Raw genomic sequence first — 461373 nt, 5'->3', positions numbered from 1 at the left:
GGCAGTTGGCCGACGGCGACGGTCGCGCCCACCCCGATCTGGATGCCGATGACCGTGGGCCGGTTGATGATCTCGACGAGCGCGCCGAGCCGCAGCAGCCGAGCGATGAGCAGGATCACGCCGACGAGCAGCGTGAGCGTGATGAGGTCGCGCGGGATGTCGTCGCTCGAGGCGGCGACGCCGGCCGAGACGAGCGTGGTCGCGGTCAGCGTCGCGATGGTCGAGGTCGTCGAGACGCTCATCGCCCTGGACCCGCCGAGTAGCGCATACACGAGCATCGGCACCATGCAGGTGTAGAGGCCCGCCTGCACGGGCAGGTTGGCGATGGTCGCGTACCCCATCGCCTGCGGGATCACCACGGCCCCGGCGGAGAGGCCCGCGAGCATGTCGCGCGCGAGCCATCCGCGCTGATACCCGCGCAGGGTCGGCAGCAGGATGCGGCGACGCGCGGCCGCCGTGCCCGTTCGGGCGCTGGAACTGCCGGCGCCCGCGCCCCCGCTCACCCGGCCGCCGGGTCCACGAAGACGTTCGCCCAGTCCTGCTCGACGCTCACGACGGTGTAGCCGCGGTCGGATGCCTCGGCGAGCGCCTTCTCGGCACCCGTGTCGTACGCGGTGTCCTTGCGCGTCGAGTCGTCGTGGTGGATCAGCAGGGCCAGGCCGTCGCCCTTGCGGGTGAAGTCGAGCATCTGCATGTCGCCGTTGGAGTTGCCGCAGGCGATGAGCGGGCGACGGCCGATACGGCTCCAGATGCGCACGGGCTTCTCGGGTCCGTCGTCGAAGAAGTCGAGCCCGGCCGAGTACCGCACCTCGTGCGCGTCCTCGTCGTAGGCGAGGCCGAGGGCCGAGCCGACGACGTGCTCGGGCGGGATCCCGTAGTACTCCTGCGTCATCGGCCGCATGAAGTCGCGCTCGCCGCCCGAGACGATGTAGACCGTGAACCCGTGCGCCTCGAGGTAGCGCAGCAGCTCGACCATGGGCCGGTACACGGCGTCGGCGTACGGCGTGCCGAGCGTGAGGTGCTTCGCGGTCTCGTAGAACTCGGCGACGGAGGCCGCGTAGTCGTCGACGCTCATGCCGGCGGTCACTCCGACGAGCGAACCGATGAGCACCTTGAGGTCGCTGTCGTCACCCTGGTAGTGCTTGTCGACGGCCGCGCCGAGCCATCCGAAGTCGCCCGTGACGGCCGCCTTGTACGGCTGCCGGTCGGCGAGCGACGGATCGGCCTCGGCCTGCTTGCGCCACTGCTCGACGACGTAGTGCAGCTGGGTCGGCATCGGCTTCTCGGTCCAGAGCGTGCCGTCGTTGTCGAACACGGCGATGCGCTCGGCCTCGGACACCGCGTTCGGCCCCTCGGTGACGGATGCCACGAACGATTCGATCGCGGACCGGGTGGCGGTGTCGCGCCAGGAACTGAGCTCGTGCATCACTGCCTCGTCATCGCGATCTGCATCCGGTGGTCGGGGTCGATGAGGTGGTCGTGGCTGTCGTCGCCGGCGTCGACGCGAACCCACCTGATGCTCCCGGTGAACTCGTTGCCCCGTGGCCCGTAGTCGGAGGAGACCGGCGATGCGACATCCGCCCCGACGTCGACGGTCTCGTCCATCGAGAAGAAGAACGGCAGCGAGCGCGTGATCCGCCCCTCGCCCACTGCCGTGTCGCCGTCGAAGAGCGTGACGGTGCCGCCCTTGCCGAGCCCGCCGCCGTCGTAGGCGAAATGCGCGCGGATCTCGTGCCCGCCCGGCGCGAGGGCGACGTCGGAGCGGACGTAGTCGGTGTCGATGCCGAGGATGTTGTATGCGAAGGCCAGGGCGCCGTCGTGCGCGTAGAAGCTCCACCCGCCGTACGAACCGCCCTGAGCGATCACGACGCCCTCGGCACCGGCCTCGGGGATCGTGACGGAGGCCGTGACCGTGAAGGACTTGTTCTTGATGTTGATGAACGAGTTCTCACTGAGGCGCTTCATGCCCGCGTAGAGGGTCTGGCTGGTGCCACGCACGAGCGCGGGACGCCCGGCGATCTCCTCGTTGAAGCGCTCGGCCGAGCGGATGTCCATCGGCAGCACGTTGAAACGGGCCGCCTGGATCAAGAACAGCCGTTGCAGCTCGGCGAGCTTCGCCGGCTCCTGAGCGGCGAGGTCGTTGGACTGGGTCCAGTCCTCCTCGACGTTGTAGAGCTCCCAGACATCGTCGTCGAGGCCGTGGCTGGAGGCGAGCCACGGATCCTTGTGCTTGGCCACGGCCGTCCACCCCTTGTGGAAGATGGCGCGGTTGCCGAGCATCTCGAAGTACTGGGTGGTGTGCCGCTCGTCGGCGCCCTTCTCGTCGAACGAGTAGTTCATCGCCGTGCCCTCGTAGGGCCGCTGGGTCACGCCGTGCACGGTCGACGGCTCGGGGATGCCGGCCGCTTCGAGCACCGTCGGGGCGACGTCGATGACGTGCGCGAACTGGTCTCGGATCTCGCCTCGTGCGGCGATGCCGTTGGGCCAGGAGACGATCGTTCCGTTGCGCGTGCCGCCCCAGTGCGAGGCGACCTGCTTCGTCCACTGGTACGGGGTGTCCATGGCGTGCGCCCAGCCGATGGCGTAGTGGTTGTACGACCGGGGCGTGCCCAGGTCGTCCTTGTGGGCGATCAGGTAGGCGTCGTCTTCCAACTCCTCCATGTGGTTGATGACGAAGGCCTCGTTGGTGGTGCCCTTCATCGTGCCCTCGGCCGAGGCGCCGTTGTCGCCGATGATGACGTAGATCAGGGTGTCGTCGAGGACCTCGAGTTCCTCGAGCGCGTCGAGCAGGAGACCGACGTGGTGGTCGGCGTACTCGAGGTACCCGGCGTAGACCTCCATCTCGCGGGCGAGCACGGGCTTGAGCTCATCGCTCATCTCGCTCCATGCCTGGATGCCGGGGCTGCGCTCGGTGAGCACGGCGCTCTCGGGAATGACGCCGGCGGCCTTCTGCCTGGCGAACGTCTCCTCTCGCACGGCGTCCCAGCCCTGGTCGAACTTGCCGACGTATTTGTCGGCCCATTCCTCGGGCACGTGGTGCGGGGCGTGCGTCGCGCCCGGCGCGAAGTAGGTGAAGAACGGCTTGTCAGGCGCCAGCGACTTCTGCTGCTTCGTCCAGTTGATCGCCTTGTCGGTCATGTCGGCCATGAAGTGGTAGCCCTCCTCGGGCGTGCCCCACGGCTCGACCGGCGAGGTGTTCTCGTAGATCGCCGGATACCACTGGTTGGTCTCGCCGCCGATGAATCCGTAGAAGTACTCGAAGCCGCCGCCGGGGTGCGGCCAGTGGTCGAACGGCCCCACTGCGCTGGACTCCCAGACCGGGACCTCGTGGCACTTGCCGAACTGGGCCGTGCTGTACCCGTTGAGCTTCAGCGTCTCGGGCAGCGGAGCGCAGTTGTTCGGCCGCAGCGAGTTGTAGCCCGGCGCACTCGTCGCGATCTCGGTGATGCCGCCCATGCCCACGGTGTGATGGTTGCGGCCCGAGAGCAGCGCGGCGCGCGTCGGCGAGCAGAGCGCGGTCGTGTGGAAACGCGTGTATTTCAGGCCCAAGGCGGCGATGCGCTCGAAGTTCGGCGTCTGCACGGGACCGCCGAACGCGCTGGATGCCCCGAAGCCGGTGTCGTCGATGAGCACCACGAGCACGTTGGGCGCGCCCTCGGGCGGGAGCAGGCGCTCGATCGGCGGGTAGTGGGTGTCGGGATCGGTCGCGTCATACGTGACGGTTCCCGTGTATGCCAGATCCGGAATGGGGAGCGTGCCTCGTTGGATCCGTGCGTCGTTCGACATGTCGTCTTGCATCCCCTCGCCTGCGTTCGAATGCGCCAACCCCTCGGCGCAGTTCCAACCGTTGCACGGCGGATGGGCGAAGACAAGTACCGGTCAGCGCGGGAGCAGCGCCGTCTTCAGGCGCACGGGATCGACGCGCCAGTAGGCGTGCATCTCGCCGTCGACGAGCAGCACCGGGATCTCTTCGGCGTATCGTTCGGCGAGGGCGGCGTCGTCGAGGATCGACCACTCCTCGAGCGAGACCGACGGCGCGGCATCCGCTGCCGTCACCTCTGCCACGACGGCCTGCACGACCTCACGTGCGTCGTCGCAGAGGTGGCATCCGGGCTTGCCGATCAGGGTGAGGCGGATGTCGCGGGTCATCCTTCGAGCCTACGTCGCCGCCGGTCGAGTGCGAAGCGTATCGAGACCCGCCCGACAACGACGAGAAGCGCCGAGCCCATCGGGCCGGCGCTTCGGTCGAGTCGACGAACGACTACTTCTTGTTGCGACGCTGGTGGCGCGTCTTGCGAAGCAGCTTGCGGTGCTTCTTCTTCGCCATACGCTTGCGGCGCTTCTTGATGACAGAGCCCATCAGAACCTCACAGAAAAGATCGAGTCGGCCGCGCGAGTCGCAGCCGGTGGCCAGAAAGCCTCGGGATAGTCTAGCCGATTCGAGACCCGTCCACGGTCACCGTCGGATCAGGCCCCCGTTCACGTGCGTTAGCGTCGAGGGATGGCTCGCCCCGAACCCGTCATCCGAACCACGTCCGAAGCCGACTGGGCCGAGGTGCGAGCGCTCCGACTCGAGATGCTCGCCGACACGCCCATCGCCTACGGCGAGACGCTCGAGCACGCCGAGACGCTCGGCGAGGCGGTCTGGCGGCAGCGCGGCTCGCGCGGAACGACCCCCGGTCAGACCTCGATCGTCGCGATCGAGGGCGAGCGCTGGATCGGGCACATGGGCGGGTACATCCCGGATGCCGCGTCGGGACCCCTGCTCGTGGCCGTCTACGTCGCGCCGTCCCACCGCGGCGATCGCGCCGGCGTCTCCCGCCGGCTGCTCGAGGCCGTCGAGACGTGGGCGCTCGACTTCGGCGACACCCTCAGGCTCGAGGTGCACGAGCAGAACCCGCGCGCGATCGCGTTCTACGAGAAGCTCGGATTCACGCTGACGGGCCGCACCCACGAGTACGACCTGGCACCTGGCGGCCTCGAACTCGAGATGATCAAGCCGCTGCGCTGACCGTCGCACCTACCGGCGCTTGATGGGCGAGACGACCGCGCTGACCTGATGGGCCGTCTCGGCGAAGGCCTTGCCGAGCCGCGACGCGAACGCGAGCTGCTCCGCCCTGAGGGCCTCGTCTTCGCTCGCCGCGAGGCCGGCGAGCGTCGCGGCGTCGGCTGCGGCATCCGAGGACATGAAGGGGATCAGCCAGTCTTCGAGGGTCTCCAGCGGCGCCCGGTCGAGCCGGTAGTAGCGATGCTGGCCCTCTTCGCGCACGCTGACCAGGCCCGCCTCGCGCAGCACCTTGAGGTGCTTCGAGACGGTCGGCTGGCTGAGGCCGAGGGCGGCGACGATCTCGGAGACGCTGATCTCGCCGTGCGATTCGGGTGAGACCTCCTCGCGTTCGAGCAGGACCGCAAGGATGTCGCGTCTGGTCGCGTCCGCCACCACGTCGAAGATGTCCGCCATGCCCCAAGGCTAGTCATTCCAGCCGGGGAGTACCATGACTCACGCGTTCGAACGACGGCACGCGATTGAACGACGGCACTGAGGGGGGTCGATGCGCGCGAAGCCGATGGGCCGCTCGGGTCGATACGACCGGCGGTCATGGCTCGGACGGGTCCGCGACGCGGTCGACGCGTTCATGAAGAGCTCGCCGTCGCGCTTCGCGATCGTGATCTTCGCGGGGTTGATCCTGCTGTTCACCCTGCTCTTCTCGTTGCCCATCGCGACGACCGACCGCAGCGTCACCCCGCTGCACGACGCCCTGTTCACCGCCGTCTCGGTCATCTGCGTCACCGGGCTGACCACCGTCGACATGGCCGCGCACTGGTCGCCGTTCGGCAACGCGCTCGTCTTCATCGGCGTGAACATCGGCGGTGTCGGCGTGCTGACCCTCGCCTCGATCCTCGGCCTGGTGATCTCCCGTCGGCTCGGGCTGCGCTCCAAGCTCATCGCGGCGAGCGACACGAACCCGTCGCGCATCCACGTCGGCCCGGTCGCCGAGCGACAGGCGGTCAAGCTCGGCGAGGTCGGCGGGCTGCTCGTGACCGTGGCGATCAGCATGCTCGTCATCGAGGTGACCATCGCGATCGCGATGCTCCCGAGCATGTTCGCCGCCGGATACGACGGGCTCCGAGCGGTCTGGTACAGCTTCTACTACTCGGCGATGGCCTTCACGAACACGGGCTTCAACCCGAACCCAGGCGGCCTCGCGACCTTCGAGTCCGACTACTGGATGCAGTCGATGCTGATGCTCGGCGTCTTCCTCGGCAGCCTCGGCTTCCCCGTGATCTTCGCCCTCGCGCGGGCGTGGCGTCACCCGCGCCGCTGGAGCGTGCACGTGAAGCTCACGCTCACGACGACCACGATCCTCTTCGTCGCGGGTGCCGCGATGTTCGTGCTCCTCGAGCACAGCAACCCGAAGACCTACGGCGGGCTCGACGCCGGCGACACGATCTTCCAGTCGTTCTTCATGTCGATGATGACGAGGTCGGGCGGCTTCTCCACGGTCAACATGCACGACCTCTACGGGTCGAGTCTGCTCACCTCCGACATGCTCATGTTCATCGGCGGCGGCTCGGCCTCGACGGCCGGCGGCATCAAGGTGACCACGCTCGCCGTGCTGTTCCTCGCGGCCTTCGCCGAGGCCCGCGGCGCGCAGTCCATGGAGGCGTTCGGCCGTCGCATCCCCCGCGACATCCTCCGCCTCTCGGTGAGCGTCGTGCTCTGGGGCGCGACGATCGTCGCGGTCTCCTCGATCGTGATCCTCCAGATCACGAAGGAGCCGTTCGACTACGTGCTCTTCGACGTCATCTCCGCGTTCGCCACCTGCGGGCTCTCGACCGGCATCACCGCGCAGCTCCCGCCCGAGGGCGTGTACGTCATGGCGGCCACGATGTTCATGGGTCGCGTTGGTACAGTGACACTCGCCGCGGCCCTCGCAGCGAGCCAGCGACGGCAGTTGTTCAAGCGTCCGGAAGAGAGGCCCATCGTTGGTTGATCGCATCAGACACGACGCGCCGGTGCTCGTCATCGGCCTCGGCCGCTTCGGCGCCGCAACCGCCGGCCAGCTCGACCGACTCGGCCGCGAGGTCCTCGCCGTCGACGAGAACGAGGGCCTCGTGCAGAAATGGTCCGAGCGGGTCACGCATGCCGTGGTCGCCGACGCCAAGTCCATCGACGCGCTGAAGCAGATCGGCGCTCAAGACTTCTCGATCGCCGTCTGCGCGGTCGGGTCATCCGTCGAGGCGTCCGTGCTCATCACGGCGAACCTCGTCGACCTGAAGATCCCGCAGATCTGGGCCAAGGCGATCTCGGCCTCGCACGGCAAGATCCTCGAGCGCATCGGCGCCAACCACGTGATCTACCCCGAGCGCGAGGCCGGCGAGCGCACGGCGCACCTCGTGTCGGGCCGCATGCTCGACTTCATCGAGTTCGACGACGACTTCGCGCTCGTGAAGATGTACCCGCCCAAGCCGATCCGCGGCAAGAACCTCACCGAGTCGGGCGTGCGCACCAAGCACCGCGTGACCGTCGTCGGCGTGAAGAGCCCCGGTAAGCCGTTCACGTACGCGACCGAGAAGACGGTCGTGTCCGATCACGACCTCATCATCGTCACGGGCACCGAGGCCGACATCGAGAAGTTCGCCTCGCTCGAGTGACTCGACCCTCGTGAGCGGGGCGGATGCCGCGGGGCCCGGCGCCTCAGCCGACGAGCATGAGCACGACGCCGATGACGCCCGCGACCACCGCGAGGCCCAGGAACACGAGGCCGAGCAGGCGCAGCACCCGGCGCCCGGCCGGCGGCTCGTGCAGCCGCAGGTGCTCGGGCTCGCGTTCGCGGTAGAACGCCTTCTCCTCGTCGACGTCCCCGACGTGATGCTGCTCGGCGGCGCTGAGCGGCCGGGCGTGGAACTCGCCCTCGGCGAACCAGCGCACGACGCGGCCATGGCCGCCTGACCCGTCGGCCTCGTCGGCGATGACCGCGTCGGTGGGCAGCCAGCGCCCGTCGGCGATGCGGATCAGCAGCGCGAGGCCGAGGCACACGAGTCCCACGCCGAGTCCCACCCAGCCGATGACCTCGGCGATCACCGAGACGGTCTCCCACGCATCCATGGAGTGAACGCTACCGGCGAGGCGGGCGCTGGATCAGGCGGGGGCGGCGGACTCGCCGGAGACATCCGCCCTGCTGCCATCGGCTCTGCTGCCATCGGCTCTGCTGCCATCGACTCTCGTGTCGATCACGATCTTGCCCCGGACGCCGCCGGCCTCGAGCGCACGGTGCGCCTCGGCGATGTCGGCGAGCGGGAACACCGAGTCGACCACGGGGCGGATCTCGCCCGACTCGGCGAACCGGGTGAGCTCCTCGAGGAGCGGGCGTTCGGGTGCGCCCCGGAAGAACCGGATGCGTCGGGAGCCGAACACCGTCGACGCGAGGATGACGCCGAGGCTCGCGACCATGCGATCGATGTCGAACGTCACCGCGACCATGCGCCCACCCGGCGCGAGGTGACGACGCAGTTCCGCCTGCCGGGTTGCGGCCGTGTCGATGATGACGTCGAACGCGCCGAGGTCGGCGATGCCGGTCGTCGTGTAGTCGAGGACCTCGTCGGCGCCGAGGTCGCGCACGAACTCGGCGTTCCGCCCGCTCGCGAGCGCCGTGACGTGGGCGCCGAGCATGCGGCCGACCTGCACCGCGAGGCTGCCGACGCCGCCGCTCCCGCCGCGCACGAGCAGCCGCTCGCCGGGTTTCAGTCCGGCCTTCTCGCGCAGGCCGACGAGCACGGTCGTGCCCCCGACGACGAGGCTCGCGGATTCCGCCGCCGTGAGGTTCCGCGGGGCTGTGGCGACCCGGTCCGCACGGAGCGCGACGTACTCGGCGGCAGCCCCGAACCCGTGCTTGTCGTCGACGATGCCCCAGACGCGCTCGCCCTCGCGGACCTCCGTGACGCTCGAACCGACCGCAACGACCTCGCCCACGAAGTCGATGCCGGTGCGCTGCGGGAACCTGCGCCCGGTGACGAACCGCACCTTGCCCGCGCGACCTGCGAGCTCGCCGCCGTTCACGGTCGACGCCTCGACGTGCACGAGCACCTCGTCTGCCACGATCTCGGGAACGGGGACCCGGCCCTCGTAGAGCACCTCGGGTCCTCCGTAGGCGTCGTAGAGGGCGGCGCGCATGTGCGTCATGATTCTCGCTTCCTGTGCGGGTGTTCCGGTGTGGGTTTCCGATCAGGATCGACCGGGTCCGCGATAGGCTAACCGCAGAAATGAGCAGCACCTTCCGTTTTTCGACGAAGTGAGACACATGTCCTCCGGACCCTCTCGGAACCAAGCTGCATCGGTGCTCGGCGAGGCGCCGAGCGGCATGCGCACCGACGCCAGACGCAACCGCGAGCGCATCCTCGCGATCGCGCGCACGGCCTTCGCCGCCAAGGGCATCGACGTGCCGATGACGACGATCGCGCGCCTCGCCGGAGTCGGAGTCGCCACGCTCTACCGCCATTTCCCGACGCGCGACGACCTCATCGCCGAGGTCTTCGCAACGGAACTCTTCGAATGCGGTTCGCTGCTCGACGAGGCGCTGGCGGACCCCGACGCCTGGCACGGCTTCTGCGTCTTCATCGAGCGCGTCTGCGCGATGCAGGCGGCCAACCCGGGCTTCACCGAGGCGTTCCTGACCCGGCCGCCCGAGACGATCGCGATGGCCGACCGGCTCGAGGGAGCGCAGGACCTCACCGAACTCGTGCGTCGGGCCAAGCACACCGGTCGCCTGCGCGCCGACTTCGACGAGTCCGACGTGCTCGTGCTGATCCTCGCCAACAACGCCCTGACGCAGCTCCCCCTGCCGCCGGCATCGTCCCGACGCCTCGTGGCCTACATGCTGCAGTCCTTCGCGGCCGTCGATGCACCCGGGCTGCCACCGACGCCTCCGGTCGACCTCGCACACCTGCTCACGGCCTCGCGGGCCGGCTCACAGTGAGCAGTGCGTAGCCTTGCATCGTGGACTGCGCGTACTTCGACGCCGGGCGATGCCTCTCGTGCTCGCTCATGGGCCGGCCGTACCCGGCGCAGCTCGCGACGAAGCAGGCGAAGGCCGAGCAACTGCTCGCGCCGTTCGGCGTCGGCACGTGGCATCCGCCCCTCGCGAGCGGTGAGCGCGACTACCGCAACAAGGCGAAGATGGTCGTCGGCGGCACGGTCTCCTCCCCCACGATCGGCATCCTCGACGCCGACGGCCACGGAGTCGACCTGCAGGCCTGCGGCATCTGCTCGCCCGGACACCGTGCGGCGTTCGGGCCGATCGCGCGGTTCATCACGCTCGCGCGCATCACGCCGTACGACGTGCCGAGCCGCACGGGCGAGCTCAAGCACCTCATCGTGACCGAATCGCCCGACGGCGAGCTCATGGTGCGCTTCGTGCTGCGCTCGACGGAGCCGGTGGCCCGCATCCGCAAGCACCTGCCGACCCTGCTCGCCGATCTGCCGACCGCGCGGGTCGTGAGCGTGAACGTGCTGCCCGAGCACAAGGCCGTGCTCGAGGGCGAGCACGAGATCGTGCTCACCGAGGCGCAGACGCTGTCGATGCGCCTGAACGACGTGACGATGCACCTGCGCCCGCAGAGCTTCTTCCAGACGAACACGGCGATCGCCGCGGCCCTCTACGCCGAGGCGCGCGACTGGATCACCGACCTCGCACCGGCCTCGGCGTGGGATCTCTACTCGGGCGTCGGCGGGTTCGCCCTGCATCTGTCGGGCATCGCCGTCACCGGCATCGAGACGAGCGTCGAGGCGGTCGCGAGCGCCGAGCTCAGCCGAACGGATGCCGCGCTGCATCGTGTGCGCTTCGCCGCCGGCGATGCCACCCGCTTCGCGCTCGATGCGGCGGCCGCAGACGTGCCCGACCTCGTCGTCGTCAACCCGCCGCGTCGCGGCATCGGCGGTGAGCTCAGCGGATGGCTCGAGGCATCCGACGTCCCGCATGTGCTCTACTCGAGCTGCAACGCGACCTCGCTCGCCAAGGACCTCGCGGCCATGCCGTCGCTGCGGCCGGTGCGGGCACGCGTGTTCGACATGTTCCCGCAGACGCCGCATTTCGAGGTCATGGTGCTGCTCGAGCGGCGCGCCTGAGCCGAGTTCGACGCTCTGGCCAACGCGCCCCCGATGGCGCACCCCGGATGGCGCACCCCGGATGGCGCACCGGATCAGGCCGCCACTGCAGATCGTCGATCATCGCTGCCGACCGGCAGCGGCACCCTTCGGTTGCCCGGACGTGGTCGTTGCTGTGGATCGACGTGCACCGGCGGCGTGAACCAGGTCTGACCGTGACGGACGATGATGACCCACCCGTCGTCGTGCACGCGGTGGTGGTGGTGGTGCGAGCAGAGCATGATGCCGTTTTCGAGGTCGGTGCGGCCGCCGTGCCGTTTCCACCATCTGATGTGGTGGGCCTGTGTGTGCGAGGGCGGACGGTTGCATGCCGGCCAGGCGCAGCCGCCGTCGCGTTCGATGAGCGCGAGCTTCTGCGCGGGCGTGAAGAGGCGGGCCGCCCGGCCGAGGTCGAGGTGCGCTGCTCATCGACCGCCGCATCTGTCCCACCGGCACCAGCGGCCTGCCCGCCGACACGGCCGTCGACCGCAGACCCCGCTTCGCCCGGAGTTCGTCTTCGCGCGGCTTGACCCCGTCTGGATCGAGCCGCGCCTGCAGCTGCTTGATCAGCCGGGCGAGGCCGTCGACGCCGACCACGGGCGCGCGTTCGACGAGGAACCGTTCGGCGTCGTCGAGGTCGGCTCGATCGGCTCGCACGGCGATGCCGTCGAGGAACCGGCGGATCGCATCCGCCGCATCGCCGCCCTCACGTGCACGACTCGTGAGCTCCGCGGCGCACCTGGCCTGCAACGCCTGCACACGGCGCACCAGCTCGGCCAACGATTCGGTGACCCGCACCAGACCGTCGCCGCTCATGGCCTTGACGTCGGCCCCCGCACCTGAATCGTAGATATGTTCGATGCATGAGAAGGAACGCGATCCATCAGAGCTCGCGTCTTCAGCGGTACGGGCCCGAAGCGAGGCGGCCCAGCCACTCCGCAGCGGTCGCGCCATCGAAGGGCACGTCCTTCCGCTGCACCGCCTGCACGAGCGCCCGAGCGTCCGCCTCCACCCGCGCCACGAGCTCCGACGGGTATCCGAACTCCACCGCATGCTCGGCGAACTCGTCCTCGTCATCGATGAACGCCGGCGCACCGGCGCGCTCGACGACATCGAGGTCGAGGTCGACGTACGAGACCGTCCAGCCCGAGGCATCCGCGGTCCAGGTGGGAGTCGTGGCGAGGTCGATGTAGATGCCGAGGCCACGCGGATGCCCCGTGTGGAACGTGGCGGCCCAACCCGAGCGCGGGAAGAGCGAGACCGAATCCCACGTCGCCGTGAACGCCCTGCCAGGCCGTGCGAACTCGGTGCCGGCCGGGAAGCCGACCCAATCGCCATGCGCATCGGCACCGAGCCAGGTTCCGTCGAACTCCCAGTGCGGTCTGGCGCCCCACTTCGTCGCGCGCACCCGCACCGGAGCGCCGGGGAAGTTCGGGCGATCGTCATCGGTACTCATGCGGCCACCGTAGTCGCCCGGGGATCGAGATCCCGAGGTCAGGACCCGCCCGCGCCCAGCCTCCTCTGCGGTGCGTCGACGCCCCTCCTCCCCAACCTCGCTCGACGCCCGATCGTCCACAGATCGCTCCCTCGCGCGGAGGTGCTTTCGCACGCTCCATACCGTCGAGACATGCGCCAATCCATTCCTGCCCAAGCCCTCCGGCTCCGGCTCACGCTGGTCGGCCCCCTGCCCGAGATCTGGCGTGAGGTCGTCGTCGACGCCGATCTGCGGCTCTCCGACCTGCGCTCGGTCATCCAGGCGGTCTTCGAGGGTCAGAGCTGCGGCCGTCACCTCTTCACCGACACGCTCGACGCCGCATCCTGGTCGACCTCGCGGCGCCGCTGGGGCGACCGATGGACGATGATCGACTTCCGCGATCCGACGGTCGTCGACGCGGAGACCGTGCGGGTCGCCGCGCTCTTCGGCGGCAGGCTCCTGAACGCCGCAGTCCCCCTGTACTACGCGCACACCTGCGAGAGCGACTGGCTCGTCGAGATCCACGAGGTCGGGTCCGACCTCGCTGCGCCATCCTCGCCGCGCGTGGTCGCCGGCGAGCGGCGAGCACCGTTCCCGTGCGCACGCGGAGCCTATGAGCATGCCGTGCTGGCGGGCGTCCTCGCCGACGACGCCCATCCAGAACACGAGACGCTCCGCACGCAGGTCGAGCACGCCGTCGGCCCGTGGGCGAGCTTCGACCCCGAGACGTTCGACCTCGCGTCCGCGCAGCGCAGGCTCGACGCCCTCGACCTCGGTGCTCCCGAGACGAACGCGCGAACGCACCGGCGAGCGCGCTCGACCCCCATTGCCCGACTCGATTGGATCGCCCAGGAGTTGCCCATGCCGGCGCGGGCCGGCTTCGAGCAGCACCTCGCCGCGAGCGGACTCGACCTGCCGACGATCGTCACCGCCGAGGAGGCGCGCACCGCCGCTCAGGAGTTCGGTTGGGTGCTCGCACGCGCCGCCGGCCGCGGCATCCCGCTCGTCGACGGCGCGGTGGATGCCGCCGTCATCAGGACGGGCGCCGATGAGCTCGGCTGCGATGAGGCGCGGATGCTGCAGATCGTCGTCCATCTGAAGCGCTGGCGTCTGCTGTACTCGCGCAATGGCATGCTCCGTGTCAGCAAGCGCATCGCAGCAGCGGCCCACCCGAACAACCTGTGGTCGGTGCTGGCGAGAGAACTCGTCGGCAAGGTCGCCACCGCGGCATCCGCTCAACTGTTCCTCCTCGCCATCGCCGACGGAAGCCTGGCCGATCCCACGATCGGCTCGCGTCGTATCGTCGGGGCACTCCAGATGCTCCGAGGCGGGCACCGATACGCCACCTGGGCCTACGGCCGAGAGGCCGCCGACGTCTGCGAACACACGTGCGATTGCCCGAGCGGCGAGTTCGGCACCTGGCATGACACCGTCACACGGGCGATCCGAGACGCCGCGATCCGAGCTGCCGGTGACGAAGGCCTGCCCGTTGCAGAGCGGTTCCACGAGTACTCGGCTCGCGAACTCGGGTTCGCGCCCGAATGGCTCGACGAGCCGAGCGGCCGAACGCACGCGCTCGCAATGCGCGCGGCGCGAGACGTGCGCACGCACAACGAGTCGTCCGACGAGTCCGCGCTGCTCCGAGAGCTCGACGAACTCATCGGGCTGCTCTCGTTGTTCGGGCTCGAGCGCGCCGACGACGGCTCGTGGGTCGTCCCGTCGATGCTCCGCGAACTCGCGAAGGAGGGCCTGCGGGGCACCGGCTGACCCGCATGCCGTCAGGAGGCGGCAAGCCTCACGCGCCCGCGAGGTGCAGGCACCCTCACCCGGCCGAGGCCCCAGCCCGCCCCAGGCAGAACCGCCGCACCGGCTCGGTCGGCACCAGCCCGGCGAGGCGCGCGTACTCGGCCGCCGCCTCCTCGCGCCGGCCGGTGCGCCACGCGAGATCGGCGAGTGCGAGGCTCGCGTCGAGCGCCGCGTACGGGGCCGAGCCTCCGGCGAGCGCCTCCAGTTCGTGCCGGATGCCGCGGAGCGACGCCGTGCGCTCCCCCGACGCCGGGGCGAGCAGGGCGCGGTGCAGTTCGGCCGAGAGTCGCCCGGCGGTGACCGAGGGCGATCCCCAGACCCGCTCGAGCGCGATGTAGAAGGCGACGACGCGATCCCAGTCGGTCTGGGCGAAGCCCGGTGCCGAGGTGTGCAGGCCGGCGATCGCGGCCTCGAGCACGAAGCGCCCGTCGCCCCGGTCGGCCGCGGCGGCGGCCGCGGCGTCGTCGAGTCCGGCCTCGATGAGTCGACGATCCCAACGGCTGCGGTCGACCTCGTCGAGCGGAACCGCGGCGCCGTGCTCGTCGAGCCGGCCGGGGCGGCGGGCGAGGCCGAGCCGCACGACGGCCCGCAGCCCCCGCACTTCAGGGTCGTCCGGGTACTCGGCCACGAGCGCGTCGGCGATCGAGAGCGCCTGACGTCCGAGATCGTCGAGCGGGCTCTGCGGGTCGAGCACGTCGCGATGAGCGACCGTGAACATGCCGGCGACGCTCGCGAGCACAACCGGAAGGCGCACCCGGCGCTCGGGAGCCTCGGGCACGTGGAAGCGTCCGCGGGCCTCGGCGAGCGCGTGCTTCGCCCTCGTGAGGCGTGCCGCGGCCGCCGACGGCCGGATGCCGAGGTGCGCAGCGATGCGTGGCACGTCGAGCCCGCACACGACGCGCAGCGCGAGCACGAGCCTCGCCTGCTCCGTGAGGGCGGGGTCGCAGGCCACGAACAGCAGGGCGACCCGGTCGTCGAGTGCGTCGCCGAGCGGCAGTCCACGAGCGGATGCCGCGTCCGAGGCATCCGCTGCGGTGATGTCCTGGCGCAGTTCGCCCGCCAGTCCGCCTGCCATCTCCTGCACGTGCCGCTGTTCGACGGCCGCGCGTCGGCGGTCGTCGATCCAGGCGCGCTTGCCGACGGCGGTGCACCAGGCGGCGAGCGACCCGAGCGGCGGAGCGCCGTCGCCGGCCTGGGCGACGGCCCTCGCGATCGCCTCGGCCGCGTACTCCTGCGCGTCGTCGAGGCTGCCCGTGTAGGCGGCCAGGGCGCGCACGATGCGTGGCCAGGCGTCGACGAAGTCCTCGCCCAGATCGGCGATCGGGTCGGTCACGAGATCGGGAACACCTTGCGCCACTCGACGTGGCCGCCGGTCGGCACGAGCGCGGCGATGCGGCGGGCGAGCGCCTCGTCGTCGGTCTCGACCATGTAGTAGCCCGAGACGACCTCGCTCGTGTCGGGGTACGGCCCGTCGGAGTAGACCGCGTCGGCCTCGACGCGGTCGCCGTCGCCGGGGGTCACCCGGCCGCCGTGGCGTGCGTTCTGCAGCGCCGCACCGCCGACGATGCGGGCCCCGAGGCGTTCGACGGCCTCCTGGAACGCCTTGTGCTCAGGGAAGTTGTTCTCGGGCTCGCCGCCGGGCACGCCCGCTCGGTCGCCGAGGAACGCGTCGGAATCCCAGTCGGGCTCGTGGATCAGATACAGGTACGTGTCGGTCATGCTGTCTCTCCTTCGATCTCAGCCCCCTTGCGAGGCCGTGACGAGGTCCGTCACACCATGGTGACGAGGAAGCACCCCGAAAATCGACATCCGGCCGGAAATCGATCCGGGAACGACGGAGCGATCAGCGCGCGGCGCGCAGGTTCGCCGTGAGCTCCGCGAGTTCGGCGATGCGCGACGCGCGATCACGCGGCGCACCCGGCACACCCGGCCGCTGCTGGTCGGGCCGGGGCCCATCGAGGGGGCGGTAGTCGACGCGCTGCTCGTCGAGCCACGCGAGGTACGCCGGCAGACGGGCGGCGAACGACGGCCAATCGAGCGGCCCGCCGTTCCAGGCGACCTCGGCGAACGCCCCGAGCCGCGGGAACACCGCGTAGTCGAGTCGCTCGCGCGTGTCGAGGTGCTCGGTCCAGACGTTGGCCTGCACACCGACGACGCGCTCGCGCAGCGCCGGAGACGCAGCAGGGCCGAGCGGCTCGAACGTGGCGACGTCCTCGAGCGAGAGCACGGTGCCGACCGGGATCGGCTCGATCGCGGCATCCGACTGCCGGTAGTCGAGGTAGGTCCAGAGGTCGGGGCAGAGCACGACGTCGTGGCCGAGGCGCGCGCCGAGTTCGGCGCCCACCGGACCTCGCCACGAGGCGACCACGGCGTCGGCGGGAAGCGCGGATGCCGCGGCGCCCGCGCCACCGGCACCGCCCGCGCCACCGCCACCCGCACCACCCGCACCACCCGCACCCTCGAGCATCTCGTCCCACCCGATGACGCGTCGCCCGCGCGCCGCCAGATGCGCGGCGACCCGCGAGAGGAACCACGCCTGCAGCTCCTCTTCGGTGGCCAGGCCGCGCTCGGCCATGAGCTGCTGCGTGCGGGCGTCGGCCGCCCAGCGCCGCTTGCGCGCCTCGTCGCCGCCGAACCCGACGATGCCGGGGCCGAGTACGCCGGGGCCGAACTCGTCGCAGTCGAACACGTCGCAGAGCTCGTCGAACACCGCGCAGACGAACGCGATGGTCTCGTCCTCGACGTTCAGCACCTCGTCGGAGATGCCGTAGCGCGTCCATGGTTCGGCGACCCGCGCCCGCACCGCCTCGACGCCGCCGACGCCGAACTCGGGATACGCCGCCAGGATCGACTGCGCGTGACCGGGAACGTCGATCTCGGGCACCACGCGGATGCCTCGAGCCGCCGCATAGGCGACGAGCTCACGCAGCTCGTGCTGGGTGTACGAGCCCTCGTGGGGCACGCCGTCGAGGGTCGAGTCCGGCCCGTGGCCGAGCTGGGACTGCGAGCGACGTCCGCCGATCTCGGTGAGCCGCGGATACGCCCGCACCTCGAAGCGCCAGCCCTGGTCGTCGGTGAGGTGCAGTTGCAGCACGTTGAGCCCGTGCGCGGCGAGCAGGTCGACGAAGCGCAGCAGGTCGGGCATCGGCCGGAACCGGCGCGCGACGTCGAGCATGACGCCGCGCCAGGCGAAGCGCGGCTCCCCGTCGAGATGGAGACCGGCGGCCCGGCCCGATCCGCGGCCTTCGATGTTTCCGTTCGCGCCGGGTGCGTCCCCCCGAGCGGAAACACTCGACGAGAACGGAAACCCTCGGCGCGCGTCGGAGCTCACGCCCCGGCCGCCAGCTCGCGGGCGCGGGCGAGCGCGGCATCCGTCGCCTCGTCGAAGATGCGCTCGAGCCCGGCGCCCTCGAGCACGGCCACGGCGCGCTCGGTCGTGCCCTTGGGGCTCGTCACGCGCCGGCGCAGCTCGGGCGGGTCGGCGTCGGATGTCGCGAGCAGTTCGCTCGCGCCCCGGAACGTGCCCTCGACCATGACGGCCGCCTGCTCGGGCGTGAACCCCTTGCCGACGGCCGTCGCCGTGAGCTGCTCGATGAGGTAGAAGACGTAGGCGGGCCCGGAGCCCGAGATCGTGGAGAGGGCGTCGATCTGCTCCTCGGGCACCACGATGACCTCGCCGACGGTCTCGAAGAGCGCGACGGCGAGCGCGAGGTCCTCCTGCGAGGAACGCGTGCCGGCCGCGATGCCCGTGACCGCCCGGCCGACGAGGGCGGGCGTGTTCGGCATCGAGCGGATCACCGAGACCGACGTCGGCAGCAGCGACTCGAACGTGGCGACGGTGACGCCCGCGGCGACCGACACGACGACGGCGTCGGGCTCGAGCGCGTCGGCGATCTCGCGCAGCAGGTCGGGCACCATGGCGGGCTTGACGGCGACGACCACGAGCTTGGCTCCGGCGACCGCGGTGCGGTTGGCCGAGGCATCCGTCTCGGTGGCGTACGCCGTCACGCCCTCGAGTTCGGACAGCGATGCCGCGTTCGCGGCCGACCGGTTCGTGGCGCGGATGCCGCCGTCGACCGAGACGCCCGGCTGCAACAGCCCGGTGAGCACGGCGCGGGCCATGGATCCGGCTCCGAGGAAGGCGATCGCGGGCAGGGTCACGGACGATCGATCAGGCATGCGTCCCATCCTAGAATCGACCCATGAGCGCATCGGGCGGAACCAAGGCCATCATCGCGGCATTCCTCGCCAACACGGGCATCGCCCTGACCAAGTTCATCGCGTGGTTCTTCTCGGGGTCGGCGTCGATGCTCGCCGAGGGCGTGCACTCCCTCGCCGACGCCGGCAACCAGCTGCTGCTCATCCTCGGCGGCCGCAAGGCGCGCAAGGCGGCCGACAAGGAGCACCCGTTCGGCTACGGCCGCGAACGCTACGTGTACGCCTTCGTCGTCTCGATCATCCTGTTCTCGGTCGGCGGCATCTTCTCGATCTACGAGGGCATCGACAAGCTGACCCACCCGCACGAGCTCGAGAACGCGTGGCTGCCGATGCTCGTGCTCACGATCGCGATCCTGCTCGAGTCGTTCTCGCTGCGCACCGCGGTCAAGGAGTCCAACCACGTGCGCGGGCGTCAGAGCTGGGTGCAGTTCATCCGCCGCGCCAAGGCCCCCGAACTGCCGGTCGTGCTGCTCGAAGACGTCGCCGCCCTCATCGGCCTCGTCTTCGCGTTCCTCGCGGTCGGGCTCACGGTCATCACCGGCAACCCGACGTTCGATGCCGTCGGCACGCTCATGATCGGCACGCTCCTCGTGGTCGTGGCGATCGTGCTCGGCATCGAGACGAAGAGCCTGCTCGTCGGCGAGGGCGCGACCGACGAAGACGTGACGGCCATCGAGCAGGCCATCACCGCGGGTCCCGAGATCGAGCGCATCATCCACATGAAGACGCTCTACCTCGGCCCCGACGAGCTGCTCGTCGCGGCCAAGCTCGGCTTCACCGCCGACCAGCCGCTGCTCGAGGTCGCCGCCGCGACCAACGTCATCGAGCAGCGCATCCGGGCCGCCGTGCCGGCCGCCCGCGTCATCTACATCGAGCCCGACGTGTGGGTCGACCCGAATCTCGCCGCGCCGCCCACCGACGCGATCGTCATCAAGGGCCTCGAGTGACGGATGCCTCGACCCGGCGTCCGCGCACGGCGCTGATCCTCCGGCATGACTCGGCGATCGGCCTCGGCAACCTCGGCCCGACGCTCGAGGCGCACGGCTACGAGATCGTCACGGTCGACGCGCCGGTGACGGATGTCTCGGGGCTCGACCCGCTCGCACCAGATCTCGTCGTCGTGCTGGGCGGTGACGAGGCCGCGTACGAGACCGACCGCTACCCGTACCTCGCCGACGAGATGGCGCTGCTGCGCAGCCGCATCCTCGCCGAGGCGCCGATCTTCGGCGTCTGCCTCGGTGCGCAGATGCTCGCGGCGACGCTCGGCGGCCGCGCCTACCGGGGCGAGCGCAAGGAGGTCGGCTGGCTGGGCGTCGAGCCCACCGATGCAGGTGCCGCCTCGCCCGTGCGGCATTTCGCCGGCGTGCCGACCGTGCAGTGGCACGGCGACACGTTCGAGCTGCCCGACGACGACACGCTCGTTCGCCTCGCCGGCTCGGCGCAGTACGAGAACCAGGCGTTCGCCAAGGGCGACTGGCTGCTCGCCGTGCAGTTCCACCCCGAGGTCGACGACGCGATCCACGAGGAGTGGCTCTCGCAGTGGGGCGACGAGTTGCCCGAGTACGGCCTCAGCCGCGAGCAGCTGCGCGCGGAGCGCGCGACGTACGGGCCCCGTGCGCAGGCGGCATCCGCCCTGCTCCTCGGCGAGTACCTCGACGGACTCGAGTCGCGCCGCACGGCGGCCGCGTAGCCGCCGCCCGGCGCAGACCCGGCGCCCTCGGCGCCCGTCCGGCGCACCCGCGTCAGAAGTGCGTGCCGCCGTCGATGCGCACCTCGGTGCCGGTGATGAACGCACCGTCTTCACTCGCGAGCATGGCGACGACGCCGGCGACGGCCTCGGGCCCGGCGAAGCCCTGCGTGATGGCGGGCGCCAGCTTCATGAAGAGGCTGAAGTCGGCGTCGGCGGGCAGGCCGGGACCCTGGCTCTGCCGGCTCTCGCCCGAACCGTCGGTCATGCCCGACGAGATCGAGCCGGGCTGCACCGAGTTGAAGCGGATGCCCTGCTTGGCGTACTCGGCGGCGAGCGCGTGGGTCATCGACTGCACGCCGCCCTTGCTGGCCGCGTAGGCCGACATGTAGGGGTGCGCGAACGCCGCCGACGTGGAGCTGAAGTTCACGACGGCAGCGCCGTTGCCCTCGAGCAGCGCGGGGATCGACTCGCGGATCATGAGGAAGGTGCCGACGAGGTTCACGTCGATGAGCCGGCGGAACTGCTCGAGCGTCGTCTCGTGCGTGTGCGAGGAGCGCAGGATGCCCGCGGCGTTGACGAGCACGTCGAGACCGCCGAGCGCGCCGACCGCGGCGGCGACGCCCTCGCGAACGGATGCCTCGTCGGCGATGTCCACGACGACGGTCGTGAGGCGGGCGGCGGCGTCGCCGGCCTTGGCGACGGTGTCGGCGGCCTTGGCGACGGTGTCGGCGAGTCCGGCCTCGCTGACATCCGCGGCGACGACGCTGCCGCCTTCGGAGAGGAGGCGGAGGACGGTGGCCTGGCCGATGCCGGACCCTCCCCCGGTGACGAGTGCGCGGCGACCTTCGTAGCGGTTCATGGCTGGCGACCTTTCGAGTCGGTGACGTTTCCTACACGCTACGCCTATATGGCACGTTGTGCCACTTCGGCGCAACGCGCCGAACTCGGGAGCCCCATCGCGTACGCTTCGAGGGTGGACGAGAGAACCCCGACGCTGACCGAGCGCCGCAAGGCGGCGACGCAGCTCGAACTCGCCCACGCCGCCGCCCGCCTGTTCACCGATCGCGGGCCCGACGCCACCACGGCCGAGGAGATCGCGGCCGCGGGCGGCGTCGCGCTCCGCACGTTCTACCGGTACTTCCGCACGAAGGAGGACGCGGTCGCGCCCCTGCTCACCGTCGGCGCCGACCGGTGGCGAGCCCTGCTCGCGGCATCCGACCGCTCCCTCGACCCGCTCACCGCGATCGAGCACGCGATCGTCGAGGCGCTCACCCCCGAGGCCGACGAGGTCGACGGCGTGCACTGGACGCGCGGGCTCCTGCGCGCCGGCGTCGACGACCCGGCCCTGATGACGGTCTGGTACCGCGTCAACCGCGAGTCGGAGTCGAAGCTGCACGGCGTCATCGCCGAACTCTCCGAGTCCGCGCTCGACCCGGTCACGACCAGGCTGGCCGCCGCGGCCGCCACCGATGCGATCCGCGTCGCCCTCGAGACCTGGGCCGAGACGGATGCCCCGCCGCAGGGCCCCGACGGACCGGCAGCGCTCGCGGCGCAGAACTTCCGGCGCCTCTCGGCAGGGCTCAGGGGCGCCTGAGCGGGTCGCCGAAGAAGTCGAGCAGCAGACGAGCGGATGCCTCGGCCTCGACGCCCGGGAACACCTCGACGCGGTGGTTGAGCCGCCGGTCGCGCAGCACGTCGTAGAGCGAACCGGAGGCCCCGGCCTTGTCGTCCCACGCGCCGAAGACGACGGTCGGCACCCGGGCCGCGAGGATCGCCCCCGCGCACATGACGCACGGCTCGAGCGTGACCACGAGCGTGCAGCCCTCGAGCCGCCAGTCGCCCGTGGCCGCAGCGGCGGTGCGGAGCGCGAGCACCTCGGCGTGCGCCGTCGGGTCGCCGGTGAGCTCGCGCTCGTTGCGCCGGGCGGCGATCACCCGCCCCTCGGCATCGATGACGATCGCGCCGACGGGAACGTCACGGGTCGCGGGCGCCTGGGCCGCCTCGGCGAGCGCGAGCCGCATCCACTCGCGGTGCATCGGCACGTCCATCGCGCTCTCCCGTCCCGGCATGCCGCCGAATAGACTCGAGCCTATGCGAGTCCATGTTGCAGACCACCCGCTCATCACCCACAAGCTGACGGTGCTCCGCGACAAGGACACCCCGTCGCCGGTCTTCCGGGCACTGGTCGAAGAGCTGATGACGCTCCTCGCCTACGAGGGCACGCGCGGCGTGCGCGTCGAGCCGGTCGACATCGTGACGCCCGTGGCGCCCACGACGGGCGTGCGCATCGCCGACCCGAAGCCGCTCATCGTGCCGATCCTGCGCGCCGGCCTCGGCATGCTCGAGGGCATGGTCAAGCTGCTGCCGAGCGCCGAGGTCGGATTCCTCGGCATGGCGCGCAACGAAGAGACGCTCCAGCCCACGACGTACGCCGAGCGCCTGCCCGACGATCTCTCCGACCGGCAGTGCTTCGTGCTCGACCCGATGCTCGCCACGGGCGGGTCGCTCGCGGCCGCGATCGAGTTCCTGCTGGCGCGCGGGGCGACGGATGTCACGGCGATCTGCATCCTCGCCGCGCCCGAGGGGCTCGCCTTCGTCGAAGAGCAACTGCACGGTCAAGACGTCACCGTCGTGCTCGGCGCGCTCGACGAGCGGCTCAACGAGCACGGGTACATCGTGCCCGGCCTCGGCGACGCGGGCGACCGCCTGTACGGAACGGTCTAGACTCCGCGGCATGCGACCGCACTTCCGAAGGATCTTCGGTCGCTCCGCGTATTTTCGGCAGCCAGACTGCAGAAGATTTTTTTCATCATGCTCTTCTCGCAGATTCTTTGCATCGCAGGGTCGGGTTCCCCGATCCTGCCGCATGACGTGCCCGCACCTGCACCGTCTGCGGCGTCACACCACGTCATGCCCGCGTCACGGATTGACACATCACGAGTCGTCGGATTGACTATCGCTCATGACTGACACCGCACGCTCCCTGATCGCCCCCGAGGCCCTCAGGACGACCGACATGATGATGTCGGCCCGTGCGCCCATGTGTTGTCGAATGTGCCGCTGACCCGCGACCTTCCCGCCGAGTCCCAGTAGCCGAACCGCTCTCGTTCGGCCCGGACTCCCGAACCTTCCACAGGTTCGCATTCGGCCCCCGGGCCTTCGCCACACCCCGCAGAGGGGTGTTCGCCGCACCGTCTTCATCGCAAGGAATCCATCATGTCTCTCGCCATCGCTCCCGCCCGCACCGTCGCCGCCCGCACCGAGGCCCGTATCGACGCCCCTCGCATCGACGCACCCCGCATCGCCGGCACGACCCTCCGCAGCGCGGCACCGCTCGCCGCCGCCCCCGCATCGCAGGTCGCCCCGGCCGCCGAGCGCCCCGCAGCACCCCGTGTGCGCGCCGTCCCCGACGGCACCGAGGCCCGCGGCTTCGTGCTCTACGTCGGCATCGACGAGTCGAAGGCCGACGCCGACGGCACCACCCTGCACCGCATCGTCGAGGCGCTCCGCGCCCTCACCGGCGAGATCGCCCCGTCTGCCGAGACCTACGCCGCCGTCGCCCTGGCGCCGGCCGGCGCCGGCGGTCGCGACGTCGACGTCGTGCGACTCGCCCTGCAAGACCCGGCCGCGCTCGCCAAGCAGCGCGACACGGGCGAGGCCCGCAACGACACCGACCGCCACCCCAACGGCGTCATCATCGACATCTCGCGCAAGCGGGTGCTCCTCGACGGCGAGCCCGCCGGCCTCACGTACAAGGAGTTCGAGCTGCTCCAGTTCCTCGTGCTCCGCGAGGGGCGCACCATCGACCGCCACGAGCTGATCGAGAACCTCTGGTCCGCCGAAGACGAGGTGCCGAGCGAGCGCACGATCGACGTGCACGTGCGGCGCCTGCGTTCCAAGCTCGCCCACTATCAGGACATCGTGCGCACGGTCCGCGGCATCGGCTACCGGTTCGACCGGCACGCCGACGTCTCGATCCGCCAGGCCTCGACGCCCTCGCCCGACCTCTACTGAGCCGGGCGCGGGCCTCGCGGCCGGTACGCCAGGTAGGCCACGCCACCCGAGAAGCGGCGCTCGTCGACGAGTTCGAGGTCGAGTCGCAGTCCATCGGGAATCGCGCGCAGCCCGCCGCCGACCACCACCGGTGAGAGGTACAGGCGCACCTCGTCGACCATGTCGGCGCGCAGTGCGCGCGCGGCGAGGGTCGGCCCCGAGATCGAGACGTCCAGAGCGGATGCCGCGACCAGGCGCCCGACCTCGTCGACATCGAACACGCGCTCGATTCGGGTGCGCTCGCTGCTCACGGCGTCGAGCGTGCTCGCGTAGACGACCTTGTCGGTGGCCCGCCACAGCTCGGCGAACTCGCGGATCACCTCGGGCTCGCCCTCGACGTCCAGGTGCTCCCACACCCGGAGCACCTCGTACATGCGCCGCCCGAGCAGCATCGTGCCGACCTCGCGCTGCTGGGCGTTGACGGCCGCGTGCACCTCTTCGTCGGGCGCCGACCAGTCGAACCCGCCATCGGCGTCGGCCATGTAGCCGTCGAGCGACGCGATCGCCGTGTAGATGAGCCGTCCCATGGAGGCACCCCCTCGCCCGAGATCCTCGCGCACGCGGGCGGATGCCGCAACGAGACCGCGCTCGACGGGTACCGCGGAGGTCCGGGATGCGCGAGACTGCTCTCATGCCGCTCGATCGAGCATTCGTCGGACGACAGCCCGAGCTCGAGTCCTTCGACGCGCGCTGCGCGCAAGCGGGCTCGGGCGGGTCGGCGCTCGTCATCGAGGGCGATCCCGGCGTCGGAAAATCGGCCCTGGTCGACGAGTACGAGCGACGTGCACGCGAACGGGGCCTGCGCGTGCTCCGGACCACCGGCACGCCCGACGAGTCCGCGACTCCGTTCTCGGGGCTGCATCTCCTGCTCCATCCGCTGCAGGAGCACATTCCGGCGTTGCCCCAGCCGCAGCGCGAAGCCCTGGAGGTCGCGTTCGGCGTGCGTGCCGGGGCGATGCCGACCACGTTCCTCGCCGGGGTCGCGGCCCTGACGCTGATCACCGACGCGGCGAGGGTGAGCCCCCTGCTCGTGATCGGCGAGGACCTGCACTGGATCGACGCCGCCTCCCGGCAGACGCTGCTCATGGTCGCCCGACGCATCTCGTCGGATCCGATCATCGTGGTCATGACCTCGCGGGTCGGCCGCGACGCCGTCGAGGCGGAGCTGATCGAGCGCATCCATCTCGCCCCGCTCAGCTTCATCGACGCCAACCGGCTTCTCGACAGCCGTCCCGACCGGCCCGGTGCCACGGATCGGCGCGTGCTGCTCGAGCTCGCGGACGGCAATCCGCTCGCGCTGGTCGAACTGCCCATCGTCGACGTGCGCACGGCCGAACTCGACGTCGTGCCCCTCACCCGCCGACTCGAGCTGGCCTTCGTCGGACGGTACTCCGAGCTGCCACGGCCCACGAGGCTCGGCGTGCTCGCGGGCGCGCTGGGATGCGATTCGATCGACGAGACGGCGGCCGCCGTCGGACTCGTCCTCGGCGGATCGCCGCCGCAAGACCTGCTCGGCCCCGCGATCGCGGCCGGACTGATCGATCCGGCACAACGTCGCATGGGCTTCCGGCATCCGCTCGTGCGTTCCGCGATCGCCGGCGCGGCCGAGTCGTCGGAGCGGTCGGCGGTGCTCCGTGCGCTGGTCGAGACGATTCCCGAAGGCCCCCGCACGGTGTGGTGGCGTGCCGACCTCGCGTCGGGCAGCGACCACCGGCTTGCCGCCGAGTTGGCGCAGATCGGCGACGCGAGCATCGCCGGCGGCGACGCGGCGACCGCGATGCGCGCATTCTGCCGCGCGGCCGAGCTCACGGCCACGTCTCCGATGCGCATCGACCTCCTGCTCCGCGCGGCGGAGGCGGCCGTCCGCTCCGGCGCGCCGAGGGTCGCATTCGGGCTCCTGAACGAGGTCGACGCCGAAACGGACGACCCGCGCGCACGCTCGCGGTCCGCCTGGCTGCGCGAGCTGCAGCCCGTCGAGGAATCGGCGCTCTCGCGCGGCGACCTGCGACCGGCGCTCTCCGCCATCGAGGGGATGCGCCGGGCGGGTGACGCCGAGGCCGCGCTGGATGCCCTGCTGCATCTGGCCTCGATCGCGTGGGACCACGCCGCAGAAGCCAGCCCGGGCACCCTGATCGATGAGGCGGCACGCGCCTTCCGGCTCGATCCCGACGAGCCACGCGCCCTCCTCCTCGCCGCCGTGTCGCGGCCGGCCGAGCGAGGCGACGACGTCATCGCGCGAATCCGGGGCCGGGCCGCGATCGCAACCGAGGACGCGATCGGGGCGTGGTACCTCGGCTACGCCCTCAACCTCTGCGGGGAGATCGACCCGGCGGCCGAGTACCTGCAGCGCGCGGTCGACGGATTCCGATCCAGGGGCGACCGCGCACTGCTGCCGCACGCCCTGATGGGCCTGGCGTGGATCTGCTTCCTCCAGGGGCGGTTCGCGCACGGACGGGCGAACATCGGCGAATGCCTCACGATCGCGATCGACATGGAGGATCCGGGCCTCGGGGCCGCCGCGCGGGTGGCCCTCGCGTGGTACGACGCGCTCGACGGCATCACGCCCGACGCCCGGGCGATCGCCGACTCGTCTCCGGTCGCGGCCCTCGTGCTCGAGTCCCAGTCGCCCCGCGCGACGCTCGTCTTCGCCGAGGGCATGGCCGCGGTCGTGACCGGACGGCCTCGTGAGGCCGAGACGCTGCTGCGACGCCTGACCGATCCGACCGACGTCGTGTTCCACCTGATGTTCCGGATCGTGTCGCTGCCGGACCTCGTGCAGGCGTTCCTGCTGGCGGGAGATCGGTCGACGGCCGAGGCCGAGGTCGCCGCGATCGCCGCGATCCACGACGGCTGGCATGCACCGGTGCTCGAATCCGTGCTCGGCTTCGCCCGCATCGCGCTCACCGAGGACGCACGACTCGCCGAGGCATCCGCCGCCCTCGAGCACCACCCGCTGTCGATCCCCTTCCTGCAGGCGCGGGCCCACCTGCTGATCGGCGCACGCCTGCGCCGGCTCCACCGGTTCTCGGAATGCCGGAGGCACCTGAACCTCGCCCTCGGCCTGTTCGAGGAGTTCCCGGCCGAGAGGTGGGCGGAGCGCACCCGCGACGAGCTGCGCGCCTCCGGCGAGCGGCTTCGCGACGCCAAGCCATCGGGAACCCATGTGCTGACGCCCCAGGAGCTCCGCGTGGCCGAGCTCGCGGCCGACGGCCTCACCAATCGTGAGGTCGCGGAGCGGCTCTTCCTCTCGCCGCGGACGATCGGGGCCCATCTGTACGCGGCGTTCCGAAAGCTCGGCATCACCGGGCGCGAGCAGTTGCGACAGGCACTCGAGTCCGAGTGATCCGCGGCACCGACCGGGTGCAGGTCTCGAATCTAGGTATGGGCGACCGATGCGCGGCGTCCGCCTCCGGCGTTGACTTGCCGACATCCGCATCTGCACACCCACCCCGAGGAGTTGCCATGTCATTGACGAATCACGAGCTGGCCGAGATCGAACGGGCCAACGCATCCGGCCTGACGCCGGTGGTCTTCATCCACGGACTCTGGCTGCTCTCCAGCAGCTGGGATCGCTGGCGCGCGCGTTTCGAGGAAGCCGGCTTCACCACGATCGCGCCCGGCTGGCCCGATGACCCCGAATCGCTCGAGGACGCGCGCGCGAACCCGGATGCCTTCGCCCAGAAGATGGTGCAGGAGGTCACCGACCACTACCTCGAGGCCATCGCGGCGCTGACGGCCGTTCCCGCGGTCGTGGGCCACTCGTTCGGCGGCCTGATCGCGCAGAAGATCGCGGGCACCGGCAGCTCGATCGCCACCGTCGCCGTGGACCCCGCGCCGTTCCAGGGCGTGACCTCCGTGCCGACCTCGTCCTTGAAGTCCTCGGCACCGGTCGTCGGGCACCTGAGCAGCCTGAAGCACGGCGTCACCCTCTCGTTCGAGGACTTCCAGTACGGCTGGGCGAACGCGCTCGATGAGGCCGAAGCCCGTGAACTCTACGACGAGTTCCACGTCGCGGCGGCCGGGAACCCGATCTTCCAGGTCGTCACGGCCAACCTCAACCCGTTCAGCGAGACGAAGGTCGACACGAAGAACCCCGACCGCGGACCCCTGCTGATCATCGGAGGCGAGGTCGACCACACGGTCCCGGTCAAGCCCACCGAGCAGGCGTTCAAGATCCAGTCGAAGAATCCGGGGACGACGGAGATCCTCATCCTCCCGAATCGCGGCCACTCGCTCACCATCGACCACGGGTGGGCGGAGGTCGCCCAGGCGTCGCTCGACTTCATCACCCGGGTGGGCGCGGTGGCGGCACCGAGATGACGGAGGTCGCCGCACGCACGTCGTTCGACGGCACCCGTGCGATCGTCACCGGAGCGAGCAAGGGCATCGGCCTGGCCGTGGTCGAGGCGCTCGTCGCCGGCGGGGCGCACGTGATCGCCGGAGCGCGATCGAGCTCGGTGCGCATCGGCGAGCTCGTCGCGCAGGGGTCTGTCACGTTCGTGGCCGCCGATCTCGGCACGGCCGACGGCCCGGCGTCGCTCGTCGCGGCCGCCGACGGACCGATCGACGTGCTCGTCAACAACGTGGGCGGCGCTCCGGCCAGAACCGAGGGATTCCTCGCCATCTCGGATGCCGAATGGCTGCACACGCTCGAGCTGAACTTCCTGGCGGCGGTTCGCATGACACGAGCCGTCATTCCGCGCATGCTCGACGGCGGTGGCGGCTCGATCGTCAACGTCGTCTCGGTGAACGCGGAGCTGCCCGACCCGGCGGTGCTGGACTACAGCGCCGCGAAGGGCGCCCTGGCGAACTTCACGAAGGGGATCTCAGCGGAGTTCGGCGGGCGTGGCATCCGCTCGAATGCCGTCAATCCCGGACCGGTCTCGACCGACCTCTGGCTCGGTGCCGGCGGCATCGCCGACCGCCGGAGCCGCGCCGACGGCGGCAGCCCGACCTCGATCGCCGACCTCGCCGTCGCCGGCTCGGCCACCAGGCGCTTCAGTACTCCGAAGGAGGTCGCAGACCTCGTGGCGTTCCTCGCGGGCGATCGCGCAGGCAACATCACCGGTGCCGGCTTCCGGATCGACGGCGGTCTCGTCAGCACGATCTGAACGGCGGAACGCCCTTCGGAACACGCTTTCAGAAAAATCACAGAACGATAACTAGCGCCCGTTACCGATCCGTTATATATTCGGTTGTGCACCGACTGTTTGCTGTGGCGGTCGGTGCGGAATGTGATTGCAGGACACTCTTGGTGCAAGGGTGAGGGTCGGTCGTCAGCCTCTACGACCGGCCCTCACCCATTTCCGTCACCGGTTATCCCTATTCTGGAAACCGGTCCGTGATCACGTCGCTTCGGACCATCGAACTCGTCCGCGTGCCGAAGGGATCCCCGTGACCGACCGAGCGATCGCCGTCGCCGCCTGGGAGTCCCTGTTCCGCGCGCAGGTCACGGTGATCCGAACGCTCTCCGAGAGCTTCCCGAGCGAACTCATCTCGCTCAACGAGTACGACGTGCTCTTCAACATCTCGCGCGCTCCCGGTCGTCGCCTGCGCCTCAAAGACCTGAACCGCTCGGTGCTCATCAGCCAGCCGAGCGTCAGCCGCATGCTCGACCGGCTCTCGAGCCGCGGGCTCGTCAGCAAGGTGCCCGACCCCGACGACGGGCGTGGCACCATCGTCTCGATCACCGAAGACGGCTTCTCGCTCTACCGGCAGGTCGCCTACCAGCACATCACCGCGATCGAGCAGGCCGTCGGGGCCGGGCTCGGCGACGACGAGCTCCTCACGCTGACCGACCTCTGCCGCCGCATGCGGCTCGCGATCGCCGACCCGCTCGTCGGCGAGCGCGGCGCGACCGCGCCGGGCACCACCGCCGGCCCGACCTCGACCTGAGCCGTTCGCATGCGTCGGATCCTGTTCGCCGTGCTCGGCTGCCTGCTCAGCGTCATCGTCGGCGCCGTCATCGTGCGCGTCGGCCTCGACTGGGCCGATACGTTCGAGTACAGCTCCGCATCGGAGGTTCGTTACCTCGTGATCGCCGCCATCGCCCTCATCGTCGCGATCGGCGGCTCCGTGGCATCCGCCCTCTTCTTCCTGCGTCGCGGCCACCGGCGGCGCCACGACGGCTGAACACGCCGGCCCGCGAGATGGTGCGCGCGAGACAGTGGGGCGGGAACCCTACCTCCCACCCCACTGCGGCCTCATGGAGGCCTCCCCCTACCGAGCGACCCGAACTGAGCTCGGTGAGGCGTTCCAGAGGAAGTGATGGTGATCAGTCCCCGATTCGCGCACGGCGATTCGGACGGGTCGGGCCGACTCTGGGTTGCTCGAATGCTATCCGCGCGGGGCGTATTGCGCAGTGCCCCGTATGAGGGTCAATCCGGGAGGTCGACGGATGCCTCGTAGCCGGGGTGTCGTCGCAGGTACTCGGCGATGAACGGACATTTCGGCACGATGCGGTCGCCGCGGGCGACGGTGTCGTCGAGGGCGAACCTCGCCAGGCGGCTTGCGAGACCGCGCCCCTCGAACTCTGGATGCACGATCGTGTGCGTGAAGACCGTGCGACCGGGCCTCGCGACGAACACGGCGATGCCGGCCTGCACCCCGCCGACCGTCAGCTCGTAGCGGTGGGCGTCGTCGTCCCGCACGATCTCGACCTCGTCGGCCGGTTCGCTCGCATTCATGCCAGCTCCATTCGTCGTGGTTCCATCCTGTCATCCGGAGGCTCGCCGTCGGCCGGTGCGACGACCTCTGGCAGATGGACTCGCGGACCCCTTCGCGCGGTGGCCTCGCCCGCGCGAGGGCGCGGCGACGGCACCCGGCGCCGGATCCCCGACGTGGCCCGCCCGACGACGCGCCCGGCGGCGATGCCGTCGGCCACCCGGCGCTTGGCGACGTGCACGGCCTCGAGCGCGAGGCCCGCGGCATCCGCTGCACCGGCGCGGAGCGCGCCAGGCTCGCGCGGGGTCATAGTGAGCGACATGAGCCAGACGAAGATGAGCGCGAACGCGACGATCTCGAAGACGGTGAGGCTCACGAGCCTGACGCCGTCGTAGAGCCCCATGGCCATGGCCTCGACGAGCACGAGCGAGAACGAGAGCACGATCAGCCGCTTCGGCGCGGCGGGCACGAGCAGTCGGAACCCGATCGCCGGGAGCGCGAAGCTCACGGCCGCCCCGAGCGCGAAGGCGTTGTGCAGGTCGGTCGCGGTGTCGATGGGCACGAGTCCGACGCCCATCAGGCAGGCTCCGATCGCGACGATGCACAGCCGGAGGATGCGCATGCCGGCCGGACTCGAACCGAAGCGCGGCGCAGCCAGGCCGGCGGTCAGCGTGCGGGCGAGCAGCGCCATCGACAGCCCGGAGAGCACCGCACCGGCGTTGAAGTAGAAGGCGGCCGCGTCGTCGGTCGTGCCGAGCGTGCTGAAGTTGAGGTCCCACCAGGGGCCGGTCGCGGTCGTGCTCATGCTCGTGATCGCCGCCGTGGCGAGCAGCAGCGCCGCGAGGTTGAACGTGCGGTAGGCGTGATCGTGCACGGCGACGCGGTGGAGGCAGAAGACCGCGACCGCGAGCCCTCCGCCCAGCACGACGGCGACGCCCCACTGCCCGCCCGGCAGGGGCAGGAACGCCGCGGCGGAGAAGTGCACGCCGAGCGCCGCGACCGCGAACCACGATCCGGCGGCGAGCGCCGCGCGGTTGCCGGGCGTCGACCGCATGCCGAGGCGGTGCAGGATCTCGATGCCCCTCGCGGACGCGGACGCGATCCCCAGCGCTGCGAACGCCAACGCGCCGGCCGTGGCGCCGAGCAGGATCGCACCGGCCTGCCGGTCGTGCCAGGCCGCGTCGACCGGCGCGCCGAGGCGAGGGGCGAAGAGCTGGAAGACCGCGACCCCGAGCAGCAGGGCGATGAGCGTCACGAGCACCCGCCGCATGACGGATGCCGCGATGCCGTCGCGAATGGCCGAGAGTCGCCTGCGCGCTTCGAGCCGACGGGCCGCGCGGTCGCGAAGGGTCGCGTCGAGCGCGCGCGACGAATGCACGATGGAGGAGGCGGTCGCCCGAACCGGCGCCGCCCGGAGGCCCCCGAAGACCCGTGCACCCATTTTGCCGAGCCCTCATGGTCCGGTTACATCACGGTCAGTAGCTCCGAGCGTAACCGCGGCCGATCTCACAGACCAAGGCCGGATTGTGCAACGAAACCCGTTGTTCAGCAGATCCACAGGCAGGGAGCGCTCTCACGCCGGTCGAGGGGACGGGGAGGGTCACCCGCGGCCGCATCTGCTTGAATGGCCCACATGCCCGCAACACCGCCTCCGACGACCGGCGGCCGCTGATGCGGATCTCCGCTCGCGCCGACTACGCCGTGCGCGCGGCCCTCATGCTCGCCGCGGCACCCGATGGCGCACTCGTCTCGTCGGAGTCCATCGCGACCGCCGAGGAGATCCCGGCGAGCTTCCTCGAGGGCATCCTCACGAGCCTCAGGCGCGCGGGCATCGCCGAGAGCCGGCGCGGTGCGAACGGCGGGTTCCGGCTCGCGCGCGACGCGGCATCCGTCTCGATCGCCGACGTGGTGCGCGCCGTCGACGGGCCGCTCGTGTTCGTGCGCGACTCGCGGCCCTCCGACCTGCGGTACACGGGTGCCAGCACGGGCCTGCTCGACGTGTGGGTCGCGCTCCGTGCGAGCGTGCGCTCGGTGCTCGAGGAGACCTCGCTCGCCGCCGTCGTCTCGGGCGGCCTGCCCGATCACGTGCGCCGGCTCGCCGACGACCCGTCGGCCTGGCACAGCCCCGACGCCCGCGGCTGAAGCCCGGCTCGAGGCATCCGCCCGCGAACGCCTCGCCGACGTCAGTTGTTCCCCCATGACGTCATGCGACGACACGTGACGACTTGTCGCTTGTCGCCGCCGACGCGCCGCCAATAGATTCCCGAGTACTCCAGTTGGATTCCTCGGAAAGCAGGCATGATGCAGACCCTCGTACTCCTGGCCCTCGTCGGGTTCGCCGCCCAACTCGTCGACGGCGCGCTCGGCATGGCGTACGGCGTCACGTCGACCACGCTGCTGCTCGCGATCGGCGCCAACCCGGCTTCGGCGAGCGCGTCGGTGCACCTCGCCGAGATCGGCACGACGCTCGCCTCGGGCGTCTCGCACTGGCGCTTCGGCAACGTCGACTGGAAGGTCGTGCTGCGCATCGGCATCCCCGGCGCGATCGGTGCCTTCCTCGGCGCGACGGTGCTGTCCTCGCTCTCCACCGACGAGGCGAAGCCGATCATGGCCGGCATCCTGCTCGCCCTCGGCGCCTACCTGCTCGTGCGCTTCACGTTCCGCTCGCTGCCCAAGGTGAACTCGGCGAAGCCGCTGCGCCTGCGCTTCCTCGCCCCGGTCGGCCTCGTCGGCGGCTTCCTCGACGCGACCGGCGGCGGCGGATGGGGCCCGGTCGGCACGCCCGCCCTGCTCGCGAGCGGCCGCATCGAACCGCGCAAGGTCATCGGCTCGATCGACACGAGCGAGTTCCTCGTCTCGGTCGCGGCGAGCATCGGCTTCCTCATCGGGCTCGGTTCCGGCGGCTTCGACCTCGGCTGGGTGCTCGCGCTCCTCATCGGCGGTGTGGCGGCCGCACCCCTCGCCGCCTGGCTCGTGCGCAAGCTCCCCCCGCGCCTGCTCGGCTCGCTCGTCGGCGGACTGATCGTCTTCACGAACGCCCGCACCATCCTCATCGTCGCCGAGGCCTCGGCCGCCGTCACCGCGGGCGTGCTCATCGGCATCGTCGTGCTCTGGGCCGCCGCCGTCACGTTCGCGGTGCGCACGCTCCGCGCCGACCGCAGGGCCGAGGCCGAAGCAGCGGCAGCCGAAGCGGCAGCAGCAACCGAAGCGGATGCCTCGGGTTCGACCCCCGCCGACGGCGAGCCGCTCGTCGACTCGGCCGTGCCCGCGGGCGCCGACCCCCGCTGAGCCCGCCCTGCTGAGCCCGCCCCCGCTGAGTCTCCGCACGAACTGAGTCTCCGCACGACCTGTCTGCCGGATTCGGACTATCGGCGGCACGCCGTTCTCGAGCTTCGAGATTCGCGGCGTGTCGCCATATCTCCGAATCCGGCAGATTGTTCTGTCCGTGCCGCCTCGGCCGAGACGCGAATCGGACTTGACAGCACGCGACTACTCTTGCGAAAGTAGTCGCGTGTCAGCGATCCGTCTCTACGTCCTCAGCTCGCTCGTCGAGCGCGGCCCGATGCACGGTCACGCGCTGCGCAACCTGGCTGAGCAGGAACACGTGCACGAGTGGACCGACATCTCCGTCGGCGCCCTGTACGGCGCACTCAAGCGCATGCTCGCCGATGGCGTCGTCGCGATCGAGCGCACAGAGCAGAACGGCAAGTATCCGGCCCGGCAGGTCTACCGGGTCACCGAATCGGGCGTGGCCGCCCTGCACGAGATCCGCGTGGGCATGTTCCGCACGCTCGAAACGCGGCCGGATCCGTTCGACCTCGCGTTCTCCCGTCTCGATCCCGAGCGCGTCGACGAACTCGCGGGCGCGCTCACCGCCCGCCTGGATGCCTATCGCGCCCTGCTCGACGAGAGCCGGCGCCGGCTCGAGCGGATCGACCAATACCTGTGGCGTGCCGAGCATCTGGCGCTGGAGCACAAGCTCCGCAGGCTCGAGACCGAGGTCGCGTGGCACGAGGGGTTGATCACCCAGATTCCCGAACTCATCGAAGACGAGTTGGAGCGCCGCCGCCGCAAGGGCGAGAAGGTCGCCGTCACCCACGAATCCTCCGAAGAAGTGGAGAAGCCATGACCGATCCGACCTTGCGCGCCGAGCAACCGGGACCGCCGCCGTGGACCGCGCCTCCAGGGGTGACCGCCACCAGATCATGGGCTGCGTTCGCGGTGCTGCTCATCGGCGCATTCATGGCGCTGCTCGACACGACGATCGTCAATGTCGCGCTGCCGACCATCCGCGACGCGATCGACGCCGACGAGGCGACGCTGGCGTGGATCATCTCCGGCTACGCACTCGCGTTCGGACTGGCCCTGATCCCCGCCGGGCGCATCGGCGATCGCGTCGGCCACAAGTGGGTGTTCTTCTTCGGTCTCGCCCTCTTCACCGCCGCCAGCCTCGCGTGCGGACTCGCGCAGAGCCCCACCGAGTTGATCATCGCCCGAGTCGTCCAGGGCCTCGGCGGCGGCATCTTCTTCCCCGCGGTGACAGCGTTCGCCCAACTGCTCTTCTCGCCACGGGTGCGCGGCAAGGCGTTCGCGATCATGGGTGCGGTCATCGGCGTCTCGACGGCGCTCGGCCCGATCGTCGGCGGCCTGTTGATCCAGGCGCTCGGTGAAGAGACCGGCTGGCGCTGGATCTTCGCCGTCAACATCCCGATCGGCATCGCCGCCTTGATCCTCGCGGCCATCCTGATCCCCGCCGTGAAGACCGGCCACACGTCGGCGACCGACCTCGTGGGTCTGCTCCTGCTCGCGACCGGCATCACGGCGATCCTCGTACCGCTCATCCAAGGGCAGGACGAAGGCTGGCCGGCATGGACGTTCCTCTCGCTCGCGGGCGGCGTGGTCGTGCTCGTGCTGTTCTGGTTCTGGGAGTCAGCGCTCGAGCGCCGCGGCGTGTCGCCGCTCGTGCCACCGCGCCTGTTCTCGCACCCGCAGTTCACGGGCGGAACCGTCCTGGCCCTCGTCTACTTCGCGGCGTTCACGAGCATCTTCTTCGTGATCGCGTTGCTCTGGCAGGCGGGCCTCGGCCACACGGCACTCGAGTCGGGCCTGTTGACGGTCCCGTTCGCTATCGGCAACATCGCCGGAGCCGCCTTCAGCGATCGGCTCACGACGCGGCTCGGCCGAGGCGTGCTCCTCACCGGCACCGCGATGGTCGTGGTCGGACTCGGCGTGCTGTGGTTCATGCTGTTCACCGTGCCGGCTGTCGACCTCACCCCGTGGCTGCTGCTCGCACCGCTCCTCGTTGCGGGTGTCGGAAACGGCCTGTTCATCGCACCCAACGCACGCTTCATCGTGGCGACCGTCCGCAACGAGGAGGCGGGTGCTGCCAGCGGGGTCATCGGCACCGTGCAACGCATCGGATCCGCGATCGGCATCGCCGTGGTCTCCAGCGTGCTGTTCGCCGTCGCCGATGTCGAGGGCATCCCCGACGACATCGCGGCAGCCCTGCGAACGGGAGACTTCGCCTCGCCGGATGCGGCCGCCTCGTCCGTGCTCGCCGAGCACTTCGTGCCCGCCGCGGCCGCCGCGATCGGACTCAGCCTGGTGTTCGCGATCATCTCGTTCGCGCTCGTCTGGGTGCTGCCGAAGCGCACATCACTCCATTGACGCGTGGGGTTGTGGGCACGCGTAGCGGCCCGGCGCGTGGCGGCCGGCGCGTGGCGGCCCGGCGCATGGCGGGCGATGGGCCCCGACACGACGACGTCGTTCGGAGAAGACGAAAACGGCCCGCTTTCGCGAGCCGCTTTCCTACTGTCTCAACCAGTTCTGTTGCTGAGCAAGTGCGCCCGGAGGGATTCGAACCCCCAACCTTCTGATCCGTAGTCAGATGCTCTATCCGTTGAGCTACGGGCGCATGCGCTTCGAAAAGCGCAGTTTCTGTGCTGTCTCCAGCGCAGGCAACCCCGTTACTCTATCCCACCCGTCGCGCCGGCGCCAATCGAGCAGCCAGGCGGCCCCGGCACTCACAGCCTCTCTTCAGCAGCCTCGCCCCGGGCGGCATCGAGGGCCGCGAGCTGCCGCTTGAGGGCGACCTGCCGGTACGAGGTCTCGATGAGCTCGGCGAGCAGCTGCCAGTCGGTGGCGGGCGCGTCGAGGTCGGTGCCCACCCAGTGGTTGCGGTCGAAGTAGGGCACGCCGTAGAAGCGGTCGTCCTGCACGAGGGCGCGGTGCTCTTCGGGGTCGGTCTTCACGACGATCGAGAACGGCCGCTCCATGTGCGCGCCGACGTAGGTGAAGATCGGCTTGCGGGCCCGGAACGTGGGCCTGCCCCACGCCTCGACCTCGACCGCCTCGGGCAGTGCGAGGCAGAGCTCGCGCACGCGCTCCACGAGCGGATGCCGCGGGTCGACGACCTGGGGATGCTCCACGCCGGGCAGCCTACGCCGACCCCGCGACATCCGTCATCGAACGCGACGTCAGGCCGCCCCGCGACATCCGCCGCCGATCGGTTGCGAACTCAGGACGCGACGCCCAGGCACCGGCGTGGCGACGCCCGTTGCACGGCGTGTCGGGCGACTATCCTGAATTGCCGACCGCATCGATCACGCTCGAGCGCGACGACAGGCCGCGCCGCGACACCGGCCGGCGACACCGGCCCGCGGCATCCACAGGCCGAACGACAGGCCGAACGACCGGCTGAACGACACGAAACGTGCACCGCGAACCGGCTCAGCCCTTGACCGCCCCGCCCAGCCCGGCGCCGCGCAGGAACAGCCGCTGGAAGATGAGGAACAGCACGACGGGGATGATCGTCGAGATCGCGAGCGCGGCGAGGAACACGTCGAGCTCGGTCTGCGACTGCACGGCCGGCAGGCGCACCGACAACGGCTGCACGGCGGGGTCGGGGAGCACGAGCAGCGGCCAGAGGAAGTCCTTCCAGGCCGCGATCACCGCGAACACCGACACGACGCCGAGGATGGGCTTGGACATCGGCAGCACGATCGACCAGAACACCCGGAAGGGGCCGGCGCCGTCGGTGCGGGCCGCCTCGAACACCTCGCGCGGCAGCGAGTCGAAGAACCGCTTGACGAGCAGGATGTTGAACGCGTTCGCCGCCGCCGGCAACCACACGGCCCAGTACGTGTTGAGCAGCGACACGTCGAACACCGGGATGTGCAGGATCGTCAGGTACAGCGGCACCAGCAGCACGACCGCCGGGATGAACAGGGTCGCGAGCACGAGCCCGTTCAGGATCGGCGCGTACCTCGGGCGCAGCACCGACAGCGCGTAGCCGGCCGTCGTCGCGATGAGCAGCTGGAAGAACCACGACCCGGCCGCGACGTACAGCGTGTTCATGAAGTACTGGTCGATGTGGACGTCGTTCCACGCCTGCTCGAGGTTCGCCCAGTCGATGCCGTTGGGCCAGAGCGCGAACGGCTGGCTCAGCGTGTCCTGCGTGGGGGTGACCGCCGCCTTCGCGAGCCACAGCAGCGGCCCGAGTCCGGCGACCACGAGGCCGACGAAGAGGAACACGTGCACGCCCGACATCGAGGCGCGCACCCCGCGGCGGCGACGGTCGTGCCCGCTCAGGATGCTGCGGTCGGCGGCGTCGTCGGAGGCGTCCCGCTTCGCCCGGCGATTCGTCACGCCCTCGAGCTTCGCGCGCAGCGAGCGGGAGATCGGCGTCGTGGCGGGCCCGGAGGAGGGTGTCGTGGTCAATTCGTGCTCCAACGGTCGGTCAGCTTGAAGTACAGCCAGCTCAGGAGGCCGAGGAAGATCGCGAGCATGAGGCTCAGCGCGGTCGCCTCGCCGTAGGCGCCGCCGAGGCTGTTCTGGAACGCGTAGCGGTAGATCAGCAGCAGCACGGTCAAGGTCGCGTTGTTCGGACCGCCGCCCGTGAACAGGTACGGCTCGAGGAAGACCTGCGCGGTGCCGATGACCTGCAGGATCAGCATGATGAAGAGGATGCCGCGCAGCTGCGGCAGGGTGACGTGCCAGATCTTGCGCCAGATGCCGGCGCCGTCGACCTCGGCCGCGTCGTAGAGCTCCGGCGGCACCGCGATGAGTGCGGCGAGGTAGATGATGATCGAGCCGCCGGCCGCGGCCCAGGTCGCCTCGATCACGAGCGACGGCATCGCGGTGGCCGAGGACTGCAGCCAGGGTTGCGGCGGGATGCCCACCCAGCCGAGCACCGTGTTGAACACGCCGTCGGGGCTGGCGTTGTAGAACACCTTCCACAGCAGCACGGCGACGACGGGCGGCACGACCACGGGCAGGTAGGCGAGGGCGCTGTAGAGGCCCTTGCCCCGACGCACCTCGCTCATGAGCACGGCCATGATGATCGGCAGCGGGAAGCCGAAGAGGAGCGCGAGCGCCGCGAAGTAGGCGGTGTTCAGCACGGCGGTGCTGAGGTTCGGGTCGTTCAGCACTCGCGCGAAGTTGTCGAACCAGACCCACGTCGGCGTCGTGATGAGGTTCGTCTTCTGGAAGCTCATGACGACCGCGCGAGCGATCGGACCCCAGCTGAACACGCCGAAGACGATGAGCATCGGCGCGAGGAACGCGAGGTTCCAGAGGCCGCCGCCGCGCAGCCAGGTCATGGGCGAGCGTCGGCGCCGACGGGTCACGAGCGGTGGGGCCGGAGGCGGCGGGGCGTCGTCGGCCACGACCGCGGGTTCGCTGGTCATCGTCATCGGTGCTCCTTGTCGGAGGTGGTTCAGCGGGGGGGCGGATGTCTCGGGCGGATGCCGCGGGGCGGGTCGTGCTCGACGACCGGAAGCGGGCGGGGTGACGCCGCGGCCGCGCGGGGAGGGGCGCGGCCGCGGCATCCGTGGTGCTACTGGTCCAGCAGCGCCTGCGCGTCGACGTCGACCTGCTTCAGCAGCGCATCGATGTCGGCGTTCTGGTCGGTCAGGACGGCCTGCACGAGGTTGTCCATGAGCGCGTAGATCGGCTGCGTCTGGCCCTTGAACTCGCCGACCGGCGTCTGGTCGAAGATGCCCTCGGTGAAGCCGGTCATCTGGTCGAGCGGAACGTTGATGTAGTCCTTGATCCACTCCTGCGACTCGAGGTACGTCTCCTGGTCCAGCACCGGCAGCACCGGGGTGCCGACCGCCTGGTCGGAGGCGACGAGCGCCTTCGCGTCGGCGACCGCGGCATCCTCGTTCAGGAGCTTCTGCATGTAGTACCAGTCGATCCACTTGACCGCGGCGGCCTTGGTGTCGTCGTCGAGCGTGGGGGGCATGACGGCGATGTCGCCGCCGCCCAGCACGCCGCCGCCGTTCTCGACGGGGATGACGGTGAGGCCGTAGACGTCGGGGCTCATGCCGAAGTCGCGCACGAGGGCCGTGTAGACGTCGGAACCCGTGGTGTACATGCCGACGTTGCCGGCCGCGAACTCCTGGTTGATGCTGCCCCAGTCGAGGTCGAACGTCGAGCCCATCGAGTTGTCCTCCCAGCGGAGGTCGTGCAGGTACTCGAGCGTCTGCTTCGTCGCGTCGTTGTCGATCGTCGACGTGTAGGTGCCGTCGCCGTTGTCGGTCTGCAGCGACGCGCCGCGCGAGTCGGCCTGCACCGACAGCTGCCAGCCGCCGGTGTTGCCTGCGGCCATCGTCGCGTAGCCGGCCTTGCCGGTCTTCTCGGCGATGGTCTTCGCGGCCGCACGCACCTCGTCCCACGTGGTGGGCGGGCTGTCGGGGTCGAGGCCGGCCTGCTCGAACAGGTCGCGGTTGTAGTGCAGGCCATTGGCGTACGCCTGGCGCGGGAAGCCGTAGATCTTTCCGTCGCTGCCCGTGACCTCGTCGAGGATGATCGGGTTGAACTTGTCGGCGTAGCCGAGCTCCTTCAGCTCGTCGGTGACGTCCATGAGCTGGTTGTTCTCGAGGAGCGTCTTGGAGTCGGTGAAGGGCACGGTGAACACGTCGGGCAGGCTTCCGCCGGCCAGCTGTGCGGCGAACGTCGGAGCGGTCCACTCGTACTCGAGTCCGACCACGTCGATGTCGGGGTTCTCGGACTCGAACTGCTTCTCCTGCTCGGCGAAGGCGTCGTAGGCCGCCTGGTCGGCGCCGGGCGGGAAGGTGGCGACGCGCAGCTCGAGCTTGCCGCTCGAGTCGTCTCCGCCCTGGGTGCAGGCGGCGAGCGAGCCCACCATCGCGAGCGCGGCGAGGCCGGCTATCACGACTGTTCTCGGTGACTTCATTGTCCAGTCCTTTCGGTGCTGTGTGGTGCGGTGTGGTGAGGGATGCCGCGGCCTGGTGCGCGCCGACGGCCTCGACGGTCAGGCTGGTCGGTGGAGCCAGGCCGTGGAGTCTGGGGGCAGCAGTCCGCCGACGAGCGGCGAGCTGCTGAGGAGGATGCGGTCGTGGTCGGGCAGCGCGATCGGCTCCGTGCCGAGGTTCGTCACGCTGACGATGTCGTCGCCGCGGCTGAACGCGAGCACGCCGGGGGCGCTCGGCAGCCAGGTCATCGGTCCATCGCCGAGCGAGTGCTCGCGCTTGCGGATGCGCAGTGCCTGCCGGTAGAGCCACAGCATCGAGCCGGGGTCGGCCTCCTGCGCCTGCACGGTGAGCGCGGACCAGTCCTCGGGCTGCGGCAGCCATGGGGAGACGGATGCCGCGCCGGGGCGTGCGGCGGGGCTGAATCCGAACGGCGGCTCGGTGCCGCGCCAGGGCAGCGGGACGCGGCATCCGTCACGGCCCGGGTCGACGCCGCCCGAGCGGAAGTGCATCGGATCCTCGAGCACCTCGCGCGGCAACTCGACCTCCGGCAGGCCGAGCTCGTCGCCCTGGTAGAGGTAGAGCGAGCCCGGCAGTGCCGCGGTGAGCAGGGCCGCCGCTCGCGCACGGCGACGGCCGAGCTCGAGGTCGGTCGGGGTGTCGAAGCGCTTCTTCGCGAACGCGAAGCTCGAGTCCTCGCGGCCGTACCGCGTGACCGGCCGGGTCACGTCGTGGTTGGAGAGCACCCAGGTGCTCGGGGCGCCGACGGGTGCGTGCGCCGCGAGCATGAGGTCGATCGAGGCGCGCAGTTCGTCGGCCTGCCACGGCCTCGTCATGAAGTCGAAGTTGAAGGCGGTGTGCATCTCGTCGGGGCGCAGGTAGGCCGCGAAGCGGGAGGCATCCGGAACCCAGACCTCGCCGACGAGCACGCGGGTGCCCTCGTACGAGTCGGCGATGCGGCGCCAGGCGCGGTAGACGTCGTGCACCTCGTCGCGGTCTTCGGTGGGGTGCTCGCCGGGCGCGACCTGCTCGGGCACCTCGGGCAGCGCCGGGTCCTTGATGAGCAGGCCCGCGGAGTCGATGCGCACGCCGGCGACGCCGCGGTCGAACCAGAACCGCAGCACGTCCTCGTGCTCGGCGCGCACGTCGGGGTGGTTCCAGTTCAGGTCGGGCTGCTCGGGCGTGAACAGGTGCAGGTACCACTCGCCCGGCGTGCCGTCGGGGTTCGTCGTGCGCGTCCACGTGTCGCCCTGGAAGTTCGAGATCCAGTTCGTGGGCATCTTCTCGCCGTTCGCACCCTTGCCGGGGTGGAACCAGAACCGCTCCCGCTCGGGACTGCCCGGCGCGGCGGCGAGGGCCGCCTGGAACCACGGGTGCTCGATCGAGATGTGGTTCGGCACGATGTCGATGATCGTTCGGATGCCGAGGGCGAGCGCCTCGGAGATGAGCTGCTCGGCGTCCTCGAGGGTGCCGAAGGCCGGGTGGATGTCGCGGTAGTCGGACACGTCGTAGCCGCCGTCGGCGAGCGGCGACGGGTACCACGGGTTGAACCAGAGCGCGTCGACGCCGAGCTCCTTGAGGTAGCCGAGCCGGCTGCGCACGCCGCGGAGGTCGCCCGTGCCGTCGCCGTCTGAATCGGCGAAACTGCGCACGTACACCTGGTAGATCACGGCGCTGCGCCACCACAGCGGGTCGTCGCCCGGCAGCGACGGGGCGGTCGTGCCGTATTCCGTGAGTGGCGTGGTCACGCTGGTGGTCTCCTCTGCGACGGGCGGTCTTGCGTTCGTGCTCTGCGAGCGCCGGTCGTGGGAGACGACGGCGTCTATGACCGTCAACGTATTGAGAGCAACAGAATGATGCAACTATTCAACATCTGAACAAAAATTTGCGATGGTTTGCGCTCAATTGCGGCACTGGCTTGCGAGATCCGCGCAAGCGGCGTTGTGGATGTCTGCCGGATTCGGTGTTCGAGTGCCCGGCCCGGGCCTCAGGCGGCCGCGGGCGCGGTCGAGGCGCGCACCACGAGCTCGGGCGCGAAGAACACCTCGTCGCCGATGCTGCGCTCGCTCGACATCTGGCGCATGAGCAGCTCGATGATCATCTTGCCCATGGCCTCGATCGGCTGCCGCACGGTCGTCAGCGGCGGCTCGGTGCAGTTCATGAGCGCGGAGTCGTCGTAGCCGATGACCGAGACGTCCTCTGGCACGCGCAGGCCCGCGCGGCGCACGGCGCGCACGGCGCCGAGCGCCATCGGGTCGCTCGCGCAGATGATGCCCGTGACGCCCGCCGCGATGAGCTTGGTCGCCGCCGTCTGCCCCGACTCGAGCGAGTAGAGCGAGTGCACGATGCGGTCCTCGCCGAGCTCGACGCCGTGGCGTTCGGCCATGCGCAGCGCCGCCGCATGCTTGCGCTGCGACGGGATGTGGTCGCGCGGACCGAGCAGGATGCCGATGCGCCGGTGTCCGAGCTGCATCAGGTGCCCGAACGCCTGCTCCATCGAGGTCGCGTCGTCGCACGAGACCGTGGCGAAGCCGAGGCCGTCGATCGGCGCGTTCACGAGCACGGTCGGCAGGTTGAGCTCGCGCAGGCGCTCGTAGTGGTCGTGGTTGACGTCGGCCTGGGCGTAGGCGCCGCCGGCGAAGATCACGCCGGACACCTGCTGGTGCAGCAGCAGCTCGACGTAGTCGGCCTCGGAGATGCCGCCTGCCGTCTGGATGCAGAGCACCGGGGTGTACCCGTTCTGCGCGAGGCCGCCCCCGATGGACTCGGCGAGCGCCGGGAAGATCGGGTTCTGCAGCTCGGGCATCACGAGGCCCACGAGCCTCGCCCGTTCGCCGCGCAGCTTCGTGGGGCGTTCGTACCCGAGCACGTCGAGCGCGGTCAGCACCGCGTCGCGCGTGGACGCCGAGACGCCCGGCTTGCCGTTCAGCACCCGGCTGACGGTGGCTTCGCTGACTCCGACCTTGCGCGCGACATCCGCGAGTCTCCTCGACATGGCGCCATGCTAGCCGCACTCGCCGTCGCGCACCGCGCAAGAACTCGACAGCAAGGCCCGTCCACGTTCACCGTCACCGCTCCACGAGCATTAGAGTCTCCGCATGGGCAAGCTCATCTACAACTCGTCTCCGCGCGAGCTCGACATCGACGACCGGGTGCTCGCGCACCTCCGCGTCGCGATCCTGAACAAGCTGCGTCGCGGTGAGAGCTTCTCGATGACGTGGGAGCACGGCCTCGTGAACGGCAGCGGTCGCACGACGCTCTGGCTTCATCCGTCGATCCCGCTGCAGTTCGTGTTCAGCGGCAATCGCTCGCCGAAGCTCAACCGCATCTGGATCGAACAGCTGCTGCTCACGGCGAACAGCACGTCGGGCCTGCAGTACGTGCCCGAGCCCGACGAGGACGACCCGATCGACGCGGACTGACTCGACGCGGACCGACTCGACGCGAACCGGCCAGCGGCAGGCGGCCAGCTCAGTCGGTCGCTGCAGCCGCTTCGACCTGCTGCACGTCGACGCCCACCTGCACGGGCTGGTCGGGAACGGTCGCGATGGGGTTGGTGTCGAGGTGCTCGGGCACCAGGCGGATGCCGCCAGTGCTGTTGGCCGAGCGCATGAGCTCTTCGATCCACTCCCGACTCAGTTCGGGCGTCTCGGGCTCGTCGAACACGAACCGGAGCGGGATCGACGGGTGCAGCCAGAGCGTGCTGCGCCCGCGCGGCTGGTCGTCGGTGTGCTGCCACGAGAGGGTGAAGCTCTCGCCGCGGCGCAGCTTGGTCGTGACGGCGACCTTGACATGCGCGAGCGCGCGGTCTTCGATGCCGATCGGAGTGCCTGAATCGCCGTAGTAGAGGGTTCCCACCCGTGCATCATACGTCGGTTCACGCACGACGGCGCGGGCGCCCCGAAGGACGCCCGCGCCGGTGGAGTTCTGCTTCGTCAGACGGTGCTCTTGCGGCCGCTGAGGAAGCGCAGGAGCCACACGATGACCGCGATGATCAGCAGCACGAGCCCGACCCAGAGCAGGAAGTTCAGCGACTGCACGAACCCGCCGGTGAACAGCAGGATGATGGCGACGATGGCGATGATGGCGACGAGGATGTTCATGATCTCTCCTTCTCATGATCCGCGGCCCGGGTAGAGGCTGCGAACGTTCGGCCTCCGCACGGTCGATCAAGACCTCGGCGGAACCTCGGGGCGGATGCGCTCCGTTCCCACCACGTTATGGCGGTCGGCCGATTCGCCGCTCGGGGTTGACCCTGCTCCCGGCGACCTGCTAGCCGGCAGCGATTCGCGAGCGGATGCCCCGTGGCATCCGCCGCTGTCAACCCCCGTCGGATCGTCTGCGACCTGCGTAGCGTGAAGAGGGATCGCGGATGGGAGGGAGGTTCCGACGATGTACACGAACCGACTGGTCGATCCGACCACGAAGCACACCACGGATCCGTTCCCCAAGCAGGAGCAGGACCCGCCGGGAATCACGGCCCGCATGTCGCCGCAGCCCGATCACGGCGAGCAGAGCTATCGAGGCGGCGATCGACTGGTGGGCCGTCGGGCGCTCATCACGGGCGGCGACTCCGGCATCGGCCGAGCCGTCGCGATCGCGTTCGCGCGCGAGGGCGCCCAGGTCGCGATCGCGTACCTGCCGAGCGAACAGGACGACGCCGAGGAGACCGCGGTCTGGGTCGCCGATGCCGGGCGCGACCCTCTGCTGCTGCCCGGCGACCTGCGCAGCGAACAGCACTGCATCGACCTCGTGCACCGCACCGAAGCGGCGTTCGGCGGCCTCGACCTGCTGGTGCTGAACGCCGCCTACCAGCGCGACCGTGGCGGAATCGAGCAGATCCCGACCGACGACTTCGAGCGGGTGATGCGCGTGAACCTCTTCGCTCCCGTGTTCCTCGCGCGCGCGGCCGTGCCGCATATGGAGGCGGGGTCCTCGATCATCACGACGTCGTCGATCCAGGGCTTCGATCCGTCGTCCTCGCTCGTGGACTACGCCATGACGAAGGCGGCGCTCGTGGCGTTCACGAAGGCCCTGGCCGAGGAGCTCGGGCCACGCGGCATCCGCGTGAACGCCGTCGCACCCGGGCCGATCTGGACGCCGCTCATCCCGGCGACCGGTTGGCCCGACCACCTGCCGGACTTCGGCCATGACACGCCGATCGGTCGCGCGGGCCAGCCGGCCGAACTCGCGGGCGCCTACGTCTACCTTGCGTCGGATGACGCGTCGTACGTCTCTGGGGCCGTGCTGCCCGTGACGGGCGGGCGGGGGCTCTGACGCCGCGGGAACCACCGAGACCGGAGAAGAACCGAGAAGAAGGGAGACCGGCGATGCCCGGACGCAGGAACGCATCACTGAAGGACCCGGAGCTCTACGAGAAGCTCCGCGACGACGGCGCCTCGAAGGAGAAGGCGGCTCGCGTCTCGAACGCGGCGGCCGCGAAGGGCCGCAGCGCGGTCGGCCGAAATGGCGGGAAGAGCGGCGACTACGACGACTGGACCGTCGATCAGCTGAAGAAGCGCGCCAAGGAGCTCGGGCTCACCGGCTACAGCGGCAAGCGCAAGGCCGAGTTGATCTCGGCGCTGCGCAACCACTGAGCCGCGGACCGCCTGACTGCGAGAGCACCGAGCGAGCGGATGCCGCGACTTCGGCACGTCGAACCCTACGCCGCACCCGGGTACGCCCGGGTGCGGCGCGGTCGCGGGTTCGGCTACGTGCACGCCGACGGCGGTTCGGCGGGCCCGGCCGAGCGGGCGAGGATCGCCGACCTCGCGATCCCGCCGGCGTGGAACGAGGTGTGGATCGCGGATGCCCCGAACGCGCACATCCTCGCGGTCGGGGTCGACGCCGCGGGTCGGCGCCAGTACCTGTACCATCCGGCCTGGCGCGAGGCGCAGGACGCCCTGAAGTTCGATCGCATGCTCGAGCTCGCACGGGTGCTGCCGACCGCGCGGCGGGCTGCCGACCGCGACCTCGCGCTGCCCGACCTGCCGCGCGAGCGCGTGCTCGCCGCGGCATTCCGCACCCTCGACGCCGGCGCGATCCGGGTGGGCTCCGAGGAGTCGCTCGCCGGGTTCCGCAGCCGCGGGCTGACGACGCTGCTCGTGCGCAATGCCGCCGTCGATGAGGAGGCGGTGCGGCTGCGCTTCCGGGCGAAGGGCGGCATCAGGCAGGACCTCACGATTCCGGATGCCGCGCTCGCGGGCTTCGTCGAACGCACCCGCGAGCGGGCCGCGGCCGCCCGGCTGTTCGCGTGGCTCGACGGGCGTCGCGCCCGCGCGCTCGGGCCCGCCGACGTGAACGAGCACGTGCGCGAGCGCACCGGCGGGGACTTCACCGCGAAGGACTTCCGCACCCTGCGCGGCACGGTCGCGGCGGCCGAACGGCTGGCCGAGCTCGGGCCGGCGACGACGACGCGCGCCCGTCGCGACGCGATGCGCGAGGCCGTCGAGCAGGCGAGCACCGTGCTCGGCAACACGCCGACGATCGCGAAGGGCAGCTACATCGACCCGCGCGTCTTCACGGCGTACGAGCAGGGCACCACCCTCTCGCTGCGCGGCGGGCGCGAGCGCGCGCTGCTCGAGCTGCTCGCCACTACGGCTCCCGAGTGACGTCGCCGGGCGACTTGTCGGGCCGCAGCCCCCGCCACCGCGGATGCCGCGCCACGCCCGTGCTCGTCCACTCGCCGAGCTCGATCTCGCCGACGAGCTCGGGCTCGACCCAGACGGCGTCCGCGGCATCCGCTTCGGGAACGCTCACGAACGGCGACGTGTCGCGGTGCGCCGCGTCGAGCCGGGTGAGCAGCCGCTCCGTCTCGAGCTCGCGCAGGCCGCTGCCGACCCGCCCGGCGTATTCGAGCCCCTGCCCGCCCGGAATGCCGACCAGCAGCGAACGGATGCGCCCCGTGCGCGTGCCCACCCCCTTGCGGTATCCGCCGATGACGACCTCCTGCGTGCGCGTGAGCTTGAGCTTCAGCCACGCCTCGGTACGCGTGCCCGGCCGATACGTCGAGTCGGGCTTCTTCGCGACGAGGCCCTCGAGGCCGAGCCGTCGCGCCTCCTCGAGCGCCTCCGTCGGGCTGCCCTCGGCGAGCGCGGGCACCTCGACGGGCACGTCGTGCGAGCCCCGCACGAGGCGTTCGAGCCGCCGACGGCGTTCGCGGTAGGGGGCATCCGTCACGTCGTCGCCCGCGATCTCGAGCGCGTCGAAGAGCAGCAGCCGAACCGGGGCGGATGCCGCGAGCCGATGCACCTCGGACGCGCGGGTCAGGTTCATGCGCGACTGCAGCAGCTCGAAGCTGGGGCGCCCCTCGTCGTCGAGCGCGACGAGTTCGCCGTCGACGAGCGCATCGCCGCGGAGCGCGCGCGGCAGCCCGGAGAGCTCGGGGTAGCGGGCGGTCACGTCGTTGCCGTTGCGGCTGATGAGGCGGATGCCGCCGCCTTCGGCGCGGGCGAGCACCCGGATGCCGTCCCACTTGTGCTCGAGCGCCCATTCGCCGCGCGCGACGAGGCCGAGCGTGCCCGGCGACGCGAGCATGGGGCGCACGAGGATGGGCTCGACGTCGCCGGGCGCTGCAGCCGGGGCAAGCGTCGACGCCACGGCAGGCGCCGGCCCCGCGACATCCGCCGGTCGTTGGTCCTTCATGCGGTGCATGAGCCAGGTGCTCTTCTCGCCCTCGCCGTCGGTGCGGATGAGCGCGAGGCGCACCGCGCCCAGCGGGCCGCCCGGCCGGCCGAGCACGTCGACGATGACCTCGTCGTCGCGCCACTTCTCGGTCGCGAAGGTGCCCGAGTCCCAGATCGTCACGGTGCCGGCGCCGTACTCCCCCGCCGGGATCGTGCCCTCGAAGCCGCCGTACTCCATGGGGTGGTCCTCGGTCTGCACGGCGAGGTGGTTCACGCCGGGGTCGTCGGGCACGCCCTTGGGCACCGCCCAGCTCTTCAGCACGCCGTCGCGCTCGAGCCGGAAGTCGAAGTGCAGCCGCCGCGCGTGGTGCTCCTGAATGACGAACCGCGGCGCTCCCCCGGCCGCCTCGCCCCAGCTCGACCCGGGCATCGGCTCGGGCGTGACGCCGTGCGTGCGCATCGAGAGGTAGGTGGCGAGCGGTCCGGCGGCCGCCGCACCCGAGTCCGCGAGCTCGGCGATCGGGTCGAGGCCGGATGCCACGCGCTCGAGCACCTCGGATGCCTCGAGGTGTCGCAGCCCCGGGTCCTCGAGCTCCTCCCACGTGCGCGGCGCGGCGACGGTGGGCCTCGCCCGGCCGCGGAGCGAGTACGGCGCGATCGTCGTCTTCTTCCCGTTGTTCTGGCTCCAGTCGATGAGCACCCGGCCCGAGCGCACGAGCTTGCTCATGCTCGAGACGATGAGGCCCTGGTGGTCGGCCTCGAGGGCGCGGGCGAGTTCGCGCGCGACATCCGACACCTGCTCGGAGGTCTGCCGCCCGTCGAGCGGCGCGTAGAGGTGGATGCCCTTGCTGCCGCTCGTGACGGGGGTCGCCGCCATGCCCATGCCCGCGATGAGGTCGCGCACGAGGCGGGCGACCTCGGCGCATTCGGCGAGGCCCATGCCCTCGCCGGGGTCGAGGTCGAACACGATGCGGTCGGGATTGGCGGGCTGCCCGTCGGGGGCGAACCGCCACTGCGGCACGTGCACCTCGAGCGAGGCCTGCTGCGCGAGCCACACGAGCGACGGGCGATCGCCCGCGATCGGATACGGCTTGTCGCCGTCCGAATGGCGGATCACGCCTCGCCGCAACCACTCGGGCGCGTGCTCGTCGAGGGTCTTCTCGAAGAACGGCTTCTCGGGGGCCTCTGCGGTGCCGACGCCGTGCACCCAGCGCAGGCGCGTGACCGGGCGGCCCGCGATGAGCGGCACCATGACGGGCGCGATCTCGGCGTAGTAGGCGATGACCTCGCCCTTGGTCATGCCCGTCTCGGGATACATGACCTTGTCGAGGTTCGTCAGCCGGAGCCTCCGGCCGTCGACCTCCACCATCTGCCGCGCACCCTCGGCCATGCGCACCATCCTGCCACCGGGGGTTCCGTCCGTGCGGGAAGGGGTGTTCACTTGAGGCATGCGAGCCGTCTGGAAGGGGGCGGTCACATTCGGCCTGGTCAATGTGCCCGTCAAGTTGTACAGCGCGACCGAAGACCACGACGTGTCCCTGCACCAGGTGCACGACGCCGATGGCGGACGCATCCGCTACCAGCGCATCTGCGAGATCGACGGGCAGGTCGTCGAGTACAAGAACATCGACAAGGCCTACGACGACGGCGAGCGCACGGTGGTCATCACCGATGAAGACCTGAAATCGCTGCCGGCCGAGCGCAGCCGCGAGATCGAGGTCGTCGAGTTCGTGCCGACCGACCAGATCGATCCGATCATGTTCGACCGCAGCTACTACCTCGAGCCCGACTCGGCCTCGTCGAAGGCCTACGTGCTGCTGCGCGAGACCCTCGAGTCCACCGAGCGCACCGCGATCGTGCGCATGGCGCTGCGGCAGAAGACCCGGCTCGCCGCGCTGCGCGTGCACGGCAAGGTGCTCATGGTGCAGACGCTGCTCTGGAGCGACGAGGTGCGCGCCGCAGCGTTCCCCGCGCTCGACGAGGCCGTGAAGGTCTCGGCGAAGGAGCTCGAGCTCTCGAAGCAGCTCGTCGAGAGCCTCGTCGCCGAGTTCAAGCCCGACGAGTACGTCGACGAGTACCAGCAGGAGCTGCGCACCCTCATCGCCGCCAAGCTCGAGCAGGGCGACGCGCTCGACTCCGCCTCGACCTTCGGGGAGCAGCCCGATGAAGAGGGCGGCGAGGTCATCGACCTCATGGAGGCCCTGCGCCGCTCGATCGCGACCAAGCGGGGCGGGGCGGATGCCGCGGGCGAGGGCTCCTCGAAGGGTTCGTCGTCGGGCTCGGCCAAGAAGAAGTCCGGGGCGAAATCCGAGGCGAAGTCCGCCGCGAAGCCCAAGAAGCCCAAGACCCGCAAGGCCGCATCCTGAGCACGCGCGGACCGAGAACCCGCATTCCGAGAACCCGTACGCCGAGAACGGAGCACACCCCATGACCGATTTCTTCGACCCGCGCGACGAGCCGCTGGACTTCGACCGCGATCCCCGCACCGGCGAGGACCTCGCCGCGCAGGACGCCGCCGCGGCGCGCTACGACGCCGAACGCCGCGAGGCCGAGAACGCGGCGGCGGCCGACGAGGACGCCGAGGACGCCGAGGCAGAGGAGTAGCCCGCCCGCGCGGCAGCACCAGGGCCGACGGGCCTGCTCACTAGGCTCTGGCCATGACGTGGACGGGCGAGGTGCTCCCGACCCTGCTCGGGGTGCTCGCACTCGTCGCACTCACGACGCTCGTGCTGGGCGCGGCGCGGGTCCCGCACCGCTGGGCTCCCGCCCTCGCGATCCTGCGCGGTGCCGCCCAGCTCGCGGCGATCAGCCTCGTGCTCACGGGCGTCATCTCCGACCCGCTCTGGGTCGCGCTCGCGCTGCTCGTCATGTTCGCCGTCGCGGCCGCGACGGCGACGCGGCGCATCGGGTGGTCGATCCCGCACGCGCTGATGGTCGCCGGCGGCATGGCCACCGGCATCGTGGTCACGCTCGTGGTCGTCTTCGCGACGGGCGCGATCGAGCTCTCGGCCCGGTACGCGCTCGCGATCGGCGGCATCGTCATCGGCAACGCGATGAGCATCGCGACGCTCGCCGGGCGCCGCTTCACCGAGGCGACCATCGATCGGTGGGACGAGGTCGAGGGGTGGATGGCGCTCGGCGCGACCCCGCGGCAGTCCACGATCGACCTCGCACGCAATGCGATCGCCGGCGCCCTCATCCCCTCCACCGACCAGACGAAGACGACGGGACTCGTCACCCTGCCGGGCGCCTTCGTCGGCGCGATCTTCGGCGGGGTCTCACCGCTCGAGGCGGGCCGGTTCCAGATCGTCGTGCTCGCCGCGATCATGGCCGCCGGGGCCATCACCGCGGTCGTGATCGTGACCTGGCTCGCCCCCGTGACCCGGAAGCCGCTGCCGCTCGGCTGAGGGTGCTGCGGCCCGAACAGCGAAGCGCGCGACATCCGCTGATCGGATGCCGCGCGCTCGCGGAGTGCGGAAGGCGCTCCTACTCGGACTCGCACACCTCGGTGACGGTGACCGCGGCCGCCTGGATGTCGCCGGAGGCCGTCGCCTGCGCGTCGGCGTCGATCTCGGCGTCTTCGGACGGCTCGGTCGGCAGCGTGGCCGCGTACTCCTCGGCAGCGGCGAGCTTGTCCTGCAGACCCGTGATCGCCTCGGTGAGGTCTGCGTCGTCGGCGTTCTCTTCGGCGAGTGCATCGAGCCGCTGCGAGTAGTCGTCGAGTCGCTCGGTCAGCGTGGCCTGGTCGGCCGACGAGACGATCGCGTTCTGCGCACCGTTCGAGATGTCGCGCACGGCGACTCGGACGACCTCGCAGTTGTCGTCGGCTGCGCTGTCGGAGCCGCTGGTGGCGCAGCCGGTGAACAGCAGGGCGCCGGCGAAGACCAGCGCGGTGGTGGTGATGATTTTCTGCATGATGGCAGATTCCCCCAAATCGATTTTGTGACCCCAAGAGTCTAACGACGACGCCTGACACGCGATGTCGAGACCCAGATCGGGGGCCACGCCGTTCAGGCGGTGGCGTGGTGGCGGCTGACGCCGATGCGCGTCGGATCCTCGAGGAACGGCGAGAACGCGAGCTCGGCGGCGCCGATCAGCAGGATCTCGTCGCCGAGGGCCGTTCCCACGATGCTCACGTCGCGCACGCCGCCGGGCAGCGTGGCGCCGATCGCCGACTTCATGCCCCGCTCGCCGACGACCTCGAGCAGGGCGGAGAGATACCCGCCGAGCACGATCGTGCGGGGGTTCAGGCCGTTGATGATCGTGCGCAGCGCGACGGCGAGGAACGAACGCTGGCGCGCGAGCTCGCGTCCGGCCGGCCCCATCGGTGCGGATGCCGCGAGGCGGAGCGCCTCGGAGATCGCGCCCGGATCCGTGGTGGCCAGCCCCGCCGCGGCGACGAAGCGGTCGCGACGGACCTCGGTCTCGAGGCATCCGGTCGCCCCGCAGTGGCAGACGGCGCCGTTGGAGTTGACGAGCGTGTGGCCGAACTCTCCCGCCAGCCCGCTCTCACCCGAGATGAGCTGCCCGGCCATGGCGATGCTGCTGCCGATGCCGCTGGCCCCGCCGTTCAGGTACACGACGATGCCCTCGCCGCGCCCGGCCCCGAACGTGCTCTCCGCGATGACGCCGCAATGCGCGTCGTTGCCCGCGACCACGTGCACGCCCGTCGCCTCGGCGAGCAGGTGCGCGACCGGTTCGTCACGCCACTTCAGATGCGGCGCGAGCAGCACCGTGCCGTCGCGGTCCTGCACGAGCCCCGGCACCGCGATGCCGATGCCGAGCAACCGCACGCCGTCGCCGATCGGCAGGAGGCCGCCGACGACCGCGGCCGTGATCCGGATGAACTCCGGCACCGTCGGCACGGTCTCGTTGGGGTACCGCACCCGGCGCAGCACCTTGCCGTTCAGTGCGACGAGGGCCACGTCGATGGCGTCGATCTCGGGGTTCACGGCGATGACCGTGGTCGACTCGGACCCGATGACGCGCGGGCTCGGGCGACCGACCTTGCGGGTCGGTTCCCGTTCGTCGACGAGACCGCGATCCTGCAGCTCGGCCACGAGGCCGGCGATGGTGGAACGGTTGAGCCCGGTGAGGCGCGTGAGCTCGGCCCGTGAGAGCGGGCCGTCCCGATGCGCCAGCCGGAGCACCTGCCGGAGGTTGAGGCGGCGCACGTCGTCGAGTTTCGTCCCGGTCGACGATGCACGCTGCGGGATCGTGCCGTCAGTCATTCGGACTCCTCGATCGTGCGGTGGAACCGGAGGTGGCCGCCAGCCTCCGCTGGCGGCCACCCGGACGGCCGTCTCAGGACTGCGTCGAGAACGCCGCGTCGAACGCCGATCCTGAGGGTTCGTACGAGGACAGGCGCTGGACGAACGCCAGTGCCTCTGGAGCGCCGACGAGTCGGTCCATGCCCGCGTCCTCCCACTCGACCGACAGCGGGCCGTCGTAGCCGATCGCGTTCAGCATGCGGAACGCGCTCTCCCAGGGCACGTCGCCGTGGCCGGTGGAGATGAAGTCCCACCCTCGACGAGGGTCGGCCCAGGCGAGGTGGGAGGAGAGCCGGCCGTTGCGCCCGTTCTCGAGGCGCACCTTCGTGTCCTTGCAGTGCACGTGGAAGATCTTGTCCTGGAAGTCCCACAGGAAGCCCACCGGGTCCAGTTGCTGCCACACCATGTGCGACGGGTCCCAGTTCAGGCCGAACGACGGCCGGTCGATGGCCTCGAGCGTGCGCTTGGCCGTCCAGTAGTCGTACGCGATCTCGGACGGGTGCACCTCGAGGGCGAAGCGGACCCCCTGCTCCTCGAACACGTCGAGGATCGGGTTCCATCGGTTCGCGAAGTCGGTGTACCCGGCCTCGACCATCGCCTCGGAGGCGGGCGGGAACATCGCGACGTACTTCCAGATGCTGGACCCGCTGAAGCCGACGACGGTCTTCACGCCGAGCTTCGCGGCCATGCGCGCGGTGTCCTTCATGGACTCCGCGGCCCGGCGGCGCACGCCCTCGGCCTCGCCGTCGCCCCAGACCTCCGCCGAGAGGATGTCGTGGTGGCGCTCGTCGATCGGGTCGTCGCACACGGCCTGGCCGGTGAGGTGGTTGGAGATCGCGAACACCTGCAGCCCGTTGCGCTCCAGGATGTCGAGCCGGCTCTGCACGTACTCGGCATCGTCCCAACGGGACACGTCGAGGTGGTCGCCCCAGCAGGCGATCTCCAGTCCGGTGAAACCCCACTCCCCCGCCAGCCTGGCGACTTCTTCGAAGGGGAGGTCGGCCCACTGGCCGGTGAACAGGGTGATCGGTCGCGCCATCGCGATGTCCTTTCTCGAGGTGATTCGGGTGAACGGCTGATCAGACGTCGGTCCAGACGCCGTCCCGATCCGAGCTGCGCTCGACCGCCTCGAGGACGCGCTGGACCCCGAGGCCGTCTGCGAAGGTCGGGTGCGGGTCGACGCCCTCGGCCACCGCGGTGACGAAGTCGACGGCCTGATGCGTGAACCCGTGCTCGTAGCCGAGCATGTGACCCGCGGGCCACCATGCGGAGATGTACGGGTGCTCGCCCTCGGTGACGAGGATCCGGGTGAAGCCCTGCCGATCGCCGGCGGCGGTGCGGTCGTAGAACTGCAGGGTGTTGAGGTCCTCGAGGTCGAAGGCGAGTGCGCCCCTGTCGCCCGAGACCTCGAGCGTGAGCGCGTTCTTGCGGCCGGTGGCGAACCGGGTCGCCTCGAACGCGGCGAGGGCCCCGTTGGCGAGCCGGCCGGTGAAGACGGCGACGTCGTCGACCGTGACCTCGCCGTATCCCTCGGCAGCGGTCCCGGACAGGCCGGAGCCGGCGCCCTGGAGCGGGCGCTCCTTGACGATGGTGTCCACGATGCCCGCGACGCGGTCGACCGTGAGGCCGGTCACGAACTGGGTCATGTCGATGATGTGGGCGCCGATGTCGCCGAGCGCACCGGACCCCGCATGCTCCTTCTGCAGCCGCCAGGCCAGCGGCATCTGCGGATCGACGAGCCAGTCCTGCCGATAGGCGGCGCGAACCTGCTGCACGGTGCCGACGACGCCCTCGCGGACGAGGTCTCGCATGAGCGTGACCGCGGCGACTCGGCGGTACGTGAAGCCGACCATGGCGCGCACGCCACGCTCGGCCGCCCGCGCGGCGGCATCCGCCATCGCCTCCGCCTCGGCCACCGTGTTCGCCAGCGGCTTCTCGCAGAGCACGTGCTTGCCGGCCTCGAGCGCGGCGATCGCGATCTCCGCATGCGAGTCGCCGGGCGTCACGATGTCGACGACGTCGATGTCGTCTCGCGCGATCACCTCCCGCCAGTCCGTCGCGGCCTCGGCCCAGCCCCATTGCGCCGCGGCCTCCGCGACCGCGTCCGCGTTGCGTCCGACGAGCACGCTCATCTGCACGTCGAGCGGAAGCCGGAACATCGCCGGGGCCTGACGCCAGCCGACCGAGTGCGCGGAGCCCATGAATCCATAGCCGATCATGGCGACGCGAAGTTTCTCTGGCACTGCCTTCTCCATCGAGTCTCTCGTGTGTCTACGGGGAAGCCGATCGGGGGGCGCCTCGGAACGGCGCCCCCCGATCAGGTCGATCAGGACTCGAAGGCGAGCCCGATGTACTCGTCGACGTTGTCCTTCGTGACCGTCGGCGCGTCGAGCACGATGCGGTTCGGCACGCTGGGCGTGATCAGGTCGCTCATCGTCTTGCCCTGCGCGATCAGGCGGGCGAGGGCGATGCCGTCCGCGGCCTGGGTGGAGGGGTAGATGATGGTCGCCTTGAGCACGGAGTCATCGGCCTTGATGAGCTCCATCGCGTCCTTCGAGCCGGCGCCGCCGACCATGAAGAACTCGTCGCGGTCGGCCGCGTTGATCGCGGCGAGGACGCCGATGCCCTGGTCGTCGTCGTGGTTCCAGATCGCGTCGATCTTCGGGTTGGCCGCGAGCAGCTGCGAGGTGGCCGCTTCACCGCCCTGGACCGTGAAGTCCGCGGCGACACGGGCATCGACCTCGAGGCCGCAGTCGGCGAGCGCATCGGCGAAGCCCTCGGAGCGGTCCTGCGTGAGCGGAAGCGCGTCGATGCCGGCGATCTCCGCGACGATGGCGTCGGGCGTGTCGCCCAACTGCTCGCAGATGTAGGTGCCGGCGGAGACGCCCATGCCGTAGTTGTCGCCGAGCACGGTGGCGCGGGCGGCGAACGGGCTGGAGAACTCGCGGTCGACGTTGATCACCGGGATGCCGGCCTGCATCGCCTTGATCGCGACCTCGGTGAGGGCGGCGCCGTCGCTCGGCAGGAGCACGATCGCGTCGACCCCGTTGTTGATGAAGGTCTCGACCGCCGCGATCTGGGCGTTCACGTCGTTCGTGCCCTCGGCGACGTCGAGCGTGACGTCGGGGAAACTGTCGGCCGCCGCCAACGCGCCCGAGTTGATGGCGCCGAGCCAGCCGTGGTCGGCCGCGGGGCCCGAGAAGCCGATGACGACGTCGTCGCCCGTCTGGGCGTTCTCCTCGCTCGAGGTGCCCTGATCGACGACGCTGTCCTCTTCGGCCGCGCCGGCCGTGCAACCGGCGAGCAACGCGATGGCCGCGGCTGACGCACCGATGCCCCAGACGACCCGACGCGCGAGATTGCGCTTCTGTGCCATGAATCTCTCCCTTGAGTGTGTGCAATCTTGATGTGCATTCGCCCGCGTGATGGCCGCTCACCCATGAGGGTCATCCGGTATGGCGTTTGGCACAACATAACAGAGCGGTCATCGGTCGTCTAGGTCTAAGTTGTGTGAATCACCAAACGGAATTCACCCGGAAAATGCGGATCAAGTTGGTGCGTGGCTCTGCCAACTCTGTTATGTTGCGACCATGATCAAAGTCGACCATGACGTGATCCTCGACGTCAGAGGCATCACGAAGGCGTTCGCGGGGGTGCGCGCCCTCAAGGGCGTGGACCTCGAGGTCCGTGCCGGCGAGGTGCATTGCATCCTGGGCCAGAACGGCGCGGGCAAGTCCACGCTGATCAAGACCCTCGCGGGCGTGCACCAGCCCGATGAGGGCGAGATCGTCTGGCTCGGCGAGCAGGCCGCGATCCGCGACCCGCAGGCCGCCCTCGACCTCGGCATCGCGACGATGTACCAGGAGCTCGACGTCGTCGACGGCCTCACGGTCGCCGAGAACATCTTCCTCGGCCACGAACTCGCCCGCGGCGGCTTCACCAAGCGCTCGGAGTCCTACCGCCAGACCAAGGAGCTCATGCGCCGACTCGGGCACGCCTCGATCTCCCCGAACACCGAGGTCGGCCAGCTCAGCGCCGCCAACAAGCAGATCGTGAGCATGGCCAGGGCGCTCTCGCACGAGATCAAGCTCATCATCATGGACGAGCCGTCGGCCGTGCTCGACTCAGAGGAGGTCAAGAACCTCTTCCACGTGATCCGCGAGCTCACGGGCGCCGGCATCGCGGTCGTCTACATCACGCACCGGCTCGAGGAGATCCGCCAGATCGGCGACCGCATCACCGTCATCAAGGACGGCCGCACCACCGGCAAGGGCCTCCCGGCCGCAGGCACCGAGACCTCCGAGCTCATCCGCCTCATGACCGGCAGGTCGATCGCGAACGTGTTCCCGCCGGCGGTGCCCGTCGCCGACGACGCCGCGACCGTCCTGCAGGTGCACGACCTCGCGCTGGCCGGCTCCTTCCAGGGCGTGGACTTCTCGGTGCGGGCGGGCGAGATCGTCGGCCTCGCGGGCCTGGTCGGCTCTGGGCGCTCGGAGATCCTCGAGACGATCTACGGCGCGCGCAGGGCAACCTCCGGTCGCGTGGAGGTCGGCGGGCAGGAACTCCGGCGGGGTTCGGTGGTATCCGCGGTGCGCGCCGGAATCGGGCTCGCCCCCGAGGAACGCAAGAGCCAGGGCCTCGTGCTCGAGGAACCGATCTTCATCAACGTGACGCTGTCCACCTTCACCAGGTTCGCGAAGGGCGGATGGCTCGACGAGCGCGCCGAGCGCAAGGCGGCCAGGCAGCAGATCGAGGCGCTCGAACTGCGCCCGGCCGATCCCGATCGCCCCGCGATCACGCTCTCGGGTGGAAACCAGCAGAAGATCCTGCTCGCCCGCTGGCTCGTGCACGGCACCAAGGTGCTCCTGCTCGACGAGCCGACCCGCGGCGTGGACGTCGGCGCACGAGCGGAGATCTACGCACTCATCCGCGAACTCGCCGCCGCCGGCAATGCCATCGTCATCGTCTCGAGCGAGATCGAGGAAGTCCTCGGACTCGCAGACCAGGTCCTCGTCGTCGCCGACGGCGAGGTCCTCACCACCGTCCCCGCCTCAGAGATCGATGAGCACGGCGTGCTCAATCTCGTCATGAAAGGAACCGCCGCGTGAGCGAGCACCGCACCCCGGGCGCCGACCCCGTCGCACCGACCGAGCCCCCCGCAACGACGACGTCCGTGGCATCCGCCCCCGAGCCGGCATGGAAGCGGCTGCTCACCGGGCCGGTGGGGCGCAACGGCGGCCTCGTCCTCGCGCTCGCCCTCATCTTCGTCGTCGGGGCGATCACGGCCGGCGAGAACTTCACCGGCATCAGCAACATCCTCACGATCCTCCGCCAGGCATCGATCATCGGCGTCATCAGCATCGGCATGACCTTCGTGATCATCTCGGGCGGCATCGACCTCTCGGTCGGCGCGGTCATGGGCCTCGCCTCCGTGGTCGCCACGCTCGCCGTGGTCCAGAACCTGGTGCCCCAGACCCACTGGATCGTCATGATCGCCGTCGCGCTGGCGGTCGGCCTGGCCGCCGGGCTCCTGAACGGCGTGATCATCGCCTACGGCAAGGTCGTGGCGTTCATGGCCACGCTGGCGATGCTGGTCGCGGCGCGCGGTCTCGCCGAGATCCTGGCCGAGCGGCGCACGCTCACCGTGAAGTCGCGCGACTTCATCGACTTCATGAACCTCGACTTCGTCGGCGTCGACATCCTCATCTGGATCTTCGTCCTCGTGGCCGTCGCCGGCTGGCTCCTCCTGAACCGCACCACGTTCGGGCGCCGAACGGTCGCCATCGGCGGCAACCGCGAGGCCGCCCGCCTCGCGGGCATCAACGTCAAGCGGCACACGGTCTGGCTCTACGCGCTCGCGGGCCTCACGGCCGGCATCGCCGCCGTCATGATGCTCGGGCGCACGACCGCCGGCACCTCGACCCACGGCACGCTGTACGAGCTCGACGCGATCGCCGCGGTCGTCGTCGGCGGCACCCTGCTCGTCGGCGGCCGAGGCACGATCGTCGGCACCGTGTTCGGCGTCCTGATCTTCTCGACCCTCTCCAACGTCTTCATCCAGAACAACCTCTCGTCGTCGGTGCAAGCCGTCGCGAAGGGCGTCATCATCGTCGTCGCCGTGCTCCTGCAGCAGCGATTCGCCGGCCGCACGTCGCGCGAATGACCGCGCCCTGATCATCACGTCACACTAGAGAAAGAAACGCAATGAGCCTCATCCCCACCCGCGAAGACCGCTTCTCGTTCGGTCTCTGGACCTTCGGCTGGCAAGCGCAGGACCAGTTCGGCGGCGCGACGCGCAGCCAGGTCGACACCGTCGAGGGCGTTCACAAGCTGGCCGAGCTCGGTGCGTACGGCATGACCTTCCACGATGACGACCTCTTCCCGTTCGAGTCGACGGATGCGGAGCGCCAGCGCGAGATCGACCGGCTCAAGACCGCGCTCGAGGACACCGGGATCGTCATCCCGATGGTGACGACCAACCTCTTCAGCCACCCGGTCTTCAAGGACGGCGGGTTCACCTCGAACGACCGCGGCGTGCGGCGCTTCGCGCTGCGCAAGGTCATGCGCAACATCGACCTGGCCGTCGAGCTCGGCGCGAAGACCTTCGTCATGTGGGGCGGCCGGGAGGGCAGCGAGTACGACGCGGCGAAGGACATCCGCGCCGCGCTGGAGCGCTACCGCGAGGCGGTCAACTTCCTGGGCGACTACGTCGTCGAGAAGGGCTACGACCTGCGCTTCGCCATCGAGCCGAAGCCGAACGAGCCGCGCGGCGACATCCTGCTCCCCACCGTCGGGCACGCACTCGCCTTCATCGAGACCCTCGAGCGCCCGGAGTTGGTCGGCCTGAACCCCGAGACCGGTCACGAGCAGATGGCCGGCCTGAACTACACGCACGCCATCGCGCAGGCCCTCGACGCCGGCAAGCTCTTCCACATCGACCTCAACGGCCAGCGCGGCGTCAAGTTCGACCAGGACCTCGTCTTCGGGCACGGCGACATCCAGAACGCGTTCTCCCTCGTCGACCTGCTCGAGTTCGGCGGCCCGAACGGCACGCAGACCTACGACGGCCCGCGCCACTTCGACTACAAGCCCTCGCGCACCGAGGATGCGGCGGGCGTCTGGGAATCGGTGCGCGCCAACATGCGCATGTACCTCATCCTCAAGGAGCGCGCGGCGTCCTTCCGCGCCGACCCGGAGGTGCAGGAGGCGCTCGAGGCCGCCCGCGTGGCCGAGCTCTCGCAGCCCACGCTCGACGAGGGCGAGTCGCACGACGCGTTCCTCGCCGACCGGTCGGCCTACGAGGACTTCGATGCGGCGTCGTACTTCGACGGCCACGGCTTCGGCTTCGTGCGCCTCCAGCAGCTGGCCCTCGAGCACCTCACCGGCACCCGCTGACCCCCGGCGGCGGATCGCCGCGACCCTCACGAACGCCCTGCCGGAGCACTCCCGGTCAGGGCGTTCGGCCGTTCACGGCCTCGGCTCCGACTGCTCAGATGTTCAACGGCGGATGCCGCGTCCCGGCGTTGGCGGCCGACGTGGCGCCATCTCGTGCACGGGCCGTCGCGAGCGACAGCGGATCGCTCAGGACGATCTCGAAGAGCTGCTCTGCGGCGCCGATCAGCAGGTTCTCCCGGCCCAGCTCGGAGGCGACGATCCTGACGCCCTCGGCCGGCCCCGGCAGCGAGGTCAGGCGCACCCGGGCCTCGAGGTCGTCGGAGCACAGCCGGGAGAGGACGCCCAGGAACCCGCCGAGGATGATGAGCGACGGGTTGAGCGCGTTCACCACGTTGCGGATGGCGATCGAGAGGTAGGTGATCTGGTGGTCGACCACCTGCCTGACCGCTGGGTCGCGCTCGTACTCGGCCCTGAGGCGGGCCTCGAAGTCGGCGGTCGTCACCGGTGGGTCGCCCAGCGCCCTCGCGAGCGCCTGGAAGGTCACCTCGGTCTCGAGGCATCCGACGCCGCCGCAATGGCACGGGACGCCGTCGGAACGGACGAGGGTGTGTCCGAACTCGCCGGCGAACCCGCCCCGACCGGTCATCAGCCGCCCGTCGATGACGATGCCGCCGCCGATGCCGCTGGCACCGCCGTTGAGGTAGACCGCATCGCGTTCACCCGCGCCGGCGCCGAAGGTCGACTCCGCGATGACGCCGCAACTGGCGTCGTTCGCGACCCGTACCCGCATGCCGGTCGCCTCGGCGAGGTCGCCGCCGAACGGCTCGTCGACCCAGAGCAGGTGGGGCGCGAGCCGGACCAGTCCGTCTTCGGAACGCACCAGTCCGGGCACGGCGACGCCGATGCCGATGACGTGGTGCAGCGGCTCGAGGCCCGCGACCATGCCCGCGACGATCGCGGCGATCGTGCGGACCGCCTCCGCGGCCGACGGCGGATGGTCGTTCTCGTAGCGGACGGAGCGCAGGACGCGCCCGCCCATGGCCACGACGCCGACCGTGAGCGCGTCGAGCTCGGGATTCACCGCGATCGCGACGAAGTGCTCGCTCGGCGTGAGCACGTGGCTCGGGCGCCCCTTCTTCTTCACGCCGACGGGTTCGGAGACCGTGACGAGCCCGAGGGACTCCAGCTCGCTCGCGATCGTCGCCGTCGTCGACCGGTTGAGCCCCGTGAGCTGCGTCAGGTCGGCGCGCGACAGGATCCGCTTCGCATGGATCAGCCGCAGGGCGAGCGAGAGGTTGCTCCGCCGGAGGCTGTCGAGGTTGGAGCCGACGACCGTCGCCTTGGGGGCGGCGGCGGCGGTCGGATTGCCGTCTGCCATGGCGATCCCTCCATTCCCGAGGCTCGATCAGTGCGGGTCCAGCGTAGTCTCCGCACTCCCGCGGCCCCGTTCGCGACCCGGCATGCGCAACCGCTTCAGAGCCTCGCGATCGTCTCGATGTCGGCCTGGAACTCCGCGATCTCGGCGGGCGAGACCGTCGCCCTGGTGTCTCCGAGCGCCCGCGTGTAGTCCCCGGTGACGAGCGGGGTCTCCTGCTCCCCATCGCGGATCGCCCTGGCCAGGGCGTCCTGCGACGCGCGCCGGGCGGCGTACTCGATGTCGGCCGGGGTGAGCCCCTCGCTCTCGGCGACCAGGAGGGCCAGGTCGACGTCGGACGCCACCGACTCCGGGATGTAACGCGTCCAGATCGCGCGCCGGGCCTCGTCATCGGGCAGGCCGATCGGAATGACGTAGTCGAAGCGTCCGTGGCGCAGGAACGCGGCGTCGAGCGCGCGCACGAAGTTCGTCGCGCAGATGAGCAGTTGGCCCTCGCGGGCATGGAAGTCCGCGACGAGCTTCAGCAGTTCGTTGGTGACGCCCTGGGTCGGCGACGGCGGGATGCCGCCACGCTTCGAGGCGATCTCCTCGACCTCGTCGATGAACACCACGGCGTGCTCGAGTTCGCCGATCGCCTCGAAGCTCGCGCGCAGCGCCCCCGCGAGGCCGGCCCTCTCGTCGGCGAGCCGGGAGGGGAACAGCTCGACGAACGGCCAGTCCAGCCGAGAGGCGACGGCGCGCGCGAAGGTGGTCTTGCCGGTGCCGGGCGGGCCGAAGAGCATGACCGCCCGCGGCGGGACGACGCCGTAGCGCTCGGCGAGCCCCGGGCGGGCGAGCGGGGTGACGAGCCGTTCCTCGAGGAGCGTCTTCTCGTGGGCCATCCCGGCGACGCTGCGCCAGAGATGGCGCGGCAGGATACGGCCGCCGACCTGCTTTAGCAGGTCGATCTCCCGATGCTGCACGGGCATCTGCCGCTCCAGGTAGCGCACCGCGTGACGCACCTCGAACGAGTTCGCCGTGAAGGGTTCCAACCCGCTGTCCTCCGGCCGGAGCACCGACAGCTTGGCGAGGCCGAGCGAGGCCATCCTCCGCTCGAGGCCGTCCAGCAGCGCCGCGCTGACCTCGGCGGACTGCTCGCCCCCGACGTCGCCGACGCCGAAGAAGACGATCCAGCCCTGGGCATGCGCGGCCCTGCCGACCGCCGCGCCGACCAGCAGGTCGCCCTGCACCGCAACGACCGCATGGTCCTGCTGGCACGAGGCGATCACCTCGGCGAGGGAGTAGATCGGCGTGTCGACGTCGGGCACGACGACGCCCCAGAGCCGCACGATCTGGTCGAGGTCGTCGCTGTGGAAATCGCGAATGCGAGTCCGGCTCATGTACACATGCTGCCACGTCGTCGGCTGCGCGAGCCCGAGCACGGCCGTCGACCGCCGCCGGTCAGCTCCAGAGCGCGACGTGGAACTTGTGACCGCGACGCGACAGTCCCCGGGATCCGGTCGCCGACACGATCGCCGTCGTCGCCTCCGCGGTCGTCACGAATCGCTGCAGGAGTCGCGCGGATGCCGTGGCGCGCCCTCCGTCCAATGTCGTCGCCCACCACAGGCCGGAGATCGGCGTCCCGGTGACCTGGAGCCGCACCAGGTCTCCCGCCGGCTGCTCCGTCTCGGTCGAATCCGAGCGGACCCGGGATGCCGCGACGTAGCCGAGCGCGAGCATGATCCCCTCCCCGTCGGCGACGGCCGAGAGGGCGGCCGTCTCGCTCGTCAGCTCGATGATGTCGGGCAGGGCGGTCAGCCGGCCGAGCCACCGGCCCTCCTCCGTGAGCGGCTCGAAGCCGCCCGGCCCCGCGAACCACGGCACGGTCATCAGCCGGGCGAGCGGGATCGGCCCCGTCTCGGAGGCGAGCGGATGCCGCGACGAGGCGACGGCCACCCGCTGGTACTTGAAGAACGGGACGACCTCGAGGCCCGTGCTCGCGGCGAGCGCGGGCCTCGCTCCGAGCGCGATGTCGTAGGCCCGTTCGCGCAGCAGCGCCGCGATGTCGTCGGCATCCTCGACGATGACGTCGACCGACTCCGACGCGACCCATTTGCCGAAGAGGTCGAAGACCCGGCCTGCGGCGTGCTCGGCGAACGCCGCCGTCACGAGCACGCGCAACTCCGGTTCCGACGACGTCGCGTGCGCCACGTCGCGGCGGGTGGCCTCGGTGAGCCCCACGATCTCCTCGGCGTGCGCCGCGAGCGTGCGCCCGCCGGGTGTGAGCGTGATGCCGGTCGGCGTGCGGGTGAAGAGCGGATCGCCGAGCTCGGCGCGCAGCGCCGCCACGGCCGACGAGACCGCGGGCTCGCTCACGCCGAGCGACCTCGCCGCACCCGTGACCGAGCCGAGCTTCGCCACGCGCGCGAACGTCCGCAACTGGCTGAGCGTCATCGCCATGGCCGCATAACCTTTCGCTTATGTCGATGTTGACACTCGTCTGGCCCGAGGGCAACGTGTCCCCCAGAGCGGCGCATCACGAGGCGGTGATCCGTCCGCAACGGTGTGTTCAGAGGAGAAGATGCCTTGCAGATCCCAGCGCCCTTCGACTACGCGAAGGCGACCAGCATCGATGATGCCGTCGCCCTGCTGACGAGGTACGGCGACGACGCCCACATCGTGGCCGGAGGCCACAGCCTCCTGCCGATGATGAAGCTCAGGCTCGCGCGGCCCGACTGGCTCATCGACATCAACGACCTGACCGAGCTGGACTACGTCACGCGGGACGGCGACCGGCTGCGCATCGGCGCCCTGACCCGGCACCGCACACTGCTCGAGTCGGCGGAGGTCGCCGCACTGTTCCCGATCATGACCGACGCCGAGCGCGTCGTCGCCGACCCGATCGTGCGCAACCGTGGCACGATCGGCGGCTCCCTGTGCCAGGCGGACCCGGCCGAGGACCTCTCGACGGTCTGCGTCGTGCTCGGTGCCGAGGCGGTCATCCACGGGGCCGACGGCGACCGGGTGGTCGACATGACGGAGTTCCATCAGGGCCCGTACGAGACCGCGGTGGCCTTCAACGAGGTGCTCGTCGAGGTGCGGATCCCGATCCGCCCGCGGTCGTCCAGCGCGTACGAGAAGGTGGAGCGCCGGGTCGGAGACTGGGCCGTCGCGGCCGCGGGCGCCGCCGTGACCTTCGCGGAGGACGGCACGCTCGAGGACGTCGGCATCGGCGTGACGGCGGTCGGGCTCTCGGAGCGGGTGCAGGAGGCCGAGGCCGTGCTGCGCGGGAAGACGCCGACGGACGAGTTGATCGCCGAGGCGGGCGGCATCACGGCGGCGCAGGTCGACCCGATGGGCGACCAGCGGGGATCGGTGGAGTACAAGCGGCATCTCGCCGGGGAGCTGACCCAGCGCGTGCTGCGGCGGGCGATCGCGCGAGCACAAGGGTCGGAGCGAGCACAGGAATCGGAGGCATGACCATGCACGTGACGATGACGGTCAACGGCGAGGAGGTCGAGCGCGACGTCGAGCCCCGGGTGCTGCTCGTGCACTTCCTGCGCGAGGATCTCGGGCTGACCGGGACCCACTGGGGATGCGACACCTCGAACTGCGGCACCTGCGTCGTCCAGGTCGACGGTCAGCCGGTCAAGTCGTGCACGGTGCTCGCGGCCATGGCCGACGGACACGTCGTGCGCACGGTCGAGGGACTCGCCGCCGGCGGCACGCTGGATCCGGTGCAGCAGGGCTTCATGGAGGAGCACGGCCTGCAGTGCGGGTTCTGCACTCCCGGCATGATGCTCACGGCACGGGCGCTCCTCGACGAGAACCCGAACCCGACCGAGACCGAGATCCGCGAGGCGATCTCCGGCCAGATCTGCCGGTGCACCGGATACGCCACCATCGTCCGTGCGGTGCAGTGGGCCGCCGACCATCCGGCCGAGGGCGAACCCGAGGAGGAGGTGGCATCGGCATGACCATCATCGAGGAGCCCATCACGCACGCGGGCTCGGAGCACGGACGCCATCACGACCACAACCCCGCGGCTGACGATTCCCAGCGCCCGGTCGGCTTCGGGCGGCTGCAGCGCAAGGAGGATCCGCGCTTCATCCGCGGCCAGGGCAACTACACTGACGACATCGTGCTGCCCGGCATGCTGCACGGCGCCATCCTGCGAGCCCCCGTCGCCCACGCGAGGATCGTGTCGATCGACACGAGCGAGGCGCTGGCGCGCCCGGGCGTGCGCGCCGTGATCACCGGCAAGGACCTCGAACCCCTCAACCTCGCCTGGATCCCGACCCTCTCCTACGACGTGCAATCCGTGCTCGTCACCGACAAGGTGCGCTTCCAGGGGCAGGAGGTGGCGTTCGTCATCGCCGACGACCGCTACGCCGCCAGGGACGCCCTCGAGTCGATCGACGTCGAGTACGACATCCTGCCGCCGCTGACCGACGTGCGACACGCGCTCGACGCGGACGCACCGATCATCCGCGACGACCTCGAGGGCCGAACCGACAACCACATCGCCGATTGGGAATGCGGCGACCGGGCCGCGACCGACGCCGTCTTCGCGAAGGCCGACGTCGTCGTCAAGCAGGAGATCGTCTACCCCCGCGTGCACCCCGCCCCCATGGAGACCTGCGGCGCGGTCGCGGACTTCAACCCGGTGTCGGGCGAGCTGACCCTGTACGAGACCTCGCAGGCGCCGCATGCGCACCGCACGATCATCGCGATGGTCGCGGGCATCCCCGAGCACAAGATCCACCTCATCTCGCCCGACATCGGCGGCGGCTTCGGCAACAAGGTCGGCATCTACCCCGGGTACGTGCTCGCGATCGTCGGATCCATCGTCACCGGCAAGCCGGTGAAGTGGATGGAGGACCGCTCCGAGAACCTCATGTCGACCTCGTTCGCCCGCGATTACATCATGCAGGGCGAGATCGCCGCGACGAAGGACGGACGGCTGCTGGGCCTGCGTGCCGACGTGCTGGCCGACCACGGCGCCTTCAACGGCACCGCGCAGCCGACGAAGTACCCGGCCGGCTTCTTCAACCTCTTCCCGGGCAGCTACACGTGGGAGGCGGTGCACGGCAAGGTCACCTCCGTGTACACGAACAAGGCGCCGGGCGGCGTGGCCTACGCCTGCTCGTTCCGTGTGACGGAGGCGGCGTACTTCGTCGAGCGCATGATCGATCGCCTCGCGATCGAACTCGACATGGATCCGGCCGAGCTTCGCCTGAAGAACTTCATCAGGGCCGATCAGTTCCCGTACGACAACAAGGCCGGGTTCGAGTACGACTCCGGCGAGTACGAGACGACGATGCGCCACGCGATGGAGCTCGCCGGCTACGACGAGCTGCGCAAGGAGCAGGCCGAGAAACGCGCCCGCGGCGAACTCATGGGCATCGGCATCTCGTTCTTCACCGAGGGCGTCGGGGCGGGCCCGCGCAAGCACATGGACATCCTCGGCCTCGGCATGGCCGACGGCGCCGAGCTGCGCATCCACCCCACCGGCAAGGCGGTCGTGCGCATCTCGGTGCAGTCGCAGGGGCAGGCACACGAGACGACCTTCGCCCAGATCGTCGCCGAGGAGATCGGCATCCCCCCGGAGGACATCGACGTGGTCCACGGGGACACCGACCAGACGCCGTTCGGCCTCGGCACCTACGGCAGCCGCTCCACCCCGGTCAGCGGTGCGGCCGTGGCGCTGGTCACCCGCAAGGTGCGGGACAAGGCGCGACTCATCGCGGCGGCGATGCTCGAGACCAGGCCCGAGGACCTCGAATGGGAGAAGGGGCGCTGGTTCGTCAAGGGCGACCCGACCGCAGGCAAGACGATCCAGGAGATCGCGCTCGCCGCCCACGGCACGATGGAACTGCCCGAGGGGGTCGACGGCAACCTCGACGCCGAAGTGACCTACGACCCGCCCAACCTCACCTATCCGTACGGCGCGTACTTCTGCGTCACCGATATCGACCGCGGAACCGGCAAGGTCACGGTGCGGCGATTCCTCGCCGTCGACGACTGCGGCACGCGCATCAACCCCATGGTCATCGAGGGCCAGATCCACGGCGGTCTGACCGACGGCATCGGCATGGCGCTCATGGAGATCATCGAGTTCGACTCCGACGGCAACTGCCTCGGCGGCTCCTTCATGGACTACCTGATCCCGACCGCCATGGAGGTGCCCGACTGGGAGACCGGGTTCACGGTCACGCCGTCGCCGCATCACCCGATCGGCGCCAAGGGCATCGGCGAATCCGCCACGGTCGGCTCGCCGGCCGCGATCGTCAACTCGGTCATCGATGCGCTCCGCCCGGTCGGGGTGACGGCGATCGACATGCCGTGCACGCCCGCACGGGTCTGGGACGCGATGCAGGGCCATGCGGCCCCGCCCGTGTGATCGGTGACAGGGGAAGAAGGTCGATGACGGTCAGTACCGAGGTGATGAGTCGGCAGCGCGAGCTCGAGGGGCAGCGCCGGTCCTTCGTGCGCGCGACCGTCGTGCGCACGCAGCGACCGACCAGCGCGCGCGCCGGAGACGTGGCGGTCGTCGACGCGCTCGGAGCCATGACGGGCTTCGTGGGCGGAACCTGCGTCGAGGCATCCGTTCGCGAATTCAGCCTGCGTGCGCTCGAGACGGGCGAACCCCTGCTGCTCCAGGTCCGCCCGGGCGACGTCGGGCGCACGGAGCAGGAGGGCGCCGTGGAGGTGCACAACCCGTGTCTGTCCGGAGGTTCCGTGGACGTCTTCCTCGAGCCGGTCGTTCCGGCCCCGCACGTCGTGGTCGTCGGCGACGCTCCCGTCGCGCAGGCGCTCGCCCGCATCGGCGCCGAGCTCGGCTACGAGATGGAGCTCGTGGACGGCGAGTCGTGGCATCCGCTCGACACGGTCGCCGCCGTCATCGTCGCCGGTCACGGCAAGGGCGAGGAACCGGCGCTGGCGCGCGCCCTCGAGGCGGATGTCCCGTACATCGGCCTCGTGGCGAGCGACAAGCGAGGCGCCGCCGTCGTCGCGTCGCTCGACGTGGACGACGCGCTCCGCGCGCGCGTGCACACCCCCGCCGGGCTGAAGCTCGGCGGCACGACCCCGGCGGAGATCGCCCTCGGAATCCTCGCGCAGCTCGTGCAGGTGCGGGCGAGCACCGGCGCCTCGGGGGCGCGCTCCGCGCCGCCGCCGGCCGGGCACGACCACCACGCGGAGCACGACCACGACCACGACGCGGAGCACGACCACGCCGGTGCCGCGGCGGCGAGCTCGCCCACGACGGCCGTCGACCCCGTCTGCGGGATGACGGTCATCGCCGCCGACCCGACGGCGCACCTCGAGCACGAGGGAACCACGGTGTGGTTCTGCTCCGATCGATGCCGGTCGGCCTTCCTCGAGGAGCCTGAGCGCTATGCCGCAGCCTGAGCCGCGCCTCGCCGCCCTCGTGCTGGCCGCCGGCGGATCGAGCCGCATGGGCCGGCCGAAGCAGTTGCTCCCGTACCGCGACGGCGTGCTCCTGGACGCCGTGCTCGACCTGGTGCGCGGATGCCCCTTCCCGCAGCGCATCCTCGCGCTCGGCGGGTCGGCCGAGCAGGTGCAGGCGACCGTCGGCACCGAAGGCTTCGACGTCGTCATCAACGACGAGTACACCACCGGATGCTCCTCCTCCATCGCGCGCGCCGTCACGGCGGTGCGCCCCGAGATCGACGGCATCGTGCTGTTCCTCGGAGACCAGCCGGAGGTGCGCGCCGAGACGGTGGCGGCTCTCGTGGCCGCTCGCGGGAACGCGCCGATCGCCGTGGTCCGGTACGAGGACGGCATCGGGCATCCGTTCGCCCTGTCCCGCGCGACGTTCCCGGCGCTCGAGGCCCTGCACGGCGACCGCGGCGTGTGGAAGCTCATCGACCGGCTCGGCTCCGCCGTCGCCCGAGTGCGCGTCAGCGGCCGGGTGCCGCGCGACATCGACACCGAGGAGGACTACCGGATGCTCCTGGCCGCAGCGGCGGAGTCGGCGTGAGCGGCACCGGCGGACCCGGCGGGCCCGGCGTCGAAGACCTGGCACCCGACGTCGCCACGATCGCCGCAGGGCTCGACGGCAGGGACTACCTCGCCGACGAGGGACTCCTCACGGCGCTCTTCCTCGCCGTGCGGCTGCGGCGCCCGCTGCTGCTGGAGGGCGAGGCGGGCGTCGGCAAGACCGAGGCGGCCAAGGCCCTCGCCGCCTGGCTGGACGTGCCGCTGTTCCGCCTGCAGTGCTACGAGGGCATCGACGCGGGTGAGGCGCTGTACGAGTGGAACTACCAGCGACAACTGCTGGCGATCCACCTCGCCGGAGCCCGCAGCACCGAACTCGGCGACGACGACCTGTTCACGCGCGAGTTCCTGCTGCGCCGCCCGCTGCTGCAGGCGATCGAGCACCCGGGCCCGCGGCCGGCTGTGCTCCTGCTGGACGAGATCGACCGGGCTGATGCCGAGTTCGAGGCGTTCACGTTCGAGGCGCTCGCGGAGGCATCGGTGACGATCCCCGAGCTGGGCACGATCCGCGCCGCCGAGCGGCCCATCGTCATCCTCACCTCGAACCGCACCCGCGATCTGCACGACGCCCTCACCCGGCGCTGCCTCTACCACTGGATCGACTTCCCGGCGCCGGAGCGCGTGCTCGAGATCGTGCGACGACGAGTGCCAGGCGCGTCGGAGTCGCTCGTGCTGCAGGCGGTCGACGCGGTCGGGCGACTCAGGTCGCTCGACCTCGCCAAGCCCCCTGGCGTGGCGGAGCTCATCGACTGGGTGTCGGCGCTGACGGTGCTCGGGCTCGCACGCATCGACGCCGATTCGGCGGCGCTCACCTGGGGCGCCGTCATCAAGAACCGCGACGATCTCGAACTCGTGGGCGCGCGCAGCGGAGACTGGCTGGAGCCCGCCGATGCCTGACCGCGGCGACCGCGCCTTCGCACTCGACCCGGCGATGCTCGCGGTCGGCTTCGCGGACACGTTGCGGCGCGCCGGCGTCCCGAGCACGCCGGACCGTTCGGCCTGGCTCGTGGAGGCCATGCGGCTGCTCCCACCCGACTCCCGGTCCGAGCTCTACTGGACCTGCCGCACGGTGTTCGTGACCTCGCAGCAGCAGCTCGATCGGTTCGACGCCGTCTTCGACGCGGTCTTCGGCGGCGCAGCGGATGCCGCGGATCATCGCGGCGACCCGAATGCCGCGCACGACGACGTCCTGCGCCGGCGCACCGCGCCGGACGTCCGCGAGGTGGCGCAGTCGCTGCGCGGCACGGCCGACGGCTCGCTGCCGCCGGCCTCCTCCGCTTCGGAGGACGGGGGCGAAGAGAACGACGGCACCGATGCGTTCCTCCTCGCGATGAGCCCGGAGGAACGGCTGCACCGCACGTCGTTCGACCTCCTGACGCCGGAGGAGGTCGCGCGCATGCGGCAGCTGGTCGCCGCGCTCACGGTGGCGACCCCGACCCGGCCGGGGCGTCGCGACCATCGTTCGCCGCATGCGAGCGATCGCCTGGACCTGAGACGCACCGTGCGCGCGGCGCGGCGCAGCGGCGGAGATGCGTCGCGACTCGTGCACGCCGTGCGGCGTCCGCGCCCTCGTCCGCTCGTGCTGCTGTGCGACATCTCGGCCTCGATGGAGCCGTACACGCGCGTTTTCCTCTCCCTCATGCAGGCCGCGGTCGTGAGCAGCCGAGCCGAGGCGTTCGCCTTCGCGACGCGGCTCACCCGGCTCACGCGGCACCTCGCGTCACGCGATCCCGACCGCGCCTTCGAGCAGGCGGCCGGGGCGGCCAGGGACTGGGCCGGCGGAACGCGCCTCGCCGACGGCATCCGGTCGTTCATCGACGAATACGGTCGACGCGGGATGGCCCGCGGCGCCGTGGTCGTCATCCTCTCCGACGGCTGGGCGCAGGACGACCCCGCCGACATCGCGCGCGAGATGGCGCGCCTCGGGAGGCTCGCGCATCGGATCGTGTGGGTCAATCCGCGACGGGCCGCCCGCGGCTACCAGCCGCTCACCGGTGGGATGGCGGCGGCGCTGCCGTACCTCGACGCATTCGTCAGCGGCCACAGCTACTCGGCCCTGCAAGACCTCGTCCGCGTCATCGCGGACGAGCGCGAACCATCGACCAGGAAGAGGATCGCCTGATGGAACTCGACAGCAGCTTCACCGTCAACGCCCCGATCGAGGAGGTGTGGGCCACCGTGATGGACGTGGAGCGGGTCGCGACCGCGGTGCCGGGCGCGGAACTGACCGACAAGCTCTCGGACACGTCGTACCGGGGCGTGGTCAAGGTCAAGGTCGGCCCGCTCACGATGCAGTACAAGGGGCAGATCGACCTCGTCTCCCGTGACGATGCCGCGCATTCGGCCGAGTTCAAGGGCAAGGGCCAGGAGAAGGCAGGGCAGGGCACCGCGGAGGGCACCGCGACCATCACGCTGACGCAGGACGGCGACGCGACGACCGGCGTCGTGCACGGCGACATCGCGCTCTCGGGCAAGGCCGCGGCCATGGGCAAGGGCGTCATCAACAAGGTGGCGCAGCAGATCATGGGCATCTTCGCGGGCAACCTGGAGAAGATGCTCTCGGGCGAAGGGGGAACCGGGGCCGGCGAGTCGGCCGACGGCGCCGTCAACGGCCTGTCGGTCATGGCGGGCGCGATCGGCTCGATGTTCCATCGCGACAAGGAGAAGCCGGACAAGGACGACGACGGCAAGGCCTCCGCGAAGGACAGCGGCTCCGACCAGGGGTGACCGATGCGCGACGTCCTCGACATCCTGCTGGAAGCGTGGCGATCGGGTGAGACCGTCGGTCTCGCCACGGTCGTGCGCACGTTCAACTCCGCGCCACGGGATGCGGGCGCGGCCATGCTCGTGACATCGGGCGGTGCGGCGGCGGGATCTGTCTCGGGCGGCTGCGTCGAGGGTGCCGTGTACGAGCTCGCGACGGGGGCGATCGATGGCGCGTCGCCCGTGCTCGAACGGTACGGCATCAGCGACGACGAGGCGTTCGCGGTCGGCCTGACCTGCGGCGGCATCCTCGACGTGTTCGTCGAGCCGATCTCGGCGCAGACGTTCCCCGGGCTGGAGCGCGTCGCCGCGGACATCGAGGCGGGGCGACCCGTCGCCGTCGCCACCGTCATCGAGCATGTCGACGCGTCGCGCGTCGGGCACCGCATGGTGGTTCGACCAGACGGCGTCGAGGGAACGTTGGGAAGCCCCGAGGCCGATCAGCGCATCTCGGACGACGCCCGAGGGCTGCTCGCGGGCGGCATCACCGCGACGCTGGGGTTCGGACCCGACGGGGAGCGCCTCGGTGAGGGGATGCGGGTCTTCGTCAACAGCTTCGCCCCGGCACCGCGCCTCATCGTGTTCGGGGCGATCGACTTCGCCTCCGCGCTGGCGCAGCAGGGCCGTTTCCTGGGCTACCGCGTCACGGTGTGCGACGCCAGGCCGGTCTTCGCGACCCCGGCGCGGTTCCCCGAGGTCGACGAGCTCGTCGTGAGCTGGCCCGATCGCTATCTCGCCGCGCAGATCGAACTGGGGCGCATCGACGAGCGCACCGTGATGTGCGTGCTGACGCACGACCCCAAGTTCGACGTGCCCGTGCTGAAGGCCGCCCTCGAGGGACCGCGCGTCGCCTACCTCGGTGCGATGGGTTCGCGGCGCACGCACGCTGACCGGGTGCGGCGCCTGCTGGAGGCCGGCCTGACGCAGGAGCAGATCGATCGCGTGCACAGCCCGATCGGGCTCGACCTCGGAGCCCGCACCCCGCAGGAGACGGCCGTGTCGATCGCCGCCCAGATCATCGCGTTGCGGTGGGGCGGTTCGGGAGAAGAGCTCTCGGGGCAGTCGGGGCCGATCCATCGGGAGGCCCGGCCGCCGAGCGAGGCGATACCGCTCATGAGCTGAGCGGACCGGCGAACCGTGAGCATCGGGGCACGACGCTGACGAACTGAGAGCGGAGACGAGGGGATTTGAACCCCTGGTCCCCTTACGGGGACTCCACCTTAGCAGGGTGGTGCACTCGGCCGGACTATGCGACGTCTCCTCGCAGCGGCGCTTGCGCGCATGCGACTGCCATCATAACCCGCGGATGCCGCGAAACACGATTCGGGCGGGCGCAGCGACGGGGCGGCGCCGCGCGACACCCGTTCAGTCGGTTATTGGTCCTCGAGCGTGCGGCCCGCGGAGCAGCGGGTGTCGGCCGCGGTCTGCCCCGTGACGTCGCTGGGCAGGGCTTCGGCGGTCGGCACGGGGGGCGCGTCGGCGGCGGGCGCCTCTTCGGCCGGAGCCTCTTCGGCCGGCACGTCTTCGGCGGGAACCTCTTCGGCCGGCACCTCGGCGGCGTTCGGATCGGCCGGAAGCGCCGACGGATCGCTGGCCGAGGCGAAGGAGGCCTGATCGGCCTCGGGGTCGAACACGACGGGGATGTCCTGCTGCAGCGCCTGGTTCACGACATCGGCGGAGTAGGCCGGCTCGACGCCGCCCTCGACCGACGCGGTCGGGTACTGGATGAACGCGATCTTCGAGAGGTCGACGTCTTTCAGAGCCACCGCGATCGACACCATCGTGGTGGGGTTCGTGAGCGTGTCGGAGAGCTGCATGTTCGCGAGCGCCGCCTTCGCGATGCCGAACAGCGCGACCGGGTCGGAGAGCGTTCCGCCGGTCTGCAGCTGCCGCATGAGCGCGGAGAGGAACACCTGCTGGTTCGAGATGCGGCCGAGGTCGGAGCCGTCGCCGACCCCGTGTCGCGTGCGCAGGAACTGCAGCGCCTGCATGCCCGAGAGCTCCACGTCGCCCGCGGGCAGGTAGAGGTCGGTGTGCTCGTCTTCGATGGGCTCTGCCACGCAGACCGTGACGCCTCCGACGGCCTCGGACAGGCCGGCGACGCCGAGGAACTGAACGACACCGGCGAACGGGATGACCGTGCCGGTGAGCTGCTCGACGGTCTTGACGACGCAGGCCATGCCGCCGTAGTCGAGCACGCTGTTGATCTTCACCGAGGAGAGCGCGGAGAGCGGCTCGCCCGTGGGGTCGTCGGGGTCGGTGCACTCGGGCACGCTGACGAACATGTCGCGCGGAAAGCTGATGACCTCGACGTGGGAGTGGTCTTCGGAGATGTGCAGCAGCATCGTGACGTCGTTGAGCACGGCGGTCTCTTCGTCGGGGTCGCCGAACGCGTCGCCCTGCCCCTCACGGCTGTCGCTGCCGATGACGAGCACGTTCACGCCGCCCGGCATGGCCCCGATGTCGGGCACGCCGTCGAGCACGCTCGCGTTGCCCAGCGAGACCGTGGGCTGCGCGGTGTTCGCGAGATCCCACGCCGCGTAGGCGGCGACGGCCGAGCCCGAGACGAGCGCGACCGCGGCGACGGAGGCCGTGACCTTGGCGATCGTGCGCCACACGCTGTGCGGCTTCAGCCGCCCGTGGCGGGCGATGGCGGGGTTCTTCGCGGCGGTTCGGGAACTGAACTGGCGTTCGTCGGTCACGGTCACCTCTCTCGGGATGGTCGTCGCGGCAGGCTCTGGGATGGGACTCCGACACGAGCGGAGGGCGTGGGATTCGAACCCACGAGACATTTCTGCCCACTGGTTTTCAAGACCAGCTCCATCGGCCGCTCGGACAGCCCTCCTTGCCGCTTCGGGGCGATGGAACGTTGCTCCGGGGCGGACAGGCCACGATTCTAGCCGACTCGTGTCCCGTCAAGACTGGCAGCGAACCCTGTGAACGCCCTGATGCGCCCCCGTTCGGCAAGCGGATGCCGCGACGCGGGGCCCTCGCGCGCGACGATCGTCATCCGGGGTTGGCGCTCGAGCACCGAACCTCCTCGGCCGTCTGGCCGGTGACATCCGGAGGCAGCGCAGCACCGGTATCGGTGCCGGGATCGGTCGCGGCATCCGTCGCCGTCTCGCCCTCGGCTCCCTCAGCCGGATCAGCCGGATCAGCAGGATCACCCGGATCAGCAGGATCACCCGGATCGGCCGGCGCCCCCGCCTCGCCGGCATCCGTGCCGAACTCGGCCTCGGTCGTGGCGTTCGGGTCGATCACGAAGGGCTCGTCCGCCTGCAGCGCGGCGTTCACCGCGGGTGCGGAGTCCGACGGCACGACCGCGCTCGAGTCCTCGGTGTAGACGGTCGGGTACTGCACGAAGGCGATCTTCGACAGGTCGATGTCCTGCACCGCGCGGGCGATCGAGATGAGCGTCGCGGGGTTCTGCAGCGCACTCGACAGGCTCATGTTCGAGAGCGCGGCCTTCGCGATCGCGAAGAGCTTCACGGGATCGCCCAGCGTTCCCGACGATCGCAGCGTGCGCATGAGCGCCGAGAGGAACACCTGCTGGTTCGAGATGCGGCCGAGGTCGGAGCCGTCGCCGACGCCGTGTCGCGTGCGCAGGAACTGCAGGGCGGCCATGCCGGTTAGGGTGTGCATGCCGGGCTCGAGGTACGTGTCGGTGTACTCGTCGGAGATGGCCTCGGCGACGCAGACCTCGACGCCGCCCACGGCCTCGGCGAGCGCGGCGACGCCGTAGAACTCGACGATGCCGCCGACCGGAATGGTCACGCCGGTGAGCTGCTCGACCGTGGCGGCGACGCAGCCGAAGCCGCCGTACGAGAGCACGGTGTTGATCTTGACGGCCGAGAGGGCCGAGAGCGGCTCCCCCGTCGGGTCCGCCGGGTCGGGGCATTCGGGCACCGCGACGAGCATGTCGCGCGGGAAGCTCACGACCTCGACATGCGAGTGGTCCTGCGAGATGTGCACGAGCATGGTGACGTCGTTGAGGATCGCCGAGTCCTCTTCAGGGTCGCCGAACGCGCCGTCGAGCGGCCGCTTGTCGCTGCCGACGAGCAGGAAGTTCAGCCCGCCGTCCATGGCGCCGATGTCGGGCACTCCCTCGAGCATGCCCTCGTTGCCGAGCGTGAGCGTGGGGTTCGAGGCCGCGGTCGAGACGAGGTCCACCGCGGCGAAGGCACCCACCGCGAGTCCGCTCACGGCGACGATCGCGACGACGGATGCCGCGATCCGGCCACCCGAGATCCAGCCGCCGTGGCGCGGCATCCGCCCGTGTCTCGGGGGCGCCGGCACGGGATCGGCCACCGTGGGGAGGCCGGGCTCGGCCGAGGCATCCGACTCACCGGAACCAGGTCGTTCGTCGTCGTCGCCCACGGCACCCTCCCCCAACTGCCGAGTGTAACTCCGCGGGCAGGTGTTCCGCCGGAAGCCGGCCGCCGGAAGGCGCGGGTCAGGGCAGCGAGTCGAGCACGCCCGCGAGTCCGGCCTCGTCGATCGAGGCGGTGACCTCGGTCGCGGCCTGCTTGACCTCGTCGGGCGACTGGCCCATCGCGACGGCGCGCCCGGCCGCACCGGCCCACGTGAACATCTCGATGTCGTTGCGCCCGTCGCCGACGGCGATGACGCGGTTCAGCTCGTGCTCCTGCCAGCCGCGCACGCGCTCGAGCGCGGTCGCCTTGCTCACGCCGTCGGGGGCGATGTCGAGCCAGGCGGTCCAGCCGATGGCGTAGCTGACCTGGTGCAGGCCCATGCCCGCCACGATGCTCATGAACTCTTCGGTCTCGTGATCGGGCGAGACCACGACGACGCGCGTCGCGCTCGGCACGAAGAGGCCCTCGAACTCGACCTGGCTCGCGGAGTCGAGGTTCCAGGTGTCCATGCCGGCCGTGTAGAGGCGGTGGCCGTCTGGCAGCTCGACCATGAACCGCCCGTCGGGCAGGAACGAGCGGATGCGCTCGAGGGCGGCCGTCGGGTCGAAGGTCTCGATGTGCTCGCGCACGTATGCGGTGAAGGCCGCACCGCCCGAGACGGCACCGGATGCCGCGGGGTCGAGCTTCATCGTGACCGCGCCGTTGGCGCACACGACGTACTCGGGCCGCAGGTCGAGGTGGTCGAGCACGGGCGCGGTGCCCGCCCACGAACGGCCGGTGGCGATGGTCACCTCGTGACCGCGATCACGGGCGGATGCCACGGCCGAGACGACGACGGGGTCGATCGACTCGTCTTCGTGCATGATCGTGCCGTCGACGTCGAGCGCCACGAACCACGGGTCCTGCGTGACGTCGGCTCGAGGCATCCGCTCGCTCATCGGGTGACGGGCTCGAGCACCTCGAGGCCGCCGAGGTACCCGCGCAGCGCCTCTGGCACCACCACCGAGCCGTCGGCGCGCTGGTGCGTCTCGAGGATCGCGACGAGCCAGCGCGTGGTGGCGAGCGTGCCGTTGAGCGTTGCGACGGGCGCCGTCTTGCCCGACTCGGTGCGGTGCCGGATCTCGAGGCGGCGCGCCTGGTACGTCGTGCAGTTCGAGGTCGACGTGAGCTCGCGGTACGCGCCCTGCGTGGGCACCCACGCCTCGACGTCGTACTTGCGGGCCGCGCTCGATCCGAGGTCGCCGGCGGCCGTGTCGATGACGCGGTAGCTGAGCCCGAGGTCTTGGAGCATTCCCTCCTGCCAGGCGAGCAGGCGTTCGTGCTCGGCCTCGGCGTCGGCGGGGTCGATGTAGCTGAACATCTCGAGCTTGTTGAACTGGTGCACGCGGATGATGCCCCGAGTGTCCTTGCCCGCCGAACCGGCCTCGCGGCGGTAGCAGGTCGACCAGCCGGCGTAGCGGATGGGCCCGTTCGACACGTCGATGATCTCGTCGGCGTGGTAGCCGGCGAGGGCGACCTCGCTCGTGCCCGTGAGGTAGAGGTCGTCGGCGGGCAGGTGGTAGATCTCGTCGGCGTGCGCGCCGAGGAAGCCGGTGCCCTGCATGATCTCTGGCCGCACGAGCGTCGGCGTGATGAGCGGCGTGAAGCCGGCGCCGAGGGCGCGGTCGAGGCCCATGTTCATGAGGGCGATCTCGAGGCGCGCGCCGATGCCCTTGAGGTAGTGGAAGCGGGCGCCGGCGACCTTGGCGCCTCGCTGCATGTCGATGGCGTCGAGGAGCTCGCCGATCTCGAGGTGGTCGCGCGGCTCGAAGTCGAACGTCGGCCGTTCGCCCACCTCGCGGAGCAGCACGAAGTCGTCTTCGCCGCCCGCGGGCACGCCGTCGATGACGACGTTGCCGATGCGCCGCACGACCTCGGTGAACGCCTCTTCGGCGACGGATGCCTCGGCGCCGGCCTGCTTGACCCTCGCAGCCAGTTGCTGCGCCTCGGCGACGAGCGCGGCCTTCTCGTCTCTGGGCGCCTTCGCGACCCGCTTGCCGAACACGTTCTGCTCGGCCCGCAGCGCCTCGAACGCCGTGATGGCGTGGCGGCGGGCGGAATCGGCGGCGACGGCCTCGTCGACGAGGGCCGGAGACTCACCCCTGAGCTCCTGAGAATGCTTGATCAGGTCGGGGTTCTCGCGAAGCAGTACGGGGTCGATCACGCGTGCCAGTCTAGCCGCGGCCCTCCGATGGAATACCGTTGGCTCCGTGGCGAAGGCCGAGCAGCAGCACGAGCAGCACCAGACGACGCAAGCGGCGTCGACGCGCCCGCGCGTGGCCGTGATCTACAACCCCACCAAGCAGGGCGTCGACCAGCTCCGCCGGACGATCGAGAAGGTCGCGAAGCTGCAGGGCTTCGCGGACCCGATCTGGATCGAGACCGCGGCCGACGACCCGGGCAAGGGCATGGCCCTCGAGGCGCGGGAGGCACGCGTCGACCTCGTGATCGCGGCCGGCGGCGACGGCACCATCCGCTCGGTGGCGGCCGGCCTCCGCGACAGCGGCATCCCCGTGGGCATCGTCCCGATCGGCACGGGCAACCTCTTCGCCCGCAACCTCGACATCCCCGTGAACGACATGCAGGATGCCGCGGTGCTCGCGTTCTCGGGCATCGATCGGGCGGTCGACGTGGTCATCGCCGACATCACCCGACCGAACGGCGACACCGAGACCCACACCTCGCTCGTGATGTCGGGCATCGGCATCGACGCGACCATGATCTCGAGCACGAACCCCGACCTGAAGAAGCGCGTCGGCTGGCTCGCCTACGTCGACGCCGGCCTGCGCGCGCTGCCCGCGTCCAAGCCGTACCGCGCCTACTACCGAACGGATGCGGGGCGGTTGCACCGCTCGCGCGTCTCGAGCATCCTCGTCGCCAACCTCGGCTACCTCCCGGGCAACATCGAGCTGATCCCCGACGCGAGCCTCGACGACGGACGCCTCGACATGGTCGTGCTGCAGCCCCGCAACGTGCTCGGCTGGATCTTCATCTGGCGCAAGGTGACCTGGGAGAACCCGGTGCTGCGCAGGTCCGCCATCGGGCGCCAGATCATCGACCTCACGGGCGGCAGCCGTCGACGCGAGATCGTCTACTCGCGCGGCCGGTCGGTCGACATCGAGATCGGCGAGGGCGCCGAGGAGTTCGAGATCGACGGCGACGAGTTCGGCACCGTCGTCTCGGCCAGGTTCACGGTCGACCCCGCCGCGCTCATCGTGCGGGTGCCGTCCGACGGCTGACGCGGCTTCGAGCCCGGCGCCACCGCGAAGCACCACACGAACACGAGTGCCAGAGCGGATGCCGCGGCGACGACGCCGAGGATCTGGATCGCCGTCCAGCTGACCTGCATCCAGAGGAAGAGCTGTTCGGCTTCGACGTCGTAGGCGACCGAGCCGTCGGTGCCCGAGTGCAGGGCATTGAGGTCGGTCTGGATGTCGGCCTGCGCCGTCGTCGCCCACTGCAACATGCCGAGGGAGCCGACGGCCACGACGATCAGCGCGATCGTGGCCGGATGCCGGAACGGCGACGCGTACGCGCGCGGGTTCGCACGGGTCACGACGCCGACCTGCGCAACCCGGTGATCGCCCAGACGGCGAGCACGACGATCGTGCCGAGGGCGCCCGCCTGCACGAGGCCGGTGCTGAGGCTGATGACCATCTGCTGGATCATCGTGTCGCTCATCGTGAACTGCCCCGTCAGCGACATCTGGTTGCTCGTGGCGTTCCAGTAGAGCGCGGCCCCGACGACGACGAAGGCGATGCTCACGCCGAGCGCGATCCAGAACCGTGCCCGTGCCGGCAGGGAGTCCGTCGACGACTCGGGCTCGTCGTCGAATCTGGCGATGCGCATGCCCGGATCGGCATGCGCATCGGCCTCGGCATCGGCCTCGTCGGCGGTGAAGCCGATCTCGGCGAGCAGGTCGACGTGGTGCTGCTCATGCGAGGTCTGCGCCCGCGGGGGTCGCACGATCCGCTCGGGTGCGCGGGCCTCGGGCGCCGGTGCGGGCGCGGGCGCGACCGACGGGGCCGGCCGCTCGGGCCGTGCGGGCGCGGTGCGTGCAACCGGCGCCGATTCGAGGTGCGCCGCCGCCGCGGCATCCGGCACATACCCGCGCTGGAATCTGGGATCGAACCTCGGATCGATGCCCCGCGTGGCGTCCTTGCTCATCGCGCGTCCTCCGGTGTCATGGTGCGGGCGGCGCCCCTCGTGATCAGTCGGGCTCACCGCTGAGCAGGCCTCGCAACCAGTCCCGCGCCTCGATGAAGATCTCGTCATCGTACTTCGCGTGGTACTCGATCTCCTGCTTGTCGGCGCGCGGGTACGAGCCGAGGAAGATCACGTTCGGGCTCGTGCGGCGAAGGCCGAGCAGGGCGTCGGCGACGCGCTCGTCGGCGATGTGCCCGTCGAGGTCGACCACGAAGCGGTACCGGCCGAGCGCGTCGCCGATGGGCCGGGACTCGAGCAACGAGAGGTTCACGCCTCGCGTCGAGAACTGCTCGAGCATCGCGAGCAGGGCACCGGGCTCGTCGCTCGGCAGTTCGACGATGAGGCTCGTCTTGTCGGCGCCCGTGGGCTCGGGCAGCACGCGCGAGCGCGACACGAGCACGAAGCGCGTGACGGCGTTGGGGTTGTCGCCGAGGTCGCGGGCGAGCACCTCGACGTCGTAGTGATCGGTGATGCCCGGAGGTGCGACCGCGGCATCCGCCGTGCTGTCGGCCTCGAGCAGGGACGCAGCGGCCTGCACGTTGCTCGACGAGGGGATGTGCCCGTGCTCGGGGAGGTTGCGCTCGAGCCAGCCGCGCGACTGCGCGTAGGCGACCGGGTGCGCGTTGACGACGCGCACGTCCGCGAGCACGGTGCCCGGCCGTGCGACGAGCACGAAGTTCACGGGCACGAGCACTTCGCCGACGATGCGGAGGCCGGGCACCGTGGCGAGCGCGTCCTGCGTCGCGGAGACGCCGCCCTCGATCGAGTTCTCGATCGCGATCATCGCCGCGACCGAACGCCCGGTCGTGACATCCGCCAGCGCCTCGCCCACGTTGTTGACCGAGCGCCAGGTCTTGCCCGCGGCCTCCGGCACCTGCTTCAGGGCCGCCTCGGTGAAGGTGCCGGCCGGCCCGAGGTACGAGTAGGTCTCGTCGGGGCGTGTGGCATCCGTCATGCGCCAAGCCTAGCCACCCTCGTTCACTGCGGAATTCAGGAACATCCCGTGGTTATGCGGCGGGCGGTCTCGACGCTCCCGCGCGATTCGAGGCCACGCCGGCAGGGTGTTCCTGAATAATGGCGGGGGTGATCGACGCGGCGGTGGTCAATGGGCGGCGCACGGTGCCGACCGACGCCGAGCGGCTGGCCGCACTGCGCAGCATGAAGCGGCTCGCGACGAGCCTGCTCGTGGTCGCCGCGGCGGTCTTCGCGGTGTCGTTCGCCCTGCAGGACGAGTTCCCGTGGCTCGGCTACGTGCGCGCCGCGGCCGAGGGCGCGATGGTCGGCGCGATCGCCGACTGGTTCGCGGTGACGGCGTTGTTCCGGCACCCGCTCGGCATCCCGATTCCGCACACGGCGATCATCCCGACGCGCAAGGACGAGATCGGGGCGAGCCTCGGCGCGTTCGTCGAGCACGAGTTCCTCTCCGACGACGTCGTGCTCGGCAAGCTCCGCTCGATCGGCATCGCGCGGCGGCTCGGCGGCTGGCTCGCGACCCCGGCCAACGCGGAGCGGCTGACGGCCGAGGCATCCGTCGCCGGACGCGGCCTGCTCTCGCTGCTGGGCGACGACGACGTCGAGGACGTCATCGAGCGCCTCGCCCGCCGCCACCTCTTCGAGCCCGAGTGGGCGCCCTCGATCGGGCGCGTCGGCGCACGCCTCGTGGCCGCCGACCAGCAGCGCGCTGCGGTCGACGCCCTGCTCGAGAAGGCCGAGTCGTGGCTCCTCGCCCGCCCCGAGGCGTTCGGCAGCATGGTCTCCGATCGACTGCCGCGCTGGGTTCCGGGCTTCGTCGACCGCCTGGTCGACGACAAGGCGTCACGGGAGGTGCTCGCGTTCGTGCGTGCGGTGCGCGCCGACCCGAGGCATCCGCTGCGCGAGGCGATCGACCGCTACCTCGCCGACCTCGCGGACGCCCTGCAGCACGAGCCGAAGACCATCGCGCGCGTCGAGGCGCTCAAGGCGGAACTGCTCGCGAGCCCGCGACTGCGCGAGTTCGCCGGCGAGGCCTGGGCGAGCGTGAAGGAGACGCTCGAGGCGGCCCTCGCCGATCCCGAGAGCGACCTGCGCGCGAGCCTGCGCTCGGCCGTCGTCGAGGTCGGCGCCAGGCTCGTCGCCGACGAGGGGCTCGCCGACAAGGTCGACGCCTGGGTGACGGATGCCGCGGCCTACGTCATCCGCACCTACCGCCACGAGGTGGCCGGCGTGATCACCGAGACCGTCGAGCGGTGGGATGCCGCGGAGACGACGCGCAAGCTCGAGCTGCAGGTCGGGCGCGACCTGCAGTTCATCCGCATCAACGGCACCGTGGTGGGCGCGCTCGCGGGCCTCGCGATCTACGCCCTCGCGACCGGGCTGCACGCCCTCTTCTGATCGTCGACCCCGTGACGCGGGCGCCCCGCGCTGCCAGACTGGACGCATGCACGAACGCGCGGGAACCCCGGCCATCGAATCCGACCTCATCGACGTCGAGGCGCTCGTGAGGGCGTACTACGAGAAGGCACCGGATGCCTCGGTGCCGACGCAGCGCGTCGCGTTCGGCACCTCGGGGCATCGGGGCTCCTCGTTCTCGACGAGCTTCAACGAGCACCACATCCTCGCGATCACGCAGGCCATCGTGGAGTACCGCACGGCGCAGGGCATCACGGGGCCGCTGTTCATCGGCTCCGACACGCACGCGCTGAGCGCCCCGGCGCAGACCACCGCGCTCGACGTGCTCGTGGGCAACGGCGTGCGCGTGCTCGTCGACGAGTTCGACGACTTCGTGCCGACGCCGGCGCTCTCGCACGCGATCCTGTCGTGGAACAACGACCCGGCGAAGCGCGCCGAGGGCGAGGCCGACGGCATCGTCATCACGCCCTCGCACAACCCGCCGCAGGACGGCGGCTTCAAGTACAATCCGCCGCACGGCGGGCCGGCCGACTCCGACGCGACGGGCTGGATCGCGAACCGCGCCAACGAGCTCATCGCCGACGGGCTGCGCGAGGTCAAGCAGGCCGAGCCGAGCGCCGTCGAGACCTACGACTTCCGCACGGCCTACGTCGCCGACCTCGCGAACATCATCGACGTCGATGCCATCAAGCGCAGCGGCATCAGGATCGGCGCCGACCCGCTGGGCGGGGCATCCGTCAACTACTGGGCCGCGATCCGCGACGCATACGGGCTCGACCTCACGGTCGTCAACGAACGCGTCGACCCGGCCTGGTCGTTCATGACGCTCGACTGGGACGGCAAGATCCGCATGGACCCGTCGTCGCCGAGCGCCATGGCGTCGGTGCTCTCGCACTCGGGCTACGACATCCTCACGGGCAACGACGCCGACGCCGACCGGCACGGCATCGTCACCCCCGACGGCGGCCTGATGAACCCGAACCACTACCTCGCGGTCGCGATCGAGTACCTGTTCGCGCACCGCCCCGAATGGCGAGCGGATGCCGCGATCGGCAAGACCCTCGTCTCGAGTTCGATGATCGACCGGGTCGCCGCGGCGCTCGGCCGCCGCCTCTGGGAGGTGCCGGTCGGCTTCAAGTGGTTCGTGCCCGGCCTCGTCGACGGGTCGGTCGGCTTCGGCGGCGAGGAGAGCGCGGGCGCGTCGTTCCTGCGCTTCGACGGCACCGTGTGGACCACCGACAAGGACGGCATCCTGCTCTGCCTGCTCGCCTCCGAGATCCGTGCCGTCACCGGCCGCTCGCCGTCGGAGCTCTACGCCGACCTCGTCGAGCGCTTCGGCGACCCGGCCTACGAGCGCAAGGACGCCGCGGCCACGCCGGCGCAGAAGGCGGCCCTCGGCAAGCTCACGGGCGACGCGATCGCCGCGACCGAGCTCGCCGGCGAGCCGATCACGGCGAAGCTCTCGCATGCGCCGGGCAACGACGCGGCCATCGGCGGCGTCAAGCTCGAGACGGCCGACGCCTGGTTCGCAGCCCGCCCGAGCGGCACCGAAGACGTCTACAAGATCTACGCCGAGTCGTTCAAGGGCGCCGAGCACCTGGCGCAGGTGCAGGAGGAGGCCAAGCGCGTCGTCGACGAGGCGCTCGGCGACTGAGGCTTCGCCCCCTGCAGAATTCAGGACACCTGCTCAGCGCTGACTGGAATCACGCGGAACTCGCGCGACCTGTCCACCCATAACCACCAGATGTTCCTGAATTCTGCAGACCCGGCTCAGTGGATCGAGAAGTACGTGACGTACCCGCCGCCCGAGGCGAGGGCCTGGTCGACGTCCCAGTAGTCGATGTCCTTCGTGTGGCCGCCGACCCAGACCTTGGTTCCGGCGTCGGTGCGCTCCACGCGCGTGACGACGGCCGTGTGGTCGCGGTCGCCGGAGGAGTCCCAGTCGAACTGGGCGATGTCGCCGACCTTGACCTGGTCGCGCTGCGAGTCGTCGAGCGCGATCGCACGGTCGGGCCGGCCCAGGAGGTAGTCGCGGAGCGCGGTCGAGCTCGACCAGCTCGAGCTCATCGTGCCGTTGGACGCGTCGAAGAACCATCCGGCGTCCATGGCCCATCCGCGGGCGATGAGCGACTGGCTCGCGAAGTTCGCGCAGTCGACGCCGCTGAACACGGGGTACTGGGCCGAGTTGTAGCTGCTCCAGTAGGTGGCGACGTAGGCGAGCTGGGCGTCGATGCCGGGGTCGCTCGTGTAGGTGAGCGTGAGGGGTGCCGCGGGCTTCTCGCCGAGCGGTGCGATGGCGGCTGACGCGGCCGAGCTCGCCGGCGCGGCGTCCTGCGCGGCCGCGGTCGCGGTCACGGGCGCCGAGATCAGCGAGGCCACGGTCGAGACCGGCGCCTCGGTCGTGACGACCTCGACGGGGTCACCGTCGGCGGCGGTCATCGTCACGTCGACGGCGGCGCCCTGCGCGGCCTCGGTGACGGCCGGCACCTGGAAGGTGATCTCGGTGTCGTCGGCCGAGACGATCGTCGCCGGAGTGGAGCCGACCGTGACGGAGGCCACCTCGTCGAGCGCGCGGCCCTTCACGGTCACCTGGGTTCCGCCGGTGAACGGCGCGGCCTCGGTCGAGAGCCGGCTCGTGATCGCGGGTCCGGCCTCGGCCACGACCGGCGCGATCGAATCGAGCGCCGCCGAATCGGACGCATCCCCCGCGGTCGCCGCCTCGATCGTCGCCGTGCTCGCCGGGGTCAGGTCGTCCGTCGTCGCCTGCGCGATCGAACCCGACGTCTCCGCATCGGCCGGGACGATCGCGCCGAACGCGCTGAGCCCGATGAACGCCATCGCCGATCCGAGGGCGGCCGTGCGGCGCATCGAGGCTCCGGCCCCCTTGCCCGAGCCCTTGCCGGCCGCCGCGCGACGATTGCGCACGCGCTCGGCCCGGTGACGCGGGTGCTGCGAGCCGCCGCGCGTGGCTGCAGTGGCGTCCTCATCCGCCGTGCCGGCGTCATCATCCGTGGCGTCCTCATCGGCCGTGCCGGCGTCATCCGCTTCGGGTTCTGCGGATGCCGCGGGCACGGCCTGCTCGATCGCCTCGACCTCGATCGTCTCGACCACGACGACCTCGACCGCGTCGGCCGCTTCGGCCGTCGACGGGGCGTCGACCGTCACCTCGGGCGCGACATCGCCGTCGGACCGCTTCGAGCGCGCCTTGCGGCGACGCTTCGAGGGTTCGTGGTCGGGGTCGGTTTCGAGTGCGGGCGCCTGGAAGGTGGCGCGGCGAAGGACGGGGAGATCGGAGGGAGAGAGCAAACCGGAAGTTTCATGTCGGCGTAAAGGGGGACCCCCAGCCCAACACGCCAGTTTGTGAGGATCCCTCTTGAACGCTGGGAGACCTATGAGAGCGCGTTCACGCAGATTCCACGCGGGGTCTCACCAGGAGCCGCAGCCCGGCGACGGCGAGCGGCACCAGCACGAGCAGGGCAACCGCATTCACGCCGGCGAATCCGAACGCGCCGAGCACGACGCCGGAGAGCGCGGCCGAGATCGCGGCCGCGAGGTTCATCGCGGCATCCGTCGCCCCCTGCAGGGGCACTCGCAGGTGCGAGTCGACGGCCGTCGTCACGAGCGTCGACCCGCCGATCATGCCGGCCGACCAGCCGAGCCCGAGGAGTCCGAGCGCGAGCGGCACGAGCAGCATGTCGTCGCCTGGCGCGAGGATGCCGATCACGGCGGCGACGACGAGGATCGCGGCGCCCATGAGGATCACCCGCACGGATCCGATGCGGTCGACGAGCCAGCCCATGAGCGGGCTCGCGCCGTACATGCCGAGGATGTGGATGCTGATCACGAGACCGACGAGGCTCAGCGAGAGCCCGTGCTCGGTCATGTGCACGGGCGTCATGACCATGACGCCGACCATGACCGTGTGCGAGCAGACGATCGCGAGGATCGCGAACAGCGCCCGCGGCTGCTTCACGGCGAGGCGCAGGGCCATCAGCGAGCCGACGGATGCCGCGGGCGCACCGGTGTCAGCAGCCGAGTCGGTCGCCAGCACGCCGGCCCGCGGCATCCGGAGCAGGGTCGCGACCAGCAGCGTGGAGATCGCGAACGCGATCGCGGAGAACACGAACGGGCCGACGAGATGCGGCAGGCCGAGGGCGGTGCCGACCCGATCACCGGACTCCGACAGGAGCGGGCCGGCCACCGACCCGATGGTCGTCGCCCAGAGCACGAGCGACATCGAGCGCGCCTCGAACCCGGGCGCGGCGACCTCGGTCGCGGCGAACCGCGCCTGCAGTCCGGCGGCCGAGCCCGCACCGAACGCCGCGAGCCCGAGGAACACGAGCGGCGCCCAACCGCTCGTCGCCGCCGCGATCACGAGGATCGCGCCGACGACGGCGAGGCCGTATCCGACGGCGAGGGCGACGTGACGCCCTGAGCGCACCGCCAGCTTCGCCAGCGGGATCGCCACGATCGCGGCTCCCAGCACGCTCGAGGACTGGGCGAGGCCGCCCATGGCGACGACGCCCGTGAGGTCCGCGACGAGGATCGCCGCGAGCGCCAGGCCCGACGCCACGCCGACCCCGGCGAGCAGCTGGTTGACGATGAGGATGCCCAGCGCCAGGCCGCGACGAGGCTCGCGCGCGGGACGACGACTCGCCGCGCGCATCTACTGCGTGCCGAGCGGCACGCTCGGAAGCCCGAAGAACTCCTCGAGCGTCGTGAACCCGGTGTCGTGCATCTCGGTCGCGAGCTCGACGCCGATGTAGCGGTAGTGCCAGGCCTCGTGCGGGTAGCCCGTGACGTCGACCTTGTCGGCCGGGTAGCGCAGCAGGAACCCGAAGCGGTAGGCGTTCGCGCGCAGCCACTCGCCCTCTGGACTCGTCTCGAGGCACTCGAACGTGCAGCCGTTCTCGGCGCCGATGTCGATGCCGAGCCCGGTCTGGTGCTCGCTCGCGCCGGGCGGCGCGGTGGTGGGATCGCTGCCGTCGCCGTAGAGGTCGACCTGGGTCGAGTAGCTGCGGAACGCGCTGTTGGAGGCGAGGTGCAGCCCGGCCTCGTCGGCGGCGGCCTGGAACATCGCGACGACGGCGTCGGACGCCTCTTGACGCATGAGCGGCTCCCACGTGTGGGCGACGGGCACGTCGACGAGGTCGTCGGGCTCGTAGTCCTGAGGGTTCAGCGGGCGGAGCTTGTTGACGACGACCCAGATGCTCGCGGGGTCGTCGATGGAGCGCGCCGACCTGTCGAACGTGTCGACCGCCGCCGGGGCACCGGAGTCCGTCGGCTCGGGTCGCGGCGGAACGGTCGCGGCGCCCTCTGCGGATGCGCCGGCGCCGGGCGTCGCGCTGCCGGATGCCGCGGGGTCGGCCGCACCCGCGCCGGCCGCACCACTCACCGCGCCGACCACGATCGCCGCGACCGCGACGAGCACCAGGCTCAGCCCTCCGGCCACCTTGAGGCGCCGGCGCTGCACGCCCTCGGAGAGGGGTTCGGGCTCGTCTGCTGGCACTCGTCGAGTCTACGCGGCGGCACTGCGCCGACCCTGAGCATCTCCCTCGATGATCACGCTTGGGTAACGAACGGCTCGAATGAGAGCGCTCTCTTGACATTCGTGAGAGCGCTCTCGTAGAGTCATGGCTGCATCGTGAGAGCGCTCTCACCACGGCTTCGGCTCGGGCTTCCGGCTCCGGCGGGAACTCGGGGATGGCGTGTCCTCACGTGACCATTCCGATTCCCAACACACGCACACAAAGGAGTGACCGTGAAGCTTTCACGACGCACCAGGGCGATCGCGGCCGTCGCCGGCGCAGCATCCATCGCCATCATCGCCGCAGGTTGCGCGCCCTCGTCCGACTCGGGCTCGAGCGACGACCCGATCGAACTGACGGTCGCCACGTTCAACGACTTCGGCTACACCGATGAGCTCCTCCAGGAGTACATGGACGCCAACCCGAACGTGAAGGTCGTGCAGAACGTCGCGGCGACCTCGAACGACGCGCGCGCCAACTACTTCCAGAAGCTCGGCAAGAAGGGCCTCGCCGACGTCGAGGCCATCGAGGTCGACTGGCTGCCCGAGGTCATGCAGTACTCCGACCTGCTCGCTCCCGTCTCCGACGACCTGAAGGACCGCTGGCTCGACTGGAAGACCGACGCCGCGACCGACGCCGACGGCAACCTCATCGGCTACGGCACCGACATCGGCCCCGAGGGCGTCTGCTACCGCTCCGACCTGTTCGCCGAGGCCGGCCTGCCGACCGACCGCGCAGAGGTCGCCGCGCTGCTCGACGGCGACTGGGACAAGTACTTCGAGGTCGGCGCCCAGTACACCAAGGCGACCGGACACGCGTTCTTCGACTCGGCCGGCGGCACCTACCAGGGCATGGTCAACCAGGTCGAGGCCGCGTACGAGGACCCCGACTCGGGCGACATCATCGCGACCGACAACGCCGAGGTCTCCGACCTCTACAACCAGGTGCTCGACGCCAGCGCCACGCAGTCGGCCCACCTCGGCCAGTGGAGCGACGACTGGTTCGCCGGTCTCTCGAACGGCGCGTTCGCGACCATGCTGTGCCCGGGCTGGATGCTCGGCGTCATCTCGGGCAACGCCCCCGACGTCACCGGCTGGGACATCGCGGACACCTTCCCGAACGGCGGCGGCAACTGGGGCGGTTCGTACCTGACCGTTCCCGCCAACGGCGCGCACGTGGAGGAGGCGCAGAAGCTCGCCGACTGGCTGACCGCTCCCGAGCAGCAGATCAAGGCGTTCGCGAACGCGGGCACCTTCCCGAGCCAGAACGACGCGTACAGCGACTCCACCCTCACCGGTGCGACGAACGAGTACTTCAACAACGCGCCGACCGGTGAGATCCTCACGAACCGGGCCAACGCCGTGACGGTGGCCCCCTTCAAGGGCGAGTTCTACTTCCAGATCAACGACGCGATGCAGCAGGCCCTGACGCGCGTCGAAGACGGCACGCAGGACAAGGCGACCTCGTGGGACCAGTGGGTCTCCGAAGTCAACGCGATCGGCTGACCTGAGCTGACGCACCACGTGGCGGGTCGGGCACGTCCCGGCCCGCCACGCACTCTCCCAGCCACGCACTCTCCCAGCCACGCACTCGCACCGATCCAGAACCGAAGGAACGACCGTGACCTCGACCCAGACGGCGAAGCCGGCCGCCGCGAGCCGCCCCGAGCAGCCACGGCCCGACCGACCGCGCACCCCCCGCCGCATCGCCTTCGGGCACAAGCTCAGCCGGTGGGACCTCAAGCTCTCCCCCTACCTCTACATCTCCCCGTTCTTCATCCTCTTCGCGGTCACCGGGCTGTTCCCGATCGCGTACACCGCGGTCATCTCCTTCATGGACTGGGACCTGGTGCGCAACAGCGGCACGTTCATCGGCTTCGACCAGTACGCCTACATCCTCGGCCAGCCGAAGTTCTGGATCGCCCTCCGCAACACGTTCAGCATCTTCCTGCTCTCGAGCGTCCCCCAGCTGATCCTCGCGATCTTCATCGCGACGATGCTCGACCAGAACATCCGCGCGAAGACCTTCTGGCGCATGGGCGTGCTCGTGCCCTATGTCATGGCCCCCGTCGCCGTCGCGCTCATCTTCAGCAACCTGTTCGGCGACAAGTACGGCCTCATCAACACCCTGCTCGGCAACGTCGGCATCCCCGCCATCCAATGGCACAGCAACGCCTTCGCGAGCCACATGGCCATCGCGACCATGGTCAACTTCCGCTGGACCGGGTACAACACCCTCATCCTCCTGGCCGCGATGCAGGCCATCCCGCGCGACTACTACGAGGCCGCCGCGATCGACGGGGCCAACAAGTTCCGCCAGTTCACCTCGATCACCGTGCCGAGCCTGCGCCCGACCCTCATCTTCGTGATCATCACCTCCACCATCGGCGGCCTGCAGATCTTCGACGAGCCCCGCATGTACGACCAGTACGGCACGGGCGGCGCCAACTCGCAGTGGCTGACGATCACGCTGTACCTCTACGACATCGGCTGGGGGCAATGGAACTTCGGCCGAGCCGCGGCGCTCGCCTGGATCCTGTTCCTCATCATCCTCGCCATCGGCGTGCTCAACCTGCTCGTGACCGGCCGGCTCGTACGCAACGAGGGCAGCCGCGACGGGCTCTCCCGGCGAGCCCGACGTGCGGCGGCCGCGGCCGCCCGACACGAGATCGAGCACCGCCACGAGAGCCCCACGAACGCGGCATCCACCGCCGACAAGACCACGGAGGCAGCCCGATGACCGCCACGCAGCCCACGAGCCTCGACACGGTCGCCTCGGTGACCGCGAACGCGAAGGACCCGAAGCGCCGCCTGCGCTCGCGCCCCGTGCGCGGATCCCGCCCGGGCTGGTTCGTCTACTCGGCCCTCGCGATCGTGCTCGCCTCGGCGATCTTCCCGTTCTACTGGTCGCTGCTCATCGGATCCGGCGACGCCGGCACGATCCGCGACCCGAACATGTCGTGGCTGCCCGGCGGCAACTTCATCGAGAACGCCCTGACGGTCGTCAACGACCCAGCCGTGAACTTCTGGCGGGCGCTCTGGAACTCGATCTTCAGCTCGGCGATCATCGCGCTGTCGGTCGTGTTCTTCTCGACGCTGGCCGGCTGGGCGTTCGCCAAGCTCAAGTTCCGCGGCGGCAAGTGGCTGCTCGTCTTCGTCGTGGCCACCATGGCCGTGCCGATGCAGCTCGGCGTGGTGCCGCTCTACATCCTGTTCGCCGACCTCGGCTGGACCGGCAACATCGGCGCCATCATCATCCCGGCGCTCGTCACCGCGTTCGGCGTGTTCTGGATGACGCAGTACATCCAGCAGTCGGTGCCCGACGAGCTCCTCGAGGCCGCCAGGGTCGACGGTGCCAACTCGTTCCGCACCTTCCTGACCGTCGGCCTCCCGGCCGCGCGTCCGGCCGCGGCGATGCTCGGCCTGTTCACGTTCGTCTCGGCCTGGAACAACTTCTTCTGGCCGTTCATCGTGCTCGACCGGAGCGACCCGACCCTGCCCGTCGCGCTCTCGCTCCTGCAGTCGAACCACTTCGTCGACTACTCGATCGTGCTCGCCGGCGTGCTGCTGTCGACCATCCCCCTGCTCATCCTCTTCTTCTTCGCGGGCAAGCAGCTCGTGAGCGGCATCATGGCTGGAGCCGTGAAGGGATGACCATCGAACTCCGAGAGGACACCACAGCTGTGAACCACGCTGCAGCAGCCCGCCCGTTCCCCGCCGACTTCCTGTTCGGCGCGGCGACCGCCGCCTACCAGATCGAGGGCGCCGCCCACGAGGACGGCCGCACCGACTCCATCTGGGATGCCTTCAGCCGCGTTCCCGGGGCGGTCATCGACGCCGACAACGGCGACGTCGCCTGCGACCACTACCACCGCTACGCCGACGACGTCGCGCTCATGCAGCGCATCGGCCTGCAGACCTACCGGTTCTCGACGTCATGGGCGCGCGTGCGGCCCGACGGCGGCCAGGTCAACGCCAAGGGCATCGACTTCTACTCGCGACTCGTCGACGAGCTGCAGGGCGCCGGCATCAAGCCGTGGCTCACGCTCTACCACTGGGATCTTCCGCAGGCGCTCGAGGAGAAGGGCGGCTGGGCGAATCGCGACACCGCCGAGCTCTTCCGCGACTACGCGCTATCGGTGCACGACGCCCTCGGCGACCGCGTCGACGTGTGGACCACGCTCAACGAGCCGTGGTGCTCGTCGTTCCTCAGCTACACGGCGGGTGCCCACGCCCCCGGCCGGCAGAGCGTGGCCGACGGCATCGCGGCAGGGCACCACCTCCTGCTCGCCCACGGCCTCGCCGTGCAGGCGCTGCGCGAGCGCGACCCCGAACTGCAGCTCGGCATCACGCTGAACCTCGCTCCGGTGCACGCGGTCGACCCGACCGACCCGGCCGACGTCGACGCGGCCCGCCGCATCGACGGTCAGTTCAACCGGTTCTTCCTCGACCCGATCTTCCGCGGCGAGTACGCCGAAGACCTCGTCGCCGACCTCGGGCCGCTCGGGCTCGACGCGGTCGTGCAGCCCGGCGACCTCGAGGTCATCTCGACCCCGATCGACACGCTCGGCGTGAACTACTACCACGGCGAGTACGTCAGCGCACATGCGCCCGAGCAGGTGCGCGAGGGCACGGCGCCGACCGACCGCGCGACGAGCTCGCCGTTCCCCGCGGCCGAGAACGTGCACTGGCACCCGCAGGACCTCCCGATCACCGCGATGGACTGGGAGGTCGAACCCGACGGCCTGCGCGAACTGCTCGTGCGCGTGCACGAGGAGTACACGGATGCCGCGGGCGTGCGCCTGTACGTGACCGAGAACGGTGCCGCGTACGACGACGAGCTCACGGCCGACGGCGAGGTCCACGACGCCGAGCGGGCCGAGTTCCTGCGCGGCCACCTCGGCGCCATCCTCGACGCGGTCGACGAGGGCGTGCCCGTGCACGGGTACTTCTACTGGTCGCTCATGGACAACTACGAGTGGGCCTGGGGCTACGACAAGCGCTTCGGCCTCGTGCGCGTCGACTACGACACGCAGGAACGCACGGTGAAGGACAGCGGCCACGCGTACTCCGAGATCATCGGGTCGAGGTCGCTTCCCGCGAGCTGATCCGGTCGCCGGTGCGGGATCCGGGTCCGGATCCCGCACCGGCGACGAGCAATAGACTGACCGAATGCAGGGGGGTGACGACATCAAGACGCGACCCGCCGTGCCGACCCTCGAAGAGGTCGCACGCGAAGCCAACGTCTCGCGTGCAACCGTGAGCCGTGTCGTCAACGGCTCCCCCAAGGTGCGACCAGATGTCGTGACGGTCGTCAACGCGGCCATCGCGAAGCTCAACTACGTGCCCAACCGCGCCGCGCGCTCGCTCGCGAGCCGCACGTCGGGTGCGATCGCCCTGATCGTGCCCGAAGACACGGCGTTCTTCTTCGGCGACCCGTACTTCGCGGCGATCGTGCAGGGCATCACCCGCCGGCTCGACGAGAGCGACTACCTGCTCAACCTGCTCGTCGCCTCGACCGATCCCGGTCACAAGACCGTGCGGTACCTGCGCTCGGGCGTCGTCGACGGCGCCCTCGTCGTCTCGCACCACGAGGGCGACGACTTCCAGCACGAGGCCGACCTGCTGCTCCCGCTCGTCTACGGCGGCCGCCCGTCGCAACCGGGCGACCACTTCTTCATCGACGTCGACAACGTCGAAGGCGGCTCGATCGGCACGCAGCACCTCATCGACGTGGGTCGTCGACGCATCGGCACCGTGACCGGACCCCTCGACATGCCCGCGAGCGTCGACCGGCTCGACGGCTTCCGCCGCGCCATGATGGCGGCCGACCTGCCCACCGACGCCGTCGAGACCGCGGACTTCACGGCGGCCGGCGCCGTCGCCGCCACTCGCCGCCTGCTCGACCGGGTGCCCGACCTCGACGGCGTCTTCGTCGCGAGCGACATCATGGCCACCGGGGTCGTCTCCGTGCTGCGCGAGCGCGGGCGATCGGTGCCCGACGACGTCGCCGTCGTCGGATTCGACGACAGCCCGGCCGCGGTCTCGGCGGCCATTCCGCTGACGACGGTGCACCAGCCCTCCGAGCAGATGGGCTTCGAGATGGCCGACCTGCTGCTGCGCCACCTCGCCGGCGAGAGCGTGCCGCAGCGCAACATCCTGCCGACGCACCTCGTGCGGCGCGCCTCGGCCTGAGTCCAGCTCAGCGCTTCGGCGGGCTCTCCAGGTCGACGGCGTGCATCGAGCCCGTCGTCGTCGGCTCGATCGGCGATCCCGCGAGGCGGGCCGCCCGATGAGCGACCTCGTCGATCTCGTCGGCCCCGTCGACCCGGTCGACCTCCGATTCGGACGCGCCGCTCGCGACATCCGCTCGCTGCTCGGCCTCGTTCAGGTCCCGCGCCTCGTCCAGATCCGCGGCGACGCCGATCTGCGCGACGGCGAGGGCCTCGGCCGCACTCGCGTCGGCCTCCTCCTGCATCGCCGAGACCTGTCGCAGCGGCAGCGCCGGCACGAACCAGGCGACGATGAAGGCGAGCACCGAGATGATGAGTCCGAGCCAGTAGACCGACACCGTCGCGTCGTTGAACCCGACGAGGAACGGCTCCGCCAGCCGCGGGTCGGCGCCGACGAGGAACGAGCTGTCGGTGTCCAGCGCGGATCCGATCGCCGCCGGATCCTGCGACGACAGCAGCGCCAGGATGTCGGCATTGGCCGGGTCGGCCTGCACGGCCGGATCCTGCATCGCCTCGGTCATCGGCCCGATGAGGTCGGGGTCGCTGAACGCGGCCGTGAGCGTGTCGGCGAGCCTCGAGAAGAGCAACGAGAAGAACACCGCGGTGCCGAGCGTGCCACCGATCTGGCGGAAGAACGTCGACGCACTCGTCGCGACGCCCGTGTCGCGGGCCGTCACCGCGTTCTGGCTGGCGATCGTGAGCGTCTGCATGAGCTGGCCGAGGCCGAGGCCGACGATGGCCATGCCGACCATGATCCACCAGATGTCCTTGTCGGCGGTGAGGTACGTGAGCCAGTAGTAGCCGAGCGCCAGGAACGCGGTTCCGAGGATCGGGAACATGCGGTACCGGCCCGTGCGCGCGATGATCTGGCCGCTGCCGATCGAGGAGACCATGAGGCCGAGGATCATCGGGAGCATCAGCAGCCCGCTCTCGGCGGGCGTCGCGCCCTCGACGAGCTGCAGGTAGAGCGGGATCGTCATCATCGCGCCGAACATCGCGAATCCGACGAGCAGTCCGAGCCCCGCGACCACCGAGAACGTGGGGATGCGGAACAGCTTCATCGGCAGCAGGGCGTCCTGGCCCATGCGCATCTCGACGAGGATGAACGCGATGATGCCGATCACGCCGACCACGTAGCATCCGATCGCCCCTGCTGAGCCCCAGCCCCACTCGCTGCCCTGCTCGGCGACGAGCAGCAGCGGCACGAGGGCCACGATCACGAACGTCGCGCCCCACCAGTCGATGCGCACCTTGCGGTCGGAGTGGAACCTCGGCACGTGCAGGTAGCGGATGACCATGAACAGCGCGAGCACGCCCACCGGCAGGTTCACGAGGAAGACCCATCGCCAGCCGGCGACGTAGAGGATCTCCTCGGTGCCCGAGAGCAGACCGCCGATGAGCGGGCCGATCACGCTCGAGATGCCGAAGACGGCGAGGAAGTAGCCCTGGTACTTCGCGCGTTCGCGTGGCGCGAGGATGTCGCCCATGATCGCGAGCGGCAGCGCCATGAGGCCGCCGGCGCCGATGCCCTGGATGGCCCGGAACACCGCGAGCTCGTACATCGAGGTCGACATGCCGGAGAGCAACGAGCCCAGCAGGAAGATCGCGATCGCGATGATGAACAGCGGGCGCCGGCCGAACAGGTCGCTCAGCTTGCCGTAGATCGGCGTCGTGATCGTCGCGGTGATGAGGTACGCCGTCGTCACCCACGCCTGCAGCTCGAGGCCGCCGAGGTCGTCGGCGATCGTGCGCATCGACGTGCCCACGATGGTCTGGTCGAGCGCCGACAGGAACATGGCGGACATGAGCCCGAAGATCACCAGCAGGATCTGCCGGTGCGTCATGAGCGGGGCCGGTGCGTGTGGTGCATCCGCGTCCGCGTTCGCGTTCTGCGTGTTCGGTGCGTTCTCTTCAGGAGCCGTCACCCTGCCGACGCTACTCCCGCCACAGGGGGTTACGACAGAGCCGCTGCGGCGTCGGTCATTCCGGCGCCACGCCCTCCTGGAACGCGACGCCCTCGATGCTGGCGAACCTGGCCTGCATGACGGCGATCGCCTCGGGGTTCTCGTCGACGAGCACGAAGCGGCGGCCGAGCGTCGCAGCGACGGCGCCCGTCGTGCCCGAGCCGGCGAAGAAGTCGAGCACCCAGTCGCCCTCGCGCGTCGAGGCCTGCACGATGCGCCGCAGGATGCCCTCGGGCTTCTGCGTCGGATAGCCGGTCTTCTCGCGGCCCGTGGGCGAGACGATCGTGTGCCACCAGACATCGGTCGGCAGCTTGCCGAGCTCGGCCTTCTCGGGCGTGACGAGCCCGGGCGCCATGTACGGCTCGCGGTCGACCGCGGTCGAGTCGAACCAGTACTTCGCCGGATTCTTCACGTACACGAGGATCGTGTCGTGCTTGGTCGGCCACTTGCGCTTCGCCTTCGCGCCGTAGTCGTAGGCCCAGATGAGCTCGTTCAGGAAGCACTCGCGCCCGAAGAGCGCGTCGAGCAGCACCTTCGCGTAGTGCGCCTCGCGGTAGTCGAGGTGCAGGTAGAGCGTGCCGTCGTCGGCGAGCAGCCGCCACGCCTCGATCAGGCGCGGCTCGAGGAATCCCCAGTAGTCGTCGAAGCGGTCGTCGTAGCGCAGCAGGTCGCCGCGGATGCGCTCGTATCGCTTGCCCGCGAACCCCGTGATGGTTCCGGATGCGTCGGGCTCAGAGGCATCCGTCGCCGTCACCGGGATGCGCACATGCCTCGTCGTCTGCCGCTTCTGCGCGCGGCCGGTGTTGAACGGCGGATCGAGGTAGATGAGCGTGAAGCCGCCGTCGGGCAGGGTCGGCAGCACCGCGAGGTTGTCCGCATGGATGATGCGGTCGGGCTCGTCGGGGGTCACGCGCTCCAGTCTGTCAGGGCTGCGTCGAGACTGCGCCGAGACTGCGCCGAGCCGGCGTCAGACGTCGAGACGGATGCGACCCTTGAACCGGTCGGGGTCGTCTTCGTCGGCGTCGGCCGCCGCATAGGAGATGCCCTTGTCGCCATCGGGCGTGGGCGCAGGCGTGGGCAAGCGCGCCTGGCGGTCCTGCTCGACCTGCGCCTCGTACTTGCGGGGGGCGAAGACCTCGTCGCCGATCATCATGACGCCGCCTGAGCCGCCGCCGCCGCGCTTGGTCTTGTCGGAGAGGTCGATCCAGCCGCGGCTGATCGCGAGGGTCAGCGCGGCGACGGCGAGCACGCCGATGCCGAGCCACATCCACCAATCCATCCGGCGATTCTACCGGGCGTCGGCTGAGCCTTCCTCACACCGGGCGGCGTCCACCATTCGGGTGCCCCGCTCACAATTCAGGAACCCTGTGGTCGCGCGGGCCGAGATCGCGGGACGGGCGCTCACGAATGCCGCCCATAACCCGTGATGTTCCTGAATGATGAACACGAGCTCACGGCACGCGGTAGAGCCAATCGGGGGTCGCGAACTTCGACTCGACGAGCGCCTCGGCCTCGGCGAGCTCGTCGGGCGCGACGGTGCCGGGCGTCGCGCCGTAGAGGCCGACGAAGGTCTGGATGAGCGCCTCGATGATGGCCGCACGGCTGAGCCCGGTCTGCGAGCGCAGCGGGTCGACGCGCTTGGCCGCCGAGGCGATGCCCTTGTCGCTGATCTTCTCGCGGCCGATGCGCAGCACCTCGAGCATCTTCTCGTTGTCGAGGTCGTAGGCCATGGTCACGTGGTGCAGCACGCCGCCGGAACCGAGGCGCTTCTGCGCGGCGCCGCCGATCTTGCCGAGCGGGCTCGCGATGTCGTTCAGCGGCTGGTACGTCGCCTCGATGCCGATCGCGCGCAGGCCCTGCAGCACCCAGTCGTCGAGGAACGCGTACGAGTCGGCGAAGCTCATGCCCTGCACGAGCTCGGCGGGCACGTACAGCGAGTACGTGACGACGTTGCCCTTCTCCATCATCATCGCGCCGCCGCCCGAGATGCGGCGCACGACGTCGAAGCCGTTGCGCTCGGCGCCGTCGGGGTCGACCTCGTTCTTGACCGACTGGAAGCTGCCGATGACCACGGCCGACTCCTCCCACTCCCAGAAGCGCAGGGTCGGCTTGCGGCGTCCGTCGCCGACGCGGGTCGCGAGCACCTCGTCGAGCGCGAGGTGCACGCGCGGCGAGACGGCCGGGTCGTGGATCACCTCCCATTCGTAGTTGGACCAGCTCGTGGCATCCGTCAGCGCACGTCGCACCGCGACCGCGATCGCCTCGGGTGAGAAACCGAGCAGCACCGCGTCGGGCCTGAGGGCCGCGCTGATCGCCGCCGCGATGGTCTTGGCATCGGATGCCGCGGCCAGGCCGTCGAGCGCGCCGTCGATGTCGGCGAGGGCCTCGTCGGGTTCGAGGAAGAAGTCGCCCGCGACGCGGGGCGAGCGGATGACGCCGTCGACGACGTCGAAGTCGACGACCACGAGCTTGCCGCCGGGGACCTTGTACTCACCGTGCATCTGGGGCATGACGGACAGCCTACGACCGTCGGGCGCCGCCGCGCCCGGCGACCCCGAGCGACGGGTACGCGGGCAGCTCGATATCGGTCGCGAACAGGTCGGTGAGCTTCATCATGCCCGCGAACAGGAGCCGGTTGCGGAACGTCGCGTTGCGCATGGCGATGCGCCACCGGCTCGGCGGCGCGAGGAACGGGCCCGCGTTGCCGCTGCGGGCGACCTTCGAGTAGCGGAGCATCCGCTCGTCGTATCGGGCGAAGGCCGCACGGTGGTCGCCGCCGGATTCGGCGAGCTCGCCCGCGAGCACGTACGCGCCGACGATCGCGAGCCCCGTGCCGAAGCCGCCGAGCGTGTTCGCGTAGCCGGCGTCGCCCAGGAGCGCGACCCGGCCGCGCGTGAAGCCGGGCATGTGCACGCGGTTCAGGCCGTCGAAGAAGAACTCGTCGGCGGCCTCCACCTGCTCGAGCACCTCCGGCACCCGCCAGCCGGCATTCGCATAGGCGTCGGCGACGATGCGCTTCTGCTGTGCGATGTCGCGGCGGTCGACCTCGAGCTTCGGCGACGCGAACACGAGCAGCGCGGGCGCCTTCGCGCCGCCGACCACGACGAGGCGGCCCGGTTCGTTGTACCAAGGGGCGGCGGGGCGTTCGAGCCCGCGCTGCTCGTTGCCGTCGTCCACCGGTTCGCCCCCTGTCACGCGCGACGCGTTCACGCCGACGACCGCGTAGTAGTGGCCGAGGAAGGTCACGTAGTCCTCCTCGGGTCCGAACGCGAGACGCCGCACCGAGGAGTGCACGCCGTCGGCGCCCAGCACGAGGTCGAACTCGCCCGTGCGCCCGCCCGCGAAAGTCACCTCGACGGCATCGGGCCGCTCGTGCATGGTCGCGATGCGGTCGCCGAAGACGTACTCGACGTCTCGGGCCGTGCGCTCGAAGAGCAGCCGCGCGAGGTCGCCGCGCGCGATCTCGACGTCGCCGCCCGTGAACTCGTGCGGCATGACGGCGCGAACCCGGTCGTCGGCGTCGACGAAATGCGCGTCGACGGGCTCGGTGCGCAGGTCGTGGATCGCCTGCCACAGGCCCATGCGTTCGAGCACGGCGCGGTGGGTCGCGCCCTTGAAGTCGACGGCCTGCCCGCCGGGGCGGAGCGATGCCGCCTGCTCGACGACGGTCACCTCGTGGCCGGCCCGGCTCAGCCAGAACGCCGCCGCCGGGCCCGCGATGCTCGCGCCTGAGATCAGTACCTTCATGGTGTCCTCCTCGGACTGATTCGCGTAACTGTTTCTCCCAGACACATATTAGTATCTGGTAGACACAGAAAGTCAAGAACTGATTTCCTCGCGGCCTCATGGCCTGCGACGGATGCCGATGGAAGCCCGAGGTGCGCATGTCCGAACCGACCACGACGAGCCTGCTCTGGTCGACGCCGCAGCGCCCGCGACGCGGGCCGCGACCGCGCGTGACGCTCGACGAGATCGTCGCGACCGGCGTGCGCATCGCCGACGCCGAGGGCCTCGACGCAGCGTCGATGCAGCGCGTCGCCGACGAGCTCGGACTCACGAAGATGGCGCTCTACCGATACGTGCCAGGGCGGGCCGAGCTCGTCGAGCTCATGATCGACTCGGCGATCGGCGCGGCTCCTGCGACTTCCCCTGCGACTTCCCCTGCGACTTCCCCTGCGACTTCCCTTGCGACTTCCCTTGCGGCCGACCGCACCTGGCGTCAGCGGCTCGAGGCCTGGGCGATCGCGATGCGCGACATCTTCTCGGAGCATCGGTGGCTCCTGGGGGCCGCAGTCGGCGCCCGCCCGTTCGGGCCCAACGAGCTCGGCTGGTCCGAGGCCGGACTCGCCGCGATCGACGGGCTCCCGCTGAGCGCTGCCGAGCAGCTCGACACCCTCGCCGTCATCGGCGGTCAGGTGCGGGGGCTCGCCGCGCAGATGGTCACTGAAGATGTCGAGGCCCGCCTCGGCGCGGTGCTCGCCGAGGTGCTCACCACGCACGCCGAGACGTATCCGCGCTCCGCGGCGGCGTTCGGCGCAGCCGACGCCGGCCGCGCCGGATCCAGCGCCGACGACGAGCGCGAGCAGGCACCGGACTTCGGCCTCGCGCGGATCCTCGATGGCATCGAGGCGCTCGTCGAACGGCGACGGGCGAGCGAATAGCGACGCTCCGAGGCATCCGTCGCGACCTCTCCCGACGATTCTCAGAGCGGATGTCGCGTGCCGATCGGGCGGCGAGTGCATACGCTGGCGGCATGACGACGTTCTTCCTGGCGCGGCACGGCGAGACGGTCTGGCACGCGGAGCACCGGTACGCGGGCAATTCGGATGTCGCGCTCACGCGGCACGGCCTCGGTCAGGCCGCGGCGCTCGGCGCCTGGGCGGTCGATGCGGAGCTCGACGCGATCGTCGCCTCACCGCTCAGCCGCGCGCAGCGCTCGGCCGCGCCCGCCGCGGAGACGACCGGGCTGCCGTTGCGCTCGGACGCCCGGCTCGTGGAGATCGACTTCGGCGAGGCCGAGGGCCTCACGCCCGACGAGCTCGTGTCGAGCTTTCCAGAGGAATGGGCCGCCTTCACGCGGGCACCGGCATCGAATCCGTTCCCCGGCGGCGAGACGGGCCGGGCCGGCATCGCGCGGGCCGTGCCGGTCTTCGATGAGCTCGTCGAGGAGTTCCCCGACGGGCGGGTGCTCGTGGTGGCGCACGCGACGCTCATCCGGCTGCTGTTCTGCGAGCTCGCGGGCATGGATCCCGACGGCTACCGCGACCTGCTCCCCGTGCTCGGCAACTGCCACGTGACGACGATCGTCTACCCGTGGGCGACGGAATCGGATGCGGCGCATCATCCGCGCATCCGGCTGCTGGGGTACGATGTGCCGCCCTGGCACGCCAAGATCTGACCGCTGCCGCCGGCAAGGCCTCGCGGACTACGGATGCCGCGGGGCGTCGGATTCCGCCGGTGGAGTCGCCGCCTGCGCCGGCGTCTTCTGCGCGTCCTGCGGATCCTGCGCGTCGTCGCGCAGCGCCCGAGTCGCGGTGCGCCACCAGCCGAACGCGACGCTCAGCGCCGTCACGGGTGCGGCGAGCCACACGAAGCCCGCCGCCCCTGGTCCGAACGTCGACCCGGTACCGGTCGAGCAGACGACCACTCCCACGGCGGTTCCGAGCGCCGCGAAGGCGATGACGTGGACGGCGCGCCGCGGCACCCGGCGGAGAGCCCATCCGAGCACGTATGCCAACGGCGCTCCGAGGAGGATGAGGGCGCCGATCGACCACGGCAGTGCGTACAGCCCGACGAAGAACATCCAGGGCAGGACCATGCCGAGTCCGGAGTCGATGTCCGCACCACCGGCCGAAGCGACGATTGCGGCGATGGCGGTCACCAGGCCGTACCCGATGGGGAAGAGCACTTGGAAGGCTGCCCAGGCGATGCCCGCTCCGCGCGCGAACTCGCCGAACGTGAAGGCCATCGGCAGCTCGGGGGTGCGCACGATTCGCCCGTACCGTGCGTCGAGATCGCTCGCGCTCATGCCCGGACCTCGCCGATCAGGTCGAGGAGCTCACGCATCGGTGCTCGCAACATCGGCAGGCGCGCGAGCGGCAGGGCAAGGCCCAGAAGCGTGAGTCCGCGGTCGAGCAGGCGAAGGGTTCGCTCCTGCCCTGGCGATGTGTCGTACACCCAGAACATGACGAGCTGGAGGTACGCCAGCCACAGGGCGGTCGGCAGCGAGCCCTCGAAGTCCGCGGGCAACGAGTGCTTCGCGCCGAAGACCGCGTCGCGGAACAGGCCGAGCACGACGTCGCGCGCGGGCTCCGATTCCGCCGAGAGCGGGTTGATCGGCGAGGTCGGCGAGACGGCTGCCGAGAGGAATCCGGGCGCGAGGCCGTGGAACGGCGCCAGCTTGGCGAGTCCTGTTCGGAAGACGATGCCGAGGCGTTCGACGAGACCGTCGCCGGAGGAGAGCAGCAACGGCAGTGCGGCGGCTCGATGTTCGAGCTGCACGCTGAGGTACAGCTCCTGCACGAGATGCTGCTTGGTCGGGAAGTAGTAGTAGGCGTTGCCCAGCGAGACGCCCGCATCCTGCGCGAGGCGGCGCATGGTGGTCTCGTCGTATCCGCGTTCGCGGAACGATGCCAGCGCTGCCTCGCGAATGGCCGCTCGCGTTCGTTCGCTCTTCGTTGGAGCGATGGCGGCGCCAGTTTCGAACATGTTCAAAAACTACTGGACTTCTGTCGACGGCGCAATGGATCGGGTGCTGAACGACGGCATCTCGATTTCCGAAGCCCTCCGAACCGGCCGTCGTTCAGAACGGCGGAGCGTCGCCGGGTGGAACCTGACCGGGTGGCGCTTGGCTGTGCAGCGCTTGGCTGGGCGGTGCTTGGCTGGGTGGTGCGGTGGGGATGCCGACCGGAGTTTCTGCAGGGGTGCCGGTGGGGATATGGGCCGGGATGTGGTGTTCGGGGTGTGTGGTGTGGGTGCTTCCGCTTGGTGAGGTCCATTCGAGGACGCCGCCGGCATGGTGTCGTACCGCCCAGGAGGTCTCGTGTTTGAGGTGGTGGTGTGCGGTGCAGAGGTGGGCGAGGTTGTCGAACGCGGTCGTGTTGCCGTACGCCCAGTCTTGGGTGTGATCGACCTCACTGCGCGACGCGCGACGGTTGCAGCCCGGGAACCGGCAGGACCCGTCGCGGACCTCGAGCCACCGCTTCAGGTCCGCCGGCGGACGGTACCGGGTGCGGTCCACGTCGAGCACGGTACCGGTGACGGGGTGGGTCAGGATCCGGGTGAACGAGGGTGCGTGGGCCGCGAGGCGGCGGGCGGTGTCGTCATCGATGGGGCCGTACCCGTCGAGCACGGCCGGCCCGACGGGCACATCGGCAACGGTGCGCGCAGCCGGGTAGGCGAGGAGAGTGAGCACCGGGACCGTGACGTGCACGCTCGGACGCACCGACGCGACCGCGCCGGCCAACGCCGCCCCGCACGGCAACGCCCCGTAGAGCAGCAGATCGCGCGCGGTATCGGCACGCACCTGATCGGGTGCGACGTGACCCGAAGCCGTGGAATATGCGACACCGGAAGCTTCGTCACCGGCCAACACGACCCGTGCCGTGCCGTCGAGACGGTCGGCGATCAGTGCGGCATCGGCCGCGGGCAGCAGCAGGTGCAACCAGCTCATGCCGTCACGCGCGGGTTCGAGCTCGACCCGACGAGTGGCCCGCGCCGCCCGATGCCGGTCGGCGAGGGATTCGGCCAGCAGCTCTTCACGAAGCGCTCGCGCCTTGCGTCGCAACGTCGCCGCGGACACCGTGACGGCCGCCTGCGCGAGGCGTTCATCGAGGCGGGACAACACCCCGTGCTCGTCATCGACGCCGGCGGTCTGCTCGATGATGACTCGCGCATGCTGCAGGGACAGATCACCGGCCCGCATCGCCGCCAACGTCGCCGGCAACGACGTCGACAACGTCCACGCCTCATCGACCTGACGTTGCATGCTGCGCTCGGACACCCGCAACGCCGTCGCCAACTCCGCCACGACACTGCGGTGCGCCATCTCACGACGACGCGAACCCGACACCGACGACGCCACGAACACCGCCTCAGCCCGCAAAGCGTGACCCAGCGCGAGGAACATCAGATCCACCCGCATCGACGCCTGCATCGCCTCGACCCGCTGCGCCCCCACCACCGCATCCACCAGGCCCGCCAACTGATCTTGCGCCACCGCATACGGCGAACGCACCACCAGGCCAGCCGCCGATTCAGCCGCCGATTCAGCCGCCGATTCGGTCGCCGATTCAGCCGCCTCGCCAGCAACCTCGACGCCCTCAACGGACCGCGACGCATGCGCCGAATCACCACCGAGATGGGGTGCTGAACCGTCGCTTCGCATACCTCGATTCTACCGCTGATTCCTCGCAGATTCGAAGATATATTCGATATCTGTGGGAGAACTGCCCGGCGGCCAGCCCGAGAATTCTGTCAGTCTCACTCGTTCCGACTTGACAGAGCTATCCGTTCATTCCCTTGACTTTCGAATCTTTGTTCGAGAGAATCGATGCATTGAAGCGAACACTGCGCCTCAGTAGTTCCTGCAATCCCGAGAAGTGCGTGGCACGCACCCTGACCGAAATCCAGATTCCGGCAGACGCCCCGCAATCGCGACTCAGTCGACCGCGAACCGCTCGTCGAGCCACGTGATGAGATCGTTCCGCACCTCGTCGCGATTGGTCTCGTTGAACACCTCGTGGCGGGCATCGTCGTACACGACGAGGGTCACGTCGACCAGCCCCGATCGACGTGCATACGACTTCGCGAGTTTCACGGCGCTCATCTCGCCGCCGAGCGTGTCGTCGGATCCGACCATGATCAGCAGCGGCAGCTCGGCGGGCAACCGACGGGCCGGTCGACCGAGCAACCGCATTGCATCGATCGTGCCGAAGAGCTTCCGCAGCGGAACCTCGGTCGTATACGGGTCGGCCATGAAGGCCGGCGCCACCGCGGGGTCTCGGCTCAGCCATTCGACCGGCGTCGGACCGAGGTTCTTATGACGGGCGTTGAGATCGCCGCCGTTCATATCGAAGAGCGTGCGGTAGGCCGTGCCCGTGAGCACGACCGCGTCGCAGTCGAGCGGGTGCCGGTTCAAGATGATCTGCGCCATGAGCGAGCCCCACGAATGCCCCAGCAGCACGAGGGGCACCTCGTCGCCCTCGGTCTCGCGGATGACGCCGGTGAACTGGTGCACGGCGTCGATCGTGGCGCGCAGACCGCCAGGTCCGAGACGGCCGATGCGATCGAGCTCCCCACCGTGCTGCTCGAAACCGGTCTGCCCGTGGCCGCGGTGATCATCGGCCCAGACCGAGTACCCGGCGGCGTTGAGCGCCTCGACGAGTTCGCCGTACCGCCCGATGTGCTCGCCGACGCCATGCGCGAGCTGCACGATCGCGGTCGGGTCCTCGACCCGCCACGCCTGGTAGTGGATGTGGACCCCGTGCGCATCGGTGAACGTCGGCATGCGCACATCATGGCAGGCGCGGCAGGCGCTCGGCAGTGTCGACTCGGGCACCCGCGGACTTCCGATCGCGAAATGCCGGAATCAGATGTCAGGGCAGGGTCAAGCCACGCGCGTGATCTCGACCGAGACGAACAGTTCGGATGCCCCGGGCCCGGCGTACACCCCGCGCAGCGGTGGCACGTCGCTGTAGTCGCGACCGCGACCGACGAGCACGTGCCGGTCGCCGATCTCGACGAGGTTCGTGGGGTCGTATCCGCGCCACTCCCCCGCGAACCATTCGACCCAGGCATGCGATTCGCCGACGACGGTCTGGCCGACGGATGCCTCGGGGTCGGGGTGCAGGTATCCCGAGACGTACCGCGCCGGAATGCCCACCGAGCGCAACGCCCCGAGCGCGACATGCGCGATGTCCTGGCACACTCCCCGGCGTTCGGCCCACGCCTCGGCGGCCGTCGAGTGCACGCCCGTGACTCCCGGCATGTACTCCATCGCGCCGCCGACCGCCCGGCAGATCTCGAGCGCGGTCTCACCGACGCTGCCGCTCCCGCCACCGCCACCGCCACCGCCGCTGTCACCGTCACCGTCACCGACACCGTCACCGACGTTCCCGCCGCCCCGAATCTCGTCGCGGATCTCCGCAGCGAGCGCGCGCACCTCCTCAGGAGGCTCGGTCGAGGCCGACAGCCCGCTCGCCTCCACGAGCGCGATGGTCGACGCCGCGGCGATCGCGAGCTCGTCCCAAGAGAGTTCGGTGCGCGGCAGCGGCCGAGGGTGCACCTCGACGAGGCTCGTCGCCGTGACCGAGAGCTCCTGGTGCGGGGTGAGCACCTCGAACGTCGACACACGCGTGCCCCAGTAGTCGAGGTACGAGTGCTGGCTGGCGCCCGGCCGGATGTCGAGCCCGGCCTGCATGACGAACTGGTGCCCGTCCGAATGCGGCAACATGCGCGCCTCGTTGTACGACGCGGTCGCCGGCTCGGCGTACGTGAATCCCGTGCGGTGCACGATGCGGATGCGACTCATGAGACCTCTCCGATCCAGACCGGCACGACGCTCGTCGGGAAGTACCGTGCCCTGATCGCCTCGCTCGCCGACGACGTCACCGCCTGCAGATGCTCCATGTTGCCGGTCAGGTCGACGAGGATGTCGGCGATCGGACGGTACTCGAGCTCGGAGCGGATCTGCCCGAGCAGTCGCCTCGCCTGGTCGGTCACACCGACACGACCGGCGCGCGGGTCGATCTCGCGCAGCGACTCCTCTGCACGGATGACGCTCGAGATGATCGACCGCGGGAAGAGCCGATCGAGCAGCAGGAACTCCGCCGCCGACTCGCTCGAGGGCATCCCGCGATAGCTGCGCAGGTACGCCTCGTACCCGCCGCAGCTGCGCAGGATCGTGGTCCAGCTCGGGCCGCTCGCCTCGGTCAGCGACCGGGTCGCGAGCAGCCGCGCCGTCATGTCGGCGCGCTCGATCGCGCGCCCGAGTGCGAAGAAGTGCCAGGCCTCGTCACGGCTCGTGGCCGAGTCGACGACCCCGATCGCGAGTGCCGACCGGTCGCGCACCCAACGGAAGAACTCGTGCGTCTTGTCGCTCGCGACGCGGCGCGGCATGCGCGCATTCGTGTGGTTCAAGGCCTCCCACAGCTCGGTCGAGACGATCTCGCGGGCCCGCCGGGCGTTCTCACGCGCGGCCGCGACCGAGTGCGCGATCGACGCCGGATGCTTCGGGTCGACCGCGAGCAACGCGATCACCTCGTCACGCCCGAGCGGCTCCTCGGGGTGCGCCTCGCTGCCCATGACCGAGAGCAGCGCGCGGCATGCGGTGTCCTCGTCGATCCACGGATCCTCGAGCAGCAACTGCAGATGCACGTCGAGGATGCGCGCGGTGCCGTCGCTGCGCTCGATGTAGCGCCCGATCCAGAACAACGACTCGGCGATGCGGCTCAGCATGACGAACCCTCCTGATCCGAGCAGAGCGGATGTCGCGGCATCCGCTCGCGCGACTGCCGCTGCTGCTGTTGTTGCTGCTGCTGCTGCTGCTGGCGCACGGGGGCCTCCTCGTCCTGCGGCGAGGCGGTCACCGGCGAGGAGCGGTGCGGCGACTCCGCAGCGACGGCGGATGTCGCGGGGCCGGCCTGCGCTGCCGAACCAGCCGACGCCGGTGGCGTGTTCGGCGAGGCCTGGTCGGCCACCAACGCTCCGACATTGCGGCTCCGAGCCGACCCGGAACCAGACGCCGACACCGCGGGCAGCCGAAGTCCGCCCGTATCGGTTGGCCCGGCCGCGGATTCGAGCACCCAGGTGTCCTTGGATCCGCCGCCCTGACTCGAGTTCACGACGAGACGCCCCTCCGGCAGGGCGACCCGTGTGAGCCCTCCTGGCAGCACCCACACCTCGTCGCCGTCGTTGACCGCGAACGGCCGGAGGTCCGCGTGCCGCGGGCGCAGGCCGTCCTCGACGAGCGTCGGGATCGTCGAGAGCTGCACCACGGGCTGCGCGATCCAGCCGCGTGGGTCGGCGAGCAGCCGCATCCGCAGTTCGTCGAGCTCGGCCTTCGAGGCATCCGGCCCGATGACCAGTCCCTTGCCACCCGACCCGTCGACCGGCTTCACGACGAGCTCGTCGAGGCGATCGAGCACCTCGGCGAGCGCATCGGGCTCCTCGAGCCGCCACGTGTCGACGTTCGGGAGCACGGGTTCCTCACCGAGGTAGTAGCGGATGAGATCGGGCACGTAGGTGTAGACGAGCTTGTCGTCGGCGACGCCGTTGCCCACGGCGTTCGCGATGGTCACGTGGCCGAGACGGGCCGCGAGCATGAGCCCGGGAGCGCCGAGCACCGAGTCGGGGCGGAACTGCTGCGGATCGAGGAACTCGTCGTCGACCCTTCGGTAGATCACGTCGACACGGGTGGGGCCCGCGGTCGTGTGCATCCACACGCGTCCGCCCGACGAGAAGAGGTCGCGCCCCTCGACGAGCTCGACGCCCATGAGTCGCGCGAGCAGCGTGTGCTCGTAGTACGCGGAGTTGTGCACGCCGGGCGTGAGCACGACGACGGTCGGGTCCTCGATGCCCTCGGGTGCACTCGCGCGCAGCGCCTGCAGCAGCTTGTTCGGGTACTCGCCGACCGGTCGCACCCGCATCGACGTGAACAGTTCGGGCAGCGTCTGCGCCATGACCCGGCGGTTCGAGATGACGTAGCTCACGCCGCTCGGCACGCGCACGTTGTCCTCCAGCACACGCCAGTCGCCCTGCTCGTCGCGGATCAGGTCGATGCCCGCGACGTGGATGCGCACGCCGTTCGCACTCACGATGCCCGCCGCCTGCCGGTGGAAATGCGTCGACGAGCTGATGAGGCCCGCCGGGATCACGCCGTCGCGCACCGCGAGCTGCGGCCCGTAGACGTCGGCGAGGAACCGCTCGAGCGCCCGCACCCGCTGCACGACGCCGGCCTCGGCGCGCGCCCAGTCGGTCGCCGAGATCACGCGCGGCACGGCGTCGAGCGGGAACGGGCGCTCCTCCCCCGCGAAGTCGAACGTCACGCCCTGCGCGAGGTACGAACTCGCGAGCGCCTCGGTGCGACCCCGCAGTTCGTCCTGCGACATGCGGGCGAGCGCGGGGTACAACTCGCGATACGGCTCGCGCACATCGGTCGTGCCGTCGGGGAACATCTCGTCCCATGGCCGGCCCGCGCGGCGCCGCCGGCGCGCCGCGATCGTGCCGCCCGTGGCGTATCCATCGAAAAGGGTTGCCATGACGAGAGAATTCCACTCCGCCGTTTCCGGCCCGTTTCCGGCGTGGGTCGTACGCGAGCGGATGCCCCGACGCAGCCTCGACGGGTGGCGGCATCCTCTGCTCGAAATTTGCTTAGCAAAACTAATGAGCTAAGCTAAGCATCTATGACCACGATCTCGGAACAGGCCGCGCAGGTTCGCCTCGCGACGGTGCGGCTGGCCCGACGCATCCGCGCCCAGAAGTCCGATGACCGCGTCACCGACAGCCAGATGACCGTGCTCATGCACCTCTCGAAGCACGGAGCCATGACGCTGTCGCAGCTCGCCGAGGCCGAGCGCATCAGCGCCCCCTCGATGAACCGCACGGTCGACTGCCTCGAGACCGACGGCCACGTCACGCGCACGCCAGACGAGACCGACCGCCGCAAGACCAACATCTCGCTCACCGCAACGGGCGAGGGCGTCGTCGCCGCGACGGTGAGCGTGCGCAACGCCTGGCTCACCGAGCACCTGCGGCACCTGAGCGCCGACGAGCGCGCGACCCTCGTGACCGCCGCCGAGATCATGGGGAGGCTCGCCACCGCGTGAGTGCGATGTTCCGATCCCTCTCGGGATTCAACTACCGCGTCTGGTTCATCGGCGCCCTCGTCTCGAACGTCGGCGGATGGATGCAGTCCACGACCCAGGACTGGGTCGTGCTCACCGAACTCACGCACAACAACGCGGCCGCCGTCGGCACCACCATGGCACTGCAGTTCGGCCCGCAGCTCGTGCTGGTGCCCATCACCGGCGCGGTGATCGACCGCTTCGACCGACGCAAGGTGCTCCTGGCCACCCAGTCGGCGCTCATGCTGCTCGCCATCGCACTCGGCCTGCTGCTGCTCGGCGGGCACGCGCAGCTCTGGCACGTCTACGGCTTCGCCCTCGCGTTCGGCATCACCAGCGCGTTCGACGCACCCGCCCGGCAGACCTTCGTCTCCGACCTCGTGAGCGGGCCGAACGCCTCGAACGCGGTGGCGCTGAACGCGGCCTCCTTCAATGCCGCGCGGCTCATCGGCCCGGCGGTCGCCGGAGGACTCATCGTGCTCGTCGGCTCGGGCTGGGTGTTCATCATCAACGCCCTCACCTTCGTCGCGATGATCGCCGCCCTGCTCGCAATGCGACGGCGTGAGCTCATCGTGCATCCACGCTCGCCCCGCAAGGGCAACGCGCTCGTGCAGGGCTTCCGCTACGTCGGCGGGCGCAGCGACCTCGTCGTCGTCCTGGTCATCGTGTTCCTCGTGGGCGCGTTCTGCATGAACTTCCCGATCTTCTCCTCGACGATGGCGGTCATGTTCGGCAAGGGTGCCGGCGAATACGGCGTGCTCTCCTCGATCCTCGCGATCGGCTCGCTCACCGCCGCCCTGCTCGCGGCGCGGCGGGCCAGGGCTCGGCTGCGCGTCGTGTTCATCAGCGCGGGTGCGCTCGGCCTGGCCTCGCTCATCGCCGCGTTCATGCCGACCTACGAGAGCTTCGCGGCGTCGACGATCCTCATCGGATTCAGCACCGTCACCCTGCTCACGACCGCCAACGGGTACGTGCAGACGACCACGGCCCCCGAGGTGCGCGGGCGCGTCATGGCGCTCTACGTCGCGATCCTCATGGGCGGAACCCTCATCGGCGCTCCCACGGTCGGCTGGGTGGCCGACGCCGCCGGGCCCCGTTGGGCCCTCGGCGTGGCATCCGTCGCCGCCTTCGTCGCCCTCGGTGTCGGCGTGGCCTGGCTCATGGTCGCGCGCGGCCTGCGCGTCACCCACATGCCGCAGCGGCGCTGGCGCTTCGGTCTCGCCTGGGCCGCCTCGGCCGAGGCCATCGCCGACGGCGACCGCGTGTCGGCCCCCGCGACCGGGTCGATCGGGGCGATCGCCGATCGCGACGAACCGGGCTATTCCGACGACGTGGACTTCTCCGACGAGGTCGCGATGACCTCGCCGATCCGGCTGCCGAAGCTCGCGGGGCACGGCGGCGGGCACGGGCCCGGGCACGCCGGGCGGGCGCATGGGCGAGACCGGGCGGATGCCGCGGGGCCGGCGAACGACGAGCACGAACCCTCGAACCAGCCGCGCTGACCCGCGCGTTCCACCCGTCGACGCCCTTGCGCCACCCGGCTCAGACCGCGCGCGTGGACTCCCGCACCACGAGTTCGGGCTGGAAGACGACATGCTCGTGCACGTGCTCGTCGGAGCCGGAGCCGGACGCCGCGGCGGCGGCCTCCTTCAGCAGCAGGTCGACCGCGGTGTAGCCGATGAGCGTCGCCGGCTGGCGGATCGAGGAGAGCGGCACCACGGCCGCCGACGCGAAGTCGATGTCGTCGTAGCCGATGAGCGCGATCTCGTCGGGCACGCGCACACCGCCGCGCATCGTGAGCGCCTGCAGCACGCCCATCGCGAGCAGGTCGTTCGCGGCGAAGATCGCATCAGGACGAGCGGATGCCTCGCGCTCGCGCACGGACTCCCCCGCGGCGCGACCCTCGAGCACGGTCAACGACTCGGTCGAGACCACCTCGAGCGTGGCATCCGGAACCTCGGCGACCGCACGCCTGGCGCCCTCGAGGCGGTCGGCGACCTGCTGCAGCGACGCCGGCCCGCCGACGAACGCGATGCGACGGCGCCCGGTCTCGAGCAGGTGCCGCGCGGCGAGCTCCCCGCCGACGACGTCGTCGACGGCGACCGACGAGAAGGCCCGGTCGGGCGATTCGCGGTCGACGAGCACGACCGGGGTGCCACGTTCGCGCAACCTCGCCAGGCGCGGCATGTCGTCGGCGAGCGGCGAGATGAGCACGCCGTGCACCCGCTGCTCCTCGAACAGGTCGAGGTAGGCGCCCTCGCGCGTCGTGTTCTCGTCGCTGTTGCCGAGCAGCACCGTCATGTGCTCTTCAGCCGCGCGATCCTCCGCGCCGCGGGCGACATCCGTGAAGAAGGGGTTGCGCACGTCGAGCACGACGAGGCCGATGCTCCGACTGCGACCGGCGCGCAACTGGCGGGCCGCGTCGTTGCGCACGAAGCCCAGCTGCTCGATCGCGGCCTGCACGCGCTCGACGGTGGCGGGCGCGACGATCTCGGGCCGGTTCAGCACGTTCGAGACCGTGCCGACCGAGACGGACGCCGCGAGCGCGACATCCTTCACACTGACCGCCATCGGGTGCCCCTCCGTTCGATGCGCGTGATCGCGAGCGCTCCGGCCATGATGTCAGGAAACCTGCTCACCGCCCTCGCACGGTGCCGGGCGTCGCCGAGGAGCTCGCCGTCGAGCGCCGCACGACGAGTTCGGGCAGGAACACGGTCTGCCGAGGGATGAGGTCGGAGTCGGCGGTCTCCTCGAGGAGGATCCGCAGCGCGGTGCGCCCGATCATGCGGCTCGGCTGGCGCATCGACGAGAGCGGCACTGCGGCCGCCGCGGCGAACGGGATGTCGTCGAAGCCGATGATCGCGATCTCGTCGGGAACGAGCATTCTGCCGTCGACGACGAGCGCCTGCAACAGGCCGAGGGCGATGAGGTCGTTCGCCGCGAACAGCGCATCGGGGCGGTCGCCGCGCGGCCGGGCGAGGATGCGGGCACCTGCCGCCACTCCGTCGGCGACCGTCGTGGCCTCGGTCGCGACGACCTCGACCTCGACCGGCGCGACGGCGTTCTCGGCGGCGACGCGTGCGCCGGCCAGGCGGTCGCGAACCTGCTGGATCTCGAACGGGCCGCCGACGAACGCGATGCGGCGCCGACCGGTCTCGATGAGGTGGTCGACGGCCATGCGCCCGCCGGCGACGCTGTCGACCGAGACGGAGCTGAACCGTCCGTCGCCGCTGAACCGGTCGACGAGCACGGCCGGTATGCCGCGCGCCCGCAGCCGCTCCAGGCGCGGGTGGATGTCGCCGTACGGCGAGATGAGCACGCCGCGCACCTGCTGCTCCTCGAAGAGGTCGAGGTACATGCGCTCGCGCGCGACATCCTCGTCGGTGTTGCCATAGAGGATCGCGAGGTTGTGGCTGCTGGCCTCGTCTTCGGCGCCGCGAACGACGTCGGTGAAGAAGGGGTTCTGGCCGTCGAGCACGACGAACCCGACGGTGGTGCTGACGCCGGCGCGCAGCTTGCGAGCGGCGTCGTTGCGCACGTAGCCGAGCTCCTCGATCGCCCGGTTCACCCGATCGACGGAGTCGGGCGAGACGTCACCCGGACGATTCAGCACGTTGGAGACCGTGCCGACCGAGACGCCGGCATGCTCGGCCACGTCACGGATGCGCACTCCAGCCATGTCAGCTCCTTCGCCGATCGGGGCCCGGTCATGGGCCTGCCGCGTCTGTCTCGCCTGCCGCTCGTCATCGGCGACTTGACCGACGATGAATCGTTCCATACAGTATCCCTGAATCGTACATGAATCGATTCATTCAGATTCAACCTCGATGAGGAGGCCATCGTGCAGACGGACTCGCCGCAGACGCCGGCGCCGCCCATGCTTGAGCTCTCGAGGGTCGTCAAGTCCTTCGGACCGGTGGTCGCCCTCCGCTCCGGAAGCCTGCGGCTCCAGTCAGGCTCCATCCACGCGCTCGTCGGCGAGAACGGCGCGGGCAAGTCCACGCTCGTGAAGATCGTCGCCGGGCTCTACCGGCGCGACGCCGGCGAGTTTCGGCTCCGCGGCGAGGACGTCGACTTCACCTCGACAGCGCAGTCCAAGGCGGCCGGCATCGCGGTCATCTACCAGGAGCCGACCCTCTTCCCCGACCTCACGGTCACCGAGAACATCTTCATGGGCCGCCAGCCCGTGAACCGCTTCGGGCGCATCGACCGCAAGGCCATGCGTCGCGAGGCCGAAGAGCTCTTCCAGCGACTCGGCGTGCGCATCGACCCCGAACGGCCCGCGGAGGGCCTCTCGATCGCCGACCAGCAGGTCATCGAGATCGCCAAGGCCGTCTCGCTCGACGCCCGCGTGCTCATCATGGACGAGCCGACGGCCGCACTCTCGGGGGTCGAGGTCGACCGGCTCTTCGCCGTCGCACGGAGCCTGCGCGACGAGGGCCGCGCGCTGCTGTTCATCTCGCACCGCTTCGACGAGATCTTCGCCCTCTGCGACACCGTGACCGTCATGCGAGACGGCTCCTACGTGGCCACCACGCCCATCGCCGAGACCACCGTCGACGAGATGGTGCGCCAGATGGTCGGACGCGACGTGACCGAGCTCTTCCCGAAGACCCCGGCCGAGATCGGCGAGCCGCTGCTCGAGGTCGAGGGCCTCACCCGGGCCGGCGTCTTCCACGACATCGCGTTCTCGGTGCGCGCCGGCGAAATCGTCGCCCTCGCCGGACTCGTCGGCGCCGGCCGCAGCGAGGTCGCACGTGCCGTCTTCGGCGTCGACGCGTACGAGTCCGGGTCGGTCCACCTCGAGGGCCGCGTGCTCCCGAAGGGCCGGCCCGACCGCGCGATCCGCGCGGGCCTCGCCCTCGTGCCCGAAGACCGGCGCAAGCAGGGACTCGTGCTCGAGTCATCCGTCGCCCGCAACGTCTCGCTCGTCATCCGCGACCAGCTCGCGAAGGCCGGCATCATCACGAGCGGCGTCGAGAACCGGGCGGCGAAGGTCTGGGCCAGCAGGCTCGAGGTGAAGACGAACGCGCTCAGCACGATCGCCGGCACGCTCTCGGGCGGCAACCAGCAGAAGGTCGTGCTCGGCAAGTGGCTCGCGACCGAGCCGACCGTGCTCATCATCGACGAGCCGACGCGCGGCATCGACGTCGGCACGAAGGCCGAGGTGCACCGCCTGCTCTCCGAACTCGCGGGCAGGGGCATGGGCATCCTCATGATCTCGTCCGAGCTGCCGGAGGTGCTCGGCATGGCCGACCGCGTGCTCGTGATGCGCGAGGGGCGCATCACCGCCGAGATCGACCGAGCCGATGCCACCAGCGAGAACGTCATGTTCGCCGCGACCCACGCCACCGGAGCCCACGCATGACCGCCGCCCCCACGCCGACGCCGTCTGCTCCCGCCGGCGCCCCCGCCCCCGTGATCGAGAAGACCGCCGTCACGAAGCGCCTGCAGGCCGTCGGCGCCGCCCGCGAGTTCGGCATCCTGCTGGCGCTGGTCATCGTCGTCGTCGCGGCGACGGTCTCGAACCCCAACTTCCTGTTCAGCAGCGACGGATGGCGCGACCTGCTGCTGACCCCGTCGATCCTGGTGCTCGTGGCGATCGGCCAGGCGATCGTGCTCATCACGCGCAACGTCGACCTCTCGGTCGGATCGATCCTCGGCCTCTCGGCCTATCTGACCGGACGCCTGTTCATCGACATCCCCGGCATCCCGATCCTGGCGGTGTTCGCCGCGGCCGTCGTGTTCGGCGGCCTGCTCGGCCTCGTGAACGGCGCACTCGTCGCCTACGCGAAGGTGCCGGCCATGGTCATCACGCTCGGCACGCTCTACGCGTACCGCGGCATCAACGTGCTCTGGACGGGCAGCGACCGGGTCAATGCCTCCGACCTGCCGAAGGACTTCCTCGCGCTCGGCACCGGACAGATCCTCTGGATCCCGATCCTGACGATCATCGCGCTCGTCGTGCTCGTGGCCGTCGGCTGGATCATGAAGAACACGCGCAGCGGCCGCGAGTTCTACGCCATCGGTTCCGACCCCGCGGCGGCCGAGCTCTACGGCCTCCGCGTCACGCGTCGACTGCTCATCGCCTTCGTCTCCTCCGGCGCACTCGCCGGACTCGCCGGGGTGCTCTATGCGGCCCGGTACGGAACCGTCAGCTCGCAGGCCGGCTCCGGCTGGGAGCTCGACGCGGTCGGCGCGGCGGTCATCGGCGGCGTCGCGATCACGGGCGGCGTCGGCTCCGTCTACGGCGCCGCCATCGGCGCCGTGCTGCTGCTCACCATCAATCGAGCCCTGCCCATCCTCGGCATCCCGGACTTCTGGCAGCGCGCGGTCGTCGGCGTGCTCATCATCGGCGCGATCGTGCTCGACCGCGTGCTGGCCGTGCGCCAGAAACGCAAGCTCATCGCAGCCAGAGAGGACGACTGATGACCACCGCGACCGCCACCGCCGCCCCAGCGCGCACCTACCGGGACTACGACCGCCCGCTCTGGCAGCGCGTCCTGCTCACCCGCGAGATGGCCATCGTCGGCCTGCTCGTCATCGTCGCCATCGTCGCCTCCTCGACCGTGCGCGGATTCGGCCAGCCGATCACGCTGACCTACCTCATCCTCGACGTCACCCCGATCCTGCTCATCGCGCTGCCGATGACGCTCATCATGATCACGGGCGAGATCGACCTGTCGGTCGCGAGCGTCGTCGGCCTGTCGAGCGTGCTCATCGGCGTGCTCACCCAGGCCGGCGTGCCGTTCGAGGCGGCCATCGTCATCGCACTCGTCGCGGGCGCCATCGCCGGCGCGGTGAACGGATTCCTCGTCACCGTCGTCGGACTCCCCTCCCTCGCCGTGACGATCGGCACGCTCGCCCTGTTCCGCGGGCTCGCGGTCGGCCTGCTCGGCACGACCGCGGTGACCGACTTCCCCGACTTCTGGACCGACCTCGCCAAGATGAAGCTCGCCGGCACCAACGTGCCCGCGGTACTGCTGCTGTTCCTGGCGCTGCTCGTCGTGTTCGTGGTGCTGCTGCACTTCACGCCGTTCGGCCGCGGCATCTACGCGATCGGCCTGTCGAAGTCGGCGGCCCACTTCTCGGGCGTGCATGTCGAGCGCACCAAGCTCGTGCTGTTCGTGCTCTCGGGCACCATCGCGGCCCTCGCAGGCGTCTACTACACGCTGCGCTTCGGCAGCGCCCGCGGCGACAACGCGACCGGCCTCGAACTGCAGGTCATCGCGGCCGTCGTGCTCGGCGGGGTCTCGGTGTTCGGCGGACGCGGCGCGATCCACGGCGTCATCGCCGGCGTGCTCCTCATCGGCATCCTCGCGAGCGCCCTTCGTCTGGCGAACGTCACCTCCGATGTCATCAACATCATCACCGGCGTGCTGCTCGTGGCATCCGTGGTGTCCAACAGCTTCCTGGCCTGGCTGCGCACACGGCGCAGGGCACCAGGGGGAACCGCGCGCGCGAAGGCTTCCGCAGCAGGGTGACCGCCCGCGCACGCGTGTCGATGCGATCACCCATCGACCTCAACCGATGAAGGGAAAACAACGATGTTTCACAAGAAGTCCCGCGCAGCGGCCCTGGCCGCACTCGCGGTGAGCGTCGCGCTCATCGCGACCGGCTGCGCCGCCGGCGACTCGGGTTCCGACGGCGGCGACAGCGGTGACGGCGGCAACCTCGCCATCACCTTCCTGCCCAAGAACCTCGGCAACCCGTACTTCGACACCTCATCGACCGGCGCGAAGGAGGCCATCGACGAGTTCGGCGGCACCTTCGCCGAGGTCGGTCCGGCCGAGGCGACGCCCGACGGCCAGGTCAGCTACATCAACACCCTCACGCAGCAGGGCGTGGGCGCGATCGCCGTCTCGGCGAACGACCCCGAGGCGATCTGCGACGCGCTGAACGAGGCCCGCGACGCCGGCGTCAAGGTCGTCACCTTCGACTCCGACACGAATGCCGACTGCCGCGACCTGTTCATCAACCAGGCCGACGCGGAGGGCATCGCCAAGGTGCAGGTCGACCTCATCGCCGACCAGATCGGCGGCGCCGGCGAGATCGCGATCCTCTCGGCCTCGGCCAACGCCACGAACCAGAACGCCTGGATCGAGATGATGGAGGAGTACCTCGCGAGCGACTACCCCGACATCACGCTCGTCGAGACCGTCTACGGCGACGACGACGACCAGACCTCGTTCGACAAGACCGCGGCGCTGCTGCAGACCCACCCCGACCTGAAGGGCATCATCTCGCCCACCACGGTCGGCATCGCGGCTGCAGCCCGCTACCTCTCGACCTCGGACTACAAGGGCAAGGTCGCGCTGACCGGCCTCGGCACGCCGAACCAGATGCGCGAGTACGTCGAGGACGGCACCGTCACCGCGTTCGCGCTGTGGAACCCGGCCGACCTCGGCTACCTCGCCGCGTTCGCCGCGAAGGCGCTCATCGAGGGCGACATCACCGGAGCCGAAGGAGACACGTTCGACGCCGGCAAACTCGGCTCCTACGAGGTCGGCGCGGACGGCGTCGTGCTCCTCGGCGACCCGTTCGAGTTCAACGCCGACAACATCGGCGACTTCGACTTCTAGGTCGGATGTCGCGGCCGTGGCCCGGGCGGGCAGTCATGCCGTCCGGGCCACGGCCCTTCGCACCACCGCTTTCGGACCTCTTCCCCTGCGCGCACTCTGCGCCTAGGCTGGATTCGATCGGAAAGCGCATTCCCGTTGCGAAACGCGGTTCTTCGAGGTAGAGTCTTGAAACGATTCATAACGACGAGAGAGAGGCGAGCTCGATGACGAGCCCCGAGACGCCCGCGCCCGAACGCGTCTGCTTCCAGCTGCAGGTCGACCCCGCCCGCCTCGGCGGGTACCGCAAGCGGCACGCTGCCGTCTGGCCCGACATGCTCCGCGCGATCGAGGCATCCGGGCGCCGCAACTACTCGCTCTTCCTCCGCGCCGACGGCCTGCTCATCGGCTACTACGAGACCGACGACGACGAGGCATCCCAACGCGCGCTCGAGGCCGACCCGCGCACCGCCGCCTGGGAGGCCGACATGTCGGGCTACTTCGTCGCGCTCGACGGCTCCCGGCCCGACCAGGGCGCTCCGCGCCTCGACGAGGTGTTCCACCTCGAGGACCAGCTCGCCGCGCTCGCATCCGACCCCGCCGACCCCGCGGCGTCAGCCGACCACGCGGCATCCGCCACCGACACGAACCCAGACCGGCACGCGGCATCCGTCGCCGCCCCGACCGCAGAAAGCAGCACCTCGTGAGCACCTTCTCCGCAGACCAGCTGGCCCGGCTCGAGCAGCAGGCCATCGAACTCCCGAGCTGGGCGTTCGGCAACTCGGGCACCCGCTTCAAGGTGTTCGCGACGCCGGGCACGCCCCGCGACCCCTACGAGAAGATCGCGGACGCCGCGCAGGTGCACCGGCACACCGCGCTCGCGCCGAAGGTCGCGCTCCACATCCCGTGGGACAAGGTCGACTCCTACGACGACCTGCGCGCCCACGCCGAGGGCCTCGGCGTGCAGCTCGGCACGATCAACTCGAACACGTTCCAAGACGACGACTACAAGTTCGGCGCCCTCACCCACGAAGACGCGGCCGTGCGCCGCAAGGCCATCGACCACCACCTCGAGTGCATCGACATCATGGATGCGACGGGCTCGCGCGACCTGAAGATCTGGCTCGCCGAGGGCTCGAACTACCCCGGCCAGGCCGACCTGCGCGGCCGCCAGGACCGCCTGCAGGAGTCGCTGCAGGAGATCTACGCGCGCCTCGGCGACGAGCAGCGCCTCGTGCTCGAGTACAAGTTCTTCGAGCCGGCGTTCTACCACACCGACGTTCCCGACTGGGGAACGAGCTACGCGCAGGTGTCCGCCCTCGGCGAGAAGGCCATGGTCTGCCTCGACACCGGCCACCACGCGCCCGGCACGAACATCGAGTTCATCGTCATGCAGCTGCTGCGCCTCGGCAGGCTCGGCTCGTTCGACTTCAACTCCCGCTTCTACGCAGACGACGACCTCATCGTGGGCGCCGCCGACCCGTTCCAGCTGTTCCGCATCATCTACGAGGTCATCCGCGGCGGCGGCCTGAACAACCCCGACGTGGCGTTCATGCTCGACCAGTGCCACAACGTCGAAGACAAGGTGCCCGGCCAGATCCGCTCGGTGCTGAACGTGCAGGAGATGACCGCGCGCGCACTGCTCGTCGACGCGGCGGCGCTGGCCTCGGCCCAGAAGGGCGGCGACGTGCTCGAGGCCAACCGCATCTTCATGGACGCCTTCTACACCGACGTGCGCCCCGCCCTCGCCGAGTGGCGCGAGTCGCGCGGCCTGCCGGCCGACCCGATGGCGGCGTTCGCGGCCTCCGGCTACCTGCAGCAGATCGCGGCCGATCGTGTCGGCGGCGTGCAGGCGGGTTGGGGGGCCTGAGCATGACGAACCAGGCAGCAGCAGACCTCATCGCGCGGTCGAACCGCCTCGGCGCCGATCCGAAGAACACGAACTACGCCGGCGGCAACACCTCGGCCAAGGGCACCGAGACCGACCCGGTCACGGGCGAGCCCGTCGAGCTCATGTGGGTCAAGGGCTCGGGCGGCGACCTCGGCACGCTCACCGAGCCGGGCCTCGCGGTGCTGCGCCTCGACCGCCTGCGCGCGCTCGTCGACGTGTACCCCGGCCTCGAGCGTGAAGACGAGATGGTCGCGGCCTTCGACTACACGCTGCACGGCAAGGGCGGCGCGGCGCCGTCGATCGACACGGCCATGCACGGGCTCGTCGACGCGGCGCATGTCGACCACCTGCACCCCGACTCCGGCATCGCGATCGCGACGGCGGCCGACGGCGAGGAGCTGACCGGTCGCATCTTCGGAGAGAAGGTGGTGTGGGTGCCGTGGCGTCGCCCCGGCTTCCAGCTCGGGCTCGACATCGCCGCGATCAAGGCGGCGAACCCCGACGCGATCGGCTGCATCCTCGGCGGGCACGGCATCACCGCGTGGGGCGACACGTCGGAGGAGACCGAGGCGAACTCGCTCTGGATCATCGACACCGCCGCCGCGTACATCGCCGAGCACGGCGCGGCCGAGCCGTTCGGCGCGGTCGTCGACGGCTTCGAACCGCTCGAGGCATCCGAGCGCCGCGCGAAGGCGGCCGCCCTCGCCGCGACCGTGCGCGGGCTCGCCTCGCACGACCGGCCGATGGTCGGCCACTTCACCGACGCGCCCGAGGTGCTCGACTTCCTCTCGCGGTCGAAGTCGGGTGCGCTCGCCGCGCTCGGCACGAGCTGCCCCGACCACTTCCTGCGCACCAAGGTCAAGCCGATGCTGCTCGACCTGCCGGCCGACGCCTCGATCGAGGCATCCGTCGCCCGCCTGCAGGAGCTGCACGAGGCGTACCGCGCCGACTACCAGGCGTACTACGACGCGCACGCGACCGCCGAGAGCCCCGCCATCCGCGGCGCCGACCCGCTCATCGTGCTCATCCCGGGCGTCGGCATGTTCAGCTACGGCGCGAACAAGCAGACCGCGCGCGTGGCCGGCGAGTTCTACGTCAACGCGATCAATGTCATGCGCGGTGCCGAGGCGCTCTCGACGTACTCCCCCATCAGCGACGCCGAGAAGTTCGCGATCGAGTACTGGGCCCTTGAAGAGGCCAAGCTCCAGCGCATGCCGAAGCCGAAGCCGCACGCGGGCCGCATCGCGCTCGTGACCGGTGCCGCCTCGGGCATCGGCAAGGCCATCGCGACCCGCCTCGCGGCCGAGGGCGCCTGCGTCGTCATCGCCGACCTCGACCTGTCGAAGGCCCAGGCTGCGGCCGCAGAGCTCGGGTCGGCGGATGTCGCGATCGGCGTCGCCGCGAACGTGACGGATGCCGCGCAGGTGCAGGCCGCGATCGATGCGGCGGTGCTCGCGTTCGGCGGCCTCGACCTCGTCGTGAACAACGCCGGGCTCTCGCTCTCGAAGCCCCTGCTCGAGACGACCGAGGCCGACTGGGACCTGCAGCACGACGTCATGGCCAAGGGCTCGTTCCTCGTCTCGAAGGCCGCCGCACGCGTGCTCATCGACCAGGGCCTCGGCGGCGACATCGTCTACATCTCCTCGAAGAACTCCGTCTTCGCCGGACCGAACAACATCGCGTACTCGGCGACGAAGGCCGACCAGGCCCACCAGGTGCGCCTGCTCGCGGTCGAGCTCGGCGAATACGGCATCAAGGTCAACGGCATCAACCCCGACGGCGTCGTGCGCGGCTCCGGCATCTTCGCCTCGGGCTGGGGCGCGAACCGCGCCAAGACGTACGGCATCGAGGAGGACAAGCTCGGCGAGTTCTACGCCCAACGCACGATCCTCAAGCGCGAGGTGCTCCCCGAGCACGTCGCGAATGCCGTGATCGTGCTGACCGGTCCCGAGCTCAGCCACACCACCGGGCTGCACATCCCCGTCGACGCCGGCGTCGCGGCGGCGTTCCTGCGATGAACGCGGGCACGGTCGCCGCGGTCGACCTCGGCGCGACGAGCGGCCGGGTCATCCTGGGTCGCGTCGACCAGCGTGCCGGAACGCTCGAGCTCGAGCACGTCGCGCGCTTCCCGAACGGGCCCGTGCGGCTCGCGTCGGGGCTTCACTGGGACTTCACCGGCCTCTACCGCGACCTCACGCGCGGCCTCGCCGACGCGTTCCGGCGCGACCCGACCGTCGCCTCGATCGGCGTCGACTCCTGGGCCGTCGACTACGGGCTGCTGCGCGGGGACCGCCTGCTCGGACAGCCGTTCCACTACCGCGACGGGCGCAACGCCCGCGGCGCCGAGACCGTGCACGGCGTCGTGCCGTTCGCCGACCTCTACCGCCGCAACGGCCTGCAGTACCTGCCGTTCAACACGCTGTATCAGCTCGCCGCCGAGCAGGCGGGCGGATGCCTCGGGCTCGCCGATTCCCTCCTCTTGGTGCCCGACCTCGTCGGGTTCGAGCTCACCGGCCGCCGCGTCGCCGAGCGCACGAACGCCTCGACCACGGGCCTGCTCGGGGTGCAATCCGGCGATTGGGACGACGAGCTCATCGAGCAGCTCGGACTCCCGGCATCCGTCTTCGCCCCGATCGTCGCGCCAGGCGAATCGCTCGGACCGCTGCGCCCGTCGGTGGCCGCAGAGCTCGGGGCACCCGACGGCGTCGAGGTCGTCGCCGTCGGCTCGCACGACACCGCCTCGGCGGTCGTGGCCGTGCCGATGCGGGCCGAGTCGGCCGCCTACATCTCGTGCGGCACGTGGGGCCTCGTGGGCGTCGAGCTCGAGCACCCCGTGACGACGGATGCCGCGCGCGAGGCGAACTTCACGAACGAGGGCGGCGTCGACGGGCGCGTGCGGTTCCTGCACAACGTCATGGGCCTCTGGCTGCTGTCGGAGTCGGTGCGCTGGTGGGAACGGGACGGCGAGACGATCGACCTCGGCGAGCTGCTCTCGGCCGCGGCATCCGTGACCGGCACCGTCGCGGTGTTCGACGCCGACGATCCGCGCTTCATGGCCCCGGGCGACCTGCCCGGCCGCATCGCGGAGTGGTGCGCCGAGCACGGCGTGCCCGCACCGCAGACGCGGGCCGAGTTCGCCCGTTCGATCATCGAATCGCTCGCCGAGGCGTTCGCCGGAGCCGTGCGCCAGGCGTCGGTGCTCTCGGGCGTCGACGTCGCGACGATCCACGTGGTCGGCGGCGGCGCGCTCAACGCGCTGCTCTGCCGGCGCACGGCCGACCGGTCGGGACTGCCCGTGCTCGCCGGCCCCGTCGAGGCGACCGCGATCGGCAACGTGCTCGTGCAGGCGCGGGCGCAGGGGTTCGTGCACGGATCGCTCGACGACCTGCGCTCGCTCGTCACGACGGCCTTCGAACCCCGCCGGTTCGAGCCGCGGGTGCGCTGACGCGCGTGCGCGACAGGCCGGGCCCGCCTAGTGCCCGTGCGCGATGAGCTGGATCAGGATCACGCTGAGCCCGACCGCCATGAGCGAGGCGAGCGCGATCAACTGCTTCCACCACACGGCCCTCGTGCGCCGCACGCCGAGGTAGGCGATCACGCCGAGCGTCACGAGGTAGACGATCGAGACGGTGCGCAGCGCCGCCTCGAGCCGCATGACGTCGAAGGCGGCGAGCGCGAGCACCAGCACGGGAACGCCCGCGGAGGCGAGCGCCGACGCGGCGATGCGCAGCATGACGCGGATCTCGTGGCCGTCGGGGAATCGGGCGTGCACCGAGAGGAAGGCGATGACGTCGGCCGCCAGGCCCGCGGCCGTGATCGCGAGGATGCCGATGGCGAGCTCGATCATCGCCCGCCCTGCGCCGAGGTGGTCGACGTTCGTGAGCTGCACGAGCACGATGGCGAGGCCGGTGAACGTCGCGTAGACGCGTTCCTTCAGGGCTTCGGCCCGCACGTTCTCGGGTCGCACCCGATGATCGTCGCTCGCCTTCGGATCGGCGGGCGCATCGTGCGCGCCCCCGGAGCTGGATCGAGCCCCCGCGTCATCCATGAGCGTTACGCTAGCAGCCGCTGCGCACCGTGGTCAGGCTGGAACGGATGCCGCGCGCACGCGCCCCTGGGCCTGCTCGGTGTCGCGCATGGCCGAGAGCGAGACCCCGACGCCGTAGGTGACGAAGTCGCCCCTGGGCCGCACGGCGATGCCGATGATGCTGCCGTGCTCGCCGCCGTCGGTGACGTCGAGGCCGTTCAAGAGCGCGTCGCGCACGTGCTCGGGCATCTCGGCAAGTGGAACGACCTCGGCGTCGCCCGAGAACGTGACGGTCGCGGCCGGGATCTTGACCCACGGCACGAACGGGATGCGCTTGGCGATCGGCACGGTGACGCCGACCGAGGGGTTCGCCGCGATGTGCCGCGCCTTCCACGCCCCGTCATGCGTGGTGAACCAGAGCCGTTCGTCGTGCACCGCGTGCATGACGCCGGCGGTGCGCGCCTCGCCGCGCGCGGTCACCATGCCGATGACCATGAAGTTCTCGGCGGTGATCGCGTTCCAGACGTCGCCGCGCTCGATGTCGACCATGTCGAACCTCTTTCAGGAGAAATCAGTGCTTTACAATGTAAAGCGAGGATACGAGCGTGAGCTTTACATTGTCAAGCCCTTGTTCGGAGACGTTCCACGAAGCACGATGGGAGCACGATGACCGACACCGTTCCGAGCGTTCCGATCGACGCGGCCCCGGCCGGCCCCGCCGCCTCCCCGACGGGAGCGCCCGGGCGCGCAGCGCTGCTCCGCGCCATGGACGAGCTCGCCCGCGAGCAGGGCGTGAACGCCGTGGGCCTCCGCGAGGTCGCCCGTCGCGCAGGGCTCTCCCACGCCGCCCCCACGCATTTCTTCGGCAGCCGCGCGGGCATGATCCGCGCGCTCGCGCTCGAGGGCCTCGCCCTGCTCGACGCCGAGCTCTGCACCGCACAGGAGCGCGCGGCCCACCTGCCCGGACGCGAGCGGCTCGTGCAGGACTCGCTCGAGTTCGTCGCCTTCGCCCAGCGCAACCCGGCGCATTTCGACGCCATGTTCCGCACCCCGAGCATCGCGCACGGCGACGAGACCCTCGATCGCGCCCGGCTCGCCGCGCTCGAGGGCCTCCGCGCGCTCGTCGTCGAGGTGCACGCCACGGGCGCCATCACCGGCGACGTCGAGAGCACGTTCCTGCAGCTCTGCGCGATGAGCCACGGCATCGCCTCGCTCGCGGTCGACGGTCTGCTGCACGGCTTCGGCGAGCTCCTCCCGCCCGACGCGACCATGGACGCCGCCGAGCGCATCATCCGGGCGCAGGTCGAGCAGCTCCCGTGACGGGGCGTGTGACGGCGCCAGAGACGAGGGCGGATGCCGCGGGCCAACGTTCTGAGAGGATCGAAGCATGACCGACCGACTGCTCGTGTCCCTTCCCGGCGCCACCCTGCGCGATGCGATCGGCGACCTCCCCGACGGGGTCGACGTCGTGCTGTGGGACCTGACCGGCCCTGCGCCCGCCGACCACCTCGACCTCGTCGTGCCGCCGTACATGGGCGCGTCCGCGAAGCTCGGCGCGCTCGAGGGCGTCAGCACGCGACTCGTGCAGTCGCAGTCGATCGGGTACGACGACGTCGCGGCGGCGTTGCCGCCCGGGCACGTCTACGCGAACGCGGCATCCGTGCACGAGACCTCGACGGCCGAGCTGACCCTCGCCCTCGTGCTCGCGGCGCAGCGCGGCATCCCCGACTTCGTGCGCGCGGCCGGTGAGGGCAGGTGGGCGCCCGCCCGGCACGCGAGCCTCGCCGACCGTCGCGTGCTGCTCGTCGGCTACGGCGGCGTCGGCAAGGCCATCGAGGAGCGACTGCTGCCGTTCGAGGTCGCCGTCACACGCGTCGCGAGCCGCGCCCGCGACGACGAGCGCGGCCGCATCCACGGCATCGACGAGCTGCCCGACCTGCTGCCCGACGCCGAGATCGTCATCGTCGGCGTTCCGCTGACGGATGCCACGACCGACCTGGTCGACGACGCGTTCCTGTCCGCGCTGCCCGACGGCGCACTCGTCGTGAACATCGCCCGCGGCCGGGTCGCCGACACCGACGCGATCCTCGACCACGCGACGCGCGGACGCCTGCGCTTCGCGCTCGACGTCACCGAGCCCGAACCGCTGCCCACGGGGCATCCGCTCTTCGCCCTGCCGAACGTGCTCGTCTCGCCGCACGTCGGCGGCGCCTCGACCGCGATGATGCCGCGCATGGCGCGACTCGTGCGCGACCAGGTCGAGCGGATGCTGCGGGGCGATGAGCCCCGCAACGTCGTGCTGCGCAGCTGAGCGCCGACACCTCGCCGACCCGAATCCCTGCCCCGAGAGGCCCCTGCATGCCGTACTTCGACCACGCCTTCGACTGGACCCGCCGCAACGTCGAGCAGGGGCCGCTGCCCTCGGCCGTGCTCGGCATCGCCACCGGTGAGGGCATCGTGGCCCTCGAGGCCTTCGGCGAGGCATCCGTCGACGACCACTACCCGCTGTTCTCGATCACGAAGCCGATCCTCGGCCTGGCGGCGCTGCACCAGATCGAGCAGGGCCGCCTGCGGCCCGACACTCCGCTCACCGACGCGGTGCCCGAGTTCGGCGCCGGGCGCGACGACGTCGTGCAGCTGCGCCACCTCGTCAGCCACACGTCGGGCATCATCGAACCGGCGATGGACGACCCCCAGGGCCTGCGCCGCGGCCTGCTCGAACCCGGGCGCGACTTCGCCGCGGGCACCGCGAGCCGGTACTCGACGATCGCGTTCGAGGGCGTCGCCGCGCTCATCGAGCACGCCTCCGGCGCACCGTGGGAACAGGCCGTGGCGAAGGTCGGCGAGCGCGTCGGCGCGACGGGCCTCACGTTCGACGCCGAGGTCAGCCCGCACGCGCCGATCGAGGCCGCCGAGCAGGGGGTCGACTACGCGAGGTTCGCGGCGCAGCGGCATCCGGGCGCCGGCCTGCTCGCACGGGCCGAAGACCTGCTCGCGGTCGGCAGCGCGCTGCTGCGCGACGACGGCTCGCTCGTCTCGCGCGTGACGGCCCAGGCGATGCTCCGCCCGCTCACGGCCGGCCTGCCGAAGCTCGAGCCTTACGTCGAGTCACGGGGCCAGGACTGGGGCTTCACGTGGAACCTGCGGCACTCGGCGCCCGGGCTGCTCGCGAGCGACACGTTCGGCCACGGCGGTTGGGCGGGCACCGAGTTCTGGGTCACCCCGTCGCTCGGCATCTGCTTCGTGCTGCTCACGAACGTCGGCGGCGGCCTCGGGCGCTACGACGTGAACACCGACGAACTGCACAACGCGGTGGCCGCGGGCGCCTGAGCCGGCCTGGGTTCGAGGCCGCCCGGCTCGTCAGCGGGTCCAGGTGCCGAGGCCGTCGGCGTCGAAGAACTGCAGGTTCATCGTGTCGGCACCGGTCGTGCCGCCGATCGTGAACGTCGCCGAGGACCTCGACCCCCATGGCGCGTTCTCGCCCGTCGGCACGAAGGCGAACTCGTCGCCGTTCCACGGCTCGAGCTCGAGCTCGTATGCGCCGTCCGGACCGAGCCCGGCGACGAGCGAGTCGCCCAGCACCTCGACGACCGCATCGCCGTAGTACGGGTTCGTCCACGTGCCCGCGTACCCGTCGAGCGGGCCGGGGGCCGCGGCATCCGTCGGCTGCTCCTCGCCCGCGAGATCACCCGCGGGCTCGTAGTAGTGGGCGAACACCTGCCCGTAGTCGCTCAACCAGTCCCGGTGCACCTCGCCGAACTGCACCCGGTCGAGGAACGTGCTGACGATCGCCTCCGGCACGCCGACCGGCCCGCCGTTCGTGAGGGCGACGACCCCGAGGCCGAGGCTCGGCACGATCTGGAAGTTCGTCGCGGCGCCGAGACAGAACGCGCCCGAGTGCGAGGCGGTCGTATGACCCGACGGATCGGTTCCGGTGTTGAACCCGTAGCCGTAGAACCCCGCCCGCTGATCGGGCGCACCTGCGTGCCCCGAGACGATCTCGGGGGTGAACGCCGGGAGCAGCTCATCGGCGGGCACGAGCTCCTCGCCCGAGAAGGTGCCCTCGCCGAGCAGCAACGACATCCACTTCGCGAGGTCGAGCACGTTCGAGCTGACGCCGCCCGCGGGGGTCTGGGCGTCGGCGTCGCGCTCGTAGAGCGGCTGGAACTCGCCGTCCTCGAGAGCGTGCAAGGTCGCCCGGTTGTCCTCTTCGAGGAAGTCCTCGTAGCGCGAGCTCGTCGAATCCATGCCGAGCGGCTCGTACAGGGCCTGCTCCGACAGCTCCTCCCACTCGGCGCCGACGGCGTTCGCAACCGCTTCGGCCCCCGCCGTGAGCCCGAAGTTCGCATAGTGGTACGTCGTGCGGAACGGATCGAGCGGAAGCCGGTCGAGGTGCTCCAGGATGTACCCCCGGTCGTACCCGATGTCCTCGAGCGAATCGCCGCCCGCCATCGGCAGTCCCGACCGGTGCGAGAAGAGGTCGCCGACGCTCACGTGATCGGTGACCCACGGATCGGCGAGCCCGAACCCGGGCAGGTACTGCGCGGCCGGCGTGTCCCAGCCGAGGTCGCCGCCGAGTTGCGAGGCGACCACGGTCGCCGCGATCGGCTTGGACATCGAGGCGATCTGGAACACCGTGGACTCGTCGACCGGCGCGTCCTCGCCGAGCTCGCGCACGCCGAAGCCGTCGGCGTACAGCAGCTCCTCGCCGCGGATCACGGCGACCGCCGCACCCGGCACGCCCGACTCGTCGAGGATCGCCCGGATGTCCCCCGGCAGCGCCTCGAGCGCGGCGTCGAGCCCGCCCTCGGCCACCTCGACCGCGTCCGCCGGCGGCGGGCCGCCGGCGGAGACGCGCGGCGCGTACGCGTCGGGTTCCGGCGCGCAGCCGGCGAGCGCGACGACGGTCGCGACGAGCGAGATGGCAGCGACCGATGAACGCGCGCGGCGATGAGACATGTGCACCCTCCCCCTTGGAGACACTCCCGCGAGCGTATCGGCAAGGGAGCCGCGCGTCTGCCCCCGTTCGGGGCGCTCCGCCTCGCGCCGCGCCCGCTCGGCGTCGTGTCCCGAGACCGGCCCGTCGGCGATCGGAAGCAGTCGTGACCTGCATGCGCCGTCGAGCGTTCACCTGCAGCGCGGCATCCGTTCACCGGCCGCTCCTACGCTCCGAATGACCCCCGGAGCCACGCATCGTGCCGCCTGGCGCGACCTCCTCGGGTCCACCGAGAGAGGACCATCCTGTGCAGATCACCCGCACTGTGCACATCTCCCGCACGCGCTCGCTCACCGCGATCGCCATCGTGGGCGCGGCTGCGCTCGCACTGAGCGGTTGCGCCTCCGCCGACGGCTCCGGCGGTGACGACGGCTCGTCCGTCGACGCCGCGACCGCCACCAGCGTCGCCGACTTCGGAACGTTCGCCGACCTCGAGGCCGCGGCGAAGGCCGAAGGCGCGCTCAACGTCATCGCGCTCCCCCGCGACTGGGCCAACTACGGCGAGGTCCTCGACGCCTTCGCGGCCGCCTACCCCGAGATCTCGATCAACGAGATCACGCCCGACGCGTCGAGCGCCGAGGAGATCGAGGCCGCGCGCACGAACGAGGGCCTCGACACCGCGCCCGACACGTTCGACCTCGGCCTCACCGTCGCGTTGGCGAACACCGACGTGTTCGCGCCGTACAAGGTGCAGACGTGGGACGACATCCCCGACGCCCTCAAGGAGTCGACCGGCCTCTACGTCGGCGACTACGGCGGATACATGTCGGTCGGCTACGACTCGTCGAAGTTCCCCGCGCCGAAGGCCCTCGACGACCTGCTCGGCGACGACTACAAGGGTTCGGTCGCGATCAACGGCGACCCGACGCAGGCGGGCGCCGCGTTCGCGGCGGTCGGCATGGCGACCGTGCAGTCGGACGGGACGCTCGACGACTTCCAGCCGGGCATCGACTTCTTCGCCGCCCTGCAGGACGCCGGCAACCTGCTGAAGGTGGATGTCACGACCGCGACCGTTGCGTCCGGTGAGACCCCCGTCGTCTTCGACTGGGACTACCTGAACGCCTCGCACCAGGCCGACAACTCGAACTGGGCGGTCGTCGTGTTCCAGGGCACCGGCTACGCCGGCTACTACAACCAGGCGATCAACAAGGACGCCCCGCACCCCGCCGCCGCCCGCCTCTGGCAGGAGTTCCTCTACGGCGACGAGGCGCAGAACCTCTGGCTGAAGGGCGGCGCGCGCCCCGTGCGGGCCGAGGCGATGGCCGAGGCCGGCACGATCGATGAGAAGCTCTGGGACGCGCTGCCTCCCGCCCCCGAGGACACCGTCGTGCCCACGCAGGAGCAGAGCACGAAGGCCGGCGAGCTGCTCGGCGAGGAATGGGCGGCCGCGGTCCAGTGACGACCGAGACCGTCGCGCCGGAACGCGGCGACCAGGGGACGCAGGTCCCCGGTCGCCGCGCTGCGGTGTCCGTTCCCGCGGCGTTCGGACTCGTGCCGTTCGCGGCATACGTGCTGCTGTTCCTCGCACTGCCGGTGCTGCTCGCCGTCGGGAGCGGCCTGTTCGACGCCGACGGCGACTTCACCCTCGACAACCTCGCCGCGCTCGGCGACCCGGTCGTCGTGCAGACCTTCGCCAACTCGCTCTGGCTGTCGGCGCTCACGGCGATCGTCGGCGCGATCGCCGGGGCCCTCGCGTGCTGGGCGATGCTCGGGCTCGGCCAGTCGAGCCGCATCCGGTCCACGGTCGACGCCGCCTCCGGCGTCCTCGCCCAGTTCGGCGGCGTCATGCTCGCGTTCGCGTTCATCGCGACGATCGGCATCCAGGGGTTCGTCACCGTGTGGCTCCGCGACTCGCTCGGCATCGACATCTTCGCCGACGGTGCGTGGATCTACGACGTGCGCGGGCTCATCCTCCCCTACATCTACTTCCAGGTGCCGCTCATGGTGATCACGTTCATGCCGGCACTGCAGGCGCTGCGCCCGCAGTGGCTCGAGGCGAACCTCACGCTCGGCGGCACGCGCGCGGGCTTCTGGCTGCGAGTCGGCGTGCCGGTGCTCGCGCCGTCGTTCCTCGCGAGCCTGCTGCTGCTCTTCGCGAACGCCTTCTCGTCGTACGCGACCGCGGCCGCCCTCGCGAGCCAGGGCTCGCAGATCGTGCCGCTGCAGATCCGCGCGGCGCTCACGAGCGAGGTACTGCTCGGCCGCGAGAACCTGGCGGGCGTGCTCGCACTCGGCATGATCCTCATCATGGCGGTCGTCATGACGCTGTACTCGCTCGTGCAGCGTCGGGCCGCGAGGTGGCGACGATGAGCTCGACGAACGCCGGCCTCGGGCCGGGCCGCACGGGCCGCTGGGTCATCGGCATCGTGCTCGGCGGCCTGTTCCTGGTTCCGATCGTGTCGATGATCGAGTTCACCCTGCGCGACCAGGCCGCACCCGAAGGACACTCGTTCGTGCACTGGGCCGGCCTCTTCGACCCGGCGAACGCACCCCGCTACGCGCCGATCTGGCAGGGCCTCGGCAACTCGATCGTGCTCGCGATCGTCACGATCGCGATCGTGCTGCTCCTGCTCGCGCCCACGATGATCCTCGTCACGCTGCGCTTCCCGAAGCTGCAGCGGCCGCTCGAGTTCATCGCGCTGCTGCCGATCTCCGTGCCCGCGATCGTCGTGGTGGTCGGGCTCGCGCCGGTGTACCAGGTGATCGGGCGCACCTTCGGCACCGGCATCTGGTCGCTCGCCCTCGCCTACGGCATCACCGTGCTGCCGTTCGCGTACCGTGCGATCCAGGCGTCCATCGACGCGACCGACGTGCGTACGCTCGCCGAAGCCGCGCGATCGCTCGGCGCGAGCTGGCCCGAGGTGCTCCTGCGGGTGCTCGCGCCGAACCTGCGCACGGGGCTGCTCGCGGCATCCCTCATCTCGGTCGCCGTGGTGCTCGGGGAGTACACCATCGCCTCCCTCCTCGCCCGCCAGAACCTGCAGACCGCGCTCGTCGTCGTCGGCAAGCAGGACGCCTACGTCGCCGTCATCTTCTCCCTCCTCGCGCTCGTGTTCGCGTTCGCGCTGCTCCTCGTCATCGGCCGCGCCGGCACGCGCGCCGTCGGAAAGGCCCGCCCATGACCGTCGCCCGCGAATCGGCCGCATCAGCCGTCATCCCCACCGACCAGAACCTCGTGCTCGCCGGCCGCGGCGCCGGGGTGGCCGTCGCGTTCGACCGGGTCGTGAAGGACTACGGCTCGGGCCCGGTGCTCCACGACTTCACGCTCGCCGTGGAACCCGGAGAGTTCGTGTCGCTGCTCGGCCCGTCGGGCTGCGGCAAGACGACCGCGCTGCGCGTGCTCGCCGGCCTCGAGACCGCCACCGGCGGTGTCGTGCGCATCGGCGGCGAAGACGTCTCGCGGGTGCCCACGAACCACCGCGACCTCGGCATGGTCTTCCAGTCGTACTCGCTGTTCCCGCACCTCACCGTGCTCGGCAACACCCTGTTCGGGCTGCGGATGCGCAAGGTCGCCCGCGTAGAGGCCCGTGCGCGCGCGCTCGACGCGCTCGCACTCGTCGGGCTCGCCCACCTCGCCGATCGCTTCCCGCACCAGCTCTCGGGCGGGCAGCAGCAGCGCGTCGCCCTCGCCAGGGCGCTCGTCACCGAGCCTCGCGTGCTGCTCCTCGACGAGCCGCTGTCGGCGCTCGACGCGAAGGTGCGGGTGCAGCTGCGCGACGAGATCCGCCGGATTCAGCTTCGCCTCGGCATCACGACGGTGTTCGTCACGCACGACCAGGAGGAGGCGCTCGCGGTCTCGGACCGGATCGCGGTGATGGACCGCGGCGGCATCGAGCAGGTGGGCACGCCCGAAGAGCTCTACCTGCGGCCGGCCTCGCCGATCGTGGCCGCCTTCGTCGGGCTCAGCTCGATCGTGCCTGCGAGGATCTCGGGCGGTGTCGCACAGGTGCTCGGCACGTCGCTGCCGGTGCTCGGCGACGTGCCCGACGGCCCCGTCGAGGCGTTCCTGCGGCCCGAGAACGTGCGGTTGACGGGCGAGGGCGGCACCGCGGCGACCGTGCAGGAGAGCACGTTCCTCGGCAGCATCCGGCGAACGCTGGTCACCACGGCCGACGGCACGGTGCTGCGACTGCAGCACGCCGCCGACGACCGACTCGCGTTCGGCGACGCGGTGCGGGTGACGCTCGTGCCGGTGCCGGTCGCGGTGCGCGCGGTCGAGACCGCCACGGCCACCACGGCCTGAGCCGGAGGGGAGCGCCTGGCCCGAGCCGGAGACGCCAGGGGCGGCGCGTCTACTCGCTCACGCTGCCGACCGGCTGCACCTCCGCGTACCCTTCGAGCACCGACTGGATGCGCGCGAGTGCGGCCGTGTCGAGCCCGCCGTCGCCCGTGACCGCCTGCCAGCCGTCGAGCATGATGTCGCCGTAGTTGTGGCCGTAGCTGGCGGGCACGCCCGCGCTCACGAACATGTCGATCGCGACCTGCAACGCGGTCACGGCCGGGATCCAGCGCATCGAGTCGCTGACGTCGTCGGAACGCTCCTCGGGGGTCAGCCAGTCGGGCTCGGCCCAGATCAACTCGAGTCCGAGCCACGTGACCGGGTCGGTCGCGTGCTGCAGGTAGGCGACCCGCGGAGCTTCCCACCCCTGGCCGAGCGCGTCGAAATCGCCGGGCACCGATTGCCAGCGCACCTCGCGTCCGTCGTCGACGACGGGAAGCCACTGCGGGCTGCCCGGCTCGCGCGCCGCGGTGAGCGTGCGCCACATGGTCGAGCCGTTCGGGCTCCCGACGAGGAGCGCCCCCTCGGTGCGGGCTCGCATCTCGTCGAGGCCGCCGAACGCCTCCTGCGTTCCATGCGCGCCGAGGCTCAGCCCGTACACGACGAGCTGCGGGCGATCCGCCTCGGGCAGGGTCTCCCACTTCTCCCGCACCGCATCGAAGAGGGCGACGGATGACGCGACCGGGGCATCGGGGTCGAAGAGGAACGACACCCAGCTCGGCGTGTACGCGTACTGCATCGACACGATGGCGGTGTCTCCGCCGTGCAGGTACTCGACGGCGTCGACGGCCTGCGGCTCCAGCCACCCGGACCCCGTGGTCGTGGCGACGACGAGCAGGTCGCGATCGAACGCCCCGGTGCGCTCGAGCTCGCGCACGGCGATGGCGGCGCGCTCCTCGACGGTCGGCGCATTCGCCTGGCCGACGTAGACGCGCACGGGTTCGAGCGCCGGGCGCCCGGTGAGCTCCTCGATGTCGGCGGCCTTCGGGCCACCGCCGAGGAACGCGGTGCCGTGCCGGCCGACGAGATCCCATTCGACCTCGGAGTCCGGCCCCGCGGAGCGGAAGGCGCTCATGGGCTCGGTGACCCACGGAGCGGCAGGGCCGTTGTTCGCGAGGTAGAGCCGGTCGAGGCCGAACATCACGACGGCGACGACCACGACCGTCGACCCGACGACGATCGCCGTGGCGGCCGTGACCCCCCAACCGCGACCGAGGCGGGCGGTCATCCGGGTTCCGAGCCGCCGCTCGGCGCGGGAGAGGGCGATGCCGACGAGCACGACGGGGACGAAGCCCGCGAAGAAGAGCAGGGCGTCGAACCCGTCGATCTCGGGCAGCTCGACCGTGCGGCGGACCTCGTTCTGCCACCCGACGGAGGCGAACGCCAGCACGATCGCGAGCAGCACGGCGACGCCGAGGTACACCCACCACGCGATGCGGCGATGCTCGGGCGTCGGACGCCAGTGCACGAAGCGGCGCACCAGCCACCACAGGCCGACCCCGATGCCGTACCCGATGAGGAACGCGAGCGCGGTGATGATGCCCTGGAACAGCGCCGGTCGCGGCAGCAGCGACGGGGTCATCGAGAGCGCGGCGAGGAGCAGCCCGACGAGGGCGCCTCCCGGGTCGAGCCTCCACCAGCGAGCGTGCATGCGTACCCCCTCCGGCGTCGCCCCGGACGTCGTCACCGCATCATGGCACGGCGCACCGGCCGAACCGCGGCGACGCGGCCGCGCCGGCCGCCCGGCCCGTCTCAGGCCGAGGCGTCGGCGAGCGCCACGAGCTCGTCGGCGGTGAGCTCCAGCGGGATCGACGCGAGCAGGTCGCCGAGCTGCTCGACGTTGCGTGCACTGGCGATCGGGGCGACGACGGTGGGCTGCTGCCGGAGCCACGCGAGCGAGACCGAGGCGACGGATGCCGCGTGCGAGGCCGCGACCTCGTCGAGCGCCGCGAGCACCCGGGCGCCGCGATCGCCGACGTACGGCGCCGCACCGCCCGCGCGGACGCTCGCGCCCTCGGCGGTGACATCCGCCTCGCTGCGGTACTTGCCGGCGAGGAAGCCCTTCGCGAGCGAGAAGTACGGGAAGACCGCGAGCCCCTCGCGCTCTGCGCGCTCGCGCAGGCCGTTCGACTCGAAGTCGCGCTCGACCAGGTTGTAGTGCGGCTGCAGTGCGACGGCGCGGTGGAAGCCGTTCGCCTCGGTGACCCGGAACCACTCGTCGATGCGTTCCGCCGTGTAGTTCGAGATGCCGATCGCGCGCACCTTGCCGACATCGACGAGCGCCGAGAGGGCCTCGACGGTCTCCACGAGCGACACGTCGGCATCGTCGAAGTGGGCGTAGTAGAGATCGATGACGTCGGTGCCGAGGCGCTGGAGCGAGGCATCCGCCGCCGCCCGGATGTTCGCGGCCGAGAGGCCCTTGAACTCGGGGTGGGAGCTGACCTTCGTGGCGATGACGACGTCGTCGCGCGAGCCTCGCGACGCGATCCACTCGCCGATGAGGCGCTCGCTCTCGCCGCCCGAGTTGCCCGGCACCCAGGCCGAGTAGCCGTCGGCGGTGTCGAGGAAGTCGCCGCCGCCGGCGGTGAACGCGTCGAGCACGGCGAAGGTGGCGTCGCGGTCGGCGGTCCAGCCGAAGACGTTCGTGCCGAGCGACAGCGGGGCGATCTCGAGGTCGGACGCGCCGATGCGGGCACGGGTGGCGGTCTGGACGGATGCGGTCATGCGGACTCCTGCTGGTTCGATGCGGATCGGAGGCGGATATCCCAAGCCAACCGCACGCACGACCCGGGTGTTCCCGGATGACGCGAGATCACCGCGCGTGACGCGGAGGGTCAGCCCGCGAGCCGCGCCGAGACCTGCCAGGCGCCGCGGCGCACGGCGTGCTCGAGCTGCGCGGACCGGGCGGCGAAATCCTTCGCCTGCACCGAGACCGACACCGCACCGACGGTGCGGCCGGCCGCCGAGCGCACCGGGGCCGCGATGCACGCGAGCTTGGGCAGGTACTCCTCGACCTCGACGGCGACCTGCTGGGCGCGGATCTCGTCGAGCTGCTCGGTCAGGGACGCGACGTCCGTGATGGTCGACGCGGTGAGGCGCGCGGGCGAGTGCCGCTCGAGGAAGCGCGCCACGCCCGCGTCGTCGCGCGAGGCCAGCATGAGCTTGCCGAACGCGGTCGTGTGCGAGGCCTCGGAGAACCCGACGTGCAGTTGCCCGATGCGCGGATGCGCCGCCGAGTCCTCGATATGCGCCACGGCGATGTCGTCGCCCCGGAACACCGTGAGGTACGCGGGGGCGCCGACCGCATCGTGCATGGCCCGCAGCACCTGGCGCACCGGATCGGTCGCGACGAGCTGGTACTGCAGCGCCCGGCCGAGCTGATCGACCGTGCGACCCAGGATGTAGCGGTGCTCGCCCGATTGCCTGGCGAGGTAGTCCTGCCGGTGCAGCGTCGCGAGCAGGCGGTAGGTCGTGGACTGCCCGAGGCCGAGCCGCTCGGCGATCTCGGCCGCCGTGAGCCCGGTGGGAGCCGCACCGACGAGCTCGAGGATGCGCAGCACGCGCTCGGCCGACTGGATGCCCGCGCCGACGTGGCGCTCCACTGCGCTCATGCTCCCGATGCTACGCCGGGCGGGCGGTGCGCGGAACGGGTTCGATGGGCCTCACGGCGAGGAACGCGACGGATCCCGGGGCGTTTCGCACATAGTGCGAACGGGGCGTGACGCGGGCGCGCAAGCGGCGCAGAGTTGGGTCGTCCGAGCCGGCATGCGTCGGGCCAGGACTCGTCATATCCCGTACATGGAGGTACCCCTCATGACCAAGATCCTCATCATCACCGGCGACGCCGCCGAGACGCTCGAGGTGCTCTATCCCTACGAGCGGCTGAAGGAGGAGGGCTTCGAGGTGCACATCGGCGCACCCGAGGCGCGCAAGCTGCAGTTCGTCGTGCACGACTTCGTCGACGGCTTCGACACGTACACCGAGAAGCTCGGCCACACCTGGCCGGCGGATGTCGCGCTCGCCGAGGTCGACCCGAGCGACTACGCCGCGATCGTGATCCCGGGCGGGCGCGCACCCGAGTACCTGCGCAACAACGAGGACGCGAAGCGCATCGTGCGCCACTTCTTCGAGGCGGATGCCCCGGTCGCGGCCACCTGCCACGGTCCGCTGCTGCTCGCAGCCGCCGGAGTGCTCTCCGGACGCACCTCGTCGATCTACCCCGAGCTCGCGGTCGACCTCGAGGTCGTCGGCGCGGTCTTCGAGAACGGCGGCGGCGTGGTCGACGGCAACCTCGTCACCTCGCGGGCGTGGCCCGACAACGGCACGTGGATGAAGGCGTTCCTCGGCGTGCTCGCCGCCGCCGGGGTGCGGGCCGAGGGGGAACTCGCCGCGGCATCCGCCTGACCCGCGACGCATGACGCGGCGGCGTCGACGCGGGCCTCAGCGCCGGCGCCGGCGCCGCTCGTCGGATCCGGGGCCGTAGATGACGATGCCCGCGATGGGCACGAGCAGGAACCACACCCACGACCAGGCCCAGCCGCCCGCGAACCCCGTCAGGAAGAAGAGCAGCAGCGCGATGAACGGCACGAGCGCCATGATCGTGGCGCCGACCCGGCCGCCCAACGCCCCTCCGGTGCCGTCTCGGCCCGAGCCGTCTGCGCCCGACCGCGGGTCGAGGTCGGGGTCGACGAACGATGCCTGCGAGGCGGCCGGTGACGCGTAGGCGGCGGAGCCGGTCGCCGAGGCGGCGGGGGCCGACGGTGCCCGGGTCTCGGCCGGCAGGTCCGTGAAGAGCGGCACGAGATCGCCCCGGGTGACGGCCGCGCGCGCCGCCGTGGCGCGATCGCCGTACTCAACGGCCGTGAGCCTGCCCGCGAGCTGCGCCTCGGCGAGGGCGGCCACCGCCTGCTCGCGCTCGGCGTCGCTCAGACGCAGTTCGGGGCGGTCGGGGCGCGCGAAGTCGGTCATACGCCCAGTGTGGCCGAGCGGATGCCGCGAGCCAACCCTGTGCTTCCGTGGGCGGGCACCGCCGCACGGCTCGTGGCCGCCCGCCCACCGGACGCCCTTCCCGGGCCCGCACAGGTCGCGGGCGTAGCATCGGAGGCACACCCTCGATGGAAGGCATTCATGCCCGTCTCGGCAGAACCCCGCGTGGCCCTGTACTTCGACTTCGACAACATCGTGATCTCGCGGTACGACCAGCTGCACGGCGACAGCCAGTACCGACGCGACACCTCGCGCCGCAAGACCGTGACGCCGGGCAGCGAGACCGCCGAGCGTCTCGCGCAGGCGACGGTCGACGTCGATGCCGTGCTCGACTTCGCGGCGACGTTCGGCACGATCGCGATCGCCCGGGCCTACGCCGACTGGTCGACGCCCGTGAACGCGAGCTACCGCGGCCAGCTCATCGACCGCGCCGTCGACCTCGTGCAGCTCTTCCCGCTCTCGGCGACGAAGAACGGCGCCGACATCCGCCTCGCGGTCGACGCCATCGAGGACATGTTCCGCATCGACGACCTCACGCATATCGTCATCGTGGCGGGCGACTCCGACTACGTCGCGCTCGCGCAGAAGGCCAAGCGCCTCGGCCGCTACGTCGTCGGCATCGGCGTCGCGGGCGGCACGAGCCGGGCCCTCACCGCGGCCTGCGACGAGTACGCCGACTACGACGCGCTGCTCTCGACCGACGGCGCAGGCGATGACGACGAGGCGGATGCCACGACGCAGGCCCCCTCGACCGGTGGTCGCCGCGGGTCGAGGCGTGGCGGGGGCTCGAAGGACGCCGCCGCTGCGGCCGAGGAACCCGCCGCTCCGGACGCCGCCGCTCCGGACGCCGGCGCGGATGCGGGCGCCGAGACCACGACCACCGCACCGAAGCGCACGAACCGTCGCGCCAAGTCGGGCGGGGCCGCGAGCAAGGCCGCCGCCGCGGCATCCGCCCCTGAAGACGAGATCGCCGAGGAGGCCCCCGCCGGGCCCCGCGGCGTGCCGACCGTCGCGTTCATGCCGCCCGAGGCGGCGCCGCCGACGCGCAACCCCGGCCGCCTGCTCGTGAAGGCGCTCGAGCTGCTGCACTCGAAGAACGACGACGAGTGGCAGCCGTCGGGCGCGGTGAAGAACCAGATGCTGCGCATGGACCCGTCGTTCCAGGAGCGCCGGCTCGGCTTCGCCTCGTTCACCGACTTCGTGAAGTCGCGCGGCGGCGTTGTCGAGCTCGAGGAGGGCGACTCGAACCGCATCCGCCTGCGCCCCGAGAAGGACTGAGCTCCGGCCGTACCGGGTTCCGGCGCTCGACGCCCGCTTCCGCTCGCCTCACTGTGGTCTGACCACAGGTGCTAGTGTGGTCAGACCACATCGCACGAGCAGGTGCGAGCGAGCAGCGCGGAGGGAGCCGGCGTGACGACCGAGGCCGAGAGCCCCCGCGCCTGGCGCGCCGTGCTCGAGCATGTCGAACGGCGCCTGCTCGACGGCGACCTGCTGCCCGGCGAACGCCTGCCCGGTGAGCGCGCCCTCGCCGCCGACCTCGGCGTGGGCCGCTCGAGCGTGCGCGAGGCGTTGCGGGTGCTCGAGGCGATGGGCCTCATCCGCACGGCGTCGGGCTCGGGTCCGAACGCCGGCGCGATCATCGTCGCGACCCCCGGCGGTGCCATGAGCGCGCTCATGCGCCTGCAGGTCGCCGCGCACGGGTTCCCGGTCGCCGACATCGTGCGCACCCGGCTCATCCTCGAGTCGGCGGTGGCGGGCGAGCTGGCGGAGGCGGCCGGCGCCGCGTCCGGCGCGACAACCGGCGCCGCGCCCGACCTCGCCGCCGCCGACCGCCTGCTCGACGCCATGGACTCCCCCGACCTCGAGCCCGCCGAGTTCCTCGCGCTCGACGCCGCCTTCCACCTGGCGTTGGCCGAGGCATCCGGCAACCAGGTCGTGACCGCGACCATGGCCGGGCTCCGCAGCGGCATCGAGGGCTACGCGCTCGACGGCCTCGCGCGCATCGACGACTGGCACGCGACATCCGCTCGCCTGCGCAGCGAGCACCGCGGCGTCGTCGAGGCGATCAGGGCAGCGGATGCCTCGACCGCCCGCAGCCGCATCCACGACCACATCTCGGGGTACTACGCCGAGACGTTCCCCGAGGCCGCCACCGCCTGACGGCCGGCACAGCACACGCAGCACACACGAAAGCGAGCACCGAAGATGGTCCAGCGACAGTTCCCGAAGCCGAAAGAGCTCGCCGAGCTCATGAGGTTCAAGGCGCCCACGGCGAACCCGACCGACCGGCGCCTCGAGAAGGCGCTGACCATCGCCGACCTGCGGGCCATCGCCAAGCGCCGCACGCCGAAGGCGCCGTTCGACTACACCGAGGGCGCAGCAGAGGGCGAGCTGTCGCTGGCCCGCGCGCGGCAGGCGTTCCAGGACGTCGAGTTCCACCCGTCGATCCTGCGCAACGTGCCCGTCGTCGACACCACACGCGAGGTGCTCGGCGGCACGAGCTCGCTGCCCTTCGCCATCGCGCCCACCGGCTTCACGCGCATGATGCAGACCGAGGGCGAGATCGCCGGAGCGGGTGCCGCGGGTGCCGCGGGCATCCCGTTCACGCTGTCCACGCTCGGCACGACCTCGATCGAGAACGTCAAGGCCGCGAACCCGAACGGCCGCAACTGGTTCCAGCTCTACGTCATGCGCGACCGCGAGATCTCGTACGGTCTCGTGCGCCGCGCCGCCGCCGCGGGCTTCGACACGCTCTTCTTCACCGTCGACACCCCCGTCGCCGGCGCCCGCCACCGCGACAAGCGCAACGGCTTCTCGATCCCGCCGCAGCTCACGCCCGGCACGGTCATCAACGCGCTGCCGCGCCCCGCCTGGTGGATCAACTTCCTCACCACGCCGAAGCTCGAGTTCGCCTCGCTCTCCTCGACCGGCGGCACCGTCGGCGAACTGCTCGACAACGCCATGGACCCGACGATCTCATTCGACGACCTCGACATCATCCGCGGCATGTGGCCCGGCAAGATCGTCGTCAAGGGCGTGCAGACCGTCGAGGACGCGAAGCTGCTCGCCGACCGCGGCGTCGACGGCGTCGTGCTCTCCAACCACGGCGGGCGCCAGCTCGACCGCGCGCCGATCCCCTTCCACCTGCTTCCCCACGTCGTGCGCGAGCTCGGATCCGACCTCGAGGTGCACGTCGACACCGGCATCATGAACGGCGCCGACATCGTGGCATCCGTCGCCCTCGGCGCGCGATTCACGATGATCGGGCGCGCCTACCTCTACGGGCTCATGGCCGGTGGGCGCCGCGGCGTCGACAAGACGATCTCGATCCTGCGCACCGAGGTCGAGCGCACCATGAAGCTGCTCGAGGTCGCCACGCTCGACGAGCTCGGCCCGCAGCACGTCACGCAGCTCACGCGCATGGTGCCCATCGCCAAGCCGGTGGCGGATGCCGCGGAGCTGGCCGCCTCGTCGAAGCCGAAGACCGTGCGCAGCCCGCGCCCTGCCGCGTCGAAGTCGACTGCCGCCGCGACGACGTCTGCGGCGAAGAAGCCCGTCGCGAAGAAGCCCGCCGTCAAGAGCTGAGCGCTCCGGGGGTCCTTTTCCGACATCTCGTCATGGGCATCCGCCCGCGAATGTCGCGAAACGACCCCCGCAGCGAAAGGGCAGCTCAGTCGGCGTCGATCAGCTTCAGCAGCTTCTTCGACGCCTCGAGGATGTCGTCGTGGTCGTACTGGCCGGCCCGGCTCTCGAGCGAGATCACCGCGCAGCGGTGCACCCTGCGGAAGTCGCCGTAGGGGAACGTGTACGCCTCCTTCGTCTCGGGGTTCGCGTCGTCGTCGAAGCCGAGGTGCCAGTGGCGGTACTCCGTCCAGCCGTGCTCCTCGATGAAGGCGTTCTCCTCGTCGGCGCTCGGCGCGTGCTCGCTCCAGTCGTCGCGCTCGTCGCGCTTCACCTCGCCGTCGCGCACGAGCGAACGCGCGTGCCGCAGGGCCGTCTCGTTGAGCCTGGTGGTCATGGCTGCTCCTCCTCGTCCATCCGGATCACTTCGCAGCGGCGGCGTGCTTCTCCCAGGCCTTCGCGGCCGTGTCCGCCCACTTGCCGATCTTCTTCGACGCGTCGCGGCGCTGCTTGGCCGCGAGGGCGAGCGCGGCCTGCTGACTCTTCGCCGCGGCATCCGCCCGCTTGCGATCGTCCGCATCGCCGGAGGCCTCGGCCCGCGTCGTGGTTCCGACCAGTCGGCGCGTGGCGCGGTGCGCGAGGCGCGTCGCCTCGTGCGGACGGCTCCTGCGCAGCTCGCGCGCGAGCCGCACGTCGGCCTGCGCGTCGGCGGTCAGCGTCGCGAATCGCTCCCGACCCTCGCGCGTGAGGGTCTCGCCGACCTTGCGCGCACGCTTGGCCGCCCGCTTCGCCTCGCGCACGGCCTTCCTCGCCTCGTGCCGCGCCTGCGCGCGGGCCTTCTCGGCTGACGTCCTGCGTGACATCCGGTTCCCCCTCCGTCTGCTCCCGCCAGTCTCGCACCGGAACATCCGTTCGCGACAGGGGGTTGCACGCACGTGCGTACCCACCCGCCTTCAACAGGAGATGAGACGCCATCCCGCACACGATCGAGGATTGGGCCTGATCTCCTGCACGACGAACGAGAACGGCGGATGCCGCGGGCCGATGCGAGGGCCCGCGGCATCCGCCGTCGCGTGATGCGCACCGAGAGTTACGCGCCCTGCCCGTTCGAGACCGCGATGAGCTGCTCGATCTGCTCGGCGCCGATCGGCATGCCGGGGAACGACGAGAGCCGGCCGATCGGGAACGACGCCATCATCTTGAACAGCGACGGGTCGGCCAGCAGCGCACCGCCGACGTCGGGGCCGTCGCCCTCGGCACCGGCGCCCGCGCCGCTGCTGAGGGCCTGCATGACGATCGGGCCCGCAATCGGGTGGGCGATGAGCTCGCCGATCGACGAGTCCGCCGAGAGCGGCACGTTCACGGCGTCGCCCTCGACGGCCACGGTCGCAATCGAGCGGATGTCACGGCTGGACGCCCCGACCTCCACCGAGTACGAGCCGCCCTCGACGACCCAGGCGTCGATGCGGGTGTCCCAGTACGCGAGGTCTTCACGGCGCACGTGCACCTCGACCTCGCGCGACTCGCCCGCGGCGAGCGCGACCTTCGCGAACCCCTTGAGCTCGCGGGGGGCGCGCACGACGGCCGAGCCGGGCAGCGAGGTGTAGACCTGCACGACCTCGGCGCCGTCGCGCTCGCCCATGTTGGTCACCGTGACGCGCACCGTGAGGCCCGCGCCACCGTCGATGGACTCAGCCGCCGACACCGAGGCATCCGCGTAGCCGAAGCTCGTGTACGAGAGGCCGTGTCCGAAGGGATACGAGACCTCGAGCTCGCGGGCGTCGTACCACCGGTACCCGACGAAGAGGCCCTCGCCGTAGCGCACGTGGCCGTGCTCGCCCGGGAAGTCGAGGTACGCGGGGCTGTCGGCCAGGCGCACCGGCACGGTCTCGGTGAGGCGGGCCGAGGGGTTCACGACGCCGTAGAGCACGTCGGCGACCGCGCCACCGCCGGCCTGGCCGAGCAGCCAGCCCTCGACGATCGCGGGCACCCGGTCGGCGAAGCCCGACAGGCGCACGACGCCACCGTTGGAGAGCACGACGACGACGTTCGCGTTGACGGCGAGCACCGCGTCGAGCAGCTCGGTCTGGCCGGCGGGCAGCTCGAGGTCCTCGCGGTCGAAGCCCTCGGACTCCTGCTCCGCGGGCACGCCGAGGAAGAGCAGCACGGTCGAGGCGGCGGATGCCACGGCCACGGCCTCGGCCGTCAGTTCGTCGGAGGTCGTCGCGTCGGCCGCGTAGCCCGCGGCGAACGGCACCTCGGCGCCGGCGAGCAGGCGGATCTCGGCGAGCGCGTCGTCGAGCCTCGTCGGGTTGATCTGCGACGAACCGGCGCCCTGGTAGCGGGGCGTGCGGGCGAGCTCGCCGATCACGGCGACGGATGCCTCGGGCGCGACGGGCAGCAGCCCGCCGTCGTTCTTCAGCAGCACGATCGAGGCCGCGGCGACCTCGCGGGCGAGGGCGTGGTGGGCGTCGACGTCGTACGAGGCATCCGCTCGCGCGTTGCGCACGACCTTCTGCACGAGGTCGACGTTGCGGCGGGCGCCGAGGTCGAGCACGGCCTCGTCGAGCGAGCCGGCCTGCACGGCGGCGACGAGCTGGGCCTCGGTGCGGCCCCCGCTCGCGGGCATCTCGAGGTCGAGGCCGGCCACGAGCCCGGTGACGCGGTCGTTCACGGCGCCCCAGTCCGAGACGACGAGGCCGTCGAAGCCCCACTCGTCGCGGAGCACGCTCGTGAGCAGCCACGGGTCCTCGGAGGTGTACACGCCGTTGAGTCGGTTGTACGAGCACATGACGGTCCACGGCTGCTCGTCCTCGACGACGCGCTGGAAGCCGCGCAGGTAGATCTCGCGCAGCGGGCGCTCGTCGATGTCGGCCGAGACGCGCATGCGGTCGGCCTCCTGGTTGTTGGCCGCGAAATGCTTCAGCGACGCGCCGACGCCCTGCGACTGCAGGCCGCGCACGAGCGCCGAGCCGAGCACGCCCGACACGAGCGGGTCCTCGGAGAGGTACTCGAAGTTGCGGCCGCAGAGCGGCGAGCGCTTGATGTTGATGCCGGGGCCGAGCAGCACGCCGACGCCCTCGGCCTGCGCCTCCTCGCCGAGCGCCGAGCCGACGCGCTCGAGCAGTTCGGGGTCGAACGACGAGCCGAGGGCGACCGCCGGCGGGAAGCACGTGGCCGGCACGCTGTCACCGATGCCGAGGTGGTCGCTGTCGGCGCTCTGCAGGCGCACGCCGTGCGGGCCGTCGGTCATGAGGATCGACGGCAGGCCGACCCGGTCGATCGCCTTCGTGGTCCAGAAGTCGGCGCCGCTCGTGAGCGAGGCCTTCTCCTCGAGGGTGAGGCCCGCGACGACCTGCTCGGGCGATGCCTCGACGGCCGATGCAGTGGCCGCTTCGGTGGCGGATGCCTCGGCGGCGGCGTTCAGGGTGTCGGTCATGGTGCTCCTTCGGTTGACATTCAGATGGTCGGGCTCTCGCGACGGAACAACGGCTTGCCGTAGTCCTTCGCGAGCAGGGTCGAGAACGCCCACCAGATGACGAGCGTGGCACTGGCGCCTCCGACGACGCCGAACACGGCGTCCGAGAACCAGTGCGCGTTGATGAGCGTGCGCTGCCAGATCATGCCCACGCCGATGAACGCGCCGATGACCCACCAGACGCGACGCTTGGCGGCGGGCAGCACGGCGGCGACCGCGATGATGAGGATGCCGGCGCTCACGCCGTGGCCGGACGGGAACGAGCCGTGGTCGACCGAGAACAGCGGGCCGAACAGGTTGTTCGCGAGGTCGTCGGCGGGTCGGGGGCGGTCGACGAGGTTCTTCGTGAGCTGCGAGACGAGGAAGGTGCCGACCAGCTCGGCCGTGAGCCAGAACAGGGCCGAGCGCCAGCGGCGGATCACGAACAGCCAGATCGGGATCAACAGCAGCGTGAGCACGGCCCCCGGCAGTTCGCCGAGGTACTGGAAGAACATCGGCAGCGCCCATGTCTCGCCGCCCGTGTCGGGTGCGAGGCCGACGAAGGCGCGCCAGGCGTCGTCGATCGGCTGGGTGAACGGCGCGTCCACGTTCGCCGCGACGGCCACGCCGAACACGGCGAAGAGGGCGAGGCCGACGAGTCCCGTGACGAGGAGCCCGCGCGGGCGCGTCGAGGTCGACTTCGAGGCGGGTGGGCCGGCGGCGGCGGCCCCGGCGGACGCCGGCGCTGGGGACGAGGTCGTGCTCGCGGCATCCGTCATCACTTCACCGCCTTGATCGGCCAGACGGCGAACGCACCGAGGACCGAGAGCACGATCGCCACGGGGAACAGGCCCGCGAAGCCGAACGTGAGCACGATCGCCCCGGCGACGCCCGGCGCGAGGGTCTGCGGCAGCGTCGCGGCGATGTTCACGACGCCGAGGTCCTTGGCGAACGACTTCGCCGACGGGAGCACCTCGCTCATGAGCGCGGTGTCCACCGCCTGGAACATGCCGAAGCCGAGGCCGGAGATGAAGGTCATGATCATCCACGCGGTGAGGTCGGGCCACGCCCACGGCAGGAGGAAGGCGAGCCCGGTCACGGCCGACGAGACGAAGACGAAGATCTTGCGACGGCCGATCTTGTCGGACAGCGGCCCCGAGACGATGGTCGCGATGAGGATGCCCGCGAGGCTGATGAGCCCGAGCACGGGGATGATGTCCTGCGGGCGCTCGACGCCGAAGTAGTCGGTGAGCAGGTAGAGCTGGTAGCCGGTGACGGCGAAGTACCCGGTGTAGAGCAGGAGCCGACCCGTGAACGCCCAGAAGAAGTCGGGGTGCTTGACGGGGTTCACCCAGAACGTGCGCAGGAAGTCGCCGAGCTTGAAGGGTTCGGGCTCGAGCTCCTTCGACGAGTAGTCGGGGTTGAAGACGATGAAGAGGCTGAGCATCACGAGCGAGAAGACGGCGAAGGTGATGTACCCCGCGGCGATGCTGTCGTAGAAGAGCGAACCGACGACCTGGCCGCCGAGCGCGCCGACCATGAGGCCGATGCCCGAGAGGGTGGCGAACGTGCCGCGGCGCTTGACCGGCACGCGGTCGGGCATGACGGCGCTGAGCGGCCCCTGCGCGAAGTTGTACGTGATCTGCACGAGGGTCCAGGCGATCACGACGCCGATGAGGCTGTCGGCGAACATGAGTCCGACGAGCGAGAGGCCTCCGGCGAGCGCGCCGATGAAGATCCACGGGGCGCGGCGACCGAACCGCGAGCGCGTGCGGTCGGAGATCTGGCCGGCGATCGGCTGCGCGATCATCGAGAAGAACGCGCCGATCGTCATCACGATCGCGAGGTTGCCGATCTTGTCGGCCTCGCCGAACAGCGTCTCGACCTGGCGCGGGAGCAGGATGCCGGGCACGGCGCCCCAGATGAGGAAGATGCCGAGGTTGGCCGGGATGATCCAGCCGAGCAGGCGGCCGAGGCCCTTGACCGGGGCGGGCGGGTCCTCGTTGCCTGCGGCCTCCTCGATGAAGGCGAGGGCCTCCTCGGGTTCGTCGGGGCTGTTGGCCTCGGAGCGGTGATCTGTGGGGGGTGTCGACGCCATCGTCATGTGCTGTGGGGTCCTTTCGGAGCCTCGTCGTCGAGGCTGGTCGCAAAACCATACATCGCTCGGTTTTTGTTTGCAAGATCGAGTCCGTAGCATTCCCCTATGGCACGAAGAGGTTCGTACGCAAAGGGCATCGCCAAGCGCGAGGAGATCCTCACGACCGCGCTCGACGTGATCGCACGCAACGGCTACCGCCGAACCAGCGTGAAAGAGCTGGCCGACGCGGTCGGGCTCAGCCAGGCCGGCCTGCTGCACTACTTCTCGTCGAAGGAGGAGCTCTTCCAAGAGGTGCTGCGCAAGCGTGACGAGGTCGACGAGGCCGCCCAGTTCCCCCCGGCCGACGCCGACTCCGACACCGACGCCCACGACGCCGTGCTGCGCATCACGCGGCACAACGCCGAGGTTCCGGGGCTCGTCCAGCTCTATGCGCAGCTCTCGACGGCCGCGACCGACGCCGATCACCCCTCGCGCGAGTACTTCATCGAGCGCTACGAGGAGTTCCGCTCGCAGTTCGCCGTCGCGCAGACCAACGGCATGCTCCACGGACTGCCCGACGACCTCGACGCTCGCAGATGGGGCACCATCATGGCGGCCCTGCTCGACGGCCTGCAGACGCAGTGGATGCTCGACCCCACCATCGACATGGCCGAGCACGTCGAGTACCTGCTCGCGCTCGTGCGGCGCGACGGCGAGCCTGCCGCGCCCAAGGACTGAGCGGATGCCGCGTGCACCGCGCTCGCTCGTCTCGGGAGACGTGCGCCGGCACAACCTGACCCTCGTGCTCGAGCATCTCGTGCGTTCGGGCCCGAGCGCGCGCAGCGAGATCGCGGCGGCGACCGGACTCACCCGTGGGGCCGTCACCGCACTCGCTTCGGCCCTGACGGCCGCGGGCGTGGTGCGCGAGACGGACCCCACCTCGACCGACCGAGGGCGACCGATCACCCGACTCGAGCTCGCGGCCCCCGACCTCGCCGTGCTCGTCGCCCAGGTCGATGCGGATGCCGCGACGGCGCTGCTCACCAGCCTCGCCGGCGACACGCTGCACCGCGTCGCTCGCCGGCACGGGCGCCCCATGGGCGACCCCGACGCCGTGCTCGATGTGCTGGCCGACGTGACCCGCGACGCCCTCGATGCCGCATCAGCGCTCGGACGCCGGGTCGTCGAGCTCCCCGTGGTGGTGTTCGCCCCGGTCGGCGGCGAGCCGCCCGTGGTGCTCGCCGACACCGATCTCGGCTGGGGCGCCGTCGACCTGCTCGGCGGGCTGCGCGCCCGCATCCCCGAGCTGCCAGAAGCCGCGACGCTCTCGACCGACGGCTGGCTCGCCGCGCTGGCCGAGCGCTCGCTGCTGCCCGGCGTCGACGATCTCGTCTACCTCAAGTCCAACTCCGGCATCGGCGGGGCGATCATCTCGGGCGGACGCGTCGTCGAGGGCGCCCACGGGGTCGGCGCGGCTCTCGGACACCTCGCGCTCGTGCCCGACGGCGAGCACTGCGAATGCGGTCAGCGCGGATGCCTCGTCACGGTCGCCGGCCCCGACGCACTGCTCGACCGGGCCGGCCTCACGGGCCTCGTCGGCGAGCGCGGCCTCGCCGGGGCCCTCGACGAGCTGTCGCGTCGCATCGACGCCGGTGAGCCCGCGGCGGCCGCCGCCTGGACGTCCGCCCTGCCGTGGATCGCCCGCGCCCTGCAGGTCGTGTCGCTCGCGACGGATCCGGCCGCCATCGTCATCGGCGGGTTCTGGGCGGCGCACACGACGTCGATCGAGCGGGCGTTCCGCACGAACCGGCCGGCCGTCGCCGAGGCGCAGGGCGAGGCATCCGCCGTTCCGATGGTCTCGGCCGGTCGGCTCGGCGCCGATGCGGCCCTGCTCGGTGCGGCGTGGGCCGCGCGCGACCGGCTCCTCGCCGACCCCGCGCGACTCGGCGTCTGAGGCGGGCACGACGCCACCGCCGCCGGGCCGCCACGCGGCCCGGTGAGCCGACTCGACCCGGATTCTTTAGTTCAACGGTTGAATTCTCGTTCGTTTTCGCGCATACTCATCGCCGAGCGTTGTTCGGTTTTCATCGGACACCGACGAGCCAGCCCCAGGTCGTTCTCAACGAAGAGGAGCCCCCATGTCGATCCAGCCCGCCGCCTCCGGCGACCCCGCCGCCCTCATCGCGCCCACGGGCGCCATCTCAGCGAATGCCCCCGTCGCGGGCGAACCACCGCAGAGCCCGCCGCCCACCAAGGCGCTGCTGCCCGGCATCCTCGTCACGGCGCTCACGCTGTTCGCCACCTACGGCGGCCTCATCGCGATCCTCCTGCCCACCCAGATCGCCCTGCTCGACGAGGAGAACAAGGTCGCGAACCTCGCGATCGTGACCACCGTCTCGTTCGTCTTCACGCTCTTCGCCCAGCCCATCGTGGGCGCGTTCAGCGATCGCACCCGCTCCCGCTTCGGCCGGCGCACCCCGTGGATGGTCGCCGGCGCACTCATCGGCGGCGTCTTCCTGCTCGGGCTCGGCTCGCTGACCTCGCTGCTCTGGATCACCGTGTTCTGGGTCGTCATCCAGGTCGCGCTGAACGGGCTGCAGGGTCCGCTCACCGCGATCACCCCCGACCGCTTCCCGCGCGAGAAGCGCGGCACCGCGAGCGCGATGTTCGGCATCGGCACCCAGGTCGGCATGACGCTCGGCATCATGGTCGCGAGCGTCTTCGCCGCGAACGTGGGGGTCGGGTACTCCGCCTTCGGCATCGCCGTGATCGCGGTCACCGTGCTCTTCGTGCTCGTGAACCGCGACTGGTCGTCGAAGCAGGCCGTGGTGCCCGCGTGGAGCTGGAAGCAGTTCCTCGCCGGGTTCTGGATCGACCCCCGCAAGAACCCCGACTTCGCATGGGCCTTCGCGGCCCGATTCCTGCTCGTGCTCGGTTACTTCGTCGTCACCGCGTTCCAGCTCTACATCCTCACCGACTACATCCGCATCCCGACGGCGGAGGCGCCCGGCGCGGTGCTCACGCTCACCCTCGCCGCCTTCGTGCCGACGCTCATCGCGATCGGGCTGTCGGGCTGGTGGAGCGACCGCATCGGCAAGCGCAAGGTCTTCATCTACGCGGCATCCGCCATCATGGTGCTCGGCCTCGCCGCCCCCGTGATCATGCCGAACATGACGGGCATGATCGTCATGAGCATCATCAACGGCGTCGGCTTCGGCGTCTACATGTCGGTCGACGCGGCCCTCATGACCGAGGTGCTGCCCGGCGGCGGCACCGGCGCGGGCAAGGACCTCGGCATCCTGAACATCGCCACCAACATCCCCCAGGCGATGAGCCCCGCGATCGCCGGTCTCATCATCGGGGTGTTCGGCGGCTACCCGATGCTCTTCGTCTTCGGTATCGTCGCGGTCATCGCCGCGGCGCTCGTCCTCATCCCCATCAAGAGCGTTCGATAGGAGCTCCAGCATGACCCAGACCACCACCGCGACCCTCGTCGAGGTCGACACCGCGGCGGGCCGGGTGCGCGGCACCTGGCGCGGCGAGCCCGGCACGCCCGAGGCATCCGCCGCCTTCCTCGGCATCCCGTTCGCCGAGGCGCCCGTCGGCGAGCTGCGCTTCGCCGCGCCCGTGCCGAAGGCGCCGTGGCAGGGGGTGCGCGACGCACTCGAGTTCGGCGCGACCGCCCAGCGCGGCGACCCCGGCGTGACGCTCATCCCCGAGCCGAGCGTGCCCGGCGACTCGACGCTGAACGTCAACGTGTTCACCCCTCGGCCGGGCGCAAGCGAACCGGGCGAGCCGGGCACGGATGCCGGCCTCCCGGTGCTGGTCTGGATCCACGGCGGCGGCTTCTTCGCCGGCTCCCCCGCGAGCCTCTGGTACGACGGCGGGCGGTTCAACCGCGACGGCGTCGTGACGGTGACGATCTCGTACCGCCTCGGCTTCGACGGCTTCGGCTGGATCGAGGACGCCCCGAGCAACCGCGGCGTGCGCGACTGGCTGCTCGCGCTCGAATGGGTGCAGCAGAACATCGCCGCATTCGGCGGAGACCCCTCGCGCGTGACCATCGCCGGCCAGTCGGCCGGCGGCGGCGCCGTGCTCACGCTGCTCGGCATGGAGTCGGCCCAGCACCTCTTCCACGGCGTCTACGCGATCTCGGGGGCGCTGGCCGACGTCACGCCCGAGCGGGGCGAGAAGTTCGGGCGCGAACTCGCCGCCGCGGCCGGCGTCGAACCGACGATCGCGGGATTCGGGTCGCTGAGCGAGGAGCGCATCCTCGAGCTGCAGAAGAAGGCGACCGAGCTCGGCCCCGACTCGCTCGAATCCATGATCGAGGAAGGGCTGGGCCTCGGCCCGGCCATCGACGGCGAGCTGCTGCTCCGCTCGACGAAGGAATCGCTCGCGGCGGGCATCGGCGCCGACAAGCCGCTCGTCATCGGCGCGACCGACGACGAGTTCACGATGGCGTTCGCCGAGGCCGAGAAGAAGCTCCGCTGGATCCCGAAGTCGCTGATGCTGAAGAAGCTGGGCATGCCGAAGCAGGCGATGAAGCCCTACCTCGCTGCGAATGCGGAGGTCGCGGGCAAGGGCACCGCCCGCATCGCCGGCCGGTTCCTCACCGACCGGATGTTCCGCACCGCGCTCGTCGGCCTCGTCGCCCTGCGCGGGGACGCCCCCACCTGGGTCTACCGGTTCTCGTGGCCGTCGGGCACGTTCGGCTTCGCCGAGCACTGCCTCGACGTGCCGTTCTTCTTCGACTGCCTCGACTCCATCGCGATCGAGCCGCTCGCCGGGCCGAACCCGCCGCAGCGACTCGCCGACGAGGTGCACGGCGCGGCCGTCTCCTTCATCGCGAACGGCGACCCGGGCTGGCCGCGGTACACGGATGCCTCGCGGTCGACGCGGGTGTGGAACACGCCGTCGACCGTGGTGAGCGACGGCTACGCCTCGGTGCGCTCGCTGCTCCCGGCATCCTGAGCCGGCGGCGCCTCTTCGCTCAGGGGGTCGCATCGCGCCATCCGTTCGACCCTTCTCACGTGCGGATGTCGCAGAATGACCCCCGGAGCGCGCGGAACGACCCGCGGTCGGACGTGACCCCCGAATGGGGTACGTGACCGCGAGGCCCTGCGGCAGCATGCTTGCGTCATGACACCCGGCGATACGACCGTCCCGACCGTCCCGACCATCACCGGCCCCCTCGACACCCACCGCGAGCAATCGGCGCTCGTGGTCGAGCATCTCGCGACGCACGGCACCGCCACGCGCAGCGAGCTCGTCAATGCCACCGGCCTCGGGCGCGGCACCATCGCCGGGCTCACAGCGCGCCTGCTCGACGCGGGCGTGATCCGCGAGTCCGGCGATACGCACGGCGACGGGCGGTCGACCCCGCTCACGCTCGCGGGCGGCGACCGGGTGCTCGTCACGGCGTGCCTCGGACTCGACGAGGCGATCGCCACGGTCGCGAGCCTCGGCGGCGAGGAGGCGGCGCGGTTCACCGAACCGCTCACCGCGACCGGGCACACGTCGGCCGCGACATCCGCCGCCGAGCAGCCCGCCGACCCGATCACGCCGCTCGCGGTGGTGCTCGCGCGGGCCATCGCGCGCACCGAGCGCTCCGGCCACCGCATCGCCGACATCACGGTGCTCGTCGACGGGGCGGTCGTCGGCTCGCCCGCCGTCGTGATCATCGACGCCCGGTTCGGCGCGGAGCCGGTCGACGTGCTCGGCGAGCTCCGCGCCATGATCCCCGCCCTCGCCGAGGTCGAGGCCGCGCTGCCACTGCCCGTGCGCCTCGTGCCGACGGCGAGCGCGGCCGCGAGCGTCGAGCTCGACGCGCTGCCCGGCATCGCCGACGTGCTCTACCTCGACGGCGACACGGCGGTCTCGGCGGCCGCGGTCGCCGCCGCGCGCCCCCTTCGCGGCGCCCACGGGCTCGGCGCCACGTTCGGCCACCTCCCGATCGTCCCCGGCGGCCTGCGCTGCCGGTGCGGCCAGCAGGGCTGCCTCGCCACGGTCGCCGCACCCGAGGTCGTGCTCGAGCGCGCCGGGCTCGCCGGCTACGCCGCGACCGACGGACGCGCCGCCGCCCTCGAGGAGCTCGTGCTGCGCATCGACGAGGCCGAGGACCGCGCCCGATGGGCCTGGCTCGACGCCGCCCACTGGATCGGCCGCACCCTGCAGATCGTCGTGCCCACCATCGACCCGGCCGTCGTGGTCGTCGGCGGCTACTGGGCCGGGTTCATCGACGACATCCGCAGCGCGATGCAGGGCAACCGGCCCACGGTCGGCAGCGGCGCGATCAGCGCGATCCCCGTCTTCTCGCCGGCATCGGGCGGGGCGGATGCCGCGCTCATCGGGGCTCGTCGGCAGGCGCGTGAGCGACTCGTCGCCGACCCGCTGCTGCTCGTGGGGTGAGGCTCGGGCGCTGCGTCCGCGGGCCCTCAGGAGGGACCGGCCCGGCGACGCGCGCGCAGCACGGACGACGCGGTGGCGGCGACTCCGCGGTCGGGGTCCTCGGTCAGGGTCACGAGCACGGATTCCGCCGCGACGCCCGGGATCTCGGCGAGCGCACCGACCAGACGCCGGCGGGCGTCCGCCGGCGCGGTCTCGAGCGCGTCGACGATCATGCGGACGATGCCGTGCGACCGGCCGTCGGGTGCGGCGAGCGCGCCGAGCGCAACCGCAGCCTCCATGTCGTACCGCCCGTCGACGACGAGTTCGATGAGCGCGGCAACGTCGCCCACGTCAGCGCGTGCGCCACGGGCGAGCACGGCCCTGCTGCGCACGAACGGGTCCGAGCTCATGCGGGCGTCGGCGAGCGCGGCGAGGGCACGGGGCGAATCGATCTTCTCCAGGGCTTCGACCGCGCGACGGCGTCGTCGTCCATCAGGGGAGCTCAGCCCCCGGACGAGGACCGGGATCGCGTCGTCACCACGCCGCGCCAGTGCCCAGTACAGGGCACCCGCGACGTTGGGATCGGGCTCGTCCAGTGCGGCCTCGGCGATTGCGGAGACATCCGTCGCCTCCTGGCCGGTGAGCGCGAGGGCCAGATGCTGCCGCGCCGACGGGTCATCGGCGCCAAGCGCCCGCATCAACCCGATGGTGCGGAGCACCTCCGACCATGCCGCGGGGCTGCTGCCTCGAACGCGTTCGAGTCGCTCGAGCAGTTCCTCCTCCTGCGAGATGCGCTTGCGCGTGCCCGCGATCATCTGCTCGATCATGGGCGCCGGATCGAACGCGAGGTCACCGAGCACGCCCGCGATCTCCCGCAGGCCCAAGCCGAGGGAGCGGAGCCCCTCGACGTGGAAGAGGCGACGGGCGTCCTCCTCGGTGTAGACGCGATACCCGCCGCGCGTACGACCGGTCGGCGAGACGAGCCCGATGCGGTCGTAGTGGCGCAGCATGCGCGCGCTGATCCCCGACCGCTCTGAGAGCTCGCCGATCAACATCGTCAGCGCTCCACGACCGGCGCATCGCGAAGCGCGACGATTCGGCGCGCCTCGGCCATCGCAGCGTCGAATCCCGCGTCGGGGTCGTGCATGAGCTGCCCCGTCGCCGTCGCATGCGCGCGCACCCCCGCGCCGGAGGCCGCCTTCGCTCGCTCGATCACGGGCAACGCCTCGTCTCCGAGCACGACGAACGCGCGACTGAGGCTCAGCTGCATGTCACGACCCCCACGATCGAACTGGGTCGCCAGGACCTCCGCGAGTGCCGCCTCACGACCGGGTGGAACCAGCCCCGCGGCCGTGCGCCAGGCGGTGCGGGCGACCTCGTCGTCCGCGTCCTGCAGGAGCGCCGTCGTGATCGCGGGCCAGGTGTCGGGACTCCCGATCTTCGAGAGGGTGTGCAGCGCTTGGGCCCTGGCCTGGGCGACCTCGGAATCGAGCTCCGGCAGCAGCCGATCGATCACGGTCGGGATGTCGTTCCTGAGCAGTGCCCACGTCAGCATGTCGCGCACGAAGAAGTCGGGCTCGCTCGCGCACCGCTCGATCAGCACCTCCACGTACGCCGGTGCCGGCGTGCTCCCGGCCGTCAGCGCCGCCTGCAGCCGCGCCGAGGCGGCCGGCGCATCCAGCGCATTCCGCAGCCTCGCCGCCGACTCGTCCATCTGTGTCCGGGTCATCTCGACCACCTCCTGCACCCAGTCAAGACCTTGTCACGATGTCAAGGTCAAGCCGAGGAGGTGCGAGACATCCGGGAATGATCCCGAGCCCGCGGTGATTGCACCTCTCATGTGCACGATCACGCCGTTGCCGCAGGTCCCCGGGCGGGTCGACGACGCTGCCACGATCGCGCGGCTGCTCGAGCACCTGAGGTGGTCGGTGGTCGAGCACTCGCGTCGCCGGCTCGCTGCGGGCGAGGTGCGACGCGACGCGCAGGACGCGACCCGCCTCCACGTGGTGCTCGCCGGCACCGTCGAGCTCGCCCGCGGCGACGAGGTGGTCGTGCTCGAGCGGGGCGACATCGCCCTGCTGCCCCAGGGCGGTCCGACCCGCCTGGCCGCGCGGCACGATGCACGGCTGCTGAGCGCGACCATCGCGCTCGTCGACCCGCACCCGACGATGACGCGGGCGATGCCGCCGGTGCTCGCCGCTCGCGGGTTCGGACGCAGCGAACCCGGCTTCGCGAGCCTGCTCGACACGATGCACCGCGAGGCCTCCGACGCCCGGCCCGGCTCGAGCACCGTGCTCGCCGGGCTGACCGACGTCGTCATCTCGGCCGCGGTGCGCTTCTGGCTCGAGCACGGCTGCGGCACCGCACGCGCGTGGCTGGCAGCCGCGCAGGACCCGAACGTCGGCGACGCCCTCGCCGCGATCCACGAGAGCCCGGGCTCGCCGTGGACGGTGGCCTCGCTCGCCCGCATCGCCCGCGCCTCCCGCTCGCAGTTCTCCGAGCAGTTCCGCGAGACGGTCGGCGACACGCCTGCCCGGTACGTCGCCCGCATCCGGATGGCGCAGGCCGAGCGGATGCTGCGCAACGGCGATCCCGTGGCGGGCATCGCCTACCGCCTCGGCTACGACAGCGAGGAGGGGTTCAGCCGGGCGTTCCGCCGCCACAGCGGGGTCGCCCCGAGCCGGTGGCGACGGGCCGCCGCGGAGCTGCAGCCCGTCGCCTGACCGACGCAGGCGCTGGGCGCGGACGCCGCCCGGCCGGCCCGGCCCGGCGCGCCCGCGCCGCCCGGCGCCTCAGCGGCCCCGTGCCGAGACGAGCACGAGGCCGCCGAGGACGGCGACGATCCCGCCGCCGAGGAACGCGACCTGCACGCCGACCGAGTCCACGAGCAGGCCGCCGACGGCCGCGCCGATCGTGATCGCGGTCTGGAATGCGGCCACGATGAGGCCGCCCGCGCTCTCGAGCCGGTCGGGGGCGACGCGAGCCATCCACGTCTGGATCATGGTCGGGACGGCCCCGAACCCGGCGCCCCACACCGCCACGACGACGGCCGCGACGACGGGGTTCGCACCCCAGAGGGCGTACAGCACCATCGCGGCGCCGATCGCGGTCGGTGCCGCGACGAGGAGCACGCCCAGCCGGCGGTCCGCGAGCGGACCCGCCACCAGGTTGCCGGCGAACGAGGCGAGGCCGAAGAGCGAGAGCAGCAGCGCGAGCGTGGCCGGCGTGACCGCGCCGATCGTCTCGAAGGCGGGGCGCAGGTACGTGAAGCCCGCGAAGTGGCCGCCCGAGATGAGCACGACCGACAGGATGCCGAGCGCGACGACCGGCCGCGCGGCGGTGCGCAGGAGCGTGCCGAAGCCCGGGGAACCGGTCGGCGGCACCGACGGCAGCGTGACCATCTGCACGGTGAGGGCGATGACGCCGACCGCGGCCGCGCCGAGGAACACCGTGCGCCAGCCCACGAGGTCGCCGAGCACCGCGCCCGCGGGCACGGCGGCGATGGTCGCGAGCGAGAGGCCGGCGTTCACGATCGTCATCGCGCGGCCCAGCCGGTCGGCGGGTACGAGCTGGGACGTCACGGCGAGGGACATGGCCCAGAACCCCGAGATCGCGAGCCCGAGCAGCAGCCTCGAGGCGAGCATGAGCCCGAACACGGGCGCGATGGCGACGAGCACGTTCGAGAGCACCGCGAGCGTCGTGAGCGCGACCATGACCGTGCGGCGGTCGACTCGCGGCAGCACCGATACGACGAGCGGACCGCCGATGATGCCGATGATGCTCGTCGCCGTCACGAGCTGCCCGGCCACGCCCTCGGTGATGCCGAGGTCAGCCGCGATCGGCGAGAGCAGGCTCGCCGGGAGGAACTCGCTCGCCACGAGCGTGAAGATGCCGAGGCCGAGGGAGACGACGCCGGCCCACGCGGCCTTGCGCGGGCCGGCCGAGCCCGCGATCGGCGGCGCCTGGGCGGGCGATGCGGAGATGGTGCTGGTGCTCGCGGTGTCGGTCGACATGTCACTCCTCAGGATGGAATTCCACCCTCGCGGAGCTGCCGCGCCAACGCCCGACCGTTCGTCGTCAGGAACCGACGAATCGTCCGGACGACGCGGCCCGGCGCGGACGCCGGAACAGTCCGGCGATGCCCCACCCCGTGACCTTGAGCATCGCCTCGACGACGATCATCGGGCTCATCTTCGACCGGCCTCGCGCCCGCTCGACGAAGGTGATCGGCACCTCGACGACGACGAGCCCGGCCTCGCGGGCGTGCCAGAGCATGTCGACCTGGAAGCCGTAGCCGCGCGTGTGCACGTCGTCGAGTCGGATGGCGCGCAGCGCCGAGGCCCGGAAGGCCCGGTACCCGGCCGTCGCGTCGCGCGTCGAGAGGCGCAGCATGGTGCGGGCGTACGCGCTCCCCCACCGCGAGAGGAGTTCACGATGACGTGGCCAGTTCTCGATGGCGCCGCCGGGGATCCAGCGGGACCCGATGACGATGTCGACCGGCCGACCCGAGGCATCCGTCGTCTGAAGGGCCGCCAGCAGCGACGGCAGCTGCTCGGGCAGGTGCGAGCCGTCGGCGTCCATCTGCACGATCGGGTCGTGGCCGCGCTCGAGCGCCCAGCCGAACGCGGCGAGGTACGCGGCGCCCAGTCCGTCCTTCGCGGTGCGGTGCAGCACGCGCACGGCGTCGTCGTCGGCCGCGAGGCTCTCGGCGATGTATCCGGTGCCGTCGGGCGAACTGTCGTCGACGATCAGCACGGATGCCTCGGGCACGGCCGCCCGCACCCGGGCGACGGTCTCGGCGATGTTCTCCCGTTCGTTGTACGTCGGGATCACGACGAGGGCGCGCGACATCCGTACTCCCCTCGTGCGTGCCCGCCAATCGTATCCGGCCCCAGCCCCCGACTTTTCTCAGGAGATTTCGGCCCGCGAGACGCAGAATGCCCGGAATCCTCCTGAGAAGCGCACGTTTTCGGGCCGGGGTTCCTGAGAAGAGCGATTCTCGGTCAGCGCACGCCCGACATGAGCCGCAGCACGGGCTTGCGCCCGAGCCAGAGCGCCAGGCCCAGCACGATCGCGATCGCGCCGAGCACGCCGAAGTACGTGGCCTCGTTGACGACCGTGTAGAACGACCCGAGCTGACCGGCGACCGCCGTGCCGAGCGCGACCGAGAGGAAGAACAGGGCGACCATCTGCGCGTGGAACACCTTCGGCGCGAGCTTGGTGGTGACCGAGAGCCCGACCGGCGAGAGCAGCAACTCCGCGACGGTGAACACGAACAGGATGAGCACCATCCAGAGCAGCGGCGTCGAGTTCGCCCCGCCGTCGGCGAACGGCAGGAACAACAGGAACGCCACGCCCATGATCGCCGTGCCGAGAGCGAACTTCACGGGCGTCGACGGCTGCCGGTCGCCGAGCTTCGTCCAGATCGCGGCGAACACGCCCGACAGGATGATGATGAAGATCGGGTTGATCGACTGCACCCACGAGACCGGCATCGTCCACCCGAACAGGTCGCGGTTCAGCTGCTCGTCGGAGTAGATCGTGAGCACCGTGAACTGCTGCTGGTAGAGCGACCAGAACGCGACGCTCGCGATGAACAGCGGGATGAACCCGTAGACGCGCTTGCGCTCCACGACCTCGACGTGCCGGCTCGAGAGGATCACGACGAACATCGAGACGGCCGCGACGATCGTGCCGCCGATGACCCAGAGCCCGAGGTTCGCGGCCGTGATCGCGCCGACGAGCACGAGCACCAGGATGAGCAGCACGGATGCCACGGCGATGCCGATCGCGAGCGCGTAGCGGTTGCTCGGCAGCGGGTTCGGCACGACGGATGCCTCGGGCGGGAGCCCCTTGCGTCCGAACGAGTACTGGATGAGGCCGAGCAGCATGCCGAACGCGGCGAGCGCGAAGCCCCAGTGGAATCCGACGGTCGACTGCAGCAGCCCGGTCAGGATGGGCCCGAAGAACGCGCCGAGGTTGATGCCGAGGTAGAAGATCGAGAACCCGGCGTCGCGTCGCGGGTCGTTCGCCGAGTACAGCGTGCCGACGACGCTCGTCGCGTTGGCCTTGAGTCCGCCCGAGCCGAAGGCGACGAGCACGAGGCCGACTCCGACGCCCCAGAACCCCGGGATCGCGGCGAGCGCGATGTGCCCGATCATGATCACGATCGCGCTGAAGAAGAGCACCTTCTCGGAGCCGAGCAGCCGATCGGCGATCCACGCGCCGAGCACGGTCGAGAGGTAGACGGCGCCGCCGTAGGCGCCGACGATGCCGGTCGCGACGGCCTGGTCCATGCCGAGGCCGCCCTCGGCGGTGGAGTAGTACAGGTAGAGCAGCAGGATGCCCTGCATGCCGTAGAAGCTGAACCGCTCCCACATCTCCACGCCGAAGATGTGCACGAGCGGTCTCGGCTGTCCGAAGAAGCCGCGGTCCCCCTGGGTGTCGCGCTCGCCGCCGTCGTCTACCCCCGGCTCTGGCGGGCCGTACTCCCCCGGGGCAGGTTCGGTCACCTTGCCCATGCGGGTCAGCCTAGACCCGGGCGATCGGATGCCGCGAGACATCCGCTCGCGCATGGCGGCGCCCGCGGCCCGCCACCGACCGCCGGCCCGCACCGCGTCCATGTCGGGTCACGTCCGCGAAACACGTCGGCGACCGGCGCGAAACGGCGAGCGCGTACCGTGCCGCAGGGACGAGGAGGCACCGGGTGAGCGCACTGGGCGACGCGATCGCGCGACGGCTGCCCGAGTCGAGCCTGGCGTCGCGATCCCCGCTGCACGGCCTGCGCCGCGGATCCGTTCGCACGATCGACCTCGTCGCGCAGTCCGTCGCGGCCGTCGCACCGGCCGGCGGCCTGCTGATCCTCACGGGCGGGCTGGTGGACCGCACCGGTTCGTTCGCCTTCGTGACGCTGCTGATCACGGCCGCGGCCCTGATCCTGGTGGCCCTGTCGATCTCCGTGTTCGCACGGCGGATCTCGGCGGCGGGCGGCATCTACACCTTCGTCACGCGCGGCCTCGGGCCCGCGGCGGGCATGGTCGCGGGCGCAGCGCTCGTGCTCGGCTACTCGGGGGTCGCGATCGACACGCTGCGCAGCGCGGTCCGCCGCCTGGACGCCGCGGTCGGCGGCGACGCCGGCTGGGCCGCCGACGGCCTCGTGCCGGCGCTGCTCGTCATCGGCATCGGCGCGGCGATCACGGCGGTCATCGCCCTCGGCCCCAAGACGTCGACGCGCATCATGCTCGTCGTCGAGGCCGTGGTGGTCACCGCGCTCGTCGTGCTCTCGGTCGCAGTGTTCGCGTCGACCGGCTGGAAGGCGCCCGGCATCGTGCCAGACCTCTCGGCGGCGCCCTCCCTCCCCTCGTTCGCCGAGGGCATCGGGTTCGCCCTCATCTGCTTCGTCGGGTTCGAGAGCGGCGCGGCGCTCGGCCCTGAGAGCCGTCGCCCGCTCGCGACCGTTCCGCGTGCCCTCGTCTGGACGGTCTCGGCCGTCGCCGCGGTCTACCTCTTCGGCATGCTCGCGCAGCTCTCAGGCGTGGCCGACGGCCGGGAGGCATCGCTCCTGACGGCGGCCGACCTCGCCGCGAACCCGTGGCTGGACCCGCTGATCCACGCGGTCGTCGCGGCATCCTGGATCGCATGCACCCTCGCCTGCACGAACGCGCTCGTGCGACTCGTCTTCACGATGGCCCGCGAGGGCGTGCTGCCCAAGGCCCTCGGGCGCACGTCCGCCCGGTTCGCGACACCGCACATCGCCGCCCTCGCCGCGGGCGCGACCCTGATCGTCGGCACGCTGCTGCTCGTCGCCGCCGGCCGGGATTCGCTCTATCGCGAGGTCATCGGGCTCTCGCAGAGCATGGCGTTCATCATCGCCTACCTCGCGGTCTGCGCCGCGGCCGTCCCGTATCTCGTGCGCATCGGCGAGTTCAGCCTCCGCGAGGCGTGGCCCGCCCTGCTCGGCACGCTGGCGCTCACCGGCGTCGCGGCGACCGAGGTCGCCGCCGAGTGGGCCGCCGACCCCACGGCGCTCGGCATCCTCATGGCGATCATCGCGGCGGCGACCCTCGCGCACCTGCGCCGCGTTCGCTCGGGTTCGGTGCTCGCGGCGCGCATGGGGGCGTACGACACGCCCGTGGCATCCGACGCCATCTCCTCCCCCGTCGCACCGCACCCCGTCGCACCGCACCCCGTCGCACCGCCGCCGCGATCGTGAGCGGGCCGTCGGGCGCCAGCAGCGTCGCCCTCGCACTCGCGGTGCTCGAGGAGGTCGCCCGCGGCGGCCCGACCCTGTCCGCGAACCGCATCGCCCAGTTGCTCGGCATCCCCAGGGCCAGCGCATACCGCCTCGTCAACTCCCTGACGAGCGAGGAGTACCTGCTGCGCCATCCGACGCTCGACGGGTTCGTGCTCGGCGTGCGCGTGGTCGAGCTCGCACATCTCATCGCCCCGAGCCGGGCCGACCCGGTGCCCGAGGTCATCGCCCGCCTGCGCGAACGCACCGGCGAGGCCGTGCACTTCGTGCGGTACACCGGCGGGCGGGTCGTGATCGTCGACGAGGACCCCGACCTGCCGCTCGTCTCGATCGATCGAGCGCGACGGCAGCTCGGTGCGACCGCGATCGGACGCCTGCTCATCGCGGAGTACCCGCCGCTCCAGGCGCCCGTCGACCCGCGTTCGGCGAAGGCCGTCGCCGAGTCGGCGCGCGCGTCGGGGATCTCGATCGAGGAGCGCCGGCGCATCGCCGAGGACGTCGGGCGGTTCGGCTAAGCGAGCAGCATCGAACCGGGGGCCGATGCGCGCGCGTGCGTCGCGGTGCCGGTGCGGGCGCCAGGCGGCGACCTCGTCGCGGCGGTGGCGCTCAGCACCGTCGGCGAGGACCTCTCGTCCGCTGTGCAGCATGTCGGCGTGCTGCTGGCCGCGAGCGAGGACCTCGCGCGCCTGGCGTATCCGCTGGGGTCGCCGACGGCCTGAACGAGCGGATGCCGCGGGCCGGTGTCTCGGCGCCGTCAGCCGCCGAGCGGCACGACGAACTGCATGGTGCCGAGCACCGAGTCGAGCGGGACGCTTCCGAGGTAGCGGGAGTCGATCGATACCCCGCGTGCGTCGCCGAGCACGAACACCGCGTCAGCGGGAACCGTCTGGTCGAACGCGAGCACGCTCGCGAGCCCGCCGTCGGTCGCACGGGCGTCATCGTCGAGCGGCACGCCGTCGATCGTGATCTCCCCTGCGGCGGTGCAGCAGGCGACGCGTTCGCCGGGCAACGCGATCACGCGCTTGACGAATGTGGTCGAGACGTCGTCGCGGCCGAGCAGGCGGGCCACGCGCTCACCCCACCCGCCGGGGTCGGCGAAGACGACGACGTCGCCGCGGTTCGGGGCCTGGGGTCGAGGGCCGTCTGCACGAGCGCGCGCGGCGACGACGAGGTCGCCGACGTCGATCGTCGGCGACATGGAATCCGAGTCCGCCCGGTAGACGACCTCGCCGCCGAGTGCCGCGGTCGCGACGACGACGATGCCGACCGCGAGCGCGACGACGGCGAGCGCGACGACGGTGCGGCGCCGCGTCACAGCGCCCCGCGCCGCTGGGTCATCGCCTCGATCTCACGTTCCTGCTCTGCCGCGATGTGCTTGGCGAGCGAGCGGATGTAGCTGTTGGCGCCATCCTCGATGGCGGCGTCGGCCATCTCGAGGGCGCCGCGGTGGTGGGCGATCATGAGGTCGAGGAACCGCGCCTCGGCGTCGACGCCCTCGAGCGCGTCGAACTCGGCGATCTGCTCCGGCGTCGCCATGCCCGACATGAGTCCGCCGCCGTGGTTCATCACGCCGACCCCGTGCCAGGCCTCGATCCAGGCATCCATCGCGGAGATCTCCTTCGTCTGGTCGGTCTCGATGAAGGCCGCGAGCGACCTCGAGAACCCGTCGATGCCCGGGGTGTCCGCGAGGATCCGCGAGAGCTCGACGGCCTGCTCGTGGTGCGGGATCATCATCATCGCGAACGCCATGTCCGCGTCGTTCGGCAGGTCGTCGACCGCCGTGCCGCGCTCCTCGCCCTGTATGACGACGTCCGTGGTGTCACGCTGCGAGGCCGTGATCACGGTCGCGCCGGGCGCGGCGTCGACAGGCTCGGCCGCGCTCGCGGTTCCGGATGCCGCGAGCCATGGTCCGACCGCGGCGGCACCGGTCACGAGCAGGACGACGAGCGTGACGGTCGTGGCGATGGGGCGTCGCATGGCACTCCTTCGGAATCGTCGGGTGGTGCGGAGGCGGCGGTCCGGCGAACCGGACCGCCGCCCATGGGGTCGAGCGGGATCAGGCCGAGGCGCCCGCGGCCCGACGGCGGCGCCTGATCATCAGCAGACCGCCGATCGCGAGCAGCACGACCGCCGCAGATGCCGCCCCGATCGGGAGCGCGGTTCCGGTGGACGCGAGCGTGCCGTTGTCGCTGCCGGCCGACGCGGTCGATGAGCCACCGCCCGAGGAACCACCGGATCCGGCGACCGGGGGCGTGGTCGGCTCGGAGGAGTCCGTCGGCTCCGCGGCATCCGTCGGCTCAGGGTCCGTCGGCTCACCGGTCTCGGTCGGCTCCGGGTCGGTCGGCTCGCCCGTCTCGACCGGCTCCGGGTCGGTGGGCTCGCCGGTCTCGGTCGGCTCGGGCTCGGTCGGCACGACGACCTCGCACGGCGACTCGTCGCTGTGGATCTCTCCGCCCGGGTCGCCGTCGATGCACGAACGGCCGGCGGGCGTGCTCATCGACTGCGACGTCCAGTCGCGCGGCATGATCGAGAACGACTGCCAGTGCGTCTGCATCGGGCTCTGGTCCTCGTCGCGCACGACGTGGTGGAACCCGCTGTTGACCCAGGCCACCGGGTCGGTCAGGGCGGCATCCGCACTGTTCGCGACGTAGTCGAGCACGCTCAGGTTCGGACACACCGGGTTGAGGTTGTTGCTCGCGAACTGCTCGCAGTCGGCGTAGTTCGTCACGCTGATGAGCGGCTGCGTGATCGGGTTGCCCTGGTAGAGCTGCGAGCCGGGGAAGACGAACTCGTACGACCTGGCGTGGTTGTCGGCGTTGCGGCTCTCGGGTGCCACGACGCGCCACCAGGTGGTGTCCGCCGCGGGCACGAGGTTCGCCGGGTGCTCGATCGTCGCACCCGTCGTGTGCATGAGCGGTGCCTGCTCGCCCGGCTCTCCAAGCGTCGAGTCGTACTGCTCGACCTGCTGCAGCGCCTGGCCGTCGAGGCCGAAGTCGAGGCGCCAGAAGGCGTTGTGCCAGTGCGAGGCCGCGTAGTCCGAGGCATCCGCCCCGACCGGCCAGCCCGTGGTCGCATCGGCGTCGAAGTCCTCGTACGAGACGTCGCCGGTCGCGCCGAGGTTGAACGAGATCGCGCCCTCGTCGGTGAACTCCACCTTCGTGGCGTACTCGTACCAGTCGACCTTCGAGATGATCGTGAGGTTGAACGCCTGCCCGGTCGAGGTGAACAGCGGCGCGTCCGCGATCGAGCCCCAGGTCTGCTCGTGCGAGCGGTACGAGATGTCGCGGGTCGTGTCGGTGATGCAGAGCGCCGGAATGGTGCGCAGGTAGTTCGTCGTCTCGCCGCGACGCGTGACGCTCCAGGCCTGCCCGTAGTCGCGCAGCGTGCCGCTGCTGCACTCGGCGGCGCTGAGCTTCTGCAGGTACTGGTTGCCGAAGCCGTACGACGTGATGTCGTTCCACACGTTCTTGCCCGTGTCGTAGGGCACGTTGAGCTGGCCGAGGCTCACCGAGTCGAGCACCCGGCGGAACGAGTCCTCGCCCGGCGCCTTCACGGCGATCTGCTCGAGCACGAGGCCGTGCTTGCTGTCGACGCGCCAGCACATCTGCCACTCGGTGCCGTTGTCGAACGACTTCTCGATGCGGGCGTCGCCCGAGCAGTTGACGGTCGGGATCGCGGCCGTGGCCGAGGTCACCGGAATGACGGCGAGGCCCGCGGAGACGGCGAGCGCCGCCACCGCGACGGCGATCGCGCGGGAGATCCTCTTCATGGTTGCGCCTCTCACTTGATGCCGATCACGGACTCGGTGGACAGGTCGACGACGAACGCGGTCGTGTCGAGGTATCCGCCGCCCGGCACGCGGAACTGCATCTCCACGCACCGGTCGATGCTGCAGGCGTCGGCGCCGAGCGTGCCGGCATCGGGGACGAACGCTCCACCGGTCACGGCGAGCTGGTCGATGGATGCGAGCTCCTCGCCGGTCACCGACGCGAACTCGGCGCGCACCGCGGCACTGGCGGTCGCGTCGCCGAGGAAGACGCCGAACGCGTAGTCGACCTCGTCGGGGCTCGGCGGAGGCTGCACCCCGGCCTTCGCGGTGCTCTCGACGCTGCCCGTGGTCAGGTCGACCGTCTGCAGGAACGTCTGGTTCGAGGTGTAGTCGAACAGGAAGACGTCGACGATGCGGTCGGGGCTGTCGACATTGCGGGTCGAGATGTCGACCGAGAGCACCTGGGGGGCATCCGATCGGTCGACCGAGGTGACGTCGTCGGGCACGCTCGCGTCGCTGCTCGCGAGGTGGATCGCGTAGCTCAGCTCGTCGGCGCTGAGCGGGTCGCGCGGCGCCCCGAGCTCGGGCGTCGAGGTGACGGCCTCGAGCTCGCGAGTCTCCGACCCGTCGGCGCCGGATGCGCCGCTGACCGCCGGGATCGCCATGAAGCCGCCGACGATCGCGGCTGCGGCGACGACGCCGCCCCCGAGGATCGCGTACGGCAGTCGTCTCGTGCGGGTGTTGCTCGGTGGTGATTGCATCGAACCTCCTGGACACTGTCGTTCGCGGATGCGAACAGGGAGAACCTAGGAAGTCGGTGTTTCAGCGGTTCGGAGCGGTGTGTTTCGTCGGCGTGAACCGGGTTGAGACAGGGCCGGCCGTGCAGCACGGGTACGCCCTGGTTTGCCCCCGGCGCATCGCTGCGACATCCTGAACAGCACACGCAGGCGTGCTCCGGATGTCCCGTGACTGCGCCGTGACGGAGGATGCCGTGCCCGAACCCGACGACGAACCAGGCGACCTCGACGACCTCGCCCGCCTGCAGCGCATCGCGTTCGGATCCGGATCCTCCGACTCCGAGCGAGCGGATGCCGCGCGCGAGCTGGAGGCCCGTCTGGCCGACGCTTCGGCGGGCACGGCGGGGGCGCCGCCCGAGACGGCCCCGGTCGCCGACGGCGCACCGGCCGCCGCCACGATCGCGACGACCGAGGCGGGCGACGACTCCGGATCGCCCCTCGCGTCCGCCCGGCGCAGGTGGATGCGGCTCGTGATCGGCGTCGGCGCCGCGGCACTCGTGATCGGGCTCCTCGCCGGCTGGCAGCTCGGCGCGATGCCGACCGGCGGGCAGCCCTCGGCCGACCCGTCGGCGACCCCGTACAACGGCCCGAGAACGCTCGCCGAGTACCTCGAGACCCTGCCGATCGCCCTCGAGACGCGTGCGGCCGACATCTTCGATCGCCCGCTGACCGCCGACGACGTGCCCGACGGGCTGTCGCTCTACGATGCCGGCACGGGCGCCCCCGAGTTCCGGCTGCTCGCCACGACGACGGATGGCGTGCGCATCTACGCCTCCCGCGACGACCTCGATCTCTGCCTCACCGTCGTGACCCCCTCGGGCGCCGGCGGCGCCGCAGCCGGCGGCCGCACGTGCACCGAGGACGGCCGCTTCCCCGAAGCCGGGCTCGGGGTGGACGCGACCGCGGTGCGCGAGATCGTCGACGACGACGGGTCGACGAACTTCGTGCTGACCTCGTTCGAGGCCACCTGGACGGCCGCCGGCACCTTGTCGTTCGGGCCCGAACGGTAGTCCGGGCCCGGGCGGCAGTCAGGCCCGGGGGGCGGGCGCTCGGCGGCTCTTCGGGTCGGCGATCAGCCGTTCTTCGCGTCGCGCCAGGCGAGGTACTCGCGCACGGCCGTGAGGTCGTAGTCGGGTCCGCCGATGCCGATCGTGAACAGGCGCACACCCGCGTCGTACAGGGCGTCGGCATGCTCGAGGTCGGCGGGGCCGCGACCGAGCCCGTTCGACACCGTGATGCCGGAGACGTCGCGGCCGACCTCGTCGCCCCACTTCGCGAGCACGTCGAGCTTGTGGGCGAGCTGGTCGGGCGCCACGAACGAGTGCCAGATGTCGGCGTGCTGCGCGACGATCCGCAGGGTCTTCTGCTCGCCCTTGCCGCCGATCATGATGGGGATCCTGCGCGTCGGCGCCGGGTTCAGCTTCGCCCACCGCGCCTCGATGCGGGGCAGCGCGTCGGCGAGCGCGTTCAGGCGGCCGCCGACCGTGCCGAACTCGTAGCCGTACTCGTCGTAGTCGCGCTCGAACCAGCCGGAGCCGGTGCCGAAGATGAAGCGACCCTCGCCGCCCTTGGCGCTGATGTGGTCGAGGGTGCGCGCCATGTCGGCCTGCAGGTCGGCGTTGCGGTACGAGTTGCAGTTCACGAGGGTGCCGAACTCGAGGCGCTCGGTCTGCTCGGCCCAGGCGCCGAGCATGGTCCAGGCCTCGAAGTGCAGGCCCTCGGGGTCACCCGAGAGCGGGAAGAAGTGGTCCCAGTTGAAGACGACGTCGGCGCCGAGTTCTTCGAGTCGGAGCACCGTGTCGCGGATCGCAGGGTACTGGGCGTGCTGGGGCTGCACCTGGATTCCGAGGCGCACAGGGGAGGTAGGGCTCATACTCCAAGCCTAGGGACGCTGGAGACGCCGAAACCCGCACGCAACATTCCCGCGTCGAGACCTATTCTCGCGCAACCGATCGTCGTACACTCCGAGGATGGACAACCTCGATCGAGCCATTCTCGACCTGCTCCGCCAGAACGCGCGCGCCGGCTACGGTGACATCGGGTCGTCCGTCGGCCTCTCGGCGAGTGCCGTGAAGCGTCGCGTCGACCGTCTCGTCGCCGACGGCGTCATCCGCTCGTTCACGATCCAGGTCGACCCCGCGGTCGACGGCATGTCCACCGAGGCGTACGTCGAGCTCTTCTGCCGCGGCACGGTCGCGCCCGACGAACTGCAACGCATCCTGCAGGGCGTTCCAGAGGTCGTCTACGCGGGCACCGTCACGGGCAGCGCCGACGCGATCGTGCAGATCCGCGCGCGCGACATCGCCTCCCTCGAGGACGCGCTCGAACGCGTGCGCGTCGCACCCAACGTCGACCACACCCGCAGCGCGATCGTGCTCTCCCGGCTGGTCAACCGCAGCAGGGACTGACGATGACGGATGCCGCGAGCCGACGCCCTGGCTTCACGATCGACCCCGAGGCATCCGCACCGCCGTTCGAGCAGCTGCGGCGTCAGGTCGTCGACGGCGTCACCGACGGATCGCTCGTGGCGGGCACGCGCCTCCCGACGGTGCGGGCCCTCGCCGACGAGCTCGGCCTGGCCGTCAACACGGTCGCCAAGGCGTATCGAGCGCTCGAGGCCGATCACGTCATCGAGACGCGCGGCCGGGCCGGCACGTTCGTCTCGGCGACGGGCGATCCGGCGAGGCGGGAGGCGCAGGTCGCGGCGATCGCCTATGCCGACCGGGTGCACCACCTCGGCCTCGACGACGCCGAGGCGCTCGCGCTCGTCGAGACGGCCCTGGGCGCGAAGCGCTGAGCGCAGCGGCCCTGCGGCGCTGCGGCACTGCCACCGGGCGTTCTGGCGTTCTGCCGTTCTGGCGTTCTGCCGTTCTGGCGTTCTGCCGTGGAGCAATCTCCGGATTCTCGGTACCGAAGTACCGGTCGGTACCAACTCCGCGGGCGCATGCTCCCTGAGGAGCAGGGTCACCGCCTCCATTCGCGGTGCCGGAGTACCGAAAGTGCCGCCCGGCACCGATTCTCACCGGATACCTTCCGCCGCGTCCGTGCCATCGGAGTGTCCGGCGGTCGTGCGACGCTGCCACGACGGAACATCCGCACGAGGCATCCGCTCGCTCAGCTCTCGGGGATCGGCTCCTTGGGCAGGCGGCGCACCTTCGCGCGGCGCTTGCGGCGCTCGGGGATCATCGAGCGCATCTCCTCGAGGCGGCCGAAGCAGAGCAGGCGATCGCCCGACTCGAGCACGACGCTGCCGCGCGGGTTCGGAATGACGTTGGCGCCGCGGTGCAGCGTGAGCACGCTGATGTCGCGGTCGGCGAGGCCCGACTCGCGCAGCGGCTTGCCCACGAGGTCGGCGTTGCCGTGCACGAGCAGCTCGGCGACGCCGTAGCCGGTCGAGACCGTGAGACGCTGGCGCACGTCGATCTCGGGGAACGCGACCTGGTTGGCCATGTAGTCGATGATCGCGCCGGCGACGTCGAGGTTCGTCGCCGTCTCGATGCCCTGCAGGCCCGGCGAGGAGTTGACCTCCATGACGAGCGGGCCGTCGTTGCCCTCGAGCATGTCGACGCCCGCGACCTTGAGGCCCATGATCTGCGCCGAGCGCACCGCCGCGAGCTCGTACTCGGGGTCGAGCTCGACGGGCTCGACCGTGCCGCCGCGGTGCACGTTCGAGCGGAACTCGTCGCCGCTCGCCACCCGGCGCATGGCCGCGACCACGCGGTCGCCGACGACGAGCGCACGGATGTCGCGGCCCCGGCTCTCGGCGATGAACCGCTGGATGAGCACGTTCTGCTTCGTCGAGTGCAGCGTCTCGATGATCGCCTCGGCGACCTTGACCTGCGGGGCGAGGATCACGCCGATGCCCTGCGTGCCCTCGAGGAGCTTGATGACGACCGGCGCCCCGCCGACCCGCTCGATCGCGGGTCGCACGTCGGCGCGGTCGCGCACGAACGCCGTCGCCGGCATGCCGATGTTGTGGCGGGAGAGGATCTGGTTCGCACGGAGCTTGTCGCGCGCGTTCGTGATGCCGTTCGCGGTGTTCGGCGTGTAGACGTCCATCTGCTCGAACTGGCGCACCACGGCCGTGCCGAAGTACGTGATCGAGTTGCCGATGCGCGGCAGGATCGCGTCGTAGTCGCTCAACTGGCGGCCGCGGTATTGCAGGTCGGGGTCGGTGCCGGTGAGGTCGATCGCGAACCGCAGCGTGTTCAGCACCTTGACCTGGTGCCCGCGCTGCACCGCCGCAGCACGCAGTCGTTGCGTCGAGTACGCCTGCGGGGCACGCGAGAGAATCGCCAGTTTCAAGATCGGCCCCTGCCATGATGGTTCGAGATGAGAGAGCCAGACCATTCAAGCACCATCGCCGGATGGCGCGAGTGGGCGAGCCTCCCCGCGATCGGCGTCGAGTGGATCAAGGTCAAGCTCGACACCGGTGCCCGCACGTCGTCGCTGCACGCCTTCGACATCGAGGAGTTCACGCGCGACGACGAGGCTTGGGTGCGCTTCGGCGTGCGGCCATGGCAGAACTCCGACGACGACGCGGTCGTCGTCGAGTCGCGCGTGCACGACCGTCGCCAGATCCGCAGCTCGTCGGGCCACTCCGAGGAGCGCATCGTGGTGCTGCTCGACATCGTGCTGCTCGGGCGCGAGGTCGAGGCCGAAGTCACCCTGAGCAATCGCGACGAGATGGGCTTCCGCATGCTCATCGGCCGCGAGGCGCTGCGGCACGGGTTCCTCGTCGCCGCGGGCGAGTCGTTCCTCGGGGGGCGGGCGCCCCGCGTCATCCGCCGCCAGAACCGCGGGCGCTGAGCGCGCGTCCCCGACACCGCCAGCGTCCCGACACGTTTCTCAGGATCCCCAGCCCGAAACCGCCCGCTTCTCAGGAGAAGTCGGGCGGAATCGGGGGCGGTCTCAATTGGCTAGCGCAACGCCGTTGATTAGTTGGTCCAGCTTGTGGGCTGGGCTGCGGAAGTTCAAGGTCTGTCGGGGGCGGATGTTCAAGAGCCGCTGGGCCTCGGCGAGTTCCTCGTCGGTGACGTCATTGAAGTTCGTGCCTTTGGGATAGAAATCGCGGATCAACCCGTTCGTGTTCTCGTTCGTGCCGCGCTGCCAGGGCGAGTGCGGGTCGCAGAAGAACACCGCACAGCCGGTCGCGACCGTGAACATCGAATGTGATGCCATCTCGGAGCCCTGGTCCCACGTGATCGTCTTGGTCAGCGCGGTCGGCAGGTCCTGGATCATGCCCGCGAGGACCCCGGTGACGGTCTCGCTGTCGCGTACCCCGGGGAGCCGGCCTAGCAGCGCGAACCTGGTCTGCCGTTCGACCAGCGTGACGATGCCGGAGTTACCCGGGCCGACCACGAGGTCCCCTTCCCAATGGCCGGGCACGGCCCGGTCATCGACCTCTGCTGGCCGGTCGACCAAGCGCGCCCCGTCCAGCCACGGACGGTTCGTCCGGGTCGGCAGCTTCGACCGCGGGACACGACCCTTCCGGCCTGACCGCAGCGCTTTCTCGACGGTCAGCTCGTGCCGCAGTGCGCCTCTGCCCTGCAGATAGAGCGCCTGATAGATGGTCTCGTGCGACACCCACATCTCCTCACGGCCCGGGAACGCAACCCGCAGCTCACCGGCAACTTGTTGCGGTGAGAACCGCTGGTTCAACCGTGACACGACTTGGGCGCGCAGCGCTGGATCATCCAGTTTCCGGGCCACATGCCGGGCCCGTCTGCTCAGCGCCCCGTGATGGGCCAGCTCGGCCGAGTAACGGCGTTCACCCCAATGGGTGACGAGATTCGCGCGGATCTCTCGCGACACCGTCGACACATCCACACCAAGCCCACCGGCGATCCTCCGCATCGACATCGGCGGACTGAACGACCTTGCTGATTGGATGAACGCCCGATCCGCAAGCGTCAACCGCCGATACGCCCGATCCTCGGACTCGGCGATCACCGCGTCCATCGGCACCGGCACAGCACCACCCGAGGCTCCCAGCTTCTGCTTCATGCCCACGAGCTTCGTCCAATGCCAGATCGTCACATCGTTGACACCCAGACGCTGCGCAACCTGAACAGCCGACACCCCACGAGCGAGCAACCCATACGCTTGCCCGCGTACCTCCCACGGAACCTTCTTCGCCACAGCACACCGCCTCCGCACCGAGGCGTTGCGCTAGAAACCTGAGACCGCCGGGCGTAGGGGCGGAAAAACTCCTGAGAAAAGCGAATGGCGACGGGAGAGGCGAACGCCTCAGATGACGCCGTCGGTGATCGTCGTCGGGTTGCCGAAGCGGTGGTTCGTGATCGAGATCGCCTGCTCGTGCAGGAAGGGCAGCAGCTCGACCCGACCCGACGGGGTCGCGGGGTGCGACCACACCGCGACATCCGGAGTGCCGTCGAGCGCGGTCGCGAGGCTCGACGGGTCGCCGCCCACGAGACGTACGCGCGAGGCGCCCGCCCCGTGCTTGGCCACCCGGGAGAGCCAGGTCGCGTCGCCCTCGCGCACGAGGTCGATGCCCTTGGTCGCGAGCACCTGGCGCACGCGCTTCGGCAGCTCGTGCGCCGTCGAGATCGTGAGCTCTGCACCCGCGAGCACGCCGGCCGCGATGACGCGCAGCCCCTCGGCGAGCGTCGCCGCCTCGCCGATGCGCACGGCGACGGGCAGCGCCCGGTAGCGGAAGACGTTGCGCTCAACGCCGACGCCCGACACGTCCTTCACGGTGCCGTACTCCTCGGCCCAGGCGATCTGATCGGACAGCGCCGACCGCCGCAGCACCTCGAAGTCCTCGAAGCCGATCGAGGACTGCGACGCCTCGATGAGGTCGGAGACGCGCTTCTCGAGCCCGCGCAGGTGCAGCGACTCCGACGAGGCGTCGTGTCGCGGCAGCCATTCGCCGAGGCCGAACAGATAGTTCGGACCGCCCGCCTTGGAGCCGGCGCCGACCGCCGACCGCTTCCAGCCGCCGAACGGCTGACGCTGCACGATCGCGCCCGTGATGCCGCGGTTGACGTAGAGGTTGCCCGCCTCGACGCGGTCGAGCCAGGTCGCGATCTCGTCCGAGTCGAGCGAGTGCAGGCCTGCCGTGAGGCCGTAGTCGACGGCGTTCTGCATGCGGATCGCCTCGTCGAGGTTCTTCGCGTGCATGACGCCGAGCACCGGGCCGAAGAACTCGGTCAGGTGGAAGTACGAGCCGGAGGCCACGCCCGTGCGCACGCCGGGCGACCAGAGGCGTCCGGTGGCGTCGAGGCGCTTCGGCTCGACGAGCCACTCCTCGCCGATGCCGAGCTGCGTGAGGGCGTGCTCGAGCTTGCCGTTCGCGGGCTCGACGAGCGGGCCCATCTGGCTGGTCGCGTGCTCGGGCCAGCCGACCTTGAGCGACATGGTCGCGTCGACGAGCTGGCGCATGAAGCGCTCGGACTTGGCGACCGAGCCCACGAGGATCACGAGCGACGCGGCCGAGCACTTCTGCCCCGCGTGCCCGAAGGCGCTCTTGACGACGTCGGATGCCGCGAGGTCGAGGTCTGCCGACGGCGTGACGATGATCGCGTTCTTGCCGCTCGTCTCGGCCAGCAGCGGCAGGTCGGGGCGGAACGAGCGGAAGAGCTTCGCCGTCTCGTAGGCACCCGTGAGGATGACCCGGTCGACCGCCCGATGGCTGACGAGGCGGCTGCCGAGCTCGCGCTGGGTGAGGTCGACGAGCACGAGCAGGTCGCGCGGGATGCCGGCCTCCCAGAGCGCCTCGACCATGACCGCGCCGGAGCGCTGGGCGAGCTTGGCGGGCTTGATGATGACGGCCGAGCCGGCGGCGAGCGCGGCGAGGACGCCGCCGGCGGGGATCGCGACCGGGAAGTTCCACGGCGGGGTCACGACGGTGACCTCGGACGGCACGAACTCGGCGCCCTGCACGTGGTCGAGCTCGCGGGCGCGCTCGGCGTAGTAGTGCGCGAAGTCGATGGCCTCGCTGATCTCGGGGTCGGCCTCGGCGATGGTCTTGCCCGTCTCGGCGGCCATGACCTCGATGAGGCGGTCGCGGTTCGCGGCGAGCGCGAGGCCCGCGCGGTGCAGCACCGCGGCGCGCTCGTCGCCCGAGAGCGCGCCCCAGGCGCGGCCGCGCTCGGCCGCGACGGCGATCACGTGGTCGAGGGTCGCGGCGTCGGAGACGGCCGCTGCCGCCACGGTGTCGACGCCGAGCCGCGACTCGGGCACGCGGGCGAGGATGCGCCGGCCCCACTCGCGGTTCGCGGCGAGCGCGGGATCGGTGTCGGGCTCGTTGCGGAACCCGGGCGTCACGCCGGATCCGGCGGGCGCCGGGGCGTCGTCGAGGTCGGTCGCGCCGTCGAAGAGGCCCGCGCCGCCATCGAGCAGGTCGCCGTCGCCGAGGCTCCCACGGCGGATGCCGAGGACGACGCTCGTGAGCGACTCGTCGCGCTCGTGCTCGGTGCCGGGAGCCGGGGCGTCCTTGGGCTCCATGGCGGCCGCGTACGACTCCTCGGTCCACTCGGTGCGACGGTTCTGGGTGCGGTTCGGGGTGGGCCCGGCGGAGCCGTCGGCGCCGTCAACGGCACCGACGGGGTCGGCCGCCTCCCGCTCGAGCGCGGCGAGCGAGGCGAGGTAGCGGCGCATCTCGCGGTCGAAGAGCGGCTCGCTCGCGGCGAGGTCGAACACGGCCGACATGAAGTTGTCCTGGCTGGCGTTCTCCTCGAGGCGGCGCACGAGGTACGCGATCGCCACGTCGAACTCGCTCGGGTTCACGACGGGCGTGTAGAGCAGCAGGTTGCCGACGTCGCCGCGCACGGCCTCGGCCTGGCCGGTCGCCATGCCGAGCAGCATCTCGAAGTCCACGCGGCCGGTGACGCCCCGGTCGACGGCGGTGACCCACGCGTCGGCCACGTCGAACAGGTTGTGGCCGGCGATGCCGAGCTTGACGGCATCGGTGCGTTCGGGGGTCATCGCCCAGCGCAGCACGCGCTTGTAGTTGGTGTCGGAGTCCTGCTTGGTGGAGTACGTGGCGACGGGCCAGCCGTGCACGGCGGCGTCGACATGCTCCATGGCGAGGTTCGCGCCCTTGACGACGCGCACCTTGATGGGGGCGCCGCCGTTCGCGCGACGCGCCGTCGCCCAGGCGTTGAGGTGCTGCATGGCGCCGAGCGCGTCGGGCAGGTAGGTCTGCAGCACGATGCCGGCCTCGAGGTTCTTCAGCTGCGGCTGGTCGAGCAGCGCGGTGAAGACGGCGATGGTCAGGTCGAGGTCGCGGTACTCCTCCATGTCGAGGTTGATGAACTTGGCCTTGCCCCTGGCCTCGTTCTGCGCGGCCAGCTCGTAGAGCGGCGTGAGCTTGGCGACGACCTTGGCGACGGCCTCGTCGAACGACCACATCGAGAGTTGGCTGACGACGCTCGAGACCTTGATCGAGACGTAGTCGACGTCGTCGCGCGCGAGGAACTCGGTGGTCCCCTTCAGGCGCCGGTCCGCCTCGTCTTCACCGAGCACGGCCTCGCCGAGCAGGTTGAGGTTCAGGCGGTTGCCCGACTCGCGCAGGTGCGCGATCGCGGGGCCGAGCTTGGCGGGGGTCGCGTCGAGCACGAGGTGGCCGACCATCGCGCGGAGCACGCGGCGGGCGATGGGCACGACGACCCACGGCAGCACGGGCGCGACGACGCCCCCGACGCGGATCGCGGCGCGCAGGTACCACGGCAGGAACCTCGGCGTGAGCTTCGCGAGCTGGGCGAGGTTGCGGCCCGCGACGCCGAGGTCTTCGGGCCGCATGACGCCGTCGACGAAGCCGACCGTGAAGGCGAGTCCGTTCGGGTCCTTCAGCACGCCCGCGAGGCGCTCGGCAGAGACCTCGGTGGGATGCTCGGCGCTCTCGGCGAGCCAGCGTCGCACGAGGGCGACGACCCGATCGGTGGTGGGCGCGGCGAGCGTGACGGGGTCCTGCATGGTCACGAGGGTAGTGTCCTTTTCTTCGGGCGCTCCGGGATCGCTGCGCCTGTCGGCTGCTGTCGTATAGGGACAAGTGTGCGGCGCGACATCCGTTCGGTAAAGCGAACGAATCTGACGGATACTGTTCACAAGAGCCGAATGATGAGCGGATGCCTGGAGGCCGACGATGCTCGATGTACGACGCCTGCGCCTGCTCGTCGAGCTGAGCCGCCGCGGCACCCTCGCCGCGGTCGCCGAGGCGCTCGCCTACAGCCCGTCATCGGTGTCGCAACAGCTCAGCCAGCTCGAGCGCGAGGCCGGCGTGCCCCTGCTCGTGCAGGTGGGCCGGCGCGTGCAGCTCACGCCCCAGGCCGAGCTGCTCGTCGCACACGCGAAGGCGGTGCTCGACCGGCTCGAGGAGGCCGAGGCGGATGTCGCACGCTCGCTCACCGACGTCGGCGGAACGGTGCGCATCGCGGTGTTCCAGTCGGCGGCCCACGCCATGGTGCCGCAGGCGCTCACGCTGCTGCGGGCGGAGCATCCGAACCTGCGCGTCGAGGTGACCGAACGCGAGCCCGATGCCGGGCTCTTCGAGGTCGCCGCGCGTGACTCCGACCTCGTCATCGCCGAGCAGTACCCCGGCCACACCCGCGCGCATCGCGAGGACCTCGATCGCGTGCAGCTGGCCGCCGATGCGATCCGACTCGCGCTGCCGCCGCATCCGACGCGACTCATGCCGTGCGGCGACCCCGAGCCTCGCGCGATGCTCGCCGCGGTCTCCGGCATGCCGTGGGTGCTCGAGCCCCGCGGCACGGCCTCGCGCGACTGGGCCGAGCAGCTCTGCCGCGACGCCGGGTTCGAACCCGACGTGCGATTCGAGACGGCCGACCTGATGGCGCACATCCGCCTCATCGGCACGGGCAACGCCGTGGGGCTGCTGCCCGACCTGGTCTGGGCCGGCGAGGCGCCGAGCGTCGCGCTCGTGGACCTGCCGGGGCATCCGCAGCGCGAGGTCTTCACCTCGACCCGGCTGGCCGCCGCCGCACGCCCGGCCGTGGTGGCGTGTCGCGACGCGCTCGCCCGTGCGGCGGCCGCGACGGCGACGCCCGCGACCCTCGCCGGCGACGGTCGCGACGGCGACCCCGCGGCGTAGCGAGATCAGGACGCGTCGGCCGCCTCGGGGGCGTCGCCCGCCTCGTGCATCCACGGCGTGTAGCTGACGCCCACGAGCAGCCCTTCAGGGCTCATGAGGCGCGAGGTGGTCTGACCCCATGGCTCGTCGTGCGCGCCGACGAGGATCTCGTGGCCGGCCGCCCGCAGCTCCTCGACCGCCTCGGCGACCGCGGCGGGCGAGGCGACGTCGAACTCGACCCACGCCTGCGGGGTCGGCAGCGACGAGGGCCACTCGGTCGTGCCGAACGTGGCCTCGGCGGCCTGGCTCAACGGCCAGATCGCGAACGCCTTGACGCCCGGCAGTTCTTCGGTGTGGAAGTACCCGGGCGCGTTCTCGTGGAACGGGATGCCGAACGCCCCGCGCCAGAAGTCGAGTGACGACGAGTCGGCGGTGCCGATGGGCCCGAAGCCCGCCACGAAGGAGATGTCCATGCGGCCATGAAACCGCGACCCTGCGACATCCGCCACCCGTCGCACCCTCGGGCCGCGGGCCGCGAGCCGTCACGAGCCTGCCGCTGCAGAGAACCGGGCCGCCTGCTCGACGAGGAACGCCCCCACCTCGGGCGCCCCCTCGACGCGGTAGCCGACGCCGCGCGGCATCCACATGAGCGCCATCGCGAGGTTCTCGACCGAGTCCGCCTCGAGCGGCCAGGCGCAGTGGGCGGCGTCGACGGCCACGATGTCACGGCCGTACCAGCCGAGATGCGCCACGAGTTCATCCTTCGGCATCGCGACGACGACCCGCGCCGAAACGCCCCGGTCGCGCCACCGCAGCGCCCGTTCGACGCGCTCGCGCGCGGCCTCGTCGGTCATCGGTCGCGCCTCGAAGTGCACCCTGGTCTGGAACAGGTCGGCCATGCGATCCAGGCGGAACGTGCGCCAGTCGTCGCGGTCGCGATCGAACGCGAGCAGGTACCAGCGCCGGGCGACGGGAACGAGGCGGTAGGGCTCCACGACACGGGCGGATGCCTCGCCCGCGGCATCCGTGTACCGGAACCTGAGCCGCTCGGCGTCGCGGCAGGCGAGGGCGAGCAGGCCGAGCAGCTCGGCGTCGACCTCGGGCGACGGACGCGCCGAGCGAGCCGACCCGACCCCGCCCGTGCCGACCGCCGCATGCGACTGCAGCGCCTCGATGCGCCGTCGCAGCGCCGCCGGCAGCACCTGCTCGATCTTCGCGAGCGCGCTGAGCGTGGTGTGCTCGGCGCCTCGCAGGCCGGCGGTCGCCTGCGACCTGAGGCCGACCGCGATCGCGACCCCCTCGTCGTCGGTGAGCAGCAGCGGCGGCAGCCCCGTGCCCGCCTCGAGGCGGTAGCCGCCCGCGCTCCCCCGCAGCGACTCGATGCCGTAGCCGAGGTCGCGCAGCCGCTCGACGTCGCGGCGCAGGGTTCGGTCGCTCACGCCGAGTCGGTCGACGAGTTCGCGTGCCGTCCAGTGTCGGTGGCTCTGCAGCAGCGAGAGCAGTTCGAGGGTTCGTGAGGTGGTTGCGGCCATGTCTGAATCCTCTCGCGATACCGGACAGGAAGTGACCGCATTGCGGAGAAGAGTGCAGGTATGACGAACCAGACCAAGCCACAGACCAGCCAGATCATCAGCGCGCACGGCCTCACGAAGACGTTCCGCTCCAAGGGGCAGACCGTCGAGGCCGTGCGCCCGCTCGACCTCTCGGTGCAGGAGGGCGAGCTCGTCGCGTTCCTCGGCCCGAACGGCGCCGGCAAGTCCACGACGCTCCGCATGCTCACCACCCTGCTGCCGCCGACGGCCGGCGAGGCCTCGGTGGCCGGCTGCGACATCCGCACGGATGCCGCGGGCGTGCGCCGTCGCATCGGCTACGTCGGCCAGGGCAACTCCGGCGGGCACACCCAGCGTGTGCGTGACGAGCTGCTCGCCCAGGGCGCGTTCTACGGCCTCGCCCGCCGCGAGACCCGGGCTCGGGCCGACGAGCTCATCGAGTCGCTCGAGCTCGGGCAGGTCGCCGGCCGCACCGTGCAGGCGCTGTCGGGCGGGCAGAAGCGCCGCCTCGACATCGCGCTCGGGCTCATCCACCGCCCCGAGCTGCTGTTCCTCGACGAGCCGTCGACGGGCCTCGACCCGCACAGCCGCGCCAACCTCTGGGAGCACATCGTCGACCTGCGGCGCGAGACCGGCACCACGATCTTCCTCACCACGCACTACCTCGACGAGGCCGACCAGCTCGCCGAGCGCGTCATGGTCATGGACCACGGGGCCGTGATCGCCGACGACATGGCGAGCGCGCTCAAGTCCTCGCTCGCGGGCGATCGGGTCACGCTCTCGTTCGGGTCGGCGACGGATGCCGCGGCTGCGGCTGCGCGTCTCGACGGCGCCATCGGGGCCGAGTCCATCGACGCCGATGCCCGCACGGTCTCCGTCACCGTGCCGGACGGCGCCACGTCGCTGCCGCGCTGGATCCGCGAGCTCGACGACGCCGGCCTCGAGGTCGTCGCGGCGACCCACCGGCAGCCGACGCTCGACGACGTGTTCCTCGCCCTCACCGGTCGGAGCCTGCGCGAGGAGGCCGCGCACGCCGAGGCATCCTCCCCGGCCGGCGAGCCCGTCGCCGCCTGACACCAGCACCACCCGCAGAAATGCAGGAAGACACGCCGTTGCGGCATCCGGGACCCCCGTCGCAGCCGGCGAGTCGCACCGATGTTCCTGCATCTCGGCTCGCACTCGACCCCTCATCCGAAAGGAACCGCTCATGAACACCATCAGCCCCGCCGCATCCGCCACCGTCACCGAGACCGGCCGCCCCGCGGCATCCGCCCGCCCCACGGGCTTCATCCACGACACCGCCGCGGTGTACCTGCGCGAGACCCGCCCGCTCGTGCGCGACCCGTTCAGCGTGATGTTCTCGCTCGTGCAGCCGCTCGTCTTCCTCGGCCTGTTCGGCCCGTTGCTCGTCGGCGCCGCCGGCGGCGACGTCGCGGGCACGCTGCAGTGGTTCGTGCCGGGCATCCTCGTGATGGTCGCCCTCTTCGGCACGGCCTCGACGGGCGCGAACCTCCTCTTCGAGATGCAGACCGGATCGCATGAGCGCACCCTCGTCGCCCCGCTCTCGCGGAGCGCGCTGCTCGTTGGCCGGGCCCTGAAGGAGGTCGTGCCGCTCGTGATCCAGGGCACGATCGTGGTCGTCGTCGCGGTGCCGTTCGGCTTCAGCCTCGACGTGCCGGGGCTCATCGCCGGCCTGGCCGTGCTCGCGGTCTTCGGCATCGGCTTCGGCGCCCTGAGCTATGCGCTCGCCCTCGCCTGCCGCAACCGCGACTGGATGTTCTGGATGGTGCACCAGACGCTGCTGTTCCCGCTCATGATCCTGTCGGGCATGCTGCTGCCGCTCGAAGACGGCCCCGCGTGGATGCAGGTCGCCGCCGCGGTCAACCCGCTGAGCTACCTCGTCGGCGCCGAACGCGCCCTGCTCAGCGGCGACTTCGGAGACCCGGCGGTGCTCGGCGGCCTCCTCGCGGCGATCGCCACCTGCGCGGTCGGCGTGCTCGTGGGCGTGCGGTCGATGCGCAGGGCGCGCTGAGCAGGTTCGGCTGCGACTGCGACTGCGTGCACGCAAGAGCGGCGGATGCCACGTACTGAGTACGTGGCATCCGCCGCGCTTCCCGGGATCACCGGGTGGCGGGAGGGCGGTCTCACGGGCCGCCCTCCCGGGCCTGCTAGGCGCGCGCTCCCCGACGACGGAGCACGAGGAGCACTCCACCCGTGATGAGGAGCATGAGCGCGGCGAGCGCGCCGGCGGTGCCGGCGAAGCCGGTCGACGCGAGTCCGCTGCCCGATCCGGCGGTGGAGCCGTCGCCCGAACCGGTGCCCGGATCGCCGGTGCCACCGGTCGACGACTCGGCGACCGTCACGTCGAGGCTCGCGACGACCTCGCCGTCGGCGACGACCTCGATCGTGTGCGCGCCCGATTCGACCTCGGGCACCTCGAACGTCGCGGCGAGCTCGCCGTCGACGCCGACCGTCGCCGAGGCGACCTCGATCGGGTCGGAGCGGAACACGACCGTGTACTCGGCCGCGGGCAGGTCGCTGCCTGCGAGCTCGACCTCCTGCCCGGGTTCGAGGTCGCCCTCGATGTCGATGGACAGGCTCGGGTCGTTCGGGTTCGCGAACCCGTCGGATCCGATGGCCGACGCATTGCCGACGGCGTCGGTCGCCCGGAAGCTCACGACCCGGGCGCCGGGCAGCAGCTCGACCGGCTCGGCGTACGCCTGCCAGTCGGCGCCCGCCGCGGCGACGCCGCTGCCGAGCACGTACTCGAGCGAGGCGACGCCCGATCCGGCGTCCGTCGCGGCGAGCGCGACCGTGCCGGCGGTCTCGTCGACCGTCGCCGTGACGACCGGAGCCGTGCCGTCGACCTTGCCCGACCAGCTCGCCTCGGCCTGGTTGCCCGAGGAGTCGGTGGCACGTGCGACCACGGTGTGCTCGCCGTCGGCGACCGAGTACGGGCCGTCGTAGGCGAACCACTCGCCGCCGTCGACGCTCAGCTCGACGGCGGGCGGCGGCGTGTAGTCGTCGCTCGCGTCGACCGTGAGGGTGGCCGAGCGGAACCAGCCGCCCGTCGCGGTCTCGGCCGCGGCGATGCCGACCACGGGGTTCGTGGTGTCGGCCGGCGGGTACGAGACGAGCTGCGGCGATGCGAACGACCCGACGGCGGGTGCGCCCGCGTCGTTGATGATCGCGTCGATGCCGCCGGTGCCGTTGAGGAACACGCTCGTCATCGACTCGAACCGCACGTTCGGCGACTTCGGCGTCTGGATGCCGCTCGCGACGCGGATGTCCTGGCCGCCGTTGATGGTCTGGTCGAAGAACGAGTACACGCCGAGGCCCTGTGCGAGGTGCGAGGTCACGCCGTCGCCGACGCGGTACGACGAGAAGCCCTTGCGGTCGCCGTCCATGTACGCGGCCTGGGTGGGCGGGTCGTACGGGATCTCGCTCTGGTAGAAGATCGTGCGTCCGCCGTCGCCGTTCCAGATGACCTGGTTCTTCTGGTAGTGCTCGACGAACAGGCCGAGCGCGGTGACGTCGTCGCCGTTCACGATCACGCCGTGGTCGCCGGTGTTGGCGTCCCACGCGACCCCGTCGCCGTGGTCGGCGCGCCAGGCCCAGATGTGGTCGAGCAGCGTGTTCGGGCTGTTGACCTCGATCGAGGTGGTCGCCTTGCCGGCCCACGGGCCGCCGACGCGGATGAAGACGTCGGTGAGCGTGGTGGGATCGGACGCGTCGGAGACGGTTGCCCCAGTCGGTCCGACCTTGACGAGCACGTCGGAGTTCTCGAGCCCGGCGTCGACCGTGAGGCCGGCGATCTTCACGCCCGAGACATCCGCGACCTCGATGGCCGCGTTGCCCGCGGTGGGAACGAGCGACGCGTAGCCGAGGCCGAGCACGACGGTGTCGGCGTCCTCGACCTGCAGGGCCTCGTCGAGCTCGTAGACGCCCGGCGTGACGAGCAGGTTGAGCCCGCTCGACAGCGCCGCGTTGAGCTCGGCGGCGGTGTCGCCCGGCTTCGCGATGAAGAACTCGGAGAGGTCGATGCTGTCGCCGGCCGAGGCATCCGTCGACCAGTCGTGGCCGCGGGCGTCGGTCTTCGCCTTGGGCACGAACACCTTGTAGTCGTCGCCGTCGACGTAGAGGAACGGCGACTCGCGGTTGATCGGCGTCTCATCGACGACGGTCTTGTTGCCGACGGTGCCGCCGTCCTGCGGGCCGAAGTCCTGCGCCGGAGCGCCCTCGACGCCCGAGAACACCATGTTCCAGACGCCGCCGTCCCACGTGCCGACGGTCGAGTTGCGCGTGAACCACTGCTGCTGCGAGCCGGTGACGATCGTGCCGTCGACCTTGGAGTTCGCGAGGTATCCGCCCGAGGCGTACTCGCCCACGCGGCCGAAGAGCGTCAGGTCGCCCTGGATGTGCACGCGGCGCAGCGGTGCCGCCTGCGACACGGCGAAGCGCATCTGGTGCGGGTCGGTCACGCCGCTCGGGAACGGACGGTCGGCGTCGATGCCGACGGGGCGCTGGATCGGGTTGATGCTGACGTTGCTGAGCGAGCGCCAGAACCGGGTGAGCGAGCCGGGCTGCTGGCAGTCCCAGGGGTTCGCCTCGCATTGGCGCACGGGCTCGACGTGGATCGCACCGTTGATGACGACGTCGTCGGGCGACGCGCCGAGGCCTGCGACCGCCTGGTAGTACCCGAGCTCGGAGTTGACGATGCCGGTCGCGGTGCCGGGGTCGTTCTCACCGGCCGCGCTGCCGTAGGTGCCGGGCTTGAAGAAGAACTGGTGCCGGTCGGCGCTGAACTCCTCTTCCTGCGAGGCGGCCATGAGCGCGGCGTTGATGTCGTCGACCGACCAGGTCTCGTCGAAGATCGTCACGTTGGGGCCGAAGTCGGGTTCGGCTGCGGCGGCGGGAGCGGCCGTCACGATCACTCCTCCGGCGACGAGGGCCGCGATGGCGACCCCTGATCCGATTCGTCGTGTCACGCCGGCGACCCCGGCGCGACGCGTGGGCGTCGTCGTCACATGTTCTCCTTTGAACGGCGGTCGGCGCAGGTCCGCGATCGACCGGTGCATCTCTTGCGATGGTGCACGCCGCCGCCGTCTTCGGCGCGGTCGCACTCGTCACCCTAGCGAAGAGTTACTTACTTGTCAGTAAGCAATCCGCAATATGACGCCGCCGGATCGCGAACGCGCAAGTCCCGGGCGAGCGGATGCCTCGAGCCGCCCGCTCCCGGTGCATTCGCCTACGCTCGACACATGCCCTTCCCCAGCACCGACGCAGGCACCGACGCAGCCGCAGCCGCGGGCCCCGACCACGACGTCGTGATCGTGGGCGGCGGACACAACGGCCTCACCGCGGCCGCGTACCTCGCCCGGGCCGGCCGGCGCGTGCTGCTCCTCGAACGCGACGACCACCTCGGCGGCGCCGCCGTCTCGGCGCAGGCGTTCGACGGCGTCGACGCGCGCCTCTCCCGCTACTCGTACCTCGTGAGCCTGCTGCCGCAGCGCGTCATCGACGACCTCGGCCTCGACATCCGGCTCGTGCGCCGTCGCTTCTCGTCGTACACGCCCGACCCCCGCGATCCGTCGCGCGGGCTCCTCGTCGACGCCGAGGCCGGCCCCGAGGCATCCGTCGCCGCCTTCGCGCGCATCGGAGCCGAAGCGGATGCCTCGGCCTGGGCCACGCTCGGGGTCGAGACCTCGCTGCTGGCCGAACGCCTCTTCCCGACGCTCACCGAGCCGCTGCCGACGCGCGACGAGGCCCGTGCACTCGTGGGCGACGACCGCGTCTGGAACGCGTTCGTCGAGCGCCCGCTCGGCGCGAGCATCGACGCCCGGTTCGCCGACGACCTCGTGCGCGGCGTCGTCGCGACCGACGGCCTCATCGGCACCTTCACCGAACTCGACGATCCGGCGCTCGACGCGAACCGCTGCTTCCTGTACCACGTGATCGGCGGCGGAACCGGCGACTGGGACGTGCCCGTCGGCGGCATGGGCGCCGTCACGGGCGAGCTCGCGCGGGCCGCTCGTGAGGCGGGCGCCGAGCTCGTGACCGGTGCCGACGTGCTCGCGATCGACGCCGACGCCGGGCTCGTGCGCTATCGTCTCGACGGCGTCGAGCACGAGGCATCCGCCGGCACGGTGCTCTCGAACGTCGCGCCGGCCGTGCTCGACCGGCTGCTCGACGCGGGGGCCGACGCGGCCCGGGCGCTGGCCGCCGCCGGTCGAGCAGCGCAGCACGGAGAGACCAGCGCGGCCGCCGTCGCCCCGCGCAACCAGTCCCCGTTCGTGCCCGACGTGCCCGTCGGCCTGCCCGCCGTGGTGCGCGAGCGGCTGCGCCACCTCGCCGAGCCAGAGGGCGCGCAGGTGAAGGTCAACCTGCTGCTCACGCGCCTGCCGCGGTTGCGCGACACGCAGGTCGCCCCCGAGGCGGCGTTCGCCGGCACGTTCCACATCAACGAGCTCGAGACGCAGTTGGCCACCGCCTACCGCACCGCCGCGCGCGGAGAGGTGCCGTCACCGCTGCCGTGCGAGATCTACTGCCACACGCTGAGCGATCCGTCGATCCTCGCGCCCGACCTCGTCGAGGCCGGATGGCACACGCTCACCGTGTTCGGGCTGCACGTGCCGCACCGGCTCGTCGAGCGCCTCGGCAACGACCGCCTGCGCGAACGCCTGCAGGCCGAGGTGCTCGCCTCGCTGGACTCGGTGCTCGCCGAGCCCATCGAGGACGTCATCGCGACGGATGCCTCGGGCCGGCCGTGCATCGAGACGAAGACGACGCTCGACCTCGAGCACGCGCTCGGCATGCCGGGCGGCAACATCTTCCACGGGCCGCTGTCGTGGCCGTGGGCGGAGCCCGGTTCGCGGCTCACGACGCCGGCCGAGCGATGGGGCGTCGCGACGCGGCATCCACGGGTGCTGGTCTGCGGCTCTGGAGCCGTGCGCGGCGGGGCGGTCAGCGGCATCGGCGGACACAACGCGGCCATGGCCGTGCTCGAGGCATAGGCGTCGCCGGTCGAGAGATCAGCCGAGGAAGACCCAGCCGAACCCGACCAGCAGCGAGAACACGCCGAGCACGATGCTCGGGAGCGCGGTCTCGTGGCGCTTGATGTGCAGACCCGTGCCGACGGCCATCGTGAGGGCGAGGGCGAACGCGGCGACCGGCGTCAGCCACGGCAGGATGCCGGTCGCGGCCGGCAGGATGAGCCCGAGCGCGCCGAGGAACTCGAGGATGCCGACCGCGCGCGCCTGGCCGTCGGAGAGGTCCTCCATGTAGCCCATCTTCTCGACGAGCTTCTCGCGCGGGGTCAGGGTCTTCACGGTTCCGGCGGCGAGGAAGACGAGGGCGAGCAGCCCGGTGGCGATCCAGAGGGCGATGGTCATGGGTTCTCCTATGATGGGGGCTTCAGGGAAGTCGGTTACGATCGGTGCGTGACGCACGATCGGTTACTCTAACCCAGCACCGCCGCGCACTTCACCGTGCGTCACGCACCTCGAGGTGCGTGACCCCTGACGCACAGCCGACAGACCACCCGGAAGGCCCCAAGACGATGACGGATGCCGCGACCCTTCGCCTCGACGCCACGCTGGCCCCCGGCGCGTGCTCGGCGACGCCGATCGATCCCTGCGGCGCCGAGAGCAGCGAGGCGCGCATCATCCGCGACGTGCTCTCGCGCGTGGGCGACAAGTGGAGCCTGCTCGTGATCCGCCGGTTGCACGACGGACCGCTGCGCTTCACCGAACTGCAGCGCAGCATCGACGGCATCTCGCACCGCATGCTCACCCAGACCCTGCGCAACCTCGAGCGCGACGGGCTCGTATCCCGCACGAGCTACCCCGAGATCCCGCCGCGGGTCGAGTACGCCGCGACCGAGCTCGGTCGCTCGCTCGCCCTGCCGGTGCTCGGGCTCGTCGAGTGGGCCTCCGGCAACCACGCGAGCATCACCGACGCGCGCGACGCCTTCGACGCGGCGCGCGACTGACCCCGGCCTGTCGGCTCGAGGCCCGAGGGTCCCGATACGGCGCTGGCGCGCCTACTCGGCCGACGGGCGGCTGAACGACGAGCGGCTAGACGACGAGGAAGAGCTGGCCCAGCACGAGCGCCGCGATCACGAACAGCACGACGATCGCGCCGACGATCGAGAGCGACTTGACCGAGAGGTTCGCGACGGCGTAGCCCACGAGGAACGGCAGCGCCGCGAGGAAGATCGTCACGATCCACCAGAACGCGGTGTAGCCGCCCTGGCTGGCCTCGTCGAGGCGGCCCGAGAACAGCTGCTGCGAGTGGGGGTGGGTCGCGAAGGCGAATGCGCCCGAGAGCGGGACGGCGATGAACGCCGCGACGATGAGGCCCGCGAGGAACCCCCACAGACCGGACTTGCCATCGGTGACGTTGATCGCCTCTTCGTGCTGCTGCGCCTTCGAACTCATGCGTCCGACTCTAGTCGTTCGACGCGCGCGGGTTTAGCCTGAAGTTCAAGCGACTGGGGGCGATGATGACCGCGAAACCGACCGGACACTACCTGCTGAAGGCCGACGGGCTGTACCTGCAGTTCGACCGGCTGTTCCACGCCCCGATCGAAGACGTCTGGTACAGCCTCACCAACCCGACCGCGATGAAGTCCTGGATCGGCACCTACACGGGCCGGCCGTCGACCGGGGGCGTGCGCTTCCAGATGACGGAGGAGGGCGCGGAGTGGATGAACGTCAGCATCCTCGAATGCGACGCACCGCACCGGTTCACCGCGGACTCCGGTTCGGGCCCCTCCGGCGTGCGGGTGTTCTGCCATCTCGTCGAGGGCGGCGGCATGACGACGCTGACCCTGGGCCAGCTCGTGAAGGACGCCGACGACGCCGCGAGCATCGGCCCCGGGTGGGACTACTACCTCGACCGGCTCATCGCCGCCCGCAACCGAGCGCCGCATCCGGAGTGGGAGACGTACTACCCGGCGTTCTCGCGGTACTACCGCGAACTCGTGATCCCGACTTCTCCCGCGAGGAACCGACCGGTCGGAGCATCCGCACCCCTAGACTGACGCCGTGAACACGGCAGAGCGAATGCGTCGGCGCGACCCCTCCGAGTCGAACGGGTCGTTCTTCGCGAACCATCCGCTGAGGTGGGGCTTCATCGTCACGCTCGGCGTGCTGCTCGCGATCCTGCTCGGCATCGCCGTGGCGAACCTGCAGAGCGTGCTGCTCTCGGTGTTCATCGCCGCGTTCGTCGCGCTCGGCCTCGACCCGCTCATCCGCTGGTTCGAGCGGCGCGGCATGAAGCGCGGCGCGGCCATCGTCGTGGTGATCCTGCTCTTCGTCGGCGTTGCCGTCGCGATCGTGTGGGTGCTCGTGCCGCCGGTCGTCGGACAGGCCGTCAGCCTCGTGAAGAACATCCCGAACATGGTCGCCGAGGCGCAGGCTTCAGGCTGGTACGACCGGGTCAACGAGGCGACGAACGGCGTGCTCGCGTCGATCGTGGGGGTCATCCAAGACGCGCTGACCGACCCGAACCTCTGGGCCACGATCGGCGGCGGCGCACTCGCGTTCGGCGCCTCGGTCGTCAGCGCGATCTCGACCGGCTTCTTCGTCTTCGTGCTCTCGATCTACTTCATCGCCACGCTCGACAGCACCAAGCAGGCCTGCTACACCCTGATCCGCAAGTCGAACCGGGCCCAGATCTCGGACCTCGCCGAACGCATCATGCTCTCGGTCGGCAAGTACCTCAGCGGCATGGTCATCCTGGCGTTCATGAACGCGACCTACTCGACGATCCTGCTCGTGATCGTGGGCGTGCCCTACGCGCTCGTCATCGGCGTCGTCGCGTTCTTCGTCACGCTCATCCCGCTCATCGGTACCGTGCTGACGACGATCCTCATGACGATCATCTCGCTGCTGGTCTCGCCGACCGCGGGCATCGTCGTGCTCATCTTCATGCTCGTCTACATGCAGGTCGAGGCGTACGTGCTCACGCCCAAGGTCATGGGCAAGGCCGTGCAGGTGCCGGGCACCATCGTGCTCATCTCGGCACTCGCGGGTGGCACGCTGCTCGGCCTGCTCGGCGCCCTCGTCGCGATCCCGATCTCGGCGGGCATCCTGCTCATCATCCGCGAGATCGTGATCCCGAAGCAGGCGCGGCTCTAGCGGTTCCGGTTCCGGCCTCGACCGGCGGATGCCTCGGGCTCGGCGTCGGCCCAGATCGACGGCGCCTCGGCGCGCGTGGCCGGCAGCGCGACATCCGCCCCCCAACGCTCGATCCACTCGGGCAGGCCGTCGCCCTCGACGGTGCCGAACGCCTCGATGAGCTCGGGCACGGGCACGACCCCGCCGCTCTTGCGCAGGAACCGTCCGCGGATGAAGCCCGTCGCGTAGACCTCGGGCCGGCCGTCGGCGCCGGGGCGCACGAAGCGCTGCTCGACGTACACGGCCTTCTCGTCGAAGCCGAGGATGCGCGACTCGATCGTGAACCGCTGCCACAGCTGCAGCGACTTGCGGAACGTGATCGTCTCGCTCGCGACCACGGGGTACCAGCCCTTCTCGCGCATGATGCGCCAGACGCCGTTGCGCACGAGCATGTCGAAGCGCGCGACATCCATGATCGAGAAGTACACGCCGTTGTTCATGTGCCGGTTGATGTCGAGATCAGTGGGCAGCGTGATGAAGTCCGTGCGCGCGACCTCGTAGTGCTCGAGGTCGGGCTTGCGGCGCGCGAGGAACAGCACGTGCAGCAGCGTGCGGAAGAACATGTGCATAGTCGACGACTGTACTTCGGTTCTGTGGTCGATTCCCCATCATTGGCGGGTCGCCACAGTGCGCGAGCGGATGCCGCGGGGCGCGCTTGTGCGGATGCGGGAACCTCGCCCGACCGAGCGCGTCGGTGGCCATCGCGGACGCGGACGTGGGAGGCCGCTCCGAAGCTCCGACACTGACCCCGCTGGAGCATCAGTGTCGGAATGCCCCGGGACCGGGTCGGAGTGCGGGCGCGCCGCGGCGCGCCGCGAGTCAGCGACCCTCTGGGACGTGCCGTTCGTCTGGGCCGTTGTAGACCGAGAGCGGGCGGATGAGCGCGTTCGCGGCGTTCTGCTCCATGATGTGCGCCGTCCAGCCGGTGACCCGGGATGCGACGAACAGCGGCGTGAAGGTCTCGGTGTCGAAGCCCATGAGGTGGTACGTCGGACCGGCCGGGTAGTCGAGGTTCGGCTTGATGTTCTTGCGCTCGCCCATGGCCGCCTCGAGCGAGGTGTAGAGCTCGAGCAGGTCGGGACGGTCGTAGTACTCGACCATGCGCTCGAGGGCGTCGCGCATGGTGGGCACGCGCGAGTCGCCGTTCTTGTACACGCGGTGTCCGAAGCCCATGATCTTGCGCTTCTCGGCGAGCGCCGCGTCGAGCCACTCGACCGCGCGCTCGGCGCCGCCCTCGCCGGGGCCGATCTCCTCGAAGGTGTGCATGACGGCCTCGTTGGCGCCGCCGTGCAGCGCACCCTTGAGCGCGCCGATCGCGCCGGTGACCGCGGAGTAGAGGTCGGCGAGCGTCGACGCGATGACGCGGGCCGTGAACGTCGACGCGTTGAACGAGTGCTCGGCGTAGAGGATCATCGACACGTCGAACGCGCTGACCACGGGCAGCTCGGGCAGTTCGCCGAAGGTCTGCCAGAGGAAGTTCGCCGAGTACCCGAGGTCGTCGCGGGGCTCCACGAAGTCGAGCTCGTGCCGGCGCCGCTGGTCGTAGGACACGATCGAGGGAAGCTTCGCGAAGAGGCGGATGGACTTCTCGAGGTTCGCCTCGCGCGAGTCGTCGGCCGTGTTCGGGTCGATGGCGCCGATGACGCTCACGGCCGTGCGCACGACGTCCATGGGGTGCGCGGTGAGCGGCAGCTCGTCGATGACGCGCTTGATCTCGTGGTCGAGGCCGCGCTGCGAGCGCTCGAGCGTCTCGAACTCGGCGAGTTGGCGCTCGTCGGGCAGTTCGCCGTGCCAGAGCAGGTAGGCGACCTCTTCGAACGTGGCGGAAGCCGCGAGCTCCTGCACGGGGTAGCCGCGGTACAGCAGCGAGTTCGTCTCGGGGTTCACCTTGGAGACCGCCGTGTAGTCGACGGGGACTCCGGCGAGTCCCTTGTAGATCTCGGGTGCCTGCTGCTGGTCGCTCATCGTGCTCCTCGTGAGTGCTGGCGGGGCGGCGCCACGGTGCGCACGCTCACCCAGCCTACGACTCCGCCCGGGCGCGGGGGTGCCGCGCTGCCATTCAGCGAGAGTCGGGTCGAGACGAGCCGCCCGACGCCTAGAAGAGCCCGGTCGGGATCTCCACGCTCACGAGCGCGCCGGGCGCCGCCGTGATGGTCAGGCCGCCGAGCTCGTCGGGTCCGAGCTCGGGCAGGCGCTGCGCGAGGTCGAGGAACCGCTCGATCTCGGCCTCCTCGAGCACCCACTCGGCGAGCGTGCGGAACTTCGCCACGTACTGCTCGCGGCCGAACGGGCGGGCTCCGAGCGGATGCGCGTCGGCCACGGCGATCTCGTCGACGATCTCGCCGCCGTCGGCGAGCTTGATGACGACCCTGCCGCCGAACGCCTTCTCGGCGATGTCGTTCGAGTGGTAGCGCCGGGTCCACTCGGGGTCTTCGACCGTGGAGACCTTCTTCCAGAGCTCGACCGTGTCGGCGCGGTGCGCCCGCTCTGCGTCGTAGGAGGTCTCGTGGTTGAACGAGCCGTCTTGGAGCGCGACCGTGAAGATGTACGGGATCGAATGGTCGAGCGTCTCGCGCGAGGCGTCGGGGTCGTACTTCTGCGGGTCGTTCGCGCCCGAGCCGATGACGTAGTGCGTGTGGTGCGAGGTGTGCAGCGTGATCGACTCGACGAGCTCGGGGTCGATGATGAGCGGGTACTCCTCGTGGAGCTTGCGGGCCAGGTCGATCCAGGCCTGCGCCTGGTACTCGGCCGAGTGCTCCTTCGTGTAGCTGTCGAGGATGGCGCGCTTGGCCTCGCCGGTGTCGGGCAGCGGCACCTCGTAGGAGGCATCCGGTCCGTCGAGGAGCCACGCGATGACGCCGTCTTCGCCCTCGTAGATGGGCACGGGGCTCGTCTGCCCGCGCATGGCGCGGTCGACCGACTCGACCGCCATCTTGCCCGCGAAGGCCGGGGCGTGCGCCTTCCACGTGGAGATCTCGCCCTTGCGCGACTGGCGCGTGGCGGTCGTGGTGTGCAGGGCCTGGCCGATGGCCTGGAAGATCGTCTCCTGATCGAGGCCGAGCAGCGTGCCGATGCCCGCGGCGGCCGACGGGCCGAGGTGGGCGACGTGGTCGATCTTGTGCGCGTGCAGGCTGATCGCCTTGGCGAGGTCGATCTGGATCTCGTAACCCGTGGCGATGCCGCGCACGACGTCGCGCCCGGTGAGTCCGCGCGTCGCGGCGAGGTGCTGGGCCACGGCGACGACCGGCGGGATGTTGTCGCCCGGGTGCGAGTACTCGGCGGCGAGGAAGGTGTCGTGGAAGTCGAGCTCGCGAACGGCGACGCCGTTGGCCCACGCGGCCCACTCGGGGCTCGTTCGGCGCGCGGCATCGGCGCCGAAGACGGTGGCGCCGTCGCCGCCGATCGAGACCGGGTGCGCGAGCGCCTGGCTGCGGGCCGACACGACCGGGCCGCGGGCGAGGGATGCCGCCGCGACCGCGGCATTGTCGATGACGCGGTTGACGACCATGTCGACCACGTCGTCGTCGAGCTCGACCGGATCGGTCGCGATGGCCGCGAGCTGCCAGGCGAGCTGGCCCTCACGCGCGAGGTTCTCGTCACTCCGGTGGGTGCGCAGGTGGTGGGTCTTCACTCTGCCACGCTATCCCGGCCAGACCCGCTCGTGCACCTGCGCCGAGACGACACGGTCGAAGATGTCGTTCTCGACCTCCGCGAGGGTCGACGGATCCCATCGCGGGTTTCGATCCTTGTCGATGACCTGCGCGCGGATGCCCTCGTGCAGGTCGGGCTGCTCGACGAACCACGAGACGAGCTGGAACTCCTGCTCGAGCGCGTCCTCGAGGCGGAGCAGCGTGCGTGCGCGGCGCACGGCGGCGAGGGTCACGGTGAGGGCCGTCGGCGAGAGGGTCTCGAGCTCGTCGGCGGCGGCCGCGGCATCCGGCTCGCTCCGCCCGCGCAACCGCCCGATGACCTCGGCGACCGTCGGCGCGGAATAGCAGGCGTCGACCCAGTCGCGGCTCGCGGCGAGCGCCGACGGGCCCGGCGTCTCGTCGAAGAGCATGACGATCTCGGCCGGGCTGCCCGGGTCGGCGCGTTCGGCGAGCGCCTGCAGCAGGTGCGGGAGGTTCTCGGAGGGCACGAACGCGTCGGCGAATCCGGCGTGGATCGCGTCGGCGGCGTCCATGGTGCGCGAGTTCAGCGCGAGGTGCACGCCGAGTTCGCCCGGCGCGCTCGCGAGCAGCCACGACCCGCCGACATCCGGCGTGAAGCCGATGCGGGTCTCGGGCATCGCGACCCGCGAGCGCTCGGTGACGACCCGGATCGAGGCGTGGCCGGCCAGGCCGATGCCGCCGCCCATGGTGATGCCGTCCATGATCGCGACGACGGGCTTCGGGTAGCGTGCGATCGCGGCGTTCAGCCGATACTCGGTGCGGAAGAAGGTGCGCGCGTCGGCCGCCCGCCCGCCGGTCGACATCTCGTACAGCTCGCGGATGTCGCCGCCGGCGCAGAGTCCCCGGTCGCCGGCGCCGTCGAGCACGACGACCGCGACCTCGGAGTCCTCGCGCCACGCGTCGAACACCTCGGTGAGCGCGAGGATCATCTCGTAGCTCAGGGCGTTCAGCGCCTTCGGACGGTTGAGCGTGACGTGGCCGACCCCGTCGGCCACGCTCGCGGAGATGTGCTCGCTCACCGTGCCACCGTACTCTCGCTCGCCGGTCGAGTGGCGACGCCGGTCGAGTGGCGGAGCGTATCGAGACCCACGGGAGTACCATCGCCGGATGGTCCCCATCGAGTCGCTCTGGGCGTTCGTCGTCGCGTCGGTCGTGCTCATCGTCATCCCGGGTCCGAGCGTGCTCTTCGTCATCGGCCGCTCGCTCGCGCTCGGCCGCGTCGGCGGCCTGCTCAGCGTGCTCGGCAACGCGATCGGCATGATCCCGCTGGTGATCGCCGTGGCGTTGGGCGTCGGCGCGATCGTCGCGCAGTCGGTCGTGGTCTTCACGATCGTGAAGTTCGCAGGCGCCGCGTACCTCGTCTACCTCGGCGTGCAGGCCATCCGCCATCGAGCGGATGCCGCGGGCGCGGCCACCGACGGCGCGACGCCCCGTTCGCATCGGCGCCAGCTCGGCGAGGGGTTCGTGGTCGGCGTCTCGAACCCGAAGACGATCGCGTTCTTCGTGGCCGTGCTGCCGCAGTTCGTGTCGTTCACGACCGGGTCGATCCCACTGCAGCTCTTCGAGCTCGGCCTCGTGTTCATCCTGCTCGCCCTCGCCTGCGACTCCGTGTGGGCGATCGCGGCGAGCGCGGCCCGTACCTGGTTCGCACGGTCGCCGAAGCGCATCGAGCACCTCTCCGCCGGCGGCGGCGTGATGCTCATCGGGCTCGGCGGGGTGCTCGCCTTCACCGGCCAGAAGCACTGAGGTCGCTCGCCGCGGCGAGCGCGTCGGCGGCGCGCACGAGCGAGAGATGCGTCAGCGCCTGCGGGGTGTTGCCCATCTGCGTTCCGGCCGTCACGTCGTACTCCTCGCTCAGCAGGCCCACGTCGTTCGCGAACGAGCACAGCCTGGTCATGAGCGCCTCGGCCTCGTCGATGCGGCCCGTCGCCGCGTACTGCTCGACGAGCCAGAACGAGCAGGCGAGGAACGGATGCTCCGACCCGTCGAGCCCGTCCACCCCGCTCTCGGTGCGGTAGCGCAGCAGCAGTCCGCCGCGCAGCAGGTCCGCCTCGATCGCGGCGACCGTGCCGAGCATGCGCGGATCGTCGTGCGCCACGAAGCCCACCTGAGGCAACTGCAGCAACGCGGCATCCGTCTCGGTCGTTTCGAAATGCTGGGTGAACGTGTTGCGCCCGGCGTCGAAGCCGTGGGCGAGCACCTCGGCGCGCACCTCGTCGCGGATCGCGCGCCACCGATCGACCGGCCCCTCGAGTCCGTGGCGCTCGACGGCGCGGATGCCGCGATCGAACGCCGCCCAGACCATGACGCGCGAATGCGTGAACGCCCGCTCCGGACCGCGGATCTCCCAGATGCCGTGGTCGGGGCGCCGCCAGTTCGCGGCGAGGAACTCGAGCAGCGAGCGCTGCAGCGGCCACGAGAACGCCGACTCCTCGAGCCCGGCCTCGCGCGCGTGGTCGAGGGCGACCATGACCTCGCCGAAGATGTCCCACTGGATCTGCTCGGATGCCGCGTTGCCGATGCGCACCGGACGTGAATCACGGTGCCCCGACAGCTCGGGCAGCTCGACCTCGCCGAGCCGGCGACCGCCGCCGACGTCGTACATGATCTGCAGGTCGGCCGGATCGCCCGCGATCGCGCGCAGGAGCCAGCGCCGCCAGACCTGCGCCTCGTCGACGTACCCGTGATCGACGAGCACCTGCACCGTGAGCGCGGCGTCGCGGAGCCAGACGAACCGGTAGTCCCAGTTGCGCTCCCCGCCGATCTGCTCGGGCAGGCTGGTCGTCACCGCGGCGACGATGCCGCCGGTGTCCTCGTGGGTCAGCGCCCGCAGCACGAGCAGCGACCGCTCGACCTCGCGCTCGTACCTGGTCTGCGGTTCGGCCCGCTGCGTCCAGTCGCGCCAACCCGAGATGGTCGACTCGAGCTCGGCGTCGACGTCGGCAGTGGCGGACGGGTGCCGCCACGACCGGGAGTACGACAGTCGCAGGTCGACGTGCTCCCCCTCCGCGACCGTGAACTCGACGACGTGCGCGTGGTCGCTCGCGGTGCGGCGCGGACCGCGCAGCACGACCGAGTCGGGTCCGGCGACCGCGAGGATGCCGTGGCCGTCGTCGTGCATGCGCCGAACCCAGGGCACGACCGACCCGTAGTCGAAGCGGAACCGCACGGTCTCGCGGAACTCCATCTCGCCGCGGATGCCGCGCACGCGGCGCACGATCGCAGAGCCCCGATGGCGCAGCGGCATGAACTCGACCACCTCGGCCTCGGCCTCGCCGTCGGGGCTCCGCCAGCGCGTGCGCAGCACGAAGGTACCGCGGTCGTACTCGCGCGTGCACATGACGGCGGCGTCGGTCGGGCGCAGCGCCCAGTGCCCGGCATCGGGGCCGCCGATGAGCGCGGCGAACACCGACGGCGAGTCGAAACGAGGCAGGCACAGCCAGTCGATACCGCCCTCGCGCGACACCAGCGCGGCGGTGCGGCCGTCGGCCAGCAACGCATAGTCCTCGATCGGCGGGAACCCGCTCATGCCCTGGACCTCACGGCTCGCACCTCATGCTCGACCTCATGGTTGGACGTTACCCCCGTGGCGGCGCTCAACGTCGGCACCCGGACGGCTCGCGGCATCCGCTCGGCATCCGCTCGGAGAATTTCGGGGTAGCGGCGCTCACCGTCGGCACCCGGACGGCTCGCGGCATCCGCTCGGCATCCGCTCGTAGAATCTCGGGGTGGCCCTCGCCAAGATCCTCCTCTACTACGCCTTCGCGCCCATCACCGACCCCGACGCCGTGCGCCTGTGGCAGCGCGACCTCGCGGAGTCGCTGGGGCTGCGCGGGCGCATCCTGCTGTCGGAGCACGGCATCAACGGCACGCTCGGCGGCGAGATGGGGGCGCTCAAGCGCTACGTGCGCAAGACGCGCGAGTACCCGGCGTTCAAGCACATCGACTTCAAGTGGAGCGAGGGCACGGGCCTCGACGAGCAGGGCGCGACGCTCGACTTCCCGAAGCTCAGCGTCAAGGTGCGCGACGAGATCGTCTCGTTCGGCGCACCGGGCGAGCTGCGCGTCGACGACTCGGGCGTGGTCGGCGGCGGCGCGAGGCTCAGCCCCGACGCGCTGCACGAGCTCGTGGCCGAACGCGGCGACGACGTCGTGTTCTTCGACGGGCGCAACGCGCTCGAGGCCGCGATCGGGCGCTTCGCCGGCGCCGTCGTGCCCGACGTCGACACGACGCGCGACTTCGTCGAACTGCTCGACTCGGGCGAGTACGACGAGCTCAAAGGCAGGCCAGTGGTCACCTACTGCACGGGCGGCATCCGCTGCGAGGTGCTCTCGAGCCTCATGACGAGCCGCGGCTTCGGCGAGGTCTACCAACTCGAGGGCGGCATCGTGCGCTACGGCGAGCGCTTCGGCGACGACGGGCTCTGGAACGGGTCGCTCTACGTCTTCGACGGCCGCGGCTCGATCGACTTCAGCGACCACGCGGCCGTGATCGGCAGTTGCGCGGTCTGCGGCGCGGCGACCAAGCGAACCGTCAACTGCACGGATGCCTCGTGCCGCACGCAGCTCGTCGTCTGCGAGTCGTGCGACACGGCCGAATGCGCCGTGCACGCCGGTGCGCCGGCGACGGCCGAGTAACGAGCTATCCGGCAGGCGGCGCGGCGAGCACCCGCACGGCCTCGGCCAGGCGGTCGCCGCTCGGCGTGCCCTCGGGGTTCAGGAGCCAGACCATGGCCAGTCCCTGCACGATCGCGAAGCTGAGCTCGGCGAGCGCGCGCGCCCGGTCTTCGCCGAGGTCGGGATGCGCGGCTGCGAAGTCCTCGGCGATGCCCGTGAACGCGCCGTCGACCGCGCCGCTCATCTGGTCTCGCGCGTCGGGTTCGCGCACGATGCGCAACGTGTTCTCGAGGCTCGCGAGCAGCGCGCCTCGGTTGTCGGCGTAGATCGCCGGCATGCCGTTCCAGAGGTGGGCGAAGGCGTCGAGCAGGGGCTGACCGCTCCCCTCGCGGATGAGCCGACCCATGCCGTCGCCGATCGCGTTGTCGAGCGCATCGATGAGCGCCTCGGTGATGAGCTGCTCCTTCGAGCCGAAGTGGTAGCCGATGGCGGCGAGGCTCACTCCCGCCTCGGTGGCGATGTCGCGGGCGGTGGCCCTGGCGACCCCACGCTCCTCGATCACCTTGCGTGCGCCGGCGAGCAGGTCCTCACGATTTCCCATGGCTCCAGACTACTCGAACGTCTGAGACATATGTACTAGACATCCGTTCCAATGCCTGTTAGACATATGTGCAAGACAAACGTGCAACTCCTCCTGAAGGGCCGGAACCCATGAACGCCGCAACCTCGAACCCCACCCCGCGCATCCTCATCTCCGGCGGCGGCATCGCCGGGCACGCGCTCGCGCTGCAGCTCGTCCGCAGCGGCATCCGCACCACCGTCGTCGAGCTGGCGGTCGCGCCTCGCCAGGGCGGCCAGGCCGTCGACCTCCGTGGGGCCAGCCGAGAGGTCGTCGAGCGCATGGGGCTGCTCCGCGGCATCCGCTCGCGTCAGTTGCACGAGCTCGGGCTCGCCTACGTGAACGGCAGCGGCCGCGTGTTCGGGCGCATGTCGATGGCCGACTTCGACGGCAAGGGCGCGGTCGCCGAGATCGAGATCGCCCGCGGCGACCTCGACGCCGTGCTGCTCGATGAGCTCGCGGCGGCGGATGCGGCCGCCCCCGGCCTGCTCGACCTGCGCTACGGCGACCGCATCAGCGCCCTCGCCTACGACGCCGACGGCGTCGACGTCACCTTCGAGCACGCCGCGCCCGAGCGGTTCGACCTCGTCGTCGGCGCCGACGGCCTGCACTCCGCGACCCGGCGGCTCGCCTTCGGCCCAGAGGAGCGCTACTCGACCTATCTCGGCGGCTACATGGCCTTCTTCACGATGCCGACCCCCGCCGACGCGGAGCCGGGTTGGTTCGCGATGCGGTTCGTGCCCGGCGCGACGCTCGGCATCCGCCCCGACCTCGACCCGACGACGTCGAAGGCGATCCTCACGCTGCGCGTCGACCGCGACCCCGCCCTGCGCGGCGACCGGGCCGCGCAGGAGGCACTCATCCGCGAAGCGCTCGAGGGCATCGGATGGCACGGCCCGGCCGCGCTCGAGGCCATGTCCGAGGCATCCGACTTCACCTTCGACGAGCTCGCGCGAATCGACGTTCCCGCGGCCGCGAGCGGACGGGTCGTGCTCATCGGCGACGCCGCCTCGTGCGGCTCGCCCATGTCGGGCATGGGCACGGCGACCGCGCTCATCGGCGCGTACCTGCTCGCCGCGCGCCTCGCCGAGACGCCCGCCGACCCGGCCGGCGCCGCACGACGGTACGCGAGCGACATCGTGCCCTTCGCCGAGGCCGGAAAGCAGCTCATGGGCGGCGGCATCGAGCGGATGGTTCCGGCCAACCGGTTCGAGGCCGTGATGTCACGCGTGATGACCGGGGTGATGCTGTCGAGGCTCGCACGGCCGATCGTGCGCAGGATGTTCGCAGCCAACCAGGCCGAGATCCCCCTGCCCGTCATCGCGCCGGCGGTGCGTGTCGAGGCCCGGTGATCGCCACATCGTCGGCGACCCCGCCCCGCCCCACCGTCGGCGACCCCGCCCCGCCGTCGGCGACCCGCCCCGGAACGACTCCGCGCCGCACACACAGATCGAGTGGGCGACCTGAAGTCGCCTACCCGGGCGTGCGGCTGGCCCGGGGGCGCGGGCGCCGGGCGTAGGCGCGCGCTGCACGGCTCGACAGGGCGAGCATGACGAGGATGTCGAGCGCGAGGGTCAGCAACGTCGTGCGGATCGTGATCTCCTCGTCGCCCGCGAAGTAGTCGATCGCGGCGGTCGTGATGCTCATGGAGGTGAACGTCATCACGAGCAGGCGCGCCAGGTTGCTGCCGCGGTAGACGGCGAGCCCGAAGAGCATGACCACGAGCAGGCCGAGAGCGCCGGCCGCGACGATGACGACGAGCAGCACGGTGAGTCCCTGGTCGTCATCGCTTCCCGGCGCGGGATCGAACCCGAAGTCGTCGCGGAGCACCTGCCGCCACGTGACGGCGAGCGAGATCAGCCACACGACCCCGGCGAGCGCGCGCAGCACGACGAGCACGCTGCCGAGCGTCGTCGCCGTGGGCCGTGCCATCGTCGGCGGCGCCTCGACCGGGGCGGCGAGCACCGCCGGCGACTCGAACGCCGCGCGCTTGCGCGGCTCCAGCCCGGGCGGCCGACTCGCTGCGGCATCCGCTCGGGCACTCGCCGCGACCGCCACCGCGGCGACCGTGCCCGACTGCGACGCGGCATCCGCTGCGACGTCCGGGCCCGGCCCCGCCGCGGCATCCGCCGGCCCGTCGACGTCGAGCTCGAGCACGGGCAGGTCGCCGTCGGTCCTGATCGAGTCGCCGCCGCCGTTGCGGGAGTGGTAGCCGGTCGAGAAGTCCCGCAGCACGTCGACGCGCGCGTCGGGGTTGGCGGCGATCACGGTCGACACGATGTGGTCGCGCTCGACGTCGGTGTCGGCGTCGATCTTGTGCGTGATCTGCAGCGTGAACAGCGAGAAGCCGACCGCGCGGTCGAAGGTGCCGGCCGCGAGCCAGTCGACACGGCGTCCGCCGGGCAGCAGCCACCCCTCGGGCGTGCGCCAGAACCGCACGTGGTGGCGCCTGGCCGGGTTGCCCTCGACCTCCTGCTGGTACGCGACGTCCTGCTGCCGGCCGAAGAGGAAGAGCGGGCTCACCGGCGCCTCGTCGTAGCTGCGGCGCGTGACCGTCGAGGTGATGATGCGCCAGCTCGTGGCGAGCGTGATGTCGTCGGCCCGGGTCCATCCGGCATTCACCATCGCGGCGTGCAGGGCCTCCTCCGACCCATCGATCGCGAGGTTCACGGGGTCGCCGAGCAGGCCGTCGCTCGTGCGCGCCCGCCCCATGAAGTAGTCGGGCACGTAGATCGTCGTGAGGATGCGGTGCAGGCGCGGCAGCACGAGGTACGCGAGCAGCAGCCAGAAGGCGACGAAGAACGCGATGCCCCACCAGCCGAACGAGAACGACTCCGTGAACACCAGCCACGCGAGCCAGACCGCGGCGATGCCCGCGTAGACGAAGAAGAAGCCGTCGAGCAGGGCGTTGAGCGAGAGCCGGCGCCTGCTCGGCGTCGGCGGCGCCCCCGCTCCGGATGCCTCGGAGCCCTCCCCGCTCATGAGTGCATCGTATCGGCGGGGCGGGCGGGCCGCGGGGCGAGCGGGCCGCGGGGCGGCGCCGGGGCGCGTGTTCGCCGTAGGCTCACGGTCATGGGCTACGACGTCGCGCGCATCCGATCCGCCTTCCCCTCGCTCGCGAGCGGCTGGGCGCATTTCGACGGCCCCGGCGGAACGCAGACGCCGCGAGCGGTCGGCGACGCCGTGGCATCCGTGCTCACCGGGCCGCTCTCGAACCGGGGAACGACGGGCCCGTCCGAGCGGAACGCCGAGGCCGCGGTGCACGCGTTCCGCGCCGCGCTGGGCGACCTCGTCAACGTGCATCCACGCGGCATCGTGCATGGCCGCAGCGCCACGCAGCTCGCCTACGACTTCTCGCGGCACCTCGCGAAGGACTGGGGGCCGGGCGACGAGGTCATCGTCACCCGGCTCGACCACGACGCGAACATCCGGCCGTGGGTGCAGGCCGCCGATCGCGTGGGGGCGACCGTGCGCTGGGCGGACTTCGATCCGGCCACCGGTGAACTGCCGGTCGAGGCCGTCGCGAGCCTCGTCACCGAGCGCACCAGGCTCGTCGCCGTGACGGCCGCGTCGAACCTCATCGGCACGATTCCGGATGTCGCGGCGATCACGGCGGCGGCTCACGAGGCCGGCGCGCTCGTCTACGTCGACGGCGTGCACTTCACGGCGCACGAGCTGCCCGACCTCGCCTCACTCGGGGCGGACTTCTTCTCGTGCTCGCCGTACAAGTTCCTCGGCCCGCACTGCGGCGTGCTCGCCGCCCGGCCCGACCTGCTCGAGTCGATCTGGCCAGACAAGCTGCTGCCGTCGACCAAGGTCGTGCCCGAGCGATTCGAGTTCGGCACGCTGCCGTACGAACTGCTCGCGGGCGTGACCGCCGCCGTCGAGGTGCTCGCCGGGTTCGTCGCGCCGTCGCGCACCGGCATCGCCTCCATCGACGCCGAGCAGGCGGATGCCGCGGGCTCGCGCCGCGCGCGGCTGGCGGCCTCGTATCGGGCATTGCGTGCGCACGAGTCCCGACTGCTCGCACGGCTCGAGGCCGGCATCGCCGACCTTCCGGGAACGACCGTGCACTCGCGGGCGGCACGACGCACCCCGACGCTGCTGCTGACGTTCGCCGGCCACGAGGCATCCGCCGTCACCGCGAGGCTCGCCGAGGCGAAGGTGCTCGCGCCGAGCAGCGACTTCTACGCGCTCGAGGCGTCGCGCCGGCTCGGACTCGGCGACGCGGGCGGACTGCGGGTCGGGCTCGCGCCCTACACCGACGACGACGACATCGACCGGCTGCTCGCCGGGCTGGCCGCGGCGCTCGCCTGAGGATCGCTCCCGCCGGGCTCGGGTCGGCGGTTTCCGGACCTCATCCGGGTGACGCGGCGGTCGTCCCTCGCAACGGCCATACGCTGGAACCATGACCACCGCCGAACGCGCCGCCGAACTCGTCCGCCTGCACACCGCACCCGAGCTGCTCCAGGTGGTGAACGTGTGGGACGTCGTCTCCGCCAGGGCCGTCGCCGCCCTGCCGGGCACCCGCGCCCTCGCGACCGCGGGCCACTCCATCGCCGCGACCTTCGGGTACCCCGACGGCGAGCAGATCCCCCTCGACCTCATGCTCGACATGGTCGGCCGCATCGTCCGTGCCGTCGACGTGCCCGTGAGCGCCGACCTCGACGCGGGCTTCGGCGACGCGGGCGAGACCGTGCGCCGCGCGATCGGCGAGGGCGTCGTGGGCGCCAACCTCGAAGACCAGCTCAAGCCGCTCGACGAGTCCGTCGCCGCCGTGCGCGCCGCCGTCGCAGCCGCCGAAGCCGAGGGCGTGCCGTTCGCCCTGAACGCCCGCACCGACGCCTTCGTCCGCGCCGGCGACCGCCCGCTCGAGGTCACCGTCGCCGACGCGATCGAGCGCGGCCGCGCCTTCCTCGACGCCGGCGCGACGAGCGTCTTCGTGCCCGGCATGTTCGGCGAAGACGTCGTGACGCAGCTCGTCGAGGGCATCGGCGAGCTCAAGGTCACGCTCATCGGACTGCCCGGCGTGCCCGCGCCCGCACGTCTGCAGGAGCTCGGCGTCGCCCGCGTCTCGTACGGCCCGACCACACAGCGCGTCGCGCTCGGCGCCCTGCAGGACCTCGCGACCGACCTCTACCTCGGCGGCGTGCTGCCCGAGGGCATCCGCCCGCTGAACTAGGGCATGTCTGACAAATGGTCCGAGGTGGATCTGAGATTGTTGGTGTGTGTCGCGGTTTCAGTTGCTTTCGGATCTTCAGTGGTCGTTGATCGAGGAGTTGTTGCCTCGTCCGACGCGGCGGAAGGGGCGGCCGTTCTCGGACGCCCGCTCGATGGTCGAGGGCATCATCTACCGGTACCGGTGCGGGATCGCGTGGCGTGATCTGCCCGAGGTGTTCGGGCCGTGGCAGACCGTGTGGACCTGGCATCGCCGCCTGGCCGGTGACGGGACGTGGGACACGGTCCTGGGCCGTCTGCTGTCGACTGCGGACGCTGTCGGCGCGGTGGACTGGTCGATCTCGGTCGACTCGACCATCGCCCGCGCGCACCAGCACGCGACGAACATCACACGCCTCACAGGGGGCTTCGTCGAATTACACGAATCCCGCCGTCGAGCCGCCTGATCACGCGGTCGGGCGCTCCCGGGGCGGCTTGTCCACGAAGATCCACCAGCTCGTCGACGGCAACGGGCTCCCGCTCGTCGTGCTGTGCACGCCCGGGCAGGCCGGCGACTCGCCCATGCTCGTCCAGCTGCTCGAGCGGCTGCGCATCGATCGGGTTGGGCCGGGCCGGCCGCGCACGACGCCCGACGCGCTGCGCGGTGACAAGGCATACTCCTCACGTGCGACCCGAGCACTCCTGCGATCGCGTGGCATCACCGCGGTCATCCCGGAGCCGGCCGACCAGCAAGGGCATCGGAAACGACGCGGGTCACGAGGCGGCCGACCCCCGCAGTTCGACCCCGTCGATTATCGAGGTCGCAACGTCATCGAGCGCCGCTTCTGCCACGTCAAGCAATGGCGCGGGCTCGCGACGCGCTACGACAAACTCGCCATCGTCTACCGCGCGGCCGCGGTCCTGAACGCCATCATCGCCTGGGCGCGGCATTTGTCAGATCCGCGCACACACGCTACTTCGTCACGGCAGAGGCCAGTGCCTGAGCTCTGTGCGGGCAGTGCCGTTGTTGCCCAGTTGGAACATCGCGATTCCCGTCGGGTGGAAGGTGAATGCTTCAAACGGCTCGGCCTCGAATGACTTCAGATCGTCGAGTTTGCCTTCGCCGATCGTGACGTGGGCAAGATAGTGCTCGCCACTGTGCGCCGGTACGTAGGTCTCGACGTAGTCCAGCGTGTCCTGATTGATGTCGGGCTCGGCATCGGTGGTCACGTAGGCGTCGGCTGTGCCGTGCTCGCCTGTGAACGGACGGATCGCGGTGATGAGTTGGGTCTGGAGGTCGAGCAACGCGGGGCTCGGCTTCACGAGGAGTCCGGCCAGGCCGACTCCGGGGGCTGCAGCCAGTTCCATGTGCGCGATCTTGACGGCGGACAGCTCGAGCGTCGCGACGGAGAGGCCGGCGAGCGACGCTTCGACCGCGGCGGCGACATCGTCGAGGTGATCCGTTTTGACGTATCGCTGCAGGAGTGTGAAATGGGGTGTGTGGTTCGCATCGAGTCTGAAGCCGTCGGGAACGCTCTGGATCAGTCGTGCATTCCATGATGTGGCGTGTGCGGTCATCGTCTCGTCCGGGAGGACGAGGATGTCGATGGCGGTGAGATCGCCCATGGCGAACATCCTCTCGTGTGGGTGGTTGTGGGTCCGTGCGCGACGTGCTCAGTCTCGGCCGAAGACGGTGTTCCAGTCGTTCTTCATGCTGACGATGGTCCAGCCCTGGTCCTTCGCAGCAGCGACCGACCGCTCGGCGGCGGTGTCGTAGCCGAACTCACGGTCGGGGTCGTCGTGGACGACCAGCATTGCGAACGTCGCAGACTCCAGCATCTCGATATCGACATCCGCGTTGCCGCCGGCGAACGCGGGAAGGCGGCCGGTGTGCGCGAAGATGTGCTCAGGCTTGCCGGGGCCCAGAGCCAAACCCCCGAGCGCGGCGTCACCACGTTGGATCTGACCATCCTTGTACTCGTACGTCGGGGCGGTGCCGATCACATGTTCCCGAGGGATGCTCCACGCCGACTCGGCGATCGCCCGCATGAACTCCCGACCGCCGCCTGAGCACACGAACACCCGGAAGTCGTTGGCCTTCAGCAGGTCGAACAGTTCGAGCATCGGCTTGTACACGAGCTCCGGGTACGGCACGCCGAACCGCTCGGACTTCTGCTCGGCGAAGTACTGTCCGACCTCGGCTTCGAACTGCGCCGGAGTCTTCCCCAGCCAGGTCCTCGCGAGTGCCTGCTCGAGGGACTGGATTGCGTCCGGCTGCTGTTGTCCGACCGCCGCGAAGTACGACGAATCGCGTGCGAGGACCGCTTTGTACGGTTCTTCCTGCGCAAGTGCGGGGTCCTCGATCGCGGCCTTCGCGAACGCGCGGAAGATGAAATCGAGCTGGACGGGAAGCGGCTGCTCGATCCAGAGCGTGCCGTCGTTGTCGAACACCGCGATGCGATCGGCCGGGTCGATGAATCCGCCACCCGGCGACACGGCGTCCGCGATGAATCGTTCGACAGCGCGGCGCGCCTCACCGTCGTTCCAACTCGGAAGCTGATCTGACATTGCTGGTCCCCCATCTGGTTTCGTGAGCTGCGCGGTCGCGTGCTCGGTGTGGTCGTGGTCTCCCTCGCGAAAGTCCGGTTCGCCCCCAAAGTCACTCATGCGATGTGGCCTTCTCCGCCTGGAAGGCCTCGACCGCGTCGTCGACCGTCTGGTAGATGTGCGCATTGTCGAAGTGATCGAGCACTCTGAGGGCCTTCAGCACGTGGTTCAGGGTCGGGTCGACGTTGGCGAGTGCGAAGGTCCGCTTCTCGGCGTGGAGGGAGGCGATCAGCCCTTCCAGGTTAACGCTCGCCGAGTAGTCGATGTCTCCGATCGAGGAGCAGTCCAGGACCAGCCACCGGACGGGTGTCGGCGCCGTGTCGATGAGTTCCTGGATGCGGTCCACGAGAGGACTCCGCAGACGAGCGCGACGAGGCTGGTGTAGGCCACCCACTCCGCGGAGTTGGGTGTGAGGCTGGCGATCCCGAGACTGGCGAGTCCGGCTGCCAGGATCGCCGCAGTCGCCGAATCCGCGCCGACCACGAGCAGCCGCGACGAGCCGAGTAGCGCGAACACGAGCGTCGGGAAGATGATCGTGTACAAGCCGGTGATCACCGGCGTCTGCGCGATCGAGGTGTACCCCATCACCTCCGGCACCGCGATCGCCGCGAGGGTGATGCCGGCGATGACATCACCCGACAGCCATGACGGCTTGTAGTGACGGATCCACCGAGGAACAACACGAGAAGCGACCGACATCTCGGCCCCCTTCCTCACCAAACGCACCCCCCGCACCGCCATACGGGGTGCCGCACTCCATCGCAACGCGACGAGATGCTGTGGAACGTATCGGCTTCGCCGCCCGGCGGCATCGCACGAAAGGGGTGATAACGAGGGTGGGCTGCGGCCATACGCCCGACACCTCAACTCTCAAGCTTCATGATGACCTGAGCTTCCTCTGGCCGTGATCCCCAGCCTGCTCACCGTCGCCCGCGTCGAACGAACAAACGGGGACGGATGCCTCGACTTCACGTTGCGGCATCCGCCCCCGTTGTCGTGCCCTGGGCGGGCGCGTGCCCTGCCTGCGGCTTCGCCCTACTGCCGCGCCATGGCGATGCGCATGCGCTCTTCCGGGTCGACGAGGTGGTCGTGATCGTCGTCGCCGAGATCGATCTGCACCCACTGGATCTTGCCGGTGAACCGGCTCGATTCGACGGAGTAGTCGGGACTGACCGGTGTTCCGGACTCGTAGCCCACGTCGGTGGTCTCGTCGGCGGAGAAGACCATTGCCTGGGTGGCACCGACTCGACCCGTGCCGACGGCGGTGCCGTCGTAGTAGAGCGTGACATCCCCGCCCTTGGCGAGCCCGCCGCCGTCGTACGCGAACTCCATGCGCACTTGGTGCGTGCCCGCCGGGATCGCCGTGTCGGCCTCGGTCGCGAACTCCTGGATGCCGAGCACGTTGTAGACGAACTTCGCCTTGCCCCCAGTGACGTAGACGCTCCATCCGCCGAACCGGCCGCCCTGGGCGATGATCACGCCCTCAGCGCCGCCCTCGGGCACCTCGACCTCAGCGGTGACCGAGAACGACTTGTTCTTGATGCTCACGACGCTGTTCTCGGAGAGCCGGCCCATCCCGGCGAAGAACAACTGGGAGTTCCCGTGAATGAGGGTCGGCCGGCCCGCGATGTCGGCGTTGAGGCGGTCGGCAGTGCGGTCGTCGATCGGGAGCACGTTGTACTTGACCGCCTCGATCAGCCAGAGCCGTTGCAGTTCGTGCAAGCGGTCGGGCTGCTCGGCCGAGAGGTCGCGGGCCTGGCTGAAATCGGTGCTGCCGTCGTAGAGCTCCCACACGTCGTCGTCGAACGCGACCATCGTGCCGCCGACCATGACCCAGGGGGTGCGGTGCTTGGTCACCGCGCTCCAGCCCTTGTAGTAGACGCCGCGGTTGCCGAACATCTCGAAGTACTGCAGGTCGTGGCGTTCGGCGGCGCCGGCGTCATCGAACGTGTACAGCATGCTCGTGCCCTCGATGGGCGACTGCTGCACTCCGTTGACCATCGTGGGCTCTGGCAGCCCCGCCGCCTCGAGGATCGTGGGCGCCACATCGATGCAGTGGGTGAACTGTGAGCGCAGTCCGCCTTGCTCCGTGATGCCGTTCGGCCAGTGCACGATCGTGCCGTTGCGGGTGCCGCCCCAGTGCGAGGCGACCTGCTTGGTCCACTGGAACGGGGCATCCATCGCCCACGCCCATCCGACCGCGTAGTGGTTGTACGAGCTCGGCGACCCGAGCTCGTCGAGCTTCGAGAGCATGAATTCGGGCGTCTCGAGCGCGGCCATGCCGTTGAAGTTGGCCATCTCGTTGAAGGCGCCGTTCACAGTGCCCTCGGCCGACGCCCCGTTGTCGCCGATGATGTAGTAGATGATCGTGTTGTCGAGCACCCCGAGGTCTTCGATCGCGTCGATCACGCGCCCGACGTGGTGGTCGGTGTGCTCCAGGAACCCTGCGTACACCTCCATTTGCCGCTCGAGCACGGGCTTGAGCTCGGCGGGCATGTCGTCCCACGCGGGGATTTCGTCGTGCCGCGGGGTCAGCTCGGCGTCGGCCGGAATGGCCCCGAGCTCCTTCTGCCGCGCGAACGTCTTCTCGCGCTGCGCGTCCCAGCCGTCGGCGAACTTGCCGGCGTACTTGTCTGCCCACTCCTTGGGCACGTGGTGCGGCGCATGCGTCGCGCCCGGTGCGAAGTACACGAAGAACGGCTTCTCGGGCATCAGCGCCTTCTGCGTCCGGATCCAGCTGACCGCGTGATCGGCGAGGTCCTCGGTGAGGTGGTAGCCCTCCTCGGCCGTCGCCGGAGGCTCGACCGGCGTCGTGCCGTTGTAGAGCGCGGGCTCCCACTGGTTGTTCTCCCCGCCGATGAAGCCGTAGAACGTCTCGAACCCGCCACCGCCAGACGGCCAGGCGTCGAACGGCCCCATCGGCGACGACTGCCACACCGGAACCTCATGGCACTTGCCGAACTGCGCCGTCGAGTACCCGTTCAGCTTCAGCGTCATCGCAAGCGGCGCCTTCGTGTTCGGCTTCAGCGAGCTGTTGCCCGGTGCCGAGGTAGCCGTCTCGGTGATGCTGCCCATGCCGACCGAGTGATGGTTGCGACCGCTGAGCATCGCCGCTCGCGTCGGCGCGCACAGGGCGGTCGTGTGGAAGCGGTTGTACTTCAGGCCGCCCGCGGCGAGCTTCTCGGCGTTCGGGGTGTTGCATGGGCCGCCGAAGGCGCTCGACGCGCCGAACCCCACATCGTCGAGCAGCACGATCAGCACGTTCGGCGCGCCCTCGGGCGGGAGCAGCGGCTCGATCGGCGGATACGCCGTGTCGGGATCCTTGGCGTCGTAGGTCGTCAGACCCGGCGCCGGCCGGTCGGGAATCGGAAGCATCGTGCGGGCGTGACGGTCAGGTTTCATTGTGGTTCCCCCAGTTTGGACGTTGCTGATCGGCAACCTACTCCCGGAGAGCCCGATACCGCGAGGGTCACATCAGGAGAGCGTGTTCGGCACGCACCGCGATCGCCGGCCTGAGGCAGCCGAAGCCAGCGTGGACGGAGTACGAACCATCGATGCGCCGACCGGGACGGCATCATCGTCTTGGACCGACACGGCGAGAATCAGATCGTGGTCACGCCCGCGCAAACCGACGTGGCGTTTGTCAGACACGCCCTAGGCGCGATCTCGCGAATCCCCCGCGCGACGGATGCCCCGTGCCAACCTCCCTCGCTAGGGTGAGCGTGTGGCGATCAGTCGCCCGGCCGTGCGGGGGTGCGGTCGTGTGCGGCCCGGTCGCCCCCGCAGACGAGGAGAGCGCATGAACAGCGGCATCCCCATCGAGATCACGGGGCTCAGCAAGCATTTCGGCAGCGTCACCGCGGTCGAGAACCTCAGCTTCACCGTGCAGCCCGGCAGGGTCACGGGATTCCTCGGCCCGAACGGCGCCGGAAAGACGACGACGCTGCGCGTGCTGCTCGGGCTCGTCAAGGCCTCGAGCGGCACCGCCACGTTCGGCGGCACGCCGTACCACGCACTGAAACGGCCGCTCGAGACCGTCGGCGCCGCCCTCGACGCGAGCTTCCACCCGGGCCGAACGGCGCGCAACCACCTCAAGGTCACGGCGACCGCGGCGGGCATCCCGTCGTCGCGGGTGCCGATCGTGCTCGAGCAGGTCGGCCTCAGCGAGTTCGCGGACCGTCGCGTCGGCGGCTTCTCGCTCGGCATGCGCCAGCGTCTCGCGCTCGCCTTCACGCTGCTCGGCGACCCGGCCGTGTTCGTGCTCGACGAGCCGATCAACGGCCTCGACCCCGAGGGCATCAAGTGGATCCGCCTGTTCCTGCAGCGCCTGGCCCAAGACGGACGCACCGTGCTCGTGAGCTCGCACCTGCTGAGCGAGGTGCAGCAGAGCGTCGACGACGTCGTGATCATCTCCCGCGGCCGGCTGGCGAAGACGGGCACGCTCTCGAGCCTCGAGCTCGAGTCCGCGCCGCGCACCATCGCCGACTCCCCCGACCGCCCGAAGCTCGCCGCCGCCCTCGCGCAGGCGGGCCTCGAGTACTCCGAGGGCCGCAACGGCTTCATCGTCGCCGAGCCCGATCCGGGCCTCGTCGGCCACGCCGCCTTCGTCGGCGGCGTCGAGCTGAAGGCGCTGCACCGCCTCAAGTCCGGCCTCGAGGAGTCCTTCCTCGCACTCGTCAACGGCGAGGTCGACCACGTCGAGCTCGCGCCCGAGCCGGTCACCGGCGGCGACGCGCCCGAGGTCGCCGAGACGGCAGGCGCCGAGCCCGAGGCATCCGCTTCGCCCGAGGCCCCAGACGAACCGGACGCCCCCGACCTGCCCGACGCCCCGCCCGCACCCGCCGACGGAACCAAGGAGTGATGGCATGATCCGCGCACTCGGTTCCGAGTTCCAGAAGGTCTTCACCACTCGCATGTGGTGGCTGCTCACGGTGCTGCTCGTCGCGTACGTCGCGTTCCTCGCGGGCGGGTTCGGCGCGTTCCTCGGCTGGGCAACCGACAATCCGGATGCCGCGGCCGGCGCCTCCTCGACGCCGCTGCCGACCGCGGGGCTGGCGCCGCTCGTCTACAGCTTCGCCTCCTCGATCGGCTACGTGTTCCCGGTGCTCTTCGGCGCGCTCGCGGTCACCACGGAGTTCCGGCACAAGACGCTCACGCCGACGTTCCTCGCCGAGCCGCAGCGCGCGACCGTGCTGAGCGCGAAGTTCCTCTCGCAGCTGCTCTTCGGCGCCGGCCTCGGCATCGCCGCGTTCGCCACGTCGGTCGGTGCGGGCGCCGGCGCGCTCTCCGCGTTCGGCATCGACACCGCGCTCGACTCCTCCGACACCTGGGCCATGATCGGGCGCGGCGTGCTGGCCATGGCGCTCTGGGGCACGATCGGCGTCGGCCTCGGCTCGCTCGTGCCGAACCAGGTCGCGGCGATCGTCATCGTCATCGCGTTCACGCAGTTCGTGGAGCCGATCCTGCGCCTGGCCGCCTCGCTCAACGACGTCACGGCGAAGATCGGCCAGTTCCTGCCCGGAGCGGCGAGCGACGCCCTCGTCGGCGCGTCGTTCTACAGCGTGGCCTCGGTCGGCACCTCGGCGACCATGCTCGAGTGGTGGCAGGGCGGCCTCGTGCTGCTCGGCATCGGCGTGGTCACGACCCTCATCGGCGGCGCGACGACCTGGCGTCGGGACGTCTCGTAGTCCCCGATCTTCGGTGACCACGGAGCCTCGGTGACCACGGAGCCCAGGTAGCGATGGACCTCGCGACGCTGCGCGACCTGCGGCTGCACGTGCAGGGGCTGCGGCACCCGCCCGATGCCTCGGCCGCCGAGTCGGTGCGACGCTTCGGCGCCGTGCAGGCGCAGGAGTTCCTGCCCGCGCAGTGGGGCCTCGCGCAGCGCGTCCCGCCCGCGTTCCGACCGGATGCCTCGAGCACGCTGGCCGACCTCGACGAGGGCCGCATCCTCCGCACGCATGTGCTGCGGCCGACCTGGCACTTCCTGCACCCCGACGACGCCCGCTGGCTGCTCGAGCTCTCGGCCGAGCGCGTGCACCGTGCGAACGGGTCGATGTACCGCGTCACCGGCGTCGAGGGCGAGGTCGCGGCCCGCGCCCTCGACGTCGTCGCCGCGTCGGTCGCCGACGGGCATCGCACGCGTGCCGAGCTGGCGACGGCGCTCGCGGCCGAGGACCTGCCCTCCACCGGCGTGCCGCTCGGCTACGTGCTCATGCTCGCCGAGCTCGAGCGCCTCGTCATCAGCGGAGCGAACGCCGGAAGGCAGCGCACGTACGCGGCGTTCGACGAGCGAGTCCCGCCGTCGCAGCCACGCGATCGCACCGACGCGCTCGTCGAACTCGCCACCCGATACCTCGCCTCACGCGGACCGGCGACCGACCGCGACTTCGCCTCGTGGTCGGGGTTCACGCTCACCGACGTGCGGCGCACATTCGCCGAAGCGGTCGAGCGAGCGGATGCCGCGGGCCGGCCCATCACGACGGTCGACGTCGACGGCGTCGACCACCTCGTCGAGGAGCGTGCGCTCGAGGCGGCATCGGGTGCGCCGCCCGGCACGTCGCGTGCGTCCTCGGCGTCGCCCGCCTCCCATGTGTCGCCGCGGGTCGACCTGCTGCAGGCGTACGACGAGTACATCATGGGCTACGCGCCGCCCCGCGCGTACCTGCACCGGCCGGGCGACGACGGGCTGCACGCCGAGTTCCCGCTGCACGCGCTCATGATCGACGGGGTCATGGTCGGGCGGTGGGCGCCGCCCCTCGCGTCGGGCGCTCCCACGGTGCGGATCGTTCCGTGGCGCGCGTTCACGGCGGCCGAGCAGCACGGGCTCGAGGCATCCGTCGCCGAACTCTCGCGGTTCCTCGGCACCGACGTCGCGATCGCCGTGGAGCCCGAGACGACGCCGGGCTGAGGAGTACGATCGCGACATGCTCGTCATCGCCAGCGTCTTCGTCGCCCTCGCCGCGCTGCTGCACGGCTACATCTTCCTCATGGAGAGCGTGTGGTGGACGAGGCCCGCCACCTGGAGGCGATTCGGCGTCGCCGACCAGGCCGCGGCAGACACGACGCGGCCGATGGCCTACAACCAGGGGTTCTACAACCTGTTCCTCGGCATCGGCGCGGCCATCGGGCTCGTGCTCGTGTGGACCGGCGTCGACGAGGCCGGCCGCGCGCTCGTGCTCTTCAGCACGGCCTGCATGTTCCTCGCCGCGGCGGTGCTCACCACGAGCGGCCGCGGCTACCTGCGCGCCGCGCTCACCCAGGGCACGCTGCCGCTCATCGGGTTCGTGCTGTTCCTCTTCGCCTGACCGCCGAGCAATTCGACGTGGGATGGCCACGCCGCCGTCTCTTCCCCGCGGACAGGCCTGAGGTGTCCGCAAGCATCATCACCGGCAGCTGGACCAGCGCTCGACGTGCAGCCAGGAGGAGGCGCCGAACGGGACCGACATGTGCCGGTGGGTTGCCGCGAGCGCCCGCGACAACCCACCGATCCAAAGTCCTGCTACTCGCCGCTGCGAGCACGACGCCTTCGCCTGGCTCGCACCATGATGACGATCGCTGAGATCACCACCGCAAGGACAAGAACTTCAATGGCAAGCGTTACGTGCCACCCCGTTAGCGAACCCATCAGGACCTCCTCTGTGTGACTCTATACGCCTTGGTCAAGCGCTCCAGCTCTCGGTCGCGACGCCATTCGAGACCGTGACCTGCAGGAAGAAGACCGTGCCGACCGGAGGAACACACATCTGCGCCTGTACGTCCATGCGTCCTACTGAGCTCGTGGGCCGACCGAGATATACGAGAGAGGACGAGCAAGCTCCACCGATCGTCCACGATGCACCCCAGACGTTCGTGACCTTGTTGGTGGAGAGATTATAGTCGGCCTTGAATCCCATCGAGACAACGCCGACCCACATGTCGACGTTGCAGTTGGTGCGCACGCTGCCGCTGACGGAGCAGCCGTTCGGGCTGCTCCGCAGAAGGTCGGACTTCTGCGGGATTTCCATGCGGCTGACGGCAACGGAACCGTCTTGGTAGTGCGAGACCGTTTTCTGGTACCCGTCTTCCTCGGTCGTCTCGGTTGAGAGCGGAGTCGAGTCGCTCGAGAACGAATCCCACTTTTCGCCCCGCTCGAAGGCTGCGATGAGATCATCCTGTTTCTCAGCATCGACGCCGTACGAGGTCAGGAAGGCGCGAGCGTCTTCGAATGGGTCGCTCTCGGTCGCAGACGCTGGCGCCGTTCCGAGCCCAAGCAGGAGCGCGACGGCGGTGAATGCCGTTGCAGCCAGGATTCGAGTCTTCAATGGAGTTCCCTTCGGTTGGTAGTGCTGACCGGTGTATGGCGGCCTTTGTAAGAGAGGTGTCCGGTGCAACCGCAGGGTTCCAAAGTCATCTGAAGTGTGCTCGAGCCCGGGTTGTCGTGGAGGCAGCTGATCCCACGAGCGTGCCCATTCGTGATCACCGCCCTTTCCGCAGTTCGAAATTTCGAGAGTGTTTTCGAGTTCGGCCTGGGCCGCGCCTCCCCACTCCGAAAGGAGCTTGAAGCCAGAGGGCCGCTTTCTGGGAACCCGCGCGATGAATCGGACATGAGTTAGTGACGGGCCCTTTTCCCCCGTAGCTCCCAAGAAAGGCACCAACCCGATGAAAACCAAGATCACCACTGCAATTCTCGCCGCGCTCACCCTGACGACGCTCTTCGGAGCCAACCCGGCTTATGCAGCAGACATCCAACCGACCCGACAGCACTGTGCGGTCGAGGCCCATCCCATCGCCTCGCCGGAAGCAGATGTCATTGAGCCTGTGTGCTTCGACTCGATCGACGAGGTTGAGGCGTACGTCACCTCGCTGCCGCCCATGGGGCGGGCTGCGGCCGCTTCGGTTGTCATCGGCACCATCTTTGAGAACGACCAGTATGGGGGCGCATCGCTCACGTACTTCGCCGGCGGCGGATGCCACGGCGTTACCTATGGGTACCCGTCGTTGCCTAGCGGCTGGTACGGCAAGGTCAGCTCCGCGAAGGGCTCGAGCAACTGCTGGATCTCGCTCTACGCAGGCGATTCGTACAGCGACGGTGCCGTCCTCTGCCCGCCGAATTGCGCGACGCTGAGCGGCACCTTCAATGATCGCGTCCGCTCGATGGTATTCAGGCCCACAGGTACTGCGTAGACCTCAGTCCGCCGACAACGAGGCGAGGCCGAGGGCACTGCATACCGAGGCCTCGCCTGGGACCACCGCCGGATTCCCATCCCGCATCACGCATACCACAAGATCAGGAACCGTGCCCACGGTATGTGAGGTCAGGGGATCCCCATCAGTCGGCAATGCACCCTGTTCCCACATCAGCGTGCAGAGCCGGACCGCGTCGTCGATGGTCGCGTCGACCGATTTACCGGGCTCGAGCATGGCCTGCATCTCGTTGTACTGGCCGTTCACACCTCGGTCCGCGGAGCCGAGACAATGTACGAGTTCGTATTCGTCCACACTCACGGCACCAACGACAGCTGCGCCGGCGATCGCGAAGCCACTGAAGCCGAGAATCCCTACCGACCCCCAGATGGCAAACCGCCTCCGGAATCGATCACGTCTCGCTTTCGGCTCAGCATTCACCGTGTCGACGAGAAGCGCCCGCATCGCAGTTGCACGCTCTGGTGAAACATCCGTAGGAACGCTCACGCCACACCTCCTTCCGCCACGGGACCCTCAAGTGGGCCGCGGTCATTGACTTCCGCCGCAAGCTTGGCACGTGCCCGATGCAGACGGGACTTGACAGTCCCGACTGGGATGTCAAGCAGCGCAGAGATCTGGGTTGGCGTTAACTCCTCACCAATAGCCATGTCAAGTAGGGACTGTTCGCTCGGGGTGAGCTTACTGAGCGCCGCAGCCAGTCTCGCTGCACGGTCAGCGGACTCCAAAGCATCTTGCACCGAATCAGCATGATCGGCGTGCGGCTCGTACCGGGGAAGCTGGCTCAACGCACGTCGGTGCCGTTTGAGGCCTCGAATGTGATTGAGGCACACGTAGGTGGTCGTCACGAGCAGCCATGGCCGGATCGAGCCATCGACAATTCGAACCTTGGCCCGTTTTCGCCATGCCTCAAGAAAGACTGTCGCGACAACGTCTTCCGCATCGGCGGGATTACCGAGACGGGCGAAGGCCTTCCTGAACACCACAGCACGATGCCGATCGAAAAGAACGGCGAATGCCTCAGCCGTGCCTGTCGTCGCAGCGAGCCAAAGGGCGGCGTCATCGCTCTGATCCATGATCCCCTCCGCTCGTCAATGCCACACGAGTGTATGCGCAGCCTTCCCTGCAACCGAATCGGCGTCGAATGGCCCAACTGTTTGGGCGAATCCGCGCCGCGCGCAGGAGCGTATGAAGCGACCATTCACCTGCTCGGGCGAGGCTAGCCGAGCAGCGAGGCGACCGCCGAGACGACGACGGCGCCGAGACCCACGACGGTGACGACGCACGCCGTTGCGAACGCCGCGATCACGACGACCGCCGACCGGCGGGAGCGCCGCGCGACCGACGGCAGGGCCGCCGCGACATCGCGCGTCGGCTCGGGTCCCGGCTCGAGCACCGGCTGCGGGGCGGGCGCGGCGATCGGGAGCTCGCGCGCGGCGTAGTGGTCGGCGAGGCCCGGGCCGATGCCGTGCTCGGCGGTGCGGAGCACGTCCTCGGACACCGGCGCGGGGGCCGGCCGACGACGATCGCGGCGCGTCGGCGCCTTCATGATCTGCTCGGCCGGGTGGGTCAGCGGCGGCTTCGCGGAATCGCCGCGGGCGACGACCCTGGTGGCCTCGTCGGCGGGGTCGGCGTCGGGCACGCTGTCGGCCCGGACGTCGGCGCCGGTCTCGGCGGCGCGGACGACCACGGTCGCCTCGTCGGCGTCGGCGTCGGCGTCCTCGTCGGCGTCGGCGTCGGAGGTGCCGTCGGCCTGCTCCTCGGGTCGACCGGGCCGCGTGCGCTCGACCACGACGGTCGCATCGGCGCCCAGATCGATGCCGCGGTCCACGACCACGGTCGCCTCGTCGACGCCGCGCTCGAGGTCGCGGTCGCGGTCACGGTCGCGGTCGCGGTCGCGGTCGACGACCACGGTCGCCTCGTCGAGGTCGTCGAACTGCGCCTCGTCGAACGGCACGGCGTCGAACGGCACGGGCGTGTCCATCAGCGAGCGATCCTGCTCGGTCATCGGTTCCTCCCCGGCACGGGGATCGTCGACGAGTCCTCGTCGACGGCGGCGACGCCGACCAGCGAGGGGACGCCGGTCGTGGCATCCGCCTGCTCGTCGATGCCGCCCGCGATCACGTCGACGACCACGACGGTGACGTTGTCGCGGCCGCCCGCCTGCAGCGCGCGCTGCACGAGCGCCGCCGCAGCGGATTCGGGGCGGCCGCTCATCGTGAGCGTCGCCCTGATGCCCTCGTCGCTGACTTCGGAGGTGAGGCCGTCGCTGCAGATCAGCAGCCGCTCTCCGTTCACGACCGGGAGCAGCCAGCTGTCGGCCGTGCTGTCGGGCGCGCCGATCGCCCGGGTGATGACGTTGCGCCGAGAGAAGGTCGCGAGCTCGTCGGGGCGCAGCTCCCCGCTCTCGACGAGCTCCTGGCCGAGCGAGTGGTCGACGGTGAGCTGCTCGAGCTCGATGCCGTGGTGTCGGTAGACGCGCGAGTCGCCGACGTTGAAGACGAGCCAGGCCGGGCCGTCTTCGTCTTCGACGAGGGCGATGCCGGCGATCGTGCTCCCGGCCCCGCGGTCGGTGCTCGCGGCCACTTCGGCGACGGCCGCCCCCGCCGACGCGAGCGCGGTGCGCACGCTGGCGACGCTCGCGACATCCGCCCCGGCGACATGCTCGCGGAACGCGGCGATCACCGCGGCGCTGGCCCGGTCGCCGGCCTCGTAGCCGCCCATGCCGTCGGCGACGACGAACACCGGCCATGCGGCGAGCGCGCTGTCCTCGTTCGCGCGGCGTACGAGCCCGACGTCGGTCGCCACGGCCGACGCGAGTTGGATCGTGGGATGGGTCATCGGTACGACGCTCCCGCCAGCGGGTCGGGTTCGACGCGCACCTCGAGCGTGCCGAGCACGAAGCGGCCCGAGAACGGCGTCGGCACGCCCACCTCGATGAGGCGATCGGTGCCGGTCCCGTCGGCCAGGAGCACGCCGTTCGTGGAGTCGAGGTCGGTGATCCACCACTGCTCGCCGTCGAGGCGGATGAGCGCGTGGGTCTTGGAGAGCGTGCGGCTGGGATCGGGCACCACGAGCGAGCGAGCGCCCGCGTCGCCCGAGCGCGGGTTGCGGCCGAGCAGCACGGCCGGCCCCTCGAGCGACAGCGCCGTGCCGTCGGCGAGGACGAGCCGCCAGAGGAACGCCGGGCGGCGATCGACGACGACCGTGCGGTCGAAGGGATCTTCATCGCCCGTGACGATGGTGGCCCCGTCGTCGAGGTCGAACGCGTCGAGCGGCGACGCGACCGCCTGGGCGCCGGTCGGAGGAAGGGCCGCAGGCGCGGGCGCGGCGAACGGGTTCGCCACCGGTGCCGGGTCGGGGGTCGCGACGGTCGGCGGCGCGATGAACGGGTTGGCGCCGGGGACGAACGCCGCCGCGGGCGTCTGCGGCGGCGCCGGCTGGGCCGGAACCACCGGCTGGGCCGGGAGCACGGGATGGGCCTGAGCCTCGGCCGGGGCTTGCGCAGAAGCCGGGACCGGCATCGGTGGCAGCGGTTCGATGCGGCCTGGCACGCGCGGAGGCTCCGCCGCGGCGAAAGCCGACGGCGGCGCGAACGGCGACGACGCGGGGTCGGGTGCCGCCGGAGCAGCGGCGTGCACGGGGGCGGAAGGCTCGGACGGCGCAGATGCCGGCGCCGCCGGACGCAGCGGCGCAGCGAGCGGGGCCGGCGCAGGAGCGGCGGCCGCAGCCGGAGCAGCCGACGCAGGCAACGGCACGCCCGGCACCAGCCAGCCCGGCAGCGGAGCCGGAGCGCCGGGGGCGGCCGGAGCCGCCGAACCCACGGGCGCCTGGACGGGTGCAGGCACGGGAACCGGCGCACCGTCGAAGGGTGCGGCAAGGGGCCCGTTCGGCTGCACGGGCGGAATCGAACCCGTGACCGGGCCACGCGGCATCCGCCCGCGCTCGGGATCGGGCGACGGCCCGACCGCGAGCACCGTCGCCCAGACCGGCGGCAGCAGCACGCCGAGCACGGTGGTGCCGACGCCGCGCCAGCTCTGCGTGCTGATGCGGTGCAGCGCGAACACCTTGAAGACGAGGCCGACGATCGCCACGAACGGCACGTAGAGCAGCAGCGCGAGCCACGGCTGCTGGCCGCCGATGCGGAACACCTGCATCTCGTTGTAGACGGGGATCCAGGCGGCCCAGGCGGGCCGGCCGAACTGCGCGAACACCTTCGCGAGCATGACTGCGTACCAGACGTACACGCCGACGCCGATGACGAGGAACAGCCCGCTCATGAGCATTGAGGTGGCGACGATCTGCTGGGCTTCGTCGGGGGTCATCGTGCGGGCTCCTCGAGTGATGCAAGTGATGCGCGCGGTGGGCGCGCGGGGCGAAGGGTTCTGGCGAGCGAGGCGAACGAGAGGCGGGCCGCGAGCCGGCGGCGGGCCCGCGCGCTCGCACGGAGGGCGGCACGTTCGTCGTCGACGAGCGACCACGCGGCATCCGCTTCATCGGGGCTGGGCGGGTCGCCGGCGAACACGGCGCGATCGACGAGTGCGGCGAGCGCGACCGCGGCCGGGCGGCCGACGGCCCGCGCGGTGTCGGCCCGCACGACCGGTTCGGCGCCGAGCAGCCCGTGGTCGGCGTAGAGGTCGACGAGTTCTTCCCAGGCGCCGACGACGCGCACCTCTGGCGACGGGTCGCGACGGCGGCGACGCGACCGCATGGTCTTGGCGACGAGCAGCACGACGAGGGGCAGCACGAGCAGCAGTATCGCAGCGGACCCGAGCCCGATCCAGCGCAGCCAGTTCGAGACGGCGGCCGGTACGGCCGGGTCGTCGGCCTCGGGCGCGGCGACGGCGTCGGTCGACTCGCTCTGCGCCGACGGCGGGTCGACGATCGGCGCGTCCACCCGCTCGGGCGTCGTCGGGTGCTGGGGAAGCTGCTCGCCCTGCTGGATCAGGCTCGGCGCGACCGCGAACTGCGGCGTCGCGTCGACCGGCACCCATACGTCGGAGCCGCTCGAGACCTCGGCCCACGCCGTGAGCGACGCGCCCGTGCACACGTCGGTGCAGGCCTGCACGCCGGACAGCTCGGGCGCATCGGGCAGCCGGAAGCCGAGCACGACGCGCGAGTCGTAGCCGAGCGAACGCGCGATGAGCGCGACGGCGACCGCGAACTGCTCGTCGTCGCCCACGCCCGCCACGAGCGCGGCATCGGATGCCGCGGGGCCGGCCAGGCGCTGCTGGTCGGCGAGCTGGGTGAACAGGGCCTCGATGCGCGCCTTGGAGTGGCCCGAGTAGCTCGGGAGGAAGGCGTATCCGCCGCCGAGCCCGCCGATCCACCCGGCCGCATCCGGACCGTCGACGGCCGCGTGGCTGAGGTATCCGCGAGCGCGCAGTCGCTCGACGAGGGCGAGGAATCCATCGGCCGTGCGCGGCTGCTCCTGCAGGTCGAGCCAGGCGGTGAGCGCCGGATACTCCTCGGGATCGAGCTGCGTCGTCGAGCCCGGGTCGTCAAGGCGCTGCGCGGCGTCGGGGGCCGCGACGACGGCGTACTCGTCGCCCGAGGAGAGCCCCCGGGCGGCGCCCGCGGCATCCGACCCGGCGGTCGTCGTGCCCGCGGCATCCGACCCGGCGGCGTTCGAGATCGCGGCGATGTCGATCGAGGTCGCGTCGTCGGCCGACCGGTGGAAGCCGTCGTCGAGCGCTGCCGAGCGCGAACCCGAGAAGTCGGGCGCGGCGCGCAGCCCGAGCGGCACTGGCACCCAGATGCCGGAGTAGCCGTCGCCGACGCGGAGCCCGAACGCGGCGTCGCCCGAGGCCCGCACGGCCGCGCGCGGAAGGCGGCTGAAACGCTCGGCCCCGGCCGCCTCGTCGCCGGTGGCCACGTGGAAGGTCTCGCCGTCGTACGCGTCGAGGGTGGCGAGTCGCAACCGTTCGACGCCGTCGGTGTCGCCCTCGATGCTCACCCAGGTCTCGTCGAGGCGATCGGCGGCGAAGGCCGAGCGGTAGCTCGCGAGCGGCGTCGGCGTCTGCCGCAGCACGACCTCGGGTGCCACGGCGTCGCGCAGCGCCGTGCGATCGACGATGCCGGCAGCGGCGGGGGCGACCACCGCGCCCACGACGAGGGCGACGGCCACGAGCACGGCGGCGAGCGTACGCCGGCGGAACGCGGGCCAGCCGGTGAGCCCCGCGCGCTGCACGGTTCCGGCCGTCGCGCGCCGGAGCGCCAGGGCGCGCGCCGACCGCGAGCGCAGCAACAGCCAGACGAGCGCGGCGACGAGGCCGCCCACGGCGACCAGCAGTTCGCGGGGCGCCGGCACGACGACCGGACCGATCGCCAACGGGGCGCTCACCGCGCTCGAACCGAAGGCGAGGCCGAACCCCGACATCGCGAGGCCGACCACGACGGCCAGCGGCGACGAGCGGCGATCGGGCACGACGAGCAGCCCGGCGACGAGCGTGCCCACGAGCATCACGAGCAGGAACGGCACGAGCACGGCCTGGTACTCGCCCATCGGCAGCGACAGGGTGAGCACCTGCTTCCAGCCCACCACGATGCCCACGATCCCGTCGCGGATGCCGCGCAGCCACGCCTGCGGATCGGCCATCGCACTCGGGATGGCGACCGGCACGACGAGCAGGAGGTACGCGACCACGGCGGCTGCGACCACGCTCAGCCAGCGGAGGACGCCCCGGAACGGGAGCCGGCGGGCGAATGCGACGAGCCCGAGCCCGGCGAGGATGCCGACCGCCGCGACGAGCAGCGCGCGCCACGAGCCGTAGATCGGCCAGGCCGCCGCCGTGGCGAGCACGCCGGCGACGACGACGTAGCCGAGGCCGAGCGCGGTGCGCGCCGCCTCGCCGTCGGGTGCGGTGGCGGCGGCGCTGCCGGAGCGGCGACGGGCGGCGCTCATCGCACGGCTCCACGGGCGAGCAGCTGCGGAAGGTCGGCAAGTTCGCCGATCGTGAGCACGGTGAGGTCGTCGGAGCGCCGCACCCCCGGCTCGGCGCCGGGCTCGCAGCGCACGGCGACCACGGCGATGCCGAGCGGCAGGGCGATGGCCGCCCGCCGCAGTCGCTGCAGCGGCACGAGCGAACCCGTCACGAGGAAGGCGATCGAGAGGTCGCCGAACGACTGCGCCACGAGCGCGGTGACCGCCTCGAGGCGCACGACGCGGGCTTCGACGCCGGTCGCGGACGCCCCCTCGAGCGCGGACATGCCGTCGAGCAGCGTGCGCGGCGTGATCGTCGCGAGCGACCGCATCGACTGCACGGCGCCGCGGTCGGCCGTGTCGAGCTCGGCGCTCACGGCCACCAGCACGTCGCGGCCCTCGGTCACGCCCTTCACCCCGAGGGATGCCGCGGCGCTCACGGCGGCTTCGAACTCGTCGTCGTCGGAGTAGCCCTCGAGGTCGAGGTCGAGCAGCACCGCGATGCGGGCGTGACGGGACTCCTCGTACTGGCGCACCATGAGCTTGCCCGTGCGGGCGGTCGACTTCCAGTGCACGTGGCGCTGCGAGTCGCCCGGCACGTAGTCGCGCACCGCGTGGAACGACAGGTCGGCGTCGACGAGGCGGTTCGAGGGCGTGCCCTCGAGGTCGCGGATGAGGCCCGCGCTCGAGGACGGCAGCGCCACGGTGACGGGGTGCACGTGCACGCGCTGCACCTCGGGCCAGCTCATCGCGCGCCGCAGGATGCGCAGCGGGTCGCCGCGCGAGACCGTCATCGGGCCGACGTCGATGATGCCGCGGCGCTGGGCCGCGATGACCAGCTCTTCACGGTGGTGGCCGCCGCCGCGCAGCAGCGGGATGTGCGCCTCGACGAGGCCCTTGCCGACCGGGATGTCGACGACGCCCGGCAGCGCCGGGCGCGTGCCGTCGTTGACGAGGTCGAGGCTTCCGCGGATCTCGGAGCCTGCGACGACACGGTCGCGGTCGAGCTCGAGCCGCACGCGGTACTCGTGGGCGCCGAGCAGGAACGGCACGCAGACGAGGAGCAGCACGGCCGCCATGGCGGCGACGACCCACGCCTCGAACCATCCGAACGCCGCACCCGCGACGGCGCCGCCGACCGCGAGTCCCAGGAGCAGCAGGCCCGCAGGGGACACCGTCTCCCGCACCCAGGCGCCCGCGCTCGCGAACGCGCCGACGACGGCACGCGTGGCCCGGCGCGCTCGAGCGGCGCTCGCGGCCACCGGGCCGCGACGCGTGCGCGCGAGCCGCGTGACCGTGGCGCCACGGGTCGAGGTGACCGTGTCGGTGGTCGCGGGTTCGCGGAGGAAGGCGTTCTGAGGGGTCACGCCACGCCGTTCTCCCGGGGCGCGGGCACGTCGAGCAGGATCTGGTTGATCACGGCGACGGCCGTGACGCCATCGAACTCGGCCTCGGGCTCGAGCACCATCCGGTGCGCGAGTGCACCCACGGCGAGCGCGCGCACGTCATCGGGCGTGGCGAAGGTGCGACCCGCGGCTGCGGCCCACGTCATGGCGAGGCGCGAGAGGGCGATGGCGCCGCGCACGCTGACACCGAGACGGACTTCGGAGGCCCGCCGCGTGGCATCCACCAGCCGCATGATGTAGTCGGAGACCAGCGGGTTGACGTAGACCCCGCGCGAGAGCTCGGTCATGGCCACGATCGTGTCGGTGCCGACGATCGCCTCGAGCTTGGGCTTGGGCGCGCCGACCGCCTGCAGGATGCGCATGGTGGCGGCTTCGTCGGGATAGCCGATCGAGGTCTTGACCGAGAAGCGGTCGAGCTGCGCCTCGGGCAGTCGGTAGGTGCCGGCCTGCTCGATCGGGTTCTGCGTCGCGATCACCATGAACGGGTTGCCGACCGGGCGGGTCACGCCGTCGATCGTGACGTTGCCCTCCTCCATGACCTCGAGCAGCGAGGACTGCGTCTTCGGGCTCGCGCGGTTGATCTCGTCGGCGAGCACGATGTTCGCGAACACCGGGCCGGCATGGAACTCGAAGTGCCCCGCCTTCTGGTCGTACACCGTGATGCCGGTGACGTCTCCGGGCAGCAGGTCGGGCGTGAACTGGATGCGCGAGCTCGTGCCGTGGATGGTCTCGGCGATCGCCCGCGCGAGCGCGGTCTTGCCGGTGCCGGGGGCGTCCTCGAGCAGCACGTGCCCGCCGCTCACGGCCGTCGCGAGCACGAGCTCGACGACGTGCCGCTTGCCGAGCACGGCCTGCTCGATGTTGTCGGCGATGAGCGAGAACGTCTCGGCGAACCAGGCGGCTTGCTCCGGTGCGATCGTCACGGGGTGTTCCTCTCGGAGGTGGTGTCTTCGGGGCTGGGTTGGCTGTGGGCGCTTCAGGGGCGGTGGGGCGGATGCCGCGGGGCGGCGTCTGCTCGGCGACTAGCCGCTCGTCTCCTCGGCGGGCGGCGTCGGTCCGTCGGTCGGAGGATCGGGGTCCGGCGTCGGTTCCGGTGTCGGCTCGGGCTCCGGCGGCGGGCAGAGCTCGCCGGTCCGCTCGATCGGCTCGAGTGCGCCGAATGCTCCGACGAAGACGAGGTCGAAGGTCACGGCGAGCGGCGCGTTCGTCGGATCGGGAACCGTCCAACCACGGACTTCCGCCGAGCCGCGAGCCGCGTCGGACACGTTCGCGAAGACCGTGTCGGGCGAAGATCCATTGTTCACCGGTGCGGGGAAGCACTGAGGAGCGAAGTCGACCGTCACCTCGGTGGGCGCCGTCTTCGCCACGATCGCGACCTCGTCGGAGCACTTCGTGTCGAACCACCGCTGTTTGCAGGTCTTCACCTTGACGTCGCCGGGCACGCCCCAGGTGTTCAGCACGAAGTCGTCGCGCCACGAGTCGTACATCTTGTACGTGGCACGGAAGCCACCGCTCACGTTGACCTGGGGGCCCTGCTGCAGCCGGTACTCGAAGTGGTCGCCGCCACCTGAAGGCGTCGTCGCCACGGTGTAGCTCAGCGTTCCGTCGGGCAGATCGACATCGTGGATCGTGTCGGTACGCACCGTCGCGGATTCGGCGATGCCGTAGCCGTTCGACGCGCAGGCCTTGACGTAGAACCGCTCGCGCTCGGCGAGCCCGGAGATCGTCGTCGACGACGACTCGATCTCGGCACCCGACGTCTGCAACCCTCCGTCGCCGTCGACCCAGCAACGTGCATCGCCGTTGCGCCAGGCGAGGTAACGCACGTCTGACGCGCGTGCGCTGAAGTTCGCATCGAGCCCGATGCCCGATACGAGGATCGAGGTGTTCGACGAGGACGCCGCGGAGATGGCGTTCGGGCTCAGCACCGGCGAACCCGCAACGGTCACCGGAACCGCCTTCGTGCCGCCCTCGTTGCCGCCACGGCCGGTGGGCGGCTCGAAGATGCTGACCGGCACGAGGGTCAGCATCTGGGGGCCTGGAGCGAGCGTGAGCTCGACCGTCGTCGTCTGGCCGCGGCGGTCGATGACCTCGCCGGTCTCGACCACGCGGAACGCCCGGGCGTCCCGCTCGGCGGTGATGCTCAGCACGACGACGCCGCTGTGCCGCGAGGTTCGACCCTCGCGGTACACGGGCTCGGCGGAGGCGTCTGCGATGCCGGGCGCCTGGTAGCTCCAGGCCGTCACGGGGTTCGTCGCCGTCGAGACGCCGACGCCGTTGACGGCGCGCGCGGAGAGATCGTGGCGTTCGCCGGGCACGAGCCCCGGCACGGTGCACCACCAGACGCCCGGCGCGCGCGGACCGCAGTCGGCAGGAACGGTGCGCCCGCCCTCGAGCACCTCGATGCCGGTGAGGTCGGGGTGCGCGCGCAGCGCCTCGCCGAGCGAGACCTCGAGCGTCACGCTCGAGGCCGTGTAGTCGGCTGTGGACACACCCGCCGGAGCCTGCGGCAGGCCCAGCAGGTCGACGGTGAGCCGGCCCGTGCCGGCACGCCCCTGGGCGTCGGCGACGGTGAACGGAATGACGCATTCGCCGCCGAAGGCGTTCTCTCCGCTCGGCCAGGTGACCTGGATCGAGCGGTCGTCGGCGGCGCGAACGGTCGCGACCTGGCACGACGTGGCGCCGGCGCCGAGCCCGGTCAGCTTCAGGCCCGAGCCGGTCTTGCCGGCGAACGGGTCGTACTCCCCCGAGACCCCGATCACGGTGATCGTGCAGGAGGCGCCATCGCCGACCGAGCACTGCTGCGTGAGCACCGCACCGCGCGGGGCATCCGCCGGCGCAGCACCCACGACCAGCGAGATGGCGGAGGTCAGGCCGCCGAACGCGCCGACGTCGATCGTCACGGTCTCGCGCGTGCCGGGGCGGGCGTCGGCATGCGCCGAGATGCTCACGCTGTCGCCGGCCTGCTCGACCGTGAACGCGCTGCCCGAGTAGGAGACGGCGTAGTCGAGCTTCGCGCGATCGCCGTCTCGTCCGCCCTCCCACGTGGTCATCTCGTCGTAGAGCGCGACCGTCTCGGACGCACCGGGCGCGACCGTTCGGCTCACGGCCGAGAGGATCGCCTGCGGGTCCTTCGGGATGATCGAGATCGGCACGCCGATCCACGACCAGCGCTGCTGGCCGTCGAGGCGCACCGGGATCAGGCAGTGGTCGCTCCACGGGGCCTCGCGGCCCGCGGCGTACTCCACCTCGCCGCCGTTCGCGGGGCGGCAGGTCGCGGCCGCGCGCTGCACGGCGTACTGGTCGGCGGCCTCGATCTCGACCGCGTCGCCGGAGGGCAGGTCGAGCAGCGCGCGCACGTCGAACGCGACGGTCTGCTCCTCGCCGACCTCGACGGGCTCGACGCCGGCGCGCAGCTGCACGCGGAGGTCGTCGGATGCCGGGACCACGAGGAATCCGAACGCCTCGGCCTCGCGGCCCGCACGGTCGGTGCCGTGCACGCGGAACGGCACGAGCGCGCCCTTCTCGGGCGTGGGCCCGACGATGCGCTGACCGGAGACCCGGTACGCCTTGCTCGCGCCGCCCCACAGCTCGACCTGGAGCTCGCCGAGTTCGCCCGACGCCCACACCACGTGCCCGGAGACCACGTCGATGCCCTCGTCGGGCAGCTGGGCCCGCGAGCGCGCGGTCACGATCGTGTCGGACACGATCGGCGCATCGGGCGACTCGGTCTCGGTCACGCTGACGACGACGAGCCCCTCGGCCGTGCTCGACGTGCGCGCGGACTTCACGGTGTACCGGTACGAGTTGGTGCCTGCGACGTCACCGGGGTGCAGCACGACCCGGCCGTCGTCGAGCGAGGTCGAGTCGTCGACGAGAGCCTCGAGCCGCGCGTACTCGGAGCTGCCCTCGGGCGCGTTCGGCACGAGGCCGATGAGCGAGAGCTCGCCCTGCGCCGGGTCGAGGTCGTTGCCGGCCGGCTCGACCGTGACCGGCGACGGAGCGTTCTGCTGGGCGCGCACGTAGTCGCTGAACGTCACGGGCGCGGCATCGGTCACGGCTGCCGTGAGCACGCCGATGCGCACCCTGGCGGTGCCCTCGTCGCCCGAGGCGTCGCGCACGGTGTACTCGAAGGCGGGCTGGTCGGCGCCGGTGCCGTTCGCCGGCGCGCTGTAGACGATGGCGTCGCCCTCGGCCGAGATCGTCGCGATGCCGAGCCCGGTGGCGGGCTGGGTCACCGAGGTGAGCACGGTGCGGTCGCCGTCAGGGTCCATGCCGGTCGAGGGCACCGGCACGCGCACGCTCTGCCCGCTGAGCACGCGGGCGACGAGCAGGCGGGGCTCCGGTGCACGGTTGGCGCCGGAGGGCAGCACGGTCACCGTGATCGTGCTGTGGTCGAGCCGCTCCGGCGCCTGCTCGAGCCCCACGGCGTAGCCGAGCTCGTAGGTGCCCGGCGTCGACGGCGCGAGGTAGCGCACGCGGTCGCCCGAGGCGAAGGCGAGCTCGCCGTCGGCGCCGGAGGAACTGACCTCGGGGTGCACGACGAGTCGTTCGCCGCGCGGGCTGACGTCGTTGTCGGTGACGCGGATGTCGATGAGCTCGCCGGCGCGCATCGTGACGGTGTCGGGCATGGCGATGGGGCTGAGCCCGACCGAGGGCGCCACGAGGAACACCGCGAGATCGCCGACCGCGGTGCCGCCTGCGCCGTCGGAGATGGAGATCTTGGCCCGCCCCACCAGGCCGGCCCGGCCGTCGAGGGTCACGCCCGTCGCCCGGACCTGGGTCTGGGAGACCACTCCGACGCCGAGCTCGGGCGACGAGGACGTCACCCCCGTGACGACGAGCACGCGACCCGTCGTGTTCTGGGCGGCGTCGAGCACGTCGATGAGCGCGTCTTCTCCGGCACGGACGAAGGTCGTGATGGGGGCGATCGCGAGCGGCGCGCCGGCGACCGCGACCGTGACCCGGATCGACGCCGTCTGCTCGGCCCTCGTCACGAGGTCCTGCACGGTGAAGGTCGCGAGATAGGCGCCGGGCTCGTCGGCCGAGAGCTCGATCTCGCCCGACGACGCATTCGGCACGACCGACAGGCCGCCGCTCGCGGCCGTGGTGGTGGGCACCGCGTCGAGCAGCCGGAGGGAGCCGGATCCGCCGCTCACATGGTCGGCGACCTGCACCGTCGCCGCCTCGCCGGCCCCGGTCGTGACGGCGACGGGTGAGAGGTCGAGCGCGGCGCTCGAGCTGACCCGGAGGTCGAGCGTGGCCTCGGCGGTCGCGCCCCGCTCATCGGCGATGGTCAGGCGCACCTGCACCTTCTCGGCGGCCGCGTTCGGGTCGGTGTGGCGCACCGCGACCCGGCCGTCGGCCATGGGCACCACCGAGATCGGCGCCGAGGGGTCGACGGGTTGCGCGTCGGCGAGCACGAAGGCGTCGCCCTCGGGGTCGACCCAGCCGGAGAGCACGGAGACGAGCGCCGTGCCGCCCGGCATCAGCTCGGGCGCGGGCCAGCGCTGCACGCAGGCGTCGACACCGCACCAGACGGGCGCGGTGTTCACGTCGTCGGGAACCACGGTGAGCGTGACCGTGACGGGCGCGGAGCTCGCCGCGCCATCCGTCACCGCATAGGTGAAGGTCGTGCTGCCGGATTCCGCTCGCACGCGCACGGTGGGCGTCTGGTCGTTCGAGACGAGCGCGAGCTCCCCGAAGGCTGGATCGGCGAGCCCGCCGGTGATCGAGGCGGGGTCGACCGTGAGCACGTCCTTGGCATTGGGGTCGTGGTCGTTCAGCAGCACGGGCAGCTCGACCTGCTGCCCGGCGCGCACGCCGAAGCTGTCGGCCACGGCGACGGGCGGCTCCTGGCGGGCGAGGTCCTCGATCTCCTCGGTGCCGACGCGGTCCTCGATCTCGTCGTCGAGCTCCCACTGCGCGAGCGGCACCAGCCGGCCGTCGGGAACGGTCCAGACCATGCCGGAGGACGTCTCGTTGAGCACGGCGCGATCGCCGTTGCCGCGGAGCACGGGCGTGAGCGACTGCGCTCCGTCTTGGTCGCGGTCGCCCTCGGGCAGCTCGAGCGGCACGGTGGCGCCGCCGTCGCTCGTCCAGGCCGTTCCGCCGTCGATCGAGAGCCAGGCGGCGAAGACCGCGTCGCCGACGACGATGGGCTGGGCGGGGGTTCCGTCCGCGTCCACGATGCGCTGCGACTCGCCGCTGCCGTCGACGGACAGTTCGACGAGGCCCTCCGAATCGGCGATGACGACGGATGCCGCGGTGTCGGCGCCCTGCTGAAGCCGGGCGTCGCCCGCCACGTCGACCTCGACCGGCTCGGGGTCGCCGGTGATCCAGACACGCCCGTCGGCGGCATCGAACAGCACCCACTTCGATGCGGCGAGCGTGAGCTCGAGTCGCGCATCGGCCGCCGGGGCGTCGTCGATCGCGGCCGCATCGCCCACGAACTCGCCGGTCGCGGCATCGTAGAGGCGCACGGCCTCTTCACGGGCCGAGTACATCGCGACGAGGCCGTCGGGCGAGACGCCGACCGTGGTCGCCGCGTAGGTCTCGTCCTCATCGGCGTCGTCGCCGTCGGTGCCGTCGGTGCCGTCGCCGCCGCCCTCGGCCTCGCGCTCGGCGTACGGATCGACCGGCGCGGCCTCGTCGCCGTCGAGCCGGCCCACGTGCACCGTGCCGGTGTCGGTGCGGTACACGACCCACTCGTCGGCCGTCACGACGTCGCGCGTGCCGGTGGGCGTCGGGAGCGATCCGGCGCCGTCGTCGGAGACGAGGTCGGCGGGATCGGCCGGGTCGATGGGCCAGCGTTGCCGTGACCCCTGGGTGTAGACGGAGGTCTCGGCGCCGGCCTGCACGACGGTGCTCGGGTCGTCGACGTCGCGCACGACGTCGATCTCCGCCAGGTCGGTGTTCACCCGCGCGTACTGCCCGGAGTCGCGCGTGACCCACACCGAGGTCTCGACGCGCGGCACCTCTTGCGCCTCGTACCCGTTCGCGGTGACCGCGAGCGTGGCCACGATCGCCACCGCGGCGACGCCCGCGACCGAGGCGATGATCGCGCTGCGGCGACCGGCGGCCGGCGAGGTTCGTCGAGCCGCCATCAGATCACGCCCGTGAGCAGGAGTGCGGCGGCGCCGCCGGCGAGCACGACGACGGCCGCGCCGACGCCGATGAGCGCGGGCTTCAGCCAGCCGCCGCGGCTGCCCGTGGGCGCGAGTCCGCCGGCGTCGACCACGGCGGCGCTCGCGCGTGCCTCGGCCGTGGCCGCCGCGCGGCCGGCCCGACGCGAGTCGGGGTTCACGGTCGTGACGATCGGCCCGCGCTGGGTCGCCTCGCCGAAGGAGATGTGCGCGGCCGACGCCCACTCGGGCGAGGCGACCTCGAGGCTCGTGGGGGCGACGCCGAGCTCGTACTGCGCCCAGCGGAGCTGTTCGCCGAGCTCCGCCATCGAGGCGTACCGGCGGGCGGGGTCGCGCTGCATGGCCGTGGCGAGCACGGTGTCGATGCGGGCGGGCACGCCGCGCGGGGCGAGCGGCGTGTACTTGGCGCCGAGGACCCGGCGCGACAGCTGGTCGACGGAGTTGCGGCTGCGGTCGGCCAGTTCGAACGGGCTGTGCCCGGCGAGCAGCGTGTACAGGGTCGCGCCGAGGCTCCAGACCTCGGTCGCGACGGTGCCGGTCGTGCGTTCGCCCAGCACCTCGGGCGCACTCCACGGGATGGACATGGCGAAGGTCTCGCCCCCGCCGCCCTCGCCGATGGCGCCCGCGATGCCGAAGTCGGCGAGCACGGGGGCACCGAGCGAGTTCACGAGCAGGTTCGACGGCTTGATGTCGCGGTGCAGCAGCCCCGAGCGGTGCGCGGTCTCGAGCGCCCCGGCCATGCGCACGCCGATGTCGAGCACGTCGCCGGCGGGCATCGGTCCGCGCTTGACGCGGGCACCGAGCGATTCGGGGCAGTACTCCATGACGAGGTACGGCCGGCCGTCGGAGGAGATCGACGCCTGGTGGATCGTGACGATCGAGGGGTGGGCGCTGACCCGCGCCATCGCGTCGGCTTCGACCGTGAACGCCCGTCGGGCCTCTGGATCGACGACGTCGACGAGCAACACCTTGACGGCGGTGACGCGCCTCGGCAGGTCTTGCTCGTAGAGGAAGACGTCGGCGAATCCGCCCGCGCCGAGCGGACGCACGTAGCTGTAGCCCGCCAGCACCGGGGGCGCGGACGGCAAGCGTTTCGGCACGACCTGCTCCCCTTCTGCCGGCGTACGTCGAGTCACCGGCAGACCGGTAGATCGTCTCGGGATTGCGGATGCGTCGACGGGTCGCGCCCGCGGCATCCGCGCAACATCCTAAGCGAGGTCGCCCGGCGGGCCGAATCGGCCTGTGGACAGGGCTGTTCGGTTCAGTCGTCGTCAGCCGACGCAGTGCCCCCGTGAGCCGACGCAGTGGTCGGCGCCGGCATGCTCAGTCGGCGTCGAGGGGGGTCTCGCCGAGCTTCAGCCGGTCGATGAGCGCGGCGGAGTGGTTGGTGCTCAGGATGATGCGTGCGAACTCGCCGCCCGCGAGCTCGAGCACGACGGCCTGCCGCTTGCCCTTGACGATCACGAAGTCGAGCCCGCCGTGATACTTCCATGCACCGACGGCGACGACGAGCGGCACGACGCTGCCCCTGGTGCGGATGCCGCGGATCCACACCCACGGGTCGTCGGTGATCGTCGCCGATCGGATGTCGTCGCGCTGCACCACGATGTCGTCGGCGCGCAGGGCGAGCGACTTCTCGGCCGGGGTGAGGTGAACCTCGATCCGGTCGGGGTGCACGCGAAGCTGAGCCATGGATCCATCCTGCCCGAGTCGTCCGACATGCGGTGGGTCGACGCCCGGCAACGCGGAAACGGTTCGATACCGTTATGCACCCGTGACCGTCGCCGCACCGAACGTAACCGTTGACTCCGGTTACCGCCCGCTCGCACCGTTCTCAGGAACCCGGGTCCGAGGTGCGCCCCTTCTTCAGGAGGAATCCGCCGCGATCGCCGCTGCGGTCGCAAGAACTCCTGAGAAAGCCGGGGGGTGATCAGGAGGGGCGAGCGGATGCCGCGGCGCGGGCCGCTGCCGGAAGCGCGTCGAGGATGCGACCGATCGCCGCCTCGTCATGCGCGGCCGTGACGAACCACGCCTCGAACACCGACGGCGGAAGCGAGACGCCCGCGTCGAGCATCGCGTGGAAGAACGGGGCGTAGCGCCACGACTCCTGGCGCTGCACGCTCGCGTAGTCGCGCACGCCGCCGGCAGCGGCATCGGCGCCGAACGCGAAGCTGAAGAGGTTGCCCGCGCGCTGCACGGCGTGGGCGACGCCCTCGGCGGCGAGCGCGTCGGAGACCGCGGCGCTGATCGTCGCGGCGGCGCCGTCGAGGTGCGCGTACACCGAGGCATCCGCCGCCCGGAGCGTGGCGACGCCCGCGGCGACCGCGACCGGATTGCCCGAGAGCGTGCCCGCCTGGTAGACGGGGCCGAGCGGGGCGAGCTGGTCCATGATGTCGGTGCGGCCGCCGAGCGCGGCGACGGGCATGCCGCCGCCGATGACCTTGCCGAACGTCATGAGGTCGGGCGTGTACGCACCGGCGGTGCCGGACTCGAGCCCCCACCAGCCGGCCGAAGAGACGCGGAAGCCCGTGAGCACCTCGTCGCTGATGACGAGCGAGCCGTTCGCGTGCGCGAGCTCGACGAGCGCGGCGTTGAAGCCGGGCTCCGGCGGCACGACGCCCATGTTCGCGGCGGCGGCCTCGACGATGACGGCCGCGATGCGGTCGCCGTGCTCGGCGAAGGCCGCGCGAACGGCGTCGAGGTCGTTGTAGGGCAGCACGAGCGTGAGCGCCGCGATGTCGGCGGGCACGCCGGCCGAGCCGGGCAGGGCGAACGTCGCGAGGCCCGAGCCCGCCTCGGCGAGCAGGCCGTCGGAGTGGCCGTGGTAGTGGCCGGCGAACTTCACGAGCACGTCGCGGCCCGTGAATCCGCGGGCGAGGCGGATGGCGCTCATGGTCGCCTCGGTGCCGGTGCTCACGAGTCGCAGCTTCTCGACCGGGGCGACGCGGGCCTCGACGAGTTCGGCGAGCTCGGTCTCGGCGGGCGTGGACGAGCCGAACGAGAGGCCTCGGCTCGCGGCATCCGTCACCGCCTGGATGACGCGCGGGTCGGCGTGACCCAGGATCGCGGGCCCCCAGCCGGCGACGAGGTCGACGTACTCGCGACCCTCGACGTCGGTGACGTACGCGCCGCGCGCGCTCACGAGGAAGCGCGGGGTGCCGCCCACCGAGCGGAACGCGCGCACGGGCGAGTTGACCCCGCCCGGGATCGCGGCCTGCGCGCGGGCGAAGAGCTCGGCGTTGCCCGGGGCGGCCGGGGCGTCGGCGTGGCGGGCGGTCATGCGAGGTCCCCCTTGCGGATCCACTCGGCCAGTTCGACGGCCCAGTAGGTGAGCACGGCATCGGCGCCGGCACGACGGATGCCGCGCACCGACTCGATCACGGCGCGCTTGCGGTCGATCCAGCCATGCGCGGCGGCGGCCTCGATCATCGCGTACTCGCCCGACACCTGGTACGCCCAGACCGGCACGTCGGATGCCGCGGCCACATCGGCCAGCACGTCGAGGTAGCTGCCCGCGGGCTTGACCATGACGATGTCGGCACCCTCGTCGATGTCGAGCATCGCCTCGCGCAACCCCTCGCGACGGTTGCCGGGGTCGAGCTGGTACGAGCGGCGGTCGCCCTCGAGCGTGGACTCGACCGCGTCGCGGAACGGACCGTAGAACGCCGACGCGTACTTCGCCGAGTAGGCCATGAGCACCACGTCTTGGTGGCCGCCGCCGTCGAGCGCGTCGCGCACCGCGGCGACCTGGCCGTCCATCATGCCGCTGAGGCCGAGCAGCTCGGAGCCGGCGCGCGCCTGCTCGAGCGCCATGGCCGTGTACCGCTCGAGCGTCGCGTCGTTGTCGACCCGCCCGCGATCGTCGAGCACGCCGCAGTGCCCGTGGTCGGTGAACTCGTCGAGGCAGAGGTCGGTCTGCACCACGAGCGAGCCGGCGGATGCCGAGGTCGCGACGCGCGTGGCCACGTTGAGGATGCCCTCGGGGTCGGTGGCACCCGACCCGCGCGCATCGCGCTGCTCGGGCACGCCGAACAGCATGACGCCGCCGACGCCGGCGGCCGCGGCCTCGGCGACCGCCTGCGGGAGGCTGTCGAGCGTGTGCTGCACGACGCCCGGCATCGAGGAGATCGGCACCGGGGCGCTCGCGCCCTCGCGCACGAACACGGGCAGCACGAGCTCGGCCGGGTCGAGACGCGTCTCGGACACGAGGCGGCGCAGGGCCGGCGTCTCGCGAAGGCGCCGCGGGCGGATGCGGGGGGCAGGCGTGGAAGTCACCGCACAAGCCTACGTCGCCGCGATTGCGGAGGGCCCGAGAGCGCGTGATAGCTTCGCCCGATGCTCCGCCGCCGCTCCCCCGACCGCGCCCGCCATGCCCGTCGCCTCGATCTGCAGGGCTCCGTGTGCGTCGTCACCGGCGCGGCCAGCGGCATGGGGCTCGAGTCGGCACGGCTGCTCGCGGCGCGCGGCGCCTCACTCGCGCTCGTCGACCGCAACCGCGAGGCGCTCGAACGACTCGCGTCCGAGTTGCGGGCGCACGCGGCATCCGTCAGCACCCATGTCGTGGACCTCGCCGACCTCGACGCCGTCGCCGCGCTGCCCGACCCGGTGCTCGCCGCCCACCGCCATGTCGACGTGCTGCTCAACTGCGCGGGCGTCTCGATGCTCGGGCGGTTCGAGCAGCTCACGCTCGAGGAGTTCCGCTGGGTGGTCGACATCAACCTCTGGGGAACCGTCGCGATGGTGCGGGCGTTCCTGCCCGCACTGCGCGAACGACCCGCGGCGCACATCGCGAACGTCGCGAGCCTCTACGCCCTCGGCGCACCGGCCGGACGCGTGCCCTACGTGACCTCGAAGTTCGCGGTGCGCGGGTTCACCGACGCGCTGCGGCACGAGCTCGAGGCGACGGATGTCTCGGTGTCGGCCGTGTACCCCGGCGGCGTGCAGACCGGCATCATCCACCACGCCCGCGTCGCGGCATCCGTGCCGGCAGAGGTCGCGGAGCGGGCCGCGAACGCCCAGTCCGCGCTGTACCGCACGACGCCCGTGCAGGCCGCCGAGCGCATCGTCGACGGCATCGAGCGGCGTCGGCCCCGCGTCTTCATCGGGCGCGATGCGCGCCTCACCGACCTCGTCACGCGCCTCGCACCCGTCGGCTACTGGTCGCTCATGCGCGGCATCGTGGCGAAGGCGGGCGACACGGCGGCGCCCGCCTCCTGACCCCCGCAGCGGATGCGGCGGCCTGCGGCGTCAGCCCTTGAGCCCCGTCTGCGCGAGCCCCTCGACGAACTGCTTCTGCGCGAACACGAACACGATGAGCACCGGGAGCGCCGTGAGCGTCGCGGCCGCGAGCTGCGTGTTCCACATCTCGCCGCCGTACGCATCGGTGTAGCGGGTCAACGCCTGCGGCAGCGTGAACAGCTCCGGCGTCTGCAGGTAGACCGTCGGCTCGAGGTACAGGTTCCAGACGTGAAGGAACGTGAAGATCGCCACCGCGGCGAGCGCCGATCGGCTGAGCGGCAGCGCGATCGACCAGTAGATGCGCCAGCGCCCGAGCCCGTCGATGCGCGCCGCCTCCTCGAGCTCCACCGGCAGCGTGATGAAGTACTGCCGCATGATGAACGTCGCGAGCACGCTCGGCGCCCCGAACGTCGTCACGAGGATGAGCGGCCAATGCGTGTCGATCATGCCCCAGGCGTTGAACATCTGGAACAGCGGCACGATCGTGACCTCGGCGGGGATCAGCAGGCCCGTCAGCACGATGACGAACAGCACGCCCTGCCCGCGGAAGCGGATGCGGGCGAACGCGTACCCCGCCATCGAGGAGAAGAGCATGGTGCCCGCCGTCACGAGCACCGCGATGTACATCGAGTTGAAGTACTGCAGTGCGAACGGCTGCACGGTGAACGCCGCGACGTAGCCGTCCAGCGTCGGATCCGACGGCCAGAGCTCCGGAGGGAACGCGAAGATCCGGTTGATCGGCTTGAACGACGACGTGATCATCCACCAGGTCGGGAAGACGAACGGCACGGCGATCAGGCTCAGCACGCCGTAGAACACGACCTTGCGCCACGGGCTCTGCGGCGGGCGGCGTGCCGACGAGGAGCGGATGCCGCCGGCCTGGCGGCCGGAATCGTCGCCTGCGATGGCGTCGCCGGCGGAACCTGCCCGGGCGGCGCGCGGAACCGCCATCGGTCCTGGCACCGTCGGCACCGGGGCATCCGTCGCCCGGTCTTCGGACTGCATGACGGCCTCAGTTCTCATAGAAGACCCATCTCTTGCGGAGCTGCCACTGCAGCACGGTGAGCACGAGCACGATGGCGAACAGCAGGATCGAGAGCGTCGAGCCGTAGCCGAAGTGGTGGAAGTCGAACGCCTGCTGGAACAGGTAGTAGACGAGCACGGTCGTCGAGATGCCCGGACCGCCCTGGGTGAGCACGGCGATCTGCGCGAACACCTGCAGCGAGCCCACGATGGTGATGATCGAGGTGAGCAGGATCGTGGGCGAGATGAGCGGCACGGTGATGCGCCAGAACAGCTGACGGTCGGATGCCCCGTCCATGCGCGCGGCCTCCTGCACCTCCTGCGGCACCCCCTGGAGCGCCGCGAGGAAGAGCACCATGTTGAGGCCGACGTTCTTGAACACCTGCACGACGATGACCGACGCCATCGCGGTCGGGCCCTCGCGGAGCCAGTTCGGCCCGTCGATGCCGACGAGCTGGAGCAGGCCGTTGATGCCGCCGTTGTCCTGCATCAGGAAGCCCCACACGATCGTCCATGCGACGAGCGAGACGACCACGGGCGAGAAGAAGATCGTGCGGAAGAAGGTCATGCCGGCGACCTTGCGGTTCAGCAGCACGGCGAGGAGCAGGGCGAGTCCGAGGTTGAGCACCACGAGCCCGACCGAGAACACGCCGGTGGCCTGGAGCACCGGCGCGATCTTCGGGTCGGCGAACAGCTTCTCGAAGTTCTCGGTGCCGACGAATCGGAAGGTGCCGGCGAGCACGTTCCACTCGTTGAGCGAGTACCAGAAGATGAGACCCAGCGGCACGAGCACGAAGAGCACGATGCCGATGAACTGTGGGGCGATGAACAGGTAGCCCGTGAGCTGGTCCCGCGTCGCGTAGCTCGGCGTGAACCGGCGACGCGATCGCGCGGCGGGCGTCGGGGCGGCCCCCGGCCGGGCGGGTGCCCGGCCGGGAGTCGTCACGGTGGCGTCGGCCATGTGCGGTCGTGCCTCTCTCAGCCCGCCAGCAGCGGGTCGATGGCCGTGCAGACGTCGGCGAGCGTTCCGGGGACGTCGGCATCGGGGACCCAGAGCGCGTCGAGCGCACTGCGCACCTCCTGGCCGATCTCGGCCGAGTCGGTGTGGCTCGGCCGGGTCACGCCGGTCTCGATGCCGGGGATCACGACGTCTTGGATCTGCTCGGGCGTGAGCGTCGGGTTGGTCGCGGCCAGCGTCTCGACGTTGAGCTGCGAGACACGGGGCGGCGGGAAGTACTGCGCGAGTTGCTCGGAGTTCTCGGGGTTCGTGAAGAACGCGAGGAAGTCCGCCGCGACCTGGGCGTTCGGGCCGTCGGCCAGCACGCCGATGCCGGCCTGGCCCACCATCGAGTACTCGCCGGCGGGGCCCTCGGGCAGCGGCAGCAGGTTCCAGGCGAAGTCGCCCGTGAGCAGCGACGCACGAGAGATCTGCGTCACGGTGAAGGCCGACTCGCCCGCGAAGTAGTCCGCCGTGGTGCCGGGGCCGGGCATCGACTGCTCGGTGAACGCCGCGTCGTGCAGGAACTCGAACGCGTCGGCCATCTCCGGTGAGTCGAACGTGCACTGGGTGCCGTCCTCACTCCATGGCGCGGCTCCCCACCCCATCCACACCGACGCGAGGTTGTCCCACGTCGTGTAGTCGAAGTCGCGGATCACGAAACCGGCCTTGCCGGTCTGCTCGTGCACCGCGGCGCCGGCTTCGGAGACGCCCTCCCAGTTCCAGTCGCCCGCGGCCTGCATCTCGGCGGCGGTCGGCAGCCCGGCCTGCTTCAGCAGGTCGTCGTTCGAGAACATCACGAACGGCGACGTCGAGAACGGGTACGCGACGAGCGCGCCCGAATCGTCGTGCCAGAGCGCGGTCGCACTCTCGGAGAGGTCGTCGAACTCGTAGCCCTCGGTGGCCTCGAGCGTCTCGTCGAGCGGGAGCAGCGCTCCCGAGTCGACGAAGTCGGGGGCCGCGTTCTCGAGGATCCACGCGAGGTCGGGCGCGCTGCCGCCTGCGATCTGCGTGGTGACCGTCGTGGTGTAGTCCTCGAACGGCAGCGGGTCGAACGTGATCGACTCGACCTCGGGGTGGTCGGCCATGTACGCGTCCGCGATCGAGTCGAACAGCGCCAGGTGGTCCTCGTTCGAGGTCCAGATGGTCATGCGCAATTCGACGTTCTCGGGTGTCTCCTCGGGTGCTGCGCCGCCCGAGCACGCCGCGAGGGCGAGCATCGCCGCGGTGGCCAGGCCGGCCCCCGTCAGCGCCTTTGCTGATCTCATCATCTCTCCTAGTATCCGGAGACGCCGGCTGGCCAATGCAGCTCGGCGCCCCTCTTCGTGAGCAGGGCTTGGAACTCCGCGAGGAGTTCCGGACTGGTGCGGATCGCTCGCGGGCGGGACGCGCGATCGAGGCAGAAGGCCGCGAGGCGGCCCGCTGCTTCGCCGATGTTCCACTCCACCGGGTGCAGCCGGAAGGCACCGTTGGTGATGTGGGTGGTACCGGCGTTCTTGCCCGCGGGCAGGAGGTTCTCCAGCCGGCGGGGGATCAGGGCTCCGAGGGGGATCTCGAAGGGGCGGGAGGGCAGGTCGAGGTAGTTGTCGCCGCCCGTGGTGGGGTGCAGGTCGATGCGGTACATGCCGACGCCGACCGAGTCGGCGAACGTGGCCGGACCGGTCTCGCCGGTCGCCGCGATCGACAGGTCGAGTTCGGTGACGGTGGTCTCGGCGAGGATGCGCCGTGACTCGCGGATGTAGGGTGCCATCGCGAGCCCGTCGGGTCCCTGCGTGAGGTCCGATCGCAGCCGCAGTCCGGGAAATCCGGTGCCGCCGTCGGGCCTGGGCGCCTCGGTCTGCAGCCAGTAGAGCATCGAGAGCGACTGCTGCCTGGCGGATGCCTCGCGCTCCGCGCGCACGGTCTCGGGCACGTCGACGATGGGCCCGCCCACATGGTCGATCATGGGCCAGTTCACGAGCACGACGTCGCTGGGGTACGTGCCGGGCTCGAAGTTGTGCCTGGCGACGATGCGGCGGAACGTCCAGAGTTCGCGGTCGCCCGCGTCTTCGCGCTGGTCTGCGACGCGTTCGGCGTCGATACCCGCGTTCGGGGTGAAGGTGCGGGTCGTGATCTCGAGGCTTCGCGGGTCGGGGCCGGTGAGCGAGATCATCGGAGCACCCCAATAGGCGGGCTGGGCGGTGCGCCACGAGTCGTATTCGGCCGGCCGGTCGATGGTGTGATCGCCGTCGACGTGGTCCACGACGAAGCACCAGCTGAACGCCTGCTGGTTGCCGGGCTGCGCCTCGTCGGGGGCGCTCGGCTCGCCGGTGTCGTGCCGGGACTCGAAGCCCGTGACGTACTCGGCCTCCGTGAGGGGCAGCAGGTCGCCGAGCTCGGTCGCATCGATCACGTAGTCGGCGATGACGGTCGTCTCCGCACCGCCGTCGAGGCTGCGGAAGGTCACCGACTCGACGCGGTCACGGTCGACGGATGCCGCGACGGGCACGGTCGGCTGCAGGATCGTGAGCCGACCCGTCGCCCGATACGGCGCGAGCATCTCCTCGATCACGGCGACGCCCACGAGCGGCTCGGCACAGACGCGCCCGACGAGGCCGGACCCGGGATTCAGGTGCGGATCGTTTCGCGCGGCCTCGGTGAGCGGGTAGTTGCGGCGGTAGTAGTCGCGGATGCCGTCGCGGAGCGCGCGGTAGCGGGCCGTGGTGCCGAACGACTCGACCCAGGTGTGCTCGTCCATCGGCACCCCCTGGCTCGTGAGCTGCCCGCCGAGCCAGCGGTACTCCTCGGTGAGCACGACCGAGCGGCCGGCCTCGAGCACTCCGAGCGCGGCGGCGACCCCGCCCAGGCCGCCGCCGGCGATGAGGACCTCGGTGCGGAGTTCCGTCGAGGTGGTTCGGGTGGTCATGCGTCTGCCTCCGGATTCGCCGGGAGGCTCGGGGCCGCGAGCGTCGTGCCCGCGAGCGTCGGGCACGGCAGGGTCTGCCGGAGCTCGGCTTCGGCGACCTCGTCGTCGGGATCGAGGATGCGGGCGAGCAGGCTCGTCGCCGCCGCCGCGAGTTCGGTGCGCGGCGGGCTGAGCCGTGTGAACTCGACGCGACCTCCGCCCCTGCCCGGCTCGGAGAGCACGATCATGCCGAGTTCCCGCGGCACGTCGACCCCGTCGCGCTCGGCGAGCGCGAGCAGGCGCTCGGCCCACTCGGCGGTCTCGATGACGACGACCGTCGCCCCCGAGGAACGGATCGCCTCCCAGTCGCGTTCGAGGTCGTCGCCGAGCGACGGAATGGCCACGAGATCTGCCACGGCCGAGTCGCCGCCGCGGCGCTCGAGCTCGTCGAGCACGCCCGCGCGGCGGTCGAGCACCGACTCGCCGCGGCTGTCGACGTGGAGGAACGCGAAGCGGCGATGGCCGAGTTCCCAAGCCTCGCCCACGAGGCGTGCGGTGCCGCTCGCGTAGTCGATGGCCACGTACGGCACTCCGTCGACGTCGCGTCGGCCGACGGCGACGAACGGGAAGCCGTCGGCGACAAGTCGCTCGAGCTCGACGTGGTCCATCTCGACGCCGAGGAGGAGGCATCCGTCGGCCAGGCGCAGCCGATTGTGCTCGTGCAGCAGTCGGCGCGTGCCGTTCACGACGGGGGCGCTCGTGAAGAGCAGCAGATCGCAGCCGAGGTTCTCAGCTGCCTGCTCGATGCCGCTGAGCAACGGGGCGTAGAAGTCCTGGCTCTCGGTCGGGAACGCGGGCTCGTAGGTGAAGACGCCGAGGATCTTGTTGCCGACGCCCGCGAGGCGGCGCGCGGCCGGGTCGGCGACGTACCCGGTCTCGCGCAGCACCTTCAGCACGCGCTCGCGGGTCTCTTCGGGGATGCGCGCATCACCGTCGGCCTTGTCGTTCAGCACGAGCGAGACGGTCGCCTGGCTCACGCCGGCGAGCTCGGCGATGCGGCGCTGCGTGATGCGCCGGGGCGGGGTCTGGGAAGTCGTCATCGAGATCCTTCGGGGTCTTGTCCTGCGATGCTAATCCGCATTAGCGTGGACATTACCTGATGCTAATGCGCATTAGCAACCCGATCCACCAGATTCGTCCCGAATGGGACCGGGCCCGTGGGGTGTCGGGTATCCGCATATCGAAGGAGATCTGCATGTCATCCCGTCGGCGCTTCCGCGCCTCCCTCGCCGGCGTCGCCCTCGCGGCGCTGGCCCTCGCCCTGACACCGTTCGCCGCGGTGCCCGCCGCGACCGCGGCGGAACCGTTCCCGCAGTTCGTGTACGAGGGGGTGATCACCGACAAGGAGAAGATGATCTACAACCCCACGGACGAGTACATCTTCCCGAGCATCTTCCACGCCGGGGCGTACCTCGACGACCCGCTCGGCGAGTGGTACCTCTACCTCGCGCCGCACGATGCGCCGGCCGGCATCATGCTCATGTACGCCGACTCCCTCGACGGCCCGTGGACCGAGTACGAGGCCAACCCCATCATCGCGAGCGACTGGGCGCCGTACTACGACGTCTCCCATGTCTCCTCCCCCGACGCCATCTGGAACGACGGGGCCGATGCGCTGTTCCTGTACTTCCACGGCGAGAACTCGGTCTCGCGGTACGCGACCTCGAGCGACGGCATCCACTTCGACTACGGAGACGTCGTGGTGTCCAACTCGATGGGCGGCACGGGCGTCACCGAGACGAGCTACGCCCGCGTCTTCGAGCATCCGGATCCATCGTCGGAGTACCGCTACGGGATGTTCTACATGGCGAACTTCACCGACAACCACCGGCGCATCAAGCTCGCCGAATCGATCGACGGCATCACCTGGGTCGTGCGACCGGGCAACCTCGTCGAGCCCGGCACGGGCGACAGCGGGAACGTGTCGGGTGCCAATCTCTGGGAGTGGGGTGGCCAGCTGTACGTCATCTACCACAACTCCACGGGCAACACGATGGCGCGCACGATCGATCCGACGCTCTCGGACGTCGGCCCCGCGCAGGTGCTGCACCGTTCGAGCGGCGTCGGTGAAGACGTCGGCCGGGTCGCCGCCCCCGAGATCGTGGAGGAGGGCGAGGACACCTACCTGTTCTACGAGTCGGGCGACCGGCTCGGCGCGACGATCGCCTACGCGAAGGCGGACCCGGATGCCGAGCCTCCGGTGCAGCCCGAACCGGTCGCCTGGCCGACCGACCCCGCCGACCCGACGTTCGAGCACTGCGCTGCAGTCGGTTCCGACGAGTTCGACGGCGCCGCACTCTCGACGGGCTGGGACCGCGTCGTCCGCGACGACTCCTCCCGCCACGCCGTCGGCGACGGTGTGCTGACGATCCCGGCGTATGCCGGCGGGGTCGCCGCGGCATCACTCCCCCAGCAGAAGCTGCCAGAGGGCCCGTGGCAGCTCACCACCAAGGTGCACATCGACGTCTCGCAGCGCTTCCAGCAGGCAGGCCTCCTGCTCTACGCGTCGGACACGGTCTACGGCAAGTTCGATCTCGGCCAGGCCACGGGCGGCAAGACACTCGAGGTCGTGCGATACCTGAACGGCGACAACCGGCAGGACAGCGCCGCGCCGGCCGTGCGCGAGGCCGACACGGTGTGGCTCCGTCTCACGAGCGACGGGCTCACGATCCAGCCGGGAGTGTCGTACGACGGTGTCGCGTTCAGCGACTACGGACGTGCATTCTCGATGGCCGAGACCCCGTTCACGCACGTCGGCCCGTACGCCTTCCGCGGCACCTCCGGCGCCGAAGAGGTGGATGCGACGTTCGAATGGCTCCGCTGGTCACCGCGGCCCGAGGCGTATGAAACGTGCGTCGCCGGCGGCGCGCCGGCCGACGGCGTGCTCAGCTCGACCAGCGGATGGGCGACGGGGCTCGATGACGGCGACTTCGAGGTGCGGATGAACCTCTGGTGGGGCACCAACGCCCGCGAGTTCCGCCTGTACGAGAACGACGAGTTGATCGCCACCGTGCCGCTCGAGGCGGCGACTCCGGCGGCGCAATCCGCGGCGGTGCCGGTCACGGGCCGCCCCGACGGCACGTACGTCTACCGCGGCGTGCTCGAGAACGACTTCGGCACGACCGACCTCGAACCGCTGACGGTCGAGGTGACGGATGCAGCGCCTGCGCGTCCGGTGCTCCGGAACACGGATTGGGATGACGACGGAGACCTGACCCTCGAGGCGAACCTCTGGTGGGGCACGAACGCCTCCACGTGGGAACTCCGGCAGGACGGGGCATCCGTCGCCACCGGGACGCTCGAGGCGGCGACGCCGTCGGCACAGCATGTCGAGATCCCGGTCACCGGGCTTGCAACCGGTGCGCACACGTTCGTGATCGCATTCTCCAACCACGCGGGCACGACCGAGTCGCAGCCGATCACGGTCGTCGTCGAGGGCTGACCCGTCTCCGTGCGTCCTGCCCGGCCTCGAGCCGGGCGGGGCGCGCGGACCCGGGCTCAGGCGTGGGCGATGGCGGCGCCGACGACGGCGTCGATGAGCGACTCGGCGCTGCGCTCGCGGGCCACGACGTCGACCCGGAGGCCGAGCTCGGCGGCGTCGCGCTGCGTCTGCGGGCCGATGGCCGCGACGAGGATCGACTCGGGGATGGGGCCGAGCTGCTCCTGCACCTGCTCGGCGACGCTGCCCGAGGTCACGAGCACGGCGTTCACCCGCCCGGAGCGCACGTCGTCGACGACCTTCTGCGCCACGGGCACGCCGACGGTGCGGTAGGCGACGACCGCCTCGACGTGGTGGCCGGCCTCGGCGAGGCCGATCGAGAGCACCTGCTTGGCGATGGCCGAGCGCAGCGCGAGCACGCGGAGTCCGCGGGCGCCGTCGGTCGCGGCCTCCCACTCTTCGAGCAGGCCCTTGGCCGAGTTGTCTTCGGAGGGCACGATGTCGGCGTGGTACCCGGCGGCCACGAGCGCGGCCGCGGTCGTCTCGCCGACCGCGGCGACCCTCGTGGTCTCGGGGATCACGGCGTCGTACGAGGAGAGCACGTCGACCGTGGTGGCGCTCGTGACGGTCAGCCAGTCGAACGCGCCGTCGGCGAGCCGCGCGAGCGCCGCCTCGAGGGCGGGCTGGTCGTCGGTGGGCGCGAAGTTGATGAGCGGGGCGATGATCGGGGTCGCACCGCGCGCCCGCAGCGCACCCGCCACGCCGTCGCCCCACGGGCCGCCACGGGGCACGAGCACGCGCCATCCGCTCAGCGGCTTGCCGGCATGCGAGGGCAACCCGATGGCCCCGGTGACGGGTTCGAATTCGGTCACGAAGTCTCCTCAGAGGCAGCAGCGAGTTCAGCGGCACCCTTGCCGAGGAGTTCTGCGACGGCGCGATCGGCGACATCACGAGCCGCTTCCGCCAGATCGGCGGCCGAGCGACTCTCGGGGGTTGCGGCGTGCGAACTGGTGATGCGCCGCGTCCCGTCGGCACTGTACACGCTCGCGCTCAGGAACAGAAGTTCGTCGTCGATGAAGGCCGTGACGCCCACGGGGGCCGCGCATCCGGCCTCGAGGCCGGCCAGCACGAGCCGTTCGGCGAGCGCGGCAGCACGGCTCGAACGGTGGTCGACGGCCTCGAGCGCCTGCTCGAGCGCCCGGTCGCCGCGTTCGCGTCGCACCTCGATCGCCAGCGCGCCCTGAGCGGCCGCGGTGGGCCACTCATCGAGCGGGAGCAGTTCGGTCGCGGCATCCGCTCGCCCGAGGCGGCCGAGCCCGGCCGCCGCCAGCAGCACCGCGTCGAGCTCGCCGGACTCGACCTTGCCGAGTCGCGTGTCGATGTTGCCGCGGATGTCGAGCACCTCGAGGTCGGGGCGCACGGCGCGCAGCTGCGCGATGCGCCGCGGCGACCCGGTGCCGACGCGGGCGCCCTCGGGCAGCGTCTCGAGGGTGAGGCCGTCGCGGGCGCAGAGCGCATCGCGGGCGTCGGCGCGCTTGGGCACGGCACCGAGGCGCAGGCCCTCGTGCTCGGCGGTCGGCAGGTCCTTCATCGAGTGCACGACGAGGTCGCAACGGCCGTCGAGGAGCGCCTCGCGCAGGGCCGTGACGAACACCCCGGTGCCGCCGAGCGAGGCGAGCGAGGCGCGTGAGACGTCGCCCTCGGTCGTGACGGGCACGAGTTCGACCTCGGCCTTCGCAGCAGCCGCGATGCGGTCGGCGATCTGGCGCGTCTGCGCCATCGCCAGCGCACTCGCCCGCGTGCCGACGCGGATCACGGAACCGGCCCGGCCGCTCACGGCGCGATCCCCGCCAGTGCCGGGCGGAAGCCGAGGCGCACGTTCTCGCAGCATCCGGGGCGGCACACGTCGTACCAGGGCCCGAGCTCGGTCATGGCGGGCCGCTCGGCGACCGGGGTGCCGTTGACGCGCTCGAGCACCAGGTCGACGAGACCTGCGACGTACGCCGGGTGCGTGCCGGGCGTCGGCACGCGCACCGCGGCGAGCCCGTGCTCTTCAGCGGTCTCGAGGGCCTCGTTGTCGAGATCCCAGAGCACCTCCATGTGGTCGCTCACGAAGCCGAGCGGCACGATGACGACGGCCTTTCGGCCCGCGGCGGGAAGTTCGGCGATCGCGTCGTTGATGTCGGGCTCGAGCCACGGCATCGAGGGCGGGCCGCTGCGCGACTGGTACACGAGCTGCCACGGCACGTCGGATGCCGCCGCTTCGCGCATGACGACCTCGGCCACGGCCCGGTGCTGCGCGGCGTACGCGCCGCCCTCGCCGAAGCCGCGCTCTGCGGGGCCGGACTTCGCGGCATCGGTCGACGGGATGGAGTGCGTCGCGAAGAGCACCTCGATGTCGGTGACCGGGTTCAGGCCGGGGTTCGCGGCCACGAGGCCGGCGATGCCGTCGCGCACGCCCTCGATGAAGGGTGCGACGAAACCGGGGTGGTCGAAGAACTGGCGCACCTTGTCGATCTGGATCACGTCGCCGAGCTCGGTGTCCTCGAGCGCGTCGGCGAAGTCCTCGCGGTACTGCCGACAGCTGGAGTACGAGCTGTACGCGCTCGTCGCGATCGCGATGAGCTTCGTGAAGCCGGCCGCCTTCGCCTCGTCGAGCGCGTCGTTGAGGTAGGGGTCCCAGTTGCGGTTGCCCCAGAGCACGGGGAGGTCGAGGCCCCGGCTCGCGAGCTCGGCCTCGAGCGCGGCCTTCAGCTGCCGGTTCTGCTCGTTGATCGGGCTCGTGCCGTCGAAGTGCCGGTAGTGGTGGGCGACCTCTTCGAGGCGCTCGTCGGGGATGCCGCGACCGCTCGTGACGTTGCGGAGGAACGGGATGACGTCGTCTTGCCCCTCTGGGCCGCCGAAGCCCGCGAGCAGGATCGCGTCGTAGGCGACCGGCTCGGTCACGTGCTCGGCGCCGCCCTGTGCGGCAGGAGTCGCACCCGGGACGATCGCACCCGCGGCACACGGCGCGGACGCCGCGGGTGCCGGCTTGCGGCCGCGCGGTGTCGTGCCCACGGAGTCTGCGCCCGTCGAACCGAGGTTGACCGCTGCCATTACTGCAGCACCTCCACGAGTTCGGCGGTCGAGATGCGTCGGCCGGTGTAGAAGGGCACCTCTTCGCGGACATGCCGGCGCGCGTCGGTGGCGCGCAGGTCGCGCATGAGGTCGACCAGGTCGGTGAGCTCGTCGGACTCGAGCGGCAGCAGCCACTCGTAGTCGCCGAGGGCGAACGACGAGACGGTGTTCGCGACGACGCCGCGGAACGCCGCGCCCTTGCGGCCGTGCTCGGCGAGCATGCGCCCGCGCTCGGCCGGGTCGAGCAGGTACCACTCGTAGCTGCGCACGAAGGGGTAGACCGTGAGCCACTCCTTGGGCTCGACGCCCCGCAGGAACCCGGGCACGTGCGCCTTGTTGAACTCTGCATCGCGGTGCACGCCCATGGCGTTCCACGTCGGCAGCAGTGCGCGCAGCAGTCGCGATCGGCGCAGCTCGCGCAGCGCCCACTGCAGGCCCTCGGCGGTGTCGCCGTGCAGCCACAGCATGACGTCGGCGTCGGCACGCAGGCCCGAGACGTCGTAGATGCCGCGGAGCGTGATGCCTTCGTCTTCGACGAGGGCGATCATGCCGTCGAGCTCGTCGACGAACCGGGGCACGTCGTGGCCGTCGAGGTCGTCGGGGCGAGCGGGGTCGCGGCGGAGCACCGCGAACACCGTGTAACCCACAGGGGACTGCTCGGCGTCGGATTCGGTCTGGAGCGCGTCGGCTGCCGCTTCGGCAGCGGGGGATGACATGCCCCTAGTCTCCCCCTTTCCCGCCCATCGGCCAAAAGAGGACTCCTGCCCGTCGCGGGAGTGCGCTCAGCCGCCGACCAGCAGCGCCGTCGAGTGCTCGAGGTGTTCGCGGATCGCGTCGGGCCCGCGCGACTGCACCTCGTCGACGAGCGTGCGATGCTCGGCGACGAGGCCGTCGAGCGTGTAGTGCGGACGCACGCGGCGCAGGAACAGCAGCATCTCGCCACCGATCGCGGCATGCGCCTCGATGATGCGGGGGCTCCCGGATGCCGCGACGAGTGCCCGGTGCAACGCCAGGTGCTGGCGCTGGGCCTCGAGCCAGTCGACGGATGCCTCGAGCCGGGCGAGTGCGTCGAGCGCGGGTGCGAGCAGGTCGGCCGGCCAGCTCGTGCCGTACCGGTCGCGCGCGATGCGCACGGCCTCGACCTCGAGGGCGGCGCGCACCTGCTGCAGGGCGATGATCGCGTCACGGTCGAAGTCCGCGACGCGAACGCCCCGGTAGGGCTCGGCGATCGCGAGACGTTCGGCCGCGAGTCGCTGGAAGGCCGCACGCACCGTGTGCCGCGAGACGCCGAACCGCGCGGCCGCAGCCTCTTCGCGCAGCGGCGCGCCGGCCGCGAGCGCGCCGGTGAGGATCTCGTCGCGCAGGGCATCGACCACCCGCTCGACGGCGGTGGCGCCGTGCGCGGGCTCGGTGGGGCTCATGCTGCGTCGGTCACGCGCGGCGCGAGGGGACTCAGTCGTCGGATGTCGCGGATCGGACGATGAGCCAGACGGTGACGCCGACCACCGCGACGGCGCCGATCGCGACGCCGAGCACCGTGCCGGGCTGCTCGTCGGCCGCGCGGCGCAGCTTCGCCTTGAGCTCGCGACCCTTGCGTCTGGCCTGCTTGGGCAGGTTGAGCTTGTCTTCGAGGGCGTTGAGCGTCTCGGCGAAGTCGGCGCGTGCACGTTCGGAGGCGACGCGGGCCTGCACCCGGGTGAGGTTGCGCTCGCGCTCCTTGGCGGTGCGCTTGGAGGTCTGCGGCGCGTCAGCGGCGGTCATAGTCACCGGTTCCCTTCAGCGCGTCGAGGTCGGCCTTCAGGCTCTCGACGGACTCGAGCGGCTGGGAGCCGCGCTTGAAGTTGACGTAGGCGATCCAGAGCAGCACCGCGATGATGAGCAGCAGGATGCCCGACACGGTGAGCGCCGCGGCCCACGCGGGCATCACGAGCGCGAGCGCGAAGATCGCCGTCGTGATGAGCGTGAAGAGCAGGAACACGCCGACGACGGCCGCGCCCGCCACGAGGCCGGAGCCGATGCCGAAATGCTTGACCTTGTAGGAGATCTCGGCCTTGATCTGGTCGATCTCGGCCTTGATCAGCGTGGAGACGGTGTCGGGCAGTTCGCCGATCAGCTGGAACAGCGACCGGTCGTCGTTCGATGGGGCAGCCATGATCGCTCCCGCCTAGGAACCGGACTTCGACGTGCGCGGCTTCGGCGCGGCCTTCTTGGGGGCCGCCTTCTTCGATGCCGGAGCGGCGGCCTCGGAGGCGACGTCGCCCGCGTCGTCGATCGCCGATTCGAGCTTGGCCGCCGTGTCGTCGATGGCGTCGCGCGCGGCATCCGCAGCCTTGGAGACGCTCGACTTGGCCGAGCGCGCGGCGGACTTGACGTCTTGCTTCGTGGCGCCGGAGCCCTTGGTGGCGTTGCCGATGAAGGACTTGACGCCGTCGAGCACCGAGTCGCTGACGTCGCCGACGCGCGCCATGGCGAAGTCCTTGACGGTGGAGACGCCGTTCTGCACGGTCGGCGTGTTCCACACGCTCTCGGCCGCGCCCTTGATCTGCTCGTAGCGCTGACGGCCGGCACGCGTGCCGAGCACGTAGCCGACCCCGAGACCGACGACGAAGAGGACCTTGCCCTTCATGTGCACCCCATTCCCCACTGCGCGTGAACGCGAACAGATTCCAGCGTAGACCCCGTGAAGGCTCGCGCAAGGGGGTTGCGCTGAAAGTATGCCGTTCCGGCTATGCGTCAGCGGCGGGGTTCACGGCGAGGTGGCGGATGCGAGCGGCGGCCTCGATCGCGTGCGGCACCACCGAGGCGAGCCCGGTTCCGGCGACCCATGAGCCCGTGACCTCGAGGCCGCCTTCTGCGGCGAGCGCGGCCTCGAGCGCCCGAACGCGGTCGCGCTGACCGATGGTCGCCTGCGAGAGGGCGTCGCGCCAGCTCGAGCGTCCGAGGGCGAGCAGGGCGTCGGCGGGCAGCTCGACACCCAGGAGGGCGGATGCATCGGCGAGCGCGGTCTCGTGCACCTCGGCCTCGCTCAGCCCGTCGAGGGGGTTCGGCTCGCCCGCGCGCCCGTAGGAGAGGCGCACGACGTGCCGTCCGTCGGTGCGGCGGGCCAGCCACGGCCACTTCGCGGTGGAATGCGTGAGCGCCTTGGCCGCGACGCCGGGGGTGCCGGCCGCGACGAGCACGCCGGTGCCGCGGGGGGCGTCGTCGAGCACGGGCGCGTCGAGCAGGAGCGTCACGATCTCGATCGAGGCCGCGGACGGCGCCTCGGCGAGTTCGTCGACCCAGCCGTCGACCGCTCCCGCGAGCAGCGTGCGCGACGCCTCCGCGGGGGCGGCCACGATCGCGAACCGGGCGTCGACGACGAGATCTTCGTCTTCTCGCGAGACGGTCGCGCGCCATCCGGCGTCGCCGCCGTCGCTCTCGGCACGCACGAGGGAGGCGACCGGGGCAGCCGTCACCACCCGGGCGCCGAAGCGGTCGAGCTGGGCGAGCAGCGCGTCGACGAGGCGGTGCATGCCGCCGTCGAGGCCCTGCACGGCGCTGCCCGCCCTGCGCTCCTCGAGCAGCTGACCGACCCCGCCCGAAAGCGACCCGGTGCGCGTCATGGCCTCGTTGAGGCCCGGCGCGACGACGTCGAGGTCGAGCTCGTCGGGGTTCGTCGAGTACACGCCCGACGAGATGGGCGCGACGAGGCGGTCGAGCACGAGCTCGCCCATGCGGTCGCGCACGAGCTTGCCGAGGCTGTGCGCGCGCCCGATGTTGAGGATCGGCTTCAGCCGGTCGAGGTACGCCCGGGAGGCGCCGTTCCAGCCGATGATGCGACGCACGTCGTCGCCGAGCGGATTGGCCGGGATGCCGAGCAGCCCCGTGCGCGGCAGCGGCGCGGCGTCCATGCCGAGGGCGCCGCCGCGCCCGCCACGGGCGGCCGGCCAGACCAGCCAGGCGCCGGCCGGGTTCGGCTGCTCGATCGCGTCGGCGAGGCCGAGGCCGCCGAGCAGCTCGGCGACCGCGCCCCCGCGCGTCGCGAACGACTCCGCGCCGGAGTCGAGCGTGAGGCCGGCGAGCTCGATGCGCCCGACGCATCCGCCGAGCACGTCGCGACGTTCGAGCACCGTGACGGCCAGGCCGATCTTCGCGCACTCGAGTGCGGCGACGAGGCCGGCGATGCCGCCGCCGATGACGACCACGTCGGTCGTGCGGTCTGGTCGGGGCTCGCCCTGCTCGCTCACGCGCCCGCCTCGTGCACGAGCTCGACGACGCGCGTGAGCACGGTCGGGTCGGTCTCGGGCGGCACGCCGTGGCCGAGATTGAACACGTGGGCGGGGGCGGCGCCGCCCCGGCGCAGCACGTCGCGCACCGCGGCCTCGAGCACCGGCCACGGCGCCGCGAGCAGCGCGGGGTCGAGGTTGCCCTGCAGGGGAACGCCCTCGCCGGTGCGCTCCACGGCCACGTCGAGCGGCACCCGGTAGTCGACCCCGACGGCGTCGACGCCGATGTCGTGCATCGCGCCGAGCAGCTCGCCCGTGCCCACGCCGAAGTGCACGACCGGCACCGCTCGCGTCACGCTCGCGCCCGAGGCATCCGTCGCCTGGTACTCGAGGTCGTGCACATGGCTGAGCGCGTTCGCCGAGGCGGGCGCGACGTGGGTCTCGTAGTCGGCGAGCGAGAGGGCACCGGCCCACGAGTCGAAGAGCTGCGCGGCGGATGCCCCGGCCAGCACCTGTGCGCGCAGGAAGCGCCCCGTGAGCTCGGCCGTCCAGTCCATGAGCGCGCGCCACGCGCCGGGATCGGCGTGCATGAGCGTGCGGGCCGCCAGGTGGTCCTTCGACGGGCCGCCCTCGGCGAGGTAGGCGGCGAGCGTGAACGGCGCCCCGGCGAACCCGATCAGGGGGGTTGCGGTGCCCGATGCGTCCGTGCGGTTCAGCTCGGCGATCGTGAGCGCCACGGCCTCGGCGATGGGGGCGGATGCCTCGTCGAGCCGCGCGGGATCGATGGCGGTCAGCTCGGCCACGCCCGCGGCATCCGCATAGCCCTTGCCGAAGACCGGGCCGCGACCGGGCTGGATCTCGACGTCGACGCCGACGAGCTTCAGCGGCACCACGATGTCGCTGAAGAAGATGCCCGCGTCGACCTTGTGGCGGCGCACCGGCTGGAGGGTGATCTCGCTCGCCATGGCGGGGTCGAGGCAGGCGTCGAGCATGCGCGTGCCGACGCGCAGCTCGCGGTACTCGGGCAGCGAGCGGCCGGCCTGCCGCATGAACCAGACGGGCGTGGTGTCGGCGCGCTCTCCTCTATATGCGCGCACGAGACGCGAGTCGCCGGTGAGGCCTGCGGAGAGCGGATGCTGCGAAGAGAGGATCACGCGTGCCATTGTCCCGTATCGAGCTGAGAGGCGGCGCGGGCGGTGGGCGCGGGCGAGGGGGCCGTCGCGATCGCGTCGCGCGCCGTTCGCACGTCACCCCTACTGGGGGTCGGAAAGCGTCATCTCGGAGGCCGGGCGATTGTTAGCTTTGCATGGAACTGTCTCGATCGACCCCGCTTACCCGTTTTCTCCGGTCGCGACAGGACGAACCCGACACTCGGCGCCGCGGTGCCGATGCCACCCGAAGGCCCTCGGCGCGCCCGCGCGCTCGAAACCCGCGTCCGCCATCGCCGCCGGACGCAACCCCGGCACGCGCCCGCGCGCCCAGCACGACCCGAACGCCGAGCACGACCCGAACGCCCCAGTTCGCCCAGCACATCCGTACGCCCCGAAGGAGAAGCATGTCCCTCAAGAAGTCGATCGCGGCAGGCGGTGCCGCGAGCCTCGCGCTCGCGCTCGTCGCCGTCGCCGTCCCCGCCCAAGCCGCGCCGATCGGCGATTGGAACTTCGGCGAGACCCGCGCGACCGGCCACTACGAACGCACGACCGACGGCCTGCACATCTGGACCGAGGGCACCGCGTCGACCGACAAGGTCGCCGGGTACCTCGACGTCGAGCTGCTGCTCTCGAGCGCGCTCACGAGCGGCCTCGACTACACGGCGAACTCCGGCATCGCGCCCGGTGCGCAGCTCGTCGTGGACCTCGACGGCGACGGCATCGGCGACGGCATCCTCGTCGGCGAATCGGTGTACGGCGAGAACTGGTGGCTGACCGGCAGCTCGAAGGACGCGTTCAAGGCACTCGACCCGTCGGGCGACGACAACGGCGGCAACGGATCCGAGTGGTTCGGCACCCTCGCCCAGTGGTCGGCCGCCGCACCCGGCGCCGAGATCGTCAAGGTCGGGTTCAGCCTCGGCTCCGGCGTCAAGGCCGACGGCGTCCTGCACGCCGTCGTCGCGGGCGATCAGCGCTACACCTTCGACGAGAACCCTCCCGTCGGCGTCGCCCCGGTCATCACGAAGGTCATCGCCGACGGCACCGTCGTCAGCGGCCGGCAGACCTTCGTGGTCGAGCTCGCCGATGACGACATCAGCTACACGTACATCGAGCTGAACCGCGGCGGCACCTGGCTCACCGACAACACCAAGTCGCCGGGCTCGAGCAACCACGGCCTGAGCCCGAAGCTCTCGGTCGACCTCGGCGCGTACCCGACGGCGCGTACCAGCTGAAGATCGTCGCGGTCGATGCGCGCGGTCTCTCGGTGAGCCGCCTCGTGCCGATCACGATCGACAACACCAAGCCGGCCGTCTCGGTCGTCGCGCCGGCCGCGGGCTCGATCCTTCGCGGCACCGTGCCGGTGAAGGTGACGCTCGACGACGCGCACCTCAAGAGCTACAACCTGCGCGTCGACTCCTCCGGCCTCGCCTACGCCTTCCAGGCGACCAACGGCGCCCAGCCCGAGTTCGCATGGGACACCACGACCGTCGCCGACGGCGAGCACACGCTGCTCGCCACCGCGACCGACGCCGCCGGCAACAAGACCGAGACGAAGGTCAAGGTCGTCGTCGACAACTCGGCCCCGGTCGTCACGATCGTCGCACCGAGCGCCGACTCGAAGGTCCGCGGCACCGTGCCGGTCAAGGTCACGCTCGATGACGCGAACCTGCAGAGCTACAACCTCCGCCTCGACTCGGACGGCCTGGCCTACGCCTACCAGGCGACCAACGGCGCCCAGGCCGAGTTCGCATGGAACACCACGAAGGTCGCCGACGGCGTGCACACCCTGCTCGCCACCGCGACCGACAAGGCCGGCAACAAGACCGAGACGAAGATCAAGGTCCTCGTCGACAACACCCGCCCGACGCTGACCGTCACGAACCCCGTCGACGGCGCCTCGTTCGCAGCGAGCGAGGGCGTGAACGTCGACGTCACGGCCTCCGATGTGCACGGTCTCGACTACATCGCCGTCAACCTCTACAAGGACGGCGCCCTGCAGAAGACGGTCGGCAAGCACACGGTCATCGCCGGCGGAGACGCCTGGTCCGGGTCGTGGACGCTCCCCGCGGGCCTCGCCGACGGCACCTACTCCCTGCGGGCCGGCGTCTTCGACCTCGCGGGCAACAACCGCACCGTCAACCTGTCGTTCGTGATCGAATCCACGATCGGCGCGGAGGAGCCCGGCGACGGGTCCGACGAGGGCTCGGACGACAACGGCTCCGACGAGGGCTCGGACGACAACGGTTCCGACGAGGGCGACGACACCGGCTCCGGCGACACCGGCTCGGGTGACACCGGCTCCGGCGACTCGGGTGAGAACCCCGACGAGACCGGCACCGGCGGCAGCGATGAGACCGAGGAGCCCGGCACCGACGAGCCCGCGGCCGTCCTGCCCTGGCTCGCCCTCGACGCCGCCGAGATCCTTCCCGGCGGCACCGTGAACGTGACCGGCGCGAACTTCCCCGCCGGCACCTCGGTGACGTTCGAGCTGCACTCGGAGCCCGTCGACCTCGGCGCCGTGGAAGCCGACGAGGCCGGCGCCGTCGCGTTCGCCGCAGTCGTCCCGACGTCCACGCCGGCCGGAGAGCACCACGTCGTGGCCCTGCTCGCCGACGGCAGCACCGTCGAGGTCCCGATCACGGTGACCGAGGCGGATGCCGCGGCCGCACCGGCCGGCACCGACACGACGCCGACCGCCACGACCGCAGCGGCCACCACCGCCGGTCTCGCGGACACGGGCTTCGAGGGTGCCGGCCTCGGCCTGGCCGCCCTCGCGGCCATGCTCCTCGGCGCGGGCGCCATGGCGCTCATGTCGTTCCGCCGTCGCGCCGCCGGCGCACGCGGCTGATCGGCTGTCGCACGCAGCACCTCGGACGGGCCCGTCACCTCGCGGTGGCGGGCCCGTCCGCACGTCGACGCACCCCGCCCGGTGCTCAGATGAGCAGTTGACGGGCCCGCCCTTGTCGGCGACCGCGCGATGGGTCTACAGTCGGACTCGTTGTGCGCCCCCCTCGCACGACGACGCGCCGCAGGCGGCGTGCCTCCGTCCCCCCGGAGAAATCGACGACATGTCCTGGTTCGTGTGTCCCCCCTTGTCCCCCTCGCCGATGATCGACCGTGCGAGTCGTGGCCGTCCCGCCATGCGCTCGCGCTCGTTCGACGCAGGGTTGTCCGAGTCCGGCATGTCGTCGTCCGCACTCCGCCTCGATGCGAGCGGAGCTCGGCGATGAGCGCCGATGCGCGGCACCGCACGGTCCTGACCGTGCTCGTCGCCGTCGCAGCCACCCTCGTGGTGGCGGCGCTCATCGCCGGGTCCCCGGTCATCCACGGCATCGTCTCCCGGCTCCCGGCGGTCCCGTCCGAGGCATTGGCCTCGCTGGTCGCCGTGCTCTGCCTCGTGGGTGCCGCGGTCTCGGCGATCACGCTGCTCGTGCGCGACGCGCGCATCCGGGCCCGGCGCACCACGCTCGCCCGACAGCACCCCGATGGGCTCGTCTGCGCCATCCGCGTCGGGCCGCTCGTGCAGCAGATGAACGAACTCCGACTCGACGAATCGGCGCCGATGCGCATCAGCCGGCGATACTCCATCGTGGCCGACGAGGCCGGCATCACCTTCTGGGACGGCGGTCGACGCCCGCGCCGCGTCGACGCCTACCCATGGCGCGAGGTGCGCAACATCCGCGCCGATGCGACCGTGGCCGGCACCGAGGTGCTCTCCGTGCTCGTGCTGCGCGTGCGCCGCCACAAGAACAGCGTCGAACTGCCGGTCGTGCTGGCATCCGGTCGCCCCGGACGCTACGCGATGTCGGATGCCGCGTTCTTCGCGGTCGTCCGCGAGTGGAAGGCGAAGCACCGCACGGCCCTCGCCGCCGAGGGCCTCGAGGTGCCGCCGCTGACCGCGCCGATCCCGGTGATCACGGCGGCGATGGCCCGCGAAGACGCCGAGGCGCGCGCGCTCGCCCTCGCGGCACGATAGGCGCGCGCCGCCCCATGGGTGCCCGCGGTGCCTCGGGGGCCGCCCTGATCAGGACCTCTCTCGACGGCGGGTAGAATCTCTCCGTGCTCATCTGCTTCTCCGCGAGTCACAAGAACGCCGGGTTCGACATGCTCGAGCGTCTTTCGGCGAACGCGAACCAGGCGGCACCGCGCATCCTCGAGGGCCATGACGCCGTGAAGGGCGCGGTCGTCGTCGCCACCTGCAACCGCTTCGAGGCGTACCTCGACCTCGATGCCCCCGAGGGCACCTCCCCCGTCGAGGTCGTGCACGAGGCCGTCCGCGCGGTGGGCGCCGTCGCCGACCTCGATGCGACCGAGCTTCGCCAGACCTTCGGCTTCGTGCACGGCAACGCCGTCGCCGGGCACCTCTTCTCCGTGGCATCCGGCCTCGAATCCGTGGTCGTCGGCGAGGGCGAGATCGCCGGCCAGGTGCGCCGTTCGCTCGAACGCGCCCGCACCGAGGGCACCACGACCCCCGAACTCGAGCGACTGTTCCAGCGCGCCTCCCAGACCTCGCGGCGGGTCAAGAACGAGACCGAACTCGGCGGCGAGGGCCGCTCGCTCGTGCGACTCTCGCTCGACCTGGCCGAGAGCCGCGTCAGCGACTGGGCCCAGACGAGCGTGCTCCTCGTCGGCACGGGCCGCTTCGCCGGAGCTTCCCTCGCGGCGCTCCGCGACCGCGGCGTCACCGACGTCGTCGTGCACTCGCCCTCCGGCCGCGCCGCGAAGTTCGCCGCGAACCACGGCATCGAGCCAGTCTCACCGGGGGCCTACGCCGGCGTCGCGGCATCCGTCGACCTCATCGTCACCTGCACGACCGCCGACCGGCAGGTCGTCGACCGCGACCTCCTGCTCGACGGACGCGCGACGCTCGCCGCGGCATCCGCACTGCCCTCCATCGGGCCGGTCGCGCAACCGGCGCGACCCGAACGGCGACAGCTCGTCATCGACCTCGGGCTGCCCCGCAACGTGGCACCCGACGTCGTCGAGGTCCCCGGCGTCGAGCTGCTCGACCTCGAGACCATCAAGATCCACGCGCCCCTCGAGGAGTTCGCCGCCACCGATGCCGCGCGGGCGATCGTCCTGCGCGACACGCGCGCCTTCGGCGAATCCGGTGAGGAGCAGCGCCTCGCACCGGCCGTCGTCGCCCTGCGCAAGCACGTGTTCGACATCCTCGACGCCGAGATCGACCGCGCCGCCTCCCGAGGCGACGACGACGGGCGCACCGAGGCCGCGCTGCGGCACATGGCCGGCGTCCTGCTGCACACTCCGATGGTCCGCTCGCGCGAGCTCGCACGCGCCGGCGACCAGCAGTCCTGGATCGACGGCCTCGAGGCGATCTTCGGCATCACGTCGGGCGACGAGGCGGCCGGGGCGGCCGACTCGGCCGGTTCGGCCGGTTCGGCCGGGCCTGCGATGCCGGCGGATGCCACGCACCGGGCGCAATCGGCCGGCTGACGCCGCGCCCAGCGTCGAGTCCGACTGCAACGTCGGATCCTCGCGATAGCGTCGAGGCATGACCGACGCGACGCCGCGCTACGACGGGCCTCCCGAGCTCGCCCTGCCATTCGATCTCGACGACCCGCCGTTCGGCCCCGTCGAGACCGCACGCCTCGTGCTGCGCCCGCTCGAGGCATCCGACGCCCGTGACGTGTGGGAGTACCAGCGACTGCCCGAGGTGCTGCGCTACATCCCGTGGCCCGAGCGCACGGTCGACGAGGGCCGGGCGCACACCGAGAAGCGCGCCGGCCTGCGCCGCCTCGAGAAGGACGAAGACGCGATCTTCCTCGCGATGGAGCTCGTCGGCGAACCACGCGTCGCCCCGACCGGCAGCGAGCGAGCGGATGCCACGGGCCGGCGCGTCATCGGCGACGTGATGCTGCGCGCCGACCGGGTCGAGCACGGACAGCTCGAGATCGGGTGGGTCGTGCACCCCGACTTCCAGGGGCGCGGACTCGCCCGCGAGGCCGCCGCCGCCGTCATGGATCTCGCGTTCGACACGCTTCGCGCACACCGGGTTCACGCGCTGCTCGACGCCCGCAACGCGGCATCCGCCGCCCTCTGCGAGCGGCTCGGCATGCGGCGCGAGGCGACCATCCTCGAAGAGGAGTACAACGACGGCGAGTGGCAGGACACCGCGATGTACGGCATCCTGCGGCGCGAGTGGGTGGCTCGGCAGGCGTCGTAGCGTCACGTGACACCGCCACCGCCACCGCCACCGCCACCGCCACCGCCACCGCCAGTTATCCACAGGACTTATCCACAGATGTTCGAAACTCTCTTCGAAGGTCGGCGGCCCGCGGCAGACTTGGACCATGCCGCAGAAAGCTGCCCGCCTTCGCCGAGTTCATCGGCGAGTTGCGTGCGCTCGGGCTGACCCCGGCGGCCTTCCACTCGGCAGACGATGCCGAGCTGGTCGCCGCGCTCGAAGCGATCTCGGCGTTGCGACACGAGGTCGAACGACACCAGGCGCTCGCCGCCGCCGAAGTCTCCCGTCGATCGCGTGTCCCGTTCGGGCGGAGCGGGCTCGCCAGACGCGACGGCCACGCCTCGGCCGGGGCGATGCTGCAGTCGATCACCCGCTCCTCGAAACGCGAGGCGGCCGCGTTGGTCGCGGTCGGCGAACTCGTCGCCGAGGCTGAGGCTGCGGCCGAGTACCAGCGTCGGCGCCACGACGACCCGGGGGCCGCCGCGGTCATTCCCGAGGTGCGCGCACCGTGGTATTCACGGCTCGGCGAGGCCGTCGTCTCAGGCGAACTCGCCGTGGCGGTCGCCGAGGCCATTCGCTCGGCTTCGGTGAGGTCGACGACGACGGCACCGACAGTGCCGCACTCGAGGCCGCGCTCGAAGCCGAGATCGCGGTGCTGCTCCCGCTCTGCCGCATGGCGAACGCCGATGCCGCTCGCCGTGCGGCCCGACAGGCTCGCGACCGCATCGACGCCGCCGGCGTCGCCTCACGGGCGGCGACCCAGCGCGAGCAGCGCTACTGGCGGGTCTGGCTGAAACCCGACGGCATGGTCCGCGGCGAATTCGAACTCGACGCCGAGACCGGCATGTACGTGAAGGCCGTCTTCGACCAGCTCACGCACCCGCGCCTCATCGAGCCGAAGGTGCGGCGCGGCTTCGGCGACCCGATCGACGGCGATGTGCGCTACTCGGCAGCGAAGACCAAACGTGAGCAGTTGGCGGCCGATGGAATGGTGCACCTGCTGCAGGCGGGAGCGAACCTCGACCCGACCCGTCTGCTCAACAAGCAGAAGCCGTCTGTGCGAATCGTCGTCAACGAGCGCACGCTCGCAACCGGTCGAGGCTCGGGCGCAATCGAGGGGCACCCCGATCGCATTCCGGTCGCGTCCATCCACACCGGTCTCTGCGAGGGGCACATCCCCGCGCGGTCGCCTGAATGCCCAGCCGCGTGTTGCACCGCTGCTGCCTGCTGCCTGCTGCGGCTTTGCCTGCTTGCGCGCCGAGCCCCGGCGCTACGCGCCGACGAGCCGAGCGCCCAGGTAGGCCTGCAGCTCGCTGAGCGGCACACGCTCCTGCGCCATGGAGTCGCGCTCGCGCACGGTCACGGCGTCGTCGTCGAGCGAGTCGAAGTCGACGGTGATGCAGAACGGCGTGCCGATCTCGTCTTGGCGACGGTAACGGCGACCGATGGCGCCGGCGTCGTCGAAGTCGACGTTCCAGTTCTTGCGCAGGTTCGCGGCGACCTCGCGAGCGAGCGGCGAGAGCTTCTCGTTGCGCGAGAGCGGCAGCACGGCGACCTTGACCGGCGCGAGGCGCGGATCGAGCCGCAGCACGGTGCGGCTGTCGACGCCGCCCTTCGCGTTCGGCACCTCCTCGACGTGGTACGCGTCGACGAGGAACGCCATGAGCGAGCGGGTCAGGCCCGCCGCCGGCTCGATGACGTACGGGGTCCACCGCTCGTTCTTGGACTGGTCGAAGAACGACAGGTCTTTGCCGGAGTGCTCGGTGTGCGTCGACAGGTCGAAGTCGGTGCGGTTCGCGACACCCTCGAGCTCCCCCCACTCGCCACCGGTGAAGCCGAAGCGGTACTCGATGTCGACGGTGCGCTTGGAGTAGTGCGACAGCTTCTCGGGCGCGTGCTCGAACCGGCGGATGTTCTCGGGGTCGATGCCGAGGTCGACGTACCAGTTCCAGCGCTGGTCGAGCCAGTACTCGAACCACTGCTCGTCGGTGCCGGGCTCGACGAAGAACTCCATCTCCATCTGCTCGAACTCGCGCGTGCGGAAGATGAAGTTGCCCGGCGTGATCTCGTTGCGGAAGCTCTTGCCGATCTGGCCGATGCCGAACGGGGGCTTCATGCGAGCGGCCTGCAGCACGTTCGCGAAGTTCACGAAGATGCCCTGCGCGGTCTCGGGGCGCAGGTAGTGCAGACCCGACTCGTCGTCGAGCACGCCGAGGTACGTCTTCAGCAGGCCCGAGAACGCGCGCGGCTCGGTCCACTGGCCGCGGGTGCCGCAGTTGGCGCACACGATGTCGGCGAGGCCGTTCTCGGGGGCACGGCCCTTCTTCGCCTCGTACGCCTCGATGAGGTGGTCTTCGCGGTAGCGCTTGTGGCAGTTGAGGCACTCGATGAGCGGGTCGGTGAAGACGTCGACGTGACCGGATGCCTCCCACACCGCCTTGGGCAGGATCACGCTCGAGTCCAGGCCGACGACGTCGTCGCGGCCCTGCACCATGTAGCGCCACCACTGGCGCTTGATGTTCTCCTTGAGCTCCACGCCGAGGGGGCCGTAGTCCCATGCGGATCGGGATCCGCCGTAGATCTCGCCCGCCTGGAAGACGAAGCCCCGGTGCTGAGCGAGGGCGATGACGGAATCGAGACGGCTGGCGGCGGCCACGGTGGCTCCAATGGTCGAGGGATTCGGGCTGATCGGCCCGGAAGAAACGGTGCCACCATCCTACGTTGAGCCTCGCGCCGGCCGTTCACCGAGACATCCGCTCGCCGCCCGTCGCTCCGGCCGCTGCGCCCGCACGCCCGGTACGCTGTGGCCATCGTCGGACGGGGGCGGGGGGACGCATGCCCGATGCAGTGCTCGATCTCGTGATCGTCGAGGGCCCCGTGCTCATCACGGTCTACGTGATCGCCGGCGTGCTGTTCGCGTACCTGCTCTGCCGCGAGGCATCCGCCCGCTGGGTGCTCACCGCGCTGGTCGTCATGTTCGTCGGCGGCATGGTCGGCGGCGCGGTGCTCTGGGCGTCGGTGCACGTGCTCGACCTGTTCGGCGGGCCGGTGGCGGATGCCGCGTGGCTGTGGGTTCCGGCCGCGTTCGCCGCCTGCACGCTCGCCGTGTGGAACCTGTGGCGCTCCAGGTGGTGGCGCAAGGTGATCGCGCTCCTCTCGATCCCGGTGTTCGCCGCGACCGCACTGCTGGCGATCAACGCGGACTACGGTCTGGACCGCACGCTCGGCGACCTGCTCGACGTGTCGACGGCGAAGCCGCTCGACATCCGCGATCCGCAGGCCGACCCGCCGCCGGCGGACCCCGCCGAACCGCTGTACGCGACCTGGACGCCGCCCGAGGGCATGCCCGCGACGGGCGCGATCGGGTACCCGGTGCCGGCCGTGCCGAACGAGGCCTCCGGATTTCCCGCGCGACGGGCCGAGCTGTACCTGCCGCCCGCGGCGCTCGTCGAGGATGCGCCGCGCCTGCCGCTCGTGATCATGATGATGGGTCAGCCCGGCGAACCCGATGCGACCTTCATCGGCGAGGTGCTCGACGAGTTCGCCGCCGAGCACGACGGTCTCGCGCCGATCGCGCTCGTGATCGACCAGCTGGGCGATCCGACGGTCGATCCGCTCTGCCTGGACACCGACCTCGGCATGGTCGAGACCTACGTCATGCAGGACGTGCTGCCGTGGGCGAGACTGCACCTGAACGTGCTGCAGGGCCCGGCCTTCACGACCGTGGCCGGCTACTCGAACGGCGGCGGATGCGCGGCGTACTTCGGCGCGAAGTACCCCGAGGCGTTCGGCAACGTCATCGCGGTCGCGCCGACGGAGTATGCGGGCGTCGAGCACTCAGCCGACGTGCTCGCGACCGTGTTCGGCGGCGACCAGGCCGCCTACGACGCAGTCAAGCCCGTGAACATCATGGAGGCGAAGGCTCCCTACGCCGACAGTGCCGCGGTCTTCGCCGTCGGCGCGCGCGACCGCGCCTTCCGCCCGGGCACCGAGCGGCTCGCGGATGCCGCGACGGCGGCCGGCATGGACGCGACCTACTTCGAGGTGCCCGATGCGAGCCACGACGCGACCGCGCTGACCGGCGGGCTCGAGGAGGGCGTCGCACTGCTCGCACCGCGGCTCGGACTCGCTCCCCCGCCCGAGCCGGACTCGGACGCATGACGGGCACGCACGCAGACCGGCCCGAGCGCGTGACGGAACTCACGACATGACGGGCACGCACCGATGACGACCGAAACGGCGACGGCCGGCCTCCGCCGAGCGCCCAGCCCGGCCTTCACGGCGGCCGACGTGGCGGCGACCGGCCTGTTCGGCTTCGAGGGCGCGGTGGCCGGCATCGCCGGCGGGCTCGACCTGCTGGGCGTCATCGTCGTCGGATTCGCGACCGCGCTCTTCGGCGGCGTGATCCGCGACGTGCTGCTCGGCGACGTGCCGCCCGCCGCGTTCAGGTCGCCCCTGCGCATCATCGTGGCGGTCGCCGGAGCGCTGCTCGCCATTCCGCTCGGCACCCTGGCGATGGATGCCCCGGCCGTGCTCGGCACCCTGGACGCGATCGCGCTGGCGCTGTTCGTCGCCGCCGGCGCGCAGAAGGCCTTCGCGTCGGGGGCGAACGGATTCGTCGTCGTCGCGCTCGGCACGATCACGGGCGTGGGAGGCGGGGTCGTCAGGGACCTGCTGCTCTCGCAACCGCCGGTCGTGCTGACCACCGGGTTCTACGCGAGCGCGGCGATCATCGGAGCCGCCGCCCAGTGGATCGTCGCCGCCCGCGGGCTCCGCGCGCCATGGCCGATGGTCGTGGGCTTCGCGGTCTGCTTCGTCCTGCGCGTGCTGGCGATGCTGTACGACTGGCGATTGCCGGTGTTCGCATGATGAGCTCATCCCAGAAGAACACGACGATTCCACGGCATTGGAGCGGCGATGGCTGAGAACACGACCGGCACGGCCGGCGCCGACGTCGAGCCGAAGGGCCGCCTGCGTTCCACGGGCGAACTCCTCGGCGCGTTCGTGCGCCGCATCCCGTTCAGCATCGCCGTCGCGCTCGCGCTCATCGTCACGGCCGCCGTCACGGGCACGATGCTCGGCCAGGCGAGCGAGCAGACGCTCGAGGCCTGGGCCGCCGGCGTCATCACGACGTTCGACGCCGCGCAGTGGTGGACCGTCGTCACCGCGCTCCTCATCCCCCAGGACCCGTTCCAGCTCGTCTTCGGCGTCATCGCGGCGCTTCTGCTGCTGGGCGTCGCCGAGCGGCGCATGGGCACCTGGCGCGCGATCGTCGCGTTCACGGTTACGGGCGTGATCGGCATCGCGCTCGGCACCTGGCTGCAGTGGTTCGGCGCCGAGGTCGGGGAGTGGTGGGCGACGGGCACCTCGGCCGACCTCACGCTCGACCCGCTCACGGGTGTCATCGGGGCGCTCATCGCGTCGACCGCATTCATGGGGGCGCTGTGGCGCCGACGCATCCGCCTCGTGACGCTCGCCGCGATCCTCACGTTCGTGCTCTACGACGGGGACTCCTCCAACGCGTACCGGCTCATCGCGGCGGTCGCCGGGTACCTGCTCGGCGCGCTGCTCGCGGGCGACGCGTCGAAGCTCTCGGTGCGCCGCAGCTCGCACGCGGAGACCCGCACCCTCGTGGCCGCGGTCATCGCCGTGACCGCGATCGGCCCCGTCGTCGCCCTGATCAACGGATCGGAGCTGACCCCGTTCGCGTTCGGCTCGTACCTCTTCGCCGAAGATCCGGTCTCGCTCGACGACCTCGTCGCCCGCTGCGGCGACTCGGCGGCGGCCCTCAGCGACGAGTGCCTGCGCGAACTGGCGATCCTCACCTCGCAGGGCTTCGGGATGCTGCTGCTCTCGTTCGTGCCCGTCGCCCTGCTCCTGCTCGCCTCGTGGGGGCTGCACCGCGGTCGACGCTTCGCGCGCTGGCTCGCGATCGTCGTCAACGTCGCGATCCTGCTCTTCGCGCGCACCTCGCTCGACGTGACCGTGACGACGAACGACCTCGACGACGGCACCTGGACGGCGTTCGACATCGGCGAGCTCCTCGTCTGGGCGCTGGCCGCACTGGCCCTGCCGATCGGACTCCTCGTGATGCTGATCGTGACGCGCCGCCACTTCCGCATCCGCTCCCCGCGCCGGGCGTACCGGCGCTTCATCGCCGTCGTCGCGGGCTCCTTCGTCGTGCTCGCCGGGGTCTACTTCGTCGTGGGCCTCGCGACGATCGAGGAGTTCTGGCCGTCGGCGACCCCCGCCGACCTCGCCGTCGACACGCTCAAGCGCTTCGTGCCGCCGCACCTGCTCGCGGTCGTCGACCCGATCGTCGTGCCCGGCCACGACCTGACGAGCGTGCTCTGGCAGGGTGTCGGCGTCGTCTTCTGGGTGGTCTTCATCGTCGCGAGCGTTCGGCTCATGACGCGCACCGAGGTCGGAGCGGGGGCGGATGCCACGCGCCTGCGCGAACTGCTCCGGCGCAACGGCGGCGGAACGCTCGGCTTCATGTCGACCTGGCCCGGCAACGTCATCTGGACCTCGAGCGAGGTCGAGGCCGCCGTCGCCTACCGCGTGATCAACGGCATCGCCATCACCCTGTCGGACCCGATCTGCCGTGATGAGGACGCCGATCGCGTCATCCGGGAGTTCATCGCCTTCTGCGATCGCAACAGCTGGGTGCCGGTCTTCTACAGCGTCCACCCGCAGTACCTGCCGGTCTTCGAGGAGCTCGGCTGGCAGCACATGTCGGTCGGCGAGGAGACGGTCGTGCGAACGACCGGCCTCGAGCTCACGGGCAAGCCGTGGCAGAAGGTGCGCCAGGCGCTGAACCGCGGCGTCAAGGAGGGCATGACGACCGTGTGGGCGAGCTGGAGCGAGCTGCCGCGCGCGACCGTCGCCGAGATCACCGCGATCTCCGAGGAGTGGGTAGCCGAGAAGGAGATGCCCGAGATGGGCTTCACGCTCGGCGGCATGGAGGAGCTCAAGGACCCCGACGTGCGCCTCATGCTCGCGGTCGCGCCCGACGGGCGCCTGCAGGCCGTGACGAGCTGGCTGCCGGTGTACCGCGACGGCGCCGTCATCGGCTGGACGATCGACTTCATGCGCCGGGCCGACGACAGCATGAACGGCATCATGGAGTTCCTCATCGCGTCGGCCGCGCTGCGCATGAAGGACGAGGGCGCCGAGGTGCTGAGCCTCTCGGGGGCGCCGCTCGCGACGAAGCCCGTCGCGCCCGGCGAGGAATCGCCCGAGCCGACCGTCATGTCGCGCCTGCTCGAGTTCCTCGGCCGCACCCTCGAGCCGGCGTACGGGTTCTCATCGCTGTTCCGTTTCAAGGCGAAGTTCAACCCCGAATACGTGACGATCTCGATGGCCTACCCCGACCCGCTCGCACTGCCGACGATCGGGCTGGCGATCGGCAGGGCGTACCTGCCCGAGGTCTCGCCCAAGGAGGCCGTCGCGCTCGTGCGCACGCTGAGCAGCTGAGCCGTTCCCGCCGGATGGTCCTATGGATGTCAAGTCGGGGTGAGGTCGGTTTTGAGGTCGTTGAAGACTTGGCGGGCGACGTAGCGTTTGAGGGCTCGTATGGTGTCGCGTTTTGAGAGTCCTTCGGTGAGTCGGCGTTGGATGTAGGCGCGTGTTTCTGGGTCGTGTTTCATGCGGCCGATGATGACCATGTGCAGTGCCCGGTTCGCTTGTCGGTCCCCGCCGCGGTGCAGTCGCATGCGGTGGGTCCGGCCTGAGGACACGGGGACCGGGGCCGCACCGCAGAGTCTCGCGAACGCGGCATCGCTGGGGATGCGGTCGATGTTCGCGGCAGCGGTGATGAGGAACCGGGCTGCGGTATGCACCCCGATCCCGGGTCTGGCGTACAGGGTCGGGGCGGTCGCGGCGACCAGGGCGGTCAGGTCCCGGTCGGCGGCGGTGATCTCGGTCAGGAGATCATCGATGCGCATGCCGAGGCGTTTCATGGCGAGTTTGGTTGCCTGCTCAGGCTCGGCCAGCCGGGCCGGGTCGGGGCGGAACTTCACGGCTTCACGTGCCAGGGCTGGCAAGGTCATCCCATCGAGGCGTTCGCGTAGCCGTGCGGGCGCGGTGACCCGGAGGTCCTTGAGCTGATTCAACGCTTGCGTGCGCGCCCGAACGGCGGAGTCGCGGACCAGGGTCAGCATCCGGATGGACTCGACCACACCGGTGGTGTCCTTCGGTGTCGTGCCCGCCATCCCCGCGAGGACTTTCCGTGCGGCGGCGATCGCGTCGATCCGGTCGTCCTTGCCCTGTCGGGCGCGGGTGGCCTTGTCCGTCGTGTCGACCTCGGCGACCTCGATCCCGGCGGCGCTCAGGTGCCGGGACAGGCCCGCCCCGTAGGAGCTGGTCAGCTCGATCCCGATCCGGTCGATGACGCCGAACCCGCTGACCCAGTCCAGGAGTGCTTGGTACCCGCCCGTGTCGGCCGGGAACTCGGCATCGCCGAGCAGCGCACCGGTCAGCTCGAGTACCGCGACGTGATGAGTGTGCGTGTGCGTATCGACGCCGGCGACGATGATCCGAGCCTGTGGGGGCGCAGCCTGTGTGGCTACCATGATGGTGTCTCCTTTCGAGTGATCGATTGGATGACCTCACCGGGCCGGGCGGACAAGACATTGAAGAGTCGGTGGACAGGGTCCTATTAGGTCACATCCCCACGCCCGGTCCGGCCTTCCGAACCGCGTGAACGGTGATCCCGGACGGGCCGACAAATCCAGCGCATGACATCAGCGAACGAGTCCGTCGAGTAGCAGGTCAGACCCACCCAGAACCACCACGACCATTCTTCAATGTCGAGTAGGCGCCCCCGGCGCCGTATCGAGACCCGCACCCCACAGGTCTCGATACGCTCCGCCGCTCGACCGTCGGCATGACTTGAGACATAAGGTGGAACGGATGCCGCTGCCAGACCTGCTCGTCGCCGCGATCGCGCTCGTGCGCGACCGCCGCGTGCTCATGGTCACCGCCCGCGGACGCGACGTGCACTACATGCCGGGCGGCAAGATCGACCCCGGCGAGACGCCCGCGCAGGCCGCAGCGCGCGAGGCCTTCGAAGAGGTCGCCCTCGAGCTCGACCCCGACCGCCTCGTCGAGCTCTTCGAGGTCGTGACGCAGGCGCACGGCGAACCCGACGGCCGCCTCGTGCGCATGCGCGTCTTCAGGGCCGAGACGGATGCCTCGCCCGCCGCATCGGCCGAGGTCGGCGCCCTGCACTGGGTGACCACGGCCGACCTCGACCGGTGCCCGCCCGCGGGCGCCGAGGTGCTGCGCCGGCTCGCGGCATCCGGAACCATCGACTGATGGACGAGGGCGCCGAGGTGGCCCGGGAGACCGGAGCGGCCCGGCGCGCCGGGCCGGCCGAGAGCTCCGGGCCTTCGCCGACGAAGCGCCCGTCCATCCTGAGACTGATCGGGTGGACGCTGGCCGATGAGCTGTACGCCGGGTGGCGGCAGCTCGCGCTGCTCGGCGGCAACCGACGGCCGAAGGCGTGGCGCGAGGGCGACGAGGCGCTGCCCGAGGTCGTGCTGCTGCCCGGCGTCTACGAGCACTGGACGTTCATGCGACCGCTCGGCAACGCGCTGAACGCGGCCGGGTTCCGGGTGCGCGTCGTGCGCGGCCTCGGCACCAACCGCATCCCGATCGCGGAGACCGCCGGGCGAACGGCTGCGGCGATCGCCGACGTCCCGGCGCCGGCGGCCGGACGCGTGATCGTGGCGCACAGCAAGGGCGGACTCGTCGGCAAGCATGTGCTCATGGACCAGGATGCCGCGGCGCTGGCCGCGGCCTCGGGCATGTCCGGCGTCGCGGCCGACGCGACCGGGGCTGACGCCGATGCCGGTGCGGGCGCCGCGGCGCGGGTGCTCGGGCTCGTCGCGATCTGCACGCCGTTCGCTGGATCCCGGTACGCGAGGCTCTTCGTCGACCCGACGATCCGGGCGCTCCGTCCGCACGACGAGACGATCGTGCGGCTCGCCGCAGCGGCATCCGTCAACGGCCGGATCGTGTCGATCTTCGGGGTCTTCGATCCGCATGTGCCCGAGGGAAGCGAACTCGCCGGCGCGGTCAACGTGCGGGTCGCGGCCGCCGGGCACTTCCGCATCCTGCGGGCGCCCGAGACGGTCGTCGCGGTGCGGGAGGGCATCGTGCTGCTCGCCGCCCGTGCGGTCGCGGAATCCGCTGAACTCGCGCAACCCGCGGAGCCCCACGAGCCCGCCGAGCCCGCCGAGGGGCGCCGCCCGCTGATCGAGTAGCACGACGCCGTCGCGCGACGGCGTGGGCCCGGCGCGCGCGGAGCCCGGTCAGTGCACGTACTCGAGCAGGTCCATGCCGAGCTGGCGCATGCCGTCGAGCACCGCCAGGCGTGAGGAGAGCCCCGTGTCGGCGAAGTAGGTCGAGACCGCGTACGAGACGCTCGCGCGCGGTCCGCGCAGCACGCCGACCTCGCTGCGCACGCCGCCGTCGGTGCCGGTCTTGTTCACGAGCAGCACGCCGTGGTCGGGTGTGCGATGCGCGAGCGGGTCGAGGCCGAACGCGCTGGCGACCATCGAGAGGTCGGAGTTCAAGCTGAGCCATCCGATGACGCGCTGCGAAACCTCGGGGCTCACGATCTCGCCGCGCGCGAGCGATGCGAACAGCCAGGTCAGTTCTTTCGCGGAACCGATCGAGAGCTGCGGGGCGTCGTCGGGACCACGGTGGTCGCGCACGAGGTCGAGCAGCGCCGTGCGCGTGAGGCCGAGCGCCTCGGTGCGTGCGCGCACCGACTCGAGGCCGACATGGCGCAGCAGCACGTTCGTGGCCAGGTTGTCGCTCGTCGCGCCGATCATCGCGGCCAGGTCGGCCAGCGGCAGCGACGGCGACTGCAGGTGCTGCCAGATGCCCGAGTCGCCCACGGCGTCGCGCGGCGCGCGATCGAGCACCGTGAACGCCTCGGCGCTCGTGCCCGTGAGCCGCGACGCGACCTCGACGAGCAACAGCACCTTGCCGATCGATGCCGTCGGCATGACGACGTGGTCGTCGACCGAGAACAGCTCTTTGCCCGTGGCCAGATCGGTCGCCCGCGCCGAGACCTGCACCCCGGCGAGCGCGAGCTCGCTGAGCGCGAGGAAGCCGCGGGCGAAGTTCTCGTTGACCTCTTCGCCCCGGTGCTTGCCCCGGTGCACGTTTGAATGGCGCGCTCGTCGCTCCGATCCCTGCGACGGCGTCACCACGGTGCTTGCACGAACTCTCTGGATTGGTCGGCGTGCGGGGCCACGGCGGTCGGCACGCTCGGGTGGGGCGGACGGGTCAGGTGATGCCGGATCGGATGATTCGGCGGCTGGTCATGCGGGTCTGAAGCGGGTCGGCAGGGTGGGGCTACCAGATGGTGACGCGCTCGGCCGGGTCGAGCCAGAGTGCGTCATCGGGGGTCACTTCGAATCCAGTGTAGAACTCGTCGATGTTGCGCACGATCTGGTTGCACCGGAACTCGTTCGGCGAATGCGGATCGATCGCCAGCAGGCGGATGACCTCTTCGTCGCGTCCCTTCATCTGCCAGGCCTGCGCCCATGAGAGGAAGAAGCGCTGCACGCCCGTGAGGCCGTCGAGCACGGGCGGCTGCTCGCCGCCGAGCGAGATGACGTAGGCCTTCCAGGCGATCGCGAGTCCGCCGAGGTCGCCGATGTTCTCGCCGATCGTGAGGGCGCCGTTGACGTGGTTGGCAGGCGCGTCGTCTCCGTCGGCTCCGTCGGCGGCCGCGCCCTCGTCGGAGACGTCGCTCGAGGCATCCGCCAACTGAGCCGGCACGAGCGCGTCGTACTGCGCGATGAGCGCCTTGGTTCGCTGCTCGAAGGCGGCACGGTCGGCCTCGGTCCACCAGTCGGTGAGTCGGCCGTCGCCGTCGTACTTGGAGCCCTGGTCGTCGAAGCCGTGGCCGATCTCGTGACCGATGACCGCGCCGATGGCGCCGTAGTTGGCTGCGGCGTCGCGCCCCTCGTCGAAGAACGGGTACTGCAGGATGGCCGCGGGGAACACGATCTCGTTGAAGCCCGGGTTGTAGTAGGCGTTGATGGTCTGCGGGGTCATGAACCACTCGTCGCGGTCGATGGGCTTGCCGATCTTGCCCAGCTCGCGGTTGAAGGTGAACTCGGCCGTCGCCCGCACGTTCTCGACGAGGTCGTCGGAGATCTCGAGCGAGGAGTAGTCGCGCCACTTCACCGGGAACCCGATCTTCGGCGTGAACTTCGAGAGCTTGTCGAGCGCCTTCGCCCGCGTCTCGTCGCCCATCCACTCGAGGGCGTCGATCGACTGCCGGTAGGCCTCGACGAGGTTGGCGACGAGGTCGTCCATGGCGGCCTTCGCGGTCGGCGGGAAGTGCCGCTCGACGTAGATGCGGCCGACGGCCTCGCCCATGGCGCCCTCGACGAGCGAGACGCTGCGCTTCCACCGCTCGCGCAGCTGCGGCGTGCCGCTGAGCGTGCGGCCGTAGAAGTCGAAGTTCGCCTCGACGAAGTCGTTCGAGAGGTAGGCCGCGCTCGAGCGGATGACCTGCCACGCGAGCCAGTCCTTCCAGGCCTCGAGACGGTCGGTGGTGAGGAGCGTGCCGAGCGCCTCGACGAACGACGGCTCGCGCAGCACGACCTCGTCGAACGCACTCGCGGGCACGCCCATGGCGTCGCGCCAGACATCGAGGTCGACGGACGACGACGGACCGGATGCCGCAGCCGAGGCATCCGCCCAGCTGACGAGGTTGTACGTCTTCTCGCTGTCGCGCGTCTCGACGTTGCTCCAGTGCGCGGCCGCGATCTCGGTCTCGAGGTCGAAGACCCGCTGCGCACGCGCCGCGGGGTCGTCGAGCCTGGCGAGGCCGAACATGCGCTCGAGGTGTGCGCGGTACGCCTCGCGGATCGGTGCGAAGCGCTCTTCGCGGAAGTAGCTCTCGTCGGGCAGTCCGATGCCGCCCTGCTCGAAGAAGACGAGGTAGCGCTCGGGGTCGCCGGGGTCGTTGTCGACGAAGAGCTGCAGCAGCCCCGCGACGCCCTGGCGCTCGAGCCGGCCGAGCGTGTCGAGGAACGTCGGCACGTCGGCGATGAGCGAGACCTCGACGAGTTGCCCCGCGATGGGCGTCGCGCCCAGCATGTTCGCCCGCTCCTCGTTGAGGAAGCTCGCATACAGGTCGCCGACCTTGCGCGCCTCGGTGCCGGGCTCGGCCTGCTGCGACTCCTCGATGATCTCGCGCACAGCCTGCTCGGCCTCTTCGTGCAGCTCGATGAAGGAGCCGAACCGGGCCTTGTCGGCCGGGATCTCGGTGCGTTCGATCCACTTGCCGTTGACGTGACGGAACAGGTCGTCTTGCGGACGCACCGCCTCGTCGAGTTCGTCGTGCGCGATGCCGGAGGTGAGCGAGACGTCGGTCATGCGTTCCACCCTATGCGTGCCCGCCGACCGAGCGGATGCCTCGGGGCCGGTCTCATGGCGCACTCGCAGCGTCTTCGGGGTCGGCGTGCTCGGCTCGCGGCGCGACCGGGCGCAGCCGAGTCCGCGAGCGTCGATACCCCCAGTTCGAGGGGTGGGTCCGAGAGGAACTGTGCACGGAGCCGATCCTGGACATAGGCTCGGCCCACTCACTTCCGAATGGACGACTTTGGCATCTCCTACTCGCGCGTTCACTCGCGCGCGCGGACGCTCGTTCCTCGCGACCGCCGCAACCGCATTCGTCATCGCCGCGCTCGTCCCGGCAACGCCCGCCCTCGCCGACGACGGCGGTGACCCCGTGCCGACGCCTGATCCGGTGGTCTCGATCACGGGCGTCGTCACCGACCCGGCCGGCGACCCGGCGGTCGGTCTCTGCATCACGGCCGAGCTGTTCGACGCCGAGGCGACCGATGACGGCGGCGCGTGGGTGCCCGTCGTCGACTTCGACGCCGGCATCCGCACCGACGACACGGGCGCATACCGCGTGACCGACCTCGTCGACGGCACCTACGCGGTCAGCGCCGCGTCGTGCGCGGACCCGTCCGACACGCTGCGCACGTGGGCGCCGACGCTCGATGCGCCGCCCGTGATCACCGACGGCATCGTCACCGCAGGCGGCATCGTCGTCACCCACGGGGTCGCGGCATCCGCTGTCGACATCGCCCTGCTCCCTGCCGCCCTCGAGGTGGTCAGTCGGCCGGTCGTCTCGGGTTCCGCGCAGTTCGGGGCGACCCTCACGGCGGACCACGGCACCTGGAGCATCAGCGGCGTGGGCACGTCGTACCAGTGGCTGAGCGACGGCGCTCCGATCGTGGACGCGACGAACGCCGAGTACGCCGTCATCGCAGCCGACATCGGCACGAAGATCACCGTCGCCGTCACGGCCTCCCGCGACGGGTGGGAGCCGGTCACGGCGACGTCGGACGCTACCGCGACGATCACGGCTCTGCCGATCTCATCGAGCACCCCGACGATCGCCGGAACGGCCAAGGTCGGCCAGACGCTGACCGCGACGGTCGGAACGTGGTCGCCCGTCACGCCGACGCTGGTGTGGCTCCGGAACGGCGAGCCGGTCCCCGGCGCAACCAAGACGACCTACGTCCTGACCGCGTCCGACCGCGGTGCGAAGATCTCGGTGCGTGCGACGGCGGTGCGCGAGGGTCACGCGACGGCGACGAAGACCTCGGCCCGGACCGCGGTCGTCGCAGCCGGCTCGCTCGTCACCTCGGTGCCGAAGATCACCGGCACGGTCAAGGTCGGATCGACGCTGACCGCGACGACCGGATGGACGCCGTCGGGCGTCACCTACACGTACGCCTGGAAGCGCGACGGCAAGGCCATCGGCGCTGCGAAGGCCACCTACACCCCCACCGCGGACGATCTCGGCAAGAAGCTCAGCGTCACGGTCACCGGAACCCTCGCGGGATACACGACGGTGACACTCTCGTCGGCGTCCACGGCCGCCGTCGCGATCGGAACGTTCTCGGCGCCCGTGCCGACGGTGTCCGGCACGGTCGCCGTCGGTCGCACGGTCACGGCCGTTCCGGGCGCGTGGAAGCCCGCGGGATCCTTCACGTACCAGTGGAAGCGCAACGGAGTCGCGATCTCGGGCGCGACCAAATCGACGTACGCGATCACTGCGGCAGATCATGGCAAGACCCTGACCGTGACCGTCACCGGCAAGAAGAGCGCCTACACGACCGCGTCGAAGACCTCCGCGGCGGCCAAGGTCGCGGCCGGCACGCTCGCGGCGCCGGTCCCCGCCATCTCGGGCAGCCGTGCGGTCGGGAAGACCCTGACCGCGGTACCCGGTACCTGGAAGCCCTCAGGCGTCGCCCTCAGCTACCAGTGGAAGCGCAATGAGGCCGCGATCAAGGGCGCGACGAAGTCGACCTTCGTGCTGGGCGCATCCGACCTCGGCAAGACGATCACGGTGACGGTCACCGGCAGGAAGACGGCCTACGCCACCGCTTCGAAGTCCTCGACCGCCACCGGGAAGATCGCCGCCGGCACGCTCACCGCGCCGACGCCGACGATCTCCGGAACGCGGACGGTCGGCAAGACCCTCACCGCCGCGCCCGGCATCTGGAAGCCCTCGGGCGTGGCCCTGAACTACCAGTGGAAGCGCGCAGGCACCGCGATCTCGGGCGCCACGAAGTCGACCTATGCGCTCACTGCCGCAGACCTCGGCAAGAGCATCACCGTGACCGTCACCGGAAAGAAGTCGGGCTACACGACGCTCGCGAAGACCGCCGGCGGCACCGCGAAGATCGCGGCGGGCACGATCACGTTCTCGGCGAAGCTCTCTGGCACGCAGCGCGCCGGCTCGAAGCTGACGGCATCGGCCGCCAGCGTCTCGCCCGGCGGCAGCACGGTGACGTACCAGTGGTACCGCAACGGCACCGCGATCAGCGGCAAGACCGCCTCGACGTACACGCTCGCCAACGTCGACGCCGGCAAGGTCGTCTCGGTCAAGATCACGGTCTCGAAGGCCGGTTACACGACGAAGTCGGCGACGCCGAAGACCGGCACCGTGGCGAACCGCCCGGCCAGCATCAGCGGCGACGGGAAGTTCCGGGTCGGCACCGACGTGCAGCCCGGCATCTACTTCACGTCCTCGACCAAGACAGACCACTGCTCCTGGTCGCGGATTGCTCCTTCCTCCGCGTCGGGCAGCTTCGTCAGCGCGGACGATGTCGGATCCGGCCGTCGAATGATCCAGATCTACCCGAGTGACCGCTCGGTGGAGTTCCAGAACTGCGGCTCTTGGATTCGTTACGACGGGACCGGGAATCCCGGTTCCGTGATCGCCGGCGACGGCATCTTCGCAGTCGGCACGCAGATCAAAGCGGGCGGCTACGTCTCATACGGGAACAGCAGCTCGAGTGAAGCGGGAGGCTGTTACGTCGAGTCGTTGAACGCGCCCTCCGGGGTGTTCTGGGATGTCACGGACCACGACGTGTCGACCGGCACGGTGTATCTGACCGCATGGTACGGCCAGTTCATCTCGACTTGGGGCTGCAAGCCGTTCACCCGCTACACGGGTGATGATTGGTGATCGCCCCGAGCGCTCTCGCACGATGAGCGTTCGGTTGCGAGACGGCGACCACCCTCGCCGCCCCCGTTTTGGGGGGCGGCGTTATCTGCAGTTCATCAGGTGTTCTGCTTAGGCTCGGGCGGTCCGGCCGAAATTGGAGAACGTTGAACACAGCACTCAGGCGCCGAGTGCGCTCGCTCATCGCGACCGCGGCCGCTTCATTGGTGGTCGCTGCACTCGTCCCGGCGTCGCCCGCCTTCGCCGAACAGGACGAGATCCAGACGCCCGGCTCGATCGTCGGAGTCGTGACCGACCCGGCCGGAACCCCGGCCGCCGGCTTCTGCGTCACCGCGGAATGGTTCGACGGCGGCGATTGGGTGGAGTTCGGCGTTGAGACTGAAACGGATGCCACGGGCGCATACGCGCTCACCGAGCTCGACGAGGGCGCATACACGGTCAGCGCCGCTCCATGCGCCGCCCCGCTCGACACGCTGCGCACGTGGGCGCCGTCGCTCGATGCGCCGCCGCTCATCGTCGATGGCAGCGTCGGCGCCGAAGCCATCACGGTCGAGGCCGACGCCGGCCCGACCATCGCCGACATCCGACTGCTTCCCGCGCCCGTGGACGCCATCGACGGTCCGACCGTCTCGGGTGCTGCGATCGTCGGCTCGCCGCTGACGGCCGACGCTGGCCTGTGGAGCGTCGGCACCCTGGTCTTCTCGTACCAGTGGCTGCGCAACGGCGCCCCGGTCAGCGGCGCGACGGACCAGACCTACACGCCGACGATCGATGACGTCGACGCCGTGCTCTCGGTCGAGGTGCTCGCTTCGCGTGATGGCTGGGTGGAGACGCGCGCCACCTCGGCGTCGACCGCCGTCGTGCCGAAGCTGCCGCTCACGGTCGGCACGCCGACCATCACCGGCACCTCGAAGGTCGGCCAGACGCTGACCGCGAACGCCGGCACCTGGGCCCCGACCTCGACCGTGGCGACCTTCGAATGGCTGCGCGACGGCAGCGCGATCGCCGGTGCCACGGCCAAGACGTACAAGCTGACGGCCGCCGACTTCGACAAGAAGATCTCGATTCGCGTCACCGGCACGAGCACTGGCTATGCGACCGCCTCGAAGGTCTCGACGTCCACGGCCAAGGTGGCGGCGGGCTCGCTCGTCACCTCGGTGCCGAAGATCACCGGCACCGTCAAGGTCGGCCAGACGTTGACTGCAGCGACCGGATGGACGCCCTCGGGCATCACGTACACCTATCAGTGGAAGCGCAACGGCGCGACGATCGCCGGTGCCACGAAGGCGACCTACGCCCCCACCGCGGACGACCTCGGCAAGAAGCTCACCGTCACCGTCAAGGGCACCCTCGCCGGCCACACCGCCGTGACGCTCACCTCGACGTCGACGGCCGCCGTCACGATCGGAACGTTCTCGGCGCCCGTGCCGACGGTGTCCGGCACGGTCGCCGTCGGTCGCACGGTCACCGCCGTCCCGGGCGCGTGGAAGCCCGCGGCATCCTTCACCTACCTGTGGAAGCGCAACGGCGTCGCGATCAAGGGCGCGACGAAGTCCACGTACGCGATCACGACGACCGACTTCGGCAAGAGCATCACCGTGACCGTGACCGGCAAGAAGGCGGCCTTCACGACCGCGACCAAGACCTCGACTGCGATCAAGGTCGCCGCAGGCGCCCTCACGGCACCGATTCCGACGATCACGGGCACCCGGGCGGTCGGGAAGACCCTCACCGCGGTACCCGGTACCTGGAAGCCCTCAGGCGTCGCCCTCAGCTACCAGTGGAAGCGCAACGGCACCGCGATCTCGGGTGCGACGAAGGCGACCTACGTGCTCGCCGCGGCCGACCTCGGCAAGACCATCACCGTGACCGTCACCGGCAAGAAGGCGGCCTACGCGACCACGGGCAAGACCTCTGCCGTCACCGGCAAGATCGCCGCGGGTGCGCTCACCGCGGCGGCCCCGACGATCTCCGGCACCCGCGCCGTCGGCAAGACCCTCACCGCGGTTCCCGGCACCTGGAAGCCGTCTGGCGTCGCCTTCAGCTACCAGTGGAAGCGCGCAGGCACCGCGATCTCGGGCGCCACGAAGTCGACGTACGCGCTCACTGCCGCAGACCTCGGCAAGAGCATCACCGTGACCGTCACCGGCAAGAAGGCGGGCTACACGAACGCGGCCAAGACGTCGGGCGCAACCGGGAAGATCGCCGCCGGCGCGCTGAGCCTGAAGGCCGGAGTGAGCGGCACCGCCAAGGTCGGATCCACCCTGACCGCCACGGCGAGCGCGACGGCGGGCGTCGCGCTCTCGTACCAGTGGTACCGGGCGGGCACGAAGATCGGCGGCGCGACCGGACGCACGTACAACCCGTCGAACGCGGACATCGGAAAGACCCTCGTCGTCGCCGTCACTGCGCGCAAGTCCGGCTACACGACACTCACCTCTCGCTCGGGCGCGACGGCGGCCGTTCGTCCGCCCGACCGGTACACCCCGACCGGGAGCGGCTGGCGGGTCTGTCCGAGCTGGGCTCCGATCAAGGGCAACCAGAGCGGCATCTACCACGTGCCCGGCGGCGCCTACTACGACCGGACGAACCCGGAGGAGTGCTTCTCGTCAGAGGCTGCCGCGATCAAGGCTGGCTATCGGAAGTCGAAGCTGTAACACAGCCGGCCGATCCCCGGCTTGACGGGGATGCAGTGTGCGCAGTGAGCGAGTGGGGGACGTACCCTGTTCCCATGGCACCCGTTCCGCGGCGCACGGCCGCCCGCTCCCCGTTCGCGACGACCCCGAGGCGTGGCGCGCGCGCGTCGCTCGCGATCTCGCTGGTGGCGGTGGCGACGCTCGCCCTGAGCGCCTGCACGTTCGGCGGCGACGCGGTCGACGGGAACAACGCCGACGGGGGCGACTTCGCCGACGACGGCTGCACGAGCGTCGTCGTCGCGACCTCGTCCGAGAAGGTCAACATGCTCGACGCGCTCGCGAAGGCGTTCAAGCAGTCACCGGAGCACGACGGGCTCGACGAGTGCGCGACCGTGCGACCCGTGAACGTGTCCTCGGGCGACGCGACCCGCTTCCTCACGGCCGGCGGCGACTGGCCCGAAGAGGACACGCGCCGCTGGCCGACCCTGTGGTCGCCCGCATCCACGGTGTGGACCGAGCGCGTCGCAGCCGCGGCATCCGCTTCGCTCGTGGGCGAGCCGGTGTCGTTCACGCACACGCCTGTCGTGTTCGGCGTGCCCGAGACGATGGCGAAGGCGCTCGGTTGGCCCGACACCGAGATCGGCATCGCCGACCTCGAGAAGCTGTGCGCCGACCCGGCGGGCTGGGGCAGCGTCGGCAAGCCGATCTGGGGCTCGTTCAAGATCTCGAAGACGAACCCGAACACGTCGACCACGGGGCTGTCCGCGATCCTGATGCAGTCGTACGAGGCATCCGGCAAGACGAGCGACCTCACCGCCGACGACGTCGCCGCGGCCGAGGAGTTCTCGCGCGTGTTCGAGGAATGCGTGATCCACTACGGCGACACGACCGGCAAGGTGCTCGCCACCCTCTACGACGAGACGCAGCACGGCTCGGGCGGCTCCGGCTACGTGTCGGCGGTGGCGCTCGAGGAGACCTCGCTGCTGAACTACAACCAGGGCAACCCCGACTCGCACACCGTGCAGCCCGGCGAGACCCTGACGCCGCCCAAGGAGAAGCTCGTCGCGGTCTACCCCTCGGGCGGCTCGATGTGGTCCGACAACCCGGTGACCGTGCTCGGCGCCGACTGGGTAACCGAGGCCCAGCGCACGGCGGGCGAGGCGTTCGTGGCCTTCCTCGCGACCGAGCCGGCCCAGCGCATCCTGCCCGAGTACGGGTTCCGACCGCTCGACGAGTCGGCGCCGCTCGGCGACCTGTTCACCGAGCAGTACGGCGTCGACCCGGCCGGACCGGCGATCACGCTGCCGCGGCCCGGCGTCGACGTCGTCTCGGCGGCGCTCGACCAGTGGACGCAGATCCGCAAGCCGTCGTCGGTGCTCGAGGTCATCGACGTCTCGGGCTCGATGGACGACCCCATCGGCGACGGCCGGTCCAAGCTCGACGGCGCGATCGAAGGCGCCCAGGCCACTCTCGGGCACTTCCGCTCGACCGACGAGGTCGGCGTGTGGGCGTTCACGACCGACGTCGAGTCCTCGGCGGGCAAGAACCTCATCGAGCTGCGGGGCGTCTCGCAGCTCGGCTCCGACGGCGAGACGCTGCGCTCCTCGATCGCCGACCTCCGCTACGCGAACCGCCAGGGCACGCCGCTCTACGACGCCGTCGCCGCCGCCTACGACGAGATGGTCGCGCGCGCCGAGCCCGGTCGCATCAACGCGATCGTCGTGCTCTCCGACGGGCAGGACACCGATTCCTCGATCTCGATCGACTCGCTCATCACGAAGATCGGCAAGTCGAGCGGCGAGGGCGGCGGCGACGCGCCGGTGCGCATCTTCCCGATCGCCTACGGCGAGGGCGCCGACACCGGCGCGCTGCAGCGCATCGCCGAAGCGACGGGCGGCCAGTGGTTCGACGCCTCCGACCCGGCGAAGATCGACCTCGTGTTCGCGTCGGTCATCAACAACTTCTAGGGGGCGACGGATGGTTGCCGAACTCGTCGCCGCGACGCCGTTCCCCGCCATCGTCGTCGTCACCGACGGCGGCTACATAGATGACGCCACCGAGGCCCTCCAGAGCGGGCCGGTCTACGTCTCCTCCGAAGTGCAGGATGCGTCCGGCCTGCAGGCCCAGCTGCTGAGCCAGGTCGGCGACGCGTCGATCGGCGTCGCCGTGTTCTCGGACAACGCCGCGCTCGAGGCATCCGGGCCCGACATCGCCATCCAGCTCGGCCGGGAAACGGGCTACGACACGATCATCGTGGCTGTCGGCGATGACCTTTCCGCCGCGTCGAAGGTCAGCCCCCTCGCGGGCGGCGAGGCGATGCGCATCGCGAACGTGGCCGAGGAGAACTCGACCAGCCTCGAGGCAGCACTCACCACGACGGTGCAGGGCGTGCAGGCGGCCGAGCCAGCGGCATCAGGACCAGACGGCGGAGCAGGCGGCGGGCTGGTGCTCGGACTCGCGATCGGGGCGGCCGTCATCGTCGCCGGCGCCGCCACCGCGGTCGGCGTGATCCGCGCGCGACGCCGTCGCGGCGTGGGCGACGGTCGGTTGCCCGACCAGATCCGGCGCCACGTCGCCACCCTGCGGTCGCTGAGCGCCGCCTACGCCCAGGTCGGCGCCACCGGCGACGCGGTGGCCGCGCAGACCGCGACCGATGCCGCCGCCATCGCCACCAACGTCGAAGAGCTCTTCGCCCGGCTCGACCGCCGCAGCGGCGCCGACCAGCGCGGACTCGCCGCGATCGAGCTCGACGCGACGCTGCGCAAGCTCACGGCGGCGCTCGACCGCGACTACCTGCTCGACATCCTCACCCACCCGCAGCTCTGGGACGACCCCGACGAGCGCATTCGCGAGGTGCGGAACGCCGTCACCGCGGTGTCCGAGGAACTCGTGGCGAACATCAGGCAGGTCAACGCCCGACGCGGCCTGCACTTCCAGGTCTCGCTCGACGGGCTCATCGGCAAGCGCTCGGAGCTGCAGGCGTGGGAGCGCGAGTTCGAGCGCGCCGCTGACGAGGGCGAGACACCGCCCTCCTGAGCGGCGGGGCGCTCAGGCCATCCGCGGCATCCGCTTCGCCGCGGCATCCGGGTCGTCGCGGCATCCGCTTCGCCGCGGCATCCGCTTCTGGATCGCCTCCGGGCTTCGCCCCAGTCGCACCTGCTTGAATCGGGGCATGAACACCGTGCTCAACGTCATCTGGCTCGTGCTCTCGGGCTTCTGGCTGTTCCTGGGGTACCTGGCGGCCGGGGTGGTCATGTGCGTGCTCATCGTGACGATCCCGTGGGGCATCGCGTCGTTCCGCATCGGCCTGTACGCGCTCTGGCCGTTCGGCCGCACGGTGGTCGCGAAGCCGACGAGCGGCGCCTGGTCGTTCCTCGGCAACGTCGTCTGGTTCCTCCTGGCGGGTCTCTGGCTCGCGATCGCGCACCTCGTGTCGGGCGTGCTGCTGTGCATCACGATCATCGGCATCCCGCTCGGCATCGCCGACTTCAAGCTCATCCCCGTCTCGCTCGCGCCGCTCGGCAAGGAGATCGTCGACCTCTGACGGGCGGATGCCGCGAGCCGGCCTCCGATCGCTGCGGCGTCGGTCGCTCGGCATAGGCTCGAGTCCGCATATGGACTCAGAACCCACTCCCGTCCCACCGGCGCCCGCACCGGGCGGGGCTCAGGCGCCGGCGCGCACGGTCGACCGCGACATCCTGCGGCTCGCCGTGCCGGCCCTCGGCGCACTCATCGCCGAGCCCCTGTTCCTGCTGGCCGACACCGCGATGGTCGGGCACCTCGGGTCCACGCCGCTCGCCGGACTCGGCATCGCGAGCGCGGTGCTGCAGACGATCATCGGGCTCATGGTGTTCCTCGCCTACGCGACGACGCCCGCCGTCGCGCGCCGGCTCGGCGCGGGCGATGAGCGCGGAGCCGTGGCATCCGGCGTCGACGGGTTGTGGCTCGCGCTCGGCCTCGGCGCCCTGCTCGCCGTGCTCGGGTGGTTCGCGACCCCGTGGCTCGTCGGCGTGTTCGGCGCGTCGGCAGAGGTCGCGGCCGAGGCATCCGCCTACCTCTCGATCTCGATGATCGGGCTGCCGGCCATGCTGCTCGTCTTCGCCGCGACGGGACTGCTGCGCGGTCTCCAAGACACGACCACGCCGCTCTGGGTCGCCGGCGTCGGGTTCGCAGCCAACATCGTGCTGAACTTCGTGTTCATCTACGGGTTGGGCTGGGGCATCGCGGGCTCCGCGGTCGGCACCGTCATCGCGCAATGGGGCATGGTGCTCGTCTACCTCGTCGTGGTCTCACGGCACGCGGCGCGGGTCGGCGCGAGCCCGTGGCCCCATCACGCGGGCGTGCTTCGCGGCGCGACCTCCGGCGGCTGGCTGTTCCTGCGCACGGTGAGCCTGCGCGCGGCCCTGCTGCTCGCCACGTGGGCGGCGACCTCGCTCGGGCCCGACGAGCTCGCGGCCTACCAGGTGGCCATCACGGTGTACTTCACCCTCGGGTTCGCGCTCGACGCGCTCGCGATCGCCGCGCAGGCGCTCATCGGCAAGGGCCTCGGCGAGGGCGATGTCGAGCAGGTGCGCGCGGTGCTGCGTCGCTGCCTGCAGTGGGGCGTCTGGTCGGGGGTCGCACTCGGCGCGCTCATCGTCGCGACCGCGTGGGTGCTGCCGGCGCTCTTCACCTCGTCGGCCGAGGTCGCCGCCCTGCTGCCGCCCTCGCTCGTGGTGCTCGGCCTCTCGGCCCCGCTCGGCGGCCTCGTGTTCGTGCTCGACGGCGTGCTCATCGGCGCGGGCGACGCCCGCTACCTCGCCTGGACGGGCCTCGTGAACCTCGCCGTGTTCGTTCCACTGGCACTCGGCACGGTCTGGTGGGCGGATGCCGCGGGGCTGCCGAGTTCCACCTCGCTCGCACTGCTCACCGGCGCGTTCGCGATCGGGTACCTCGCCGCTCGCGCGGTGACGCTGTCTCTGCGCGCGCGGGGCGCGAAGTGGATGGTCACGGGCGCGCCGGCCTGACGCCGCGGCCGGTCACGCCGGGCTGGGATTCCGTGCCCGCGCGGCGTGCCACTCCCACGATGCGGCGCGGCGGGCGGGCGAGCAGCCCTGCGCGACCACTGCCCCGTCGTGACCCGACTCCAGCGGGTCGGTCACTCGGCGGATCAGACCTTCGCGGTCTCCTTCGACCGGTCGTTCGAGCCCTTCGCCGACTTCGGAGCCGGCTTCGCGGCATCCGCCCCGGGCTCGACCGGCCCGGTCGCCCGCCGCCTCCCGAGCACGAACCAGGCGGTGCCGACGCCGACGACCGCGACACCCACGGCGACCCACAGCCAGAGCCCGAGCTGGTCGGCCGGGGCCTCCTGGACGGCGTCGCTCGCAGCGGGCAACTCCTCTCCGGGCTCCACGGGCGGCGCGAGCGGCGCGACCGTGAACTCGGCGCTCGCGGCGCTCGAGGCGGGCGTGGTGACCTCCACGGTGACGGTCCAGTCGCCGTCCTCCAGGAACGGTTCGGGGCTGACCCACACCCCTTCGCCCTCGGATGAGGAGACGAGTTCGACCGGGCCCGCGGTGCGCCCGTCGGAGGCGACCGCGGTCGCGACGGGGTCCATGATCTCGGTGACCGGATGCCCGTCCTCCGCGTATTCGGCGACCACCGAGATGCCGCCGGAACCGTCGGGCGTGACGGTGAGGTTGAACGGCCCGCCGTGCGCGAGTGCCCGCGCGGGCATCAGCAGCACGAGCGCGATGGCGAAGAACGAGACGATGAGCAGCCAGAGGCCGCTGCGGCGAAGCGCTGGCGACAATTCGGGACTTCCTTTGCGAGACGGATGTTGCGGAGCGAACGGATATCGAACGCAGGACGATGCGGTGGGGGCGGGTGCCCCGTGCCCCGGAGGGACGGGGCACCCGCCCTCGGAGGCTACTGCTCCACGCGACGCAGGCGTCGGCCGATCAGCAGCCAACCGGCACCCAGCACCAGCAGCAGCGCCGCGAGGGGGAGCTGCGCCTGCCACTGGTCGAACCCGGTCTCCGCGAGACCGCCGGAGCCGCTGCCGGCCGTGCTGCCCGAGCCCGTGCCCGAGCCCGGGGTGCCCGTGCCGGGGTCATCCGGGTCCGAGCCGCCGGGGCTGACCGCCGCCGCCGTGACCTCGAAGGGCAGGCTGCGGGCGATCTCCTCACCGTCCAGGAGCAGCACAACCTGGTGCTGGCCGGGCTCGAAGTCGGCCGGCACCTGGATGCTGCCCGAGAACGACCCGTCCTCATCGACGGTCACCGTGGTGATCAGCGTCGGGTCGGAGTAGAGCCACAGCTCGAGCTCCGTTCCCGGCTCGAACCCGGTGCCGCTGACCCCGATGAGGCCGCCCTGCACGACCGAGGCCGCGTCGACCGTCACCGTCGGCGTGGGCGCGGGAACCTCGACTGCGGCGACGTCGAGCGTCGCCTCCTCCGAGACGTGCCCCGCAGCGTCGACCGAACGGTACGCGACCGTCGCGGCGTCGAGGCCCGGGACCGCGAACGGCGTCGTGTACGCCGTCCAGGCCTCGGCGTCGCCGATGCGGTACTCGAGCCGGGAGAGGCCGCTCGTCGCGTCCTCGCCCGTCAGCGTCACCGTGCGACCCTCGACGGAACCGTCGGCGCCGGGCGCCACCGTGTCGAGCCTGACCGTGAACGAGCGGGTCTCCGACACGAACGCCGTGTCGGCGAGGCGAGCCCGAACGAACCAGGGCCGCTCGCCATCGCCCTCGAGCACATGCTCGCCGGCGAACTCGGTCCACTCCACCCCGTCGAGCGAGAACTCGACGACCACGGGCGTCTCGGCCGCGTCATCCGCGACCTGCGCGTCGTCCGTGGTTCCCGGCGTGCTCGTGCCGCTCGCGGTGAGCTTCGGAGCCGCGGTCCACCATCCGGCGAGGCCGTCGGCGACCGCCGGGTCGACCGTGGCGGTCAGCGAGACCGTCGGGTCGCCGGGGACCACCGGAGGCGCCACGAGCGAACCCGTCGCCGAGACGTTGCCCGCGACATCCGTCGCCCGGTACTCGACCGTCGCGCCCGCATCGGTCAGGCCGACCGGCGCGGTGTATTCGGCCCACTCGCCGCCGTCGACGCGGTACTCGACCGTGTCGACGCCGCTCGTGGCATCCGTCGCCGTGATCTCGACCGTGCGCAGGCCCTCATCGGTGACGAGCTCGGCCGTCGGAACCGGCGCCGTGGCGTCGATCTCGAAGGTCACGCTCTCGACCTCGGTCGACTCCCCCGACGTCGAGGCACGGTACTGCACCGTGTGCTCGCCGTCGGTGGTCACCGTCACGGGCGAGGTGTACTCGACCCATCCGGCGCCGTCGACGTCGACCTCGCGGTAGACCGTCGACGCGCCGCCGCCGGTCGTCTCGACCGTGACCGTCACCGCCTGGGTGTACCAGCCGGCGAGGCCGTTCGGCACCTCGGGGGCGACCGTCGCGCTGACCGCGACCGGCTCGGCCTTCTCGACCACGTGGAAGTAGTCGAACCGCGCCGTGTTGGCGACCTGACCCTGCGCCGAGTTGCCCAGGGCGAACAGGCCCACCCTGGCACCGTCGAGGCCGGCGTTGGTCACCGTCTCGGCCACCTGGGTCCACGAGGAACCGTCGGTGCTGTACCAGGCCGTGATCGTCGATCCGCTCTTGCCGAGTCGCAACGACACCACGCCATCGGCGGGAGCAGGTGCGTTCGGCTGCGGGTTCTGCACCACGCCGCCGATCTCGTTGCGGATCTCGAGGTTGCGTGCGATCGGCTGCCCCGCCTCGTTGGTGGCGAGGATGTCGAACTTCACGTAGTTGTCGTCATCGCCGTAGAGGATGAGGCCGGCCTGCTGGTAGCGCCGGTCGAGGGCGGATGCGTCGACCTTCGTCTCCACGATCCAGTCCCCTTCGGGCTGGCCCTGGACGATGAAGTTCGGCACCCCGGTGTCGCCGCCGTAGATGTCGTTCGGCGACGTGTCGATCTCGAGGTTGCCACCGGTCACCCGGTAGCCGCCCGGCTGCTCGGCCACGACGGTCCAGCGGCAGGTCTCGAGCGACGCGCCGTCGAACTCGTCATCGGGCGTCGGCGCGACCGCGGTGTCATCCGGCGTGATGTGGAACCAGTCCACGTACGCGTTGATGACGTCGGCCGGCGACCCGTCGTTCGCGAATGCGACGACGCCGATGCGCGGGTTCACGATGCCGGCGAGCGACTTGGTCTGCGGCATCGCCGTGTAGGTGGTGCCGTCGGCCGAGTACGACGCGTTCAGGTTCGTGCCGTCGCTGGTGTAGCGCACGTAGAACGTGTCGGGGAACTCCGCGCCGAGTGCCGGCGTGTTGGAGTCGGCCACCTCGTTCGGGTTGCCCGCCTCCTCGCGGATGAACTGGAACAGGCGCTGTGCCGCGCTCGATCCGGTTCCGCGACCCTGCATGGCGAACTTCGCGTAGTTGTCGTCGTCGCCGTACACGATCAGACCGGCCTGCTGGTACTGGGTGCGTGCCTCGAAGGTGAGCTTCGCGGTCGCCTGCCAGGCCCCTGCGGGCAGATCCTGCAGGATGATGTCGGTCGCCGATCCGCCGCCGCCGTACAGGTCGGTCTTGGTGGCGGGCAGCACCAGGTGGCCGTCGGCGACCTGGGCGAACTGCGTCGGGCGAACGTTGCGGTTCCAGCGGTCGGTGTCGAGCGAGGTGCCGTCGAAGCCGTCGGAACGACCCGTGAGGCACATCGTCGAGCCGGCGGGCGCGACGGTGATGGTCACCGTCTCGACCGTGTAGGCGCTGTCGCCGTCGGTCACCTTGACCGCGAGCTCGTACGTGCCGGGCACGTCGTACACGAACTCCTCGGACGTGGTGCCGGCCTCGAACTGCTCGCCGTCGCCGAGGTCGCGGTCCCAGGCGATGGTCACCTCGGTGCCTTCGGGGTCGGATGCCTCGACGCTCGCGTTGACCGTCAGCGGCGCGCTGCCCGTGCGCTTGTCGACCGTGAGATCCACGACCGGTCGGGCGTTGCTGTTCACGCCGCCCTCCCACTCGAAGTAGTTCACGTTGGCGCCGCCCTGGGTGAGCACGAAGAAGAGCTCACCCGATTCGGTGGGCAGGTTCTCGAGCGGGATGTGGAAGTCCGAGTAGGCCTGCCAGTTCGGGCTGCCGCCGACCAGCGTGGGCTGGAACGTGACCTCGCCGAGCTTCGGACCCTCGGGATCGTTCCAGCGCAGCTCGATCTTGCCGTCGCCCGCCGAGCCCTTCGCGATGCGCAGGGTCACGCCCTCGACGCCCTTGAAGTTCACCGGTTCGTACGACCACCAGTCGTTCGTCTCGATGTGGCTGACGTTCAGGCCGCCGCCGGCGGAGTCGCCGGTGTTCTCGGTGCGAACGCCGTCGGAGTCGCCGCCCGTGCCGTTGATGCGGCCGGTGCGGTCGAAGAACTCCGCCTCCATGTGGGTCGGGTTGAGGATGTTCACCCCGTAGCCCGTGAGCGGAACGCCCGCGGCGCCGCCGTCGTCGGTGTACGACACGTCGACCACCCAGAACAGGTTGGTCTCGATGCCGTGCCCGCCGTCGCGACCGGTCGGGATGCTCCCCTCGCAGCCGGTGAGCGCGCCCATCGGGTGCTGGTGCGAGTCGTGACCGAGCGAGGGCTGGACCTTCACCTGGGAGCAGTCGATCTCGCCCGACCCGTCGGGGTCGTTCACGATGACCTGGTAGGCCACGTCGTCGCCCCACGAGAAGAAGCCGCCGTTCTCGGGGAACACGATGTCGACCGTCGGCACGATGTTGCCGACGACGATCTCGACGTTCGCGACGCTGGTCTTGCCCTCGTCGTCGGTCACGGTGAGACGGGCCGTGTACTGGCCGTTCTGCGCGTACGTGTGCGACGGGTGCGCCTCGGTGCTGGCAGGGCTGCCGTCGCCGAAGTCCCAGCTCAGCGTGATCGGCTTGCCGATCGGGTGCCGGGTGCCCTCGCTGGAGAACTGCACGTCGAGCTGCGGACCCGGACCGTTCGTGACATCCGCCGACGCCCGTGCGATCGGCGAGGGGCTCGCCTGCACGTAGTCCACGCGGAACACGCCCGCCGTCGCGGCGCTGCCGCCGAACTCCTTGCCCCAGTCGATGACGTAGAGCGCGCCGTCGGGGCCGAACTCGAAGTCCATCGATCGGTCGAAGCCGGCCGACGGGTCGAAGATGCCGGGAAGGATGCGGTTGATGTCCACGATCTTCGTGTGCGGTGCGTCGCCGCCCTCGTTGAGCTGCATGGAGTACATGCGGCCCTGGTTCCACTCGCCGAAGATCGCCTTGCGGTCCCAGTACGCGGGCCACTTGATGTCGGAGTCGAGGTCGGCGTCGTACTCGTACACCGGTCCGCCCATGGGCGCGCCGCTGTTGCCGATCTCGGGGTAGAGCGCGGTCAGGCCGTTCTCGGTCCACCATTCCGGCTGGATCACCGGAGGCAGGGTCGTCAGGCCCGTGTTGTTCGGGCTGTTGTTCGTCGGACCTGCGGGGTTGAACGCGGCGCCCGACGGGCCGGACGGGAAGGTCCAGTCGTTGTAGCACTTGATGCCCACGCAGAGCGGCCAGCCGTAGTTGCCCGGTTCGTCGACGATGTTCCACTCGACGGTTCCGCCCGGACCCCGGTTCGCGTTCGCCGAGCCCGCGTCGGGGCCGTAGTCGGCGACGAGCAGGTTGTTCGTGTACGGATCGAGTCCGATGCGGAACGGGTTGCGGAAGCCCATGGCGTAGACCTCGGGCCTGGTCTTCTGAGCCGAGTCGGATGCCTCGTCGAACAGGTTGCCGTCGGGGATCGTGTAGCCGCCCTCGTCGGTCGGCGTGATGCGGATCACCTTGCCGCGGAGGTCGTTCGTGTTCGCCGAGGTGCGCTGCGCGTCGTAGTCCTGACGGCCGGCGCGCTCGTCGATCGGCGCGTAGCCGTCGGACTCGAACGGGTTCGTGTTGTCGCCGGTCGCGAGCACGAGGTTGCCGTCGTTGTCGAACAGCATGTCGCCGCCCGCGTGGCAGCACGTGTTGCGCTGCGTGGTGATCTTCAGCACGACCTTCTCGCTGGCCGGGTCGATCGTCTTCGTGTCGGCGTTGTATGTGAACCGGGAGAGCCGGTTGTGCGGCCCGTCCTGATCGGTGACGACGCGCGGCGACCAGTACAGGTACACCCAGCCGTTGTCCTCGAAGGCCGGGTCGAGCACGATGCCGAGCAGGCCGTCTTCGTTGCCGTTGGTGACGTCGAGGTCGATGGCGGTGTTGCGCGCGTGCGTCACCGGGTCGAGCCGCTGCACGCGGCCGTCGCGCTCGGCGTAGAAGACCGTCGCGTCGGGCGCGATGTCCAGCGCCATCGGGTTGCCGGTGTTGTCGTCGAGGGTGACGAGCTCGAAGCTGTCGCTCTGCGTCGCGTTGCAGTCGGAGTTCACCGCGCCCGCGGCGGTCTGGATGCCCTTCAACAGGTGCTCACGGAACTTCGGCTCGGTGTACGAGGCGTCGGTGTGCCCGCCGCCGGTGTACCAGGAGCGTCCGCCGTCGTAGTTCTGGCACCAGGCGATCGGGTGGTCGACGCCCATGTCGCCGCCCGTGTAGCTCTTCTCGTCGAGGGACATGAGCACGTGCACGTCGTTGTTGCGGGGGTTCGTGCGGTAGTTGTACCACTCGTCGTAGCGGGTCCACTCCTCGTCGAGGTGGGCCGTCGAGGGGTGTGCGTGGTCCTCGACCTTGACGACCGCGTTCTGCTCGGCCGGGTGGCCCTTGAAGTAGCTGCCGACGAGCTGGCCGTACCACGGCCAGTCGTACTCGGTGTCGGATGCCGCGTGCACGCCGGCGTAGCCGCCGCCGGCCTCGATGTAGCGCTCGAACGCGCCCTGCTGCTCGGCGTCGAGCACGTCGCCGGTGGTCGACAGCCAGATCACCACGTCGTACTGCGCGAGGTTGGCGTCGGTGAACGACGCGCCGTCCTCGGTGACGTCGACGTCGAAGTCGTTCTCCTCGCCCAACTGCTGGATCGCGGTGATGCCGGCCGGAATCGATCCGTGTCGGAACCCGGCCGTCTTCGAGAAGACGAGGGCCTTGAAGTCGGGCGCGGGTGCGGGGTCGGCGGCGCGCACGACGGTATCGACCGTCGCTGCTGCCGCTGGTGCGCTTGCGATCAGACCTGAACCCACCAGGCCCACGAAGGCGAATGCGGCACCCAACCGCATTCCCCAGCGCGTCTTGCGTTGTAGAGCACTGTGCAGCGACATTCGCCATCCTCTCCATTGAGACGTACGAGTCGGATGATATTGGGGCTTTTTGTTGTTAGTCAAGCCTTTTTAGCGAAACGTTTCGAATGCCGCGAACTGCATAGATCAGAAATCCGATGGAATATGGCGCCCACGCGCAGGAAAGCGTATTTTGCGCGACGTCGAACGATCAGACATCCGATGTCTCTATACGTTGTCCGATGAGACTTATCGCTACGGAGCGCGCCGGTCGCGGCATCCGCCCCACCGTGCACGCGCTGGTCGCCCATCTCGACTCACCGAAATCAGGACGAAGGCTCGACGCGGCGACGGGCACGGCGACGGGCTACCGCCTCGGAGGGCTCGGCCGGCGCGCGACGCACGGCGACCGTGCGGCGGAGTCGGCGAACGACGAACGGCGAACGTGCGGTGGGCCTCAGCCGGCGCGCGGCGGCGCCGTCGTGTCACCGACGTGCAGCACGCTCGTGAAGCACACCGACTTCGGCGAGTCCCCGGCGAGCAGGCTCACGACGGCCTCTCCGGCAGCGCGTCCCTTGGCGACCGAGGGCTGCACGAGCGTGGTCAGGTCGTGCTGCAGCCCGTCGACGCGGATGCCGTCGAATCCGAGCACGCTGAGCTCGGCGGGCACGGCGATGCCGAGCTCCTCGGCGGCCTGGATCACGCCCGCCGCGAGCAGGTCGCTCTGCGCGATGATCGCGGTCGGGCGCCGCGAGGGATCGGCGAGCAGCCGGCGCCCGGCCTCGAGGCCCTCCTCGATCGAGCTCGCCCCGGCGACGCGGCCGGTGACGTCGGGGAACACGTCGCGCGCCCCGGCCAGGCGCTCGCTCGCGGTCTCGGCGGTGCTGCCGCGCTCGAGCTCCGGCGTGATGGGGCCGCGCGTGCGCGCCGGGTCGAACGGCAGCGTGACGACCTGGACCTCGGCATGGCCGAGTTCGCGAAGGTACTCGGCGCCGCGACGGGTGGCCTCGCGGTTGTCGATCGAGATCTTCGGGATGCCGTCGCCCGCATCGCCCTCGATGGCGACCGCCGGGATGCCGCGTCGCCGCAGCACCTCGACCGACTGGCCGAGCCTCGGGCTGCAGCCCACGAGCACGACGGCGTCGACGGGCGCGCTCTCGATGCCGACTGCATTGCCGCCCGCCTCGCCCGCGTCAGTGAGCAGCAGCAGGCCCGCGCCGAGCGAGCCGATGCCCTCGGTGATGCCGTCGAGCATCTGGATCTTCACGGGGTCGAGGAACGCCGCGCGCACGCGCTCCTCGAGCACGACGCCGACGATGCCGGAGCGTCCGCGCCGCAGCGACTGGGCGCGCGGGTCCGGGCCGGCGTAGCCGAGTTCGGCCGCGGCGGCGAGCACCTTCTGCTTCGTGGCATCCGACACCGGGCCGGAGCCGCTGAACGCGAGCGAGGCGGTCGACGCCGAGACGCCGGCGCGCGCGGCGACATCGGCGAGCGTGGGGCGCGCGGACTCGGACATGCGGATCGATCCTCAGGTGGGTGGGCCGGCGGGGCACCGACACGCCCGATCATAGATCATCGACCTCGAATCGATTCGAGACGAGCGCCCTGACACGATCTGGGTGCGGACTCGGCGCGCGAGTGCGGATCCGGCCCCGCCGAGTCGGCCCTCCGACGCCGATTCGGCACGCAGGCGGCGAGCAGCGCGAGCGGATGCCCCGTGCTGGGCGAGCGCCCGCGCGTCGAGCGCCCGCGCGCCTAGGCTTGGCCGCATGCCGAACACCGCACTCATCACCGGCGCGAGCTCGGGGCTCGGCGCCGAGTTCGCCCGCCAGCTCGCCGCGACCGGCGCCGACCTCGTGCTCGTCGCCCGCGATCGCGACGCGCTCGAGCGCATCGCCGCCAAGGTGCGGTCGCGCTACGGCGTGGCCGTCGAGGTGCTGCCGGCCGACCTGCTGAAGCGGCGGCACCTCGCCAAGGTCGTCGCGCGGGTCTCGGACCCCGAGCGCCCGATCGACCTGCTCGTCAACAACGCCGGCTTCGGGCTTGCGCTCGACTTCGCGGCGAACGACATCGACGACGAGGTGCGGCACCTGCAGCTGCACGTCGAGGTGCCCATGCGCCTCAGCCATGCGGCGCTCGGACAGATGCTGCCGCGTGGACGGGGGCGCATCGTCAACGTCGCCTCCGTCGCCGGCTTCATCCCGCGCTCGACCTACGGCGCGTGCAAGGGCTGGCTCATCAGCTTCAGCCGGTGGGCCAACGACCAGTACGGGGCGCGCGGCGTGACGACCACGGCCGTGTGCCCCGGATTCACGCACACGAACTTCCACGCGCGCATGGGCCTGGCGCCCGGCAAGGAGGGCGTGCCCGCCTGGATGTGGCTCGACGCGCGCACCGTCGTCTCGACCGGGCTCCGCGACGTGGCGCACGGCAGGGCCGTCTCGATCCCGTCGCTGCGCTACCGGGCGCTCATCGCGCTCACCCGGCTGCTGCCGGCGTCGCTCGCGATGCGGGTCGGGTCGCGCGGACGCTGACGCTCGGCGGTTCGCCGCCCCGCGGCATCCGCTCGCTCGCCCCGCGGCATCCGCTCACCGGCACGCGGACGCCCCCTCAGACCGCGGCGCGAGCCCCTGCGAACGCCTCGACGCAGCGGCGGATCTCGTCTTCGGAGTGCGCCGCCGACAGCTGCACGCGGATGCGCGCGGCCCCCCGGGGCACGACCGGGAACGAGAACGCGGTCACGTACACGCCGCGTTCCTGCAGGAGCTCGGCCATGCGCGCCGTGACGACCGCGTCGCCGAACATGACGGGCACGATCGCGTGCTCGCCCGGCAGCAGCTCGAACCCGGCATCCGCCATGAGCGTGCGGAACAGCGCGGCGTTCCCTTCGAGGCGTGAACGCAGCTCGCCCGACTCGGCAACCAGCTTCAGCGCCTCGAGGGTGCCCGCGACGATGGCCGGCGCGAGCGTGTTCGAGAACAGGTACGGGCGGGCGCGCTGGCGCAGCAGGTCGACGATCTCCTGCCTGGCCGCGACGTACCCGCCGGATGCCCCGCCGAGCGCCTTGCCGAACGTGCCGGTCGTGATGTCGACCCGCCCCTCGACGCCGCAGTACTCGGGAGTTCCTCGTCCGTGCTCGCCGACGAACCCGACCGCGTGCGAATCGTCGACGAAGACGAGGGCCTCGTAGCGGTCGGCGAGGTCGCAGATCTCGGCCAACGGGGCGATGTACCCGTCCATCGAGAACACGCCGTCGGTCACGATGACACGACGTCGAGCGTCGGATGCCGCGACCAGCTGCGCCTCGAGGTCGGCCATGTCCCGGTTGCGATACCGGTACCTGCGCGCCTTCGACAGGCGGATGCCGTCGATGATCGACGCGTGGTTGAGCTCGTCGGAGATGATCGCGTCATCGGGCCCGAACAGGGTCTCGAAGACGCCGCCGTTCGCGTCGAAGCACGACGAGAACAGGATCGTGTCGTCGTACCCGAGGAACTCGGAGACGCGGCGCTCGAGCTCGAGGTGCTGCTCCTGCGTGCCGCAGATGAAGCGCACGCTCGCGAGCCCGTACCCCCACTCGTCGAGCCCTCGATGCGCGGCCGCGACGATGCGCGGGTCGTTCGCGAGACCCAGGTAGTTGTTGGCGCAGAAGTTCAGCACCTCCTGCCCGCCGACCGACACCTCCGACGACTGCGGCCCGCGGATGCCGCGTTCGCGCTTGGTGAGCCCCGCCTGCTCGATCTCGTCGAGCTCGGCCCGCAGCTGCTGCTTCAACTCCCGATACATCAGATCTCCGTCCAGTCGAGGATGACCTTGCCGACCCCGGCCGCCCTGGCCGTGTCGAACGCCTGCCGCCATTCATGCGCGGGATACCGTTCCGAGATGATCGACGCGACCCGGTCACCGAGCACCGGGCTCGTCGCCAGCATCGCGCTCATCGAGTTCCACGTCTCGAACATCTCGCGGCCGTAGATGCCCTTCACCGTGAGCATGTGCGTCACGACCTTGCCCCAGTCGATCGCGTAGGGCTCGCTCGGCAGGCCGAGCATCGCGATGCGCCCGCCGTGGTTCATGTTCTCGATCATCTCGGGCAGTGCGCGCGGCGAACCCGACATCTCGAATCCGACGTCGAAGCCCTCGCGCATGCCGAGGCGGCGCTGCACCTCGGCGACGCGCTCCTTCGAGACGTCGACGACGGCGTCGGCCCCCATCGACATCGCGAGCTTGAGGCGTGCCGGCGAGACATCCGTCGCGACGATGTAGCGGGCACCCACGTGGCGGGCGACCGCGATCGACATGAGGCCGATGGGCCCGCAGCCCGTGACGAGCACGTCTTCGCCGACGACCGAGAACGCGAGCGCGGTGTGCACGGCGTTGCCGAACGGGTCGAAGATCGCGCCGACCTCGGGCTCGACGGGCGAGTGGTGCACCCAGACGTTCTCGCCCGGGATCACGATGTACTCCGCGAACGCGCCGTCGCGGTGCAGCCCCACGCCGAGCGTGCGGATGCACATCTGCCGACGACCGGCACGGCAGTTGCGGCACATGCCGCAGACGACGTGACCCTCGCCCGACACGTGATCGCCGACGGCGACGTCGTGCACGAGCTCGCCGACCTCGACGACCTCGCCGAAGAACTCGTGCCCGGGCACGAGCGGCGTCGCGATGGTCGAGGCGGCCCAGTCGTCCCAGGCCTCGATGTGCAGGTCCGTGCCGCAGATGCCGGTGCGCAGCACCCGGATCTTCACATCGGCCGGGCCGGGCTCGGGCTCAGGTCGGTCGGTGTACTCGAAACCTGCGCCGGGAGCGCGCTTGAAGAGGGCCTTCATCGATACCTCGTTGTTCGGTGCAGGGGCCGCTGGGTGCGGCGGCCACTGCGAAGTGGTCCGGTGGGTGCGCCGGATGGCAGAGCCATCGTATCCGGCGCGGCTCTGAATCGGGCGGTCGGTGCGACATGCGGTGCCGCCTGTCCCGGCCGGCGGATGCCACCTGATTCGGAGCGCAGAATGACACGCCGACCGCGCCACCGGCCGGCGCGGCGCGGCGACCGGAACTCCGAATCGGGCAGCATGCGCCGGGCGCAGCAGCGCTCGTGTTGCGGCATCCGGGGGCGGTCTGTAGGGTTTCACGAGCCGAGTCGAATCGATTCGACTCCTGCATCCGCAAGGGCCACCACCCCGACGCGCCCACCCCGCCCCGACGACGAAGCCGAGCTCATGACCGCAACATCCACGACCCGCCGTGGCCTCACCGCGTGGCGCAACGCCGTCTTCGCGATCTTCTTCCTCTCGGGGCTCAGCCTCGCGAGCTGGGTCGCCCGGCTGCCCGAGGTGCGCGACGAGACGGGCCTCAGCACGCAGGGCGTCGGGCTGGTCATCCTCTCGGGCTCGATCGCCTCAGTGCTCGGCCTCATCGCCGCGCCCCCGCTCATGGCGCGCTTCGGCGCCCGCGCTGGCATGGCCGGCGCGCTCATCGCCGTCTCGGTCGGACTCGTGTTCATCGGCATCGGCGGATCCCTCGTGCCGTCCATCCCGCTCATCGCGATCGGGCTCGCGTTCGCGGGCTTCGGCAACGGCGCGGTCGACGTGATGATGAACGTCGAGGGCGCCGAGGCCGAACGCGAGATCGGCCGCACGGTCATGCCGCTCATGCACGCGTTCTTCTCGTTCGGCACCGTCGCCGGCGCGGGGGTCGCGGCCGCGGCATCCGCGCTGTCCGTGCCCGTCGTGCTCCACCTGTCGACGATCGGCGTGATCATCGCGATCGGCGGCGTGATCTCGGTGCGGTTCGTGCCCAAGCGCAGCGAGCTCGGCGACCCGGCGAGCGCCGAGGCCGAAGGGCGAGCGGATGCCGCGCCCGCACGCCCGTGGACCGAACGACTCCGTGACAGCCTGCGGGTGTGGTCCGACATGCGACTGCTGCTCATCGGCGTCATCATGCTCGGCATGTCGTTCGCCGAGGGATCGGCGAACGACTGGCTCACCCTCGCCGCCGTCGACGGCCACGGCTTCGACCCCGCCGTCGGCGCCGCGATCTTCACCGTCTTCGCCGTGTCGATGACCACCGCCCGAGTGCTCGGCGGACCCCTCGTCGACCGCTTCGGCCGCGTCGCGACGCTGCGCGTGCTCGCCGCGACGGGCGTCGTCGGCCTCAGCATGTTCATCTTCGGCACCGAGGTGTGGGTCATCGTCGTCGGCACGATCCTGTGGGGCGTCGGCGCCTCGATGGGCTTCCCGGTCGGCATGTCCGCCGCGGCCGACGTGCCCGACCGTGCGCAGGCGGCCGCCCGTGTGAGCGCCGTGGCGATCATCGGCTACTGCGCGTTCCTCGTCGGCCCGCCGTTCATCGGATTCCTCGGCGAGCACTTCGGGCTGCTGAACGCCCTGCTCGTGGTGCTCCTGCTCATGGTCATGGCGGGGCTCGCCGCACCGGCCGCGCGCGAGCGCTCGCGCATGCCCGGTGCGACGGGCGGCGAGTCGAACGGCCCGGCCGCGTCCGAGGGCGCCGGCTCCGCGGCATCCGACCGCTGACCGATCAGAATTCAGGAACATCTGGTCGTTATGGCCGTCGACGGGAACGGCGAAGCCCGGAATCGCGGGCCTCACCGTTCCGCGGTCCTGAATTCTGCAAGGTGATCGGATCAGCGGGCGAGGCGGGGGCGCATAAACTCGACGGGTGCGTCTCGTCATCGCCCGCTGCTCCGTCGATTACGCGGGTCGGCTCTCGGCCCACCTCCCCCTCGCCCAGCGCCTACTCATGGTCAAGGGCGACGGCTCGCTGCTCGTGCACTCCGACGGCGGCAGCTACAAGCCGCTCAATTGGATGAGCCCGCCCTGCGTGCTCGAGTCCGTCACGCCCGATGAGGCGCAGGCGGCCGCGGGCGTCGTCGAGGTCTGGAAGGTCACGCACAAGAAGACCGCCGACCAGCTCATCGTGTCGATCCACGAGGTGCTGCACGACTCCAACCACGAGCTCGGCATCGACCCCGGCCTGCAGAAGGACGGCGTCGAGGCCCACCTGCAGAAGCTGCTCGCCGAGCAGATCGAGCTGCTCGGCGACGGCCACCGCCTCGTGCGCCGCGAGTACATGACGGCGATCGGTCCGGTCGACATCCTGGCGACGGATGCCTCGGGCGCATCGGTGGCCGTCGAGCTGAAGCGTCGTGGCGACATCGACGGCGTCGAACAGCTCACCCGCTACCTCGAGCTCATGAACCGGGATCCGCTGCTCGCGCCCGTGACCGGCGTCTTCGCCGCGCAGGAGATCAAGCCGCAGGCCCGCACGCTCGCTGAAGACCGGGGCATCCGCTGCGTCGTGCTCGACTACGACGCGATGCGCGGCCTCGACGACAGCGACTCACGACTGTTCTGATCACCGCGACTCCGATCGCCAAGCCACTTCGGGAGCGAGCCATGCGCCTTCATCACGTCCAGGTCTCCATGCCCCGCGGCGAGGAGGAGCAGGCCCGGCGCTTCTACGGCGACGCCCTCGGCCTGACCGAGGTGCCGAAGCCGCCGTCGCTCGCGGGGCGCGGCGGATGCTGGTTCCGCGCCTTCGACGGCGACGTGGTCACGGCCGAGATCCACGTCGGCATCGACGACCCGTTCGTGCCGGCGAAGAAGGCGCACCCGGCCCTGCTCCTCGACTCGGTGCGCGAGCTGGAGGAGATCGGCGGCCGGGTGGCCGAGGCGGGCTTCGACATCTCGTGGGCCGACCGCGACACGTTCGAGGGCTACACGCGCTTCCACGCACGCGACGGCTTCGGCAACCGCGTCGAGGTCATGGCGCCGGCCGAAACGGAGTGACCCGGCCCTGACCAGGCAGGATCGACTGCATCAGTCGAACGACGATCGGATGCCTCGTCTTCTGATGTGCGGATGCCTCACCTCGACCAGAACTCGATGCGCTGCGCTACTCGACTGATGGAGGGTCGCCTGCGGAATCCGTGCCGGGCGGCATTCGGGCCTTCGGTACTTCGGTACCGAGTCTGAACCCGGTGACCTGTTTCGCCTCAGGCACACGCCGCGGACGAGGCTCGTGGAGTCCCTACTCGGAAACACGCCCGAACGGCATGATCTCGCGATGCTCGCCGCTCCGGTACCAGACGAACTCCAGCTCGGTCACGACCTCCGTCGCCTGCGCGGGCGGGAGTGCCCCGAGGAGGCGCTCGACGTCTTCCCAGACCTCCGGCCGGAGTTCGCTTCCGTACGCCAACGACATGTGGAAGATCCAGTCCTCGAGGGCGAGCTCGCCGATGCGCCGGAAGTCGGTTGCATCGAGCAGTCTCGTCAGATCGGCGTAGGCCTCGACGAGCGACTCCGACCGCGCAAGCTTCAGGATCGCGACCTGGAACGGCGCTGGGAACGAGGCGGCCTGTTCGGCGGCGACCTCGATCGGCTTCTGCGAAAGAGCCCAACTGCGGATCGCCGCACGCAGCTCGGCAACGCGTTCCGGCTCGAAGAATCCACGCAGCGTGACATGCCCCGCGTTCGGGTGCGGAGCTCCGACCGGCATCGCACCGAGCACCTTCGGCTGCGTCCGTGCGTACAGCTCGCCCAGGTCACGGCGGGGACGCAGCACCACGTACTGCTGCCCCTCCAAGGAAGCGAGTTGTCGGAGGTCGGTCATGAAATTCGGCGCGCTCACGCGCCAATACAATCAGGGCGACCGGCTGACGTGCGGTTCATGACATCGACCCCACGTGCGCGGCGGTCTGGCAGGCCCCCTCGCGCATCCCGAATGAAACCTGAGTGGCGCTCGCATTTTCGGGCCATAGGATGTCACGGTGATCTCCCCCAGCCACACCAGTACCATCGCGCCCACGAGGACGTGGGCCGCCGTGCTCTTCGACCTCGACGGCACCATCGTCGACTCGGCCGCCGACATCACCGACTCGCTCGCGCACATGTTCACCGAGCTCGGCCTCGAGGTGCCGACCCGTGAGCAGCTGCTCGCCTACGTCGGCCCGCCGTTGCTCGACAGCCTGCGCCTGCTCGGCGGCTTCGACGACACCGCGGCCGAGCACGCCCTCGCGATCTACCGGCGCGACTATGCCGTTCGCCTCACGCAGTCCCCGGTCTTCCCGGGCGTCGCGGGCGTGCTCGAGCGCGTGCACGCAGCCGGCATCCCGATCGCCCTCGCGACCTCGAAGCCCGAGTCGATGGCCCGCGTCGTGCTCGATCACGCCGGACTGACGCCGTACTTCACCGTCATCGCGGGCGCCAGCGAAGACGAGGCCCGCAGCACCAAGGCCGATGTGGTGGCCGAGGCCCTGCGCCGCCTGCAGGCCGAGGGCGTCGACACGACGCACTCGGTCATGGTCGGCGACCGCGGCCACGACCTGCTCGGCGCCGCGGCCAACGACGTTCCGACGATCCTCGTCGAGTGGGGCTACGGCTCCCCCGCCGAGGCCGACGGCGCCATGGCGGTCGTGCACTCGGCCGACCAGCTCCGCACGCTGCTCGTCGGCTGACGCCCGCCGGCCCGAGGCATCCGCGGTCCGCAGACGCGCACCCCGCGGCATCCGCGGCTCATCTCGCGAGAGCGCCGATCGGCAGAACGCGCACCCCGAGGCATCCGCCGATCGCATGATGCGCGGCCCGAGCGGATGCCACGAGCTTCGCTCCGACCCCCGCACAGCATCGGACGTGCATGGCGGGGCGATTCAGCGCGCACGATCGACGCCACAGCGGATTCGACGCAAATATTCTGCGAATCCATAGCAACAGGGTTTACCCCCCGATCGGGGGAGGTCTAGATTCCCCAGTACGTCCGCCCATCGACGGACGCCATCGCGACCGAGGGTCACCTCCCGAGGTCGCATCGAGGGGAGAAGAATGTCTGGAAACTCCAGGCGCGCCAGACGGCGCGCAGTGGCGTTCGTCCCGGTCCTCGCGCTCGCAGCCGCCACGTTGGCGGCGACGGGCGCTGCGGGTGCGGCGACGGCATCAGGGTTCGAGCCGCCGGTGATCAGCGACTCCGAGTACTACATGAACTACGTCGAGCCCCGCGCCGAAGCGGCGTTCGGCACCGACCTGACGGTCTCCGACGGCACGGTCGCCGCGCAGGAGCAGCAGGCGGCGCTCGTCAAGGCCGATGCGCTCGAGCGCAAGTTCACGTCGGGCAACCCGGTCGCGGCGAACGGGCTGGCCAAGCTCGAGTCGAAGTCGATCCAGACCGGCAAGAGCCCGAAGTGGCTGAAGAGCTTCTACAAGTCGGCGAAGGAGACGCAGACCGCGAAGCTTCTCACGATCCTCGTGGAGTTCGATCCGAACGCGACCGACGACTTCTCGGGCGTGCAGGTTCCGACCGCGTTCGGCGCGACCGACTGCAAGCCGGGCGACGTGCAGAGCGGGCCGCTGCACAACAACCTCCCCGACCCGGCGACGCTGTCGCGACTGGACAACAACTCGATGTGGGTGCCCGACTTCTCGCCGAAGCACTACAACGACATGCTCTTCTCGAAGAAGGGCATCACCGAGCGCGTCCGCAAGGACCTCAAGGGCCCGGACGGCAAGAAGGGCGTCGACATCTCGGGCTACACCATGAAGGCCATGTACGAAGAGATGTCGCACGGCGCCTACACGGTGACCGGCACGGCGACCCCGTGGGTCACGGTGCCGCATTCCGAGGCGTACTACGGCGCGAGCGTCTGCCACCTCAACGACGAGGGCGTCTACGAGGCCGGTGCGATCCAGGACATGCAGGGCCACCCCGAGAACCCGCTCGGTCCCGGCCAGCTGCCCATCGACGCGGTCAACGCGCTCGCTGCCGCCCAGCCCGACTTCCCCTGGGCCGACTACGACATCGAGGACCAGGGCGACCGTGACGGCGACGGCAACTTCAACGAGCCCGACGGCGTGATCGACCACGTCGTGCTCGTGCACGCCGGCGCAGACAAGTCCGGTGGCGGCGGCGACGAGGGAACCTACGCCATCTGGGCGCACTCCTCGGCTGTCGCCGGCGGCGCGGCCATTCCGGGCACCGACCTCAAGCTGTCGAACTACATCGTGCAGCCCGAGGACTCGGGCGTCGGCGTCTTCGCCCACGAGTACGGCCACGACCTCGGCCTGCCCGACCTCTACGACACCTCGGGTGCCGGTGACTCCGACATCGACTTCTGGGACCTCATGTCGTCGGGCTCGCACTCCGGACCGATCTTCCAGTCGATGCCGACCCACATGGGCCTCTGGGACAAGTGGGTGCTCGGCTGGGCCGACCCCGTCGAGGTCAACCCGGGCGATCGCACCAAGGAGGTGCTCCTCGGGCAGAACTCGCGTCCGCTCAAGGGCACCCAGGACGGCGTCAAGATCAACCTCCCCGACAAGATCGTCACCATGACGACCCCGCACAGCGGTGAGAACGCCTGGTACTCGGGTTCGGATCAGGACTGGGGCGACATCCGCCTCTCTCGCACCGTCGACGTGCCCGCGGGCGCGAGCGACGCGCGGTTCTGGATGTGGAACGACTACGAGATCGAGGAGGACTGGGACTTCGGCTTCGTCGAGATCTCGACCGACGGCGGCACCACGTGGTCCGAGCAGAAGGTGTACTCCGAAGACGGCACCGAAGTGACGACGCCCGACGACTACCCCGACCCCAACGGCAACCTCGCGACCTTCGGTGGCAAGAAGTGGGCGCTCAACGGGTTCACCGACGGATGGCGTCACGACTACATCGACGTGTCGGCGTACGCCGGCCAGTCGATCGGCGTGCGGCTGCGACTCGCGACGGATGCGGCGTACCAGGAACGCGGTTGGTTCTCGGACGACTTCTCGCTGACGGCCGACGGCACCGAGGTCTGGGCCGACGACGTCGAGAACGGCGACAACGGCTGGACGAACGAGGTCGCCTCGTGGGCCGGCACGACCGGTCCCGGCTGGCGCATCGACTCGGGCACCTCCGTGCAGGCGCAGTACTACATGGTCGAGTGGCGCAACTTCGACGGCTTCGACGAGGGCCTGAAGTACGCGTACGACACCGTCTACCAGGACGAGGAGGGCGCGTGGAAGGTCGACAAGATCAAGTACAACGCCCCCGGCGCCCTGGTCTGGTACCGCGACACCACGTACGGCAACGCCAACCACGTGACATCCGGCCTCACCGCACTGCCGAGCGGCGGAGCGAAGGGCGGCCTGCTGATCGTGGACAGCCACTTCGACCCGCTGCGCCGCACCGGGGAATCCGCCACGGTCGACCCGTCGACGCTGAAGAACATGCCGTCGAGGGCGCAGTCCTCGAACGCGGCGTTCGGCGTGATCAAGACGTACCCCTTCAAGGAGTGCATCACCGACGCGGACTACAACGAGTTCTGCACCGACGTTCCGGCGCAGCCCGCGGTGAAGTCCTTCAGCGACAAGAAGGGCTGGGTTCCGGGACTCGAGTTCCGTGACGGCAGCCTGTTCTGGCGCTACGCCAACGGCTCGGTGGTCGTGCCCTCGGTCGACGATGCCCCGTACACGACGCGCATCGTCAACCCCGACGGCAGCCCGGCGACCGACCTCTACGGCGAGGACCTCGGGTTCACGGTGCTCGGCACCGGCAACCCGGCCGACTCCGGGGTCTCGTACGGAACCGGGGTGGACGTGCAACTGCCGCTCCTCGGCAGCCGCGTGGCACTCGTGAAGATCACTCCTCCCCGGGGCTGATCCGAGCGGATGCCACGACGAGGCGTCGGCCCTTCGGGGTCGGCGCCTCGTCGCGTTCGGCGCCGGTGCGCATGTCGCCGGTCGCCGGTCGCCGGTCGAGTAGCGCAGCGTATCGAGACCAGCGGTGGGATCAAGTGGTCTCGATACGCTCCTGCCTCGCTAGTCGACCGGCGTGACCAAGCGATCGACCGGCCGACCTACGCGATCGACCAACCATCGAGCAGCCGGTCGAGGCCCGAGGCGAACGGGTCACCGGCGGCGGTATCGGTGTCGGCATCGGCATCGGCGACGAGCAGGCGCGCCGCCTCGGTGAGCGGATGCTGCGTGGCCTCGGTCCAGAGCGGCGCCGGGGCGTCCGAGGCATCCGTGTCACTGCCGGCGTCGGATGCGTCGATCGTGACCGCGCCGAGCACGTAGGCGCGAACGGCGGCCGTCGCGCGGGCCGCGTCGGCGAGCGACATCCCATCGCCCGTGAAACCCTCCAGCAGGGTTTCACCGAAGGACAACGCGTGCCGCCCGTCGAGCGGACCGCTCGCGACGAGCACGATCGCGCCCGGATGCTCGGCGAAGCGCGCCCGCACGTCGGCCGCGAGACCGTGCACCCGGGCCCGCCACGGCACCGAGGGATCCGCCGCCGCCGCGAGGTCGACGCCCGAGAAGACCTGCTCGACCATGGCGCGCTGCAGTGCGTTCTTCGACGTGAAGTACGTGTACATCGCCGTCGGCGTGAGCCCGAGGCGCGCGGCGACGCCGCGGATCGAGACGGCGTCGCCGCCCTTCTCCTCGAAGATCTCGAATGCGGCGTCGACGATGTCGGCCTGGCTGATGCTGCGCCTGGGTCCGGGCTTCATGCGGTGGTGCTCCTCGGGGTCGCGACTACGCTACCCGGCCCGGCACACGAGCGACGCCGGGGCGCCGCACGCCCGGCACGCCGAGCAAGCTGCGCGGGCAGCAGGAAGGCGCGCCCGCTCAGCCGCGCGCGAGGAACGTCAGGACCGACCCGTTCTCCACGATGAGCGCGGCGAGCGCGGCGTTGAACACCGCACCGTACGGCGCCGCGATATGCGCGGCGAACGCGGCGGCGTCACGGTACGCCTCGGTGACGACGAAGCGCGTGCCGATCGGCGCCGGGCCGGCCGCGACGTCGATGCCCGCCGGGGGCGCGACCACGCGGTGCGGTTCGAACTCGAGGCATCCGGGCTCGCGTCGCACGTCCTCGGCGAGCCCGAGGAGGAGGCGCTCGACCTCCTCCTCGCGCCCGGGCAGGGCGGTGAACTCGGCGATGAGGCGCACGACGGCGTCAGGGCGCACGACCCGGTCGGGTCGCACGGCCTCACCGGCGGGCACGGCCGGCACCGAGGCATCCGCTCGCGTGGCCTCGCTCATTCGGTCGCCGCACCCGTCATGATCGCGACCGCGTCGGTCATCGAATGCGTCTGCGGCGTGATGGTCGCCGCGCGCTTGCCCAGCCGCTGCACGTGGATGCGATCGGCGACGTCGAAGACATGCGGCATGTTGTGCGAGATGAGGATGACCGGGATGCCGCGCTCGCGCAGCTGGCGGATGAGCTCGAGCACCTGGTTGGACTCGCGCACGCCGAGCGCCGCGGTCGGCTCGTCGAGCACGACGACGCGCGATCCGAACGCCGCGGCGCGCGCGACCGCGACGGCCTGCCGCTGCCCGCCCGAGAGGTTCTCGACGGGCACCGTGACGTCCTGCAGGGTCGAGATGCCGAGCGCCCGCAGCTCGTCGCGCGCACGCTGGCGCATGCCCTTCTGGTCGACGACGCGGAAGACCGAGCCGAGGATGCCCTTCTTGCGCAGCTCGCGCCCGAGGAACAGGTTCGAGGCCACGTCGAGCGCCGGCGACACCGCGAGGTTCTGGTAGACGGTCTCGATGCCGGCGTCACGCGCATCCTGCGGGCGCTTGAAGCCCACCCGCTTGCCCTCGAGCCAGATCTCGCCCTCGTCGGGGATCTCGGCGCCCGTGAGGCACTTGATGAGCGTCGACTTGCCGGCACCGTTGTCGCCGATGACGGCGAGCACCTCGCCCGGGTACAGCTCGAGGCTCGCGCCGTCGAGGCCGACCACGCGTCCGAACGTCTTCACGAGGCGCCGGGCCCGCAGGATCGGCTCGCGCTCGGCGACGGCGGTCGCGGTCGCCACGGGTGCGGCGGATGCCTCGGTGCGGTCGGATGCCTCTGGCTGCTGCTCCTCGGAGAGCGCGCCGATGGCCGACGGGTCGGGGGTGCCCGCCGCGCGCGACCGGTCGGGGCGCTCGGCGCCCTGGTCGTCGATGGTCATTTCCGCACCTTCCTGATCCACTGGTCGACGGAGACCGCGACCACGATGAGCACGCCGACCGCGAAGGTCTGCCAGAGCACGTCGAGCCCGGCGAGCGAGAGCCCGTTGCGGAAGACGCCGACGATGAGCGCGCCGAGCAGCGTGCCCCAGACGGTGCCGCGCCCGCCGAAGAGGCTCGTGCCGCCGATGACGACGGCCGTGATCGAGTCGAGGTTGAGGTCGGCGCCCGCGTTCGGCGAGGCCGCGTTCGTGCGACCGATCTGGATCCACGCGCCGATCGCGAGGATCGCCCCGGCCGCGAGGTAGACGCTCATGAGCACGCGGTTGACGCTGATGCCGGCGAGGCGTGCGGCCTCGGGGTCGTCGCCGACGGCGTACACGTGCCGACCCCACGCAGTCTTCTGCAGGATGAGCGCGATCACGACGTAGAGGAGCAGCATCATGAGCACGCCGACGGTGATGTTGACTCCGCCGAGGCTGAAGACGGAGCCGGTCCAGGTGAGCAGGTCGGGCATCTCGCCGCCGCGCACCGTCGCGCCGTTCGAGTAGAGCAGCGTGAGCGCGATGAAGATGTTCAGCGTGCCGAGCGTCACGATGAACGGCGGCAGCTTCAGCCGAGTGACGAGCCATCCGTTCAGCGCGCCGGCGCCGAGGCCGACGGCGAGGCCGAGCAGCAGGCCGATGACGGCCGGCACGCCGAGGTGCACGGTCGTCTGCGCGGTGACCATGGAGCTCAGCACCATGACGGCGCCGACCGAGAGGTCGATGCCCGCGGTGAGGATGATGAGGGTCTGCGCGATGGCCAGCGTGCCGACCACGGCGACCTGCTGCGTGATGAGCGAGAGGTTCGCGGGGTTCAGGAACCGCTCGTTCAGCAGCCCGAAGACGATGATCGAGAGCACGAGCACGATGGCCGGGCTGATCGCCGGGTACCGGTGCAGCGTGTTGCGGATGCGGCTGAGCGGGGTGGTGCGGTCGAGGAACTCCTCGGCCAGGTCGAGGGCCGAGGTCGGCGGCTCGCCCTGTGGGGTGCGGTTCGCCGGTGCCGGCGGGGCTGTGTGCTGACTCACGTGTGCTCCGATTTCGTGGATGCGGCGGTCGGGTTCCGGGTGAGCGGGTGCCCCGGTCGGGACATCCGCTCACCCGCCTTCACCGCGCGATGCGGCTGGTGGCGGTCAGCCCCAGCAGATGTCGCCGCCCTCGGCGGTGTCGATCGATTCGACGCCGTCCTGCGCGTCGTCGGTGACGAGCGCGACGCCCGTGTTGAAGAAGTCGAGGCCGTCCGAGACCTCGGGCGAGGTGCCGGTCTCGACGAGGTCGAAGATCGCCTGCACGCCGAGCTCGGCCATCTTGACCGGGTACTGCTGGCTCGTCGCGTTGATCATGCCCTGCTTCACGGCGTCGACCCCGGCGCATCCGCCGTCGACCGAGACCACGATGAGGCCGTCGGTCTTGCCGGCCGCCTTGAACGCCTCGTACGCGCCGTAGGCCGCGGGCTCGTTGATCGTGTAGACGACGTTGATGTCGGGGTTCTTGGAGAGCAGCGTCTCGGCCGCGGTGCGACCGCCGTCCTCTGCACCCTGGGATGCCTCGTTGCCGACGATCTCGTAGTCGCCGCCGCTGTAGCTGCCCGTCGCGGCCTCGTCGCCGTTGGCGGCGTCGTCACCGAGGTCGATGCCCATGCCGTCGAGGAATCCCTGGTCGCGCTGCACGTCGACCGAGACGATCTTGTCGTCGAACAGGTCGACCATCGCGATGGTCGCCTTCTCGCCGCCGAGCTTCGCGGCCGTCCACTCGCCGATGTGCTGACCGGCCTCGAAGTTGTCGGTCGCGAACGTGATGTCGACGGCCTCGGGGTCGCCGGGCGGCGTGTCGAGCGCGATGACGTAGAGGCCGGCGTCGCGGGCCTTCACGAGGGCGTCTTCGACGCCGGGCCCGTTCGGGGTGATGAGGATGCCCGCGTCGCCCTTCGAGATCGCGTTCTCGATGGCCTGGATCTGGGTGTCCTCGTCGCCGTCCTCCTTGCCGGCGGCCATCGTCAGCTCGACGCCGAGGTCTTCGGCGGCGGTCTTCGCGCCCTCCTGCATGGCGACGAAGAACGGGTTGGTCGTGGTCTTGACGATGAGCGAGACGCCGATCGTCTCGCCGTCGCCCGACCCGCCGGATGCGTCGTCGCCCGACGAGGCGCATCCGGTGAAGGCGAGTGCCGCGACCGCCGTGAGCGAGCCGGCGGCGAAGAGGCGGCGCCTGACGGTGCCGGGTGCTGCGTGATTCATCGGTGAATCTCCTCTGGTGTGGGGGAAACGTTGCCACCCTGACAACGATGTCAGCGTTAGGTCTAGTCGATCATGCTGTGTATAGTCAAGCCCACACCGCACATTGGAGATCGAATCGTGACACCGTTGTCAGAAACGGACGCAGCGTCAGCCGATCGCGCAGCGGCGCGGGCCGACGATCTCGTCTCGGGCGATGCCCGCTCCCGCGCCCGGCCGACCATGCGCCATGTCGCCACGCTCGCGGGCGTCGGCGTGAAGACCGTCTCGCGGGTCATCAACGGCGAACCGAACGTCTCGGCGGCGACCATCGCGAAGGTGCTCGCCGCCGCCCGCACGCTCGACTACGAACCCGACCTGCACGCGGGCAACCTCCGTCGCGCCGACGGGCGCACGCGCACGCTCGGGCTGCTCGTCGGCAGCGTCGACAACCCGTTCGCGGGCGCCGTGCACCGGGCCGTCGAGGACGCCGCCCTCACCCGCGGCGTCTCGGTCTTCGCCTCGAGCCTCGACGACGACCCAGAGCGCGAGCAGGCCGCCGTGTCGGCCTTCCTCCGCAGGCGGGTCGACGGGCTCATCCTGACGACGGTGTCCGAGAGCCAGGCCTACCTCGCCCCCGAGCTCAGGCGAGGCACGCCCGTCGTGTTCGTCGACCGCGAGCCGGCCGGCATCTCCTCCGACTCGGTCGTGAGCGACAACACCGCCGGTGCTGCGCTCGCGACGCGGCATCTCGTCGACCACGGGCACCGGCGCCTCGCGTATCTCGGCGACCGCAGCGACATCCGCACCGCGCAGGAGCGACGCCGCGGCTTCCTCGACGAGCTCGGCCGCGCCGGCATCGCGACGGGCGAGGTGCCCATCATCGAGGGGCTCCACGACGAGCAGACGGCGAAGCAGGCGACGCTCGCCCTCTTCGACGCCGACGAACCCCCCACGGCGATCTTCAGCGCCCAGAACCTCGTGACCATCGGCGTCATCCGCGCACTGCGCGAACTCGGTCGCCATCTCGACACCGCCCTCGTCGGCTTCGACGACGTGCCGCTCGGCGACCTGCTCGAGCCTGGCGTGACGGTCGTCGCGCAGGACCCGCACGCGATCGGCCGCATCGCCGCCGAACGCGTCTTCGCCCGCCTCGACGGCGACGAGTCCCCCGCGGAGCGCACGATCGTGCCGACGCGCCTCATCGAGCGCGGCAGCGGCGAACTCCCTCCGCGAGGCGGCGGTCGATGACGGCGGGACGCGCATCCGAGGCCGCGAGCGCACCATCGCCGACGGATGCCCCGCGCCGAGTGCGCATCGCCGTCGTCGGCGACGCGCTCATCGACGAGCTCCGCGGCCCGTCGGGCACGCGCGAATTCATCGGCGGTGCCGCGCTCAACGTCGCCGTCGGGCTCTCGCTCCTCGGCGAAGAGGTGACACTGCTCGCGATGGTCGGCGACGACGAGCCCGGGCGACGCATCCGCGCCTACCTCGACGACTACCGGGTGCGACTCGTCGCGAGCCCGTCACCGCTCGGAACCTCGCGGGCGATCTCCGACCGCACCGAGGGCGGTGAGCCGAGGTACGAGTTCAACGCCGCCGCGCAGGCGAGGCGGCTCACGTTCGACTCCTCCGCTCGAGCCGCACTCGACGACGCCGACCTCGTCGTGGTCAGCTGCTTCCCGTTCGACGACGCCGAGCAGTCCGCGGCACTCCGCGCCGCCATCGGCCGCCCCCGCGAACGGCTCTTCATCGACGGCAATCCTCGGGCCGGCATGATGCGCGACCGCACGGCCTTCCTGCGCGGCTTCGAGCAGCTCGCGAGCGAGGCGCTCCTCGTCAAGGTCGGCGACGAAGACGCGGCGCTCCTGCTCGACGCGCCGCTCTCGGCGTTCGTGTCGCGGCTGCACGGTGCGGATGCCTCGGGGCCGGCCGACGCCCGGGGCCCGGCCGTGCTCGCCACCGCCGGACGCGACGGCGCCACCGTGCACCACGGCTCGATCGAGGTCGGAGCCGCCATCGTCGACCTGTCGGGCCCCGTCGTCGACACGATGGGCGCCGGCGACGCCACGCTCTCGGCGATCGTGCATCGCATCGCGACCGACGGCGTGCCGGCGACGGATGCCGCATGGTCGTCCGCCCTCGAGGAGGCCATGACGATCGCCGCGGCCACCGTCCGGAGCGAGGGCGCGCTCCTGCGCCGCCCCTCGGAGGGGCCCGTGCTCGCGAGCTGACGCCGCGCGAGCCGCCCACGCCACGAGGGGCATCCCTCGCCGCCCGCCGTCCGTCGTCCGTCGTCCGTCGTCCGTGCAGGAACGGATGCCGGATGTCCTTGCCGGATGCGTCCTGCCCGCCGCGCCCTGCCGGATGCGCCCGGCCCGACCAGGACGAAATGCAGGAGATCGAGCGCCATCCCTCGCCTTGAACGCCCGAGAGCCCCATTTCTCCGACATTTCGGAACGGCTGCCTCCGCGGACCCCGTCCGTCACCTCGACCACGCGGCATCCGCCCACCCGACGACGCAGCGCCGCCACGCGGCATCCGCCCACCCGACGACGCAGCGCCGCCACGCGGCATCCGCCACCGCGACGACGCAGCGCCGCCACCCGGCATCCGCCACCGCGACGACGGAGTCCGGCCACGTGGCATCCGCCCCTTGCATTGTCCGCCGGACACTGCGTAGCATCGCGCCCATCACCGATTGACAACGATGTCAGCATGGCATCGGCACCCGCGCAATGAAGGGCGAATCACACGATGACGACGATATCAAGACGCCGTACGGCGACCGCGATGGTCGCGGCGCTCGCACTCGGCACGACGCTGGTCGGGGCGCAGCTCCCGGCCGCGGCCGCCGAGGCGCCGGGCGGGGAACCGTACCGGCAGGCCCTGCACTACTCCCCCGCGAAGAACTGGGTCAACGACCCGAACGGGATGATCTACTACAAGGGCGTCTACCACCTCTTCTACCAGCACAACCCCTCGGGCGATCAGTGGGGCAACATGTCGTGGGGCCACGCCACCTCGCCCGACCTGGTGAACTGGACCGAGCAGCCGCTGGCCATCGAGAACACCGACACGGAGTTCATCTTCTCTGGCTCGACGGTCATCGACTGGAACAACACGAGCGGCTTCGGCACGGCCGACAACCCGGCGATGGTGGCGATCTACACGAGCGACTACCGCAACCACCCGATCTACGGCGCCCGCGAGGCCACGTCGCTCGCCTACAGCCTCGACGAGGGCCAGACGTGGACGAAGTACGAGGGCAACCCCGTCGACGACCGCAATCGGCGCGACTACCGCGACCCGAAGGTGTTCTGGTACGGCGACCAGGAGACCGGCTACTGGGTGTCGATCACGGTCGAGGCCGACGCGAACCGCGCGGTCATCAACCGCTCCGACGACCTCAAGCACTGGACCGAGCTCAGCGTGTTCACCTCGGCGTCGCTCGGCGGATTCTGGGAGTGCCCCGACCTCTACCCGATCGCCCTCGACGGCGACGAGTCGCAGCAGAAGTGGGTGCTCGCCCTGAGCACGCAGGGTTCGCGCCAGTCGTACCTCGTCGGCGACTTCGACGGCACGACCTTCACCGAGGACCCGGCGCCCGCCACCGAGATCCCCGAGGGCGACACGCTCTGGGGCTTCGACGGCGGCGACTACGACGGCTGGCAGATCGAGAACGACCCGCTCAGCACCGCCGGCGGACCCTTCGGTGCGGCACCGGCGACCGGCACGCTGCCGCAGCAGAACGCCGTCACCGGATTCGCGGGCACCGGCTACGTCAACAGCTACCTCGGCACCGACGCATCCATCGGCAGCGCGGTCTCCCCGGAGTTCACGATCGACCGCGCGTACCTCAACTTCCTCGCGGGCGGCGGGTACCACCCGCGCGAGGAGGGCACCGGCAACGGGCTCGCACCCGCGGGCAGCACTCCGATCTTCGACTTCGAGCTCCCCGACGGCGAGACGCTCGCCGACCAGGGGTGGACCGGAACCGGAGACCTCGACCCCGTGCACCAGCCGGCCGCCCCGCACACCGGCGAGAACGTGGCATGGGGCTTCGGCGGCACCGGGTTCCTCAGCACGTTCTACTCGCCCGACGGCTCCGACGCCCGCAAGGGCACGCTGACCTCGCCCGAGTTCGAGATCACCTCGCCCTACATCGACCTCAAGGTCGGCGGCGGCGACGGTGCCCAGCTCGCGGTGCAGCTCCTCATCGACGGCGAGGTCGTGAAGAGCGAGACCGGCAAGCGCAACCACCTCACCGACTGGCGCAGCTGGGACGTCTCGGCCTATCGGGGCGCGACCGCGCAGCTCCGCGTGGTCGACGACAACGCCGGCGGCTGGGGCGCCATCTGGATCGACGACGTGGTCGCGGCGGATGCCCCGGCGCAGCCGCGCTCGACCGAGACGACGATCAACCTCGTCGTCGACGGCGAGACCGTGCGCAGCACGACCGGCAAGGGCCGCACGGGCGCCGACACCGAGGCGATGAACTGGGAGCACTGGGACGTATCGGAGTTCGCCGGCCGCACCGCCCGCATCGAGGTGCTCGACAACAACCGCGGCGGCTGGGGTCACATCACGGCCGACCAGTTCATGCTGAACGACGCGGCGGTCGCCCCCGTCGTGCGCCTCGACACACGCCGTCTCGACTTCGGCGCCGACAACTACGCCGCGAGCAGCTTCAACCCCAACGAGAACCCGAACGGCGAACGCCTCTTCGTCGGCTGGATGGGGCAGGCGTTCTCGGCCCCGACCTCGCCGTGGCGCGGCAGCTTCACGATGCCGCGCGAGCTCGCCCTCGAGACGGTCGACGGAACGCCGATGATCGTGCACTCGTTCGCGAAGCAGCTCGAGAACTACGAGAAGCACGCGTTCGCCGTCTCGCGCGAGGGCGTCGAGGTCTCCGGCGAGACCGCCGTGCCCGAGGCATCCGGCGTGCAGCAGCGCATCCGCATGACGCTCACGCCCGGTGACGGCCAGTCGGGCATCACGGTGCGCGGCGCCGACGGCAAGGGCACCCGTATCGGCTACGACGCGGCGACGCACTCGGTGTTCATCGACCGGTCGAAGTCGGGGCTCATCCCGTCGGACCGCTTCAACACCCCGTCGAGCACGCCCGTGCGCCTCATCGACGGCACGGTCTCGTTCGACATCCTCGTCGACACGGGCTCCGTCGAGGTGCTCGTGAACGGCGGCGAGCAGGCGTTCTCGGAGTTCATCTACCCGGATGCCTCGCAGACCGGCGTCTCGCTGTTCTCGACCGAGGGCACCGCGACCGTCGACTCGGTCTCGGTGACGCCGCTGTTCCGCGGGATGTACCCCTCAGAGGAGCCGGGCGCCCCGGCCTCCGACGACGGGGCGACGGCCGCTCCCGCGGTCGGCGTGCTCGCGTCGAACAACGGATGGGACACCGGCCTGCAGGACGGCGACTTCGACATCACCATGAACCTGTGGTGGGGCGAGAACGCGAGCCTGTTCCGCCTGTACCGCGACGGCGAGCTCGTGCACACCGAGCAGCTCGACGCGGCGACGCCGAAGGCGCAGCGGGCGACCGCCGCGGTGCGGGGCCTCGCCAACGGCAGCTACGAGTTCGTCGGCGAGCTCGTGAACTCGAAGGGCGCGACGGTGACGAAGCCGCTCACCGTCGAGGTGCGCGACGCGAACCCGGCCGCGCCCGTGCTCAGCCACGACAACTGGGACGGCGACGGCAGCTACAAGATCGCCGCCAACCTGTGGTGGGGCCAGAACGCGACCTCGTACGCGTTCCTCGAGAACGGCGAGATCGTCGACGAGGGCACGCTCACGGCCGCGACGCCAGGGGCGCAGCGCGTGACGCTCGACGTGAAGGGCAAGGCCAAGGGCTCGTACGAGTACACGGTCGAGTTCCGCAACGCGGCCGGCGCCACGACGAGCGCGCCCATCACGGTGAAGGTCACGAAGTGACGGCCTCCTGAATCCTGGTCGCGGCGCTGCTGACCGCCGCGACCATGGAGCGAGCGGATGCCTCGGGGTGCACATGCCCTCGAGGCATCCGTCTGCTCGGGGCATCCGCCGTTCCGGGGCATCCGCTGCACCGCGGCATCCGCTGCTCTGAGGCATCCGCCCTATGATCTGCGCGGCCGATGAAGGAGAATCGACAGCACCCTCAGCGACGGACCGGGAGCGACATGCACGAGCCAGAGCACCACGATCACCACGTCTCCCATGAGCGCTACGACGAGCTGAAGGCCGACTACTGCCGGCGGTGGGGGTTGCCGATCTCGCCCGGCGAGAAGGCGCACGTGCACGACGACGAGACCGAGCCCGAACAGCCCTGACGAGAGGGCGCGCGCCCGAGGCATCCGTCGCCCTGCCGGCATCGGCCGCCCCGCGGCATCCGCCGGCCTCGGGTCGCTGTGGCAGGCTGGAACGATGGCCGACGCAACGCCCGCTCCGTACACCTCCAACCTCGCCGAATCGCTCGCCGCCGAGCTGCTCGAGCGCTTCGACCGCTACGTGCGCGTCGGCACGCAGTCCGATCGCGACAGCGAAACCTGGCCGAGCTCGGCGCGTCAGCTCGACCTCGCGCGCGTGCTCGTCGACGACCTGCTCGCGCTCGGGCTCGACGACGCCCGCCTCGACGAGCATGGCTACGTGTACGCGACCCTGCCCGCGACGATCGACCCCGCCGACGCGCCCGTGCCCGTCATCGGGCTCATCGCGCACATGGACACCAGCCCCGACGCACCGGGCGACGGCGTCGAGCCCCTCGTGCACCGCGCCTACGGGGGCGGCGTCATCGAGCTGCCGCGCGGGGGCACGACCCTCGACCCCGAGCACATGCCCGACCTGCGCGACCACGTCGGGCACGACCTCGTCACGAGCTCGGGCGACACCCTGCTGGGCGCCGACGACAAGGCGGGCGTCTCCGCGATCCTCACGGCGGTCGCGCATCTCGTCGCCAACCCCGACCTGCCCCGGCCGACGCTGCGCCTCGCGTTCACGCCCGATGAGGAGATCGGCAAGGGCGCGCACCGGTTCGACGTCGACGGGTTCGGCGCGCTCTGCGCGTACACGGTCGACGGATCCGAGCTCGGTGAGCTGCAGGACGAGACCTTCTCGGGCGCCGAGGGCATCGTCACGATCGAGGGCCACGAGGTGCACCCCGGCTTCGCGACCGGCAAGCTCGTCAATGCGGCCCGCATCGCGGCCGAGATCGTCGCCGCGCTGCCGGACGACCGCACGCCGGAGCGCACCGCCGACCGCGAGGGCTTCATCCACGTCTACGAGGTGCAGGGCGGCGCGGCGCACGCCGTGATCCGCACGATCCTGCGCGACTTCGACGACGAGCTGCTCGCCGAGCACGGCGCCCTGCTGCGGCGCACCGTCGAGGAGGTCGTCGCCCGAGAGCCCCGCGCCCGCGCCACCGTCGTGATCACCCCGCAGTACCCCAACATGCGCAGCTACGTCGACGAGTTCCCGCAGGTGACGGATGCCGCGGAGCTGGCGATCCGCGCCGAGGGGCTCACGCCCCTCAGGTCGGCCGTGCGCGGTGGCACCGACGGATCTCAGCTGAGCGCCATGGGCCTGCCGACGCCGAACCTGTTCACGGGCGGGCACGAGTTCCACTCGGTGCGCGAGTGGGCGTCGGTGCAGGAGATGGCCGCCGCGGCGGCCACGGTCGTGCGCCTCGCCGAGGTCTGGACGACGCCCGAGTTCCGCGGCGCCACGCGCGGCTGACCGGGGCCGCGCCCGCGCCGCTCACCCGCCTGGCCGCCCATTCGGGTTCGCCGTGCAGAAGAATGAGCGCGATCACCGATGTCCCGAGACAGAACACCCGCTGCGGGACGACATGGCGCCCGATTTCCTGCACCTCGACGCGGACGCGGCGGCGGCCGGCCGGCTCCCCGTGCGTCGGCCTTCCCGGCCGGCGCCGCCTACACCGAAGCGGGCAGCGCCGCCTCGATCGCCTCGATGACCTCGGGGGCATCGGGCTCGGTCTGCGGGCGGAACCGGTGCACGCTGCGGTCGGCGCCGACGAGGAACTTCTCGAAGTTCCAGGTGACCCGGCCGGCCTTGCCGGAGGCATCCGGAGTCTGCTTAAGCTCGGTGTAGAGCGGATGCGCCTTCTTGCCGTTCACGCGCACGCGATCGACGATCGGGAAGGTGATGCCCCACGTGGTCGAGCAGTACTCCTTGACGGCGTCGTTCGTCGAGAGCTCTTGGAGGAACTGGTTGCTCGGGAACCCGATGACCGTGAACCCCCGATCGCCGTACTGCTTCTGCAGCGCCTCGAGCTTCTCGTACTGCGGCGCGAGGCCGCAGCGCGACGCGACGTTCACGATCATCACGGCCTTGCCCTCGTAGTCGGCGAGCGATGCGGTGCCGCCGTCCATGGTCTCGAAGGGGATCTCGTCGAGCGTGGTCATGGTGCCTCCGGGCAGGTCTGGGAACGGATGCTTCAGTCACCTCTCACGCTACGCCCGCGCGGGCAGGGGTCGGCCCGTCCGCAGCGAGTTCACAGCGCGATTCGAGGCGTGGATGCCTCGAGCCGCGCGTCGCCCGCGCCACGTGCCGCTTCTGGGGGCCGCCCCTGACGCGCCACGGCCTTTTGCCGGAACGGCCACGCTTCTCGACAGGGCCTGATGGGCGTGGCGGCGGCAAAGGGTCGTGGCGCGAGCGCAGACGGGCTCCAGCGCGTGCGCAGGCGCGGATACGACTCAGCGCAAGGCCCCCGCGCGGTACGCGGCCTCGGTGCGGGTGGACGCGCCGAGCTTGCGCAGGATCGCGGAGACGTGCACGCTCGCGGTCTTGCCGCTGATGTAGAGCCGCTCGCCGATCTGCCGGTTGCTGAGCCCCTCGGCGATGAGCTCGAGCACCTGCCGTTCGCGCGCCGTCAGCTCGTCGACGCCGGCCGCGACCTCGACGGCGTCGGAGGTCGGCGAGTCGGCGATGCCGGCGGGCGCATCGGCTTCGCGAGCGGATGCCGCGGTGCGAACGGCCGCCCCGCCGCCCACGCCCTCGAGCGCGATGCCGGCGACGGCGGCGACGCGCTCGACCCGGTCGGCGACGGCGGTGACCCCGCCGGCGAGCGCGTGCTCGTGCGCGTCTTGGAGGGTGGCCCGTGCCGATTGGCGATCGCCGACCGCGAGTTCGGCCTCGGCCCTGCGGAGCCGGGCGTAGGCGCCGAGGTATCCGGCGGCGTTCGGCAGGGCGGCGAGGCGGATGGCCTCGGCCCAGGCCGCGGCATCCGTTCCGGGAGCACGACCGGAGGACGAGCCCTGCGAGCCGGACGCACCCGGTGAGCCGGACCCACCCTGCGAACCCGACGAGCCCGACGCCTCGGCCGAGCCCGAGGCGTTCGCACCTCCCGCGGTGGCGAGTTCGGCGTCGAAGAACGCGCGCCACAACGCGGCCGTCGGCCAGAACGAGAGGCGATCGAAGAGCTCGAGCACGCGCGGCACGGCGGCATCGATCTCGCGGTCGAGCGCCTCGGCGGCAGCATCGGCGACGCGGCCCCGCGCGGCGGCGATGACCCGGCCGGCGACCCAGAGGAACGGCAGCGCGTAGCCCGGCGGCAGTGCCCGCGGGTCGTCGAGCATCTCGAGCACCTCGCGCCAGGCTCCGTCGAGGTCGCCGAGGGCGAGGTCGAGCTCGGCCCCCAGCCGGCCGATGCCGAGCTTGGTCTGCATCTCGGCGGCCATGACCCGTGCAACCGACGGGCGGATCGCGCGGTAGAGCGCGACGGCGCGGTCGAGCTCGCCACGCCAGAGCAGGCTCCAGATGCGAGCACGGTTCAGGTAGACGGTGAACGGCATGGGCGGATCGAGCGCGAGCGCTCGTTCCGTGAGCACGTCGGCGCGCTGCCACTCGCCGAGGGCGAGCAGCGGGTCGACCGCGTTGGAGGCGAGGATCACGCCGGAGCTGCGCTCGAGCCCGAGCCGCCTGGCCTGCTCGAGGCCCTGCTCGGCGAGGCGCACGGCCTCGTCGAAGTTGCCGATGAGGTACTGCATGTCGGAGGCGTTGACCCAGTAGCGCAGCCGCGTCGCCGGATCGCCCTCGGCGAGCTCGCCCGATCGGTCGAGCAGCGCGAGCCCGCCCTCGACGTCGCCGTTGTTCGCCCGGCTGATGCCGGCGATGTTCGTCGCGGTCGAGGCGTAGCGGGTGCTGCCCAGGCGTTCGGAGACGGCGAGCGCCTCGTCGGCGACCCTGCTCGCCTCGTCGAGCCTCGACTCGATCATGAGCCGGCCCGAGAGCGCGATGAGCACGGTGGCGCGCAGGTCGTCGGAACCCTCGTCGCCGAGGGCCTCGAGCGCCTGCTCGAGCAGCGGGATGGACCCCGGCCGGCCGACGTTCGCGAGGTGCATGCCGGTGTCGCGCAGCAGGCGGGGATACTGCGGGTCGTCTGGCGGGCATTCCTGCAGCGCAGCCCTGATGAGCGAGAGACCGCGTTCGGCCTCGCCCGCGTTGCGCAGGTAGGACGCCGTGCGGCCCATGAGCTCGAGCTTGCTCATGCCCGCCGTGGTCTCGGGATCGGGCACCACATGCCAGAGTCCGATCGCGCGTTCGCCGAGCTGGGCGGCGGACGCGTACGCGGCGGCGGCCCTGGCCTCGGCCATCGCCCTGAGCGTGGCCGGGAAGGCCCGCACCGCGTCGTTGGCGCCGAGCCAGTGGTAGGAGATCTCGGCGGCCAACCGCCTCGACCCCTGCGCCGCAGTCTCGTAGGCGGCCGCGTAGCGCGCGTGGAACCGCGCCCGTTCGCCCGGGAGCAGGTCGGCCTGGATCGCCTCGCGCACGAGGGCGTGCCGGAACGCGTAGTCGTCGCCCTCGATGGTGAGCACGCCGCCGAGCACGGCCTCGCGGGCCGCGGCGTCGAGGTCGAAGTCGTTCGCCTCGCCCTCGCGCACCGCGACGAGCAGTGCATGCGGCACGCGAACGCCGCCGATGGAGAGCAGGCGCAGCAGGCTCTGCGTCGGTTCGGCGAGCCGCTCGTATCTGGCCAGCAGCAGGTCGCGCAGCGTCTCGGGCACCTCGGAGTCGTCGCTGCAGCCGTCGAGTCCGATGAGCTCCTCGATGAGGAACGGCACCCCGTCGCTGCGGCGCACGACCGCCTCGACGCCTCGCTGCGCGGTCGCCGTCTCGGGCCGCAGGGATGCGACCATCGCCACGGCGTCATCTGGGCTCAGCCGGGCGAGCTCGTGCCGTTCGACCCACCGGTCGCGATCGGCCTCGGCGAGGAACGCCCGCACCGGGTGCCCGCGCGTGACGTCTTCGCTGCGGTAGGTGAGCACCGTGAGCACCCGACTCGAGCCCAGTGCGCGCATGAGGAACCGCAGCAGGGCGAGGCTGGCCGCGTCGATCCAGTGCAGGTCTTCGATGACGAAGACGATGGGCTGCTCGCGCGAGAGCGTCTCGAGCAGCACGGCGATGGCCTCGTGCAGCTGGCTGCTCGCCGCGTCGCCGCGCACGGGCGTGCCGGCCGGCCGCGCGCCACCGGCGCCGTCGCCGTCGTTCGCACCCGCGTCGTCGCCACCGAGACCCGCGGATGCCGCGAGCTCGGGCAGGAGCGCGACGAGTGCCGCCCGCCCGGGGCCGACCGCCTCGAGCACGCGCTCGGCGCCCTCGTCGACGACGAGCGCGCGCAGGGCCGACTTGACCGGGGCATAGGGTGCGGCCACCGTGCCGAGGTCGACGCACTGCCCGACGACGAAGCGCGCCTCGCCGTCGATGCGCCGGGCGAACTCGCGCACGAGGCGCGTCTTGCCGATGCCGGCCTCGCCGCCGATGATCACGGTGAACGGCGCGCCGGAGCGCACCTCGTCGAGGTGGGTGAGGAGCCCGGCGAGATCGGCGTCCCGGCCGATCATGGCCGGCGAAGACGTGGTCACCTCTTCATGCTGCCACGCACGGCCGACATCCGTTCCGGATCGCCGGAATCCCGAATCGCGCGAGGAAAGCCCTTGCGCGGATGCGGCCGATCCGTGAGGCTGAGTCGAACGGCGCCCGACGACGGGGCGCCGTTCAGCACGTCGACAGGAGGCACGGGTGGGGTCAGGCACGACGGGCAGACGGCGGCACGCGGCATCCGCGACGGCAGCCATCGCCACGGGCGCGGGCATTCTCGTGATCGCGACGGGCCTGGCGCTCAGCGCCTGCGCACCGCAGCCGGTCGCCGCGCCCGCGACCGTCACGGTCGCGGTCACCGAGACCGTGGCCGTCACCGAGACGCCGACGCCCACACCTACGCCGACGCCGACCGAGATCGCCGAGCCGCCCGCGCCCGAGCCCGACGCGCCCGAACCCGTGCCCAACGATCCCGCTCCCCCGGTGGAGCCCGGCCCGGCCTCCGATCAGGGCAGCCGCGACGGCGCCACGGGCACGCCGGTGCTCGACGAGTCGGGCATGCCGATCAACTACGTGGTGGTCGCCGGCGACAGCTTCTTCGACATCGCCCAGCGATTCGACCTGCCGCAGCAGCAGTTGCTGCGCATGAACCCGCAGATCCACGATTTCGGCGAGAACGTCTACATCGGCGACGAGATCAACCTCGACTGGACCAAGACCGGATGACACCATGCCCGTGACCATCGAACCCTGGAACCCGTGGCCGCTCGCGATCCCGATCGTGCTCGTGCTGATCGGCATCGTCCTGTCGGTGATCGGCACCCGGCGCCGAGCCAAGCCCATGCGCGAGGGCGGGTACGCCGCCTTCCTCGTCGGGGCGCTCGCGTTCGTGGCGATGACGTGGTCGCTCTCGGGCATGCACGATGCGAACGCGCGCGCTGCCGCGTTCGACTCGATCGGCCTGCACGAGGCCGTGTTCAGCAGCGACACCTCGCTGACGGGCGACGGCGAGCTGACGCCGTTCGCCTTCACGGCCGTGCGCGACGGCGAGCGCGTGAGCGGGGTGCTCGTGAACGTCGAGGGCGATCAGTGGATCGTCAAGGTCAGGGGCGACTGAGTCGACGCCGAGCACCGGCAGCGGATGCCGCGGACCGGGCGTCCGTTCGTAGGAGCGACGAGTCCGGGACGAGGCTTCGCGCATGAACGCATTACTGATCGGATACGCACGCGTGTCCACATACGAACAAGACTTCACCGCACAACGGATCGCCCTCGAGCGACTCGGCGTCGACCCCGAGTACATCTTCACCGACCACGGGCTTTCAGGAACCAACCGCACCCGACCGGGACTTCGCGAAGCCCTCGCCGCCTGCCGAAACGGCGACACCCTCGTCGTTGCGAAGCTCGACCGGCTGGCACGATCACTCCGCGACGCGAAGGACATCGTCGACGAGCTCACCGCCAAGCACGTCAAACTCAGCATCGGAGGCTCCGTGCACGACCCACTTGACCCTGTTGGGACGACTGCTGTTCAACGTGCTCGCAATGGTCGCTGAATTTGAATCCGACCTGATCCGAGCTCGAACTCGTGAAGGCATGCAGGTAGCGAAAGCCAAGGGCCGCCTTCGCGGCAAACAACCAAAACTTTTCGTTCCGCAGCAACGCCATCTGATGGAGCTCCACCACGCCGGCGCTCACACCACAACTGAGCTCGCCGAGCTGTTCAACGTCGCGCGATCTACGGTCTACAGGACCGTCCAGCGTCACGCACGGGCCGATATCAAACGCTGAGGAGGAGCAGGTCCCGAGTGAAACAGGATTCGTCAGTAGTGATAGCGGGCTTGCAGGACCGTGACGTACCGTTCATCGGCAATGTAGACGAGACGGTTGGCCTCGTCGATCCGCCGTGACCACGCTCCGGCCAGGGCATGCTTCAGGGGCTCGGGTTTTCCGATGCCTTCGAAGGGGTCGTCGCGGAGAATGTCGGCGATAATCGTGTTGATCCGCTTGAGTGTTCGACGATCTTGGGTCTGCCAGTAGAGATAATCCTCCCAGCCCTCGACAGACCAAGCCAGGTTCCGGTCACTCAAGATTCGAGGAGATGGTGCTCGACGACGTCGCCTGCTCGAGCCTGCTCCATGGCGCTGAGGAGCCGCCGCGCGTTCTCAGGTGAGCGCAGGAGGTAGCTTGTCTCGACGAGGGAGTCGTACTCGTCTTTCGACATGAGCACTGCGGAGCCTCGCTTCGACGTAATCTCGACCTCGGTCTGATCGAGGTTCACGCGCTCGATCAGGCCGAAGAGATCGCGCCGGGCTTCGCTTGTCGTGATAGCCATCATGCCTCCAAAGTGGTACCACTTATCGTACCACTCCGATCCGCAAGTCGTCGCTGGGTTCGATCGATCATCCGCAGGAACGAGAGGAGCCAACCGATCCCCGCCCGTCGCCCGCAGAGGATGGCTCAGCGCAAGAGGCTTACGGGGAGTCGAACCTGCAAGTCCGTGCCGTTCACCTGACTGAACGCGTGGATTGTGCCGATCTCGGCGAGACCGATTGTCGCGTCTCGGTAGTGGACCACGATCGCGTCCTCCCCGACCGTGACGCTGTCGGCTTCGTAGTTCGCCTGAGTACTGCTCGACCACTCGAATACGTGGGCTGTGACCTTCTCATGAAAGCGCACACCGAACCGCTTGCCGCCGTTGCCATCAGGTCCGTAGTAATCGACCCCGTAGCCGAAGTATTCGACTAGTTCTACGTCAGCAGCCTCTCCAAGACCCCACGTGACCGTGACCGACCGCTCATCTTCTTCCACGAGCACCGACGTGATGAGGCGTGGCTGGACGGTAGTCATGGTCAGACGATAGCGGTCGAATCGGTCCGCAGGGCACGAGGCCCCAGTCTCGGCCGTTCGTCTTGAAGGTGCGTCTGTGAACGCCCCAGGCGGCCCGCGTACCGAACACGAGTTTGTGGCGGGGTGGTGGGTCTCGGGGTGTCAGTCGAACGCCGACGTGTCCCACACGTAGCTGGCGAGCGTGGAGGCCGCGAGCATGACCGCAATGACGGCGTTGATGCGGTTGTACTGTCGGCGGGTCGCTGCGTGAGCGGTGACGTTCCGGTGGAATGCCGTGCCCCGGTGGTCCAGGCCGAACTTGCCCGCCATCGACGAATTGACCGCGACCAGCGAGAGTGCGATCCTCCACCCGTGCCCGACCAGCCAGTCCTGCCGCTCAGGATTCAGGATGGCGCCCTTGTTCAGCTGCCGTTCCGGCGCGCTGTACTGCGAGATCGTGGTGTCGAGCACGTTCGTCGCGAGGGCCTGGCCGGCCTCGGTATGGCCGGCACGTATCGCGCGGATGGCGGCGCGGATCATGTCTACCATGAAGAACGCGCGCGGCGCCGGCAGTTCCCCTGTGACCTGTTCGCAGAGGGTGAGTATGCCTCGCCAATTGTTGCTGAGGACGCGACGCCGCGCGGCCTGATCCGGCGCGTCGAGCAGCCGCTGGATGACCGCGGCGTTCGGCACCCAGCCGAGCGGGATGCCATCTTCCAGAATGGCGCGGACGTGACGTTCGGCGTCATCGGGGTCGAGTTCGACGTCGATCCAGTTGGGTGGGACGTGCCTGGAGCGCAGGCCACGGGATAAGCCAGTCGAAGTCGAGCCCCTGGAGGATCGACGGGATCGGGATGAGCGAACTGAAGTCTGGCATCTCCCAACGCGGGACGAGCGAACTGAGGTCTGGCATCTCCCAACGCGGCATGAGGGACTGGTGCAGGTCGCTGGGAAGCAGACCATTCGCGAAGGCAGATATTCCGGTGATGCCCTGCATCTGCTTGGTCCACGCGGTCGCGTCGATCGCTGACGAGATCATCTGCTGGGTTTGAGAGTCGATCATCGACGAGAAGACCGGGCGGTCGAATAGGGCGGAGTTCTTGAACAGTGCCGACTGGGACGCGAGCATCTGATTCGCATCGTTCACGATGCGGGAGGCGGACTCTGAGAGGCCCATCGCTTCCCATCGTGGCGCCATCGACTCCGCGATCGGAGTCGCGTTCAGCCGTGGTTTCGCACGCCGCTCGGTTCCACCGACGGGCCCCCGACAGTTCCGCCGGCCACGCACGTGGCCTCACCGGCCCACATCCGGAACCCGCCGCGGCAGGATGCGGACAGCTAGCTGGCGAGGATGCGGTCCAGTTTTGCGAAGGTACGTCGCCATCCTTGTGCGTAGTCGTGATCCGACCTGCCGCGGAGTTCGCCGTGCACGAAACGCATTCGTGTTCCGGTTGTATCCGCCGCGAAGACCACATTCACTCGTGACGGGCTGTTGGTTTCGCTGAGCCACGACCAGGTGAACTCCAGTTCGGTCATTTCCTCGACGCGGAGGTACTCGCCAGTGCAGGTATGCAGGTCACCGCTGGAATCTTGGAATGAGATGACGAAACGGCCGCCTGGTCGCACGTCGAGCGCTGCCGATGTCACGACGCCGTCGGGGTCCGAGCCCCACCAGCGACGCACGACCGCTGGATCCGTCCATGCGTCCCAAACGGTTTTCTGGACAGCATCGAAGTGGTGATGGACTGTGATCGATGATGCGGGTTCCTCAGCCATGTGACGCATGCTATCGCCGCGGTTCCCCACCTGGCTTACCGGAGGCGACATAGCTAATCGGCCGTCATTTCTTCACGAGCTCCTTGGCGAGCAGCGAGATCAGTGGGAAGCGCCCGCGGCGCCGCTAAGTGACGATTTCGGTCTGCGGGTGCCGGCTGAACGCGCGGACCCGCCGTAGAGCGACGAGACGACGATCCGGACCAGGATGCTGACCGCGCCAGAACATGGCCTCGCAAGGATCCGTTTCCGGGCGGCCGATCACCTGCCGTGTGATGGGATGATTTCACCTCGCCGAAACGCCCAGTGCGACAACATTGCAGAATGAGCCCTCGGTTCCCGCTGCTAGTTCTCTCCGGCATGATGATCAGCGGCGGCGTGGCCCTCATTCGGTTTCGCGGTCCGGTGGCGCGTTGGTTTGCTGAGCAGCATGGGACAGTCCTTGGCCGCCCGAGATCTCGCTCGGCTCGCGCCTTCAATGCGTCGACCTTGTCCTTTGCCGGATGCGGCTGGATCGGGATCGGAGTCCTCGCGCTCACGCTCTTCTTCGCTCGAGCGACGTAGCCGCCTGGATGGCTGTCCTGGGCGGGCTCTTTTCGATTCCATTCGCCGGCCGTACGGAAGCGCCGAGGTTGATCTCGGAGATATGTGAGGGGTTGGTTGGTTCTGGACATGATCAACGCGTTCGTTGAGCTCGCTGCCGGGATCGTGGCTCTGGTGGTAGCGCTGCTGCTCTTCTTCAACCGGGATGAATATGCCAGATGAACGGAAGTGCGGCTCCACCGCTTGCCTAAGCGTGTCGGCGAGACGACCGTGTTGGACTCGACTCCGCGGACGTTCGCGTTGGTGTTCATTTTTCTCATGGTGCTATGCGTCGGGCTCATCGTCGACGCGACTCGACAACTCCTAGTGGGCTGAGACACGGACATCACGAGCCAGCCCGCAGACGGATCCGCGTGGGTCGCCGATCCAGCGTTGTCGGGTCTTGCCAACAGGCAGATCGACCCGCCCGTACAGAATTTCGCGGTCGTGGATTGCCGGGTCGTGTTAGGTGAGCGTCCGTCTGGTTCGGCTCGGCCTCGTTCCGCCTTTGATCAAGGCGGAACCGATAGCCAGGTGCACAACGGTGACGCGCGGGCAGGCGTTGCGAATCAATTCTTGAGATCCGACAGGGTGATTTCGCTGACCTCGACCGCCCTGCGACGAGATAGTCCGCCACTTCGATGAGCGTGAGCTTCCGCGGCTGGCGCCGGCAAACGCCTACCCCCGCCTTGGGGGGCCCCCGAGCTGAACGCGGCGAGTAGGTTCCGAGTGGGCCGTTCCCTACGAGAGGAGCCCATTGGTGGATTACCCAATCGCAAAACCGGGCATGTACCCGTCAGTCGAAATTGCCGGCGAGGCATGGCGCGAACGCGAGATCACGGCCGCAGTTGGTCGATCTCCTCGAAAAGACGAGGAGATCGAGGTCACCTTGCTGGCTGCGCTCGTGCCCGAACCGGATAATCCTCACGACCCCAAAGCAATCTCAGTTCGAATCCACGGTCACGTCGTCGGGTACATCGAGCGCGACGAGACTCGCAAGTATCTCGCAGACGTCAACAGGATTACCGCTTCCGGCCACACGCCAACCACCGAGGCCCGCATCTGGATGGTTCGCCGTGAGCACTGGGAAGGCGGGGAACGGTTTCACTCTCGCATCTCACTCGCCCTGCCATACGAGGGCGGGCTCGATATTCCTCGCAACACGCCCCCAGACGCGAGCTACACGATCTTGCCGTGGGGCGGCGGGCTACAGGTCATCGGCGAAGAAGAACATTTCGCTCAACTCAAGCCGTTCATCACGAAGTCCGCCCGCGACCTCATACTGGTCACCCTGCATCGAGCTGAGAAGCAACTCAAGAGCGGCCCCGTCCGCGAAATTGTGGAAGTACGACTCGATGGGGAGCGTGTCGGTGAGCTTTCTCCAACAACTTCGCGTCATTTCCTCCCCACGATCGATCACACGACTGCCCGCGGCGCCTTCCTCGCCGCCTACGCCGTGATCAAGGGCTCCCAGTTGACCGCCGAGGTCGTCATCCAGGGCACCAAAGCGACGGAGGTCCCGACCGAATGGCTTGACGGAGAATTCGTCAACCTCCCGGTGTTGCTTCCTCAGGCCGGCCAGTACGACATTCCATCCGCATACGTTCCGCAACCAGAGCAGCCTGCGAAGGCCAAACGGTCCAGTCCGAAAGCCGTCGCAGAGCCTGCAAAGGCGGGCTGCGCAGGTGTACTCGTCCTGCTGGCATCGGTCACAATGATCGGAGTCACCGCGACGAACTATCTCGCGTAGTGCCGACAGCGGATCCGCCAGCATGCTGGAGGTCGGAGGCGAGACCGGCCGGGCGAAGCTCTACTAGCGAACGTCAGCGGATACGTGGTTGACCTCGAAGTCGACTAACTCTCCCAGCGCCCGCAACCGGATCCGCATCCGCGGTAGGGAGTCGCTGCTGAGTCGCGGCGGCGAAGTCACAAGCTTCGGAACGCCATGATCGCCGCGATCAGCCCAATCAAGCAAGTACCAGCACCGACAAAAGCGATCACTCCCGGCCTTGAGCCCTTCGCGACCGCGACTCCTGGGCGTCCCAAGCAGGTCAATAGATCCTGATTGAGTTTCGCGATCGTATGCCGCCAGATGATCACCACCAGTCCGCCAATCAGGCAGACACCGGCGAACACGAAGCTCAACACATCAGTCATCCCTGAGCCTCTCCCAATCGAGCCTTGAAATGCCCTGCCGCTGAGAACTCGATCCAGGCAGGCAGAGCGTATCCAATCCAACCGGCCCATCTCGAGGATGCATACTCAAAGCGCGACCGAGACAGTGCTCGGCAGTGGATCGGTCAGCGGCGATCTGTGTTCGAGCCTAGGTCGCTGAGCCAGCCCCGAAAATCCTCTATCCCGTGAAGGTACTCAGCTTCGTTTACCTTGAGATCGGCTCCGCTCAGCTCCTGTAGAGCACGCCACACGGTCGGATTGTCAACGTTCGGGTCGGGCTCGACGATCCAATTCGCCGCCCAATCGGCGGCTTGCTCTCTTGTCCACCGGCCCGAGATGAGGTCGAGCATTGTCTTGCGTACCAGCTCCAGATCGGGTGCAGCGTGTGGCGGCAATTGTCCTCCAGCCTGAGCGACCTTCAGCGTGAATGATTATTTATTTGGTTGAGGCTAGTCGCGGCGAAGACAGTTGCGGACCTAATCAGCCCGATAGCCGGTGGGGCATTGGGGCGTGAGTCGACCGTCGAAGTGAAGACGCTGGACCCGGCGAGCGAGGGCCCGTTTACCCTGCCCGATGAAGACGCCCGCACGGGCGCGTCTACTGCACCGCCACGATCGGCTCATCTAGGGATTCCGCGGAAGGCGGCAGAATGCCATCGGCATGCACACTGCCGTGGAAAATGCCGTCCTCGCATGAGGTCTCCACGAACCGCACCGCTCAGATTCCCAAGCAAACGTCCTTTTGGACACGCTGATGACAAGTCCAGCGGGAATTGGACATTTGCTACGGGAACCTACAGCGCGCCTTGGCGAAGAGCGCGACCGTGTCGACCCAGTCGAGTGTCAGGTGTTCGGTGACGTAGGTGTCGGCGCGCCCGGTGGAATCGGGGAGGCACGCAACGACGAGGCCTGAGCCGTCAGTGCGCTGGGCTGGATCGCGGAGGTCATCGCTTCGAGCGTACGAGAGTCTGCGACTGCGTGACCCCGTCGGCGGCATCCGCTTCACGGATCGTGCGGAGCACGGTGCGGGTGATGGCCGCGCCGAGCACGATCGCTCCAAGACCGAGGATGCCGAGGATCCCGAGTGCGACGCCGGCAGGCACGTGCACTCCCCCTCGGCCGCCGCTGCCGACGGTGGCGGCGAAATCCCACCCCAACCTGGACATCATGACAGGCAGCCGAGCCAGAGCAGCACACCGACGCCGGCGACGAGGGCGCCGGCACCCCACGCCGTGCGCCGATCAGGGGCGCGTCGTTCGGGCATGCCTTCATTCTGCCGGACCAATGGCTGCCCGGCTGCCCGGCTTCCCGGCTGCCGGGCTGCCGGCTCAGGCCGGTCCTCGGTGCCCTTCGAGCGGCGCCGTCAGAGCCGACACCGAGGGCGGCAGCGGGGTTCCCGCCGGCGTGAGGGCGGATGCCTCGGGCGCGCCCCATGCCCGCCCGAGCGGCACGACGCCCGCCCAGACCGCGTGCTCCTCGCCGTCATCGGCCGCCTCGGAGGCGCCCGCAGCACGCGCCTTCATCACGACGTCGTCGAGACGCAGCCGCAGCACGCGCGTCGCGGCGACCTCCTTGCGGGTCATCGCCCGCACCTCGGCCGGGCGCCCGGGCATCAACCGCTCCGAGAGCGCGAGGAGCGCGGCATCCGTCTCGGCCGGATCGACCGGTTCGAGCACGCCGTAGACGACGGCGCTGCGATAGTTCATCGAGCTGTCGAAGAGCGAGCGGGCGAAGACGAGGCCGTCGAGGGCGGTCACCGCGAACGCGACGGTCGCGCCGGTCGCGGCCGCGCGCAGGGCGAAGCCGCCGCCCGTCGAGCCGTGCACGAGCACGTGGTCGCCCACCCGCGCGTAGCCCATCGGCACGACGACCGGCATGCCGTCGACGACGGCGGCGAGGTGACCGACGAGCTCCCCGTCGAGCAGCGCGTCGAGGGCCTCGCGATCGACGACCTGGCGTTCGGAGAGGCGGCGGATGCGGCGAGCCGGCGTGCCGGCGGACGGCGTGGCCGCTTCGGGCGGGACGGGTGTCCCGGGCGCAGCGGGAGATTCGGGCGTGGCTGAGGCGGGCGCGTCGATCGTGGTCATGTCTCGAGTGTCGCCCGCGTACTGGTCGTATGCTCAGTCCAGTTCTCGCTTGCTCGATCAAACCAGTTGGAGGCGCCATGGACGGACCGCTGCTCGTGCTCGACCGCCGCGACGGAACCGCCCTCGGCGCCCAGATCGTCGACGGACTGCGCCGCGGCATCCTCTCGGGGCACCTCCACCCGGGCGACCCGGTGCCATCGAGCCGGTCACTGGCCGCCGAGCTCGGCATCTCGCGCAGCACGGTCGTCGGCGCCTACGAGCAGCTCGCCGGCGAGGGCTACCTCGAGCTGCGCCAGGGCGCGCCGACCCGCGTCGCACCGCTCGTGGTCGACCCCGAGGCATCCGCACCGCTCATGAACGGCACGGACGGAGCGCGCGCCGCTCTCGGATCCGAGGGCGCGGATGCCTCGGGGCCGCGCGTCGTCGCACCCTCCGTCGCGCTCGACCCGGCCGGCCGAACGCCGCGCATCGACCTCCTGCCCGGGCGCCCCTCGACCGCGCGCATCGACGGTCGCGCCTGGCGTTCGGCGTGGCGGCGGGCGGCGGCAGCGGAGATCCCGGCGTGGTCGCCGCCGCCGTTCGGCCTCGCCGGCCTGCGCCGCGAGATCGCCGATCACCTGCGGCAGGCCCGCGGCATCGCCTGCACGGCCGACGACATCGTCGTCACCGCGGGCACGAGCGAGGCCGTCGCCCTCGTCGGCACTGCGCTCATCGAGATCGCCCGAGCCGAAGGCCACGACGCCACCGGCCACGGCGACGACGCCCCCGCCATGCCGGCGGTCGCCGTCGAACACCCCGGCTACCCGTCGGCTCGCCGCATCCTCGAGCGTCGCGGCATCCGCATCCTGCCGATACCGGTCGATGCCGACGGCCTCCACCTCGCCGCGCTGCAGCGACTGGCGCCGGCGCCGCAGGCCGTCATGATCACGCCGAGCCACCAGTACCCGCTCGGCGGGCGACTGCCGGTGGCCACCCGGCTCGGCCTCATCGAATGGGCGCGGGCGACCGGGGCGCTCGTCATCGAGGACGACTACGACAGCGAGTTCCGCCACCTCGGCGCGCCGCTGCCCGCCCTCGCCGCACTCGACCGGCTCAGGTCGACGACGGATGCCACGGGCGATCCGGTCTCGACCGGCCCCGAGGCATCCGCCGGCGGTGCTGCGACGATCGGCGGTGCCGCCGCCGCCCGTCCCGCCCAGCGCACCGCGCTCATCGGCAGCTTCTCGAAGGTGCTCACGCCCTGGCTCCGCATCGGATACCTCGTGCTGCCGGAGGACCCTGAGCTCCGGGGCGCGATCACGCGCATCCGCGCCGACGAACCGTGCCCGGTCGGCGGAACCGCGCAGGAGGCGATGCGCGCCTTCCTCGCCTCGGGGGCGCTGCGCCGCCACATCGCGGCCACCCGACGCGACTACGCGCATCGGCGCCGACTCGTGCACGAGGCCCTCGGCGAGCTACCGGGCGCGCCGCTCAGCGGACTCGACGGCGGCCTGCATGCCGTCGTGGGACTGGCGAGCCCCGAGGCATCCGCCGCCGTGGTCGCCCGGCTCGCGGAGGAGGGCGTCGCCGTCGCCCCGCTCGCCGACTACTCGGCCGTCTCGGGTGATGTGCGGCCCGGGCTCGTGATCGGCTATGCGGGCCCGGGCGACGCACTGCTCAGCGAGGGGCTGGCCCGCATCCGCGCGGCCGTGCTCGCCTCGGCCTGACGGGCTCGCCTCGGCCTGACGGGCTCGACCTTTTCAGGAAGGGGTGTGGGAACGCGGCGGCATCCGGCGCCTCACGAGGCCGGAACGACCCTACGCGCCCACACCCCTTCCTGAAAAGTGAATCGAGCGGTCAGACCGCGACCGCGGGCTGTTGGTCGGCGGCAGCATCGGCGCGCTTCGCGGCCCGGCGCTCACGACGGCCCTCGAAGAGCAGGTAGAGCACCGGCACGAGGATCAGCGTGAGCGCGGTGGACGAGATGAGTCCGCCGATGACCACGATCGCGAGGTCCTGGCTGATGAACCCGCTCGAACCGGTGACGCCGAGCGCCATCGGGATGAGCGCGAAGATCGTCGCCAGCGCGGTCATCAGGATGGGTCGGAGGCGCTGACGCGCGCCGTTGAACACCGCGTCGCGCACGCTCTGACCCTGCTTGCGGTACTGGTTCACGAGGTCGATGAGCACGATCGCGTTGGTGACCACGATGCCGATGAGCATGAGCATGCCGATGAGCGCCGAGATGCCCAGCGGGCGACCCGTGGCCAGCAGCAGGCCGATCGCGCCGGTCGCGGCGAACGGGATCGACACGAGCAGGATGAGCGGCTGCGCGAGCGAGCGGAACGTCGCCACGAGCAACAGGAACACGAGCGCGATGGCCACGAGCATCGCGAGTCCGAGCTGCTCGAACGACTCCTGCTGGGTCTGCGCGAGGCCGCCGATCGTCGCGTCCGTGCCTGCGGGCAGGTCGAGCTCGTCGATGCGCTGCTGCACGTCGGCGGTGACTGCACCCAGCTCGCCCTCGGCCGGGGTGACCGAGATGGTCGCGACGAGGTCGCCGTCCTGTCGGGTGATCGAGGTGGGCACCGTCACCTGCTCGACCGTGGCGAGGTCGCTCAGCGGAACGAGGCCGGTCGGGGTCGGGATCGGCATCGCCGCGAGCTCGTCGACCGTCTCGGGCGCGGGGGCCGCGTCGATGAAGATCTGGTACTGCTCGTCGTCGATCGTGACGTCGCCGACGCTCTGCGGCGACAGGATGCTGCCGACCATGCCGAGCAGGGCCATCTCGGTGAAGCCGTTCTCGAGCGCGACCGTGCGGTCGACCGTGATCTGCACGATCGGCTGCGCCGGGGCCAGGTCGCTGGCCACCTCGGTCGTGTCGGGGGTGCCTTCGAGGGCCGCGTACACGTCGTCGGCCGCATCGGCCAGGTCGGCTTCGTTCTCGGCCGTGACGAGCACGTCGACCGATCCTCCGAACCCGCCGCCCATCGCCGCGGCATCCGAGATGCTGACCTCGCCCGGGCCGTCGATGTCGGCGAGCCGGTCGCGCACCTCGTCCTGGAGCGCGGCCTGGTCGACGTCGGGATCGGTGTTCACGATGAACGTCGCCGTGCCGCCGCCGCCGCCGAGCAGGGCGGAGAAGTCGCCGCCGCCGCCCGAACCGGCCATGAGCATGACGTCTTCCACGCCGTCGATGTCGAGCAGCGCGTCCTCCACGTCGCGGGCACCGTCGGAGATCGTCTCGAGATCCGAACCGGCCTGGAAGGTCTGGGTGGCCATGATCATGTTCTGGCCGGTGCTGCCGAGGAAGTCGACCTTCAGCAGCGGCACGAGCGACACGGTGATCACCAGGAGCAGGCCCGAGGCGATCAGCGTGATGACCGGATGCTTCTGCGTGCCGCGGAGGATCGGCTTGTAGCCGCGCTGCAGCCAGGTCCTGTGCTCCTTCTGCTCAGCGGCCTCACGCACGGCCTCGGGGTCGGCGACGTCCTTCGGCTGACGGAGGAACCAGTACGAGAGCACCGGGATGATCGTGAGCGCGACGAGCAGCGACGAGAGCATCGCGATCGTGACGGTCAGGGCGAACGGCGCGAACAGCTCGCCCACCATGCCGCCGACGAGGGCGATGGGCAGGAACACGGCCACGGTGGTCAACGTCGACGAGGTGATCGCGCCGGCGACCTCGCGGACGCCCGCGAGGATGGCGTGCACCTTCGCCTCACCGTAGGAGAGGTGCCGCTTGATGTTCTCGATGACGACGATGGAGTCGTCGACCACGCGGCCGATCGCGATGGTGAGCGCACCGAGCGTGAGCATGTTCAGCGAGTAGCCGCCGAGGTTCAGCCCGATGAACGTGACCAGCACCGACAGCGGGATCGAGATCGCCGTGACGATCGTCGAGCGCAGCGACATCAGGAAGATGAGGATGACGACGATGGCGAACAGCAGGCCGAGCAGGCCCTCGATCGCCAGGTGCTGGATCGACTCCTCGATGAAGGGCGCCTGGTCGAAGACGATGGTCAGGTCGAGCCCGGTGATCTCGTCGGTCAGCTCGGTGATCGCATCGCCGACGGCGTGGGAGATCGCGACGACGTCACCGCCCTGGTTCGCGGTGATCGAGATCGAGAGTGCCTCCTCGCCGTTCATGCGGGTGATCGAGCTCTGCTCCTCGGTCACGAGTTCGACGTCGGCGACGTCGCCGATCGTGACGACGGTGCCGGGCTGCGTCTGGCTCGCCATCGGCAGGGCGTCGATGTCCTCGATCGAGGTGACCGGCGTGCCGCCCTGCACGGGCATGAGGGAACCGTTCTCGGTGACCGAGCCGACCGGCAGGGTCATGCCGTTGGCCTGCAGCGTCTGCGAGATCGACTGCGCGCTCAGTCCGTTCATCGCGAGCGCGGTCTGGTCGGGCGTGATCACGACCCGTTCGGATGCCCCGCCCGAGACCGCTGCGGCACGGACGCCGTCGATGGCCTCCAGGCGCGGCACGACGGTGTCGGAGAGCGTGCTCGAGAGTGCGGTGAGGTCTTCGTCGGACGACGACGCCGTCATGAAGATCACGGGGATGTCGGCCGTGCTGCCCGACACCAGGTCCGGGTCGGCGCCGCTCGGGAGGTTGTCGGAGATGGAGTCCAGCGCCTGCTCGACCGAGGCGCGGAACTCGTCGGCGTCGGCGCCGTACGCGTACGCGATCGACACCATCGACATGCTCGACGAGGAGGTCGTGACCACCTGTTCGACGTCGTCGAGATCGGCGATCGCCTGCGAGACGGGGACGCTCACCTGTTCGTCCATCACCTCCGGGCTGGCACCCGGGACCACGGTGACCACCGTCGTCTGCGGCAGCTCGATCGACGGGATGAGCTCCTGTTTGAGCTGGGTCATCGAGAAGACGCCGAAGCCGGCGATCAGCAGCGTGATGAGCGCGACCAACGTGCGGTTGGCCAGGCTGAAACGGGCGAGACGGAACATGGGGGCACCACCGGGGATCGAGGAGAGGACGAAACCGTGCAGGAAGGTTCGCTTCGCACGAAGCTTCGCCCAATGCTACGCTTTCTCCGCCTGAGCGCTCACTGGGAATCCGCCGCTACGCTCGAGTGGTGGACAACGACGAGCGGGCGGAACGCGAGCAGCTGCTCGGCGAACTGACCGCGCTCCAAGACGACATGGAGACCGCCTACATACCGGGCCACATCGAGCCGATGCTGTCGCTGAACCTCACGATGCAGCAGTTCAAGGTGCTGGCGATCCTGATGACGGAGCCCGACGGCAGCACCGTGCAGGGCCTCGCGCGGACCATCGGCGTCTCCCTCGCCACGATGTCGGGCATCGTCGACCGGCTCGAATCCCAGCACATGATCGAACGGGCCCTCGATCCGAGAGACCAGCGCGTGCGTCGCGTCACCGCGACGAGGACCGGCCGGGACACCGTGCAGCGCATGCTCGCCGCCCGGCCCGAGCTCTCGCACATGCCCCTCGATGCGCTCGAGCTCGACGACCTGCGCGCGCTCACCCAGGGCATCCGGGCCCTCGTGCGCGCCCTCCGGAGCACCGGCGCCGGATCCGACTGAACGCGACCGGCGCTCGACATCCGATGCGATCAGGCGAAGAGCGCCTGACCGACGAACTCGCCCGTGCGGATGCCGCCGGGCACCGCGAAGACCGCCGAGCCGACGTGCTTGAGGTACTCGTTCAGGCCGTCGGCGGCGAGTGAGCGCTGCACGGTGATGAACTGCTCGGGCGAGCGCTGGAACGAGATGAAGAACAGCCCGGCGTCGAGGCGCCCGAGCTCGTCGTTGCCGTCGACGAAGTTGTAGCCCCGGCGCAGCATCCGCACGCCGCCGTTGACGTCGGGATGCGCGAGATGCACATGCGCTGCGGGAGCGATGAGGGGCGCCCCGGTCGGGCCCGTGGCCTCGAAGTCGGGCTCGGTGAACTCGGTGCCGCCCGAGAGCGGCGCGCCCGAGCCCTTCGCGCGGCCGACGAGCGACTCCTGCTCGCCGAGCTGCACGCGGTCCCAGTTCTCGATGACCATGCGGATGCGCCGGGCCACGAGGTACGAGCCGCCCGCGAGCCAGGACGGTTCGTCGGATGCCGCGACCCACACCTGCTCGGAGACGTCGCGCGTCTCCTCGGCCTTGATGTTGGCCGTGCCGTCCTTGAAGCCGAAGAGGTTGCGGGGGGTCGTCTGCGTCGTCGACGTCGACGAGGTGCGGCCGAAGCCGAGCTGCGACCAGCGCAGGCTCGCGCGCCCGAACGCGATGCGGCTGAGGTTGCGGATGGCGTGCACGGCGACCTGCGGGTCGTCGGCGCAGGCCTGGATGGCGAGGTCGCCGCCCGTGCGCTCGGGCTGCAGCGCATCGCCCTGGAATCTCGGCAGCGCCGCGAGCCCCGCCGGACGACGGTCGGCGATGCCGAAGCGGTCCACGCCGTCGACATCGGAGAAGAGGGTCGGACCGAAGCCGAACGTGATCGTGAGCCCGCTCGCGGGCAGGCCCAGCGCCTCGCCGGTGTCGGCGGGCGGCGCGTAGTCGGAGCCGCCGACCGCGCCGCCGTCCTCGACCTCGAGCCCCTGCGTCAGCCGGGCCGCAGCCGCGGTCCAGTCGGTCAGCAGACCGATGAGGCCCTCGCGGTCGAGCGTGGCCGACACGTCGAACGCGGCGAAGTGCAGGCGGTCCTGGGCGGGCGTCACGATGCCCGCCTGGTGCTCGCCGAAGAACGGGTAGGCGGATGCCGCGGAGCCGCCTGCGTGCGAGGCATCCGCCCCGGTGACGGCGAGCGCGACGCCCGCACCGGCCGCCGCACCCACGGCTGCCCCCGCGGCACCCGCGCCGAACAGCCCGAGCAGCTGACGGCGGCTCACCCGCGCGGCGGTCCCGTCGCTCTCGGCGCCGGACGCCTCGCCGACGTTTCCGTTCGCGCCGCTGGTCTCCGTTGGTGCGGAAACCGACGGCGCGAACGGAAACGTACGGCGAGGCGACTCGGTCATCAGACCCCGAGGATAGTGCTCGTCAGCTGCGAGAGCGGCTCGGCGAGGGCGTTGACCTGGTCGCTCAGCGCCTTCTTGTCGGCGTCGGTGAGCTCGGCGTAGTTCACGAAGCCCTCGTCGAGCGAGCCGTACGTCGCGAGCAGCTCGTCGAGCGCCGTGAACTGGTCGTCGATCTCGGCCGCGAGCGCGGTGCCCTCGTCGCCCTTCGACTCGGCCAGCGCGCGCACCGCGCCGAACGCCACGTAGGCGCCCTGCACGTTGGCCTGGAAGTCGTAGAGATCGGTGCCCGACCACCAGTCCTCCTCACCGGTGATCTTGCCTGCGGCGACCTCGTCGAGCAGGCCGATGGCGCCGTTCGAGATGTCGGCGAGCGAGACGGTGAAGGAGGCATCGGTCACGAGGCCGTGCAGCTCGGTGACGTCGGCGACGAGGCCGTCGGCGAACGCCTGGCGCTCCTCGGGCGTCGAGGGGGCCCAGTCGAGGAACGCGTCCTGGCCGTCGGAGTTCAGGTCGCCGGGCGCCGGCGGCCAGAGGTCCTTCTCGATGCGGTGGAAGCCGGTCCAGTCGATGCCGTCGGCCACGGCGTCGACCTCGCGGAAGTCGATCTTCGGGTCGAGGTCGCCGAACGCCTCGGCCGTCGGCTCAATGCGCTCATAGGGCACGCGGGTCGTCGCGAACAGCTCGCGCGCGGTGTCGTCGTCGCCTGCGGCATACGCATCGGCGAGTTCCTGCACGGCGGGGAGCAGCTCGGAGACCTGCGAGCGCACGTAGGCGAGGTACTCGGTCACGGCCTGGTCGCTGAGCTCCTGCTCGTCGGCCGAGACCTCGGACGCCTCGCCCGTGACGGTGAACGCGGCGAGCCCGACGGGCGCACCGACCTGCTGGAACTTGCACGCCGTGTAGTAGTCGCCGGGCTCGAGCTGGGCGACGAAGTCGATCTCCTGCCCCGGCGTGATGTTCTCCTTCTCGCCCACGATGCGCAGCTGGTCGTCGGCGAGGATCTCGAACTCGTTCACGTCGGTGCCGTTGTTCGCGAGGCTGAACGTCACGGCGCCCGCGTTCGTGGTGTCGGTCGCGACGGCGCAGGCGTCGTCGGTGATGTCGACGGCGATGGCTTCGGCGAGGTCGGCCTTCGCGACGCAGCCCGAGAGGGCGAGCGCGAAGACGGCTGCGGCAGCGGATGCCGCGAGGACGCGTCTGGTCATGGGTGCTCCTGGTTTCCGGTGAGGGTTGGTGCGGGATCGGTGGCCGTGGCGGGGGCGGATGCCGCGACGTCGGGCACGGGCCCCGCGGCATCCGTCACCGCCGGGGTCGTTGCGGATGCCTGCGCGCGAGACGCCCTCGCGCGAGCACGGCGACGCAGCATGAGCAGGTAGAGCGGCACCGTGATCGCGACGTACGCGACCCAGCCGATGACCTGCGCCCAGGTCGGCTCGGGCGAGAAGTTGAAGATGCCGGCGAGCACGGTCGCGTACCAGCTGCCGGGCGAGATCACGGCGACGAGGCTGTAGGCGTCGGTGCCCCAGCCCGGGATCACGCCGGCCTCCTGCAGGTCGCCGATGCCGTAGGCGAGCACCCCCGCGGCGACGATGATGAGGAACAGTCCGGTCCAGGTGAAGAAGCGCCCGAGGTTGAAGCGCACGAGTCCGCGCGAGATGCCCCACGAGATGACCACGGCCGTGAGGATGCCGAGCACGGCGCCGAGCGTGGCGAACACGGGGTCGCGGCCTCCGGCGGCGTTCGCCCAGACGAAGAGCGCGGTCTCGATGCCCTCGCGCCCGACCGAGATCGCGCCGAGCAGCACCAGCGCGAACCACGAGCGATCCACCGCGGCATCCACTTGGCTGCGCAGTTCTCTCGAGAGGCTCGCGCCGTGCGAGCCCATCCAGAACGTCATCCAGGTGACCATGGCGACGGCGACGATCGAGAGCGCGCCGCCGAGGATCTCCTGCGCCTGGAAGGTCATCGCGTACGGGCCCCAGGTGAGCGCGGCGCCGACGCCGAGCGCCACCAGGATCGCCAGCCCGATGCCGAGCCAGAGGCGCCCGAGCAGGTCGCGGCGCCCGAGCTTGGCGAGGTAGGCCACGAGGATGCCGACGATGAGCCCCGCTTCGAGGCCTTCGCGGAGGCCGATCAGGTAGGTGGCGAGCACGGGTGTCTCCTGCGGAACGAGCGTGGGGATTAGCGAAGGCTAACCTTACTCCCGCCGCCGCCCCACGCAAATCGCCCGCCCTCTTCGCGTTTTTCAGGAACACACCCACCACCCGCTTCTCAGGAGAATTCGGCCCAGAAAGCGCCCACCGACCAAGAAGTTCCTGAAAAGGGCACGTGAGCACGGGAGGGCCAGCGCGTAGCGTGGGGGTGTGCTGACTCCTCCGAAGACTCCGAAGCGGCCCATCGAACGCACGCACCACGGCGACGCGGTCGTCGACGACTACGAGTGGCTGCGCGCGAAGGACGACCCGGAGGTGATCGCCCACCTGCACGAGGAGAACGCGTACACGAATGCGCGCACCGAGCACCTCGCGCTGCTGCAGGAGCAGCTCTTCGAGGAGATCAAGGCCCGCACGAAGGAGACCGACCTCTCGGTGCCCACGCGCGAGGGCGACTGGTGGTACTACTCACGCACGGTCGAGGGCCAGGAGTACGGCATCCACTGCCGGGCGCCCATCGCCGGCCCCGACGACTGGGAACCGCCGGTGCTCGACGCCCCGGCCGCCGAACGCGGCGAGCTCGACGAGGGGCGAGCGGATGCCACGAGCACGACGCTGCCCGGCGAGCAGGTGCTGCTCGACGACAACGTCGAGGCCGAGGGGCACGAGTTCTACTCGCTCGGCAGCTTCGACGTGACCGCCGACGGCGCGACCCTGCTCTACGGCGTCGACGTCGAGGGCGACGAGCGCTACACGCTCCGCTTCCGTGCGCTCGACGACGGCGAGCGAACGATCGACGACGTCATCGAGGGCACCGGCGGCGGGGCGATCTTCGACCCGTCGGGCCGGTACGTGTTCTACACGACGGTCGACGAGTCGTGGCGCCCCGACACCGTCTGGCGGCACGAGGTCGGCACCGAGGCATCCGCCGACGTGAAGGTGCTGCATGAGCCCGACGAGCGGTACTGGCTCGGCGTCGGCCTCACGCGCAGCCGCCGTTACCTCGTCATCGAGGCGGGCTCGAACATCACGAGCGAGACCCGCCTGCTCGACGCCGACGACCCCACGGGCGAGCCCCGCATCGTCTGGCCGCGCAAGGAGGGCGTCGAGTACGACGTCGAACACGTCGTCGCCGGCGGCAAGGATCGCCTGCTGATCGTGCACAACGACGGCGCCGTGAACTTCGAGCTTCGTCAGCGTCGCGGCATCCGACCCCCAAGGGCCGCGCCGCATGCTGCTGCCGCACAGCGAGCAGGTGCGCATCGAGGGCGTCGACGCGTTCCGCGACTTCGTGGCGCTCGAGTACCGGCGAGAGGGGTTGTCGCGGGTCGCGATCGCGAAGCTGCCGCCGGCCGGCATCCCCGCCGATGCCACGCCAGACGACACCCTGCACGAGCTCGAGTTCGACGAGCAGCTCTTCACCGTCGGGCTGCGCGGAAACCCGGCGTGGGAGCAGCCCATGCTGCGCCTCGGCTTCACGAGCTTCGTCACGCCGTCGACCGTGTTCGACCTCGTCGTCGCCACCGGTGAGCGCCGACTGCGCAAGCGCCAGCCCGTGCTCGGCGACTACGACGCGACCCGCTACGCGCAGCGCCGCGAGTGGGCGACGGCGAAGGACGGCACGCGCATCCCGATCTCGCTCGTCTACCGCCACGACCTCGTGAACCTCGGCGAGCCCGCGCCGACGCTGCTCTACGGATACGGCTCGTACGAGGCATCCATGGATCCCGGCTTCGGAATCCCCCGCCTCTCGCTGCTCGACCGCGGCATGGTCTTCGCGATCGCGCATGTGCGCGGCGGCGGCGAGATGGGCCGGCTCTGGTACGAGCACGGCAAGAAGCTCGAGAAGCGCAACACGTTCACCGACTTCGTGGCGGCGGCGAAGCACCTGGTCGAGGAGGAGATCACGGCGCCCGATCGGCTCGTCGCGCAAGGCGGTAGCGCCGGGGGGCTGCTCATGGGGGCCGTCGCGAACCTCGCCCCGAAGTACTTCTCGGGCATCCTCGCCGAGGTGCCGTTCGTGGACCCGCTGACCTCGATCCTCGACCCGTCGCTGCCGCTCACGGTCATCGAGTGGGACGAGTGGGGCAACCCGCTCGACGATGAAGAGGTGTACCACTACATGAAGTCGTACTCCCCCATCGAGAACGTGCACGACAGCGCCCACGGCGGCGCGCACTACCCGCCGATCCTCGCGGTCACCTCGCTCAACGACACGCGCGTGCTCTACGTGGAGCCCGCCAAGTGGGTCGCGAAGCTCCGCGACGCCGGCGCCGACCCGCTGCTGAAGATCGAGATGGCGGCCGGGCACGGCGGCGTCTCGGGGCGGTATGCGGCCTGGCGCGAGCGGGCCTTCGCGTACGCGTGGGTCATCGACCGGGCCGGGGCGCATCCGTCGGGCGAGTGAGCGCCGCCTGAGGCGGGCGGATGCCGCGGGCTCGGCCGAGTCGCGGCGTCGACGGCTGGCCGGTCTGACACCTGGCGATACTTTGTAAGGACATTCTGTGTAGACTGGCCAGACCACCGCCCCATCTCTGCAGAAAGGTTGTACACCGGCGTATGACCACCTCAGCACCACTGCACGTGCTCACCATCGGCAGGGTCGGCGTCGACCTGTACCCGCTGCAGGACGAGACGCACCTCGAAGACGTCGAGACGTTCAGCAAGTCCATCGGCGGCAGCGCCACGAACGTCGCGATCGCCGCCGCGCGGCACGGCCGACGCAGCGCCGTCATCACGCGCACCGGCGATGACGCCTTCGGCAGATACATCCGCCGGGGGCTCGCCGAACTCGGCGTCGACCCCGTGTTCGTCGGCACGGTCGACCACCTGCAGACGCCGATCACGTTCTGCGAGATCTTCCCGCCCGACGACTTCCCGATCACGTTCTACCGCAGCCCGAAGGCCCCCGACCTCGAGATCACGGTCGAGAGCCTGCCGCTCGAGGCGATCCGCGACGCCGGCGTCTACTGGTCGACCGTGACCGGCCTCAGCCAGGAGCCGAGCCGGGCCGCGCACCACGCCGCCTGGGCCGCCAGGGGTCGGCGCCGGCACACCGTGCTCGACCTCGACTACCGGGCGATGTTCTGGGACTCCCCCGAGCATGCGACGCGCGAGGTCGCCCGCGCGCTCGAGCAGGTCACCGTCGCCGTCGGCAACCGCGAGGAGTGCGAGATCGCGGTCGGCGAGACCGACCCGCACCGGGCAGCCGACGCACTGCTCGCCCGCGGCGTCGAGCTGGCCATCGTGAAACGCGGTCCAGACGGCGTGCTCGCGAAGACCCGCGACCAGGTCGTCGAGGCGCCGCCGATCCCGGTCGACGTGGTCAACGGGCTCGGCGCCGGCGACGGCTTCGGCGGTGCGCTCTGCCACGGGCTGCTCGCCGGGTGGCCGCTCGAACGCATCCTCGCGTTCGCCAACGCCGCGGGCGCGATCGTCGCCACGAGGCGCGAGTGCTCCACGGCGATGCCGACGAGCGGCGAGGTCGACCGGCTGCTCGACGAGCGCGGCCTCGCGACGCATGCGGGGCCGGCACCGACCGACGTTTCCGGCGGCGACGAGCACGAGGCATCCGGTGTCCGCGCCTGACGCCCGGCCCGGCTTCATCGAGCCGGCGAGGTTCGCCGAGCTGCGCGACCTGCGCGCCGGCACCCCTTCGTCGATCGCCGACGCGCATGCCGCACGCATCCGCCGCCCCGTGCTCGGCGACAACGGACGCCTGTTCATCCTGGCCGCCGACCACCCCGCACGCGGCGCCCTCGGCGTCGGCGACGACCCCGGCGCGATGGCCGACCGCTACGGCCTGCTCGATCGGCTCGCCCTCGCGCTCAGCCGGCCGGGCGTCGACGGCGTGCTCGGAACCCCCGACATCATCGACGACCTCGCGCTGCTCGGCGCGCTCGACGGCAAGGTCGCCGTCGGCTCGATGAACCGCGGGGGCCTGCGCGGATCGCGCTTCGAGATCGACGATCGGTTCACCGCCTACGACGTGCCCGGCATCGTGCGCGACCGCCTCGACTTCGCGAAGACCCTGCTGCGCATCGACCTGCAGGATCCCGCGACCGCCGACACGATCGCCGCGACCTCCGCAGCCGTGACGGATGCCGCGCACGCCGGCGTGCCGATCATGATCGAGCCGTTCATGAGCACCCGGCGGGGCGGCGTGGTCGTGAACGACCTCACGCCCGACGCCGTGATCGCCTCGATGGCGATCGCGGCGGGCCTCGGCAGCAGCAGCGCCTACACGTGGATGAAGCTGCCCGTCGTCGCCGAGATGGAACGCGTCATGGCGGCCACGACCCTGCCGACGCTGCTCCTCGGCGGCGAGCGCAGCGAAGACGCCGAGGCCACGTTCGCGGGCTGGCAGCAGGCACTGGAACTGCCGGGCGTGCGCGGACTGGTCGTCGGCCGCTCGCTGCTCTACCCTGCCGACGGGGACGTGGCCGGCGCCGTCGACACCGCCGCAGCGCTCGTGCACCGCACCTAGGGCGAGGCCGCGAGGTCCGGTGCGGCCCCGCGGCCCGCCGCCCCGACCGACGCCGATCAGGCACCATCACGATTCGAAGGAGCATCCGTGATCCCCTCCCGATCTTCCGACGGCACGGCCGGCGACTGGTTCCACCCCCGTGGCAGCCTCGCCCGCGACGACTGGGAGCTCGTGGTCGACGACCGGCTGCCCGGCTGGCAGCACACGGGGCTGCGGGTCGCCGAGCTCGCGGGCACCGGGGGCAGCGGCGACGACGCCCTCGAGTTGCGCGCCGGCCAGGTCGAGCGCCAGATCGTGCCGCTCGCCGGCTCCTTCCGCGTGCGGGTCAGCGGCGGCGCCGTCGACGGCGTCGAGGAGTTCGAGCTCGCCGGCCGCGCCTCGGTGTTCGACGGCCCGACCGACACCCTCTACGTTCCGGCCGGCGTCGCCGCCACGATTCGCGGCACCGGACGAGTCGCCGTCGCCGAGGCCCCCTCGACGAGGCCCGGACGGGTGCGGCACCTCGCCCGAACGGACGCCCCCGTCGAACTGCGCGGACGCGGACGCGCCAGCCGCCAGGTGCACGACCTCGGCACCCCGGCCGTGCTCGACGCCGAACGGCTCATCGTCTGCGAGGTCATCACGCCCGCCGGCAACTGGTCGTCCTACCCGCCGCACAAGCACGACGAGGAGATCCCCGGCCACGAGTCGCAGCTCGAGGAGATCTACTACTTCGAGGTCGCGTCCGAGCGAGCGGATGCCTCGAGCCGGCGAGCATCCGAGCAAGCGGATGCCTCAGGGCCGACGCCGGCCGACGCCGCTCGCGCCGCCGACCCCGCCTCCGACCCGTTCGGCCTGTTCACCGCGGCGTCCTCGAACGTCACCGAGATCGCGGTCGACGCACGCGTGCGCTCGGGCGACGTCGCGCTGATCCCGGGCGGATACCACGGGCCCGCGGCCGCGCCTCCCGGCTACGACCTCTACTACCTCAACGTCATGGCGGGCCCGGGCGAGCGCGTCTGGCGCATCACCGACGAGCCGGCGCATGCATGGGTGCGCGACGCCTGGGCCGACGAGCCCGTCGATCCGCGGCTTCCCTACGCGGGCGAGGCGGGCACGCCAACCGGCGCAACCGCAGCGCGCGCCACGACCGGCACGAACACACCGAGCACACCGAGCACACCGAGCACACCGAGCACACCGACCGAAGCGAACGAAGGACGGCACCAGTGACCACGAAGCGCATGACCGTCGGCCAGGCCCTGATCGAGTTCCTCGCCCACCAGTACACGGTCGACGGCGATGTGCGCGAGCGCACGATCCCCGGCGTGCTCGGCATCTTCGGCCACGGCAACGTCGCCGGCATCGGCGAGGCGCTCATGGCGGCCAACGCCGAGGACCCCGACCTCATGCCGTACCACCAGGCGCGCAACGAGCAGGCGATGGTGCACCAGGCGGTGGGCTACGCCCGCATGCGCCGCCGTCGGGCGACGTTCGCCTGCGCGGCATCCGTGGGCCCCGGCGCGGCGAACATGCTGACCGGGGCCGCGCTCGCGACGAGCAACCGGCTGCCCGCGCTGCTGCTGCCGAGCGACACGTTCGCCACGCGCGTGGCCGACCCCGTGCTGCAGCAGCTCGAGCTGCCGCACGACATGAGCCTGCAGGTGACCGACGCGTTCCGCCCGTTGTCGCGGTTCTTCGACCGGGTCGAGCGGCCGGAGCAGCTCTTCTCGATCGCCCTCGCCGCGATGCGGGTGCTCACCGACCCCGTCGAGACGGGCGCCGTCACGATCGCCCTCCCCGAGGACGTGCAGGCCGAGGCCGTCGACGTGCCGCTCGCCTTCCTCGCCGACCGCGACTGGCATGTGCGCCGGCCGCTGCCGGAGCCCGGGCCGCTCGAGCGCGCGGTCGCCGCGATCCGTGCGGCGAAGGCGCCGTTCATCGTCGCGGGCGGCGGCGTGCTCTACTCGGGCGCCGAGGAATCGCTGCGGCGTCTCGTCGACGCGACCGGCATCCCGGTGGGCACGACGCAGGCGGGCGGCGGCTCGCTGCCGTGGGACCACCCCGCCTACCTCGGCGGCGTCGGCGCGACCGGCACGACCGCGGCGAACCGCATCGCGGCAGAGGCCGACCTCGTCATCGGCATCGGCACCCGCTACAGCGACTTCACGACCGCGAGCCGCACGGCGTTCCAGCATCCGGATGTCGCGTTCGTGAACCTGAACGTCGCCGCGTTCGATGCCTACAAGCACGGCACGCAGCTGCCGATCGTCGCCGACGCGCGGGCGGGCATCGACGCGCTCGCAGACGCCCTCGAGGGCTACTTCGTCGGCGACGGGCGCGGTGCGCGCATCCTGGCCGAGAAGGCCGAGTGGGATGCCGCGGTCGACGCGGCGTTCGTGCCGTCGCACCGCGATCGCCCCGCCCAGGCCGAGATCATCGGCGCCGTGCAGGCCGCGAGCGACCCGCGCGACGTCGTCGTGCAGGCCGCGGGCTCACTGCCGGGCGACCTGCACCGCCTGTGGCGCGTGCGCGATCCGCTCGGGTACCACGTGGAATACGCGTTCTCGTGCATGGGCTACGAGATCGCCGGTGGCCTCGGCGTGCGCCGGGCTGCGCCCGACCGCGACGTCATCGTCATGGTCGGCGACGGCTCGTACCTGATGCTGCACACCGAGCTCGTGACGGCGGTGGCCGAGCGCCAGAAGCTCATCGTCGTGCTCGTGCAGAACCACGGCTACGCGTCGATCGGCAACCTCTCGGAGTCCGTGGGCAGCGACCGGTTCGGCACGAAGTACCGCGCGTACGATGCCGGCGCCCGCAACTTCCAGGGCGGCGACGTGCTGCCGGTCGACCTCGCCGCGAACGCCCGAAGCTACGGCGTCGACGTCATCGAGGTCGCTCCCGGTCCCGACGCGATCGCCGACCTCACGGCCGCGATGGCGAAGGCCAAGGCGTCGGATGCCACGACCCTGATCCACATCGAGAGCGACCCGCTGCTCGGCGGCCCCGACGGCGGCGGCTGGTGGGACGTGCCCGTCGCCGAGGTGTCCGACGTGGCCTCGGTGCGCGACGCGCGCGCGACCTGGGAGCAGCAGCGACAGCGACAGCGCCCGCTGCTCTGAGCGCACCTGCCCGTCGTCACGAGCAACGGCGTCGCGAGCGCTGCTCTGGCTCGAGCGATGCTCTGGCTCGAGCGCTGCTCTGGCTCGAGCGATGCGTCATCGCACCTCGAATCACCCGGCAGGAGGAGCCGCCGGGGCCTGTGCTCCCTCCGAGAAGCCGCGGCACTTCGGCACTTCGGCACTTCGGCACCGAGTTCCAGGCGCGACACACCCACCTTCAGCCGGTGAGACAGCCGAGACTCCTCCCGATCCACGACTCGGTCGCCCACGACGCTTGCCGTCTCGACCGGCGGACCCGTGACGACTCAGCGATCGACGAGCGTGACCTCGAACGAGTAGCGGTCGGGGCGGTAGCAGTGCTGCCCGAACTCGACCGCGGCGCCCGAGTTGTCGAACGCGGTGCGCGTCATGGTGAGCACCGGGGCGCCGCGCGAGAGGTCGAGCAGCCCGGCCTCGTGCGTGGTCGCCGCGCGGGCGCCGATGCGCTGCTTCGCGACGCGCATCGTCACGCCCCGCGCGCGCAGCAGCTGGTACAGCCCGTGCTTGTCGAGGGCCTCGCGCTCGAGGTCGATGAACGCCTCGGGCAGCACGTTGTCGAGGATCGCGAGCGGCACCCCGTCGGCGCTGCGCAGGCGCTGGATGTGCAGCACGCGGGCGCCGAGCTCGACGCCGAGCGCCTCGGCGGCGCGCTCGTCGGCCCCGGCGACCGCGACCGCGAGCACGCGCGTCTCTGGCTTCTGGCCGAGCCGCTCGAGGTCTTCATAGAGGCTCGTCAGCTCGACGTTGCGCGTGACCCGCCCGTGCACGACCTGCGTGCCGATGCCGCGGCGGCGCACGAGCAGGCCCTGGTCGACGAGGTCCTGGATGGCGCGCCGGATCGTCGGCCGCGAGAGCCCCAGCCGCGCGGCGAGCGCCACCTCGTTCTCGAGGCGTGCGCCCGCCGGCAGCGTCTGATCGCGGATCGCCTGTTCGAGCCGGCTCGCGATCTGGTAGTACAGCGGCACGGGACCGGAGCGGTCGAGGTCGAGGAACAGCTCGACGGGGAGCTTCTGCTCCGGAAGCTGGGCCATGCGTACTCCAGTTGTTCGGTTGTTCTGACAGTAGACGTTCGGTCGGCCTCGCGGCTCACCCGAGATCGGGGGTGTCGCCGGACCCCGTGCCCGCCCCCGCGCCGGCGCGTCGGCGGAAGGTCTCGATGCGCGCCGCACCCATGACGTAGGTCGTGAGGTCGACGTCCTCCTCGAGCAGCGCTCCCGTGAGGTCGGTGCGATCCCAGACTCCGGATGCCGCGGCGCGAAGCCGTTGCGGCTCGTGCCGGTAGTTGACGAACCGCGCCTCGAGCACCGACGAGGTCGAGCCCGAGGCATCCGCCACCGTGCGCAGCGACTCGAGCACGACGTCGCCGCCGACCTCGAGCAGCGGTTCGTCCGGGAGCTCGGCGCCCGCCCCCGCGGCACCGCCGGCGCCCGCGACGCCGCCCACGACGGTGGGCCCGCCGCGCGTGCCGCGCACCACCTCGGGCTCGACGCGCACGAGTTCGGCCCAGCGCGCGGCATCCGCTTCGGCCCAACCCGAGGCCGACGGGAGCACCGCGAACGAGGTGCGCACGCGCGTGCCGAGGTACTGCGCGCCCGGCACCGGGAACTCGGCACCGGCCGGCTCGTCGCGCAGCGGATGCACGTTGACGCTCATCATGCCGACCGAGCGCACGAGGGTGAGTGCGATGGCGTCGACGCCGGATGCCTCGTCGCCGACGACCTCGTACTCCGAGTGCTTCGTGACGAGCACGGACGCACGCCCGGCGTGCACGAAACGGGCGACGGGGTAGGTGGGCAGCGGGAACTCGCCGTGGCCGCCCTCGCCGCTGCGGCCGCGCTCGGTGACGGCGTACTGGCCGGCGGCCGAGGACCCGGCCAGGTCGCGCGCGGCGGTCGGCACGAGCACGCGCAGCCGGTGGTCGGCCGCGGTGTTCACGAAGTCGACGTCGACCCGCAGGATCGGCTCGCCCTCGCGCAGCTCGAGCACGGTGTCGACCGTGAGGTCGACGGATGCCGCGCCCCGGCGGTCGGGGTCGAGCAGGTCGAGTGCGGCGGGCACGGCGTAACGGCGGCGCACGAGGAGCCGCCCGCGGATCGGGCCGGCCTCGAGCACGGACACCTCGACCGCGACCGGGTCGGTGACCGCCGTCGCGGGGTCGACCGGACCGTAGTTGTAGGAGTCGCCGCGGTCGCCCTCGTCGACGAGCCGCAGCGCATCCTCGAGCACGGTGCCGTCGGCGGCCTCGATGCGTACCGAGCCGTGCGCGTCGACCGTCGCGGTCAGCTGCGCGTTGGAGAGGGTGCGGCCCGAGGCCAGCACCGCGTCATCCGTCGCCGTCGCCGTCGCCGGATCCAGCTCGGCGACCCCCATGCCTCCGACCTGCACGCCGATGACGGCGGTACGCCGGGGCAGGGCGATGATCTGCACGCGCCAGCTTCGCTCGCCCGACGGGTCGGAGGCGATGCGCCGCTCGAGCTCCTCGACGAACGCCGCGAGGTCGAAGTCGCCCACGGGTGCCTCGGCGACGTCGAACCGCACGCCCTCGTCGGTGAACTCCCACGCGTTGATGAGCTGGCCGAAGAGCTCCCGGCCGTGGATGCGGGCCAGCAGCTTGCGCAGCTCGCCGGTGCGCATCGTCTCGTCGCCGAGCACCTCGGGCAGCGCGCCGAGCAACTGCACGCCGCTGCCGAGCTCGAGGTTCTCGGGGTCGTGCACGCGAACCTCGACATGCGCGCGCCGCGCGAACCCGGTCGGGTTGGCGACGACATGCCGCTCGGGCGGGGCAGCGGCGGCGAGACGTTCCATGGTGCGCAGCACGACGCCGCGCGCGACATGGGCCGCGGTCGCGAGCCGACCCTCGACCTCGTCGGCGGTGGCGTCGACGCCGCATCCGGTCACGGAGTCGTGCGCGGTGCTCTCGACGAGGCGGTACCAGGCGGTGTCGAAGAAGGCGCGGTGGTCGTCGACCCCGAACGCGGCGTCGAGGCGCTCGGCCGCCCCGAGGCGGCACTCGGCGTCGGACATCGCCTGCTTGAGGTTGGTGCGAATGGAGAAGACGCCCGGCAGCAGGTTGCCGCGGGCGTGCGAACGCAGTTCGCCGTCGACGGCCGGGATGCCGGCGAGCGCGGCGTCGTCGCCCGCCGCCCACTCGGGTGCGACGCGTCGCACGTAGCCCTCGATGGTGTCGACGGCGAGCTCGATGGCGCCCATGCCGGCACCCGCATTGGCTTCTGCGACCGTGGTCATGAGGTCCGCGGGCGGTGCGCTGTGGTCGGTGCCGAGCATGCCGAGGATCGGGTCGGCGCCGTACCAGCCCGCGATCGACTCGCCGTACTCGGCGACGAGCGACTCGAGCTGGCCGGGCAGCGCGAACAGGTCGAGCGCGTTGCCGTATCCGTCGAGCAGGTACTCGGTGCGCACGGTCGACCCGTCGGGCGAGCGCCAGGCGAACGCGTGCCGATCGATGCGCGCGGGCACTCCGCGCCACAGCGCTGCGTCGCGCAGCCCGAAGCCGCGCAGCAGCTGCGGCATCTGGGCGGCGTGGCCGAACATGTCGGGCAGGTACCCCACGCGCATCTCGGGCCCGAGGCGACGGGTCGACTGCAGGCCGAGCTCGAGGTTGCGCACGATCGTCTCACCGTCGCAGAGGAACTCGTCGAGGAGGATCAGGAACGGCCCCACGGCGAGCTGCCCGCGCTCGATCGCGGCGACGACGCGTTCGCGCTGCTCGGGCCGGATCTCGAGGTAGTCGTCGACCGCCGCGGCCTGACCGTCGAGCGTGAACCGGTAGCCGGGGTTCGCCTCGAGCGTGTCGAGCAGGCGGTCGAGCATGTGCACGAGCCGCAGGCGGAACACGTCGTGCGGTTCGTACCACTCGCGGTCCCAGTGCGTGTGCGGCACGATGACGAGTTCGTCGGGGGTGTCCATGTTCACTCCAGGTGGATCGAGGTTCGGCGTGGACGCCGGGTGGGAGAAGAGCTGAGCGGATGCCGCGGGGCCGGCCTCGCGGGCGCATCGGGCGCAATGGCCGTGGCGGCGGCGCGGCGGCCCTCCGCGGCTACGCGCAGAGCGCCATGATGCGCCGATCGGCGAGCACGAGGTGGAACGGCCCCTCGGCGGGGTCGGCGGCGAACGACTCGCGCGCCGAACGCACCCGACGACGAGCCCCGGCGCCGTCGACGAGCACGAGGCCCTCGGCGTCGACCGCGACGACCTCGTCGCCGAGCCGTACGAGCGCGGGCGCACGCATGAGCTCGGGCATCAGCACGCTGCCGTCGTAGTGGCCGCTGCCCGTGATGGCCGTGCGCCCGGCGCGCACGCCCTCGAGGATCGCCTCGGCCGAGGCATCCGTCGCCGCGACCCAGGTGGTCGGCGTTCCGGGCCGCTGCGGCTCCTCGAGCATGTGCACGTCGCTGCCGCCGAGCAGCGTCGCGCCCTGCGGCCAGGTGCGGAACCACGAGAACGGCGCCGTCGAGATGAGGTCGAGGTACCAGGTGGCGTGCCAGAGCTCGACCGCCGCGGGCCGCCGCTCGAGGCGGTGCACCCACGAGCAGTCGCCCGAGATCGGGTGGTTGATGCTCAGCGTGCCGCCGCGGCGCTCGACCTCGTCGACCCAGGTCTGCGCGGGTCGGCGGAAGTCGATCCAGCCGATGTCGCCGAACGCGTTCGCATGCCCGAGGTGGGTCGTGACCTCTTGGCCGGGCAGCAGCGTGATGCCCTGCTTCGCCCCCTCGGCGGCGAGATGCGCGTGATGACTCGTCGTGTTGTGGTCGGTGACGGCCATGAAGTCCAGGCCGGATGCCACGCCGAGGCCGGCCAGTCCGCCGATCGGCAGGCGCCCGTCGGAGTGGATCGTGTGCCCGTGGAAGTCGCCCGCGAACCAGGTCAGTCCCGGCTCGGCGGGCAGCCCGCGGTCGCTGCCGCGCACCGACCGGGTGACGGGTGCGGCCTCGGGAACCGGCGGCACCGGCCGGGTGGCCGGCACGTTGACCTCGACCTCGACCTCGACGCCCTGCACCGGCACGCGATGCAGGCCGAGCACGACGTTCCACTCCCCCGCCTCTGGGCGGCCGGGCAGGTACCCCGGCGTCGCGTCGTCGGCCGCGATGATGAACTCTGTGCGGGCGCCGCCCGACCACCCCCGCCACGCGTCGGCGCCCTCGCAGCCGAGGTCGATGCCCGACTCGGTCGGGTCGAAGCGGATGACGACCTCGACCGAGTCGGCGCCCTCCGGCACCTCGAACGGCACGTTCAGGTATCGGTGCTCGTTCTGCACGTCGATCGTCACCGGGATGCGGCGCAGGGTGGTGGCCATGGCTCAGCCGATCCGTTCCGTCGTCTCCGCGTCGAAGAGGAGGGTCTTCGCCGCGTTCGGAACGATCCAACCACGGTCGCCGGGCGCCGGCTCGTCGTCTTCGGGCACGCTCACCTGGAACTTGTGGTCGCCGGCGTGCACCACGATCAGCACGCTCGCGCCGAGGTTCTCGACCACGCCCACCTCGACGGCGATCGCGCCCGGCTCCTCGGTCGTGCTCCAGCGCAGGTACTCGGGGCGGATGCCCCAGGTCACCGTCTGCCCCTCGCGCACGAGTCCTGCGGTGCCCGGCGGAACGGGCACGGCCGTGCCGCCGATGCTCACGGCCCCGTTCGAGACCGTCGACTCGACCAGGTTCATCGGGTTCGAGCCGATGAACCCGGCCACGAAGGTGTTGTTCGGGCGCTGGAACACCTCGCGCGGCGTGCCGATCTGCTGCAGCTTGCCCGCCTTCATGACCGCGATGCGGTCGGCGAGCGCGAGCGCCTCGGCCTGGTCGTGGGTGACGAACACGGTCGTGACGCCGAGGTCGCGCTGCAGCTCCTTGAGGAAGGTGCGCGCCTCGAGCCGCAGGCGGGCGTCGAGGTTCGACAACGGCTCGTCGAGGAGCAGCACGTCGGGCCTGGTCGCCACCGCGCGGGCCAGCGCGACGCGCTGCTGCTGGCCGCCCGACAGCTGGCCGGGTCGCCGCTCGATCAATCCCTGGAGCGAGAGCCCGTCCGCGACATCCGACGCCGTCTGACGTCGTTCGTCGCGCTTCACATGACGGATGCGGAGCGGGTAGGCGATGTTGTCGCCCACGTCCATGTGGGGGAAGAGCGCGTAGTCCTGGAAGACCATCGCGACGCCGCGGGCGCCGGGCTCGGCGTTCGTCATGTCGCGGTCGCCGATCGTGAGCCTGCCCGAGGAGATCGCCTCGAGGCCCGCGATCGAACGCAGCAGCGTGGTCTTGCCGCAGCCCGACGGGCCGAGGAGCGCGAAGAACTCGCCGTCGACGATCTCGACGTCGACCTCGTCGACGCCGCGGACGCCGCCCGGGTATTCCTTGACGAGTTGAGTGGCGGTGATGCCGGCCATCAGGACTTGATACCTCCATGGAATCGGAACCCGTACCGACGGTTCACGACGAAGTAGATGATGAGGACGGGGGCTGAGAAGAGCAGGGCGAACGTGGAGATGAGCCGCAGGTCGGCCTGGCCGCTCTCGGTGTAGAAGGTGTACATGAGCACCGCGGCCGGCTGCAGGTCGGGGCTTCGCAGCAGGATGAACGGCACCAGGAAGTTGCTCCACACCTGCACGATCGTCCAGATCGAGATGAACGCGAGGCCCGGCCTGGCGATCGGCACGACGACGTCGCGGAGGATGCGGAACGGACCGGCGCCGTAGAGGCGGGCCGACTCCTCGTAGGACTTCGGGATGGAGTCCATGAAGTCCTTGAGGATGAAGATGACCGTCGGCAGGATGCCGCCCGCGAGCACCAGGATCACGCCGGCATACGAGTTGATGAGCTTCAGCTGCGTGATGATCTGGAACGTCGGCACCATGGCCGCCGTACCGGTGACGATGGAGGAGAGCAGCAGCAGCCCGTAGAGGATGCCGTCGCGCCCCGGGATGCGGATGCGGCTCATCGCGTACGCGGCGAGCGCGCCGAGCACGACGACGATGACCATCGTGCCCACGCCGAGCAGCAGCGAGTTGCCGATGGAGCGCATCGCGTACGGGTTGTCGAAGAGCATCGCGAAGTTCGCGAGGGTCCAGTCGGGCCACTCGAGCGAGAGTGTGGGCGTGGAGTCGAACGGCGCCAGCACGAGCCACACGACGGGCAGGGCGAAGGCCAACCCGACGAGCGTCATGAGCACGGCGAAGACGACGCGCGAGACGTAGTGGCGCACGCTGGTGTTGCGCGTCACGTCGCGGACCGTGGTGGTCATCCCTTCTTCCTTCCCCTCGAGACGCGCACGTAGCCGAGCGCGATGACGAGGTTGATCAGCAGCATGATGAGCGAGATCGCGGCGCCGAGGCCGAGCTGGCCGCCCGGGATCGCGGTCTTGTAGATGTACACCGAGAGGATCTCGGTGCGCCCGTTCGGGCCGCCCGCGGTGACGAGGTACGGCGTGAAGGTGTTGAACGTCCAGAGCGTGATCAGCAGGGTGTTCGTGAGGATGTGGCCCTTGATGTTCGGGATGATCACGTCGCGCAGCTGCTGCCATCCGGTCGCGCCGACCATGCGTGCGCTCTCGAGCTGCGATGGCGGCACGGCGCTGAGCGCCGACGAGAACAACTGCATCGAGAAGGCGGTGCCCACCCAGATGTTGAAGAGGATGATCGCCTCCATCGGGTGGTCGATCAGCCAGGCCGTGCCCTGGATGCCGAACAGCTCGTTCACCGTGCCCGATCGGCGATCGAGCAGCGCCAGCCAGAGGAACGAGGCGACCGAGGCCGGAATGACCCAGGCCGCGAGCACGAGGCCCTCCATGAGCCCTTTCGCCCAGCCCTGCAGGTTGCGCACGGCGAAGGCGAGGCCGAAGCCGAGGAACGTCTGCCCGATGATGCCCGACGCGACGACGAAGATCAGCGTCAGCCAGAGCGAGTTCCAGAACGACGGGTCGGTGAGCGCCTCGACGTAGTTGTCGAGGCCGACGAACGACGGCGAGGCCGCCTGCAGCCCGGTGAGCCGGTAGTCGGTCATGCCGAGCCAGATGGTCCAGACGGCCGGGAACAGCAGGAAGAGACCGATGATGATCAGCGCGGGGGCGACGAAGACGCCAGCCCGGGCGAGCCCGAGCCCGGCGACGTCGTCGGCCCGCCGCCGGCGGGGAGCGGTCGTGCTCCCCGCCGGCGTGGTGGTGCTCGTGGTCATCAGTCGCCCGACACCGCGTCGTCTCCGACGATGTCCTTCACCGAGTCCACGTAGGTGCCCATCGCGTCGTCGACGCTCGAACCCGACACGACGTCGAGGGTCGCCTGCTGCAGGGCGGTCGAGACCTGCGGGTAGGCGGCGAGCGGCGGACGGTAGGCCGTGATCGGCAGCACCTCTTCGCTCACGTATGTGAGCATCGGGTCGGATGCCAGGATCCGGTCGTTCACGTCGGTGCGCGGGGTGATCGAGACCGTGTCCGCGTTGCGCGTCTCGTAGGCCTCGGCGGAGTTCATGAACGCGAGCAGCTCCCACGCGAGCTCGGGGTGGTCGCTGTTCGGGTTGAGCACGCGGCCGGTGCCGCCCGACATCGAGACGAAGTCCTGGCCGTTGATGCCGTCGCCCGGCTCGATCGCCGGGATCTTCGTGTAGCCGACGACGTCGTCGCGGTCGGCCATCGGCGCGGTGCCGACGCCCTCGGCCGGGTTGATGACGCTGCGCCAGAAGTAGTCGCCCTCGAGGAGGATGCCGATCTGGTTCTCCGCGAAGAGCTGGAACGACGTGTCACGACCCGCCGCCTCCTGCTGCAGCACGGCGTCGCCGAGGCCCTCGTCGACGTAGATCGTGTTGTAGAGGTCGAGCACGTCGCGCAGGCCGTCGGTGTCGCCGACCCACTTGCCGTCCTCGTACACCTGCTCGCCGGTGCCCACGAGGAGCGGGAGCAGGCCCTGCATCGTGGTCGCCTCGCCCATCGCCGTGCCGGCGTTCAGCTGGATCGGCGTCACGCCGTCGAGCTTCTTCAGCGCACGCGACGCGTCGAGCACGTCGTCCCAGCTCTCGGGCTGCCAGTCGGCCGGGAGGCCGGCCTGCTCGAAGAGGCCCTTGTTGTAGTAGAGCACGCGGCCGTCCGCGCCCTGCGGCACGCCGTAGCGGTCGCCGTCGAACGAGAGCGCGGCCTGCACGGCCTCGGGGATCTGGTCCCAGCCGTCCCAGCTGTCGACCGCATCGCCGCCGACCTCGCTCAGCGGCTTGATGTACCCGGCCTCGGCGAACTCGCCGACCCAGATGCCGTCCATGCCGAAGATGTCCGCCCCCTCGCCCGACTGCAGGTCGAGGGAGAGCTTCGTCTTGTAGTTCTCGTCGTCGACGCCCTGCGGCTCGAACTCGACGGTGACGTCTTGGCCGTCGGCCTTCTTCGCGGCCTCGAACTCGGGGATCACCCAGTCGGTGATCCAGTCCGCCTCGGCCGCGTTCTTGCCGCCGGTGATGGCGTTCGCGGTGATCGTGAGGGTGACGGGGCCGTCTTCGTCGGGCTCGGCTGCGGAGCATCCGCTGAGCACGAGTGCGCCCGCGGCGACCGCGACGGTTGCCGCGACGCCCCAGCGCCTGCTGTGGTGGATCATCTTCGACCTCTCTGTTTCTCGCCCCGCGGCGTCCTCGCCGCGGGATCCGTTATCGGTGATCGTGCTGCGATGGTGCCGACGAAGGCCCGGCCGGGGCCTCGGCCGCAGCCTCGGACCCGATGTCGAGCGGCGACCCGGCGGCGTCGGCGAGTGCACGCAGCATCCGCTGTCCGACGACGATGTCGGCGGCCCCTTCGTCGACCGAGGGACCTGCTTCCGGGTGCCCGGCGACGAGCGCCGCGAACGACCGGAGTTCCTGCTCGAACGCCTCCTCCTGCATCCACCGCGTCTCGGAGCGCTGCGACCCGAGGGGTTCGGCGTTCGAGGTGACGGTGAGCACGGTGGGGACGTTCAGCACGTAGGGCACCGCGAAGACGAGGCTGATCGAGCCGGTCTCGTGGTGGAAGGTGACGGTCTCGCGGTACTCGGGGTAGCGCGGGATGAAGTGCCACTCGATCGACCAGGGCACGTCGTCGTGCTCGGCGAGGGTTCCGCCGAGGCTCACCGAGCCAGGGAACTCCGCGCCCGAGTGGCGGGCGCGCTCGACCGTGCCGATGCCGCCCACGAGGTGGCGCAGCAGGCCGATGTCGTGCACGACCGAGCCGAGCACCACGTTCGTGTAGAGCTTCGGCAGCGAGCCGGCGGCATCGCCGATGGCGGCCCGCACGCGCTCGTCGGTCGCCGCGGTGAGCGCCGCGACGGTCTCGGCGGGCACGTCGGCGGGCGGGGTCATGAGGTTCGCGAACGCGAGCTGCGCGCCATCCGCCGGATGCAGCACCTCGACCGTGACGGCCCGCAGGTCGACGTCGGCCAGCAGCGCCTTGGCGGCCGCGGTCGCACGGTCGTGCTCCTTCATGTAGCCGACGCGCACCCAGTCGGCCAGGTCGATGCCCAGCCGGCCGGCGAGCTCGTGCAGTTCGGCGGTCTCGGCGAGCGAGAACGCGAGCGGCTTCTCGGCGAGCACCCGCAGGCCGCCGGCGAGCAGCTTCGCGACATCGGGTGCATGCGATCCGGATGTCGCGAGCACCGCGCCCTCGACCGCGACCGTGCCGGCGGCGACGGCCTCGAGCAGCGCGTCGATCGACCCGAACGCCTGCACCCCGAGTCCGGATGCCGCGGCGATCTCGCCGGCGCGGGACGCCGACAGGTCGACGACGGCCGTGAGCTCGAAGCGGTCGGAGTTGCGGCGGATGAGCGGCAGGTGCACGCTCTGGCTGATGGCGCCGAGGCCGATGACGGCGATGCGCACGCGGGGCTGCTCGGCGTCGGCGGTCGCCGCGGCGGACGGCTGCGGGTCGAACCCGGTCATGCGAACCACCGCCGCAGACGCTCGCGGTTGGCGACCTGGTCGCGGCGGGCGCGTGCGACGTCGTCGGCGTCCTGCAGGATGACGTCCTGCTCGACGACGATCCAGCCCTCGTAGCCCGAGGCGACGACGAGGTCGACGATGCGGTCGACGTCGAGGTCGCCGTCGCCGAGCGCGACGAACACGCGCCGGGCCCACACGTCGCGCATCGGGTCGTCGGAGCCGGATGCCGCGGCGAGCACCGAACGGTCGGCGTCCTTCAGGTGCACGTGGTTGACGCGCTCCTGCCAGCGGGTGAAGTCGGTGAGCGGGTCGCCGCCGCCGATGAGGAGGTGCCCCGTGTCGAACGTGAGCCCGATGTCGGTGTCGGCCAGCAGGCGCTCGATCTCGCGCGGCGTCTCGACGTAGGTGCAGGCGTGGTGGTGGAACGTGGGCTCGAGGCCCGCCTGCCGCGTGAGGTCGGCGACCTGCTGCACGCGCGAGGCGAACACGGCCCAGCGCGCGTCGTCGAGCTCGAGCTCGGGCGCTCCACCGGGCCGGGCCTTGCGCTCGGCCGAGCCGGAGTCGGCGATCGTCGGCTTCGGCGCGACGGCCCGGTCGACGTCGGGCGCGACGGCTGCGGCCGCGGCGAAGAGGTCGAGGGCGGGGGCGAGACCGACGAGCGCCTGCTCGTAGGCCGCGTCGTCGCCCGCGAACGGCAGGTCGAACCATCCGCCGGCGAGGCCGAGGCCGTGGGCCTGCAGGCGCTGCGGCAGCGTGTCGCGATCGCCGAGCAGGCCGACGGGGCCGAGGTCGATGCCGTCGTAGCCGGCCTCTGCGACCCAGGCGGCGAGCTCTTCGCCGTCGGGCAACGGCACGAGTTCGGGTCGGGACAATTCGAAGACGCCATAGCTGACGGGGGCGTTCGCGGTTCGGATCACCGAGCTTCCTTCCAACTCGGAGGCGCTCCTGTGCACCTCCGAATCACAGGCTACTAGGTTCTGACATATTTACAACATGACGTCAGGGTGAACTCGACGTTTCCGGGCGTCACCAGGGCTCGCCGGCGCGCGACTCGCTCCGCGCTGCACGCTCGAACGCCGGTCGAGGAGCGACGCAGGAGCGAATCGAGACCATCTCCCGCAAGGGTCTCGATACGGCGCCGGCGCGCCTACCGGCCGGCTGCCGCGCAGGGTCTCGATACGCTGCGCCACTCGACCGGCGGGCCGCCTACCAACCCCCGAAGGCGTCGTCGAGCGCATCGCGTTCCTCGCGCCGCTGTCGCACCTCGCCGAGGTCGCGCAGCAGGTCGGAGGCGACCCCGGCCATGCGGTCGTCGCGCTCGGCGATGTACGTCTCGTCGACCTCGATGTCGGGCCAGTCGCGTGCGAGGCGCTGCTCGATCGCGTCGGAGAGCTCGGCCCAGGCGTCTTGGCGCGCGCGCTCGGCGAACTGCGCGAGGTACTCGGAGTCGCCGCGCAGCTCGCCCAGCCGCTGCGCCACGGCCTCGTTGATGCGTTCGCGCAGGCGCAGGTTCCACGAGTCGGCGCGGTGGTAGTCGTGCTGGTGCGCCGAGCGGCCCTCGCGCTTGGCCGCGGTCTCGCGCTCGGTCTCGGCCCATTCGGCCACCTGGTCGAGCTCGTGGATGAGCTCGCGCAGCACCTCGCGAGCCTCGGCCGACGCCCGCTCGCTGTCGAACGGCTCGTCGCCGCGCAGCGCGCGCACGATGATGCGGTTCTTCAGCGCCATGCGCCCGGCCGCCTCGGCGACGAGCAGCCCTTCGTTGAAGGTCTCGTCGAACGTGAGCGGTTCGGCCTCGGGCAGCGCGCTGCGGTCGAACGGGGTGAACCGTCGCCGTTTGCGCTTCCACCACGCCATGCCGCCCGCCTCGCTTCCGACGCCTGCCCGACGCCCGCCCCGACGCCGCGAACGCCTGCGACCGTCGGAGATCGAGCCTATCGCGGGGTCGCCCACGTGTCTCCGGCGCGGTCGGTGTGGGCGGTCGGTGTGGGCGGTCGGTGTGGGCGGTCCCGCGTAGCCTTCGGGCATGCAGCGAGCGAATGCCTCGGGCCCGACCTGTCGGCTCACCGACAGGTCGGGCGTGCCGTGCGGGCGGCCCCTCGCCGCACCCGCGCACGGGGCGGGCGACGACGGGCTCGCGGCATCCGGCGCCCTCGATCCAGGGCTCACTCCCGGTGCCGACCTCGGACTGTGCACGACGCATCTGCTCGAGACGTACGACCGCGTCGCCGCCGACGTCGGCGTGACCGATCTCGCACCGTCGCCGTGCCGGGCGTGCGGATGCCGCGTGGGCGTGCGCTACCCGTCTGGCTGGCTCTGCGCCGACTGCGAGTGGGCCGCGGGCGAGGTGCCCGACCCCGAGCTGATGCCCGTGCGCGTCGAGGTGGTCTACTACGTGCGGCACCGCGAGCAGGTGAAGATCGGCACGTCGGCCAATCCGCGGCAGCGGCTCTCGGTGATCCCGCACGAGGAGGTGCTCGCGTTCGAGCCAGGCGGGCGCCGCGTCGAACAGCGCCGGCACGCGCAGTTCGCCGAGCATCGGTTCGCGGGCACGGAGTGGTTCGCGCGGCATCCGGCGCTCAACCGGCACATCGAGGCCCTCGCACTCGGCATCGACGACCCGTGGGCCGAGTACGACCGCTGGGTGAGCCGGCGGCACGCCGCCCGCGGCTGACCCGATCGCCGGCTGACCCTGGCCCGCAGACCCCATCGCCGGCAGACTCGTGCCCGCAGACCCGATTGCCGGCAGACCCGCGCCCGCAGACCCCATACCGACTGACACGGTGGGCGCCGCGGTGTGCCGCTCCCGGACGCGGTGCCGGATGGCACTTCGGCACCGACCGCGCGATCAGACGCCTCCGCCGAGGAACCCGAACGGCCGATGCATCCGCGAACCCGGTACCGACCGGTACTTCGGTACCGGGTTCGCGAACGACACGCCACCACCGGTCGCCGCCACCACAATCCGCCGGCCACCAGCCGCCGGCCACCAGCGCAACCGCCCGGCTGGCCGGCTCGCGCGCCGACCCGGCCAGACCCGGCGTCAGACCATGCCCTCGGCGGTCTGCTCGAGGTCGGACTTCGCCCGCTCGCGCTGCGTCGCGATGGCCGTGCCCGCGGCGCCGCAGACGATCGCGATCGCGAGCACCTCGACGAGCGAGAACGTCTCCGAGAGCACGAGCCAGCCGAAGATCGCGGCGATCACCGGGCCGAAGCTCGTGATGATCGAGTAGAGCCGGGGCGAGATGCGCCGCAGGATGAACGTGTCGAGGCTGTACGGCAGCGCCGACGAGAGCACGCCGACGCCGAGCAGCAGCAGCACGACGCCCCAGTCGATGACCGCCGGGTCGAAGGTCGCGACCGCGAACGGCACGAGCAGCGCGAGGCTCACGATGCTCGCGACCGTGAGGCCCTCGAGTCCGGGCAGGCCGACGGCGACCCGGCGCGTGAGCAGGATGTACGCCGCCCAGGTCGCGGCCGCCGTCAACGCGAGCGCGACACCCCAGGGGTCGATGGCCGCGGCATCCGAGGAGCCGGGTCCGATGAGCAGCACGACGCCGAGACCCGCCGCGACGGCGCACACCACGTCGAGCCAGCGCCGCGAGGTCGCGAGGGCGAGGGCGAGCGGCCCGAGGAACTCGATCGTCGCCGCGATACCGAGCCCGAGCAGGTGCACCGACTCGTAGAATGCGACGTTCATGACGGCGAGCACGACCCCGAGCGCAAGCGCCGGCCACAGGCGCGACCAGGTGAGCTCGGCCCGCTTCGGGCGGTAGAACGGCAGCACCACGACGAGCATCACGAACTGGCGCACGGCGACGACCACGAACGATCCGACCACCGGAATCACGAGGCCCGCGAGCGAGGAGCCGAAGTTGATCGACACCTCGGTGCCGAGCTGCGTCGCGGCGCCCGTGAACCGACGGCGCTGCAGCGCGGCATCCGTCGTCGCGCTCGGCTGGGGCTCGTGGGTCACCGTACGAAGATACGTGCAATTCCGGGCGTCGGATGCCGCGGGCCGGCGCCCGCCCGTGAGCCCTGTCGGATGCTCGGCATAGGCTCGCTGCGTGGCCACCCTCGACGACCTGCGCCGCACCGCCGCCGGCCTCCCCGGCAGCGAGGAGCGCGCGACCACCGGCGGCGCCGCATGGTTCGTGCGCAACAGGCTCTACGCGTGGCAATGCCATCCGTGGCCGAGCATCCCCGAAGACGTGCGCGAGATCGTCGCATCCGAACTCGTGGTCGGTGTGAAGGTGGCCGAGCCCATCGACGCGCGCGCGCTCGTGCAGATGGCGCCCGACGTGTTCCTGCGCACCACGACCCCCTGGGGTGAGCCCAAGATCGCGTTCCGCATGGCCGGCATCGACCTCGACCACCTCGCCGAGCTCGTGACCGAGGCCTGGCGCGTGCAGGCACCCAAGTACCTCCGGCGCGAGTTCGACGACCTCACGTGACCGAATCGGGCGAGTCGTTCGGCGCCACCGGCGTTCACGTCCTCGGGCCCGGCCTCAGTCGATCGGCTCGAACTCGTTGAGCCGCCAGGTCTGGTCGAACCACGGCTGCAGGGGTCCGTAGAGCCGGAAGAGCTGGAACCACGCCTTGCCGGGAATCGTCTCGACCCAGTTCGACTCCTTGCTCTCTGGCGCGCTCGGGCCGAAGTAGAGGTCGTACGAGCCGTCGTCGTTCGCCTGCACCTTGCCGTCGTTGCTCGCCACCGCCGGATACGGCGTCGACGGAACGACCAGCAGCGAACGGGTCTGGGTGTCGTAGACATCGACCGCCCAGAAGTTCTTCGCCGGCGGCTCGGCGTCCACGTGCAGCCGGTACGTGCGGGATCCGTCGAGCAGGTCGCCGTTCACGTCGTGGACCGTGTACGCGTAGGCCGAGCCCGCCCCCACCTGGGCGTGCGCCATGGCGGGCGTGATGACCGTGGCGAGGTAGTGGAACTGGGTTCGGGCATCGAGCAGGCGGGCGCCGTTGCGCAGGAACTCGTAGCTGCCGCCCACGAATCCGTTGCGCCAGGAGCCGTAGAGCACGGCGTCGGGGTCGCGCGGCACGTAGGCGATCACGCGCGCGATGCCGGCGGCGATCGGCGCGGCCTTCTCGAGGATGCCCCTGAGCCGGGCATCGGGGGCGAAGGGCTGTCCCTTCACGATGCCGATCCCGGCGAGCTGCCCCGCGCGTTCGGCGTCGAGCGCCTCGATCGGCTCCTCCTGCACGAGTTCGGCGACCTCCTCGTAGAACGAGAAGTCGTTGGCGTGCACCGTGTTGAACGACAGCTCGGCGAGGTTGACGAACTCGTTCGGCTCGGGATGCCCGGCCTCCGCCAGCGGGTAGATGCGCGTCTGCTTCATGGCGGGCACGCCGCCGAGGGCGCGCAGCACCACGAAGTTCGTGTACGTGGGCGACCGGAAGGTGAAGTACCCGTCGGGGACCTCGCCGTCGTAGCCCGGCGGGAGGAACAGGTACTTGCCGCCCGCTCCCCGATCGGGGCCGGCGATGCCCATGTCGGCGACGTACCGGAACCAGAAGTCGTCGACCACGCAGAGCGACTCGGGCGGCGCCTCGATGACCGTGGGACCCCAGGCCTTCAGGTCGAGCATCGTGACGCCGTAGGTCGTCTCGGTGTTCGGGGTGAGCAAGAGCGCCTTCGAGGTCGCCCTCGGCTCGGTGATGCCGATCTGCCGGGCCGACGTGACGCCCGCCTCGCGCAGCCCGTTGCGGAACGCCACGAGCGACGCGCCGGGCACGGCGTTGAGGAATACCTCGATGGCCCGCATGAGATCGAGCGCGTCGTACGCGGTCGTGACGGTCTCGGGCAGCGGCAGCCCGTCGAAGAATCGAAGGTCGCCGAACGGCGAGGCGACGGTGTCCCCGGTGCTCAGCGACGCCACCGCCCTCGCCATCTCGTCCGTATCGGCCCCTGCGTGATCGTGTTCCGACATGCATCTCCCCCATCAGCGATGTGCGTGGCTTCACTCTGACAGCGGGAGACCCCGAGGACAAGCGATCGGATGCCGCGGTCAGGCGTGCGGTGTGCGGTCAGGCGCGCTCCACCGGGAGCCACAGCTCGCAGGTCGCGGTGCTGAAGTCGGCGGCGCGCTCGAGCACGGCCACGATCGAGGGGCCCGGCCGCAGCCGCCACGGGTTCGAGGGGAACCAATCGGTGGCGGTCGCCGCCCACGTGGACTGCAACGCTGCCGGATACGCGCCCTCGGTGCGGAACACCGCCCAACTCCCGGCCGGGACGGCGATCACGTCGAGGTCTTCGGGCACGGCCGTGGCATCCGTCACGGCGACGCCGTGCAGGTAGGTGAGCTCGCTGCCCTCGGTGGCGTCGGGGTCCACGTCGGCGCTCACCTGGAGGAGCCCGTCGGGCTCGGTGTCGCTCAGCTCCTTGAGGCGGGCATGCTCGGTCGCGGGCAGCGACGCGATGAACGCCTGGATGTGCGGATTCGCGCCCTCATGGATGAGCGGCACGCGGGTCGAGTGCCCGATGAGTCGGAAGGCCGGTCGGTCTGCGATGCGGGTGTCCATCGTGGTGTTCCCTTCTACGGTCAGGCGGAACCTGAGCTGCGGTTGCGTACGAAGGGGGCCGCCGTCTCGGCGGACGTCGGATGGGCCGACACCGTGCACCGATCGGAACGCTCGGGTGAACGCCTCGGTGGAGCCGTAGCCGAACCGCACGGCAATGCCCAACAGCTCGCCATCGCCGAGCACCTCGGCCGCGGCGACGGACATGCGGCGCCGCCGAACGTACTCGGACAACGGCATGCCGGCCAGCGACGAGAACATCCGGCGCACGTGGTACTCCGTCGTGCCGAGGCTGCTCGCGAGGCCGGCGATGTCGGTCTCCTCGGTGAGGTGACCCTCGACGTACTCGACGAGACGGTTGAGAACTGCAATCACGGTTCCCCCTTTCGACTCCAAGCCTGCCGATCGGTCCAGACCCGCACCCGACTATCGCGGTCCGATCCGATCGCTACTCGACGCGGCGGATCGGCGGCAGGACGTAACTTCCGTCGAGGACGGCTTCGCGAGGCTGGTAGATGCGGAGCATCGGCCGGAAGTCCCCCTCGGGCGCCGGCAGCCAGTTCGCCCGCTTCTCGGCGTCGGCCGGCTCGTCGTGCTGGATCGTGATGGTCAGGGAGCCGTCGTCGGCAGCGACGGTGCCGGGGGTGCGATCGCCGATGGAGTACCGGTCGATCGGGTTCTCCACCAGGTAGTACTCGGGCATCGAGTACATCGTGAGCGACCAGAACGCGTCGACGGGCGGAAGCTCGGTGAAGGTGATCTCGTAGCGACGGGCGCCGGTGAGCTGCTCGCCGTTCTCGTCGACGTAGACCTGCGGATAGACCGCCTCATAGGCGTGGTTGCCCCAGAGCGCGTTCCTCGCGGCGACGGCCCGGTCGAGATAGGCGGTGTCGCGATCGCCGATCTTCCACTCGTCTGAGTCGATCGCGCCGATGCTGAACGCGTCGCGGTTGTAGTCGAAGAGGTGAAGGCTCATCTGCCAGCCGTTGACGGCGTCGGGGTCCGGCGCCGTTGCGGCATCCTCGACCCGCTTCTGCCCGGCCACGAGTCCGGCCGTGAGCACCTGCGTGAGATCTGCGGATGCCTCGTGGTACGGGCTTTCCGCGTCGAGCACGCCGAGCGGGCCGAGGGTGGCGAGGAAGGCCCGATCGGCGTCGCCCGTCGGCGGGTTCGCCTGCGACCACGACCGCAGCTGCTCCCAGAAGTGCAGCGGCTTGGACAGGCTCGCATCGGCCTGCGCGATGCCGGCCGGCTCGGCAGCACCGTCGGTGCGAGTGAGGGTGAATTGCTTCTGGAGCTCGAGCACGCGCGGGAGGTCGTCGACGCCGTCGCAGGCGAGGCGACCGACGATGCTGACGATGTTCGTCGGCGCGGAGATGACGGGCCGGCCGTCGGCGTCCCCGGCCCAGCCGGGCGGCGCGATGAGGTACTCGGCCTCGGCGGTGCCGGTGGCACGGCGGCCGATGTAGGCGAAGTTGTTCGTCCACGCGTCGACGAACTGCAGCACGTAGTAGGCGCCACCGGTGTCGGGCACGTGCAGCACGAGCGGGCCGCCCGACAGGTCGAGTTGCGCGAGCGCGTACACGGTGTCGTTGTTGACGCTGACGAACGGGTCGGCGGGGGTTGCGAGCTTCTGGGCGAAGCCGAACTCGTTGAACGGAGTCGCCGGCAGGGATCCCATGCCGCTGTGGGCGATCGCCTGGAGCGCGTTGAGGTTGTAGACGAGGGGGTAGCCGAAGACATATGCGTCGGCGGCGAGTTCCGCGAGGTCGGTCATGTTCACTTCCGGTCGATCGAAACGGGTGGTGGTGGGAGACGGCAACGGGCCGGTGCCGTGGCCCCTTCGACCCTACGACCCGGCCTGCCTGCTGTCACCGAAATGCGACCGACGGGTCGTGGCGCAGTGTCCGCAGCGACTGAGACACTGGGCGCGTGCTGTCACCGCAACCACCCGTCGTCAGGATCTCCGCGGCCGATCCGGATGCTGCGGCGACGAAGCAGTGGCCCGGGAGCATCCCTGCGGTGCGACAACTGTTGAAGGATGGACTCCGGCTGGATCCCGGCATCACGTTTCTCGTCGGAGAGAACGGGTCGGGCAAGTCGACGATCCTCGAGGGCGTCGCGCTGGCCTACGGCATGTCGCCCGAGGGCGGCTCGACGAACGCCCGGCACACGACCAGGGCCACAGAGTCGCCGTTGTCGGAGTGGCTCCGACTGCAGCGCGGCGCCGGTGCGAGCAGGTGGGGTTTCTTCCTGCGCGCCGAGACGATGCACTCGTTCTACACCTACCTCGAGGCGAATCCTTCCCCAGGGCCGGAGCCGCGGTTCCACGAGATGAGCCACGGCGAGTCCTTCCTCGCGATCCTCGACACCCGCTTCGACTCTCCGGCGTTCTACTGCCTCGACGAGCCAGAGGCCGCGCTCTCGTTCTCCTCGACGCTCACGCTGATCGCGACCCTGCGGCAGATCGCCGACGACGGCGGCCAGATCCTCTGCGCCACGCACTCACCGGTTCTCGCCGCCCTTCCGGGCGCCAAGATCCTCGAGGTCGGGCCATGGGGAATGCGCCCGACCGCGTGGGAGGACCTCGACCTCGTCCAGCATTGGAAGTCCTACCTGGACTCCCCCCAGCGATACCTCCGGCACCTGCTCGGCTGAGCGACTGTAGGTTCCGCGTGAAGATGGCAAATTCCGATACTTGGCATCTAGATGGCATTTGCCATTTGTCGCGGATTTCTATTTCGACGACGACCGTCGGGCCTCCTCGATCGGTGCCGACGCCGTTGCAGTAGACGCACCTGTGCGGGCGTTCTCACCGGGCTGGGTAAACGGGCACCGCGCTTCGCCATGATGCACCGAGCTCATTCGACGATCGAGCCACGCCCGCTGCCCGACCGGCTATCGGGCGGAATCGGGTTGCGGCGCTGGTCCGGTCCGGAGCCAGTCGTCTGAGTCTCGCAGAGCCCGATCGGGCATGATGGGCACGTCGAGAAGGGACTGGCTGAGTTGCCATCAGAGACGTACGTTCCAAACGAGCTGCTTTCGCGCCTGGTCGGCGACCGGATGTATTCCGTCGAGATTGTCCTCAACGACTATGTGCAGTTTCGCTTCGACGGCACGCCAGGTGCGGGAAGTCCCGTCACCCTGAACAGTTACGTGTGGCCGGTTGTCGAGGTGGATGCGCGGTCGTGGCGCGAGTCCGACTTGGGCTACGCCGACGCTCTGCGCCGACTGACACCCGGGGTCGTGCTGTCCACGAGTGAAGCATCAGGTACCGGGCTTCGCGTTGTTCTCGACACGGGCTCCCTGCTTATCAATCCGAACGCGGATGAGGTCTACGTCGAGATTGCGGAGATCATGGGCTTTCACGACGGGGCGTGGATGGTCTGGCGCCCCGACGAGGACACCTTCGAGAACCTCGGATAGGAGAGCCGCGCGAGTTCCTCGACGCTGCCCGACAGCGCATCGAGAGTCGGCATCGAAGTGCGCGCTGACGGATCGCTCAAATGAGACGCCCGAAGCGTGCGCAGCCCAAGTCGGACTCCCGTGTTCGCCCGCCTCTGGACTTCGGCGCTCGGTGGCGGCGTTCAGTGGTCACTCGGTGCCGCCGATCGGGGCCGCGTCGACGACGGCGGCCGCGGATATGCTCGGCGCATGTCTGAGATGGCGCTTCCGGGTGATTACGCGAGCGTGCTCATCGGGCTCGCGGAGCGCGTGCGCGAGTCGCGTTACCGCGCCCAGCGGCAGGTCAATACCGAGCTGATCCGCCTCAATTGGCACATCGGTAACGTGCTCGCAGAGCGCACCGATGATGCCCAGTGGGGTGCCAAGGTGATCCAGCGGCTCTCTTCCGACCTGCGTGCCGAGTTCCCAGACTCCCGTGGGTTTTCGCCCCGCAACCTGATCTATATGCGCTCATTCGCTCGGGCCTGGCCGGAACCTACCGAGATTGCGCAACAGCCTGTTGCGCAGTTGCCGTGGGGACACATCACCGTGCTCCTCGACAAGCTCGCTGACCAGGAGTTGCGGGATTGGTACGCCGGACAAACCGTCGCCCACGGGTGGACACGCGGGACGCTCGAGCATCACATCAAGACCACTGCGCACCTGCGGTTCGGGATGGCGCCGGCGAACTTCGATCGCATCCTGGAACCTGGGGCATCCGACCTTGCGCAGCAGATCACGAAGGACCCCTACGTGTTCGACTTCCTCCGCATCGAGCCGGGCCACGCGGAGAGGGAGCTCGAGCAGGCGCTCGTGGAACGGATCATCGAGACACTCGGAGAGCTGGGCAGCGGATTCAGCTTCGCTGGGCGGCAAGTCCCATTCGATGTCGACGGCGACGAGTTCTTTGTCGACCTCTTGTTCTTCCACGTCGAGCAGTTGCGCTACGTCGTGGTCGAGCTGAAGGTCGGCAAGTTCAAGCCCGAGTACGCCGGCCAGCTCGGCTTCTACGTCGAGCTCGTTGAGGACCGGCTGCGCCGCCCAGCACACGGGGCGACCGTTGGCCTCCTGTTGTGCACGGACAAGAATGACCGTGTGGTGCGCTACGCCCTCGCAAGTAGCAACCAGCCCATCGCGATAGCCAGCTACGACCTGCTCCCCGCCGCTGAACGAGCGGTACTTCCCTCAGAGGCTGACATCCAACGCGTGCTCGAAACCCCGTGAGCAGTTCGCGCAACAGATCGTTGCGCGATTGCCCAATCGAGCCAACTCAGTGCGAATCTGTGGCCCGCAGGCGGATGGCTAAACGGGCCCAAGACGTGAATTTCACGACTTGACTTCGAGTGCGCTCTAACTCCTAGCCTCTTCATTGTGACGACGGACGAGAACGAGACCATGGGCCTGACGGTCGCGCAGATGGCAGCTGTGATCGGGGTGTCGGCCCACACGCTGCGCTATTACGAGCGAGCCGGGCTGATCCACCCGGTCGCGCGAACCTCAGCGAACCAGCGCCGGTACTCCGACGGGGATGTCGAATGGTTGCGGTTTCTGCTGCGGCTGCGCGAGACCGGCATGCCGATCGCGCAGGTTCGCGAGTATGCGGACCTGCGCGCCGAAGGCCCGTCGACCATCGGAACGAGGCTGGCGCTGCTCGAAACCCATCACACCGCGCTCCGCGAGCAGATCGCCGTGCTGAAGCGGCACGAGCATGCCCTCGACATCAAGATCTCGACCTACCGCCACGACCTCGCGCAACCGCGCACCGACGACATCGACGAAGGAGCAGACATTCATGACTGAAGCCACGACCCGCGAAGAGCGCTACGAGCACGGACGAACGGTTCTCGACGCCGTCGACGGAACCGCCGGCGCGAACGTCATCGACTCCCTGAAGGACATCTCTCCCGAACTCGGACACCAGGTCGTCGCCTGGGGATTCGGTGAGATCTACTCGCGACCCGAACTTGCGCCACGCGACCGCCAACTCGTCACCCTCGGCATGCTGACCGCGCTCGGGGGCTGCGAACCACAACTCGAGGTCCACATCAACGCCGCCCTCAACGTCGGCCTGACCCCGCAACAGATCATCGAAGCGCTCCTTCACTCCGCCGTCTACTGCGGATTCCCGCGCGCCCTGAACGCCACGCTCGTCGCGAAGAAGGTCTTCACCGAAAGGGGCCTCCTTCCGCTTGCTTGATCGCGCTGCTTCCGAGTAGGTCTTCGTGTGATCCGCAGGACAGCGCCGATCTCAATCGAATCGTCACCTGGATCGAACGGACGTATCACCGCAGACGCCGGCAACGCCGGCTCGGGAGACTCACCCCGATCGAGCTCGAGACAATCAACTCCAGAGGCCGCTCACGCGGCCTGAAAACCCAACAAGACGAGTCAACCAAACCGTCAGCAGTCCCGACGGCGAGTGAGGCATCCCGGACCACACACAACCCTCAACACCGACAGGACGCCTTGATGCCCATCGCCATGGTGGTACTCGCCCACCCGAATCGCGGAAGCTTCAACCACGCCATCGCCGACTCAGCCGCGGCAGGATTCGAGGCAGCGGGCTTCGAGGTGCGCAGACACGACCTCTACGCGGAGGGGTTCGACCCGCTCCTCTCGGCTGGCGACACCGACATGTCGCGATCACCCGCTGAGATACTGGCGGACGGGACAGACGAGGTGCTCAGCCAGCATCGACGTGATCTGGTCGCCGCCTCCGCGCTCGTCATCGTGCACCCGAACTGGTGGGGAAAACCACCGGCCATGATGGCCGGCTGGATCGACCGCGTGCTCATCCCCGGCGTCGCCTACACGCTCGATGACCCCATCGGCCTGCCCACCTCCTTACTTCAGCTGAGTTCGCTCTACGTGGTCAACACCTCCGACACAACGGCCGAACGGGAAAGCGCCTTGTTCGGTGACCCGCTCCAGCAGATCTGGCAGCACTGCGTCGGCAACTACCTCGGCGACCCGGTCTTCGACCGTCGCGTCCTGCGCACCATCTCCGACTCAACCCCGCCCCAACGCCAGGAATGGCTCACTACGGTGCGGCGCGACACCGAGAAGATCGGCACGAGATGAGAGATCATCAGACTCGGAGCTTCATCTGGCGCGGTCGCACGGTCCGTTGGGACAGTTTCGGTTCGCCGAGCTCCGCCTTCGGCTCGGCTCCAGGCGGGACCCGGGCCGCAAATGTATGGCCTTCCCGCCGGGCACGACGCGATGCACGAGGACCCGGAAGGAGTCGCGGCGCTCCTGCTCGGCGACGAGGCTTGGCATCGACAGCTGACCAGGCTGGTTCCGGACTGCAGGTCAGGCTCCGTCGCCCGCCTGTCGCTGGTCGTGGTGGTCGCGATGGGTGAGGACCTCGTCCATATGGCCCTCCGCCCAGGCCTTGATGTCGCGCATGACGCCTTGCAAGGAGAGGCCAAGATCCGTCATCTCATAGGTGACGGTGACGGGCACCGTAGCAGTCACAGTCCTGGTCACCAGCCCGTCACGCTCCAGCGACCGAAGCGTCTGGGTGAGCATCTTCTGGCTCACGCCCGAGATCTGACGAGACAGTTCGGAGTAGCGCATCGGTCGGCGTCCGGGCGCGGGTCCCGAGCCGGGTCCGTCGCCACCGAGCGCGGCGAGCACGAGGGCGACCCATTTGTCGGAGATGCGCGCGAGAAGCTGGCGGCTCGGGCAGACGTCGAGGAAGGCGTCGTACTCCCGCTTCGCCACGGCTCGGTGCTGGGCCGTGGTCATGGTCGGCATGGGCTCTCCCGTCATTCAGTGACTAACGCACCTCAAGGTGCCTACTTCCCGATCGGAAGCGGCGTGTCCATGATGGTGGAGATTCACCCGTTCGGGCAACAGGGCACTGACCAAGGAGCAGAGATTCATGAATCACCAGACATCACGCCGAGCCGTGGTCCGCACGCCGAGCGGACCGGAGTCGATCGAGATCATCGACGCGCCCGTCCCCGAGCCCGGCACGGGCCAGGTGCGGGTCAAGATCGCCGCTGCCGCGATCAACCCCGTCGACCTCGAGGTCGTGAGCGGCCGGCTCCACGGGCTCGGCCTGGTGTCCCAGACCGAGCACACCGGGCTCGGAGCGGACTTCTCGGGCGTCGTCGAGGCCACGGGCGACGGCGTCGACCTGGCCCTCGGCGTACGTGTGGCCGGCTTCATCGGCGGTTTCGACCGAGACCATGGTTCGCACACCGAGCACCTCGTGGTCGATGCGGCGGACGTCGCCGTGCTGCCCGACGGGATGTGCCCCAACGTGGCGGCGAGCATGCCGCTGACCCTCACGACCGCGGCCCAGCTGCTCGACGTCCTCGGTGCCGTGCCGCCCCAGGGGCGCCGACTGCTGGTGACAGGGGCGGCCGGTGCCGTGGGTGCGTCCGTCGTGGTGCTCGCCCAGGAACAGGGCTGGCAGGTAACTGGCCTGGCGCGGCCCGGCGACGAGGGCTTCGTACGCGGGCTCGGCGCCGACTTCGTCGCCGCACCCCAGGGCGGGTGGGACGTCGTCGCCGACGCCGCGGCGATGCAGGAGGAGGCGCTGTCGCTCGTGCGCGACGGCGGGAGGTTCGTCGGCGTCCGGCCCGGGCTGGAGCTCGCCGAGGAGCGCGGCATCACGGTCGGCGTGGTCGTCAGCCGCCCGGACGGGCCGTTGCTCGCGAGGCTGCTTGACCGCGTGGCGGCCGGGACCGTCCCGGCCAGGATCCATGCGACCCTCCCGCTCGCGGAGGTCGTCAGCGCCTACCAGCTGCTGGCCAAGGGCGGCGTCCGCGGCCGGATCGTGGTGCTCCCGTGATCGCCACCGTCGCGACCGTGGTCGCCGGGCTGATCGCCGCGGCCGTCGTGGTCATGGGCACGGGCCCCTTCTGGGCTCCGGGCGCCGCCGCCGGCTTCGGCATCCCCGGCACACCGGTCGAGGACCGCACTTTCCGGTCCTGGGCGCAGGTCAAGGGCAACCGCGACATCGGCACCGGGCTCCTCCTGCTCGTGGTGCTGATCGGCGGCACACCGCAACTCCTCGGCGCGGCCATGATCGTGGCCGCGGTCATGCCGGTCAGCGACGCCGTCACCGTGGCCCGCGCCGGAGGTCCCCGGACGACGGTGTATGGCGTGCACGCCGCGACGGCGGCCTTCATGGTCGCGGTGGGTTTCGTGCTGCTCGTCGCATGACCGACACCGTGGGGTGTTGGCGCTGGCACTGGCGCAACGAACGGGGGCGGTCGAGGCGCGCCGTAGATCTAGATGTGATGTCCGGGGACGTTGTTGTGTGAATCGCGTTTGATCTAACGACGGGTGAAGGCCTCCCGTTGCGAGAGTGGAGCTGTCTAGGAACCGCTCACGCAAAACAGGAGGCCTTCGTGTCCCACGCTAACGCTGCCCTCACCCCGCGCGCTCGTCTGCGCCTGGCCAAGCTCATCGTCGAGGAGAGATGGCCGGTCGCGGTCGCGGCGAAAATGTTCATGATCTCGCCTCCGATGGCCCGGAAGTGGGCTGCCCGGTTCCGGGCCGAAGGCGCTGCGGGCATGCTCGACCGGTCCAGCCGGCCCCACTCGATGCCGACGAAGACATCACCGGACTTGGTGAAGCGGATCGTGAAGCTGCGATGGCGGCGACGGCTCGGACCCGCGCAGATCGCCGGCGAGCTTGGCATGCCCGCTTCGACTGTGCACGCGGTACTCGTGCGGTGCCGGGTCAACCGGCTCAGCCGCATCGATCGCGCCACTGGGGAACCAATCCGCCGCTACGAGCATGACCATCCCGGCTCGATGATCCACGTCGATGTCACCAAGTTCGGCAACATCCCCGATGGCGGCGGGCACCGGTTCGTCGGCCGCCAGCAAGGCGCGAAGAACAAGCTCAGCACGCCAGGCCTACCACGCGGAAAGGACCACAAACCGCGCACCGGAACCGCGTACGTGCACACCGTCATCGACGACTACTCCCGCGTCGCGTACGTCGAGATCTGCAACGACGAACGAGCCGACACCGCGATCGGCGTTCTCCGTCGCGCTACCGCATGGTTCGCAGGTCGGGGCGTGAACATCGAACGCGTGCTGTCCGACAACGGATCCGCGTACCGCTCCTACGCGTGGCGTGATGCCTGCACCGAGCTCGGCATCACCCCGAAACGCACCCGCCCCTACCGCCCGCAAACGAACGGGAAGATCGAACGCTTCCACCGCACCCTCGCCGACGGCTGGGCCTACGCCCGCTTCTACAGCTCAGAGACCGAACGCCGCAACGCACTCCCGGGCTGGATCCACTTCTACAATCAACACAGGCTCCACACCGCGATCGGCGGCCCACCTATCAGCAGACTCAACAACCTGCCTGGACATCACACCTAGAGCTGCCTTCGTAGACCCATCGATCCACAACGCGACCTGCCGGCGCCTCGGCCTCCCACTTCAAAGTTGTCGGCGCCTCGGTTGTATCCGCCCACTGAAATCCGAGGTTCAACCGGGGGGGCCACGCCTCAGACGCCCGTGCGGTGAGTCCACGAGCGTGCTCAGCTGGTGCCCAACGACCCTCGCGTGGTCTTCGTCAAGCGGTCGGTGATCCTCCTGTTGTTGTTTTGGTTCGGCGCTGAGTTCGAGGACGGGGTCGGCGCTCACCTCGCTCCGCGCCGTCCAAGACGTCCTGAACCGCATCGACGTGTACCCGCTCGAGGAATACGACGGCACCGAGAAGCAACAGGACTGGAAGGCCATCCCCGATTACCCGGCGACGGCGACCGCCTCACGGGCGCGAACGACTACACCGTCACCTTCCGGCCGACGCGCCCGTGGAATTCCGCCCGCTCCGCTGCGGACAAATGCCGTGGATTCGTCGCCATGGCGACATCTTCACGCGGAACCTACAGCGACGGGCACGACCCCGTGAGTCACGTCGCAGTCCGTGTCAGGATGAGCCCGTGTCCAGCGCAGTCCGACTCATCCGGTCCGATTCACTCAGTGACGTCGCCCAGTACGCGTACGCGGCGACCGCGCCGAAGGAAGCGCGATTCATCTTCCTGGCCGGTGCCTGCCCGCTCGAGGATGACGGATCCATTTCCGCCGTCGGCGACTACGCCGCCCAGGCCGCACGGTGCATCGAGACGATGAAGGGGGCGCTCGATGCGGCCGGGGCAGGAATCGAAGACGTGATCAGCACGCGCGTCCTGGTCGCATCCTCGAAGCGATCGGATCTCGCGACCGTCTGGGATGTCGTCCGTGACGCTTTCGGCGATCACGATGTGCCGAGCACGCTGCTCGGCGTCACGGTGCTCGGATACGACGACCAGCTCGTGGAGATCGAGGCGATCGCAGCGGTCATCGACTGACGGGTGCGGAGCGGTCGGAGAATCCCGGCCGATTCCGGAAGAAACCGGGGCACTCCCGCGTTGATCGGTTCCATGGGTTGGAATGATGACGTCATCGAGAAGTTCCGCAGCAGCAAGGGCACCGAGAACTATTGGGGTCCGAAGCTGGTCATCCTGCATTCGATCGGAGCGAAGTCCGGCGAGACGCACCTGAATCCGGTCGTCGGCTTCCGCGACGCGCACGGGTGGCGGGTGGTGGCGTCCAAGGGCGGCTCACCCGAGAACCCCGCGTGGTACCACAACCTGCGGGCGAACCCGTCGTTCGAGATCGAGGCTCTCGTCGACGGCGAGGTCGTCACGGTGCCGGTGACGGCGACCGAGATCACGGGCGACGCGTGGCGTGAGGCGTACGACGCGATCGTGGCCGAGGAGGCGCAGTTCGGCGAGTACCTCGAGAAGACCGACCGCCGCATCCCCGTGCTGCAGCTCACCCCTCGCGCCGACTGAACGCCTGACGTCGCGGCATCGCGCCGGGCGCGACATCCGCTCGCTCGGAATCACGCGCCCGCGACTCGCGCCCGCGCCGCAGCGAGCGCGGCACCCGTTCCGGGCGAAGGCACCTCGGCCACGATGAAGCCGTCGCGGCGCACGAGGTACACGCGGTCGCGTCGCAGTCGACCGTGCTGGTCGGCGTCGAACGCGTGCCCGTCGACGCCGAGCTCGCCGGCGATGCGACGCACGGCGCGCTCGGGCACGCCGTAACCGTGCAGCTGCCAGCGCATCGAACGCAGCACACCGAAGTTCGAGCCGCTCCAGGGCAGTCGAAGCCCGAGCAGGCCGTCGTCGCGACGAGCAGACGCCGCGCCCGAGACATCCGGCAGTCGATAGCGGATGCGCGTCTGCGAGACGAAGCCGAACGCGCGCGGCAGGCCGACGAGGCGCGGGATCAGCCGCACCGCCGCCGGGCCGATCGCCGGGATCACCCGCGACCGCACGAATCGCGCGCGCGTCGTGTCGCTCGTTACCAGCCCGAACAGGCGGTCGGTCGTCTCGACGAGGGTCTTGCCCACCGGGCGGCGCTCGGCTTCGTAGCGCTCGAGCCGCGACTCCGGCATGCCGTCGACGAGCACGTCGGCGAACGCGCAGGCGAGGTTGTGCGCGTCCTGCAGGCCGGTGTTCATGCCCTGCCCGCCGACCGGCGAGTGGATGTGCGCGGCATCGCCGACCAGGAAGCACGGACCCTCGCGGAATCGCGCCGCCAACCGGTGGTGCAGTCGATAGGTCGTGAACCAGGCGGACTCGTCGTACTCGACGCCGAACTCCCGGCGGAATACTGCGCGCGACTCCGCTTCGGATGCCTCACCGTCGGATCCGAGGTCGTCGTCGCGCACCACGCCGATGAGGCGCGCGCGATCGCCGCCCATGCCGAACCCGAGCATGAGGTGCCGCTCGGTCACGCGCACGTTGATGGCCTGCGCCTCGATGCCGCGAGTGCCGATCGCGTCGGCGAGCGTGAAGGTGAACGCGTTCGTCTCGCCCTCGAACGGGATCTCGAGTTCGCGCCGCACCGTCGAGCGCGCCCCATCGGCGCCGACGCAATACCGCGCGCGCACGGTCACGGTCTCGCCGTCACCCGTCGAGAGCGTGGCCCGGGCGGATGCCGCGGGCCGGCCCTGCTCGGGCGCCTCTGCGTCTGCGTCGCTCGTCTCTGGCGGCTCGTGTGCCTCGGGCTTCTCGGGCTTCTCGGGCGTCTCGGGCGTCTCGATCAGTAGTCGTTCGAGCCGGTGGCCCCACCGCACCTCGCGCCCGAGTTCGCCGAGCGCCTCGATGAGCAGGCGCTCGTTGGCGGACTGCTCGAACACGGTGATCTCGGAGTACGGCGTCACGTCGCGTCCGGCCAGCGCGAGGTCGATGCGGCCGAGCTCGCGCCGCCCTGCGCCCGGGATGAACGTGGTCGCCGGCGAGCGCTGCGCGAGCACTCGGTCGACGAGGCCGAGCTGGTCGTAGAGCTCCATCGAGCGCGCCTGCACGACGAGCGCGCGCGACTCCCGGGTCGGGCCGTCCTTGCCGTCGACCACGATCGCGTCGACCCCGAGACGGGCAAGGCACAGGGCGAGCATGAGGCCGCTCGGCCCGGCTCCGACGATGAGCACGTCGGTCGTGTGTTCGGTGGATGCGTCGGCTTCAGCGGGCTGCGCCATGCCTCAACCTTCGCACCGAGTGGCGGCGTAGCCAAGAGGCCCTCTCGAGCCGTGATGCCCACCGATAGGGTTCCTGTAGCTCGACGGCTGCGCTGCGGCTCTGAGCTGCAGCCCTGCATTCCGACCCGACCAGAAGGAACAGCCGTCATGACCCAGTACCGCACCATCAAACCCTCGCCGGCATTCATCGGGGCGTCTTGGTTGGCTCTCGCCATCGGCATGGGCACGTTTCTCATCTCCCTCTTGAACGCCGGCATGGAGCTCAACGAGAAGGGGTACTATCTCGCCGTGCTGCTGCTGGGCCTGTTCGCAGCGATCTCCGTGCAGAAGTCGGTGCGCGACCGTTCCGAGGGGGTCCCTGTCACGAACATCTACTACGGCATCGCCTGGTTGATGCTCGCGGCCGCCCTCGCGCTGCTCGTCGTCGGACTCATCAACGCCGGCAGCATCTCGATCAGTGAGAAGACCGTCTACGGGGTCTGCTTCGCTCTGTCGCTCTACGCCGTGGTCGCCATCCAGAAGAACGTGCGCGACCTCGCGGCTGCCGAGGGTGAGGGCGAAGTGCCGGTCCCTTCGGCCTCCTCTCAGCCCCGTGTCCTGACGAGCTCGAAGGCTCCTGACGAGGTGCGTGGCTGAGGCTGCAGACGCCGCCGCGCACAACCCGCTCTCGCATGACGCGGCACCACGGTGCCAGACTCGAGCCGTGGGGGACACGGAATCCGGCGACACGACACCGCCCGGCACGACTGCGCCGCCCGCCAAGGCCGCGCCGCCAGGCGACTCGCTCGTCACGGTGATCGTCGCGCTCGTCGTGAACGCGCTCATCGCGCTGGCGAAGTCGGTCGCGGCGGCGCTCACGGGCTCCGCGTCGATGGTCGCCGAGGCGGCGCACTCGTGGGCGGACACCGGCAACGAGGTGCTGCTCGTGATCGCCGAGCGCCGGTCGGCGAGGCCGGCCGATGCGAGGCATCCGCTCGGCTACGGCAAGGACGCGTACATCTGGTCGATGTTCGCCGCGTTCGGCCTGTTCACGGTCGGTGCCGCGGTGTCGATCCAGCACGGCATCACCGAGCTCATCGACCCCGAGCCGGCGAGCGACTACGGCATCGCGTACGCCGTGCTCGGCCTCGCCTTCGTGCTCGAGGGCGTGTCGTTCATCCGCGCCTACCGGCAGGCGCGCACCGACGCGCAGCGACGACGCGTCGGCACGCTGCACCACGTCTCGCAGAGCTCGGATCCGACGCTGCGAGCGGTCTTCGCCGAGGACGCCGCGGCGCTCATCGGCCTCGCGATCGCGTTCGTCGGCATCCTGCTGCACCAGGTCACGGGCTCGCCGGTCTACGACGCGATCGGCTCGATCGCGGTCGGCGTGCTGCTCGGCGTCGTCGCGGTGCTGCTCATCGGCCGCAACCGCGCGTTCCTCATCGGCGAGGCCGTGCCCTCGAACGTGCGCTCCGACATGATCGGCGAGCTGCTCGCCCTGCGTCGGTCGATCGCGTGTCGTTCCTGCACATGGAGTTCATCGGCCCGGGGCGGGTGCTGCTCATCGCGGCCGTCGACCTCGTCGGCGATCGCAGCGAAGCGGATGCCGCGCGCGAACTCCGAAGTCTCGAAGCCGTGCTCGAGCAGAACGCCATGGTCGAGCTCGCCTCGCTCACCCTCGCGGCACCTGGCGGGCCGGCCCTGCAGCCCCACCCACCCGACGTCACTCGACCAGACCCGCCGAGCGCGAGCGAATACGACGAGTGCGCGGGCCGATTGCACGCGCACTCGTCGCATGTGCTCGCGCTCGGCGGACAGCCCCGGATTCGCCGCCGCGACGCTCAGAGCACGATGTCGGATGCCTCGCCGAGCCGGCGCCATCCCGCGGCCGCCACGGACTGCGGCAGCACGTCGGCGTCGACGAGGTCGGGCATCGAGAGCCCGGTGGCGGCCGCGATGTCGGCGATCGGCACCTGGAACGTGCGGAACGGTCCGAGTGGCGGCACCTCGCCCGGCGCGGGCGCCGCGATCTCGCTCGTGTCGACGAGCGGCGACTGGTCGAGCACGAACCCGGCGGCGGCGAGCTCAGCGGGTTCCGTCGAGGACGAGGAACGGTTCCACGCGGCGATCTTCCAGAACCGCAACGGCACGCGGATGCCACGGTACGGCGGGTCGTCTGCCCCGAGAACCGGGGCCGTGAACACGCTGAGCCGCAGCCGGTGCGCCTCGGCATGCTCGAGCACGTGGTCTTCGAGACCCAACCAGAGCTCTGGCGACTGGTTGAACCCGCCCGCCTGCGGCGCCGCGTTCGTGAAGTGGAAGGTGTCGCTGTTCGCCCGCGCGGCGACCTCTGGCGTGCCCCACACCGGATCGCGGCGGCGCACGAGGTGCCCGCGGTCGAGCGGGTTCGCGGCGTAGACGGCCGGGCCGGTCTGCCAGTCTTCGGGCACCCGCTCGTCGTAGCGCCAGTCGTCGCCCCGCGGCACGTCGATGAGCGACGCCCCGTCGATGTTCACGCCCGTGACCCGAGCGAGGCGCCGCGCCGAATCGAGCACCACGGTGAAGTGCACGTAGTCGAGACAGACGGATGCCGCAGCATCCGCTTCGCTCACTCGCGGCAGTGCCGCGCCGATGCCGAGGAAGCGTTCATCGAAGCCCATGCGACCACTCGATCACACGCCGCCGACATCGCTCAATCGCCGATCGAGTAGGCCGCCCGCGGCCGTATCGAGATCCTTGCGCGCCAGGGTCTCGATACGCTTCGCTACTCGACCGACGAGTCAGACCGCGATCGGCTCGGCGAGGTCGTGGATGATGCGGTCGATCTCGGTGAGGGCGTAGCCGGCGAGCGTGCGCTGCGCGACATCCGCCTCGGTGCCCGCCGGCTCCTCGAGGTCGCCGATCACGACGATGTTCTCGTCGTTCAGGTTGTTGGCGGGCGCCGTGTAGTTGAAGCTGCCGACGATGAGCATGCGCTCGTCGAGCACCATGAGCTTGTGGTGCAGCTTGCGCACGCCGGTGCCGAGCTTCGTGGCGTAGAGCTCGACCGACCCGCCGGCGAGGCCCTTCGTCGCCGCCCACTTGGCCGCACCCTGCCCGCGGTCGAGCACGCCGCGCATGCGGGACACGAGCGGGCGCAGGCGGATCATCGTGTCGTCGATGCCCGACGACTGCGCGAACGTGAACATCGCGAAGTCGATCGACGAGCGCGCCTTCAGCATCTGCTTCATGATCTCCATCTCGGGGCCGTGCCTCGGCGCGAAGAGCGGCTTGATGCGCACCTTCGGCAAACCGAACTCCCTGGGCTTGGGCTCGACGCGCTCGTGCAGGTCGCCGAACGTGCCCGACCGCATGCGCTCGAACTCGCCGAGGTACTCGGTCGCGGCTCGCTGCCCGCGCAGCACGACGACGTGGTTCAGGTTCTGCCCCTTTCCGACGCCGGATGTCGCGTTGGTGCCGGTGTCGGTGCGGGTGAAGTTCGTCGACCCGGTCAGCACGGCCGCGCTCGGCTGGCCCGAGTCGCGCACGATGAACTTCTGGTGGAAGATCTTCGGGTTCAGGTCGCTGACCACGTCGACCCGCGACTTCAGCAGGGCCGAGAGCAGGAACCGGTTCTCGTCGTGGGCGCCCGCGGCGGTCCACGGGTCGGCGATCGCCTTGTCCTCCGTGAGGTAGTCGCCCTCGAGAATGAGGCGCACGCGCACGCCCCGCCTGGTCGCGTCGACGATCGCCTCGGCGATGGGCCGCGAGTCGATCTCCTGCACGGCGATGGCGAGCGTGCGCTTCGCTCCCCCGATGAACTCCCGGATCGCGAGATCGAGGTCGTCGGGTCCGCCGACCGAGGTCGGCCCGAGGTACAGCTCCACTCCGCCGACGATGACCGACATGGCGCACGCCCTTCCTCGAGTGATGCTCATCTTCCACTCGTGGGGCGGATGCCGCGTCAGGGGTAGCACCGGGCGTCCGGTGCGTCGTCCTGCCGTCCGTTCGCTTCCCGCGACGTCTTCCGGGGTGGAGGTCGCTTCCCAACATGCCTCCAGGCCGGAAGACGTCGCGGGACCGAGGGATCTCGAGCATGGTGGCGTGTGCCATCCGATCGACGCTGAACGATTCACCGACCGGTTTCGTTGCGGCCGGGTCGTCACGAGTCCGCGGCGATCGCGCATCGGTTCCGCAACGACTCTCGTCGCGCCCGCACGAGCGCCCGCCGTCCCTGAGGATGGTGGCATCGACGAGGTATCCAGGAGGCGCGATGACACCGGCACACTGGAGCTCCACTCGGGCCAGGCGGCTCCTCGGCGTCGGCGCGCTGTGCGCGGCCGTGTCATTGGGCGGCACGGGATGCGTCGCCGACAACCCGTTCATCGCGTGCACCGCGATCGGCTACTCCAGCACGGTCGAGGTCACGCTGGAGGGCACGGCGGCAGCCGAGGTCGACCGCATCGAGGTCTGCGGTGAACGCGGGTGCCTGCCCGGTAGCCGGGGCGAGACATCCGGCTCGACCTCCGAGCTGGATCCCATGTCCACCAGGCTCGACGATGCGCACTGGCTCGTCGACTTCGTCGTCAGCGTCCCCGAAGAGGCGACGTTCGCGGCGTTCTCGGCCGACAACGCCCTCCTCGGCGAGACCACGTCCGAACTGGAGTGGCGACGCGTCGGCGGCACGGAAGCCTGCGGCGGCCCCCATGAGGCCGGACCCGTGGTCATCGAGGTCGGCTGAGCCCGCTGCGTCGGCCGAGACGGCGACACCCCCGATCGAGTGGGCGATCTTTGCGATGATCGGCGCGATCCACCGCAAAGATCGCCCACTCGATTGCCGAGGCGAGCCGGGCAGGTCTCGAGAACGCCCGACCGGCGCTTCGCCGAAAGCCGTCGCCGCGCGCGCAATCGTGTCTTTGCGCCGCGCACAACGCAGAATAATTGCGCCCGATTCACACCTCACGCGCGATATTGCACATCACCCCGTCCGTGTGCGACGCTGCTCTGAGATCGTGACGATGCGCGATCCGAAGGGAAACACCATGACCACCGACCGTCGCACCGACGTTGACGCCGCACGCGCGCACGCAGCCCAGGCCGCGCAGGGCGACCCCACGCGCATGCACGCCATCACCGACGAGACCGAGTCCATCGTCGACCTCGTGCTCGACTACTCCCGTCGCCGCATGCTGTCCGAAGACACCCCCCTCGACAAGCCCTTCTCGCCCGCCGAGCTCAACCGCCTCGCCGGCCGCACCATCGACGAGCAGGGCATCGGCGCCCGCCGCGCCCTCGCGATCTTCGAGCACGTGCTCGCGCCGGCCTGCATCACGACCGACCACCCGCAGTACCTCTCCTTCATCCCGATCGCGCCGACGAACGCGGCGAGCGCCTTCGACCTCGTCGTCTCGGCATCCGCGATCTACGGCGGATCCTGGCTCGAGGGCTCGGGCGCCGTGCACGCCGAGAACGAGGTGCTGCGCTGGCTCGCGAACGAGTTCGGGTTCCCGGCGACCGCCGGCGGCGTGTTCGTGCAGGGCGGCACGCTCGGCAACCTGTCGGCGCTCGTCGCCGCCCGCGAGAGCGCCCGCGCCCGGCTCGCGGCGGCCGACCCCGAGGCATCCGCCCCCCGCTGGAAGGTCGTCTGCAGCTCGGAGGCGCACTCCTCCATCGCCTCGGCCACGCGCGTCATGGACGTCGACATCGTCGCCGTGAAGCCCGGCCCCGACGGGCAGTTGCGCGGCGACGCCGTGCGCGCCGCACTCGAGGAGCACGGGGCATCCGTCTTCGCCGTGGTCGCCACCGGCGGCTCGACGAACTTCGGCATCGTCGACGACATCGCCTCGATCGCGGCGCTGAAGGACGAGTACGACTTCTGGCTGCACATCGACGGCGCCTACGGGCTGGCGGCGATGCTCTCGCCGGTCGCGCGCGACCGGTTCGCCGGCGTCGAGCGGGCCGACTCGGCCATCGTCGACCCGCACAAGTGGCTCTTCGCGCCGTTCGACGCCTGCGCGCTCATCTATCGCGACCCCGAGGCGGGTCGTCGTGCGCACACGCAGCACGCCGAGTACCTCGACACCCTCACCGAGACGCCCGAGTGGAGCCCGAGCGACTACGCGATCCACCTGACGCGGCGCCCGCGCGGCCTGCCGATGTGGTTCTCGCTCGCGACCTACGGCGGCGGCGCCTACCGCGAGGCGATCGGCTCGTCGCTGCAGCTCGCGCAGGACATCGCCGACGAGATCCGACGACGCGACGGCTTCACGCTCGTGCGCGACCCTCAGCTCTCGGTCGTCGTGTTCGAGCGCGACGGCTGGACCCGCGAGCAGTACGCCGCCTGGTCGGCGAAGCTGCTCGACGACCAGCACGCGTTCGTCACGCCGAGCTCGCACGGCGGCCGCCCGAACACGCGCTTCGCGATCGTGAACCCGCTCACGACGTTCGAGCAGCTCACCGCGATCCTCGACACGATGGGGTGACGCGCGCACGCATGGGCGTCGGGAGGCGCGGGCACCACTCCCCCTTCCGCGCCCGCGGTCGGTGCGCCATGATGAGGCGGCGGCCGGCGAATCGGCCCGCCACCCCCGACGACGCCTGGAGGACCCCTTGACCTACGCCCCCGCCCCGCAGCCGGCCGCCTCCGCCGAGCCGCCCCTCTCGCAGCCCCTCTACGGTGCGTCGTTCGGTCAGGCGATCAAGCGCTTCTTCACGAAGTACGCCACCTTCTCGGGCCGCGCGAGCCGCAGCGAGTACTGGTGGTGGCAGCTCGCGTACGCGATCATCGGGGCGGTGCTCTACGGGCTGCTCATGGTGCTCGGGTTCTCGGGCGCGACGTTCGATTCGGTCACCGGCGCCTCGCAGCCGGGCCCGCTGTTCGGCCTGGGCGTCGCGATCTTCGCCATCTGGGGGCTCGCCGTGCTCATCCCGAGCCTCGCGCTGATCTGGCGCCGCCTGCACGACACGAACCGCTCGGGCGGCTTCTACTTCCTCGCGCTCATCCCGTTCGTGGGCGGCATCATCCTGCTCGTCTTCACGCTGCTCGAGTCCGACCCGGCCGGCGCGCGCTTCGACGCCTGACCTCGCCTGATCGACCGGGGTCGCTCCCACCGGTTGCGCGGGGGTTTCCGTTCGCGCGCCGGGTTTCCGCCTGAACGGAGACGCCGGGCACGAACGGAAACACCGGGCACCGGGCGCGACCCCGACGCCCGAATCAGGCCGCCTCGGGCCTGCGGAACACCCGGCGCATGTGGTCGCTGTCGAGGAAGTCGGCGATGCCGATGAGGATCAGACTGAACACGATCTGCTCGGTCACCATCCAGAACGGGAAGAGGCCGGGAATCGCCGCCATCACGAGCGTCACGACCGGGAAGATCTTGCTGAACAGCCGCAGCCGCGAATACGCCCAGCGGTAGCCGCGCTGCGCCCGCCAGGCGAAGTAGAAGAGCGTGACGGTCATGCCGAGCACGATGAAGATGCGCATCCACACCGGGAACGCGAGCGCGACCCCGTTGGCGAACAGCACGATCGCGACCACGAGCGCGGCCAGCCCGAGCACGACCTCGACGCCGAGCAGCCAGGTGATCCACGTGAACGCGCGGCGGGTGCGCGGGTGCGCGATGAGTTCGGGGTCGGCCTTCACGCCCGCGTCGCGCCCGCCGGCGATGCGATCGAACTTCAGCAGCATCGGCTCGAGATCCATCGGCCCCCCTCACACCCGAGCCTATTCGGATGCCCCGGGGAGGGCATCGATCGGAAGTTCGATCGCCCGAGGCATCCGTCGCCCTCCCGGGTGTTTCCGTTCGCGCGCAAGGTTTCCGCCGGCACGAAGACATCGGGCGCGAACGGAAACACCCGCGCGACCGGCCGGGCCGCGGCATCCGGAACCGATGGAACCGAGCGGATGCCGCGACGCGACGCCTATGCGATGTTCGCGTTGTCGCGGAACACGTTGTCGGGGTCGACCCGCCGCTTGATCTCGCGCAGGCGCTCGAGCGTGGCGGGCGGATACGCCGCCGCGACGTGCTCCGCGCCGACCTCGGTCTCGAAGCTCAGGTAGGCGCCCGCCATGTGCGGGGCCATGAGCTCGGCCCAGCGCTCGTTGGTGCCGTGGCGCGGCGAGCCCATCGCCGACACCGAGAACTCGGCCTCGCGGTGGGCGAATGCCGTGGCGTCCGACGGCACGTCGTGCACCGCACCGCCGACCGCGCGCAGCTGGAAGAAGTACGTCGCGCCGCTCTCGAGGAACGCCGCGGCATCCCGCGCGAACTCGGGCGTGATGCCGCCGATGAGCCCCGAGCGCGCCAACGGCTCGCCCTGGCCGGCATGCGTCGTGTCTGCCGCGTTCGAGATGACGGCCTCGTACGTCGTGAGCCGCACCTCCTGGCCGACGAGCGGCGCGACCTCGGCGAGCGGCTGCAGGCGCGCGAGGATCGTGTCGGGGTCGGCCGAGTCGATGACCGCCATGACCTGGGCGATCGGCGGTTGCCCCGGGCGCGCGCCGCCCATGAGGAGGAAGCTCGTGAGGTCGCGCGGCGAGTCGACGACCCAGTCCCCCCATGCCTGCAGGAATCCGGCGGTGTCGCTCGCGTCGAAGGCGAGCTGCGCGAATCCGACCTCGCCGACCTCGTCGACCTCGAACTCGAAGGCGGTCGCGATGCCGATGTTGGCGCCCGCGCCGCGGACGGCCCAGAAGAGGTCGGGATGCTCCGCGGCATCCGCTCGCACGATGCTGCCGTCGGCGAGCACGAGCTCGACGGCCCGCACGTGGTCGATCGTGAGGCCGTGCTCGCGCACGAGCCAGCCGATGCCGCCCGCCGTGGCGAGGCCACCGACGCCGACTCCGCCGTAGTCCCCCGACGAGAGCGCCCAGCCGTGCGGGGCGAGGAAGGCGGCGACGTCCATCCAGCGCGCGCCGGCCTCGACGCGCACGAGCCGGCGCTCGGCATCGAGCACGCGCAGTTCGCGCATGCCCGAGAGGTCGATCACGATGCCGCCGTCGTTCGTCGAGCGGCCGCTGATGCCGTGGCCGCCGCTGCGCACGCCGAGCGGCACGTCGGGGTTGCGGCGCGCGAACGCGAGGGCATCGGCGACCTCGGCCGGCGTGGTCGGCTGCAGCACGATGCCGGGCGATCCGCCGCGCATGTACGTCGACTTCACGCGCGAGTAGCCGGCGTCGCCCGGCTCGATCGCCTTGGCCGCGAGTGAGGCCGGCACCGCGTCGTAGTCGATGCCGTCACGGCGCTTCGCGCGCACGGTCGAGCTGCGCACCTCGCCGACTCCCCCGAGGCCGCCGGCACCGAGCCCGCCGCCACCTTCGAGCAGACCGCCGCCCGAGGCATCCGCCCCCGCCCCCGCCCTGCTCGCCAGCTCGGCCGCGACCGCCTCGCGCAGGGCCGGCGCGACCTCCTCGGCGAAGTGCACGATCGTGCCCGGGTCGTCGCTCGCGAGGATGAACGTGCCGATGCCGTCCTCGAGCACGAGGGCCAGCAGCTGCTCGACCCACTGCTCGGCGGGCCCGTCGAGGAACCCGCCGCCCCGGCCGCTCGTGAAGCGGCCGTTGACGTTCAGCAGGCGGCGGATCTCGCGGGGGTCGCGGCCGGCGCCGATCGCGGCCTCGTCGATCGTCTGGTTGCCACGGGCGAGATCGCCGGGCTGCAGGTATGCGTACGAGGGCAGCCATCCGTCGCCCTTGCGGCCGATGAGGCGGAGCATGCGCGGCTTCAGCGCACCGATCCAGATCGGGATGTTGTGCGCGGGAGCCGGGCCCCGCTTGGCCCCGTTCACGTGATGGTAGGTGCCGTCGACGACGAAGCGTTCGCGAGCATCGACGTCCCACGTGCCTCGGATCACGTCGATCGCCTCGGAGAGCGCGTCGACCGCCTGGCCGGCGGTGAGGTGCGGCCCGCCCATGGCCGCGATCGGATCCCAGAAGCCGCCGGCCCCGAGCGCCAGGTCGAACCGGCCGCCCGAGAGCAGGTCGAGGCTCGCGGCCGCGCGGGCGAGCACGGCCGGCGGGCGCAGTGGCACGTTCGTCACGTTCGCCGCGACATGGATGCGCTCGGTGCGTGCCGCGACCCAGGTCAGCAGCGTCTGCGTGTCGTGGAACGCGGGCTGGTACGGGTGGTCCTGGAACGTCACGAGGTCGTAGCCCGATGCCTCGCTGAGCTCGGCCAGACGCACCGCCGCCTGCGGAGGGTCGTGCCTCGGGGTGATGAAGGTGCCGAACCGCAGGTCGTGGCCGTAGTGCATGGTGCTCCCATCTCGTCTGCCCCTCGACTCTGCCGCACCCGGGCGCTCGGCGTCGAAACGCTGGTAAGCTGCTTACTTATGGTTAGTGCAATGACGTCGAACGATCCAGCGGATGCCGCGGCATCCGCTCTTCTCGCAGGGCTCACCGAACCCGTCGACGACCTCGCGCAGCACCGCGCCCGCCTGCACGAGCTCGGGCACATCGACGATGAGGCGTGCCGGCGCTTCCAGCGCAACGTCGAGTTCACGGGGCGCAAGTGGAACGCGGCGATCCTGCTCGCGGGGGTGCGCGGGGCGCGCCGGTTCAGCGAGTACCGCATGACGGTCGACGGCATCTCCGACCGGCTGCTCGCCGCCCGCCTGAAGGAGCTCGAAGACGAGGGCGTGCTCGAGCGCCACGTGCGGGCCACCACGCCGGTGACGATCACCTACACGCCGAGCGCGGCAGGGCTGCGCCTCATCGAGGTGCTGCAGCCGCTCGTCGAGTGGGGCGCCGAGCGCGAGGCGACGCGCGCCGCGGCGGCTCCGTCCCGCGACGCCGGCTGACCGCCCGCCCGCCGCGCCCCGCCCGCCGCCCGCCCGCCCGCAGGCTCAGGCGTCGCGGCGCGCGAGCTCCTCGGCGAGCCAGCGCGCCTGTCGCGGCCAGTGCGCGCCCGCACCGCCCTCGTGCTCGTTGAAGGCGTACTCGACGATGTCGGCCGACGCGGGCGCCCGGCCCGACGATGCCGCGCCCCATCGGTTGCGCGCGGCATACACGGTGGAGGGCGGGCAGACCGGGTCCATGAGCGCCACCGAGAAGAGCCCGGGCGCCGTGGCGCGGGCCGCGAAGTTCACGCCGTCGAAGTACGAGAGGGTCTCGAAGACCCGCTCCGCGGCCCCCCGGTGCACGGCGAGATAGCGCACGATCTCCTGGTACGGATCCCGCTCGGTCAGCCCGACCGCACGCTCGAAGTGGCAGAGGAACGGCACGTCGGGCATCGCGCCGACGAGGCCCTCGCTGAGGCCCGCCGCGGCGATCGCGATGCCCCCTCCCTGGCTGGTGCCGGTGACGCCCACCCGACCGGCGTCGACCTGCGGCAGCGTGCGCACGGCGTCGACCGCGAGCGCCGCATCGGTGAACACGCGACGGTAGTAGTACGTCTGCGGGTCCTCGACGCCACGGGTCATGAACCCGCCGGCCGACGGGCCCGAGCCGTGCGGATCTGCGGTCACGCCGCCGGTACCCCACCCGCTGCCCTGACCGCGCGTGTCCATGAAGAAGTGCGCGTAGCCCGCGCTCGCCCAGGCGAGGTGTTCGTGCGGCAGACCTCGACCGCCGTTGTAGCCGATGAACTCGACGACCGTCGGCAGCGGGCCGGTCGCGCCCGCCGGCACGGTGAGCCAGCCGCCGACCGGATCGCCGCCGAACCCGCTGAACGTGACGTCGTACACCTCGACCGTCGTGAGCCCGGCGTCGACCCTCGTGAGCCGTGGCGCTTCGGCGAGCGCCCGCGACTCGGCGAGCGTCGAGCGCCAGAACGCATCGAAGTCGGCGGGCTCGGCCACCTCGGGGCGATAGGCACGCAGGTCGGCGGGAGACAGGTCGAAGCGGGGCATCGGCTTCCTTCACGATCGGATGCCACGACCCGGCCGTCGTGGCGACGCCCAGCGTAGCCGGGGTTGCGCGACCTCGCCGCGCACGCGCCCGCGCGCGTGCAACCCGCACGCGTCAGATCGCCCGGTGGTCGACGAACGGCATGCGCGGTCCGCGCTTGGGCTTGCCCGCGACACCCGCGAGGCCGAGCAGCCGCACGACGCGCTGCCGATGCCCGGCCCACGGCGTCATCGCCTCGAGCATCTCGTCGTCGGTCATGTCACGGCCCCAGAGGGCGTGACCGAGGTAGTTCGCGAGGTGATAGTCGCCCACCGCGAGCGCGTCGGGGTCGCCGAACGCGCGCTGGGCGACCTCGGCCGCGGTCCAGACGCCCACACCCGGCATGAGACGAAGGCGGGTCGCAGCATCCGCGGGGCTCATGCCGGCGGCCTCCTCGAGCCGCTTCGCATACCGGGCGACGCTGACGATCGTGCGCGAGCGCCGAGGGTCGACGCCGGCGCGGTGCCACTCCCACGAGGGAATGCGCGCCCATTGCTCGGCCGTCGGCGCCACCTTCAGGCGACGGATGCCGCCGCTCGACGTCGTCAGCGCAGGCCCCGGCGCCTCTTCGCCGAACCGGTGCACGAGGGCGCGCCACGAGTCGTGCGCCTGCAGCGTGATGACCTTCTGCTCGAGGATCGCGGGCACGAGCGCCTCGAACACGCGGCCGGTGCGCAGCATGCGCAGGCCGGGGTTGCGCCGATGCGCGTCGGCGAGCAGCTCGATGCGCGGCTCGAAGCCGCTGGGATCGTCGCCGTCGCCGAGCACGGCGGATGCCTCGTGCACGGCCTCCGCCGCCCCCGGCCCCCAGGCGTCGACGCGCAGCTCGTCGCGCGCGACCTGCACGTAGCGCACCGTCGCGACGCCCGAGCCCGTGCGCGTCGCGCGCCACACGGCGCCGTCGACCGAACGGTGGAACGTGGGGTCGCCCGGCCCGCGCCGGAGCGGCCCGATCGTCTGCCGGAGGTCGGTCGGATGCCTCGGGCTCCAGGTGCGGGACTGCTCGGCGATCACGCGTCCAGTGTGACCCCGCCCGCTGACAGTCGCCAGAGCGGATGCCTCGGGCGGATGTCGGCGGCCGGGTGCAGACTTGACGCATGTGCGGGCGATTCGCGAACGACGCCAAGGTCGATGAGCTCATCCAAGAATTCGTGGCGGGCGGCGGTGACTACCGAGACTGGCGGCCGCAGTACTCGATCGCCCCGACCGAGGTGATCCCCATCGTGCGCGAGCGGGCGAACCGCGAGACGGGCGAGATCACGCGCATGCTCGATGCCGCCGCATGGAACTTCCATCCCCCGTTCCTCAAAGACGCCAAGCGCCCGCAGTTCAACACGCGCCTCGAGACCGTCGCGACCAACGGCCTCTGGAAGGGCGCGTTCGCGTCGTCGCGCTGCCTCGTGCCCATGCGCGGCTACTACGAGTGGACGGGCGAGCCCGGCAAGAAGCGCGCCTGGTTCCTGCACGGCGACAAGCCGCTGCTCGCCGCGGCCGGCATCTACACCGTGCGCAAGGTCGACGACGAGTGGCAGGTGTCGACCTCGATCATCACGCGAGAGGCGACGGATGCCTCGGGCGAGGTGCACGACCGCATGCCGGTGTTCCTCGAGGCCGACTTCTGGGGCGAGTACCTCGACCCGGGCAAGCTCGACGAGGCGGGCAAGGAGCGCATGGTCGACAAGCTCGCTTCGGAGTCCGATTCAGTCGGCGCGACGATCTCGGTCTACGAGGTCGATCGGCGGGTCAACAACTCGCGCGCGATCGACCCGGCCGACCCGACGCTCATCGATCCCCTCGGCTGATTCCGCTCAGATCCTGCGGCGACGTGCGGTGAACGCCGTGAGGGCACCCGCGCCGATGAGCGCGGCGCCGATGGCCATCATCGCTCCGGCGGGCGACCCCGACTCCGCCAGCTCGGCGGGCGCGGCGGTGGGCGTCACGGTCGGCGTGACCGTCGGGGTGGCGGGCGCCGTCGTCGGAGTGTCGGTCGTCGGCGCCGGGGTCGTCGTGGTCGGCGGCGCCGTGGTCGTCGTCGGGGGCGCCGTGGTCGTGGTCGTCGGCGGCGTCAGGCAGTCGATCTCGCTGCGGAACGGGTACGCGTGGAACTCCACACCGGTGGTGGTCTCCGGGGGCGACTGGTGGACCAGGTCGCCCGCGACCTCGATGCGGCCGTTCGTTCCGGCGATCGAGATCGTCGTCGTGCTCGCCGGGTTGCCGACGAGGATCGACCCGGGCAGCTGGGCGCCGCCCGTGATCTCGACCGTCGTCGCATCCGGGAAGTTCGTGACGATCTGCTGGGTGATGTCGGGATCGAACGTGTTCGAGCCGTTGATGAGCCAGCTGTTCACTGAGACGAAGGCGTCGTCGCCGGTGACGTTGATGATGACGGTCGCCCCATCGGGCACGTCGGCACCGGTGACGGCCACCTGGTCGGCACCGACGGTGCTGTCGACCGTGAACACCTGCGGGTCGCTCACGCCGTCGCCGGCGAACGTGGTGAGCCCGAATTCGGTGGTCACGGTGCCGGTCGCGGGCAGGTCCGCGAAGCATTGCGAGAGCGCGGTGACGTTCGCGACGCGGTCGGCGAACGCCGAGGCGCCGTCGCCCTGCTCGACCGTGGCCCCGGCGATGACGGACGGCGTGCCGGTCAGCGTACCGCCGTACTCGACGTTGCCGACGATCGGTTCGAAGTCGGGGAAGCCGGTGTCGCCGCCGACGATGAGGTTCGTGCCGTCGGCGATGTTCACGTCACCGCCGACCGTGAGCATGGTCGACCCGCTGGGCGGCGGAACCCGCGAACCCACGCCGGCGACGCCGAGGTTGTAGGAGCCGACCGAGCTGAAGTCGGCATCGCCGAGCACGACGAGGTTGCCCTCGGTCTCGGCCGCCTGCGGCTCGGCCGAGAAGTCGCCGCCGACGAAGACGTTCACGCCGTCGTCGAAGCCGACGACGCCGCCGTTGTTCGGCACCGACCATGCCGGCGGGCACTGGTCGCCGAGGCAGGGGTCGAGCGGCGTGTTGCCGTCGACCTGCACGGCGAACGCCGACGGGATCGAGCCGATGACGAGCGCGACTCCGGCGAGCGCCATCGTCACGCCGGACACGCGTTTGGCGACGCGGACGCGTCGGGATGCATTTCGGGTATGCACGGCCACGAGCTTCCTCCCCCTGGAGCAGATCGAGTCGTGCACCAGCGTAGCCCGCATGCCACGATGACCCTATGGACCGTTCTTCACTCATCGACTACGTCCGCGATCACGGCGACGCCGTCGTGAGCACGCTCGGGCCCGATGGCGCACCGCAGTCCGCGTACCTGAGCATCACGGCCACCGACGCCGGCGAGTTGGTCTTCAATGCCCGGGGCGGCTCGCGCAAGATCGCGAACCTCCGCCGCGATCCGCGCGTGGCGGTCACGGTCGGCGGCCCAGACGACACGACCCTGCAGGCGCAGGGCACCGCCGAGGTGCTCGAGCCCGGCGGCGTCGAAGCGGCGCGCTGCGGCGCGGCGTACCGGCGGGCGTTCCCGCAGTTCAGCGAATCGTTGACCAAGGCCGAGTTCGACCTTGTGCGCGTGCGCCTCGACTGGGCCCGGTTCGGCGACTACCGCGAGCACGCGGCGGTCTCGGTGGAAGTCGCTCTCTCGTGAGCGGCGTCGCCGACGTCCCGGGCAATACGGGGCCCGGTGTCCGACGACTGGTCGCCCTGTCCGTGCCGGCGATCGCGATCGGCGCAGGCTCGGCGCTGAGCCTCTGGCTGCTGAACGGCCTCGCCGAACTGCTGCAGGCCTTCCTCTGGAACACGCTGCCCGCCTCGTTCGGGGCCGACGAGGCGACGCCGTGGTGGATCTTCACGGTCCTGACCCTGACCGGCGCCGCCGTCGGGGCCGTGGTGTGGCTCGTACCGGGCCACGCGGGCCAGGACTCGGCGACGACCGAACTCGCCGGCCCGTTCCCGGGCCTCAAGGCCCTCCCGTCGCTCGCGATCGTCGTGGTCCTCTCGCTCGCGGGCGGTGTGAGCCTCGGGCCGGAGAACCCGATCATCGCGATCAACGCGGCGCTCTCGATCGCGATCCTGGCGCGCCTCGCCAAGGTGCCGGCGGAGCAGATCGCGGCCCTCGCGGTGGCGGGGACGATCGGCGCGCTCTTCGGAACGCCGGTGGCGGCGGCACTCGTGTTCACCGGCATGGTCGGGGCGATGAAGTCGGGCGGCTCGCTCTGGGACCGCCTGTTCCTGCCGCTCGCGGCAGCCGGAGCCGGGGCGGCCACCATGGACCTGCTGGGCGGCGCGAAGATCGCCTTCCAGCTCGAGCCCATGGGCGACCTGCAGCCGATCTACCTCCTGACCGGGCTCGTGGTGGCCGCGGCATCCGCCCTGCTCGGCATCGCGGCGGCGTGGGTCTTCCCGTACGTGCATCGCGCATTCCATGCGCTGCCCAACCCGTTCATCGCGATCACCCTCGGCGGCATGGTGCTGGGCGTGCTCGGCATCATCGGCGGCCCGATGACCCTCTTCAAGGGCCTCGAACAGGCCGGCGAACTGCTGACCCATCCCGATGCCTACTCGCCGGGGCAGCTCGCCGCGTTCGCGGGCATCAAGGTCGTCGCGCTGCTCGTCGCAGCGAGCGCCGGATTCCGCGGCGGCCGCATCTTCCCGGTCGTGTTCGTCGGCGTCGCCCTCGGCCTGCTCGGATACGCGCTGATCCCCGACCTGCCGATCTCGCTCGCGGTCGCATGCGGCGCCATGGGCATCACCCTCGTGGCGACCCGCGACGGGTGGATCTCGATCTTCATCGGCGTCGCGCTCGTCGGCGACATGGCCGTGATCGCCCCGGTCTGCCTCATCACGCTGCCGATCTGGCTGATGGTGACGAAGGCCCCCGAGCTCGTCATCGCAGCGAAGCCGGTGGATGCCGCGAACGTCGGCGAATCGCGCTGGCGCACGACTCCGCGCTGGTAGGCCGCGCGCGTCCTGTCAGGATGCCGAACGGCCCGATCGCACAGGGCGACCGGGCCGTTCGGAGCAGGGATGCTCGGGGCCGGGCTACTCGCGCGCGAGCGCCGCGGCGGCCTCGAGCTCGAGGTCGAGGTACTGCTCCTCGCTCACGTCGATGCCGACGCCCAGCAGCTTTCCACCGGTGAAGGGGAACGGGTTGGTGTACTGCCCGCTCACCGCATCCGCACTGTCGAAGCCGATGCAGAGACCATCACCGCACAGCGTGAACTTGCCGACCTGCGCACGCATCGGCCCCTCGGCGACGACCTGGTCGTCGACGTAGAGCTTCGCCGCGCCGATCGACTCGCCGTGCTCTCCGGCGCTCTCGCGGATGAACTCCATGCCGAGCGCGTGCGGCCCCGGCGTCAGGACGCCGGACGTGAACGTCTGCTCGGGCGGGATGCCGAGGAAGTTGTACACGTAGTTGAGCTTGCCGTCCTTGATGAAGAGGGCGTGCCCGCCGAAGCGCGAGCCGTGGGCGAAGATGACGCCCTCGGTGCCGTCCTCGACGACGACATCGCCGATGATCTTGAACGACCGGCCGCGCACGTTCACCGCCACGGACTCGGGCACCGCGGTCGTGCCCGGGTAGTACACGTAGCGGGTGCGCGGCGGCTCGGCCTGCGGGCGCTCGATCGTGAGCTGCTCACGGGCGGGGCGGTCGTCGAGGGGGTAGACGAAGTTGTCCTTCGCCTCGATCTCGAACGCCTCGATGAGCTCCTTCAGCTTCTCGGGGTGCTCGGCTGCGACGTTCTTCGACTCGGACCGGTCGGAGTCCACGTGGTAGAGCTCCCACTCGTCCTCGTCGAAGCGGCCGGGCCCGGTGAGCGGCGCATGGATCGTCGACGCCTTCCAGCCGTCCTTCCAGATGCCCCGGGTGCCGAGCATCGAGTAGTACTGCACGTGCTTCTCGGTGGGGCCGTCGGGTGCCTCGTCGAAGGAGGACTTCATCGAGACGCCGGGCAGCGGGCGCTGCGTCACGCCGCGATAGGCATCGGGGAACTCGATTCCGATGACGTCGAGGATGGTCGAGACGACGTCGACGGAGTGGTGGTACTGGTGGCGGATCTCGCCCTTCGCCTTGATGCCCGCCGGCCAGTGGATGATCATCGGGTCGCAGGTGCCGCCCGAGAACTGCGAGTAGCGCTTGAACATCTTGAAGGGGGTCGAGAACGCCGCGGCCCACCCGGTCGGGTAGTGGTTGTACGTCGCCTGCGAACCGAGCACGTCGATCTTGTCGAGGTTCTCTTTCAAGTCGTCGGGGAACCCGTTGAAGAACTTGTTCTCGTTGACCGACCCGTCGGGGCTGCCCTCGCCCGAAGCACCGTTGTCGGCGCAGTAGAAGATGAGCGTGTTCTCGAGCTGGCCCGACTCCTCGAGATAGTCGATGACCCGGCCGATCTCGACGTCGGTGTACTCGCTGTAGGCCGCGAACACCTCGGCCATGCGGCTGAACAGGCGCTTCTCGTCATCGGACAGCGAGTCCCACGGCTTGACGTAGTCGGCGGCGTTCGCCTGGTCCTCGGGCATCGGGTTGAATTCCGTGAGCTCCGTGTCGGCCGGCATGATGCCGCGCTCGACCATGCGCTCGAGCACCCAGGTGCGGTACGCGTCGTAGCCGTCGTCGAAGAGGCCCTTGTACTTCGCGATGTACTCGTCGGGCGCCTGGTGCGGGGCGTGGTTGGCACCGGGGTTGTACCAGGTGAACCACGGCTTCGACGGGTTCGACGACTTCTGATCGCGGATCATGCGGATGGCCTGGTCGGCGAGGTCCTTCGAGAGGTGATACCCCTCTTCCGGCGTGTACGGCGCCTCGATGAAGCGATTGTCCTCGACGAGGTCGGGGTACCACTGGTTCGTCTCGCCGCCGAGGTAGCCGTAGAAGCGGTCGAAGCCCATGGCGAGCGGCCACTGGGACTTGCTGCCGCCCGACGAGATGTCCTCTTCGGGCACGTTGTGGTTCTTGCCGACCCAGAACGTCGAGTAGCCGTTGTCCTGGAGGACCTGGCCGATGGTCGCGCACTCCGCCGGGATGCGTCCCGAGTAGCCCGGGAAGCCGTTCGTGCCCTCCATGATGACGCCCATGCCGTTGGCGTGATGGTTGCGGCCGGTGAGGAACGTCGACCGCGTCGAGGAGCAGATCGAGGTCGTGTGCCACTGCGTGTACGTGAGGCCGTTCTCGGCCAGTCGATCCAGCGTCGGCATGTTGACCCGACCGCCGTACGGCGACCACGACGCCATGCCGGTGTCGTCGTAGAGCACGACGAGCACGTTCGGCGCCCCCTCGGGCGCCCGCTTCAGTTCGTACGGCTTCCAGTCGGGAATCGAATCCCGAACGTCCACCTTGATCGTGCCCGCGAACTCCGCGCGTTCCTCCGACATCAGCTCACCCCTCTGGTCTTCGGGGCATCCATGCCCCGCCTCCCAACCTATGGGGGACGGCGTGCATGAGGCCACCCTGATCGGCATCCTCCCAGCCCTCGATCAGCGGTTCGAGCGAGGTTCGCGCACCGGGCGCGACGACAGCGGCCCCGCGGCATCCGATCGGATGCCACGGGGCCGTCACGGCGAGCGGATGCCGCGAGCCGTCGTCGCGTGAACCTACAGGCTCAGCCCGTGGCCGAAGCGGAAGAGCGGGTCCTTCGTGTCGAACGGCACGTCTTCGCGGCTGGCCTCGACGGCCGCCATGCTGGACGGCAGGTCGAACGGCAGCTTGCCCTGAGGCGACGCCGCGCCGGTGAGCACGTCGAGCACCGCGTTCGAGCTGGCGCCGTAGTTGGCCACGATCGCCGCGACCTCGCCGACGAACGGCGTGAGGATCGCGGGGCGGTCCAGGTGCACGTCGACCACGGTCGGAACCGCGGCCGCGACCTCGCGGATGTGCGCGACGGCCTCGTCGGTGAAGTCGAGCGAGCCCTGGTGGAAGAAGTTCTCGAACGTCGACGAGCGCTCCTCGAACGGGGCGTGGGTGCGCAGCACCGCGACATCCGCTTCGGCCGGCGTCTCGACGACCGTGCCGTACTCGGCCGCGACCTCGGGCGAAATGCCCTCGACGTAGAGCTTCAGACCGCGCGCGAGGGGCAGCGTCGGCGCACCGGCATCCGTCGTGGTGTTCGTCAGCACCGTGATCGAGGCGCGCTGCGCGGCCTCGCCGGCGGCGACGAACTCCGCGGAGCCGACGACGACGCCGGCCTGCTCGACGTCGACGTAGGGCTGGTCGAAGAGACCCAGCACGAACTTCTCGCGCAGCAGGCGGCGGGCCGACTCGTCGAGACGGGCCTCGCTCACCTCGCCGGACTCGACGAGCTCGACGAGCAGCTCGGGAATCGCCTCACCGCCGAACTGGTCGACGCCGGCCTCGAGCACCTTGACCACGCGCTCGCGCGGCGTGAGGTGCTCGACGCCCCAGGCGCGGGCCGGGAACGGCTGGCCGAAGATCTCGGCGTCGGAGATGAGGCCCCAGTCGGTGCAGACGATGCCCTCGAAGCCGAAGCGCTCGCGCAGCAGGCCCGTGATGACCGACTTGTTGAAGCCGAAGCCGACCTCTTCGTACTCGGTGCCGACGGGCATGCCGTAGTACGGCATGATCTGGCGGGTGCCCGCGGCGAAGGCGTCCTCGAAGGGCTTGAGGTGCAGCTCGAACTCGCCGCCGGGGTAGACCTGCTCGCGGCCGTGGGCGAAGTGCGCGTCTTCGCCGTCCATCTGGGGGCCGCCGCCCGGGAAGTGCTTCGTCATGGTCGCGACCGAGCCCGGCCCGAACGACTCGCCCTGGAAGCCGCGGATGTAGGCGGCGCCGAGCTTGCCCGTGAGTTCGGCGTCCTCACCGAACGTGGCGACCTGACGGCCCCAGCGCGGCTCGGTCGCGAGGTCGATCTGCGGGTGCAGCGCGACGCGGATGCCGACGGCGGTGTACTCCTGGCGCGCGATGTCGCCGAAGCGCTCGACGAGCTCCTCGTCGCGGATCGCCGCGAGGCCGATCGTCTCGGGCCAGCTCGAGAACGGGCCGGCGAGCATGCCCGCGAGCGGGTTGTCGCTGAACGAGTGGCGCGGGTCGGTCGAGATCGTCACGGGGATGCCGAGCCGCGTCGAGGCGGCGAGCTCCTGGAGCCTGTTGTGCCACTGCGCCATGAGCTCGGCGCTCGGCGCGGAGCCGATCACGTTGAAGTGCGTCATGCCCTTGCCGACGACCTGGTCGCGGTTCGAGGGCAGCCCGAATGCGGGGTTCGCCTCGGCGAGCTCGCCGTCCTGGCTCAGTGCGATCATCGTCTGGAAGAAGAGTCCGGCCTTCTCTTCGAGCGTCATCTGGCCGAGCAGGTTCTCGACGCGCTCGTCGACGGGCAGGCTCGCGTCGCGATAGGTCGGGTCGACGGGCAGGTCTGCGGATGCCGCGGCATCCGTGGTGCGGATGGTGTCGGTCATGGTGTTACTTCACTCCCTTGATTCGGTACACGAGGATGGCGCCGGCGAGTGCGACGAGGGCGCCGAAGAGGTAGAAGGTGCTGTAACCGCCCAAGGCGGTCGTGGCGCCGAAGGCGATGATCGCGGGCGCGATGACGGGCGCGAGCGACTGCGGCAGCGCGTTGGCCATGTTCAGCACGCCGAGGTCCTTCGCGGTGTCCTTCGGGTTCGGCAGCACCTGGGTCGCGAGCGCGGTGTCGACCGACATGAACGAGCCGGCGCCGAAGCCGATGACGGCCTGGGCGACGAGCACCATCGGGATGCTCGGGGCGAACGCGAGGATCACGAGGCCGAGCACCATGACCACGCCGGCGACGGCGACGAACGGGCGCCGCTTGCCGATCCTGTCGGACAGGATGCCGCCGAGCGGGCCCGAGATCGCCATGGCCACCATCGACGCGAGGTTCGCCATGAGGATCGTGCCGATCGCGTCCTGCTCGCTGAGGCCGAACTGCTCGGTCAGGTAGAACGGCAGGAAGGTGGCGATGCCGGCGTAGCCGAACATGATGAGGAACTTCGTCATCCAGGTCCAGCCGAAGTCGGGGTGCTTGCGCGGGTTGAAGACGAACGAGCCGAAGAACTCCTTGACGCCGTAGCGCTCGGCGGGCTTCTCGGTGAGCACGCGGTCCTCGAGCGTGAAGACGAAGAGCAGCACGAGCGCCGTGGCGATGAGGGCGGGCACGACGAAGCGGCTGACGTCGTCGGCGAGGAAGTTCACGAGGAAGCTGCCGCCGAGGATGCCGAGCGGGGTCGTCAGGCCGACGATGCCCGACACCTTGCCGCGCGAGGTGACGGGCACCTGGTCGGGAACGGTCGCGGTGGACGCGGCCATGACGCCGTTCAGCGCGGCCTGCACGATGCACCAGCCGATGAGCACGACCCACACGCTCGTCGCGACGCCGATGAGGGCGAAGGCGGCGAGGCCGACGAGCACGCCGCCGAGCATCCACGGACGGCGCATGCCGAAGCGCGAGACCGTGCGGTCGGAGAGCCGGCCCACGAGCGGGTTGCTCACGAGCGCGAAGAGCGCGCCGACGCCCATGATGAGGCCGAGTGCGTTCGTCGCCTCCTCAGGCGAGGAGGTGATGTGCTGCACCTTGAAGGCCATCGAGACGAGCACCGGCGTGAGCAGGGCGAGGAAGAGCCCGAAGTTCGCCATCGCGAGCGTGGGGATGTAGCCCTTGGGGGCCTTGCCGGTCTGCCCGGCGGCACCCGCGGTGTCGACGGGCAGCGTGCTGCCCGGGGCCACCGTCTCGGTGAGTGACGACTCCGTCATCGTGGTTCCTTCCAATGAAAACCGAGCCGTCCTTGGCTCTCGCATGAGAGTACAGGAATCTCGACCGTGTGGTAACTGAAAGCCGTTCGCGTGGTAACTCGGGTGTGGGAGGATGGAGGCCGCCGGAGATTCGGGAGACCCATGAGCCAGACCACGACCGCGGATGCCGCGACCGTCGTCGCCGCTCGCACCGCGGCCCCTTCCTCGGGCCGGGCCGCCGCCACCGCGCGAACACGGGCGAACATCCTCGCCGCGGCATCCCGCCTCTTCATCGATCGCGGATTCAGCGCGGTCTCGGTGCGCGACATCGCGACCGAGGCCGGCCTCTCGCACCCGGGCGTGCTGCGGCATTTCGCCTCGAAAGATGAGATGCTCCTCGAGGTCGTCGAGCAGTTGGCCGGGCAGAACGCCGACTGGTTCGCCGGCATCGAACCCGGCCTCGACCTGTTCCCCGAACTCGCGCGCCGCAACGCGACGATCGAGGGCTACCTCCCGCTCTTCAGCACGCTCGCGGGCGAGGCGACGAGCACGGAGCATCCGGCCCATGCGTACTTCCGCGAGCGGCACGCCGACATCCGCGTACGGTCCGCCGCGCTGTTCCAGTCGGCGATCGACGACGGCACGCTCCCGGGCGGGTCCGTCGCGGTCGATGAGGCGAGCCGGCTCGCCGCGGCCTGGGACGGCCTGCAGCTCATCTCGCTCTACCTCCCGGGCAGGTTCGACCTCCCCGCACTGCTCGAGGCCCACCTCGACCGGCTCCGGGGGCGCGTCCCGGCGCAGGCGCTGGTGCCGGGCTCCACGGGGTTGCCGCTCTTCCCGGTCGGCACGCCAGACGACGCGGGCTACGCACCGGGGAGGGCGCGGCGGCTCCAGATCGTCCGCGACGCCTCGGACCTCTTCGCGAGCCGCGGATTCCACGCGACGAGCCTCCGCGAGATCGCCGAGCGCGTCGGCATCTCCAAGTCGACGCTGCTGCACCACTTCTCGAGCAAGGAGGAGCTGCTCGGCGCGGTCATCGCCCGCCGCGACGCGACGATCGACATCCGTTCGGAGTTCGCCGTGATCGGCGACCCCGGGCAGATGCTCGACGACCTGCCCGAGTCGGCGCGCCACGCCGCACTGCAGGAGCCCGGACTCATCGAGCTCTACGCGGTGCTCTCGGCCGAGGCCGCGGCGGCCGCGCACCCGGCGCACGCGTACTTCGAGCGCCGCTTCGACTGGGCCATCGAACGCTTCACGCGGCTCTTCGGCACGGCCTCATCGGTGCTGCGCGACGACCTCGATCCCGTGTTCGAGGCCCTCTGGCTCGTCGCCCTCTGGGACGGCCTGCAACTGCAGTGGCTCTACGACCCCGAGCATGTCGACGTCGGAGCGCATCTCGCCGCGCACCTGCACGGGCTCCTGCGCTGACGGTCGTCGCCGGCCGTCTGGTGCAGCCGGATCAGCACAGCGCCTCTGACCGTGCGCTGCGACTCACCCCGCGCCGAGCGGTGCTAGGTCAACCTCGCGGCCCATACGTACGCATACGAGCATTACCCTGAATTTCACGGCGGCGAGAAACACCCGCCGATCTGGCATTCTCCGAATCGATGACCCCCGAACGGGAGGGAAGGCGCTTGCCGTCTTGACGAGCTCGAGTTAGGTAAGGCTATGCTAACCCCCGGCCTATCGACCGACCGGGGAGCCAAGACATGCATGATCTGCTGACGAGTTCGACCGTCACCGAGTACTCCGACCACGTGAACCTCGCCACGGGCCTCGTCGCCTCGCGCGTGAGCACCGTGAAACAGCCCTTCTCCGGCGCGAGCCGCGCCGAGCTGCAGCAGCTCGTCGACGCCGTCGACCTCGACTCCTCGGGCGTCGGCACGGCCGAAGCGCTCCGCGAGGTCGACGGCCTCTTCCTCGAGCACGCGATCTGGTTCCACGAGCCGGCGTACGCGGCGCACCTGAACTGCCCGGTCGCGCTTCCCGCGGTGGCGGCAGAGGCGATCCTCGCCGCGGTCAACCCGTCGGTCGACACCTACGATCAGTCCGCGGTCGGCACGCTCATGGAACGCCGGCTCGTGGAGTGGACCGCCCAGCGCATCGGCTTCGCCGCCGGCGACGGCGTGTTCACGTCGGGCGGCACGCAGTCGAACCTGCACGCGCTGCTCCTCGCCCGCGAGTGGGCGTTGGCCCGCCACGGCGGCTCGCGCGCCGAGGTGCTGCCCCGCTTCAACATCCTCGCCACCGCGTCGAGCCACTTCAGCGTCGAGAAGTCCGCGCTCATCCTCGGCCTCGGCGACGACGCCGTCGTGAGCGTTCCCGACGACGGCGAAGGACGCATGGATCCCGCCGCACTGGCCGCCTCCCTCGCGGCGATCCGCGCGGCCGGCCGCATCCCCATGGCCGTCGTCGCGACCGCGGGCACGACGGATCGCGGCGTGATCGACCCGGTCGACGCGATCGCCGACCACTGCGATGCCGACGACGTATGGCTGCATGTGGATGCCGCCTACGGCTGCGGCCTGCTCGTCTCGCCGCGCCGCCGTCACCTGATCCGCGGAGTCGAACGGGCGCGGTCGGTCACGGTCGACTTCCACAAGAGCTTCTTCCAGCCGGTGTCCTCGAGCGCGATCGTCGTGCGCGAGCCCGGCGATCTCGCGGCGGCCGCCTGGCACGCCGACTACCTGAACCCGCTCGAGAACGAGGAGCCCAACCAGGTCGACAAGTCCCTGCAGACCACCCGGCGCTTCGACGCGCTGAAGCTGTGGACGACGCTGCGCGCCATCGGGGCCGACGGGCTGGGCGCCATGTTCGACGCGATCATCGACCTCGCGGCGACCGTCGGCGACGAGATCGACGCAGACCCCGAGCTCGAACTCATCGGCCGCTCCCAACTCAGCACGGTCCTGTTCCGCGTTCGCCCAGAGGGCGTCGACGAGGCGACGCAGGACGCCCTCGTCGCGCAGGTGCGCCGCGTGCTGTTCGAGTCGGGCCGCGCGCTCGTCGCCAAGACCGTCATCGACGGGCGCCCCTGCCTGAAGCTCACGCTGCTGAACCCGGCGACCTCGGCGGGAGACATCCGTCGGGTCCTCGACCTGGTGAAGGATGCCGCGACCGCCCTGGTCGACCTGCGTGATGTGGAGGTCGTGGCATGAGCCCGACCCGGCCCGCCGCCCGCGTGCACGACGGCGTGGGCATCGGCATCGGCCCGTTCAATCTCGGGCTCGCCTGCCTCGTCGAGCCGCTCGCGCTCGACGCCGTGTTCCTCGACCGCGCCGACGGGTTCGCCTGGCACCACGGCATGATGCTCGACGGCGCGACGATCCAGGTGCCGTTCCTGGCCGACCTGGTGACCATGGCCGATCCGACCTCGCCGTTCTCGTTCCTGAACTGGCTCAAGCAGAGCGGGCGGCTCTACCCGTTCTACATCCGCGAGAGCTTCTACCCGCTGCGTGCCGAGTACGACGCGTACTGCCGCTGGGCGAGCGACCAACTGCCCTCGCTGCGCTGGGGTCGCGAGGTGATCTCGGTCGAGCACGACGAGGCCGACGACGTCTACACGGTCACCGCGCTCCACCTCGGCACCGGCGACCTCGAGACCTACGCCGCGCGGCATGTCGTGCTCGGCGTGGGCACGAGCCCGTCGATCCCGCCGGCGCTGCGCGACCTGCCCGGGCTCGTCGTGCACAGCTCCGAGTACCTGCCGAACCGCGAGCGCCTGCGGGCGAGCGGGTCGATCACGGTCGTCGGCAGCGGGCAGTCGGCCGCCGAGATCTACCGCGACCTGCTCGGCGGCGTGCGGGCAGACGACACGACCCGCCCAACCGGCGATGACGGCTACCGCGTCGACTGGGTCACCCGCTCTCCGCGGTTCTTCCCGATGGAGTACACGAAGCTCACGCTCGAGATGACCTCGCCCGAGTACACCGACCACTTCCACGGGTTGACGCTCGAGCTGCGTCAGCGGCTCGGCCGAGAGCAGCGCGGGCTCTACAAGGGCATCTCGGGCGAGCTCATCGACGAGATCTACGACACCCTCTACGAGCTGAGCGCATCGGGCCCTGTGCCCACGACCCTGCTCACCGACACCGAGCTGACGGATGCCTCGTGGAACGGCACCCGCTTCCGCCTGCGCCTGCGGCACGCGCAGCTCGAGGCCGAGCACGAGCGCGAGACCGATGCACTCGTGCTCGCGACCGGATACTCGGCGCAGGTGCCGGCCTTCCTCGAACCGCTGCGCGACCGACTGGACTGGGACGACCTCGGCCGGCTCGACGTCGCCCGCGACTACAGCGTCGACGCAGGTTGTGGCCGGGTCTTCGTGCAGAACGCCGAGGAGCACACGCATGGCCTGACCGCGCCCGACCTCGGGTTCGGCGCCTGGCGCAACGCGCAGATCATCGCGAACATCTGCGGGCACGAGATCTACCCGCTCGAACGCCGCATCGCGTTCCAGGAGTTCGGCGTGCCCGCCGACGCTGCAGTGCGAGCGGATGCCTCAGTGCGAGCGGATGCCTCGCTTGCACGGGAGGCGCTGCGATGACCGCCGTCAGCGACTACGAGATCGAGATCCGGCCGACGCATGCGCGCCTCGACGCGCCGGTCGTGCAGCGGTGGCTGTCGCATCCGAAGTTCGCATTCTGGGGCATGCAGCAGCTCGGCGTCGACGCCGTGGCCGATTATCTCGCCGACGTCGTGACCGACGCCCACCAGGACTCCTGGCTCGGCACGATCGACGGCGAGCCCGCCTTCCTCGTCGAGACGTACGACCCCGCCGAGGTTCTGCTCGTCGGCATCCACGACGCCCGGCCCGGCGACCTCGGCATGCACGTGCTCGTCGCCCCGGCCGACGGCCACGCCCGCCATGGCCTGACGGACGCCGTGTTCGCCTCCGTCATGCGGTGGTGCTTCGACGCGCTCGGCGCCGAGCGCGTCGTCGTCGAGCCCGACGTGCGCAACGAGCGCATCGCGGCCAAGAACGCGCGCGCGGGGTTCCGCGTGCTCGGCGAGGTCGACGTGCCAGAGGGCGACCACGTCAAGCGGGCGAGCCTCTCGGTGTGCACGCGCGCCGACTTCGCGGCATCCGCCCTCGGATCCCTGCCCGACCACGAACGACTCGGAGCGAACGCATGACCCGCTCGGCCCACCCCGCAGCCCACCTGACCTCGACCGCGATGGCGCGCGCCCAGCGACATCTCGTCGCCAAGGCCATCGCCGAGTTCACGCACGAGCGGCTGCTCGCGCCCGAGCCGGGGGCCGGCCCCGAGGCATCCGCTCGCTCGTGGCGCCTCGCGCTCGACGGCGGACGCGTGGAGTACCGCTTCGACGCCGACCGGCTCGCGCTCGAGCACTGGGTGGTCGACGAGCCGACGCTCGAGCGGTTCGTCGACGACACCCCGACTCCGCTCGATGCGCAGGCGTTCATCATCGAGCTGCAGCCGCTGCTCGAAGTTCCCGACGGCCTGCTCGCGACCTACCTCGAGGAGATCGCCTCGACGCTCGCGAGCACTGCGTTCAAGCTGACGCAGGGCGGGCCCACCGCCGCCGAGCTCGCGCGCGCCGACTTCCAGAGCATCGAGGCGGCGATGACCGAAGGGCATCCGGGCTTCGTCGCGAACAACGGGCGCATCGGCTTCGGCGTCTCGGAGTACTCGGCCTACGCGCCCGAGGCGGCGCAGCCGTTCCACCTCGTCTGGCTCGCCGCGCGGCGCGAGTTCACGCATTTCGCGCTCGGCGACGGGCTCGAGGCGCGCACGTTCCTGCGCGATCAGCTCGGTTCAGCGCAGCACGCCGCGCTCGAGGCCCGCATCACCGAGGCCGGCCTCGACCCCGCCGACTACCTGCTGCTGCCGGTGCACCCGTGGCAGTGGGAGCACCGCATCGCGATCACCTTCGCGCCCGACCTCGCGAAGCAGAACCTCGTCTTCCTCGGCGAAGGGTACGACCGGTATCTCGCCCAGCAGTCGCTGCGCACGATGTTCAATGCCGACGACTGGGGGCTCGACTACGTCAAGACCGCCCTGTCGATCCAGAACATGGGGTTCCTCCGTGGCCTCTCCCCCGCCTACATGCGGGTGACGCCCGCGATCAACGACTGGGTGGCCGAACTCGTCGGCGCCGACGAGACGCTCGAGGACGCCGGGTTCCGGGTGCTGCGCGAGCACGCCTCGATCGGCTACACGGGCGACGCGTACCACCGCACGCGCACGGTGTCGCCGCACCGCAAGATGCTCGCCGCCCTCTGGCGCGAGAGTCCGGTGCCGAAGATCTCGCCCGACCAGCGGCTCAGCACCATGGCCGCGCTGCTGCACCGGGACGCCGCGGGCGACTCGGTCGCGACTGCGCTGGTCGAGGCATCCGGCCTGCCCGCCGCCGAGTGGGTGCGCGCATACCTCCACGCGTATGTACGCCCGATCGTGCACTGCCTTCGCGCCTACGACCTCGCGTTCATGCCGCACGGCGAGAACCTCATCCTCGTGCTCGAGGACGCGGTGCCCGTGGGCGTGTTCATGAAGGACATCGGCGAGGAGGTCGCCCTGCTGTCGACACGCCGCATCGGCGCTGGCGGCCGAACGCCGCCCGTGCCCGAGGACGTGCAGCGCATCATCGCCGAGGTCGACGACGACGAGAAGGCGCTGGCCGTCTTCACCGACGTGTTCGACGGCGTGCTGCGGCATCTCGCGGGCATCCTGCACGTCGACGGCACGCTGCACGAAGACGCGTTCTGGGCGCTCGTGGCCGAGTGCGTCGACGAGCACGAGGCGCAGCATCCGCAGCTCGCGTCTGGCATCGACCTGCGCGCCGAGACGTTCGCGCACTCCTGCCTGAACCGGTTGCAGCTGCGCAACACGCTGCAGATGGTCGACCTCGCGAACCAGTCCGAGTCGCTCATCTACGCGGGCGAGATGCCGAATCCGATCGCCCGGTCGCGCCGGTTCCGGCGGGTGCTCGCCTCGGGCGATCACGGGGCGGATGCCGCGGCGGCGGGCTCCCCGACCGTGACGGCGTGACCGTGGCCGGTGGAGTCGCCCGCGACGACCTCGGCATTCCCCATCTGCGCGGCGGCGACGCGTTCGAGCTCGCCGCCGCGCAGGGCGAGGTGACGGCGCAGGACCGCGCATGGCAGATCGAGGTCGATCGTCGCCGCGCCGAGGGCACGCTCGCCGCGCTGATCGGCCACGCCGGACTGGACTGGGACGTGTTCGCGCGTCGCGCACGCCTCGATGACACCGCCCGTCGGGCGTTCGCCTCACTCGGCGACGAGGACCGCGCCTTCGTGCGTGCCTACGTCGACGGCGTGCGTCTCGGCATGCGCGGGGTCGGAGCACGGGCGGCCGAGTTCACCGAGCTCGACGAGCTCTTCGGCGAGCGCGCGACACTGGACGCCTGGCCCGAGCATGCCCCGCTCGGAATACTCCACGTCGCGCATGCGCTCTTCTCGTCGTTCCCGAGCCTGCTCTGGTCCGAGCACGTCTCGCAGACACTCGGCGACGAATGGGTCGACGTGCTCGCGGGCACCGACGACGGCTCCTCCGGCAGCAGTGCGCCCTCCTCAGGCAGCAACGCGTGGGCGCTGCACGGATCGCAGACGGCGTCGGGCTTCCCGATCCTCGCGGGCGATCCGCACCGCATCTTCGAACTGCCCGGTGTCTACCAGCAGATCGGACTCGCCTGCGACGAGTTCGACGTGATCGGACTCGCGTTCCCAGGAGTGCCGGGCGTCGCGCATTTCGGCCACACCGGGCATGCGGCCTGGGGTGTCACGAACGCGGTCGCGCACGGCGTCGACGTGTTCCGTGAGCGCTTGCGACGCGTGCCCGCCGGCCGAGGAGGCGCGCCGGCCCCGAACGCCGGCCGAGGAGGCGCGCCAGCGCCGTATCGAGACCCTGCAGATTCGGCAGGCGACCGCATCGAGGCGCTCGGCCCCGACGGCTGGCGCGAGGCATCCGTCGAACGCGCGACGGTCGAGGTGCGCGGCGGCGACCCCGTCGAGGTCGAGGCGATCGAGACGGAACGCGGCACGGTCGTCACCGACCTCGTCGCCCGGCCCGACGGCGACTTCGACGCGTGGAGCGTGCGCATGCCCGCCCGAGCCGGGGCCGACCTCGGGTTCGGCGCGCTGCTGCCCCTCCTCCGCGCGCGCACGGCCGCCGACGTGATCGGCGCGTTCGGTGCCTGGGTCGATCCCGTGAACCGCGTGCTCGCCGCGGACCGGCAGGGCGCCGTGCTCTCGGCGACGGTCGGCCGTGCCCCCGAACGCGCCCGTTCCGAACGCCGCCTCCCGCTGGACGCCACGGTCGCGCGACCGGTCGAAGACCGACGGATGCCGCCGCCCGCCGTCGTGCGTACGGTTGCCGTCGACGCGAACGAGCGTCCGACGCGGCCCGAGCTGGATCTCGGCCTGGCCTACGCGCCGCCGCACCGCGCCCGCCGCATCCGCGAGCTGCTCGACACCCGCCGCCCCCGTGCGGTCGACGACCTCGGGCAGATCTGGGGCGATGCGCTTCTCGGCGGGCTCGAGGACTGGCTCGCGCTGCTGCCGGCCGAGCCCGGTGCCGATGATCTCGATACGCTCCGCTCCTCGACCGGCGCCCCCGCCACCGCCGGTCGAGTAGGCGCGCCGGCGCCGTATCGAGACCACGACCCGGCCACCACCGCCGACGTGCGGCTCGTCTGCGCCGAGCTGCGCGCGTGGGACGGCGTCATGGCCGCCGACTCGCCCGCGGCCGCGCGGTTCGCGGCGTTCCGCGAGGAGCTCGTGGCACGCATCGTCGCACTGCCCGAGTTCGCGCCCCTGCACTCCCCGCACGGATTCGGGGCGATCTACGATCCGTGGATGAGCGTGCGCGGGCGCATCGCCGCCGCGCTCCCTCGCTTGCTCGAGGCTCCACCCCTTGCCGGGCAGCGCGACCGGCTCGTGCACGACGCCCTCGCCGCGACATCCGCTCGCCCTGCCGAGGTCTGGGGCGATGAGCATCGGATGCTGCCGCTGCACGTCTTCGTCGATGTTCCCGGTGCCGCCGACCCGGGCGACGATCTCGGGGCCGCCCTCTCCGGCGACGGCGAGACCGTGCGCTGCACGGGGTCGACGCCGGGCGTGACCCGACGAAGCTGGCGCGGCTCGGTCGCCCGCTGGGCCTGGGACCTCGGCGACCGCGACCGCAGCCGATGGGGTGTGCCGTTCGGCGCCTCCGGTGATCCGTCGTCGCCGCATTTCGCCGACCAGCTCCCCGACTGGGTCGCGGCGACGCCGCCCCTCTCGGCTCCCCGCCGGACGAGTAGCGAAACGCATCGGGACCCTGCATCGAGCGGGTCTCGATGCGGCACTGACTCGCCTACTCGACCGACCTGCTGAAGGGACATCATGACCGCGACATCCGCCCATCGCTCGTCCGACCGCCTCGCCACCGGACGCCCCGGCGAACTCGTGCACACCGCGCACGACGCCGCCCTCGGCACGATCGAGGTGGTCGGGCTCGACCCCGACGCGCATCTCGACGTGATCCACGACTGGGTGACCCGGCCGCGCGCGCGGTTCTGGGGCCTCGGCGCGCTCTCGCGGCAGGAGTTGCGCGAGCTCTACGCGTACGTCGACTCGCTCGAGACGCATCATGCGTTCCTCGTGTTCCGCGACGGCACGCCCGTGGTGCTGCTGCAGACGTACGAGCCCGAGCACGACCCCGTGGGCGAGTGCTACGAGGTCGAGCCGGGCGACGTCGGCCTGCATTTCTTCATCGGCGACCGCGGCGCGCCCGTCGACGCCTTCACGACGCGCATCTCGCGGGTGCTCGGCGATTTCCTCTTCGCATCGCCGGGCGCGCGACGGCTCGTGGTCGAGCCCGATGTGAACAACGACGGTGCCGTCAACCGCATGACTCGTATCGGTTTCATCGCCGGGCCGGTGATCTCGCTGCCCGACAAGCAGGGCCAGCTCGCCTTCATGCCCCGCGACCGCTGGATGGCGTCGGCGGTGCACGCTCAGCGATGACCGCCGTCGCGCTTGTCACGATCAGCCAGGACCGAGCAAGAGATTCGGCTCGAGTGACCGGCTCCGGCGCCCCAGGCGGACGCCGGGCGGATGTCCCTCCGAAAAGCGGTGCCGAAGTGCCGAAGTGCCGAAGTGCCGCATGCTTCCGGGGAACATCCCCGCCCGAACGCGGGCGCGCCCGAAGACGGTCGCGCCCGCGGCATCCGCCCCTAGGAGTTGCCCGCCACCGACTCGAGCTGCGCCAGCACCTGGTCGATCGTGAACGAGGCGGGCTTCTGCCGCGCCGGGAACTCCTTGAGCGAACCCACCATGCGCGCGACGTAGCTCTGCGCCGGTACGAAGAGGAAGATGCGCTCCATCATCCAGTCGTAGTACGTGTTCGAGGTGATGTCGGCCCGTTCGTACGGGTCGGTTCGCAGGTTGAAGAGCTTCGGTGCCCGCAGCACCACCCAGGGGTCGAGCCAAACGGCGAGCGTGCCCTGCGTGCGTTGCTCGAGGAACACGATCTTCCAGTTGTCGAAGCGCAGCCCGGTCAGGTCGCCCTCGTCCGACACGTAGAAGAAGTGCCGGCGCGGGCTCACCTCGGTCTCGCCCGTGATGTAGTCGAGCTGGTTGTGCCCGTCGAGATGCACCTTGTACTCGACGCCGTTCAGCTCGGTGCCCTCCTTCAGCCGATCGGCGACATCGGGGTCGCCTGCCGCGGCGAGCAGCGTCACGAACCAGTCGTTGTGACTCACGATGCCGTTGAGCGTCTTGCCCGCGGGGATGTGCCCCGGCCAGCGCACCATCGCGGGCACGCGGTAGGCCCCCTCCCAGTTCGAGTTCTTCTCGTTGCGGAACGGGGTCATGCCGGCATCGGGCCAGCTGTTCATGTGCGGACCGTTGTCGGTCGAGTACATGACGATGGTGTTCTCGGCCAGGCCGAGCTCGTCGATGAGGTCGAGCAGGCTCCCGACGACGTCATCGTGGTCGAGCATCGTGTCGTGGTAGTTCGACTGCCACCGCCCGGCGCGACCCTTGCTCTCCTCCTTCGTGTGCGTGCGGAAGTGCATGTGCGTCGAGTTGAACCATACGAAGAAGGGCGTGTCCTCCTCGGCCTTCGCCTTGATGAAGTCGGATGCCGCGTCGCGGAACTCCTCGTCGACGGTCTCCATGCGCTTCTTCGTCAGCGGACCGGTGTCCTCGATGCGCTGTGTGCCGTCGCCGTTCGCCCAGGCGTGCAGCACCCCGCGCGGCCGGAACTTCTCGCTGAAGCCCGGGAACTCCTCGTCGGTCGGGTAGTCGGGGTGCTCCGGCTCCTCCTCGGCGTTCAGGTGGTACAGGTTGCCGAAGAACTCGTCGAAGCCGTGCGCGGTCGGCAGGTGCTCGTCGCGGTCGCCGAGGTGGTTCTTGCCGAACTGGCCCGTCGCGTACCCCTGCGCCTTCAGGGCCGTCGCGATCGTCGGGTCCTCGGCCTGCAGGCCCAGCGGCGCGCCGGGCATGCCGACCTTCGTGAGGCCGGTGCGGTAGGGGTTCTGACCGGTGATGAACGCGGCTCGACCCGCCGTGCAGCTCTGCTCGCCGTAGTAGTCGGTGAACTTCACGCCCTCGGCCGCGATGCGGTCGATGTTGGGTGTGCGGTAGCCCATGAGCCCGTCCGAGTAGGTGCTGAGGTTGCTGATCCCGATGTCATCGCCCCAGATGATCAGGATGTTCGGCTTGTCGGACATGTCTTCCCCTCGTCGAGATGCCGGGCGATCGCCTTCGACGCCCCGACCCAATCCAAGCACCGTGGCCGGTCCGCGAGCCATGGCCGCGAGCGAATCATCGGTGAACGCGCAGGCGGCGACCCACCCTGCGACGGCTACGGTGGAACGGTGACCGACGACATGGTGCTCATCGCTGGGGGAACGTTCCAGATGGGCAGTGACGAGTTCTACCCAGACGAGCGCCCGGTGCACGAGCGCGCTGTCGCCGACTTCCGCATCGACCGCCACCAGGTGACGAACGAGGACTACGCGCGCTTCGTCGACGACACCGGCTACGTCACGGTCGCCGAGCGCGAGCTCGATCCCGCCGCCTTTCCCGGGGCGGACCCGGCCGACCTCGTGCCCGGCGCCATGGTCTTCACCCCGACCTCGGGCCCGGTCGACCTCGGCAACTGGCGCAACTGGTGGCGCTGGCAACCCGGCGCCTTCTGGCGCCGCCCGTTCGGACCCGGCTCGGGCATCGACGACCGGCTGCGGCATCCGGCCGTTCACATCGCATACGCGGATGCCACGGCCTACGCTGCCTGGGCCGGCAAGCGCCTGCCCACCGAGGCCGAGCACGAGTACGCGGCCCGCGGCGGCCTCGAGGGCGCGCGCTTCGCCTGGGGCGACGAGGCCTACCCCGGAGGCGTGCCGCAGGCGAACTCGTGGATCGGGCACTTCCCGTACGACAACCAGGGCTGGGGCGGCACCGCGCCCGTCGGGTCGTACGCGCCCAACGGCTACGGGCTCTACGACATGATCGGCAACACCTGGGAGTGGACGACCGACTACTACACGCCGCGGCACCTTCGGCTGTCGGACTCCCCCGTCGACGCCGGAAAGCGGCAGAACCTGCTCGCCGCGGCGAGCGCGCAGGAGGGGTTCGCCGACATCCCGCGGCGCGTGCTCAAGGGAGGGTCGCACCTCTGCTCGCCCGACTACTGCCTGCGCTTCCGCCCGGCGGCCCGCTCACCCCAGGCAGAAGACACGGGCATGTCGCACATCGGGTTCCGCTGCGCGCAGGACGCCTGACCGCCCGCCGAAGAGCGGAGCCCCGGCCGACTCAGGCCGCGATCGCCCGCCGCCGCACCATGAACGGCACCGCCGACAGCACGCAGCTGATCGCCGGCACGATCGTGAGCGCGATGAAGACCGTCTGCTGCATGTCGGGCGTCACGGTCACGCCGCGCTCGTACCCGGCGATCACGACGAACACGCCGAACACGAGCACCGCGAGTGCGTTCATGATCTTCGACACGAAGGTGAGTGAGGCGAACGAGATGCCGTCGTTGCGCACGCCGAGGCGCCGCTCGGCGTCGTCGACCGAGTCGGCGATCATGCTCGCCTGCGTCACGAGGAACACCCCGAGCATGAGTCCGGTGAGGAAGATGAAGACGAGCAGCACCGCGAGGTTCGCGAAGCCGACGACGAACATCAGCAGGTAGAGCGCGGCCGCGACGAGCGAGCTCCACACCATCACGCGTCGTCCCGACATCCGGCGCAGCAGCAGTGGGCTCGTGAACGACGAGATCACCATGCCGAGGATGATCGCCGCGCCGACGAGCGTGAACGCCCCCTCGTCGCCGTAGGCGATCACGACGAAGAGCGCGCCGCCCGCCTGCACGATGAACCGCCCGAAGCCGAGCACCGAGGCGAGCAGCACGGTCAGCAGGGCCTTGTTCTTGAACAGGGTCGAGACGAGTTGGCGAACGCTGAGACCGTCGGATGCCGCGGCGGTCTCGCGCTCGCGCGTGAAGAAGAACGCCAGCAGGAACACGCCCATGCCGAGGAACGAGGTGAGGAACACGGCGAGGGTCCACCCGCCGCCCGTGGTCTCGGGGCCGAAGCTCAGCAGCCTCGCGATCCACGGCATGCCGAGCGTGGAGAGTCCGAGGGCGATCGAGCCGAAGGCGCGCACGCTGCCGATGACGCGCGTGCGCCGTTCGGGGTCGACGAACGCCGAGCCGATGAGCCCCCAGAACGGCACGTCGCAGACCGTGTACGCGAGGCTCCAGAGGATGTACGTGACGCCGAAGAACGCGATCTTCGCGGGTTCGGCGACGTCGGGCACCGAGAACATCAGGCCGGAGAGCACCGCGACCGGTGCCGCCGAGAACAGGATGTATGGTCGCAGCTTGCCCCACCGCGACCTCGTCATGTCGACGATGCTGCCCATGAGCGGGTCGGTCACGGCGTCGATGAACTTCGACACGGTGATGATCACGGTGACGGCGGCGAGCCCCGCGCTGCTGATGCCGGCGTACTGCAGCAGGTAGACGAGGATGAACGTCGACACCGTCGTGAGCACGAAGTTCTGCCCGAACCCCGCCGTGACCACGGCCCGCGCCTGCGTGCGAGGGGCGATCGTGGTCTGCGTCGTCTGGCTCACGGGCGGGTCTCTAACCGGATGGTCTTGATCTCGAAGGGGCCGAACTCGAGCCGGTCGAGGTCGACCTGCTCCGCGGCCCCTGCCGGGCGCTCCAACAGATCGGTCTCGACCGCCGTCGACGCCGGTCGAGGAGCGGAGCGTATCGAGGCCCCCGGAATCTCGACCCGCAGCGCCGTCGTCGTCGCGCGTCCGAGGCTCTCGTAGAGGCGCAACACGATGCCGTCGCCCTGCTCGGCGCGCTTCAGGGTCTCGATCACGATGCCGGGGTCGTCGACGGATGCCGCGGGGCCGAAGCCCGCACCATCGGTGAGGTGCAGCGGGTTGTTCAGGCGGTACGCCTCGCGCACGACCTTCGCGAGATCGCCCGAGGCGAAGGGGGTGAACGCGTACGTGAAGCGATGCGCGCCGCGGTCGGCCGTCCTGTCGGGAAAGGTCGGCGCACGCAGCAGGTTCAGGCTCAGCAGCCCGTTCTTGGCACGGTGGCCGTACTTCGCGTCGTTGAGCAGGGCGAATCCCCCGCCGTCGCCCTCGGTGGCGATCCACTTGTGCGCGCAGACCTCGAATTGCGCCTGCTCGACCGAGTCGTGCTCGGTCGTGACGCGCTCGATGTGGCCGAACTGGATCTCGCAGCGCACCGTCTCGCCGTACTGCGTCGGCCGGAACTCGGCGCGCAGCATGCGGTGCTTCTCGTGCCAGTCCACCTCGGTCTCGAAGCGCACGACATCGCTGCCGGCTTCCAGCACGATGCGCTGGCGAACGGTCACCGAACGCGAGCGGTGCTCCTGCGTGCGCCACACGGTCGGGCCATCCATGCCGGATTCCACATGCGACATACGCAGCACGTGCGTCGGGCGCTTCACATAGTCGGGGTTGATGTCCCAGGCGTTGAACGGCCAGACGTACGGGTCCCGATGCACGACGAGGCGGTTGAGTCCGGCGCCCGCGTGATCGGCGCCGGTCGCGTCGACGCACGACACGATCACGCCGTCGCGGTCGAACCGCAGGGCGATCACGCCGTTTCCCAGGCCGTCGTCGGTGAAGGCGAGGTCGGATGCCGCGTCGGCCGGACGCAGCTCGGCCGCCGCGAACGGTCCGACCGTTGCGCGATACCAGGCGGCGCCCACCTTCACGACCTCGTCCCGAGCGTGGCTCGTGAGGTTGAGGGCGGTTCGCGGGGCATCCGTCGTGCCCGCGGCATCCGCCGTGCCCGCGGTATCCGCTGTGCCCGGGGCATCCACCGTGCCCGAGGCATCCGTCGTGCCCGCGGCATCCACCCCGCTGTAACCAGAAGAGACGGTTTCACTCGACGAGCGCTGCGGGAGTCTCGCGATGAGCTCTGCCGCGTACGCGTCGAGCTCGCCCTCGATGCGCTCGTATGTGGAGATCGCCTCGCGGTTGACGCGCGCGATCGACGAGCCGGGGATGATGTCGTGGAACTGGTTCAGCAGCACCTCTCGCCAGTGGCCGGCGAGCCTCTGCCGGTGGTCGTCGCCGGTGAGCACGGCGAGCGCCTCGACCTCGTGCAGCTTGCGCTCGACGAGCCGGTTGTGCCGTTTGATCTGCGCCTGCGTCGTGTACGTGCCCTGGTGCGTCTCGAGGTAGAGCTCGCCGACATGGGTGTGCGAGATCTCGCGCTGCTCGAGCCTGCGGAAGAAGTCGCCCGCCGTCGACATCCGGATCTTCGGCAACCCGCGCAGGTCGCGCTCGCGGTCGGTGAGCTCGTGGTGGATCTCGTTGGGTCCGCCGCCGCCGTCACCCGAGCCGTACACGAGCAGGGCGGTCTCGAGCGCCTTCTCGGGGTAGCGCGCGAGGCCGGTCAGCAGGTTGTCGGCACCGGCGCGGCTGTTGTAGTCGCCCTCGGGCGGCATGTGCACGAGCACGCTCGACCCGTCGATGCCCTGCCAGGTGAAGGTGCGGTGCGGGAAGTCGTTCGTCTTGTTCCACGCGAGCTTGATCGTCTGGAACCAGTCCATGCCGCTCTTCTTGAGGATCTGCGGCAGGTTGCCGTTGTACCCGAACGTGTCGGGCAGCCAGCACAGCCGCAGCTGCTCGTCGGTGAGGCCGAACTGCTCCTGCAGGAAGGATCGGCCGACGAGCGCCTGGCGCACGAGCGACTCCCCCGACGGCAGGTTCGTGTCGGGTTCGACCCAGAACGAGCCCTGCAGTTCCATGCGGCCGTCGGCGACGGCGGACTTCATGCGGTCGAAGAGGGCCGGATGCTCCTGCTGCATCCAGTGCATCTGCTGCGGCTGGCTCGTGCCGTACACGTAGTCGGGCCGGCGCTCGAGGGCGTTCATCGCGCGCATGTACGTGCGGGCCGACTTGCGGTGCGTCTCGCGCAGCGGCCAGAGCCACGCCATGTCGAGGTGACCGTGGCCGACGGCGTCGTAGACGAAGTCGCTCGTCGAGGGCGCGGCGAGCGCCGGGGCGAGCGCCGCACGTGCCGCGACGACGTCGCCGGCGCGGAACGCGGCCCACGCCGACGCGAGGTCGCGCCGCAGCTCGGCGGCCAGCCCCGCGTCATCCGTCGCATCCGCGAGCACGACGAGCGTCAGGTAGTCGTAATAGAGGGAGTACGCCTCGTCGTCGCGGGTCGCGAGGTGGGCGCCGTGATACCGCCCGCGCCCGACCTCGTAGAGGATGAAGCCGTTGTAGGCGACATCGGCGTAGAACTCGACGCGACCGCCGGAGAGGTCGGCGGCTTGCACCTCGCGGTATCTGCCGCCGCTGTGCGGGTGGTCGCCCTGCTGGAAGACCGTGCTCACCGAGTCGAGCAGCTCGCCCCCTGCCGAGTAGACCGCGCCCTCGCCGCGGATGCCGAGCAGCACCACCGGGCGTTCGACCCCGGCGGGCAGGTCGCCGGTGATCCGCAGCCAGGCGCAGTCGAACACCCCGCCCCACGACGAACCCGGCCGCATCGGCTCGAACCGGGATCGGTCGAGATCGGCGAACGCGATCGGCTCGGGCGAGCGCACGATCTCGGCCCGCAGCGGCGCGACGCGGGTGTAGATGTGCCGACGGATGCCTCGGAGCCGCCGGTACTCGGCCGGCTGGCGCGCGGCGATCCCGAAGAGGAAGTCGGCGAAGCCCATGGCGTCCTCCGGGTCGGTTCGATCAGCCCCTCGGCCCCGCCGCGTCGGTGCGGCGCGATGGGGATGTCGCGGGCAGCAGTCTAGGTCACCACCCAGCCATCAGAGCACCGGCCGCCCGAGCCGGCTCGACAGCGCCGTGCCGGCCAGCACGCCCAGCGAGATGCCGACGACCGTCGACACCGTGGTGATGAGCGAACCGGTTCCGCCGCTGTCCCCACCGAGCACGGTCGCGACGCCGACGAGCCCGAGGGCACCGGGCACGAGCAGCCAGAAGGCGGGCATGAAGCTCACCAGCGCCGACGGGCCCGACGGACGCCGTGCGACGAGCACCGTCACCGGCGTCGCGATGAGCGCACCGATGAGGGCCGAGAGCACACCGCCGAAGAACAGGGCTCCGAGCACCTGTGCACCGTATGCGACGTAGAGCACGACGAGGATCCAGCCGAGCGACGAGCGCGGCGCGCAGCGGTACACGACGATGCCGACGCCGAACACGGCGACCGCGATCCAGGGCGCGATCACTCCGAGCGTCGTCGCCGACGACGCCACCTCGAGCGACGGGATGCCGACCAATGCGCCCGCGGCGACGATGCCGACGGCGAGCAGCACGAGCTGCATGCCGCCGGCCGCGAGCCGTCCGGCGCCCGAGACCATCTGGCCGGTCGCGAGCTCGATCGAGCCGGTCGTCAGCAGCACGCCGGGCAGCAGCACCACGAGAGGCGCGATGAGGGCCGGCAGCACGCCCGAATCGAGCCCGAGTCGGAGCCCCAGCAGCACGATGAGGGCGACCGCGAACGAGATGCCGACCGTGAGCAGCGCCTGGTAGCGCCCCGCGAGGCGCTCCCCCGCGAGCAGCACGGCGCCGACGCCCGCTCCGAGCGCGGCCGCGTACACGACGCCCGTCCACGAGGCGCCGAGGAGCACCGCGAGCCCCGCACTCAGCAGCACGTAGGCCGCGCCCCGCTGCAGTTGTGAATAGAGCGGCGGCATGGCGCGCATCCGTCGGATCCGGGCGCGGATCTCGGCCGGGTCGACGGAGCCCGCCCGCGCATCGTCGACGATGTGCTGCAGCTCGTCGACCTGGTGCAGCAGCAGGGCGCGTTCGCCGCTCGCCACCGCGCCCGTGCGCATCGCGCCCTCGCCGCGCGCGGCGACGAACAACGCGGTCGGGAACACGATGATCTCGGTGTCGATCACGCCGTTGGCGCGGGCGATGTCCTCGAGCGTCTGGCGCACGGTCACGACCGAGTACCCGGCATCCGTCATCGCCTGGCCGATGTCCTCCATGGCCGCCTGCGTCTGCTCGATATCGACCGCGGTCGGGGCGGCGGCACCGATGACCGACGTCGAGCCCGAGGTGCTCGGCAGGATGAGCCCGTTCGTGCGCGTGCCCGGACTGCGCCGGCCGACCATCGCGAGGATGCCCGCGGCCACGACGAGCACGACCGCCGCGATCACCCACGACAGCACCGAGGTCGTCGGATCGGCCGCCGCCGGCGGAACAGCGGGAACCTGTGTGGGCGTCGGCGTGGGCGTCTCGGTCGGCGTGGGGGTCGGCGCGGGCTCGACCGGTGCGGTCTCGGTCGGCACGGATGTCTCGGTCGGCGGGACCGTCTCGGGATCGGGCGACTCGGTGGGCTCGAGCGGGTCGACCGTCTCGGTGGGGGTCGGCGTCGGGGTCGGGGTCGGGGTGGGCGTCGGCTCGAGCGGGTCGGGCTCGGCCGTCTCGACGGGGGCGGGTTCGCGCGGTGCGACCGCCGACGCCACCGCACCCGCATCCTGCCCTGCGCCGTCGACCGCCCCCGCCACGGCGGGCGAGGTCACGAGAACGGATGCCGCGAGCCCGGCGCCGACCGCGAACGCCCAGCCGAACGACGAGAGCGTGAGCGCGGCGCGGCGCCGCGAGGCATCCGCCCGCCCTGCGGCATCCGCCCGCCGCGAGGCATCCGCCCGCCCTCGGGCTCGGGCTCGCTGCGAGGCATCGCGGAATGTCACGGTCCCCCCGATCCGCCGTGCGCCCCCGCGCACGATCCGCCTCCAGCGTAGGACCCCGCGGCGTTCCAGCGAGGACCACCGAGCGGATGCCTCGCCCCGACGCATCCGCTCGTCGGCGTCTCGGTGGTCGGCGGCGTCGGCGGCGTCAGACCCCGGCGGGCAACTGGAAGGCGCGCCCCGAGACCACGCTCGGCGTGATGCGCACCCAGCGGTCCTTCTCTTCCGGGGCCCACGGCGTGATGCCGAGCCGCTCGGCCTCGTGCACCTCGGCCTCGTGGTCGAACTCCTCGGCGTCGCCCTTGACGACGACGCTGAACGCCTCGCGCCCGTCGGTGCCGTCGACCTCGAACGCGACCCGGTGCCGGATCGTGAGCTCGAGCAGCTTCGTGCCCGGCGCCGTGCGGAACACGACGGTGCCGTCGGCCACCGCATGATTCACCGGGAAGATGTCGATCTCCCCGGCCGCCTCGGCCGCGACCCGCCCGTACGGCGCGTCGCCGATGCGCTGCCAGCATTCCGCCGCGTCCAGTTCGCGGGTCGGCGGTCGTTCGTCCGTTGTCTCGCCCATGCCGCGAGCCTGCCACCGCGGCCCGTGGGCCGCAACGGTTGCGCGCCTCAAGTCAGGCGCCGTCGCCGCCGCCGCCCTGCCATACCAGGCGCAGCACGTCGATGACGTCGTCGAGGCTCGCACCGGATGCCTCGGCCTCCACGATGAGCGAGCGGATGCCTCGTACCACCGTGAGCGGGAGCACCGACGCCTCTGGCGCGACTCGGGTGCCCGCGGCGGTACGCGTCACGACGAGCCCGTCGCGCTCGAGCAGCTTGTAAGCCTTCGCCGCGGTGCCGGGTGCGACGCCGAGATCGGCGGCAGTCTGCCGCACGGTGGGCAGGCGCTCCCCGGCTCCGAGCTGCCCCGAGACGATGAGGCCCCGGAACTGGCGGTAGATGCCGACCGCCGGACTCGCGTCGTCGGGCACAGGCACCGACTGGGCCGGCGCAGCCTGCCGAGCGCCTGCAGGGTCGGCGGCCTGCACTGGCTGCCCGGTCATCGCAGGGCCTCGATCCCCACCGGGCGATCGGTTGGCTCGGCCGCGACGCGACGGTGTCTGGCGCGCAGCATCCGCGTGGCCACCAGGATGAGAAGGAGGAATGCCGTCACTTCGAGCGCCGGGGCGAGCGCGCCTCCCGCGTCGGCGAACTCGGCGTACTTCCAAGTCGTGTCGTACGACCCGCCAGCGTCGCCGTCCACGATCAGTCGACCGATCGATCCCGCCCGGTCGATGAACCGCCAGGCACCGGCGAGCGCCAGCAGCATGCCCGCGGTCGCGATGCGGACGACGCCCGAGGCGACTTCGGCTCGAGACATCCGCTCGCCCTCGATGGTGCCTGGCCGGCGGAACGGCCGGATCGCGTTGCGGCGGAGCGCTTCCCAGGTCACCGCCAGCAGTGCAGCGACGCTGATCAGCACCGGCACGCCGTACGCCCAGCCGTAGAACCACGGTCGAACCGGGTCGACCGGCTGGTTCAGCACGACGAGCTCGAGGTAGATGAACCGACCGTCCGCGTCGGAGGAGGACGCGAGCCCCGCACCGATGGTCGTCACGAGGAGTGCAGCGGCCGTCAGCCCGATGCCGGCGAGCGCGCCCTGGGAACTGAAGCTCCGCCAAGTTCGCCGCTCGGGTGAGAGCACCGGCTGCTCCGGTCGTGCCGACCCGCGCATGACGATGAGGGCGACGACGACCGAGATGCTCAGGAACGCGGCGAAGACCGGGGTGGCGTACGCCCACCACTCGACCACGTTCACGAGCGGCAGAACGTACCCGCGGAGGATGACCTCGACCACGAAGACGACGACCACCAGTGCCGCCCCGATGCCGACCGCGAGACGCTCGGGCCGATACCGCTCCGCGATCGCCGCGGCATCCGTCGCCTCGACCTCCGGGAACCGGCGACGGTCGTCGATGCTTCTGGCGATGACGATCGCCACGGGCGTGATCAGCATCGCGACGAACAGCGAGAACAGCGGCGACGAGAAGGCTGCGGCCACCGGTTCCCACGGGCTGAGGCTGAGGATTCTGTTGAGCACAGGCGACTCCGATCGCGTTGTTGTGCCACATGTCTAACACAACTTGTAGCGCCGCGCGAGTACAATATCCCGGGGTTGTTGCGCCGGGCGGCCGGGAAGGCCGGACCCCGAGCGCCGGGCGGAGCAATGAGGATGCCGACGATCTCGCCCGATCCGTCGTGGGCGACGCGCGCGATCCCACCCACCGCCCTCGTGCTGCAGCGTCGTCTGCACGGTCGCTCCCATGCCCGGGTGCCGATTCGTCACCTTGCTGTTTCGAGGGGACCATGCGTCACCAGACGCACCGTATCCCCACCCCGGCCACGGGAGACGACGGAGCGCCGCCAAGGCAGCCAGCCTTGGCGGCGCTCCACCCTGCCCTTCGGCAAGAGCACCCCGCATATCATCAGAGCAACTCGCGCTCGACCTCGCCGCTGAACGTGTCAAGGAACATCGAGAACTGGACGGTCTGCGGCTCTACGGCGACGATCTCGCCGGCCGCAGCGGACAATCGGACGTCATGACCGGGGATCATCGCGAGTGCCGGCTCCTCCGTCATCAGCCTGCGGAGTCGCTCGACGCTCGCGTGGCTCGCAGCGAAGTCGAGAGAGGCATCGACGATCCCGGTTGACAGTTCGTACCGGTTCTTGACGGCGTCACCTGCGAAGAGAACGTCGCCCTCCGTCGTCTGCACGCGATAGGTCACGTGCCCTGGCGTGTGGCCAGGAGTCACGAGGGCACCCACCCCAGGCAGGGCCTCCTCGCCTTCCTCGACCAGCACGACGTTCTCCTCGAGCATCTCGGCGAGGCGCCGCACGTGCAGATCCGGGACCAGCGGCGTGCCTGGCGGCTGAGCCGACGCCCACTCGAACTCGTTCCGACCCACCACGACTGCCGCATTTGGGAACATCGTGAAGTTGCTCACGTGATCCCAGTGCAGATGCGTGGCCAGGATGTGGGTGACATCGCCCGGCTCGAGGCCCAAGCGGGCGAGCTCACGGTGGATGATCGAGATGTACTGCGGCGGTCCCGTGTCGACGAGGACCGTGCGCTCCCCGTCTCTCAGCAGTGCAAGGGTGCTCCAGCCGAGTCCGCCGTGCGTCGCGGTTTTTCCCGGCACGCCCCGGACGAGAACATCGAGTCCATACATCGTCACGCCTCCACACGCTCGGTGACCGCGATCTGCAGCGGCCGGTTCGACAGGAAGAAGCTCGCACCAGCGCCGACAACCAGGAGGACGGCCGCCACGATGAACGGCACGGTATAGCTCGCCGTCCAGTCGACGAGGTAACCGGTCACGATCGGCGCAAGCAGGCCGAAGAAGTTCCCACCGAACGCAACGAGTGAGAAGGCGCGGGCGCTGGATGCCTTGTCGGTGATGAGGTCGCTGGCAAGCGCCCAGTTCAATGTGATGGCAGCGGTGTCCATCGTGAGCACCCATGCGACGATCACGATGATGAGGGTCGTGTCCGTGATCCAGGGAAGGGCTAGGAGCGGAAGCGACAGGAGAAGGAGTGCCATCACGACCCGGCGACGACCTCCGCGGGCCAGGTCGCTTCGACGACGCAGGATACGGTCGCTGATGATCGCAGCGACGACGCTGCCGACGGCGGCGATCGTGTAGATGATGCCCGTCACCCACCCCGAACTGAGGATCTCCAGCCCGCGCTCCGTCTGGAGGTACAGCGGAAGGAAGCTCAGGAACAAGTAGCTTGTATAGACCGCCGTGCCCTGGGTGAGCATGAGACCCCAGATGGCTCGCGTCCGCAGGAGGCGGCCGATGCTCATCTTCGGCGCTGCCTGCTCCTCGGCGTCGCCGCGTGTCCTGAGGATGAGGTTCCGCTCCCCTGCCGACAACCAGCGGGCGTCCTCTGGGCGGCGGTAGATGAGGAACCAGATGAGGCCGACGAGGAGTCCGAATCCTCCCAGGACGAGGAACGATCCGCGCCACCCGACAGCCACGACCAGATAGGCGGCGACAACGGCGCCGATCGCCGGGCCGACGACGGTTCCCGCGTTCAGCCACCCGGTGAAGGTCCCTCGTTCTTTGGCCGGTGCCCACTCGCGTACGACGAGATTGCCCGTGGGGAAGATCGGCGCCTCACCGGCGCCGAGCACGAGGCGGGCGACGATGAGCGTGCCGATGCCGACCGCGAGGCCCGTCGCGCCGGCACCGATCGACCACACAATGATTGCGATGGCGAGCATGGTGCGCGAGCTGCGCTTGTCCGCGAGCATTCCGAACGGTACGAGGAAGACCAGGTAGGCCCAGCTGAAGACCGAGGTGGCCAGTCCGAACTCGCCGGTGGTAAGACCGAACTCCTCGATGATATGCCCGCCCGCAACCGAGAAGTTGACGCGATCCATGTAGCCGAGGCAGGCGATGAGGCCGAGAGCGACGGCGATGAGATATCTGCGATTCCCGACGCGTTCGGCGAGAGGGAGCGGAGTGGTCCCCTTGAGTTTAGGCAGAGACATCGGTGTCCTTTCGGGTGGGGGATGCTCCTCGGGTACGCGAGGAGGTCGTGTCGAGCGCGACCGGCGACGGCGACGGCGACGGCGACGAAGCGTCGTCGGGCGCGACGTGCGCCAGATTGAGGATGACGCCGAGATCGCGGATTCCGCGGGCCGCGGTGCCGGGAAGTCCGTCGTCGGTGATGATGCGGTCGAATCGGCGCAGAGGTGCGATGTCATACATTCCGAAGGTGCCGAACTTCGAACTCGACACCAGGAGCACGGCTTCGGATGCCCCGTCCAAGGCTGCGGCCTTGACATCGACCTTCGCCTCGCTGGGCGTGGTCATCCCTCGGGCGAGATCCCACGAGTTCGTGCTCATGAACGCGACATCCGTGTTGATGCGACGAAGCGTGTCCGCTGCGAGTCTGCCCACGGCCGAGCGGTTCGTGTGATCGAGACGTCCGCCGGTGTGGATGACCTCGACATGGGTCGCACCGGTGAGACGGTCGACGATCGCGAAGTCGTTCGTGATGACGGTCATGCCGCTGTGCTCGAGGATCGTAGGGACGAGCGCGCCGGTCGTCGTCCCGGCGTCGAGGTAGAGGATCATGTCGTCGGCGAGCAACGACTCGGCGGCCTGCGCGATGGCGGCCTTGATCTCTCGCTCGGCGAGCGACTTCGAGTCGAAGCTGGGCTCGGTCCTCATCGCGCTCGCGATCCGCACACCGCCGGGAACCGAGAACGCCCGTCCCTCGCGCTCGAGCACGGCGATGTCGCGACGGACCGTCATGTGCGAGACGCCCAGCGATTCGGTGAGCTGCAAGACGCTCAGGACCGAGTCCTGGTGCAGCAGCCGCATGAGCTTCTCGCGACGCTGGTCGGGGATCAGTGCGGGGTCGTCGGTCACGAGAGCACCCCCGCGACACTCACAGGACTCAGCCCTGGCGCGGGACCTAGCTTCTGTCGCAGAGAAGAGAGCGCGCTATAGGCACGATCACGGTATTCGACGAGCTCCGCGACCTCGCCGACCGGGATGTCGAGCAGACCGCCGCCGCTCTTGATGCCGAGCCGCCCTTCGGCGACGGCCTCGGCGAGCAGTCTCGGTGCCTCGAACCGCTCGCCATACTCGGCTGCGAGGCTCTGATATGCCGATGCGTAGACGTCGAGACCTGCCATGTCCCCGATCGCGAACGGCCCGAACAATGCGAGCCGGAATCCGAACGCGTTGCTGACGACGAGGTCGATCTGCGCCGGATCGGCGAGGCCCTCCTCGACGATGCTGAGCGCCTCCTTGTAGAGGGCGAACTGTAGACGATTGGCGACGAAACCGGGTCGATCGGCGACGGTCGCGGGTACCTTCCCGGCATCCAGCAGCATCGCTTCGACGGCGGTCAGCGCGGCTCGGGACGTCTTCGCGGTGGGGATGAGTTCGACTCCTGGGATGAATGGTGCCGGGTTCATCCAATGCACCCCGAGGAAGCGCTGGGGACCCTCGACGGATTCGGCGAGCTCGGAGATCGGAATGGCGGAGGTGTTCGATCCGATGATCGCGTCGGGGCGCGCGGATCGTGAGATGCGGGCGAGTGCGGCCGCCTTTGCCTCGCGGTTCTCGTACACAGCCTCGGTGATGTAGCCTGCGTCGGCGACGGCCGCCTCGATGGACTCCGCCGCGCTCAGGTGCGCGGCGATCGTCGCTGCTACGCCGGTGGTGAACAGCCCTTCCGACTCCCATCGATTCGTCTGCTCGATGAGCCGTGACAGCGCGGCCTCGGCGATGTCGCGATCGACGTCCGAGAGGATGACGTCGCGCCCGGTGGCGGCGAGCGACTGTGCGATCCCACCACCCATGTAGCCGGAGCCCACGATCGCGATGCGTCGGATCATGGGGGGCAATCCATCCGCTGACTGTGGCGAGGTGGAGGTCATCTGGCCGCTCCTTTGAGGTCGAGTGAAGTAATGAATTCCGACGTGTGAATGCACAGTACTCACTGATTCACAAATCCGTCAACTATGCTAACGTCATTTCACAGACTCAGTCGCTATCGTGTGACGTATTCACGTAGTCGGAGTTGCACGAACCAACAATCGGAAGAGGGAAGAATGCCGCAATGGGGCTGCATCGCAGATGATGTGACCGGCGCTACGGATATTGCGACGCACTTCGTCGAACGTGGCCTCCGCACGGTTGTCGTCGTCCAGCCCTTCGACGCTTTCGGCGCTCTGCGCGAAGAACGTCAGTTCGCCGGTATCGCCGACTCGGATGCGATCGTCGTAGCGCTCAAGACACGGACCGCGCCGGTCGAGACGGCGATCACTCAGAGCCTGGCCGCGCTGCGGCAGCTGCGTGAAGCCGGAGCGGAGCGGATCTACGTGAAGTACTGCTCGACGTTCGACTCGACGCCCGAAGGCAACATCGGGCCCGTCATCGACGCTGTACTCGAAGACATGGGTGAACGAATCACGGTCGTCGTACCCAGCTTTCCGGATGCGGGTCGCACGGTCTACCAGGGATACTTGCTGGTCGGCGATACTCTCCTCGCCGAGAGCCCGATGCGTGAACACCCGCTCACGCCGATGCGCGACTCGTCCGTCATGCGCCTGTTGCGCCCTCAGACGAAGGCTCACGTCGCCCACGTCGGGCTTGACGTAGTGCGGAGCGGCCCGGACTCCCTTGCGTCGGCGATCCGGGCACGCCAGTCATTCGATGGAACGACGGCCGTCGTCGTCGATGCGATCGACGACGATGACCTCATCGACATCATGCGCGCGACTTCGGACATGTCCGTCATCACAGGAGGATCGGGGCTTGCCCGTGGAATTCTTGCCATTCCGCGGGAACACGCGCGAGAGATCCGCGTCATCGACGGCCATCGGGTCGTGCTCTGCGGCAGCGCGTCCGCCCGTACCCGAGAGCAGATAGCTCACGCGAAGACCCTGCTGCCCTGGCGCAAGCTCGACCTCTCGCGGCTCACCTCCGGATTCGAGGCCGAGGTCAACGACATCGCGAGGTGGTCCGCCGACTGTTGGTCGAGCGGCCGGACCCCGATGGTCTTCGCCACCGAGGTGCAGAGCGATCTGAACACTGCAGGCGGCACGGCGGCCGATCTCATCGAGCGCGCGTTGGCGGCCCTCGCGAGGAGTCTGGTCAAGGCGGGAGCGACCCAGCTGATCGTCGCAGGAGGCGAGACGGCGGGCCGCATCATGGACGAGCTCGGGGTGTCGTTGCTGCGCATCGGGCCATCCATCGCTTCGGGCGTCGCCTGGAGCGAGGCGACGACGAGTTCGGGGTCGACGATCGACGTCGCTCTGAAGTCCGGGAACTTCGGAGAGGTCGACATGTTCAGCAGCGCGTGGTCGCAACTGGAGGCGCAAGAGTGACAACCCACTACGGAACGGACGGGCTCATCTCCGCAGCGGTCCGACGCGAGTTGAGCTCGCTTGCCTTGGAGCTGGCCGCCGCGGGCATGGCGCCGGCCGCATCGGGCAACATCAGCGTCCGCGTCGACGACGTGATCGTGATCACCCCCACGGGGGCCGACCTCGGACAGCTCGACGAGCTGTCCGTCGTCGACCTGGAAGGAGCCACGCTGTCTGGGCCGACGGCGTCGAAGGAGTTCCCCTTCCACCGAGCGCTCTATCGCCGTGATCCGCAGACCCGAGCGGTGATCCACGTGCACTCGCCCGCAGCCTCGGCCTGGTCGTGCGTCGATCCGTGGGCACCGGCCAGCGCCGTGCCTCCGCTCACGCCCTACTTCGTCATGCGAGTCGGTCAGACACCGCTGATCCCCTATGCGGACCCGGGCGACGAGTCTCAGGCCGAACAGATCGAGGCGCTCGGGTACCCGTTCCGCGCCGCGCTACTGCAGTATCACGGTCCTATCACCACCGGACGCACGCTCGCCGAGGCTCGACTGGCGCTTGTGGAACTCGAGCAGACCTGCCGCCTCCTTCTCGATCTGGGTCAGATTCCGCACGGGAACGTCCCACCGGACGCCGCGCGTCGGCTCGCGCAGAGATACGGCACTCCATGGACATGACCCGCGCCGACAGTCCCGAGATCGTGATCGGCGACGACCTCACTGGCACCGCCGAGACTGCGCTCGCGCTCGGACGCCGCTCGTCGACGCTCCTTCTGGACGCCGTCGATGCGGTCTCGACTGGTGAGGGCACGATCGCGGTCGACCTCGACACGCGCTATGCAGAGCCCGCCGTTGCCGCCTCCCGCGTCACAGCCCTGCTCCGCCGCATTCCTCCCGACGCGAGCGTCTTCAAGAAGGTCGATTCCGCCCTTCGCGGCAATGTGGGGACAGAGCTCGGCGCCATCGCGACCACCGGCCGGTCTGTTCTCCTGGTGCCCAGCCTTCCGGCTCTCAACCGCACCGTGATCGGCGGCGTGCTCAGCATCGACGGCCGCGTGCTCGCCGAATCGGGTCTTTGGCGAACGGAGCGCTCGGCGCCACCCACCGATGCACGTCACCTCTTCTCTGCATCGGCGGCGCACGATGTCCATGCCGTGCACCTCGACGCCGTGCGTGCGGGCACGGAGGCGTTGACGAGCACGCTGTCGCAGTTGGGGGGCGCCCCGAAAGTCGTCATCGTCGACGCGGAGACGGACTCGGATCTGGATACGATCGTCCGAGCCGTCGACGGCCGCGAGCAGGGCACGGTGCTCGCGGGCTCGCGGGGCCTAGCCGATGCGATCGGCCGGCAACGCGGCGTACGGGCGCACGACGTGAGCGTCGATGGGATCCCGCTCGTCGTCGTCGGCAGCGCGGACGCTGCCGCGCATCGACAATTCCACACCCTGGTCGCAGGCGGCGCCGTCGGGATCACGCTCGATGCGGAGCGCGTGGATGCTTCGGGCGCCGTGTCACGGCTCGTCGATGCCTTGGAGACCGGCCGGGTCGTGGCGATACGGCTGGCGCCGGCAGAGTCGATCGGGCGCGATCGCGCCCACCTTGCCGCTCAGGGTATGGCTCGACTGATCGCGCGTGCCTTCCCAGCCGCACCGGAACGCCCGATCGTCCTTCTCGGCGGCGAGACGGCCCGAGCCGTCCTCCTCGCCCTCGGCGTCACTGCACTCCGACTTCGCGGAACGGCCGACGGAATGGCCGTCGTCGGCGAATCGCCCGAGGGGCGGATCTTCGTCACCCGTCCGGGGAGCTTCGGCGACGATCGGCAACTCGTCCGAATGGTCAACAGCCTCATCCCAGATCTCCGGGCTGCGCCCGGACCGACATGAAAGCATGCCGTGGAATCAACTGACACCACCCCCTTGCCCCTTCCGATCGTCGCAGTCACGATGGGCGATGCCGCCGGCATCGGACCCGAGGTCGTCGTCGCTGCGCTGAGCGAGCCCGAGGTAGTCGGTATCGCGCGCACGATCGTGATCGGCGATGCCACGAGACTGAGCGAGGCCGCTGAGATAAGCGGTCTCGATGCGCGAATCGAGACGGTGTCGGCGATCCAAAGCGCCGTCTTCGAGCCCGGGCGGATCAACGTCATCGATCTCGGACTGATCCCGCCGGGTCTTCCATGGGGAGAGTTGTCGGCCGTCGCAGGCGATGCCGCGTTCCAGTACGTGCGAGTGGCCAGCGAGTTGGCGATGAATGGCTCCGTCGATGCGATCTGCACCGCACCGCTCAACAAGGAGGCGCTGCGCCTGGCCGGCCATGATTATCCTGGCCACACCGAGTTGCTTGCGGCGCTCACCGGTACGGCCGAGGTGTCGATGATGCTCTCGACTCCGATCGTCAAGGTCATTCATGTGACGACCCATGTCGGGCTGATCGACGCGATCTCGCGCATCGAGCCCGGGCTGGTCGAGCGCACGATCCGGCGCGGGCATGCGGCGATGGTCGGCGCGGGGATCGCGCACCCGCGGATCGGTGTATGCGCGATCAATCCGCACGCCGGCGAGCACGGCTTGTTCGGATACGGCGAAGAGGAGTCCAAGATCGCACCAGGGATTCGCGCGGCCCGCGCCGATGGGATCGACGCACGGGGCCCGCTGCCGGCGGACACTGCGTTCTTCCTCGCCGGTCGTGGCGACTACGACCTCGTCGTCGCGATGTACCACGACCAAGGCCACGGGCCCGTCAAGATCCTCGGCATCGAGGCCGGGACCAACATCACCGTCGGGCTGCCGGTCATCCGCACCTCCGTCGATCACGGCACCGCCTTCGACATCGCCGGCCAGGGAGTCGCTGATCAGCGCAGCATGCTCGAGGCGATCCGCCAGGCCGCCCAGCTGTCAGCGGGATCGGAGCGCTCCTTGATCAGGCGGCCCGACTGACCGGGGGCCGACGTCACCGCTCCGGCACGTGAATTGCACGTCAGCCGACGACAGCTGTACCGATACGCGGGCTGTGGCGATGGAATCGCAAGCATGCTCGCGCGGCGTCGCGTCGAGACGGCTCCGACGCTGCTGGAGTTGCAGCCTCGAACGCCGATCGACGAGGTCGCTCAGCGAGCGGGATTCACTAGCGCCTCACGCCTGAGGTCGCAATTCATCCGCCACGTTGGCATCACCCCGAGCGCGTATCGGCGCATCCGCGTGGGCTCGCGTTCGGATGCCGCGTGAGCACCATAAGGGCGAAATCCTCCGCAGTCGGACACGGCCCGAAAACGGCCCGGAGCCTCATCGAGGTTCCGGGCCGTTCCTTGTGTGTGCGCGAGGGGGGACTTGAACCCCCACACCCTTGCGAGTACTGGCACCTGAAGCCAGCGCGTCTGCCAATTCCGCCACTCGCGCAAATGTGGTCGCACCGAAGTGCGTCCAGCCACGAGAGCCTAACATCTCGCGCAGGCAAAGGCCATTCGAGCCGCGGATGCCTCGGGCAGGCCCTCCCCCGCCACCCCATGTCTGCCCGATTCGGAGATTTGGCGACACGCCGCGCCCCAGCGGCCTGCACGACGGCGTGTCCCAGAAACTCCGAATCCGGCAGAACAGCTCCACGCGATCACCGCGCGCGATACGCACGCACGCACGTACGCACGACGTCGCCGGCCACCTCCGCGAATGCTCCGAACCCGCATCCGCCCTCGCGCTCGCGCACCGCAGCGGAATAGCATCGAACGGCGGGTCCCACTGCCGCGACCGGCACGACGAAAGGACCGCCGTGACCACGCACGACTCCCCCGAAGCATCCGCCACAGCCACCGGCAAGACCCCGAGCCCCGACCAGAACCCCGCCGACGTCGACCTCGGCGGCATCCGGGGCTGGCTCTTCGACCTCGACGGCGTGCTCACGCCCACGGCGATCGTGCACATGCACGCGTGGTCGCGCCTGTTCACGCCGTTCCTCGAGCAGCACCGCGCCGCGCCCTACGTCGAGGGCGACTACTTCGCGTACATCGACGGCAAGCCGCGCTACGACGGGGTGCGCAGCCTGCTCGAGAGCCGCGGCATCCGCATTCCAGAGGGCGAGGTCGCCGACGGCCCCGACGAAGAGACGGTGCACGGCCTCGGCAACCGCAAGAACGACGCCTTCAACCAGACGCTCGAAGAAGAGGGGGTCGAGGCGTACCCGGCGAGCGTCGCGTTCCTCGATGCCGTGATCGCGAGCGGATGCCGCGTGGCCGTCGTCTCGAGCTCGAAGAACGCCCCCTCGGTGCTGGCCGCCGCGGGCATCGACGATCGCTTCGAGGTCGTCGTCGACGGTCTCGTGGCGGCGCGCGACGGCATCCCGGGCAAGCCGGCACCCGACACGTTCGAGCGCGCGGCCGAGCTGCTCGGCCTGCCGACGACGGCCTGCGCGGTCGTCGAGGACGCCGAGTCCGGCATCCGCGCGGGCGCGACCGGCGACTTCGGCCTCGTCGTGGGCGTCGATCGAGGGGTCGGCCGCGACGCGCTGCGCGAGCTCGGCGCCGACGTCATCGTCGACGAGCTCGACGAGCTCCTTCCCGCGGTGAGACGCGCGGCCGAGGCATCCGGCGCATCCGAGGCATCCGACGCTCGAGACACCGCAGAAACCGCAGAAACCGCGCCGAACGACACCCGAGAGGACCACGCATGAGGTTCGCCGACACCGATCCCCTCGACCGCAACCGGTTCCCGATCGACGAGTGGGCGCTCGTCGAGAACGAGTTCGGCGTCGACGACCAGGGCCGCACCGAGACGCTGTTCGCGGTCGGCAACGGCTACCTGGGGCTTCGCGGCAACGTCGAGGAGGGCCGCGACGGGCACCTGCACGGCACGTTCGTCAACGGGTTCCACGAGACGTGGCCGATCCGCCACGCCGAAGAGGCCTTCGGCTTCGCGCGGGTGGGGCAGACCATCGTGAACGCGCCCGACGCGAAGATCATCCGGCTCTACGTCGACGACGAGCCGCTCGTCATCGCGACGGCCGAACTGCTCGAGTACGAGCGCCGTCTCGACTTCCGGCAGGGTGCGCTGTCGCGCTCGATCGAGTGGCGAACGCCGTCGGGCAAGCGCGTGCGCATCACGAGCCGGCGCATGGTCTCGTTCACCGACCGCCACCTCGTGGTGCTCGACTACGAGGTCGAGATGCTCGACTCCGATGCCGCGATCGCGATCTCGAGCCAGATCCTGAACCGTCAGGACGGCCGCGACGAGTACCGCTCGGGCGTGCAGGAGGACCCTGGCGTGTTCGACCCGCGCAAGGCCGACATGTTCACCGACCGGGTGCTGCAGCCGCGCATCAAGCGCGCCGAGGGCGACCGCTACATGCTCGGCTACCAGTGCACGAACTCGGGCATGACGATCGCGGTCGGCGTCGAGCACGAGATCGCGACCGAGAACGAGTTCACCGAGGCCGGCTCCATCGGCGACGACCTCGCCAAGCACCTCTACCGGGTGCACGCCGAGCAGGGCAAGCCGATCCGCATCACGAAGTTCGTGAGCTATCACACGGCCCGCACGGTGCCCACGCGCGAGCTCGTCGACCGCTGCGACCGCACGCTCGACCGCGGCCTCGAGGTCGGCGTGGCCGAGCTGTTCACCCGGCAGCGCGCGTGGCTCGACGACTTCTGGGCCGGCTCCGACGTCGAGATCGAGGGCCAGCCCGAGGTGCAGCAGGCGGTGCGCTGGAACCTGTTCCAGCTCGCGCAGGCCTCGGCCCGCACCGACGGCGACGGCGTCGCGGCCAAGGGCGTGAGCGGCTCCGGCTACGGCGGCCACTACTTCTGGGACAGCGAGATCTACGTGCTCCCGTTCCTCAGCTACACGGCGCCGAACGTGGCCCGCAACGTGCTGCGGTTCCGCCAGCGCATGCTCGACGCCGCCCGCGCCCGTGCGCTCGAGCTCAACCAGCGCGGCGCGCTCTTCCCGTGGCGCACCATCAACGGCCTCGAGTCCTCGGCCTACTACGCGGCGGGCACCGCGCAGTACCACATCGACGCCGACATCTCCTATGCGCTGTGCCAGTACGTCGCGGCCACCGGCGACACCGACTTCCTCGGTCGTGGCGCGATCGACATCCTGGTCGAGACGGCGCGCATGTGGGAGGACCTGGGGTTCTGGCGGTCGGGGGGCACGGCCGACGAGGTCTTCCACATCCACGGCGTCACCGGGCCCGACGAGTACACCACGGTCGTCAACGACAACCTGTACACGAACGTCATGGCGCGGGCGAACCTCGCCGCCGCGGCATCCGCCGTCGACCAGTTGCAGCTGCACGACCCGATCGCCTACCACAAGCTCGTCGCGCGACTCGGGGTCACCCCGTCGGAGGTCGGCGAGTGGCGGCGCGCGGCCGCGCACATGCACATCCCGTTCGACGCGCAGCTCGGCGTGCACCCGCAGGACTCGGCCTTCCTCGAGAAGGAGCTCTGGGACCTCGAGAACACGCCCGAGAGCCGGCGCCCGCTGCTGCTGCACTACCACCCGCTCGTCATCTACCGTTTCCAGGTGCTGAAGCAGGCCGACGTCGTGCTCGCGCTCTACCTGCAGGGCGACCGGTTCACCGATGCCGAGAAGCTCGCCGACTTCGAGTACTACGACCCGCTGACCACGGGCGACTCGACGCTGTCGGCGGTCGTGCAGTCGATCATCGCCGCCGAGGTCGGCTACCACGAGCTCGCGCTGCGCTACTTCCGCTCGGCGCTGTACGTCGACCTCGCCGACCTGCACCAGAACGCGGCCGACGGCGTGCACGTCGCCTCGACGGGCGGCGTGTGGGCTGCGCTCGTCATGGGATTCGCCGGGTTCCGCGACCACCTCGGGCGGTTCGCATTCGACCCGCGCCTGCCCGACTCGTGGTCCAGGCTCACCTTCCCGCTCACGTTGCGCGGCACGCGCATCCGCGTCACGCTCGAGGCCGAGGCCATCTCGTTCCACGTGGAATCGGGCGACGGCGTCGAAGCGAGCGTTCGCGGCGAGCGGGTCTTCATCAGCCCCGAGGCGGATGTCTCGGTGCCGTTGCAGGGCCAGGGGCCGCGTCTGCACGGGGCGCCGCGCATGAAGGATGTCGCGGGCTCGCGCCGGGCCGACGGCACGCTGCTGACGGCCTCCATCCCGACGCTCTCGATCGACCTCGACGCCGAGGAATCCGCGATTCCGGTCGACTGAGGGGCGGTGTTCCCAGTCGATCGGGCTAGCATGTCAGCAATCTACGGAACGGGATCGGGAGACCTGTGGGCCTACTGGACAACTTCGAGAAAGGTCTCGAGCGCGCCGTCAACGGCGCCTTCGCGAAGACCTTTCGCTCGGGGCTGCAGCCCGTCGAGATCACGGCGGCACTGAAGCGCGAGATCGACACGAAGGCGGCGGTCGTCTCGCGCGACCGCGTGCTCGTGCCGAACAAGTTCCGGGTGCGCATGTCTCCGGCCGACCACGCGCGCATGACCGGGCTCGGCCCCGCGCTCACCGACGAGCTCGTCGACCTCGTGCAGAAGCATGCGGCGAGCCAGCGCTTCCAGTTCGCGGGCGGCATCACGATCGAGCTCGCCTCCGACGAGAGCCTCGCCGAGGGGCTCGTGCAGGTCGACTCCCGCAACGTGAAGGGGCAGGTCGCCTGGACCCCGGTGCTCGACATCGGCGGCACGCGGCATCCGATCATCAAGGGCCGCACCGTCATCGGGCGCGGCAGCGAAGCGGATGTCACGATCGACGACTCCGGCGCATCCCGACGCCATGCCGAGGTGCAGTGGGACGGCTCGCGTGCGCGCGTGCGCGACCTGGGCTCCACGAACGGCACCCAGCTGAACGGCGCGCGCATCACCGAGGCCATCCTCGAGCCCGACGGGGTCATCACCATCGGCCGGTCGCGTATCGTGTTCCGGGTGCTCGCCCAAGCCGCATCCCCCGCAACGCCCGCGCCTCGTGTCGACCCGGCGACCGAACGCCACGACCTCGGCGGATTCTGGGGGCCGGCCGAATGAGCGAGCTCACCCTGCTGGTCCTGCAGCTCGGATTCCTCCTCCTGCTCTGGGTGTTCGTCTTCGCCATCGTCTACGCGCTGCGCAGCGACCTGTTCGGCCAGCGCGTGCGCAAGCTCCAGCCGGATGCCTCGAGCGCGGCGTCCTCCGGCGGCTCGGCGTTCCCCGCCCCGGCCAAGGCGCCGGTCTCCGCGGGCGTCGGCGCGGCGGCGGGCGGTGCCGCCCTCGCCGGGGCGGGTGCGGCCGGCGCCGCGGCATCCGGAGCCACCGACTCCCCCTCCAAGCTCGTCATCACGAGCGGGCAGAAGGCGGGCACCGAGTTCCCGCTCGGACGCGACGAGATCACGATCGGGCGCTCCAGCGACTCGGCCATCATCATCCGCGACGACTACACGTCGACCCATCACGCCCGCATGATGCTGTGGAGCGGTCGCTGGATGATCCAGGACCTCGATTCCACGAACGGCACCTTCCTCGACGGAGTGCGTGTCACCGCCCCCGTGCCCATCCCCCTCGGAGCGACCATCAAGGTCGGAGCGACGACGTTCGAGCTGCGGCGGTAGGCCATGGTGTCGGTCAAGGCGAGCGCCGCGGTCTCGCACGTCGGGCGCATCCGCTCGAACAACCAGGACTCCGGCTACGCCGGACGCCGGTTGTTCCTCGTGGCCGACGGCATGGGCGGTCACGCCGGCGGTGACGTCGCCAGCGCGATCGTCACGCAGCGCGTCGCCGAGGCCGACGACGACTACGCCTCGGCACCCGAGGCATCCGCCGCCCTCGAGGGCGCGCTCATCGCGGCGAACCGGCGGCTGGCCGAGACGGTGTCCGAGCATTCCGAGCTCACCGGCATGGGCACCACCGCCAGCGCGATCCTGCTGCACGGCGACCGCGTCGTCATCGCCCATATCGGCGACTCGCGCATCTACCTGCTGCGCTCGGGCGAGCTCAGCCAGATCTCGATCGACCACACGTTCGTGCAGCGCCTCGTCGACGCCGGCCGCATCACCGCCGAGGAGGCGATGGTGCACCCTCGCCGTTCGGTGCTCATGCGCGTGCTCGGCGATGTCGAGGCCTCGCCAGAGATCGACACGATGGTGCTCGACACGAGGCCGGGCGACCGCTGGCTGATCTGTTCCGACGGGCTCTCGGGCGTGGTGTCATTCGACGAGATCCACGAGCAGCTCTCGGCCGAGGCCGGGGCCAAGCAGGTCGCCGACCGCCTCGTGAAGGCCTCGCTCGACGGCGGCGCCCCCGACAACGTCACGGTCGTCATCCTCGACATCGGGGATCCGCCCGCACCGGCCACGCCGCCGCTCGTCGTCGGCTCCGCCGCCGCCCCGCTCGCCTTCGGTGCGGCATCCGAACCGGTTCGTCCCCGTGCCATCCGCCTGGCGCCGTTCCGCCCGCATCCGGTGCAGGAGACGCACTTCGAGCCCGATTCCGAGGACTACTTCGACGAGATCATCGAGGAGGACGCCCGGCGCCGCCGTCGTCGCCGCTGGGTCTGGGGCTTCTGGATCTTCGCCATGGCCGCCGTCATCGTGGCGGCCGTCGCACTGGGCTACCAGTGGACGCAGACGCGGTACTACGTGGGCGAGTCCAACGGTCGCGTGGCGATCTTCCAGGGCATCCAGCAAGACCTGGGGCCGATCTCGCTGCACGAGCTGTACCGGGAGACGAGCATCGACGTGTCCGAACTGCGCACCTACGACCAGCAACGCGTCGAGAAGACCATCAGCGCGGGCTCGCTCGCCGATGCGACCCAGATCGTGGCGAGATTGGAGCAGTCCCTTGAGTGATGCCGCCACCGGTCGCATCACCGCGACCCAGCCGCCCGCGTCGACGCCGCCAGACGGCATCCGCCGCATCCGCATGCCCCAGCGCCTGCGCAACCTCGAGTTCTGGCTGCTCCTCGTGGCCTGCTTCATCAACGCGAGCGCGATCGTGCTCGTGCAGCTCGGCGCACTCGGGCACGTCGACACCCAGCTCGTGCTGCTCGGCGCGGGGCTCTCGCTCCTCGTCTTCGCCCTGCACATCGTCATGCGCTTCGTCGCCCGCGATGCCGACCCCTTCCTGTTGCCCATCGCCACCGTGCTCAACGGCATCGGCATCGCCGAGATCTACCGCATCGACATCGCCTTCGGCGAGTCCGGCTGGGAGAGCGCCTCGGTGCGCCAGATCGCCTGGAGCGCGATCGCGATCATCGCCGCCATCGCCACGATCCTGCTCATCCGCAACCACCGCGTGCTCTTCCGGTACACCTACCTCTCAGGGCTCGTCGCGATCGTGCTGCTGCTCCTGCCGCTCATCCCAGGTCTCGGCAAGGAGATCAACGGCGCCCGCGTGTGGATCAGCTTCGGCTCGTTCGCCTCGTTCCAGCCCGGTGAGATCGCGAAGATCGCCCTCGCGGTCTTCTTCGCCGGATACCTGGTGCGCAACCGCGACTCGCTCTCGATGGTCGGCACGAAGTTCCTCGGCATGCGGTTCCCGCGGGCGCGCGACCTCGGCCCGCTCCTCATCGTGTGGGCGCTGTCGATGGCGGTCATCGTGTTCCAGCGCGACCTCGGCACCGCCCTGCTCTATTTCGGCCTGTTCCTCGTCATGCTCTACGTGGCGACGAGCCGCCTGTCGTGGGTCGTGCTCGGCCTCTCCCTCTTCCTCGCGGGCGCCCTCATCGCCAGCCAGACGCTCGACTACGTGCACGCCCGCTTCCAGAACTGGCTCGAGCCGTTCAGCGACGGGCGGTACAACGCCGACCCGGGCGGCAGCTACCAGCTCGTGCAGGGCCTGTTCGGGCTCGCCAACGGCGGGCTCATCGGCACCGGCCTCGGGCGAGGCAGCCCCGACATCACGCCGGTCCCGCAGAGCGACTACATCATCGCGAGCCTCGGCGAGGAGCTCGGCCTCGCCGGACTCTTCGCGATCTTCGCGCTCTACGTGCTGCTCGTCGCCCGCGGGTTCCGCATCGGCTTCGCCGGTCAAGACGACTTCGGCAAGCTCCTCGGCGTGGGCCTCGCCTTCGTCGTCGCGCTGCAGGTGTTCATCGTCGTCGGCGGCGTCACGCGGGTCATCCCGCTCACCGGCCTCACCACCCCGTTCCTCGCGGCCGGTGGTTCCTCACTCGTGGCGAACTGGATCATCGTGGCCCTGCTGCTGCGCCTGTCCGACACCGTCCGCAACCATCCGAGGCTGGTGATCGACGGATGAATCGAGAACTCAAGCGCGTCAGCATCGTCGCCCTGCTGATGTTCACGGCCCTGTTCGTCTCGACGACGGTCATCCAATACTTCTCGGCCGACGCGCTCGCGGCCGACCCGCGCAACTCCCGCACGCTGTACGCGAGCTACTCGGTCGAACGCGGTCCGATCCTCGTCGACGGAACGCCGGTGGCCTTCTCGCAGGCATCCGACGACGACTACAAGTTCCTCCGCGTCTACCCGAACGGGCCGCTCTACGCCGCGATCACCGGGTACATCCCCGTCAACGGCGAGGCCACCGGGCTCGAGAGCTCGCTCAACGACTACCTGAGCGGCCAGGCCTCCTCGCAGTTCTTCGACAAGATCAACCGCCTCATCTCCGGTCAGGACCCGATGGGGGCCTCGGTCGACACCGCGATCGACCCCTTCATCCAGCAGGCGGCGTGGGATGCGCTCGGCGACTATCAGGGCGCGGTCACCGTGACCGAGCCGGCGACGGGCCGCATCCTCGCGATGGTCACCAAGCCCACGTTCGATCCGAACACGCTCGTGAGCCACGACACCGACGCGGTCGAGGCGACCTACGAAGGACTCCTCGCGGATCCGAGCGACCCGCTCTTCAACCGCGCCACGGGTGGCGACATGAACCCTCCCGGTTCGGTGTTCAAGCTCGTCGTCACCGCCGCGGCGCTCGAGTCCGGACGGTACACCCCCGAGAGCACGTTCCCGAACCCCGGCGAGCTCACGCTGCCCGGCACCGATTCAGTGGTCATCAACTCCGGCGGCGGCACCTGCGGCAGCGGCGGCGCGACCGTGACCCTCGCCGACGCACTCCGCTTCTCGTGCAACATCCCGTTCGCGGAGCTCGGCATGGAACTCGGCGACGACGCGATCCGCGAGCAGGCCGAGAAGTTCGGCTTCAACCACGAATTCGACATCCCCACCCCGACCGAGCCGAGCGTCTACCCGCGGGGGCTCGACGAGCCGCAGACCGCGCTGTCGGCGTTCGGCCAGTACACGGTGCGGGCGACGCCGCTGCAGATGTCGATGGTCTCGGCCGCGATCGCGAACGGCGGCATCGTGATGAACCCCAACCTGGTCGACGGCATCACCGCACCCGACTTCAGCCCGCTCGAGGACTTCAAGCCCTCGGAGTTCGGCCGCGCCGTCAGCGAGAGCACCGCGAAGACGATGACCGAGATGATGATCAACGGCGTCGAAAGCGGGGCCGCGAGTAATGCAAGAATAGACGGCGTCAGCGTGGCCGGTAAGACGGGTACAGCGGAGAACGGCGAGGATGATCCTTACACCTTGTGGTTCACCGGTTTTGCCCCCGCCGACAACCCTCAGTATGCGATCACGGTACTCGTGGAGGATGGCGGGGGACTGGGTCAGGACGGGTACGGCAATCTCATCGCCGCACCCATCGCAAAGCAGGTACTAGAGGCGGTGCTGAACAAATGAGACCGAGCGCAGGGCTCACCTTCGGGGGGCGCTACGAACTGCAATCCCGCATCGCGATCGGCGGGATGGGCGAGGTGTGGCAAGCCACCGACCTCGTGATCGGCCGACAGGTCGCCATCAAGATCCTGAAAGACGAATACCTCGGCGACCCGGGCTTCCTCGAGCGCTTCCGTGCCGAGGCGCGCCACGCCGCCCTCGTGAACCACGAGGGCATCGCCAACGTCTTCGACTACGGCGAAGAGGAGGGCAGCGCCTACCTCGTGATGGAGCTCGTCCCCGGCGAGGCCCTCTCCACGATCCTCGAGCGCGAGCACGTGCTGTCCACCGACAAGGTGCTCGACATCGTCGCCCAGACGGCGAACGCACTGCAGGCCGCGCACGCCGCAGGCCTCGTGCACCGCGACATCAAGCCGGGCAACCTGCTCATCACGCCCGACGGCCGGGTCAAGATCACCGACTTCGGCATCGCGCGCATCGCCGACCAGGTGCCGCTGACCGCGACCGGCCAGGTCATGGGCACGGTGCAGTACCTCTCGCCCGAGCAGGCGTCCGGTCACCCGGCGTCGCCGACGACCGACATCTACTCGCTCGGCATCGTCGCCTACGAGGCGCTCGCGGGCCGCCGGCCGTTCACCGGCGAGTCGCAGGTCGCGATCGCCATGGCGCAGATCAACGAGACGCCGCCCGACCTTCCGGTCACGGTCTCCGAGCCGGTGCGCAACCTCGTCTACGCCTGCATCGCGAAGAACCCGGCCGAGCGACCGCAGACGGCCGCGCACCTCGCGCGCGCCGCCACGGCGCTGCGTCGTGGCGACGTGCAGGCGGCCACCGTCGCCGTCCCCGCGATCCTCGGGGCGGCCGGCGCGACCGCCGCCACCATGCTCATGCCCCAGGCCGGCGCGACCGCCGCGACCACGGTGCTCCCGACCGGCGCACCCGGCGATGAAGAGGGCGAAGAGGGCGAGGGCGAAGAGAAGAAGCGCAGCCCCTGGACCTGGCCGCTCATCGTGCTCATCGCGATCCTCGCGATCGTGCTCATCGGCACGATCATCGCCCTCGCGATGAGCGGCGGTGGCGAGCCCACGAAGACCACGAGCACGACGCGCAGCGCTCCACCGAGCACGTCGACGACCGCGCCGCCGCCGACGAGCGATGCGCCGACGACCGTGCAGATCAACCCCGACGACTTCGTCGGCCTCTCGGCCGACGACGCCCGGGCCAAGCTCAGCGACCTCGAGATGGTGGCCAACGCCGTCGAGGGCAAGGCTGCCGCAGACCCGTCGGGCACCGGCATCGTGTACGACGTCAACCCGACCGGGCCCGTCCCGATCGGCGCCGAGGTCACGATCACGTACTACGCGGCGCCCGAGACTCCGGCCGCGCCGGGGTCCGCACCGAGCGTCACGCCCGCAGAGGTCGCCCCCGGCGGCTCGTTCGAGGTCAAGTGGCCGCAGGCCACCTGCCCTGCCGGCCAGACGCTCTCCGGATACCAGGTCAACGTCGACGGCCCCGCGGCATCCGCACCGCCGCTCGGTGCCGGCGCGACCAACGTGACCATCACCGTCAACGGCGATGCCGCCGACGGCAGCACGGTCGACGTCTCGTACCTGTACTTCTGCGGGCAGCTGAGCTCGGGCACGTCGCCCGTCGGCTCGGTCACGGTGGTGGCGGCGACGCCGCCCTCCGAGGAGCCCGACGACGGCGCCCTGCCGCCCGCGGGCAACCAGTAGGCCATGAGAGCGCGGCACCCGGCCAACCGGGAGTCGCGCTCCGGTATCCCGCGGAGACCACGCACCGAACGACACGATGTGACTTGAAGGGAGTCGACCGCACGTGAGTGACGAAGGACAGATGCTCGCCGAACGCTATCGCGTCGGTCAACTCATCGGCCGAGGCGGCATGTCCGACGTCCACGTCGGCCAGGACACCCGTCTCGGGCGCCAGGTCGCCATCAAGCTGCTGAAGCCGCAGCTCGCGACGGACCCGGCGTTCCGCATGCGGTTCCGTCAAGAGGCCCAGTCCGCGGCGCGCATGGCGCACCCCACGATCGTGCGCGTGTTCGACGCCGGTGAAGAGACCGTGACCGACGCCTCCGGCCATGAGGTGCAGCTGCCCTTCATCGTCATGGAGTTCGTCGAGGGTCGCCTGCTGAAGGACATCATCCACGACGGGCCGCTCGAGCCGGCCGCCGCGGTGCGGGTCATCGACGGCGTCCTGACCGCACTCGAGTACTCGCATCGTGCCGGTGTCGTGCACCGCGACATCAAGCCCGGCAACATCATGATCACCACCACCGGCCAGGTGAAGGTCATGGACTTCGGCATCGCGCGTGCGGTGTCCGACTCGTCGACGACGGTGGCGCAGACCACGGCGATCCTCGGCACCGCATCGTACTTCTCGCCCGAGCAGGCCAAGGGCGAGACCGTCGACGCGCGCACCGACCTCTACTCCACGGGCGTCGTGCTCTTCGAGATGCTCACCGGTCGGCCGCCGTTCCGCGGCGACACCCCGGTCGCCGTCGCCTACCAGCATGTGAGCGAACGGCCCGTGAAGCCGAGCGTCATCAACCCGCGCGTCTCCCCCGCGCTCGACGCGGTCGTCATGCACGCCCTGACGAAGACCCGCGAGGGCCGATACCAGACGGCGGCCGAGTTCCGGGCCGACATCGACACCGCGGCATCCGGTCGCGTACCGCAGCACCAGCGCACCGACGAGACCGCGGCCTTCTTCGGCACGACGCCCACCGGTTCGCTCTCCACCTCGGAACTCGCGCTGCGGCAGCTCACCGAAGACGAGACGATGGCCCGCACCCAGCGTCGTCCCCCGGCCATCTGGATCTGGTCGGGCATCATCGGCGTCATCGTCATCGTCGTCGCCGTCATGTACTGGGCCTTCAACCTGCAGCCCACGGTCGAGGTGCCGTCCAACGCGCGCGAGGTTCCCGCGTTCACCGCCGACACCACCTATGAGCAGGCCGTCTCGCAGCTTCAGGAGCTCGGCCTGCCCGCGACTCGCATCGACGAGGTCGACGACGACGTCCCGGCCGGCAACGTCACCCGCACCGACCCGCCCGCCGGCGAGATCGTCGACAACGGCACGCCCATCACGGTGTACGTGTCGAAGGGGCGTGAGGCGATCGCCGTGCCCGATGTGCGCAACAAGTCCCTCGACGACGCGAAGGCCGACCTTGACGGGGTCGGGCTCAAACCGGGCACCGAGACGCGCACGACCTCGCCGACCGTCGCCGCCGACATCGTCCTCTCCACCGATCCTGCATCCGGTTCCTCGGTCGAGGTCGGGTCCACCGTGAACTTCACCATCTCCAACGGCATGGTCACCCTGCCCGATCTCACCGAGCAGACCCTCGAGGCGGCGTCCTCGCTGCTCTCGGCAGAGAATCGGCAGCTCACGCCCGTGCCGAAGCCCGACCCCGGGTGCGCGTCCCAGCCCGGATCCCCCGTCACGCACCAGTCGCTTCCGGCCGGCGACGTGCCGCAGCACTCCGAGGTCGAGCTCACCTACTGCGCGGGCTGAGCCCGTCGGGCGAGCGGGCGTTCACGCGCCGACACCGACACCGACAACCGACCGAGCAGCGCACAGGCGCGGCATCCGCCGGTGGTCGAACTCAGGCCTCGGTGGCGCGCAGCAGCGGGTTCAGCCCGGCCGCGCGTTCGGGTGCTTCAGCCAGTCCGGTCACGGCGAGCCAGTTGCCGAGCATGCGGTAGCCACCCTCGGTGAGCACCGACTCGGGGTGGAACTGCACGCCGAAGATCGGGGCGCTCTCGTGACGGAGCCCCATGATGACCCCGCCCTGCGTGCGGCTGGTCACGATGAGCTCGCGCGGCACGGTGCCGTCGACCACGGCGAGCGAGTGGTACCTGGTCGCCGTGAACGGCTGCGGAACGCCGTCGTAGAAGCCGCTGTCGTCGTGCGTGATGCTCGAGGTCTTGCCGTGCATGAGCTCTTCGGCGTTCGTGACGACGGCGCCGAACGCCTCGGCGATGGCCTGATGCCCGAGGCAGACCCCGAGCAGCGGAATGCCGGCCGTGTGCGCCGCGTGCACGGTCGGGATCGAGACGCCCGCGACCGACGGCTTGCCGGGCCCCGGTGAGACGAGCACCCCGTCGTATTCCGCGATGCGCGCCGGCACCTCGGACACCGGGAAGGCGTCATTGCGCAGCACGTCGGTCTCGGCGCCGAGCTCTTGGAGGTACCCGTTCAGCGTGTAGACGAAGCTGTCGTAGTTGTCGATGACGAGGATTCGGGTCATTGGTCCACCGTGACGTCGATCGGGTTGACGATGCCGTCGACCCAGGGGAACACCCACGTGAAGAGGGCGTAGACCGCGGCTGCGATGAGGATCAGCAGCAGGATCAGGCGCAGCCAGACCGGGCCCGGCAACACGCGCCACAGCGCTCCGTACATGGTTCAGGACCCCCAGGTGGCGACGATGTCGGCGATCTCGGCCGGCGGCCCGGCGGAGGCCGGCTGCCACGAGTCGAGCACGCCGTAGGCGACGAGGCGTTCGGCCGTCGAGTACAGCGGATTGCACGTCGTCAAGGTGATGATGCGGTCGGTCGGCGCGAGATCGGCGCGGTGCGGCACGGCCGCGAGCACGTCGGTGGTGTCGGGCGTGACGTACTCGAAGTCGCGGAAGCGGTAGGTGTACCAGCCGTCCTTCGTCTGGATGTAGATCGGGTCGCCGAGCTGGAACTGCTCGATCTCGTGCATGCCGCCGCCGTAGGCGCTTCGGTGCGACGCGATCGCGAAGTTGCCGACCTGACCGGGCATCTGCGTGCCCGGGTAGTGCCCGACGCCGGTCTCGAAACTGTTGAGCACGTCGAGCCCGTAGCCCTCGGCGATCTGGCGCACCGAGTCGTGGGTGTCGGGGGCGTCGAAGCGCGGCACGTACATGACCGCGAACGCCTCGCCGTTGGGGTACTCGGCCGGCCCGACCACCGGGTCGCCGTAGTCCTCGGGTGCGGGCGCAGGCTGTTGGCGGGCCCACTTGTCCCATTCGGCACTCTGAGCGGATGCCGCAGCCGACTGCTGCCCGGCCATGATCGCGTCGTTCCACCAGAGCTGCCACCCGAGGAACAGCAGGATCAGCACGCCGGCGGTGAGCAGGAGCTCGCCGAACACCCCGACCACGCTGACGCGGTGGCGCGGCTTGCGGCCGGCGGCCTTCTCGCGCGCTCGCACGCGACGACGCGCCTCGGGCTCCAGATCGGACATGGGCTCGATTCTATTCGCCCCGGAGACCCCTCGGCTGTGAGTCCTGTCCGCTCTCGGATAGAATCACCCGCATGGCACGTACGAAATCCCCCAAGCCCGCGCGCGCCGAGCAAGCGAGCGGCGAAGAAGCGCCGAACCCGGTGTGGTTCAAGCCCGTCATGTTCGGCTTCATGCTGCTCGGCCTGGCGTGGATCATCGTGTTCTACGTGAGCCAGGGCAAGCTGCCCATCGCCGACCTCGGTTCGTGGAACATCCTGATCGGGTTCGGCATCGCGTTCGTCGGCTTCCTCATGACGACGCGCTGGCGCTGAGCCCCACACACGACGACTTCTGAGAAGACGAGCGGATGCGGCATCCGCTCGTCTTCTTTCGCGTGCGCTCGTCGTGCATGCTCGACGTCGCGAACCCCATTGACCGGTTCGCAATTACACTCGTGTAACTCTCTCCCCAGTTGTGGATGGGCCTGTGGATAACCTCGGGCCGGGCCTCAGAACAGCGGGAAGAAGAAGTAACGCAGGCTGAGGAGCACGAGCACCGCGCAGAGCGCCACCAGCCACCAGATCTGCGCCCGCTGCTGCGACCGCTTGCGGGTCTCGATGAAGATGAGGCCGACGAGTGCGCCACCGATCAAGCCGCCGAGGTGGGCCTGCCACGCGATGTTGAAGCCCGGGACGAAGCCGATCACGAGGTTGATGCCGAGCAGCACGAACAGCTGCGTCGTCTGACCGCCGAGGCGCCGCTGGATCACGAGGAACGCGCCCATGAGGCCGAAGATCGCGCCCGAGGCGCCGACGACGCCGACGCGCGGGTCGCCGAGCCAGAGCACGCCGACCGACCCGGCGAACCCGGAGATCAGGTAGAGCGCCAGGAACCGGCCGCGACCGAGGAGCCCCTCGAGCAGCTGGCCGAAGATCCAGAGCGTGTACATGTTCAGGGCGACATGGAACAGCAGGCCTGTGGAATGCACGAACATCGCCGTGATCATGCGCCACGGCTCGAAGTTGCCCGGGTGCGAGTACACGCCGGCGTACAGCAGCCGGTCGGTGATCGCGAGGCCGGGAATCAGCTGCAGCACGAACACCGCGAGGGTGATGCCGATGAGGGTATACGTCACCACGGGCGCACCCCGCCCGGCCGCGGACCGCATGCGCGTGAGCACGGCGGGCTTGGTGCGGGGTGCCGACGCGCGCTGTTCGCGCATGCACTCGGGGCAGATCACGCCGACGGGCGCCGGTGTCTGGCATTCGCCGCACACCGTGCGACCGCAGCGCTGGCAGAGCACGAAGCTCTGACGATCGGGGTGCCGGTAGCAGAAGTTCGCGCGCTGCGCGCCGGCATCGCTCACCGGTGGATCAGACCTGCTCGACGGTGACGCTCTCGATCACCACGTCGTCGAGGGGGCGGTCACGACCATCGGTCGGAACCGAGGCGAGCTTGTCGACGACGGCCTGGCTCGCGGCGTCGGTCACCTTGCCGAAGATCGAGTGCTTTCCCTGCAGCCACGTGGTCGGGCCGACGGTGATGAAGAACTGCGACCCGTTGGTGCCGCGGCCGCCCTGGATGCCGGCGTTGGCCATGGCGAGCACGTAGGGCTCGGTGAAGTCGAGCTCGGGGTTGATCTCGTCGTCGAACTGGTAACCCGGTCCGCCGATGCCCTGCCCGAGCGGGTCGCCGCCCTGGATCATGAAGCCGGGGATGATGCGGTGGAAGACGACGCCGTCGTACAGCGGGTCGGTGGACTTCTGGCCGGTGGCCGGGTGGGTCCACTCGATCTCGCCCGTGGCGAGGCCCACGAAGTTCTTCACCGTCTTCGGTGCGTGGTGTCCGTAGAGGTCGACCTTGATCGGTCCGAGGCTGGTGTTGAGGGTCGCGACTGCGGTGTGAATCGGCATTCCCTTATTCTGTCACGCACTGATTCGTCAAGGGGAATACGGGTTTGGGACTCCCACCCCGCTTCCAGCCTCATCAATGGCAAGATGGAGTGATTCGCTGCACATCGATGGAGGGTCGACATGAGCCTGTCACGCAAGCGCCAGAAAGAACTCAAGCGGCTGCGCAGTAGTGCCGAGGATCTCTGGGGGGATCAGCAGCAGGTACTCGACCGCGCGAACGCCGTTGCGCGTGAGGCGAGCCGCCAGCTCGGTGCGCTCACCCAAGAAGAGGTCATTCCGCGCGTTCGCTCGGGCTACCACGGGTACGTCCGCCCACGCCTGACCCAGGCGAAGGAGCTCGCCTCGGTCACGGGCGACTCGCTCGAACGCGCCGCCGGCAACGCACTGGGTTCGGTGCTCTCGATCGGCGACATCGCCAACGACGCACGCGTCCGCCGCGCCGTTCAGCGCGTCGCGCCCGCCGCGCTTCCGCCCGCCAAGAAGAGCGGCCCCGGTTTCGGCGGCACGCTCGCGATCATCGCGGGCATCACGGTCGCCGCCGGCATCGCGTATGCCGTCTGGCAGACGTTCCGCGCCGACGACGAGCTCTGGGTCGCCGACGACGAGCCCGCGCCCGGCACGGGTTCCTCCCCCGCGCTCTGACCTGATCGCTTGAACGCCCCGCCCATCGGCGGGGCGTTCGTCGTCCCCTGACTCAGGGTTGCCACTGATTTCTGGCCGATTTCCGATTCGCCCTTGCGCAACCTGTGAGCTTGCCGCTAGGTTCTTATCTCGGTGACAGTCACCAAGTAGCCACAAGAGGAGTTGAGTCCCATGAACAAGCACATCACTGCATTCCGTTCCGCCGGATTCCTCCTCGTTCGCACGGCCGGCTGACCGCTCCAGACGCCATCCGCCTTCGGCGCCGGCGTAACCCCGTCTGACGAGGACGGACCAGAGGTGCACGCCTCATCGTGTCGCAACGCGACCCGCTGACCGGCATCCGTCCGACGTCGTCCCACCGGTCCTCGTGACCGCGCCCCCGGTGCACTGCCGGCGCCTCGCCCTCGGCGATCTGCTCGCGTGCACCCGGCTCCCGCCGCACTCGAGCGCGCCCGAACGACGCGCCGCTGCGGCATCCGCCCATCGACCCGCACCCCGCGGCATCCGTCACGGGATCTCTCGACACCATCGAAACGAAGGAATGATCGTGAACACCACGACACTCACGGCCGCCCGCCCCACCCCGGGACGCACGACCCTGTACCAACCGCGATCCCTGGATCTCCAGGACCGCGTCGCACGACGCCTCGGCCTGGCACTGCTCGACTGGAGCCGCCGGCGTGAGGCGCTGCGCACCCCCGAAACCGTGCTGTTGCGCCGACAGACGGCCCAGGCGGCGAACGAGGCCCGCGGCGAACTGCAGCGTCAGCTCGCCACTCTCGGAAGCCCGCTCGTCTGATGCGCTCCGCAGCCGTCCACCGCGAATCCGTACGGGCCGCACGCGGGCATCACGCCCAACGCCGGTCCGTGCGGGTTCGCCTCATCGCCTCCACCTCGTCCTCCGTCGCTCGCGCGCGACGCGGAGCCCGCATCACCGAGTTCGTCATCGGTGCGGGGTCCGGGTCGCGCGCGAGCGACGGGAGCGCGGTCCTCGTCGCCTACGCGACCGGCGGCACGCCGTCGTCGGGCTCGGCGGCGTTCAATCGCAGACCGATGTCGAGCAGGCTCACGCGATGCAGCGAGCCCACCTCGTCGAGCCGGACCCAGCGGGCCTCGTCGCTCGAACCGCCGATCTCGTTGCGGAGCTCGCCGCCCGTCACGTGAGCGCGGTAGACGACGCGCATCGCGTACAGCGGCGCCGAACCCTTCAGCCGTTTCGCCGCGGGCACGACCATCGTGTCGATGCCGAGCAACCGGTCGACGGATGCCTCGTGCCCGGTCTCTTCGCGGATCTCGCGCACGACCGCCTGAGCGGGGTGCTCGTCGCCCTCGATGCCGCCGCCCGGCAGCGTCCAGCCGGAGCGCCCGTGCTCGTTCCAATGGGACAGCAGGATCTCTCCGTCACGGATGATGACCCCGTACGCGGCGATGCGAATGTCCATCCGCACACTGTAGCCGCTGAGAGGGCGAGGCCTGCTGGAATCCCGCCCTCGTACGATGAGCCACGCCGACCGGAGCCGGGTGTGCCACGCCGGTCAGGAATCGACGATGGTGAACAGTTGGTCCGATGGGTCCATGAGCACCTCGACGGTCTGGCCGACGTTCATGCGGCCCCAGCCGGATCTGGCGCGTGTCTCGAATGGTTCGAGGCCGTCGACCTGGATCCGCAGGACCACCGCGTATCCGTCCTCCAGCGGCTCCACCGAGAGCACCGTGGCAGTTCCGGCCACGCCCTTGGCGCGGAGTTGTCGCGTGTCCCGGGCCGAGGAGCGAACCCCGGCCATCAGGAGCAGTGCAACCAGAACGCCGACGATCGCACCGAACGCCCATTCACCCGCCGCGTCCGCGTTCCCGGTCGCAAGGTGGAAGACGACGATCGCCGGTGGCACGAGCGCAGCAGCGATGAGCGCCCACAGGAGGACGAGCACGCCAGGGCCGAGCTCATCGGAAGCCTGGTTCCCCCGGAGGATCGGATTCGTCCGTGTCATGACCGCATTCTAGCCGGTCGCATCGGTTCCGAGGATGACGCCTGAACTCGGTTCGACGCCGTCTTCGGTCACTTGTACGTCTCCGACCGAGGCGCACCGAGCCCATTCCGTACCACTACCGGGATTCAACGAAACGGCCAACCGGTAGGACCGCCGTGTCAAGACGAAAGCCCGGAATCTCGCGCTTGACGCACGATTCCGGGCCCTTGATGCTTTGTGGAGCCTAGGAGATTCGAACTCCTGACATCCTGCTTGCAAAGCAGGCGCTCTACCAACTGAGCTAAGGCCCCGGATCGGGTGCCTGCGGCACCCGGGGTGTGGAGTTGTGGAGTGGGGATACGAGGACTTGAACCTCGGACCTCTTCGTTATCAGCGAAGCGCTCTAACCGCCTGAGCTATATCCCCGAATTTCGGCCGAAGGAAAGACTACCTGAACCTCGGGCAGATTCCGAATCGAGCCGAACAGCGCGTCAGTTGTTGGTGAATCCGACGAGGATGCCGCCGGTGATCTTGACGCTGAGGTTGTAGAGCACGGCCAGGATCGCGCCGAGCGCGGTGGTGACCACGAGGTTCAGCAGTGCCGCGACGATGGCGAAGCCCATGACGTTGCCGAGCGAGAGCACGGCCGACAGGTCGGTGCCTGCGCCGGCCACGTCTTGCACGAGCGAGTTCAGGTTCTCGAAGATGCCGGTCGAGCTGAGCACCGTGTGCACGAGGAACGTGACGACGATGCCGACCACGGCGAGTGCCACGGCGATCAGGAACGACAGCTTCACGGCCGACCAGAAGTCGATGTAGACCAGGCGCAGGCGCACCTGCTTGGCCGCTGGGCGACGGTTCGACTTCTTGGCGAGCTTCTCGGCGACGCTACTCATAGACGGTTACTCCTCTTCCGTGACCTCGGCCGTGTCGGCGTCTGCGGCCTCCTCCACGAGATTCCGTTCGGAATTCTTCGCGATCGCGATGATGCGGTCATCGACGGCGAACTTCGCGAAGACGACGCCCATCGTGTCCCTGCCCTTGGCGGGAACCTCGGCGACGTCAGAGCGTACCACCTTGCCGCTGGCAAGAACCACGAGGACCTCGTCGCCGTCGGCGACGATGAGCGCCCCGGCGAGGTCGCCCCGATCTTCGGAGAGCTTGGCCACCTTGATGCCGAGACCGCCGCGGTTCTGCAGGCGGTACTGCGCGACATCCGTGCGCTTGGCGTAGCCGCCCTCGGTGACGACGAAGACGTACGGGCCGTCGCCGGCCGCGTCGTCGGAGTCGATGACGGCGTCGTCGAGCTCGACCGAGGCCGGGACGACGGATGCCTCGAGCAGCGAGTCTCCGGCGCGGAACGACATGCCCTTGACGCCCGAGGTCGAGCGGCCCATCGGTCGGATCGCATCGTCGGTCGCCTTGAAGCGGAGCGACATGCCCTTGCGGGAGACGAGGAGGATCTCGTCCTTCTCGTCGGCCAGCATCGCGGAGACGAGTTCGTCGCCCTCGCGCAGGTTGATCGCGATGACACCGCGCGAGCGGTTGGTGTCGTAGGCCGTCAGGTCGGTCTTCTTGACCAGACCGTCGCGCGTGGCCAGCACGAGGTACTGCGCCACCGCGTAGTCGCGGATGTCGAGGATCTCGGCGACCTGCTCGTCGGGCTGGAGTTCGAGCAGGTTGGCGAGGTGCTGGCCCTTGGCGTCGCGACCCCCCTCTTGCAGCTCGTACGTCTTCGCGCGGTACACGCGGCCCATGTTCGTGAAGAACAGCAGCCAGTGATGCGTGGTGGTGACGAAGAAGTGCTCGACCACGTCGTCGGCGCGCAGCTGAGCGCCCTTGACGCCCTTGCCGCCGCGGTGCTGCGATCGGTAGTTGTCGCTGCGCGTGCGCTTGACGTATCCGCCGCGCGTGACGGTGACGACCATCTCTTCTTCGGGGATGAGGTCTTCGACCGACATGTCGCCGTCGAAGCCCGGCATGATCTGGGTGCGGCGGTCGTCGCCGTACTTGTCGACGATCTCGGCGAGCTCTTCGGAGACGATCGCGCGCTGCCGCTCGGGCGACGCGATGATCGCCCGGTAGTCGGTGATCTCGAGCTCGAGCTCGGCCGCCTCGTCGATGATCTTCTGACGCTCGAGGGCCGCGAGGCGGCGCAGCTGCATCTCGAGGATCGCACGGGCCTGCAGCTCGTCGATGTCGAGGAGCTCCATGAGCCCGTCGCGGGCCTCCTCGACCGTGGGCGATCGACGGATGAGCGCGATGACCTCGTCGAGCGCGTCGAGCGCCTTGAGGTAGCCGCGGAGGATGTGCATGCGCTCTTCGGCCTTGCGCAGGCGGAACTGCGTGCGGCGCACGATCACGTCGATCTGGTGGTCGACCCAGTGCGCGATGAAGCCGTCGATCGAGAGCGTGCGGGGCACGCCGTCGACGATCGCGAGCATGTTCGCGCCGAAGTTCTCTTGGAGCTGCGTGTGCTTGTAGAGGTTGTTCAGCACGACCTTGGCGACCGCGTCGCGCTTGAGCACGAGCACGAGGCGCTGGCCGGTGCGACCGGAGGTCTCGTCGCGGATGTCGGCGATGCCGCCGATCTTGCCGTCCTTCACCATGTCGGCGATCTTGATCGCCAGGTTGTCGGGGTTCACCTGGTACGGCAGTTCGGTGACGACGAGACAGGTGCGGCCCTGCAGCTCTTCGACCGAGACGACCGCGCGCATCGTGATCGACCCGCGCCCGGTGCGGTACGCGTCGTTGATGCCCTTGACCCCGAGGATCTGGGCGCCGGTCGGGAAGTCCGGTCCCTTGATGCGCTGGATCAGCGCCTCCTGCAGTTCTTCGCGGGATGCCTCGGGGTTCTCGAGGTACCACTGGGCACCGGATGCCACTTCACGGAGGTTGTGCGGCGGGATGTTCGTCGCCATGCCGACCGCGATGCCGACGGAACCGTTGACGAGCAGGTTCGGGAACCGCGCGGGAAGGATCGACGGCTCGCGCGTGCGGCCGTCGTAATTGTCTTGGAAGTCGACGGTCTCCTCGTCGATGTCGCGCACCATCTCGAGCGCGAGCGGAGCCATCTTCGTCTCGGTGTATCGGGGGGCGGCTGCGCCGTCGTTGCCCGGCGAACCGAAGTTGCCCTGGCCGAGCGCGAGGGGGTAGCGAAGGCTCCAGGGCTGCACGAGGCGCACGAGTGCGTCGTAGATCGCCGTGTCGCCGTGGGGGTGGAACTGCCCCATGACGTCGCCGACGACACGGGCGCATTTGGAGAACGCCTTGTCGGGCCGGTAGCCGCCGTCGTACATCGCATAGATGACGCGGCGGTGCACGGGCTTGAGGCCGTCGCGCACCTCGGGAAGGGCCCGGCCCACGATGACGCTCATCGCGTAGTCGAGGTAGGACCGCTGCATCTCGAGCTGCAGGTCGACCTGGTCGATGCGCCCGTGGATGCCGTGGCCGCCGGTGGACTCGTCGCCGGCGCCGCCGGGCTCGATCACATCAGATGTCAAGGAAACGCACGTCCTTCGCGTTCTTCTGGATGAAGTTGCGGCGGCTCTCGACGTCTTCGCCCATGAGGGTCGAGAAGATCTCGTCGGCGGCGGCCGCGTCGTCCATGGTGACCTGCAGCAGGGTGCGGGTCTCGGGGTTCATCGTGGTCTCCCACAGCTCTTGGTGGTTCATCTCGCCGAGACCCTTGTAGCGCTGCACGCCGTTGTCCTTCGGGATGCGCCAGCCCCTGGCCTGACCCTCGACGAGCAGCGCATCGCGCTCCTTGTCGGAGTAGACGTACTCGTGGTCGGCGTTCGTCCACTTCAGGCGGTACAGCGGCGGCTGCGCGAGGTACACGTAGCCCAGCTCGATGAGCGGCCGCATGTAGCGGAAGAGCAGCGTGAGCAGCAGGGTCGTGATGTGCTGGCCGTCGACGTCGGCGTCGGCCATGAGCACGATCTTGTGGTACCTGGCCTTCTCGGTGTTGAAGTCCTCACCGATGCCGGCGCCGAACGCCGTGATCATGGCCTGCACCTCGGCGTTGGCGAGGGCGCGGTCGAGACGGGCCTTCTCGACGTTCAGGATCTTGCCGCGCAGCGGCAGGATGGCCTGCGTCTCGGGGTTGCGACCCTGCACGGCCGAACCGCCGGCCGAGTCGCCCTCGACGATGAAGATCTCGGAGATCGACGGGTCCTTCGAGGAGCAGTCCTTGAGCTTGCCCGGCATGCCGCCGGATTCGAGGAGTCCCTTGCGGCGCGTGGCCTCGCGAGCCTTGCGGGCGGCGAGACGGGCCGTGGCCGCCTGGATGGCCTTGCGGATGATCTCGCGGGCCTGCGTCGGGTTGCGCTCGAACCAGTCGCCGAGTTGGTCGGACGTGACCTTCTGCACGAACGACTTCGCCTCGGTGTTGCCGAGCTTGGTCTTGGTCTGGCCCTCGAACTGCGGTTCGCCGAGCTTGACCGAGATGACGGCGGTGAGGCCCTCGCGCACGTCGTCGCCGGAGAGGTTGTCGTCCTTCTCCTTGATGATGTTCTTCTCGCGTGCGTACTTGTTGACCAGCGTGGTCAGCGCCGCACGGAAGCCCTCTTCGTGCGTGCCGCCCTCGTGGGTGTTGATCGTGTTCGCGTAGGTGTGCACCGACTCGGAGTAGGCCGTGGTCCACTGCATCGCGACCTCGAGCGCGATCTTTCGCTCGGGATCTTCGGACTCGAACGAGATGATCTCGTCGTTGACGACATCGTTCTTCTTCGAGCGGTTGAGGTATTCGACGTAGTCGACGAGTCCTCGCTCGTAGAAGAACGTGTCGGTGCGCGGCGCCGCGGCATCGGCCTCGTGCTCGGCCGTGTCGTCGAGCTGGACCTCGTCGTGCCCGGCGCGCAGGTCGGTCAGCGTGATGCGCAGCCCCTTGTTCAGGAACGCGTACTGCTGGAAACGGGTGCGGAGCGTCTCGTAGTCGAACTCGACGGTCTCGAAGATGTCGGGGCTCGGCCAGAAGGTGATCGTGGTGCCGGTCTCGTCGCTGGCCTCGTCTTGCGACAGGGGGGCATCGGGCACGCCGACGCTGTAGGACTGGCGCCAGACGTGGCCCTCGCGCTTGACCTCGACGTCGAGGCGGGTCGAGAGCGCGTTCACGACCGACGAGCCGACGCCGTGCAGGCCGCCGGAGACCGCGTAGCCGCCGCCGCCGAACTTGCCGCCGGCGTGCAGCACCGTGAGCACGACCTCGACGGTCGACTTGCCCTCGGTCTTGTGGATGCCGACGGGGATGCCGCGACCGTTGTCGATGACGCGCACTGCGCCGTCGGCGAGGATCGTCACGTCGATGTCGTCGGCGTATCCGGCAAGCGCCTCGTCGACGGAGTTGTCGACGATCTCGTAGACGAGGTGGTGGAGTCCGCGCGGCCCCGTGGAGCCGATGTACATGCCCGGACGCTTGCGGACCGCTTCGAGGCCCTCGAGAACCTGGATCTCATCCGCGCCGTATTCGGGCGCGCCCTCGGGCTTCGTCGGTTCGGCTGTCATGTGTGAATCGGGCTCCTGACCGTCATTCTGGCGACTCTCGATCCTATCAAACCGAGGCGTGCGAACGATCGGGAAGCGCCGATCTCAGGCGATGTCGAAGGTCGGTTGACCGAATTTGCCGTCTCAGCCGTAGGTATCGCGCGGACCACGCCCTGGAATCGATCTGGGACCCCTTTTCCAGGTGGGGGCATCGGGCCCCTGGAAACGGATGGACTCGACCCCGGCGTCGGGGTACCGGTCGAGGATGCGCGTGACGAGATCGGCACGCAGCAGTCGGAGCTGCGTCGCCCACGCCGTGGACTCGCATCGCACCTGCAGCACGCCGTGCTCGATCGTGACCGGATCGGAGTGCGCGGCGATCTCGTCGCCGGCGATCGAAGGCCACGACGAGAGCAGTTCGTGCTGGGAGAGCGGGGCCGCCCAGCCGAGCTGGGTCGTGAGCCCGTCGATGGCCGCACCCAGCGGCTTCGGGTCCCGGCCGGGCGTGAACGGCTCGCCGCCCGGGCGCTCGCGGGCCCGTCGTCGCGCCCTGGCGGCGCTCGTGCCGCGCGGCTGCCCGCCGAACACCTCGCGGAAGTGCTGGTAGACCCGCAGGGACTCGGACTCGCTCGGCTGCTCAGGCATGGTCGACGCCCTGCGGCTCATCGGACGGCTCGTCGGCCGATTCGTCGGCCGATTCGTGGTCGACCCCTTCGACGACGGATGCCTCGTCGGCAGGCTCCTCGGCAGGCTCGTCGACCGACGCCTGGTCGTCGGCTTCGGTCGCGTCGAGCACCCGGCCGGCGTCGATGCGGATGACCCGGGCGATGAGCCGTTCGGGCACGTCTTCGAGCACCGCGGCCGTGACGAGCACCTGCTCGTAGTCGCCGATCGCGGCCGCGAGCCGTTCGCGACGCGCACGATCGAGCTCGGCGAAGACGTCGTCGAGCACGAGCACCGGATCGCCGGTCGAGGAGTCGCGTCGGAGCAGTTCGGCCGAGGCCAGCCGCAGCGAGAGCGCGAACGACCAGGACTCGCCGTGGCTCGCGTACCCCTTGGCGGGCAGGCCGTTGAGCATGAGCAGCACGTCGTCGCGATGGGGGCCGGCGAGCGTGACCCCTCGCTCGAGCTCCTTCGGCCGTAGCACGCGGAGGGCCTCGGCGAACCGCGTCGCCGTGGTCGGCCCGATCGGCGAACCGGGTGCAACCGCCCCTGCACCGACGGATGCCTCGGACGTGACGGATGCCTCGCCGCCGGGTTCTGCGTCGGGGTCGGCGCCGTCGATCGAGAGCATCGGCCGCAGGGTCGGAGCATGGTCGGCGTCGACGATCGAGGCGTATGCCGCGGCGAGCGGACCCGCGAGCTCGTCGACGAGCGCGACACGACGATCGATGAGCTCGGAGCCCAGTTGCACGAGCCGTTCGTCCCAGATGTCGAGCGTGGTCAGCTTCTCGGCCGCGAGTCCGCGCGCCCTGGCGCTCTTCAGCAGCGTGTTGCGCTGACGGAGCACCCGGTCGTAGTCGGACATGACGCCGGCCAGACGCGGTGTGCGCTGCACGAGGAGCTCGTCGAGCAGCCGGCGACGCACCGAGGGCTCGCCGCGCACGATCGCGAGGTCTTCTGGGGCGAAGAGCACGCTGTGCGCGTATCGCGGGAGTTCGCGCGTCTTCACCGGCGATCGATTGAGCTGGGCGCGATTGGCCCCCGTGCGATTCAGCTGCAGCTCGACGAGCAGCTCGCGCTCGGCGTGGGCGAGCAGTGCGCGCACGATCGCGGCGTCGGCCCCAGCCCTGACGAGTGCCTGATCGGAGGACACCCGGTGCGAGCCGAGCGTCGCGAGGTAGCCGATGGACTCGACGAGGTTGGTCTTGCCCTGGCCGTTGCGGCCGACGAACACGGTCGTGCCTGGCCCGAGCTCGAGCTCGGCACGGGCGTAGTTGCGGTAGTCGGTCAACGAGAGCCGAACAACGTGCACTCCGGCTCCCTTCGCGTCGAACGATGCAACGCTACCCGCGACCGCCGACAGCCGGTGCGAGAGCGAGACATCCGCTCGCCCTTCGACCGATCTGCCGCAGTCGGCGCCGGACTCAGCGCAGCAGCAGGTTGGGCTGCAGCAGGTAGCGGTAGGTGTCGGCGCCGGCCTGCTCGCGCGAGGTCTGGCTGGTGATCAGCACGGGGCCGGGCTTGTTGGGGTTCTCGGTCTTCGTGAACGAGATGCGCACGAACTCGGAGTTCACCGCGCCGAGTCCGTCGAGCAGGAACTGCGGCTTGAGCGACACGACGGTGTCGTCGCCGGTGAGGATCGCGTCGATCGTCTCTTGCGCCTGGGCCTGCTCGCTGCCGATCGCCTCGAGGGTGAGGCCGTCGGCCGAGAACGTGAACCGCAGCGCGGCCTCGCGCTCGAGCACGAGGGCGACGCGGCGCGTGGCCTCGATGAGCTCGGCGGTGTTCATGACCGCGTAGTTGTCGACGGTCTCGGGGAACAGGCGGCGCACCGGCGGGAAGTTGCCCTTGATGAGCAGGCTCGTGACGGTCTTCTTGTCGGCGCTGAAGGCGATGAGCTCGCGGTCGTCACGGCTCGTGATCGCGACCGAGATGGTGCCGGAGTGGCCGAAGGTCTTGCCGACCTCTTGGAGCGTGCGGGCGGGCACGAGTGCGGTGACGCTGTCGCCCGAGTCGGAGGCGACGGCTCCGCCGTCCCAGTCGATCTCGCGCACGGCGACGCGGTAGCGGTCGGTGGCGACCAGGCCGAGGTTGTTCTCGCGCACCTCGAGCTGCACGCCCGTGATGACGGGCGTCACGTCGTCGCGCGATGCGGCGACGGCGACCTGGGCGACCGCGGCGGCGAACTCCTCAGCCGGCACGACGCCCGACTGCTCGCCGATCTCGGGGATCGACGGGTACTCCTCGACCGGCATCGACAGCAGGGTGAAGCTGGCCGAGCCGCAGCTGACCGAGATACGCGACTCTTCGGTCGAGATGCGCACGGGCGCGTTCGGCAGGCGACCGGCGATCTCGGCGAGCAGGCGCCCGGAGACGAGGACGGTGCCCGGTTCTTCGACGTCGGCCTGGATCTCGGTCTGCGAGGAGACCTCGTAGTCGAAGGACGAGAGCACGAGCCCGTCGTCGTTCGCCTGGATCAGCACCCCGGAGAGGATCGGCAGCGTCGTGCGCTGGGGCAGGAGCTTCACGGCGAACGACACGGCTTCGCTGAAGACGTCGCGGTTGACCTGGAACTTCACGGTTCTCCCGTCGTGGAGGTGCTGAGGATGGCTCCCATGCTATCCGCAGGGTGGCGCCGGATGCGGTGCGGATCTGTCGGCTTCGACGCGACATCCGCTCGCCGACCCTCGATGTTGTCGGGCCCTGATGGATTAACAAGTTCTCTTAACGGTGTTAACCGTTGTGGAAACTGTGGATGGTGTTCGGAGATGCCCGGACTGGTGCCGATCGGAGGCCATCGCATCTGTGCACGGTGTGTGGATTCCGTCCGACCATGGTGCCGTGATATCTGCACGGTGTCTGCAGTTCTCCACAGGCAGGCCCGAGCGGTGCACAGTGTTCAGGCGGTTGCTCGTTAACAATCCACAAGCTGTCCACAGGTGTGGGTTTCGGTGCCGGATGCCGCGAATCGGCGATTTCCGGGCGCGTTCGACGGGTTCGGCGCGCGATCGAACGCGCCGGCGAGGCATCCGATCAGCGGTATCGGTTCGTCTGGCGGATGCGCGCGGTGAGCTCGGTGACCTGGTTGTAGATCGAGCGGCGCTCCTTCATGAGCTCCGAGATCTTCTTGTTCGCGTACATCACCGTGGTGTGGTCGCGGTTGCCGAAGAGCTGCCCGATCTTCGGCAGCGACAGGCTCGTGAGCTCGCGGCAGAGGTACATCGCGATCTGGCGGGCGGTCGCGACGGCCTGCGAACGGCTCGAGCCGTAGAGGTCGTCGACCGTGAGCTTGAAGTAGTCGGCCGTCACGGTGATGATGTCGACCGGCGCGACGACGTTGTCGGTGTCATCGGTGATGAGGTCCTTCAGCACGGTCTGCACGAGGGGCATGTCGACCGGCGCCCGGTTCAGGCTGGCGAACGCGGTGACGCGGATGAGCGTGCCCTCGAGTTCGCGGATGTTGCTCGAGACCTTCGTCGCCATGTACTCGAGGATCTCGTCGGGAACCTGGAGCCGCTCGGACTGCGCCTTCTTGCGGAGGATCGCGATGCGCGTCTCGAGGTCGGGCGCCTGCACGTCCGTGATGAGGCCCCACTCGAACCGGCTGCGCATGCGGTCCTCGAAGCCGGTGAGGTGCTTCGGCGGCACGTCGCTGGTGATCACGACCTGCTTGTTGTGGTCGTGCAGCGTGTTGAACGTGTGGAAGAAGGCCTCTTGGGTCTCGGCCTTGCCCTGCAGGAACTGGATGTCGTCGATGAGCAGGATGTCGATGTTGCGGTACCGCTGCTGGAACAGCGAGCCGCGGTTGTTCGCGATCGAGTTGATGAAGTCGTTCGTGAACTCTTCGGACGAGACGTACCGAACGCGGATGCCCGGATACATCGTCATGGCGTAGTGCCCGATGGCATGCAGGAGGTGCGTCTTGCCGAGGCCCGAGTCGCCGTAGATGAAGAGGGGGTTGTAGGCCTTCGCCGGCGCCTCTGCCACCGCGACCGCGGCGGCGTGCGAGAACCGGTTGGACTGGCCGATGACGAAGCTGTCGAAGCTGTACTTCGGATTGAGGCGGGTGTCACCGGGGCGATCGGGGCTCGTGTTCTCGAAGACCGACTGCGGCGACGCCGGCAGGTCGACCCGGTCGACCGCGCTCGGAAGGCCTTGGCCCAGCCCCTGTGCCTGGGCCGATCCCGTGAACGGGTCGGTGTCGGGCGGGCGGGTCTCCTCGAGCTCTGGATTCACGACGACGTAGAAGGAGGTGACCGGGGTGGGCGCCTCGATCGCGCTCATCGCCGAGAGCAGCGACACCCGCATGCGCTGGTTCAGCATGCTGCCCGTGAAGTCGTTCGGCACCTCGAGGTAGAAGGTGCCGGCCGCGATGCCCTTCGGTTCCACGAGGTTCAGGAACCCCTGCAGCATCGGGGTGATCGTCTCGTCATCGGAGAGTCGCTCGAGGACCGTGGCCCATGTGTCGGTGATGGGCTGTTCGGTCAT

Annotated in this window: 400 protein-coding genes, 6 tRNA genes and 5 pseudogenes (1 of these 411 only partly in view); 188 read left to right on the top strand and 223 right to left on the bottom strand. The window is 70.4% G+C overall.

The features are described from left to right. The 5 genes from AC3IPY_RS02055 to AC3IPY_RS02035 form a co-directional block, all read right to left on the bottom strand. On the bottom strand, positions 1-503 hold the start of the coding sequence (locus AC3IPY_RS02055; RefSeq protein WP_489186326.1) for a SulP family inorganic anion transporter. Its footprint begins 1186 nt before the window's first position; 503 of the gene's 1689 nt are visible here — the first part of the coding sequence; it begins with the start codon at positions 501-503; its stop codon lies off the left edge, out of view. Continuing rightward, positions 500-1426, bottom strand: coding sequence for an HAD family hydrolase (locus tag AC3IPY_RS02050; RefSeq protein ID WP_489186325.1), 927 nt, complete (start codon positions 1424-1426; stop codon positions 500-502). Before AC3IPY_RS02050 ends, AC3IPY_RS02055 begins: the two co-directional genes overlap by 4 nt. After that, positions 1426-3798 (bottom strand): sulfatase-like hydrolase/transferase, encoded by a 2373-nt coding sequence (locus tag AC3IPY_RS02045; protein WP_489186324.1) that lies wholly within the window; start codon positions 3796-3798, stop codon positions 1426-1428. Before AC3IPY_RS02045 ends, AC3IPY_RS02050 begins: the two co-directional genes overlap by 1 nt. Before the next feature lie 81 nt (positions 3799-3879). Next, complete coding sequence (locus AC3IPY_RS02040; RefSeq protein WP_489186323.1) at positions 3880-4149, bottom strand: glutaredoxin family protein; 270 nt, start codon at positions 4147-4149, stop codon at positions 3880-3882. A 112-nt stretch (positions 4150-4261) separates the two neighbouring features. Next, a complete protein-coding gene (locus tag AC3IPY_RS02035) occupies positions 4262-4360 on the bottom strand; it encodes a 30S ribosomal protein bS22 (RefSeq protein ID WP_003792170.1) in 99 nt (32 codons plus the stop codon). A 141-nt stretch (positions 4361-4501) separates the two neighbouring features. On the opposite strand from AC3IPY_RS02035, the gene AC3IPY_RS02030 reads away from it, so the two are divergent. After that, positions 4502-5011, top strand: coding sequence for a GNAT family N-acetyltransferase (locus AC3IPY_RS02030; RefSeq protein WP_489186322.1), 510 nt, complete (start codon positions 4502-4504; stop codon positions 5009-5011). A 9-nt stretch (positions 5012-5020) separates the two neighbouring features. Here the strand turns inward: AC3IPY_RS02030 and AC3IPY_RS02025 are convergent, their stop codons facing one another. Next, positions 5021-5461 carry an ArsR/SmtB family transcription factor gene (locus AC3IPY_RS02025; RefSeq protein ID WP_489186321.1) on the bottom strand — a complete coding sequence of 147 codons (441 nt, stop codon included), beginning with the start codon at positions 5459-5461 and terminating at the stop codon, positions 5021-5023. A 91-nt stretch (positions 5462-5552) separates the two neighbouring features. Between AC3IPY_RS02025 and AC3IPY_RS02020 the strand changes: the two genes are divergently transcribed. Then, positions 5553-6995 (top strand): TrkH family potassium uptake protein, encoded by a 1443-nt coding sequence (locus AC3IPY_RS02020; RefSeq protein WP_489186320.1) that lies wholly within the window; start codon positions 5553-5555, stop codon positions 6993-6995. Continuing rightward, positions 6988-7656, top strand: a complete 669-nt coding sequence (locus AC3IPY_RS02015) for a potassium channel family protein (protein ID WP_489186319.1) — start codon at positions 6988-6990, stop codon at positions 7654-7656. The genes AC3IPY_RS02020 and AC3IPY_RS02015 overlap by 8 nt, the downstream gene beginning before the upstream one ends. Positions 7657-7699: 43 nt before the next feature. Here the strand turns inward: AC3IPY_RS02015 and AC3IPY_RS02010 are convergent, their stop codons facing one another. Together AC3IPY_RS02010 and AC3IPY_RS02005 are read right to left on the bottom strand one after the other, a co-directional pair. Then, on the bottom strand, positions 7700-8110 hold the full coding sequence (locus tag AC3IPY_RS02010; RefSeq protein ID WP_489186318.1) for a hypothetical protein: 411 nt from the start codon (positions 8108-8110) through the stop codon (positions 7700-7702). Between the two features lie 33 nt (positions 8111-8143). Continuing rightward, positions 8144-9184 (bottom strand): NAD(P)-dependent alcohol dehydrogenase, encoded by a 1041-nt coding sequence (locus AC3IPY_RS02005; RefSeq protein ID WP_489186317.1) that lies wholly within the window; start codon positions 9182-9184, stop codon positions 8144-8146. A 178-nt stretch (positions 9185-9362) separates the two neighbouring features. Between AC3IPY_RS02005 and AC3IPY_RS02000 the strand changes: the two genes are divergently transcribed. Further along, complete coding sequence (locus tag AC3IPY_RS02000) at positions 9363-9977, top strand: TetR/AcrR family transcriptional regulator (protein ID WP_489186316.1); 615 nt, start codon at positions 9363-9365, stop codon at positions 9975-9977. Between the two features lie 20 nt (positions 9978-9997). Then, complete coding sequence (gene rlmC / locus AC3IPY_RS01995) at positions 9998-11125, top strand: 23S rRNA (uracil(747)-C(5))-methyltransferase RlmC (protein WP_489186315.1); 1128 nt, start codon at positions 9998-10000, stop codon at positions 11123-11125. A gap of 74 nt (positions 11126-11199) precedes the next feature. Here the strand turns inward: rlmC and AC3IPY_RS01990 are convergent, their stop codons facing one another. The 3 genes and pseudogenes from AC3IPY_RS01990 to AC3IPY_RS01980 all read right to left on the bottom strand — a co-directional run bounded on the left by AC3IPY_RS01990 (position 11200) and on the right by AC3IPY_RS01980 (position 12599). Then, positions 11200-11436, bottom strand: coding sequence for a hypothetical protein (locus AC3IPY_RS01990; protein ID WP_489188410.1), 237 nt, complete (start codon positions 11434-11436; stop codon positions 11200-11202). A 250-nt stretch (positions 11437-11686) separates the two neighbouring features. Beyond that, positions 11687-11959: pseudogene (locus tag AC3IPY_RS01985) on the bottom strand (hypothetical protein); the annotation flags it as partial. 82 nt (positions 11960-12041) lie between these two features. Next, positions 12042-12599, bottom strand: a complete 558-nt coding sequence (locus AC3IPY_RS01980; RefSeq protein WP_489186314.1) for a DUF402 domain-containing protein — start codon at positions 12597-12599, stop codon at positions 12042-12044. Positions 12600-12770: 171 nt separating this feature from the next. On the opposite strand from AC3IPY_RS01980, the gene AC3IPY_RS01975 reads away from it, so the two are divergent. Continuing rightward, positions 12771-14384 carry an IS1096 element passenger TnpR family protein gene (locus tag AC3IPY_RS01975; protein WP_489186313.1) on the top strand — a complete coding sequence of 538 codons (1614 nt, stop codon included), beginning with the start codon at positions 12771-12773 and terminating at the stop codon, positions 14382-14384. A 55-nt stretch (positions 14385-14439) separates the two neighbouring features. Here AC3IPY_RS01975 and AC3IPY_RS01970 read toward each other — a convergent pair whose 3' ends face one another. The 4 genes from AC3IPY_RS01970 to proC all read right to left on the bottom strand — a co-directional run bounded on the left by AC3IPY_RS01970 (position 14440) and on the right by proC (position 18602). Continuing rightward, positions 14440-15756: a DUF6596 domain-containing protein gene (locus AC3IPY_RS01970; RefSeq protein ID WP_489186312.1), complete on the bottom strand. Its 1317-nt coding sequence runs from the start codon at positions 15754-15756 to the stop codon at positions 14440-14442. Beyond that, on the bottom strand, positions 15753-16142 hold the full coding sequence (locus tag AC3IPY_RS01965) for a YciI family protein (RefSeq protein WP_489186311.1): 390 nt from the start codon (positions 16140-16142) through the stop codon (positions 15753-15755). Before AC3IPY_RS01965 ends, AC3IPY_RS01970 begins: the two co-directional genes overlap by 4 nt. A gap of 124 nt (positions 16143-16266) precedes the next feature. Beyond that, positions 16267-17598, bottom strand: coding sequence for a beta-N-acetylhexosaminidase (locus AC3IPY_RS01960; RefSeq protein ID WP_489186310.1), 1332 nt, complete (start codon positions 17596-17598; stop codon positions 16267-16269). 152 nt (positions 17599-17750) lie between these two features. Then, positions 17751-18602, bottom strand: coding sequence for a pyrroline-5-carboxylate reductase (gene proC / locus AC3IPY_RS01955; protein ID WP_489186309.1), 852 nt, complete (start codon positions 18600-18602; stop codon positions 17751-17753). Between the two features lie 23 nt (positions 18603-18625). Between proC and AC3IPY_RS01950 the strand changes: the two genes are divergently transcribed. Together AC3IPY_RS01950 and AC3IPY_RS01945 are read left to right on the top strand one after the other, a co-directional pair. Next, on the top strand, positions 18626-19588 hold the full coding sequence (locus tag AC3IPY_RS01950) for a cation diffusion facilitator family transporter (RefSeq protein WP_489186308.1): 963 nt from the start codon (positions 18626-18628) through the stop codon (positions 19586-19588). After that, on the top strand, positions 19585-20331 hold the full coding sequence (locus AC3IPY_RS01945) for a glutamine amidotransferase-related protein (RefSeq protein ID WP_489186307.1): 747 nt from the start codon (positions 19585-19587) through the stop codon (positions 20329-20331). The genes AC3IPY_RS01950 and AC3IPY_RS01945 overlap by 4 nt, the downstream gene beginning before the upstream one ends. 52 nt (positions 20332-20383) lie before the next feature. On the opposite strand, the gene AC3IPY_RS01940 is transcribed toward AC3IPY_RS01945, so the two are convergent. After that, entirely contained in the window at positions 20384-21190 is an 807-nt protein-coding gene (locus AC3IPY_RS01940; protein ID WP_489186306.1) for an SDR family NAD(P)-dependent oxidoreductase, read from the bottom strand. Positions 21191-21304: 114 nt separating this feature from the next. On the opposite strand from AC3IPY_RS01940, the gene AC3IPY_RS01935 reads away from it, so the two are divergent. Then, positions 21305-21925 (top strand): TetR family transcriptional regulator, encoded by a 621-nt coding sequence (locus AC3IPY_RS01935; RefSeq protein WP_489186305.1) that lies wholly within the window; start codon positions 21305-21307, stop codon positions 21923-21925. On the opposite strand, the gene AC3IPY_RS01930 is transcribed toward AC3IPY_RS01935, so the two are convergent. After that, positions 21912-22400: a nucleoside deaminase gene (locus AC3IPY_RS01930; RefSeq protein ID WP_489186304.1), complete on the bottom strand. Its 489-nt coding sequence runs from the start codon at positions 22398-22400 to the stop codon at positions 21912-21914. The two genes, AC3IPY_RS01935 and AC3IPY_RS01930, sit on opposite strands and share 14 nt — an antisense overlap. A gap of 22 nt (positions 22401-22422) precedes the next feature. On the opposite strand from AC3IPY_RS01930, the gene upp reads away from it, so the two are divergent. Both upp and AC3IPY_RS01920 read left to right on the top strand, forming a co-directional pair. After that, positions 22423-23055: a uracil phosphoribosyltransferase gene (upp, locus tag AC3IPY_RS01925; protein ID WP_489186303.1), complete on the top strand. Its 633-nt coding sequence runs from the start codon at positions 22423-22425 to the stop codon at positions 23053-23055. Between the two features lie 492 nt (positions 23056-23547). Continuing rightward, complete coding sequence (locus AC3IPY_RS01920; RefSeq protein WP_489186302.1) at positions 23548-24345, top strand: winged helix-turn-helix domain-containing protein; 798 nt, start codon at positions 23548-23550, stop codon at positions 24343-24345. Here the strand turns inward: AC3IPY_RS01920 and AC3IPY_RS01915 are convergent. Further along, entirely contained in the window at positions 24339-24911 is a 573-nt protein-coding gene (locus AC3IPY_RS01915; protein ID WP_489186301.1) for a dihydrofolate reductase family protein, read from the bottom strand. The genes AC3IPY_RS01920 and AC3IPY_RS01915 overlap by 7 nt on opposite strands. A gap of 104 nt (positions 24912-25015) precedes the next feature. Between AC3IPY_RS01915 and AC3IPY_RS01910 the strand changes: the two genes are divergently transcribed. The 5 genes from AC3IPY_RS01910 (at position 25016) to AC3IPY_RS01890 (ending at position 30516) form a co-directional block, all read left to right on the top strand. Beyond that, positions 25016-27727, top strand: a complete 2712-nt coding sequence (locus tag AC3IPY_RS01910; RefSeq protein WP_489186300.1) for an AAA family ATPase — start codon at positions 25016-25018, stop codon at positions 27725-27727. 119 nt (positions 27728-27846) lie between these two features. Then, positions 27847-28704 (top strand): alpha/beta hydrolase, encoded by an 858-nt coding sequence (locus tag AC3IPY_RS01905; protein ID WP_489186299.1) that lies wholly within the window; start codon positions 27847-27849, stop codon positions 28702-28704. Further along, positions 28701-29495 (top strand): SDR family NAD(P)-dependent oxidoreductase, encoded by a 795-nt coding sequence (locus AC3IPY_RS01900; RefSeq protein ID WP_489186298.1) that lies wholly within the window; start codon positions 28701-28703, stop codon positions 29493-29495. The genes AC3IPY_RS01905 and AC3IPY_RS01900 overlap by 4 nt, the downstream gene beginning before the upstream one ends. Before the next feature lie 283 nt (positions 29496-29778). Then, entirely contained in the window at positions 29779-30279 is a 501-nt protein-coding gene (locus AC3IPY_RS01895; protein WP_489186297.1) for a MarR family winged helix-turn-helix transcriptional regulator, read from the top strand. A 9-nt stretch (positions 30280-30288) separates the two neighbouring features. Beyond that, positions 30289-30516: a hypothetical protein gene (locus tag AC3IPY_RS01890; RefSeq protein ID WP_489186296.1), complete on the top strand. Its 228-nt coding sequence runs from the start codon at positions 30289-30291 to the stop codon at positions 30514-30516. A gap of 245 nt (positions 30517-30761) precedes the next feature. On the opposite strand, the gene AC3IPY_RS01885 is transcribed toward AC3IPY_RS01890, so the two are convergent. Both AC3IPY_RS01885 and AC3IPY_RS01880 read right to left on the bottom strand, forming a co-directional pair. Then, the gene (locus AC3IPY_RS01885) at positions 30762-31070 is read right to left on the bottom strand and encodes a GNAT family N-acetyltransferase (RefSeq protein ID WP_489186295.1); all 309 of its coding nucleotides are present in this window, start codon (positions 31068-31070) and stop codon (positions 30762-30764) included. After that, on the bottom strand, positions 31067-32488 hold the full coding sequence (locus AC3IPY_RS01880; protein ID WP_489186294.1) for a hypothetical protein: 1422 nt from the start codon (positions 32486-32488) through the stop codon (positions 31067-31069). The genes AC3IPY_RS01885 and AC3IPY_RS01880 overlap by 4 nt, the downstream gene beginning before the upstream one ends. 230 nt (positions 32489-32718) lie before the next feature. On the opposite strand from AC3IPY_RS01880, the gene AC3IPY_RS01875 reads away from it, so the two are divergent. The 4 genes from AC3IPY_RS01875 to AC3IPY_RS01860 all read left to right on the top strand — a co-directional run bounded on the left by AC3IPY_RS01875 (position 32719) and on the right by AC3IPY_RS01860 (position 36714). Then, positions 32719-33189 (top strand): RrF2 family transcriptional regulator, encoded by a 471-nt coding sequence (locus AC3IPY_RS01875; protein ID WP_489186293.1) that lies wholly within the window; start codon positions 32719-32721, stop codon positions 33187-33189. Between the two features lie 159 nt (positions 33190-33348). Then, a complete protein-coding gene (locus AC3IPY_RS01870; RefSeq protein WP_489188409.1) occupies positions 33349-34335 on the top strand; it encodes a sulfite exporter TauE/SafE family protein in 987 nt (328 codons plus the stop codon). 223 nt (positions 34336-34558) lie between these two features. Beyond that, positions 34559-35176, top strand: a complete 618-nt coding sequence (locus tag AC3IPY_RS01865; RefSeq protein WP_489186292.1) for a PadR family transcriptional regulator — start codon at positions 34559-34561, stop codon at positions 35174-35176. 59 nt (positions 35177-35235) lie between these two features. After that, entirely contained in the window at positions 35236-36714 is a 1479-nt protein-coding gene (locus tag AC3IPY_RS01860) for an MFS transporter (RefSeq protein ID WP_489186291.1), read from the top strand. Positions 36715-36888: 174 nt separating this feature from the next. Here the strand turns inward: AC3IPY_RS01860 and AC3IPY_RS01855 are convergent. From AC3IPY_RS01855 to AC3IPY_RS01825, 7 genes are all read right to left on the bottom strand, one after another. Then, positions 36889-36961 (bottom strand) — tRNA-Arg (locus tag AC3IPY_RS01855). Positions 36962-37070: 109 nt separating this feature from the next. Beyond that, positions 37071-37475, bottom strand: a complete 405-nt coding sequence (locus AC3IPY_RS01850) for an MmcQ/YjbR family DNA-binding protein (RefSeq protein WP_489186290.1) — start codon at positions 37473-37475, stop codon at positions 37071-37073. Between the two features lie 301 nt (positions 37476-37776). Continuing rightward, entirely contained in the window at positions 37777-38766 is a 990-nt protein-coding gene (locus tag AC3IPY_RS01845) for a carbohydrate ABC transporter permease (protein ID WP_489186289.1), read from the bottom strand. Continuing rightward, on the bottom strand, positions 38763-39740 hold the full coding sequence (locus tag AC3IPY_RS01840) for a carbohydrate ABC transporter permease (protein WP_489186288.1): 978 nt from the start codon (positions 39738-39740) through the stop codon (positions 38763-38765). Before AC3IPY_RS01840 ends, AC3IPY_RS01845 begins: the two co-directional genes overlap by 4 nt. 143 nt (positions 39741-39883) lie before the next feature. Then, entirely contained in the window at positions 39884-41224 is a 1341-nt protein-coding gene (locus AC3IPY_RS01835) for an ABC transporter substrate-binding protein (protein ID WP_489186287.1), read from the bottom strand. 99 nt (positions 41225-41323) lie between these two features. Next, positions 41324-43009: a glycoside hydrolase family 13 protein gene (locus tag AC3IPY_RS01830; RefSeq protein ID WP_489186286.1), complete on the bottom strand. Its 1686-nt coding sequence runs from the start codon at positions 43007-43009 to the stop codon at positions 41324-41326. 239 nt (positions 43010-43248) lie between these two features. Then, positions 43249-44256: a LacI family DNA-binding transcriptional regulator gene (locus tag AC3IPY_RS01825; protein ID WP_489186285.1), complete on the bottom strand. Its 1008-nt coding sequence runs from the start codon at positions 44254-44256 to the stop codon at positions 43249-43251. 103 nt (positions 44257-44359) lie between these two features. On the opposite strand from AC3IPY_RS01825, the gene AC3IPY_RS01820 reads away from it, so the two are divergent. Next, a complete protein-coding gene (locus AC3IPY_RS01820) occupies positions 44360-44683 on the top strand; it encodes a DUF7882 family protein (RefSeq protein WP_489186284.1) in 324 nt (107 codons plus the stop codon). Positions 44684-44732: 49 nt separating this feature from the next. Here AC3IPY_RS01820 and AC3IPY_RS01815 read toward each other — a convergent pair whose 3' ends face one another. Further along, positions 44733-45119 (bottom strand): DUF7882 family protein, encoded by a 387-nt coding sequence (locus tag AC3IPY_RS01815; RefSeq protein ID WP_489186283.1) that lies wholly within the window; start codon positions 45117-45119, stop codon positions 44733-44735. A 77-nt stretch (positions 45120-45196) separates the two neighbouring features. Further along, the gene (locus tag AC3IPY_RS01810; RefSeq protein WP_489186282.1) at positions 45197-45364 is read right to left on the bottom strand and encodes a hypothetical protein; all 168 of its coding nucleotides are present in this window, start codon (positions 45362-45364) and stop codon (positions 45197-45199) included. Positions 45365-45653: 289 nt separating this feature from the next. On the opposite strand from AC3IPY_RS01810, the gene AC3IPY_RS01805 reads away from it, so the two are divergent. Genes AC3IPY_RS01805 through AC3IPY_RS01795 form a run of 3 tightly spaced genes read left to right on the top strand, consistent with a single transcriptional unit; the run spans position 45654 to position 47872 of the window. Beyond that, on the top strand, positions 45654-46538 hold the full coding sequence (locus AC3IPY_RS01805; protein WP_489186281.1) for an SDR family oxidoreductase: 885 nt from the start codon (positions 45654-45656) through the stop codon (positions 46536-46538). 53 nt (positions 46539-46591) lie between these two features. Further along, positions 46592-46858, top strand: a complete 267-nt coding sequence (locus AC3IPY_RS01800; protein WP_489186280.1) for a DUF7218 family protein — start codon at positions 46592-46594, stop codon at positions 46856-46858. A gap of 39 nt (positions 46859-46897) precedes the next feature. After that, positions 46898-47872: a DNA topoisomerase IB gene (locus AC3IPY_RS01795; RefSeq protein ID WP_489186279.1), complete on the top strand. Its 975-nt coding sequence runs from the start codon at positions 46898-46900 to the stop codon at positions 47870-47872. On the opposite strand, the gene AC3IPY_RS01790 is transcribed toward AC3IPY_RS01795, so the two are convergent. Next, a complete protein-coding gene (locus AC3IPY_RS01790; protein ID WP_489186278.1) occupies positions 47856-50276 on the bottom strand; it encodes an ATP-dependent DNA ligase in 2421 nt (806 codons plus the stop codon). The two genes, AC3IPY_RS01795 and AC3IPY_RS01790, sit on opposite strands and share 17 nt — an antisense overlap. Before the next feature lie 58 nt (positions 50277-50334). On the opposite strand from AC3IPY_RS01790, the gene ku reads away from it, so the two are divergent. The 3 genes from ku to AC3IPY_RS01775 all read left to right on the top strand — a co-directional run bounded on the left by ku (position 50335) and on the right by AC3IPY_RS01775 (position 52293). Then, positions 50335-51252, top strand: coding sequence for a non-homologous end joining protein Ku (gene ku, locus AC3IPY_RS01785; RefSeq protein ID WP_489186277.1), 918 nt, complete (start codon positions 50335-50337; stop codon positions 51250-51252). 61 nt (positions 51253-51313) lie between these two features. Further along, complete coding sequence (locus AC3IPY_RS01780) at positions 51314-51490, top strand: hypothetical protein (protein WP_489186276.1); 177 nt, start codon at positions 51314-51316, stop codon at positions 51488-51490. Positions 51491-51543: 53 nt separating this feature from the next. Then, positions 51544-52293, top strand: a complete 750-nt coding sequence (locus AC3IPY_RS01775) for an ABC transporter permease (protein WP_489186275.1) — start codon at positions 51544-51546, stop codon at positions 52291-52293. Between the two features lie 79 nt (positions 52294-52372). On the opposite strand, the gene AC3IPY_RS01770 is transcribed toward AC3IPY_RS01775, so the two are convergent. The 5 genes from AC3IPY_RS01770 to AC3IPY_RS01750 form a co-directional block, all read right to left on the bottom strand. Next, positions 52373-52801 (bottom strand): hypothetical protein, encoded by a 429-nt coding sequence (locus tag AC3IPY_RS01770; protein WP_489186274.1) that lies wholly within the window; start codon positions 52799-52801, stop codon positions 52373-52375. 95 nt (positions 52802-52896) lie between these two features. Further along, a complete protein-coding gene (locus AC3IPY_RS01765; RefSeq protein WP_489186273.1) occupies positions 52897-54117 on the bottom strand; it encodes an ROK family protein in 1221 nt (406 codons plus the stop codon). A gap of 73 nt (positions 54118-54190) precedes the next feature. Then, entirely contained in the window at positions 54191-55195 is a 1005-nt protein-coding gene (locus AC3IPY_RS01760) for a sugar phosphate isomerase/epimerase family protein (RefSeq protein WP_489186272.1), read from the bottom strand. 40 nt (positions 55196-55235) lie between these two features. Then, positions 55236-56375, bottom strand: a complete 1140-nt coding sequence (locus AC3IPY_RS01755; RefSeq protein WP_489188408.1) for a Gfo/Idh/MocA family protein — start codon at positions 56373-56375, stop codon at positions 55236-55238. A gap of 107 nt (positions 56376-56482) precedes the next feature. Continuing rightward, positions 56483-57532 carry a substrate-binding domain-containing protein gene (locus AC3IPY_RS01750; protein WP_489186271.1) on the bottom strand — a complete coding sequence of 350 codons (1050 nt, stop codon included), beginning with the start codon at positions 57530-57532 and terminating at the stop codon, positions 56483-56485. Positions 57533-57746: 214 nt separating this feature from the next. Between AC3IPY_RS01750 and AC3IPY_RS01745 the strand changes: the two genes are divergently transcribed. The 3 genes from AC3IPY_RS01745 to xylA are packed head-to-tail and all read left to right on the top strand — an operon-like array spanning position 57747 to position 61551. Then, complete coding sequence (locus AC3IPY_RS01745) at positions 57747-59264, top strand: sugar ABC transporter ATP-binding protein (protein ID WP_489186270.1); 1518 nt, start codon at positions 57747-57749, stop codon at positions 59262-59264. Beyond that, positions 59261-60319, top strand: a complete 1059-nt coding sequence (locus AC3IPY_RS01740) for an ABC transporter permease (protein WP_489186269.1) — start codon at positions 59261-59263, stop codon at positions 60317-60319. Before AC3IPY_RS01745 ends, AC3IPY_RS01740 begins: the two co-directional genes overlap by 4 nt. 41 nt (positions 60320-60360) lie before the next feature. Further along, the gene (xylA, locus tag AC3IPY_RS01735; RefSeq protein ID WP_489186268.1) at positions 60361-61551 is read left to right on the top strand and encodes a xylose isomerase; all 1191 of its coding nucleotides are present in this window, start codon (positions 60361-60363) and stop codon (positions 61549-61551) included. 94 nt (positions 61552-61645) lie between these two features. Here the strand turns inward: xylA and AC3IPY_RS01730 are convergent, their stop codons facing one another. The 3 genes from AC3IPY_RS01730 to AC3IPY_RS01720 all read right to left on the bottom strand — a co-directional run bounded on the left by AC3IPY_RS01730 (position 61646) and on the right by AC3IPY_RS01720 (position 65365). Continuing rightward, positions 61646-62929, bottom strand: a complete 1284-nt coding sequence (locus AC3IPY_RS01730; protein WP_489186267.1) for an ROK family protein — start codon at positions 62927-62929, stop codon at positions 61646-61648. 95 nt (positions 62930-63024) lie between these two features. Beyond that, a complete protein-coding gene (locus tag AC3IPY_RS01725) occupies positions 63025-64305 on the bottom strand; it encodes an ATP-binding protein (protein ID WP_489186266.1) in 1281 nt (426 codons plus the stop codon). Between the two features lie 61 nt (positions 64306-64366). Next, on the bottom strand, positions 64367-65365 hold the full coding sequence (locus AC3IPY_RS01720) for a LysR family transcriptional regulator (protein ID WP_489186265.1): 999 nt from the start codon (positions 65363-65365) through the stop codon (positions 64367-64369). 126 nt (positions 65366-65491) lie between these two features. On the opposite strand from AC3IPY_RS01720, the gene AC3IPY_RS01715 reads away from it, so the two are divergent. From AC3IPY_RS01715 to AC3IPY_RS01675, 9 genes are read left to right on the top strand one after another with little or no spacing between them, the layout of a single operon-like run. After that, positions 65492-66385: an FAD binding domain-containing protein gene (locus AC3IPY_RS01715; RefSeq protein WP_489186264.1), complete on the top strand. Its 894-nt coding sequence runs from the start codon at positions 65492-65494 to the stop codon at positions 66383-66385. A 2-nt stretch (positions 66386-66387) separates the two neighbouring features. Next, positions 66388-66882: a (2Fe-2S)-binding protein gene (locus AC3IPY_RS01710; protein ID WP_489188406.1), complete on the top strand. Its 495-nt coding sequence runs from the start codon at positions 66388-66390 to the stop codon at positions 66880-66882. Continuing rightward, positions 66879-69308, top strand: coding sequence for an aerobic carbon-monoxide dehydrogenase large subunit (locus AC3IPY_RS01705; RefSeq protein ID WP_489186263.1), 2430 nt, complete (start codon positions 66879-66881; stop codon positions 69306-69308). Before AC3IPY_RS01710 ends, AC3IPY_RS01705 begins: the two co-directional genes overlap by 4 nt. Positions 69309-69331: 23 nt before the next feature. After that, positions 69332-70318 carry an XdhC family protein gene (locus tag AC3IPY_RS01700; RefSeq protein ID WP_489186262.1) on the top strand — a complete coding sequence of 329 codons (987 nt, stop codon included), beginning with the start codon at positions 69332-69334 and terminating at the stop codon, positions 70316-70318. Continuing rightward, entirely contained in the window at positions 70305-70910 is a 606-nt protein-coding gene (locus tag AC3IPY_RS01695) for a nucleotidyltransferase family protein (protein WP_489186261.1), read from the top strand. The genes AC3IPY_RS01700 and AC3IPY_RS01695 overlap by 14 nt, the downstream gene beginning before the upstream one ends. Then, the gene (locus AC3IPY_RS01690) at positions 70907-71824 is read left to right on the top strand and encodes an AAA family ATPase (protein WP_489186260.1); all 918 of its coding nucleotides are present in this window, start codon (positions 70907-70909) and stop codon (positions 71822-71824) included. Before AC3IPY_RS01695 ends, AC3IPY_RS01690 begins: the two co-directional genes overlap by 4 nt. After that, the gene (locus AC3IPY_RS01685; RefSeq protein WP_489186259.1) at positions 71817-73049 is read left to right on the top strand and encodes a vWA domain-containing protein; all 1233 of its coding nucleotides are present in this window, start codon (positions 71817-71819) and stop codon (positions 73047-73049) included. The genes AC3IPY_RS01690 and AC3IPY_RS01685 overlap by 8 nt, the downstream gene beginning before the upstream one ends. Next, positions 73049-73654 (top strand): SRPBCC family protein, encoded by a 606-nt coding sequence (locus AC3IPY_RS01680; protein ID WP_489186258.1) that lies wholly within the window; start codon positions 73049-73051, stop codon positions 73652-73654. Before AC3IPY_RS01685 ends, AC3IPY_RS01680 begins: the two co-directional genes overlap by 1 nt. Before the next feature lie 3 nt (positions 73655-73657). After that, positions 73658-74812 carry an XdhC family protein gene (locus tag AC3IPY_RS01675; RefSeq protein ID WP_489186257.1) on the top strand — a complete coding sequence of 385 codons (1155 nt, stop codon included), beginning with the start codon at positions 73658-73660 and terminating at the stop codon, positions 74810-74812. A gap of 50 nt (positions 74813-74862) precedes the next feature. Here the strand turns inward: AC3IPY_RS01675 and AC3IPY_RS01670 are convergent. The 6 genes from AC3IPY_RS01670 to serS form a co-directional block, all read right to left on the bottom strand. Further along, positions 74863-74951 (bottom strand) — tRNA-Ser (locus AC3IPY_RS01670). Positions 74952-75063: 112 nt separating this feature from the next. Continuing rightward, complete coding sequence (locus AC3IPY_RS01665; RefSeq protein ID WP_489186256.1) at positions 75064-76392, bottom strand: LCP family protein; 1329 nt, start codon at positions 76390-76392, stop codon at positions 75064-75066. 58 nt (positions 76393-76450) lie between these two features. Further along, positions 76451-76535 (bottom strand) — tRNA-Ser (locus AC3IPY_RS01660). 161 nt (positions 76536-76696) lie between these two features. Then, on the bottom strand, positions 76697-78082 hold the full coding sequence (locus AC3IPY_RS01655) for an LCP family protein (RefSeq protein WP_489186255.1): 1386 nt from the start codon (positions 78080-78082) through the stop codon (positions 76697-76699). Between the two features lie 61 nt (positions 78083-78143). After that, positions 78144-78989 (bottom strand): HAD family hydrolase, encoded by an 846-nt coding sequence (locus AC3IPY_RS01650; protein ID WP_489186254.1) that lies wholly within the window; start codon positions 78987-78989, stop codon positions 78144-78146. Positions 78990-78997: 8 nt separating this feature from the next. Further along, positions 78998-80266 carry a serine--tRNA ligase gene (gene serS, locus AC3IPY_RS01645; RefSeq protein WP_489186253.1) on the bottom strand — a complete coding sequence of 423 codons (1269 nt, stop codon included), beginning with the start codon at positions 80264-80266 and terminating at the stop codon, positions 78998-79000. Between the two features lie 46 nt (positions 80267-80312). On the opposite strand from serS, the gene AC3IPY_RS01640 reads away from it, so the two are divergent. Beyond that, complete coding sequence (locus tag AC3IPY_RS01640; RefSeq protein ID WP_489186252.1) at positions 80313-81341, top strand: diacylglycerol/lipid kinase family protein; 1029 nt, start codon at positions 80313-80315, stop codon at positions 81339-81341. A 313-nt stretch (positions 81342-81654) separates the two neighbouring features. On the opposite strand, the gene AC3IPY_RS01635 is transcribed toward AC3IPY_RS01640, so the two are convergent. Both AC3IPY_RS01635 and pheA read right to left on the bottom strand, forming a co-directional pair. Continuing rightward, on the bottom strand, positions 81655-82269 hold the full coding sequence (locus AC3IPY_RS01635; RefSeq protein WP_489186251.1) for a hypothetical protein: 615 nt from the start codon (positions 82267-82269) through the stop codon (positions 81655-81657). A gap of 43 nt (positions 82270-82312) precedes the next feature. Continuing rightward, positions 82313-83263 carry a prephenate dehydratase gene (gene pheA, locus AC3IPY_RS01630; RefSeq protein WP_489186250.1) on the bottom strand — a complete coding sequence of 317 codons (951 nt, stop codon included), beginning with the start codon at positions 83261-83263 and terminating at the stop codon, positions 82313-82315. 119 nt (positions 83264-83382) lie between these two features. Between pheA and AC3IPY_RS01625 the strand changes: the two genes are divergently transcribed. Both AC3IPY_RS01625 and pgm read left to right on the top strand, forming a co-directional pair. After that, positions 83383-84678 (top strand): DUF445 domain-containing protein, encoded by a 1296-nt coding sequence (locus AC3IPY_RS01625; RefSeq protein WP_489186249.1) that lies wholly within the window; start codon positions 83383-83385, stop codon positions 84676-84678. Positions 84679-84724: 46 nt separating this feature from the next. Continuing rightward, positions 84725-86350, top strand: a complete 1626-nt coding sequence (gene pgm, locus AC3IPY_RS01620) for a phosphoglucomutase (alpha-D-glucose-1,6-bisphosphate-dependent) (protein ID WP_489186248.1) — start codon at positions 84725-84727, stop codon at positions 86348-86350. Positions 86351-86466: 116 nt separating this feature from the next. Here the strand turns inward: pgm and AC3IPY_RS01615 are convergent, their stop codons facing one another. From AC3IPY_RS01615 to AC3IPY_RS01605, 3 genes are all read right to left on the bottom strand, one after another. Beyond that, positions 86467-88002 carry an amidase domain-containing protein gene (locus AC3IPY_RS01615; RefSeq protein WP_489186247.1) on the bottom strand — a complete coding sequence of 512 codons (1536 nt, stop codon included), beginning with the start codon at positions 88000-88002 and terminating at the stop codon, positions 86467-86469. A gap of 97 nt (positions 88003-88099) precedes the next feature. Further along, positions 88100-89362, bottom strand: a complete 1263-nt coding sequence (locus AC3IPY_RS01610; protein WP_489186246.1) for an MFS transporter — start codon at positions 89360-89362, stop codon at positions 88100-88102. Further along, positions 89363-90205: a M15 family metallopeptidase gene (locus AC3IPY_RS01605; RefSeq protein WP_489186245.1), complete on the bottom strand. Its 843-nt coding sequence runs from the start codon at positions 90203-90205 to the stop codon at positions 89363-89365. A 252-nt stretch (positions 90206-90457) separates the two neighbouring features. Between AC3IPY_RS01605 and AC3IPY_RS01600 the strand changes: the two genes are divergently transcribed. The 5 genes from AC3IPY_RS01600 to AC3IPY_RS01580 all read left to right on the top strand — a co-directional run bounded on the left by AC3IPY_RS01600 (position 90458) and on the right by AC3IPY_RS01580 (position 96418). Then, entirely contained in the window at positions 90458-91729 is a 1272-nt protein-coding gene (locus AC3IPY_RS01600) for an ABC transporter substrate-binding protein (RefSeq protein WP_489186244.1), read from the top strand. 115 nt (positions 91730-91844) lie between these two features. Next, complete coding sequence (locus AC3IPY_RS01595; RefSeq protein WP_489186243.1) at positions 91845-92963, top strand: carbohydrate ABC transporter permease; 1119 nt, start codon at positions 91845-91847, stop codon at positions 92961-92963. Beyond that, a complete protein-coding gene (locus AC3IPY_RS01590) occupies positions 92960-93877 on the top strand; it encodes a carbohydrate ABC transporter permease (RefSeq protein ID WP_489186242.1) in 918 nt (305 codons plus the stop codon). Before AC3IPY_RS01595 ends, AC3IPY_RS01590 begins: the two co-directional genes overlap by 4 nt. Beyond that, entirely contained in the window at positions 93874-95331 is a 1458-nt protein-coding gene (locus AC3IPY_RS01585; RefSeq protein ID WP_489186241.1) for a GH1 family beta-glucosidase, read from the top strand. The genes AC3IPY_RS01590 and AC3IPY_RS01585 overlap by 4 nt, the downstream gene beginning before the upstream one ends. Positions 95332-95395: 64 nt before the next feature. Further along, positions 95396-96418: a LacI family DNA-binding transcriptional regulator gene (locus AC3IPY_RS01580; protein WP_489186240.1), complete on the top strand. Its 1023-nt coding sequence runs from the start codon at positions 95396-95398 to the stop codon at positions 96416-96418. 7 nt (positions 96419-96425) lie between these two features. Here AC3IPY_RS01580 and AC3IPY_RS01575 read toward each other — a convergent pair whose 3' ends face one another. From AC3IPY_RS01575 to AC3IPY_RS01555, 5 genes are all read right to left on the bottom strand, one after another. Further along, positions 96426-98300, bottom strand: a complete 1875-nt coding sequence (locus tag AC3IPY_RS01575; RefSeq protein WP_489188404.1) for an MDR family MFS transporter — start codon at positions 98298-98300, stop codon at positions 96426-96428. Positions 98301-98436: 136 nt separating this feature from the next. Further along, the gene (locus tag AC3IPY_RS01570) at positions 98437-99330 is read right to left on the bottom strand and encodes a DNA-methyltransferase (RefSeq protein ID WP_489186239.1); all 894 of its coding nucleotides are present in this window, start codon (positions 99328-99330) and stop codon (positions 98437-98439) included. Positions 99331-99387: 57 nt separating this feature from the next. Beyond that, entirely contained in the window at positions 99388-99699 is a 312-nt protein-coding gene (locus AC3IPY_RS01565) for a hypothetical protein (protein WP_489186238.1), read from the bottom strand. A gap of 172 nt (positions 99700-99871) precedes the next feature. Further along, positions 99872-100921 (bottom strand): lipoate-protein ligase LplAB, encoded by a 1050-nt coding sequence (gene lplAB / locus AC3IPY_RS01560; RefSeq protein WP_489188402.1) that lies wholly within the window; start codon positions 100919-100921, stop codon positions 99872-99874. A gap of 19 nt (positions 100922-100940) precedes the next feature. After that, positions 100941-102167 (bottom strand): FAD-dependent monooxygenase, encoded by a 1227-nt coding sequence (locus tag AC3IPY_RS01555; protein ID WP_489186237.1) that lies wholly within the window; start codon positions 102165-102167, stop codon positions 100941-100943. A gap of 137 nt (positions 102168-102304) precedes the next feature. On the opposite strand from AC3IPY_RS01555, the gene AC3IPY_RS01550 reads away from it, so the two are divergent. Next, positions 102305-103081 carry a TetR/AcrR family transcriptional regulator gene (locus AC3IPY_RS01550; protein WP_489186236.1) on the top strand — a complete coding sequence of 259 codons (777 nt, stop codon included), beginning with the start codon at positions 102305-102307 and terminating at the stop codon, positions 103079-103081. 92 nt (positions 103082-103173) lie between these two features. Further along, positions 103174-103818 carry a histidine phosphatase family protein gene (locus AC3IPY_RS01545; protein ID WP_489186235.1) on the top strand — a complete coding sequence of 215 codons (645 nt, stop codon included), beginning with the start codon at positions 103174-103176 and terminating at the stop codon, positions 103816-103818. Positions 103819-103845: 27 nt separating this feature from the next. On the opposite strand, the gene AC3IPY_RS01540 is transcribed toward AC3IPY_RS01545, so the two are convergent. From AC3IPY_RS01540 to AC3IPY_RS01510, 7 genes are all read right to left on the bottom strand, one after another. Beyond that, entirely contained in the window at positions 103846-104448 is a 603-nt protein-coding gene (locus AC3IPY_RS01540; protein WP_489186234.1) for a hypothetical protein, read from the bottom strand. Further along, positions 104445-105128 carry a TetR/AcrR family transcriptional regulator gene (locus tag AC3IPY_RS01535; protein WP_489186233.1) on the bottom strand — a complete coding sequence of 228 codons (684 nt, stop codon included), beginning with the start codon at positions 105126-105128 and terminating at the stop codon, positions 104445-104447. Before AC3IPY_RS01535 ends, AC3IPY_RS01540 begins: the two co-directional genes overlap by 4 nt. Positions 105129-105222: 94 nt before the next feature. Next, complete coding sequence (locus AC3IPY_RS01530; RefSeq protein WP_489186232.1) at positions 105223-106806, bottom strand: HNH endonuclease signature motif containing protein; 1584 nt, start codon at positions 106804-106806, stop codon at positions 105223-105225. Positions 106807-107079: 273 nt separating this feature from the next. Then, positions 107080-107928 carry an alpha/beta hydrolase gene (locus AC3IPY_RS01525; protein ID WP_489186231.1) on the bottom strand — a complete coding sequence of 283 codons (849 nt, stop codon included), beginning with the start codon at positions 107926-107928 and terminating at the stop codon, positions 107080-107082. A 99-nt stretch (positions 107929-108027) separates the two neighbouring features. Next, positions 108028-108951, bottom strand: a complete 924-nt coding sequence (locus AC3IPY_RS01520; protein WP_489186230.1) for a transglutaminase family protein — start codon at positions 108949-108951, stop codon at positions 108028-108030. Then, the gene (locus tag AC3IPY_RS01515; protein WP_489186229.1) at positions 108948-109877 is read right to left on the bottom strand and encodes an alpha-E domain-containing protein; all 930 of its coding nucleotides are present in this window, start codon (positions 109875-109877) and stop codon (positions 108948-108950) included. Before AC3IPY_RS01515 ends, AC3IPY_RS01520 begins: the two co-directional genes overlap by 4 nt. Next, entirely contained in the window at positions 109871-111679 is a 1809-nt protein-coding gene (locus tag AC3IPY_RS01510; protein ID WP_489186228.1) for a circularly permuted type 2 ATP-grasp protein, read from the bottom strand. The genes AC3IPY_RS01515 and AC3IPY_RS01510 overlap by 7 nt, the downstream gene beginning before the upstream one ends. A gap of 144 nt (positions 111680-111823) precedes the next feature. Between AC3IPY_RS01510 and AC3IPY_RS01505 the strand changes: the two genes are divergently transcribed. Further along, positions 111824-112246: a MarR family winged helix-turn-helix transcriptional regulator gene (locus AC3IPY_RS01505; protein ID WP_489186227.1), complete on the top strand. Its 423-nt coding sequence runs from the start codon at positions 111824-111826 to the stop codon at positions 112244-112246. A 5-nt stretch (positions 112247-112251) separates the two neighbouring features. Then, positions 112252-113766, top strand: coding sequence for an MFS transporter (locus AC3IPY_RS01500; RefSeq protein ID WP_489186226.1), 1515 nt, complete (start codon positions 112252-112254; stop codon positions 113764-113766). A 40-nt stretch (positions 113767-113806) separates the two neighbouring features. Here AC3IPY_RS01500 and AC3IPY_RS01495 read toward each other — a convergent pair whose 3' ends face one another. Continuing rightward, entirely contained in the window at positions 113807-114835 is a 1029-nt protein-coding gene (locus AC3IPY_RS01495) for a LacI family DNA-binding transcriptional regulator (protein ID WP_489186225.1), read from the bottom strand. A gap of 64 nt (positions 114836-114899) precedes the next feature. Continuing rightward, complete coding sequence (locus AC3IPY_RS01490; protein WP_489186224.1) at positions 114900-115943, bottom strand: LacI family DNA-binding transcriptional regulator; 1044 nt, start codon at positions 115941-115943, stop codon at positions 114900-114902. A gap of 198 nt (positions 115944-116141) precedes the next feature. Here AC3IPY_RS01490 and AC3IPY_RS01485 point away from each other — a divergent pair, with 198 nt between their 5' ends. The 8 genes from AC3IPY_RS01485 (at position 116142) to AC3IPY_RS01450 (ending at position 126158) form a co-directional block, all read left to right on the top strand. After that, on the top strand, positions 116142-117632 hold the full coding sequence (locus AC3IPY_RS01485) for a sugar ABC transporter ATP-binding protein (protein WP_489188401.1): 1491 nt from the start codon (positions 116142-116144) through the stop codon (positions 117630-117632). Beyond that, positions 117629-118693: an ABC transporter permease gene (locus AC3IPY_RS01480; protein ID WP_489186223.1), complete on the top strand. Its 1065-nt coding sequence runs from the start codon at positions 117629-117631 to the stop codon at positions 118691-118693. Before AC3IPY_RS01485 ends, AC3IPY_RS01480 begins: the two co-directional genes overlap by 4 nt. Beyond that, positions 118693-119748 (top strand): ABC transporter permease, encoded by a 1056-nt coding sequence (locus AC3IPY_RS01475; protein WP_489186222.1) that lies wholly within the window; start codon positions 118693-118695, stop codon positions 119746-119748. Before AC3IPY_RS01480 ends, AC3IPY_RS01475 begins: the two co-directional genes overlap by 1 nt. 63 nt (positions 119749-119811) lie before the next feature. After that, positions 119812-120846, top strand: coding sequence for a rhamnose ABC transporter substrate-binding protein (rhaS, locus tag AC3IPY_RS01470; RefSeq protein WP_489186221.1), 1035 nt, complete (start codon positions 119812-119814; stop codon positions 120844-120846). A gap of 203 nt (positions 120847-121049) precedes the next feature. Beyond that, on the top strand, positions 121050-121529 hold the full coding sequence (locus tag AC3IPY_RS01465) for an L-rhamnose mutarotase (RefSeq protein ID WP_489186220.1): 480 nt from the start codon (positions 121050-121052) through the stop codon (positions 121527-121529). Next, positions 121526-122692, top strand: coding sequence for an L-rhamnose isomerase (gene rhaI, locus AC3IPY_RS01460; protein WP_489186219.1), 1167 nt, complete (start codon positions 121526-121528; stop codon positions 122690-122692). Before AC3IPY_RS01465 ends, rhaI begins: the two co-directional genes overlap by 4 nt. A gap of 2 nt (positions 122693-122694) precedes the next feature. Further along, the gene (locus AC3IPY_RS01455; RefSeq protein ID WP_489186218.1) at positions 122695-124731 is read left to right on the top strand and encodes a bifunctional aldolase/short-chain dehydrogenase; all 2037 of its coding nucleotides are present in this window, start codon (positions 122695-122697) and stop codon (positions 124729-124731) included. After that, positions 124728-126158 (top strand): rhamnulokinase, encoded by a 1431-nt coding sequence (locus AC3IPY_RS01450; protein ID WP_489186217.1) that lies wholly within the window; start codon positions 124728-124730, stop codon positions 126156-126158. Before AC3IPY_RS01455 ends, AC3IPY_RS01450 begins: the two co-directional genes overlap by 4 nt. A 27-nt stretch (positions 126159-126185) precedes the next feature. Here AC3IPY_RS01450 and AC3IPY_RS01445 read toward each other — a convergent pair whose 3' ends face one another. After that, positions 126186-126761, bottom strand: coding sequence for a hypothetical protein (locus AC3IPY_RS01445; RefSeq protein ID WP_489186216.1), 576 nt, complete (start codon positions 126759-126761; stop codon positions 126186-126188). A 33-nt stretch (positions 126762-126794) separates the two neighbouring features. Further along, the gene (locus tag AC3IPY_RS01440; RefSeq protein ID WP_489186215.1) at positions 126795-127289 is read right to left on the bottom strand and encodes a pyridoxamine 5'-phosphate oxidase family protein; all 495 of its coding nucleotides are present in this window, start codon (positions 127287-127289) and stop codon (positions 126795-126797) included. A gap of 117 nt (positions 127290-127406) precedes the next feature. Between AC3IPY_RS01440 and AC3IPY_RS01435 the strand changes: the two genes are divergently transcribed. The 3 genes from AC3IPY_RS01435 (at position 127407) to AC3IPY_RS01425 (ending at position 130070) form a co-directional block, all read left to right on the top strand. Then, the gene (locus AC3IPY_RS01435) at positions 127407-128060 is read left to right on the top strand and encodes a TetR/AcrR family transcriptional regulator (RefSeq protein WP_489186214.1); all 654 of its coding nucleotides are present in this window, start codon (positions 127407-127409) and stop codon (positions 128058-128060) included. A 67-nt stretch (positions 128061-128127) separates the two neighbouring features. Then, positions 128128-129051: a 2-hydroxyacid dehydrogenase gene (locus AC3IPY_RS01430; RefSeq protein WP_489186213.1), complete on the top strand. Its 924-nt coding sequence runs from the start codon at positions 128128-128130 to the stop codon at positions 129049-129051. 47 nt (positions 129052-129098) lie between these two features. Continuing rightward, on the top strand, positions 129099-130070 hold the full coding sequence (locus AC3IPY_RS01425) for a serine hydrolase domain-containing protein (RefSeq protein ID WP_489186212.1): 972 nt from the start codon (positions 129099-129101) through the stop codon (positions 130068-130070). A 30-nt stretch (positions 130071-130100) separates the two neighbouring features. Here AC3IPY_RS01425 and AC3IPY_RS01420 read toward each other — a convergent pair whose 3' ends face one another. After that, a complete protein-coding gene (locus AC3IPY_RS01420) occupies positions 130101-131699 on the bottom strand; it encodes a serine hydrolase (protein WP_489186211.1) in 1599 nt (532 codons plus the stop codon). Between the two features lie 308 nt (positions 131700-132007). Between AC3IPY_RS01420 and AC3IPY_RS01415 the strand changes: the two genes are divergently transcribed. From AC3IPY_RS01415 to AC3IPY_RS01400, 4 genes are read left to right on the top strand one after another with little or no spacing between them, the layout of a single operon-like run. Continuing rightward, positions 132008-133135, top strand: coding sequence for an ABC transporter substrate-binding protein (locus tag AC3IPY_RS01415; RefSeq protein WP_489188399.1), 1128 nt, complete (start codon positions 132008-132010; stop codon positions 133133-133135). Beyond that, on the top strand, positions 133132-134046 hold the full coding sequence (locus tag AC3IPY_RS01410) for an ABC transporter permease (RefSeq protein WP_489186210.1): 915 nt from the start codon (positions 133132-133134) through the stop codon (positions 134044-134046). Before AC3IPY_RS01415 ends, AC3IPY_RS01410 begins: the two co-directional genes overlap by 4 nt. After that, the gene (locus AC3IPY_RS01405; RefSeq protein ID WP_489186209.1) at positions 134043-134858 is read left to right on the top strand and encodes an ABC transporter permease; all 816 of its coding nucleotides are present in this window, start codon (positions 134043-134045) and stop codon (positions 134856-134858) included. Before AC3IPY_RS01410 ends, AC3IPY_RS01405 begins: the two co-directional genes overlap by 4 nt. Further along, a complete protein-coding gene (locus tag AC3IPY_RS01400) occupies positions 134855-135979 on the top strand; it encodes an ABC transporter ATP-binding protein (protein ID WP_489186208.1) in 1125 nt (374 codons plus the stop codon). The genes AC3IPY_RS01405 and AC3IPY_RS01400 overlap by 4 nt, the downstream gene beginning before the upstream one ends. 49 nt (positions 135980-136028) lie before the next feature. Here AC3IPY_RS01400 and AC3IPY_RS01395 read toward each other — a convergent pair whose 3' ends face one another. The 3 genes from AC3IPY_RS01395 to AC3IPY_RS01385 form a co-directional block, all read right to left on the bottom strand. Then, positions 136029-137666 carry an alpha/beta hydrolase gene (locus AC3IPY_RS01395; RefSeq protein ID WP_489186207.1) on the bottom strand — a complete coding sequence of 546 codons (1638 nt, stop codon included), beginning with the start codon at positions 137664-137666 and terminating at the stop codon, positions 136029-136031. Positions 137667-137767: 101 nt separating this feature from the next. After that, positions 137768-138739: an aldo/keto reductase gene (locus AC3IPY_RS01390; RefSeq protein ID WP_489186206.1), complete on the bottom strand. Its 972-nt coding sequence runs from the start codon at positions 138737-138739 to the stop codon at positions 137768-137770. 110 nt (positions 138740-138849) lie between these two features. Beyond that, complete coding sequence (locus AC3IPY_RS01385; protein ID WP_489186205.1) at positions 138850-139626, bottom strand: IclR family transcriptional regulator; 777 nt, start codon at positions 139624-139626, stop codon at positions 138850-138852. A gap of 202 nt (positions 139627-139828) precedes the next feature. Here AC3IPY_RS01385 and AC3IPY_RS01380 point away from each other — a divergent pair, with 202 nt between their 5' ends. Next, the gene (locus tag AC3IPY_RS01380; protein WP_489186204.1) at positions 139829-140419 is read left to right on the top strand and encodes a DJ-1/PfpI family protein; all 591 of its coding nucleotides are present in this window, start codon (positions 139829-139831) and stop codon (positions 140417-140419) included. Positions 140420-140455: 36 nt separating this feature from the next. Here the strand turns inward: AC3IPY_RS01380 and AC3IPY_RS01375 are convergent, their stop codons facing one another. Next, a complete protein-coding gene (locus tag AC3IPY_RS01375; protein ID WP_489186203.1) occupies positions 140456-140983 on the bottom strand; it encodes a DUF1707 SHOCT-like domain-containing protein in 528 nt (175 codons plus the stop codon). Between the two features lie 159 nt (positions 140984-141142). Here AC3IPY_RS01375 and AC3IPY_RS01370 point away from each other — a divergent pair, with 159 nt between their 5' ends. The 3 genes from AC3IPY_RS01370 to AC3IPY_RS01360 all read left to right on the top strand — a co-directional run bounded on the left by AC3IPY_RS01370 (position 141143) and on the right by AC3IPY_RS01360 (position 144586). Continuing rightward, positions 141143-142279: an NYN domain-containing protein gene (locus tag AC3IPY_RS01370; RefSeq protein WP_489186202.1), complete on the top strand. Its 1137-nt coding sequence runs from the start codon at positions 141143-141145 to the stop codon at positions 142277-142279. 132 nt (positions 142280-142411) lie between these two features. Then, positions 142412-143161, top strand: a complete 750-nt coding sequence (locus tag AC3IPY_RS01365; RefSeq protein ID WP_489186201.1) for a FadR/GntR family transcriptional regulator — start codon at positions 142412-142414, stop codon at positions 143159-143161. A gap of 45 nt (positions 143162-143206) precedes the next feature. Next, a complete protein-coding gene (locus AC3IPY_RS01360; protein WP_489186200.1) occupies positions 143207-144586 on the top strand; it encodes an alpha-hydroxy acid oxidase in 1380 nt (459 codons plus the stop codon). Between the two features lie 85 nt (positions 144587-144671). Here the strand turns inward: AC3IPY_RS01360 and AC3IPY_RS01355 are convergent, their stop codons facing one another. The 5 genes from AC3IPY_RS01355 to AC3IPY_RS01335 form a co-directional block, all read right to left on the bottom strand. Then, complete coding sequence (locus AC3IPY_RS01355; RefSeq protein ID WP_489186199.1) at positions 144672-145019, bottom strand: hypothetical protein; 348 nt, start codon at positions 145017-145019, stop codon at positions 144672-144674. A gap of 25 nt (positions 145020-145044) precedes the next feature. Then, complete coding sequence (locus tag AC3IPY_RS01350; protein WP_489186198.1) at positions 145045-145485, bottom strand: hypothetical protein; 441 nt, start codon at positions 145483-145485, stop codon at positions 145045-145047. 227 nt (positions 145486-145712) lie between these two features. Further along, positions 145713-148061 (bottom strand): glycoside hydrolase family 3 C-terminal domain-containing protein, encoded by a 2349-nt coding sequence (locus tag AC3IPY_RS01345; RefSeq protein WP_489186197.1) that lies wholly within the window; start codon positions 148059-148061, stop codon positions 145713-145715. Between the two features lie 20 nt (positions 148062-148081). Further along, a complete protein-coding gene (locus AC3IPY_RS01340) occupies positions 148082-148858 on the bottom strand; it encodes a phosphatase PAP2 family protein (RefSeq protein WP_489186196.1) in 777 nt (258 codons plus the stop codon). Continuing rightward, positions 148858-150177, bottom strand: a complete 1320-nt coding sequence (locus tag AC3IPY_RS01335; protein WP_489186195.1) for an MFS transporter — start codon at positions 150175-150177, stop codon at positions 148858-148860. Before AC3IPY_RS01335 ends, AC3IPY_RS01340 begins: the two co-directional genes overlap by 1 nt. A gap of 105 nt (positions 150178-150282) precedes the next feature. On the opposite strand from AC3IPY_RS01335, the gene AC3IPY_RS01330 reads away from it, so the two are divergent. The 5 genes from AC3IPY_RS01330 (at position 150283) to AC3IPY_RS01310 (ending at position 156567) form a co-directional block, all read left to right on the top strand. Next, positions 150283-150894, top strand: coding sequence for a TetR/AcrR family transcriptional regulator (locus AC3IPY_RS01330; RefSeq protein ID WP_489186194.1), 612 nt, complete (start codon positions 150283-150285; stop codon positions 150892-150894). 4 nt (positions 150895-150898) lie between these two features. Further along, on the top strand, positions 150899-152110 hold the full coding sequence (locus AC3IPY_RS01325) for an ROK family protein (RefSeq protein WP_489186193.1): 1212 nt from the start codon (positions 150899-150901) through the stop codon (positions 152108-152110). A 184-nt stretch (positions 152111-152294) separates the two neighbouring features. After that, on the top strand, positions 152295-153611 hold the full coding sequence (locus tag AC3IPY_RS01320; protein ID WP_489186192.1) for an MFS transporter: 1317 nt from the start codon (positions 152295-152297) through the stop codon (positions 153609-153611). 10 nt (positions 153612-153621) lie between these two features. Then, the gene (locus AC3IPY_RS01315) at positions 153622-155130 is read left to right on the top strand and encodes a carboxylesterase/lipase family protein (protein WP_489186191.1); all 1509 of its coding nucleotides are present in this window, start codon (positions 153622-153624) and stop codon (positions 155128-155130) included. A gap of 168 nt (positions 155131-155298) precedes the next feature. Continuing rightward, on the top strand, positions 155299-156567 hold the full coding sequence (locus AC3IPY_RS01310; protein WP_489186190.1) for an ROK family protein: 1269 nt from the start codon (positions 155299-155301) through the stop codon (positions 156565-156567). 26 nt (positions 156568-156593) lie between these two features. On the opposite strand, the gene AC3IPY_RS01305 is transcribed toward AC3IPY_RS01310, so the two are convergent. Together AC3IPY_RS01305 and AC3IPY_RS01300 are read right to left on the bottom strand one after the other, a co-directional pair. Continuing rightward, positions 156594-157601: a HEAT repeat domain-containing protein gene (locus tag AC3IPY_RS01305; RefSeq protein WP_489186189.1), complete on the bottom strand. Its 1008-nt coding sequence runs from the start codon at positions 157599-157601 to the stop codon at positions 156594-156596. A 2-nt stretch (positions 157602-157603) separates the two neighbouring features. Further along, on the bottom strand, positions 157604-158275 hold the full coding sequence (locus AC3IPY_RS01300) for a HEAT repeat domain-containing protein (RefSeq protein WP_489186188.1): 672 nt from the start codon (positions 158273-158275) through the stop codon (positions 157604-157606). A gap of 127 nt (positions 158276-158402) precedes the next feature. On the opposite strand from AC3IPY_RS01300, the gene AC3IPY_RS01295 reads away from it, so the two are divergent. Then, positions 158403-159269, top strand: coding sequence for a helix-turn-helix transcriptional regulator (locus tag AC3IPY_RS01295; protein ID WP_489186187.1), 867 nt, complete (start codon positions 158403-158405; stop codon positions 159267-159269). Between the two features lie 69 nt (positions 159270-159338). On the opposite strand, the gene AC3IPY_RS01290 is transcribed toward AC3IPY_RS01295, so the two are convergent. The 3 genes from AC3IPY_RS01290 to AC3IPY_RS01280 form a co-directional block, all read right to left on the bottom strand. After that, complete coding sequence (locus tag AC3IPY_RS01290; protein WP_489186186.1) at positions 159339-160559, bottom strand: MFS transporter; 1221 nt, start codon at positions 160557-160559, stop codon at positions 159339-159341. 64 nt (positions 160560-160623) lie between these two features. After that, a complete protein-coding gene (locus AC3IPY_RS01285; RefSeq protein WP_489186185.1) occupies positions 160624-161397 on the bottom strand; it encodes a polyprenol monophosphomannose synthase in 774 nt (257 codons plus the stop codon). A gap of 152 nt (positions 161398-161549) precedes the next feature. Continuing rightward, positions 161550-163067 (bottom strand): peptide MFS transporter, encoded by a 1518-nt coding sequence (locus AC3IPY_RS01280; RefSeq protein WP_489186184.1) that lies wholly within the window; start codon positions 163065-163067, stop codon positions 161550-161552. Between the two features lie 185 nt (positions 163068-163252). On the opposite strand from AC3IPY_RS01280, the gene AC3IPY_RS01275 reads away from it, so the two are divergent. Next, the gene (locus AC3IPY_RS01275) at positions 163253-164758 is read left to right on the top strand and encodes an APC family permease (protein WP_489186183.1); all 1506 of its coding nucleotides are present in this window, start codon (positions 163253-163255) and stop codon (positions 164756-164758) included. Next, on the top strand, positions 164755-165312 hold the full coding sequence (locus AC3IPY_RS01270; protein ID WP_489186182.1) for a helix-turn-helix domain-containing protein: 558 nt from the start codon (positions 164755-164757) through the stop codon (positions 165310-165312). The genes AC3IPY_RS01275 and AC3IPY_RS01270 overlap by 4 nt, the downstream gene beginning before the upstream one ends. A 239-nt stretch (positions 165313-165551) precedes the next feature. Here the strand turns inward: AC3IPY_RS01270 and lepB are convergent, their stop codons facing one another. From lepB to AC3IPY_RS01250, 4 genes are all read right to left on the bottom strand, one after another. Further along, a complete protein-coding gene (gene lepB / locus AC3IPY_RS01265) occupies positions 165552-166112 on the bottom strand; it encodes a signal peptidase I (RefSeq protein WP_489186181.1) in 561 nt (186 codons plus the stop codon). Beyond that, entirely contained in the window at positions 166109-166774 is a 666-nt protein-coding gene (locus tag AC3IPY_RS01260; protein ID WP_489186180.1) for a DUF305 domain-containing protein, read from the bottom strand. Before AC3IPY_RS01260 ends, lepB begins: the two co-directional genes overlap by 4 nt. Positions 166775-166853: 79 nt before the next feature. Then, positions 166854-168566, bottom strand: a complete 1713-nt coding sequence (locus AC3IPY_RS01255) for a copper amine oxidase (RefSeq protein ID WP_489186179.1) — start codon at positions 168564-168566, stop codon at positions 166854-166856. 11 nt (positions 168567-168577) lie between these two features. After that, positions 168578-169327, bottom strand: coding sequence for a hypothetical protein (locus AC3IPY_RS01250; RefSeq protein WP_489186178.1), 750 nt, complete (start codon positions 169325-169327; stop codon positions 168578-168580). 230 nt (positions 169328-169557) lie between these two features. Here AC3IPY_RS01250 and AC3IPY_RS01245 point away from each other — a divergent pair, with 230 nt between their 5' ends. Beyond that, positions 169558-170373 (top strand): hypothetical protein, encoded by an 816-nt coding sequence (locus AC3IPY_RS01245; RefSeq protein ID WP_489186177.1) that lies wholly within the window; start codon positions 169558-169560, stop codon positions 170371-170373. A 62-nt stretch (positions 170374-170435) separates the two neighbouring features. Here the strand turns inward: AC3IPY_RS01245 and AC3IPY_RS01240 are convergent, their stop codons facing one another. Then, positions 170436-171236: an LLM class F420-dependent oxidoreductase gene (locus AC3IPY_RS01240; protein WP_489186176.1), complete on the bottom strand. Its 801-nt coding sequence runs from the start codon at positions 171234-171236 to the stop codon at positions 170436-170438. Between the two features lie 97 nt (positions 171237-171333). Between AC3IPY_RS01240 and AC3IPY_RS01235 the strand changes: the two genes are divergently transcribed. Both AC3IPY_RS01235 and AC3IPY_RS01230 read left to right on the top strand, forming a co-directional pair. Next, positions 171334-171771, top strand: a complete 438-nt coding sequence (locus tag AC3IPY_RS01235) for an Lrp/AsnC family transcriptional regulator (RefSeq protein ID WP_156998645.1) — start codon at positions 171334-171336, stop codon at positions 171769-171771. A gap of 2 nt (positions 171772-171773) precedes the next feature. Next, on the top strand, positions 171774-172160 hold the full coding sequence (locus tag AC3IPY_RS01230; RefSeq protein ID WP_489186175.1) for a GntR family transcriptional regulator: 387 nt from the start codon (positions 171774-171776) through the stop codon (positions 172158-172160). Between the two features lie 317 nt (positions 172161-172477). On the opposite strand, the gene AC3IPY_RS01225 is transcribed toward AC3IPY_RS01230, so the two are convergent. Beyond that, positions 172478-173668 carry a RimK family alpha-L-glutamate ligase gene (locus AC3IPY_RS01225; RefSeq protein WP_489186174.1) on the bottom strand — a complete coding sequence of 397 codons (1191 nt, stop codon included), beginning with the start codon at positions 173666-173668 and terminating at the stop codon, positions 172478-172480. Positions 173669-173695: 27 nt separating this feature from the next. Here AC3IPY_RS01225 and AC3IPY_RS01220 point away from each other — a divergent pair, with 27 nt between their 5' ends. Further along, complete coding sequence (locus AC3IPY_RS01220) at positions 173696-174172, top strand: ATP-dependent zinc protease family protein (RefSeq protein WP_489186173.1); 477 nt, start codon at positions 173696-173698, stop codon at positions 174170-174172. Between the two features lie 102 nt (positions 174173-174274). On the opposite strand, the gene AC3IPY_RS01215 is transcribed toward AC3IPY_RS01220, so the two are convergent. Further along, positions 174275-175504, bottom strand: coding sequence for an IS30 family transposase (locus tag AC3IPY_RS01215; protein ID WP_489186172.1), 1230 nt, complete (start codon positions 175502-175504; stop codon positions 174275-174277). Between the two features lie 108 nt (positions 175505-175612). Continuing rightward, positions 175613-179302, bottom strand: a complete 3690-nt coding sequence (locus AC3IPY_RS01210; RefSeq protein ID WP_489188398.1) for a proline dehydrogenase family protein — start codon at positions 179300-179302, stop codon at positions 175613-175615. A gap of 169 nt (positions 179303-179471) precedes the next feature. On the opposite strand from AC3IPY_RS01210, the gene AC3IPY_RS01205 reads away from it, so the two are divergent. After that, positions 179472-180437: a LysR family transcriptional regulator gene (locus AC3IPY_RS01205; protein ID WP_489186171.1), complete on the top strand. Its 966-nt coding sequence runs from the start codon at positions 179472-179474 to the stop codon at positions 180435-180437. A 5-nt stretch (positions 180438-180442) separates the two neighbouring features. On the opposite strand, the gene AC3IPY_RS01200 is transcribed toward AC3IPY_RS01205, so the two are convergent. Both AC3IPY_RS01200 and AC3IPY_RS01195 read right to left on the bottom strand, forming a co-directional pair. Next, complete coding sequence (locus AC3IPY_RS01200; RefSeq protein ID WP_489186170.1) at positions 180443-180889, bottom strand: VOC family protein; 447 nt, start codon at positions 180887-180889, stop codon at positions 180443-180445. Between the two features lie 69 nt (positions 180890-180958). Then, positions 180959-181948, bottom strand: coding sequence for a helix-turn-helix transcriptional regulator (locus AC3IPY_RS01195; RefSeq protein ID WP_489186169.1), 990 nt, complete (start codon positions 181946-181948; stop codon positions 180959-180961). 60 nt (positions 181949-182008) lie between these two features. On the opposite strand from AC3IPY_RS01195, the gene AC3IPY_RS01190 reads away from it, so the two are divergent. Together AC3IPY_RS01190 and AC3IPY_RS01185 are read left to right on the top strand one after the other, a co-directional pair. Further along, the gene (locus AC3IPY_RS01190; protein WP_489186168.1) at positions 182009-183040 is read left to right on the top strand and encodes an ATP-binding cassette domain-containing protein; all 1032 of its coding nucleotides are present in this window, start codon (positions 182009-182011) and stop codon (positions 183038-183040) included. Between the two features lie 133 nt (positions 183041-183173). Continuing rightward, positions 183174-183998, top strand: a complete 825-nt coding sequence (locus AC3IPY_RS01185) for an ABC transporter permease (RefSeq protein WP_489186167.1) — start codon at positions 183174-183176, stop codon at positions 183996-183998. 136 nt (positions 183999-184134) lie between these two features. Here the strand turns inward: AC3IPY_RS01185 and AC3IPY_RS01180 are convergent, their stop codons facing one another. Beyond that, positions 184135-186993: an OmpL47-type beta-barrel domain-containing protein gene (locus AC3IPY_RS01180; protein WP_489186166.1), complete on the bottom strand. Its 2859-nt coding sequence runs from the start codon at positions 186991-186993 to the stop codon at positions 184135-184137. 234 nt (positions 186994-187227) lie between these two features. On the opposite strand from AC3IPY_RS01180, the gene AC3IPY_RS01175 reads away from it, so the two are divergent. After that, complete coding sequence (locus AC3IPY_RS01175) at positions 187228-188979, top strand: phytoene desaturase family protein (RefSeq protein ID WP_489186165.1); 1752 nt, start codon at positions 187228-187230, stop codon at positions 188977-188979. Between the two features lie 18 nt (positions 188980-188997). On the opposite strand, the gene AC3IPY_RS01170 is transcribed toward AC3IPY_RS01175, so the two are convergent. After that, the gene (locus AC3IPY_RS01170; RefSeq protein WP_489186164.1) at positions 188998-189357 is read right to left on the bottom strand and encodes a DoxX family protein; all 360 of its coding nucleotides are present in this window, start codon (positions 189355-189357) and stop codon (positions 188998-189000) included. Between the two features lie 119 nt (positions 189358-189476). Between AC3IPY_RS01170 and AC3IPY_RS01165 the strand changes: the two genes are divergently transcribed. Next, a complete protein-coding gene (locus AC3IPY_RS01165) occupies positions 189477-189956 on the top strand; it encodes a winged helix-turn-helix transcriptional regulator (protein ID WP_489186163.1) in 480 nt (159 codons plus the stop codon). Between the two features lie 85 nt (positions 189957-190041). On the opposite strand, the gene AC3IPY_RS01160 is transcribed toward AC3IPY_RS01165, so the two are convergent. Further along, entirely contained in the window at positions 190042-190404 is a 363-nt protein-coding gene (locus tag AC3IPY_RS01160; RefSeq protein WP_489186162.1) for a hypothetical protein, read from the bottom strand. Positions 190405-190469: 65 nt separating this feature from the next. Here AC3IPY_RS01160 and AC3IPY_RS01155 point away from each other — a divergent pair, with 65 nt between their 5' ends. Together AC3IPY_RS01155 and AC3IPY_RS01150 are read left to right on the top strand one after the other, a co-directional pair. After that, complete coding sequence (locus AC3IPY_RS01155) at positions 190470-191009, top strand: SRPBCC family protein (RefSeq protein WP_489186161.1); 540 nt, start codon at positions 190470-190472, stop codon at positions 191007-191009. A gap of 4 nt (positions 191010-191013) precedes the next feature. Then, entirely contained in the window at positions 191014-192108 is a 1095-nt protein-coding gene (locus AC3IPY_RS01150) for an AI-2E family transporter (protein WP_489186160.1), read from the top strand. On the opposite strand, the gene AC3IPY_RS01145 is transcribed toward AC3IPY_RS01150, so the two are convergent. The 4 genes from AC3IPY_RS01145 to AC3IPY_RS01130 form a co-directional block, all read right to left on the bottom strand. Next, a complete protein-coding gene (locus AC3IPY_RS01145; protein ID WP_489186159.1) occupies positions 192105-192710 on the bottom strand; it encodes an acyl-CoA thioesterase in 606 nt (201 codons plus the stop codon). The genes AC3IPY_RS01150 and AC3IPY_RS01145 overlap by 4 nt on opposite strands. 256 nt (positions 192711-192966) lie before the next feature. Beyond that, complete coding sequence (locus AC3IPY_RS01140; RefSeq protein WP_489186158.1) at positions 192967-194112, bottom strand: bifunctional 2-methylcitrate synthase/citrate synthase; 1146 nt, start codon at positions 194110-194112, stop codon at positions 192967-192969. Positions 194113-194242: 130 nt separating this feature from the next. Next, positions 194243-195778 (bottom strand): MmgE/PrpD family protein, encoded by a 1536-nt coding sequence (locus AC3IPY_RS01135; RefSeq protein ID WP_489186157.1) that lies wholly within the window; start codon positions 195776-195778, stop codon positions 194243-194245. Positions 195779-195787: 9 nt separating this feature from the next. After that, positions 195788-196837 (bottom strand): enoyl-CoA hydratase/isomerase family protein, encoded by a 1050-nt coding sequence (locus tag AC3IPY_RS01130; protein ID WP_489186156.1) that lies wholly within the window; start codon positions 196835-196837, stop codon positions 195788-195790. An 88-nt stretch (positions 196838-196925) separates the two neighbouring features. On the opposite strand from AC3IPY_RS01130, the gene AC3IPY_RS01125 reads away from it, so the two are divergent. Then, positions 196926-197564, top strand: coding sequence for a LysE family translocator (locus AC3IPY_RS01125; protein ID WP_489186155.1), 639 nt, complete (start codon positions 196926-196928; stop codon positions 197562-197564). Here the strand turns inward: AC3IPY_RS01125 and AC3IPY_RS01120 are convergent. Continuing rightward, entirely contained in the window at positions 197545-199347 is a 1803-nt protein-coding gene (locus AC3IPY_RS01120) for a glycoside hydrolase family 15 protein (protein ID WP_489186154.1), read from the bottom strand. The genes AC3IPY_RS01125 and AC3IPY_RS01120 overlap by 20 nt on opposite strands. 199 nt (positions 199348-199546) lie before the next feature. Between AC3IPY_RS01120 and trhO the strand changes: the two genes are divergently transcribed. Beyond that, positions 199547-200455 carry an oxygen-dependent tRNA uridine(34) hydroxylase TrhO gene (trhO, locus tag AC3IPY_RS01115; protein ID WP_489186153.1) on the top strand — a complete coding sequence of 303 codons (909 nt, stop codon included), beginning with the start codon at positions 199547-199549 and terminating at the stop codon, positions 200453-200455. Positions 200456-200459: 4 nt separating this feature from the next. Here trhO and AC3IPY_RS01110 read toward each other — a convergent pair whose 3' ends face one another. Beyond that, on the bottom strand, positions 200460-201035 hold the full coding sequence (locus AC3IPY_RS01110) for a TetR/AcrR family transcriptional regulator (RefSeq protein WP_489186152.1): 576 nt from the start codon (positions 201033-201035) through the stop codon (positions 200460-200462). 110 nt (positions 201036-201145) lie between these two features. On the opposite strand from AC3IPY_RS01110, the gene AC3IPY_RS01105 reads away from it, so the two are divergent. After that, positions 201146-202405 (top strand): FAD-dependent monooxygenase, encoded by a 1260-nt coding sequence (locus tag AC3IPY_RS01105; protein WP_489186151.1) that lies wholly within the window; start codon positions 201146-201148, stop codon positions 202403-202405. A 121-nt stretch (positions 202406-202526) separates the two neighbouring features. Here the strand turns inward: AC3IPY_RS01105 and AC3IPY_RS01100 are convergent, their stop codons facing one another. Continuing rightward, the gene (locus tag AC3IPY_RS01100; RefSeq protein WP_489186150.1) at positions 202527-204035 is read right to left on the bottom strand and encodes an LssY C-terminal domain-containing protein; all 1509 of its coding nucleotides are present in this window, start codon (positions 204033-204035) and stop codon (positions 202527-202529) included. A 90-nt stretch (positions 204036-204125) separates the two neighbouring features. On the opposite strand from AC3IPY_RS01100, the gene AC3IPY_RS01095 reads away from it, so the two are divergent. The 3 genes and pseudogenes from AC3IPY_RS01095 to AC3IPY_RS01085 all read left to right on the top strand — a co-directional run. Further along, positions 204126-205370, top strand: a complete 1245-nt coding sequence (locus tag AC3IPY_RS01095; protein WP_489186149.1) for a cysteine desulfurase-like protein — start codon at positions 204126-204128, stop codon at positions 205368-205370. A gap of 91 nt (positions 205371-205461) precedes the next feature. Then, a complete protein-coding gene (locus AC3IPY_RS01090; RefSeq protein ID WP_489186148.1) occupies positions 205462-206235 on the top strand; it encodes an isocitrate lyase/PEP mutase family protein in 774 nt (257 codons plus the stop codon). Positions 206236-206281: 46 nt separating this feature from the next. Further along, positions 206282-207170 (top strand): annotated as a pseudogene (locus AC3IPY_RS01085) (IS5 family transposase); the annotation flags it as partial. A 21-nt stretch (positions 207171-207191) separates the two neighbouring features. Here AC3IPY_RS01085 and AC3IPY_RS01080 read toward each other — a convergent pair. From AC3IPY_RS01080 to AC3IPY_RS01065, 4 genes are all read right to left on the bottom strand, one after another. Beyond that, positions 207192-207836: a hypothetical protein gene (locus tag AC3IPY_RS01080; RefSeq protein ID WP_489186147.1), complete on the bottom strand. Its 645-nt coding sequence runs from the start codon at positions 207834-207836 to the stop codon at positions 207192-207194. Between the two features lie 48 nt (positions 207837-207884). After that, on the bottom strand, positions 207885-208661 hold the full coding sequence (locus AC3IPY_RS01075) for an HAD family hydrolase (RefSeq protein ID WP_489186146.1): 777 nt from the start codon (positions 208659-208661) through the stop codon (positions 207885-207887). Positions 208662-208869: 208 nt separating this feature from the next. Further along, a complete protein-coding gene (locus AC3IPY_RS01070; RefSeq protein ID WP_489186145.1) occupies positions 208870-209163 on the bottom strand; it encodes an STAS domain-containing protein in 294 nt (97 codons plus the stop codon). Beyond that, positions 209046-209402: a SulP family inorganic anion transporter gene (locus AC3IPY_RS01065; RefSeq protein ID WP_489188288.1), complete on the bottom strand. Its 357-nt coding sequence runs from the start codon at positions 209400-209402 to the stop codon at positions 209046-209048. The genes AC3IPY_RS01070 and AC3IPY_RS01065 overlap by 118 nt, the downstream gene beginning before the upstream one ends. On the opposite strand from AC3IPY_RS01065, the gene AC3IPY_RS01060 reads away from it, so the two are divergent. Then, positions 209347-209475, top strand: a complete 129-nt coding sequence (locus tag AC3IPY_RS01060; protein ID WP_489188442.1) for a hypothetical protein — start codon at positions 209347-209349, stop codon at positions 209473-209475. The genes AC3IPY_RS01065 and AC3IPY_RS01060 overlap by 56 nt on opposite strands. A gap of 377 nt (positions 209476-209852) precedes the next feature. On the opposite strand, the gene AC3IPY_RS01055 is transcribed toward AC3IPY_RS01060, so the two are convergent. Further along, entirely contained in the window at positions 209853-212219 is a 2367-nt protein-coding gene (locus AC3IPY_RS01055) for a sulfatase-like hydrolase/transferase (RefSeq protein WP_489186144.1), read from the bottom strand. A gap of 397 nt (positions 212220-212616) precedes the next feature. Between AC3IPY_RS01055 and AC3IPY_RS01050 the strand changes: the two genes are divergently transcribed. Genes AC3IPY_RS01050 through AC3IPY_RS01035 form a run of 4 tightly spaced genes read left to right on the top strand, consistent with a single transcriptional unit; the run spans position 212617 to position 216124 of the window. After that, positions 212617-213678 carry an ATP-binding cassette domain-containing protein gene (locus AC3IPY_RS01050; protein WP_489186143.1) on the top strand — a complete coding sequence of 354 codons (1062 nt, stop codon included), beginning with the start codon at positions 212617-212619 and terminating at the stop codon, positions 213676-213678. Between the two features lie 4 nt (positions 213679-213682). Beyond that, complete coding sequence (locus AC3IPY_RS01045) at positions 213683-214504, top strand: ABC transporter permease (protein WP_489186142.1); 822 nt, start codon at positions 213683-213685, stop codon at positions 214502-214504. 53 nt (positions 214505-214557) lie between these two features. Beyond that, complete coding sequence (locus AC3IPY_RS01040) at positions 214558-215727, top strand: winged helix DNA-binding domain-containing protein (protein WP_489186141.1); 1170 nt, start codon at positions 214558-214560, stop codon at positions 215725-215727. Between the two features lie 16 nt (positions 215728-215743). Continuing rightward, entirely contained in the window at positions 215744-216124 is a 381-nt protein-coding gene (locus AC3IPY_RS01035) for a DUF1304 domain-containing protein (RefSeq protein ID WP_489186140.1), read from the top strand. Positions 216125-216478: 354 nt separating this feature from the next. Here AC3IPY_RS01035 and AC3IPY_RS01030 read toward each other — a convergent pair whose 3' ends face one another. Further along, the gene (locus AC3IPY_RS01030; RefSeq protein ID WP_489186139.1) at positions 216479-217120 is read right to left on the bottom strand and encodes a hypothetical protein; all 642 of its coding nucleotides are present in this window, start codon (positions 217118-217120) and stop codon (positions 216479-216481) included. Positions 217121-217457: 337 nt separating this feature from the next. Between AC3IPY_RS01030 and AC3IPY_RS01025 the strand changes: the two genes are divergently transcribed. Continuing rightward, positions 217458-217982, top strand: a complete 525-nt coding sequence (locus AC3IPY_RS01025; RefSeq protein ID WP_489186138.1) for a hypothetical protein — start codon at positions 217458-217460, stop codon at positions 217980-217982. Positions 217983-217985: 3 nt separating this feature from the next. Here the strand turns inward: AC3IPY_RS01025 and AC3IPY_RS01020 are convergent, their stop codons facing one another. From AC3IPY_RS01020 to hemB, 13 genes are all read right to left on the bottom strand, one after another. After that, positions 217986-218489, bottom strand: a complete 504-nt coding sequence (locus AC3IPY_RS01020; protein ID WP_489186137.1) for a hypothetical protein — start codon at positions 218487-218489, stop codon at positions 217986-217988. Then, complete coding sequence (locus AC3IPY_RS01015; RefSeq protein ID WP_489186136.1) at positions 218486-219076, bottom strand: RNA polymerase sigma factor; 591 nt, start codon at positions 219074-219076, stop codon at positions 218486-218488. Before AC3IPY_RS01015 ends, AC3IPY_RS01020 begins: the two co-directional genes overlap by 4 nt. Before the next feature lie 143 nt (positions 219077-219219). Then, positions 219220-220008, bottom strand: coding sequence for a hypothetical protein (locus AC3IPY_RS01010; protein WP_489186135.1), 789 nt, complete (start codon positions 220006-220008; stop codon positions 219220-219222). Then, positions 220005-220841: a PP2C family protein-serine/threonine phosphatase gene (locus tag AC3IPY_RS01005; RefSeq protein WP_489186134.1), complete on the bottom strand. Its 837-nt coding sequence runs from the start codon at positions 220839-220841 to the stop codon at positions 220005-220007. Before AC3IPY_RS01005 ends, AC3IPY_RS01010 begins: the two co-directional genes overlap by 4 nt. Continuing rightward, positions 220838-222325: a DUF5684 domain-containing protein gene (locus tag AC3IPY_RS01000; RefSeq protein ID WP_489186133.1), complete on the bottom strand. Its 1488-nt coding sequence runs from the start codon at positions 222323-222325 to the stop codon at positions 220838-220840. The genes AC3IPY_RS01005 and AC3IPY_RS01000 overlap by 4 nt, the downstream gene beginning before the upstream one ends. Continuing rightward, complete coding sequence (locus AC3IPY_RS00995) at positions 222322-224904, bottom strand: transglutaminase domain-containing protein (protein ID WP_489186132.1); 2583 nt, start codon at positions 224902-224904, stop codon at positions 222322-222324. The genes AC3IPY_RS01000 and AC3IPY_RS00995 overlap by 4 nt, the downstream gene beginning before the upstream one ends. After that, the gene (locus AC3IPY_RS00990) at positions 224901-226289 is read right to left on the bottom strand and encodes a DUF58 domain-containing protein (protein ID WP_489186131.1); all 1389 of its coding nucleotides are present in this window, start codon (positions 226287-226289) and stop codon (positions 224901-224903) included. The genes AC3IPY_RS00995 and AC3IPY_RS00990 overlap by 4 nt, the downstream gene beginning before the upstream one ends. Beyond that, positions 226286-227251, bottom strand: coding sequence for an AAA family ATPase (locus tag AC3IPY_RS00985; protein ID WP_489186130.1), 966 nt, complete (start codon positions 227249-227251; stop codon positions 226286-226288). Before AC3IPY_RS00985 ends, AC3IPY_RS00990 begins: the two co-directional genes overlap by 4 nt. A 99-nt stretch (positions 227252-227350) precedes the next feature. Then, on the bottom strand, positions 227351-233434 hold the full coding sequence (locus AC3IPY_RS00980; RefSeq protein WP_489186129.1) for an Ig-like domain-containing protein: 6084 nt from the start codon (positions 233432-233434) through the stop codon (positions 227351-227353). Next, entirely contained in the window at positions 233434-234573 is a 1140-nt protein-coding gene (locus AC3IPY_RS00975; protein ID WP_489186128.1) for a serine/threonine-protein kinase, read from the bottom strand. Before AC3IPY_RS00975 ends, AC3IPY_RS00980 begins: the two co-directional genes overlap by 1 nt. A gap of 223 nt (positions 234574-234796) precedes the next feature. After that, the gene (locus AC3IPY_RS00970; protein WP_489186127.1) at positions 234797-235165 is read right to left on the bottom strand and encodes a hypothetical protein; all 369 of its coding nucleotides are present in this window, start codon (positions 235163-235165) and stop codon (positions 234797-234799) included. Positions 235166-235403: 238 nt separating this feature from the next. Beyond that, on the bottom strand, positions 235404-236753 hold the full coding sequence (hemL, locus tag AC3IPY_RS00965) for a glutamate-1-semialdehyde 2,1-aminomutase (protein WP_489186126.1): 1350 nt from the start codon (positions 236751-236753) through the stop codon (positions 235404-235406). Then, positions 236750-237748, bottom strand: coding sequence for a porphobilinogen synthase (hemB, locus tag AC3IPY_RS00960; protein WP_489186125.1), 999 nt, complete (start codon positions 237746-237748; stop codon positions 236750-236752). The genes hemL and hemB overlap by 4 nt, the downstream gene beginning before the upstream one ends. A gap of 60 nt (positions 237749-237808) precedes the next feature. Between hemB and AC3IPY_RS00955 the strand changes: the two genes are divergently transcribed. Further along, a complete protein-coding gene (locus AC3IPY_RS00955) occupies positions 237809-238690 on the top strand; it encodes an SDR family NAD(P)-dependent oxidoreductase (protein ID WP_489186124.1) in 882 nt (293 codons plus the stop codon). Positions 238691-238720: 30 nt separating this feature from the next. Here AC3IPY_RS00955 and AC3IPY_RS00950 read toward each other — a convergent pair whose 3' ends face one another. Genes AC3IPY_RS00950 through AC3IPY_RS00930 form a run of 5 tightly spaced genes read right to left on the bottom strand, consistent with a single transcriptional unit; the run spans position 238721 to position 244715 of the window. Further along, positions 238721-239734, bottom strand: coding sequence for a carbohydrate ABC transporter permease (locus AC3IPY_RS00950; protein WP_489186123.1), 1014 nt, complete (start codon positions 239732-239734; stop codon positions 238721-238723). Continuing rightward, positions 239724-240695, bottom strand: coding sequence for a carbohydrate ABC transporter permease (locus tag AC3IPY_RS00945; RefSeq protein WP_489186122.1), 972 nt, complete (start codon positions 240693-240695; stop codon positions 239724-239726). Before AC3IPY_RS00945 ends, AC3IPY_RS00950 begins: the two co-directional genes overlap by 11 nt. Before the next feature lie 17 nt (positions 240696-240712). After that, positions 240713-241999, bottom strand: a complete 1287-nt coding sequence (locus AC3IPY_RS00940; RefSeq protein ID WP_489186121.1) for an ABC transporter substrate-binding protein — start codon at positions 241997-241999, stop codon at positions 240713-240715. Between the two features lie 8 nt (positions 242000-242007). Beyond that, positions 242008-243636 carry an FAD-dependent oxidoreductase gene (locus tag AC3IPY_RS00935; protein WP_489186120.1) on the bottom strand — a complete coding sequence of 543 codons (1629 nt, stop codon included), beginning with the start codon at positions 243634-243636 and terminating at the stop codon, positions 242008-242010. Further along, on the bottom strand, positions 243633-244715 hold the full coding sequence (locus AC3IPY_RS00930; protein ID WP_489186119.1) for a LacI family DNA-binding transcriptional regulator: 1083 nt from the start codon (positions 244713-244715) through the stop codon (positions 243633-243635). Before AC3IPY_RS00930 ends, AC3IPY_RS00935 begins: the two co-directional genes overlap by 4 nt. Positions 244716-244870: 155 nt before the next feature. On the opposite strand from AC3IPY_RS00930, the gene AC3IPY_RS00925 reads away from it, so the two are divergent. Beyond that, positions 244871-247117, top strand: coding sequence for a beta-xylosidase family glycoside hydrolase (locus AC3IPY_RS00925; RefSeq protein ID WP_489186118.1), 2247 nt, complete (start codon positions 244871-244873; stop codon positions 247115-247117). A 56-nt stretch (positions 247118-247173) separates the two neighbouring features. On the opposite strand, the gene AC3IPY_RS00920 is transcribed toward AC3IPY_RS00925, so the two are convergent. From AC3IPY_RS00920 to hemE, 10 genes are all read right to left on the bottom strand, one after another. Beyond that, positions 247174-247950 (bottom strand): uroporphyrinogen-III synthase, encoded by a 777-nt coding sequence (locus AC3IPY_RS00920; RefSeq protein WP_489188397.1) that lies wholly within the window; start codon positions 247948-247950, stop codon positions 247174-247176. A 32-nt stretch (positions 247951-247982) separates the two neighbouring features. Next, positions 247983-248894, bottom strand: coding sequence for a hydroxymethylbilane synthase (gene hemC / locus AC3IPY_RS00915; protein ID WP_489188395.1), 912 nt, complete (start codon positions 248892-248894; stop codon positions 247983-247985). A 53-nt stretch (positions 248895-248947) separates the two neighbouring features. Then, on the bottom strand, positions 248948-250210 hold the full coding sequence (locus AC3IPY_RS00910; protein WP_489186117.1) for a ferrochelatase: 1263 nt from the start codon (positions 250208-250210) through the stop codon (positions 248948-248950). Continuing rightward, complete coding sequence (gene hemQ / locus AC3IPY_RS00905) at positions 250210-250947, bottom strand: hydrogen peroxide-dependent heme synthase (protein ID WP_489186116.1); 738 nt, start codon at positions 250945-250947, stop codon at positions 250210-250212. The genes AC3IPY_RS00910 and hemQ overlap by 1 nt, the downstream gene beginning before the upstream one ends. A 66-nt stretch (positions 250948-251013) precedes the next feature. Next, complete coding sequence (locus tag AC3IPY_RS00900; protein WP_489186115.1) at positions 251014-251652, bottom strand: GntR family transcriptional regulator; 639 nt, start codon at positions 251650-251652, stop codon at positions 251014-251016. Positions 251653-251683: 31 nt separating this feature from the next. Beyond that, positions 251684-251992, bottom strand: a complete 309-nt coding sequence (locus AC3IPY_RS00895) for a DUF3618 domain-containing protein (RefSeq protein ID WP_489186114.1) — start codon at positions 251990-251992, stop codon at positions 251684-251686. Continuing rightward, positions 251979-252383 (bottom strand): phage holin family protein, encoded by a 405-nt coding sequence (locus AC3IPY_RS00890; RefSeq protein WP_489186113.1) that lies wholly within the window; start codon positions 252381-252383, stop codon positions 251979-251981. The genes AC3IPY_RS00895 and AC3IPY_RS00890 overlap by 14 nt, the downstream gene beginning before the upstream one ends. A 12-nt stretch (positions 252384-252395) precedes the next feature. Further along, the gene (locus AC3IPY_RS00885; RefSeq protein ID WP_489186112.1) at positions 252396-252857 is read right to left on the bottom strand and encodes a hypothetical protein; all 462 of its coding nucleotides are present in this window, start codon (positions 252855-252857) and stop codon (positions 252396-252398) included. A 100-nt stretch (positions 252858-252957) separates the two neighbouring features. Continuing rightward, a complete protein-coding gene (gene hemG, locus AC3IPY_RS00880; RefSeq protein ID WP_489186111.1) occupies positions 252958-254457 on the bottom strand; it encodes a protoporphyrinogen oxidase in 1500 nt (499 codons plus the stop codon). Next, positions 254454-255599 carry a uroporphyrinogen decarboxylase gene (gene hemE, locus AC3IPY_RS00875; protein WP_489186110.1) on the bottom strand — a complete coding sequence of 382 codons (1146 nt, stop codon included), beginning with the start codon at positions 255597-255599 and terminating at the stop codon, positions 254454-254456. Before hemE ends, hemG begins: the two co-directional genes overlap by 4 nt. 392 nt (positions 255600-255991) lie before the next feature. Between hemE and AC3IPY_RS00870 the strand changes: the two genes are divergently transcribed. The 5 genes from AC3IPY_RS00870 to AC3IPY_RS00850 all read left to right on the top strand — a co-directional run bounded on the left by AC3IPY_RS00870 (position 255992) and on the right by AC3IPY_RS00850 (position 261771). Next, complete coding sequence (locus AC3IPY_RS00870; RefSeq protein WP_489186109.1) at positions 255992-256819, top strand: hypothetical protein; 828 nt, start codon at positions 255992-255994, stop codon at positions 256817-256819. A gap of 44 nt (positions 256820-256863) precedes the next feature. Then, positions 256864-258435 (top strand): Ig-like domain-containing protein, encoded by a 1572-nt coding sequence (locus AC3IPY_RS00865; protein ID WP_489186108.1) that lies wholly within the window; start codon positions 256864-256866, stop codon positions 258433-258435. Positions 258436-258813: 378 nt separating this feature from the next. After that, entirely contained in the window at positions 258814-259563 is a 750-nt protein-coding gene (locus tag AC3IPY_RS00860; RefSeq protein ID WP_489186107.1) for a hypothetical protein, read from the top strand. Between the two features lie 83 nt (positions 259564-259646). Continuing rightward, positions 259647-261041 carry a glutamyl-tRNA reductase gene (locus tag AC3IPY_RS00855; protein ID WP_489186106.1) on the top strand — a complete coding sequence of 465 codons (1395 nt, stop codon included), beginning with the start codon at positions 259647-259649 and terminating at the stop codon, positions 261039-261041. A 58-nt stretch (positions 261042-261099) separates the two neighbouring features. Then, on the top strand, positions 261100-261771 hold the full coding sequence (locus AC3IPY_RS00850) for a GNAT family N-acetyltransferase (RefSeq protein ID WP_489186105.1): 672 nt from the start codon (positions 261100-261102) through the stop codon (positions 261769-261771). Positions 261772-261839: 68 nt separating this feature from the next. Here the strand turns inward: AC3IPY_RS00850 and AC3IPY_RS00845 are convergent, their stop codons facing one another. The 3 genes from AC3IPY_RS00845 to AC3IPY_RS00835 all read right to left on the bottom strand — a co-directional run bounded on the left by AC3IPY_RS00845 (position 261840) and on the right by AC3IPY_RS00835 (position 264448). Beyond that, positions 261840-262256, bottom strand: a complete 417-nt coding sequence (locus AC3IPY_RS00845) for a hypothetical protein (protein WP_489186104.1) — start codon at positions 262254-262256, stop codon at positions 261840-261842. 281 nt (positions 262257-262537) lie between these two features. Beyond that, positions 262538-262945, bottom strand: a complete 408-nt coding sequence (locus AC3IPY_RS00840; RefSeq protein ID WP_489186103.1) for a hypothetical protein — start codon at positions 262943-262945, stop codon at positions 262538-262540. Positions 262946-263062: 117 nt separating this feature from the next. Further along, a complete protein-coding gene (locus AC3IPY_RS00835; RefSeq protein WP_489186102.1) occupies positions 263063-264448 on the bottom strand; it encodes a glycine--tRNA ligase in 1386 nt (461 codons plus the stop codon). A 179-nt stretch (positions 264449-264627) separates the two neighbouring features. Between AC3IPY_RS00835 and AC3IPY_RS00830 the strand changes: the two genes are divergently transcribed. From AC3IPY_RS00830 to AC3IPY_RS00820, 3 genes are all read left to right on the top strand, one after another. Beyond that, complete coding sequence (locus AC3IPY_RS00830; protein ID WP_489186101.1) at positions 264628-265953, top strand: alpha/beta hydrolase; 1326 nt, start codon at positions 264628-264630, stop codon at positions 265951-265953. Positions 265954-266016: 63 nt separating this feature from the next. Next, complete coding sequence (locus tag AC3IPY_RS00825; RefSeq protein WP_489186100.1) at positions 266017-266661, top strand: trimeric intracellular cation channel family protein; 645 nt, start codon at positions 266017-266019, stop codon at positions 266659-266661. Between the two features lie 48 nt (positions 266662-266709). Further along, on the top strand, positions 266710-269268 hold the full coding sequence (locus AC3IPY_RS00820) for a rhomboid family intramembrane serine protease (protein ID WP_489186099.1): 2559 nt from the start codon (positions 266710-266712) through the stop codon (positions 269266-269268). 29 nt (positions 269269-269297) lie between these two features. On the opposite strand, the gene AC3IPY_RS00815 is transcribed toward AC3IPY_RS00820, so the two are convergent. Beyond that, a complete protein-coding gene (locus AC3IPY_RS00815) occupies positions 269298-270365 on the bottom strand; it encodes an IS110 family RNA-guided transposase (protein ID WP_489185656.1) in 1068 nt (355 codons plus the stop codon). A 340-nt stretch (positions 270366-270705) separates the two neighbouring features. On the opposite strand from AC3IPY_RS00815, the gene AC3IPY_RS00810 reads away from it, so the two are divergent. After that, the gene (locus AC3IPY_RS00810; RefSeq protein WP_489186098.1) at positions 270706-271110 is read left to right on the top strand and encodes an NUDIX hydrolase; all 405 of its coding nucleotides are present in this window, start codon (positions 270706-270708) and stop codon (positions 271108-271110) included. Next, positions 271110-272060, top strand: coding sequence for an esterase/lipase family protein (locus AC3IPY_RS00805; RefSeq protein WP_489186097.1), 951 nt, complete (start codon positions 271110-271112; stop codon positions 272058-272060). Before AC3IPY_RS00810 ends, AC3IPY_RS00805 begins: the two co-directional genes overlap by 1 nt. Positions 272061-272108: 48 nt before the next feature. Here the strand turns inward: AC3IPY_RS00805 and AC3IPY_RS00800 are convergent, their stop codons facing one another. Beyond that, positions 272109-273017 carry a serine hydrolase gene (locus AC3IPY_RS00800; protein WP_489186096.1) on the bottom strand — a complete coding sequence of 303 codons (909 nt, stop codon included), beginning with the start codon at positions 273015-273017 and terminating at the stop codon, positions 272109-272111. Positions 273018-273162: 145 nt separating this feature from the next. Continuing rightward, the gene (locus AC3IPY_RS00795) at positions 273163-275202 is read right to left on the bottom strand and encodes a M13 family metallopeptidase (RefSeq protein WP_489186095.1); all 2040 of its coding nucleotides are present in this window, start codon (positions 275200-275202) and stop codon (positions 273163-273165) included. Between the two features lie 226 nt (positions 275203-275428). On the opposite strand from AC3IPY_RS00795, the gene AC3IPY_RS00790 reads away from it, so the two are divergent. From AC3IPY_RS00790 to AC3IPY_RS00765, 6 genes are all read left to right on the top strand, one after another. After that, on the top strand, positions 275429-278317 hold the full coding sequence (locus tag AC3IPY_RS00790) for an Rv1352/Rv1906c domain-containing protein (RefSeq protein ID WP_489186094.1): 2889 nt from the start codon (positions 275429-275431) through the stop codon (positions 278315-278317). 143 nt (positions 278318-278460) lie between these two features. Further along, positions 278461-280971, top strand: a complete 2511-nt coding sequence (locus AC3IPY_RS00785; protein WP_489186093.1) for a sunset domain-containing protein — start codon at positions 278461-278463, stop codon at positions 280969-280971. A gap of 74 nt (positions 280972-281045) precedes the next feature. Next, complete coding sequence (locus AC3IPY_RS00780) at positions 281046-282917, top strand: substrate-binding and vWA domain-containing protein (RefSeq protein ID WP_489186092.1); 1872 nt, start codon at positions 281046-281048, stop codon at positions 282915-282917. A gap of 10 nt (positions 282918-282927) precedes the next feature. After that, the gene (locus AC3IPY_RS00775) at positions 282928-283986 is read left to right on the top strand and encodes a hypothetical protein (RefSeq protein WP_489186091.1); all 1059 of its coding nucleotides are present in this window, start codon (positions 282928-282930) and stop codon (positions 283984-283986) included. A 136-nt stretch (positions 283987-284122) separates the two neighbouring features. Next, positions 284123-284494, top strand: coding sequence for a YccF domain-containing protein (locus AC3IPY_RS00770; protein ID WP_489186090.1), 372 nt, complete (start codon positions 284123-284125; stop codon positions 284492-284494). A 70-nt stretch (positions 284495-284564) separates the two neighbouring features. After that, positions 284565-285956 carry an MATE family efflux transporter gene (locus tag AC3IPY_RS00765; RefSeq protein WP_489186089.1) on the top strand — a complete coding sequence of 464 codons (1392 nt, stop codon included), beginning with the start codon at positions 284565-284567 and terminating at the stop codon, positions 285954-285956. 143 nt (positions 285957-286099) lie between these two features. Here AC3IPY_RS00765 and AC3IPY_RS00760 read toward each other — a convergent pair whose 3' ends face one another. The 3 genes from AC3IPY_RS00760 to AC3IPY_RS00750 all read right to left on the bottom strand — a co-directional run bounded on the left by AC3IPY_RS00760 (position 286100) and on the right by AC3IPY_RS00750 (position 294646). Continuing rightward, on the bottom strand, positions 286100-286741 hold the full coding sequence (locus tag AC3IPY_RS00760; RefSeq protein ID WP_489186088.1) for a hypothetical protein: 642 nt from the start codon (positions 286739-286741) through the stop codon (positions 286100-286102). 116 nt (positions 286742-286857) lie between these two features. Next, positions 286858-293037, bottom strand: coding sequence for a ThuA domain-containing protein (locus AC3IPY_RS00755; RefSeq protein ID WP_489186087.1), 6180 nt, complete (start codon positions 293035-293037; stop codon positions 286858-286860). A 550-nt stretch (positions 293038-293587) separates the two neighbouring features. After that, complete coding sequence (locus tag AC3IPY_RS00750) at positions 293588-294646, bottom strand: LacI family DNA-binding transcriptional regulator (RefSeq protein ID WP_489186086.1); 1059 nt, start codon at positions 294644-294646, stop codon at positions 293588-293590. A 253-nt stretch (positions 294647-294899) separates the two neighbouring features. Here AC3IPY_RS00750 and AC3IPY_RS00745 point away from each other — a divergent pair, with 253 nt between their 5' ends. Continuing rightward, entirely contained in the window at positions 294900-295664 is a 765-nt protein-coding gene (locus AC3IPY_RS00745; protein WP_489186085.1) for an SDR family NAD(P)-dependent oxidoreductase, read from the top strand. Positions 295665-295740: 76 nt separating this feature from the next. Here AC3IPY_RS00745 and AC3IPY_RS00740 read toward each other — a convergent pair whose 3' ends face one another. Together AC3IPY_RS00740 and tdh are read right to left on the bottom strand one after the other, a co-directional pair. Then, on the bottom strand, positions 295741-296916 hold the full coding sequence (locus AC3IPY_RS00740; RefSeq protein WP_489186084.1) for a glycine C-acetyltransferase: 1176 nt from the start codon (positions 296914-296916) through the stop codon (positions 295741-295743). Further along, positions 296916-297959 carry an L-threonine 3-dehydrogenase gene (gene tdh, locus AC3IPY_RS00735; protein WP_489186083.1) on the bottom strand — a complete coding sequence of 348 codons (1044 nt, stop codon included), beginning with the start codon at positions 297957-297959 and terminating at the stop codon, positions 296916-296918. The genes AC3IPY_RS00740 and tdh overlap by 1 nt, the downstream gene beginning before the upstream one ends. A 387-nt stretch (positions 297960-298346) precedes the next feature. Between tdh and AC3IPY_RS00730 the strand changes: the two genes are divergently transcribed. From AC3IPY_RS00730 to AC3IPY_RS00720, 3 genes are all read left to right on the top strand, one after another. Next, positions 298347-299660: an MFS transporter gene (locus AC3IPY_RS00730; RefSeq protein WP_489186082.1), complete on the top strand. Its 1314-nt coding sequence runs from the start codon at positions 298347-298349 to the stop codon at positions 299658-299660. A 145-nt stretch (positions 299661-299805) separates the two neighbouring features. Beyond that, the gene (gene nucS, locus AC3IPY_RS00725) at positions 299806-300501 is read left to right on the top strand and encodes an endonuclease NucS (protein ID WP_489186081.1); all 696 of its coding nucleotides are present in this window, start codon (positions 299806-299808) and stop codon (positions 300499-300501) included. 41 nt (positions 300502-300542) lie between these two features. Further along, entirely contained in the window at positions 300543-300935 is a 393-nt protein-coding gene (locus AC3IPY_RS00720) for a VOC family protein (protein WP_489186080.1), read from the top strand. 241 nt (positions 300936-301176) lie between these two features. Here the strand turns inward: AC3IPY_RS00720 and AC3IPY_RS00715 are convergent, their stop codons facing one another. Beyond that, positions 301177-301776, bottom strand: a complete 600-nt coding sequence (locus tag AC3IPY_RS00715; protein WP_489186079.1) for a 2'-5' RNA ligase family protein — start codon at positions 301774-301776, stop codon at positions 301177-301179. Positions 301777-301915: 139 nt separating this feature from the next. Here AC3IPY_RS00715 and AC3IPY_RS00710 point away from each other — a divergent pair, with 139 nt between their 5' ends. Beyond that, complete coding sequence (locus AC3IPY_RS00710; RefSeq protein ID WP_489186078.1) at positions 301916-302602, top strand: HAD hydrolase-like protein; 687 nt, start codon at positions 301916-301918, stop codon at positions 302600-302602. A 400-nt stretch (positions 302603-303002) separates the two neighbouring features. Further along, positions 303003-305777 (top strand): immune inhibitor A domain-containing protein, encoded by a 2775-nt coding sequence (locus tag AC3IPY_RS00705; protein ID WP_489186077.1) that lies wholly within the window; start codon positions 303003-303005, stop codon positions 305775-305777. A 197-nt stretch (positions 305778-305974) separates the two neighbouring features. Here the strand turns inward: AC3IPY_RS00705 and AC3IPY_RS00700 are convergent, their stop codons facing one another. The 5 genes from AC3IPY_RS00700 to AC3IPY_RS00680 all read right to left on the bottom strand — a co-directional run bounded on the left by AC3IPY_RS00700 (position 305975) and on the right by AC3IPY_RS00680 (position 310356). Further along, complete coding sequence (locus AC3IPY_RS00700) at positions 305975-306628, bottom strand: TetR/AcrR family transcriptional regulator (RefSeq protein WP_489186076.1); 654 nt, start codon at positions 306626-306628, stop codon at positions 305975-305977. A gap of 118 nt (positions 306629-306746) precedes the next feature. Further along, a complete protein-coding gene (locus AC3IPY_RS00695; RefSeq protein ID WP_489186075.1) occupies positions 306747-307163 on the bottom strand; it encodes a putative quinol monooxygenase in 417 nt (138 codons plus the stop codon). Beyond that, a complete protein-coding gene (locus tag AC3IPY_RS00690) occupies positions 307160-308080 on the bottom strand; it encodes an ATP-binding cassette domain-containing protein (protein ID WP_489186074.1) in 921 nt (306 codons plus the stop codon). Before AC3IPY_RS00690 ends, AC3IPY_RS00695 begins: the two co-directional genes overlap by 4 nt. Beyond that, positions 308077-309075 carry an ABC transporter permease gene (locus AC3IPY_RS00685; RefSeq protein WP_489188394.1) on the bottom strand — a complete coding sequence of 333 codons (999 nt, stop codon included), beginning with the start codon at positions 309073-309075 and terminating at the stop codon, positions 308077-308079. Before AC3IPY_RS00685 ends, AC3IPY_RS00690 begins: the two co-directional genes overlap by 4 nt. A gap of 180 nt (positions 309076-309255) precedes the next feature. Further along, positions 309256-310356 (bottom strand): substrate-binding domain-containing protein, encoded by a 1101-nt coding sequence (locus AC3IPY_RS00680; RefSeq protein WP_489186073.1) that lies wholly within the window; start codon positions 310354-310356, stop codon positions 309256-309258. Positions 310357-310575: 219 nt separating this feature from the next. On the opposite strand from AC3IPY_RS00680, the gene AC3IPY_RS00675 reads away from it, so the two are divergent. Together AC3IPY_RS00675 and AC3IPY_RS00670 are read left to right on the top strand one after the other, a co-directional pair. Then, the gene (locus AC3IPY_RS00675; RefSeq protein WP_489188392.1) at positions 310576-311583 is read left to right on the top strand and encodes a LacI family DNA-binding transcriptional regulator; all 1008 of its coding nucleotides are present in this window, start codon (positions 310576-310578) and stop codon (positions 311581-311583) included. Beyond that, positions 311580-312566, top strand: a complete 987-nt coding sequence (locus tag AC3IPY_RS00670; RefSeq protein WP_489186072.1) for a PfkB family carbohydrate kinase — start codon at positions 311580-311582, stop codon at positions 312564-312566. The genes AC3IPY_RS00675 and AC3IPY_RS00670 overlap by 4 nt, the downstream gene beginning before the upstream one ends. 251 nt (positions 312567-312817) lie before the next feature. On the opposite strand, the gene AC3IPY_RS00665 is transcribed toward AC3IPY_RS00670, so the two are convergent. Next, on the bottom strand, positions 312818-312994 hold the full coding sequence (locus tag AC3IPY_RS00665) for a hypothetical protein (RefSeq protein ID WP_489186071.1): 177 nt from the start codon (positions 312992-312994) through the stop codon (positions 312818-312820). A 95-nt stretch (positions 312995-313089) separates the two neighbouring features. Between AC3IPY_RS00665 and AC3IPY_RS00660 the strand changes: the two genes are divergently transcribed. The 3 genes from AC3IPY_RS00660 (at position 313090) to pepT (ending at position 318060) form a co-directional block, all read left to right on the top strand. Next, positions 313090-316284: a GH32 C-terminal domain-containing protein gene (locus tag AC3IPY_RS00660; RefSeq protein ID WP_489186070.1), complete on the top strand. Its 3195-nt coding sequence runs from the start codon at positions 313090-313092 to the stop codon at positions 316282-316284. 224 nt (positions 316285-316508) lie between these two features. Next, positions 316509-316658 carry a hypothetical protein gene (locus AC3IPY_RS00655; protein ID WP_489186069.1) on the top strand — a complete coding sequence of 50 codons (150 nt, stop codon included), beginning with the start codon at positions 316509-316511 and terminating at the stop codon, positions 316656-316658. Between the two features lie 94 nt (positions 316659-316752). Beyond that, a complete protein-coding gene (gene pepT / locus AC3IPY_RS00650) occupies positions 316753-318060 on the top strand; it encodes a peptidase T (RefSeq protein WP_489186068.1) in 1308 nt (435 codons plus the stop codon). Between the two features lie 197 nt (positions 318061-318257). Here the strand turns inward: pepT and AC3IPY_RS00645 are convergent, their stop codons facing one another. Both AC3IPY_RS00645 and AC3IPY_RS00640 read right to left on the bottom strand, forming a co-directional pair. Next, positions 318258-318749 carry a glutathione peroxidase gene (locus AC3IPY_RS00645; protein ID WP_489186067.1) on the bottom strand — a complete coding sequence of 164 codons (492 nt, stop codon included), beginning with the start codon at positions 318747-318749 and terminating at the stop codon, positions 318258-318260. Positions 318750-319040: 291 nt separating this feature from the next. After that, positions 319041-322208, bottom strand: coding sequence for a helix-turn-helix transcriptional regulator (locus AC3IPY_RS00640; RefSeq protein WP_489186066.1), 3168 nt, complete (start codon positions 322206-322208; stop codon positions 319041-319043). Between the two features lie 157 nt (positions 322209-322365). Between AC3IPY_RS00640 and AC3IPY_RS00635 the strand changes: the two genes are divergently transcribed. From AC3IPY_RS00635 to AC3IPY_RS00625, 3 genes and pseudogenes are all read left to right on the top strand, one after another. After that, entirely contained in the window at positions 322366-322890 is a 525-nt protein-coding gene (locus tag AC3IPY_RS00635; RefSeq protein ID WP_489186065.1) for a LysM peptidoglycan-binding domain-containing protein, read from the top strand. Between the two features lie 4 nt (positions 322891-322894). Further along, positions 322895-323281 carry a hypothetical protein gene (locus AC3IPY_RS00630; protein ID WP_489186064.1) on the top strand — a complete coding sequence of 129 codons (387 nt, stop codon included), beginning with the start codon at positions 322895-322897 and terminating at the stop codon, positions 323279-323281. An 82-nt stretch (positions 323282-323363) separates the two neighbouring features. Further along, positions 323364-323955, top strand: a pseudogene (locus AC3IPY_RS00625) (recombinase family protein). A 32-nt stretch (positions 323956-323987) separates the two neighbouring features. Here the strand turns inward: AC3IPY_RS00625 and AC3IPY_RS00620 are convergent. The 6 genes from AC3IPY_RS00620 to AC3IPY_RS00595 form a co-directional block, all read right to left on the bottom strand. Beyond that, the gene (locus AC3IPY_RS00620) at positions 323988-324254 is read right to left on the bottom strand and encodes a Txe/YoeB family addiction module toxin (protein ID WP_067873295.1); all 267 of its coding nucleotides are present in this window, start codon (positions 324252-324254) and stop codon (positions 323988-323990) included. Then, the gene (locus AC3IPY_RS00615; RefSeq protein WP_489186063.1) at positions 324251-324499 is read right to left on the bottom strand and encodes a type II toxin-antitoxin system Phd/YefM family antitoxin; all 249 of its coding nucleotides are present in this window, start codon (positions 324497-324499) and stop codon (positions 324251-324253) included. Before AC3IPY_RS00615 ends, AC3IPY_RS00620 begins: the two co-directional genes overlap by 4 nt. Before the next feature lie 125 nt (positions 324500-324624). Beyond that, the gene (locus tag AC3IPY_RS00610; protein ID WP_489186062.1) at positions 324625-325014 is read right to left on the bottom strand and encodes a hypothetical protein; all 390 of its coding nucleotides are present in this window, start codon (positions 325012-325014) and stop codon (positions 324625-324627) included. A gap of 141 nt (positions 325015-325155) precedes the next feature. Next, positions 325156-325686: a hypothetical protein gene (locus AC3IPY_RS00605; RefSeq protein WP_489186061.1), complete on the bottom strand. Its 531-nt coding sequence runs from the start codon at positions 325684-325686 to the stop codon at positions 325156-325158. 52 nt (positions 325687-325738) lie between these two features. Beyond that, positions 325739-326170, bottom strand: coding sequence for a hypothetical protein (locus AC3IPY_RS00600; protein WP_489186060.1), 432 nt, complete (start codon positions 326168-326170; stop codon positions 325739-325741). Between the two features lie 161 nt (positions 326171-326331). Continuing rightward, entirely contained in the window at positions 326332-326769 is a 438-nt protein-coding gene (locus AC3IPY_RS00595; protein ID WP_489186059.1) for an SRPBCC family protein, read from the bottom strand. A gap of 1339 nt (positions 326770-328108) precedes the next feature. Between AC3IPY_RS00595 and AC3IPY_RS00590 the strand changes: the two genes are divergently transcribed. Continuing rightward, entirely contained in the window at positions 328109-329098 is a 990-nt protein-coding gene (locus tag AC3IPY_RS00590; protein WP_489186058.1) for an HIRAN domain-containing protein, read from the top strand. Positions 329099-329274: 176 nt separating this feature from the next. Here the strand turns inward: AC3IPY_RS00590 and AC3IPY_RS00585 are convergent, their stop codons facing one another. The 4 genes from AC3IPY_RS00585 to AC3IPY_RS00570 all read right to left on the bottom strand — a co-directional run bounded on the left by AC3IPY_RS00585 (position 329275) and on the right by AC3IPY_RS00570 (position 331609). Continuing rightward, entirely contained in the window at positions 329275-329505 is a 231-nt protein-coding gene (locus AC3IPY_RS00585; protein ID WP_489186057.1) for a hypothetical protein, read from the bottom strand. Positions 329506-329648: 143 nt separating this feature from the next. Continuing rightward, complete coding sequence (locus AC3IPY_RS00580) at positions 329649-329873, bottom strand: hypothetical protein (RefSeq protein WP_489186056.1); 225 nt, start codon at positions 329871-329873, stop codon at positions 329649-329651. Between the two features lie 593 nt (positions 329874-330466). After that, positions 330467-330691 carry a hypothetical protein gene (locus AC3IPY_RS00575; protein ID WP_489186055.1) on the bottom strand — a complete coding sequence of 75 codons (225 nt, stop codon included), beginning with the start codon at positions 330689-330691 and terminating at the stop codon, positions 330467-330469. A gap of 159 nt (positions 330692-330850) precedes the next feature. Further along, entirely contained in the window at positions 330851-331609 is a 759-nt protein-coding gene (locus AC3IPY_RS00570) for a pyridoxamine 5'-phosphate oxidase family protein (RefSeq protein WP_489186054.1), read from the bottom strand. Positions 331610-331686: 77 nt separating this feature from the next. Between AC3IPY_RS00570 and AC3IPY_RS00565 the strand changes: the two genes are divergently transcribed. After that, the gene (locus AC3IPY_RS00565; protein WP_489186053.1) at positions 331687-333315 is read left to right on the top strand and encodes an aminotransferase-like domain-containing protein; all 1629 of its coding nucleotides are present in this window, start codon (positions 331687-331689) and stop codon (positions 333313-333315) included. Positions 333316-333445: 130 nt separating this feature from the next. On the opposite strand, the gene AC3IPY_RS00560 is transcribed toward AC3IPY_RS00565, so the two are convergent. Further along, entirely contained in the window at positions 333446-336562 is a 3117-nt protein-coding gene (locus AC3IPY_RS00560; protein ID WP_489186052.1) for an efflux RND transporter permease subunit, read from the bottom strand. Between the two features lie 128 nt (positions 336563-336690). Here AC3IPY_RS00560 and AC3IPY_RS00555 point away from each other — a divergent pair, with 128 nt between their 5' ends. Beyond that, complete coding sequence (locus AC3IPY_RS00555) at positions 336691-337161, top strand: MarR family winged helix-turn-helix transcriptional regulator (RefSeq protein WP_489186051.1); 471 nt, start codon at positions 336691-336693, stop codon at positions 337159-337161. A gap of 29 nt (positions 337162-337190) precedes the next feature. On the opposite strand, the gene efeB is transcribed toward AC3IPY_RS00555, so the two are convergent. Genes efeB through efeU form a run of 3 tightly spaced genes read right to left on the bottom strand, consistent with a single transcriptional unit; the run spans position 337191 to position 340731 of the window. Beyond that, positions 337191-338579, bottom strand: coding sequence for an iron uptake transporter deferrochelatase/peroxidase subunit (gene efeB, locus AC3IPY_RS00550; protein WP_489186050.1), 1389 nt, complete (start codon positions 338577-338579; stop codon positions 337191-337193). Continuing rightward, on the bottom strand, positions 338579-339784 hold the full coding sequence (gene efeO, locus AC3IPY_RS00545; protein WP_489186049.1) for an iron uptake system protein EfeO: 1206 nt from the start codon (positions 339782-339784) through the stop codon (positions 338579-338581). The genes efeB and efeO overlap by 1 nt, the downstream gene beginning before the upstream one ends. Beyond that, positions 339781-340731, bottom strand: coding sequence for an iron uptake transporter permease EfeU (gene efeU, locus AC3IPY_RS00540; RefSeq protein ID WP_489186048.1), 951 nt, complete (start codon positions 340729-340731; stop codon positions 339781-339783). Before efeU ends, efeO begins: the two co-directional genes overlap by 4 nt. Positions 340732-340942: 211 nt before the next feature. Here efeU and AC3IPY_RS00535 point away from each other — a divergent pair. From AC3IPY_RS00535 to iolD, 5 genes and pseudogenes are all read left to right on the top strand, one after another. Continuing rightward, positions 340943-343139 (top strand): annotated as a pseudogene (locus AC3IPY_RS00535) (S9 family peptidase). A 152-nt stretch (positions 343140-343291) separates the two neighbouring features. Further along, a complete protein-coding gene (iolC, locus tag AC3IPY_RS00530) occupies positions 343292-344320 on the top strand; it encodes a 5-dehydro-2-deoxygluconokinase (RefSeq protein ID WP_489186047.1) in 1029 nt (342 codons plus the stop codon). Further along, on the top strand, positions 344307-345218 hold the full coding sequence (locus AC3IPY_RS00525; RefSeq protein WP_489186046.1) for a class I fructose-bisphosphate aldolase: 912 nt from the start codon (positions 344307-344309) through the stop codon (positions 345216-345218). Before iolC ends, AC3IPY_RS00525 begins: the two co-directional genes overlap by 14 nt. Positions 345219-345305: 87 nt before the next feature. Further along, positions 345306-346430 carry a 5-deoxy-glucuronate isomerase gene (gene iolB / locus AC3IPY_RS00520; RefSeq protein ID WP_489186045.1) on the top strand — a complete coding sequence of 375 codons (1125 nt, stop codon included), beginning with the start codon at positions 345306-345308 and terminating at the stop codon, positions 346428-346430. A gap of 11 nt (positions 346431-346441) precedes the next feature. Continuing rightward, a complete protein-coding gene (gene iolD, locus AC3IPY_RS00515; protein ID WP_489188390.1) occupies positions 346442-348322 on the top strand; it encodes a 3D-(3,5/4)-trihydroxycyclohexane-1,2-dione acylhydrolase (decyclizing) in 1881 nt (626 codons plus the stop codon). A gap of 305 nt (positions 348323-348627) precedes the next feature. On the opposite strand, the gene AC3IPY_RS00510 is transcribed toward iolD, so the two are convergent. The 10 genes from AC3IPY_RS00510 to AC3IPY_RS00465 all read right to left on the bottom strand — a co-directional run bounded on the left by AC3IPY_RS00510 (position 348628) and on the right by AC3IPY_RS00465 (position 361098). Continuing rightward, entirely contained in the window at positions 348628-349392 is a 765-nt protein-coding gene (locus AC3IPY_RS00510) for a GntR family transcriptional regulator (protein ID WP_489186044.1), read from the bottom strand. 55 nt (positions 349393-349447) lie between these two features. Further along, positions 349448-352288, bottom strand: coding sequence for a glycoside hydrolase family 38 N-terminal domain-containing protein (locus tag AC3IPY_RS00505; protein WP_489186043.1), 2841 nt, complete (start codon positions 352286-352288; stop codon positions 349448-349450). A gap of 130 nt (positions 352289-352418) precedes the next feature. Beyond that, positions 352419-353675, bottom strand: coding sequence for a CehA/McbA family metallohydrolase (locus AC3IPY_RS00500; RefSeq protein WP_489186042.1), 1257 nt, complete (start codon positions 353673-353675; stop codon positions 352419-352421). Between the two features lie 3 nt (positions 353676-353678). Next, the gene (locus AC3IPY_RS00495) at positions 353679-354752 is read right to left on the bottom strand and encodes an ABC transporter ATP-binding protein (RefSeq protein ID WP_489186041.1); all 1074 of its coding nucleotides are present in this window, start codon (positions 354750-354752) and stop codon (positions 353679-353681) included. After that, positions 354752-355606 (bottom strand): carbohydrate ABC transporter permease, encoded by an 855-nt coding sequence (locus AC3IPY_RS00490; RefSeq protein ID WP_489186040.1) that lies wholly within the window; start codon positions 355604-355606, stop codon positions 354752-354754. The genes AC3IPY_RS00495 and AC3IPY_RS00490 overlap by 1 nt, the downstream gene beginning before the upstream one ends. Next, entirely contained in the window at positions 355603-356535 is a 933-nt protein-coding gene (locus AC3IPY_RS00485) for a carbohydrate ABC transporter permease (protein WP_489186039.1), read from the bottom strand. The genes AC3IPY_RS00490 and AC3IPY_RS00485 overlap by 4 nt, the downstream gene beginning before the upstream one ends. Beyond that, entirely contained in the window at positions 356535-357935 is a 1401-nt protein-coding gene (locus AC3IPY_RS00480; RefSeq protein ID WP_489186038.1) for an extracellular solute-binding protein, read from the bottom strand. The genes AC3IPY_RS00485 and AC3IPY_RS00480 overlap by 1 nt, the downstream gene beginning before the upstream one ends. Positions 357936-357984: 49 nt before the next feature. Continuing rightward, entirely contained in the window at positions 357985-359244 is a 1260-nt protein-coding gene (locus tag AC3IPY_RS00475) for a Gfo/Idh/MocA family protein (protein ID WP_489186037.1), read from the bottom strand. Further along, on the bottom strand, positions 359241-360161 hold the full coding sequence (locus tag AC3IPY_RS00470; protein WP_489186036.1) for a TIM barrel protein: 921 nt from the start codon (positions 360159-360161) through the stop codon (positions 359241-359243). The genes AC3IPY_RS00475 and AC3IPY_RS00470 overlap by 4 nt, the downstream gene beginning before the upstream one ends. 289 nt (positions 360162-360450) lie before the next feature. Beyond that, positions 360451-361098: a hypothetical protein gene (locus AC3IPY_RS00465; RefSeq protein WP_489186035.1), complete on the bottom strand. Its 648-nt coding sequence runs from the start codon at positions 361096-361098 to the stop codon at positions 360451-360453. Positions 361099-361267: 169 nt separating this feature from the next. Here AC3IPY_RS00465 and AC3IPY_RS00460 point away from each other — a divergent pair, with 169 nt between their 5' ends. Then, positions 361268-361915 (top strand): GIY-YIG nuclease family protein, encoded by a 648-nt coding sequence (locus AC3IPY_RS00460; protein ID WP_489186034.1) that lies wholly within the window; start codon positions 361268-361270, stop codon positions 361913-361915. A gap of 369 nt (positions 361916-362284) precedes the next feature. Here the strand turns inward: AC3IPY_RS00460 and AC3IPY_RS00455 are convergent, their stop codons facing one another. Further along, complete coding sequence (locus tag AC3IPY_RS00455; RefSeq protein WP_489186033.1) at positions 362285-363217, bottom strand: EamA family transporter; 933 nt, start codon at positions 363215-363217, stop codon at positions 362285-362287. Between the two features lie 91 nt (positions 363218-363308). Here AC3IPY_RS00455 and AC3IPY_RS00450 point away from each other — a divergent pair, with 91 nt between their 5' ends. Further along, on the top strand, positions 363309-363695 hold the full coding sequence (locus tag AC3IPY_RS00450; RefSeq protein ID WP_489186032.1) for an MmcQ/YjbR family DNA-binding protein: 387 nt from the start codon (positions 363309-363311) through the stop codon (positions 363693-363695). Between the two features lie 54 nt (positions 363696-363749). Here AC3IPY_RS00450 and AC3IPY_RS00445 read toward each other — a convergent pair whose 3' ends face one another. The 3 genes from AC3IPY_RS00445 to AC3IPY_RS00435 form a co-directional block, all read right to left on the bottom strand. After that, positions 363750-365186, bottom strand: a complete 1437-nt coding sequence (locus AC3IPY_RS00445; RefSeq protein WP_489186031.1) for a DUF1254 domain-containing protein — start codon at positions 365184-365186, stop codon at positions 363750-363752. 97 nt (positions 365187-365283) lie between these two features. Continuing rightward, a complete protein-coding gene (locus AC3IPY_RS00440; protein ID WP_489186030.1) occupies positions 365284-366150 on the bottom strand; it encodes an AraC family transcriptional regulator in 867 nt (288 codons plus the stop codon). A 73-nt stretch (positions 366151-366223) separates the two neighbouring features. Then, entirely contained in the window at positions 366224-367552 is a 1329-nt protein-coding gene (locus AC3IPY_RS00435) for a DUF1254 domain-containing protein (protein ID WP_489186029.1), read from the bottom strand. 155 nt (positions 367553-367707) lie between these two features. Between AC3IPY_RS00435 and AC3IPY_RS00430 the strand changes: the two genes are divergently transcribed. The 6 genes from AC3IPY_RS00430 (at position 367708) to AC3IPY_RS00405 (ending at position 372300) form a co-directional block, all read left to right on the top strand. Further along, entirely contained in the window at positions 367708-368433 is a 726-nt protein-coding gene (locus AC3IPY_RS00430) for an AAA family ATPase (RefSeq protein WP_489186028.1), read from the top strand. A 405-nt stretch (positions 368434-368838) separates the two neighbouring features. After that, positions 368839-369201, top strand: a complete 363-nt coding sequence (locus tag AC3IPY_RS00425; protein ID WP_489186027.1) for a hypothetical protein — start codon at positions 368839-368841, stop codon at positions 369199-369201. A 228-nt stretch (positions 369202-369429) separates the two neighbouring features. Beyond that, on the top strand, positions 369430-370443 hold the full coding sequence (locus AC3IPY_RS00420; RefSeq protein WP_489186026.1) for a PDDEXK nuclease domain-containing protein: 1014 nt from the start codon (positions 369430-369432) through the stop codon (positions 370441-370443). 147 nt (positions 370444-370590) lie between these two features. Then, complete coding sequence (locus tag AC3IPY_RS00415; RefSeq protein WP_489186025.1) at positions 370591-371019, top strand: MerR family transcriptional regulator; 429 nt, start codon at positions 370591-370593, stop codon at positions 371017-371019. Then, positions 371012-371416 carry a carboxymuconolactone decarboxylase family protein gene (locus AC3IPY_RS00410; protein ID WP_489186024.1) on the top strand — a complete coding sequence of 135 codons (405 nt, stop codon included), beginning with the start codon at positions 371012-371014 and terminating at the stop codon, positions 371414-371416. Before AC3IPY_RS00415 ends, AC3IPY_RS00410 begins: the two co-directional genes overlap by 8 nt. A gap of 272 nt (positions 371417-371688) precedes the next feature. After that, the gene (locus tag AC3IPY_RS00405) at positions 371689-372300 is read left to right on the top strand and encodes an NAD(P)H-dependent oxidoreductase (RefSeq protein WP_489188389.1); all 612 of its coding nucleotides are present in this window, start codon (positions 371689-371691) and stop codon (positions 372298-372300) included. A 231-nt stretch (positions 372301-372531) separates the two neighbouring features. Here AC3IPY_RS00405 and AC3IPY_RS00400 read toward each other — a convergent pair whose 3' ends face one another. Continuing rightward, positions 372532-372969: a winged helix-turn-helix transcriptional regulator gene (locus AC3IPY_RS00400; protein WP_489186023.1), complete on the bottom strand. Its 438-nt coding sequence runs from the start codon at positions 372967-372969 to the stop codon at positions 372532-372534. 136 nt (positions 372970-373105) lie between these two features. Between AC3IPY_RS00400 and AC3IPY_RS00395 the strand changes: the two genes are divergently transcribed. The 5 genes from AC3IPY_RS00395 (at position 373106) to AC3IPY_RS00375 (ending at position 377035) form a co-directional block, all read left to right on the top strand. Next, positions 373106-374023, top strand: coding sequence for an NADP-dependent oxidoreductase (locus tag AC3IPY_RS00395; protein WP_489186022.1), 918 nt, complete (start codon positions 373106-373108; stop codon positions 374021-374023). After that, complete coding sequence (locus AC3IPY_RS00390) at positions 374020-374397, top strand: DUF4267 domain-containing protein (protein WP_489186021.1); 378 nt, start codon at positions 374020-374022, stop codon at positions 374395-374397. The genes AC3IPY_RS00395 and AC3IPY_RS00390 overlap by 4 nt, the downstream gene beginning before the upstream one ends. A 188-nt stretch (positions 374398-374585) precedes the next feature. Continuing rightward, on the top strand, positions 374586-375575 hold the full coding sequence (locus tag AC3IPY_RS00385; protein WP_489186020.1) for an IS481 family transposase: 990 nt from the start codon (positions 374586-374588) through the stop codon (positions 375573-375575). Between the two features lie 566 nt (positions 375576-376141). Beyond that, a complete protein-coding gene (locus tag AC3IPY_RS00380) occupies positions 376142-376549 on the top strand; it encodes a RidA family protein (RefSeq protein ID WP_489188387.1) in 408 nt (135 codons plus the stop codon). 72 nt (positions 376550-376621) lie between these two features. Beyond that, the gene (locus tag AC3IPY_RS00375; RefSeq protein WP_489186019.1) at positions 376622-377035 is read left to right on the top strand and encodes a nitroreductase/quinone reductase family protein; all 414 of its coding nucleotides are present in this window, start codon (positions 376622-376624) and stop codon (positions 377033-377035) included. A 50-nt stretch (positions 377036-377085) separates the two neighbouring features. On the opposite strand, the gene AC3IPY_RS00370 is transcribed toward AC3IPY_RS00375, so the two are convergent. Then, on the bottom strand, positions 377086-378729 hold the full coding sequence (locus AC3IPY_RS00370; RefSeq protein ID WP_489186018.1) for an FAD-dependent monooxygenase: 1644 nt from the start codon (positions 378727-378729) through the stop codon (positions 377086-377088). Positions 378730-378876: 147 nt separating this feature from the next. Between AC3IPY_RS00370 and yiaA the strand changes: the two genes are divergently transcribed. Both yiaA and AC3IPY_RS00360 read left to right on the top strand, forming a co-directional pair. After that, positions 378877-379365 (top strand): inner membrane protein YiaA, encoded by a 489-nt coding sequence (gene yiaA / locus AC3IPY_RS00365; protein ID WP_489186017.1) that lies wholly within the window; start codon positions 378877-378879, stop codon positions 379363-379365. Continuing rightward, positions 379358-380131, top strand: a pseudogene (locus AC3IPY_RS00360) (cation diffusion facilitator family transporter); the annotation flags it as partial. The gene yiaA and the pseudogene AC3IPY_RS00360, both read left to right, overlap by 8 nt. On the opposite strand, the gene AC3IPY_RS00355 reads toward AC3IPY_RS00360, so the two are convergent. From AC3IPY_RS00355 to AC3IPY_RS00345, 3 genes are all read right to left on the bottom strand, one after another. After that, complete coding sequence (locus AC3IPY_RS00355) at positions 380068-380493, bottom strand: hypothetical protein (protein ID WP_489188441.1); 426 nt, start codon at positions 380491-380493, stop codon at positions 380068-380070. The pseudogene AC3IPY_RS00360 and the gene AC3IPY_RS00355 sit on opposite strands and share 64 nt — an antisense overlap. 59 nt (positions 380494-380552) lie before the next feature. Further along, on the bottom strand, positions 380553-381371 hold the full coding sequence (locus AC3IPY_RS00350; protein ID WP_489186016.1) for a DNA/RNA non-specific endonuclease: 819 nt from the start codon (positions 381369-381371) through the stop codon (positions 380553-380555). A 120-nt stretch (positions 381372-381491) separates the two neighbouring features. Beyond that, positions 381492-382598: a phospholipase D-like domain-containing protein gene (locus tag AC3IPY_RS00345; protein ID WP_489186015.1), complete on the bottom strand. Its 1107-nt coding sequence runs from the start codon at positions 382596-382598 to the stop codon at positions 381492-381494. A gap of 365 nt (positions 382599-382963) precedes the next feature. Here AC3IPY_RS00345 and AC3IPY_RS00340 point away from each other — a divergent pair, with 365 nt between their 5' ends. From AC3IPY_RS00340 to AC3IPY_RS00330, 3 genes are all read left to right on the top strand, one after another. Then, positions 382964-383431, top strand: coding sequence for a hypothetical protein (locus AC3IPY_RS00340; RefSeq protein WP_489186014.1), 468 nt, complete (start codon positions 382964-382966; stop codon positions 383429-383431). A gap of 379 nt (positions 383432-383810) precedes the next feature. Further along, entirely contained in the window at positions 383811-385172 is a 1362-nt protein-coding gene (locus AC3IPY_RS00335) for a pyridoxal phosphate-dependent decarboxylase family protein (RefSeq protein ID WP_489188385.1), read from the top strand. 127 nt (positions 385173-385299) lie between these two features. Continuing rightward, positions 385300-385770, top strand: a complete 471-nt coding sequence (locus AC3IPY_RS00330) for a DUF805 domain-containing protein (RefSeq protein WP_489186013.1) — start codon at positions 385300-385302, stop codon at positions 385768-385770. Between the two features lie 133 nt (positions 385771-385903). Here AC3IPY_RS00330 and AC3IPY_RS00325 read toward each other — a convergent pair whose 3' ends face one another. Further along, positions 385904-386392, bottom strand: a complete 489-nt coding sequence (locus tag AC3IPY_RS00325; protein ID WP_489186012.1) for a hypothetical protein — start codon at positions 386390-386392, stop codon at positions 385904-385906. A 218-nt stretch (positions 386393-386610) separates the two neighbouring features. Beyond that, positions 386611-388941: an LLM class flavin-dependent oxidoreductase gene (locus AC3IPY_RS00320; RefSeq protein WP_489186011.1), complete on the bottom strand. Its 2331-nt coding sequence runs from the start codon at positions 388939-388941 to the stop codon at positions 386611-386613. A 90-nt stretch (positions 388942-389031) separates the two neighbouring features. Here AC3IPY_RS00320 and AC3IPY_RS00315 point away from each other — a divergent pair, with 90 nt between their 5' ends. After that, positions 389032-389487, top strand: coding sequence for a winged helix-turn-helix transcriptional regulator (locus tag AC3IPY_RS00315; protein ID WP_489186010.1), 456 nt, complete (start codon positions 389032-389034; stop codon positions 389485-389487). A gap of 45 nt (positions 389488-389532) precedes the next feature. Here AC3IPY_RS00315 and AC3IPY_RS00310 read toward each other — a convergent pair whose 3' ends face one another. Together AC3IPY_RS00310 and AC3IPY_RS00305 are read right to left on the bottom strand one after the other, a co-directional pair. After that, positions 389533-390537 carry an acetylxylan esterase gene (locus tag AC3IPY_RS00310; RefSeq protein ID WP_489186009.1) on the bottom strand — a complete coding sequence of 335 codons (1005 nt, stop codon included), beginning with the start codon at positions 390535-390537 and terminating at the stop codon, positions 389533-389535. Between the two features lie 112 nt (positions 390538-390649). After that, positions 390650-391588: a DNA-3-methyladenine glycosylase family protein gene (locus tag AC3IPY_RS00305; RefSeq protein WP_489186008.1), complete on the bottom strand. Its 939-nt coding sequence runs from the start codon at positions 391586-391588 to the stop codon at positions 390650-390652. An 83-nt stretch (positions 391589-391671) separates the two neighbouring features. On the opposite strand from AC3IPY_RS00305, the gene AC3IPY_RS00300 reads away from it, so the two are divergent. Then, positions 391672-392376: an SOS response-associated peptidase gene (locus AC3IPY_RS00300; protein WP_489186007.1), complete on the top strand. Its 705-nt coding sequence runs from the start codon at positions 391672-391674 to the stop codon at positions 392374-392376. Between the two features lie 6 nt (positions 392377-392382). Here the strand turns inward: AC3IPY_RS00300 and AC3IPY_RS00295 are convergent, their stop codons facing one another. After that, on the bottom strand, positions 392383-393663 hold the full coding sequence (locus tag AC3IPY_RS00295) for a choice-of-anchor A family protein (RefSeq protein WP_489188384.1): 1281 nt from the start codon (positions 393661-393663) through the stop codon (positions 392383-392385). 131 nt (positions 393664-393794) lie between these two features. Here AC3IPY_RS00295 and AC3IPY_RS00290 point away from each other — a divergent pair, with 131 nt between their 5' ends. Next, the gene (locus AC3IPY_RS00290) at positions 393795-394220 is read left to right on the top strand and encodes a pyridoxamine 5'-phosphate oxidase family protein (protein WP_489186006.1); all 426 of its coding nucleotides are present in this window, start codon (positions 393795-393797) and stop codon (positions 394218-394220) included. Beyond that, positions 394217-395530, top strand: a complete 1314-nt coding sequence (locus AC3IPY_RS00285; RefSeq protein ID WP_489186005.1) for an ion channel protein — start codon at positions 394217-394219, stop codon at positions 395528-395530. The genes AC3IPY_RS00290 and AC3IPY_RS00285 overlap by 4 nt, the downstream gene beginning before the upstream one ends. An 84-nt stretch (positions 395531-395614) precedes the next feature. On the opposite strand, the gene AC3IPY_RS00280 is transcribed toward AC3IPY_RS00285, so the two are convergent. The 3 genes from AC3IPY_RS00280 to AC3IPY_RS00270 all read right to left on the bottom strand — a co-directional run bounded on the left by AC3IPY_RS00280 (position 395615) and on the right by AC3IPY_RS00270 (position 401300). Then, complete coding sequence (locus tag AC3IPY_RS00280; protein WP_489186004.1) at positions 395615-397948, bottom strand: arylsulfatase; 2334 nt, start codon at positions 397946-397948, stop codon at positions 395615-395617. 219 nt (positions 397949-398167) lie between these two features. Beyond that, complete coding sequence (locus AC3IPY_RS00275) at positions 398168-399985, bottom strand: glycoside hydrolase family 3 protein (RefSeq protein ID WP_489186003.1); 1818 nt, start codon at positions 399983-399985, stop codon at positions 398168-398170. Positions 399986-399989: 4 nt separating this feature from the next. Then, positions 399990-401300, bottom strand: a complete 1311-nt coding sequence (locus AC3IPY_RS00270) for an MFS transporter (protein ID WP_489186002.1) — start codon at positions 401298-401300, stop codon at positions 399990-399992. A 141-nt stretch (positions 401301-401441) separates the two neighbouring features. Between AC3IPY_RS00270 and AC3IPY_RS00265 the strand changes: the two genes are divergently transcribed. The 7 genes from AC3IPY_RS00265 to AC3IPY_RS00235 all read left to right on the top strand — a co-directional run bounded on the left by AC3IPY_RS00265 (position 401442) and on the right by AC3IPY_RS00235 (position 411273). Further along, positions 401442-402710 (top strand): TetR/AcrR family transcriptional regulator, encoded by a 1269-nt coding sequence (locus AC3IPY_RS00265; protein ID WP_489186001.1) that lies wholly within the window; start codon positions 401442-401444, stop codon positions 402708-402710. Positions 402711-402991: 281 nt separating this feature from the next. Continuing rightward, positions 402992-404440, top strand: a complete 1449-nt coding sequence (locus tag AC3IPY_RS00260) for a pyridoxal phosphate-dependent decarboxylase family protein (RefSeq protein ID WP_489186000.1) — start codon at positions 402992-402994, stop codon at positions 404438-404440. Then, positions 404437-405828: a lysine N(6)-hydroxylase/L-ornithine N(5)-oxygenase family protein gene (locus AC3IPY_RS00255; RefSeq protein ID WP_489185999.1), complete on the top strand. Its 1392-nt coding sequence runs from the start codon at positions 404437-404439 to the stop codon at positions 405826-405828. The genes AC3IPY_RS00260 and AC3IPY_RS00255 overlap by 4 nt, the downstream gene beginning before the upstream one ends. Beyond that, on the top strand, positions 405825-406418 hold the full coding sequence (locus tag AC3IPY_RS00250; protein ID WP_489185998.1) for a GNAT family N-acetyltransferase: 594 nt from the start codon (positions 405825-405827) through the stop codon (positions 406416-406418). The genes AC3IPY_RS00255 and AC3IPY_RS00250 overlap by 4 nt, the downstream gene beginning before the upstream one ends. Then, complete coding sequence (locus AC3IPY_RS00245; RefSeq protein ID WP_489185997.1) at positions 406415-408295, top strand: IucA/IucC family protein; 1881 nt, start codon at positions 406415-406417, stop codon at positions 408293-408295. Before AC3IPY_RS00250 ends, AC3IPY_RS00245 begins: the two co-directional genes overlap by 4 nt. Further along, positions 408292-410640 (top strand): penicillin acylase family protein, encoded by a 2349-nt coding sequence (locus tag AC3IPY_RS00240; protein WP_489185996.1) that lies wholly within the window; start codon positions 408292-408294, stop codon positions 410638-410640. Before AC3IPY_RS00245 ends, AC3IPY_RS00240 begins: the two co-directional genes overlap by 4 nt. Positions 410641-410649: 9 nt before the next feature. Further along, positions 410650-411273, top strand: coding sequence for a GNAT family N-acetyltransferase (locus AC3IPY_RS00235; protein ID WP_489185995.1), 624 nt, complete (start codon positions 410650-410652; stop codon positions 411271-411273). A gap of 209 nt (positions 411274-411482) precedes the next feature. On the opposite strand, the gene AC3IPY_RS00230 is transcribed toward AC3IPY_RS00235, so the two are convergent. Next, positions 411483-412982: an arylsulfatase gene (locus AC3IPY_RS00230; RefSeq protein WP_489185994.1), complete on the bottom strand. Its 1500-nt coding sequence runs from the start codon at positions 412980-412982 to the stop codon at positions 411483-411485. 159 nt (positions 412983-413141) lie between these two features. On the opposite strand from AC3IPY_RS00230, the gene AC3IPY_RS00225 reads away from it, so the two are divergent. Beyond that, complete coding sequence (locus AC3IPY_RS00225) at positions 413142-414035, top strand: formylglycine-generating enzyme family protein (protein WP_489188382.1); 894 nt, start codon at positions 413142-413144, stop codon at positions 414033-414035. A 31-nt stretch (positions 414036-414066) separates the two neighbouring features. Here the strand turns inward: AC3IPY_RS00225 and AC3IPY_RS00220 are convergent, their stop codons facing one another. From AC3IPY_RS00220 to AC3IPY_RS00175, 10 genes are all read right to left on the bottom strand, one after another. Beyond that, the gene (locus AC3IPY_RS00220) at positions 414067-415392 is read right to left on the bottom strand and encodes an MFS transporter (protein WP_489185993.1); all 1326 of its coding nucleotides are present in this window, start codon (positions 415390-415392) and stop codon (positions 414067-414069) included. Continuing rightward, a complete protein-coding gene (locus AC3IPY_RS00215) occupies positions 415389-418484 on the bottom strand; it encodes an alpha-mannosidase (RefSeq protein ID WP_489185992.1) in 3096 nt (1031 codons plus the stop codon). The genes AC3IPY_RS00220 and AC3IPY_RS00215 overlap by 4 nt, the downstream gene beginning before the upstream one ends. A gap of 99 nt (positions 418485-418583) precedes the next feature. Continuing rightward, positions 418584-420479, bottom strand: coding sequence for a threonine/serine exporter family protein (locus AC3IPY_RS00210; protein ID WP_489185991.1), 1896 nt, complete (start codon positions 420477-420479; stop codon positions 418584-418586). Between the two features lie 145 nt (positions 420480-420624). Further along, a complete protein-coding gene (locus tag AC3IPY_RS00205; protein WP_489185990.1) occupies positions 420625-421047 on the bottom strand; it encodes a pyridoxamine 5'-phosphate oxidase family protein in 423 nt (140 codons plus the stop codon). A 52-nt stretch (positions 421048-421099) separates the two neighbouring features. Beyond that, complete coding sequence (locus AC3IPY_RS00200; protein WP_489185989.1) at positions 421100-421528, bottom strand: GntR family transcriptional regulator; 429 nt, start codon at positions 421526-421528, stop codon at positions 421100-421102. Further along, a complete protein-coding gene (locus AC3IPY_RS00195) occupies positions 421525-422565 on the bottom strand; it encodes a hypothetical protein (RefSeq protein ID WP_489185988.1) in 1041 nt (346 codons plus the stop codon). The genes AC3IPY_RS00200 and AC3IPY_RS00195 overlap by 4 nt, the downstream gene beginning before the upstream one ends. A gap of 385 nt (positions 422566-422950) precedes the next feature. Then, positions 422951-423694 (bottom strand): MBL fold metallo-hydrolase, encoded by a 744-nt coding sequence (locus AC3IPY_RS00190; protein WP_489185987.1) that lies wholly within the window; start codon positions 423692-423694, stop codon positions 422951-422953. Between the two features lie 2 nt (positions 423695-423696). Then, the gene (locus AC3IPY_RS00185; RefSeq protein ID WP_489185986.1) at positions 423697-425022 is read right to left on the bottom strand and encodes an MFS transporter; all 1326 of its coding nucleotides are present in this window, start codon (positions 425020-425022) and stop codon (positions 423697-423699) included. Beyond that, positions 425009-425908, bottom strand: a complete 900-nt coding sequence (locus AC3IPY_RS00180) for a DeoR/GlpR family DNA-binding transcription regulator (RefSeq protein ID WP_489185985.1) — start codon at positions 425906-425908, stop codon at positions 425009-425011. The genes AC3IPY_RS00185 and AC3IPY_RS00180 overlap by 14 nt, the downstream gene beginning before the upstream one ends. Further along, on the bottom strand, positions 425905-426885 hold the full coding sequence (locus AC3IPY_RS00175; protein ID WP_489185984.1) for a 3-hydroxyacyl-CoA dehydrogenase family protein: 981 nt from the start codon (positions 426883-426885) through the stop codon (positions 425905-425907). Before AC3IPY_RS00175 ends, AC3IPY_RS00180 begins: the two co-directional genes overlap by 4 nt. Positions 426886-427101: 216 nt before the next feature. Between AC3IPY_RS00175 and otnK the strand changes: the two genes are divergently transcribed. The 5 genes from otnK to AC3IPY_RS00150 are packed head-to-tail and all read left to right on the top strand — an operon-like array spanning position 427102 to position 431584. Beyond that, the gene (gene otnK / locus AC3IPY_RS00170; protein ID WP_489185983.1) at positions 427102-428379 is read left to right on the top strand and encodes a 3-oxo-tetronate kinase; all 1278 of its coding nucleotides are present in this window, start codon (positions 427102-427104) and stop codon (positions 428377-428379) included. After that, positions 428376-429038 (top strand): class II aldolase/adducin family protein, encoded by a 663-nt coding sequence (locus AC3IPY_RS00165; protein WP_489185982.1) that lies wholly within the window; start codon positions 428376-428378, stop codon positions 429036-429038. Before otnK ends, AC3IPY_RS00165 begins: the two co-directional genes overlap by 4 nt. Then, complete coding sequence (locus AC3IPY_RS00160; protein ID WP_489185981.1) at positions 429029-430243, top strand: four-carbon acid sugar kinase family protein; 1215 nt, start codon at positions 429029-429031, stop codon at positions 430241-430243. Before AC3IPY_RS00165 ends, AC3IPY_RS00160 begins: the two co-directional genes overlap by 10 nt. A 60-nt stretch (positions 430244-430303) precedes the next feature. Further along, positions 430304-431296 carry a 4-hydroxythreonine-4-phosphate dehydrogenase PdxA gene (pdxA, locus tag AC3IPY_RS00155; RefSeq protein WP_489185980.1) on the top strand — a complete coding sequence of 331 codons (993 nt, stop codon included), beginning with the start codon at positions 430304-430306 and terminating at the stop codon, positions 431294-431296. 33 nt (positions 431297-431329) lie between these two features. Beyond that, positions 431330-431584 (top strand): helix-turn-helix domain-containing protein, encoded by a 255-nt coding sequence (locus AC3IPY_RS00150; RefSeq protein WP_489185979.1) that lies wholly within the window; start codon positions 431330-431332, stop codon positions 431582-431584. Between the two features lie 87 nt (positions 431585-431671). Here the strand turns inward: AC3IPY_RS00150 and AC3IPY_RS00145 are convergent. After that, a tRNA-Leu gene (locus tag AC3IPY_RS00145) sits at positions 431672-431755 on the bottom strand. 367 nt (positions 431756-432122) lie between these two features. On the opposite strand from AC3IPY_RS00145, the gene AC3IPY_RS00140 reads away from it, so the two are divergent. From AC3IPY_RS00140 to pknB, 9 genes are all read left to right on the top strand, one after another. Further along, entirely contained in the window at positions 432123-433019 is an 897-nt protein-coding gene (locus AC3IPY_RS00140) for a beta-phosphoglucomutase family hydrolase (protein ID WP_489185978.1), read from the top strand. After that, the gene (locus AC3IPY_RS00135; RefSeq protein ID WP_489185977.1) at positions 433016-435532 is read left to right on the top strand and encodes a glycoside hydrolase family 65 protein; all 2517 of its coding nucleotides are present in this window, start codon (positions 433016-433018) and stop codon (positions 435530-435532) included. Before AC3IPY_RS00140 ends, AC3IPY_RS00135 begins: the two co-directional genes overlap by 4 nt. 65 nt (positions 435533-435597) lie before the next feature. After that, a complete protein-coding gene (locus tag AC3IPY_RS00130) occupies positions 435598-436344 on the top strand; it encodes an FHA domain-containing protein (RefSeq protein WP_489185976.1) in 747 nt (248 codons plus the stop codon). After that, entirely contained in the window at positions 436341-436904 is a 564-nt protein-coding gene (locus AC3IPY_RS00125) for an FHA domain-containing protein FhaB/FipA (RefSeq protein ID WP_489185975.1), read from the top strand. Before AC3IPY_RS00130 ends, AC3IPY_RS00125 begins: the two co-directional genes overlap by 4 nt. Before the next feature lie 3 nt (positions 436905-436907). Beyond that, on the top strand, positions 436908-438140 hold the full coding sequence (locus AC3IPY_RS00120) for a PP2C family protein-serine/threonine phosphatase (protein ID WP_489185974.1): 1233 nt from the start codon (positions 436908-436910) through the stop codon (positions 438138-438140). Between the two features lie 73 nt (positions 438141-438213). Beyond that, positions 438214-439548: an FtsW/RodA/SpoVE family cell cycle protein gene (locus AC3IPY_RS00115; protein ID WP_489188381.1), complete on the top strand. Its 1335-nt coding sequence runs from the start codon at positions 438214-438216 to the stop codon at positions 439546-439548. Then, the gene (locus AC3IPY_RS00110) at positions 439545-441002 is read left to right on the top strand and encodes a peptidoglycan D,D-transpeptidase FtsI family protein (RefSeq protein ID WP_489185973.1); all 1458 of its coding nucleotides are present in this window, start codon (positions 439545-439547) and stop codon (positions 441000-441002) included. The genes AC3IPY_RS00115 and AC3IPY_RS00110 overlap by 4 nt, the downstream gene beginning before the upstream one ends. Further along, complete coding sequence (locus tag AC3IPY_RS00105; RefSeq protein WP_489185972.1) at positions 440999-442732, top strand: protein kinase domain-containing protein; 1734 nt, start codon at positions 440999-441001, stop codon at positions 442730-442732. The genes AC3IPY_RS00110 and AC3IPY_RS00105 overlap by 4 nt, the downstream gene beginning before the upstream one ends. Positions 442733-442835: 103 nt before the next feature. Further along, complete coding sequence (pknB, locus tag AC3IPY_RS00100; protein ID WP_489185971.1) at positions 442836-444536, top strand: Stk1 family PASTA domain-containing Ser/Thr kinase; 1701 nt, start codon at positions 442836-442838, stop codon at positions 444534-444536. 91 nt (positions 444537-444627) lie between these two features. On the opposite strand, the gene AC3IPY_RS00095 is transcribed toward pknB, so the two are convergent. The 3 genes from AC3IPY_RS00095 to AC3IPY_RS00085 are packed head-to-tail and all read right to left on the bottom strand — an operon-like array spanning position 444628 to position 446237. After that, a complete protein-coding gene (locus AC3IPY_RS00095) occupies positions 444628-445272 on the bottom strand; it encodes an anthranilate synthase component II (protein ID WP_489185970.1) in 645 nt (214 codons plus the stop codon). Next, complete coding sequence (locus tag AC3IPY_RS00090) at positions 445269-445427, bottom strand: hypothetical protein (RefSeq protein WP_434072420.1); 159 nt, start codon at positions 445425-445427, stop codon at positions 445269-445271. The genes AC3IPY_RS00095 and AC3IPY_RS00090 overlap by 4 nt, the downstream gene beginning before the upstream one ends. 3 nt (positions 445428-445430) lie before the next feature. Continuing rightward, the gene (locus tag AC3IPY_RS00085; protein WP_489185969.1) at positions 445431-446237 is read right to left on the bottom strand and encodes a class E sortase; all 807 of its coding nucleotides are present in this window, start codon (positions 446235-446237) and stop codon (positions 445431-445433) included. 71 nt (positions 446238-446308) lie between these two features. On the opposite strand from AC3IPY_RS00085, the gene AC3IPY_RS00080 reads away from it, so the two are divergent. Further along, positions 446309-446548 carry a cell division protein CrgA gene (locus tag AC3IPY_RS00080; protein ID WP_489185968.1) on the top strand — a complete coding sequence of 80 codons (240 nt, stop codon included), beginning with the start codon at positions 446309-446311 and terminating at the stop codon, positions 446546-446548. A 176-nt stretch (positions 446549-446724) separates the two neighbouring features. Here the strand turns inward: AC3IPY_RS00080 and AC3IPY_RS00075 are convergent, their stop codons facing one another. Beyond that, positions 446725-447582 (bottom strand): rhomboid family intramembrane serine protease, encoded by an 858-nt coding sequence (locus AC3IPY_RS00075; RefSeq protein WP_489185967.1) that lies wholly within the window; start codon positions 447580-447582, stop codon positions 446725-446727. Positions 447583-447589: 7 nt separating this feature from the next. Continuing rightward, positions 447590-448129: a peptidylprolyl isomerase gene (locus tag AC3IPY_RS00070; protein WP_489185966.1), complete on the bottom strand. Its 540-nt coding sequence runs from the start codon at positions 448127-448129 to the stop codon at positions 447590-447592. 120 nt (positions 448130-448249) lie between these two features. Here AC3IPY_RS00070 and AC3IPY_RS00065 point away from each other — a divergent pair, with 120 nt between their 5' ends. After that, entirely contained in the window at positions 448250-448771 is a 522-nt protein-coding gene (locus tag AC3IPY_RS00065; protein ID WP_489185965.1) for a hypothetical protein, read from the top strand. Positions 448772-449318: 547 nt separating this feature from the next. Then, complete coding sequence (locus AC3IPY_RS00060) at positions 449319-449570, top strand: hypothetical protein (protein ID WP_489185964.1); 252 nt, start codon at positions 449319-449321, stop codon at positions 449568-449570. Positions 449571-449769: 199 nt separating this feature from the next. On the opposite strand, the gene AC3IPY_RS00055 is transcribed toward AC3IPY_RS00060, so the two are convergent. From AC3IPY_RS00055 to dnaA, 11 genes are all read right to left on the bottom strand, one after another. Beyond that, entirely contained in the window at positions 449770-450213 is a 444-nt protein-coding gene (locus tag AC3IPY_RS00055) for an NUDIX hydrolase (protein ID WP_489185963.1), read from the bottom strand. 93 nt (positions 450214-450306) lie between these two features. Continuing rightward, positions 450307-450699 (bottom strand): hypothetical protein, encoded by a 393-nt coding sequence (locus AC3IPY_RS00050; protein WP_489185962.1) that lies wholly within the window; start codon positions 450697-450699, stop codon positions 450307-450309. Positions 450700-450976: 277 nt separating this feature from the next. Beyond that, positions 450977-451049, bottom strand: a tRNA-Ala gene (locus AC3IPY_RS00045). A 41-nt stretch (positions 451050-451090) separates the two neighbouring features. Further along, a tRNA-Ile gene (locus AC3IPY_RS00040) sits at positions 451091-451164 on the bottom strand. Positions 451165-451229: 65 nt separating this feature from the next. Beyond that, the gene (locus AC3IPY_RS00035) at positions 451230-451634 is read right to left on the bottom strand and encodes a DUF3566 domain-containing protein (protein WP_489185961.1); all 405 of its coding nucleotides are present in this window, start codon (positions 451632-451634) and stop codon (positions 451230-451232) included. Positions 451635-451640: 6 nt separating this feature from the next. Beyond that, positions 451641-454229 carry a DNA gyrase subunit A gene (gyrA, locus tag AC3IPY_RS00030; protein WP_489188379.1) on the bottom strand — a complete coding sequence of 863 codons (2589 nt, stop codon included), beginning with the start codon at positions 454227-454229 and terminating at the stop codon, positions 451641-451643. Position 454230: 1 nt separating this feature from the next. Then, on the bottom strand, positions 454231-456243 hold the full coding sequence (gyrB, locus tag AC3IPY_RS00025; RefSeq protein ID WP_489185960.1) for a DNA topoisomerase (ATP-hydrolyzing) subunit B: 2013 nt from the start codon (positions 456241-456243) through the stop codon (positions 454231-454233). A 123-nt stretch (positions 456244-456366) separates the two neighbouring features. Then, entirely contained in the window at positions 456367-456867 is a 501-nt protein-coding gene (locus AC3IPY_RS00020) for a DciA family protein (protein ID WP_489185959.1), read from the bottom strand. Next, a complete protein-coding gene (recF, locus tag AC3IPY_RS00015) occupies positions 456860-458197 on the bottom strand; it encodes a DNA replication/repair protein RecF (protein ID WP_489185958.1) in 1338 nt (445 codons plus the stop codon). Before recF ends, AC3IPY_RS00020 begins: the two co-directional genes overlap by 8 nt. Before the next feature lie 112 nt (positions 458198-458309). Next, on the bottom strand, positions 458310-459464 hold the full coding sequence (gene dnaN, locus AC3IPY_RS00010) for a DNA polymerase III subunit beta (RefSeq protein ID WP_489185957.1): 1155 nt from the start codon (positions 459462-459464) through the stop codon (positions 458310-458312). A gap of 454 nt (positions 459465-459918) precedes the next feature. Next, the gene (gene dnaA, locus AC3IPY_RS00005; RefSeq protein ID WP_489188378.1) at positions 459919-461298 is read right to left on the bottom strand and encodes a chromosomal replication initiator protein DnaA; all 1380 of its coding nucleotides are present in this window, start codon (positions 461296-461298) and stop codon (positions 459919-459921) included. Positions 461299-461373 lie beyond the last annotated feature (75 nt).

Source organism: Agromyces sp. GL_144 (genome assembly GCF_057834305.1).
The sequence above is the reverse complement of the archived record's forward strand: the minus strand, read 5'-3'. Positions and strand labels throughout refer to the sequence as shown.

Bases quoted from the DNA above. Each gene is read 5' to 3' on its own strand.
- AC3IPY_RS02050 (WP_489186325.1), bottom strand. From the start codon at position 1,426: ATGCACGAGCTCAGTTCCTGGCGCGACACCGCCACCCGGTCCGCGATC.
- AC3IPY_RS02045 (WP_489186324.1), bottom strand. From the start codon at position 3,798: ATGCAAGACGACATGTCGAACGACGCACGGATCCAACGAGGCACGCTC.
- AC3IPY_RS02040 (WP_489186323.1), bottom strand. From the start codon at position 4,149: ATGACCCGCGACATCCGCCTCACCCTGATCGGCAAGCCCGGATGCCAC.
- AC3IPY_RS02035 (WP_003792170.1), bottom strand. From the start codon at position 4,360: ATGGGCTCTGTCATCAAGAAGCGCCGCAAGCGTATGGCGAAGAAGAAG.
- AC3IPY_RS02030 (WP_489186322.1), top strand. From the start codon at position 4,502: ATGGCTCGCCCCGAACCCGTCATCCGAACCACGTCCGAAGCCGACTGG.
- AC3IPY_RS02025 (WP_489186321.1), bottom strand. From the start codon at position 5,461: ATGGCGGACATCTTCGACGTGGTGGCGGACGCGACCAGACGCGACATC.
- AC3IPY_RS02020 (WP_489186320.1), top strand. From the start codon at position 5,553: ATGCGCGCGAAGCCGATGGGCCGCTCGGGTCGATACGACCGGCGGTCA.
- AC3IPY_RS02010 (WP_489186318.1), bottom strand. From the start codon at position 8,110: ATGGATGCGTGGGAGACCGTCTCGGTGATCGCCGAGGTCATCGGCTGG.
- AC3IPY_RS02005 (WP_489186317.1), bottom strand. From the start codon at position 9,184: ATGACGCACATGCGCGCCGCCCTCTACGACGCCTACGGAGGACCCGAG.
- AC3IPY_RS02000 (WP_489186316.1), top strand. From the start codon at position 9,363: ATGCGCACCGACGCCAGACGCAACCGCGAGCGCATCCTCGCGATCGCG.
- AC3IPY_RS01980 (WP_489186314.1), bottom strand. From the start codon at position 12,599: ATGAGTACCGATGACGATCGCCCGAACTTCCCCGGCGCTCCGGTGCGG.
- AC3IPY_RS01975 (WP_489186313.1), top strand. From the start codon at position 12,771: ATGCGCCAATCCATTCCTGCCCAAGCCCTCCGGCTCCGGCTCACGCTG.
- AC3IPY_RS01965 (WP_489186311.1), bottom strand. From the start codon at position 16,142: ATGACCGACACGTACCTGTATCTGATCCACGAGCCCGACTGGGATTCC.
- AC3IPY_RS01960 (WP_489186310.1), bottom strand. From the start codon at position 17,598: ATGCTCGACGTCGCGCGCCGGTTCCGGCCGATGCCCGACCTGCTGCGC.
- proC (WP_489186309.1), bottom strand. From the start codon at position 18,602: ATGCCTGATCGATCGTCCGTGACCCTGCCCGCGATCGCCTTCCTCGGA.
- AC3IPY_RS01950 (WP_489186308.1), top strand. From the start codon at position 18,626: ATGAGCGCATCGGGCGGAACCAAGGCCATCATCGCGGCATTCCTCGCC.
- AC3IPY_RS01940 (WP_489186306.1), bottom strand. From the start codon at position 21,190: ATGAACCGCTACGAAGGTCGCCGCGCACTCGTCACCGGGGGAGGGTCC.
- AC3IPY_RS01930 (WP_489186304.1), bottom strand. From the start codon at position 22,400: ATGCCGGGACGGGAGAGCGCGATGGACGTGCCGATGCACCGCGAGTGG.
- upp (WP_489186303.1), top strand. From the start codon at position 22,423: ATGCGAGTCCATGTTGCAGACCACCCGCTCATCACCCACAAGCTGACG.
- AC3IPY_RS01920 (WP_489186302.1), top strand. From the start codon at position 23,548: ATGTCTCTCGCCATCGCTCCCGCCCGCACCGTCGCCGCCCGCACCGAG.
- AC3IPY_RS01915 (WP_489186301.1), bottom strand. From the start codon at position 24,911: ATGGGACGGCTCATCTACACGGCGATCGCGTCGCTCGACGGCTACATG.
- AC3IPY_RS01910 (WP_489186300.1), top strand. From the start codon at position 25,016: ATGCCGCTCGATCGAGCATTCGTCGGACGACAGCCCGAGCTCGAGTCC.
- AC3IPY_RS01905 (WP_489186299.1), top strand. From the start codon at position 27,847: ATGTCATTGACGAATCACGAGCTGGCCGAGATCGAACGGGCCAACGCA.
- AC3IPY_RS01900 (WP_489186298.1), top strand. From the start codon at position 28,701: ATGACGGAGGTCGCCGCACGCACGTCGTTCGACGGCACCCGTGCGATC.
- AC3IPY_RS01890 (WP_489186296.1), top strand. From the start codon at position 30,289: ATGCGTCGGATCCTGTTCGCCGTGCTCGGCTGCCTGCTCAGCGTCATC.
- AC3IPY_RS01885 (WP_489186295.1), bottom strand. From the start codon at position 31,070: ATGAATGCGAGCGAACCGGCCGACGAGGTCGAGATCGTGCGGGACGAC.
- AC3IPY_RS01880 (WP_489186294.1), bottom strand. From the start codon at position 32,488: ATGGGTGCACGGGTCTTCGGGGGCCTCCGGGCGGCGCCGGTTCGGGCG.
- AC3IPY_RS01875 (WP_489186293.1), top strand. From the start codon at position 32,719: ATGCGGATCTCCGCTCGCGCCGACTACGCCGTGCGCGCGGCCCTCATG.
- AC3IPY_RS01870 (WP_489188409.1), top strand. From the start codon at position 33,349: ATGCAGACCCTCGTACTCCTGGCCCTCGTCGGGTTCGCCGCCCAACTC.
- AC3IPY_RS01840 (WP_489186288.1), bottom strand. From the start codon at position 39,740: ATGACGATGACCAGCGAACCCGCGGTCGTGGCCGACGACGCCCCGCCG.
- AC3IPY_RS01825 (WP_489186285.1), bottom strand. From the start codon at position 44,256: ATGTCGAGGAGACTCGCGGATGTCGCGCGCAAGGTCGGAGTCAGCGAA.
- AC3IPY_RS01820 (WP_489186284.1), top strand. From the start codon at position 44,360: ATGGGCAAGCTCATCTACAACTCGTCTCCGCGCGAGCTCGACATCGAC.
- AC3IPY_RS01810 (WP_489186282.1), bottom strand. From the start codon at position 45,364: ATGAACATCCTCGTCGCCATCATCGCCATCGTCGCCATCATCCTGCTG.
- AC3IPY_RS01805 (WP_489186281.1), top strand. From the start codon at position 45,654: ATGTACACGAACCGACTGGTCGATCCGACCACGAAGCACACCACGGAT.
- AC3IPY_RS01800 (WP_489186280.1), top strand. From the start codon at position 46,592: ATGCCCGGACGCAGGAACGCATCACTGAAGGACCCGGAGCTCTACGAG.
- AC3IPY_RS01795 (WP_489186279.1), top strand. From the start codon at position 46,898: ATGCCGCGACTTCGGCACGTCGAACCCTACGCCGCACCCGGGTACGCC.
- AC3IPY_RS01790 (WP_489186278.1), bottom strand. From the start codon at position 50,276: ATGGCCGAGGGTGCGCGGCAGATGGTGGAGGTCGACGGCCGGAGGCTC.
- ku (WP_489186277.1), top strand. From the start codon at position 50,335: ATGCGAGCCGTCTGGAAGGGGGCGGTCACATTCGGCCTGGTCAATGTG.
- AC3IPY_RS01780 (WP_489186276.1), top strand. From the start codon at position 51,314: ATGACCGATTTCTTCGACCCGCGCGACGAGCCGCTGGACTTCGACCGC.
- AC3IPY_RS01775 (WP_489186275.1), top strand. From the start codon at position 51,544: ATGACGTGGACGGGCGAGGTGCTCCCGACCCTGCTCGGGGTGCTCGCA.
- AC3IPY_RS01770 (WP_489186274.1), bottom strand. From the start codon at position 52,801: ATGCAGAAAATCATCACCACCACCGCGCTGGTCTTCGCCGGCGCCCTG.
- AC3IPY_RS01765 (WP_489186273.1), bottom strand. From the start codon at position 54,117: ATGACTGACGGCACGATCCCGCAGCGTGCATCGTCGACCGGGACGAAA.
- AC3IPY_RS01760 (WP_489186272.1), bottom strand. From the start codon at position 55,195: ATGGCGCGACCGATCACCCTGTTCACCGGCCAGTGGGCCGACCTCCCC.
- AC3IPY_RS01755 (WP_489188408.1), bottom strand. From the start codon at position 56,375: ATGATCGGCTATGGATTCATGGGCTCCGCGCACTCGGTCGGCTGGCGT.
- AC3IPY_RS01750 (WP_489186271.1), bottom strand. From the start codon at position 57,532: ATGGCACAGAAGCGCAATCTCGCGCGTCGGGTCGTCTGGGGCATCGGT.
- AC3IPY_RS01745 (WP_489186270.1), top strand. From the start codon at position 57,747: ATGATCAAAGTCGACCATGACGTGATCCTCGACGTCAGAGGCATCACG.
- xylA (WP_489186268.1), top strand. From the start codon at position 60,361: ATGAGCCTCATCCCCACCCGCGAAGACCGCTTCTCGTTCGGTCTCTGG.
- AC3IPY_RS01730 (WP_489186267.1), bottom strand. From the start codon at position 62,929: ATGGCAGACGGCAATCCGACCGCCGCCGCCGCCCCCAAGGCGACGGTC.
- AC3IPY_RS01725 (WP_489186266.1), bottom strand. From the start codon at position 64,305: ATGAGCCGGACTCGCATTCGCGATTTCCACAGCGACGACCTCGACCAG.
- AC3IPY_RS01720 (WP_489186265.1), bottom strand. From the start codon at position 65,365: ATGGCGATGACGCTCAGCCAGTTGCGGACGTTCGCGCGCGTGGCGAAG.
- AC3IPY_RS01710 (WP_489188406.1), top strand. From the start codon at position 66,388: ATGCACGTGACGATGACGGTCAACGGCGAGGAGGTCGAGCGCGACGTC.
- AC3IPY_RS01705 (WP_489186263.1), top strand. From the start codon at position 66,879: ATGACCATCATCGAGGAGCCCATCACGCACGCGGGCTCGGAGCACGGA.
- AC3IPY_RS01700 (WP_489186262.1), top strand. From the start codon at position 69,332: ATGACGGTCAGTACCGAGGTGATGAGTCGGCAGCGCGAGCTCGAGGGG.
- AC3IPY_RS01695 (WP_489186261.1), top strand. From the start codon at position 70,305: ATGCCGCAGCCTGAGCCGCGCCTCGCCGCCCTCGTGCTGGCCGCCGGC.
- AC3IPY_RS01685 (WP_489186259.1), top strand. From the start codon at position 71,817: ATGCCTGACCGCGGCGACCGCGCCTTCGCACTCGACCCGGCGATGCTC.
- AC3IPY_RS01680 (WP_489186258.1), top strand. From the start codon at position 73,049: ATGGAACTCGACAGCAGCTTCACCGTCAACGCCCCGATCGAGGAGGTG.
- AC3IPY_RS01675 (WP_489186257.1), top strand. From the start codon at position 73,658: ATGCGCGACGTCCTCGACATCCTGCTGGAAGCGTGGCGATCGGGTGAG.
- AC3IPY_RS01650 (WP_489186254.1), bottom strand. From the start codon at position 78,989: ATGCCTCGAGCCGACGTCACGCAGGACCCGTGGTTCGTGGCGCTCGAC.
- AC3IPY_RS01635 (WP_489186251.1), bottom strand. From the start codon at position 82,269: ATGAGCAAGGACGCCACGCGGGGCATCGATCCGAGGTTCGATCCCAGA.
- pheA (WP_489186250.1), bottom strand. From the start codon at position 83,263: ATGACGGATGCCACACGCCCCGACGAGACCTACTCGTACCTCGGGCCG.
- AC3IPY_RS01625 (WP_489186249.1), top strand. From the start codon at position 83,383: ATGGCGGGGGTGATCGACGCGGCGGTGGTCAATGGGCGGCGCACGGTG.
- pgm (WP_489186248.1), top strand. From the start codon at position 84,725: ATGCACGAACGCGCGGGAACCCCGGCCATCGAATCCGACCTCATCGAC.
- AC3IPY_RS01610 (WP_489186246.1), bottom strand. From the start codon at position 89,362: ATGCGCGCGGCGAGTCGTCGTCCCGCGCGCGAGCCTCGTCGCGGCCTG.
- AC3IPY_RS01590 (WP_489186242.1), top strand. From the start codon at position 92,960: ATGACCGCCACGCAGCCCACGAGCCTCGACACGGTCGCCTCGGTGACC.
- AC3IPY_RS01585 (WP_489186241.1), top strand. From the start codon at position 93,874: ATGACCATCGAACTCCGAGAGGACACCACAGCTGTGAACCACGCTGCA.
- AC3IPY_RS01580 (WP_489186240.1), top strand. From the start codon at position 95,396: ATGCAGGGGGGTGACGACATCAAGACGCGACCCGCCGTGCCGACCCTC.
- AC3IPY_RS01575 (WP_489188404.1), bottom strand. From the start codon at position 98,300: ATGACGCACCGGCAGATCCTGCTGGTGATCTTCGGGCTCATGTCCGCC.
- AC3IPY_RS01565 (WP_489186238.1), bottom strand. From the start codon at position 99,699: ATGGATTGGTGGATGTGGCTCGGCATCGGCGTGCTCGCCGTCGCCGCG.
- lplAB (WP_489188402.1), bottom strand. From the start codon at position 100,921: ATGCACGGTGAGTACAAGGTCCCCGGCGGCAAGCTCGTGGTCGTCGAC.
- AC3IPY_RS01555 (WP_489186237.1), bottom strand. From the start codon at position 102,167: ATGAAGGTACTGATCTCAGGCGCGAGCATCGCGGGCCCGGCGGCGGCG.
- AC3IPY_RS01550 (WP_489186236.1), top strand. From the start codon at position 102,305: ATGTCCGAACCGACCACGACGAGCCTGCTCTGGTCGACGCCGCAGCGC.
- AC3IPY_RS01545 (WP_489186235.1), top strand. From the start codon at position 103,174: ATGACGACGTTCTTCCTGGCGCGGCACGGCGAGACGGTCTGGCACGCG.
- AC3IPY_RS01540 (WP_489186234.1), bottom strand. From the start codon at position 104,448: ATGAGCGCGAGCGATCTCGACGCACGGTACGGGCGAATCGTGCGCACC.
- AC3IPY_RS01535 (WP_489186233.1), bottom strand. From the start codon at position 105,128: ATGTTCGAAACTGGCGCCGCCATCGCTCCAACGAAGAGCGAACGAACG.
- AC3IPY_RS01530 (WP_489186232.1), bottom strand. From the start codon at position 106,806: ATGCGAAGCGACGGTTCAGCACCCCATCTCGGTGGTGATTCGGCGCAT.
- AC3IPY_RS01525 (WP_489186231.1), bottom strand. From the start codon at position 107,928: ATGCCGACGTTCACCGATGCGCACGGGGTCCACATCCACTACCAGGCG.
- AC3IPY_RS01520 (WP_489186230.1), bottom strand. From the start codon at position 108,951: ATGAGTCGCATCCGCATCGTGCACCGCACGGGATTCACGTACGCCGAG.
- AC3IPY_RS01515 (WP_489186229.1), bottom strand. From the start codon at position 109,877: ATGCTGAGCCGCATCGCCGAGTCGTTGTTCTGGATCGGGCGCTACATC.
- AC3IPY_RS01510 (WP_489186228.1), bottom strand. From the start codon at position 111,679: ATGGCAACCCTTTTCGATGGATACGCCACGGGCGGCACGATCGCGGCG.
- AC3IPY_RS01505 (WP_489186227.1), top strand. From the start codon at position 111,824: ATGACCACGATCTCGGAACAGGCCGCGCAGGTTCGCCTCGCGACGGTG.
- AC3IPY_RS01500 (WP_489186226.1), top strand. From the start codon at position 112,252: ATGTTCCGATCCCTCTCGGGATTCAACTACCGCGTCTGGTTCATCGGC.
- AC3IPY_RS01495 (WP_489186225.1), bottom strand. From the start codon at position 114,835: ATGGCGGTCAGTGTGAAGGATGTCGCGCTCGCGGCGTCCGTCTCGGTC.
- AC3IPY_RS01490 (WP_489186224.1), bottom strand. From the start codon at position 115,943: ATGGCTGGAGTGCGCATCCGTGACGTGGCCGAGCATGCCGGCGTCTCG.
- AC3IPY_RS01485 (WP_489188401.1), top strand. From the start codon at position 116,142: ATGCTTGAGCTCTCGAGGGTCGTCAAGTCCTTCGGACCGGTGGTCGCC.
- AC3IPY_RS01480 (WP_489186223.1), top strand. From the start codon at position 117,629: ATGACCGCCGCCCCCACGCCGACGCCGTCTGCTCCCGCCGGCGCCCCC.
- AC3IPY_RS01475 (WP_489186222.1), top strand. From the start codon at position 118,693: ATGACCACCGCGACCGCCACCGCCGCCCCAGCGCGCACCTACCGGGAC.
- rhaS (WP_489186221.1), top strand. From the start codon at position 119,812: ATGTTTCACAAGAAGTCCCGCGCAGCGGCCCTGGCCGCACTCGCGGTG.
- AC3IPY_RS01465 (WP_489186220.1), top strand. From the start codon at position 121,050: ATGACGAGCCCCGAGACGCCCGCGCCCGAACGCGTCTGCTTCCAGCTG.
- AC3IPY_RS01455 (WP_489186218.1), top strand. From the start codon at position 122,695: ATGACGAACCAGGCAGCAGCAGACCTCATCGCGCGGTCGAACCGCCTC.
- AC3IPY_RS01450 (WP_489186217.1), top strand. From the start codon at position 124,728: ATGAACGCGGGCACGGTCGCCGCGGTCGACCTCGGCGCGACGAGCGGC.
- AC3IPY_RS01445 (WP_489186216.1), bottom strand. From the start codon at position 126,761: ATGGATGACGCGGGGGCTCGATCCAGCTCCGGGGGCGCGCACGATGCG.
- AC3IPY_RS01440 (WP_489186215.1), bottom strand. From the start codon at position 127,289: ATGGTCGACATCGAGCGCGGCGACGTCTGGAACGCGATCACCGCCGAG.
- AC3IPY_RS01435 (WP_489186214.1), top strand. From the start codon at position 127,407: ATGACCGACACCGTTCCGAGCGTTCCGATCGACGCGGCCCCGGCCGGC.
- AC3IPY_RS01430 (WP_489186213.1), top strand. From the start codon at position 128,128: ATGACCGACCGACTGCTCGTGTCCCTTCCCGGCGCCACCCTGCGCGAT.
- AC3IPY_RS01425 (WP_489186212.1), top strand. From the start codon at position 129,099: ATGCCGTACTTCGACCACGCCTTCGACTGGACCCGCCGCAACGTCGAG.
- AC3IPY_RS01420 (WP_489186211.1), bottom strand. From the start codon at position 131,699: ATGTCTCATCGCCGCGCGCGTTCATCGGTCGCTGCCATCTCGCTCGTC.
- AC3IPY_RS01405 (WP_489186209.1), top strand. From the start codon at position 134,043: ATGAGCTCGACGAACGCCGGCCTCGGGCCGGGCCGCACGGGCCGCTGG.
- AC3IPY_RS01400 (WP_489186208.1), top strand. From the start codon at position 134,855: ATGACCGTCGCCCGCGAATCGGCCGCATCAGCCGTCATCCCCACCGAC.
- AC3IPY_RS01395 (WP_489186207.1), bottom strand. From the start codon at position 137,666: ATGCACGCTCGCTGGTGGAGGCTCGACCCGGGAGGCGCCCTCGTCGGG.
- AC3IPY_RS01390 (WP_489186206.1), bottom strand. From the start codon at position 138,739: ATGACCGCATCCGTCCAGACCGCCACCCGTGCCCGCATCGGCGCGTCC.
- AC3IPY_RS01385 (WP_489186205.1), bottom strand. From the start codon at position 139,626: ATGAGCGCAGTGGAGCGCCACGTCGGCGCGGGCATCCAGTCGGCCGAG.
- AC3IPY_RS01380 (WP_489186204.1), top strand. From the start codon at position 139,829: ATGACCAAGATCCTCATCATCACCGGCGACGCCGCCGAGACGCTCGAG.
- AC3IPY_RS01375 (WP_489186203.1), bottom strand. From the start codon at position 140,983: ATGACCGACTTCGCGCGCCCCGACCGCCCCGAACTGCGTCTGAGCGAC.
- AC3IPY_RS01370 (WP_489186202.1), top strand. From the start codon at position 141,143: ATGCCCGTCTCGGCAGAACCCCGCGTGGCCCTGTACTTCGACTTCGAC.
- AC3IPY_RS01360 (WP_489186200.1), top strand. From the start codon at position 143,207: ATGGTCCAGCGACAGTTCCCGAAGCCGAAAGAGCTCGCCGAGCTCATG.
- AC3IPY_RS01355 (WP_489186199.1), bottom strand. From the start codon at position 145,019: ATGACCACCAGGCTCAACGAGACGGCCCTGCGGCACGCGCGTTCGCTC.
- AC3IPY_RS01350 (WP_489186198.1), bottom strand. From the start codon at position 145,485: ATGTCACGCAGGACGTCAGCCGAGAAGGCCCGCGCGCAGGCGCGGCAC.
- AC3IPY_RS01345 (WP_489186197.1), bottom strand. From the start codon at position 148,061: ATGACCGACACCCTGAACGCCGCCGCCGAGGCATCCGCCACCGAAGCG.
- AC3IPY_RS01340 (WP_489186196.1), bottom strand. From the start codon at position 148,858: ATGACGGATGCCGCGAGCACGACCTCGTCCCCAGCGCCGGCGTCCGCC.
- AC3IPY_RS01335 (WP_489186195.1), bottom strand. From the start codon at position 150,177: ATGGCGTCGACACCCCCCACAGATCACCGCTCCGAGGCCAACAGCCCC.
- AC3IPY_RS01330 (WP_489186194.1), top strand. From the start codon at position 150,283: ATGGCACGAAGAGGTTCGTACGCAAAGGGCATCGCCAAGCGCGAGGAG.
- AC3IPY_RS01325 (WP_489186193.1), top strand. From the start codon at position 150,899: ATGCCGCGTGCACCGCGCTCGCTCGTCTCGGGAGACGTGCGCCGGCAC.
- AC3IPY_RS01320 (WP_489186192.1), top strand. From the start codon at position 152,295: ATGTCGATCCAGCCCGCCGCCTCCGGCGACCCCGCCGCCCTCATCGCG.
- AC3IPY_RS01315 (WP_489186191.1), top strand. From the start codon at position 153,622: ATGACCCAGACCACCACCGCGACCCTCGTCGAGGTCGACACCGCGGCG.
- AC3IPY_RS01310 (WP_489186190.1), top strand. From the start codon at position 155,299: ATGACACCCGGCGATACGACCGTCCCGACCGTCCCGACCATCACCGGC.
- AC3IPY_RS01305 (WP_489186189.1), bottom strand. From the start codon at position 157,601: ATGTTGATCGGCGAGCTCTCAGAGCGGTCGGGGATCAGCGCGCGCATG.
- AC3IPY_RS01300 (WP_489186188.1), bottom strand. From the start codon at position 158,275: ATGACCCGGACACAGATGGACGAGTCGGCGGCGAGGCTGCGGAATGCG.
- AC3IPY_RS01290 (WP_489186186.1), bottom strand. From the start codon at position 160,559: ATGTCGACCGACACCGCGAGCACCAGCACCATCTCCGCATCGCCCGCC.
- AC3IPY_RS01285 (WP_489186185.1), bottom strand. From the start codon at position 161,397: ATGTCGCGCGCCCTCGTCGTGATCCCGACGTACAACGAACGGGAGAAC.
- AC3IPY_RS01280 (WP_489186184.1), bottom strand. From the start codon at position 163,067: ATGGGCAAGGTGACCGAACCTGCCCCGGGGGAGTACGGCCCGCCAGAG.
- AC3IPY_RS01260 (WP_489186180.1), bottom strand. From the start codon at position 166,774: ATGCGACGCCCCATCGCCACGACCGTCACGCTCGTCGTCCTGCTCGTG.
- AC3IPY_RS01255 (WP_489186179.1), bottom strand. From the start codon at position 168,566: ATGAAGAGGATCTCCCGCGCGATCGCCGTCGCGGTGGCGGCGCTCGCC.
- AC3IPY_RS01250 (WP_489186178.1), bottom strand. From the start codon at position 169,327: ATGCAATCACCACCGAGCAACACCCGCACGAGACGACTGCCGTACGCG.
- AC3IPY_RS01240 (WP_489186176.1), bottom strand. From the start codon at position 171,236: ATGAGCCCTACCTCCCCTGTGCGCCTCGGAATCCAGGTGCAGCCCCAG.
- AC3IPY_RS01235 (WP_156998645.1), top strand. From the start codon at position 171,334: ATGGACAACCTCGATCGAGCCATTCTCGACCTGCTCCGCCAGAACGCG.
- AC3IPY_RS01230 (WP_489186175.1), top strand. From the start codon at position 171,774: ATGACGGATGCCGCGAGCCGACGCCCTGGCTTCACGATCGACCCCGAG.
- AC3IPY_RS01220 (WP_489186173.1), top strand. From the start codon at position 173,696: ATGAGAGAGCCAGACCATTCAAGCACCATCGCCGGATGGCGCGAGTGG.
- AC3IPY_RS01210 (WP_489188398.1), bottom strand. From the start codon at position 179,302: ATGCAGGACCCCGTCACGCTCGCCGCGCCCACCACCGATCGGGTCGTC.
- AC3IPY_RS01205 (WP_489186171.1), top strand. From the start codon at position 179,472: ATGCTCGATGTACGACGCCTGCGCCTGCTCGTCGAGCTGAGCCGCCGC.
- AC3IPY_RS01200 (WP_489186170.1), bottom strand. From the start codon at position 180,889: ATGGACATCTCCTTCGTGGCGGGCTTCGGGCCCATCGGCACCGCCGAC.
- AC3IPY_RS01195 (WP_489186169.1), bottom strand. From the start codon at position 181,948: ATGGCCGCAACCACCTCACGAACCCTCGAACTGCTCTCGCTGCTGCAG.
- AC3IPY_RS01190 (WP_489186168.1), top strand. From the start codon at position 182,009: ATGACGAACCAGACCAAGCCACAGACCAGCCAGATCATCAGCGCGCAC.
- AC3IPY_RS01185 (WP_489186167.1), top strand. From the start codon at position 183,174: ATGAACACCATCAGCCCCGCCGCATCCGCCACCGTCACCGAGACCGGC.
- AC3IPY_RS01175 (WP_489186165.1), top strand. From the start codon at position 187,228: ATGCCCTTCCCCAGCACCGACGCAGGCACCGACGCAGCCGCAGCCGCG.
- AC3IPY_RS01170 (WP_489186164.1), bottom strand. From the start codon at position 189,357: ATGACCATCGCCCTCTGGATCGCCACCGGGCTGCTCGCCCTCGTCTTC.
- AC3IPY_RS01160 (WP_489186162.1), bottom strand. From the start codon at position 190,404: ATGAGTTCGAAGGCGCAGCAGCACGAAGAGGCGATCAACGTCACCGAT.
- AC3IPY_RS01155 (WP_489186161.1), top strand. From the start codon at position 190,470: ATGACCGCGAAACCGACCGGACACTACCTGCTGAAGGCCGACGGGCTG.
- AC3IPY_RS01145 (WP_489186159.1), bottom strand. From the start codon at position 192,710: ATGTTCTTCCGCACGCTGCTGCACGTGCTGTTCCTCGCGCGCCGCAAG.
- AC3IPY_RS01140 (WP_489186158.1), bottom strand. From the start codon at position 194,112: ATGAGCGACCAGCAGCAGGCACCCGAGATCTACAAGGGACTCGCCGGA.
- AC3IPY_RS01125 (WP_489186155.1), top strand. From the start codon at position 196,926: ATGGTCCCCATCGAGTCGCTCTGGGCGTTCGTCGTCGCGTCGGTCGTG.
- AC3IPY_RS01120 (WP_489186154.1), bottom strand. From the start codon at position 199,347: ATGAGCGGGTTCCCGCCGATCGAGGACTATGCGTTGCTGGCCGACGGC.
- AC3IPY_RS01110 (WP_489186152.1), bottom strand. From the start codon at position 201,035: ATGGGAAATCGTGAGGACCTGCTCGCCGGCGCACGCAAGGTGATCGAG.
- AC3IPY_RS01105 (WP_489186151.1), top strand. From the start codon at position 201,146: ATGAACGCCGCAACCTCGAACCCCACCCCGCGCATCCTCATCTCCGGC.
- AC3IPY_RS01100 (WP_489186150.1), bottom strand. From the start codon at position 204,035: ATGAGCGGGGAGGGCTCCGAGGCATCCGGAGCGGGGGCGCCGCCGACG.
- AC3IPY_RS01095 (WP_489186149.1), top strand. From the start codon at position 204,126: ATGGGCTACGACGTCGCGCGCATCCGATCCGCCTTCCCCTCGCTCGCG.
- AC3IPY_RS01090 (WP_489186148.1), top strand. From the start codon at position 205,462: ATGACCACCGCCGAACGCGCCGCCGAACTCGTCCGCCTGCACACCGCA.
- AC3IPY_RS01080 (WP_489186147.1), bottom strand. From the start codon at position 207,836: ATGGGCGATCTCACCGCCATCGACATCCTCGTCCTCCCGGACGAGACG.
- AC3IPY_RS01060 (WP_489188442.1), top strand. From the start codon at position 209,347: ATGATCGTGTACAAGCCGGTGATCACCGGCGTCTGCGCGATCGAGGTG.
- AC3IPY_RS01065 (WP_489188288.1), bottom strand. From the start codon at position 209,402: ATGGGGTACACCTCGATCGCGCAGACGCCGGTGATCACCGGCTTGTAC.
- AC3IPY_RS01055 (WP_489186144.1), bottom strand. From the start codon at position 212,219: ATGAAACCTGACCGTCACGCCCGCACGATGCTTCCGATTCCCGACCGG.
- AC3IPY_RS01050 (WP_489186143.1), top strand. From the start codon at position 212,617: ATGAACAGCGGCATCCCCATCGAGATCACGGGGCTCAGCAAGCATTTC.
- AC3IPY_RS01045 (WP_489186142.1), top strand. From the start codon at position 213,683: ATGATCCGCGCACTCGGTTCCGAGTTCCAGAAGGTCTTCACCACTCGC.
- AC3IPY_RS01040 (WP_489186141.1), top strand. From the start codon at position 214,558: ATGGACCTCGCGACGCTGCGCGACCTGCGGCTGCACGTGCAGGGGCTG.
- AC3IPY_RS01035 (WP_489186140.1), top strand. From the start codon at position 215,744: ATGCTCGTCATCGCCAGCGTCTTCGTCGCCCTCGCCGCGCTGCTGCAC.
- AC3IPY_RS01025 (WP_489186138.1), top strand. From the start codon at position 217,458: ATGAAAACCAAGATCACCACTGCAATTCTCGCCGCGCTCACCCTGACG.
- AC3IPY_RS01015 (WP_489186136.1), bottom strand. From the start codon at position 219,076: ATGGATCAGAGCGATGACGCCGCCCTTTGGCTCGCTGCGACGACAGGC.
- AC3IPY_RS01010 (WP_489186135.1), bottom strand. From the start codon at position 220,008: ATGACCGAGCAGGATCGCTCGCTGATGGACACGCCCGTGCCGTTCGAC.
- AC3IPY_RS01005 (WP_489186134.1), bottom strand. From the start codon at position 220,841: ATGACCCATCCCACGATCCAACTCGCGTCGGCCGTGGCGACCGACGTC.
- AC3IPY_RS01000 (WP_489186133.1), bottom strand. From the start codon at position 222,325: ATGACCCCCGACGAAGCCCAGCAGATCGTCGCCACCTCAATGCTCATG.
- AC3IPY_RS00995 (WP_489186132.1), bottom strand. From the start codon at position 224,904: ATGAGCGCCGCCCGTCGCCGCTCCGGCAGCGCCGCCGCCACCGCACCC.
- AC3IPY_RS00980 (WP_489186129.1), bottom strand. From the start codon at position 233,434: ATGGCGGCTCGACGAACCTCGCCGGCCGCCGGTCGCCGCAGCGCGATC.
- AC3IPY_RS00970 (WP_489186127.1), bottom strand. From the start codon at position 235,165: ATGGCTCAGCTTCGCGTGCACCCCGACCGGATCGAGGTTCACCTCACC.
- hemL (WP_489186126.1), bottom strand. From the start codon at position 236,753: ATGACCGCCCGCCACGCCGACGCCCCGGCCGCCCCGGGCAACGCCGAG.
- AC3IPY_RS00955 (WP_489186124.1), top strand. From the start codon at position 237,809: ATGCTCCGCCGCCGCTCCCCCGACCGCGCCCGCCATGCCCGTCGCCTC.
- AC3IPY_RS00950 (WP_489186123.1), bottom strand. From the start codon at position 239,734: ATGAGAACTGAGGCCGTCATGCAGTCCGAAGACCGGGCGACGGATGCC.
- AC3IPY_RS00945 (WP_489186122.1), bottom strand. From the start codon at position 240,695: ATGGCCGACGCCACCGTGACGACTCCCGGCCGGGCACCCGCCCGGCCG.
- AC3IPY_RS00940 (WP_489186121.1), bottom strand. From the start codon at position 241,999: ATGAGATCAGCAAAGGCGCTGACGGGGGCCGGCCTGGCCACCGCGGCG.
- AC3IPY_RS00935 (WP_489186120.1), bottom strand. From the start codon at position 243,636: ATGACCACCCGAACCACCTCGACGGAACTCCGCACCGAGGTCCTCATC.
- AC3IPY_RS00930 (WP_489186119.1), bottom strand. From the start codon at position 244,715: ATGACGACTTCCCAGACCCCGCCCCGGCGCATCACGCAGCGCCGCATC.
- AC3IPY_RS00925 (WP_489186118.1), top strand. From the start codon at position 244,871: ATGTCATCCCGTCGGCGCTTCCGCGCCTCCCTCGCCGGCGTCGCCCTC.
- hemC (WP_489188395.1), bottom strand. From the start codon at position 248,894: ATGGCGCAGACGCGCCAGATCGCCGACCGCATCGCGGCTGCTGCGAAG.
- AC3IPY_RS00910 (WP_489186117.1), bottom strand. From the start codon at position 250,210: ATGGCAGCGGTCAACCTCGGTTCGACGGGCGCAGACTCCGTGGGCACG.
- hemQ (WP_489186116.1), bottom strand. From the start codon at position 250,947: ATGTCATCCCCCGCTGCCGAAGCGGCAGCCGACGCGCTCCAGACCGAA.
- AC3IPY_RS00900 (WP_489186115.1), bottom strand. From the start codon at position 251,652: ATGAGCCCCACCGAGCCCGCGCACGGCGCCACCGCCGTCGAGCGGGTG.
- AC3IPY_RS00895 (WP_489186114.1), bottom strand. From the start codon at position 251,992: ATGACCGCCGCTGACGCGCCGCAGACCTCCAAGCGCACCGCCAAGGAG.
- AC3IPY_RS00890 (WP_489186113.1), bottom strand. From the start codon at position 252,383: ATGGCTGCCCCATCGAACGACGACCGGTCGCTGTTCCAGCTGATCGGC.
- AC3IPY_RS00885 (WP_489186112.1), bottom strand. From the start codon at position 252,857: ATGAAGGGCAAGGTCCTCTTCGTCGTCGGTCTCGGGGTCGGCTACGTG.
- hemE (WP_489186110.1), bottom strand. From the start codon at position 255,599: ATGGCACGCGTGATCCTCTCTTCGCAGCATCCGCTCTCCGCAGGCCTC.
- AC3IPY_RS00870 (WP_489186109.1), top strand. From the start codon at position 255,992: ATGTCCCTCAAGAAGTCGATCGCGGCAGGCGGTGCCGCGAGCCTCGCG.
- AC3IPY_RS00860 (WP_489186107.1), top strand. From the start codon at position 258,814: ATGAGCGCCGATGCGCGGCACCGCACGGTCCTGACCGTGCTCGTCGCC.
- AC3IPY_RS00850 (WP_489186105.1), top strand. From the start codon at position 261,100: ATGACCGACGCGACGCCGCGCTACGACGGGCCTCCCGAGCTCGCCCTG.
- AC3IPY_RS00830 (WP_489186101.1), top strand. From the start codon at position 264,628: ATGCCCGATGCAGTGCTCGATCTCGTGATCGTCGAGGGCCCCGTGCTC.
- AC3IPY_RS00825 (WP_489186100.1), top strand. From the start codon at position 266,017: ATGACGACCGAAACGGCGACGGCCGGCCTCCGCCGAGCGCCCAGCCCG.
- AC3IPY_RS00820 (WP_489186099.1), top strand. From the start codon at position 266,710: ATGGCTGAGAACACGACCGGCACGGCCGGCGCCGACGTCGAGCCGAAG.
- AC3IPY_RS00815 (WP_489185656.1), bottom strand. From the start codon at position 270,365: ATGGTAGCCACACAGGCTGCGCCCCCACAGGCTCGGATCATCGTCGCC.
- AC3IPY_RS00810 (WP_489186098.1), top strand. From the start codon at position 270,706: ATGCCGCTGCCAGACCTGCTCGTCGCCGCGATCGCGCTCGTGCGCGAC.
- AC3IPY_RS00805 (WP_489186097.1), top strand. From the start codon at position 271,110: ATGGACGAGGGCGCCGAGGTGGCCCGGGAGACCGGAGCGGCCCGGCGC.
- AC3IPY_RS00795 (WP_489186095.1), bottom strand. From the start codon at position 275,202: ATGACCGACGTCTCGCTCACCTCCGGCATCGCGCACGACGAACTCGAC.
- AC3IPY_RS00780 (WP_489186092.1), top strand. From the start codon at position 281,046: ATGGCACCCGTTCCGCGGCGCACGGCCGCCCGCTCCCCGTTCGCGACG.
- AC3IPY_RS00775 (WP_489186091.1), top strand. From the start codon at position 282,928: ATGGTTGCCGAACTCGTCGCCGCGACGCCGTTCCCCGCCATCGTCGTC.
- AC3IPY_RS00770 (WP_489186090.1), top strand. From the start codon at position 284,123: ATGAACACCGTGCTCAACGTCATCTGGCTCGTGCTCTCGGGCTTCTGG.
- AC3IPY_RS00765 (WP_489186089.1), top strand. From the start codon at position 284,565: ATGGACTCAGAACCCACTCCCGTCCCACCGGCGCCCGCACCGGGCGGG.
- AC3IPY_RS00750 (WP_489186086.1), bottom strand. From the start codon at position 294,646: ATGTCCGAGTCCGCGCGCCCCACGCTCGCCGATGTCGCCGCGCGCGCC.
- AC3IPY_RS00745 (WP_489186085.1), top strand. From the start codon at position 294,900: ATGCCGAACACCGCACTCATCACCGGCGCGAGCTCGGGGCTCGGCGCC.
- AC3IPY_RS00740 (WP_489186084.1), bottom strand. From the start codon at position 296,916: ATGTATCGGGAGTTGAAGCAGCAGCTGCGGGCCGAGCTCGACGAGATC.
- tdh (WP_489186083.1), bottom strand. From the start codon at position 297,959: ATGAAGGCCCTCTTCAAGCGCGCTCCCGGCGCAGGTTTCGAGTACACC.
- AC3IPY_RS00730 (WP_489186082.1), top strand. From the start codon at position 298,347: ATGACCGCAACATCCACGACCCGCCGTGGCCTCACCGCGTGGCGCAAC.
- AC3IPY_RS00720 (WP_489186080.1), top strand. From the start codon at position 300,543: ATGCGCCTTCATCACGTCCAGGTCTCCATGCCCCGCGGCGAGGAGGAG.
- AC3IPY_RS00700 (WP_489186076.1), bottom strand. From the start codon at position 306,628: ATGAAGCCCGGACCCAGGCGCAGCATCAGCCAGGCCGACATCGTCGAC.
- AC3IPY_RS00695 (WP_489186075.1), bottom strand. From the start codon at position 307,163: ATGAGCGAGGCCACGCGAGCGGATGCCTCGGTGCCGGCCGTGCCCGCC.
- AC3IPY_RS00690 (WP_489186074.1), bottom strand. From the start codon at position 308,080: ATGACCATCGACGACCAGGGCGCCGAGCGCCCCGACCGGTCGCGCGCG.
- AC3IPY_RS00680 (WP_489186073.1), bottom strand. From the start codon at position 310,356: ATGAATCACGCAGCACCCGGCACCGTCAGGCGCCGCCTCTTCGCCGCC.
- AC3IPY_RS00675 (WP_489188392.1), top strand. From the start codon at position 310,576: ATGCGCCATGTCGCCACGCTCGCGGGCGTCGGCGTGAAGACCGTCTCG.
- AC3IPY_RS00670 (WP_489186072.1), top strand. From the start codon at position 311,580: ATGACGGCGGGACGCGCATCCGAGGCCGCGAGCGCACCATCGCCGACG.
- AC3IPY_RS00665 (WP_489186071.1), bottom strand. From the start codon at position 312,994: ATGCAAGGGGCGGATGCCACGTGGCCGGACTCCGTCGTCGCGGTGGCG.
- AC3IPY_RS00660 (WP_489186070.1), top strand. From the start codon at position 313,090: ATGACGACGATATCAAGACGCCGTACGGCGACCGCGATGGTCGCGGCG.
- AC3IPY_RS00655 (WP_489186069.1), top strand. From the start codon at position 316,509: ATGCACGAGCCAGAGCACCACGATCACCACGTCTCCCATGAGCGCTAC.
- pepT (WP_489186068.1), top strand. From the start codon at position 316,753: ATGGCCGACGCAACGCCCGCTCCGTACACCTCCAACCTCGCCGAATCG.
- AC3IPY_RS00645 (WP_489186067.1), bottom strand. From the start codon at position 318,749: ATGACCACGCTCGACGAGATCCCCTTCGAGACCATGGACGGCGGCACC.
- AC3IPY_RS00630 (WP_489186064.1), top strand. From the start codon at position 322,895: ATGCCCGTGACCATCGAACCCTGGAACCCGTGGCCGCTCGCGATCCCG.
- AC3IPY_RS00615 (WP_489186063.1), bottom strand. From the start codon at position 324,499: ATGGCTATCACGACAAGCGAAGCCCGGCGCGATCTCTTCGGCCTGATC.
- AC3IPY_RS00610 (WP_489186062.1), bottom strand. From the start codon at position 325,014: ATGACTACCGTCCAGCCACGCCTCATCACGTCGGTGCTCGTGGAAGAA.
- AC3IPY_RS00600 (WP_489186060.1), bottom strand. From the start codon at position 326,170: ATGGGCCTCTCAGAGTCCGCCTCCCGCATCGTGAACGATGCGAATCAG.
- AC3IPY_RS00595 (WP_489186059.1), bottom strand. From the start codon at position 326,769: ATGGCTGAGGAACCCGCATCATCGATCACAGTCCATCACCACTTCGAT.
- AC3IPY_RS00585 (WP_489186057.1), bottom strand. From the start codon at position 329,505: ATGACTGATGTGTTGAGCTTCGTGTTCGCCGGTGTCTGCCTGATTGGC.
- AC3IPY_RS00580 (WP_489186056.1), bottom strand. From the start codon at position 329,873: ATGCTCGACCTCATCTCGGGCCGGTGGACAAGAGAGCAAGCCGCCGAT.
- AC3IPY_RS00575 (WP_489186055.1), bottom strand. From the start codon at position 330,691: ATGATGTCCAGGTTGGGGTGGGATTTCGCCGCCACCGTCGGCAGCGGC.
- AC3IPY_RS00570 (WP_489186054.1), bottom strand. From the start codon at position 331,609: ATGACCACGATCGACGCGCCCGCCTCAGCCACGCCCGAATCTCCCGCT.
- AC3IPY_RS00565 (WP_489186053.1), top strand. From the start codon at position 331,687: ATGGACGGACCGCTGCTCGTGCTCGACCGCCGCGACGGAACCGCCCTC.
- AC3IPY_RS00560 (WP_489186052.1), bottom strand. From the start codon at position 336,562: ATGTTCCGTCTCGCCCGTTTCAGCCTGGCCAACCGCACGTTGGTCGCG.
- efeB (WP_489186050.1), bottom strand. From the start codon at position 338,579: ATGACCGAGTCGCCTCGCCGTACGTTTCCGTTCGCGCCGTCGGTTTCC.
- efeO (WP_489186049.1), bottom strand. From the start codon at position 339,784: ATGACCAGACGCGTCCTCGCGGCATCCGCTGCCGCAGCCGTCTTCGCG.
- iolC (WP_489186047.1), top strand. From the start codon at position 343,292: ATGACCACCTCAGCACCACTGCACGTGCTCACCATCGGCAGGGTCGGC.
- iolD (WP_489188390.1), top strand. From the start codon at position 346,442: ATGACCGTCGGCCAGGCCCTGATCGAGTTCCTCGCCCACCAGTACACG.
- AC3IPY_RS00510 (WP_489186044.1), bottom strand. From the start codon at position 349,392: ATGGCCCAGCTTCCGGAGCAGAAGCTCCCCGTCGAGCTGTTCCTCGAC.
- AC3IPY_RS00505 (WP_489186043.1), bottom strand. From the start codon at position 352,288: ATGGACACCCCCGACGAACTCGTCATCGTGCCGCACACGCACTGGGAC.
- AC3IPY_RS00500 (WP_489186042.1), bottom strand. From the start codon at position 353,675: ATGGCCACCACCCTGCGCCGCATCCCGGTGACGATCGACGTGCAGAAC.
- AC3IPY_RS00495 (WP_489186041.1), bottom strand. From the start codon at position 354,752: ATGGCCGGCATCACCGCCACTCAACTCGTCAAGGAATACCCGGGCGGC.
- AC3IPY_RS00490 (WP_489186040.1), bottom strand. From the start codon at position 355,606: ATGACCACCACGGTCCGCGACGTGACGCGCAACACCAGCGTGCGCCAC.
- AC3IPY_RS00485 (WP_489186039.1), bottom strand. From the start codon at position 356,535: ATGACCACGAGCACCACCACGCCGGCGGGGAGCACGACCGCTCCCCGC.
- AC3IPY_RS00480 (WP_489186038.1), bottom strand. From the start codon at position 357,935: ATGATCCACCACAGCAGGCGCTGGGGCGTCGCGGCAACCGTCGCGGTC.
- AC3IPY_RS00475 (WP_489186037.1), bottom strand. From the start codon at position 359,244: ATGACCGGGTTCGACCCGCAGCCGTCCGCCGCGGCGACCGCCGACGCC.
- AC3IPY_RS00465 (WP_489186035.1), bottom strand. From the start codon at position 361,098: ATGGCGTGGTGGAAGCGCAAACGGCGACGGTTCACCCCGTTCGACCGC.
- AC3IPY_RS00460 (WP_489186034.1), top strand. From the start codon at position 361,268: ATGCAGCGAGCGAATGCCTCGGGCCCGACCTGTCGGCTCACCGACAGG.
- AC3IPY_RS00445 (WP_489186031.1), bottom strand. From the start codon at position 365,186: ATGTCGGAACACGATCACGCAGGGGCCGATACGGACGAGATGGCGAGG.
- AC3IPY_RS00435 (WP_489186029.1), bottom strand. From the start codon at position 367,552: ATGACCGACCTCGCGGAACTCGCCGCCGACGCATATGTCTTCGGCTAC.
- AC3IPY_RS00425 (WP_489186027.1), top strand. From the start codon at position 368,839: ATGTATTCCGTCGAGATTGTCCTCAACGACTATGTGCAGTTTCGCTTC.
- AC3IPY_RS00420 (WP_489186026.1), top strand. From the start codon at position 369,430: ATGTCTGAGATGGCGCTTCCGGGTGATTACGCGAGCGTGCTCATCGGG.
- AC3IPY_RS00410 (WP_489186024.1), top strand. From the start codon at position 371,012: ATGACTGAAGCCACGACCCGCGAAGAGCGCTACGAGCACGGACGAACG.
- AC3IPY_RS00405 (WP_489188389.1), top strand. From the start codon at position 371,689: ATGCCCATCGCCATGGTGGTACTCGCCCACCCGAATCGCGGAAGCTTC.
- AC3IPY_RS00400 (WP_489186023.1), bottom strand. From the start codon at position 372,969: ATGACCACGGCCCAGCACCGAGCCGTGGCGAAGCGGGAGTACGACGCC.
- AC3IPY_RS00395 (WP_489186022.1), top strand. From the start codon at position 373,106: ATGAATCACCAGACATCACGCCGAGCCGTGGTCCGCACGCCGAGCGGA.
- AC3IPY_RS00375 (WP_489186019.1), top strand. From the start codon at position 376,622: ATGGGTTGGAATGATGACGTCATCGAGAAGTTCCGCAGCAGCAAGGGC.
- AC3IPY_RS00370 (WP_489186018.1), bottom strand. From the start codon at position 378,729: ATGGCGCAGCCCGCTGAAGCCGACGCATCCACCGAACACACGACCGAC.
- yiaA (WP_489186017.1), top strand. From the start codon at position 378,877: ATGACCCAGTACCGCACCATCAAACCCTCGCCGGCATTCATCGGGGCG.
- AC3IPY_RS00350 (WP_489186016.1), bottom strand. From the start codon at position 381,371: ATGGGCTTCGATGAACGCTTCCTCGGCATCGGCGCGGCACTGCCGCGA.
- AC3IPY_RS00345 (WP_489186015.1), bottom strand. From the start codon at position 382,598: ATGTCGGTCATCGTCGGCGGAGTGGAGCTGTACCTCGGGCCGACCTCG.
- AC3IPY_RS00340 (WP_489186014.1), top strand. From the start codon at position 382,964: ATGACACCGGCACACTGGAGCTCCACTCGGGCCAGGCGGCTCCTCGGC.
- AC3IPY_RS00335 (WP_489188385.1), top strand. From the start codon at position 383,811: ATGCACGCCATCACCGACGAGACCGAGTCCATCGTCGACCTCGTGCTC.
- AC3IPY_RS00325 (WP_489186012.1), bottom strand. From the start codon at position 386,392: ATGGATCTCGAGCCGATGCTGCTGAAGTTCGATCGCATCGCCGGCGGG.
- AC3IPY_RS00320 (WP_489186011.1), bottom strand. From the start codon at position 388,941: ATGCACTACGGCCACGACCTGCGGTTCGGCACCTTCATCACCCCGAGG.
- AC3IPY_RS00315 (WP_489186010.1), top strand. From the start codon at position 389,032: ATGACGTCGAACGATCCAGCGGATGCCGCGGCATCCGCTCTTCTCGCA.
- AC3IPY_RS00310 (WP_489186009.1), bottom strand. From the start codon at position 390,537: ATGCCCCGCTTCGACCTGTCTCCCGCCGACCTGCGTGCCTATCGCCCC.
- AC3IPY_RS00300 (WP_489186007.1), top strand. From the start codon at position 391,672: ATGTGCGGGCGATTCGCGAACGACGCCAAGGTCGATGAGCTCATCCAA.
- AC3IPY_RS00295 (WP_489188384.1), bottom strand. From the start codon at position 393,663: ATGGCGCTCGCCGGAGTCGCGCTCGTCATCGGCTCGATCCCGTCGGCG.
- AC3IPY_RS00290 (WP_489186006.1), top strand. From the start codon at position 393,795: ATGGACCGTTCTTCACTCATCGACTACGTCCGCGATCACGGCGACGCC.
- AC3IPY_RS00280 (WP_489186004.1), bottom strand. From the start codon at position 397,948: ATGTCGGAGGAACGCGCGGAGTTCGCGGGCACGATCAAGGTGGACGTT.
- AC3IPY_RS00275 (WP_489186003.1), bottom strand. From the start codon at position 399,985: ATGACCGACACCATCCGCACCACGGATGCCGCGGCATCCGCAGACCTG.
- AC3IPY_RS00270 (WP_489186002.1), bottom strand. From the start codon at position 401,300: ATGACGGAGTCGTCACTCACCGAGACGGTGGCCCCGGGCAGCACGCTG.
- AC3IPY_RS00265 (WP_489186001.1), top strand. From the start codon at position 401,442: ATGAGCCAGACCACGACCGCGGATGCCGCGACCGTCGTCGCCGCTCGC.
- AC3IPY_RS00260 (WP_489186000.1), top strand. From the start codon at position 402,992: ATGCATGATCTGCTGACGAGTTCGACCGTCACCGAGTACTCCGACCAC.
- AC3IPY_RS00255 (WP_489185999.1), top strand. From the start codon at position 404,437: ATGAGCCCGACCCGGCCCGCCGCCCGCGTGCACGACGGCGTGGGCATC.
- AC3IPY_RS00250 (WP_489185998.1), top strand. From the start codon at position 405,825: ATGACCGCCGTCAGCGACTACGAGATCGAGATCCGGCCGACGCATGCG.
- AC3IPY_RS00245 (WP_489185997.1), top strand. From the start codon at position 406,415: ATGACCCGCTCGGCCCACCCCGCAGCCCACCTGACCTCGACCGCGATG.
- AC3IPY_RS00235 (WP_489185995.1), top strand. From the start codon at position 410,650: ATGACCGCGACATCCGCCCATCGCTCGTCCGACCGCCTCGCCACCGGA.
- AC3IPY_RS00230 (WP_489185994.1), bottom strand. From the start codon at position 412,982: ATGTCCGACAAGCCGAACATCCTGATCATCTGGGGCGATGACATCGGG.
- AC3IPY_RS00225 (WP_489188382.1), top strand. From the start codon at position 413,142: ATGGTGCTCATCGCTGGGGGAACGTTCCAGATGGGCAGTGACGAGTTC.
- AC3IPY_RS00215 (WP_489185992.1), bottom strand. From the start codon at position 418,484: ATGGGCTTCGCCGACTTCCTCTTCGGGATCGCCGCGCGCCAGCCGGCC.
- AC3IPY_RS00205 (WP_489185990.1), bottom strand. From the start codon at position 421,047: ATGGGCGAGACAACGGACGAACGACCGCCGACCCGCGAACTGGACGCG.
- AC3IPY_RS00200 (WP_489185989.1), bottom strand. From the start codon at position 421,528: ATGACCGGGCAGCCAGTGCAGGCCGCCGACCCTGCAGGCGCTCGGCAG.
- AC3IPY_RS00190 (WP_489185987.1), bottom strand. From the start codon at position 423,694: ATGTATGGACTCGATGTTCTCGTCCGGGGCGTGCCGGGAAAAACCGCG.
- AC3IPY_RS00185 (WP_489185986.1), bottom strand. From the start codon at position 425,022: ATGTCTCTGCCTAAACTCAAGGGGACCACTCCGCTCCCTCTCGCCGAA.
- AC3IPY_RS00175 (WP_489185984.1), bottom strand. From the start codon at position 426,885: ATGATCCGACGCATCGCGATCGTGGGCTCCGGCTACATGGGTGGTGGG.
- otnK (WP_489185983.1), top strand. From the start codon at position 427,102: ATGCCGCAATGGGGCTGCATCGCAGATGATGTGACCGGCGCTACGGAT.
- AC3IPY_RS00160 (WP_489185981.1), top strand. From the start codon at position 429,029: ATGGACATGACCCGCGCCGACAGTCCCGAGATCGTGATCGGCGACGAC.
- pdxA (WP_489185980.1), top strand. From the start codon at position 430,304: ATGGGCGATGCCGCCGGCATCGGACCCGAGGTCGTCGTCGCTGCGCTG.
- AC3IPY_RS00135 (WP_489185977.1), top strand. From the start codon at position 433,016: ATGAGGTTCGCCGACACCGATCCCCTCGACCGCAACCGGTTCCCGATC.
- AC3IPY_RS00125 (WP_489185975.1), top strand. From the start codon at position 436,341: ATGAGCGAGCTCACCCTGCTGGTCCTGCAGCTCGGATTCCTCCTCCTG.
- AC3IPY_RS00120 (WP_489185974.1), top strand. From the start codon at position 436,908: ATGGTGTCGGTCAAGGCGAGCGCCGCGGTCTCGCACGTCGGGCGCATC.
- AC3IPY_RS00115 (WP_489188381.1), top strand. From the start codon at position 438,214: ATGCCCCAGCGCCTGCGCAACCTCGAGTTCTGGCTGCTCCTCGTGGCC.
- AC3IPY_RS00110 (WP_489185973.1), top strand. From the start codon at position 439,545: ATGAATCGAGAACTCAAGCGCGTCAGCATCGTCGCCCTGCTGATGTTC.
- AC3IPY_RS00105 (WP_489185972.1), top strand. From the start codon at position 440,999: ATGAGACCGAGCGCAGGGCTCACCTTCGGGGGGCGCTACGAACTGCAA.
- AC3IPY_RS00095 (WP_489185970.1), bottom strand. From the start codon at position 445,272: ATGACCCGAATCCTCGTCATCGACAACTACGACAGCTTCGTCTACACG.
- AC3IPY_RS00090 (WP_434072420.1), bottom strand. From the start codon at position 445,427: ATGTACGGAGCGCTGTGGCGCGTGTTGCCGGGCCCGGTCTGGCTGCGC.
- AC3IPY_RS00085 (WP_489185969.1), bottom strand. From the start codon at position 446,237: ATGTCCGATCTGGAGCCCGAGGCGCGTCGTCGCGTGCGAGCGCGCGAG.
- AC3IPY_RS00080 (WP_489185968.1), top strand. From the start codon at position 446,309: ATGGCACGTACGAAATCCCCCAAGCCCGCGCGCGCCGAGCAAGCGAGC.
- AC3IPY_RS00070 (WP_489185966.1), bottom strand. From the start codon at position 448,129: ATGCCGATTCACACCGCAGTCGCGACCCTCAACACCAGCCTCGGACCG.
- AC3IPY_RS00065 (WP_489185965.1), top strand. From the start codon at position 448,250: ATGAGCCTGTCACGCAAGCGCCAGAAAGAACTCAAGCGGCTGCGCAGT.
- AC3IPY_RS00055 (WP_489185963.1), bottom strand. From the start codon at position 450,213: ATGGACATTCGCATCGCCGCGTACGGGGTCATCATCCGTGACGGAGAG.
- AC3IPY_RS00035 (WP_489185961.1), bottom strand. From the start codon at position 451,634: ATGAGTAGCGTCGCCGAGAAGCTCGCCAAGAAGTCGAACCGTCGCCCA.
- gyrB (WP_489185960.1), bottom strand. From the start codon at position 456,243: ATGACAGCCGAACCGACGAAGCCCGAGGGCGCGCCCGAATACGGCGCG.
- AC3IPY_RS00020 (WP_489185959.1), bottom strand. From the start codon at position 456,867: ATGCCTGAGCAGCCGAGCGAGTCCGAGTCCCTGCGGGTCTACCAGCAC.
- dnaA (WP_489188378.1), bottom strand. From the start codon at position 461,298: ATGCTGCAGGGGTTCCTGAACCTCGTGGAACCGAAGGGCATCGCGGCC.